Here is a 454049-nt window from a genome sequence, read left to right on the forward strand (position 1 = left end):
TGCCGATCCGTTATCGCGCAATGCGCTTGAGCCCGATACCCAACAGCGTTTATGGCAAACAGGTTTGCGCGAAATAGCCAAAACTCACGAGGGAGACTTCCTGCTCACGTGCAACCAGAACGTGGTCATTGCCAACGTGAAAAGCGCCGACCGCAAACGCATCAACGCTTTGATTAAAAAATACGGCCTGAACACCGGTGAAACATTCAGTGCCTTACGCCAACACAGTATTGCCTGCGTGGCCTTGCCCACCTGCGGCCTGGCAATGGCGGAAAGCGAACGCTATTTGCCCGAGCTACTGCCCAAGATGGAGGCTTTGCTAGACAAGCATGGCTTGCGCAACACGCCCATTACGCTGCGCCTGTCGGGCTGCCCAAATGGTTGCTCTCGGCCTTATTTGGCTGAAATTGCTTTGGTAGGTCGCGCGCCCGGCCGCTACGATTTGCGCCTGGGGGCCAATGCCGAAGGCAGCCGACTGAACCGCATTTATGCTGAAAACATCGACGAGCCCCAAATTCTGGCTACGCTGGATGAGCTGCTGGGTCGCTATGCTGCTGAACGCACATCTAACGAAGGTTTCGGTGACTTCATTGTACGAACTCAAGAGGTCCCGGCATGAGCGATAACCCGAAACTATTTCCGGTCTTCATGAATCTGGTCGGCAAGAAGGTATTGGTCGTGGGTGCGGGTGAAGTGGCCGCGCGCAAGATACGCCTGCTGCTTGGAACCGATGCCGAGATTCATATCGGGGCGATTCATTTCAGCGAAACGGTGCTGACATTAACGCAAGCGGGTACTGAGGCACACTTCACCTTACATCAAGGGCCGTATCAAACCGAATGGCTGAATGACGCCTGGTTGGTGATCGCCGCCACGCAAGACCGCGAGCTGAATGAACGCATTGCCTGCGAGGCTGAGCAACGACGTATTCCAGTCAACGTTGTCGACACCCGTGAACTCTGCGCCTTTCAGGTACCGGCCATGGTGGAGCGAGGCGATTTAAAAGTCGCGATCTCATCCGGCGGCCATGCGCCCGTCATTGCCCGACGCATACGCGAACGCATTGAAACCTTGCTCGACCCCAGCCTGAGCACTCTGTTGGCCATGACTGAACGCTATCGCCCGGCCATTCGCCGCGCCCGCCCGTCACTGCCGCAAAGGCGGCAGTTCTATAACTGGTTGCTCGACGGCCCGGTAAGCCATGAACTGCGTTCGGGCAACCTGGCGCAAGCCGAATTTATGTTGTTGTCGGCATTGAAACAGGCGCAAGAGCCCGCCCAAGGCCTCGTGACACTGGTAGGTGCCGGCCCCGGCGACCCCGGTTTGCTGACCTTGAACGCCCAACGCGCGCTGAATGAAGCCGATGTCATTCTGCACGACCGCTTGGTGGGGGCCGATATTCTGGCGCTGGCCCGCCGCGACGCGCAGTGCATTTCCGTCGGAAAGAAAGCCGGCGAGAACCAGGATGCGACACAAAATCGTATTCACACCCTAATGAAGCACTACGCCGAACAAGGCCTGCACGTGGTGCGCCTGAAAGGCGGTGACCCCTTTATATTCGGTCGCGGCGGAGAAGAACTGCAGTTTCTGCGCGAACACGATATCGCCTACCGCGTCGTGCCGGGTTTAACGGCTGCGCTGGCCGGTGCTGCCTACGCCGGCATTCCTTTAACCCATCGCGATCACGCCCAATCGGTTCGGCTGCTAACCGCCCATCGCCGCCCAGGGCAAGATATTGAAAACTGGCCTGCTTTGACCCAGCCTGGCCAAACGCTGGTGTTCTACATGGGGGTGAAGCAAATCGCAGCGCTGCAAACGCAATTGCTGCAACACGGGCAGTCTCCCGACACCGCCGTCGCTTTTATTGAAAACGCCACGCTGAAAACACAACGCGTCATACAGGCACGCGTTGCAAACATGGCGGAACAGGCCGGCGAATACAACCTGCAATCGCCCGCACTGATTGTGGTGGGTGATGTCGTTGCGCTTGGAAAAGACCTGGCATGGTTTCAATCGATCATGAACCAAGATACCCCTGAACACGCAACCGCTAAACTTAATTAAATTGGAGCACCTTTCATGTACGACACCATGACCCTTGACTCTCCAGAACAACTTGAATCCTGGTCCGCCGCGGAGCGTGTTCACTGGGCCCTGGAAAACCTGCCCGGCCAGTTCATCCTGACCTCCAGCTTCGGTATTCAATCGGCCGTTCTGCTGCATTTGGTTAAACAGATTCGGCCCGAGATGCCCGTGCTGTTTATCGACACCGGTTACCTTTTCCCCGAAACCTACCAGTTCGCCAAAACCTTAACCGAGCGCCTGAAACTGAATCTGAAAGTGGTGGCGCCGGCCTGGACACCGGCCCGCCTGGAAAGCGTTTACGGCAAGCTATGGGAAAACGGTGTGGAAGGGCTGGACCACTACAACCGCCTGATGAAAGTCGAACCCATGGAACGGGCCTTGAATGACTTGAACGTAGGCACCTGGTTCGCCGGCCTGCGCCGCGAGCAAGCCAAATCACGCGCCGACCGGCCAGTGGTGGAACAGCGCAAAGACGGCCGCTACAAAGTTTACCCGTTAATCGACTGGACCAACCGCGATATTCATCGTTACCTGACTGAACACGACTTGCCCTACCACCCGTTGTGGGAAAAAGGCTATGTGTCGGTAGGCGACTGGCACACCAGCGTTCCCCTTACGGGCGACATGACCGAAGAGGAAACGCGGTTCTTTGGATTAAAGCGGGAGTGCGGGTTGCATGATTGAGGGGTGCAGTTAAGCGACCGCTTCCCCGGTTAGCGCTTCATAACGGGCTATAAAGCCCGGATCGCGCTCTTTCAAGTCTTCATGGCTGACACGTCCGGTTCGGCGCATATAGTCGTAGGCAAAAACCACCGGATCCAGATGCATTTTCCGATCAACCGACTCATACCAATCCAGGCTTCTTGCCGCTGCCGTTTGAAAGTTGGCTGACGAAGTACGACGCAATTTTTCGAAGTGAGTGAAAGCAGCCGGCAAATCTTTCCCGTGTAAATTCACGGCCTCATATAACGCAATGGCATCCTGCATGGCCATGCGAGTACCCGACCCCAAAGAAAAATGCACGGTTCGCAAGGCATCACCCAGCAGCACAATATTCTTGTAAGACCAATTTTCGTTGCTGACGATATTGGCAGAAAACCACGTTGAACGGTTGGATAGCAAGCCGTTGCTGCCCAAATCCCTGGCAAATACCTGCTCGCAAAAACGCTGGCTATCTTCATCCGACATGGTATCGAGCCCGGCCCGCTTCCAGGTATCAGGGTCCACCTCAATCAGGAAGGTGCTTAAATCCTTACTGTACTGATAACAATGTGCAATAAAGACCCCGTACTCCGTTTCCCGAAAGATTAATGAAACCGCGTGGAATAGTTGGCGTGTGCCATACCAGGCAAATTTGTTTCGTCGCTTTTCAAAATGCGGTTTGAAATGTTGGGCCAACTGGGTTCGAACGCCACTGTTTGCGCCGTCGGCACCCACAATTAAATCGGCCTCGTTCAATAAACCAATATCATCAACCCGCGAATCGAACTTAAAATTAACCCCAACCGACTTGCACTCGTCTTGCAAAACCTTAAGCAAGTCGATACGAGAGGCGCGCGAAAAGTGGTTGTTGCGCAGTTGGACATGCACGTCTTTATGCACCACTTCCATATAGTCACAGCGTTCATGGCTTGCTGTGAACTTCTTATAAAATTCTGCATCGGCCTGCTTCAAAAAGCTTAAAGCAACATCGGAAAAAACGACGCCCCAACCGTACGTTGCCCCTGCCGGGTTCTGTTCATATACGGTAATGTCGTGACTTGCATCGCGCTTTTTCATCAACAACGAAAAATACATACCAGCGGGTCCGCCGCCCACAACTGCAATCTTCATAAAAACCCTCTCAATCAAACGCCCACATAACGCTGAACGCGTTGCGTATCGGCCATTAGCATTTCTGTGTCGCCTTGCCAGGCAATACGGCCCTTTTCAATCATGTAATGCCTGTCAGCCAACTTCGACAACGCCTTTACATCTTTATCGACTACCAGAATCGATTGCCCGGTGCTTTTTACCTGCGCCAGCGTCTGCCAAATCTCCTGTCGAATCTTGGGCGCCAACCCTTCCGTCGCCTCGTCAAGAATCAACAACTTGGGATTCGTCATGAGTGCGCGGCCAATCGCCAACATTTGCTGTTCACCGCCCGACAATTGGCCACCGCCGTTAAAGCGTCGTTCACGCAGTCGCGGGAACAATTCATACACGGAGTCCAACGTCCAGCTATGGTTTAAACCTTTGCGCTTAACCGCCGTGGCAACCAGATTTTCTTCAACACTCAAACTGGGAAAGATCAACCGCCCTTCGGGCACCCACCCCAAACCCATGGCGGCAATACGATGCATGGCCATGCCGCGCGTTAAACGCGAATTAAAATGGATCTCGCCCTTGCGCACCGTGAGCATGCCCATAATGGTGCGAATCAATGTTGTTTTCCCCATGCCGTTTTTGCCCATGAGCGAAACAACTTCGCCTTCACCAATCGTTAAGGACACATCGAACAGCACTTGTCCGCGACCATACCCGCTGTCAACCTCCGTCACAGACAACATCGCTTTTGATCGCGCTTGCGGATTATTCATCGTTATCCCCCAGGTAAGCACGCTGCACTACCTCGCTTTCGCGTACTTCATCAACCGAACCACTAAATACAACGCGGCCGGATACCAAAACGGAAATGCGGTCCGCCAGGGAAAACACAGCATCCATATCGTGCTCAATCAGGAGCAGCCCATAATGCTGTTTAAGCTCGGCCAATAGTTGAACCATTTGCTGGGACTCCGTCGGCCCCAAGCCCGCCATTGGTTCATCGAGAACGAGCAACTGCGGGTTAGCCGCCAATGCCATGGCCAGTTCAAGTTGCCTTAACTCACCGTGCGCAAGTTCAGCGCATGGGCCGTCACCCGTTTGTGCCAAGCCTACTTTGGCCAACCATTCAGACGCCTGCTTCTGCGCTGCCTCGTACCGATGCGCCGCTTTCCAGAAATGAAAGCCAAGCCCGGCACGTGCGCGAACCACAAGCGCAACATTTTCAAGTGCGCTTAATGTGGGGAACACGCTGGTAATCTGAAACGAGCGCCCCAGACCCAATTGAGCACGTTCAGCGGTGGTCAGGCCTGTAATATCCTTGCCTTCGAAATAAATGCGCCCGGAATCCGACGGCACCAGACCTGACAATTGCCCAACCAAGGTGGTTTTCCCTGCACCGTTGGGCCCAATCAAAGCGTGAATTTCACCTTTTTCAACGGTTAACGAAACATCATCGGTAACAGTTAAAGCACCATAAGATTTCTTCAGGTTCTTAATTTCAAGTAATGGTGTCGTATCCATCAGTGGCCTCCCGAAGCCGCCCGATCTGCCGACAATTCGGCACTTCGCGTGCGGGAAAACAAACCATAGATTCCGTTCTTCAGGAACAACACCCGAAACACAATCAAGGGGCCGAAAATCAGCATCCAATGCTCGGTCAAGTCGGACAGCATATGCTCAAAGCCCACGAAGACAGCGGCACCCAGAATAGGCCCCACCAACGTACCCACTGAGCCCAGAATCACCATCACCAGCAACTCACCGGATACCAGCCAATTCACATAACCAGGAGCAATGTATGACGTTAAATTCGCCATGAGCGCCCCAGCCAGGGTTGCCACCGCGCCCGACACAACAAACATCACCAGCTTGTAGGGATAAGGGTCTACCCCCACGGCATGAACACGCGTTTCGTTATCACGCGTGGCCACCGCGATACGCCCAAAAGGCGAGTTCACCAAACGTCGGCTAAGGTAAAGGCATGCCAGCAAAACAACCAAACTGGCATAGAACAACGTAATGGCGTTCGACAGTGCAACACTGGGAAGAAGCGTACTTGCGGTCTCAAGGGGAAAGCCGTCGTCGCCGCCGTAAGCACGCAGACTTTGCGCGCCATAGAACACCATCTGTGCAAAAGCCAGCGTAATGAAAATAAAGTACAAACCGCTGCAACGCAAAGAAATAAAGCCCACGAACAAGGCGAACAAAGCGCCCAGTAGCATGGCTAAAGGCCATACGATCCAAACCGATGCATAGCCCATTGAAGCCATGATGCCCACGGTATAGGCACCAATAGCCATGAACGCCGCATGCCCGAAACTGACCAGGCCTAAATAACCCACCAGAAGGTCGAGGCTTAATGCCGCAATGGCAAAAATCAACATTCGGGTCACCAGCTTGATGTAGTACGTTTCACCCGAAAAAGGCAACAACACCACCAGCGCGAATAGCAACCAAAGAATCCAGCTTCGCCTGAATGCAGTATTGAATATTTTGCTCATGAGTGGCCTCCCCGCGTGGTGAAAAGCCCCGCAGGGCGGTAATACAAAACGGCCGCCATCAATATGTACACCAGCATGTTGGCCAAGGCATTGCCTGCAGCACCAAACCATTGCGGTGCGAAAATGCGGCCAAACGTGTCAAGCAGACCCACTAGCAACGACGCCACCAAAGCCCCTTTCAACGACCCAAAGCCACCAATGCACACAACGGTTAACGTTAAGATAAGAATGGGATCACCTACCCCCGGCTGCATGGCGATAAGCGGGCCCGACATCATGCCGGCCAAGGCAGCCAGAAGCGCTGCCAGCGCAAACACAAGTGTGTACAGCACCGTTACGTTTACTCCCAGGCCTGCCACCATAGTACGGTTGTCGGCGCCTGCACGAACCAACATGCCAAAACGGGTTTTGGCAACCAGCCACATCAGGATCAGCCCAGCCAAAATCGCCACCCCGGTAATCGCCAGCCGATAAACCGGGTAAGGAAAACCGAGCATTTCAGTATGGCCGTCAAGTATGTCGGGGATGCTCACAAATACCGGCGCACGCCCCCAAATCACGACAATGAGCTCGTTCAGCGTTAACGTCACGCCGAACGTTGCCAGCAGTTGATCCAAATGCCCGCGCCGGTATAGGGGACGAACAATCAATATCTCGATAACGGCCGCCATAATGGCCGCCCCTACCAGGGCACACAAGGCGGCCAGCCAAAATGAACCGGTGGCTTGCGCAGCAGCGCTGGCAAGGTAACCTCCCACCATGAACATAGAACCGTGGGCCAGATTCACCAGCCGCATCACACCAAACACCAGCGTGACCCCAATAGCCATCAAGAACAGCAACATGCCATACTGAAAGCCATTAAATAACTGCTCGAGCAGTATCGAGAAACTCATTGCCGATCCCCCAAGCCGCCGTTATTTGCCCATTGGGCATTCGGCGGCGTAGCGATCTTCTACATTCTTGGATGCCACGCCAATCAAGTTCAAAGCCAGTTTTCCATCTTCACCCTTTTCGATCCTCTGGGCGTAGATATTCTGAATAGGCATATGATTGTGGTTGAATTTGAAATCGCCACGAACACTGGTGAACGGTGTGGAACCGATTAATTCCTGCAGCTTTTTGCGATCGATTTCTCCGGCCGGGAGCTGGGCAACGACCTTATCCAGCAGCATGATTGCGTCGTACTGTGAAGCGGCATACAAAGAAGGCTTACGACCGAACTCTTTGGTGAAATCCGCTACAAATTGCTTGTTGGCTTCATTTTCAATTCCCGCGTTGTAGTGACTTGAGAACACCGAACCTATGGCGGCATCATCGAACGCAGCCAAGAATAAGGTATCAACCCCCGCGCTGGAGAACAAAGGAATATCCAAGCCCGACTGCGCGTACTGCTTTACAAATGCAACCGCCGCGCTACCAGGATAGAACGCGAACACAGCCTCGGGTTTGGCTGCACGAATTTGTGCCAGCTCGGCCGAGAAATCGAGTTGCGACTGGGGTGTGAAGATCTTCCCGAGGTTTTCACCTTTAAAGGTGCGTTCGGCACCACCAACGTGATCCCAGCCTGCCTGATAATCCATGCCGATAAAGTAGGCGCGCTTGATTCCCTGCTCATTCATGTAACGGCCCATGGCTTCGCTCCACTGGTCGTTCTGAAACGCAATGCTGTAGTAGTTAGGCGTGCAGTCTTTGCCCGCTAAAGGGGAAGGCCCGCCATTCGTGCCCAACAGCGTCAGCCCGGCAGCTTCAATAGGTTTGACCATTGCCATAATTTCATTCGACGCGGTGCCGCCGGTAATAACGTCGACGTCTTCTTTATCAACCAGTTTGGAAATTTCCTGCACCGCCACACCGGGTACAGCGCGAGAGTCGGCCGTATAGAGCTCCACCTCGCGACCACCCAATCGATTATTCAAATGCTCAAGCGCCAGGTTAAGGCCTCGCTGTTGTTCCGCACCCAACACGCCCAACGGCCCGCTTAGTGCAGCGATGAATCCAAGTTTGATCTTGTCTTCAGCATGTGCCTGAAAGGCCAGAGCGGCCAGCGACACAGCCAATACGGCTTTTAAATTTCTTTTCATGGTTTGTCTCCTCATATAGGGAATAGCAACTGCAAGGATTACGGTGCATCGAAAGTTTGATGCGCCTTCAGTTTTTCTTGGAAGTATTCGGGTATAGGTATCGACTCGCGCTGCCCTCTTACAATGCAAATCGGGGTTAAACACGCGGTGAAGACGGTGTCACCCTCCAGATCGCGGGCATGCATTAATAGCTGATAAGTACTGGTGCCGATTCGCCCTACACGCACCTCGGTATCGAACTGCTGATCGGGGCGCAGCGATTTACGAAAATCAAATGTCAGGCCGCGTGTAGGCGTACCGAATTGATATTTATCTTTTGCCTGTTGCGGCCCTTGCCCGAACAAACAGCCGTAAAAAAGCTCGGCCGTTGAAATAACGTATTCGGCGAAGACCACCGTATACACAACTCCGGCGGGATCACACTGGCCCCACTTCACCGTTCGACGCACCGTGAAAGGCAATTCGGAAATGACGTGCTCAGTGCTAATCACTTTGCACCCCGTCGTTTTCAGTTTGCTCAGCGGCCAACTTGCCGGCAATGTCTTTCCGCATAGCCACTTTGTCGACCTTTCCCACACGCGTAACGGGATAGGAATCCACCACTTCAATACGCTCGGGGCACTTGAACTTTGCCAAGCCTTGACCGGTAAGAAATTCAGCCAGCGCTTTAACGCTCGGCGCATCGCATCCCTCATGCAGAATTAGATACGCACAGGCTTTTTCTCCGTAGAAAGGGTCGGGCATTGCCACCAGTTTTGCGTCGGACACCGAAGGGTGGCGACTAATGAACCCTTCCACTTCTTCGCAGCCAATTTTCTCACCGCCACGATTAATGTTGTCGCGCAAGCGGCCCTGGAACGCGAAGTACGACTTACCATCTACAACATGCTCAATCACCATATCGCCGGTACGGAAGAACCCGTCGGAAGTCAGTGACTTCGCCGTTGCCTCGTCGTCGCCGTAGTAAGCAAGCAAGCTGGAAGGCCCGCGAAAACAAAGCTCGCCCATCGTGCCGGGCTCGATCGGTTTTTCACTTTCGGGATCCAGCACACGCACTTCATCGAACGGGCAGCCGGAGGCGCCTTGAGTGTGATGACGCGCAAACTCGGGTTCGTCTGGCGCACACCCCATCAATAAACCTTCCGTAATGCCAAAAAGGTTTGAGCACGGCACACCCAAATGCTCTTCCAATTTGCCTGAACGACTCATCGTGACAAACAACTGTAACGATGAGATGTCGTGTTGCTTAATGTTTTTATAGGCAATCAGCTGCGGAGCGATAGGGCCAATAGACAGCCCATGGGTTACCTTGTGTTCCTCAATGAGCTGCAACATACGCTCGATATCAACTTTAGGCATCAACACTGACGTCAGGCCCAACACAACAGGGGGCATAAGCGCATATAACTGGCCCGCATTATGAATAATGGGAAGCGACCAGATAATGCACGAGTCACTGCTTATTTTGTAGCAATAAGAAAACGCCGCACTGTGGCCCAAATACTCACCGTGAAACCGCGGAATGATTTTTGGTAAACCGGTGGACCCGCCCGACAACTGGAAAGTCAGCACGTCTCGGGGGCCCAAGTTAACGGCCTTTAACCGCTCGCGCGCGTCGCTTAACGACATCCGGTTCAGAAGCGCGTTGAATGCAGTTGCACCCTGGGGCGCCTTACCCCGAACCACCACTATGTGTTCAATTGCCGGGTTCTCTTCGCGCATCCTTAGAGCAAACTCAACCAGATCGAACTGACTGAAATCCGCCTGCACAAAATGCGCTTTGGCCCCGCTTTTTCGGCCCAGTGCACCTATTTCCACTTCGCGATACTGTGGAATAGTGCAAACGGGGATGATTCCCGCTTTATGGCAGGCATGGGCCACTAAAACCGTTTCAATGTTCGTTCCCAACTGGAACAAGGCCCGATCACCCGGCGTGAGTCCCATGTCCAGTAGTGCCGCTCCAATCAGGTCGGTTTTTTCATCCAGCTCCTGAAAGGTAATGGTTTGCTCGTCGCTGATGAAAGCGGGCCGATTCGGGTAACGCGCCGCAGTGGCGCGTAATGCGTCACCCACCGTACTGTTTATCCAGGCGCCATTGTCCAGGTAATAAGCCGCTTTCTCATCGCTCTGATAAACCACCCCGGCAATAGGATTACGTATCTCTTGCACGTGTCTCTTCCTTGCTTTTCTTAAGGTTCAATGCGCACAATGTCGCGATCAAAAACCGTAATGTTTCCGTGAATTCCACTGGTAAACAGGCCATACCAAAGTGCCGGCTTCAAGCCCAATGCTTTGCGTCCGAACTCGATGGGACCACTTGATTTGATTAGCCAATATTCCTCGCTGAAATCCTCAAGCTCACAGTCGGGATTTTCTTTTGCCGCCTGAACCAACGGCTCGAACTCCGGCACTTTAAGCACCGGCAGACAAACGCTGTTGTCCGGCGCAGTCTTTAGTAAATTCCTCGCCTTACGATGCCAAACCTCATCAATAGAGGCAATGTCCGCAACGCCACCCTGGCGCTCTGCTTCCAGTTCAATAGCGGCTTCCAGGGTACGTGCTGCATCGTTGTAATCGCCGGAGTCCAGAGGACGCAATTTGCGACTGATTTCCAGGAAGTAGCCGTTGGGGTCACGAAAGTAAATAGACTCAATCACCTCATGTCGCGTTTCCACCGACACCTCAACACCCTTTTCTTGCAGTTGCTCTTTCCACGCATGTAACTCTTCTTCGGTTTCAACCAGCCAGGCAGTGTGTGTGGCATCGGTCACAAAGTCCTCCGGCCACGGCTTGGCATGCTCACGGCCTTGCATGGTTTCAGGGGCCCACGTGCCAAGGTAATAAAAGAAGGCAATGGTGCTGCCTTGTCCGCTATCGAAAAAGAAATGCAGAAAATCGGGGTGCGTGCTGGGACCCCACCCTCGGGCCGAGATTGTGTGAATTAAAGGCAAACCCAACTTGTCGCGATAGAATTCGACCGTTTCCTTTAGTTTCCAGGTGGGTCGTGCCGTGTGGTCAACGCCTTTGAGAACCAGACGGTTTAATGCTGTGCTCATTGATCTATTCCTTACTTGAATCGTGCCTTCAACCAATCCTGAATTAAGCGGCCGGCAATATAGCGGCCCGCTTCATCTTCTGAGCTCAACGCGCGGCCGTGATGGTCGCCTTTAACACGCTCATGCTGTTTATCAGTTGCCGCGATGTCATTGAAAATTTTCCTGATAGTTGACGGGAAACAAGCCTGGTCGCCCGTGTACTCAATTAACAACGTTGGCTGAGTCAGGGCCGGCAAGGTTTTTTCCAGTAATGCGTTCGAAGAGATACCCGACCAGGTCGATAGCCAGCTTTCCGGTGAGCACAAACGGGCGAACCCCACCGAACCGTAATTGGAGGCCAAAGGATTGTTACCCCATAAAGAACCCGGCTTTCTGTCGGATGGATCAAGCGACAAATCGAAACAGTTGAGGTCGGCATCGGTGCGCCATACGGTCATAACAGGCGTATGAGCCGCCATTTTTTTGTCGTGCGACGTCGCCCCCCCTGACTTAACCCGCTTCCGGGCCGCCATCCGTTGCGCCACCAGCTCATGTGCAATGGCATCCAGCCGCTCCACTCGTTCATACTGTGCCTGGCGATATCGCTCTATGAACTCAGGCGTATACGCGGCGCCTTCCTTCGGTGAGCGGTAACCGTTTTCATCGCTAAATGGATCAAGCGCAGAATCAACGGATAAAGGGTCTTTCTCGTCGGTAACCGACGGGTCGATACACTGCATCAACAACGCGCCTTGGCCCGGATGCGGCGCAACGAAAATCATGCCCTGGGCTTGCGGCATTTCCAATTCAGCTAGGCCGGTGGGGCGGCCTGCCGGTGTTCTGGCGATGCGTTCCGATGGCGGCAAGGCAGCTTGTTGAATGTAAAGACTGTAAAGACCACTTCCACCCGAATTGCCCAGGAACACGACATTGCGAAAGCCGGCTTCGCGCAGATAGGCCATGGAAGCCGCCACATCGAACAGCGCAATTTCGTGCTCGAGGCGTAAGTCGTTACCCACGGAACGCGGCCACTGCGACCACGCGGCATAGCCTGCCGAAACAATGTCGGGAACCAGATAATGACACGCCATGAATTCACGCGGATGCATGATGCACACCACGGTATCGGCACCGTTTGGCGGGCAATACAACGCGCCGCCTGTAGCGGCCTGGTCTTGCGTGCGCAACACCACATTGCGCGTGCTTGCATCGGCAGGTAAGTCACGTGGGGTCCAGTCCGTATTCAGAAACCCTGCTGTCACCTGCCCCGCCCCATGCATGGGCGCTTTTGATGCATCGCGATCTTTGTTCGAGTCCATACCTTGTCTCCTTCTGATTAAATTCTAATCAAAAAATTTGACATATGTGTGAAATAATTGTCGTTATAGTGGAAAACACTTAGATGAAGCACTCGGCTCGACTTCTATAATCAAGCTTCTTATTGATCTAAAACTGCGATTAACTTATGCCCAAACCCCCTCGTGTCAGTGCAAAATCCTCCCGCAGGGAGCTGTTGCAAGAGTCGATACTGGAAGCCGCATCTACGTTGTTTATTCAACGTGGTTTCCAAGGCACCAGCATGGGTGATATTGCGGAAGCAATGGGGGTCACACGCACAGCCATTTATTACTACTTTCGTAACAAAGGCGATATTCTTCGCGCGCTTACCTCGGAAATCACGGAAATGGCGGGAAAAATTGCCGCCAACACACTTGAACAGCAACGCGACCCCAGCGACGCATTGGCTGAACTGGTTCGCGGCCACGCCAGGCTGGTGCTGAGCCACCCTTTACAGTTTCGGGTGGTCGAACGCAACGAAGAACACCTAACCCCCACGTTGCGCAAGAAGGCGGAAGCCTCGCGGCGTCTGGTACTGGACCGTTTCGTAACGGCCATTGAAGCGGGCATTAAAGCCGGACAGTTTCGCGACGTTGAGCCCAAAGTCACCGCGTTTGCGCTGCTTGGCATGTGCAACTGGGGGGCCTGGTGGTTCAACCCAAAAGGGGCCATTTCCCTTGAGCAAGTGGTAAACGGCATTGCCAACCTGGCACTGAACGCCGTGGTAAGGGGCGAGGAGCGACGACTGCGCAACGACAGCATCGACGAAACGATGCGTCAATTGCGTGAAGACTTGAACTTGCTGGAAAAACGGCTAGACGTTAAAGCGGTCAAGCGGGGCTGATTAGCCGGTTAAGCAGATCGCGCAAACGTAACCCTTTTTTCCTCAATACACTTGCGCCCAACCAACATGACGGCTAAAGTAGTTAAAAGTAATACCCTTAACTACTTTATAAATACCATGGCCACGACAGTAAAACTGGATGACGACCTAAAGGACCGCATTCAAAATCTTGCAAAAGCACGGCATCGCTCTGCCCACTGGATCATGCGCGAGGCAATTCGGCATTATGTCGATCAAGAGGAAAAACGTGAGGCCTTCAAACAAGATGCCTTGCGTGCCTGGCAAAACTATCAAGAAGATGGACAACACTTAACATCCGAAGAGGCCGACGCATGGCTGGAAAAACTTGAAGCGGGCCTCGACGCGGAGCCACCTAAGTGTCACGACTAATTTGGTCTCCCGCCGCGTTGGCAGACACCCAGCGCCTTTATCGGTTTTTAGCACCAAAAAACAAAGCTGCGGCACAACGCGCAATTACCGCCATTCGTAATGGGGTAAAAATGTTAGCGGCACAACCAGAGGCAGGGTGCCCCCTAGACGATCTTGACCCCAACTTCCGCGAATGGATAATCGACTTCGGAGGTAGCGGCTATGTGGTGCTGTACCACTTCAACGGGCATGAATCAGTTATTCTTGCCGTTCGAAATCAAAAAGAAGCCGGTTATTGAGTGGTTAAGCAAACCGCGCGAATGTAGCCCGTACTTCCTGAACGTTCTGCCCCGCACCTAACGCTGCAGCCAACAGTATTCGGGCTTTATGCGGTGAAAGCCAACCGGCGGGAATCACCCCCCTGCGAATCAGGTCGATTTCCGATCCGGGGAAGCCATAGGTATTCTGAAAAACCGGGCCGGCGGGCACACGCGAAGCCAGCACCACGGGAATACGTTCAAGCAGCGTGTCAAGCGCATCCAGATATTGAGCCGGCAAATGCCCGGCTCCCATCGCTTCAACCACCACACCGTGATAACCCAAATCCAGCGTTGCGCGAAGCAAGGCGTCGTCGCCATCCAAAACCGCTTTCACCACAGCCACACGCTCGGGCGCGACACGGTTGCTGAATAGTACGGCACGATGCTGCGGCGCCGGATGCAGGAACCGGGGCCGACCTTCAAAGTAATACCCCACCGCGCCACCATTCACCGATTGAAAAGCCTGAACCAGACCCTTGTGCATTTTCTCAACGTGCAGGGCTTGATGGATTTCATCATTCAACACCACCAGCGCTCCCCGATCTGCAGCCTCGGGATGACCCGCCGTGTGAATGGCAGCCAGCAGATTGGCCGGGCCGTCGGCACTTAACGCCGAAGCCCCCCGCATGGCGCCGGTTACTACGACCGGCGCTTGTGCGTTGTGCAATAACCCGAGAAAGAATGCGGTTTCATCGATGGTGTCGGTGCCCTGAACCACAACATGACCCTGGGCAGGATCATCTTGAATCATGGCTGCCACGTTAGTCAATTCAGCAAAGGTCAGCGACGCCCCCGGCTTCAGAAACGGCGTTTTCACGACCACGTTGGCCACATCGCGCAAACCCGGCACCTGCGCCATGAGATCTTCGCCCGAAAGCTTAGGGACAATGCCGGTGCCGGCACCGCCCGCCATGGTAATGGTGCCGCCCAAAACATAAACGTGAACGGTGGGAAGCGTCATTTTTAAACACCTAAATGTCGTTGCAGGATGTCGGGACTGTTTTTCAGTTCCAACGCCGTACCGGAGTATACGAGTACACCCGTTTCCATAATGTGTGCGCTATCAATCAGCGACAACGCACTGCGCAGGTTTTGCTCAACCAACAATACGGTTAGGCCTTCATCCCGAAGAACACGCACCGCTGCTTCAACGTGTTGAACCATCACGGGTGCCAGACCTTCGGTAGGTTCATCCATTAACAACAAGTCGGGGTTGCTCATGAGCGCACGCACAATTGCCAACATTTGTCGTTCGCCTCCCGAGAGCTGATTGCCTCGATGCTTGCGCCGCTCACCCAACCGCGGAAATAACTCGAACGCGCGATCTACCGACCACGCACTGCGACCCGACGGCGCATCCCGGCGCGGGCAAATTTCAAGATGCTCCATGACCGTAAGCGAGGCGAACAGGCGCCGCCCCTGCGGCACCAAGCCAATGCCCAGCCCCGCAACCTGATCGGGCTCGCGCCCGACGAGCTCATGATCATGGAAACGAATGGAGCCGGAAATCACGCGCGGTGGGGTTAGCCCCATAACCGAACGAATCAACGTTGTTTTACCCATGCCGTTACGGCCCAGCAAACCTGTGATCTTCCCTTCGGGAATGGATAAGTTCACGCCGCGCAATACGCTGGCTTCACCGTAGTTGCTATGTAAATCTTTTATTTCAAGCATGGTGTTCCGAGGCCCCAAAGTAAACCGCCTGCACCTTCTCGTTGCGCCTAATTTCATCGGGTGTGCCTTCGGCCAACACCTCGCCGAAATGAAGGCACGTGACCCGATCGGCCAAGCCCAGCGCCAACTCCATATCATGCTCGATAAGCAACACAGTAAGGTCGTCGGGCAACTGACGCACGATATCGGCCATAGGCCCGCGTTCGGCAGGCGACAACCCCGCCGCCGGCTCATCGAGCAACAACACAGCGGGATCACATGCAAGCGCAATGGCAAGCTCAAGCTGGCGTTGCTGACCATACGACATGGCGGATGCTTTTGTATAGCGGAAATCGTGGATATTGCAACGAGTCAGCAACTCTTCAAGACGCATTGATTCAATGGAAGTGGGTTTCGCGCTTCCAAACATGGAATACTTTATTTTCTGCTTTCCCCGCAACGCCAACAATATGTTTTGCTCAACGGTTAAGCCACCCAACACATTGGTAATTTGATACGTTCGCCCAATACCGGCCAACGCCCGGCGTGTCGCCGACCATTTGGAAATATCGGTACCGAACAAACTGATGGTGCCGGACGACAACGCCAGTTCACCTGAAATCAGTGCGAACAATGTTGTTTTACCGGCTCCGTTCGGGCCGATGACCACATGAGTCGAGCCGGCCGTGACCTTTAGATTGACATCGTTAACGGCGCGCAACCCACCAAAGCTGCGCCCTACACCATCTAACGTCAGGGCCGGCACGGAAGGAACGCATTGCGTCATTTGGCCACGCCCTGGAAGTCGCGACTAAAGGGTGGCTGCTTCAAATACTCTTCAGGCGACAAGTTACCAAATTGCGAAACTTCAGCATAAGAACCGATCACCGCATTCACCAACTTGCCATCGGGTCGCTCAACCACTTCCCGAATGTAGATGTTGTAAACGGGGTTGCCGTAATCATCCATATGCAGATTCTGACCGAGTGGGCTATCAGGAATGGTAGTGCTTTTGACTGCGTCGAGGAATGCCGGAATGTCTTCCACATTACCTTGAACCTTCTTGATGGCATCGGCAATCCACAGCCCGGCGGTAAAGCCCTCAGCCGCGAAAATAGCCGGAAGAATCTTGAATTCTTTTTCGTACGCGTCAACGAACTGCTTCACCGCAGGGTCGTCGGCCCCTTCGGCATAGTGAGCCGAAGAAACGATACCGAGGGCCTCAGCGGGCAACAGATTGCGAATAATGGACTGGTCGGTTGTGTTTTGCGAGGTCACCAACGGGAACTGCTGCTTCATGCCGAAGCTGTACCATTGCTTGAGCAAACGTGCGGCGTCGGCGCCGGTTTCAATTGCCAATACAACATCGGGAGAGAACGAAGGAATTTGACCGAGGTACGGGCTGAAATCCGCCGTATTCAAGGGATGCCAAAGTTGCCCGGCCAAGGTGCCGCCACCTTGGGTAAAGTTTTGAATAAAACCGCCGGCTTGCTCATGCCCGAATGTGTAATCCTGGCCAATCGTCACCACCCGCTTATAACCTTGCTTCAGGCACCAATCAGCCAGCGGCCGCGTCATTTGGCTGGCCGCGAAGCCGGCTACACGCAATACGTTGGGAATACGCGTACGCTGTGTAAGATCGTCGGCCGCCACCACCGGCATGAAATAAGGGGTTCCGGTGCCTTTGGCATATTCCGCCACCGCCAGGCCGGTGTTGGCCAGAATGTCGCCCACCAGCATGTGTACATTTTGCTGCTGCACTAAGCGCCGGGCTTTTTGCAACGCAGTATCCGGGCTGGACGCATCGTCCTCCACGATGACCTCAACCTTGCGGCCGGCCAGCTCCATCCCGGCCTGTTGCCAATACAGATTCCAGCCATCAACCAATTCCCGCCCGGCTGATGCGGCCGTACCGGTAAGCGGCGCCAGAAAGCCAATACGAATGGGGCCGGATGTTTGCGCAAGCGCCATACGCAGATTGCCGGAAACAAGAGTCAACGCACCGGCAGCACCGGCCGTTTGAAGAAAATGACGACGATTCATAATGGACCTCCGTTTGGTCATAGTAGGTAAGAGCTGCGTTTCAAATCAGGATTTCGACGATTGACTTTTGAGCCAGCGCCGAGACAGCGCACGCCCCTTGCCCAGAAGACCTTCCGGTGCAAAAAGCATGGTTAAGACAAACAACAAACCTAAAATAGTCATCCAACGTTCGGTATAGAAACTGACGACGTTCTGCAGAAGAATAATGACGGCGGAGCCAATGAAACTGCCCCACAAGGTGCCGACCCCACCCAGAATCGCCATGAGCAAACCTTGCGTTGACAACGCCAACGCCACACTATTAGGGCTTACAAAATTATTCAGATACACAATTAGGATACCGGCCACGCCCGCAAAGAAGCCCGACACCATGAAGCCGATGGTGAGCACCAGGGGCACGTTGTAGCCCAGTGTGCGCATGCGCGAATCACTCTCCTTAATACCTTGCATAGCCTGGCCAAATGGAGAGTAGACAAACCGCCGCACGATGAGCGCCATGACGGCAACGACACCCAACACAAAGTAGTAGTAAGTATCCAGGTCAGTTAACACCTGGGGGCGCGCCACGCCCAACAAACCATTTTCCGCACCGGTTACCGATGTCCATCGGTAGGCAACGCCCCACACTACCATCCCGAGCGCCAGCGTAAGCAGCAGGAAGTACACCCCGCTTGTGCGCACCGCCAAGGCACCGAAAATTGCCGAAACCAGGACGGCAGCGAGCAGACCGAACACGATGGCCAACCAGGGGTCACCATTCATGGTGGCCACGTAATACGCCACCACATAGCCGGCAGTACCAAAAATAGCACCGTGACCCAAAGAGGTGCGTCCCGCAAAGCCCGCCAGGATGTCGATCGACATGGCGAATAAGCCATAGATCAGGATTTCGGTGGCCAACGTTTTCGGATAATCGCCGAAAATGTGAGGCACGCTTAGCAGGAACAACACCAAAACCCCAATGAGCGTATAGCGTATGGCAGGAGTCAGAATCATGTTTTACGCCTTTCCAAAAAGACCCAGGGGGCGGAATGCCAGCAAAAGCGCCATTGGCCCGAAAATAATGAAGTACGACAATTCCGGCACCCAAACTTGACCAAAGTTGGCCAGAAAGCCCACCAGCAAACTTCCAACGGCAGCACCCACCAGGCTGCCGCGCCCCCCAATAATGACGATCGCCAGCGCGAACACCAGAATTTCAGCGTCGGCACCGGGATACAAGGTAAGAAACGCACCGCCCAGCGTGCCGGCCATGCCTGCCAATGCAGAACCCAACATAAACGTGAAAACGAACAAACGCCGAATATTGATTCCCATCGCCTGAACCATTTCGCGATCATCGACGCCTGCCCGTATAAGCGCACCCAGCTTGGTTCGGTTGTAAACAAACCAAAGCACCACAAAAATCGCAATGCCCGCAATAATCACCAACATGCGGTATTTCGGATAAAAGAAATTACCGATTTTGATTGCCCCGACAAGAAGCTCGGGAATCGGAATGGTTCGGGTATCGCCGCCCCATGCAACCAGCGCAAGATCATTCAAGACCATGGCTACGCCAAGCGTTAACAACACCTGCTTCAGTTCCGCATCTTTCACCCTGTTCAGCAGCCAGCGATCGAGGCAGTAACCCATTACCGCAATGACCAGCGCGGAAGCGATGAATGCGAGCAGAAATGAACCGGTGGCAACCGCCACCATCATGCCAACATATCCCCCCACCAGATACAGCGAACCATGCGACAAGTTCACCACGCGCAATAAGCCGAAAATCAGCGTAAACCCACTGGCCACGATGAACAGCAAGGCAGAAAACGACAACGCATTTGCAATCTGGATGAGGTTGCCGATCATGCTTGTCCCTCCGTGCGCATTTGGTCGTCGTACCATTCCAGCAGCTGCTCGCCTGTCCAGAACAGCACCCCCGGGCGATTCACATAGTTGAGGGCCTCTTCAAGATATCGAATACGATGCGGCACCCCCGACAAAAACGGATGCACCGCCATACACATCACCCGCGGCTGATCGGCGCCTTCTTCATACAGGCGATCAAAAGTGTCTTGAACCCGTTTTAAAAAGACATCCGACTGGTGCTGCTGCACCGCCATCATGGGAATGTCATTCAATTCAACCGTATAGGGCATGGCTACCATGGGTCCGGCTTCCGTTTCAAAGCGCATGGGTTGATCATCAATAGCCCAATCACCGATATAGCGAATACCGGCTTTCGCTAGATGATCGACCGTATCGAATGTTTGCGTAAGCCCTGGCCCAAGCCAGCCCACCGGCGCCTTGCCCGTGAAGGTGCGAATGGTGTCGACCGTACGCTTGATCATGGCGGGTTGGTCGTCGACCTGATGCGTAGGCATTTGAATATAGCCATGACCCATGAACTCCCAACCCGCGTCGCGCGCCGCACCGGCCACCACCGGGTAGGTTTCACACACACGCCCGTTAATGGATAGCGTGGCTTTGGCCCCCACTTTGTCGAGCGCATTTTTAATGCGCCAAAACCCCACCCGCATGCCGTATTCATGCCAGGCCCAATTGGCAATATCGGGTAAAACAGGTGCCGCAGTCGGCGCGGGTAATACCTGTCGCGCCATGGGTCTTGAGATGTCCCAATCTTCCACGTTCACCACCGGCCAAACAACAACACGCGCGTTATCGGGCAAGGTGAGTTTGGGTCGATCGACAATGGACTGATAGGGCAAACGCTGAGCAGGGGTGCGAGATTCCATGGCAATAAATTTCAAATAAAAGAATTTATAGAAGCACTTATTTCCTGATAAATCCTATATATCAACGTTATTAGCGTCAATGCATTAAAATTTAATTCCATTAATTGGACTTACTAAGGGTTTCAACGGACATGGGCGCTCAACCTTCTTCCCCCGCAAACGCAGGTGCACAAACCGTGCGACGCGCCATACAGGCATTGAAATTAATTGCTGCGAAAACCGGAGACGGCATGCGATTGGCCGACGTTGCACAAGCCCTTGACCTTGAGCGTCCGACAACGCACCGTTTGTTGAAGGCACTGGCAGCGGAAGGCATGTTGTCGCAACACCCCGGCAATCGGCGCTACTTCCTGGGCTCGTTGGTTTTTGAGTTGGGCCTGAATGCCACGCATCAATTCAACCTGATTGATTTATGTCGACCGCAGTTGCATAGCCTGGCCGAACAAACGGGCGACACCACCTTTCTTTTTGTTCGAAGCGGTAATGATGCCATTTGCTTATCGCGGGTTCAGGGCCCATACCCTATTCAAACGCCGGCCGTTCCAGTGGGTGCTCGGCAACCATTGGGCGTGAATGCCGGGGGGCTGGCGTTGTTAAGCGCATTATCGGAGCGCGAGGCGTATGAAATTACGCAAACGGTTGCACCCCGATTGGCCGTATACGGGAACCTTACGCCGGAACAAATTATGGAGCACTGGGCACGCGCCCAAATCTCGGGCTATGCACTCATCGGTAACCGCGCGGTTCCTGGGGTCACCGCTGTAGGCCTTCCGGTGATCAGCGAAAAGGGTGCACCCATTGCCGCCATTACAATTGCCGCAACGTCATCACGCATGACTGAGGAACGGGTGGCGGAAATTGTGCCGTGGCTTCGTCAAACCACGGAAATCGTGGCACAACGACTGTAAATTCTAAACCTGTCCCAGCCGCTGCCTTTGATACGAACCATCTTGCACGTGTTCGCACCATACCCTGTTCTGCAAATACCATTGCACGGTTTTACGCAGACCCGTCTCAAACGTTTCCTGCGGCACCCAGCCCAGTTCGCGCTGAATCTTGCCGGCATCAATGGCATAACGCATGTCATGCCCAGGGCGGTCAGCCACAAATGTAATCAGGCTGCGGTGCGATTGGGTTTCATCGTTATTGGGTTGCGGGCGTGTGTTGGGGCTGAGCTCATCAAGCAGGTCGCAAATGGTGTGCACCACATCCAAATTGCGCTTTTCATTGTGGCCGCCAATGTTGTAGGTTTCACCGACTTTGCCTTCAGACACCACTTTGTATAAGGCCCGTGCGTGGTCTTCCACATAAAGCCAATCGCGTATCTGTTGACCCTGGCCGTACACGGGTAAAGGCTTGCCTTCCAGGGCGTTCAGTATCACCAAAGGAATAAGCTTTTCCGGGAAGTGATACGGTCCGTAGTTGTTGGAGCAGTTGGTCACCACCACCGGCAAACCATAGGTGCGCATCCAGGCGCGCACCAGGTGGTCGGAACTGGCTTTGCTGGCCGAGTACGGCGAGCTGGGCGCATAGGGCGTGGCTTCGGTAAACAGCACCGACGGATCCTCAGGCAAGTCGCCATACACTTCGTCGGTGGAGACATGGTGAAAGCGAAAGCCGGCCCGTTGGGTGTTGTTCAAGCTCAACCAATAAGCACGGGCCGCTTCCAGCAAGGTGTAGGTGCCCACGATATTGGTTTCAATAAACGCTGCCGGGCCGTCGATGGAGCGGTCGACATGCGATTCGGCCGCCAGGTGCATGACCGCAACGGGCTGATAGGTTTGAAACACGCGATCCAGTGCAGCGCGGTCGCAAATATCGACTTGTTCAAATGTGTAGCGTGGGCTGTGCGACACCGATTCGAGCGACTCTAAATTACCGGCGTAAGTGAGCTTGTCGACATTCACCACGTGGTGTTCGGTGTGGTTGATTAAGAAGCGCACCAGGGCCGAGCCAATAAATCCGGCGCCGCCGGTAACCAGAATTGTAGACATAGTGATCAGAACCGTTTAGATGATGAAAGTATAACGGCTCATCACAGCCTTCTCGCCTTGTTCAAGCCCAGCTCAGCGCGTTCTGCATGGGGCGCCGAATACGATCTTCAACGCGCGCGACTGATTCACCGCGCCATCATGCACTTGTCCTGCCGAACGCACTATTTGCGTGCTGGCGTCGTCGATTGACTGCGCACCGTGATTGACCCGATTAGTGGCTTTAGCCGTCGATTGCAACGCGTTATGCAATGCCAGCGCGGCCGCAGACCGCGGAGCCTGTTTTGCAGGCGCCAAATTAATTTGCCCTTCATTGTCCGCCAGGCCGTCCACCATGGCCCGCAATTCGGCCGACTGCAACGAGCGCGTAATGCGCGCGCCCGGGCGCAGAAAAATGAACAGCGAGGGAATAGCGGCGGCCGGCAAGCCCACCAATAACGCCGGCATGTAAGTGGCGTACCAAGGCGTCAGTGCCAACGCCATAATGAACAGCAGCCATAACACCGGCAGCATGATTTTGTCGACCTGACGGTATTGCGTGTTCAGGTGCGCGCGAATGGGGGGAGTTGTCATTTCATCAGCTTATGTGAAGTGGCACAGGATAAACGAGGCGTTCGAATATACCAGCGGCAAGCTACAGAAATGACGCCTGAAAACTTTAAAGCGGGACAACAATTTGCACCGCGTTCAGCCCCATTTCACGCAATATTTTTCCTATCTTGCGTTTCTACGAGTGGACAAAAAGTGCCCTAAACAAACACTAACTATTTCAATTTAACTACATTGGATCAGTTGATATATATGCCACTAAGTGACATAATTTTATGGTCCGAATATTCAAAACCCGCCACTTTTCCCGCTGGACGCTGAAAGCGGGTATTCACGATAAAGCGCTTACCCAGGCAATAGACGAGATGATATTGGGACTATCAGATGCGAACCTTGGCGGGAGTGTTTTCAAGAAAAGACTACCCGCCCCTGGAAGAGGAAAACGCGGTGGTTTTCGCACTCTTATCGCAACACGAACTGAACAATATTATTTTTTTGTATTTGGTTTTGAAAAGAACAAACGAAGCAACGTCACTACGACAGAGCTTCAAGCGCTTCAAGCATTAGCTATTGAACTATTGTCTTTAACCGAACACCAAATTATTGACGCCGTCGAAGACGGCGCTATCCAGGAGATCATGTATGACGCGGAAAACAAAAAGCGCCATTCTTGATGCCGTTCATGAAACTACGTCTGACCTGCATCGCCTGGGCTTTATCGACAAACGCAAACTACAGAAGTTTCAAGCTTTGTGTTTAACGCCCGTGCCGGAATACAATAGTGAACAAATACGCGCTCTACGAGAACAACTGAAACTTTCACAAACCGTACTTGCTTCGGTTCTGAACACCAGCGCTTCAACTGTCCGGAAATGGGAAATTGGCGAAAAACGCCCTAGCGGCCCTTCGCTTAAGCTGCTGAATCTGCTTGAGCGAAAGGGCTTGGATGCGGTGCTTTAATACGTAAAGCACACCCGCAGCCTATTACTCTACTCACCGTAATACGGCCACTGTACCAACCCCGCCTCATGCAGGGCTTTCACTTCTTTCCATGCCCGGCGAATGAATTTCGCGCACTCCACGTTCTGCTCAAACAGGTTGTATTTAGCACCCAAACCGTAATCGGGCAGATTGATCATTTCGGTGGTGATATAGCGCAGCGGGCTGCTCTCATGGGTAATGTGATAACGCATGGCCATGCGAATGGCTTCCTTGGACGGCTCCAGCAAATAGGCATGCCATTGCGAGTGCCACTCACCGGGTGCCGGGCGCGTAATGGGATATTGGATGCCGCGCGCGTAGGAACCGTCTTCGTTTTTCCACCACAAGTTTTTAGGCTGATTCGGCCCCACCGTGCGTAGCTGCGTCCACTTCACCATATTCAGGTTTAACCACTCTTCCAGAAGCGAACCGGGTTCGAAGGGGTCCAGCTTCATTTCACCGGACTCCACCGCTTCACGGCACTCGGAAATGTCCAGCTCTTCGGCGTTGCCGATTTTGAAGGCCACGTGGCTGTAATCGATGTTGTAGTGGAACGGTACGCCGCGCGCCTGAATGGCTTTGGCAATAGGTGTCACGCGGGCGAAGCTTTCCGTCCACATGTTCACATGCAATTCAAACACCGGCTCAACACCCAGTTTCATTCCTTCGTCGTATACCTGCAGATAATGATCAATAATTTCCGCATCGGTAATCACATGGCCGTCGGCATGATGCGTGAAGGTCATGATGTTGTGCGCTTTGGCACCAATTTCCGCGCACATTTTCAGGTTGTCGGAAAGCAGCGCTTCGTCGCGACCCAGCATGTAAAACCAGCTGGCGGTATGAACAGGCAACTGATGCTTTTCAATGGCCTGACGGTATTCATTGATATTGCTGCGCAAAGGAATGCGATCAAAATAATCGAATACGCCCGATTCTTTCACCAGCCGGAACTGTTCGTCGATGCTAACTTCTTCCAGGGAAACGGGGTTACTCAAGGAAGAAGGCTGCGCGCCGCGGCCGTTACAGCCCAGAAGAAAAGGGAAATCGGGATCAATCGGTTTCATTCATTTGCTCCGTGGTTAAGCCGCTTTCACGGCCGAGCGCCCGGCCTTTTCTTCTTCAATCATACTTTCCACTTTGCGGCGCATGCGTACCACCGAGGCATCCAGATTCAGCATGGTGGTTTTGAAGTCGGGGTAGGCGCGTTCGTTCTTATGAATGGCTTCCAGAATGACCTTGTCTTCATTGAACGCTTCGCGGAACGATGCCGACATTTCCGCATTGGTTTTGGCATCGGCCTTGAAGTTCTTAATGTGCATCCAATGGTCGATAGTGGTGTTTTCGTCGACCGGAGTCATGAAGTGACAGGCGTAAATTTGTACGCAATCGTCGCGGTTGCCTTCGGGCGCACCGGTGCCGGTTTTAGCAGTACCGAAGTCAATGACCGCAATGCTGGGGGCGGTGTAATGGTAGTAGTGCCAGCGGTCTACATTGGTGGTGAAGCCGCCGAACTTCTGGAAAATTGGAATAGCCGGCGCGTCGATCACCCATCGCCAGGTCAGCACGCCGTCTTCCGTACGCTCGGAGTTCACCGGCACATCTTCGCTGGCGGCATTGCCCAGTGTGGTTAGGTGTACAAAGCTTACGTGCGACGGGTCGCACAGGTTGTCGCACAGGTTCAAGTAGTTGCAATCAATTTGCAGGGCGTCACCTTCCACCACGTCCCATGCCGGGTCGTGGTATTGCTCAAGGTTGTATACCTTCGAGGTATCGGCCTTTTCAGCATCGCCCATCCAGATCCACACCAAACCCATATGCTCGTGCACGGGGTAGGTGGTGACCTTGGCGCCGGCGGGAATCTTTTCCTGACCGGGAATGCGCACGCATTTACCGGAGCAGTCGAACTCCATGCCGTGGTAACCACATTGAATGGCATCGCCTTTCAAGCGGCCCATGGAAAGCGGCATCATACGGTGCGGGCAGATGTCGAGTTGCGCCACCACGTTGCCGTGGCTATTGCGGTACATCACCACATCTTTTTCAACAATACGGCGCTTGGTGAGGCTATTGGTAATGTCGCGTGACCAAGCAATGGGATACCAGGTGTTCAATACGTATTCAGCCATGATGCATCTCCGGTGAGTGCTGGTTTATTTATTTAGTGTTCACTACATAAATGAATCATATACCGAATAGGCGCAACATGGCAAAATATTTTTTCATTCGATTGATTCACGCTGTAAACTAGGTCCTTCAGGCTTAAACTTTCAACTTATTCATGACACGCAAAGACGACGACGTTATGGCTTCAACCATTAACCTGGCGGCCAGCGCCGAAGAGGCCGGCATACCACGCAAAAAGGGGCGCACAAGGTCATCTAAAACCACGCGGGAAAATATTCTGAAAGCGGCTAAAAAGATTTTTGCGCGCGACGGCTATGGTGGGGCGCGGGTGGATAAAATCTCGAAAGCGGCCAAATCGTACGACAGCCTTATTTACTATTACTTCGGCAGCAAGGAAAAACTCTTCGTTGCAGTGCTGGAAGAGGCCTATAAAGATATTTTCGAGGCGGAAAAAAATCTGGACCTGGATATGAACGACCCGGTTGAGTCGTTACGCACCATTATTCAGTTTCCGTTTCGTTACTACATTGAAAACCCCGAACTCATCGTGCTGCTGAATGCAGAAAACCTGAACAAGGGAAAGCACATTGCCAAATCGAAAAGCGCCGACCAGTACGCCGGCCCGGCTATTTCCATTTTGCGCAATGTCATTGAAGAAGGCCAAAAGAAAGGCTTGTTTCGCAACGATGTCGATTGCGAACATTTGTACATGGCCATGACGGCCCTGGGCTACTTTTATATTTCCAACCGCTACACGTTTTCCGCGTTCCTGGCGGCCGACTTAATGGACCCGAAAGAAGTGGAACATTGGGCCAAGTACATTAGTGATTTGCTCATGCAGTCGGTGCTCAAGTCTGGCCTGAAAATATAAATTTGAAAATTTAATTGCGATACCGGGTTACCAAATCGTGAAGCCGCACCTTGCATGTAAGTGCAATGTTTTCAAATAAGCTCGCAGGCATGTCAGGAGCATGGTTATGAATATCTTGCTCAACCTTGGCAATTGCAATTGACGCTTTGTCGTTTAACTCGTCGATCCACTGGTTCATTGTGTCAACGCCACCCGTTAAATGTCGCAACCTCATGTTGAATAAGTCATAGTGACGCTTTTTGCCTTGTGCCCATGCCATGGATAACTTCAACCGACGTAAATGGAAATCGGGAAAGTTGGGCGACTGAACCAATGGCAACAACGAGATGACATCGTAAAGCGGCGTTAAAAAATAAGCGCCCGCACGATCAAGATACACACTGAAGTTCTTCGCATGGCCATCGGTTGCCGCCAGGGCGTAGAACAAGGCCTGAGCACGAAAGAACGTCGCCAAATCGGCCTGGGCATTGCGACCTTGTTCCAGCAAGCGCGCTATTTGATTAATGCCTGGCCCGCCATCCCTTTCATATTTCATATGCGGGGGCAACCCAAATGCCTGACACATATCCTCTTGTGGAAGCCGCAACAAATTATTTTCTTGCCAATCGCGGTCGAAACGCTCAACTACTAGCACGTTACGATGGCCCAAGGCTTGTATTGTGGTGTTAGCAACGGGGATACCGAAATGACGCAAGAGACGGCTGCACAACCACTCATTCTCTACCGAATACAACGCGCTTAAGGCCGCGTTTCCGCCCACCTGCCCTAATGGAAACTTGATAATGTGTGTGGTGGGCGTAACACCGCGCGGTAACATCCATTGCCCCTTGTGCCACAACAATGCCGTTTTTTCCTGCGCGCCGGCCAACGAAATGCGAAAATCGTTGGGGTTATCTTGATGCAATAATGGCCCGCCCGACAACACCGAATCAAAATAATCTGCCAAGGCATGTTCTGAAAGGGCAACGCCTTGCACCGGCCCTGGAGAAGCAGCTTCCTCATCGTCTTCAAGCAGTTGCAGCGCACCGATGCAATCACGACCCACTTCGCGTAACAGGGCAAAAGAGTCGCTAGGGCTTACCCCAAAACGCTGGCCGATACGACGACGAATATTGATATTGTCGGGCAATAGGTTGTCGAAATAGGCCCTAACGTGCGGCCCATTTTGTGTCAGCATACCGTTAACCACTGGCATTGAAAGAGACACCGGGCGAAAAGCCGGGTGATGCAGCCACGCCAAGTCATACTCGAAGGTGTCAGAGCTTGGCTGCGCGCCGCGCCAGGTTACCCACCATCCTACCCGCACGCCGTTCATCCAAACGGACAGCCGACGACGCTGCGAAGGCCTGCCCGGCCTTGCCGTTGAAGAAGCAGACTCGCCGGCTACCATTGCGGCTTGCTTCGCGTAACTGAAACCCCGGGTTCTTGCAAAGTGGGTTCCGCGAATACAGCATCCCGCGGCTGAGCCTGCAATTGCATGCCCAATATCGCTAGTATTTGCATAAATTGCTCGACCCGCATAGCGGTTGGATTAGACAAGAGTTCTGACACGCGTGACTGCTGCAAACCCAGCCGTTTGCCCAGCTCTTTTTGACTGATTTTTTGTTGCTTGCGCAAGCCATTCAACAATACGCTGATTTCACGTTCAGTACGTAAAGGAACAGGCTGCACAGAAACAGACTGTGTATTCATTGTTCAATCCATTTATATCGCTATAAGCAATTTAAATGAATTAATTGGTAAAAGCAATATTATTGCTTTATTGCTAATACCAATAAAGAATACACCTTAAACCGCGCCGGCCTTTTTCAACGACTCAATGGTTTGCGCATCAATGCCCAGTTCACCCAGCACCTGTTCGGTATGCTGCCCCAGCGTGGGCGGCGGCGCAGTGTATTCAATCGGTGTGCCGGAGAACTTCATCGGGCTGGCCACTAAATTCAGTGACCCATACGTTTCCGACGGCACTTCCACCTGCATATGGCGCGCCTGTACGTGGGGGTCGTCGAATACGCGGTCAATGGTGTTAATGGGGCCACAGGGAAAACCGTTTTCAATGGCTAACCGGCACCATTGGTCAATCGTTTTCAGCAACATGCGCTCTTGCAGCAAAGGCACGAGTTGATCGCGATTCGCCACGCGCTGTGCATTAGTGCTGAAGCGTTCATCTTCAGCCAAACCGCCGCAGCCGGCCGTTTCACAAAAGGCTTTGAATTGGGTGTCGTTGCCAATGGCTAACATAACGTAGCCGTCGGCACATTGAAATGGCTGGTACGGCACGATAGATGGGTGCGCACTGCCCAAACGCCCCGGCACTTTGCCGCTTAACAGGTAATTGCTGGCCTGGTTCGCCAACGAAGCCACTTGCACGTCGAGTAACGCCACATCGATGTGCTGCCCCTGGCCGGTTTGTGTACGCGCATAAAGCGCCGCCAGAATGGCCGATGTGGCATACAGGCCCGTCAGAATATCCACCACGGCTACGCCCACTTTTTGCGGACCGCCACCCGGTACGGTGTCAGGCTCGCCGGTAATGCTCATTAATCCACCCATGGCCTGAATCAAGGCATCGTAACCGGGGCGTTCGGCATACGGGCCGGTATGGCCAAAACCGGTAATGGAGCAGTAAATCAGTTTCGGATTCACCTTGGCCAGGCTGTCGTAATCCAGACCATACTTTTTCAGGCCGCCGAACTTGTAGTTTTCAACCAGAATATCGGCCTTGGCCACCAACTCAAGCAACACTTTCTTGCCTTCAGGCTGGGTGAAGTCCAATGTAATGGAACGCTTGCCGCGGTTGGCACAGAAGTAATAGGCAGCGTCGCGGGGTTCGCCTTCAGCCGTATTCACAAACGGAGGCCCCCAGGCGCGGGTGTCGTCGCCCTTGCCCGGGCGCTCGACTTTAATGACGTCGGCCCCCAGGTCGGCCAGGTTCTGGGTCGACCACGGGCCGGCCAGAATTCTGGACAAATCAAGAACAACCACCCCGTTTAACGCGCCTGACATCTACTTCACCCCTTTTTACTTTTCAATCACCGGCAATTCCGTGGCCGGCGGTGTATTGCGGCTGCGCTGACAACGCACAATGCCGTCGATAATAACCATGCCAATACCCGGAATATCACCCAACTGGACACTTTCCAGAATGTTTTCGGCCGGTGTGTGCTGGGCACGGTCCATAATCACGAAGTCGGCCGCACGCCCCACCTCGATCAAGCCGCAGTCCAGATCGCGCATGCGGGCCGTATTACCGGTGGCAAAACAGAACGCAATTTCAGCGGGAATGTCGGCCAGACTGGACAACTGTGCAATCATACGCAGAATCCCCAAGGGCTGCACACCCGAGCCGGCCGGGCCGTCGGTGCCCAGAATGACACGGTGCAAACAGCCTAGTTCATGCGCGTGGCGGGCAGTCAGTATGGCAATGCGCTCATTACCGTTATGCACAATTTCAATGCCGCGCGTGGAGCGCTCACACAATTCACACACATGCTTGTAGGGCAAGGCCGTGTGACCGCCGTTAATGTGGCCGATAATGTCGGCGTCGGCTTCCAGCACCACGTCTTTGTCAATGAGACCCGAACCTGGAATGGACGGGCCGCCGGTGTGAATGGTGCTTTGAATACCGTATTTGCGCGCCCACTTCACCATTTCAGCAGCTTCGTCACCCGCCTTCACGCTACCCAGACCAATCTCACCCAGCAGCTTCACACCCGCGTCGGCCAGATCTTTGAAGTCGGACTCAACCATGCCCTTTTCAATGACCGGCGCGCCGGCCAAGACTTTCACACCACCCGGGCGGGCGTTTTCAAAGGCACGTTGCGAAGTGATTGCCAACGCTTTCAAGCCCACGATATCTTTTGGGCGACCGGGGTAATGCACTTCCCCGGCTGAAATCATGGTGGTCACCCCACCGTTCAGGGTTGAGTCGATCCAGCCAATTTGCCCCTGGCGCGGCGTCCAGTCGCCCGCAACAGGGTGAACGTGTGAGTCGATGAGGCCGGGCGCCAGTGCGGTGCCCCGGCAATCGATAATGCGATCGGCCCCTTCCACATCGCAATCTTTGTATTTACCCACCGCCGCAATACGGCCGTCGTTCACCACAATGGTGTCGGCTTCAAGAATGGGGTTGTCGAGGTCACCCGACAAGAGCAAACCAATATTTTTAATGACTACTTTGCCGGATTTGGCTTCGGGAGCTACTGCTGCCATGTTGTTCCTCCTGTTGTATGCCGCGCCCTTTGATTAAGTGCGCGGTGTACATTATTTAACGTAAACCGTCTTCGCCCTTGATTTCATCTTTGGTGAGCCCGCCTACGCGCGGCAAGGGACGGCCGGAATCGGTGACTGCCACGGCCACCACAATTTCATTGGCGCGTGGTGCGTCAGACACGCGTGCTTCTACCGCGTCGAAGTGGGTACGCACATAGGCCGCATCCTTGTGCCCCAGGGGAACGTCGATTGCAGCTCCCACACCGCCCATTTTCTTGGACGACGGCACCAGCGCCGCACCTTTTTCAATGGCTTTGCGCAAGGGGGCGCCCAGCTTGGGGTGCAAAATCGCGGCGGCATGCTCCAACTCGCCGGCTTCACCCACAATGGCGGCTTTACCATAACTTTCCGCCTGACTAGGCTGAATACCCAATGCCTTTACGCACTTTTCGCCCAGCAAACCGCCCAGCTCTTCACCCGCGGCAATCAGATCGTCGAGGCTTTCAACATATTTACCGGCATACGGGTTTTCAATAACCGCTACCGCCACCGCACGACGTGTGGGTGGGTTTATTTGCTTGCCCATTTCGATACGGGTTTCGTCAACGGTGACGACTATCTTACGAATCTTTGCTGCCATTTTTACTCTCCTTACGGGTCTCTTCTGACACTAATTTTTGCTGAATTTCTACTGTTTTTTTAAACACTTAGCCTGAATGCAAAGCGCTTAACGCAAGCCGTCGTACTTGCTGATCTGGTCGGGTGTTAAGCCGCCCACGCGCTGATGAATTCGCCCACCGGTGGCCATCACCAGAACAAACACAATTTCGTCGCGTGCCGGAGCACCGGGCACCCACACTTCCATGGCATCGAAATGGCCACGCACATAGCTGGCGGTAACATGGGTAAGGGGCACATCCAGACGCGTACCGGGATCACCTACTTTCTTGGTCGATGGCACAATGGAAAGTGCGCGGCCCATTTCCAAACCTTTTTGCCCCGAACTCTGACCTTGTTTGTACGAAGAACGGTCGCCCTTCCAGCCCAGTAATTCACGCATGGCGTAGCCACCGGGCACATGCCAAAGCGCACCATGCTCCAGTTCGCCGGCACTGCCCACAATGGCGCCTTTACCGTAACTTTCGATATCGTCGGGCGTGACTTCCATGGCTTTCACCAGGCGCTCGGCCATTTCCAGGCCCACGGGATTCAAGGCTTCCATCATGGGCACAATGTCGGGCTCATAGCGCCCGGCATAGGGGTTTTTAAGCACGGCCGCCACCGAACCCCGAATTAACGGCTTATCGGCCACCGGACCGAATTCATGAAAAATCGTTTCAACCTGGGTTTGGATGTTCCGTACTTCGATAAGGTCTGACATGACGTTCCTTCCTGCTTTCCTGGAAATTTAAAGAATCAGTTCAATGCGTTTTCAGTAATGTTTTGCGGCAAAATAAAGCGAGCCTGCCCTTGCAACACCATCACTGCACCTAAAATGGCGCCTTGTTCAAACATAGCGCGGGCGGCAGCTTCCCCGGCGTCAAGCGCCTGTTTAATCGCCTCAGGCGGCAATGGGCCTACGGCCACTGTGACGGGTAAATCACCTAAATCTGTGTCATCTTTTAAGGTGTTGGCCGGTGCGCGTTCAATGGCATCATGCGACACATTCACCTGGTTGGCAATGAGCGTAGCGGCCACGTCGGCCTGTGCCGCTTGCGGGGCAAATACCGTTACGCTGTCGGCAATACCCAGGCTTTGGCTGCGCCCACGCCAGCCGCTGGTGGCAATCCCGCCAATGCCCATTTCAGGGGTAATGGTGAAACGACCGTCTACCGCCAAGCCGCCGCCTTCAACATGAATCGCTTCGGGGTTACTAAGCAAGCCCACGGTGTAGTGTCGGCCGGGCGCAAGATGCAAGGCGATATCGCCACCGTTATTTACGTAAGCGCGTGGGAAGTCAGGGCGCACATCTGCCCCGGACATTGATGAGCCTGAACGAGATCCGTCGAATGCAGTTGTAGCCGATCGCCCTAACAAAGCATCTAGAACCTCATCGGCCACCGAACCCGCCACGGCCGCCATGGGGGTGACGAATTGCGCTCGATGGCGCCAACAGGCGGCAAACATGCGTTGGGCAACTGCCGAATGAAAAGATGCGCGTGGTTCTAATGTATTCGGAATAGGCCGGCGCAGGGCTTTCAACTCGATCACCAGTTCAGGCAATATCTGTGCGAACCGTTCCCAGGCGCGCTCCAACCCGGCATTAACCGCGTCGGGGTCACCTTCAACCCCAATAATCAAATCAATCGGGCCATGCTGAAAATGCATGCGCCCATCGGGCAATGTTGCGCACAACGCCCCCGAAGGGGCGCTGCGCGTGCGTTCCTGAAGCGCGTGCTGCGTCATGCCCGGGCCACAAGCCGTTTAGGCCAGCATGGGTTTGTGGCCCAACGGCCAGGGGCTGTTTTCGTCGTGCCATTCAATAATGCGGTGGCGGTCTTTTTCCACAACATCTTGAATCGAACGCACTGCATCGGCATGGCCACCCAAGCGGGTGTAATCGTCAAGCTTCATGGAAAACTCGATCGGCGCCACAATAGCCGGTGTCGGCACATAACCAAAAGAGTTATCGGGCATGCGAAGCACATCGACCATCACGGTAATACCGCCACCCGGCCAAATATACGCAGGCGCCCCGCCACACGTTACATTCACCAATGACGTTTTAATGGAGTTCGTCAGCCAAATGGGGTTTTCGGTGACTCCGGCACGCAAAGAGCCACCCGCACCCGCCAGGAACAACACGCTGGCCAGCGAGGGTTCGCAGTTTTCACCGATGCGCTCTACTGTTTTCTGCAGTGCATCGGGCATGGGCTTACGCTGCGGTTTCAGGTCTTCGTCAAGCTCGTAGTATTCAGCATGCTCGCCGGTGGTGGACGTAATCAGCATACGCAAGCCCGGCCAGGCCACGTCGGGGTTGAAACCCTCAATAATGGCGAGCGGGTCGGAAATGTCGGTACCGCCCCAACCATTACCGGGGTTGGCCACCTGGAAGTAACGACCCGGTGTCGATTTACGCCCTTTCATTTTGATGCCGGTAGGGGGAATATCCAAACAACGCCCGGCCTGGTGCTCGCTGAGCACCCCGGTAATGTGGTCGTCGACCACCACAACTTCGTCGGTATGGCCGAACCATTGTTTAGCAAAAATGCCGATCGCCGCTGAACCACAGCCCACCCGCATGCGCTTTTCTTCCACGCCGTCGACAATGGGGGCCTTGCCTGCCTGAACCACCAGTTGGGCGCCGCCGTCGATCGACAACTCTACCGCTTCCTTATTACCCAACGCCATCATCATGTCGCAGGTCATGCGGCCTTCTTTCTTGCTGCCACCCGTTAAATGATGCACGCCACCCAATGACAACATTTGCGAACCATATTCCGCGGTTGTAACGTGGCCGACAATTTCGCCTTTGAAACGAATATTCGATTGCTCTGGCCCCAGATAGCGGTCGGTATCGATTTTGACCTTGAAACTGCAATAACTGAAGATACCTTCGGTGACCACAGTAACCATATCCACATCGTTCGCTTTCGAAGAAACAATAAACGGTGCAGGTTTGTAATCGGGGTAGGTGGTACCTGAACCAATGCCGCTGACGAACAAATCGTTCGGGTCGGAAACGGCATTCGCCTCAACATCGCGCGTGCGGGCATTCACCAGGCCCTCGGGGGCGTCGCCCGCAACGGGTTCGTGGCGCGTGGCCAGCCCCGTATCGTCAAGCCGGCGCATCAGGATGACGGGGTCGATACGAACCAGGTTGCCGTCTTCATTTCCCCAACGATCACAGGCACCCGTGCGGCCATCCGTAATTTGGCACAGCACCGGACAGGCGTTGCACTCTACCTTGTTTGAAGCCATTTTCTCGCTTCGCGGCTTGGATTTTTCCAATACCGTTGGCCCCGAGGTACTGGACGTGGTGTCGTCCAGGTTATCCATGCTGTGATCGATTTTTGTGTGTTCAGTCATTTCTGACAACTCCTTGTGCTGTGTGCACGCCACCCACTTACCACGTGTTAGTTACATTTATATTTTATAAACACTATATTTGATAATAGCTTAAAAGATTTTTGACGACAATAATTGTAGTGTATACGTGCAAATTTCTTTCGCTGATCCTACCGCCATAAATGCGGCACATCGTCGACCATCAGCACATCACCAAACAAAGTTTGTACGTTATTCAGAGTGGCGTTGTGCTCTTCATCCGTTAACGTCGCGTTGGCATCCGCCAGAAACACCACCTGGTAATTCATTTGTTGTGCATCACGTGCAGTACTTTCCGAGCAGCAGTTGCTCATGGTGCCGGAAATAATCACAGTCTCAATACCGCGCTCTTTCAATATTCGATCCAACTCACTTGTACCGGGCGTAAAACCACTGAAGCGCGTTTTGTTTACGATCAGATCATCGTCTTGCACCTCAAGCTTGGGCCATAACTGATGACCATGCGCGCCCTCCCAAAAAGCTTCGGCAGATGCCCGTTTGGATTCCGGCGACGCAATCACGTTGTACCAAACCGTCCACGGGGTCGCTTCGGTTTCATCGTAGGTAAAACGCAAGAACACATTCACGCCACCTGCGCGGCGCATCTCGGCGCTGACCTTATTAATGTTGGGTACAATCTCGCGCGCCAACGGAATTTCCACAGCGCCGCCCGGCTCAACGAAGCCGTTCTGCATATCGATAATAAGGTGGGCGGTTTTACGAGGGTCAATTCGATGAAAGGCCTGAACACGGCCACGATGGCCGCGGCTACGCTCAACCAAATCGGGGTTCAATTGAATCTTATGCATTAGCTTTCCTTGTTATTGAACGGTCGCCACCACGCAACGGGTTGCGCCACTTACGCGGCAACGGCAGCTTGAATACACGCCCGAAAATACCTTCAGGCATCACGACGACCGTAATAATGAACAGCACACCCAGCGTGAGCAGCCAGTACGCGCCTAACGCGCTCGACAAAAGGCTTTCCACCCAGCGCACCAGAATCACACCCAGAAAAGCAGCCATCAGCACGCCCCGACCACCCACGGCCACCCAAATCAGCACCTCCGTAGACAACGCCATCCCAATAACGGCAGGCGACACAAAACCAAACTGCGCAGTGAACAAGGCCCCTGCGTAACCCGCCATCGCACCCGAGAACGTAAAGGCCAGTACTTTGAAGTCGGTTGTTTTGTAGCCAAACGAAGCCGTTCGCACTTCGTTGTTGCGGATACCCGCCAGCACCGCCCCTAACGGCGAGCGCTGAACAAACAAAGCTACCAAGTAAATCAGCAAGGCGGAAATGAGCACCACATAGAACATCTCGTTAGTGGTCATCATGTCGCCATCGCGCCATCCCGCAAACAAGGGTGGCACACCCAGCAAACCGTCAAACCCGCCAATGAACTCAATGCGTTGGGCCACAATCTCAACCACCACGGCGGCGCACAAGGTCACAATAGCAAAGAACGCTCCCGACAAACCCCGACCCACAAACAGCAATTTGCCGAGAATATAGGCTGCTATGGCCGGCCCTACGGTTGCCAGCAACAGGCCCATAATTTGCGAACCGCCAAACCACGTAAATTTCTCCAATGTGGTTAAAGCCATAAGATACGCACCCAGGCCAAAGAAGATAGCCTGGCCGAAACACAAAATACCCACCTGCCCCCAGATAAAAGCCAGGCTCATGGCCAAAATGCCGTAGGTAAGATATTGGCCGAACTGACTCACCGTCCATTCGTCCAGCGCCAACGGCGCCAAGAACAGCAGCACCCAAACCAGCACAGTTAAATTAACGCCTAAAAATCCTTGCTTATTCATATCAACGCTTCCGGGTAATGAGGCCTTCCGGGAAAAGGCGAATGAGGACAATAGCCAGAATGAACACGGCCACCTGCGCCGCCACTTGGGTATCAATAGAGGCAATCACCGTATTGGTGGAGCCAATTAGGCCTACACCCAAAACGACCCCCATAAGATGTGCCACCCCACCCACCATAATGGCCAGGAACGCCGGGATCAGAAAGCCGCCGCCCATTTGCGGATCAACACTCATGATGGGAGCCATAACCGCACCCGCAAAACCAGCCAGCGCAGCGCCAAAGGCGAACGTCCAGCGGTCCATACTGCGCGTATTCAAACCCAGCGAGGCCGCCATAGGACGATTGGCAATCACACCTCGCACCGCCAGGCCCAAGTGTGTGCGGTAAAACACGATGAACACCGCCAAGGTCACCAGCAAGGCCATGCCCATAATGAATAAGCGCATCGACGGATACACCACACCCAAAATATTCACAGGCTCGGGAATGGGGTTCACAATACTTTGTGACGTGGGCCCAAAACCAATCACAATGGCTTGTTTAATGACAATCGACAAACCCCACGTGGCCAAAATGGTATCGATAAAGCGGTGATAAACATGTCGGATCACAAGCTGCTCAATCACTATGCCGATGACCGCCAGGAAAAGCGGTGCCAGAATAAGTGACAGCCAATAAGGCATCTCCATCGCCTGAACGGCCAACACGGTGTAAGCACCCAACAGAAAAAATTCACCGTGCGCCATATTAATGACATTCATCAGGCCAAAAATCACCACCAGCCCTAACGCCACCAACAGCAGGCTTAGGGAATAGCTCAGGGTGTCCAGGCCCAGTTCAATTGCAAATTCCATTTATTGCTCCATAGAAACCTAGACCGCCAAGTACTTGTGAATGGGCGCCGGATCATCCCTCAACGCCTGTACTTCGTCTGTTTCATAAACCACCTGACCGTTTTCCATGAACAGGCAACGCTGCGCCATGCCCAGTACCAGCTCCATATTTTGCTCAACCAACAAAATGGTGAGGCCTTGCTCTTTGGCAATGTCACTTAATACCCGGCCGATATCCTGCACAATCGAAGGCTGAATCCCTTCCGACGGCTCATCAAGAAGCAACAGCTTGGGCTTGGCAATTAAGGCCCGCACAATGGCCAACTGTTGTTGTTGCCCACCGGAAAAACTACCCGCGCGCTGAGTACGGCGCTCACGCAAAATGGGGAACAGGTCAAAGGCCCAGTCGGGAATCTCCTTCGACTTACCTGGGTGCCCCAGCAAACCCATGCGCAAATTTTCTTCCACGGTGAAATCGGAAAAAATATCGCGCCCCTGAGGTACGTAACCCATTCCCATGCGCGCAATTTCATAAGGTTTTTTACCAGCCAGTTCCTGACCATCGAACAACATGGAACCTTGGGAAATGCCTACGTGGCCCATTAACGCTTTCAGAAATGTGGTTTTGCCCATGCCGTTACGGCCTAACAGCGCCACCACCTCGCCCTTTTTGATCTCAATGGAGAACCCATCGAGCACCCGACTGCCGGCCAAATAGCCCGCAATCACGTTTTCAACCTTCAACATTACGCACTACCTCCCAGGTACGCCGCCACGACTTCGGGATCATTCTGAATATCGTCCAACGACCCTTCGCGCACAATACGACCGCGCAGCATTACCACCAAACGGCAATCCAACGCACGTACGAAGCTCATGTCGTGCTCAATCACCAACACGGTTTTCCCGTACTCGGTTTGCAAGCGACGCACCAATTCCGCTGTCTTCTGCGTTTCGGGAACGGACATCCCTGCCGTGGGTTCGTCGAGCATAATGAGGTCGGCGTCGTAAGCCAGCAACATGGCAATTTCCAACCACTGCTTTTCGCCGTGCGCCAAGGTTTCCACTTTATCGGTGGCTTTATCGGTTAGGCCGCACAGATCAAGCAGTTCGGCCAATCGTTCGGTGGGGCTGGAAAACAAGGTTGACATCACCCCCGCTTTGCCACCCTGACCAGCCAACGGAATCATCAGGTTTTCCACGACACTGAGTTCAGGATAAACGCCCGGAATCTGAAATTTGCGTGAAATACCACGGCGCGCCACCAAATACGCCGGCATGCCGGTCACCTCGGTGCCATTCAAAAATACCTGCCCTTCTTCAGGGCGCAGGTTCCCGGTAATAATATTGAACAGCGTCGTTTTGCCACAACCGTTCGGCCCAATAATGCAAGTAACGGTACCCGGCTGCACGGCCAACGAGAGGCCATGCAGCACGGTGATACCGCCAAAGCGTTTCACCACAGATTTAACTTCCAGCATGCCGCCCCCTCGTTACCCGACAACACATCACTTTCAGGCTGCGCATTGCTGTGAAGCTTTAATCAGCCCCATATCTTCCAGGACCTGCATCTTGCCACCCTGTGCCTGTGCAATAAGGATGTTCAAGTCAGCATGACGATCACTTTCGCGCAGGGTGACTTTGCCATTGCCTGACATCAAGGTCTGCCCTACGATGGCATCGGTGATGGCTTCCTTGTCGGCCGAATTCGCTTTCTTGATCGCCTCAATGTAAAACTGGGTCATGGTGTAGTGCGCATCCACCGTGTTACTCACGATGGCGTCTTCACCGAAACGATCACGCACTTTCCTAACCAAGGCTTTTGCTTCCGGCTTGTCGAGTGCTTCAGTAAAGTTGCATACGGTGTAAATACCTTCGGACTCATTCGGCGTTAGACCGGCCAAATAGTTTTCACTGAAACCGAAGAAAGCCACTTTCACCTTGTCTTGCAGGCCCGCGGCGGCGAACTGCTTAATAAAAGTCACCGCGTCGGCGCCGACAATCGACATCACAACCACATCGGCACCCGAAGACTCTATTTTGCGCAAAGTGCTGGTGTAATCTTTGACACCCCAGGGAGTGTATTCCTCCGCCACCACTTTCGACCCCTTCTCAGCGGCCACTTTGCCAATGGCTTCATTAATTTTGCGTGGCCATACGTAGTCGCTGCCAATCAGGAACATATTCTTGCCCACGTTCTCGGCCAGGTACGGAATGAAAGTGCTTACCCATTGATCAGGCACTGAACTGTACAGCGTGACGTAGCGGCTACATGTGCCTCCTTCGTAATCGGTGGCATAAAGCAAGGGCGTTTTGTAGCGTTCTACCAGTGGTTGAATAGCATCCCGTTCGGCGCTTGTCACGGGCCCGATAATGGCATTCACGCGATAACGGCGAATCAACTCATTGGTCCGTTCAACAGCGGTTTTAGGGTCGGTTTTGGTGTCGGCGCGAATCATTTCAAACGTGCGTCCACCCAGAATGCCACCCGACTCGTTCACTTCCTCGAGCGCCAGGCGCGTTGCCTGACCTCCCTGCGCTCCCAATGCTTCCAGGCCACCCGAAAACGGCTGCAAAATGCCAACTTTAATGGTCTCTTCGGCACGGGATAATGTCGGCAAGCCAACCAAGCCTGCGCCCATTAAACCGGCCGAGGCCAACATCATGGAACGCCGGCGAGGGCTAACAAGGGAAGAACGGGTAAGGGTGTGTTTGTTACTCATGTGTTGCTCCTTCACTTTTGTAGATCGCGCCTGAGCGCATTTATTTGCATTCCACCAAACGCAATTCACTGCCTTGCTTTAACGACTGGATAACGGAGTCGGATCGCGACACAACACCGAAATGGGTGGCGATGTCATATAAAGAGGAAGCTTGTTCTCGCGGCCCGGTTGCGGCAACGCCGTCTTCAACCACGACCACTCGATACCCCAGGAAAAAAGCATCGTGAACAGTTGAACGCACACAGATATTAGTCACTACGCCCATCACAACCAGTGTATCGACGCCCAGATCCTTTAGCGTTAAATCCAGATCGGTATTGAAAAAGCCCGAAAAACGGCGCTTGGTTACGTAATGGTCTTGCGGCTTTTGCTCTAGCTCATCCACGATGGCCGAACCCCATTCGCCTTCCATGCAGTGCGGGGTACGTTTCAAAAATTCACGATCGCACTTCATGCCGTGACGGTGCTTATCCTGGATATGCACCACCGGCACACCGACTTCCCGCGCGGCTCTCATCACCGCATTCTGCGGTGGATAAAGCACGTCAGCCCCGGGCAACATCATGGCGCCGCCCGCCGTACAGAAGTCATTAATCATGTCGATTACCAATACGGCCGTACGGGAAGCGTCCAGCGTAATAATTTGATCAGACTGACGATGTTCGGAGAAAGATGAAGTCATACGGAAATCCTGCGCAATAAAAAATGAATAAATTAGAACGAAGGTGCGCCGACTGATGCCGACTGCCCCACATCGATAGGTGACGCTTTGCGCGCATCGGTCGGATTGGTCTGCTTAACCGAGCGCAAAGTCACGTCTGTAATGAACGCTTTCCAGTGCGCCAGGTTTTCGGCCGAACGCAAATCCACATTCAAAAACGCGCTGAGCGTAAAGCGATTGGACAAATAGAAATAGCCCAACGCCGCGATCTCGATATAAAGATCACGCGCGCTGATGTCATTACGAAACAAGCCTTTCTTGACCCCGGCCACCAACACCTGATCCAGCACCTGGACCGCCGGCGACGATAGTTTGGACACCCGGGCGGATTTCTTAATATGTTTACCTTGCTGCAAGTTCTCGCTGTTGAGCAGCGTTATCATCTCCGGGTGATCAAGGTAGTACTGCCAAACAAAATGCACCACGGTGGTCAACGCCTTTTCCGGGTCGTCCAGGTCGAACTCCAGTTCCGCCTCTGCCTCGTTCATACGGGCGTAAGCCGTTTCAAGCACTTCAACAAACAAGCGCTCCTTGCTGCCGAAGTAGTAGTAAATCATGCGGTCGTGCGTACGCGACAACTTCGAAATTTGCTCGATTTTGCCGCCCGCAAAGCCGTTGCGGGAAAATACACGGGTGGCGGCGCGCAAAATGGCGTCGCGCGTTTTCTGAGCGCGCGCCTGGCCGACAACGGCAACCGGCGCCGTGGTTTTGCGCCGAGTGCGCGGGGAGGTTTTAGTGCTGCTTGTTGCCATGGCGCCATTCAGAAACTATGATTGAGGCCATTCTGGGGGCATAAATAAATGTAGTCAATTCCGAATAATTTGGTATTTACTACATTAAATTTATGCCGTAATATGTGGAAAATTTTTGTGTTTACTCACACCATAGGTTTAAAAGATGACGCACGTCGTAACCGAGTCCTGCATTAAGTGCCGCTATACTGATTGTGTCGATGTCTGTCCGGTCGACTGTTTTCATATTGGCCCCAATTTTCTGGTAATTGATCCCGACGAGTGCATCGATTGCGCCGTCTGTGTACCAGAATGCCCGGTTGAAGCTATTTTTGCGGAAGAGGATCTGCCTCAGGATCAGCTCGATTTCATTCGCATCAATGCCGAACTGGCACCGGAATGGGAGGTCATTGATTCCAGTATCGGCTCGCTGCCAGACGCCGAGGAGTGGAAAGACAAACCCAACAAACGCGAGTTGCTCGAGCGCTAAACGCCGGCCCTGAACACCGGCGTGTCACTCGTTTCAAGTGATCGCGACGTTAAACAGGACGCACAATGCATAAAAACTGGATTGCCGGCGAATGGGTCGGTTCATCAAACGTTCAAAAGAACCTCAACCCGTCGAATCTGAACGATGTGGTGGGCGAATATGTTCGCGCTTCCGCCGAGCAGGTTGAAACCGCCATTAACGCGGCGCAACATGCCTGGCCGGCCTGGTCGCTCAGCACCCCGCAACAACGTTTCGACGCGCTCGACGCCATCGGCTCGGAAATTCTCGCACGCAAGAATGAACTGGGCGAGCTGCTGGCGCGCGAAGAAGGCAAAACCTTGCCTGAAGCCATTGGCGAAGCCGCCCGCGCAGGACAAATTTTCAAATTTTTTGCCGGTGAAGCACTGCGCACGGGCGGCGAATCGCTGCCATCGGTGCGCCCCGGACTGCAGGTGGAGATTTCCCGTGAACCGCTGGGCGTGGTGGGCATTATTACGCCGTGGAACTTTCCTATTGCCATTCCGGCCTGGAAAATCGCCCCGGCGCTGGCTTACGGTAATTGCGTTGTCTTCAAGCCGGCCGATCTGGTGCCGGGTTCCGCCTGGGCGCTGGCCGAAATTATCAGCCGCAGCGGGCTGCCTGCAGGCGTATTCAATTTGGTGATGGGCCGTGGTTCGGTTGTAGGCGCCGCCATGGTGGAAGACCCCCGCATTAACGCCATCACCTTCACCGGCTCGGTGGGTACCGGGCGTAACCTGTTAAATCAGGCTGCCGAACGCCAGAAGAAAGTGCAACTGGAATTAGGCGGCAAGAACCCGCTGGTCGTTCTGAATGATGCCGATATGGAAACTGCGCTCGACGTCGCCATTCAGGGCGCCTTTTACTCAACGGGCCAGCGCTGCACCGCCAGCAGCCGCATTATTGTGGAACAAGGCATTTACGACTCGTTCACCCAAGAGCTGGCCAAACGAACAGCCGCGTTGCGTGTGGGCGATGCGCTGAAACCGGAAACCCAAATTGGTCCGGTAGCAGATGAGTCTCAATTAGAACAAGACCTCGATTACGTGCGCATAGGGCAGGAAGAAGGTGCCTCCTTGCTGTGTGGCGGGGAACGTGTAGAACGCGACACGCCCGGCTATTACTTCACCCCTGCCGTATTGGCCAACGCCACGAACGATATGCGCTCGTCGCGCGAAGAGATTTTCGGGCCGGTGGCCAGCGTGATCAAAGCCGACGATTACGACCATGCGTTGGCGTTGGCCAACGACACGGAGTTCGGCTTAAGTTCGGGTATTTGCACCACGTCGTTGAAACACGCCAGCCATTTCAAACGTCATATCCAAGCAGGCATGGTCATGGTGAATGTACCCACTGCCGGGGTCGATTACCATGTACCGTTCGGCGGCCGTAAAGGTTCCAGCTATGGGCCGCGCGAGCAAGGCCGCTACGCCCAGGAGTTTTTCACGATTGTAAAAACGGCCTACACCAAGGCCTGAAATACCGCGATGCCTCCGGTATGTTCGCCCGTCTCAGCCATTGCTGGGCCGGGCGATTTTTTTACCATCCGCCCGAGGCTCCGCCCCCCCCGCTGCGGCCACCGCCGCCGCCAAAGCCACCACCCCCAAAACCGCCCGAGCTGCCGCCACGTGAGCCGCCGGCGGCCCAGCCCCCTAAACCACCTACGGCACCCGCACGACCCCAACGACCCCGGCGAGTTCCACCTGAGCCCGACCCACCCCCGGGGCCGCGTCCACCCCCACCGCGCGCAGCACGAATCGCCAGGCTGATCACAAAGAGGGCCATTCCACCCAATACAGCAAACACTAGGCTGCTACTTGCCATAAATATCAGCACTCCACCAGCAACACCAGCAATAACCGGCGGCATCGCCAACACAAAAATCAAACCGAACAAAGCCAAATCCCACCAGGACTCGTCATCCTGACCGTTTTGCTCCGCCACGCCTTCAGCAGGTGCCGGTAAATCCTCGCCCTGTACCAGCCCGATGAGACTGTTAACGCCTGCCGTCACGCCCCCGGCAAAATCCCCTTGTTGAAACCGGGGCGCCACTTGTTCACGAATAATGCGGCCTGCCAAAAGGTCGGGAACGGCGCCTTCCAAACCATAGCCCACTTCAATACGCATGCGTCGGTCATCTTTGGCCACAACGAACAAAATGCCGTCATCCACCCGCTCACGCCCCAACTTCCATTGCTCGAACGCCCGCACGGCATACTGATCAATACCCTCCGTTCCGGTTGTGGGAATGATCAACACGGCAATTTGCGCGCCTTTCTCAGCTTCCAGCGTGGTCAGCGACTGAGTCAGCGATTCGATGGTTTGGGCTTCGAGCGTATCGGTAGTGTCGGTCACCCGCGCTTCTAACGGCGGAACCGGCACTTCTCCATTGGTTTGTGCAAACACCGGGCCTACAAACATGAATACCAAGAAGCCCAGGATCCAACATCGCAACAAAGCCACTACCCCCATTATTGCGCCCCCGATTGTTGCGGCGTATCAAAGCGCACCTCAGGGCGACGCATGAGCTCTTCCTGCCGATCCATGCCATAATTCTCTTTAACTGAATAACCAAACAACTTTGCCGTAATCACGGTGGGAAACTGGCGAATCGCCACGTTGTATTCCTGCACCGCCCGCACATAACGACCTCGCTCGGTTGCTATCCGGTTTTCCGTCCCTTCAAGCTGGGTCATCAAATCGCGAAACAAACCATCGCTTTTCAATTGCGGGTAGTTTTCCGAAACGGCAATCAAACGCGACAAGGCCGAAGACAACTGTGACTGCGCCTGCTCGAAGCGTTGCACCAAGGCCGGATCGTTCAGGTCATCGACATTAATCTGCAAATTCGCCACCCTACTGCGGGCTTCAGTCACTTCCGTTAACACGGTTCGCTCGTTCACCATATAGGCGTTAACCGACGACACCAATTGCGGAACCAGGTCGGCACGCCGCTCGTACTGATTCAGCATTTGCGACCAGGACGCTTTCACCTGCTCATCAAGCCGCTGAATTTCGTTATAGCCGCAGCCCGACAACACAACAGCCAATAATGGCGCGAACAACCAGAACAGTATGCGTTTCATTTAAGGTCTTCCCGGAAAACAACAATTGAAAATAAAGATAATGTTGCCATGATACTGCGTGGGTTACACTATGCCCCGCAAGCCGAGCCAGTCAGCTTGCGCGTTGGCCTTATTAAAAGGCCACTTCATTCAATTATGGCCTTGTTGGCCTTGTCTCGTCCGCCCAGACTGGTGCTATTTAAATTATGGCAGGCTGGCGCCGGAGCACAACTTTTGTCTCATTCCGTTTCTTTTGCCGACCTTGGGTTGGCTGAACCCCTTTTGCGTGCTGTTTCCGATACCGGCTACACCACGCCCACCCCCATTCAGGCACAAGCCATTCCCCTGGTCATGCAAGGCGGCGATTTGCTGGCGGCTGCACAAACCGGCACGGGTAAAACCGCGGGCTTCACTTTACCGATTTTGCACCGCCTGCTGGCCTCACCAGCCAAACGCGCTGCCGGGCGCCCGCGCTGCCTGATTCTGACCCCCACCCGCGAGCTCACCGCCCAGGTTGAAGCTTCGGTGAAAGAGTATGGCTGCCACACTGCATTGCGTTCACTGGTTATTTTTGGCGGCGTCAACATCAACCCGCAAATCAGCGCCTTGAAAAAACCGGTTGATATTTTGGTGGCCACACCCGGACGCCTGCTGGATCACGCCGGCCAGAAAACAATCGACCTTTCCGGCGTTGAAATTCTCGTGCTTGATGAAGCCGACCGTATGCTCGACATGGGCTTTATCCACGATATCCGCCGCATACTGGCTTTGTTGCCCAAGCAACGCCAGAACCTGCTGTTCTCGGCCACCTTCTCGGAAGAAATTCGCGGGCTGGCGCATAAAGTCCTGAACAACCCGAAGGAAGTATCCGTCACTCCGCGCAATACGGCTTCGGAACTGGTGAACCAACGTGTTGTTCTGACCGACCAAACCCAGAAACGCGACCTGCTCAGCCACGTGATTCGCGAAAGCGGATGGCATCAGGTACTGGTTTTTACACGCACCAAGCACGGCGCCAATCGCCTGGCTGAAAAGCTTAGCAAAGACGGCCTGAGCGCGGCGGCCATTCACGGCAACAAAAGCCAGAACGCACGCACACGCGCCCTGGACGGCTTTAAAACCGGCAAAGTCACCGTGTTGGTCGCCACCGATATCGCCGCCCGTGGCATTGATATCGACGAACTGCCCCACGTGGTGAACTTCGAGCTTCCAAACATCCCGGAAGATTATGTTCACCGTATTGGCCGCACCGGCCGCGCAGGTAGTGCAGGGTCGGCCTTGTCACTCGTAGACAAAAGCGAAATCAAGTATCTGAGCGCCATTGAAAAACTGATGCGTCGCCCCATTGAGCGCACAGAAATTGAAGGCTGGGTGCCCAAACCTGTGGCAGCGGGCTCGGTCACAGAAGAAGCGCGCTCCGCGCGTGGGCCCCGCCCCCAAGGCCGCCGGCCAGGGCATCAACCCCGGGGCGCACAAGGGCAACCAAGCCGATCCGGTAATCGGCCAAGCCGACCAAGTGGGCGTCCCGCCTCGCATCAGGCGGCACGGCGCCCATCGTGATCCGCTTTGCGTTCTCCCCATGTCGCTCACCGGCGTCATGGGGAACATGCTGATGTAACAGTTGTAAGGCCGGTGATAGAATCATTTCACTGTTATCACTCTCGGTGCCGCTATGCATGACGAACTGGGTTTTTTCTTCGAAAACCACCCTGATGCCATGTTTGTTTACGACCCCAAAACACTGAAATTTTTGGCGGTGAATCGCACAGCAATAGAAGTATACGGTTATAGCCGCGAAGAATTCCTCGAGATGACGCTCGCGGCCCTGCGGCCGGCCGAAGACGTACCCCGGTTGCTGGAAGCCATTAAACGCATCGATGGCCGACGCGTTGGGGGCTATATCTGGCGCCATTTAACCCGGGCCGGCAAAACCCTGCTGGTGGATATTGTGTCGCAAGCCATTCAATACCACGGGCGGGACGCCCGTTTAGTGGTGGCGCGCAATATTACCGCAACAGCGCAACTGCAAACCTTCTTTGAAGCCCTGCCCGGCAAATTTCTGGTCGTCGACGCCGAGAACTTTTCCATTGTGGCTGCCAGCGACGACTACCTTAAAGTCACTCAACGCAAGCGCGACGAACTGAAAGGCCGCCCCCTGTTTGAAGCTTTTCCGGAAGACCCTGATGACCCGTCAAGCGAAGACGGCGTTTCCACGTTACGGCGATCTCTTGTCCGTGTTGTAGAAACCGGCCATACCGATACGATGGGCGTGCAGCGCTACCCAATACCGGTAAAAGGGTACAACGGCACCGAGTTTGAGGAACGATTTTGGAGTGTGGTGAACAGCCCCATAAAAGGCGGCGACGAACACGTTACGTATATTATTCACCGTGTTGAAGACGTCACCGACTTCGTCAAAATGGCTGGATCGGCCAACGCCCTGTCTCCACTGGCGCAAGAAAGCCGGGAAGCCCAGTTAGCTACGGAAATTTTGTTACGTGCCCAAGAGCTGAAAGACACCAACCAACGGCTGCAAGCACAAGAGGCCCATTTGCGCCTGGCACAGCGACTGCTTTCTTTGGCCGTGTGGAACATTAATTTACGCAGCGGGCAAATGTACTGGTCCGACAACCTTTACACCCTGTGTGGCGTATCGCCCGCCGAAATCGACCATTCTGTAGATTATTTAATCAATGAACTGATCCATCCGGACGACCGGGCGCGCACCCGGCAATTACTGGAAGACTATCAGCGCAATCCCGAAGGACCCATGGCGTTCGCCCACCGCTTTGTTCGGCCACGTGACCAATCCGTTGTCCATTTCCGCGGGTTGGCGGAAATCCAAACCGGCGAAAGCGGCAACCCCATTCTCACCGGCATTATTCTCGACGTCACACAAGAAGTGGAAACTCAACTGCGCCTGGACGCCGCCGCCGGCATGCAACGCATCGCCGACAAGGCGGCCAAGCTGGGCGGCTGGCGCGTGAACCTGCATGAAGACTTTGTGCGCTGGTCGGAGCAAACCGCCCGCATTCACGAGCGCCCTGAAACCCTGCGTCCGTCACTGGAAGAGGCCATGTCTTTTTATACACCGGAGTATCGGGCGCGTATTCAGAAAGTGTTTTCAGCCTGCATCACAGAAGGGCGGCCGTTCGATGAGGTATTGCAGATTATCAAGGCCGTTAGCGGCGAGCGGGCGTGGGTTCGTGCGATTGGTGAACCCCTGCGAAACGAACAAGGCGACATTGTGGGTGCCCAAGGCGCTTTTCAAGACATCACCGACCAGGTCAAAATCCAGGAAGAATCCTCGGCATTGGCCCAACGTTTGGCCCAAACCCTGGACAACATGAGCGACGCCTTTTACCTACTCGACAAAGACCTGATTTTTGTTTATCTGAACCCACAAGCGGAAAAACTGCTGCGTTGCTCGCGCGATGCCGTTGTGGGCCAGTTTTTATTCGATGCCTTCCCGCGTACAAAACACACCGAAATCGCCCGCCAAATCGACAAAGCCCTGGTTGAACAAAAGTCGATGGAATTCACGCACTATTCCGAACAATTCGAATGCTGGTTTGAAACCAATATTTATCCCTCCTACGACAGTATCGCCGTTTATTTCCGCGACGTCACCGAGCGGCGCGAAATGGCGGAGCGCCTGAATCAATCGCAGAAAATGGAAGCGGTCGGGCAACTCACCGGCGGTGTGGCACACGATTTCAACAATCTGCTCACCGTCATTATGGGTAATGCAGAGCTTTTGAGAGAAAGTCTGGATGACCACCCCAATCTACGCATTTATGCTGAAATGACGGCCAACGCCGCTGAACGTGGCGCGGAACTGACCAACCGCCTGTTAGCATTTGCACGCCGACAGGCGCTGGAACCCAAACTCACCGACATTAATCGCCTGGTGAGCGACATGGAACACCTGCTGCGCCGCACGCTGAGCGAAGATATCGATATTGAGCTGGTGCGTGGCGGTGGCCTCTGGAATGCGGAAGTCGACCCCAGCCAATTGGAGTCAGCGTTACTGAACATGGCGATTAACGCGCGCGATGCGATGCCGGAAGGTGGCAAGCTCACGATTGAAACCGCCAACGCACGCCTGGACGACGCCTACGCCGACACCCATCCCGGTGTCGATGCAGGACAGTACGTCATGATTTCCGTGTCCGATACAGGCAGCGGCATGACTGAAGCGGTTAAACGCCGGGTTTTCGAGCCTTTTTTCACCACCAAGCCAGTGGGCAAAGGCAACGGGCTTGGTCTACCCATGGTGTATGGGTTTGTTAAACAATCGGGCGGTCACATAAAAGTTTATTCCGAGGTCAGTGAAGGCACCACCATACGTTTATATTTCCCCCGCGCGTTCAAGGAAGGGCAAGTCGATATGGAGCAACCCGCACCCAAAAAGCTGCAAACCGGTCACGAACACATTCTGGTTGTGGAAGACGACGACATGGTACGCGAACACGTTACCAACCTGCTAATGGGTATGGGCTATCGTGTTTCAAGCGCTTCATCGGGTATCGAGGCGCTGGCCTCATTGCAGGCCCGTAATGATTTCGACCTGCTTTTTACCGACATTATTATGCCGGGCGGCATGAACGGGCGCCAGTTGGCCGATGAAGCCTTGAAATCCTTACCCAACCTGAAAGTATTGTTCACCTCGGGCTACACCGAAAACGCCATTGTGCATCACGGCCGCCTGGATGCGGGGGTGCACCTGCTGGGTAAACCATACCGCCGCCACGAGCTGGCCACAAAAGTGCGGAAAGTGCTGGACGAAACGTAAGAAATACGATGCCATGACGACTAAAAGGGGCAGGTCATTTCGACTCCCCTCTATCCACCGTCCGGAATGTCATGAAATCCGCCTTTTTACGTTCACTGCTCTATACCGTATATTGCTTGACCTTATTCGGCACTCCGTTTGCCGCATATACACAAACACAACCCCTTATGCCACTGGACTCAAACAGTGCCGCCCCGCCTAGGCCTTGGGAGGTGGTTCAGTTCGACACAGATATTCCCGCAACAATTTACTTGGTACGTGAATGGGACGGCCTAACCGCAATTGAAGCCCAAGCCCATGAAAGTATGGCTTTATTGGAATGGGTATTCGAAAAGCGCAACATATTGGCTGACGCGCAAGCCCAATTCGATACGGCAGACATTGCCGTTACCTCGGTTGCCGTGGCGTCGGACACCGACAACACGAAAGAAACCGTCCGTGCCGGTTTCGCCGATATTCATTTCGTTAGCGCAGGCACCCCTTGCCGCTTCCCCTCGGAAAACGACAGATAATCCTCCGGAGATGTTATGAATCACGAAGTTGTACAAGACTATTACGGCTGTGGCTTGGTCTGCCCACCCTCGCTGGAAGGATGCCGCGTGCTGGATTTGGGCTGCGGTTCGGGGCGAGACGTTTACGCCCTGGCACAATTAGTAGGCCCGCAAGGTGAGGTTGTGGGTGTCGACATGGCCCCGGAAAGTTTTGATGTCATTGTGTCGAACTGCGTGGTGAATCTGTCGCCCGAAGCACCCCAACGCGTTTATTCTCGACAAACACCATTGCATTGAAACCGGGCGGGTCTTTCCTGTTTGCGGCAACACATAGCGCATGCTGCACGACACCCGCTTTGCCGCACATTTCGAATTTATCGGTGATTTTTCCAAGCACTTTGGTATTTTCGAAGGGTGCGGTACGACCTTGCCTTTTGATCAGGCCGAGGCCGACACCGCTAAGGCGATGCCGTGTTGTTAATCCATAGGCTCAGTTGTTAAAGCCCGGGGTCAATTGGCGCCTCTTATGCCACTCCGACTTTTAATGAGATGGTCCAACGACACCACGCCCCCGCCGGTTGCCATCAGATAGAGCAACACCGCCGCCCATACCCCATGCGTGGCATACGCACCGGGATACACCAAAAACTGAATTACCGCCGTCATAACCAACAAGGCAAAGGCCGACAAACGTGTAGCCAAACCAAACAAAACCAAAATCGGAAAGATATGTTCTGCAAAGGCCGCCAGCGTTGCACCCAGCTCGGGAGCAATAAGCGGCAATTGATACTCTTCCTTAAACAGAAACACGGCGTTGTCGGAAAGCGAGGGCCAACCTGGGTTGATGGTTCCTTGAATAATATCCAGGCCAAATCCTTCAACTTTGGTCTGGCCCGACTGCCAAAACACAGCGGCAATTGAAAAACGGCCCAGCAAGGCAATAAAGCTTTGCGGAATTCGGCTGAAATAGTAATGCACACATGCTATTGCTTGCGCCACTTTCATATTGGCACTCCTGTTGTATTGTTTTTCAAACTCACTATCGCTTCGCGTTCTATCAACAGCGCCAATAGCGCGGCAATATCGAACTCAACTGAATCAAGTAGTTCATTGCCAAGTCCACTCTGTGCGGCTTTCGATAAACAACGTGCCGTGTCGGCAGAAACAAGATCCAGGCAAACAGCGTAACCAGGCCGGGTGAGCAATATACTCTGCGCCTGCGACAGGTCGACTTCCGAAAACTGAACCCCACTTTCCGGCTGATGCGCCGACCAGATTGAAAATATCGGGTAAGACGATTCCACGACACGCACCGAGGGCGCCAGTTCAATAAAGAAAGCGTCGCCACCGCCTTGTTCCGGATGCCCGCTTTCGTAATCCGCCAGGCCCTGGCGCAACGCCTGGGCCGAAATAGGCACATGGTCGGCACTGTGAAAACACGACAGCCAGGCGAACTCCAGGCGTGCCACATCGGCTAAGTAAGGTAACGATGCCACCGGTGCGAACCCACTGATGAAATCGGGAAACGTCTCGCCATACCAGGCCAGCACTGGAGTGCGGGGCGGCGACTGCACCACATAGTGCCGCGCCATGGCCCGAAAGAAATCCATGCCGGTTAATTGGACTGTTACGGGAAACGAGTCGCTTAATGCATTCAGCAACGACACCATGACATTGTTTTTATAGACATCGAAACGACGATCCACGTTGCTGCCGCTCCACGCTATCAACGCAGTGGGCGTTACTTGATTGACATCCAGCAGGGCGCCGGCAAAATCCGGATAAATGCTCATGACCGTATCCCGATTGATTCTTGCAACAACCGATTTGCATGGGCGGCTTCCGAACACAGCGCCGACAACGGCGGAATGTTGCCATCGCGCTCCAACAAGGTAGGCTGGGAGCCGGTTAAGGTAAGTGCGTACGCATACAGATTCCACACGGCCGGTGCCACTTCAGCATCGTGGCTATCAATTAAAAGGCGTGCGCCATTTCCATCAGCATCTTCCGAAAAACCGGCTAAATGTATTTCTTGCACTTCATGCAGCGGCAAAGTGGCAAGATACTCATCACAACAGTGATTATGATTCTGACAAGTCACATACACATTATTAACGTCCAGCAGCAGGCCGCATCCTGTGCGCTGTACGATCTGGCGTATGAACTCGGGCTCACTGAAACCGGAATGAACAAACTGCACATAGGTTGAAGGATTTTCTATTAACATCTGCCTACCCAAAAAGTTCTGAACCTGATCAATATGACGACACACACGGGCAAGGGTTTCAGACGTATAGGGAAGGGGCAGTAAGTCATTCAAAAACACGCCGTTGTGTCCCGACCACGCCAAATGTTCAGAAAATAATGCGGGTTCGTAACGGTCCAGCAACTTCTTCAGACGGGTTAAATGGTTCATATCGGGCGCGGTTTCTCCCCCAATCGACAGCCCCACGCCGTGCACGGAAAGTGGATATTGCGCGCACAACCGTTCCAGCCAGGCATGATACGGCCCGCCGGCAACCATGTAGTTTTCCGCGTGTATTTCCAAAAAGCCCACATCCGATGGCGAAGCAAGCAAGTCGCGAAAATGCTCGGGCTTAAGCCCGAGCCCCGCTTTCGCCGGCAACTTCATTACAAGTATTAGCTAGCGCTACGCTTTTCTTCGAAAGCGCTTAACTGCCCATGACCTGTGGGCGATGTCGGCGATGCCATTTTCTCGCAAGTCCCTTTGGGCACCAAAGACCAGGCATTGCCTTGATAATCCATTTTTGAGGTCCCCGCGCACGTAGTGCCTGGCCCGGCTTTGCAGTCGTTTTTGCCTTTCATCGCCACGCCGTAGCACTTCTCTTTTTCAGTCGCCTTGGCACCACCGTTCTGGTCGGCATAAGCAGGGCTTGCCGCCATGGCGCCGGCCAGCGTTAGGGCGGCCCCTAAAGCCAGGGTAAGAGAAGGTTTAGCGGATTTTGCAGGTTTGGTAAGGTTGGCATCCATGTGCTGTCTCCTTTGGGGTTGAAAAAACGTTGTTATTGCCCTTTTGTCGGAAACCAGCCCTTGTTCTTACAGGTCACCACCCAGAAAACACAAAAAATTTGTAAGTTACGAACGCCCTCGCCGCCACGCGTGATACTTTTCGAGCCAGCGCAACACGCCTTGCGGCGCATGCGCCTTTTTCCATTCGCCGGCTGCGTATTTGTTCGCCTCGGTCCAGCCGGGGTAGGCATGAATCGTACCCAGAATTTTATTCAGCCCCAGCCCCTGTTTCATGGCCAACACAAACTCGGCCAGTAAATCACCTGCGTGGTCGCCCACAATGGTCACGCCCAGTATCCGATCCTTTCCCGGCACGGTTAACACTTTCACGAACCCGCCCGTTGCACCATCCACAATGGCACGATCCAGTTCCGCCATGGGAAAATGCGTTATCTCATACGAAACCCCTTGTTCTTTAGCGTCTTGCTCGTTCAAACCCAAGCGCGCAACTTCGGGATCTGTATAGGTTGTCCAGGGCATAAAGCGGTAATCAACTTTGAAGCGTTTGAGGTGTCCGAACAGGGCATTGACTGCGGCATACCACGCCTGATGTGCTGCGGCATGTGTGAACTGAAATGGGCCGGCCACGTCGCCAACGGCATAAATATTGGGGTGCAAGGTTTCCAGATATTCATTTGTTGTAATGACCCGATTGGTTTCAATACCCAAGGCTTCCAAACCATACCCTTCCAGCCGGGCCTGGCGCCCCACCGCACATAGCAGCGCATCGAACGGTACAACTTCTTCGCTGCCGTTACGCTGAACCACCAATACTTTTTGTTCGCCCTGCTTTTCACAACGCACGGCTTTAGTGTCTGTCATCAGCAGCACGCCTTCATTGTGCAATGTTGCGCTGATGTTTTGCGCCACATCAGTATCTTCGCGCGCCAAAAGCCGTTCACCCATCTCCACAACGGTCACTGCAGAGCCTAAACGGGCAAAGCTTTGTGCCAACTCACAACCAATCGGCCCGCCGCCTAAAATCACCAAACGCGACGGCGGCGTATCCATTTCGGCAAACGCCGACCACAACGTATCGCTGGTAACGTAACCGGTGTCTTCAATACCCGGCAAGGGCGGCACAACAGGCCGGGCGCCCGTTGCCAGAATCACCGACCGGGTGGTGAGGGTTTGGGCACGGCCATCGCGGTATTCAACTTCAACTGTCCAAGGGTCGCGCAGGCGCCCATAGCCCTGTATCACTTCCACACCCAGCCCGGTATAGCGCGCGATGCTGTCGTGCGGTGCCACGGCTTGAATGACCTGATGTACCCGCTGCATGACCTTGCGAAACGAGAACTCGGGTGACGCAGGTTCCAACCCGAACTGATCGGCGTGTCGCATTTGATGTGCGACTTTCGCACTTTTGATCAACGCTTTGCTGGGAACACAACCATAGTTCAGGCAATCGCCGCCCATTTCATGGGCCTCAATGAGTGTGACCTTTGCCTTTACGGCTGTCGCGATATAAGCCGAGACCAAGCCACCCGCACCGGCGCCAATAACAATTAGATTCCGGTCATAATGCTTGGGCGGTGTGTACTGGGCACGCTGCTTACGCCGCCTTATCCAGGCAAGCATTTTCTTCGTTACCAAAGGAAAGACACCCAACAACACAAATGACCCCAACAACGAAGGCGACATAATGTCGCCCAGCGCATTCACTTGCGCCAGTTGCGTGCCTGCATTCACGTACACCAACGTGCCGGCCAGCATCCCCACCTGACTCACCCAATAAAAGGTGCGGGCACGCATAGGCGTTAACCCCATGAGCAAGTTAATAACAAAGAAGGGAAAGACGGGAACCAACCGCAGGGTAAACAGATAAAACGCACCTTCCTTTTCAACCCCTTTGTTCAAGGCCTGTAAGCGCCGGCCAAAACGCTGCTGAACCGCGTCGCGAAGCAAATAACGCGCCACCAGGAAAGCTAACGTGGCCCCGATTGTGCTGGCAAACGAGACCAGCACCACACCCCAGAACAAACCAAATAATGCGCCACCGGCCAGCGTCATGATGACGGCACCAGGCAACGACAATGCGGTGACCACTACGTAAACGGCGAAATAAATGGCCCCGACCAAAACGGGCTGATCGGCACGCCACGCCTCAAACTGCGCCATCCCCGCTTTCAGGTTATTTAATGTAAGAAGTTGCTGAAGATCAAAGGCGAAGAACGCAACAACCAGTGCCACAAGCAAAAGGACCAGCGAGATCTTTTTCATTTTTAAGACTTTTTATGCACCGCTATAACGCGCCGCCACAGCTACTTCCCTGGCCCGCCGTGCACCCGTAACAATGATCGGCCACACAAATAGTGTTACCGCTCAAATCGGCTTCCAGCAAGTCACGTAAATGGCGCCGCCCGCCCGGCACGGGCAGCGACAATTGCTGATTGAAATCGCAGTCGTACAAAAAGCCTTGCCAATCCACGCTTACCGTTGAGCGGCACATGACACTGTCCAGGTTCTGCTCCTGGTAATTGTCTTTCAGCAACTGCATGTAATCGCGAAAAGTGCCTTTAGAGATCAACATCGACCCAAAGCGTTTAATGGGCATGTTGGCCAATGTAAACAAGCTGTTGAACACAATACCGAAATGCGCATTCAGCTCGCGCTTGTAGTCGGCTTCCAGCGCTTGCTGATTCGGCGGCAGATTAGGGCCTTGCGGGTTGTATACCAGGTTCAACACCTTACCGCTGCCTGGCTGCCCGTAACCCAAGGCATTTAGTTTCTGCAAAGCGGCAATGCTTTTTTCAAACACGCCGTCACCTCGTTGCTTGTCGACATTTTCAAGCGAGTAACAGGGCAGCGAAGCAACGATCTCCACGTTATGTTCGGCTAAAAATTCAGCCAAATCTTTCTGCCCGGGTTCAAACAGAATGGTGAGATTACAGCGATCAATCACTTTCACGCCTAAGCGCGAAGCCGTGCGCACGAGACGCCGAAACTGCGTGTGCAGCTCCGGTGCGCCGCCGGTTAAATCCAGCGTCTTAATACCCCGTGCAGACAGCACCAGTGGAATTAAATCCAGGGTCTGCTCATCCATCATCTCCCAACGGTTCGGCCCCGCGTTCACATGACAATGCACGCAACTTTGATTGCACTTGTAGCCTAGATTCACCTGCAGTGTCTCAACGGTTCTCCGTTCAATCGCGGGGAAATCGGTGGCCCTCAATAACGTGATGGTTTCATGCATTGCGTTCTCCGGTGCGGCTTTGTTCTTCCTGGGTGGGCACTTCGCCGACGGCATAGCGACTCGAGGCCTCGCGTAATACTTTCATATGCCGGCCAAAATTTCGACACCCGGAACACATCATGACATGAATCTTCAAATTCATACGATCAGACAATGACAGTTCCCGATCTAATGACTCCGATAGCAGTTGGGTCACCCCTCGACAATTCAACATGGCTTTTCACCTTCCAAAAACCAAGTGTTCTCCAAACACTCGCGCAACCGCAATCTTGCCCGGTACAACACCACATGCAAGTTGCTGGTTGTCATTTTTAAAACGTCACAAATTTCCACGCTGTCCATTTCCAGGAATTCACGCATGGTAAATACACGCGCCTGCTGGTCGGGCAAACCGTGCAAACACGCCTCGAACACCAACCAGAACTGGGCGCTGTGCAAATCCTCCAGCGGTTGTGCCCAGGCAACCGGGCGCTCGTGTCGCTGCCAATGTCCACGCTTCGTAAACAGCGCCTCCAGGTCAGCGTCGCTGTCGGCATCCAGCGAACTGAAGGCCGCCTCACGCTGACGTTGACGCAGCGTGTCGGTAATTTTGTTTTTCAGAATGCCAAACACCCAGGTTTTAATCGCTGAACGTTGTTCGAACGAGCGCGCGTTTTTCAACGCGCCGGCCAAGGCCTCCTGAACCGCGTCCTCGGCAGCACTGTCATCTTGCAGATGCAATATGGCGAACTTGAGCATTTGACTGCGCAAGCTGCTTAAGAAAACCGGGTCGGCAAGATCGGCTTGGGAGTCTGGGTTCATCGGCTTGTCGTGCGTATGTGATTCCTCATTTTGATTAGTCGACGCTACGCCCCAATTCTTACAGCCTGGCTACTGCGCAACGGTTTCCGGCTCATACACCGTGACACGGTCACGACCTGCAGACTTCGACTCATAAGCAGCCTGATCAGCCTGACGCATAAGCAAGTCACCGTCCAGTGGCCGATCGGGCTCAAAATAGGCAACACCCAAACTCCCACTCACCCAGGCCTGACCCCGAGCTAAAACAATCGGCTCACGCACAGCATCAAGGATGCGATCAAAAATCGACTTATCATCAGGATTACAAATAATTAGCGCATACTCATCGCCTCCCAAACGCGCGACGGTATCCCCGCTCTTAACCACCCTCTCAAGCCGGCGGGCGACCTCAATCAACACTTTATCGCCTGCTTCATGCCCATACTTGTCATTGACAGGCTTGAAATGATCCAGATCCATCATGCACACCGCAACACGCTCACCTTGAGAGCGCGCGCTATCAAGGGCGTGTCTCAGGCACTCAGCAAAAAGGCGCCGGTTCGGAATCCCGGTAAGCGGATCGAAATGCGCCATTTCACTTAATTCTTTCTCGTATTTCTTGCGCTCGGAAATATCACTAAAGACAGTGACATGATGCGCAACGGTGTTCTTTTCGTCATACACCTCTACCACCGACAGCTCCACCGGGAAGTAACCACCGGCGTCCCGTTTTGCCCATAGCTCGCCCCGCCATCGCCCCGCCTGCTCAAGTCCTGCCATCATCGCGTCGGACGGCGTCGCAGCGTCGGGTGTCTCAACAAAAACTGACTCGCTGAATGCACCTCTCACATCGTCGAGCTCATAGCCAGTTAATTCGACAAACGCACGGTTCACGTCAATAAAACGATGGCGCCGGTCGGTGATGCAAATACCCTCGCGGCTTGCGTCATACACGCTGGCCGCCAGCCGCAACTGATCGCGCGCCCTTTTTAACTCGGTAATGTCGGTTAAATAACCGTGCCACAAAATCGCACCATCAGACTGCAACTTTGGCGTTGCGGTACCCTCGACCCATCGTTCGCCGTAAGACGGATGTAACACCCGATACGCATGACGCCAGGTCGCCAAAGTGCGTGCCGACTGTTGAATCGAAGCACTTACCCCTTGCACGTCGTCCCGATGAATACGCTGAAAAACTGCCGATGCGTCTTCCAGCAATTCATCAGCAGAAAAACCATAAATGTCGCGAATACCATCACTGGCAAACGGGAATGAACTATTGCCTTCCGTGTCCAGACGATATTGATATAAGCCTCCGGGAACATTCGCCGATAGCTCGCGGAAACGCGTCAGCCAGGCATCGCGCTCGGCCTGGGCGCGCCTTCTTGCCGTGATATCAAGATGCGTGCCAAACATCCATTCGGGCTTGCCGTCGGGTGTTCTGGTAGCCAAGCGCCCACGGTCGTGAACCCAAACCCAGTAACCGTCTTTGTGCCACATACGTGCTTCAAAATCGTAATGTGAATGCGCATCGGCAACATGTTGCTTCAACAGTTTTTCCGAGACGTTCAAGTCGTCGGGATGAACGAACCTTAACCAGGTTTGAATCGAAATCGGCTCGAGTTCCGCCAATTGATACCCGACGATCTGTGCCCAACGCTCATTCAAACGCAACTCACCTGTTTGAATATTCCATTCCCAAGTGCCGGCCTGGGTGCCGTCGATAATACTTTCCAACCGCTGCCGGCTATCACGATTTTGCCTGCGGACTCGCCGTTCACGACGGTAAACCAACATCAATACGAAAACCAGGCCAATCGTTACCACCATTAACACCGCCAATATGACGAGCATGAGGGTGTATTTGTGCCAGATATCAAGCCAGCCAAAAGACGGCGCATTTGGGGGTGAAACCACACTGGCTATGGCGTTCGCAATATCGAAATGGCCACCTTGAGAAGCAACAAGCGTAACCACTAAGCCGGAGAGTTGGTCTTGCGTGCGCAAATTTATATAATGAGGGTCAGGCACCCACCTCAACGCTGGCACCGGCTTTGGCTGGTAAGCAAACATTCCCGGAAGCGGTTCTGTGTGCGTCGCGTTTTGTAATTGCGCTGATGCAAGATTAAAAATTGAACTGCCGAACACCCATACAAGTGCCAGCACCATTAGCGGCGTTACCGCCGCTTTTACTTTTGCCGCCGTACAACGTAGTGAAGATCTACCTGAGCGGAAACGCATGAGCTGGATTATTGTCTGTCAATTTTTTGCTTAATATACCGCAACTTCTTATTTTTCCATCTAAAAACCTACCAACTTAACGAGTTAATGTCCTCTTTGCCTATCCCACAGGAAGTTGCGCGCCGCCGCACTTTCGCCATTATTTCGCACCCTGATGCCGGTAAAACCACCCTAACTGAAAAGCTTTTGCTGTTCGCGGGTGCCATTCAAATTGCCGGGGCGGTGAAAGGGCGCAAGTCTTCGCGTCATGCCTCTTCCGACTGGATGGACATCGAAAAACAACGCGGCATTTCCGTGGCGTCGTCGGTCATGCAAATGGAATACCGCGACTGCGTCATCAACTTGCTCGACACACCGGGCCACCAGGATTTCTCAGAAGACACCTACCGTGTGCTGACTGCGGTGGATGCTGCATTAATGGTCATTGACGGTGCCAATGGGGTTGAGCCACAAACCATTCGTCTGTTACAAGTGTGCCGCGCACGCAACACGCCCATTATTACCTTCGTCAACAAGTTCGACCGCGAAGTACAGGAGCCCTTGAACCTGCTTTCAGAGATTGAAGACCACCTGGGTATGGATGCCATTCCGTTCTCGTGGCCAGTCGGTATGGGGCGTCATTTCGGCGGTGTATTTGATATTCGACGCGACCGCATGCGCGTTTTCCGGGCAGGGGAAGAGCGCCGTACCGAGAACGATGAGTTAATTGACGGCATTAACAACCCCGACATTGCCACGCGCTTTGGCACTGACTTCGACAAGGCACGCGATGAGATCGACCTGATTACAGGTGCAGCCCCACCGTTCGACCACGACGCCTTTTTAGGCGGGCGCCAGACCCCGGTTTTTTTCGGGTCTGCCATTAACAATTTTGGTGTTCAGGAAGTGCTGGATGCACTGGTTGATCTTGCGCCCCCGCCAGGACCACGTGAGGCCCTGGAACGCGAAGTGAAGCCCGACGAATCCAAATTCAGCGGCGTGGTGTTTAAAGTGCAGGCCAATATGGACCCTGCCCATCGCGACCGGGTCGCGTTTGTGCGCGTCAGCTCGGGCGTTTTCAATCGCGGCATGCGCTTGAAAGTAGCCCGGACCGGCAAGGAAATTCGGCTGAATAATGTGGTGTCTTTTTTATCGCAGCGGCGCGAACTGGTTGAAGAAGCTTTTGCCGGTGACGTCATCGGCATTCCCAACCACGGAGTGCTGCACCTGGGCGATGTGCTAACCGAAGGTGAAAAACTGCAATTTACTGGCTTGCCGTTCTTCGCACCGGAACTGTTTCAGGCCGTTGAGGTCAAAGACCCTTTACGCACCAAGCAATTGCGTACCGGGCTCACGCAGCTGGGCGAAGAGGGCGCAATCCAGGTGTTCCGGCCTGTCGCGGCAGGGGGCGCATTGTTGTTGGGCGCCATCGGTCAATTGCAGTTCGAAGTGGTGGCACAACGATTGAAGTCGGAATACGGTGTCGACGCCCGAATGATGCCGTCGCGCTACAACCTGGCTCGTTGGGTCACCGCGCCCGATAGTAAAACTTTGCAAAAGTTTCTCGACAGCAATGCGGCCAATATTGCCTACGATGTCGTCGAAGCGCCTGCTTTTCTGGCCAGCTCATCCGCGCAACTCCGTGTCGTTCAAGAGTTGTATCCAGATGTCACTTTCCATGCAATGCGTGAACATGGTGGCCAGGTTTTCTCAACCTGACACACGGTATTTCGCTCAACGCTTTATACTTGGAATCGTGTTTCATAACCCGAGGGTTTAAATGTCCTGGCGAATCATGTTCGCAATTTTGCTGGTACTGGCCGGCGCCTCAGCCTGGGGCGGCCTGCGCCTTGGCGAATGGCTGGTTGCCCATGGGCCAACCGCTACCGCAGCACCGGGGCGGCCGGAACTTGCACCGGTTGAGGTGCTCGATGCCGACGGGCGCCCATTCTCGCAACAACCTCCTCAGCCGCTGGTGAACGGACAGCTAGCCATTCCGCAGGGCGTAGAACCTGTGCCATGGCAAATTGCGGAACAAGCAGCGGGCGAAACTTTAGCCAGTGAAGTGATCGCGGTGTCAACCAGCCCTATTACAATGGTTGAAGCAGAACAAATAGCCGCCATAGAACAAGGCCGACTCTCGGGCATAGGCGATGTGGGTGACTTAATGTCGAACCTGGGCACACAAAACGGCAACATGCCGTTGCAACCGGTGGAAATGCCCAATCCTCCGCCCCCACCACCGGAAACACCCATGAATAACACCGGTACCGGTCAGGCCAACTGGCGAGCACAATTGCAAGACGAGCTGCAGCAGTGCAACCTGGAAAGCTTTTTCGACCGCCCCAGTTGCACATGGGCGGCGCGCAACAAATACTGCACCCCAAACAACGCCTGGGGCCAAATTGACGACTGTCCTTCCAGAAACTTTTAATTCCTGACAGGCCAGTTTCAAATAACGGCTCACCCCCACACAATTGGCGACGGCATAAAGAATAAATCATGGGCCTGAAAGCAATATTCAAAAACTGGGTTGAACGCTACTTCTCTGATGAAGAGGCCGTCATTCTCCTGGTGGTATTGGTGGCGGGCTTTGCCACCGTTATTCTTTTCGGGCACATACTCGCCCCATTCCTAACAGCATTAGTTATTGCCTTTTTGCTGCAGGGTGTCGTCAACTGGCTTGAAAAACGCCGTGTGCCACATCTGCTTGCCGTGATTCTGGTTTTTACGGGCTTTGTCGGGCTGTTGCTAAGCCTGGCCTTTATCCTCTTGCCATTAATATGGGATCAATTGGTCGGCCTTGTGCAGGAGACGCCACGTATTTTTGCCAGCGGGCAACTCCTGTTAGACAACCTGCAAGCCCGTTTCCCGCAACTGATTACGCCTAACCAAATTCAGGAATGGATCTACGTCGCGGGGCGTGAAATAACCCAGTTCGGCCAACGCGCCCTCACGCTGTCGCTTTCCTCTCTAGGCAACGTGCTGGCATTGATTATTTATCTGGTTCTTGTGCCGATTCTGGTTTTCTTTCTACTGAAAGACCGCCGAAAATTGACAGACTTTGTGTTGTCCATGCTCCCACGCAAACGCACGCTGATGACACGCATCTGGACGGAAATGGACGATCAGATTGCCAATTACGTACGCGGGAAATTCATCGAAATCATTATTGTCGGGGTTGTTTCTTTCATTACATTTACGTTTTTTGGCTTACCGTACTCTGCTTTGCTAGGGGTACTGGTAGGCCTTTCAGTGCTCGTACCCTACATTGGCGCCGCCGTCGCCACCTTGCCGGTCGCGGCGGTAGCAGGCTTTTACTTTGGCTTTAGCAACGACTTTATGTATGTCTTGATTGCCTATGGCGTCATTCAGGCTCTCGACGGAAATGTCCTGGCGCCTGTCCTGTTTTCAGAAACCAACAATATCCACCCGGTATCGATTATTGTGGCTGTGCTGTTCTTCGGCGGCATTTGGGGTTTTTGGGGGGTATTTTTTGCCATCCCCCTGGCTACGCTGCTCAAAGCATTGGTATATGCGTGGCCGCGCAGTTTGGCGCAGCAAAAGCAACTCGAGAACACAGAAGGTTAATGTTCGCCCAAGCGGCCTGTTTTAATATAAAACTTTGCCCCTTGGCCTCCCGCGGCGAAACCGGGATACACTCCTTCGGGCAAGCGAATCCAGCTCCCGGAAGAATAAGTTCGCTGCCGATCCAGAACACTGCCTTGCAGCACGAATATTTCCGCACCCGGCATAGAGCCACTGAACAAAGACGCCCCCGCCGGCAAACGCACCAACCTGACATTTTCCGAACTATCTGAATAAAGGGGGCAGTATTCTCTTTCCGGCTCCACAACCCAATTAGCCGGGTTGTTGGTATCGATACGCACTTCGCTCGTTTCTTCCCCGCCCATTTGCCATAGCTTAACGAAGATAACGACGCCTTCTTCACTAAAAGGTCGATGCGACGACCCAGGCGGGCTGCGCAAATACCAGCCCGCCGGATAATGACGGTTATCTTCAGAAAACGTGCCCGACAGCACGAGAATTTCTTCGCCGCCGGGATGTGAGTGGACCGGAAAAAAAGACTGGGGCGCGTACCTGACGACGCTGGTTGCACGCGCTTTCTCTTCGCCTACGCGATCGAGCATGACCCGCTCAACCCCTGCTTGGGGCGAAGACACCCACTCATATTGATCGGGCAAAACAAAAGCAGGTTTTGAAAAGTCGGCGTTAATACGCATCGCAAAAACGCTTTACTCTTCCATTTGGCTTTGCAGGTAATTCTGAACACCCACTTTTTCAACCAATTCAATTTGAGTTTCAAGCCAATCGATATGTTCTTCCGTGTCGTCGAGAATTTCCTGCAACAAGTCGCGTGACACGTAATCGCGCACCGACTCGCAATAGGCAATGCCGTCTTTGATGGTTTCCTGGGCACCCGATTCCAGTTTTAAATCGCACGACAACACTTCCGGCACGTTTTCGCCGATAAGCAACTTATGCAGGTCTTGAAGATTCGGCAAACCGTCGAGCATGAAAATGCGTTCGATGAGTTTGTCGGCGTGCTTCATTTCACCGATGGACTCGTCGTACTCGTGTTTGCCCAGTTTGTTGAAGCCCCAGTGATTCAGCATGCGCGCATGCAGAAAGTACTGGTTAATGGCGGTGAGTTCGTTTTTGAGTTGTTTATTCAGATGCTGAATAACGGTGGCGTCGCCCTTCATGACGGTTCTCCTTGGCTTGCAAAACGTTAGATAACAAGCCTACCACGCCAGTGCGACTTTCGCACTAGCGGGAACCATAATTTGGCGCCTTTTTCAGGCGCGACGGGCCACGACTTCCGTGAAGCCGGGAGGTAGAGCGGTGTCGTTCGCTGCTGCCTCGATGGTTTCAACCATATCGTGCACTGCGGGGTACGCAGCCTGGCGACCACCGGGCAGATACTCGGAAGCGGTATCGGAACAGCACCCACAGCACGATGCCACGCCCAACTGGGCCTGGAGATCGGACATGGTATGAGCGCCTCCGGCAACCGCTTCACGCACTTGCCGCTCGGTAATGGCGTTACAGATACAAATAAACATGAGAATAATTATCATCCATGTTTTTCTTCAACGCAAGCCCCCGTCAATTTTTTTTGTAACTGTCCTGCCACAAAAAATTACGCGCCTTTTAACCGCGCCTTCGCTTTACGCACAGACGCGGCATCGATGCCTTCTGCTTCACGGTACTTGGCCACGGTGCGACGCGCTACGTCAACCCCTTTTTCAGCCAGCAACTGGGCAATTTTGTTGTCGGACAAGGGCTTCTGAGTGGATTCGGCGCTGATGAGTTGGCGAATCATGGCACGCACCGCAGTGCCCGATGACGCCGGCGCCAAGCCGGAGCCGCCCAACGACGTTCCCAGGAAATATTTAAGCTCAAACACACCCCAAGGCGTTTGGGCGTATTTATTACGGGTGGCGCGCGATACGGTTGACTCATGCAGCTCGAGCGCATCGGCAATATCCCTTAGAACCAATGGCTGCATGGCTTGCGGCCCTTGCTCGAAAAATGCCTGTTGATGCCGCACGATAAACTCCGCCACCCGAAGTACGGTTTCAAAACGCTGCGCCACACTCTTCATCAAACCATGCGCCTGCTGAAGCTGCACCTGAAGTGCCGACGTGCTCTCGTCTGCCTTGTTTGACTGCAGCCATTGTTCATATTCAGGGTTCACCCTTAAGCGCGGAAAAACAGCGGGGTTCAAACGGGCATGCCATCGCTCTTGCACTTTACGCACAATCACTTCGGGCCGCACATAATCAGCCACGCTTTGCGCCCAGGCGCGGCCCGGTTTGGGATTCAGGCTTAAAACCCATTTGTGCGCCGCCTGCAAAATAGTTTGTGACACGCCTAACTGGTTTCGCAAACGGGTGAAATTCCCCGCGGCAAGCATATCAAGATGCTCGCCCACCATTTGCATCGCACAATCGACAACATCGACCGGATAGCTGCTCTGCGTTTGTCGCAACTGAATCTGCAGACATTCCGCCACGCTTTGCCCCCCCACCCCCGGCGGATCAAACGATTGCAACAAACGCAGCGCGGCAAGCATTTCCTCGCGGGAAACCACCTGTGGGTCCGCACCCTCATCATCGTTATCGACGGCGGCCTGCGGCGCCTGATCTGCACCGGGCGTGTCCTGAGGTTCGGGCACACCCAAATGACCATTTATGTAACCCACCACATCATCGATCGACACCGGCAACAAGCCATTTTCATCCAGTTCGTCGACCAGCAGCGTGACCAGCACCTTGTCACGCTCAGTAGCACGCGTCACATTCAATTGCCCCAGCAAATGATCCCGCAGGGTTTCTACAGATCCCGCTTCGTGCGGCGCGTAATCATCATCTTGGGAACGCTCCCCCATCGACGGCTGGGTACCGTAATGCTCGGCCTCATCGAGATACGTATTATTGTCTTGCGGCGCACCGTCGTCGTCTTGCGACAACGGGCCCTCTTCCGCACTGGACGTGTCGGTGTCATACTGCCCCTCAAGCTCCAGCAGCGGGTTGTCAGTCAGCGCTTGCGCCACTTCAAGCTCGAGTTCTTGCGCCGATAGCTGCAAAAACCGAATTGATTGCTGCAATTGCGGCGTTAAAGCCAATTGTTGCTGCTGGCGTAACTGTATCGATTGTCGCGATTGCATAGGTAAAATAGCCCGCATGAAAACAGAATCCACCCACCAGCCCACGCCCCGCGATTTCTCTGCGTTGCGTAACACTCTGTTAAAGCTCACCGCAACGCACAAAATCATTTGTACGGTTGTCGTCGTGGTCGTCGCCCTTGTGTGGTACTACCTGTTGCAACGCGTGGTTGCATTCGGCCACACTGTCGACTATACCGGTCTCGAGGTGTTAGGTGGCCCCACCATTGAATTTTTAAATCGCTACAACCCCTATTTCTGGTGGGCTTTGGTGGCGCTGTGCACGCTTATTATTGCCTATTTTCTAATCAACTTTGTACGCGCCGGACGCAAACGGGTCAATGCACAAGTGGTTGCAACCAATACGATGCAATCCCTGGTTGCGCAATTGTCGGAACCTGCCAAAGATGTCCTGCGTTGGGTATGGGACAACCCGCGAGAGCCCATTACTGTTGGTGATTTGCAACAAACGTCACAAGAGCTGCGCAACGGGCGCGCCCAGAAAATCGCTATTTCGCGCGAACACCTGCAGTTACTGGGGTCCTCCCCTGTCGACCCACCCTGAAAAGACTTGCAAATTCAGCATAAATATGGTCGACTATGGGTATGGATACCGTAACTTTTTCCTCTGTCGGCATTTCGAGTCGCGCTCACTGCGCCGGCCCCGTTGCGGCTACGGTTTCTCCTCTCTTCTCTCTGGCTCTACCCCTGCTACTACCGATCGGTTGTCGGGCCTAGCGCTATGTGGCAGTCCGGCAGCCGTTTGTGCCACGCCAAATTTTCTTCCCGAATCAAAATACAACCCGCTTGGTCAATCAAGCTTCCCTTCAAAATATTGCGTCGGCGTTTTATCGACCCTTTGAAGGCAACGGGTTGTTGATTAAAGAAATAACCAGTTAATCAGTAGGTGTACCATGCTCTCGAATCCATCTGACAAATACCGCCCGTTTGTACCGTTCACACGTGACTTTTCAGAACGCACCTGGCCCAGCAAAAAAATTACGGCGCCCCCTATCTGGATGAGCACCGACCTGCGCGATGGCAACCAGTCGCTCATCGAGCCCATGAGTGTCGAGCGCAAGCTGCGCTTTTTCGAGCAATTGATCAAAATCGGTTTCAAGGAAATTGAGGTTGGCTTTCCATCGGCCTCGCAGACTGATTTTGATTTTGTCCGCAAGCTGGTTGAGGAAGATCGCATTCCCGACGACGTTAGCATCATTGTTCTGACCCAATCGCGCGAAGACTTGATTGCACGTACGGTGGAAGCGGCTGCGGGCGCAAAGAAAGCCATTGTGCACTTGTATAACGCTTGTGCTCCGGCGTTCCGAAAGATCGTCTTCAGCATGACGAAAGATCAGGTTCGCGACTTGGCCGTTGCGGGCACCCGCATGGTGAAGGAATTCACCGCCAAGCACCCGGAAACTTACTGGCGTTACGAATATTCGCCGGAGGTTTTCAGCACCACAGAACCCGAATTCGCGCTTGAAGTGTGTAATGCCGTGGTTGCGGCGTGGCAGCCTACGCCCGAGTCCACTGTTATCCTGAACTTGCCGGCCACCATTGAGGCGACCACGCCGAATATGTATGCCGACCAAATCGAGTGGATCAGCAAAAACCTGAAGAACCGCGAAAGTATTGTCGTTAGCGTGCATCCGCACAACGACCGCGGCACAGCCGTTGCCGCAGCTGAATTAGCTGTCATGGCCGGCGCCGATCGCGTAGAAGGCTGCTTGTTCGGCAACGGCGAGCGTACCGGTAATGTGTGCCTCGTTACGTTGGCCTTGAACTTGTACACCCAGGGCATCCACCCCGGGCTCGACTTTTCCGATATCGACGAAGTGCGTCGCTGTGTGGAGTACTGCAATCAATTGCCGGTTCACCCACGCCACCCCTATGCGGGCGACCTGGTTTTCACCGCCTTCTCGGGCTCACACCAAGACGCCATCAAGAAAGGGTTTGCCGTTCAGGACCCGGATGCATTGTGGGAAGTACCCTACCTGCCCATCGACCCGGCCGATGTGGGCCGCAATTACGACGCCGTGATTCGCGTGAACAGCCAGTCGGGCAAAGGCGGGGTGTCGTACTTGCTTGAACAAGAACACGGCTTGGTGTTGCCGCGCCGCTTGCAAATTGAATTCAGCCGCGCCATTCAGCGTGTTACCGATGAAACCGGTCGTGAAGTCACGGCGGGCGATGTTTACGATTTGTTCCGTTCGGAATACCTTGACTTGGAACGCCCGTGGAAGCTGGTGCGCCACCGCATTACCGGCGACCCCAGCGCCAAAACCGGCGAACACTTCGCTATTGAGGTCGAGCTTGAACACAAAGGCAAGCTGGTGCAATTGAAAGGGCAGGGCGACGGCGCCATTTCCGCCTTTGTGAACGCATTGGGAGCCGACATTTCCATACTGGGCTACCACGAACACGCCATTGGCACCGGCACCGACACCCGGGCGGCATCTTATGTGGAGGTTCGCGTGGGTGAATCGATGCCCGGCTTCGGCGTGGGTATTCACGCTGATATAGTTACGGCCTCGTTCCTGGCTATTTTAAGTGCCGTTAACCGGCACGCAGCGCAAGAACAAGCCGCGCGAACCAAGGCGGCGGCGTAAAACGTTAAGCCGGGCCTGGCGTTACAACGCAACCCGGTTCGGCCGCCTCAGGGCGGCCATTTTTATGCATTACCACGTAGGCGCGGGTTCCCATGTAATGTCGGCCTTATGCTCGCGGCATAAACGCATCATGGCCAACAACGGAAATGCGCGCTGGCGAAAGCTTACCGATTGTGAAATGGGATGTTCTTTCGTATCGTTTTCCTCGCCGTCGTCGTCCTGGTAAGACGTTGGTTCAAGCGACATGGTTTTTTCGATATTGGCAATGGCGTCGTCAAGCTGCGCCGCCGTAATCACCCCGCGCTCGGGCAGCGTATCGTAACTGCGCCCGGCGGCGCGCAATACATCGAGCGCATGGTTGCCGAACATAAGCACTTCGGCCGCCGGCTTGGCATGAAAGACAACTAGCATTTCGGTTTCTCCCAATAGATAGATTCATACACTACCCCAACTTTCATCACCTGCCAAGCGGCAAGATAACGGCTTGCACAGAACCCGTCAGACAAGACTATGAAAGGCAGGCAGACACCGTCACATGGCATCACCCAGTCGAAAGGCACGCGTTTTGCAACAGCTATCACGACCTTGCTGTTGGCGCTCACTGTTTTTACACCCCAGGTTGTGGCGCAAAGCCAATGCATGCGACCGGGCACCGACGCCCCCTGCCTACCGGGCGGCCTTACTTCGGCCGTTCATACCGAGCCGTCATTAAACTCAGGCGCGGGCAACCCGGTTCATTTGGCAACGGGGCACAAAATACACTTCGAGCACGATGGGCCGTTCCGGCGCCACTACCATGCGAACAACCAAGGACCCGGCAGTATCCTTGGGCCGGCATGGTCGATGGATTGGGAAACCCGCTTAAGCCTATCGGCCCACCACGCCACGATATTGCATGCTGACGCAAGCCGAACACATTTCACCCGCCGGGACACCCATTCAGCGTATACAAGCCCACACGGCAAGCTGGAGCAAACCGACGAAGGGTGGACATGGCAAGGCTTAAGCGGCCAAACCCTTGCGTTCAACCTTAACGGCCAACTGATTCGGTTGCGCAATGCACACGTCGAGCTGCACGTGCAGCGCCACCGGGAAAAGGGGCAGGCATTGCACGGGCTGGCACACACCCTTGTTCTTAACGGCCGAAAAATCACACTGCAATATCGCTTTCTGGAAGGCCAACCACGCTTAAGCGCCATGCAAATGCCAACCGGCACCCTGCGCTACCTGTACACGCCTGCCGGCAACCAACGCATACCGCGGTTGCGCCAGGCTATTTTGCCCGATAGAACCGCCCACCGGTATCACTATGCTTTACATTCACCTCCTCACTCCGGCGGCTTGGTCGGCATCGACAAAAAACGGGCGCCCAAAACGCCTTTCCAACCGTGGCGACACTGGACACTTGACCCAAACGAGCGGGTTAAATTGCTTGCCCTGCACCACTTAGGCCCAGCCAAAACCCGTACGCAATACCTAACATTTCAGTATGAAAGCGTGACTGTGCCGGGACGCGCAGGCGTTACCCACGTGAAACAAGCCAACGGCCATCACACTCGCTTTCTTTTCCGCTGGGTGAATGGTCGGCCCCGGCTTCATGCAGTTAGCGCAGATCCCTGCCCTGGCTGCGCAGCACCCGGCACCCGCGCGCACTACACACGGTACGGCGAACTTAAACAAATCAACGGTCTACGTATTTTCCGAAAGCCCCAAGGGCAAATACGGCAATTGAATTCGCGCCAATCCGGGTGGCCGAATCTGCAACTGCACTTCAATCGAAAAGGGCAACTGCAACGGTGGTATTCATTGCTAACCGGCAATACCGTACTGAGCCGAACACCAAACGGCTTGCCAAGCCGCCGCGCTTTCGCCAACGGCGATGTTTGGCACTACCAATACGACGGTGCCGGGCGGCCGGTAAACATCACCTCTTCGGGCCCAGGCAATAAACGCATCAGCACCGCGTTGCAATGGCGTGGAGATCTTTTAACCCACGTGCGCCACCCGAACGAAACATTGCAATTTGAGTACGATTTGCAGGGGCGTCTTATTTCACAAGAATCCACCCGCCCGAACCAAGGAGCGGCGCTTACACTGCAATCCCGATTCGCCTACAACGAACGCAACCAACTTATTCAGCACGCGCTACCTGAAGGCGGTAGTTTGCATTACACCTGGCGCGGAACGCAGTTGCAACGGCTTGTTTGGGAGAGTGCTCAAGGGCGCCGTTACGTTGTAGTGCAAGCCCCACCCCTGCCCAATCAAACCGCCGGTTATCGCTACGGCAACGGGCTTCAAGCCACCACCACAATCGGCCCCGGGTTTGCGCGCCAAAGCCTGCGGGCTACCTCGGCAAACGGGAATCGGCCGGTGGTTTGGCAACAAACTTACCGGTTGAATGCCCAAGGACAGGTTGTTGAAGAGGATATCGCCGGCGCCGAAATACATCGCCGGCGCTATCAGCACGACCAAAAGCAACGCCTGATCGGCGCCCTGCACATGACAGGCAACACGGCAAGCGATTTACATCACAGACAAACCCGCTGGTATGCCTGGCAAGACAGCGGTGCGCTTTTGGCCCACAAGCACTCCGGCGGCACACAGCACCCGCGTATCCAACGCGACGCCTCGGGGCTGCCGACGCAAATCAACCAAACCTCACTTCGTTATGGCGCTGATCGACGCCTGAAAACCGTGTTAACCACCCATCATATTCACTATCAACACGACGCGTTCGGCCGGCTTATAAAGCGATACCGCTCGGACCGCGACACAACCCCGACCCAGGCTTTCTGGTATCTCGACGGCCAACGCGTTGCCGAACGAGTTTCAAACAATGCGCATTCGTTACAGCCTCTATTGTCACGCCGGTATCTTTATATACACCACACCCCGGTTGGCTTCATTCAATACAGCCACCGATATCCCCAAGGCCGGCTTTACTTTATTCAAAGTGATCTCCTGGGCGCCCCCCGACTGGTGACGGATGCCAATCAGGAAATCATGTGGCTGGCTTCCTACTCACCTACCGGCCTGGCGAACGTAAAAGTTGAGCGCCTGTCGCTTAACCTGCGCCTGCCGGGCCAACATGCAGACCCCGACACCGGTTGGCACGACAACCTGCATCGCACCTACGACCCGCAGTCCGGCCACTATCTGGAGCCCGACCCACTGGGTCCGTTTCCCGGCGGCGATGCATTGGGCTATGCCAGGCAACAACCCCGCCGGTATATCGACCCGTTGGGACTCATGCTATTTGCGTTCGACGGTACCCGGAATAATGCGCAAACAAAAAGCAATGTATGGAAACTGGCGCAACGTTATGAAGGCGGACCGGTTTTCTACCAGTCTGGGCCCGGCAACCCTTACGAAACCGACTGGGACGCACTAACCGCCTATAGCGCCCGACATTATCAACCGGCAATGGCAGAATCTGCTGTCCGGCCTGGGCAACGCAACGCTAAGCCCCAACGATATGCGACCCATCGATATTCTGGGTTATTCGCGTGGCAGTGCCATGGCCCGCCACTTCGCCAATCAGGTCAGCCGGCACACCCTCAACAATCAGTTCTCATTTCACGACCCTTTACGCGGGCTGGTTTCCGCCTGTGTCGATTTGCGCTTTCTGGGCTTGTTCGACACGGTTGCCCAATTCGGCATTGGCGGTAGCCGCAACGACGAATTCAATATGACGATTGACGACAGTTGGCAATGGGTTGCCCATGCCATTGCCTTGCATGAGCACCGTTGGCTTTTCCCGCTAATGGTCGTGGGGCAAAACCATGCTTTGAATTCGGTTGAAGCGCCGTTTATCGGTGCCCACGCCGATATCGGCGGCGGCATTGTGATTGATGAAAACGGGCAAAGCATCTCGCGCGGAGACTTATCGGACGTAAGTTTGAACTGGATGCTTTGGCAAGCCCGTGCAGCCAACCTGCAATTCAGTGATTCGCTCGACGATGCAGTCATTTCCAACCCCATTTTGCATGATGCACGCACCCCCACCCTGCGCTCCATTCAAAACGGTGATCGCCGCATTGAAAACGCCGACGGGACAAAACGCAACAACTACCAGGACCACGACCCACGCCTGGGGCGTGTTACACGTGAACAGGTTGAGTCATTTATTCAACGCCTGCCCGGCTGGCGGCGCCAGGCAGGCAACGAAGTGGGGCAGGTCGACATGCAAGGCTATGCTGCCTGGCTCTACGATGCCCTGGGCTGGCAGACACCCGACACGACAACAGGGAACAATTCACGCTATCATTGACCATTCGCGGTTTTTTGCCGCTTTTTGTTCAAATTTTTCTTAAGTTTCTTCATCTTATCTATGCTGCCCGGGCAACAACAAGCACTTATTTCTCACATCAATCAGGTCGTTTCAAACCTGGTACCAAACCATAACGCAACCGTCACGCTTGAGCGCCCGAAGGTGGCGGCACACGGCGATATGGCAAGCAATATTGCCATGCAACTGGCCAAACCAGCACGACGAAATCCGCGCGAGCTGGCTCAGAGCATTATCGACGCCCTATTGAAGCAGGCCGAAGTGCTGGAAATCGTCGAATCGGCGGAAGTGGCCGGACCCGGTTTCATTAACTTTCGTCTTACCGCTGCCGCTCGCCAGGCGGTCCTGATTGCCATTCAGGAAGAAGGTAACCACTACGGCGTGCAACCCGCCCGCAACGAAAAGGTGCTGGTTGAATTCGTTTCAGCCAACCCCACAGGGCCGCTTCATGTCGGCCATGCGCGCCAGGCCGCACTGGGCGATTCTTTGTGCCGGCTTTTAACCGCTCAAGGTTATGAGGTCATTCGCGAGTTCTACTACAACGACGCGGGCAACCAAATCGACAACCTGGCTATTAGCGTGCAAGCACGCGCCAGGGGTATCGAACCCGACTCCCCCGACTTCCCCGCCGATGGCTACCGGGGCGACTACATTGTGGATATTGCCAACGATTTTCTTGCCAAACGCACTGTGCAGGCTGCCGACGGCGACGCTGTCACTGCCACCGGCAATATCGATAGCTTGGAAGATATCCGGCACTTTGCCGTAACTTACCTGCGCCGCGAACAAGACCTCGACTTGCAGGCGTTCGGTCTGAAGTTCGACAACTTCTACCTGGAAAGCAGTTTGTATACGTCCGGGCGGGTTGAGGCAGCCGTAAAAACGCTTATAGAAAACGGCCATACTTACGAAAAAGACGGCGCGCTATGGTTGCGTACCACCGAACTGGGCACCGGCGACGACAAAGATCGCGTCATGCGCAAATCGGAAGGCGGCTACACCTATTTCGTGCCCGATGTGGCCTACCACGTTGCCAAATGGGAACGTGGCTACCACCGCGCCATCAACATTCAAGGCAGCGACCACCACGGTACCATTGCACGGGTTCGCGCCGGCCTGCAAGGCCTTGACATGAACATTCCCAAAGCGTTTCCCGAATACATTCTGCACAAGATGGTGAAGGTCGTTCGCCAGGGCGCGGAAGTGAAAATCTCAAAGCGCGCAGGCAGTTACGTTACGCTACGCGACTTGGTCGACTGGGTCGGCCAAGACGCCGTGCGCTTTTTCCTGGCCCAGCGTCGCGCCGACTCGGAATTCGTATTCGATATTGACTTGGCCTTATCAAAAAGCGAAGAAAACCCGGTGTATTACATTCAATACGCCCATGCTCGTATTTGCTCGGTACTGGCACAATCAGGGGCGAATCCCGACGCATTGGCCACAGCAGACATCAGCCGCCTGGTTGCACCCACCGAGTTTGCTCTGCTACAAAGGTTAGCGGAATTTCCCGCCACCATTGCGTTGGCGGCCCAGGAACTGGCTCCGCACCATATTGCTTTCTGGTTACGCGATTGTGCAGCCGACTTCCACGCATGGTACAACGCTGAACGTGTGCGGGTGGATGACGAATCCCTGAAAACCGCCCGCTTGCGTCTTGCCCAGGCCACCCGGCATGTGCTGGCGGAAGGCCTTGCGCTACTGGGGGTTTCGGCTCCGGAAAAAATGTAAAGGCGTGCATTAGGAATTATGGCTACCAAGCAACGAAAAACATCGTCCTCTTCCCGATCCGGCGGAACGCTCTTCACGCTGTTATTCGGCCTGATACTGGGGCTGGCTATCGCCGCAGCGGTGGCGTATTTCGTCACCCAGGTGCCCATGCCGTTTGCCGACAAAGCCAGTCGCAGCGCACCCAACGTGCTGCTGCCCGATGTGCGTGATGCGCCCGACCCGAATCGGGCTCTCATGGGTGACGGCGGTGCCGGCGGCATTGCCAACCGCGACGCCATCACACCCCCTCAAGCCCTGCCCGGTTCGGAAGAGAATCCCAGCCTTACCGACGATATCGGCGCATTACTTGCCACCTTGGGCGCACCCACGCAATCAGGCAATGACGGCGGCGAAACCCAAACCCGGCGCGAGGCAACAAGCCCGGCACGCGCGCCTTCGTCGGCCGGTGGCGCCAATCAAGCGTCATCCACGCAAAGTGCACCATCAGCCCCCCGCTCAACTCCGCCCGGTACCCAAACCACCTATTATCTGCAGGCAGGCGCGTTCCGTTCGGAAACCGACGCCGAAGCCATGCGTGCACGCATTATTCTTATGGGGCAACCCACCCAAATACAAAGCGCCCAAGTGAATGGCGCAACGCTTTATCGGGTTAGGCTCGGGCCGTTCAAAGGAATCGACGAAATGAACCAGGCGCGCGCCGAGCTGTCAAAAGCCCAGATTGAATCTTCTGTTGTTCGCCCCTGATTTTCTGATAATAAAGTTATAAAGGACTGTACTCATGATGTCTGTTCACGCTTTTCTTTCCAAAACCTTATCCATGGCCGCACTGGGGCTTGCCGCCCTCTTGCCTTTATCGACGCAGGCCCAAAGCACATACGAAACACTGGCCCAGCCTCAACCCACCGACACACCGGGAAAAGTTGAAGTACTGGAATTCTTCGCGTATTCATGCCCGCATTGCGCCACCATCGAACCCATGGTGGCCGAATGGAAAAAAGATTTACCCGACACCGTTGTCGTGCGCCAGGTTCCGGTTGCATTCAACGCCAGCATGGAAGACTTGCAGCGCCTGTATTACGCGCTTGAAGCCCTGGGCCGTATGGATTTGCACCCCAAGGTTTTTGATGCCATTCACGATGAGCGCAAGCGGATTTTTACTGAAACCGCGATTGCCGACTGGATTGAAACGCAAGGCGTGAAACCCGACGACTACCGTGCCGCCGCCCGCTCTTTCGGTGTAACGTCAAAAGTGGCACGCGCCAAAGAGCTGGAACAAGCATACGATGTTCAAGGCACTCCCACACTGGCTATCGGTGGCAAATACGTCACCTCACCCAGCATGACAGGCAGCTACCAGGGCACCATTACCCAAGCCCAGAAACTGGTTGATCAGGTTTTAAGCGCACAATAAAGCGCCTGATCCAGGTCGGCGATTAAGTCGGCGGGGTCTTCCAGCCCGATATGCAAACGCACAATCGGGTTGGCGCGCCCCGACCAATAGCTATGCACTTTCAGCGCCGGCAACTCCACCCATTGCACCAGGCTTTCAAAGCCCCCCCACGAAAAGCCGATACCGAACAGCGTTAACGCGTCGACAAAACGCCGGGACTGCGCTTCGGTGATGGCCAACTCCACCGCCAGCATCCCATTCGAACCCGTGCAATCGCGCTGCCACAATGCGTGGCCCGTGTCTTGGGGCCAGGCGGGATGATAGATTTGCACGGTTTGCGACCAACCCGCCAAATGCGCGCAAATACGCAAGGCATTTTGCGCATGTTCACGCAGCCGAATCGGCAAAGTGCGTGCACCGCGCAAAGCCAGCCAAGCGTCGTCGGCGCTCACCGAATAACCCATGGCATAGTGATTCACATTCAAGGCCTGAATGATTTCGTCGTCATTGGCCACCACCGCGCCCAGCATTAAATCCGAATGGCCGCCAATGTACTTGGTCCCGGCAATCACCGATACATCCGCACCCAGATCAAGCGGGCGATAAGCATACCCCGACCCCCAGGTATTATCGGTGACCAACAGCAGGTTGTGATCGCGCGCAAACTGCGCCAGCGCGGGAATATCCAACATTTCAAACAACAACGAACCCGGTGATTCGATATAAAGCATGCGGGTGTTTTCACGCACCAACGGCTTCAAGTCGTCGGGTGTGGCGCGCGCGTAAGTAGTTGAAATACCCATTCGCTGCAGCACGGTTTTATCAAGATACCGAACCGGGCCATACGCGCAGTCGGCAATCAGTACGTGATCTCCTGTGTTCAGCAGCGCCAACATGGCCAGGGTGATGGCCGACAAACCGGACGGAGCCAGAAAGCCTCTCTGTGCGTTCTCAAGGCAGCACACAACGTCTTCCAGGGCCGCATGGGTGTCCATACCCACTCGACCATACGTTACGCCACGTTCGCCTTGCAATTGGCGCTGCCGCGCCTGATCAAGCGCTGCCAGATCGGCAAAGCGCACCGTACTGGTTCGCATGGAGGGCAATGCAACCGGCGCGGAACGGGTTTCGGGGTTGAATGGTGCCATACCCGCATGCATAAGCCGGGTTTCCAAACGCGACGATTTCCGATCAGCCATAGTGTCTAAAATGATTTAAGATCAACGGGTTTAAACGCTACCACAGATTTCACCCCGTCATGCTTACTGTTGATGTTGCCCTGTCGTTTTTCGGCATTGCCGTTTTGCTGGCGCTCAGCCCCGGCCCCGACAACCTGTTTGTTTTAATGCAGTCGGCCATGTGGGGTAAAAATGCCGGCTTGGCGGTTGTACTTGGCCTATGCACCGGTCTGATCGGCCATACCGTGGCCGTGGCCGTGGGGCTGGCAGCCGTGTTTGCTGCGTCGGAAACCGCCTTTCTGGTGCTGAAGCTGGCCGGTGCAGCCTACCTGCTATACCTGGCCTGGGGCGCATTTCGCGCGCCGGTCAATAGCGCCACGGAAACCCGCCCCCCGGCTTTGTCACACTGGGCGCTATACCGGCGCGGCATCATTATGAACCTAACGAACCCAAAGGTGTCGTTCTTTTTCCTGGCATTCCTGCCGCAGTTCACCTCACCGATGCGCGGTTCGGTTGCCCTGCAAACCATTAGCCTGGGCGCGCTCTTTATGCTGGCCGCCTTTTTGGTGTTCAGCTCAATCGCCCTGTTTTCGGGCTTTTTCAGCGCCCATATGCAAAAGTCGGCCTTTACCCAGCGCTTGATCAACCGGTTGTCGGCATTGGTTTTTGCCGGTCTGGCACTACGGCTGCTGCTGTCGGAGCGCTAAACACGCACGAAGCGAATCAGATCGTCGGCACCCACTTCACGCTTTAGCTTGCCTTCGTACCATAGCGCATGCAAATGCGCCAAGGCCTCACCCATGGCAAACGTTAGCTGATGCGCGTCCAGTTCCCGCTGAAACATCAGCGGGACAATTTCACCAGCCGTTGTCGGCTTGGAACAGGCCTGCAAAACCTCTTCAAGACGCTCAGCATGGTGCGACAGCTGTTGAGCGATACGTTCGTGCAGCCCGGTAAACGGGCGACCATGAGAAGGCAGCACCAAGGTATCGGCCGGCAAATGGTCGAAATCACGCAGTGAATTCAAATACAACGGTAAAGGATTGGAGTCGGGCTCGAAGTCGAACACACTCACGTTTGTGGAAATGCGCGGCAACACCATGTCGCCCGAAATCAGGATTTGCTGGGTTTCGCTGTAAAGCGACACATGCTCGGGCGCATGGCCGTAACCCACAATCACTTCCCACTCGCGACCGCCCACATTAATGCGGTCGCCATTCATGATGCGATGGAAGGACTCCGGCATGTCGGGCACCAAACTGGGGTAATAGCGGCCCCGTTCGCGAATCTTATCCTGGGTTTCCGGATCTGACAGGCCATGGCGCATAAAATGACGCAGCGCCACATGACCACCCGTTCCACCGCCACTGCCGCCATCGCCCTGTGCCGAAGGCGGTTGCCGTGACCACAGACGAGCAATGGCGAAGTCGGTCATGCTCATCCAAAGCGGAACGTCCCAGCGCTCGCACAACCAGTGCGCCAATCCCACATGATCGGGGTGCATATGGGTGACCAACACGCGTAAAACGGGCAGATCGTCTAGTGCATTTTTAAATAACTCTTCCCACAGGGCCTTAACCGGCTCACGTGACACCCCGCAATCGACGATGGTCCAGCCTTCACGCCCGTCGATACGATCGCGTAACAACCACAAGTTAATGTGATCCAGGGCAAAAGGCAAGGGCATGCGTATCCAGCGTACGCCATCGGCAATGTTCATGGCATGGCCGGGTTCAGGCATGGTTTTACCCAGCGGGTAGTGCAGTTTTAATTCATTCGGGTTCATATCGCGGCTTCTCCGGTACAACGCCTGGTTCCTTCCTAGGCAACCCCCAGTTTAGGCCATAACGCTGTCACATTAAAATTTTGCGAATTTCGCTAGAATAGCCTATAAATGATGTTTTGTTTGCATTGCAACATAGGAGTTTCTCATGTCCGATCCCATCGTCCTTGTTTCCGTTGCCCGCACCCCCATGGGCGGCATGATGGGCAGCCTTTCCGGCCTGGCCGCACACGAGCTGGGGTCCGTAGCCATTAAAGCGGCGCTGGAACGCGCCGGTATTGATAATGGGGCTGTTAATGAAGTCATTATGGGTAACGTGCTTCAGGCCGGCCAGGGCCAGGCACCGGCCCGTCAGGCGGCGCTGGGCGCCGGGCTACCCCAAAGTGTCGGCTGTACCACCATTCATAAAGTATGTGGCTCCGGCCTCAAGGCCGCCATGTTCGGACACGACCTTTTGCTTGCGGGCAGCGCCGACGTTGTGGTGGCGGGCGGCCAGGAAAGCATGAGCAACGCCCCCTACCTGCTTTTACGCGGGCGCCAAGGTTACCGCTATGGCCACTCCACCGTGTACGACCACATGGCGCTCGACGGCCTGGAAGACGCCTACCAGCGTGGCACCGCCATGGGTGTTTTTGCCGAAAGTTGCGCCGACAAATACACCTTCACACGCGAAGAGCAAGACGCTTTCTCACTGGAATCGTTGCGTCGTGCCCGTCAAGCCACCGAAGACGGCAGCTTCAAATGGGAAATCGCACCCGTTACCATTGCGGGCCGTAAAGGCGACACCGTTGTAGACACCGACGAAGCGCCCATGAAAGCCATGCCCGAGAAAATCCCCACGTTGAAGCCGGCCTTCCGTAAAGACGGTACCGTTACCGCTGCCAACTCATCCTCGATTTCCGATGGTGCAGCCGCTATGGTCCTTATGCGCGAATCGACAGCGAAAAAAATGGGCGCTACGCCCATTGCACGCGTTATTGCGCACACCCAGCACTCACACGAACCTGAGTGGTTCACCACCGCGCCCGTCAGCGCCATGCAGAAGCTATTGGCCAAAGCGGGCTGGAGCGCCAACGACGTTGATCTGTTTGAAATTAACGAAGCGTTTGCCGTTGTCACCATGGCCGCCATGAAAGAATTGAGCCTTGATCACAATAAAGTAAACATTCACGGTGGCGCCACCGCGTTAGGCCACCCCATTGGGGCCTCAGGCGCCCGCCTGGTGGCCACGCTTATTGGGGCGCTGCGCAAAACCGGCGGCAAGCGTGGTGTTGCATCGCTATGTATTGGTGGCGGCGAAGCGGTGGCCATGGCATTCGAGATGGTTTAACAACAGCGCCACCCTGACTCTATTAATGTAGGGGCAAAGTAAAACAGACGCGAGCACCGCTCGCGTCTGTAGGGCTCCCTTAAAATATCTACTATTAAAGACCCAATAACACCTTCTTGCTGCCGGCAATTCGACGTCGATCTTTTAAGTCCATTTCAGCAACTGCGTTACGCCCTTCAAGGGAGGCCATAGCGTCGCGATAAATTCCGAGCGCATTTTCCATCGCTATGGTCGGGCGAATGCGCGTTAACATCCAATCCAGCTTCGCATATACTTTCTCGTACGGAAGTTTTCCGCTAGAGGCCCACTCGTAGGCAAGCCAATCCAGGGTGTCGAACCAAGACAAAGAATCGGCCGCCTGCAAAATATCCTCTTCTGTGTTGCCCCCAATTTCATGCCGCATTACCAACGCTCGTACACGCCGAATAAACGACTCGGGTACGTCGGGCTGCTCACGCAACCAAGCCTCGACAATATCGGCCGAACGAATTGAGTGCGCAAATAAATAATCAGGATCATCGAACGCTGTATCAGGTGTACCCGACGGCCCGCCCGGAAAAAATCGCTCGGCATCATGCACTAACGCCGCGAATTTCAATTCGGGCGAAGCACCGCCTGGTACCAACCGAATAGTCCATGCCCGGGTCGACAGCAAATGCTCAAGTTGATAAAAACCATCAAGCCAGTCGATTGCAGCCAGTTCCAGCTTGGAAAGCGTAGAGTCGTAAAAACGCCCCCTGAATTGATCTTCAAGGGATGCTGACATCACTGTCGGGGATTCCATACTCGAGGTGTCCTTCAAGATGTTGTTTGTTCAAATTGGGGCGAATGCATCGCACGCCACACGGCTTCCGGCGTAAGCGGCAACGCTGAAATTTCAACATTAAACTCGGCCAACGCATCACAAATAGCATTTGTTACCGCTGCAGCCGGTGCAATCGTTCCCACCTCACCCACGCCTCGCACACCAAACGGCGTTACAGGGGAAGGAATTTCCGTGTGCAGAAGTTCAACTGGTGGCGCATCTGCAGAGGTTGGAGCGAAATAATCCATCATAGTTCCATTCAACAGCTGCCCCGTTTCATCGTCATAGCGAAGTTCCTCGCTTAATGCCGCACCGAACCCTTGCATTAACGCCCCACGAACCTGGCCTTCTACCAGCATTGGGTTTACAACCGTGCCACAATCATGAACCAGAATAAACCTCTCAATTTCATACTCGCCCGTAACCGGATCAACCGCTACCTGCGCTGCCGCTGTACCAAAAGCAAACGCGGCTTCCGGTGGTTCGTAATGCGCCGTCGCATCCAGACCCGGGCTTTCATCAGCCGGAATACCTTGCCCAACAATGGCGCGGTTGAACACATTAGACAGTGGTACGCATCGCTGCGCATCTTGCCGATGTCTAACTAGCGACCCTTCAATCATGAGCTCCGAGGCCGGGCACTCTAGCGCTGCGGCGGCAATTCTAAGTGTCTTGTCTCGAAACACCTCGCCCGCCTCTTTAATTGCACCGGCCGCCGCAATCATCGTTCGTGACGCAAAAGCACCTGTGTTCAATGGGGTCGAGGCCGTATCGCCTGCGTGTACACGGATACGATCAATATCCACATTAAGCACATCCGCACATACCTGGATCATGGCAGTTTCAGCACTTTGCCCAATAGAAGAGACCCCAGTGTATAAATCGATATATCCCGAGCGATTCGCGCGTAAAGTAACGCTTTCATGCGCGCCAAATTTAGAGCCCCGTTTCATTAGAAAACGGGCACTGGCGTAACCGGTTCGCTCGATAAACACAGAAAAGCCAACGCCAACCCGGCGACCATCATCGCGGATGTTGGGTACCTGCTTGCAATGGGCTTCGTAGTTGATTGCTTTTACCGCCATATCAAGACTGAGCGGATAATCTCCACTGTCATAAACCGCGCCACTTGGCGTTTTCCAGGGCAAGTCTGATGGTTGCAGCAAATTTTTGCGACGCAGTTCAACCGGATTTATTTTTAGCTTGCGCGCCAAACGGTCTACCAGTACCTCTCGCGCAAAATTAACCTCCGGCTGACCATATCCACGATAGGCGCCCACGGGTGTTTTGTTTGTTATTGCAACACGCCGCCGAACATAAGCATCCGTTACCTTGTAGGGGCCTGTGAACGTCACACTGGAAAGTTGTGATGAGCCAAACGACGAATTCCACCCGCCTAAGTCAGTAACGTAGTCGTCTACCAACGACACAAACTTTCCGTCTTTGGTCGCACCAATTCTATAATTGTGAAGAGACTCGCGGCCATGTGTTGCGGAACGAAAATGCTCCAACCGGTCCTCAATCCACTTGACGGGTTGACGAACGGCCATTGCATGCAATGACGCTAATACATCTTCGGGGTATGCACCCAATTTCATACCAAAGCCACCGCCCACGTCGGACGCTGTAACGTCAATACAACTTTCTTCCATACGAAGAATTTCAGCGAGCTGTTTGCGAACGAGATGGGGCGTTTGGGTTGACATTCGCAGCGTAAGCCGACGCGCACCTGGACGCCAGTTAACAAGTATGCCCCGTGTCTCCATTGGCAACGGTGTTACCCGGTTAACGCGAAAGGTGTCTTCTATCGTAATTTCAGCACTATCAAACTTTTGGAATGCCTCACCCGCCTGGTCAACATTCTCAGCCAGAATGTTGCTTTTCAAACATTCTGGATGCAGTACAGGCGCGTCGGGCTCAATAGTTCGGGCGGTATCTGTAATGCATGGCAACGGTTCGTATTCAATATTAATGAGTTCAATTGCATCCTCTGCAAACGCCCGGCTGGTGGCCGCAACACTCACAATTGGCTGTCCTTCATGCAAGGCGCGCTCCTGCGCCAGTGCGTAATAAGGAAGGGCGGGGGCACCCGGAACAGGCCTTAAAACAGTTAAGGGTTCCGACTGCTCAACAATATCTTGCGGGCACAAAATATGCTTTACCCCGGGCAACAATAATGCCTCTGAAATATCAATGGACAAGATCCGTGCGTGCGGAAATGGACAACGGGCCACTGCCATTTCCAACTGTCGCGCAGGCTTTTCGTCATCAACAAAGCACCCGTCACCGCGCACAAGCCTTAAATCCTCAACACGCAGAACCTGCTTGCCAATTTGTTTTTCCCGGCTCGACAATTGCTGCAGGGCTTCGTCTGGCTCTGCATTGGTTTGCTGCAGTTCGTAATTAACGCGATCCAGCATAGTCCCTTTACTCCTCACCTACCATCTGCTCGCCAAGATACTGGGCAATCGCACGCACCGGCCCCTCGTAACCGGTACAGCGGCACATCACACCACTTACTTCATCACGCAGCTGCGCCATTGAAAAACGTCGACCACTTTGTTTTAGGTGTGTTGCCAACATCAAAAAACCAGGCGTACAAAAACCGCACTGCAATCCATGGTTCTCACGGAACGCGCGCTGTACCTCATTTAGTTCATCGCCCTGAGCAAGCGACTCAACTGTTTGCACCTCGCACTCATCAAGTTGCACGGCCAGCATCAAACAAGACTTCACTGCCTCACCGTTAACCATTATGGTGCACATCCCGCACACGCCTTGCTCGCAACCAATATGCACGCCTGTTGCACCACAGCGTTGGCGCAAGAAGTCCGCCGCATGCATGCGAACCGGGGCTGGCTCGACTATCTCTGTATCGTTAAGCCGAACTTGTATTTCAACAACGTTTGATTCTTGAACCATGACCTATCCTTGGCTTACCACATGGTAAAGAACAAATAGCGACACAATAAAAGTAGCCACGCTGAATGATGCAGCTATTTTGTTCCAGGGATCATCAAAGCGAACCGGGGCAGGCTCGCCACTTTGAGCGTGTGCCCTGTTAATGTTGGCTGCCTCTTTTGCGGCAACTGCAACTTGTCCGGTAGCGTTACCTGCCACCGCACCTGGCTGGCTCGATATATGGCCAGCGGAAACATTCGGCTTTGCATCTGCCTCATTACCTGACAATACCCGAGCGAGATTTTCAGCGAACTGAGCCGTTAACTTTTCGGCTTGTTTCGCGATAATACGTTGACCAACGCTACCAAGAGCGCCGGCCAAAGCTGCTTCGCCCTCTACTACAACGTGCGTTTGATCCGCCTTCTCATGCAAAGTAACGGTATTCGTAGCCCGAAAATTACCCACAGCACCCCGCACCGCTTTACCTATTAGCGTAAATTGAATAAGCGCAGGCGCCTGACGTTCGGTAATACGAACGTTGGTGTCAAAACTGGCTGAAATTGGACCTACTTTTTGAGTCATACGAACAGAAAGTTGATCGGGATCCAGCACTTGAATGTTGTCAATGCCCGGCATGCATTGGGCTACCTCATCGGCTTTCTGAAAGAACGCCCACACTATCGGCAAGCGCTCGGCTACCGTAAATTCCTGTTTGAATTTCATCTAAAACTCTCAATCTTTCATTCAATTAACCGGACTTTTGGAAAACGCACTTGACGCTTCGCGACGCAAATTGCCTAACGCTTTTCGTACATAAGCCTTCAAAAGGTGTAGCCGGTATTCGCCAGACGCACGAATATCATCGGGCGGATCGGCTTGCGTACACGCTAGCTGCGCCGCCTGAGCAATATCCTCATCGGTCATCCGCGAGCCATTCAGAAGACTGGCTGCGTCGGTTGCCAGCATAGGCGATTCATTAACACCGCCCATACCAATACGTACGTCCTGCCAGTGTCCTTGCTCATCAATTTCACCCGCTACCGCCACAGACACAACGGCAAAATCGTTATGTCGGCGGTTCATCTCACAAAACGCATAGAAAGGCGGATGCTTTGGATAGATGACTGAAACCACCATTTCATTCGGTTCCAGCACAGTAGCGTAGGAACCCTCATAAAATGACGTCAACGGAATTTCCCGTTCGCCTTTAACACTGACAACCTTCACTTTTGCGCCAAGCGTTAACGCGGCCAGAGGCATTTCACCGGTTGGGTCGCCTTGAACCAGACTACCCCCAACGGTGCCGCGATGGCGAACCTGGCGGTCACCTACATAACGAATCATGTTGGTCAAAAGCGGCAAACGTTGTGCAATTAACGCCGAATGCTCGATAACGTTGTAACGAACACGCGCACCTAACACCGTTTCATGCCCTTGCGCGTTAACCGCATCCAGGCCTTCAATACGATTAATATCAATCAAAGCAGAGGGGCGCCAAAGGCGCATGTTCAGCATTGGAATTAAGCTTTGACCGCCTGCGAGGATTCGAGCGTTTCCGTCGTACTCATCCAATAGCTGAACTGCTTCTTGCACAGAAGAAGCCCTGTGATAAATAAAATCAGGGGCTTTCATACCGCTTACTCTCTCCCTGACTCAATCAGGCTTTGGCCACCGGTCATGCGTTTAAGCACATAATCAACCGGTGACTTCACACGCGTAATCGGCTGGGCAGGCTTGCTGCTCCAAACGGTTTCAGGGCGTACCTGCAGAACCCGGATTTGCAACCTATCGTCTACTGCCCACTCAATGTCCTGGGGCGCACCCCGGTCTTTCTCGACTTGTTTGGCGAACTTTGCCAACTCGATAACGGTTTCGTCGGGCAAACAAATCGCATCCTGACGCTCGGCCTCGATTTCGCAAAAGCCCACTTCCCCGGTTTGCGGGTCAAACCGATATTCGTGCGTTTGCGTGTGTGGCTCCCTTTTCAGCAATTGCAACGTCACTTTGTCGACTTTAAACTGCGTTGGCGTAACGTCACCTTTCACAACCCCCTCTCCTAATCCCCAGCAGGATTCGATAACGATTTTTGAGCGATCGCCGGTAATAGGGTCTAAAGTAAACATGACCCCGGCGGCTCGGGCCTGAACCATTTGCTGAATGCCAACACAAATCGCGAAATCAGAAAGCGCAGCAACCTGCTTACCTTCATGGCGGTAAGTCAGTACGGTATCGCTGAACATGCCGGCCCAACATTGTCGCGTGTATCGAATAACGTTCTCAACATCGGACACCCACAAGAATGTTTCGTACTGCCCGGCAAAGCTTGCGCCGGCCAGGTCTTCCGACTCGCCGCTAGACCGCACGGCAACAGGCACGTCAATCACGCCTGTGCGCTCTTCAAGTTTTTCATACGCCTGCGCAATTTGATCATGGAGATCCTGGGGCATCGGCGCCGTCATGATCTGATCAATTAATTTCGCTGTTTCAACTTTCAGTTGCGCAGGTTCGATTTCGGTTGCAATCTTTCTGACACGACTGATTTCATCCTCCAGCCCAGCGCCTTTAACAAATTCACGAAACGCCTGAGTCGTAATGCCGAACCCAGGTGGAACGGAATAGCCGGCAGCCATTGAAGTTGCAAGACTGGAAAACTTACCGCCCAGCAATGGGTTATCTTTTGCCGCCGGATCGTCCAGCCAAAGAATGTTGGGTTTTACATCAGACATCAAACGGCCTCCTCAAGACGCTTTACAGTACCGAAGTTGCCATCAACTTCAACAAGATCGCCGGTTTTAAAGGTAGACGAGGCAAAGCCTGTACCCACAACAGCCGGTAAACCATATTCGCGAGAAATGATAGCGGTATGGGCCATCATGCCCCCCACATCAGAAACCGCCGCGCTAATCATTGGGAATACGGGCGCCCAGCTTGGTGCGGTAATACGACAAATTAAAATTTCACCCTTCTGAATTTCGTAAAGCTGCTCGGGATCTGTAATTACGCGCGCACGGCCCGTAACTTTGCCGGGCGATGCAGCTACCCCTTTCAGAATATTCGATGAGTCTTGGCCAACGCTGAGCCACTCTTCCACGGTCTCCTGAGTAATACCAAACAACATAATTGTTAGCGGCTCGGTAATAGACTTCGGCGGAGTACCTAATGCAGGTGGGGGAGCCCATTTGGCCAATGCATCACGCTTAGCCTTACGGCGCTCAACAACCGGCTTCCAATAAACCTCACCCCGCGGTTGCGTGCCAGTGGCCCAACCAATCAACAGGTCGTATAGCGCATCACTTACTTCATGGCGATGCAGATAGAAAATATCTTCACGATCTGCAAAGAAACCACTGCTCACAAACAAGTCGCCAAGTTCACGAACCTTTTGCCAAAATATGGAGTGATGCCAATGCTCGACATAGAAATTATGATCTTCAACAAAGGGGAACACCTTGCGAGCCAAGTTCACCAGACCATCGAACGACTCACGATCCTCTTCTGTGGGTAGAAGTTCACGATACTCGGCAGTTACCCGTGCGCGTTTCTCTAGAATTTCATCCAACGGACGGTCTACTTTCTCGCCCCGGCGCACGGCCTCGATGTAACCTCGCAATGCGGTAAATGGCAAACGCATATCCGTCATCCAAACCGGATCTGCATGGCAGTAGCCCACACCCGTTGAATACCAGAACCAAGGGTCCTTGGAGTCTTCAAGCGACTGGACCCACTGCTGACCCTCTTTCGTTTTCTTCAATAACTCAACGGTTTTATCAGGGCTGGTGTTATCTGTAATAACCTTGTCAACACCCAACTCTACAGCCAGTTTGGCTAAACGACGTAACTCATCATCAGGACGGAACAAAACAATGTCGATCCCGCTTACCATGTCTGTTACTGTCTGGTCGGCAATGCCGGGGAAGGCGCTTTGGCAATATTCCCGGAAAGTCAGATAAGCACCGTAGCCCAGGTTCAACATTTCGAAATGGTAAGAGCCCATTTCAAGCATGTTTTCAATTAAGCGGTTGTATTTACACAGCAAGTCATGGCTTGAGTAAAGCCCACGGTGTCCGGTAACGTACTCTTCTTTTTCATACTCGGGCAATGGTGTAAATTCAATTGCTTTTAATCGGTCAATGCAGTCTTTTGCCTTTACTTTCCAGTTATCGAAAATCTCATCCCAATTTTCATAGTAATGACCGGCGCGACGCGTGAAATACTCTTGACGCTCAGCCACTTTAACTGGGTCATCACAAATATTTGGCGCGACATACAGATACCCATTAATGACACGTTGGTCTACACCAATAGCTGGCGGAAAAGCCCATACCCGATTCGTCATTTGGCTTAATGCGACCCACCAGTTTTCCGTCATGATGGTGTCGAACGGGTACAGTGGTTCCGGGTTGTGCATACCATCAAAAAACCAGAACTTGCCTTCCTCCAGCTCCTGACGTTCGGGGCTTACCAAGCAATAATAGGGGTACAGCTCTTCCCAACCTTCCGCCCCTTCAGGCGTTGGAAGTTCAAAGGGGCTTGGAAAAGATTTCTTTTTTTCTGCAGTACTCATTTTTTAGTCACTCCTTTTCAATGCTTTAGCCATGCAGGACGTAAATAACCCCCTGGCTTTCAAAACTTAACGATTTCGGTTGCTGTCGCGCATTTGGTCAACTGCAATTGCAATAACTAGAACGGCGCCAATAATGATGGTTTGTAGATAACTGTTTACACGAAGCAGGTTCATTCCGTTGGATAGGGCGGTAATAAAAATTGCACCCATCACCACGTTACGCAGTAACCCGCGCCCGCCCGTTAACGAAACGCCTGCGATCAAGCATGCTGCAATCGAGTTCAGAATCAAATCGGTTCCACCCAGGGTCGCCTCGCCACTTTCAGTGCGCGCAGTTAGCAACACCCCTCCAATGCCCACAATTGTGCCGGCAACAACATACGCAAATACCTGATTAAGCGAGGTTCTAACACCAGACAACCGCGCCGCCCTGAAATTGCTGCCTATGGCGTAAAAATAACGGCCAAATCGCGTCCAACTTAGAAGGATGTACGTTAGAACAACAATAATTGCCGCATAAAGAATCGGTACGGGTATGCCATAAACCGAGTCGTAAGCCAGCACATTGCCGAACTGTTCCGGCAAGCCAGAAATGCTGTACCCACCAGAGATATACAGCGCCAGCCCAGATGCAATAGACAAACTGCCCAATGTCATCACAAACGGTGTTACCCGAAACAGGGCAACCCCCAGGCCGTTGAACAACCCAACGCCGGCGCCGGTTAGCACACCCGACACAATGGCAACTGTTACGGCCCAGCTGACGGCCTCCGGGTCGATGCCCAGCATATATTTCATTACGGTTGCGGTTACCACACTGACTAATGCGACGTTACTGCCAACCGACAAGTCGATTCCGCCTGTAATCAGTATCAAAAACTGGGCAACGCAAACAATAATTAAGTATGTAGATTGCCGCGTTAGGTTAAACAAATTGGCCTCGGATACGAACCGCGGCTCCAGCAAGCCGAACAAAACGATTAGCGCCAGCAGCAGTAGTGGCATCATGCCTATTGATGCAGCAATACTGCGCCAGCTCACACCCTGCGAAGCCGGAGCGACCTGTGTTTGTGTTGAAACCCCACTCATTCCCTCATTCCTTCACAAAAAATCCGGATAACGCGTTCTCTTCAGTCCGCTTGTCTCCGGTTAACTCATCCACAATTAACCCTTCCCGCACTACATAAACGCGGTTCGAGAGGCTTAATACTTCAGGCAGATCCGAGCTAATCAATAGAACAGCCATACCCGCGCTTACCAACTGCTCCAGCACTGCGTAAATTTCGGCTTTCGCGTTAACGTCGATTCCAACTGTAGGCTCATCCAAAATGAGTAACTGCGGTTCGCGCGCCAAAAACCGCCCCAAGAGGGCTTTTTGCATGTTCCCGCCAGAAAAACCTTGGGCGGTACGTTCGATATCCAAGGGCGCAAGAGACATGCGCTTGGCCATGTCGAACGACTCACGCTTTTCTGCTTTGCGCGATAACATCCCGCTTCTTAGAAGCGTTGGCGACTTTAACGATGCCAATGAAATATTCTCGCGAACACTACGGCATAGCAGCATGCCTTCATGTATTCGATCGTTGGTAACGTAGGCGACGCCCGACTGAATGAAATCTCGGGGTGTAGCATGACTTAAGTCGATATCTCCTAGCTGAATGGCGCCACCTGCACGAGGCTCTACCCCAAAACAAGCCCGGCCTATCTCAGACTTGCCGCAACCAACCAAACCAGCTAGGCCAACAATTTCGCCTCGCCGCACGGTAAGCGAGGCATCACGCACTTTTCCATTCACCGTTGAAAGTGAGGACACCGTTAACAGCGTTTCTGTCGGGCTGAACTGGATCTCGGGGTAAAACCCGCCGAAGCTACGGCCTGTCATGAGTTCGACAAGCTGCTTGCGGTCTGTTTCAGAAGCGCCCACGGTCGCAATATGTCGGCCGTCGCGCATTACCGTTACGCGGTCGCCAATTTGCTGAATTTCGCTAATTCGGTGCGAAATGTAGATCACCCCCACACCCGAGCGCTTCAAACCTCGAATGAGTTCAAACAGTTGCGTGGTCTCCGCCTCCGTCAAAGAGGCAGTGGGTTCATCAAGAATAAGAATGCGGGGTTCGGTTAGTGCCGCCTTGGCAATTTCTACCATTTGGCACTCGGCACGCGACAAACTGCCCACTAACGCATCAGGGCTGATATGAAAACCAAGTCGTTGAAAATGCTGCAATGCTGTTGTGCGCATTGCTTTCTTATGCAATAACCCTGACCAACCCCTTTTTTCGTTCGCAAGGAATAGATTTTCTTCAACGGTCATGTCGGGAGCAAGACTAAACTCCTGATACACAACAGAGACCCCCGCATGACGCGCATCCTGAACAGAACGGAAAGTAACGGGTTTGCCATCGATAAATATCTGACCTGACGATGGCGGCAAGGCGCCACAAATAATATTAATAAGTGTCGACTTGCCGGCGCCGTTTTCACCGAACAGTACATGGACCTCACCGGCACGAACATCCAAGTCCATGTCGGTGAGAGCCTGTACACCAGGGAACTGCCGGCTAACTTTACGAACGCTAAGCAACGCGTCCGCATTAACCCCGGCAGCCTCAGGTTCAGACCAGGTGGTTTCATTTGGCATTAGATTTCTTCTTGCACCCAAGGCCTGCACACTCATCATTAACCACCTTACTTAACTTCGAAGTAGGGTTCCCAGCCTTCTGGGGCCAACGACAATGCCCGATTATGGGTTTTCACCGACTCTTGGTCGATAATGCCAAAACCGGTATCTACATCTTGCGCCACTGGCTTTTCTTCCAGAAGCCTGACGAGCTGGTCGATTGCCACACGCGCCTGGGCGGCGGTGTAGTCAGTGGCAGTTGCCTCAACTGAACCGTCACGCAAACCCGCCTCCACAACCGGTGTTGTATAAGATGACAACAAACCAATCTCTGTCTTGCCCTTTTCTTTCAACACCTGAATGCCCGCCTCGATCGCAGGCGCAATACCGCCGATGTAATCTACATCCGGATATGCAAGCAATGCATCTTCAATCAAAGGAATTTGTGCCGCTTTACTTGGCTCGCCCCAAATCACTTTCACCACTTCAATGTTGTCGACATCTTTTAAGGTCGCGACAAACCCATCGGCAGAATCCTTCGACCAGCGAGGCGCCTCGGGGCCACCCAACCAAACAACCTTCACTGAGTCACTACCTTTAGGGTGTTTTTTCATTAGGTACTCACCCACCATGCGCCCAGCATCAAACCAATTTCCCTGGGCACGCGCCGCCACGCGATCAGAGGTGACATCCCCACCCGTAATAGCCGTTGGTACGCCCTGATCGGCCGCACGCGCAATAGCGCGGTTCAAGCCAGTTGCAGAAATCGCCACCATTGCAATGCCGTCAGCACCTCGGCTAACACAGTCCTCAAGCTGCGAGATCTGGGTTGGCAACTCGGTATAACCGCCAGCGGCAAACACATTCAGCGCAATCCCTTTAGCTTTTGCCTCGGTTACTGCGCCATATGTCATCGCCATGTAATAAGGATCTTTCGTATGGGGAAACAACACACAGATATTCCATTTTTCCGACACATCGGATTTCGGTAGCGGTTTATAAACCGCGTCTTTCCATTCCCCTTTTTCAGAAAACGGGGGCGTACGTTCTTTTACGTTCAACTCCCAGTTATCGGTTGCGTCTGCCGCAGAAACAGCGCCTACCGCCGTCATCAGCAGGCCCCCAAGCAGTAGTGATAAAGCGTTCTTTTTCATCGAGCGTCACCCTTCCTTAAATAGAGCAAATTAGTAGGCCAAAACAATAAACCGGTCGAACGACCAATTTAAGGCCAAAAAAAAACAGAACTGCCTACAACTTTTTGTTACTCAACTACTCTGTCTTCTTTCAATCGTGCCTTTCCACCATTGTCAGACGACTTCAGGAAACCTACTTTGACACGCCGCTCAGTAATTTGCGATTCGTGTTTTCCCTAGGAATCGGGATAACCCCATGCTTTACCAACCAGGTGTTGATGGGGCTTGCATTCCATGCACCAGAAAAGTACTTAACCGGGCAACCATTTCATCTATATTGTCGTCTGTGTAACGTCCATCTGATAAGTCTTCTAATCGGCCCAGGCCTGAGAGCGCGTAAAGGCAAATACCAATTAAGAACATCATCCGCCAATGAATATCAGCTGAGCTAACATTGGGCTGCAATATTTCCAATACGTCCAGATAGTGCTTAACAGAATCATCGTAAACTTCGCGCCGCAATCGAAATGACAACTCTTCTGGTTCGTTGTGCAATCGTGCTAGCAAACGCACAAACGCAATGCCACGCGGGCCGCTGTGTAACAAGCTGAACAAGGGCAATAAGTACGCACGAATGACATTCGCGACGGGGGGTTGCCCATCATACTTTTTGAGCAACGTTTCCAGGTTACGCATGCGTTGAACCGAGATCGCCTGCCCCCTGTTCTTGATGACTGCCTCGAATAAACTACGCTTTGATTTGAAGTAATACGAAATCATCGATTGACGAACGCCCGCCTGCGCCGCAATTTCCCGGGTCGACGTCAATGCATAGCCACGTTCAGCAAAATACATTTCGGCAATATCGATAATCTGGTTACGAATATCCCGGTTAACGGTTGGACGGCCCGGTCTTTTCTCACTCGAGGCGTCGGCGCCACCCTCGTTATCGTATACGGCCAATCCATCACTGCGTAACGACGCCTTTCTGCCTTCCTTGTCTACCCACGATGATTTAAGCATGTGTCTCTCTTATGGCGTTATTCAACAACTGGCATCGTCCGCACGCAAAGGCGATACCTATTTATAGTGTATTGTGCTTTTTAAATTTAACGCAGCAAGTTGCCATCCAACACCGGCGTCACCGTACAATACCCGAGTTGCGATCGCCATTAAAACCGCGTACAGTGGTTTGCACCTGACGGTTCTTTTTTTGCCACTTTTTCATCATGTTCGACATCCTGGTCTATCTCTTCGAGAACTACTACACGCCGGAAGCATGTCCGGAAGCAGATGTGCTTGCGCACAAGCTTGCGGCGGCCGGCTTCGAGCACGAAGACATCGATGAAGCGCTGGGCTGGCTATATGGGCTGGCCCAAACAACAGAACAATGCGTTCAAATGGCGGAAATGTCGCAGGGCGACAGTCTGCGCGTCTTCACCGATCTGGAATATCAATCCTTGGGCACACAGGCTATCGGGTTTATCACCTTCCTGGAAAACTCCGGCGTTTTACCGCCGGCGCTACGCGAAATTCTTATAGAACGGGCCGAAGCCACGGCCGAAGCGCCTATTCCACTCGAGAAACTGAAAATCATCACGCTTATGGTGCTCTGGAGCCAGGAAGTGGAGGTTGATCACCTGGTACTTGAAGAGCTGTTAACCCACGACAGCGCCCGGCTGTCGCACTAAGCATTTTTACTTCATCAACTTAGCAACACAGAGCATTCCCTTGACGAGGACGTCTGAACAAGGCGGCTACGTTGGCCGCTTTGCACCCAGCCCCAGCGGCCCTTTACACGATGGCTCATTAGTAGCGGCGATGGCCGGCTACCTGGATGCACGCGCCAGAAACGGGCAATGGTTATTGCGCATAGAAGATATCGATACACCTCGGGTTGTACCCAACGCCGATCGCGTCATTATGGGTCAGCTTGACGCACTGGGCATGCAATGGGATGGCGAACCTATTTGGCAATCGCAGCGCCTGATTGCATACGAAAGCGCTTTCCAATACCTGCTGCAAAGCAAGTTGATTTACCCTTGCGGTTGCACGCGCCAGGAAATTGGGCGTGGCCCATATCCCGGCACGTGTCGAAACGGCCTTCCAGCAGGACGGGCAGCGCGTGCCTGGCGTTTTCGCGTCCACGCCGGCCCCGTGTCCTTCCATGACCGTTGGCTCGGTACACAAAAACAAGATGTCAGCCGTGACATAGGTGACTTCATTATCAAGCGCGCTGATGGGTTATGGGCCTACCAGTTAGTTGTCGTTATTGACGACGCCTGGCAGGGAGTAACCGATATCGTGCGGGGAGTCGACCTGCTCAGTTCAACCGGGCGACAGATCCAGTTGGCCGAGGCGCTGGGCTATACCTACCCCCGCGTCATGCATGTACCCTTGGTGCTGGACGAGTTCGGGCAGAAACTGTCAAAGCAGAATCACGCCCAACCTTTTAACTGTGACCAACCCATTGCGACGCTGAACCGGGCCTGGCAGCGGCTGGGGTTCGAACAGCTTTCGGGCATCACCACGGTGCAGGCGTTTTGGGCACACGCCATACCGCTTTGGGCAGCCCGTTTTCAACATTTGATATATTGAGCGCATTCGTATTACTGTCTTTCACCTGAATAGATGACAAAAACTTTGATTATTGCCGAGAAGCCCTCGGTGGCCCTGGACATTTCCCGCGCGCTGGGCGGTTTCAAGCGTGAGGGCGATTACTTTGAAAGCGACGACTACGTGCTGGCGTCCAGTATCGGGCATTTGTTGAGCCTGGTTGCGCCAAACGATCCCAAACGGGGAAAATGGACTTTCACCCATTTGCCGGTGATCCCCCCCGAGTTCGAGCTGGGCCCCACCGACAAGCGTTCGGCGGAGCGGTTGAAACTGCTGGTCAAGTTACTCAAGCGCAAAGACGTCAGCGCCATTATTAATGCATGCGACGCCGGGCGCGAAGGCGAACTGATCTTTCGCTACATCGTTCAATATGCAGGAGTGAAGAAGCCTATTCAGCGTTTGTGGCTGCAATCCATGACGCAAACGGCCATTCGCGATGCGTTCAATGCGCTTCGCGATGACGACGACCTGAAGCCGCTGGAAGAAGCCGCCCGGTCGCGCGCTGAAGCCGACTGGCTGGTGGGCATTAACGGCACCCGGGCCATGACGGCGTTCAACAGTAAAGACGGCGGCTTTTTCAAAACACCTGTAGGGCGGGTGCAAACCCCTACACTGGCCATCGTGATGGAGCGCGAAGAGCGTATCCGCAAGTTCAAATCACGCGACTACTGGGAAGTGCATGCCACCTTTGTGGCTGCCGCCGGGCTGTACACCGGGCGCTGGTTCGACCCGAAATTCATTAAAGACGAACAAGATCCGGAAAAGCGCGACTCGCGTTTATGGTCTGAAACCGCCGCCAAAACCATTGTATCGGCCTGCCGCGAGCAGCCGGGCACGGTAACCGAAGAATCCAAACCCACCACGCAAATGTCGCCTGCGTTGTTCGACTTAACGTCGCTGCAACGCGAGGCAAACTCACGTTTTGGCTTCTCGGCAAAGGCCACGCTGTCACTGGCGCAAACGCTGTACGAGCGCCATAAAGCACTAACGTATCCACGTACCGACTCACGCTACCTGCCGGAAGACTACCTGCCCACCGTGAAACAAACGGTCGCGGCCTTGGCCGACGCCCCCGATGGGGCAGCCGCGGCAATACAACCCTTTGCCAAGCAACTGGGCGAATCGGGCTGGATCAAGCCGAACAAACGAGTTTTCGATAACAAGAAGGTGTCCGACCACTTTGCCATTATTCCCACACTGCAGGTTCCCAAAGAACTCAGCGATGCGGAAAGCAAAATATATGAATTGGTAACGCGACGCTTCTTGGCGGTATTCTTCCCGGCTGCGGAATTCCGGGTCACTACACGTATTACACAAGTTCAGGGGCACCACTTCAAAACCGAAGGCAAGGTACTGGTTTCACCGGGCTGGATGGCCATATACGGACGTCAGGTTCAGGGTGACGACACGAACCTGATTCCAGTGGCACATAACGAATCTGTTAAAACCGAAGATATCGAGGCCAAGAGTTTGGTTACCAAACCACCTGCCCGATTCACCGAAGCCACGCTGCTTTCAGCCATGGAAGGGGCCGGCAAGCTGGTTGATGACGAAGAGTTGCGCGACGCCATGTCTGAGCGCGGCCTGGGGACGCCGGCAACCCGCGCCGCCATTATTGAAGGTTTGTTGAACGAAGGCTATTTACGGCGCGAAGGCAGGGAAATGGTGCCCAGTGCGAAAGCACGCCAGCTGATGACACTCCTTTCCGGCCTTGGGGTCAGTGAACTGACCTCGCCGGAGCTTACCGGCGACTGGGAGCGACGCCTGAAGCAGATCGAACAACGTCAACTGGACCGCGAAGCCTTCATGCGTGAAATTGCGCAAATGACGCAAATCATTGTGAAGCGGGCCAAAGAATACGAACGCGATACCGTTCCGGGCGACTATGCCACCCTGCAAACGCCCTGCCCCAAATGCGGCGGTGTCGTGAAAGAAAACTATCGACGCTATGCCTGCACGGCATGCGACTTCTCAATCGGCAAACACCCGGGCGGGCGCACCTTCGAAATTGACGAAGTTGAAACGCTGCTGCAAGAAAAAACACTGGGCCCGCTGCCGGGGTTTATCAGCAAAATGGGGCGTCCATTCGCCGCTTTGCTGCGTATTACCGATGAGTACAAACTGGAGTTCGATTTCGGCCAAAACGATGAAGACGACAAAGAACCGGTCGACTTCTCCGACCAAACCTCTTTGGGCGACTGCCCCAAATGTGGGGCACGGGTGTTCGAACATGGCATGAATTACGTGTGCGAAAAATCGGTCGGCCCGGAAAAATCCTGCGACTTCCGTACCGGCAAAATGATCCTGCAACAGGAGGTGTCGCCCGAACAGGTGCGCAAGTTGCTAAGTGAAGGCAAAACCGATTTGCTCGATGGGTTTGTTTCCAGCCGCACCAATCGTAAATTCAAGGCGTTCCTGGTGAAACAGGCTAACGGTAAGGTGGGCTTCGAATTTGAAGCACGTGCACCCGGCAAGGGTGGTGCGGCCAAGAAAGCCGCCGGCAAGAAAACGGCAAGTAAAACGACTGCTAAAACCGCGACAAAAGCCGCCACTAAAACAGCTACCAAAAAGACGGCCGCGAAGAAGGCAACAAGCAAAACAGCGGCGAAAAAAACCGCAGCCAAGAAAGCGGCCGCCAAAAAAACAGCCACCAAAAAGGCCGTTAGTTCATCAGACGACGACGCGCCGTTCTAAAACAACAGTCGGCGCGCAAGCCTGCGCCGACTGTACTGCAGGTTTAGCCGAGCCGGATGTTCAAGCCCGGCACTCAAAACGTCAGCCTTTCAGAATCCTGGCGGCATCCATAGCAAAGTACGTGAGAATGCCGTCGGCACCCGCCCGCTTAAATGCCAGCAAGGCTTCCATCATGACCTTGTCGTGATCAAGCCAGCCATTGGCTGCAGCCGCCTTGATCATGGCGTATTCACCGCTCACCTGATAAGCATACGTGGGCATGCCGAAAGCCTGCTTCACGTCGCGCAAGACGTCCAAGTAGGGCATCCCCGGCTTCACCATCACCATATCGGCCCCTTCACGGATATCAGCCGCCACTTCGCGCAAAGCCTCGTTGCGGTTAGCCGGATCCATTTGATACGTGGCCTTGTTCGACTTGCCCAGATTGGCCGCCGACCCCACGGCATCGCGAAACGGGCCATAGAACGCGCTGGCATATTTGGCCGAATACGCCATGATGCGGGTATAGATGAATTTTTCCGCTTCCAGGGCGGTTCGAATCGCCCCCACACGACCATCCATCATGTCACTGGGCGCCACAATGTCTACCCCCGCCTGAGCTTGCACCAGGGCCTGTTGCGTCAGGATTTCAACCGTGGGCTCGTTCAACACATAGCCTTCGTCGTCAATTACGCCATCCTGCCCGTGGCTGGTGTAAGGGTCCAGCGCAACGTCGGTGAGCACACCTAAATTCGGCACGGCGTCTTTCAACTGCGCCACCACACGGGGCACCAGGCCTTTTGGGTTGACTGCCTCAATGCCGTCGGGTGTTTTCAGGGAAGGATCAATAACGGGAAAAACTGCCATAACGGGAATACCCAGCGCCGCGCATTCTTTCGCCGCCTCAACAACCGTATCAGGCGAATAGCGCACCACACCCGGCATGGAGGGCACGGGCTCACGCACGCCTTCGCCTTCCATAACAAACACCGGATAAATTAAATCGTTCACTGTTAAAACGTTTTCACGCACCAGGCGACGGGTGAAATCGTCGCGGCGATTACGACGGGGACGATGCGCCGGGAAGTCGGCATTCACAATAAAAGATGTCATGGCACAACCTTGGGAGAAATCCAGTTTTCAAGATGGGCAGCCGCTTCTTCCAGGCCAATTCTGTGCGTGGAAGAAAACGGGATAACGTGCAGGGCGCCAATATCTTGCGCCAGCTGTTTACGAATGGCATGAACCGCTTTAATGCGCTGCCCATACGGAAATTTATCGGCCTTGGTCAACAGCACAAGCACCGGGCGCCCGGTGGGCGCAATCCATTCGGCCAAACGCCGGTCAAGGTCGGTCAGCCCGCGACGAATATCCAGCAATAGCACGACACCCGCAATGGATGAACGTTCGCGCAGGTAAGCGCCCAGCACCTCGGCCCATTCTTCACGCGCCTGCTTGCCAATAGCCGCATAGCCATAACCGGGCAGGTCAACCAAGTAGCCCAACTGCTCGCCAGGCGCAAGCGGGTCGGGAATGCCGAACATGTTAATGAGCCGGGTACGGCCCGGCGTTTTACTTGAAAACGCCAAACGGCGCTGGTTGGCCAACACGTTAATGGCCGACGACTTACCGCAGTTGGAGCGCCCGGCAAAACAGATTTCGGGCGCCCCTGGCGGGGGAAGTTGGTCGAGCCGGGCAGCCGACGTTGTGAACGCGGCGCGATGCAAAATAGACAAAGGATAGGCCTGTTACGGTTAAAGTTACACGCTATTGTATAATTGTGGGTTTGAAACTGTAGCGGATTTTTCCAAAACGCGATCCATCGAGGTCCTCATGAAGCGTGTGCTTTCCAAAATGCTAGTTACCAGCGGCCTGCTGCTGGGCTCTTCCCTTCTTGGCGTCAGCTATGCCGCTGACGTTATCGTCTCCAAACCCGACGCAGCCAAGGGCGAACAGCTCTATACCAATGGTGATTCCTCCCGCGGCATTCTGGCCTGTGTCACCTGTCACGGCCCCGGCGGCAACAGCACGCTTCCCGCCAATCCAAATCTGGCCGGCATGTCGCATGAATACATCGCCAAGCAATTGCGCGATTTCAAATCCGAAGGCAACGACCCACCCACCCGGGCCGGTGCCGATGGTAATCCCTCCGCCATGACAGCCATCGCCAACCCACTCACGGAAGAAGACATCAAAAATGTGTCTTACTATCTGGCGCTGCAGGAACTGAATTACGAAACGGCCGCCACCGCAAGCAATGTTGAAACCATGGAGCGCGGGCAAAAAATCTGGCGTGCGGGCATCGCCGAGCGTGGCGTACCGGCTTGCGCCGCCTGCCACTCACCCAACGGGGCGGGTATCCCAGCCCTGTTCCCGCGTTTGGCCGGGCAGTACCCAAGCTATCTTGAGGCGCAACTAAAACTGTTCCGCAGCAACGACCGGGCCAACAGCCCCATGATGCACGACATTGCCGACCGCATGTCCGACAACGACATCTCCGCAGTAGCCGATTACGCTGCCGGCCTGCGATAACAACAAACGAACCGCTTTAACGCAGAACCAATACTGCCTGAGCTGGTCATAAGGGGGGGCGCCATTACCGGCCCCCCTTTTCTTTGCAAAGACCCTTTCGTGAACAACGTTAATATCGCATCTCGTCAACGTGCCGACTTATTCGAACTGCTGGGCTCCATGCGGTTCGCCGTCAGCCTGTTGATGTTCATCTGTGTGGCCAGTGTGATTGGTACGGTGCTGCCGCAAAACCAGGCTTCAAGCACCTATATCGACCAATTCGGGCCATTCTGGTATGCCTTGTTCGACGTCTTTGCGCTTTGGCATGTGTACAACAGTTGGTGGTTTTTAACCATTATGGCGTTTCTGGTGGTGTCCACCAGTCTGTGTCTGCTGCGCAATACGCCCAAAATGGTGAAAGACATGCGCTCGTTCCGCGAATATGTTCGTGGCAGCAGCCTGCGCGCCTTCCATCACAAGCTCGAAACCGACACGCCCTACAGCCCAGAGGAAAGTAGCCGGAAACTAACGCAATGGCTCAATAAACAAGGCTACAAGGTAAAGGTTCGCCAAGACGGCGACAGCCAACTGCTGGCGGCCAAGAAAGGCAGCACAAACCGTTTGGGTTATATTTTCGCGCACGCAGCCATTGTGGTTATTTGCGTAGGGGGTATTCTCGACAGTGAATTGCCGGTTCGTATGCAAGTGTGGCTGGGGGGTAAAACCCCCATTACCGAGAACATGCTTATTAAAGACGTGCCTGAGTCGGGCTGGTTGTCGGTTGCCAACCCGAGTTATCGCGCCAACTTACTGATTCCCGAAGGCAGCCAAAGCAGCAGTGCCATTGTTGCCGTAGGCGACGGTGTATTGGTGCAACCCATGCCGTTCAGTTTGAAATTGAAACAGTTCGATATTGAATACTATTCCACCGGCATGCCCAGCCGTTTTGCCAGCCACGTCGAGGTTTCCGACCCCGATACAGGCGAAACGTTCGATCAAGTGATTGAAGTGAATGAACCGCTTCGCTACAAAGGCGTCACGGTGTATCAATCCAGTTTCGATGACGGCGGTAGCGGTGTTCAGCTTAAAGCGTGGCCGATTTCAGGCAAAAACACTGAAACATTCAATGTGGATACCACGGTGGGCGACCCAACCGACATTACGCTCAATGCCAGTACGGAACAACCGGAACGCTATCAACTGAACGTAACCGACCTGCGTGTTATTAACGTTGAGAATCTGGAAATTAACGCCGACCCGCAACCGCGCGCCGTGCTTGACCACGTCGCTGCAGTCACAGGCAGTGCAACAACACTGAAAAACGAGAACCTGCGCAATGTCGGTCCCAGTGTGGAATACCGGCTCACCGGCGCAGATGGGCAATCGTTTGAATATCACAACTACATGATGCCCATTGCACTCGACGGCGGGCCGGTTTTTCTGGTGGGTGTACGAAGCAATTCAGCCGAAGCATTCCGCTACATCCGAATTCCCGCCGATGCGAACAACTCGCTTGAGTCTTTCATTCACCTGCGCACGGCGCTCAACAATCCCGAATTGCGCCGGCAAGCCGCCCAACAGTTCGCCGCACAAAGCGCCAACAGTGAGTCACAAAAAGCGTTGCTGGAAAAAGCAGCAGCCGGTGCCCTTGAGGCATTCTCCAAAGGGGGGTTCAACCAACTTCTTGAACCCGTCCCCGAAGCCGAGCGCGGCCGTTTCCTAAGTTTCGCCGTGCCCATGATCCAACTTTCACTCGCGGCTTTATACGATTTGGATCGCGCCCAACGCGGATTGCCCGAACTCACCTACAATGAAGCACAAAGCAACGCTCACAACCAATGGATGCAACAAGCGCTGTTGGCTCTGTCGAACCTGCCCGACTATCCAGCGCCCATCGTCATGTCATTAACCCAGTTCGATCACGTTCAAGCCAGTGTTTTCCAGGTAGCGCGCAGCCCCGGGCAAACCACGGTGTACTTGGGCTGTCTGTTTCTGGTTATCGGCATCTTTTCCATGTTTTATATTCGTGATCGCCGCATCTGGATTTGGGTTCAACCCAAACATTCCGGCAGCCAATGGTTAGCCGCCATGACGTCACAACGGCGCACGCTGGATTTCACCCAAGAGTTTGAGCGCTTCAAGAATGCGTTTAAACAACTGTCCACTTAACGAGGTTCATCATGTCTGATGCCCATACCCATTCACCTGCCTGGGAAGCGGCCATGGCCGCCAGCGGCGACGGCCGAGGCGAACGAGGCCGGCCCGACTGGACGGACCTGCTGTTTCTCATCGTATTGTCGGCCGGCGCCGCCTATGCACTGCTGGCGTTCAGCTCAAATATGGACGTCTACGAGAAAGCGATTCTGGTCTGTGCCGTGCCTGCCACGGTATGGCTGGGCTGGCTCTGGCGCCCGCTTCGCTGGTTGCTCATCGCCAGTGGCTTAAGCGCCTTACTGGCCATCTGGCTGTATAGCGCCGGGCAAGGCCTGGACCAGGGCGACATTACGCGTGGCGACACAGTTTTTCTACTGAAATATCTGTTTTCCTCGCAATCGGCCATTTTATGGATGTGCGCCCTGTTCGTTCTGGCAACGATCTCATACTGGGTCGGCATTATCAGCCAAACCGCAGCATGGCTTGGCACGGCGCTAACCTGGGGTGCAGTGTACGCCGGCACCACCGGCTTGCTGGTACGCTGGCGCGAAGGCCATCTTTTAGGCCCTGATATCGGCCACATTCCGGTCAGCAACCTGTACGAAGTTTTCGTTCTTTTCGCACTGATTACCGCCCTGTTCTACCTGTATTACGAGCGCCGCTACGCCACCCGCGCGCTGGGCGGCTTTGTGCTGCTGGTTGTCACCTCGGCGGTTATTTTCCTGCTGTGGTACACCTTCACCCGCAATGCCTTCGAAATCCAGCCTTTGGTGCCCGCGCTTAAAAGCTGGTGGATGAAGATCCACGTACCGGCCAATTTCATTGGTTACGGCACCTTCTCGCTGGCGGCCATGGTGGGGTTTGCCTATTTAATCAAAGAGCATGGTGAAACGAAGTCACGCCGCAAGCTGATTCCCTTGTTTTTGCTGGGCGCCATTCTTTGTGCCGAGCCGTTCATGTTTGGTTCGCGAGAACTGTCTCCCACCTGGATGCTTTACTTCGGCATTGGTGCCTTGATTGTCGGCACCATATTGGCCTTGCGCGCCCCCATTGCCAAACGACTGCCATCGTTGGAAATTCTCGACGACATCATGTATCGCGCTATTGCCGTGGGCTTTGCATTCTTTACCGTTGCGACGATTCTGGGCGCGCTATGGGCGGCCGATGCCTGGGGCGCTTATTGGCAGTGGGATCCAAAAGAAACCTGGGCGCTTATTGTGTGGCTGAACTACGCCGCCTGGCTGCATATGCGGCTGATGAAAGGTTTGCGGGGCACCATGGCGGCCTACTGGGCGCTGGTCGGCCTGGTGATTACCAGCTTTGCATTCCTAGGCGTAAACATGTTCTTGTCGGGGCTGCACTCTTACGGCGAGCTTTAAAAGGCCAACGCTTTCGTGTCACAGTAAGCCGACAAGGCGTTCGCTAGGTCCGCCCACAGCGCCTCAGGGTCCTCCAACCCTGCGTGCAGCCGCAGCAATGGGCCTTGGTAGGGCCACGGCGTGACTGATCGTGAAGGCGTATCAATCGGCAAAGCCAAGCTTTCATAGCCCCCCCATGAAAGGCCGATACCAAACAAAGTCAGTTGGTCGAAAAACTTCTCCAGTGCCTGCGCCCCCGCAGGCACTGGCTGAAGCACCACACTGAACAACCCACTGGCACCCAGGAAATCGCGTTTCCAGAATGTATGCCCCGGCGAGGACGAGAGTGCGGGATGCAGTACCGCCTCAACAGCCGGATGCGATTGCAAACGTTCAGCCAGCATCAGCGCCGTTGCCTGATGGCGTTGAAGCCGAACGGATAAAGTGCGCAAACCCCTGGTGGCCATATAAATATCATCGGGCCCGGCCGTTTGACCGAAAGCCTGCGCGTGCGCCTGCAACCGCGGCCAGGCACGTTGATTGGTCGTTACCGCGCCTAATATGGCATCGGAATGACCCACAAGATATTTGGTGGCCGCATGAATAGACACATCGACACCATGCTGAAACGGTTTAAAGTACAGCGGCGTTGCCCACGTGTTGTCCATCAACACCCAGGCGCCGAAAGCATGGGCAACCTGCGCCAACGCAGGCACATCGACCACTTCAAATGTTTGTGAACCCGGTGACTCCAGATATAGAACCCGGGTTGTGCTGCGAAACCGCTTCGCGATATTTGCTCCTTCCAAGGGGCAAAAATACTCAACCTGCACTCCCATTTTGCTCAAAACCTGATCCGCAAATGCCCGAGTCGGACCATAAACGTTATCAGTGATCAGAATATGGTCACCCGGTGACAGGAATGCCAGCATTGCATGCGTACACGCGGCCAAACCTGAAGGAAAAACCTGCGCGTCGTACGCCCCCTCCAGCTCTGCAAGGAGCGCCTCAAAAGACCGCGTGGTTGCCGTTCCGAACCGGGCGTAGTGCCCGTAAGGGTTGGCATTGGCCCGTGCTGCTTTCCAGTCGGCATAGGAGTCAACCAACAAGGTCGACGCACGACAGGGTGGTGTATTCACCATACCGCCAAAATGCGCCGGCGCCCGGCCGGAATGAATAAGAAGCGTATCGTCATGCGAGGTTTTCATACTGAATATGATAATGACACCCTGACGAAATGATTTTGATTTTTACCTACCGCATTCTCTAAAAATAAAATAATATTCTTATTATCTTTAATTTTTTGAAATAAATTTTCTTTTGAGACAATATGGACAAGTTCGATTGTCATATTCTTGAGATTTTGCAATCCGATTGTGCGCTTGCGGTTAACGATATCGCCGAACAGGTTGGCCTAAGCGCAACAGCCTGCTGGCGGCGTATACAGAAGCTTGAAGAGCAGGGTATTGTTCGCGCTCGTGTGGCGTTATTGGATGGCGCGAAACTTAACGTTGGCGTAACGGTTTTTGTGGCAATACGCACCAGCCGGCACGATGCCAAATGGCTGGCGCAATTTCATGCGGCGGTCTCAACGATTCCAGAAGTCGTTGAACTGTATCGGATGTCGGGCGACACCGATTATTTAATGCGCGTTGTCGTACCCGACGTGGCGGGTTACGACCGTATCTACAAACGGCTCATCCATATGGCCGAACTGTCCGACGTAAGTTCAAGCTTTGCAATGGAGCAAATAAAATACACAACAGCTTTGCCTCTCGGATATGTTGCAGATACGTAAATCGAAACACGCGCGCGCAACAAGAAAGATTAGTCGGGCCTTACGCCTCGTATGGCCAGGTCCGCCAGTTCCCTGAACCGAGCCAAACCCTCAACTGCATCAGGCTTTTCCTGATTCAGCCAACGCCGCACTTCGGTTAAATAAATCGTTAAAAACAGCGAGGCGATTAACGAGGCTGAGGCCGTTTTGGTTGCCTGCCCTGTAGTCTGCCCGCGGCTCACGATTTGCTGCAATGCCTTCACCATGCGTGGCCGACGCTCGTAAAAACGGGCAGTTTCAGGACCCGGTTCATCGGTTGCGCCCACCACGTCCATAATTTCACGCACAATGGGCCGCCCTAAAGCGGGGTGGGCCGCCCAGTAATCGTAACGAGGCCTGAAGAAGGCCGTGATCTGCTCCAATAAAGATTTGTCGGTGTTAATGGCCCGTTCGGCCTGTTCACTGACCTCGTCCAGATCATCGTTCACAATCATCATCAGCAATTCACGTTTGTCTTTCGCATACGTAAACAACGTACCAATTCCCACTTCAGCCAAAGCGGCAATATCGCGCGTTGTTGCCACGTCGTAACCTTTTTCCATGAATTCCCGCCGCGCCGCAGCCTGAATTCGGCGACGACGCTCAAGCTTGCCACGCTCACGCAAACCCATTTTCGCCTGAGCCGCTCGCGTTTTCCTGTGAATAACCTGGTTTTCCATGACTCAAAAAGGTTGAATTGGTGGCCTGATACACGATCACGCTTGACCAAAATTAAAACACACCCATAAAATGAAACATGCTCATTTTTGAGCAAATAATAGAAATAATTATAGGCAGGTTTGGAGACACAGCGACAGCATTATCTTTCGCGACCCTCCCCGATCCTATTTTCACGGATAAACAACTTATGGACAACAACCCTGTCATTGTGTCCGGCGGCGGGCCGGTGGGATTAGTAGCGGCGTTATCGCTGGCCGAGAAAGGCATTAACGTCGTGGTACTGGAAACCTGTACCGATATTCCAACCGACCTCAGGGCAGGCACGTTCCACCCGCCCACCGTTGAAATGCTCGATACGCTTTCCATCGGACAGGATTTGCTGCAACTGGGCATTAAAGTGCCGGAGTGGCAAATTCGCGACCGCAAGAAAGGGCTGGTTGCCCAGTTCGACCTGGGTCGTATCGCCGACGAAACCCCTTACCCATTCCGCCTTCATTGCGAACAGCATAAGGTCTCCCGGCTTGCTTACCAGGCCTTGCAGAAATTCTCGAACGCACAGGTTTTATTCGGCCACGAATGTGTGGGGTTTACCCAGGATAAAGAGGGTGTCACGGTACAAATCAAATCGGGCGACACAACACAAGAGGTACGCGCCAGTTACCTGATTGGAGCCGACGGCGCCCACAGCATCGTTCGCAAAACAGCCGGCATCGAGTTCGAAGGTTTCACCTGGCCCGAGCGCTTCCTGGTTTTCGCCACCACCTTCGATCTGAAAAGTGTGGGGTTTACCGGTAATGCCTATATTGCCGACCCCGACGAGTGGGCCGCCATTTTCGTGCAGCCTCACAATGGCCCACCCGGCATTTATCGAATCGCATTTCCCATTCAGCCGGATCAAGACGAAGAAACCGTGCTGTCCGACGATTACGTGCAAAGCCGAATTCAAGGCTTTCTATCGCCCGATCGCACCTACGATATTCCGTATCGCAGCATCTACCGTGTGCATCAGCGAGTTGCCAAAACGTTCCGGCAAGGTCGCGCTATGCTGGCCGGCGACGCCGCGCACGTGAACAACCCCCTGGGGGGAATGGGCTTGAACAGCGGCATTCACGACGCCATGAACCTGGCCGACAAGCTTGCCAAGGTCTTGCAGGAAAATGCGGGTGACGATCTGTTAGACCTTTATGACCGCCAACGTCGCATCACCAATGTTGAATATGTCCAGGCCATCACCATCCGCAACAAAAAAATGCTTGAAGAGCGAGACCCTGAAATCCGCGCCCAGCGCCTGGAAGAAATGCGCGAAACTGCCGCAGATCCGGAAAAACACCGCGCATTTCTAATGAATTCATCGATGATCAACAGCGTGCGGCGCGCTGCGCAAATCGAATAGCGTCAATGGTTGGGGGTGCGTTTTCCCCAACTCTTTTTTTTGGTGAAAATATGCTAGAGTCAAAAATGAGCATGTTTCAGAAATTTTTAACCCCCCATGTTTTCAGCATGTAGGGCAATGAAATTTCACATTGCCACTACATAAAATCAGTTCCACTCCAGGAGACAAAAATGAAATTGAAATTTCTTGCCGGGCTGGCGCTTGCCGTTGGCCTTACCAGCACCGCTGCCGCCCAGAATGTTGGGGTTGGCACCATGAGCCAAGGCACCATGAGCTATTCCAGCGGCTCGGCCATTGCCAAAGTGATCGCCGAACAAGCCAACATGCAGGCTCGTGTGCAACCCAATAGCGGCGAAAGCGTTTTAATTCCGCTCGTTGATATGGGCGAGCTTGATTTTGGTATTGCCAACATCCTTGAGTCCGCTGAAGCAAAACACGGCGAAAGAGCGTTTGAGGGCCGACCCGCTAAGAACCTTCAAATTGCCTCCGTTATATTCCCCCTGAAAACCGCACTGTTTGTACGTGCCGACTCCGACATCAAATCCCTCGCCGACCTGAAAGGTAAACGCGTTACTTACGGCTTTACTGCCATGGGTTCGATTAACACCGTACTCGACGGTTTGCTAGCGACAGGTGGCTTAGGTCCCGACGACATCCGCCAAGTACTAGTCCCCAACGTGGTGCGTGGTGCCGACGAACTAATCGCCGGCAATGCTGACGCATTCTATTTTGCGGTGGGTGCCGCCAAAGTGACCGAGGTTGATGCTTCCGTCGGCGGTCTTCGCATGCTCCCCATGGGCACCAGCGAAGCCCAATTGGCCGCGATGCGAAAGATTTATCCTTACGGCTATTCAGTCAATGAAGCGCCCCGCCCAGGTCTTCCCGGCTTCACAGAACCCACACCCGTACTGGCATACGACAATTTATTGCTAACCAGCCCCAACACGTCCGACGAAGTCGTCTACAAAGCCATGAAGGCGCTTTATGAAAACCAGCCTGAACTGGCTAACTCTTTTGCCCCTTTCCGTGGATTCAATGTCAAACAAATGTACAAGCCCGACATGCCCCTTGAGTTCCACTCCGGCTCAATGCGTCTATTCAAAGAAGTAGGGCTGGTTAAATAACCCTGCACCTCAAGCGGAAAAGCATCATGAAAATCTCGGCGTCCGGGCGTCTTGAGCGAGGTGTTCCTGCACCTTTGCGAAATACGGTATCTCTCATTCTTCAAGCCTTGCTGACACTTACAGTAATCGGTTGGGTCCTGAAGGTACCGTTATATATGGGTTGGACGTTCTATAACGAACAGTTCCTAGCTCTGATTCTGGGTTTCGGCCTTGGACTGGCTTTTTTACTTGTCCGTGCCCGGCCTTCACCGCCCGACGCCCCGACGCCTTGGATTGATGCTATTGCGGGACTAGCGGGGCTAATATCATGTACCTACATTGCCATACGCTATCCCGCATTGGTAAATGAAGTTATTTACCGCCCGCTTGACGCCGTTATTATTAGTGCCTTAATTGTCGGTTTAATTATTGAGGCAACTCGGCGTACAGCGGGTTTAACCCTGGTTATCGTCGTTCTGGTGCTCTTCCTGTATGCTCTAACTGGGCATTTGCTACCCGACACATTCGTTAGCAGACCGGTCGACTTCACACGCTTACTGGTTTATCTAGGGATGGACACGAATGCCGTTTTGGGCCAAACCCTGGCCATTGCGATCATTGTTGTTATCCCTTTTACCCTTATGGGCCAAATACTGGCTGTAACCGGCGGCTCACAATTTTTTGCAGATTTGGCAATGGCCATGATGGGCCGCTACAGAGGCGGTTCCGCAAAAATTTCCGTCGCAGGTTCAGCTCTTTTTGGCATGATTTCCGGAAGTGCTGTCTCAAACGTCGCCGCTGTCGGTGTTGTCACCATTCCAATGATGAAGCGATCAGGCTTCCCAAGTCACACCGCCGCCGCCATTGAAGCCGTCGGCTCGACAGGTGGGCAACTCGCCCCTCCCGTAATGGGCGCAACGGCTTTTCTAATGGCCGAATTACTGCAGGTGTCCTACGCGTCAGTATTGATAGCAGCTTTTATTCCTGCATTTCTATATTACTTGGCACTTTTCATTCAAGTCGATCTGGCCGCAGCTAAGCTAGGCATTAAAGGCGAACCGATGGATCGCCTGCCGGCGCTTAAAGAAGTCTTGCGACATGGGTGGTATTTCCCTATCCCTTTTGTCATCTTGGTCCTGGGCATCATGTTTTACGGCGTGGCAGTAGAGTATGCCGCACTGCAAGCCTCAGCACTATTGATTATTTTCAACTTGGCGTTCGGATATAAAAAGCAACGCACCCCAATTAAAGAACTGCTATTGGCAGCCATTAATACCGGACGCGCCTCAATCGATATTCTTATCATTGCCGGCGCGGCGGGCTTGGTAATTGGAACGTTGAATCTAACCGGGCTAGCTTTCGGGCTTACCCTACAACTTTTGGCCGTGAGTGGCGATAGTATTCTCATACTCCTTCTCATGACGGCCGTTATTGCAATTATTCTGGGTATGGGAATGCCCACAGTCGGGGTCTACATCCTGCTTGCCACCCTCATCGCACCCGCGCTGATCAAGGCGGGCATTTCACCGATGGCTTCCCACATGTTCGTCATGTACTTTGGAATGATGTCCATGGTGACACCCCCAGTCGCAATTGCCGCCTTTGCTGCAGCCAATATTGCCGGGTGCGACGGCTCCAAGGCCGGTTGGGCCGCAACCAGGGTAGGATGGTGCTCCTATATTGTCCCTTTCCTTTTCGCCCTCTCGCCCAGTTTACTTATGGAGGGCACGATGACGTCAGTACTGTGGACCGTAACCACTGCCTCCATAGGCATTTTGGCGGGAACAGTTGCAGTTGTCGGCTATTTCTCGACCGCCGTCAATGTTGGATATCGCGTCCTGTTTATGGTCGCGGGGCTCCTTATGTTAATTCCGGCAGATACCTTCTCAGATGCGGGGTGGACCGACGTGGTCGGCGTCTTGCTCATGGCCATTCTGACAGGCCTGCACTTTCTAAATAAAAAGCGTGAAGCGGCAACACCCGCCACTCGATTAGGAAATTGAACAATGGACAAAAAATATGATGTCGTCATTGTGGGTGCCGGAATCGGTGGACTCACACTCGCCCTTAACTTGCATCAAGCAGGGTTCTCATGCGCGCTGTTTGAATCGGTCCCCGAAATCAAACCTTTAGGCGCGGGCGTCAATCTCCTGCCCCACTCAGTCAAAGTGCTCGATAGCCTCGGGCTAGTGCCTGCATTATCCCAAGTCGCTATCACAACAAAAGAATCTGTCTTTTTTAATAAATTCGGACAATTCGTTTACAGCGAACCCTCAGGTATCGACGCCGGGTACAGCTGGCCGCAGTTTTCGATCCATCGGGGTGATCTGCAAAACATCTTGATCGACACCGTACATGAGCGCATCGGACGCGATGCCATTCATCTTGGTCATCGTTGTACTGGGACGACACAGAACGATGAGGGTGTCATTGTTCACTTCGAGCACCCCGACGGAACCAAGGTCGATGTAAAGGGTTCAATTGTTATCGGTTGTGATGGTATTCATTCGATCATCCGCAAACAGCTTTACCCAAATGAAGGCGCACCGCGCTATTCAGGTGTAAATATGTGGCGTGGCACAACCCCCATGAAACCCTTCCTTAGCGGCGCCAGTATGGTACGGGCAGGCTGGTTGTCAGTTGGAAAAATGGTTATTTACCCTGTTCGCAACAACATCGACGACCAAGGTAATCAGTTGATTAATTGGGTCGCCGAAATTGAAGCGCCATACCCGGCCAAACGTGATTGGAATGGAAGAGGCCGACTGGAGGACTTTTTCCCCCCATTTTCCGACTGGCATTTCGATTGGCTCGACGTGGCAGCCATGATTGAACAGACCGAGCAAATTCTGGAATATCCCATGGTCGACCAAGACCCCCTTCCACGCTGGAGCTTTGGTCGAATAAGCCTACTGGGCGACGCAGCGCACCCCATGGTGCCGCGAGGCTCCAATGGTGCAGGTCAAGCCATTCTCGATGCGCCCTGCCTGACTGAACAGCTTCGACAGCACGGTTTAACCGAAAAAGCCTTGTCAGAATACGATCGGATTCGGGTTAAAGCTACCACTGAGGTAGTACTCATGAATCGAGTAGCTCCGCCTGACACAATTCTCAAAGAAGTGCACGACCGCACAGGCGGCAAGCCCTTTAAAAACCTTGATGACTACATCAGTCAGGATGAACTCGCCTCGATTTCCAATAAGTACAAAAGCGTCGCGGGTTTCAAAGTAGAAGATTTACGTAAAGAGGTCGTTTAGTATGAAACTCGCGCAACATTATATCGACGGGAAATGGACATCAGCCATATCGGGTGCCGGCAACATTAAAAAGGGCGTCAACCCTGCTACCAATGAACATGCCTACGACTATTGCGACGGCACTGAAACAGAAGCACTGGCTGCGGTCGCAGCTGCGCGACGCGCCTTCGATGAAACCAACTGGCGAAATAGCCCCCGTTTGCGTGCCGACATACTTTTTGACTTTGCCGCCCGTATGGAAGCGCGCAAAGCCGAAATAGCCGATTGGCTGGTTACTGTAAATGGCAAACTGCATCGCGAAGCCATGGGTGAAGTAATGGGCAGCGTGTCCGAGCTTAAGTACTATGCTGGGTTGGCCCGCACTCAGTACGGACGCAATCTCGAGGTCGAGCCCGGCGCGTTCTCCATACTCGATCGCGAAGCTGCCGGCGTTGCCGCCATTATCCTGCCTTGGAACGCGCCCTTGCTATTGTTAGTCCGATCGCTCGCGCCGGCGTTAGCCGCAGGGTGCTCCGTTGTTATCAAGCCCGCCTTTCAAACCAGCATCGCGCATAACCTCGCTCTTGAGTGCCTGACCAACGACGAACGCATCCCCGCCGGTATTGTGAACTCGGTTATCGAGTCCGGCATTGCCGTTTCACAGCACCTGTGCGAATCGCTGGATGTCGACGTCATCAGCTTCACGGGTTCTTCCCACGTGGGCAAACTAATTGCCGAATCCACCTCGCCTTCGTTAAAACGGTTGTCATTGGAATTGGGGGGCAAAGCCCCCGCCCTGGTCTTCCCCGACTGCGACATGGCCAAAACCGTTAGCGGTGTGGTGGCAGGCGCAACGGTGCTGGCCGGGCAACAATGCACCGCCATTACGCGTGTATTGGTGCACGACGCCATTTACGACGCATTCAAAGCCCAATTGGCCCAGGCCTTGCAAAGCATTAAAGTGGGTCCGGGCAATGACCCTGCTTCACAAATGGGCTGCCTCATTGATATTGCGAATCGCGACCGTATTGCCAAGCTGGTGGAGCGTGCGGAAAAAGAAGCGCGCGTCATTGTAAAAGGCCAAATTCCCGCGGGCGACTTGGCCAACGGCGCCTTCATTACGCCCAGCCTGATCGAAGTCGACGACCTTGCCTCGCCTTTCATTCAAGACGAGTTGTTCGGCCCATTAGTGGTGCTGGAGCGCTTCCACGACGAAGCCGAAGCCGTCACCCGCGCTAATGCCACGCGCTATAGCCTGGCGTCCAGCGTATGGACACAAGACCTCTTCCTGGCCCGGCGCATGGCCTCGAAACTGAACTTTGGCAATGTCTGGTGCAATACCCACAACCGCCTGTTTGCCGAAGCCGAAACGGGTGGATATGGCGACAGCGGATATGGAAAGCTGCACGGTCTCGAAGGCATGTACGATTTTATGCGTACCAAGCATTTTTATTTTGAAACTAAAACGTCATGACTATGGAAATCACCGCTGCTGTCTGTCGTGAGACGCAGCAACCGTTTTCGCTTGAAAAACTCGCGCTTGAGGCTCCGCGGCCAAATGAAGTATTGGTCAAGATCGTCGCCACGGGCATCTGCCACACCGATGTCAACATGCGTAATACCGACGGATTCACGCCCAAGCCCACCGTGCTCGGGCATGAAGGTGCGGGAATTGTTGAAAAGGTGGGTGATTCAGTTAAAAAAGTAAAGCCTGGTGATCCGGTTGTTATCACCTTCGACTCTTGCGGCAACTGCCTGAGCTGCATCCAGGGCGACGCTGCTTATTGCCAATACTTGGGCCGACATGCATTTTCCGGCAAACGCATAGACGGCACAACATCCTTACGTAAAGGTAGTGAACAAATCCACAGCCATTTCTTTGGCCAGTCTTCGTTTGCCACTTACAGTATCTGCACCGAACGCAATGTTATTCCTGTTGACTCATCGGTACCGCTTGAGTTGCTGGGCCCCTTGGGGTGCGGCATTCAAACCGGTGCCTCAACCGTTATCAACGCCTTGAAGGTACCCGCAGGAAGCAGAATTGGCGTGCTGGGCGTAGGATCAGTGGGCATGGCTTCCGTTATGGCCGCTCATTTGTGCGGCGCGGCGACCATTATTGCGCTCGACACCCAGGCCTCGCGGTTGGCGTTGGCAAAAGAGCTGGGAGCCACACACGCCATTAACGGTACCGAAGAAGACACCTTTGCCCGCATTCGTGAGATTGCCCCACAGGGCCTGAACTATGTGGTCGACACAACTGGCCACCTAGGCATTATTAAAGAGGCTGTAGGCCACATGACACCACGTGGTGTGTGCGCCCTCATCAATACAGCCAAAGGCGCCGATGCCCACATTAATATTTTGCAAATGGTATTGGGCGGACGCACGGTCCGCGGCGTTCACCAAGGCGACAGCGTACCGGACATTTTTATCCCGCAGATGATCGAACTATACAAACAAGGGCGCTTTCCCTTCGACCGGCTCATTCGGTTCTACGATTTTGCCGACATTAATCAGGCCGTTGAAGACATGGAGTCGGGAGTAGCAATCAAGCCCGTTATCCGGATGCCGCTAACTTGAACCGACCCGAATCTCAACGTAACCAAAAGAATAAAAGCTGTTCAACACAATTGATTGAAATCGCATTGTTTACAGAATTTTAGAGAAGGAGATAACAATGTTTATAAAGAATGGATGGTATGCCGCCGCCTGGGCTGATGAAATCGGCCATCATCTTGTGCAAAAATGGATTACCGGCGAACCGGTTGTGCTCTATCGCACACAAGCCGGCGAAGTCGTTGCGCTGCACGACCGCTGCCCCCACCGGCGCGCGTCACTATCAAAAGGTAACCTGGTGGGTGACGATGTGCAGTGCGCGTACCATGGCATCACCTTCGACTGCCAAGGCAATTGTGTGCGGGTTCCCGGGCAAGAAAAAGTACCCAGCGCATTGAGCTTAAGACGTTATAAAGTCGTGGAAAAATGGCAATGGATTTGGATCTGGATGGGCCAGCCCGATGAGGCCGACGAGTCATTACTTCCCGCGTTTGAGTACAACGATAGCCCAGGCTGGAAAGCGGTGGGTGGCTGTATCCCAGTTAAAGCAAACTATCAGCTTCTTACCGACAATTTGCTCGACCTGACGCATGAAACTTACGTACACGGAAAAACCATTGGTAATTCCGCCGTTGCTGAGACACCAATGGAATACCAACTGAATGGCCATGAAGTGCACGTGAAAAGAATCATGGAGAACACCCCACCACCGCCCTTGTTCAAACGGGTGCGCGGCTTCGAAGGTAATATTGATCGCTGGCAAATCATTCGCTTTCAGGCGCCTGCGCATATCTCCATTGATGCGCGCGGTTACCCTGCTGGGGTTGACGATCTTGAACAAGGTATGCGTTGGTTTTCCTTGAACTCCCTCACCCCGGTTGACGAACGAAACACACTTTATTTCTGGACAGTCACGCGTTGTTTTGATCTTGAGAACGAAGAGTTGGATGAGATCATAAAAGACCAAATACTCAAGACGTTCATGGAAGATGTAGAAGTGATCGAAGCGCAACAAGTATTAATTGAAACAGATGATCGCGCTATACCGGAGGTCAGTATCAGGGCGGATGGCGGCTCAATATCGGCACGTCGTATTGTTGAAAAATTGGCCGCTCAAGACGCAGATGCCGAAATAACCTGAACACGCAGGACTCGTCTTGGCTCAAACGGCCCTGAAGGAGCTTTTATGGAATTCCCTAAATGGGTTACCGACCGGGTCATTGCCCGCCAGGGAAAACTGCACGCCTACGACCACTTCAAACCGAAAGAAACTGCCTTTGTGGTTGTAGACTTGCAGAACTTTTTCACCCAGCCGGGTTATATGGGCGAATGCAAAGCGGCACCTGCCACCTTCCCTGCCGTGAACAAGCTGGCCAGCGCGCTGCGTGAAGCGGGCGGCCATGTTATTTGGGTGCAAACCTGCGCCGATAATGCCGACACATTCTGGGCGCATTTTCATCATGACATGCTGAAACCAGAACTGAGCCAACGCCGTTTAACGGAAATGTCGGTTGATCACCCGGGCTACGAGCTGGCTGCCGACCTTGACGTCGTGCCAACCGACACGCGCGTGGTCAAGCGCTATTACAGCGCCCTGGCACCCAACTCATCAAACCTGCACGAGGTCCTTCAAGATAAAGGCGTCAGAAACGTGCTCATTGGCGGCACCACCACAAACGTGTGCTGTGAATCCACCGCCCGCAACGCCATGATGCTGAATTACCGCAGCATTATGGTGCACGATGCCTTGTCAGCCTTCACGCCACAGGAGCATGAGTTCGCCCTGCAAGCGTGGATGCTGTATTTCGGAGATGTGCTCGGCGCTGACGAAGTCATTGCGCGACTTTAACTTGAAGCGCAAAGCTAAATAATTTGCGCCTCAGGCTGCCCATAACTTAAATACTGCCGGGTTTTTTTATCTTCAATAAACCCGGCGCTGTTCAGCGCATACGGGATTAATTCCGGCGACTGTGGGCGAGCAATAACGTAACCCTGCACGTAATCGACCCCCAATTCCTTCAACGTGCGCAACGTGGCCAGGTCTTCGGCCCATTCTGCAATGCTGATCATGTTCAGGCTTTTCGCCAACGCCACAATAGCGCGCACTATCGCCACATCGGTAGGATGCTCATTCATGTTGCAGATGAACGCGCCGTCGATTTTCAAGGCGTCGGCGGGCAATTGCTTAAGGTAGGCGAACGAAGTGTAGCCCGCGCCGAAATCATCCAACGCTACTTTTGCGCCTTTTTCCTGAGCCCGGGAAATGAAGCTTCGGGTGCGCTCCATGTCTTTTACGGCAACGCTCTCCGTAATTTCAATAAGCAATTTGCGCGCCACATGACCGTAACGATTGAACAGGGCAAAAAACATCTCCACGAATGAGTCATCATTCAATGACATACCGTTCAAGTTCACACAGACAAACTCCGTGTTTTCAAGCCGATGTTGATTATTGTGCAGCCATTGCAGCGTGGTACTGACCACCCAATGGTCGATTAACGGCATGATCCCGCTTTCTTCTGCGGCGGAAATGATTTTGCCTGTAGGAACCAACGCCCCCTTGGGATCATGCATGCGAAGCAACACTTCAAAATTCAGTGAGCCGAATGGGTCATTCAACGACATAATAGGCTGCATCACCACCGAGAAACCGGTGACATCGAAACCGCTACTGAACTTGCGCAGCAGGCGCAACTCCTGGCTTTGTTCCGACAACGCCTCGGCGCTATGCTGATGCACTACAACATGATTCAAGCCGGATTCACGTGCTTCACGCGCAGCTCGTTTAGCGACCAATACCGCGTCGTGCGCATCGATTTGAGCAGGTTCAATTCCCACCAAACCCATCGACGCCTTGAAACGAAAAGGGGTTGTTCCCACCAGGCAAGGCTGATCATGCAAGTCATCCAGAATCGACTGACACAGCTTGCGCGCCTTATCGAGACCCACATTCACAAAGAAGATCAGAAACTCGGAACCCGTTAGTCGCCCCAACTGCCCTTCCATGCCCAGCGCCTGTTTTGCGCGCTCACATACTTGCTTCAGCACATCGTCGCCGGCCGGCTTGCCGTAAAGATTATTCACCGTTTTCAGGGAGTTCAATTCCAAATAACCCAGCACGAATGTTTCACCTTCTTCGAGCCGTCGCAAACTGTCTGCCAGTTGGAGATCGATCCCTTTGGAATTAAGGGCGTCGGTTAAGGGATCCCGGTTGGCCTGCAAACGCAACTTGGAAATCGCGTCGGCATGACCGGTGATATCTTGCAAGGAGCCTTCAATACGATCGGCCTCAAGCACCGCTTTAACCAAATAAGAGCGGCGCGGAATATGAGGCGCGTGGCGCAGGTTATGAATTTCAAGCTCGGCCTGGCCATCCATTTCAAGCGCATTCACCAGACGAATCCACGCTTGCCGGCCAAAATGGTTTTCCCACAAGCCATAATGCTCGTTCAGCTCGGGAATATCGAGCATGTCCCGCAACACATGATTAATATTGGTGAGCTTGCCTTCAAGAGAAAGCGAAAACATGCCGATGGGCGCCACACTGTATACCCGCTGCAGTTCGGCCTGGGAACGTAAGCGGCTGCGCCGCTCAGCCCAACGGGTACTGACCACCAAAACAAAAACAAGCAACGCCGACACGACCAGTGCGAACAGCAACTCTGAATCTGCCAGGTTGTCAAACGCCGTCATCTATAGCGTTCTCTCGGAAGCGAACAAGTCGGCCAGCGTTTCTCGCGGGCGCACCACATGGAACGCAGTGCCGTCGACCATCACTTCAGCAGGGCGCGGCCGAGTGTTGTACTGACTGGCCATCGTAAAGGCATAAGCACCGGCAGACATAATCGCCAGCAAATCACCCTGTTTCAAGGCCAAGGTACGCGCCTTGGCAAGCCAGTCGCCACTTTCACAAATTGGCCCGACCACGTCGTAGGTTTGCGCCTGCGCCGATTCTGCGGATTGCTGAACCGGCTCCACATCGTGCCACGCATCATAAAGCGTAGGACGCAACAAGTCGTTCATGGCCGCGTCGACAATGGCGAAGTTACGTGCTTCGGCATGCTTAAGGTACTCAACCCGTGTAAGCAAAACCCCCGCATTGCCCACCAATGACCGTCCCGGTTCAAGCACAATCTGCAGGTCGCTTAATTGCTCTTCGTGTAAACGGGCATAAACCTGATTCAACAAGACACTCGGCGACAGCAATGTTTCATCGGTATAACGAATACCAATACCGCCACCCAAATCGAGATGTTCAATTGCAATGCCCTGGCTTTGCAATGTTCGAACCAGTTCCAGCAATTTATCGAGCGCGTCGAGATAAGGGCTCACCTGGGTTATTTGGGAACCGATATGACAGTCGAGCCCCACCACTTTCAGGCTCGGCATGGCCGACGCCCGCGCATACACGGCAGGGGCATCCTGAATGGCAATGCCGAACTTGTTTTCTTTCAGCCCCGTAGAAATATACGGATGCGTTTGTGCGTCTACGTCGGGGTTCACGCGTAACGATACCGGCGCCACTTTGCCCATTCCCGCAGCCACTTGCGCCAGACGTTCCAATTCGGGTTCAGACTCAACATTGAAGCACTTTACGCCGGCGTCCAAAGCTGCGCGCATTTCCCAGGCTTGCTTACCCACACCCGAAAAAACAACTTTCGCAGGGTCTGCCCCCACCGACATAACGCGCGCCAATTCACCCCCGGAGACGATATCGAAACCGGCACCCAACTTGCGAAACTCATTCAGTACAGCCAGATTCGAATTAGCCTTCATCCCGAAGCACACCAACACATTGCGGCCCGCCGCCGCGTCAGCATATGACTGCCATGCGTCTTTGAGTGCCTGACGGGAATAAACATACAGGGGCGTACCGAATTCATCGGCCAGCAGGGTAAGCGGCACCCCCTCGGCATGCAAAACGCCTTGTTTAAAATTGAAATGAGGGGAAACAGTCATGCGTTGAAACGGAATGGGGTTATTTAAATTATGTCAGTTACACGTAATAATGCCTCGGAACGGGCCTAATCATAGCAATGAACCAGACCAACCGGGCAGGCAAAACACAAGGGTTAACGCGTAGACGGCCCTTCGCTCATGTTGTCGGGCGGTGCCGGCGGGGTGGTCAGGGAGGAATCGGGCGGCGCCGGAGGCGGCTGTGTCAGCGGCCCTTTATAACCACAGGCAGCCACGCCCCACAACAAAGCAATGCTGGCTACAATGCGAGTTAACGATGTTAACGTGGGAGCCTGTTTTAACGACGCTCGCATGAATCACTCCAAAAATTATAGGTAGTCATTATGAACGAATCAGAATTTCTTGCACGCAGTGAAGCCATTCTTGATCACCTTGAAAGCCAGGCCGATGATTGGGCGGCGCTTTACGATCTCGACATTGACGCCAACCGCAACGGCAACGTTCTGACCGTCATCTTCAACAATGATGTTCAGGTCGTTGTGAACAGCCAGGCCCCAATGAAGGAAATGTGGGTGGCCGCGCGTACCGGCGGTTTCCACTACCGTTTCGACGGGCAGAAATGGGTTGATACGCGAGGCGGCCCCGACATGGCCGAAACGCTTTCGCAAATTTGCTCGGAAATCAGCGGTAAGTCCATCAAAGTAACGGTTTAGGGCCTAAAACTGAACGCGTGCGGGTTGCGCGTCTTGTGGGGTGTTGTCGCCTCCACCCCCGGTTAATTGATTCAACAGGGCGCCAATACCGTCATTGCCGCCCCCCGAGCCCAGCGGTTGCATATCTTCGGGCAATTGCCCGTTCAACATCATTTCCTCGGGCGAAGGCAACCCCACCCGGGCCACCGCCTGGCCCGGTGGGAACTCTGCAAAATAGAATTCGCCGTTTTCACGAATGAGACCGTCAGGCATTGGACCAGGCTCGGCCACAGGAATGTCTTCCAGGGCAAATCTCATGTAATCGAGCCAAATAGGCAACGATGCACCGCCGCCCGTCTCCCGCGACCCTAAAGAACGAGGCTGATCGAAGCCCATCCATGCAACGCCCACCAAGTTAGGCGTAAAGCCGGCGAACCACGCGTCATGAGAATCGTTGGTGGTGCCGGTTTTGCCGGCAACGTCGGCGCGCCCCAAATCGCGAGCCAAACGCGCCGCCGTGCCCTGACGCGCCACACCACGCAACATGTCGTACATCACATATGCCGTGCGCGGATCAATGACCCGCGCGGAGGTGTCACCGGCCACCACAGGCCGGGCCTGCATTAATACTTTTCCTTCGCTATCGGTCACACGATCGATAAGATAAGGTGGAACCCGGTAACCGCCGTTTGCAAACACGGTATACGCCCCGGCAAGTTGCAAAGGCGTCACGCCGCCCGCACCCAATGCCAGTGGCAAAACGGCGGGATTGCGGGCACGATCGAAGCCAAAACGGGTGATGTAGTCTTGTGCATATTGCGGGCCAATTGCTTGCATAATGCGAATCGACACCATGTTCTTGGAACGGTACAAGCCCTGGCGCATGGTTAGCATAGGCTCGTAATCATTGCCGTAGTTCTTGGGTTCCCACGCCCGCGAGCCGGTTTGCTCGGCGGTTAAACGAAAACGCTCATCCGATACCTGTGTTGCCGGCGTCAACCCTCGCTCGAGCGCGGCGGCATAGATAAACGGCTTGAAGGCCGATCCCGGCTGGCGCCACGCCTGGGTAACACGGTTGAAATGCTCTTCAAAGCCGAAACCGCCCACCAATGCACGAATGGCCCCATCTTGCGGGCGCATTGCTACGAATGCGGCCTCGACCGAAGGCATGTTCAGCAATTCCCAATATTCACCCGTATCCCGAACATACACCACTGAACCGCGCTCGATTTTTTCGGGCGGCTTGGCGTTTTTCACCAAGCCCCGGGCCACCACCTTCAATGCCGACTTGTTAGTAATTTCCACGATTTGTTCAGGTGAACGGGCAACCACCACCTTATCGGGCGCGGCCGATAGCACAACCCCAACCATCAGGTCGTCGCTATCGCGGTACTTTTCCTGGATCTGGTCAATCACTTCATTAAAGCGCTCGGGATCATTCTCGATGCCTTGAGGCAGATCAATGGTTTCCTCGGGGCCGGGATAACGGGCCCGACGCGTGTAATCAAGTACACCGGCACGCACGGCTTCGTATGCAGTTTGCTGTTCTTTTGAGTTCACCGTGGTGTAGACATTCAAGCCACGCGAATAAACGTCGTCTTGGTAAACGGTAAATAACAGACGCCGCGCCAGCTCGGCCACGTATTCAGCATGGATGGCGTAACCGCCCATTGGGGTGCCAGGCGCTGATTTCAGAATAATAGGTTGGTTAATGGCGTCTTGGTACTCTTGTTCAGTGATGTAGCCCAACGACAGCATGCGGTTCAACACGTACTTTTGACGATCTTTCGCCCGCGGCATGCTGTAACGGGGGTTCAAGCGAGACGGCGCTTTTGGTATACCCGCCAACATGGCAGCCTCGGCCAAGGTGATATCTTGCAGCTGCTTGCCGAAATACGTGCGGGCAGCTGCAGCAAACCCGTATGACCGATGACCCAGATAAATCTGGTTCATGTACAGGTCGAGAATTTCGTTCTTGGTTAGCGTGGCTTCAATTTTGAAGGTAAGCAATAACTCGTAAAACTTGCGGGTGTATGTTTTTTCCGACGACAAATAGAAATTACGCGCCACCTGCATGGTAATCGTGCTGGCACCCTGCGATTTGGACATATTCGAAATATTAGCCACCACCGCACGCGCCACACCCATCCAGTCGATACCACTGTGCTGATAAAAGCGGTCGTCTTCAGCGGCCAGAATGGCCGATTTCATCACGTCGGGCACCTCGTCGAAGCGCAACACATTGCGACGCTCTTCACCGAATTCGCCGATAAGCACGTTGTCCGCCGTATAAATACGCAGCGGCACACGCGGCTTGTAATCGATCATGGCGCTTAAGTCGGGCAGGTTCGGCCAGGCAAGCGCCAGGGCCAAAGAACCCAGCAAGGCTCCGCACAGACCCAGCCCCGCCACGAAGACAACGCTTTTAAGAAAGAAACGCCGAAACCAGTGGTTTGGCGGATTCGACGTTTTTGAAGAATTTTTTGATGAGCTCATTACCGGCGATTTTAAGTCTAAGTTGAATCAGACTATGATTTGCGCATTAAGTTTATGTAACAGTTTAATGCAGCACAGCATCCAATTGGGGTTGGGCTAGTGGGATAATACTAGAATGAATGACACTTCACGTTCTGGCAATACAAGTATTGCCAACCCGTCGCTACCATACGACACCCCCATTTTCCTGGTGGGCATGATGGGCGCGGGCAAAACCACAATCGGCAGGGCTTTGGCCCGTGCCCTTGGGCGCGAGTTTATCGACCTTGACCTCGTCATTGAAGCACGCTGCGGCGTGCCCATTTCCCATATCTTCGAGGTTGAAGGTGAGGAAGGGTTCCGCAAACGCGAAACAGCCATGCTGAACGAATACGCCACGCAAAACAACCTGGTACTGGCAACCGGAGGCGGCGCGGTGCTGGCACCTGAAAATCGTCATATTCTGAAAACGCACGGCATTGTCATTTATTTGCGCGCCCGTGAAGATGAATTGTACCGCCGTATTGCCAAAGACAGGAATCGCCCCCTCATTCAAACGCAGAACCCTCGCGCGCGCCTGAACGAACTGCTCACGCTTCGCACCCCCCTTTACAATGAGGTTGCACACTTAACCTTCGACACAGGCAGCATGCCAATTGCCCAAGCGGTGCAATCTTTGGTTCACCTTTTGCAAACCTATTCTCATGACCACTGTTCAAGTTAATACACCCGGCGGACGCTACCCGATTCATATTGGCGCGGGCCGGTTGCGCAAACTGCACGAAAGCGTACCCGATAACGTAACGGCCATTGCCATCGTCACCAACCCAACGGTGGGCTCACTGTATTTGAAAGCGGCACGCGAATCCCTGGCACATACCGACAAGCACATTATTGAAATTACCTTACCCGATGGCGAGGCCCATAAAAACTGGGAAACGCTGCAGACAATCTTCGACGCTCTGCTGGAAAACCGCTTCGACCGCAAATGTTTGCTGGTGGCACTGGGCGGCGGCGTCATCGGCGATATGGTGGGGTTTGCCGCTGCCTGCTATATGCGCGGCGTCCGGTTTCTGCAAGTACCCACCACGTTGCTGGCCCAGGTCGATTCATCGGTTGGCGGCAAAACCGGCATTAACCATCCGCTGGGCAAGAACATGATTGGCGCGTTTTACCAACCCATCGCAGTTGAGATCGACACCAACGTGCTTCACACATTGCCCGAACGGGAAGTGGCGGCGGGTTTAGCCGAAGTCATCAAGTACGGGCTCATTATCGATGACGAATTCTTTAACTGGTGCGAAGCACGGGTAAGCGCCCTGAAGGCACTCGATGAAGAAACGATTTCCTATGCCATCCAGCGTTCGTGCGAATGCAAAGCCTACGTGGTCGGCGAAGACGAACGCGAATCGGGCTTGCGCGCCATTCTGAATTTTGGCCACACCTTCGGCCATGCCATTGAAGCCGGATTAGGCTATGGCGACTGGCTGCACGGCGAAGCAGTGGGTTGCGGTATGATCCAGGCGGCAACGCTGTCGGCCCACACCGTTGGGCTTGACTCGGCTACCGTAGAACGCATTCGCAATCTTGTTCATGCCATCGGCTGCCCGGTTAAACCGCCCAATTTGGGTACAGAACGATGGATTGAACTGATGCAGGTCGACAAAAAAGCGGAAGGAGGCCAGATTCGCTTTGTCTTGTTACCCGAAATCGGTAAAGCGGTTGTGCAGACCGCACCCCTGAACGTTGTGCGCGACGTTCTGCATAAAACCGCCGTACCGGCTCTTTAGGAGACTGCATGTCGGGCTTGGCTCCCTACTCCGCCACACCGGAACAGTCGCGCGGCCGCCGGCACCTGGAAGCGTCGCCCACCGGGCGCAGCGAGTTTCAACGCGATCGCGACCGCATTATTCATTGCAACGCCTTCCGGTTACTGGAATACAAAACCCAGGTTTTCATCAACCATGAAGGCGATTTGTTCCGGACACGGCTCACACACAGTATCGAGGTGGCGCAAATTGCGCGCAGTCTGGCACGCAATTTGGGTTTACATGAAGATTTAATCGAGGCCATTTCGTTGGCCCACGACCTGGGCCACACCCCATTCGGGCATGCTGGGCAAGACGAACTTAACGCCTGCATGCGTGAGTTTGCGCCGGACGCCGGCGGCTTCGAACACAACTTACAAAGTCTGCGCGTAGTGGATGAACTGGAAGAACGCTACGCTGCGTTCAACGGGTTGAATCTTTGCTTTGAAACACGCGAAGGTATTCTGAAACATTGCTCGCCGCGCGCCGCGCGGGAGCTGGGCGAAATGGGTGAGCGATTCCTGCTTAAACGCCAACCCACACTGGAAGCACAAATAGCCAATCTGGCCGACGAAATTGCATACAACAACCATGATGTCGACGACGGCCTGCGCTCCGGACTCATTTCCATTGAGCAATTGCAAATGCTGGAGATTTTTGCCACTCATTACGCGCAGGTCATGGCCAGGCATCGCAATCTTGAACGACGGCGCGCCATTGCGGAAACCATTCGCGCCATGATCAATACGCTCATCATCGACTTAACGGATACCACACGACAGAACATTCAACAGCATCAGCCCCAAAGTCCGAACGATGTCCGCCAATGCCCGCCGTTGGCCGCCTTTTCCGCCCCCATGCGGGCGCAGGCTGATGCCCTGAAACGCTTTTTACTCGAGAATCTATATCGGCATCATCGCGTAATTCGCATGACCACCAAAGCACGTCGCATTGTGCGCGAGCTCTTCATTGCCTACCAAAACGAACCCCGTTTGCTGTCGCTGGAGTACCGCCGCGCTAACCCCCTTGCGCAGGCCCGCGCCATTGCCGACTACATTGCCGGCATGACAGACCGCTTCGCCATTAAAGAGCACCGCGAGTTATTTCAAATGGGAAGCAACCTGTAACGTGGGTACCGAGCCACGCGCTTAAACAGTTTCAATTCAGCAAGGCTTATTTAACGCCCTGCTGCATCAACCACGATGCTTCCTCAGGACGCGCGCTGCTTAAGACGTCTGCGGCGGGCGTTGGCGGCGCTCCATGTTGCCTTAGCACTTGCTGCAAAGCATCGTTAAAAGGTTCCGCACGCATAAAGCCAATCACACGCGGCGAATCCAGTGTGCGACCTGCAGCGTCAAAAAAGATAATACCGGGCGGGCCGAACAACCGGAAACGCTCAAGTAATGCGCGGTCTTCGTCGGTGTTTTTAGTTACGTCGGCCTGCACCAAGACGAACTGACTCATCGACTGCGCAACCGCCGGGTCGGTGAACGTAAAGCGTTCCATTTCAATGCAAGACACACACCAATCGGCATAGAAATCCAGCAACACAGGACGATTTGTACCGGCCAGAATGGCATCCAGCTCTTGTACAGAGCGCACTTTCACAAACTGTGACTTCACGCTGGGAGCCGCGCCGGTACCCGCCGTGCCGCCGTTAGCAGCCATACCTGCTGCGCCAAAGCCGCCTAATGGCTGAAGCACACTGTATGTGCCCATGGCCATCCCCACCATCATCAACAATGCCCAGCCTGCCAGTAAAAGCCCCAGCGCCTTGCCAAGATACGCAAACAAACCTGAAGCAACTTGACGAAATGCACCCAGCAAGACTGCCGACCAAAGCGTCAACACGACCCAGCCCAAAACCATCAGCCCATCGGGCAGCACGGAGTTGAGCATCCACCACGCTGTGGCCAGAAGCAGAACCCCAAACAAGATTTTGACCCCTTCCATCCAGGGGCCGGCTTTGGGCAGCAAGGCACCCGAACCCGCCCCCAGGGCCAGCAACAAAACGCCCTGGCCCCACGCCAACGCAAACAACGCGGCCGCTCCCACGGCGGCATCACCGGTTTGCGAAATAAACAGCAATACGCCGGCCAAAGGCGCGGCCACACACGGCCCAACAATAAGGGCTGACACCAGACCCATTAGAAACGCGCCACTATAGTGCCCGCCCGGAATACGCTGCAAATAAGCACCCAGCGCATTTTGCATTGCCAAGGGTGTTTGAACGTTGTAAGCGTTGAACATCGCCAACGCAAGCAAGGCCAGCAAAGCGGCAAATACCGACAAGACCCACGGGTTCTGCAACCAGGCCGCCAACCCGGCGCCGGCCAACCCGGCTGCCACACCCATCGCGGTATAGAGCAAAGAAACGCCCAGGACATAAGTTGCCGCCAACGACAAGCCGCGCCATCGCGCAGGTTTCTGATCACCCTTGTGCGTACCGGCGATCACCGCCATCAGAATCGGCACCATCGGCAACACACACGGGGTAAAGGTCAGCAAAATACCCAGAAGAAAACAGGCAAGGACAAGGGTCCAGATATTGGCCGAAGCCAGATACTCAGCCAGTCCGACATCACTTAACTGGCCGATGGAACCGGCCTTCGACGCGCTACCAGCTTGTGACCCGCCGACGGCGCCTGCAGACGAAGCCGACTTCCCGGGATCGACAACTGTTTGCAGCGGCGGCGGCACCTGATCGACGACCGCGTCACCGCTAATCTGATACACACCGCCCTGTGCACGTAAGGACAATTGCTCGGTTTGGGGTGGATAGCACAGGCCGGCATCGGCGCAGCCCTGGCTTGTAATAGTTAACTTGGCGGGAGTAGGCAAGCCTTGCGGCAGATCGAGCAGAACGGTGACCTGCTCGTAATACACCTCCATATTCTGATCGAATGTAGGGTCATATTTCACCAGGCCCGGCGGGAAGGTTTGTACCTGAGGCTCAAGCGTTTGCTCACCCACTGCGAACTGAAAGCGGTCGCGATACATATAGTATTCGGGCGCAATACGATAGTGCACCTGCACTTGCCCGTTTTGTTGCGCAACCGACAACGAAAAAGCTTCGTCGGGCGGGAGAAAATCTTCGGGCGATTGCGCCAGGCTGGAACCCAACACCCCCAGCCACACAAAAAAGGCGGCCAGCAAAGCCACCATAAACCTCGTACTGATTTGCTGCATTATTCTTCGTTCCCTGATGCTAGCCCGGTCGCTTGCTCCCGAACCCAATCCACATAAGGCTGGAGCCCGCCAACGACAGGTAACACCAGCGCTTCGGGCACCTCGTAAGGATGCAGTTCGCGAATCCGATCAATGACCCGCGCGGCCATATCGCGCGTAGTTTTAATCGTTAAGGGAACTTCTTCCGCCCCCTCGAGCCGCCCCTGCCACATATACATAGACAAGCTTGGCGGCCCAAGGTTCACGCACGCGGCCAATTGTTCCTCAACCAGCATATGAGCAATGCGCTTGGCCAGTAATGAATCGGGCGCATTGCTTAGAATGACAACCAGTTCAGACATAGCAACTCGCAAAAAAAGAATCTGAACCAGTTTAACCGAAGGCAGCAGGCGCTTTAGAATCGCATGCTTGCGCTTAAGCTAACGGTTGTGGGGTCACCCGCCTTGATGTAATCGGAGTATTGATACATCCAGTATTTTTTATTGAACACATTGTTCACTGCCAACCGAAAAGTGGTGTCGTAACCATGGATCCGTGTATCGTAATTGGCACCGATATTAACCAGCGTGTAGGAATCCACGCTAATCTCGTTGTTGGGTCGCAAAGGCGTGGCGGACGTGTATTTCGCATCGACATAAAGCTGCAACCCCGGCACTTGGGGCACGTTATAACCCACCTGTGCCGCCGCAATGAAGCGCGGCGCGCCCGCCACCCGCTTGCCGATATTGGCCACCCCTTTCTTGTACTCGGTATCCAACGCCATCGCGGTAGCGCCCAGGAACCAGTCACCCAAAGTGGTCGATGCCCCCAGCTCGATACCCTGGAACAAAGACTCACCATCCTGCACCAATTCGTTGGAGGCGTTGGTGTATTGCGCGGCTTTTTCGATGCGGAACGCGGCGGCAGTGGCAGACCAGCCATCTTGTTCGGTTTTCACACCGATTTCATATTGACGGCTTTTCAGGGGGTCAAGCAGCGCTCCGGCATTGGCATAGGTGCTGCCGACAATGGTTCCCGGCTCAAGCGACTCCACGTAACTAACGTAGGCCATGGTACGAGGTGTGAAGTTGTACATTAAGGCCAAAGTGGGCGTCAGCACGCCATTCTTTTTATAAACACTGCTCTGGGCGCCGGCCGGCGTAAAAGTGCGCTGTTCGTAGTTTGTATACCGCAAGCCCGCCAACAGCGACCATTCAGGTGAAAACTTCAACGTATCGCTAGCATAAACTGATTTTTGTGTAATGGTGTTGGCACGATACATGCCCAAACCCGTATCCATGGTGCCCGAAGTGTAGAACGCGTTGTTGTTTTGACTCCAAATATTTCCGGTACTAATTTGCTTATAAACACCGTTGGCGGCCAGATCGGTATGCTGGTCTTGATACGCTATACCCGCTACCAAGTCATGCCCGACAGTGCCCGTTTGGAAACGGCCTTCCACCTGCGTCTGCCACGAATTGAATTGGTAGAACTCTCCGTAGTCGGAACGATAGTCATCATAATCACCTGCTTGGTTACGCAGAAAAATCACCTCTTCGGCGCGGCGTGTACGGGTAGTTGCGTGGCTGAAATCAGTTCTTACTTTCCAGGTGGGAGCCAACTGGTACTCCAGCCCCGTGGCAAAGTAGCGGAACTCATTGTCCACATACGTACCATCGCCCACCAGTTTTTCATTATTACGCACTGGTGAGGGCAAATCGGTTGCGGCATAAAGCCCGGTATAAATCGTGGGCTCAGGATCTTTGGTTTTACGGTGCTGATACAGCGCCTGCATGTCCCACGTAAGCTTTTCGGTAATGCGCGCATCCAGTGCCAGCGAAACTGCATTGCGGTTTAATTTACTTTTGTTGAATCCTTCGCCTTCTTCGTGCGTGACATTCAGCCTATAGCCGAACCAGTCATTGTGGCCTGCCCGTCCGCCAATATCTGCGCTCTCTCGGAAAATACTGTCGGAGTGATAGCCCAGGCTCACCTCGCGCACCGGTTCATCGGTGGGGCGTTTGGTTACGTAGTTAATGATGCCGCCGGGCGACCCGAACCCGTACATGAAACCGCTGGCACCTTTAAGCAGCTCCACACGCTCCAATTGCTCATAAGGCAACACGGTGACATAACTAAGAAATGGCTTACCATCGATGCGATAACCATTTTGCCAATCAAGCTGAAGCCCTCGAACCGTAAGATAGTTCGCCCAGGCGCCATCCTGCGCGCTATTGTCTGATACGGCCGCATCCAGCGTGAATACGTCTCCCAATTTTGTCACCTGACGACGCTCAAGGTCTTCGCCCGTCACAACCGTCGTGGAAAATGGGGTCTCCAACTGGGTTTTCGACCCTAACGCGCCGCCATCCACCGATTCATTCAATTGCTGGATCGACGTATCGGGCCTGACGCCCTGTACTGTTACCTGCGGAAGGGTAGCCACAGGCGCCTGTACAGCGTCATCTTCCGACCCCTTTGTTTGTGCCTGTACCGGCATAGTCAATAAGCCCGCTACGGCCAATACACCTGCCAGAGCCTTTAAACGCGCCCCTGGCATGAGGTGCACCGCGCAGGCGGCAAATTGCTTCTCGTGTTTCATCACAACTCCCGTCATATTTTTGTCATAACGGGCGATTTTATATGTGAATGCAAACAACATCAATTCTCATTTGTATTAATGCAACGGTTTTGCACTCTTGTTAATATTGAGCTGAAATGAGTAACTTGAATCCATTCGCAACCCGGCTGGGTATCCGTCATCCTATTATCCAGGCTCCAATGGCCGGCGTGGCCACGCCTATGTTGGCCGCGGCGGTATCGAATGCGGGAGGCCTGGGGTCTTTAGGTATTGCCACAAGCAGCGCGTCCCAGGCCAGACAAATGATTGAGCAAACCCAGGCGCTCACTTCACGCCCGTTTAACGTCAATGTTTTCTGCCACGAACCGCCTCTAAGAGATGAAAAAACGGAAGCAGCCTGGCTTGAACACTTAAAACCTTTGTTCACGGAATGCGGAGCGAAGTTACCGACCTCATTGAACGAAATGTACAAAAGCTTTATTAGCGACGACGAAGTGTTCAATATGTTGCTTGACACCCGGCCGGCGGTAGTGAGTTTCCATTTTGGTTTGCCACCAACAGAGCAAATCAAAGCACTTCGAAATCGCGGTATTTATACGGTGGCAACAGCGACCAACCTTGAGGACGCACGTCGAATTCAAGCGCACGGCATTGATGCCATCGTTGCCCAAGGCATTGAGGCAGGGGGGCATCGCGGACTCTTCAGTACCCATGCCGTTGATGAGAAATTAAGCACAACCGTACTCGTCCGTTTGCTGGTGAAGAACGTAAACCTTCCCATCATTGCCGCCGGGGGCATCATGGACGGTCAGGGCATCAAGGCGGCCTTAACCTTGGGTGCGGCTGCGGCTCAGCTTGGCACTGCGTTCATACTGTGCCCCGAATCGGCTGCGAACGAAGGTTATCGAACCGTCCTCAAAAGCGAAGATGCCGCATCAACATGCTTGACCTCGGCATTTTCAGGACGGCCCGCCCGAGGCATACGCAACCGATTCACCCACCACGCCGAATTGGCAACCAAACTCGAACCCCCTGCGTATCCTATTGCTTACGACGCAGCCAAACAGCTGAGTGCGGCGGCGACTCACCTCGGGAACCATGCCTTTTCAGCGCATTGGGCGGGTCAAGCGGCGTTAATGGCCCGGGAGCTGCCGGCCGCCGAACTGGTTGCGACGCTGGCACAAGAGTGCTCGATTTAACGACGCTATCTTGCGCAATACGCGCGATAACCACCCAGAACATAAAGAAAAACCCCCGCAAGCGGGGGTTCAAATAGGTCTGTCCTACCTGTCGGGCCTCAGCCCGTTCTTGTTGGTTATACCATCTTTAGTTCATTTCGCATTCAGACTTGAAAACGTCTTCCTGCATTTCCATGACTTTGCGCACCACGTTTGGTGTGAGATCACCGTTGGCATCACGCTCGAGCTTCATCAGGTAGTAGTCCTGAATTGGATGTTGATTGGTATCGAATTTGAAGTTGCCACGAACGGCATTGAAATCGGCCTTGCGCATCGCATCGCGGAATGCATCGGTTTTGCTGATGTCACCGTCTACCGCTTTCAAAGCTGAACCAATGAGGTTTGCCGTGTCGTAAGCAGTGGCTGCGTAGTGGGTCGGCATACGGCCATACTCTTTCTGGAAGGCCTCAACAAACGCCTTGTTGGCGGGTACATCGAGGTTTTGCGACCATAAGGCCACTGTGTACAAGCCTTCGGCGGAATCACCCGTTGCTTTCAACATACGGTTATCCATCGAGAATACCGGCAAAATCATGGGAATGGTTTCACCCAAGCCGGAAGCGGCATACTGCTTCGCAAAGTTAATGCCCAGGCCACCTGGATGGAATTCATAAATGGCGTCAGGCTTCAGATCGCGCAAACGAGCCATTTCAACCGAAAAGTCGTTCTGGTCGAGCTTGGTGTAGAGCTCAGCCACCACTTCGCCTTTGTATTCACGCTTGAAACCTGCCAGCGCATCGCGACCAGCCTGGTAATTGGGCGCAACCAGGGCAACCCGCTTGTAACCCAGCTCATTGGCGGCAGCGCCACCGGCTGCATGCAGTGCCGAGTTCTCGTAGGAACCCACAAAGTAATTTTTCATACAACGCTTACCCGCGAAAGGAGACGGGCCTGCATTTACGCTGACATAGAAAGAATCGCCTTGAGCGATGGACGGCGCAATAGCAGTTAACACGTTCGAAAAAATAACGCCTGTGAACAATTTAACGTCGTCGGCCAAGAGGCGGTCGGCGATTTGCTTGCCGTTGGCAGGCTTCAGGCCGTCGTCCTCAACAATCGTTTCAACCGCCACACCACCCAGTGTGCCGTTACCTTGTTTAATCGCCAGATTAAAACCGTCGCGGGCGTCTTCACCCAGGTAACCGGCCGGTGTGCTTAGCGTAGTAATGAAACCAATGCGGACAGGGTCTTTTGCCATGACATTCGTACTTAATGCCATAACAGCCGAAGCCATGCACCCCAGAGCTAATTTTTTAAACATTCAACTTCCCCTTAAGAAACACATAGAACATTGACAGATCAAATCAGATGTCATGCTGAAACTTTATTGGGTTTTATGTAAGCGAACAAGCGCAATCGGGCAGGGTTTCCCCGAATTGTTACAAAAAAACTTGAACCTTCAAGCATTCGAAAGGAAAAAGCCATAAAAATAGCCCCTTACGGGGCTAAAAATGTCTGACAAACAGCGGCAAAAAACCTACCGCCGTTATTCAGCTTTGCTTATTCGGCGTCGTCTTGCGCTTCTTCTTCAGCGGGACGATCAACCAGCTCCATGAATGCCATAGGTGCATTGTCACCCTGACGGAAGCCCATTTTCAATACGCGGGTGTAACCACCGTTGCGCTCTTTGAAACGCGGTCCGAGCTCATCGAACAACTTCACGACTGCGTCGCGATCGCGCAAACGTGCGAAAGCCAAACGCTTGTTGGCCAGCGTGGGCTCTTTACCCAGGGTGATCAACGGTTCAATAACTCGACGCAGCTCTTTGGCTTTGGGAACGGTGGTTTTGATTGCTTCGTGTGTAATCAACGAAACAGCCATGTTGCGGAACATAGCCAAACGATGGCTACTAGTGCGGTTCAGTTTACGTAATCCACTGCGATGACGCATGATAATTTCCTTTGAATCTTAAAAACCGGCATTGCCATGGCATGCCGGCATAGTTAACCGGATCTTCTATCGACTTACGCCGCGGTCCGGTGGTGAAATAAAACGAACAGTTAAGGACGCTCAAGACCCAGTGGTGGCCAGTTATCGAGCTTCATACCCAATGTAAGGCCACGCGCGGCGAGCACTTCCTTGATTTCATTCAACGACTTGCGACCCAGGTTCGGTGTTTTCAACAACTCGTTCTCGGTGCGCTGAATCAGATCGCCGATATAGTAAATATTTTCGGCTTTCAGACAGTTGGCGGAACGAACGGTCAGTTCAAGGTCGTCGACAGGTCGCAACAGAACAGGATCGATAGGTTCTTTGCTGCCGCCACGGGTGCCGCCGACTGCTTCGGTTACCACATCGCCTGGGCCGTCGAGCGCGGCGAAGACCGAGATTTGATCCATCAGCAAACGGGCCGCCTGGCGTACTGCTTCTTCAGGCGAAATAACCCCGTTGGTCTGGATGTCCATCACCAGTTTGTCGAGGTCGGTACGTTGCTCAACACGCGCGCTTTCAACCGCATAACTTACGCGGCGAATAGGGCTATAAGATGCGTCAAGAATAATACGGCCAATCGTATGAGCGCTGTCTTCCGAGAGGGCACGCACGTTGCCGGGGACATATCCGCGACCCTGATCAACCTTGATCTGCATTTCCAGCTTGCCGTCTTCAGTTAAGGTGGCAATGATGTGATCGGGGTTGATGATCTCCACGTCGTGAGGCAACTCGATATCCGATGCCTTCACTTCGCCGGCACCTTGCTTGCGCAAAGTGAGTGTCACTTCCTCACGGTTGTGCAGCTTGAATACGACGCCTTTCAAATTCAACAAAATGTCGACAACGTCTTCACGCACGCCGGGCAGCGTGGAATACTCGTGAACCACACCCGTAATTTGAACTTCGGTTGGCGCATAGCCTGTCATGGAAGACAGCAGAATGCGGCGCAATGCGTTACCCAACGTATGACCATAGCCGCGTTCAAACGGCTCCATGACCACTTTTGCGTGGTTGGGGGTAAGGGATTCAACCTCGATAGAACGGGGCTTCAACAGAGCTTGTGACGACATGTATGTTCCTTTTCAATACCCTCGGCTCGTTACACCGATAAGGCTGACGGACAAGAATGACAATATAAAACTGCCGGGAATTTTCACTGCAAAGCCCACTTTCCAGATTCGACTGAAAAGTGGGCCAAAGCCTGACACTGCAGAACGCAGACGCGAATTAACGCGAATACAATTCAACAACCATCGACTCGTTGATGTCGCGAGCAACATCAGCGCGGTCGGGGGCTTGCTTGAACGTGCCGGTTAGCTTGGTTGCGTCGACTTCCACCCATTGGGGAAAACCAATACCCGCAGCCAAATCCAGAGCCTCACGAATACGTGCTTGCGCCTTGGCTTTCTCGCGAATGGTAACCACATCACCGGCTTTAACGATCATCGACGCAATGTCGGCTGTTTGGCCATTCACCTGAATAGCGCGATGGCTAACCAACTGACGCGCTTCAGCGCGCGTTGAGCCAAAGCCCATGCGATATACAACATTGTCGAGGCGCGACTCAAGCAACTGGATGAGCGTTTCACCCGTGTTGCCGCGACGACGCTCGGCTTCAGCAAAATACTTGCGGAACTGCTTTTCCAAGACGCCATACATACGCTTGAGCTTTTGCTTTTCGCGCAGCTGCAAACCGTAGTCGGACGTACGCGCACCGGAAGTGCGGCCATGCTGACCAGGCTTGGATTCGAGTTTGCACTTCGAATCCAGCGAGCGACGGGCGCTCTTCAGGAAAAGATCGGTACCCTCGCGACGCGAGAGCTTGCATTTTGGTCCAATATAACGTGCCATGATGCTTCCTCTTAAATGCGACGGCGCTTGGGCGGACGGCAACCATTGTGCGGAACGGGTGTGATATCGGAGATGCTGGTGATCTTGATACCCAGTGCATTCAACGCACGTACGGACGATTCGCGACCGGGGCCGGGGCCTTTGATACGTACTTCAAGATTCTTGATGCCGTATTCAATCGCGGTACGACCTGCCGATTCTGCAGCAACCTGAGCGGCAAACGGTGTGGATTTACGCGAGCCTTTGAAGCCTGCGCCACCCGAAGTCGCCCAAGACAATGCATTGCCCTGACGGTCGGTAATCGTGATGATTGTGTTGTTGAAGGATGCGTGAACGTGCGCAATGCCGTCCGAGACAACCTTCTTGATTTTCTTGCGTACGCGCGATGCGCCGCTGTTGGAAGCTTTCGCCATCTTCTAGTCCTCGAGATTATTTCTTCAGGGAAGCCGCTGCACGACGCGGACCTTTACGGGTGCGCGCGTTGGTGCGTGTACGCTGACCACGCACCGGCAGACCGCGCTTATGACGCAGGCCGCGATAGGTTCCCAGGTCGATCAGACGCTTGATAGACAGTTGAACTTCACGGCGCAGGTCACCCTCAACCGTGAACGATCCCACTTGCTCACGAATTTTCTCGAGCTCAGCGTCGGTGAGATCCTTGACTTTCTTTGTACGTTCGATGCCGGTTGCGTCACAAATTTGACGAGCACGTGTCGGGCCGACGCCAAAAATGGCGGTAAGACCGATAACAGTGTGCTGATGCGGCGGAATGTTAATGCCAGCAATACGGGCCATGACTGTTCCTTGTTAATCCGTTACGTGTCGGCAATTAGCCTTGACGCTGCTTATGACGGGGATCGGTGCAAATTACACGTACCACGCCGTGACGTTTGATAACTTTACAATGACGGCAAATTCTTTTTACCGATGCCATTACTTTCATGGTTGACTCCTAGTTTCCTTTACCCGGGCCGCTTATTTCGAGCGGAACACAATTCTGGCGCGAGACAGATCATAGGGCGTGAGTTCCACTGTGACCTTGTCACCCGGCAGAATCCGGATGTAATGCATACGCATCTTGCCCGATATATGGCCCAAAACGATATGGCCATTTTCCAGCTTGACGCGGAATGTTGCGTTAGGCAGGTTCTCTAATACTTCGCCCTGCATCTGAATGACGTCATCTTTTGCCATTTCAAATTACCGCATTGGCAGACCCGCGCCTTTGAAGTTCGCCTTCTTAAGCAACGAATCATACTGTTGAGACATCATGTAGGACTGAGCCTGAGCCATGAAGTCCATCGTTACCACGACAATAATCAAAAGCGAGGTGCCACCGAAATAAAACGGCACGTTCCAGCGCATCTGCATGAATTCGGGCAGCAAACACACCGCCGTAATGTAGATGGAGCCAACCAGAGTCAGACGCATGAGAATCTTGTCGATATAACGTGCGGTCTGTTCACCCGGGCGAATACCTGGAACGAAAGCACCACTCTTCTTCAGGTTATCTGCCGTTTCACGACTGTTGAATACCAACGCCGTATAGAAAAAGCAGAAGAAAATAATTAAAGCTGAAAACAACGTGACATACAAAGGCTGGTGAGGTGCCAACGCTCCGGCAAGGTCACTAAGCCAACGCATATCGGGGTTGCTGGAGAACCAGCTGGTAATAGTGGCCGGCAACAGAATGATGGACGAGGCAAAAATGGGCGGAATAACGCCGGCCATATTCAGCTTCAGCGGCAAATGCGAGCTTTGCCCCCCATACATTTTATTGCCCACCTGGCGCTTGGCATAGTTCACTGTAATGCGACGCTGGCCACGCTCGACGAACACGACGAAATACGTCACAGCCACCACCAGCACCAGAATGAACAACGCCGAGAGTATGGACATTGCGTCGGTACGGACAAGATCCATCATGCCGGACAAGGCACTGGGCAGACCCGCAACAATACCGGCGAAAATCAGGATGGAAATACCATTTCCGATTCCGCGCTCGGTAATTTGCTCGCCTAACCACATCAGGAACATCGTTCCCGTTACCAGGGTGACAACCGTAGTGAAACGAAACAGCATACCGGGATCAATTACCAGGCCGGGTTGCGATTCAAGCGCCACCGAAATACCCACCGCCTGAATCAGCGCCAGAAACACCGTGCCGTAGCGCGTGTACTGGGTGATTTTGCGGCGACCGGCCTCGCCTTCTTTCTTCAGCGCCTCAAGCGAAGGCACCACGACGGACATCAACTGCATAATAATGGCAGCCGAAATGTACGGCATGATCCCCAGCGCCATGACCGAGAATCGCTCTAGCGCGCCCCCCGAGAACATGTTGAACAAGCCCAGGATGCCGCTTTGATTCTGCTGGAACATTTCCGCCAGCGCGTCGGGGTTAATACCGGGCGCGGGGATATGCGTACCGAGCCGGTAAACCACCAGGGCCAGCAGCAGGAAAATGATACGGCGTTTTAAATCGCCGTAGCGTGGACCTGCCTTACTCTGTGCCTGAGCCTTAGCCACCCGTTACCCCTTATTCAACCAGCGAACCGCCGGCTGCTTCGATTGCCGCACGCGCACCTGCCGTAGCCGACACGCCTTTCAGCGTGACTTTACGAGACAGTTCGCCTGACTTGATCACTTTCACGAAACGTACACCGTGGCCAACTACACCCGCCTGTTTCAGAGCTTGAACGTCGATCTCATCGACCGGCAAAGCCTGAATTTCCGACAAGCGCACTTCAGCACGCAGATGACGGCTCATAGAGGTAAAGCCACGCTTGGGCAGGCGACGATACAACGGCATTTGACCGCCCTCGAAACCTACTTTGTGGAAACCACCGGAGCGTGATTTCTGGCCTTTATGACCGCGACCTGCAGTTTTGCCCAGACCGGAGCCAATCCCACGACCAACACGACGGCGCGGACGCTTGCTGCCTGGAGCGGGTTGCAGAGAATTCAATTGCGTTACAGACATGTCGATTCCTTTCAGACTTCCGAGACCGCCACGAGGTAATCCACTTTACGGATCATCCCGCGCACCTCGGGGGTGTCGACCAACACGCGACTGCTGTTGACGCGACGCAAACCCAGACCGCGCACGGTTGCACGGTGAGATTGCTTTGTGCCAATAACAGAACGCACGAGGGTTACTTTGATTTGCTTTTGTGTCGTCATGACTTACCCCAGAATTTCTTCCACCGACTTGCCACGCTTGGCAGCGATGTCGGAGGGTGTCGAGCAGGCGCGCAAACCGTTCAGCGTAGCACGAACCAGGTTGTAGGGATTGCTTGAACCCAAGCTCTTCGCAACAACGTTGCGAACGCCCATTACTTCGAAAATAGCGCGCATGGGACCACCTGCAATCACACCAGTACCTTCGGCAGCCGGCGAGATAAGAACGGTGGATGCACCGTGCTTACCAACCACCGCATGGTGCAGCGTACCGCTTTTCAGCGGAACCTTTACCAAACCCCGGCGGGCCTGTTCCATTGCTTTTTGAACGGCAACCGGCACTTCACGGGCTTTACCTTTACCCATTCCGATGCGACCATCGCCGTCACCCACCACGGTCAGTGCTGCAAAGCTCATGGTGCGACCACCCTTTACCACTTTGCTGACACGGTTGACCGCAATCATTTTTTCACGCAAGCCGTCGTCTTCTTTGTCGGCGGGATGCTTGCCTTGTGCTTTAGCCATATGACAATTCCTTGCTTAGAACTTCAGGCCGGCTTCACGCGCGGCTTCGGCCAGCGCCTTAACGCGGCCATGATAACGGAAGCCCGAGCGATCAAAAGCAACCTGCTCGATGCCAGCTGCTTTGGCTTTCTCGGCTACACGCTTGCCCACCAGTGTTGCAGCAGACACGTTGCCGCCGCTTGCCACTTCCTTGCGGACTTCTGGCTCAACGGTTGAAGCGCTGACCAGAACGCGATCACCTTCCGGCGAAATAATGTTGGCGTAAATGTGCGAATTGGAGCGGAAAACCGAGAGGCGATGAACACGCAGCTCGGAAATTTTCCGACGGGTCGCAATTGCACGACGCAAACGGGAGACTCTTTTATCCATAATTCTTCCTTGCTTGCGCGCTTACTTCTTCTTGGTTTCTTTGAGGACGACTGTTTCGTCGCTATAACGAACGCCTTTGCCTTTGTAAGGCTCGGGTTCACGATAGGAACGAATTTCAGCCGCAACCTGACCCACAACCTGCTTGTCCGAACCCTTCACGACGATTTCCGTCTGGGTAGGGCATTCAATTTTGACGCCCTCTGGAATAGGATGAAGCACATCGTGTGAAAAGCCCAACTGCAATTTCAGCGCGTTACCCTGAACCTGAGCGCGGTAACCCACACCAACCAGATTCAGTTTACGTTCAAAACCTTTGCTAACACCGGTAACCATGTTGTTGACCAGTGCGCGCACTGTGCCGGACATCGCCAGGGCATGACGTGAGTCGTTGGCAACTGCAAACGTTAATTTGCCTTCCTGTTGCTCGACTTTGACGTCGCCGGTAAGCGCTTGCGACAAGGTGCCCAATGGACCCTTAACCATGATCTGGTCGGGGTTCAATGTGATTTCAACGCCCTTGGGCAGCGTAACGGGATACTTGGCAATACGTGACATATCAATACCCCCTTAAGCTACGTAGCAGAGAACTTCGCCGCCAACACCCGTTGCACGGGCCTTGCGGTCGGTCATCACGCCACGCGGAGTGGATACGATTGCCACACCCAGACCATTCATGACCTGGGGAATCGCGTTGCGGCCTTTGTAAATACGCAAGCCCGGACGTGAGACACGTTCAATACGTTCAATTACCGGACGGCCCGCATAATACTTGAGACCAATTTCGAGAACAGGCTTGGCCTGATCACCGGTAACTTCAAAACTGTCGATATAGCCTTCGTCTTTCAGCACGGCAGCAATAGCTGCCTTTAGCTTCGAGGAGGGCATGCTGACCGACGTCTTGTTGACCATTTGCGCATTACGCACACGAGTCAACATGTCGGCGATGGGATCGCTCATGCTCATGGTGTTTTCTCCTACCAGCTAGCTTTAGTCATGCCAGGCACTTCGCCACGCAGCGCCATTTCGCGCAGCTTGTGACGAGTAAGCCCGAACTTGGCGTAAACGCCACGCGGACGACCAGTAACCACACAGCGATTACGCTGACGTGTGGGATTGGCATTACGAGGAAGTTTCTGCAATTGCAAACGCGCCTGATAACGCTCTTCGTCTGACTTGGACTGATCGTCGATGATCGTCTTCAGTGCAGCGCGCTTGGCAGCATATTTTTCAGCCAGCTTGGCACGTTTAATGTCGCGATTAATCAGTGAAAGTTTAGCCACGTCATCGCCCCTTAGTTACGAAACGGGAAGCTGAAGGCGGTAAGCAATGCCTTGGCTTCGTCGTCGGTCTTGGCAGTGGTGGTAATGCTGATGTTCAGCCCGCGCACCGCGTCGATCTTGTCATATTCAATTTCAGGGAAAATGATTTGCTCTTTAACCCCGACGTTGTAGTTACCCCGGCCATCGAATGCACGACCCGAAATACCGCGGAAGTCGCGTACACGAGGCAACGCAACTGCAACCAGACGGTCGAGGAATTCATACATACGGCGACCACGCAGCGTGACCATGCAGCCGATGGGGTAGTTGTCGCGAATTTTGAAACCCGCGATGGATTTGCGTGTTTTGGTGATCACGGCTTTCTGACCTGCAATTTTTGAGAGGTCGGAAACGGCGTGCTCGATGACTTTTTTGTCGGCCACGGCTTCAGACACACCCATGTTCAGGGTGATCTTGGTGATCCGCGGCACTTCCATCACGCTTTTGTAGCCAAACTTGGCTTGCAGGTCGGCAGTGACCTTATTGCGATAATACTCTTGTAAACGAGCCATTTTGTCGCCCCTTACGCTTTAGCGCCAACGACTGCGCCGCTGGAACGAAAAACACGAACTTTGCGGCCATCGACATCTTTTACACCAACGCGATCGGCCTTGCCGCTTTCGGGGTTGTAAATAGCCACATTCGAAATGTGAATGGGCATGGTTTTGTCGATGATGCCGCCCTGGGAACCCGCCATGGGGTTAGGCTTGACATGCTTCTTAACGACGTTAATGCCTTCAACCAGAACGTGGTCGGCATCAATGCGCTGAAGTACGGTGCCACGACGCTTTTTGTCGCGACCGGTCAAAACAATGACTTCGTCGCCTTTACGAATTTTTTCCATGATCGCTCCTTACAGCACTTCTGGGGCCAGCGACACGATCTTCATGAACTTCTCTGTACGCAATTCGCGCGTAACAGGACCGAAGATGCGGGTGCCGATGGGTTCCAGCTTGGCATTGAGCAATACTGCGGCGTTGCCGCCAAACTTGATCAACGAGCCGTCTTTACGACGTACGCCCTTGGCGGTACGAACCACCACAGCGTTATAAATTTCGCCTTTCTTGACGCGTCCGCGCGGAGCCGCTTCTTTGACGCTGACTTTGATAACGTCGCCAATAGCGGCATAACGGCGCTTGGAGCCGCCCAACACCTTGATGCACATGACAGAGCGTGCACCCGTGTTATCGGCCACGTCCAGCGTGGTCTGCATTTGTATCATGATTGTTCCTGTGCCAACTTAATTACGTTTTTGCCAACAATTGACGAAAAACCTAATCAGTTTTGGTCCCGTCAGGTTCAAAATGAACCCTGGGTTGAAATCTTGCCTAATAACGAGTTCTTGCCGATTTGATTCAGCAAGTTTTCTAGTATAAACCGTTAATGAAAATTACGCAAGGACTATTTCTGAATTTAAAACAGCGCTGCGACCAGACGCGCAGCGCTGTTTGGGCCGGGGCCCCGGAATGGATCAGGGGCACCCCAAAGTTTAATATTTGCCCGACAATAATGCGCCTGCGTTTGGCACTTTGCGTTCCAGTTCAAGCACTTTCAGCATCTGATACACCGTGCTGATCGCTGCGGTAGTCACAGGCAGGCCCAGACGGTCTTCAACTTGCTGCACCGATTGGAACGACGGCATTTGTACGCAAGCCGACAACACCACCGCATCGACGCCCGAGGTGTTCACCTTCTTGACATGCTCGGCCGGCGCCAACGGATCCTGACGACCCACTTCCAGGTTGTCGGGAATTTCCAGGGAAACCGCATCGTGCACTTCTATTCCTTCGTTTTCGATGTAATCGACCACCAATTGTGTTAGCGGCTTCATATAAGGCGTAAGAATAGAAACTTTCTTCGCGCCCATCACTTTCAGGCCCTCAACCAATGCACCTGCGCTGGAAACAACCGGAGCGGCCCCACCGTTTGCAACGGTGGCTTCATGCAAACGCTTTTCCGACTGGCGGTGATAGCCCAAACCCATGCTCATAATGGCCACCAGGCAGGCATAACCAAGTACGTCGACACGGGCATCAGACAACTCGAGGGCGCAACGATCGGAGTCGCGATCCATGGCTTCGAGCTCTTCCTTGGTAACTTTTTTCATCCGCATGCGGCTGGAATGAAACGTAAAACGCTCGGGGAAATGCGCTTCACGGCTGCGCAGCATGAGCGGAATTTCCGTTTCCATTGTCGTGTTGGAACTGGGCACAATTTGGCCGATACGATAGTTACGTGACATTGAAGTTCACCTTATATAATGAGTTAAGTCTGTTTCATCATCGCCGATTCCGGGCGATTAAACCAATATTCATTTCGTCTTGCGTACCATGTTTTACCTATAAACGCGGCACTTGAACCTTACCCGCCCACATGGAATTTCGCCAATTACGCTACTTCACCGCGCTGGCAGAGGAACTGAACTTTACCCGCGCCGCCGAACGTTTGCACATTTCCCAGCCCCCGCTTAGCGCTCAAATTGCACAGCTGGAAGAAGAGCTGGGCGTGAAACTGTTTTACCGCAACAGCCGAAAAGTGGAGCTCACCGATGCCGGCGCCGCCTTCCTGCAAGATGTGCGCACTGTGCAAAGTCGCCTGAAAGACGCGGTGCAGCGTGTGCAAAATATACACAGCGGGCTGGCCGGCCGGGTGGAAATCGGACTTTCAGGTTCCCATTTCCTGGGACCCTTGCCCCAGTTTATCAGCGACTTGGCGCAATCGCATCCCGAGATCGATGTGGTGCTGAACGAAATGGCTCCCAACGACCAAATCGACGCCTTGCGTGAGCAGCGCATCGACATCAGCATTTCGCGTCAGTCGGTCGACGACGAATTCCTGTGCAGCCGTCTGTTATGGCCCGATCCGCTACTGGTGGCCATGCCCAAAAAGCACCCATTGGCTCAGCACGCTGCGATTCAGCTGCCGCAACTGACCGATGAGCGCTTCATTATGCTGCGGCGCGAAACGTCACGATTCGCCGAAAAATTGTTCAACGCGTGTATCGCCGACGGCTTCACACCCCGGGTTACCCACACGGTTGCAGAGGTGCCGGCCCAACTTAGCCTGGTGAGCGCGGGGCTGGGAGTTGCCGTGGTTCCATCATCCACCCGAAACTACCAGCCGAACACGCTGCACTTTAGCCCACTTGCACACCCCAACCTTCAGGCCCATGTGCATGCGGTCATCCGAAAAGACCACCGGAAAGCGGCAATCGATACTGTTCTGGAACTGCTTCAGTCGAATGTGTCGTCGTAGGTGTCGTCATACTCGCGAGCGGCCTCCCGCATACAGTCCAATGCACACTCAATTGAGCGGGGGAAAATTTCGTCGCGGCGCCAATACATGGACACAGACCCAAAGCCTTTCAAGTCGACCGGCAAAATGCGCAGCAGCTTCATCCGGTTCAGCATCAATGTGGTCCGGTACGAGGCCGTTCCAATAATGTCACTATGGTTCAGTAGCGTGACATTGGCAATGACTGAGTTTGACTCTATATAGTTAGAGGGCAATACACGCCCCGCATTCGCCAATGCCGCCTCAAGCGCGTTACGCACCGGCGTTTGACGCGGCCACACGATCCAGCGATAACGCAACACATCGTCCCAGCCGATTTCTTCGTGCCCGAACAACGGGTGCCCCGGGCGCGCCACCAACACCACGGGCTCGGTATAGAGTAGTTCCGAGCGAATCAGTGTGTGATCAATGGTTTTCTGCGCGGTTCGGCCGATGACCAGATCCAGATCGCCCTGCGCCAATTGTGTGAGCAGGCGATCCATGGTGCCTTCCACCAGATCGATACGCAGCTCGGGCATCAGCTGCGCCATTGCCAGAATCGCGCGCGGCGCCGTTTCAGAGGCCGCCGCCCCCGACGCACCAACCACTACGCGACCTGCGCCTCCTTCACGCAGCAACGCCATATCATCCACCGCCCGGTTCAATTGCGCCTCAACCCGACGGGCATGCTCAATTAACACCCAACCATGTTCGGTTGGCGTCAACCCCCGCGCGTGACGCTCGAACAGCGTCAAGCCAATATCCGTTTCCAGATCGCGCAGCCATTTCGATAAGGCCGGCTGAGTCGTGTTCAACACGGTTGCAGAATGACTGAGGTTGCGCGTTTGCGCCAAACTGAGCAAAAAACGCAGGTTGCGCAAACGGATGCGGTCGGTCCAGTCGGTTGCCATGGCAGAGAAAACCCTTGTCTCAGCGAATCAAAAACGGTAAAGTCTTCGAAAATTGCTCATATTTTATAAAATCCTCTTGCTGGAGGCACCCATGAAATCTGCCGCACGTGAACACAACAACTTCCGGGAAGACGTTCTCGGACGCGCCAATGTTGAAGACACGCCTGAACTGCTTCACTATTATGACGAACTGGATCGCTTAAATACAGCAGCCCTCTGGACTGTCGCCAATAAAATCGAACCCTGGTTTCCGCAATCGTCATCGGAGCCCGTTATTTGGCGCTACCGCGACTTGCGTGAACACGTTTTGCGCTCGGTCGACCTGGTTTCCCCTGAAAAGGCCGGCCGGCGCGTCATTTACCTGAACAACCCCGGGCGCCAGGATGTGGCCGCGGCAGTGGGCTGGCTCTATTCCGGCCTGCAGGTGATGCACCCGGGCGAACTCGCCTCTGCACACGCGCATTCGGCCAGCGCTCTACGCTTTATTATGGAAGGCAGCGGCGCTTACACGATTGTCGACGGCCACAAAATGACACTCGGCGCGAATGACTTCGTGCTTACCCCAAATGGCACCTGGCACGAACACGGCGTGAGCGAAGACGGCACCCCTTGCATCTGGCAAGACGGCCTGGACATCCCGCTTATGAATGCGCTGGAAGCCAACTTCTATGTGGTGCACCCCGACCTTCAACAAGCGGTCACCTACCCGGTTGACGACAGCACCGCCACTTGGGGCGGTACCGGCCTGGTACCCGCCGACGACAAATGGGCTCATGCTTACTCGCCATTGCTGAAGTACGAATGGGCGCCCACTTACGAAGCCCTTTCCAATTACGCCAAAGTCACCGACGGCTCACCGTACGACGGCGTCCTCATGAATTACGTGAACCCGAAAACAGGCGGCCCCGTCATGCAAACCATTGGCGCCAGCATGCAAATGCTGCGCCCGGGTGAACACACCAAAGCGCACCGCCACACCGGCAGCTATATCTACCAGGTGGCCAAAGGCAAAGGTTATTCCATTATTAACGGCAAACGCTTCGACTGGCAGGAACGCGATATTTTCTGTGTGCCGTCGTGGATGCTGCACGAACATGCCAATGCCAGCGAATCGGAAGATGCCTGCCTGTTCTGCTTCAACGACTTACCCGTGATGAAATCACTGGGCCTGTATCGCGAAGAGGCACTGAAAGAAAATGGCGGTCATCAGCCCATTCTCGATTAATTCGAAAACCTGAAACCGGTCGGCACCGTTTTTCCGAAGGTGCCGTCTCCTATTATTTTTTAGCTTAAGAAAAGGATTATTCATGCGTTTAGTGACCTATCGTCGCAATGTTCTGGAAGAAGCACGCCTGGGCGCGCTGGTTGACAACCTGGTTGTCGATATTCAATGGCTGGGCGACGCTGCCGGCTACGATATGCCCTGCGACATGCTCGACTTCATTGATCTGGGCCCCAACGCCATTGAAACCACCACCGAGTTGCTGAACAGCTTTCGCGATGACTGGCCGGTAGGCGTTACCCAGCCGCTGCAGAACGTAAAACTGCTGGCACCTATTCCCCGCCCACGCAAAAACATTTTCGGCATCGGTTTGAACTACGTTGAGCACGTGGAAGAGTCCAGCCGTTCGCTCGACACTTCGGCCGACCTGCCCAAGCAACCGGTTATTTTCTCGAAACCGCCCACCTGCGTCATCGGCCCCGACGACGCCGTTGAACACAATGCAAAAATTACCCAACAAATGGACTGGGAAGTCGAGCTGGCCGCCATTATCGGCACGCGGGCCAAGCGGGTTTCCGAAGAAGACGCCTTAAATTATGTATTCGGCTATAGCGTCATGGTCGACATTAGCGCGCGCGACAACCGCCGCGCCGGCCAATGGATTTACTCCAAAGGCATGGACACCTACGCGCCATTCGGCCCTTGCATTGTCACCGCCGACGAAATTCCCGACCCGCAAGCGCTGAATCTGTGGCTGACGAAAAACGGCGAAACCAAGCAAGACTCCAACACCAAGTTCATGCTGTTCAACGTGAAGACACTGGTATCCGACATCAGCCAGGGCATTACGCTGGAGCCGGGTGACATCATTGCAACCGGTACACCATCAGGCGTGGGCGCCGGCCGTGATCCGCAAGAATGGCTCTGGCCGGGCGACGTTATTGAAGCCCACGTTGAAGGTATCGGCTCCATTCGCAACCCTATCGTCGCGGTGTAAATTATGCTCAATCTGCCCCAATGCAAAGTGGCGGCCGTTCAAGCCGCTCCCGTGTTTCTGGATACCGACGCCACCGTAGAGAAAGTTTGCCACCTCATTAAAGAGGCGGCCAACAAAGGTGCGCAACTGGTCGCATTCCCGGAAGTGTTCATCGCCGGCTACCCTTACTGGAACTGGTTTATGTCGCCGGTGGAAGGTAGCCCCTGGTTCGAGAAACTGGCGCGCAGCGCCATTGAAATTCCCGGCCCGGAGATCCATCGCGTTGCGCAAGCAGCCAAAGCCAACGGCGTTCACGTCGTGGTGGGTGTGAACGAGCGCAACCGCAACGGTATCGGCACGATATACAACACGCTGGTTTTCATTGGGCCGGACGGCAAAATTCTGGGCCGCCATCGCAAACTGATTCCCACATGGGCCGAAAAACTCACGTGGGCCAATGGCGATGGTGCGTCTTTACGCGTGTACGACACAGCCATCGGCAAACTGGGGGGGCTGGCCTGCGGTGAGAACACCAACACCCTGGCACGCTTCAGCCTGCTGGCACAAGGCGAGCTCCTGCACGTGGCCAGCTATATTTCCTTGCCGGTGGCGCCGCCCGACTACGATATGTCGGAGGCCATCAAGGTACGCGCCATGGCACACTCATTTGAAGGCAAGGTATACACCGTAGTGTCGTGTTCCACCGTGTCCGATGAAATCATTCAAGCCTTCCGCAGTACCCACCCTCAGGCGGAAAAAATGCTGCGTCGTAAGAACAGCGCGTTTTCCGGCGTAATTGGCCCTGACGGCCGCGTTATTGGTAAACCGCTTATCGACAAAGAAGGGATTGTGTATGCCGATATCGATTTGTCGAAATGCATTCAGCCACGGCAAATGCACGACATCGTCGGGCATTACAACCGCTTCGATATTTTTGATTTGCGGGTGAACCGCCTGCCGCAGCAATCGGCCCAGTTTATCGATACGCCGGCGCAGGAATCATTCGACTACGAACCCGACGAAATAAGCGGAAATAGTCATGAATCAGATCGCCGCGCCTGAAGCTGCCGCCGTACAGAAAACGTCAACACTGGCCGAACAGGCCTATCGCGCCATCAAGCGCGACATTATTTCAGGAACGCTCGAGCCAGGACGTGCGTTAAGGCTTGAGTTCCTGAAAGCACGTTACGAGCTGAGCTTTTCCCCCTTACGCGAAGCACTGAACAGGCTACACAGTGAACGGCTGGTGGAGTCTGAGGCGCTGAAGGGCTTTCGGGTGGCGACTTTGTCGCTTAAGGAAATGCACGACTCCATGCGCACCCGCATTCTGATCGATTGCGATGCTTTGGGTCGCTCAATTGAGCGCGGCAACGCCGAATGGGAAGCCCATATTGTGGGTTGCCTTCACACGCTATCGTGGATTACGCGCCAACCCGTGTCCGACGACGCTTTCGAGGCCCATTACGACCAAGTGGAACAGCGCCATTTGGCGCTGCACCAGGCCTTAATTGCGGCCTGCGACTCACGTTGGTTGCTGGACTTCTCCATGACGCTTTACGTGCAAACGGAACGTTACCGCCGGCCCATGCTGGTTAATTTGTTTCGCACCAATGCGCCCCGCGATGTCTCCAAAGAGCACCGCGACCTGGTCGACGCCACGCTTAGCCGCGATACCGCCAACGCGGTGGCACTGCTGGAAGCACACTACCGCAAAACCGCAGAGCTCATTGAAGTATCGTTGGCACCAACAGGCCAAGTCAAAACCTGAAAGCCGGTCAGCAGATGACATATAGGCGTGCGCAGCCCGGCTTACGCTTCATCAAACACCCAGATACTGATCAACCAACTCGGGTTGCGCCATGAGTTCGTCGGACGAGCCATTCCACACAATACGGCCTTTTTCAATCATGTAGTGTTGATCAACAAAGTCGTGCATTTCTTTCAGGTTTTTGTCGATCAGCAAAATGGTTTGACCCTGCTCTTTCAATCGCCGCAGGCAGGCCCAAATTTCCTGACGAATGACCGGCGCAAGGCCTTCGGTCGCCTCATCCAGAATCAACAAACGCGGGTTGGTCATGAGTGCGCGACCAATGGCCAGCATTTGCTGCTCACCACCCGACAGCGTACGGGCCGACTGATTTCGGCGCTCATGCAACCGGGGAAACAGCTCATATACCGTATCAAGCGACCACGGCCCTTGGTGATCGTTGCGCGCTGTGGCATACAGATTTTCATAAACCGTCAGCGACGGAAATACATGGCGCCCTTCCGGCACCAGGCCACACCCCAAGCGCGCCATTTTGTGGGGACGAAAACCATTCACCACCTGCCCATCGAACGTAATGGAACCGGCCTGCAGCGGCAACATGCCCATCAAAGTGCGTACCGTGGTGGTTTTACCCATGCCGTTGCGCCCAATAAGCGACGCCACGCTTTTGTCGGGGATTTCCAGGTTGAGGCCAAACAGTACCTTGCTTTCGGCGTAACCTGATTCGATCTTCTCAGCTTTCAGCATTATTAATTTCCCAGATAAGCTTCGCGCACTTCCGGATGCTCACGCACCTCGTCGGGGGTGCCGGTAAAAATGGTTTGGCCATAAACCAGCACAGTTACCCGGTCGGCCACGGCGAAGACAATGTCCATATCGTGCTCTACCAGCAACATGGCGTACTGACCTTTTAGATCGAGCAGGATGTCTTTCATGAGTTTGGACTCTTCCGCACCCAGCCCAGCCATGGGCTCGTCGAGCAACAGCACCGGTGCATTCAATGACAACGCAATCGCCAATTCAAGCTGACGTTTTTCGCCATGCGCCAGTGACGAAACCAATTCGTTGGAACGGTGCTCCAAGCCCACTTTGCGCAGCGCCTCGTAGGCGGGCTTTCGCAATTCGGCATCTTTACGGGCGTCGAGCCACATATTGAAGCGTTTGCTTGTATGCGCCTGCACCGCCATGGCCACGTTGTCTTCCACCGTGAACTCTTTGTAAAGCTGACTGATTTGGAAAGACCGTGCCAAGCCCACCGCAGCCCGGTTGTGTGCCGGCACCCGGGTGATGTCGTTGCCATCAAGCAGAATTTGGCCCGAATCGGGCATCAGTTCGCCGCTGATTTGGGAAATAAGCGTAGTTTTACCCGCACCGTTCGGCCCGATCAGTGCGTGGATTTCGTCGGAATGAACCGTGAGATTAACGTGGTCGGTTGCAGTCAGTGCACCGAACGACTTACATAAATCGCGCAATTCAAGTTTGGGTGTTTTATCAGTCATAGTGGCGACCTCCAACCAGCCAGCCAAAAATACCGCGGCGGCTGAACAGCACCACGAGAATCAGAATAGGCCCAAGGAACAACAACCAGTTTTCCGTCCAGGCGGCAAGAACCTGCTCAAGCCCAATGTACACGGCCGACCCAATAATAGGCCCAAAGATACTGCCCATCCCCCCGAGGACAATCATGGCCATGAGCTCACCCGATTTCAACCAGGAGGCCATGTCGGGGCTGGCGTACAAAGCATAATTCGCCCAGAGCGCCCCCGCCAGACCGGTACCGGCAGCCGAAATAACAAAGGCGGTAAGCTTGTATCGCATGGGCGCATAGCCCAGGTTCACATTGCGTCGTTCGTTCTGTTTAAAACCGCGCAACACCATCCCGAAGGGCGAATTCACCAAACGGCGGCAAAACCAAACCCAAACAATAAGGAAAAAGACACACAAGTAATAAAACACCGTATCGTTTTCCAGGTCGATAAAGGGCAGTTCGTTGCGGTAGGTAATCAACATGCCGTCGTCGCCGCCATACTGCACCAGACCCACCAGCACAAAGTACAGCATCTGAGCAAAAGCCAGCGTAATCATAATGAACTGCACCCCGCTGGTGCGCAGCGAAAGCACACCAATAAGCAGGCCCAGCCCCGCAGTGACCAGCATGGCCAACGGCCAGATAATCAACGCAGAATTGGTTTCCATAAAGCCGAACAAGGGGTCGACCATGTCCATATGAAAGCCGATGATCGAAACCACATAACCGCCCAGCCCGAAGAACGCCGCATGGCCAAAACTGATGAGTGCACCATACCCCAACACCAGGTCAAGGCTTACCGCGGCCAACGCGTAAATAACGAACCGCGTCACCATGCTGACCAAAAAGCTGTCATCAGTGACATTCGCGATAGGCGGCACCAGCAAGAGCAGGGCAAAAATTAATCCAACAACAATATATTTGCGAGTCATTGTTCACTACCTTTGAGCTGGAAGCAGGCCGCGCGGCTTGAGCAGCAGAACGATGGCCATAAGAATGTAGATACTGGCCGAAACCAGGCTGGCGCTCACCGACCCCGCCGCCGTGGGCGGCAAAATTTGTGACATCCAGATGGGGATATAAGCCCGCCCCAGAGAGTCGGTTAAACCCACCAACAAGGAGCCCACCAGCGCCCCGCGCACAGACCCCACACCACCCACAATAATGACGACAAAAGTAGTAATGAGAATGCCCTCGCCCATGCCGATTTCAATCGCCAGCAAAGGGGCGCTCATGACCCCGGCAAAACCACACAGCAATGCGCCCAGCCCGAAAACCAATAGAAACAGGCGACGGATGTTGATACCAAGGGCTTCAACAATGTCGCTGTCATCGGCCCCGGCCCGCACCAGCATGCCGACCCGGGTTCGGGAAATGAGATACCACAAACCCAGTGCCACAATAATGCCGGCCCCAATAAACGCCAGACGCATAACGGGATAATTCAACCCCGGAATAATTTCAACCGAGCCCGCGAAAATGGGCGGAATATCCATATAAGGAGGGCTGCGACCAAACACCAGCGTGACCAACGCATTGGTAAAGAAAATGACCCCCAGCGTCGCCAAAACCTGATCGAGGTGGTCGCGCTGGTAGAGTTTGCTGATAATTAAACGCTCAACAATCAGGCCGTATACCCCCGCACTGACCACGGCGGCAAGTGCACCGGCGAAAAACGAGCCCGTTAGGGCAACCGCAGACGCCGCACTAAACGCCCCCACCATATAAAACGAGCCATGTGCCAGATTCACGACATTCATAATGCCGAAAATCAGCGTCAGGCCCGCCGACAGCAGGAACAGCAGGGCACTGTATTGCAGGCCGTTCAAAGCCTGCTCGATGAACAAGAACATGGGAACCTTCCAGTGACACCGACAGCACTGTGAACCTGACGCCACCGGACGACGCCTGAGGATGGTTCACGACATTTTCGTACTGCCGCAGAGTTTTAGAAATTTTCTCTACTTTATACAGAAATGCTTTAACCTTCAAGCTTTTCTCGGGGCGCCAATATTGGGAATTATCCCTAGTTCCTTGCAAGTTGCCTCTTTGCCCAAGCCTTTGTCAGACAAGGTCGCGGGGCCTCAGCGTTATCGCGGTTCGAGGCAATTTTCTTTTTTCCAACCGTACAACCATTCCAGTTGCGTATAAAACTGCTCTTGTGACTTCCCTTTCCAGAGCAGATTGCGCACCTGGCGCTCCACGCCTTTGGCGTGATAAATAAGCCCCATCTCACGGGTCGACCACACCACGCGCGCTGTGCGCGGTACGCGAATCGACTCATACAATTTGAACGCCGCTTCGAAATCGCCGTCGCTGCGCGCCACCGCCTCACCCAGGGTAACGGCATCTTCCAGCGCCATACACGCACCTTGCGCCATATATTGCGTCATGGGATGAGCCGAATCGCCCAATAAGGTACAGCGGCCCATGCTCCACGACTCCACTGGATCGGCGTCGGCTGTCGCCCAACGACGCCACGAAGTGGGGCGGTCGAGCATTTGCGCAGGACGTGGATGAATACCGTCGAAGTAAGACAACACTTCTTCCTTGCTGCCTTCCCGCACACCCCATTCTTCCTGCTCGCGGCTATGGAATGTCACCACCAGGTTGTATTGAGCGCCTGCACGCAAGGGGTAATGCACCAAATGGCAACGCGGGCCGGCCCACAGTACCGGTGCGTTAATGCACAAGTCTTCCGGCATGTTTTCCCGGTCGACCACAGCGCGGTACACCACATGACCCGTTACGCGGTGCTGCGCACCAATCGTTTTCGCACGCACTACCGACTTCACGCCGTCGCAGCCGATAAGGGCATCGGCTTTGTACACCTGACCTTGGGTGTCCTTCACCTCTACGCCGTCTTTGTTGATTTTGACATCTTCAACGTGGGTAGACGTTTTGAACGTGATAAGAGGGTTGTCTTGTACCGCCTCCAGAATAGACAGGTGAATATCAGCGCGGTGAATGACCGCGTAGGGGCCGCCAAATTTTTCACGGAAACGCTCGCCGGTTTCCACACGCACCACTTCCGTTGCGTCAATAGCGTCCATCATGGTGATATGGTCTGTGAATACGGCGCGCTCGCGCGCCACCTGCCCCACGCCCAAGGCGTCGAGAGCGGCAAACGCGTTGGGGCCGAGCTGAATACCGGCACCAATTTCGCCAATTTCATCAGCCTGCTCAAGCAACAACACTTCGATACCCTGACGGGTGAGCGACAACGCTGCCGCCAACCCACCAATTCCACCACCCACAATAATGACTTTCTGTTGTGCTGGTTTTGACATGGTTTCCTTACCTCTGTACTTTCAATTAACCGCTTGGTTACGGTTGATAATCGGGCTGGACGGCCGGCGCGGCTGCCTTGAATTCGGGCAGCGATGTGCAATGCTCGTAGACTCTCAGCACACGTGGATACGGTGTGAGGTCACACTTCATGCGCGCGGCATTGGCCACCTGCGGCACCAGGCAGCAATCCGCCAGCGAAACCTGATTATCAAAGCAGTAGTTGCCTGAATCAGCACGCTCCAACAAGGCTTCCAGCGACTTGAACCCCTCGGCAATCCAGTGGTGATACCAAGCGTTCTTTTGCTCTTCGCTCACGCCCAGCTCTTTCACCAAATAGCGCAGAACACGCAAATTGTTCAGCGGATGCATATCGCAGGAAATAAGATTCGCCACCTCGAGTACGCGCGCCCGCTTTTCCAGATCTTCAGGAATCAGGCGTGGCTCGGGAAAACGCGCATCGAGATAATCGGCAATGGCCATCGATTGACCCAGCTCGAACCCGTTATCGTCAACCAGCAAGGGCACATTGGCGGCGGGATTCTTGCGAACGTAATCTTCCGCCTTGTGCTCCATGACCCGGATATTCACCGGATTCAGGTTGAAATCCACTTTTTTCAACGCCAGCACAATGCGAATACGGTAGGACGTGGAACTGTTGAAAAAACTGTAGAAGTCCATATTTACACCACCTTTACAGCAATGGTTCCCAAGCCCTCAACGCTGCCTTCCATGAGGTCACCTTTTACAACCGGGCCCACACCTTCAGGCGTGCCTGTGTAAATCAGATCGCCTTCTTCCAGCCGGAAGTAACGCGACAAATAGCTCACCGTTTCGGCCACATTCCAGATGAGCTTGTCGATGGTGCTTTTCTGCTTGAACTCACCGTTTACTTTCAAGGCAATTTCAGCTTGTTCCAGATTGTTTACCGTGCCAGCCGGATGCATGGGCCCAATAGGCGCACTGTCGTCGAAAGCCTTACCGATTTCCCACGGACGACCCATTTCACGCATTTTCATTTGCAGGTCGCGACGCGTCATATCCAAACCTACCGCGTAGCCCCATACGTGCGACAACGCATCGGCTTCGCTAATATTGGAGCCGGCTTTGCCGATCGCCGCCACCAATTCAATTTCGTAATGATAGTTCTCGGTTTCCGACGGATAAGGCACTTCCAGCGTGTCGCCGTACGCTACCGGCTTTACGGAATCGGTAGGCTTGCAGAAAAAGAAGGGCGGTTCACGATCGGGGTCGAAGCCCATTTCGCGGGCATGGGCGGCATAGTTACGGCCCACGCAATACACGCGGCGAACCGGGAACTGCTCAGTGGTGCCGACAACCGGCACGCCAACAACTTCAGGTGCTTTCACAACATAAGACATAATGGGTCTCTCTTTATTTCGATTAATAAAATTGAATTGGTTAAACCAAACCGCGCGTATTTTGCTTAAAAAAAGGTTTACAGGCGCTCCTCACGCAACAAACCCAGTGCAACTTGAATCGGGCGGTCGGAATAGCTGAACAAAACGGCCTCTTCCTGTACTTCAAAATGCACTTTGTGCCAGGAAGGCACAACGAATACATCACGCGGCGTGAACTCAAACACCTTATCACCAATATATGCTTTGCCGGTACCCTCTACGACACTGAACACCGTGGCGTCGGTAGTGCGATACGCCTTCCCTTTAAACCCCTTGGGCAACAGCTGCATGAAGGTGGCCATGGTGGGCATGGCAAAGCCGCCTGTCGCCGGATTCACGTAGCGCAACTTGATGCCGTCGTATTCGTCTATTTCGCCGTGACGCTGTAACTGATACAAGGCCTCACGCGTGCGCTCGTAGGGGTAATTGAAAATAGGCGATGTCTTGCCGTTTACCTCGTAGTGCACCGGCAACATGTTATAGCCGTACCGCGCATAACTATCGCCTTCAGGCCGGGCAATCGGCTGCACCGCCTCGGGGTAGTTCTCGGCAAAGCCCGTGCCCATCATACGAATGAAGGGAATATCCAGACCGTCGAGCCACACCACCGGCTCACCACCATCGGCCACCGCTGCGTTACCATGATCGTGCCAGGTCCAGGTGGGCGTAATAATGAAGTCACCGGGATGCATGGTGGTGCGCTCGCCGTTCACCGCCGTGTACGCCCCTTTGCCTTCCACAATAAAACGCAAGGCCGACTGCACGTGGCGGTGGCTGGGCGCCACTTCGCCAGGCAGAATCAGTTGCAGGCCGGCATACAGTGTGGGAGTAATCGAAGCCTGGCCCCGCAAACCGGGGTTTTCAAGAATCAGCACACGCCGCACCGCCTCCTCGGCGGTAATCAGTTCACCCGACTCCATAATGTCGGATCGAACCGCGTCGTAACGCCATAAATGCGGTACACACTCCGTAGTGGGCGACTGCGGCACCAAACTATGCAATGACTCCCATAAAGGAGTCATGTCTTTCTTGTCGATCCGCGCGTAGTAAGCCTCGCGCTCGGCTTTGTTCGCAACCGGACTATTCATGGCTATCTCCTTGATACGGAATCGGAAACCTGGAGTGGTGAAAAACCACGTCGATGGTTATTCCGAATTCCCATACCCTGAATATACGTCGGTTGAGGTGGGATTTGTGTGCTTTGTTATATGTTTATCGATGAAATATTTGTATGAGGTATATGTTTTTTTATATCTCTTCGTGAGCCGCCCATACACGATGATGCCTTATTCCGCTCAGCTTTTCTTCCCCACCACCCCACGCTGCACCTGGTCGCGTTCAATCGATTCAAACAGGGCCTTGAAATTTCCTTCGCCGAAGCCTTCATCGCCTTTACGCTGAATAAACTCAAAGAACACCGGCCCCAACACGGTTTCTGAAAAGATTTGCAGCAGCAGGCGTTTGTCATCCTTTTCCGTTGAGCCGTCGAGCAAAATGCCGCGTGCCTGTAACGCCTCCACCGGTTCCCCATGATCCGGCAGGCGCTCGTTCAGCATTTCATAATACGTAGCGGGAGGTGCCTTCATCAACTTAACGCCGGCATTGCGCAAGCGATCCACCGTTTCCACAAGGTCGTCGGTAAGCAAGGCAATATGCTGGATGCCCTCGCCGTTGAACTGCATCAGGAATTCTTCTATCTGCCCGCCCCCGCCGGCTTCTTCGTTCAGCGGAATGCGGATCTTGCCATCGGGTGCCGTCATGGCGCGCGACGTTAAGCCGGTGTATTCACCTTTGATGTCGAAATAGCGAATTTCCCTGAAATTAAACAGACGCTCGTAGAACCCGGCCCAATAGCTCATGCGCCCCCGATACACGTTATGCGTTAGATGGTCGATCACTTTCAGGCCGTGCCCGGCAGGGTGAAGCGCCACACCCTCAATAAACTCGAAGTCGATATCGTAAATCGTCATGCCGTCGGTGAAACGGTCGATCAGATAAAGCGGCGCACCGCCAATCCCTTTAATGGCAGGTAGTCGCAACTCCATGGGGCCGGTGGGAATTTCCAGGGCCTGAGCACCCAGCTCCAATGCACGCTTATACGCTTTGTGGGCGTCTTTCACCCGAAAAGCCATACCGCACGCAGAAGGCCCATGTTCGGCGGCGAAATACGCTGCCAGGCTTTTGGGCTCCTTGTTAATAATGAAGTTAATGCCGCCCTGGCGATACAGCACCACATCTTTCGAACGATGCACGGCCACTTTGGTGAAGCCCAGCTTCTCAAACAACGGTTCCAGCACATTCGGTTCCGGTGAGGCGAACTCAACGAACTCAAACCCCATCAAACCCATTGGGTTTTCGAAAAGATCTGCCATGTCGTTCTCCTTAAACGCTTACTGCAACGATACTACAACCCCAGGTAAGCCTCCTTAACGCGGGGGTCGTTCTTCAGATTATCGCTGCTGCCGTGGAGCGTAATGCGCCCATTTTCCACCACGTAAGCTTCATCGGCCAAATTCAATGTATTGCGGGTGTCTTGCTCAGCAATCAAAATGGAAAGGCCGTTCTTGTTCAGGGAACGTATTGTGTCGAAAACCAACTGCGCCATAATCGGCGCCAAACCCAACGTGGGCTCATCCAATAGCAATAACTTGGGGCGCGCCATCAGGCCGCGCGCAATCGCCAGCATTTGTTGTTCCCCGCCGGAAAGCGTGCCGGCCGCCTGATTACGACGCTCTCGTAACCGAGGAAACAATTCATACATCTCTTCTATACGCTGCTTCCAGGTAGGGCGCGCAGCCGGCACGATACCGCCCAGGCGCAGGTTCTCTTCAACCGACAAGTTAGGAAAAACGCGCCGCCCTTCAGGCACCAGTACCATCCCCGCGTTGACGCGCTGGTGGCCGCGTTGGGCACCCATGCTTTTTCCATCGAATAGCACTTCGCCCTGCGTGACCGGCAACACCCCCGCCAACATCAACATAATCGTGGTTTTACCGGCACCGTTTGCACCCAGTAATGCCGTTACGCTGCCTTCACGCACGTTCAGAGAAACACCATGGATAATTTGCACTTCCCCATAGCCGCCCACCACTTCTTTCAGGCTCAGGATATCTGTGCTCATTTCTGTTCTCCGAAATAGACCTCGTGCACACGCGGGTTGTCCGCGATCTCCTGCGGCGTGCCCATTGCGATGCGCTCTCCATGGTGTAGCACCACGATGCGATCCGACAATTGCATCAGGGCACGCATCACATGCTCAATGATTAATATCGTTAGCTTTCGGGAATGATGTTGTTCGCGAATAATGCCCAGCATCTCGCTGACCTCGGGCGGGGTCAGCCCTGCCATGACCTCATCAAGCATGACAACCTTGCAACCTGTGCTGATCGCGCGGGCAAGCTCCAGTTTCTTTTGCTTGGACAAGGTAAGCGCATGGGCCGGCGTGTCGGCCAGGTTCAACATCCCCAAGTCTTTCAAGACTATCTGGCAATGCGCAACGGCCTGTTGACGATTACGGATCAAAACCGAACCGAACATCGCCGCCGTCAGCAGGTTCTCCATGACCGTCAGGTTTTGAAATGGCTTAACGATTTGGAATGTACGGGCAATGCCCCGTCGGCAGACCTGGTCCGGGCGAAGCCCCAGCAACGACTTTCCCTCGAGAAGAACATTTCCAGTCGTGGGTGGTAGATACCCTGCAATCACGTTGAACAACGTGGTCTTGCCGGCCCCATTGGCCCCCATAATGCCCAGGATTTTCCCTTCATCAACCGTCATGGATATTTCAGCCAGCGCCCTTAGGCCCCCAAAGTTCTTACTCACGCCCTCCAGCTGGATTAAGCTCATGAGCCTTCTCCTTGAGCCCGATGCTTATAATTACGATACCAACCGAGCAAGCCATTCGGTAACTTCACCACAAACACGATCAACAAAATACCCAGGATAATCATGTAAAACTGTGGCGCGTTCGTCCAAAGCAATTCAGACAGGATAACCAGGAAAATCACCCCGAACAGGGGGCCGCGCGCGTTATCGCCCCCGCCTAAAATCGCCATGACGATCACGGTAATAGAAATCATTGGGTCGAAGGCCTGGGTCGCCTCGAAATAGCTTGAACGCAGCGCCATTATCCCACCCACCATGCCGGGAATAATGGCAGACAAGATAAAAGCGATAAGTTTGTATCGTGCTACCGGCACACCGAGTGTTTCCGCCGCCTCTTCGTTCTCACGCAGCGAACGTAGCCCATGACCAAACGGAGAGCGATGGACCGTTTCCAGCAATAAGGTCGACGCCACCGCCAGCACTAATACAATCCAGTAAATGGTTTCAATTGGCGGTGTACCAAACAAAAGGCGGCTGGAAATACCCATTTTGGCCTCTATGGCCATCAGGGAATACTTCACCAACTCAGCCAAGCCAAACGTAAGAATGACAAAATAGGGTCCTCGAACCCGCATGACCGGTAAACCCACAATTAACGCAAACAGCGCACTAATAGCACCGGCCATGATCAAAGCCAGCCAGAGCGGTATCCATTGCCAGGTCACCACAACGACGTAGCTGCCGATCCCGTAAAACACAACCTGGCCCAGCGATATGTAGCCTGTCATGCTGGAGAGCACTGCCCAACTTTGCGTGAGTGCCAACCACATCAGAATGGCCAAGCCCACGCCAATTGCATAGTCTTGTGCAAGAAAGGGAAGAACGGCAAACGCCAGAATCAAACAAACAAAAACCGCTATTTCTTTCAGGGTGACATTCATCGACTGACCCTTTTGGCAAATAAACCCTGCGGCAGAAACATAAGTGTTGCCACGAACACCCCATACAGCAAGACTGAACGTAAATTAGGAGACGTCAAGGCCACACCATAGGTTTCGATGGCCCCCAATAATAAGGCGGCCAAGAAACCACCCAGAATATTGCCCAGCCCACCCAAAATCACGACGATAAAAGCCGCAATCGCCAGCGGGAACCCGATAAACGGAGAAAATTGCTCCATCATGCCTAACAGCACACCTGCAACACCTGCCGACGCAAAGCCCAAGGTCAGACTCACAATATGCACTTGCTCGACATTCACGCCTACAATGCGGGCCGCCTCGGGCTGCTCAATCACCGAGCGCAAAGCAAGGCCAAAAACACTCCAGCGCAGAAAGAGTGTGACCCCGATGCATATCGCCAACGCAACCAGAAGGGCAATAATTCGGTTTCCCGTCATGGCCAGGTCGCCGAACCGATACACATGATCCATGTATTGATACGCGCGCGGGGTTGCCGTTTCCACCCAAGCCACGATGTTTTGAATTAACAACGAAAGCCCAAAGAACAGCAACAAAGAGTTCGCTTCAAGCCGCTCCCTGCGGTCGACACGCACCAACATGTCTCGCAACAGAAACTTGTAGAGCAACACACCAACGATGGCACTGAAGGCCGCGACAACCACGGTGGAGATCAAGGGTGACAGCCCAAAAACGCTGAACAGCCAATAGCCTACGTACGCACCCACCATCACCAATTCACCGTGCGCCACATTAAGCAGGCGCATGGTCCCATAAACCAAATTCAGGCCTAACGCGATAATCGCGTAAAGGGCGCCTGTTACCAGCGTGGCAAACAGCAATTGCTGCGACAAAAACACATCCACGAAACTCATGCAACACCCCTGTCAGTGTTCCAGGGGCGACCCATTAGGTCGCCCTTTTTTCTTGTTGGGCGCTTATTGAATAGGCGCTTTGGGCTGGAACTTGCTGGTGGCAATGGAGTCGGGCCAAATCAGCTTCAGGTGTCCATTCTGAATTTGCAGAAATGCCGTTGGGGTAATGACGTTTTGCACGCCTTCAAACTTCACCTTTCCATTAATAGTTTCGAATGTATCGGTGGCAATCGTCTCGCGCAGCTTTTCTTTATCCAAACCCACCTTGGCGACTGCTTGCTCCAGAATTTCCAAAGACAAGTAAGCCAACGAAGCGTTCAAATAGTCGGGTTCCTGGTTGTAGCGAGCAACGTAGTTATCGTAAAACTTGCGCGCATTTTTCCATTCTGGGTTATCCGGTGCCCAGTGGCCAATCGTTACAAAGCCATTGGCCGAATCACCCAGGGCTTTACGATAAAAGGCAGCCGACGCGCCCAACGCCACGAATTGAAAGGGGCTGGAGATGCCTATTTCCTTCGCCTGTTTACCGTATAGAACAGAGTCGCCCGGATAGGAAAGCGCCAACACCGCATCGGGATTCAATTCTTTGATTTGCGCCAACATGGGTGTCATGTCTTTAATACTGGGCGGGTACTCTGTGCTGAACTTGATTTCTATTCCGGCCTTCTTCAGCTCGGGCTCAATAAAGGTTTTCAGCTCTTTGGTCAGCGAAAGCACATTGGCCATGATGGCAACCGACTTAACATTGTTTTGCTGCATCAGCTTGGTCAGTTCCACCGCCATAACATCGGGTATCGCTGCGGTAGGGAACCAAATATAGCCGGGCTTCACCTCGCGCAACATGACGGAAGCCGATGTGTTTCCAACTACCGGAAATTTATACTTTTCCACGACCGGCGCAAGGGCGATCTGGAACGGCGTGCCCCAGGGCGCAATCAGCAAATCCACCTTATCGTCGGTAATGAGTTTTTCATAGATGCGTACCGACATTTCGGGCCGGGACTGATTGTCGTATTCGACAAACTCAACCAACCGCTTTTCACCGGCAACATCGATGCCCCCACGCGCGTTGACCTCATCGCGCCACATCTCATAAACGGCATATTGGTCTTGCGCCGCATTGGCAAACGGCCCCGTTTGCGACATTGAAAAGCCAATACGAACAGGCGGCTTCTCGGCAGCCGCCGCCCCAAACATACTTGCGGCCAGGCCAATACTCAAAGCCACATTCAAAAACGTGCGTCGTGTCGTCATAGTTGTCTCCGATGGTGTTTTCATTTATTACTTACTGAAGGTGTGTTGCCCAGCCACTTCCACTTTTTGTGCCGGGATGTTTAACGCCGCTCCCGTGGCACAATCATTTTCGGATCAATGACCTTACCGTCTTCAATGATCCGGTTACCGTCAAGCTCTATGGTGCAGCCCCGCATGGGAAGGTCGTAATGACCACGTGTTTTGCGTGTGCCGCCCCCCTGCGTATTGGGGCCTGTCGAAAACAGGAAATTGCCCGGAAACGCTCGCGTTGCGGCACGGTTTCGCTCGGGCGAATCACCATACAACGCGATGCTGTCCCAGCGAGCCTGCGGATTCAAGCCCCAGCCCAAATGCGAAATAGCGAATGGGTCGCGGTCTTCGGGGAAATCCTTACCGTCTTCCAACCACTCGCGCATTAAAGTGGCATCCAGCCCACCCTCAATGGAAACGATATGCCCGTCGCGAACCTCGACAATAATTTCGTCCTGAATGTAGCGGCTGTACGGCAAAATAACAATATCGCCCGGCTGTATATACAGCGTGCCATTTGCGCTGCCTTCATTGGGAAACGTATGAAGAAAGCCTGCACCCCAGTGGTCGAAATGCCCGGGTTCATCTGCAAACCCGTATTGGCTCATTACGGGGTACTCGCCACGCTCATAAGTAAAGTCTGTACCGGCCTTGCTGGTGACACGTACCTGCTTTGTATTCTCGTACAGTTTGTGGGCGTGCAGCAGCGCCTCTTTCAAACCGGGCGGCGACTGCAAGGCATATAAATCGTCGGGGGCGTCGATAATCATTTGTATACGAACGCCGTTATCCATTACCTTCTTCAGCCAACTACTGAACAGCGGCACGTGGAATATCAGGACCATGTCGCACTGCATCAAAGCTTCCAGCGTGCCCTTGCATTTACCCACTGTTTCCACACCAACGCTGGTCCAGGTCGGGATGGCATTCACGCACATTTCATAAATATCGGCGTCCAGCTCTTCTGCTGCAGCGAATGCAGCCTCGATGTATTCACGTCGGGTGCCCAGGTCGCTCACAATCGCAATCGTTTCTCCCGGTTTAACCTTGCATAGCTCAAACTGCTTTTTGAACAACCCCGCAAGCTTCGCTGGATTCGTCGACTGCGTTCTGATGTCTGCCTGCAACATGTTGATCTCCTTGCTTTTTCTATGTGCCACCCGAATAACACCCCACTTTGAACGACTTTACTGACATACCAAAAGCAAGTCAATACCGAATAACGTTCCTTATTTAAGATAATTTGATTACCATGAGGTAACATTAAAAAATTGCGTATTTAGGGGTCGACGTGGTTCAGGTAAAAAAGCCGGAAATGAAGCAGGCAATCTTGGATGCCGCATATAAATGCTTCATGGAATACGGGTATTCCAGTACGAAAATACCCCAAATCGCCAAGTTGGCCGGTTCTTCACCCGCCAATATTTACGTTTACTTTCCATCCAAACTGGAAATTTTGTTCACCTTGTATGAAGGCTGGCTGGACGAACGAATGGCCAAACTGGAAAGAGCCCTAAACCGACTGAACACGAACGAACAGAAAATCCAGCGAATTTTGACGACAATGTGGCGAGACTTACCGGCGGCGGACAAAGGGTTCAGCAACAACCTTATTCAGGCACTGTCAACAACAACAAGTAATGAAGGCTACAGCCCGGCGCTGCGGATTTCAGTGGAAAACAGACTATGCCAAATGTTGAACAACAGCCTGTCGAATTTGGCCCCTGAACGAATCCAGGCCATTGCAACATTGCTATTAATGGCCTTCGACGGCCACGCTATTAATTTTTATCTTACAAAGAAGAAAATTACGTCAAAGGCGGATATCGACTTCTTCAGTAAACTCATACTCTCGTATGCTGAACCGCAGAACTAACGGCATTTCAAACGATGAAAACAACCACCACCCAACTTGGCCAGGTTAAGATCTCACGCATCATTGAATCGAGCGACCCACTACTTCGCCCTGCAGAGATTTTTCCCGACTCCGACCCGGACATCATTTCCCGAAACATCGACTGGCTGGTCCCGCATTTTTACGATCCGGAGACCGACAAGCTGGTCATTACGATTCAATCGTTTTTGCTGGAAACGGAAACCCACAAAATTTTAATTGACACCTGTGTGGGCGACTGCAAACAACGCGTTCGATCAGAATTCCACGAACAACAATGGAACTGGCTGAAAGGGCTGGAAAGTCTGGGCCTTGGCGTTGAAGATATTGATATCGTTTTATCAACGCACATGCACGTTGATCATGTCGGATGGAATACGCGCTTCAACGGCAAAGAATGGGTTCCCACTTTCCCCAATGCGCGCTATCTGTTCACCGCGCCGGAATGGGATTACTGGAAAGAAAATGAAGGGCACCCGGCGCTGGTTCGCTCAGGCGACTACATTGGTGATTCAGTATGGCCCCTGTTTCACGCCGGCCAAGCCGATTTGGTCGCTATGAATCACGAAATCGTACCTGGAATTCGACTGCTTCCATTGCCAGGTCACACGCCCGGCCATGTGGGCGTTGAAATCGACGACGCAACAGACCCAACCCTTATTACAGCCGACCTTTTCCACCACCCTTTGCAATGCTGTTACCCGCATTGGAATACGCGGTTTTGCCTCGATCCGCTGAAGTCACGCGCCACCCGATTAAATGCCATGGCCGAACTGGCACACAAAGGCACCACGGTTATGCCGGCGCACTTTCCTTCGCCGAATGCAGGAAAAATCGAAGTTGTAAAACACGATGACCCCGATGCAACCCGGGGGCATGTGTATCGGTATCGGTTTGTGTAAGCAAAGAAAGGTTAAATAATGGATATTGAACGCTACCCCGCACAAGAACCGTTTAACGAAAACATGGTCAAGTACCATGCTTATCTGCTTGAACGGGCCAAGGGCCTGAAACCCATTGAAGTCAATTACGGCGAAGATCCTTATCAAAGCATCGGCATTTTCCCTGCCGAAAACCCCGACGGGCGCGTGCTGCTTTTCTTTCACGGCGGTGGCTGGACTAACGGCTACAAAGAATGGATGTACTTCATCGCCCCCGCGCTGAACAAACTGGGTATCACGTTTGCCTCAGCAGGCTATCGTCTGGCACCCAATCATTTGTTCCCCGTTGGCTTTCAAGACGCCGCCCGTGCGCTGGATTGGGTCAGCAAAAACATCAGCGAATACGGCGGCGACCCCAAGAAAATTTTTGTCAGCGGTCATTCGGCGGGCGGACATTACGCCGCCCTTCTGGCCGTTGTTGAAGAGGCGGTGCCCGACATGGCGTGTTCCGCTCAAGTAAAAGGCTGCGCGCCCATATCGGGCATTTATTATTTTGGTGAAGACGCAGGAATGGCGGTTCGGCCCCGTTTCCTGGGGCCGCCCGAGGTGGGCGCCGACACCGCCGCGTCATCCATAAAAAATCTGAAATCGGGGCTACCGCCCTTCCTGCTCACGTGGGGAGAAGAAGACTTCCCGCATTTAAAGCGCCAAGGCCAGGAAATGGAAGCCGCGCTGAGGGCGCACAACGTTCCTGTTGAAACGCTTGAGTTACCGGGGTGCAACCACTTCACGGCAAGTTATGCGGCTGGGGACGTGGGCGGTTTATGGGCGACCACGCTCAATGACTGGTCAAACAAGCTTTTAAAGCGCTAACCCGTTTTCACATCCCCTTAACCGACTCCGGCACCGGGTACCGCCGTGTATACGGGCCGGCCTTCATAACCTGGCCCGGCACTTCATGCCCCACAATCTCGGGCAGCAAGCGTGCAATATCCAACAACGGCTCCAGCGCCACACCTGTGTCATAGCCCATGGCCTCCAGCATATGCACCATGTCTTCGGTGCAAACATTGCCGCTGGCGCCCGGTGCATAAGGGCAGCCGCCCAAGCCACCCAACGAGGCGTCGAAACGATCCACCCCGGCACTGAGCGCAGCCATCACGTTGGGCAAGCCCATTGCACGCGTATCGTGAAAATGCAGCGTTAACACCAAAGAAGGCCAGCGATTGCGTACCCGCTCGCACAACTCGCGCACCTGGGTGGGGTTGGCCACGCCCGTGGTGTCACACAGGCTCACGCCCTGAATGCCCATATCAACGTAACGCTGAATTAAATCCATCACACGGTCGGCCGGCACTTCACCTTCAAAAGGACAACCAAAGGCGGTCGACACCGAAGCATTCAACATCGCCTTATCGCCGGTAAAATCCGCCACCTTCTGAAACTGCTCCAGCGATTGCTCAGGCGTCATGCGGATATTGGCCAGGTTATGCGTGCGGCTGGCCGACATAAATAAATTGATTTCATCCACACTGCAGGCCAGCGCGCGTTCGCAACCACGCACATTGGGCACCAGCGCCGCGTACACCACGCCGGGCACACGGTCGATTTGACTCATAACGGCCTCGGCATCCGCCAGGTTGGGAATGGCTTTGGGTGAAGTAAATGAGGTGACTTCAATTTTGGCCAAACCGGTGCGGCCTAGTGCGTTGATGAGTTCGATTTTCTGTTCCGTAGGAACGAACTTGGCCTCAATTTGAAACCCGTCGCGTACCGATACTTCCTGTATGTAAACACGTTGTCGCTCTTGCATATCCATTTCCTGTGTCAGGCACGCCGCAGCCATTACGCCAGGCCGGCCTGTTTCATTTTCTCGTACTGTTCGGGTGTCACACCAATTGATTCCAGCACTTCGCGCGTGTGCTGCCCCAACTCTGGACCTAACCAACGGGTGCGGCCCGGGGTTTGGCTAAGCTTGGGCACAATGCCGGGCAAGTCGATAGGTGCGCCATCGGCCATTTCAAAACGCTGAATCATTTCACGGGCCTGATAATGCGCGTCTTCATAGATATCTTTGGCAGTATAAATACGCCCACACGGTACCGATGCGGCATCCAGTGTTTCCAGTACATACTGCAACTGATTTTCAGCTGCCCAGTCGCCAATTACGCCGTCCAGCATTTCCGTATGCCGCACACGGCCGTCGTTATGTTCAAGCTCGGGGTTCTCGGCCAAGTCGGACCGACCAATGGCATTCATCAGCCGCTTGAAAATCCCGTCGCCGTTGCCGGCAATCGCCACATAGTTGCCGTCTTTACACAAATAGGTGTTGGACGGCACGATACCCGGCAGCGCCGCACCGGTTCGCTCGCGTATGGTGCCCGTGGCAGCGTATTCGGGAATCAGGCTTTCCATCACGGCAAACACCGCTTCGTACAAGGCCACGTCAATAAACTGCCCCTGGCCTTTATTGGCTTTAATGTGATACAGCGCCATAAGCGCCCCCACCACCCCATACAGCGAAGCCAGCGTATCGCCAAGGCTCACGCCGGTGCGTACCGGTGCACGATCGGGGTAGCCCGTGACATAGCGCAGCCCGCCCATGCATTCCGCAATAGCTGCGAACCCCGGTTTTTGACTATACGGGCCGGTTTGCCCATAGCCTGAAATACGCACCATGATCAAAGACGGATTCAGTTCCGACAAGGTTTCCCAACCCAAGCCCCATTTTTCCAGCGTACCGGGCCGAAAGTTCTCGATCACGATATCGGCCTCAGTCGCCAACTTGCGCACCATCTCCTGCACCTCGGGGTCTTTCAAATTCAGCGTAACTGACTTCTTGTTTCGACTTTGCGAATACCACCATAACGAGGTGCCGTTGTGTAACTTGCGCCAGGTGCGCAACGGATCACCCGTACCCGGAGGTTCAATTTTGATCACCTCAGCGCCAAATTGCGCCAATAACGTACTGGCATACGGGCCGGCAATCAGCGCGCCAAGTTCCAATACCTTAACGCCTTCCAGCGCCATGGGGGTTTCCTGCTTATCCTGCGTCATAGCTTCCTCATTCATTACGCTTTCCGTCATCTTCCCGTTAACCGACCTTGACTGTAAAGCGGTTATTTTCGATACCATCATCGTTTTATGCGATGATCAATCTATAAACAATCAAAATTTACCCCTTATTATCGCTTTTTGTTATGGCCTTGGATCCCAAATCGCTCAAACTGTTTATCCGCGTCATTCAGGCCGGCACCATTAGTGCGGCGGCTGAGCAAGAACATATTGCAGCGGCCGCAATTAGCCGGCGCATTAGCGATCTTGAAGAGCAAGTGGGTGTCGCACTGGTGGAACGCAGCAACAAAGGTTTGAAAGCAACTCCGGCCGGCCGCGCGTTAATTGATCGTGCGCACCGCATCCTTAACGATCTGGGCGCACTGGAAACCCATATTCAGGATTATGGTTCAGGTGAAAAAGGCTATGTCCGAATTCACGCCAATCTATCGGCCATCAACCAATTTCTACCCGCAGAATTGGGCGCCTTTCTTAAAAGCTATCCCCACATTCAAATTGACCTGGCCGAACGCATGAGCACTGAAATTGCGCAAGCGGTAGCCGAGAACACAGCCGACATTGGCGTATTGGTCATGGATGAACCTATTAAAGACTTAACGTATTTACCCTACCGCTCCGACGAACTGGCTATTATTACGTCGCGACATCATCCGCTGGCCAAACGGCGCAAGGTCCGTTTCGAAGAAACGCTGGACTTCCCTTACGTGGGATTACCGCACGGCAGCCAGATGAACCTGCAATTAACCCGCTCCGCGCTGGCGCTGAACCGCACCTGGCGCTGCCGCTTTCAGGTTTCCGGTTACGACGCCCTGTGTTTAATGGTGGAGGCGGATCTGGGCACCGGCATCTTGCCGCGCAGCGTTGCGCAAACACAGGCCAAGGCCCTGCACATTCGCATACTTGAACTGGATGAACCGTGGGCAAAACGGCAATTGCATTTATGTTTCCGGTCTCGGGCCTCGTTATCGCCGGCTGCGCAATTATTGGTTGCGCACATGGCGCACAACTCAAGTACCTCGTGAATGCGCAGCAACTACGCCATCTGCTGAATCAACGCATCGGTTTCCAGCACATCGGCGTATTTCGCATGCATGTCCAGCAAGCTCATAGCATGGCTGGACTGCAGGCGATCGAAACAGGCGTCGGCGGCCACGGCAATCCGATAATTCGCACTGAAGCCGTCGACCACGGTTGCCCGAACACAACCCGACGTGCTTCCGCCCGCCACCACCAATGAATCGGCGCCGACCAGCGTTAAATAGGATTGCAGCGGCGTGGAAAAAAACGCCGAGGGTTTTTGTTTTCCGATGACAATATCGCTTTCGCGCGGCGCAATCGCCTCAACGATATCGTCATGATGATGCGCGGAAACCGGCGGTGGTGCCTCTTCAGGGCGTGAACGGGCATGCTTCCATAACCACGACCCCATATCCCATTTATCGTCACGGTAAGCACCCCGGGTATAAAAAACGGGGCGCTGCTGCGCACGAAACAAGTTCAACAAACGTTCAATTTGCGCCAGTGCCAGCCAGGCCTCTTCCCCGCATGAATTAGGCCAGCGCTTGATTGACTCCAGAACAGGCTCGGGCCGATCACCACAAAAACCATAGGTGGCGTCCACCACCAGTAATACGGGCCGTTGCCCCAAACCCATAGTGGCACCGTAGCCCGATTGCGACATGACATCGCGATCGCGCTCGGGTAGCGAAGAAAGTAGCGTATCAATCAGACCCATCTGAAATCCTGTTAACTGTAAAGCCCGGCCAGACCATTCACTTGCTCAACGCGTTGCAGCTTGCGTACAAAGTAGTGCCAGGAATGCTCAACGTGCACCGAGGTCATAATCTGATGACGTCGGCGCTCTCGAATTTCAGCGTCTGGAAAGCCGGCATCGGCGCGAATCTGCATCCCTTGTACATGCGTACGGGCGGCTTTTTCAAGGAATACACCCACACACACCGCATGGGCAATTGACGTACCGCAGAAAGTCACGCCGTGATTGGCCATCAGCACGGCAAAATGCGCGCCTAACGTTCGCGCCAGGGCGATACCGTCGTCTTTGGTTTTCAGCAACGCCACGTCGTCACTGTGGCAGGGCAGTGCGTCGAAATAATCGGCATCCAGCGTAAACGGCAACAACTCGGTGTCGAAAGCCGACAAAACACTGGCGTAGAACGGATGAGTATGAGCAACCACCTGCACATCGGGGCGCAAACGCAAAATTTCCGAATGAATCGGCCACTCGGAGTGTAAACCGCCTTCCCCGACCAGCTTCTCGCCGTCGAAACTCACCAGCACAAAATCCTTGTGCGTCAGAATTTCACCCAACCCGCGCGCATTGCGTTTTAACCAAAACCCGCGCCCTTCAGGATCACGCAAAGACAAATGACCTAATGTCATATCGCCGTGACCCTCCATTTCCAACACACGACACGCAATGGCTAATTGATCCAGTTGTTCTTCAAGCACCATGACAGACTCTTAAAAAGAAAGTTTTGAAGCCTGCGCCGCGCCGCTGGGCTCCCAGAAAAGGATGCGATTCCGAATCATCACCAAGGTTCGGTCCATAACGAAACCAATCATGGCAACGGCAATCACCCCGGCATACGACGACGCATACATAAACGAGGCGGATGCGTATGAGATGTAATATCCCAGGCCCGAACTTTCCCCAATCATTTCGGTAATCACCACAATCACCATGGAAAGCGGCAAGGCAACCCGAATACCCGACATAATTGAAGGCAATGCGGCGGGCAACAAAACCTTGAAGAAAATGCGCGACGGACCGGCCCCCATGTTTTGCGCGCTCCAGATAAAGCGGGGCGCCACGGCACGAATACCAAAGTAGGTATTCACCGCAATGGGAAACGTACACTCCAGCGCAATCAGGGCGATTTTTGACGAAGAACCAAACCCCAGCAGCAAAATAAAGACCGGATAGAGTGCAATTTTCGGTACCGGATAACCGAACGAGAAAATAGGTTCAAACATCCATTCGAACCAGCGCACCCGCGCCATGAGTACCCCCAGCAAGACACCCACCACAATAGCCAACCCAAAACCGCTGATGGCCCGTGAAAATGACACAGTTGCATGATAGATGAGCTCGCCGTTGGCGACTCCGGTAATAAATGCCGAAAAGATTTTCTCCAGCGGCGGCATAAGCCTGGATGAAACCCAACCCGAGCGGGACAAAATTTCCCACACAATAGCCAACACCACCAACGGGTACAACGTTGCCACCATGCGGCGTAACGTAGCGTAAAGACGTTGCTTCATGACCGCGCCGCCTCCCCTGGATACTTGTTGGCCAACAGCTTGCGTCGAATGACAAGCAAGATACGGTCGCTCAGGAAACCCAGTAATCCAATCGTTAATATGGCGGCATACATCCAGTCGTAACGCATGGCTTCTTCGGCACGAATAATCATATCGCCCAACCCATCGTTCGACCCCACCATTTCAGCGGCAAACAACACGACGAACGACAATGCCAGCCCCGAGCGTAATCCGGTGAATATTTGCGGCAATGCCGCGGGCAACACCACACGCCGGAAAATATAGAACCGACCGGCACCCATATTGCGCGCGGCCCAAACCAGACTTACCGGGGTTGCACGCGCACCATACAACGTGTTGATAAAAGTAGGAAAGAATACGGCCAATGCGATCAGCACCACCTTGGAAACATCGCCAAACCCCAGCCACGTAATAATGACCGGCAACAGCGCAATTTTTGGCACCGGGTACAAGGTTGAGACCAAAGGATCGAAAAATGCTTCGGCCTGGCGCCACACCGCACTTAACAGCCCCAGGCCCACCCCAAAGGCCGCTCCCAGCAGAAAACCGCTGTAGGACCGGTATGCCGACGCGATCGCATCACTCACTAATTCACCGCTAACCAGCAATTGCCATAACGTTGCACCGATGTCGGTGGGTGCAACCACATATCGCGGCATGCCTTCCTGCCCCGACGTCAGTTGCATGGCCAGCAATAACGCCACGGGCAACGCCAATCCGGCTACCCAACGCAATGCGTTGTTGCTATTGAGCCGGGATGTCATGCCGCCTCTCTGGCGCGCAGCACCTCATCACGCAACATATCCCATATTTGCGTGTAGTACTCGATGAATTCGGGGCTTTTGCGAATTGAGGCGCTACGTGGACGCGGTAAATTCACACGCATATCTGCTTTTATGCGGCCCGGACGAGCAGTAAACACAATAACCCGGTCACTCAGGTAAAGGGCTTCTTCAATATCATGGGTGACGAACAGCACGGTACGCTGGTTCGCTTGCCAGATGTCGGTCAGTTCTTCCTGCATCAATTCGCGGGTTTGTGCATCAAGCGCCCCGAACGGCTCATCCATCAGCAACATTTGCGGCTCATACACCAGCGTTCTGGCCAACGCCACGCGTTGTCGCATGCCGCCCGATAATTCTGCCGGGTAAGCATTCTCGAACTTCGACAAACCCACCATGTCGATGTACTTGCGCGCAAGTTCAACGCGTTGCGCTTTCGGTATGCCTTTCACCTCAAGCGACCAGGTCACATTGCCCAGCACCGTACGCCAGGGGAACAACGCATAGTCTTGAAACAGCATGCCCCTGTCGGGCCCGGGGCGTGAAACCGGCGTCCCGGCCAACGTAATCGTTCCAGCACTACGGGGTTCAAAGCCGCCGACCATGTGCAGAAACGTGCTTTTCCCGCATCCCGACGGACCCACTATGCTGACGAACTCACCTTCGGCAATGGAAAGATCAAATGCTTCCAGCGCAACAATCGCCTGACCGTTGCGCATGAAAGTCTTGGAAACGCCCTGCGCCTTGAGATATCCCTCCGACATCTTTACTCCGGCAAGTAACGCATGTCGACCACGGTTTCCAGATCAAGGTCGCCGTTAATGTAGCCAAATTCCTGAAGTGTATCGACCATTTTTTCCATGGAAGGCTCATCAACCCTGGCGTCCATGGGGTGCTCATATTTGCGCATGTTCAGCGACATCTCGAGCGGAATATTCACGAACTTGGCGTCGATCAGTTTTTGATGACTTTGTTCCGGGCTGTTGACGTAGTAGTCGGTCGCCGCCACCAGATCGCTTAAGAAATCACGCACCACTTGGGGGTGCTCCTGAAGGAACGTTTCTTTCACCAGCAAGAGCATTAAGTCTTCCTGCTGGCCAATACCGTCGGTAGAGGTAAATGCCGTGCGCATCCCGCCCCGGCCTTCTTCAAATGCGGCAAAGGGCTGGGGGAATGCGCCCACATCGAGCTTGCCGGCCCGCACCGCCTCACCCTGGCTGGGGAAGGGCAATGCCACCCATTTCACATCACGCATCGGGTTCAAACCGTTCTTGGTTAATGCCAGGCGAGCCCAGATTTCCGCCGACGAACGCGCACCGTTAATGCCGATGGTTTTGTCTTTCAAATCGGCAATGGATTTGATGTCTGAGTCGTCCATGACCATGTACTGGGTGGCAAAACCGTTCTCACCGCCCTCGCGGGAAAGCGACGCGATGACCTTGAACTTTACGCCTGCCGCCGCCGCCATCATGACGCTGTGGGCCGACCCCGTAGCGATGTCGAGCTCACCTGCCTCAAAAGCCTGAAAACGTTTATCGGTACCACGAAACAGGGCATATTCAAGATCGTACGACTTGCCCTGGTTCGGCGTAACTTCCGGGGCGGCCTTCATCGTCCAAAGGGGCTCCTCTGCAGCCGAGCCATGACCCACGCGAATTTTTACGGGATCTGCATAAGCTCCTGATGAATAAAGAAAAACAGCAGAAAATAAGGCACAGCCCAACGTTTTTAGAAACGGTCGCATGGTTGTCTCCTGAATGCGTTTATAGGATTTCTAAAATCGATTTTAGGGACTTGTTGAGCAAACTGGAACCAAGTTATGCTTCACATGACCCAAATTTTTTTTATTGATTTGGTTTTCGCTCAATCATAAAGTCCCCTCATGCATGAAAAAAACTGTATGCGCCACCTTCGCGCATTGATCGCCGTGGTGGAAGAGGGCAGCATCGCCCAGGCTGCCGATCGCCTGTTACGTACCCCCGCCGCAGTCGGTAACGCCATACTTCTACTCGAGCGACGATTCCGGGCACCGTTATTTGAACGCCAGGCCACCGGCATGGCGCCCACCCATTTCGGCCAGACCACCTACAAACGCGCCCAGCGCGTTGCCGCTGAACTGAACTTTGCCCGCATCGAGCTCGCACCTTATGCCGTTTCCACCAACGCACCCATTTTCTCTATGGTCGTCGGCGAACGACAACTTCATGCGCTGGTGAAACTCAGGGAAATGAAACACATGCCCAGTGTTGCGGCGGTAGTGGGGCTGACTCAACCCGCAGTCAGCGCACTTTTGCGCGATGCCGAAAACACGCTGAAGCTCTCGCTGTTTCGTCGCACCGCCAAGGGGATGATCGTTACCGAAGCCGGCGATCTTCTAATTTTCAGACTGCGGCGTGTGTTGGCGGAACTTCGCCATTTGAAAGCAGATCTCGCCCAGTTGCGCGGTGAAATTGCCGGCAAAATCCAATTTGCGGCGCTCCCTTCACTTCGCACGCGGGTCTTGCCCAAAGCCATTTCAACACTGAGCAGCCGGCACCCCGATGTGCAGGTCTCAATGGTAGACGCACCTTTCGAAGTGCTGTTCGCGGGTGTGCAGTCGGGCGAGATTGACTTCATTCTAACCGGGCTAAGCGCGGACTATTTTCATCGCGACTTCCGAATTCGGGTGATCGGGCGGGACCGTCTGGTCGTTGTGGCACGCGCGGACCACCCGCTGACACATCACGACTTCATTGATCCGGCAACGCTTCTTCACTATCCCTGGGTATTGCGCGACCGTGGCGCGCCCACACGGGAATTGCTAAACGATGTGTTTCGACGTTTGAAGCTTGAATCGCCCCGGGTGGTTGCTCAGGCAGGTGACCTGGGTTTGCTGCGCGGCTTGCTGCACAACAGCGACGCCATTTCGGCTGTATCACCCGAGTATCTAGCCTATGAGATTGCCTCCGGCTCTGTCAAAGTTCTGAATGTTGACCTCCCCGGCACTGAACGGGAAATAGGTTTTATCTTACGCCGCGATGCCCAGCCGTCGGCGTTATGCGAAAAACTCATGCAGCATATTGAAACGGCGGCCGAGGGCGTACTTATCGCGTAACACACATAAAAAAGCCAGGTACTGCAAAATGCAGCCCTGGCTTTTTACGACACGACAACGCGTTTAGATAACGCGTGCCGCCTCGATCAGACGGGTAACCGTCCAGGCTTTGTCGCGGCTGATAGGACGACCTTCAGCAATTTCGACAGTATCGCCTTCGTTGTACTGATTGGTTTCGTCGTGCGCTTTGTACTTGGCAGAACGAATCACAATCTTGCCGTATACAGGATGTTTAACGCGGCGTTCAACACGAACAACCACGGTTTTGTCCATCTTGTTGCTGACAACTTTACCAACCAGGGTACGCTGGCGCTTGGCGGTGGTGTTTTGAGTTTCGCTCATATTACTTTCCTGCCTTCTCAGTCATGACGGTACGAACACGCGCGATGTCGCGACGTACTTTGCCCAACTGACTGGTGTTGGAGAGTTGCTGAGTAGCACGCTGCATGCGCAGACCAAACTGTGCCTTGAGCAGGCTCTCGAGCTCTGTCTGGAGCTCATCTTTTTCCTTGGAACGGAGTTCGCTGGCTTTCATAACGTTTCTCCTTAAGCACCGATACGACGGCTGACGAACGTCGTGGAAATCGGCAACTTGGCCGCGGCCAGGCGGAACGCTTCACGCGCCAACTCTTCGCTGACACCTTCCATTTCGTAAATCACCTTGCCGGGTTGAATTTCAGCGACCCAGTATTCCGGATTACCCTTACCATTACCCATACGCACTTCAGCGGGCTTGCGGGAAATGGGTTTGTCGGGGAATACACGAATCCAGATACGGCCACCACGTTTAATACGACGGTTGATCGCACGACGAGCGGCTTCGATTTGGCGAGCCGTTAAACGGCCACGGCCTGTGGCTTTGAGGCCAAACTCACCAAACGACACCTGTGCACCGCGCGTAGCCAGACCGGTATTGCGGCCTTTCTGCTCTTTGCGGTATTTCCTGCGTGACGGTTGCAACATAATTATTCTCCTTCAGCTGGTGCTGCTGTTGCAGCATCAGACTTGCGAGGCCCGCGGCCACGCGCCGGACGACGACCCTCAGGACGCTCGCCGCGAGGTCGACGTGAACGACGTTCTTCATCGCGTGGTGCGGCTGCTTCAGGAGGCATTTCGCCGTTAGGCAACATGTCGCCCTTATAGACCCAGACTTTGATACCGATAATGCCGTAGGTTGTAGCGGCTTCGGAAGTGCCGTAGTCGATATTGGCGCGCAGTGTGTGCAGGGGCACACGGCCTTCGCGATACCATTCGGTACGGGCAATTTCAATACCGTTCAAACGGCCCGAGCTCATGATTTTCACGCCTTGCGCACCGAGGCGCATGGCGTTTTGCATGGCCCGCTTCATGGCGCGACGGAACTGGATACGTTTTTCCAGCTGTTGCGCGATGGAGTCGGCAATGAGTTGAGCGTCTGTTTCAGGCTTGCGGATTTCCTCGATGTTCACGTGCACAGGCACGCCCATGAGGCGCTGCAAATCGGCCTTGAGGTTCTCGATGTCTTCGCCGCGCTTGCCAATTACCACACCCGGGCGAGCCGAGTAGACGGTAATACGGGCATTCTTGGCGGGGCGTTCGATAACAACTCGACCGACCGAAGCGGATTTCAATTTCTTCTTCAGGTACTCGCGCACGCGGATATCGTCGGCAAGCATACCGCCGAAAGCCTTGTCGTCGGCGTACCAACGAGAAGTCCAGTTACGATTGACCGCGAGGCGGAACCCGGTTGGGTGTACTTTCTGTCCCATTGCGACTCCTTACGCGCCGACCTTGACCACAATGTGGCAAGTCTGTTTCTCGATGCGGTTACCGCGGCCTTTTGCACGGGCCGAGAAACGCTTCAATGACTCAGCCTTATCGACATAGATTGTCGTGACTTTCAGTTCATCGATATCGGCGCCGTCATTGTGTTCGGCGTTGGCGATCGCGGACTCAAGGGCTTTCTTCAAGATGCCCGCGGCTTTTTTAGGCGTAAACGTAAGAATATTGAGCGCCTGGGCCACCGACTTGCCACGGATCATGTCCGCAACCAGACGTGCTTTTTGCGCAGAAATACGAACGCCACGAATATTTGCTGTAGTTTCCATCACTTACCTCTTGGACTTTTTGTCCGCTGCATGCCCTTTGAACGTACGGGTCAGCGCGAACTCGCCGAGCTTGTGACCGACCATGTTCTCGTTGATGTAAACGGGAACATGCTGGCGGCCATTGTGCACAGCAATCGTCAGCCCAATGAACTCGGGCAGGATGGTGGAACGGCGCGACCAGGTTTTGATCGGCTTCTTGTCTTTGCCCTCGACTGCGGCATCTACTTTCTTGAGCAGATGCGCATCGACAAATGGGCCTTTTTTGATAGAACGTGCCATTTAGTTCGCCCCTTACTTGCGCTTGCGACGCGAGACAATCATGTTGTCTGTGCGCTTGTTACGACGAGTACGATAGCCCTTCGACGGTGTGCCCCATGGGCTAACCGGCTCACGGCCTTCGCCAGTACGTCCCTCACCACCACCATGCGGGTGATCAATCGGGTTCATTGCCACACCACGAACGGTGGGGCGGATACCGCGCCAACGCATGGCACCGGCTTTACCGATTTGACGCAAGCTGTGCTCTTCATTACCCACTTCACCAATGGTTGCGCGGCAGTCGATATGAACGCGACGCACCTCACCGGAACGCAGGCGAACCTGGGCATAAACCCCTTCGCGCGCCAGCAGAACCGCTGACGAACCGGCGGAACGGGCAATTTGCGCGCCTTTGCCGGGTTGCATTTCGATGCAGTGAATAGTGGAACCGACTGGAATGTTACGGATAGGCAAAGCGTTGCCGGCACGAATAGGTGCATCTTTACCGGACAACAGTGTGCTACCGACTTCCAGGCCGCGGGGCGCAATAATGTAGCGGCGCTCGCCATCGGCGTAGCACAGCAACGCAATATGCGCAGTGCGGTTCGGGTCGTATTCCAGACGCTCTACTTTGGCGACAATACCGTCTTTGTTGCGACGGAAGTCGACAAGGCGATAGTGCTGCTTATGACCACCCCCACGGTGACGTACCGTGATGTGACCATTGTTGTTACGGCCGGAACCGCGCTTTTTCTTTTCCAGCAGACCTTCGAATGGGCCACCCTTGTGCAACTGGGGCGACACCACCTTGATCATGCCGCGACGGCCTGCCGAGGTTGGCTTGACTTTTACGAGTGCCATTTAGTTCACCTCCGTAAAGTCGAGTTCCTGGCCTTCTTTGAGCGAGACATAAGCCTTGCGCTCATTGCGACGACGACCAATGAAACGGCCAAAGCGCTTTTCCTTACCCTTCTGGTTCAGAACCTGTACAGATTCCACTTCAACCTTGAAGAGCAATTCAACGGCAGCCTTGATTTCCGGCTTGGTGGCGTCAGCGGCGACGCGGAAAGCGACTTGCTGATTTTGCTCGGCAACCTGGGTGGCTTTTTCAGTAACCACGGGTGCCAGAATAATTTGCATTAAGCGTTCGGCGTTCATCCCAACATCTCCTCGAGTTGAGCGATAGCCGGCTTGGTGATCAACACTTGCTTGTAGTGGATCAGCGAAAGCGGATCGGCATAACGCGGTTCAACTACCGCAACGTGTGGCAGGTTGCGCGTAGCGAGATAAACGTTTTCGTCCAGCGCATCAGTGATGATGAGAACCGACTCGAGACCCATACCTTTAAGCTTGGCGGCTGCCTGCTTGGTTTTGGGGGTGTCGAGCTGGAACGAATCAACAACAGCGATACGACCTTCACGAGCCAACTGGGAAAGAATCGCACGAATACCAGCGCGATACATTTTCTTGTTGACCTTGTGGCTGAAGTTTTCATCCGGCGAATTCGGGAATGCACGGCCACCTCCACGCCAGATAGGCGAGGAAGTCATACCGGCGCGGGCGCGGCCCGTACCTTTTTGACGCCAGGGCTTCTTGGTGCTGTGCTTGACTTCAGCGCGGTCTTTCTGGGCGCGGTTGCCGCTGCGGGCGTTAGCCTGGAAGGCCACCACAACCTGGTGAACCAGCGCTTCGTTGAAGTCGCGACCGAATACCGTGTCGGGCGCAGCGACGGTGGAAGCTGATTGACCTTGATCATTCAGGAGCTTGAGTTCCATTTATTACGCTCCTTTCTTAGCCGACATCTTGATTGCGGGGCGCACAATAACGTTGGCATTCTTGTGGCCGGGCACAGCGCCTTTGACCATCAACAAGCCACGCTCGGCGTCGACGCGAACGATGTCAAGATTCTGAATAGTGCGGGTAACGTCACCCAAGTGACCAGCCATGCGCTTGCCGGGGAAAATGCGACCCGGATCTTGTGCCTGACCGATTGAACCAGGCGCGCGGTGCGACACGGAGTTACCGTGCGAAGCACGCTGAGAACTGAAGTGGTGACGCTTGATGTTGCCCGCAAAGCCTTTACCGATTGTGGTACCGGTAACGTCGACTTTTTGGCCCGCTTCGAATACGCTTTCTACGGCCACTACTGAGCCTGCAGCAAATTCTGCGGCTTTTGTGGGGTCGAGACGGAATTCTTTAACGATGTTACCGGCTTCAACGCCGGCCTTGGCGAAGTGACCTGCCAGAGGCTTGGTAACACGGGAAGCACGACGTGCACCATAAGCAACTTGCACGGCTGCGTAGCCATCGGATTCGGGGGTCTTGACTTGGGTCACACGGTTGTTCGACACGTCCAGTACTGTTACCGGGATGGACTCACCTTCCTCGGTAAAGATACGGGTCATGCCGACCTTGCGCCCTACAAGCCCGAGCCGATGCGCGGCAGGCGTAGGTGTCGAGTTCGACATTGTTTTCTCCATTCCCGACTGCGATTGGTCGGGGCTAATTGCGTGAATAAAACCGCCATTCACAAAAATTCTTGTTTCATACCAGAAATAGGCAAAGCCGTTTTCTGGTTAGCCTCGCACTATAGCATGAGTGCCTCAAGTTAAGCAAGCGTCTTGATCAGTATTTTTCTTTTGTTGGAAAAGACTTACGTTATGCCTCACAGCGCGCGCTTCACCGGGCGGTTTGATTTCATGTAAAGTTCTGCCTAAGAAACGCGCATTTCGTTCAAAATTTATAACTACAACTGCAAAACCACGGATTTACACCCAGCATGTCGAATACTCAACCAGCCGGCAATGAACGCTTTGCCATCCGAGGGCCGTTCATCACATTCAACAACAACCCGTTTAGCGTGGGCGATGAAAACGCATTGGTTCACGAACCCGATGGTTTAATCATTATCAACAACGGAACGATTGAGTATGCCGGAGCCTATTCGGGCGGCGCGTCACGGCTGGAAGGCTGCGAGGTAAAGTCTTTTCCCAATCACCTCATTACGCCGGGTTTCATCGACACGCATGTTCACTACCCCCAGCTGCCTATTATCGGGGCCTACGGTGCGCAATTAATCGACTGGCTCAATACCTATACATTTGTGGCCGAACAACGCTACGATGACCTGGAATACGCAGGGCAGGTATCGCGCATATTCCTCGATGAGCTCGCCCAAAACGGCACCACCACTGCGGCCGTTTACTGCACTGTGCATCCCAACTCGGTCGAGGCCTTTTTTCAGGAAGCCCACGCGCGCCGGTTACGTATGATTGCCGGGAAAATGCTAATGGACCGCAACGCACCCGAAGCGCTTCAGGATACCGCGCAATCGGGATACGACGATTCCCTCGCCCTGCTGCAAAAATGGCACGAAAAAGGTCGGTTGTCTTATGCGATTACGCCCCGATTTGCGCCCACTAGCACCGAAGCTCAACTGGAAGCGGCCGGCGCGCTCTGGAAAGCCCACCCTTCAGCCTACATGCAAACCCATGTTTCAGAGAATAAAGACGAAGTTGAATGGGTGAAGGAGTTGTTTCCTGATCGTGCCAACTATATCGATGTTTACGCTCACTATGGGCTAACCGGCCCCCGCGCCCTGTTCGGCCATGCCATTTACCTTGAAGAAACGGAATGGCATCATTTGGCTGAAACCGATTCATCGGTCATTCATTGCCCGACGTCGAATACATTCCTGGGTAGCGGTTTCTTCAATTTTCAACGCGCACTCCAACCCGAATCGGCCAGTCTGGCGGTACGCACCGGCCTGGCTACCGACGTTGGGGGCGGCACTTCGTTATGTATGCTGAAATCTATGGGTGAGGCATACAAGGTTGGTCAGTTAAGTGGATACTCGGTTTCCGCCGCAAAGGCGTTTTATTTAGCCACGCGCGGCGCGGCCAAGGCACTGCATCTGGATAACAAGATAGGATCAATTGAAGCTGGAATGGAGGCTGATTTGGTAGTGCTGAATCCGGCGTCAACGCCGTTACTGGAATTCCGCACGCAATATTGCAACTCCATTGAAGAGCTTTTATTCGTTCAAATGACACTGGCTGATGATCGCGCCATTGACACCGTCTACAGCGCAGGCCGGGTTATCAAAGGGGCATAAACACCCCTGAAACGCCGTCCCATGCCAGCTTGATACCGGTCAGAAAAAGAAAGGTATACATTAAGCGATAGAACGCTTTCGGGTTAACCTTGTCGTGCAGCCATACGCCAAGCAAAACCCCAATAACGGCCAGCGGCGACAGTACCAGGGAAGTTCCTAAATTCGTTGCATCCAACAAGCCCAATACAGCGTACGGGATCAACTTCACATAGTTGACGATGGCAAAGAAAATGGTAACCGTCCCAACCAGCGTGCGGGTATCAAGCCGTTTGGGTAACAAATAAATCATGATGGGTGGGGCACCCGCATGAGCAAGAAAACTGGTAAACCCAGACAACATGCCCCAAAAGCCGCCCGAGATATGATCGCGCAGCGGCGGCACCTCTTTTGCCGGCCTGACAGGGCGCAAACCTTTCGTCCAGTGATTCAACGTGAACAAAACAGCCATTACACCCAGAATCAACTTCAACGCATCGTCGCTAATATATTCAAATGTGAGGTAACCAATTAGCGTGCCTACCAACGCGCCAGGTATCAATTTGATCATCAAGTCGCGATCCCAGGAACGAATCCACGCTTTCAGGCCGGTGATATCCATTACACAGAGTATGGGCAGCATGATACTGGCCGCCTGTACCGGCGAAACAGTTAATGACATCAGCGGCACAGCCAACATGCCCAGCCCACCGGCGAATCCGCCTTTGCCAATGCCAACAATCAATACCGCCGGTACCGCCACCCAATAAAACCAGGCATCCTGAATCAGGGACATAACGCACTTTCCAAATCAAAAGGTGCAAAGCAAAACGCCATGCATTTAGCATGGCGTTCCATTACGCGTTCAAAACGGTAATTACTTACTGCAGTGCAATTTCAACGTCAACACCTGCAGGCAGATCAAGGCGCATAAGCGCATCGACTGTCTTATCGGTTGGGTCAACAATATCCATCAAACGCTGATGGGTACGAATTTCCATTTGGTCACGCGCTGTTTTGTTCACGTGGGGCGAACTGAGCAAATCGTAACGGCGAATACGAGTGGGCAGAGGTACAGGACCCCGCACAACCGCGCCCGTACGCTTAGCTGTCTCAACAATTTCAGCCGCAGACTGATCGATCAATTTGTAATCGAAAGCTTTCAAACGGATGCGGATTTTCTGATTTTTCATGGAGATTCCTAAAGAACGATGTAGGCAAAGGGCTTACGCCCCTTGCCTTTAAAACTAAGTAAAAATTACTTAAGAATTTTAGCGACGACGCCGGCGCCCACGGTACGACCACCTTCGCGAATCGCAAAGCGCAAACCTTCTTCCATCGCGATCGGCGCAATCAGCTTGACCGTCATGGCCACGTTATCACCCGGCAACACCATTTCCTTGTCGGCCGGCAGATCAATCGTACCCGTTACGTCGGTCGTACGGAAGTAGAACTGAGGACGATACCCGTTAAAGAACGGCGTATGACGGCCACCCTCTTCCTTGGACAGAATGTACACCTCGGCTGTAAAGTCGGTGTGCGGGTTGATCGAACCGGGCTTGGCCAACACCTGACCACGCTCAACGTCTTCACGCTTGGTGCCACGCAGCAAAATACCCACGTTATCACCGGCCTGACCCTGATCAAGCAGCTTGCGGAACATTTCCACGCCCGTGCAAGTGGTCTTGACCGTGTCTTTGATACCCACGATTTCGATCTCTTCACCGACCTTGACCACACCGCGCTCGATACGGCCCGTTACCACCGTGCCACGACCCGAGATCGAGAACACGTCTTCCACAGGCATCAGGAACGCGCCATCCACTGCACGCTCTGGCGTGGGGATGTAAGTGTCCAGTGCTTCGGCCAGTGCCATAATGGCTTGCTTGCCCAAAGGACCTTCGTCGCCTTCCAGCGCTTTCAGTGCCGAACCCTTGATGATCGGGGTGTCGTCGCCAGGGAAGTCGTAGTTGGACAGCAGCTCGCGCACTTCCATTTCCACCAGCTCAAGCAGTTCCTCGTCATCCACCATGTCGGCCTTGTTCAGGAACACGATGATGTAAGGCACGCCCACCTGGCGGCTCAGCAGAATGTGCTCACGCGTTTGGGGCATGGGGCCGTCGGCGGCCGATACCACCAAAATTGCGCCGTCCATCTGCGCCGCACCGGTAATCATGTTCTTCACATAGTCGGCGTGGCCCGGGCAGTCAACGTGCGCGTAGTGGCGCGTCGCTGTTTCGTACTCAACGTGCGCTGTGTTAATCGTAATACCGCGTGCCTTCTCTTCAGGAGCCGCGTCAATCTGGTCGTAACCACGCGCCTCGCCACCGAAGGACGTTGACAACACCGTGGTCAGCGCCGCGGTAAGTGTCGTTTTGCCGTGGTCAACGTGGCCAATCGTGCCCACGTTTACGTGCGGTTTGGTCCGCTCAAATTTTCCTTTTGCCATGTCTTTTAATCCTATCCGTGATATTCAAGGAAACTAAAAAATTTAACCTGCCCGCCTGTTTTCAGGAAAGCAGGTACTGCATTAACCGTTGCGTGCACTGACAATTTCGTCAGAGACACTTTTTGGCGCTTCCGCGTAATGCTTGAACTCCATTGAGTAGGTTGCGCGACCTTGCGTTTGCGAACGCAGACTGGTGGCGTAACCAAACATCTCTGACAGCGGTACTTCAGCACGAATAAGCTTGCTACCGCCCGGGATTTCATCCATACCCTGGACCATGCCGCGACGTGACGACAAGTCGCCCATAACGGTACCGGCATAATCTTCAGGTGTTTCAACCTCAACAGCCATCATAGGCTCAAGCAGCACGGGGCTGGCTTTGCGCATACCTTCTTTGAAGGCCATGGACGCAGCCATACGGAACGCGTTTTCGTTCGAGTCGACATCGTGGTACGAACCGAAGAACAACGTAGCCTTGACATCCACGACCGGGTAGCCCGCAATAACGCCGGCACCCAATGTTTCCTCGATACCACGATTAACGGCCGGAATGTATTCACGCGGAACCACGCCGCCTTTAATGGCATCAACGAATTCGTAACCACCACCAGGAGGTAGGGGCTCGAGCTTGAGTACAACGTGACCATACTGACCACGACCGCCCGACTGCTTGACGAACTTACCTTCAACTTCCTCGCACGTTTTGCGAATGGTTTCACGATAAGCCACCTGAGGCTTACCGATGTTCGCTTCAACGTTGAATTCGCGCTTCATGCGATCAACCAGGACTTCCAGGTGCAATTCACCCATACCGGAAATAATGGTTTGACCCGACTCTTCGTCGCTACGTACACGGAAAGAAGGATCTTCCTGTGCCAAACGAGACAACGCAATACCCATTTTCTCTTGGTCGGCTTTCGACTTGGGTTCAACCGCCTGAGAAATAACCGGCTCGGGGAACTCCATGCGCTCAAGCAGAATGTGGGAATCGAGATCACACAGGGTTTCACCTGTCGTGACATCTTTCAAACCCACAACAGAGGCAATGTCGCCCGCCAAAACTTCCTTGAGCTCTTCACGGTTGTTCGCGTGCATCTGCAAAATACGGCCGATACGCTCTTTCTTGCCCTTAACAGGGTTGTAAACCGTATCGCCCGATTTCAACACACCCGAATATACACGCACGAAGGTCAACTGACCCACAAACGGATCGCTCATGAGTTTGAACGCCAACGCCGAGAACTTGGCATCGTCACGCGCTTCACGAGTAATAGTATTACCTTCGTCGTCGAGCCCTTCAACGGGAGGAATGTCCACCGGTGAAGGCAGGTAATCGATCACTGCGTCAAGCATACGCTGAACGCCTTTGTTCTTGAATGCGGTACCGCACAACATCGGCTGAATTTCATTGGCAAGGGTACGAATACGCAGGCCCTGATGAATTTCCTGCTCAGACAACTCACCCGATTCCAGGTACTTGTTCATGAGTTCTTCGTTGGCTTCAGCTGCAGACTCAACCAGCTTTTCACGCCACTCGTTCGCTGTATCAACGAGTTCGGCCGGCACGTCGAGATACTCGAACTTCATGCCCATGGTTTCTTCGTCCCAGATGATGGCTTTCATCTTGACAAGGTCAACCACGCCTTTGAAGTTTTCTTCCGACCCGATTGGGATGACGATCGGCACAGGATTCGCTTTCAGGCGCGTTTTCAGCTGATCGTGCACCTTGAAGAAATTAGCGCCCGTGCGGTCCATTTTGTTCACAAATGCCAAGCGCGGCACGCCGTACTTGTTTGCCTGGCGCCAAACCGTTTCCGACTGGGGCTGAACACCGCCTACTGCACAATACACCATGCAGGCACCGTCGAGCACGCGCATGGAACGTTCCACTTCAATGGTGAAGTCAACGTGACCCGGGGTATCGATGATGTTAATGCGGTGTTCGGGATAGTCATTGCCCATGCCGCTCCAGAATGCGGTTGTGGCAGCGGAAGTAATGGTAATACCACGTTCCTGTTCCTGCTCCATCCAATCCATCGTGGCGGCGCCGTCGTGCACTTCACCAATTTTATGGCTTACACCGGTGTAAAAAAGAATGCGTTCGGTGGTCGTGGTTTTCCCTGCGTCAATGTGAGCAGAAATACCAATATTCCGATAGCGGTTAATTGGGGTTTTACGGGCCATTTGTGTGTCCTTAAATTACCAACGGAAATGGCTGAAGGCTTTGTTGGCCTCTGCCATTCTGTGTGTGTCCTCGCGTTTTTTCATCGCGGCGCCACGGCCTTCGGCGGCGTCCATCAGCTCACCAGCCAAACGCAGATCCATCGATTTCTCGCCACGCTTCTTGGCTGCTTCACGCAACCAGCGCATGGCAAGCGCCAGGCGGCGCACGGGGCGCACTTCAACCGGCACCTGATAATTGGCACCACCGACACGGCGGCTTTTTACTTCAACAACAGGCTTAATGTTGTTAATGGCGGTATTAAACACTTCCAGGGGCTCTTTGCCAGTTTTCGCCTGGACTTGGTCAAGCGCGCCGTAAACAATACGTTCGGCGACGGCTTTTTTACCGGACAACATAACAACGTTCATAAATTTCGCAAGTTCTACGCTGCTGAATTTTGGATCAGGGAGAATCTCACGTTTGGGGACTTCGCGACGACGAGGCATTTTAAAATTTCCTTGTGACAGTTCAGTTGCCGTTTGAAACGGCGACGGCCATTCATTAACGGAATGACCACTTACATGCCATGAACTATTTCACGGCTGCACTGAATGACTGGCGAACCAGCCGGGTATTAGCTTATTTCTTGGGGCGCTTGGCACCGTACTTGGAACGTGACTGCTTGCGATCTTTCACGCCTTGCAAGTCGAGCGAACCGCGAACAATGTGGTAACGCACACCAGGAAGGTCTTTTACACGGCCACCGCGAACCAGGACCACGGAGTGCTCCTGCAGGTTGTGACCTTCACCACCAATGTACGAAATAACTTCGAAACCATTGGTAAGACGAACCTTGGCGACTTTACGCAGTGCCGAGTTAGGTTTTTTAGGGGTAGTGGTATATACACGAGTACACACACCACGGCGCTGAGGGCAGCTTTCAAGAGCGGGGCTCTTGCTACCGGCGCGGCTAATAGCACGTGGCTTGCGCACGAGTTGAGCAATGGTTGGCATGACCTTAATGCATCCTTTAAGTACTAACGTACTGAATTACGTTGTGAACAAAAAACCGGCAACAAACCGATTCCTGAAACTATTGGCAGCGCCCTCGTTTTCATTATTAATAAAAACGCAACCATAAAAACTTGGGCGGTTTTACGCAAAAACCGCCCACAACGCATCACAAACGTAAAAGAGCGGGTCTTGCAGCTATCCGGCTCTGCCAGCACATGCTTTGCGCCGATAAAACTGGCAAGAACACCAGCACAAAGCATTTAACGAATACGCGTTACCGCATATTCTTCGGATAGCTTGCCATGGTAGCACGAAAGTTTTGAAATGGTCAATACAGCGACGCCTTGTCCGCAGCATAGGGGAGACGCTACAAAGCAATGATCACATTACCGGCAAACATGGTCACCAATTTTTCGCAGGCACTCGGAAAACGATTCCTGCTCTTCCGGAGTGAGTGCCTCGAGGGCATAGTGAATAATTTTGTGTGCAGCCGGCCAAGCCTGGGCGTATTTATCGCGCCCTTCCTGCGTTAAGTAAACACGGGTTAACCGGCTGTCGTTCGCGTCGGGGTTGCGTCGCACCAGTTTTCGTTGTTCCATTTGGTCGATAACCCGGCTAAGAACCGGCGGACGAGCCACGATGGCCTTGGCAATTTCACCAATTTTTTTGCCGTCTTCATCAAGCAAATACTGCAAAACCCGGAAATGCATGTAAGTGATATCGAGCTGACGCAAAGAAGAATCCCGCAGATCTTGCTCGAGCCGGAAAATAATTGACGCCATCTGGAAGGCGAAATTCCGGTCGAGATCCAGATTGGGAGGTGAAAAGTCTTCTTTGAGCATGGCCGTCATTATATTCAATTCCAGAGTAATTCCGTTTGGTCAGACAGCGTTAATTTACATTTTCACTGGCATGTGCTGATTATGGATTAACGCAATTTTACATATCGTCTTAAAGACCTGAACGGTTCGCCTAGCGCGGCCGGCCCAATTGACCTGCTGGCGAAAAATACCAATGTGCCCAGCGCCACCACATACGGGAACATCACAAAAAACTGGTAGGGCACCCCGGGATACCAGGTTTGAAGCCTTATTTGCAACGCATCGGCCAGACCAAAACCCATGCAAGCCAGCAACACACCCAACGGATGCCAGCCACCGAAAACCACACATGCAATGGCGATAAAGCCACGCCCCGCCACCATACCTTCAACAAACGCATGAACTTGACCAAGCACCAGGAAAGCGCCCCCCATGCCCGCCATGGCGCCCCCGAATACGACAGCGCCAAACCTCAGGGCGTTGACACGCAATCCGGCCGCATCCGCCGCTGCCGGATTCTCACCGGCGGCACGCAAAGCCAGGCCCAACGAAGTGCGCGGCATAAGGTAGTAAAGCAAAAAAGCCAGCGCAATCGCAATATATACGAGAATATTATGACCAAAGACGATCGGCCCTAAAATTGGTATATCACTTAACGGGCCGAACTCGACCTGATGAAAATACGGTATGGAAACCGGCGAAGATCCAATAGTGAGTCGATAGCCAAAACCCGACAATCCGCCGCCCAAAACCACCAGAGCCAGCCCGGAAACGATTTGATTGGCACCCAATGTAATTGAAAAGAGAGCATGCACGGCGCCAAGCAACACCCCGCCCAATACCGCCGCCATCAGGCCAATCCACGGGCTGCCGGACACGACGGCAATCCAGGCGGAAATAAATGCTGAAAACAGCATAATACCTTCCAGCCCCACATTCATGACGCCGGCCCGCTGCCCCACCATTTCGCCTAACGCGGCATACGCAATGGAGATACTTAAGCGCACCCCCGCAGCAATCAGACCAATAATAATCAGTTCCATTAGTGCGCCTCCTTGCGACGGTTAGACAACGCCTCAAAGCACAGGAAGCCCAAAATAACGACCCCTTCGATAATCTTGACAATAGGAAAGGGCACGCCAACCTCCCGTTGCAAAACACCCGCCCCCACATAGAACACACCAAATAACAGGGCCGCCAACGGGATAAAAGCCGGAGACAAACGGGCCATCAGCGCAATCGCGATGGCGGCCTCACCGTAACCGGACGCAAAATCATCCTGCAAGCGCTCATGAATTGCCGCCACCTGAATACTTCCCGCCAGCCCGGCCAGACCACCGCTCACCAACATGGCCAGAACAATAATTCGCCCTTCCTTAAGGCCGGCGTACCGGGCCGCAAACGGATTTTTGCCAACCGCCGTTAATTTGTACCCGAACGAGGTTTTACCGATGATCACCGCCATGATGATCACCGCGGCAATCGCCACAAACAAGCCCGCATGTATCCTGGATCCATCAATAATAGGAAACAAAATCAAGCTTTCCGGAAGATAGTCAGACCAGGGCATGAGTCGGGCAGGCTCTTGCAACGGCCCGCGAATCAGCCAGCTCAGTACCTGCAACACGATGAAGTTCAACACAATGGTCGTAATGATTTCGCTGGCTCGAAAGCGCACCTTCAGCCAGCCCACAAACATGCCCAGCAAGCCACCACCGACAAAGCCGAGAAACAGGTAAACCAGCATATTTAAGGGCATGGGTAAATGCGCCACATATGGCGCAAATACGAAACTCAACATGGCGCCGGACAATAGCTGCCCATCGCCACCAATATTAAAAACGCCGGCCCGAAACGCAACGGCAACGCCCAAGCTAACCAATACAAGCGGTATGCACTGCGTAATGACTTCGTAAAAACCATTACGCGTTCCCAAGGTATACGACAATAACGAGGCATATGCTGTGATGGGGTTCTTGCCGGCAACCAGAATAAACAGCGCCGGAATGAGCAACGTAACGGCAACCACCGCCAGAAACAACCACCACTGATAAGAAGAGGGCCACCGGGTCATCGATCTGTCATCCATTTTCCTACCTCGTGCAGCGATGTTTCGGAAAGATGGACCGGGCCATGCAAACGCCCGCCCGACAACACCATAATACGATCAGCCACCTGCCAAACCTCTCCCAGGTCGGCCGACGACAACAACACGCCGGCACCTCGCGCACGTGCCGCCAGCAACTCGTTATTCACAAAAGCGATGGTTTGCACATCCAAACCGCGGGTTGGATGTGCCGCCAAAATTAATTCAGGTCTGGTGGCCATTTCGCGCGCCAGAACCAGTTTCTGCTGATTACCGCCGGAAAGTTGATTCACCCGCGCGCCCAGACCGGGCGTTTTTACCGAATAAGACTTCACCGACTCGGCCAGGTCGGCTAGCAACGGCGCCGGCCGAAGCCAGCCTTTCAGGTTAAAACGCGAACGTCGTAATTGCGTGAGCAAATAGTTGTCTGCCAAGTTGGCACCCGGAAGAACGGCATCACGCAAACGGTCTTCCGGAATATGACAAACGCCGCCGGCACGAACGCGGGCCGAATCCAGCCCCCGCCGACCCGGCGCAAACCAATAATCAAGAAAACCCGAATCGGGTTTAAGCAAGCCCGCCGCCAAACTCATCAATTCCGTTTGCCCATTCCCATCGACGCCGCACAGCGCAAGTATCTCTCCTGAACGAACATCGAAACTGACGTCGTCCAATGCCACCGTTCCATTGGGTCGTTTCAACGACACACCTTCAACTTTCAACAAAGATTGCCCTTGCTCAACAGGCGTCACACGCTCGCTTAACTCAGGTAGTGTGTCGCCCACCAGAAGACGCACCAGATCTTCGCGGGTTTTGCCGCCCACATCCGAAATACTGACAACTTTGCCCAAACGCATCACCACAACACGCTTGCAACATTCGAGAATATCTTCCAGCTTGTGGCTGATGATGATGACGGCGGTGCCTTGCGCGGCCAATTCGGCCACCATACGGAATAGTGCAGGGCGCTCTTCACGCGCCAACACTGCCGTTGGCTCATCCAGAATCAAAAGGCGCGGCCTACGCGCCAGCACCTTCAGAATTTCTACGCGCTGCTGCTCACCAACCGTTAATTTTTCAACACGCTGATCGAAAGGAATCGGCATACCCAACTGATCGGCTATGGGTTGCAACTCTTTTTTCAATTGGTCGAGCTTCAACCAACCTTTACCCCAACGACGGTCGCCCAACGCCAGGTTCTCGGCAACCGTGAAGGCCCCCACCAACTTGAAATGCTGATGCACCATGCCAATGCCGGCGTCGGTTGCATCGCGCGGGGAATGCAACACAATGGGCTTGCCATCCATTTTGATCACCCCCGAATCAGGGGTGATCAAACCCGAAATCATGTTCATCAGGGTCGACTTTCCGGCGCCGTTTTCGCCGAGAATACCAACGATCTCTCCGGGCGCTACGTCGAAACTAATATGATCATTGGCAACCAAGGCCCCGAAGGCCTTGGTTAACCCTTCAAGCGACAATAAAGGTGGTGCGTTAACCGTCATGCAACACCGTACTCAAATAACCACATAGGACACCGCTTTAACGGATCTCGGGAAGGTCGTCGATTGTGCCGGCACGGATGCCATCCATGATTTCCTGTACTTTGGCCTTGTCTTCGGCTGACAGCTTGTCTTCGAAATTGCGATAAGGCGCCAGGCCAATCCCGTTTTCATTCAAGCCCAACAGATAGTTCTTGGGTTCAATCGTGCCATCAATCACTTTGCCAATGGCCATGTCAATGTTGACGTCGAAATTGATGAGCGCGGTTGTGGCAATGGTATCCGGTGCCAAGGCGGCGGAGTCAAATGCCGTGCCAATCATCACAACGCCTTTTTCTTTCGCCGCCTGCAACGTACCCACCACGTTCTCATTACCAATTGCTGAAACCACGTCGGCACCACTATCAATCATGCTGGTGGTAATTTCTTTGGCTTTGGCAATATCGGAGAACGAGCCAACATAAGCAGACATCACCTCGATATCCGGGTTAATGCGTTGCGCACCCCGCTTGAAACCATCGTCATACTCTTGAATGGTCGGAACCGGGATGGCGGGAATATTCCCAATTTTTCCACTTTCCGAAAGCAAGGCGGCAACCGCGCCGGCCATGTATCCACCATCACCCCAGCGGTTGTCGAACGATGCCAGGTTAGGCGCCTCGGCAACCTTGGCGGTATTGATAATGAACCAGGTATCCGGAAAACGTTTATGAATTCGTTTGGCGGGGTCGGCAAACTGGAAGCCATGGCCGATCACAATGTCGTACCCATCGCGCGCATAAGCAGACAACGCTTCCTGCGCTTCGGCAACCTGTGTGTTTTCGCGAATGGAAACCTGCAGGTTCGGATATTTCTCTTGCGCCTTTTTAATACCTTCAGCTGCTGCACTGTTGAACGTGCCGTCGGTCACCGAACCTGGCAACACCAACGCCACTTTCAGTTTATCGGCCTGGGCATGCGACAAAACCGGCATAACCAGGAGACACATTGCCACCATAATGCTTCTTAACATACCAACCTCCGTAAATTTAAAGTGGGGGCAAAGCGCCCCCGAAACGGAACTACATTCAAGCGTTTTGCTGCAAACGCTTCACAACCTCATCACTTGTCATGACATTGCCAAACTGCTGCACAATGTTCTCCAATGCCGCACGATGCTCGTCATCGGACAGCGCCGCACAACAGTCTTCCAGCATCGTGACCCTGAAATCCATCATCATTGCGTCGCGCGCCGTCGACTCACAACAAATATTGGTTTTAGTGCCGGCAATCAAAATGCTGTCGATACCCAAACTGCGCAATACACGCTCTAAAGAAGACGAACCCGGAATAAGCGCGCTATAGCGGTTTTTCACAATCACCATATCTTCCGGCCCGGTATCCAAACCCGAATACACGGCCTGATTCTCAGGCGAATTGGCTTCAATGGTGCGCGCACGAATATCACCTGAAACAAAGTAGTTGTAGAACATGTCCCAATCACTTTCACCCTTGAAATTGCTATTGGCATGCAGCACCCACATAACGGGCACGCCCAACTCACGCAACTTCGGCGTTAGCGCATTTAAATTCGGCACAATGCCCCGCGAAGATGCCACCTCTGCAGGTGCGCCCTCGTCGCAAAATGTGCCTTGCATATCAATCACGACCAGCGCGGTCTTCTTCGGATGATAGTCATCGAATACGTGTACTTTTCCACGTCGCTTCATCACGCGATCGATTACTTCCTGACGAACTCCAACTTTATGCATAACCTCACCTAATAAAGAAATTTATTTTTCCGCGTTAAGGATTCACCACATCGTATAAATATGGGTCCTCCGGCAAACCTGTTTCACTGTCCAGCAAATGACCGCATTCCGGGCAGGAAAACTCGCGCAGCTGTAGATCGGGCTGCACGGATTTCGACCATCCGTGCAGCCCCGCAACCGCTGAAACCTTTACAGGTACGTTGTCTTTCCAATGTGTTTCACCGCCGAACTCGACCAAGCCCGCACCACAGGAAGCGCAGCAAATAAACTGCCGGCCGGCTTTGTCATCCAGGTTCAACGTGGGGGAAATTCGCTTACTCATGCATGAACTCCTTGCTCGATACGGGACTGGCGCATGGATTGACGCAACGCGCGTGTTGCCTCCTCATCGGCTGCACCATCACGGATCACCACGCCATAAATTTTTTCTGCGGCCTCTGCGGAAAGCGTACGGGTAGCCACATCGCGCACGATTGATTCAACCGGCCGGGCTAACGGATCGCCCACACCGCCGCCGCCATTCCAACGCAAATAGAAAGCATCGTCCTGTTTCAGCGGGAAAACCCCCCAACTAATCGGCTCTCGATTTCCGGTAAGCAACTCCGCGTCGGTTTGCTCGATGCGCGCACTTTCGGATACCTCGACGCCCCCTTTGTAGAGCACATAATCATTCGCCGTACCGGGACCGCCCCCGGCCAGCCCATCGCTCATGGGGAATTTCGACCCTTTGCCCGACAGTACAAAGTTAATCGCACCATCTGGGCTACCGTGCGGAACCACGGCAATTTCTCCGCCCAGACCGCCCCGGAACTCGCCCGACCCACCGGAATCGAGCATGCGCCGGCGGAACAGATAGCGAATCGGGAAAGTGCCTTCAACCGTTTCAACGTTAGCCATTCGGGAGATGGGGTTGGGCATTTCACCACCGATATCCACACCATCACCATACGTTTTCGCACCGCCTGCACCGGCAAAAGTTTCGGTCAGAATGTCGATGGCCATGCGACCTTCGCGATTGCGACCAAACATGAACACCGCAAAGTGATTGGCGTGCCACACCGACGTGGCTTCCTCTTTGTATTTCTCACTCGCCGCCAGCATTTTGCCGATGGTGGAGCAAGCCGCATTGTTAACCGATTGAATGGCACCCACTGTGGCCACCGACACCGGTGCGGGACGCGTGCAATTCACAATCGTGCCCTCCGGCGCAATCATGCGTATCGGCTCAACCGCGCCCTGATTCCAGGTAATGTCGTAACACAGTAGTGGGAACAGGGGCGCAAACAAGCCGCCCAACGACGCCCACTGCGTGCAGTTAACGCTATAGCGCGACTGCGGACTGGAACCGGTGAAGTCGAAAGTAAGCGTGTCGTCTTTCTTGGTCATGGTCAACAGCACCTTGGCCGTTTCCCCCAGCACATCAATGTACTGACGCGACTGCCAGGAACCATCAGGCAACTCACGCAAACGTTGACGCAATAATTGCTCCGATTGATCAATAAGCGTTTTACCTACCTCATCCACCGCATCGGCACCGTATTTGTCGATAAGCGCCAGCATACGTTCACCCGCGACGTTGTTGCAGGCAATCAATGCACGCATATCCAACGCCACCATTTCCGGACTGCGCACCATGTTCAGAAAAGTATCCCAAACGTCCTGGCGCAACTCACCGCGGCTGACCAGCTTAATGCCGGGGCTGCTAAAGCCTTCACTGTAGATATCCACCGCGTCGGGAGCAAACCCACCAGGGTTCATGGCGCCAATGTCACATACGTGAACAAAGCACGCACTCCAGGCCACCAGCTTTCCTTCATGATGAATCGGGCGCAGCAAGTACACGTCCGACGTGTGCAGTGCCGCTGTATAAGGGTCATTCAGCATGTAAATGTCGCCCGGCTCAATCTGCCCTTCAAAACGACGAATAATTGCCTTGCATGCCTCGGCCGCACTGGTTAAATGGTGCAGGAACCCGACCCCGCCCATGAGCAAGGAACCGTCGGCGCGATACAGGCTGACCATCAGGTCATGGCCCTCATTGGTAATCGCACTGCCCGACACATGCTTAAGGGTAATCACCGCCTCTTCCACCACGCGGAATAAACGGTGGCGAATAATGGAATATGTAATCGGATCCATAATCAGGCTCCTCCTTCCAGTTCAACAACAATGTTTCGGTACTCATCCATCATCGCTTTCTGACCCTGCTGCAGCACGATGGTGGTGATAGGGGTATGAATGACCGCTGGGCCGCTCAGGCGATTTCCGGGGGTGAGCTTGTCGAAGTTGTAGATATCGGCGGGCGCGAGTTTGCCTTGTGCTTCCACAAAGATATCGCGCCGACCCATCAACGCGCCACTGGCATCTTCCCCACCCATTTCCACTGCAGGCACCTCGGGTTTCTTCAAGACACCGCGGGCAGTCAGACGGAACAGCTTCATTTCGATACCGGCTTCGCGATAGGCAGACCCTTTGCCATACTTTCTTTCGTATAGCGCCTCGAAATCACTCAGTAATTGCTCCAGTGCCTGCTGATCCATCGGAGTTGCACCGCGAACCGTTGTGGTCAGCTCATGTACTTGGCGCGCATAACGTAAATCGACCGCCCATTCCAGGCTGATCTCATCCTCTTTAAAGCCTTCCTGCTTAAGCTGCTCGCGCGCTTCAGCCACCATGGGCTCGTAAATTCGATTAATTTCTTCCGGATCCGTGTCGGCGCGTAGCGTACGCGTCGTGGCATATTGGTGGACGATATCGGCCGACACCAAACCAAATGCACAGTTCACCGAAGCGGTGTAGGGAATAACGATTTTCTTTACGCCGAGCTCGGCACCGAACATGGCCGACAGCATGCCGCACGAACCACCAAAGGAATGCAGTACGTAGTCGCGTGGATCCAGGCCACGCTCAACGGTAATTTCTCGTATCAGGTCGGTAATCTGGGCCGACGCCAGCCGATAAATACCGATTGCGGCCTCTTCAACCGACATGTTCAGGGGCTTGGCGACTTTTTCATCAAACGCCTTACGTGCGGCATCCGGATTCAACTGGATCGAGCCGCCCAGGAACGTGCTGGGATCCATGTAACCAATCAGCATGAACACATCGGTTAACGTGGGTTCGGTACCACCCAGGCCATAACATACCGGCCCAGGCCGGGAGCCCGCTGATCGCGGACCCACGTGAGGTTCGCCGGTTGCCTCATCGATGCTCACAATCGACCCGCCGCCCGCGCCAATCGATACCACTTCAATTTTCGGTGCGGCGTAGTGATAACGGTCGACCATCGGTTCACGCGCGAACTCAATTTCACCGTTTTGAATCACACTCACCTTGAACGTCGTACCGCCCATATCGGTGGCGATCACATCGGGTTGTTTTAACAACTCACCCAACGAACGACTGCCGATAACGCCCGCAGCCGGGCCGCATTCCAGCATGCCCACCGAACGGTCGGCCGCTTCGTTGGCCGGCAGCAGGCCACCGTAACCTTGCATCACCATGATCTGGCCCCGATACGCCGTCTGCGCCAGTTTCTGTTCCAGGTCGGCCAGATAACTTTGTGTAATTCTTCCGGCATAAGCATTAATCACCGAGGTGGAGGTGCGCTCATATTCGCCGGGCAGCGGCGCAATGCTGCTGGAAAGTGTGCAGTACACGTTGGGCGCCACCTTGGCGGCGATGTCCTTCACCATCCGTTCGTTGGTTTCGTTAATGAACGACCAAAGGAATGCGACGGCAATGGCATCCACGCCTTCTTCCTCAACCAAATGACGAATGGCCTTTTCAACCTCCTGCGGATCGAGCTCTTTCAGGATCTGGCCTTCGGCATCTGTGCGCTCGGAAATACCGATAATCCGTTCGGCCGGCACCAAAGGCGCGGCGCGTTCCGTCTTGGCAATATGCTTGATTTTGTCTTCTGTAAGGCCGCCCCAACGCCCATAGGCGCCACGCGTAACTAAAATCGTGTCCTCGAAGCCCTTGGTTGTCAGCAACCCCACCTTCGCGCCGTCACGGGTAAGGATACAGTTATCAACCACTGTTGATCCGTGGATGAACAAGTAAGTGTCGGCCAAAAGACTATCAAGGGTTTCGCCCATGCTTTGCGCCGCTGATCGGATTGAATCCAGAATACCGGTGGCAAAATCCGGGGGAGTCGACAATGCCTTGCCAATGCGAATTGGCTCACCCGCCGCGAATACTACCGTATCCGTGCATGTGCCCCCAACATCTGTCGCGATGACATATTTGCGTCCTGCTGCTTCTTCCATGCCTGTTCAGCCTCCATAGAATGTGTAAAAACACATGTAATGTTAGGTGTTATAACAGCTAACATTACACATAAAACATGGGGGTTTACGCTGTCAGGGGTTTTACGGATGACATGAAAAAACCCCGCCACCTTGCGGTAAGCGGGGTTCTAAAGGCCGGGAAAAGCCGGCAAGTACTAACGAAATTATTCTTCGTTAGTGTCTTGCGACCCTTCCGTATCGGCTGATGGCTCAGACTCAGATGACGAATCCACCGTAACCGGCGCGTCCTCGAATGGGTTCTCCATTTCGCGGGCGGCCAGACGTTCGGCTTCCTCGTGCTTTTCTTTTGTCTTGCGTGCGGTGTGATATGCCAGGCCGGTACCGGCTGGGATCAAACGACCCACAATAACGTTCTCTTTCAGACCACGCAGCTCGTCGCGCTTGCCCATAATGGCGGCTTCGGTTAGCACGCGAGTGGTTTCCTGGAAAGAAGCGGCCGAGATAAATGAGTCGGTAGACAGCGAGGCCTTGGTAATACCCAGCAGCACGTTGTCATACGTAGCTGGAATCTTGCCTTCTGCGTCAACGCGGTCATTCTCGTTCAGAAGCTCTGAACGCTCCACTTGTTCACCGGTGATGAAGCTGGTATCGCCCGCATCGGTCACAATGACTCGGCGCAACATCTGACGAACAATCACTTCAATGTGTTTGTCGTTGATCTTCACACCCTGCAAACGGTAAACGTCCTGAACCTCATTGACGACATACGTCGCCAACTTTTCGATACCCTGCAAACGCAGAATATCGTGCGGATCGGACGGCCCGTCGACAATCATTTCACCCTTGTTTACGACTTGGCCATCGTGCACCAGTACCTGCTTTTCTTTCGGAATCAGGAACTCGTGATTCACGCCGTCCATGTCGGTGATAACAAGACGCTGTTTACCTTTCGTGTCTTTACCGAACGAAACCGTACCCGTAACTTCAGCCAGCATGCCGGCGTCTTTGGGTGAACGGGCTTCGAACAGCTCGGCCACGCGTGGCAGACCGCCGGTAATATCGCGTGTCTTCTGCGATTCTTGCGGAATACGGGCAAGTACGTCGCCAATTTGAACGTCTTGACCATCGCGCACGGTAATCAGTGCGCCAACGGGGAACGAAATGGCAACCGCATGCTCGGTGCCTGCAATTTTGACTTCTTCACCGGCATCGTTAATGAGCTTGATTTGCGGACGCATGGCGGTTTTGCCACCGCGCGTTTTCGGCGTAATGACCACCAGGGTCGATAAGCCGGTGACTTCATCAAGCTGTTTAACAACGGTTGCGCCTTCTTCGATGTTTTCGAAGCGAACCTTGCCGGCATATTCCGAAATCATTGGGCGAGTGAGCGGATCCCATGTTGCCAGGCGTTGGCCTGCTTTCACGGTGTCATTGTCGCCCACAACCAGCGTGGCCCCATAAGGGATCTTGTGACGTTCACGTTCGCGACGGTTTTCGTCGAAAATAACGATTTCACCGGAACGCGAAATGGCAATACGTTCGCCTTTGGCATTCGTGACGTAACGCATGGTAAGCGCAAACGAAACCGAACCGGCCACCTTGGTTTCCACCGAACTGGCCATGGCTGCACGCGATGCCGCACCCCCAATGTGGAATGTACGCATTGTGAGCTGGGTACCCGGTTCACCAATGGATTGCGCTGCAATAACCCCAACAGCCTCACCACGGTTTACCAGTACGCCGCGGCCCAGGTCGCGGCCATAGCAATGGGCACATAAACCACGACGGGTTTCGCAGGTAAGCGGCGTGCGAACCTTAACCTCGTCAAGACCGATGTTATCGATCAGGTCAACCAGATCTTCATCCAGCAGTGTACCGGCCGGGATCGCCGTTTCCTGAGTGTCAGGATTAACGATATCAACGGCGGCAACACGGCCCAGAATACGCTCACGCAAGGGTTCGATGACTTCGCCCCCTTCAACCAGGGCTTTCATCGTGTAACCATGCGTAGTGCCGCAATCGGTTTCCGTAATAACCAGATCCTGGGTAACGTCGACCAGACGACGCGTAAGGTAACCGGAGTTAGCGGTTTTTAGCGCGGTATCGGCCAGACCTTTACGTGCACCGTGAGTGGAAATAAAGTACTGAAGTACATTCAGCCCTTCACGGAAGTTAGCCGTAATAGGCGTTTCAATAATCGAGCCGTCGGGCTTGGCCATCAGGCCACGCATACCCGCCAACTGGCGAATCTGGGCGGCGGAACCACGGGCGCCGGAGTCGGCCATCATGTAGATGGAATTGAACGACTCTTGCCGTACTTCCTTGCCATGACGGTCTGTCACGGGTTCTGTTGAAAGCTGCTCCATCATGGCTTTGCCGACTTTATCGCCGGCCTTGCCCCAGATGTCGACCACGTTGTTGTAACGTTCCTGAGACGTCACCAGACCCGAAGAGTACTGACGATCGATCTCTTTCACTTCCTTGTTGGCCTGGCCCAGGATCTCTTCCTTAACCTGTGGAATGACCATGTCATTCATGGCAATGGAAATCCCACCGCGCGTTGCCAGTGTGAAGCCCGACTGCATGAGCTTGTCGGCAAAAATAACCGTGGCACGCAAGCCGCAACGACGGAACGATTGATTGATAAGGCGTGAAATTTCTTTCTTTTTAAGCGTGCGGTTCAGTTCGGAGAACGGCAAGCCTTTAGGCAGAATTTCAGACAACAAGGCACGACCCACCGTTGTTTCGTGACGCTTGATCACCGGTTGGAATTCACCTGCTGTGTCTTTTTCGTACTCGTTCAGACGAACCGTAATACGCGTTTGCAGTTCAACTTCACCGCTGTCGTAGGCCCGCTGTACTTCGGCAACGTCGGCAAAGAACAAACCTTCGCCCTTACCGTTAATGCGCTCACGGGTGGTGTAATACAAGCCCAGAACGATATCCTGGGACGGGACGATGGACGGTTCACCGTTGGCGGGGAACAGCACGTTATTGGATGCCAGCATCAGAGTGCGGGCTTCCAGCTGCGCTTCCAGCGATAAGGGAACGTGAACAGCCATTTGGTCGCCATCGAAGTCGGCGTTAAACGCAGCACACACCAGCGGATGCAATTGAATGGCTTTGCCTTCAATCAGCACCGGCTCGAAAGCCTGAATACCCAAACGGTGCAGCGTAGGCGCGCGGTTGAGCATGACAGGGTGTTCGCGAATGACCTCTTCCAGAATGTCCCATACCACGGGCTCCTGGCTTTCAACCAATTTCTTGGCAGCCTTGATTGTCGTGGCCAGACCCATCATTTCCAGACGATTGAAAATGAACGGCTTGAACAGTTCCAGCGCCATTAACTTGGGCAAACCGCATTGATGCAGTTTCAGCTGCGGACCCACCACAATCACCGAACGGCCGGAGTAGTCGACACGTTTACCCAGCAAGTTCTGGCGGAAACGACCGCTCTTGCCTTTGATCATGTCGGCCAGTGACTTCAACTGACGCTTGTTGGCGCCCGTCATGGCTTTGCCGCGACGACCGTTATCAAGCAGGGAGTCGACCGACTCCTGCAACATACGCTTTTCGTTGCGCAGGATGATGTCGGGCGCTTTCAGTTCAAGCAAGCGCTTCAGACGATTGTTGCGGTTGATCACGCGACGATACAAATCGTTCAGATCGGACGTGGCGAAACGACCGCCGTCGAGTGGTACCAGCGGACGCAAATCGGGCGGCAATACCGGCAACACTTCCATGATCATCCAGTCGGGCTTAATGCCCGACTTCTGGAAACCTTCCAGCACTTTGAGGCGCTTGGAGATTTTCTTGATCTTGGCATCGGAGCCGGTTGCCTTGAGTTCGGCGCGCAACGTTTCCACTTCACGATCGATGTCGATGGTGCGCAGCAATTCACGCACCGCTTCGGCACCCATCAGGGCGTGGAAGTCGTCGCCGTACTCTTCCGTTTTGGCCAGGTAGTCGTCGTCGGACATGATTTGACCACGCTTGAGCGGTGTCATGCCGGGTTCAATAACGCACCATGCCTCGAAATAGAGCACACGCTCAATGTCGCGCAGTGTCATGTCGAGCACCATACCCAAACGGGACGGCAGGCTCTTCAAGAACCAAATATGCGCAACAGGGCTGGCCAGTTCGATGTGGCCCATGCGTTCGCGACGCACCTTGGCTACGGTGACTTCCACACCGCATTTTTCGCAGATAACCCCGCGATGCTTCAGGCGCTTGTACTTACCGCAAAGGCACTCGTAATCTTTGATCGGACCAAAGATCTTGGCGCAGAACAGGCCATCGCGCTCGGGCTTGAAAGTACGGTAGTTGATGGTTTCAGGCTTACGCACTTCACCATACGACCACGAACGCACTTTTTCAGGCGAGGCAATACCAATCTTGATGGCATCGAATTGCTCGTCTTGCGAGACTTGTTTGAATAGGTCGAGTAGCGCTTTCATTATTTACGCTCCAAATCCATGTCCAGAGACAAAGATCGAATTTCTTTGACCAGAACGTTGAACGATTCAGGCATGCCTGCGTCGATGACGTGATCACCTTTCACGATATTCTCGTAAACCTTGGTACGGCCGGTGATGTCGTCGGACTTGACAGTAAGCATTTCCTGCAACGTGTAAGAAGCACCGTAGGCTTCCAGCGCCCAAACTTCCATCTCACCGAAACGCTGGCCACCGAACTGGGCTTTACCACCCAACGGCTGCTGCGTAACCAGCGAGTATGGGCCGGTTGAACGCGCGTGCATCTTGTCGTCCACCAGGTGATGCAGCTTCAGATAGTGCATATAACCGATGGTAACAGGACGCTCGAATTGCTCGCCGGTGCGGCCGTCAATCAGCCAGGCTTGCGTGCGATCGGGTGTCAAACGCAACGATTCGGCAATGGGGTCGGGGTAGGCGAGTTCAAGCATCTTGCCGATTTCACCTTCATTGGCACCATCGAACACCGGTGTCGCCAAAGGAACGCCGGCCTTCAGGTTACGCGCCATTTCCACGATTTCATCGTCGCTCAGTTCTTCCAGATGCGCAGGCGTACCGTTGGAGTTGTATACTTTCTCGAGGAATGCCCGAACTTCCTTGGCCTGAGCCTGTTTCTGCCCATCAAGCATATCGGCAATGCGATATCCCATGCCCTTGGCAGCCCAGCCCAAGTGCACTTCCAGAACCTGACCCACGTTCATCCGCGAGGGCACGCCCAGCGGGTTCAACACGATATCAACCGGTGTACCATCGGCCATGTGCGGCATATCTTCCACCGGCACAATGCGCGAAACCACACCTTTGTTACCGTGACGACCCGCCATCTTGTCGCCGGGTTGCAGGCGACGCTTAACCGCCAGGTAAACCTTGATCATCTTCAGCACGCCGGGAGGCAATTCGTCGCCCTGCGTCAGTTTCTTGCGCTTCTCTTCGAAAGCAAGATCAAACTGATGACGCTTCTGCTCCAGCGACTCTTTTGCTTGCTCAAGGTTGATTGCGTCGGACTCATCGGCCAGACGAATATCGAACCACTGCCATTTATCGAGGTCGGCCAGATATTCGGCGGTAATCTTGGCGCCTTTGGCAAGCTTGCGTGGGCCACCGTTAACGGTTTTACCCACCAAGACTTTTTCAATACGATCGAACGTATCTTTTTCGACAATACGCAGCTGATCGTTCAGGTCTTGACGATAGCGACGCAGTTCATCGTCGATAATCGATTGCGCGCGCTTGTCGCGCTCGATACCTTCACGTGTAAAGACCTGAACGTCGATTACCGTACCGACCATACCCGACGGAACACGCAACGACGTATCTTTCACGTCGGAGGCTTTTTCGCCGAAAATGGCACGCAGCAGTTTTTCTTCAGGGGTCAGCTGGGTTTCACCCTTGGGTGTGACCTTACCTACCAACACGTCGTCGGCACGCACTTCAGCACCAATGTGAACAATGCCGGAGTCATCCAGACGGTTCAATTGGACTTCAGGCAAATTGCTGATGTCGCGTGTGATTTCCTCGGCACCCAATTTGGTGTCACGCGCCACAACCGTGAGTTCCTCAATGTGAATCGAGGTATAGCGGTCGTCGGCCACCACATTTTCGGAGATCAGAATCGAATCTTCGAAGTTATAACCGTTCCAGGGCATGAACGCGATCAGCATGTTCTGACCCAACGCCAATTCACCCAGATCGGTTGATGCGCCGTCGGCCAGTACATCGCCACGGGCAACCACATCGCCTTTCTTCACGATAGGACGCTGGTTGATGTTGGTGTTCTGGTTCGAACGCGTGTACTTGGTGAGGTTATAAATATCCACACCCACTTCACCGGCCACGTTCTCTTCATCGTTCACACGAATCACGACACGCTCGGCGTCGACGTGATCGACGATACCGCCACGCAACGCCTGCACCGTAGTGCCCGAGTCAACTGCAACCGTACGTTCAACACCGGTACCCACCAACGATTTCTCAGGACGCAGGCAAGGTACTGCCTGACGCTGCATGTTGGCACCCATAAGTGCACGGTTGGCGTCGTCGTGTTCCAGGAACGGAATAAGCGATGCCGCGACCGATACGATCTGGGACGGTGCAACGTCCATATAGTGAACGTTATCGGGCGACGTCAGCATGGTTTCACCCGCCTGGCGGCAAGCCACCAGATCACTGACGAAACGGCCTTGTTCATCGAGCTCGGCGTTCGCCTGGGCAATCACGAAACGACTTTCTTCAATGGCCGACAGATAATCGATTTGATCACTGACTTTGCCGTCGATAATTTTGCGATAAGGCGTTTCCAGGAACCCGTACTCGTTCAAACGCGCGTACAGAGCCATGGAGTTGATCAGACCAATGTTCGGACCTTCCGGTGTTTCAATCGGGCAAACACGACCGTAGTGAGTGGGATGTACGTCACGCACTTCAAAGCCGGCGCGTTCACGTGTAAGACCACCGGGCCCCAACGCGGAAACACGACGCTTGTGCGTGATTTCCGACAGCGGATTGGTTTGGTCCATAAACTGCGACAACTGGCTGGAACCGAAGAACTCTTTAATGGCAGCCGAAATAGGCTTGGAATTAATGAGGTCGTGCGGCATCAGGTTTTCAGTTTCCGCCTGACCCAAACGCTCTTTCACAGCCCGCTCAACGCGAACCAGACCGGCACGGAATTGATTTTCAGCCAACTCACCCACGCAACGCACACGGCGATTGCCAAGGTGGTCGATGTCGTCGATTTGGCCACGGCCGTTACGCAATTCAACCAACACCTTGATGGTTTCAAGAATGTCTTCGTTGGTAAGCGTTAACGCACCGGCGGTCTCTTCGTCGCGACCCAGGCGGCTGTTGACCTTCATACGGCCGACACGCGACAGATCGTACGTTTCTTCGCTGTAGAACAAACGCTGGAACAAGGCCTCAACCGCTTCTTCGGTTGGTGGCTCGCCCGGACGCATCATGCGGTAGATCGCCACACGTGCAGCAGTTTGATCTGCCGTATCGTCGGAGCGCAGGGTTTGGGAAATATAAGCACCACGGTCAAGGTCGTTAACGTAGAGCGTTTCAACTTCCTTGATACCAGCCGTGCGAATGTCGGCCATTGTGGATTCGGTGATTTCATCATTGGCACTAGCAATGATTTCACCGGTTTCCGGATCGACAACATTCTTGGCCAGAATACGGCCAACGAAGAAATCTTCAGGCACGGACAGCTGATCGACGCCGGCAGCCTGCAAATCACGCAGATGCTTGGCGTTGATACGCTTGTCTTTCTCGACAATGACATTGCCTTTTTTATCGGTAATGTCAAAACGCGCCACTTCACCTTTCCAGCGCTCGGCCACGAAATCAAGCTTGCCGCCTTCATTCATGATCTCGAAACGATCAAAGTCGAAGTAGTAGGCAAGAATTTCTTCCTGCGTCATGCCGATGGCTTTCAACAGAATCGAAACCGGCATCTTGCGACGGCGGTCGATACGGAAGAAGAGCTGGTCTTTTGGATCGAATTCAAAATCGAGCCAGGAGCCACGATAAGGAATCACGCGCGCAGAAAACAGCAATTTGCCGGAACTGTGCGTTTTGCCACGATCGTGCTCAAAGAAAACACCAGGCGAGCGGTGCAACTGCGAAACGATAACGCGTTCGGTACCGTTAATCACGAAGGAACCCGTGTCTGTCATGAGCGGAATCTCGCCCATGTACACTTCCTGTTCCTTCACTTCTTTAATAGTCGGTTTGCTGACTTCACGATCCATCAGCACCAGGCGCACTTTTGCCCGCAAAGGCGATGCGTAGGTAAGCCCACGCAATTGGCATTCCTTCACATCGAACACAGGCTCGCCAAGCACATAGCTGACGAACTCCAGACGTGCCATCTGGTTGTGGCTTACGATGGGGAAAATTGAAGTAAAGGCTGCCTGCAGACCTTCATCGCGACGCTCGGAAGCGGGAATATCTGCTTGCAGAAAGGTTAGAAAAGATTGCAGCTGAGTCGCCAAAAGATACGGGACGTCTTGGACATCTTCCCGTTTGGCGAAGCTCTTGCGTATGCGCTTTTTTTCGGTGTACGAATAAGGCATGAGCACTCCGACTCGAGGGGTTACATGGGCCGTCAACCACGGCCCCGGTTTACGACTCCAGAGAACCCGACTGGTTCAGAAAACACCACTGACAAGACGGGTTTTCTGGAGACGCAAAAGCCCGGGAAGGCCGAAACCTGCCCGGGCGTACGGCAAAAGTCTTACTTAAGTTCGACTTTAGCACCAGCTTCTTCAAGCTTGGCTTTAGCAGCTTCAGCGTCTTCTTTGCTGGCACCTTCTTTAACTGCTTTAGGTGCGCCGTCGACCATGTCTTTAGCTTCTTTCAGGCCAAGACCGGTGATTTCACGAACAGCTTTAATCACGCTAACCTTGTTGGCGCCGACTTCGGCCAGAACAACGTCGAACTCAGTTTTTTCTTCAGCAGCGGCTGCGCCACCACCTGCAACGGGAGCAGCAACAGCCACAGCGGCTGCGGCGGCGGACACGCCAAACTTTTCTTCCATTTCCGAGATGAGCTCGGACAACTCGAGAACGGTCAGATTAGCGACCGCGTCGAGGATTTCTGCTTTGCTTAATGCCATTTCTAGAACTCCAAAATTGAATAATTTCCAGGGTTGGGTATCGCTGTGTCGTTCGACTCAGTTTCCAACTGCTTATGCAGCTTCCTTTTGATCGCGCACGGCGGCGAGGCCACGTACGAACTTGGTTGGAACTTCGTTGAGCGTACGCACAAACTGCGTGACAGGGGCTTGCATCGTACCCATCAGTTTCGCCAGCAACTCATCACGCGACGGCAGGGTGGCCAAGGCCATAACGCCATCTTTGTTAAGTTGGTTGTCGGGTAGCGAACCACCCGTAATAACCAGCTTGTCGTTGCTTTTTGCGAAATCGGCAAGTACTTTGGCAGCCGCAACAGGATCATCACTAATGCCATAGATCAGCGGACCCTTCAAACTTGCTGACATGCCTTCAAAAGGCGTGCCGGCAAGTGCACGGCGAACCAGCGTATTCTTCAGAACACGCAGATACACACCCGACTCACGCGCTTGTTTGCGCAATACGGTGACGGCAGCGACGTCCAGACCACGGTACTCGGCAGTAATAATCGATTGAGCTTGTGCTACCTGCGCAGCAACCTCTTCGACAACTACCGCTTTCTCTTTGCGATTGAGACTCACGGTTTGAACACTCCATCTAATGACACCCAGGAGGGTCCCGGGCATCTACCGAATGCGGCGCTCCTGGTCGAGTTCTTTAAAACAAAAAAGAATTCTTCCATGGGCGCCGTCTGCGCTGGATCGATTCTGTTGCCAGGAACCGGATTAAGCCTGATGTGAAATCACTTCAAGGCTCCAGCGGTCTTTGACAGCAACACCCCAATTCTGCCGGGGTGCGCCCAAAGTTCTTTACAACTTCAGTGACTTAAGCAGCCAATGAAGCGACTTCTACGCGAGCACCGCCACCCATGGTGGAGGAAACGGCGACTTTACGCAGATAAATACCTTTTGCAGCTGTAGGACGCGCTTTGTTCAACGCATCGATCAGCGCAGCCAGATTGCTTTGCAATTGTTCTACTTCAAAAGAAGCGCGACCAATGCTGGCGTGAATAATGCCGGCTTTGTCGGTACGGTACTGCACCTGACCTGCCTTGGCGTTCTTTACCGCCTGAGCCACGTCGGGCGTTACCGTGCCCACTTTCGGGTTCGGCATCAAGCCACGCGGGCCCAAAACCTGACCCAACGCACCCACAACGCGCATGGCGTCGGGCGAAGCGATGACAACGTCGAAATTCAAGTTGCCGCCTTTGATGCTTTCAGCCAGATCTTCCATGCCCACAATGTCGGCACCCGCCTCTTTTGCCGCGTCGGCTTTTTCGCCCTGGGCAAAAACAGCGACACGAACGCTCTTGCCGGTACCGGCAGGCAGAACAACGGAACCACGAACCAGTTGGTCGGATTTCTTGGGATCGATACCCAGTTGAACGGCGACGTCGATGGACTCATCGAACTTGGCGGTGGCGGTTTCTTTAACCAACGCCAATGCTTCGTTCACTGCGTAGAATTTGTTGCGGTCGATTTTTTCTTTAATCGCAGCTGCGCGTTTGCTTAACTTAGCCATGTTATGCCCCTTCTACCGTGATACCCATGCTGCGAGCACTACCTGCAATCGTACGAACAGCGGCGTCCATATCGGCGGCAGTCAGGTCGGGCATTTTGGTTTTTGCGATTTCTTCGGCTTGTTCACGCGTAAGTTTGCCAACTTTGTCGGCGTTAGGGCGTGCAGAGCCTTTCTGAATACCGACGGCTTTCTTGATGAGAACAGCCGCGGGCGGTGTTTTCATGATGAAAGTAAAGCTCTTGTCGGCGTACGCAGTAATAACAACCGGAATAGGAAGACCAGGCTCCAGACTCTGCGTTTGCGCGTTAAACGCCTTGCAGAATTCCATGATGTTCAAACCACGCTGACCGAGGGCCGGACCAACGGGAGGGGAAGGATTGGCTTTACCAGCTGGGATTTGCAGCTTGATGAAGCCGACGATTTTTTTCGCCATTTTCAGCTCCTTGCGGGTACAAACGCCAATGCACTAAAACATTGGCTCCCCGGGGTTAAATAATTAAGTCTTTTCGACTTGACCAAAATCGAGTTCAACTGGTGTGGCACGGCCAAAAATAGTGACCGAAACACGCACCTTGCTTTTCTCGTAGTTAACGTCTTCGACGTTACCGTTGAAATCGGCAAAAGGCCCTTCTTTAACACGAACCATTTCACCCACTTCAAATAGAACCTTAGGTTTGGGCTTCTCGACACCTTCTTCCATTTGCGAAAGAATCTTGTCGACTTCCTTCTGGGAAATAGGCGCAGGGCGATTTCCCGAACCACCCAAAAAGCCGGTAACCCGGTTGGTACTTTTCACCAAGTGCCAGGTTTCATCGGTAAGCTCCATTTCCACCAACACATAGCCGGGGAAAATACGACGCTCGGTAATGGACTTTTTCCCACCTTTAACTTCCAACACTTCTTCGGAAGGCACCAGAATTTCACCGAACTTGTCTTGCAGATCGGCACGCTCGATACGATCGAGCAATGCTTTCTGGACACTTTTCTCCATGCCGGAATAGACATGGACAACATACCAGCGCTTACTCATGGGTGTCCTTTATCTCCAGCCAAGCAATAGGCCGTATATAACCCAGCCCAATGCTTTATCGGCCAGCCACAGAAAAATGCCGATAATAATGACAAACACAAAAACAATGCCTGTCATTTGCATGGCTTCCTTTCGGGTTGGCCACACCACACGTTTTAACTCACCGTAAGAATCGCGACCGAAACTGATTGTGCGTCGCCCAGGCTCGCTCATCCAGGCAATGCCGGCAGCCACAATTAAACTGGCAATGAACAGCGCGACGCGAACAACCGCAGGCTGATCGCTGAGTACTGAAAATGAAACAATTCCAGCAATAATAACCAATACCGCCAACGCCAACTTAATGCGATCAGCAATACTGGTAACGGTTTCTACGTTTGTGTTCGACATATTCCGGCTTGGTTAAACAGCCCTTTGCAATTCTTGCGCCTTCGGAGTTTGGCAGGGGCAGTAGGAATCGAACCTACAACCTTCGGTTTTGGAGACCGACGCTCTGCCAATTGAGCTATACCCCTAAATCCGCAAAACAATCATTAACGCGATTGCCTTGAAACGACGCTGGCAGCCAGGTTTTTACACCTGAGGCTGCCAAATTACAACTGCAAATTTTACTTAAGAATTTTAGCGACGACGCCGGCGCCCACGGTACGACCACCTTCGCGAATCGCAAAGCGCAGACCTTCTTCCATCGCGATCGGCGCAATCAGCTTGACCGTCATGGCCACGTTATCACCCGGCAACACCATTTCCTTGTCGGCCGGCAGATCAATCGTACCCGTTACGTCGGTCGTACGGAAGTAGAACTGAGGACGATACCCGTTAAAGAACGGCGTATGACGGCCACCCTCTTCCTTGGACAGAATGTACACCTCGGCTGTAAAGTCGGTGTGCGGGTTGATCGAGCCGGGCTTGGCCAGCACCTGACCACGCTCAACGTCTTCACGCTTGGTGCCACGCAGCAAAATACCCACGTTATCACCGGCCTGACCCTGGTCAAGCAGCTTGCGGAACATTTCCACGCCCGTGCAAGTGGTCTTGACCGTGTCTTTGATACCCACGATTTCGATCTCTTCACCGACCTTGACCACACCGCGCTCGATACGGCCCGTTACCACCGTGCCACGACCCGAGATCGAGAACACGTCTTCCACAGGCATCAGGAACGCGCCATCCACTGCACGCTCTGGCGTGGGGATGTAAGTGTCCAGTGCTTCGGCCAGTGCCATAATGGCTTGCTTGCCCAAAGGACCTTCGTCGCCTTCCAGCGCTTTGAGTGCCGAACCCTTGATGATCGGGGTGTCGTCGCCAGGGAAGTCGTAGTTGGACAGCAGCTCGCGCACTTCCATTTCCACCAGCTCAAGCAGTTCCTCGTCATCCACCATGTCGGCCTTGTTCAGGAACACGATGATGTAAGGCACGCCCACCTGGCGGCTCAGCAAAATGTGCTCACGCGTTTGGGGCATGGGGCCGTCGGCGGCCGATACCACCAGAATCGCGCCGTCCATCTGCGCCGCACCGGTAATCATGTTCTTCACATAGTCGGCGTGGCCCGGGCAATCAACGTGTGCGTAGTGGCGGGTGGCCGTTTCGTACTCAACGTGCGAAGTGTTAATCGTAATACCGCGTGCCTTCTCTTCAGGAGCCGCGTCAATCTGGTCGTAACCACGCGCCTCGCCACCGAAGGACGTTGACAACACCGTGGTCAGCGCCGCGGTGAGTGTCGTTTTGCCGTGGTCAACGTGGCCAATCGTGCCCACGTTTACGTGCGGTTTGGTCCGCTCAAATTTTCCTTTTGCCATGGCTGACTCCTGACTCGATAGGACTGCTATTAAATAAAATTTCTATGGTGCCCATGACGCGGATCGAACGCGTGACCTCTCCCTTACCAAGGGAGTGCTCTACCACTGAGCCACATGGGCGGTTATCAAGCTAAAAAAACCCGCTTGATTCAAGCGGATTTGAATTCTTTCTGGAGCGGGTGAAGGGAATCGAACCCTCGTCGTAAGCTTGGAAGGCTTCTGCTCTACCATTGAGCTACACCCGCGAAGGGATTCTCTTCAATTTTGCGCAAGGGCTGGTTTCATCCTGACGCGTCGATTAGCCCCTAAAACTCTTGGTGGTGGGAGTTGGATTCGAACCAACGTAGGCGCAAGGCCAACAGATTTACAGTCTGCCCCCTTTAACCACTCGGGCATCCCACCGAAAGAGAATCCCGAATTATGCACGAATTTTTTGCTTCATGCAAGTCTGCTTGCACGCGCTACTTAATGCGTATTGTAAAGTGCCTGAATTTGGGGCAACGGTAACTTCAATGCCAGCGCAAGTTGCAGCAGAATTCTGGCTTTGGCGGGGTTTAAGCTTCCAGCCACCACAAAGCCCTGTTGATTGTCGTCTACTTCAACATTACGTGCCACATGGCCGAAAGCCAGGCGTGTGCTTCGCACAACGACAACGCCCTTGGCGGCTTGCGCGGCTAGCAAGGACTCTAACGTACGGCTTATGTTACCCGAACCCACACCGGCCACCACAATGCCGTGGTGAGGCATGGCCACCCAGTGCCTTAGCATTTCATCTTGCATTCCCGCATGCACATACAAAATATTCACGGCCGGTAAACTAAACTTGTCTTGCAAGTTAAGTGCCCCCGTTTGGATTGCTTTGCTAAAGGCCGTATGAGTGGTATGTAATGAACTTATTCCGTTGACAAAGAAATGAGTTGTATCACCCCGCTGTATGCCAACTGGGCCAAACGGAATCGATTGAAACGCATTATCCTGATTCGAGCCTGTTTTTTGAATATAACGTGCCGAATGAATGGCGGAATTCATCACAATCAAAACGCCCAAGTTGGCTGCAACCGTGCCGGCGGCCAAATAGAGAGCCGATAATAAGTTTTCAGGGCCGTCGGGCGAAAACGCGTCGGCGGGTTTCATCGCGCCCGTCAGAACAACCGGTATTTGACCCGGCGTAACAAGATTCAAAAAATACGCCGTTTCTTCCATGGTGTCCGTGCCATGTGTCACGACAATGCCATCAGCCAGGTTTTCATTGCTGATTTTATTAATGCGGTTAGCCAGCCGGCACCAAATGTCGTTGGTAATCGACTGACTTCCTACATTAGCCAACTGTTCGAAGCTCACCACCATATCTTGCGGGCGTGATGGCAAAGAATCCAATAATGCTTCAACACTAATTTGACCTGCCGCGTACCCGCCATGCTTATCCGCAGTACCGGCGATTGTGCCGCCGGTGGCGAGAATATGGATGCGTTTCACCATGTATCAGGAATCGATAGCGTTTGACAGGCCTTGTTGCTCTAGGAGCGCGTTCAAATGATCCCAATCGTGGAAGTCGATAACGAGCTGCCCTTTATTTTTTTTGCCCACTTTTAAAGCTACCCGAGTCCCCAAGTGATCGGACAAGCTTTCTTCCAGGCGCTTGATATCGCCGGTTTTCGCATTTTGAGTAGCTATCGGCTTAGGTGTGGTCTCTTCAGTTTCACGCAGCGCTTTTCCAACCAGTTTTTCCGCTTCGCGTACCGACAAACGACGCGTGATAATTTCATTGGCCAACAAAATTTGCTGGGCCGCTTCTACAGCAAGCAAAGCACGCGCATGGCCCATGTCGATATCACCCGCCAGCAACATGGTTTGCACGGATTCCGTTAAATTAAGAAGCCTAAGCAGATTACTGGTTGCCGAGCGAGATCGCCCGATAGCCGTGGCGGCTTGTTCATGCGTTAATCCGAAATCATCCAATAAACGCTTAACGCCATGCGCTTCTTCCAGCGGATTCAAATCTTCACGCTGAATATTTTCGATAAGCGCCATAATGGCGGCGTTCTCGTCTTCGACTTCGCGCACCAGCACAGGCACTTCTTTCAGACCCGCTAGTTTGGCCGCCCGGTAACGCCGTTCCCCGGCAATAATTTCGTACTGGCCCTTCTTGTTTGCAGCAAGTGCCCGCACCAAAATAGGCTGCATAACGCCTTGCGTGCGAATGGATTCAGCCAGTTCGTTCAACGCCCCTTCATCCATACGGGTACGTGGTTGATATTTGCCTGCAACAAGTTTGTTTAATGGCAAAACTGAAGGATGAGTTTCAATTGCTTCGGCTTTTTTACCCAACTGATTCATTGCATCGGTATCGGCGCCCAGCAGCGCATCAAGACCTCGCCCCAACCCTTTTTTCCTCGTTGCCATAACATCTGTTCCTGTCTGTTTTACGGATTATGTGTTGCCCCTTCCAGGGCGTCTTGTTTGACCCGCTTAATAAGTTCTTTTGCAAATTCAATATAGGCTTTTGCGCCTCTTGAACTTTTATCGTATACCGTGCCCGGCATGCCGTGACTTGGCGCTTCCGCCAAACGTACATTACGCGGGACCACCGTCTTGAATACGCGGTCGCCAAAATGGTTTTCTATTTGTGTTGACACTTGCTGCTGAAGCGTAACGCGTGTGTCGAACATAACCCGAAGCAGCCCAATAAGTTGCAGATCTGGATTAATGTTTCTGTGAACACGTTTAACGGTGTTAACCAGGTCTGACAGACCTTCCAAAGCAAAATACTCACATTGCATTGGAATAATAACGCCTTGCGCACCGGCTAACCCATTTAAGGTCAATAAAGACAACGTAGGCGGGCAATCGATCAGAATGAAGTCATAATCATTAATGACTTCCGCAATCGCGAACTTAAGTTGCTTTTCGCGTTGCTCCATTTGGACCAAATCGATTTCAGCACCGGATAATTCCCTATTTGCCGGCAGTACATCGTATCCCCCGGTTGGCGAAACAACTTTGGCACTGTTAATGTCTGCATCGCCAATCAAGACGTGGTAAAGATTCTGTTCAATTTCGTTTTTATTGATGCCGCTACCCATTGTGGCGTTGCCCTGCGGATCCAAATCGATAAGCAAAACTTTTTTCTTGTGCATTACCAAGGCTGCAGCTAAATTAATTGCTGTTGTGGTTTTTCCCACCCCGCCTTTCTGATTGGCAATACAAAAAACTTTCGCCAATTCGGTGTTTTGATAAGCACTCATTTATTTTCCTTAACTACGAATCCATACCAGGCAACGTTGCGCGTTCAAATCCGGCACCTCAAGCGTGTCAATGTGCCATATTTTCCAGTCGGTGTGTAGGGTTAAATCCTGGATTTCTTTTTCCGGCGTCAGACCTTTCATTGCAATGAAGACACCGTGTGGTTTCAAATGCTTTGACGATAACTCGACAAAATCCTGCAAGGACGCAAACGCGCGCGACACGATAACATCTGCGTTCAAATTACTTAGCTGTTCGATACGGCCGTGGCATGCTTGTAAATTCTGCAGCTGCAAGGCGCCTCTTAACTGCCGAATAAATGCGGTTTTCTTTTCAACGGCGTCTACACAATAAACCTGCCAATCAGGAAAACATATCGCCAGAACAACCCCTGGCAAACCACCGCCGGAACCCACATCGACCAGGGTGCCCGACTTTCCTTTTCTATTTGTATCTAAATATTTCAGAAAAGGGGGGATTAACGCCAGGCTATCAAATATATGGTGGATTAAAACCTGATCAGGTGCGCGTAACGCCGTTAAATTATAGGTTCGATTCCATTTCAATAAGGAATGTACATACTTCTGTAATTGCCCTATTTGCAAATCACTTAAAGCAAGACCAAGTTTTTGTGCTGCGTCGGCAATACGATTCCTGTAATCGGTTGCTATTTCCATCAGGCAACTTTCCGGCCATATTGTAAGCGTTTTATGTGAATCAATAATAATGAAATAGCCGCAGGCGTTACACCTGAAACACGTCGGGCCTGGCCTATTGTTTGCGGCCGGCTTTGCTTCAGTTTTTGCCTTACCTCAATTGAAAGGCTATGAATCGCATCGTAGTTGATTTCATCAGGGATTAATTGATCTTCCAATTCCGCTTGCTTCTTCACTTCTTCCTGCTGGCGATTTACATAACCGGCATATTTGATTTGTATTTCCACCTGCTCAGAAACCTGGGCCTCCTTAACCAGAATACCCGCCAAAGTTTCACCTTCGCTATCTTTAAGGTCGGCCAATGTTTCATATTGAACATTGGGGCGTTTCAAAAGATCATGCAAAGAATACTCACGTTCAATTTGTTTTCCTAGAACTCGCTCGGCCGATTCAGCACTCAATTTTTGAGGTTGGACCCATGTTGATTTCAAACGCGCCACCTCAGCCTCAACAGCGTCACGCTTTCGGTTAAACGCATCCCACTGCGCATCACCAACAAGACCCATTTGGCGTGCTTGATCTGTTAAGCGCATATCGGCGTTATCTTCGCGCAGGCTTAATCGATACTCGGCCCTGGAGGTAAACATTCGGTATGGTTCACTTACACCACGGGTAATGAGGTCGTCAACCAACACACCAATATACGCCTCGTTTCTTTTAGGAAGCCAAGGTTCAAGATCTTTTACAAATCGCGCAGCATTCAAACCCGCAACCAAACCCTGCGCTGCCGCTTCTTCGTAACCTGTGGTTCCATTAATCTGGCCTGCAAAGAATAGGCCACTAATCGCTTTTGTTTCCAATGAAAATTTTAATTCACGTGGATCGTAGTAATCATATTCAATGGCATACCCGGGCCGCATAATATTGGCGTTTTCAAGACCCGGTAAAGTTCGTATCATGGCCAACTGTATGTCGAACGGTAAACTTGTGGAAACACCATTTGGGTAAATTTCTGTTGTTGTAAATCCCTCCGGCTCCAGAAAAATCTGGTGGCTCGGCTTATCGGCGAAACGGTGAATCTTATCTTCAATGGATGGACAATAACGCGGGCCAACCCCTTCAATTTGTCCTTGGTCACTATACATGGGAGAGCGATCCAATCCTGAACGAATAATGTCATGCGTGCGTTCATTCGTATGGGTTATCCAGCAGGGCACTTGTTCTGGATGCATACCCACATTACCCATAAAAGAAAATACAGGTATTGGATCTAAATCTCCGGGCTGTGCAAGTGTTTTGCTGAAATCAATTGTTCTTGCGTCGATACGTGGCGGTGTACCCGTTTTCAGCCGACCTTGAGGTAATTTTAATTCTTTAAGCCTTTGGGCCAATGAAATAGCCGGGGGATCACCAGCTCGACCTGCGGAGTAATTATCGAGTCCAACGTGAATCAATCCATTTAAAAATGTTCCCGCCGTAAGAACGACTGCTCTACCTTTGAACTTCAAACCAATCTTGGTTACAGCACCAACTACTTTTTCACCTTCGATCATTAAATCTTCAACTGATTGCTGAAAGATCGTAAGGTTTGCCTGGCTTTCTAATACCGTTCGAATTGCTTGCCGATACAACGATCGATCTGCTTGAGCCCGTGTGGCGCGTACGGCTGGTCCTTTCGAGCGATTTAGAATCCTAAATTGAATTCCCGCTTTATCCGTTGCTAAAGCCATGGCACCACCCATAGCATCAACTTCTTTAACCAAGTGCCCTTTACCGATTCCCCCTATGGAAGGGTTACACGACATTTGGCCTAGGGTGTCGATATTATGCGTTAGCAGTAAAGTGTTGGCTCCAGTACGCGCAGAAGCAAGTGCGGCCTCTGTACCTGCATGGCCACCCCCCACAACAATCACGTCAAAGGTATCGGGATAAATCATATAAAAAGTCTAGAACGAGATGAATGCCTAATTATAACTGGCTGACCTTGTTCCACGTGAAACAAGGATAATAAACCTGTAAATTCCATTTTCTAACTTTGTTTCACGTGGAACATCACCCAAAATACTTACACCATATTTGTTCCACGTGAAACACTGAAAAGTAAAAACAGTCTGTGAATAACACATACTAGTTTGGAGAATAAAAAGCGTAGAACGTAATTACTATGCGGGTCGTGATCACACAAGCTTGTGGATAACAGTGTGCATAATTACGGGAAAGAAAAAAGCCCCAACACGTGGGGCTTCTTCTTAACAAGTTAAAGAACCTGTTTACAGAGCTCGAATATTTGCAGCCTGAGGACCTTTTGGACCATCATTAACTTCGAACTCTACTTCTTGACCTTCGTTCAGACTGCGATAGCCGCGACCTTCGATAGCTGAGAAGTGAGCAAAAACATCGGAACCACCAGCATCGGGGGTAATAAAACCAAAACCTTTGTCGGCGTTAAACCATTTAACTTTACCGGTTTGAGACATAATAAATTAGCGTCCTAAAAAAACATAAAAAAAACAAAAGAAACAAGGGGCGCTAACACGAATAAAAAACCGGAAATGCCAACGGGTTTTACGGAACCCAAAAACACAAAATCGGGAAATACTTAGACGACGCTTACGCTCTGCTTGATTTCAAATGCAGCATCAGCATAACCATAGTTGTTATATCTTTCAACTACTTATTAACCCTAGGTTAACGTAACGCAACACTTGTAGACAGCATAAACTACAAACTGAAAAAATTAACCAAATCCAAAACAACTGTAAAAAGAGAGCTTGAATAATGACCACAGCAATTCGCTCAAAACTACCATCTGTTGGCACAACGATATTCTCGATAATGAGCCAACTTTCAATTCAGAATAAAGCGATTAATCTCGGGCAGGGGTTCCCTGATTTCAATCCAGACAGAAAATTGATCGAGCTTGTAAACCAGGCGATGCTTGAGGGCTATAACCAATATCCGCAACTTGCAGGTTTTCACGTTTTATTGGCTGCGATCTCGGAAAAAATTGAAACCCTATATGGCCACCGTTATTCACCTGAAACCGAAATTACGATTACATCGGGTGCCACCGAAGCGTTAATGAGTTCTATATTGGCGCTGTGCGGAGCGGGTGATGAAGTCATTATCATTGAACCTTTTTATGACTTATACCTTCCTGCGGTGCAACTTGCCGGTGCGACTCCCGTTGTCGTTGCAATGGATCCCCCAACACACCCAAATGAAAACTACAAAATAAATTGGGAAAAAATACGTGATGCACTCAGTTCAAGAACCCGATTACTTATTATCAATACCCCTCATAATCCAACCACAATGGTATTCAAAAACGATGATTTAAATGAACTTGAATCGATTGTTAATCAATACGGAATAAACATTATTTCAGACGAGGTTTATGAACATATTGTATTTAACGGCAATCCTCATTTAAGCATGTCTTCTCGGCCGGCATTGGCTGAAAAATCGGTTGTTATCTCCTCGTTTGGAAAAACATATCACGTTACGGGTTGGAAAATAGGCTATTGCGCAGCACCAAAAGCTTTAATGACAGAAATTCGCAAAGTTCACCAATTTGCCGTTTTTACGGTAAGTACCCCAATGCAAGTTGCTTTAAGTCGCTTTATGAGTAACCCGGATACGTATTCGAACTTATCTTCATTTTATGAAGAGAAAAAAGATTATTTATCAAATCAACTAAAAACAAACACGCCGCTGATACCTTATTCTTCGGAAGGGTCATTTTTCCTTTTGGCGTCTTACGCCGATTATTCAGACTTGAATGAATATGATTTTTGCCATTGGCTAACAACTGAACATCGTGTTACAGCCATTCCATTGTCAGCGTTCTACTGCAGCCCAACTGCAAAGACATCGAATAACAGACTTATTCGTTTATGTTTTGCAAAGAACACCAACACTTTGGATGAAGCCATTACGCGATTGAAGTGTTTATGACGTTTCCAATGCAGACCGAAGTATAGAGCGAATAAGGCGCTTTGCAAATTGCTTTACTGGGGTGGAAACGGGTTGGGACACTAATAGTTTTATACACATCTTTTATATATAAAACTTAAATAACTAATGGGTGCCTGTGTATAGTGTGGAAAACTAAAAAATACCTTATTAATCAATATGTTATATGAATATTTAATGGGTATAAACTGTCTTACAAGTACCTAACAGTTTCTGCATAATTCTATTGGGCTGTGTAATTGACGCAGTTGTTCAGCTTTCATCCACAGTTCATTCACAATCGTTTTCTCTAGTAGTTATCCACAACCCTTTTCGACACAGCTAAATTGTAAATAAATGAAACTATTTAGTGAAAGCTTCGAAACCATTGTCGAAAACCACTCGATTTTCAGGCCAACGCAATGCGGCTAATCTGAATCTAGAGGTTTCAATGGGTTGGTTTGCTTTGCGGTCGCGCCAACGTGCACCAACGGAGTAATCAATACAAAATACGTTGTGTCGCTTACCATGCCAGGCAAGGGGGGGAATATTGGAAAATAGCCGGGTGTAGCGCGGTGTACGAGACGCTTCTTGTTTTTCCAGTAATCGCCAGTAATGACCAATAACAACCGGTATGTTGTCTGAATAATTCATCCACCAATTGATGCGATCGGAATAGCGCCAACGGCGGCCTGCGAAGAAGGCTTCCTCGCTTCTTTTTTCAACGCCTGATGTTAAGACCTTCAGCGGATTAAAAGTTTGCTGCATGGCCTCATATTCAGCGATTGCGTCTAAAAATGGCGGCGGGTTGGATTCGTCTTCCAGACGGTCAGCCCATTTTTCTTTTGCCTCCAGGTAGTGCTCGTAAATACCCTCTGCGTCAGCCTGACGACGTGTGTGTTCCTCCCACTCAAAGTAGTTTTCAACTAATGTTCCCAAAGGGAGTTGGCTGACGGCGTTAATAGCATTTGTGGTCCATGCTGCATGGACAATACGAATATCGTTCCGATAAAGCGCAACGGGTTGTTCAGACAAGAACGTGCGTAAACTTTCGCGTTCTGATTCGGGTGTGCGAGCAAACGGCGCATAATTTTCACAATCACGTTCAAATCGTTCGTCGAAAAACCAGCCCGAACCGTCTTTAATATCGTTAACCAATAAATTCAGTTCGTGGTTACCCAGAATAAATTGTGCATTGTGATTCTCAACCAGGTCGCGAACACGTTTTACGACACCTGGGCTGTCGGGGCCACGATCAACCAGATCGCCGATAAACACCAGACGGCGGTTATCGGGGTGTGAACCGTTACTTCTATATCCCAGTCGTTCAAGGAGGGCTTCCAGGGCATCGATTTCGCCGTGTATGTCGCCAACGATATCGATTGGCCCGCTATCGAGTGACTTAAGCAAATACATAGACTATGGGCGCTTCTAGAGAAATATTTTTTGCAGCAAGCGTAAAAGTTGTTTTTGTTCGGCGTTTGAAAGATTAGGAATACTTTCGTTTTTTTCGAATTGCTGCCTGGCTTTGCCAAACAGAAACTGACCTTTTTCCGTTAGTTCCAGAATTTGTGAGCGTTTATCGTTTGGATTACGTTTTCGTACCAACAACTGACGTAATTCCATTTTATCGAGAAGTGTCGCGAGGTTGGGTGGGGAGACATTAATTGTGTGCCCGAGCCGCTTCTGGTTAATTTGCGGATTGGCACTAATAAGCGATAGAACAGTGAATTCAACGGGCTTAAGTTGATACCGTATTAACCTTTTTTTAATATCCGGTTCAATCTTCAAATAAGCCTGAAGACAGTTATAGCCCACTTGTTTTAAAAGAAACGACTGTTCTATGGCAGCATCGCTTTCCTGATTGTTTTTTATGTTACTCATGACTACATCAGGCTATCAAGGTAATTCGTTGAATGACCTTGTTGTGAGTGAATTAAATATTGATCTATTACTTGTATTAATTGCCGTGTTTCCGGAAGGATGAAGTCAAAATAGTATTGTGCGGTATCGATTTTCGATCCGTAAAACGCAGGATCCTTTTCTTTCTGTTCATCGGCGATCGTGGCTGCTTTCAGCCATAACCACCCCATTGCTGCGTGTCCAACCAGGCGTAACATTTCAGGTGCAATTTGATACGGTAAATCAGGCGATCTCCGGCTTGCATCGGATACTGCCGGAATGAGTGTGCGTAAGTGCTGACATACTTGTGTTAACGCCGCGACTGAGTTTACAAACGTAGGTTGTGTTGTTGTGTTGATCGTTTCCTGAATTCGATCCAGCAAATTAAAAAGGCGTTGGCCATTATCGGCAAGTATCTTGCGCATGATTAAATCGATTGCCTGAATCTCATTGGTACCTTCGTAAATTTGGGCAATTTTTATGTCGCGCAAGTATTGCTCAATACCGGTTTCCTGAATGTACCCATGGCCACCGAAAATTTGTATTGCCTGGCCGGCGGCTTCGAACCCCTGATCCGTCAGCATGGCTTTAATAATGGGTGTGAGTAACGCTAACTCGCCTTCGAAGTGCGCCTTTACTTCATCATCGGGATGGTGCTCGGCGCCGTCAAGTAGCAATGCGCTGTAGTAGGCAAGCATGCGGCCGCCTTCGGCGTAGGCTTTTTGTGACATCAACATGCGTTGTATGGCTGGATGCATCACGATTGGGTCGGCGGGTTCCCGGCGACGGTTCTCAGGGCGGGTTGCCGCACGCATTTGAACGCGTTCTTTGGCGTAGGCTAAAGCGTTCTGGTAAACGGTTTCCGATACACCGACGCCATTGATGCCAACCAATAAACGGGCGGCATTCATCATTTTGAACATGGCTGCCAGCCCTTTATTGGGTTCGCCTACCAGCCATCCTGTGGCTTGTTCAAACTGAATGCTGCAGGTTGCACTGCCATGAATACCCATTTTGTGTTCAATACCAGTACAGTGCACCACGTTACGTATTTTTGGAACCCCGTTCTCCGGTAGGAATTTGGGTACCAGAAATAAAGAAATACCTTTGCTACCCGGCGGCGCGTCGGGTAACCGGGCCAATACCAAATGCACAATATTTTCAGTTAAGTCGTGTTCACCACCGGAAATAAAGATTTTGTTTCCTTCAAGAATATAGTGTCCATTTTCTGCCGGCGTGGCCTTGGTGCGAATCAAGCCCAGATCGCTGCCGGCCTGGGGTTCCGTCAGGCACATGGTGGCGAGCCATTCGCCACTGACAATTTTGGGTAAATAGACATCTTTTAATTCATCATTGGCGTAATGATAAAGACTTGAATATGCGCCGTGCAGAAGGCCGGGAAACATTGACCATGCATGATTCGTTCCCGTTAACATTTCATATAAAACGGTGTTTAAAGTATGGGGCAAACCTTGCCCGCCGTAGGCGGGGTCGCAAGCCAATGCAGGCCAACCGGCTTCCTGAAACTGTCGGTAAGCCTGTTTGAATCCGGTCGGTGTTTTCACATGTCCGTTTTCGAATCGGCAGCCTTCGCGATCGCCCACCGCATTGGTGGGAAAGAGTATTTCAGATGCAAAACGCCCGGCTTCTTCAATGACCTGACTCATTAAATCCTGATCAATTTCTTCAAACTCAGGGTAACGGTTCAATGTTTGTGCAGCGTTGAATAATTCAAACAGTACAAATGAAATGTCTTTCAAAGGGGGGTGGTAATGCATGAGGCTTAGCTCCTTTGAACTTTATTCTTTTTCTGATCCAGAAATTCCGCCAGCAAGCGTCGTGTTGCCGGGTCGGTTTGTGCAACGGCCGCCATTAATGATTCTGTGGCCAGGCCATCTTGAATATTCTGATCGGCAATACGCGGCAACATGTGCATAACGGCGTAGTTGGTCATTTCAGCGTTGCTTGAAATACCTTTGGCCAGTTCCATGGCTTTTTCCAACCCTTTGCCTGGTTCGGTTAAATAGGTTGACACGCCAATCTGCTGACCTTCCTCAGCGTTCAGTACACGGCCGGTAAGCATGAGGTCGGTCATGCGGTTGACTCCCATGAGTCGTGAAATACGCACCGAGCCGCCACCGCCCACGAACAAGCCCCGTTTTCCTTCCGGCAAAGCGTAAAAAGCAGACGATTCAGCAATCCGAATATGTGTGGCGGACGCCAGCTCAAGCCCACCGCCGACAACGGCACCATGCATCACGGCAATGACAGGTGCCCGACCGAACTGAATTTGGTTGAAAGCTTCATGCCACATACGCGAATGCATAACAGACTGGGGTACCGTGTGTTCCCGAACCTCGGAAAGATCAAGACCGGCACAAAAATGCTCGCCCTCGCCATTCAAAATAATGGCTTTCACATCTTCCGAAAAGGATTGAAAACACTGATTCAGCTCACTGACCAGATCAAGGTTGATTGCGTTGCGTTTAGCCGGACGCGTTAGGGTAACGAGCGCGATGTTGTCCAGCATTTTGACGGACAGCAAGTTGTATTGTTTTGTAGAAGTCATTTTGGCGTGTCCCGCGATAAGAAAAAATAGGATATCAGGTTAATAATTATGAATCATAATATTTATATTTTATAAATAAATTAGGACCAACCCTGAGGAAAAATGACTATTGCTTTTTCTGTTAGAACAGAATTCAATGGTGATAAGGTTCTCTTACAAATAAATACAATGCCGGGCTGGTCTCAGTTGTTGCATAAACCCTATTTGCGACTTAGGTTGCGCCCCATTACCGCGTCTATCGCGGTAATGGTGTTGGGTTTTGCCTTAACGTATCAATTGTGGACGTTTTTTAATACCCAGGCTCGTAATGAGTTGAATCGACTGTTCTTAATTGAAGCTGACCTCGCGGTGGAACGGTTTTTGCGTCAGCTCGAAGATTTTGAACAACAATTGGAAGCCATTCGTGCTTTATTTGCTGCTTCGGTCGTAGTGGATCGTGAAGAATTCAACGCGTTTGTTGATACCTTGCATTTGCAGAAATCCAACCCGGGTGTACGTGCTTCCGGGTATGCCGCTTTCTTTGAAACAGCCGATCAGGCACCGGTTGTATATATTTTTCCAGCCAGTCCGGAGAATCTGAATGTGATCGGGCGCAACGCGTTTGAAAGTGCGCCGCGCAAACAAACGATGCTTGAGGCCATGGTAACGGGTCGTGCGATGTTGTCGGGCCCTTTAAGCTTATTTCAGGACCACGCCGCGAACAAGGTGTCGAATAGTTATCTGTTCTACATGCCGATATTTCAAAACCTGCTTAGTTATAGCGTTAACAACGGTAATCGGCAATTGCTGGGCTGGGCTTATATTGCATTTGATATGCGTGAGAGTATGGCTTCAGTTTTATTGTCGGAGCAAATTAACTTAACCCATGAAATTTTCGACATTACGAATCAAAATAACCCGGTTCAAATCTATGGTGTGGCGGGTTCGTCGTACCCAAGAATAGACGAAAGCAAACATGTTCAGGATGCATTTCGCACGCTAGAGGCTTTTGGGCGGATCTGGACCATAAAAACCGTTTCCACCAATGATTTCGAGCGCAGATACATGCCCGCCACGCAATGGTGGGTAGCGTTATTTGGTATCACAGCTACGTTATTTCTGGCGGTTTTATCCTGGCTACTGGTTGATCGTACGGCCGCCTTGCGCCACATTAAGCGTATTAACCGAAAATTAACCATTAGTGAACAAAAATGGAAGTTTGCGCTTGAAGGCTCGGGCGACGGCATGTGGGATTACGATATTCCAAATCAAACTTTTCGTGTGTCCGCACAATGGAAAGCTCTGTTGGGATATGGGCCTGACGAATTGAGCGTTTCAATTGATGAATGGAAAAGCCGTTTGCATCCCGATGAATATGCAAGAGTTACTGAAGCGCTGGACGGTTATCTTAATGGGCTTAATCTGCATTACAAGGTGGAACATCGTTTGAAGTGCAAAGATGAAAGCTGGAAATGGTTTTTGGCACGCGGCATTGTCGTTGAGCACGATGAAAGCGGTAATCCAAGCAGAATGATCGGCACCATCACCGATATTTCTCATATGAAAGCGTCCGAGGAAATTATCTGGCGCCAGGCCAATTTCGATGCGTTAACCGGGCTGCCGAATCGACGCATGTTTTTCGATCGCCTTGAACATGAAATTCGGCGAACCCAGCGTTACGGCAATGGCTTTGCACTGGTATTTATCGACCTTGACGAATTCAAGGAAATTAACGATTCATACGGGCACCAGGCCGGCGACCAGGCGCTCATCATCGTAACCGACCGCCTGAAAAGCGCGGTTCGCGCCAGTGATACGGTTGCGCGTTTGGGGGGTGACGAATTTACTTTAATATTGGGGGATATTACGCAAGAGTCTGATGTGGTGACGGTGTTGCGTAAGGTTTTATCGGTTTTGTTGCAACCCATTGAACTCAAGTCGGCCACTGTCAAAATTTCCGCCAGCATGGGCATCGCTTTTTGCCCTGAAGATGCTGACACCGCAGACGATTTATTGAATAAAGCCGATCGCGCCATGTATAACGCCAAGGAAGCCGGGAAAAATGAATGGCGATTCCATCACTGATGTTCGAGGATTTCTGGCGAACTTGCCGGGTATGGTTTACCGCTGTCGCAACGACGCATACTGGACCATGTTGTTTGTAAGTGAGGCAGTTGAACGACTAACCGGCTATCGCGCCGAAGAGTTGCTTGGTAATCGAACCGTTGCCTATGCCGATCTGGTTTTTCCTGCTGATGTGGCTTTGGTTAATGAAAAGGTACGGGAAGGCCTCGAAAAAGGGGGTCACTTCAACCTGGAATACCGGATTTGTCGGGCCGACGGTGAAATCAGGTGGGTTTGGGAGCAAGGGAATGCGATGCCCAACCGTAACGGCGATATTTCTTTGCTTGAAGGCTATATAACCGACATCACCAAACGGAAAACCGCCGAATTAAGGCTTTCACAAATGCAGCGTCAGTCGGCGGTGATCCTTCAATCGGTTACCGAAGGTATTCACGGAATTGATCGTGACGGCCGACTGATGTTCGTGAATGCGGCGGCGTTGAGCATGCTGGGTTACACCAGTGAAGAAATGCTGGGTAAGCAATCTCATGCCCTGGTGCACCACCACCGAAAAAACGGCTCACTTTATCCCATTACAGAATGCCCGGTATTTAAAACGTTGCGTGATGGCCGTGTGCGGCGCGTGGATGAAGATTATTTTTTTCGCAAAGATGGAAGCCCGTTTGCTGTGGAGTATGTTGTGTCCCCCACGGTCGATTTCAGCGGTATGGTTACCGGCGCAGTGGTCAGTTTCAGTGATATTACCCAGCGTCTGGCGCTTGAAGAGCAGCTATTGCAAGCACAACGCATGGATGCCCTGGGGCAGCTGACAGGGGGTATTGCGCACGACTTCAACAACTTATTAACCGTTATTTTGGGCAATGCCGAACTGCTGGAAGAAAGTCTGACCGATGACGACGAAAAAAAACCATTGGCCGGCATGGTCGTTAAAGCGGCTCAACGTGGGGCTGATTTAACCCAGGCATTACTGGCATTTGCCCGTAAACAACCTTTGGAACCTAAGGTTGTCGATATCAATGAACTGCTCGGGCAAATCAAGCCGTTTCTGCAACGTGCGCTGGGTGAGCAAATTTTGGTTGATCTGAGTTGTGATGACATTTTGTACCGAATACATGTCGACCCTGTACAACTTGAAAGTGCCTTATTGAATCTGGCTATTAATGCGCGTGATGCCATGAATGGCAGTGGCCGGTTATTAATTCGTACTGAAAACCACTGGCTCAGCGTGTCGGAAGCCCAGGAGTTCGAGGTGTCTAAAGGGGCTTATGTTGAAATCTCGGTTTCAGATTCCGGGCGGGGTATTGAGCCCGAACTGCTTGAGCGTGTGTTTGAACCCTTTTTCACTACCAAAGAAAGGGGAAAAGGCACGGGGTTGGGGTTAGCCATGGTGTATGGTTTTGTGCGCCAATCGGGAGGTCAGGTTCGCATTCGCTCAATTGTGAATAAAGGTACAACAGTTCGTTTATTTCTGCCTGCGCTTATTGGCCTGGGCCGGGCCGTAAGCTAGTTTCGTTTTGGCTTTAATGCTGATTTTCGTAGCACTGCCAGCAAAATCTTTACAAAATATAACAAAAGTATTGCACCGACGAAATCGCCGGTTACCATCACTAAAAAGCTTTGCCATGATGCGTCGGCATGGCCGTAGAATGCGAACCAAATGTGATGAAGAAAGGCGCTGGTAATGGCAAAAAGGAAGCAGCATTGTACGAGCAGTTTCGGTGTTAAGTTGGTTAGCGACGCACTTAGGTTATGCCGGTTATTTAATGATAAATAAACGAGATAAGGCGAAAAAGCCGACAAAAAGCTAACAATTACGGTGTATACTGGGTCGGGGTGGACGACGTAATAAGACCCTGCCAGCCATGATCCAAGCCCAATGCCAATGGCCCCGGGTGTGCGAAATAACAGTACGCATAACAAGCGGGCGCCGGCCGGCAAGTACACCCAGTTTACGCCCGCAATCCACTCGAATTGGGTGAACAGCCAGCCATTAACCTGTAACAAAAACAGGAAAAGTATGCTTGAAAGCGCGATCATGAATAGCTGTAATACTATTTGTGACATTTAAATTATTGTCCTACAAATAGGCGCTTGCTAACATCAGCCGTGTTCATTGCAAGATTTATGACTAACGAATTATCTAATGACATTTCAAATGAAAGATAAAACCCGCCCTGCTGACATTTACCTGCGTTTTCTTCAGCTAGCCGAATCACTGCGTGGCTTGCCTTCGTTACCTGCGCTTGATCCACTGGAAGAGCGTATTTTGAGTTTGGTGGCCTTTGCAACGAAAGAGGCCAGCCGGTTGTCGGTGCGCGATATGATGGCGTATTCCGAACTTGGCTCACCTGCAACCATACACAATCGTTTGAAATCCATGCGGGCCAAGGGTTGGATTATGCTGACCGATACAGAGGATTCCCGCCGTAAGCAAATTACACTGACCCAGGCGGCATTGCTTCATTTCGACAAACTGTCGAAATGCCTTGTTCAGGCGGCAAAAGAACACTAGTTGAACGTTAACTGGTTTAACATTAAATACAAAAGAAGGAAACCACCAAGTTTCCAGTTAACGTTGAAATGTTATTTTTAACAGCAGTATTATAAACCGGGCGTTCGGTACGCATCATAACAATTAGAAATGTGTTTAAACGCATGCGGCTTGCTATTACAGCCGTAGCCGGCCTGAATGCCCGACGTTCAGACGTCTTTCTCAGCGACGTCCTCGTTCATATTGAAGCCTTGCCATGCTTGGGCCAAGGCGCTCTTCCGTAATGTGTTTCGTGTCATTCCTCCTGCCGTCCGGTGGCACGGCATAGGGGTATTCCATCATGCACATTTTTTGCTATAGTGCAGTAAAATCACTTTATGCATAAAAAAAGGGGCTAACAATGAAATATGTTTCTTACGTTAAGGCAGGAAAACCGGGCTTCGGCGCTGTTGTTAATGATAACAAAGTTGTTGATTTAACAGACAAAATTGCCGGAGTGGGTAGTTTGGCGGAATTGGTCGGTAGCGAGAAATCATTAGCCGAAGCAAAAGCCTATGTTGCGAACCAAACACCGGAATTTGGTCTTGACGCCGTCACGCTGGAGCCGGTTATTCCCCAACCCAGCAAAATTATTTGCATTGGCATTAACTATGTGGCGCATGCTGCGGAAGCCGGGCGCAAAGTGGGCGACCACCCGGTTGTTTTTCATCGTTTCGCCGATACCCTGCAAGCTGCAAACGCGCCGCTCATTCGCCCCACTGCATCGCACGACTTCGACTTCGAAGCCGAACTTGCGGTTGTGATCGGTAAAGGCGGTGCCAATATTAAGCCGGAAGATGCCATGTCGCATGTGGCCGGTTACACCTGCTTCAACGACGGCAGCCTGCGCGATTGGCAATTTCATACCCACCAATACGGCATGGGCAAGAACTTCCGTAAAACGGGCGGCCTGGGGCCATGGATGGTCACCGCCGACGAGGTCGACGACTACCGGAAAATGGAAATTAAAGGTGTGCTGAACGGTGAAGTCATGCAGGAAGGTAAGTTGTCGGAACTGGCGTTCGATATCCCCTATTTGATTTCGTACGTATCCAAAGCGCTCGATTGGAATCCCGGCGATATTCTGGCCACCGGTACACCCAGCGGCGTGGGCTTTAAACGCAAGCCCCCTGTGTTCCTGAAGCCCGGCGACACCTTTGAAGTGGTGATCTCACAAGTCGGAACCTTGTCGAACACCGTTGTCGACGAAGCGTAAGAACGTACGGAACATATTCAACTATCTGTGAGGCGGTTATGAATCATTCCCCCATTCTGCACTTTACCCATGCAGGCATCCATTGTGTCGATCTCGACTTGATGGTGGATTTTTACTGCAACAAACTGGGTCTGGTTATTATTGATGAAGGGGTGGCATCAACCGGGCACCGCCTCTATTTCTTATCGCAAGATCCGGAAATTCACCACCAGATCGTGTTGTTCGACGGCAAGCCGGCTAATCTACCGTTCAACCCGGTGAACCAGCTTTCTTTTCTGGTGAAATCACTTGCCGACCTGCGTGCCTACTATCACTTTGCTCAAAAGGCGGGTATTCAGAATATCGGCCAGGTCGATCACGGCAACGCGTGGTCTATCTATTTCAAAGACCCGGAAAGCAACCCGATTGAAGTGTATGTCGATAGCCCTTTCTATTCGGCGCAGCCTTGCAAAGAACCGCTAGACCTGGACACAAGCGACGAAGAAATTATTGCGCGCACCGAGAAAATGGCGCGTAATCGGCCAGGGTTTCAAACGCGTGCGCAATGGATTGAGTCGACGCGAAAAAGAATCGCCGAGAAACGCGCTTTAAAGCTTTGAAAAGGTAGGCAATACGCTTAAGTAACAGAATGACACAATAGGATTGAGGTACCATCGTCATTGGAAAGCAGTAACTCACTTGAACAAAAAGGAGAGTTCCAATGAATGTATTTGAACGCCTCGAGTCTAATGTCCGAGCCTACTGCCGTGCCTATCCGGCCGTATTCGAGAAAGCTTCGAATGCGCGCCAATGGGATGAAAACGGTAATGAATTTATCGATTTTTTCGCCGGCGCCGGTGTGCTGAATTATGGGCACAACAATGAACGGATGCGTAAGGCGATTATCGATTACATGCTGGCCGATGGTGTTACGCATAGCCTAGACTTGCACACCACCTCGAAACGTACTTTTATTGAACGTTTCGAAGACATCATTCTTAAGCCGCGCAAGCTGGAATACAAACTTCAGTTCACCGGCCCAACCGGCACCAATGTGGTTGAAGCCGCCTTGAAACTGGCTCGCAAGGTTACTGGTCGTTCAACCGTTGCAGCGTTCACAAACGGCTTTCACGGGATGACGCTGGGCGCCCTGGCCGTGACCGGTAACGCACATTACCGCAACGTCAGCGGCGTTGCATTAAATGATGTGCTGCGCCTGCCTTTTGAAGGGTATGCCGGCACGGGCGTGGGTTCCCTGGACATGATTCGCCAAACCCTGGCCGACTCCTCCAGTGGTGTCGAGGCACCGGCCGCCTTTCTGGTTGAAACCGTACAGGCCGAAGGTGGCGTGAACGTGGCCGGCAAGGAGTGGTTACAGGCGCTGCAGGCCTTGGCCAAGGAATACGGCGCGTTGTTCATTATTGACGATATTCAATTGGGTAACGGTCGCACCGGGCACTTTTTCAGCTGGGAAGACATGGGCCTGGATCCCGACTTGGTCTGTCTGGCCAAGGGTATAGGTGGTTTCGGCACGCCCATGGGCTTGCTCCTGATCCGTCCTGAGCTCGATCAATGGTCGCCGGGCGATCACACCGGCACCTTCCGTGGGCAGAACCTGTCGTTCGTGGCCGGTAGTGAAGCGCTGGCCTATTATGAAAACGACGACTTTCTGAAATCGGTGCAGGAAAAAGGCCGTTACATGGAAGAGCGCCTGAACAATATTGTTGCGAATCACAAGAAACTGAATTTTGAAGTGCGTGGTCGCGGCATGATGCAAGGTCTCGATACACATAGCCCCGCCATCGCGAAAAAAATCATGGCGGCTGCCGCGAAACAGCGCGTGATTGTGGGTGCGTGCGGAACAGACGGCCGCGTCATCAAGGCGTGCCCGCCCCTAACCATCGAGCAAGAGACTCTTGAACGCGGGCTGGATTTGTTGGAGGCGGCAGTGAATGAAGGGGTGACGCAATGAGGGATCACGACGGGCTGACCTTTTCCCTGAAAGAATATGAGCGTCGCCTGACTGAACTGCGTCAGCGAATGCAAGAGCGTTTGCTGGATGCGGTGATTATTTCCGACCCGGAAAATCTCGCTTATTTAACCGGCCATCAAACCACCGGCTATTCATTTTTCCAGGCGCTGTTGGTGCCAATCGACCGCGAGCCGGTTTCGATTACGCGCCATTTGGAAACTTCCAACATTGAATACAGAACCTGGGTCGAAGACGCCCGCTACTACAGCGATACCGGCGACGCCATACAAATGCTGTACGACGTGATTCGGGAAATGGGCCTGATTGGCAAGAATGTGGGCCATGAGCGAAATAGCTACTTTTTTCCAGCCTATCAGCAAGACCGTTTGCACACCATGTTTTCCAACGGTAACTTGCAAGATTGTTTCGGCATTGTGGAAGAAGGCCGTATCTGCAAGTCAGACGACGAAATCGAGGTCATGAAAAAGGCCGCGAAGGCCACTGAAGCGGGGATGAAGGCGGCATACGAAGCCGTGGCTGAAGGCGCCACGGAAAATGAAATCGCTGCGGCAGCCTGCTCTGCCATGTTCAGTGCAGGGGGCGAGTACCCGGCGGTACTGCCCTACGTTACGTCGGGTCCGCGCACCATGATTGGCCATGCCACCTGGGAAGGGCGCACGGTTCAGGCGAATGAACATGTGTTTCTGGAAATGGCGGGTTGTTATCGCCGCTACCATACGGCCATGATGCGCACGGTGGTGCTGGGTGAGTTAAGCCATTCCATGTACAAGGCCCAAGAGCGCATGAAAACGGCGTTGATCGAGGTCGAAAACTTAATCCGACCTGGTGTTACGGTGTCAGATGTAGACAAGTTGGTTCGTAACATTATTTCCGACAACGACATCGGTGCCCAACTGGTAACGCGCGCCGGTTATTCCATTGGTATTGCTTTCGCGCCGTCGTGGGATGAAGGCTACATGTTGAGTTTGAAGCAGGGCTCGCAAGAAATACTTAAGCCCGGCATGACCATTCATATCATTCCGTGGATGTACGGTGTTGACGGCGATAAAACCTGTGGCATTTCCGACACCATTCGCGTGACCGAAAAAGGGTGTGAGTCCTTTTTCGACCTTGACCGCAATTTTGTGGTGAAGCCGAATTAGCCGCGTTTCGGGCCCAACCATATCTGTTGGGCGTTCACGAATTCGTGAATGCCCGGCATACCCAATTCACGACCATAGCCCGATTTCTTGATCCCGCCGGAGGGCAGTCTCGGATCGGTTTTTACAATCCCGTTAATGGCCACCTGGCCCGCCTCGAATCGCGGAGCCAGTGCCTCGCCCCGCTCTGCCGTCGTCCAGACAGCGGCCGCCAACCCATATTGCGTGGCGTTGGCCACTGCTACGGCGTCGTCAGCGTCTTTAACCGGGGTTAACGCGGCCACCGGGCCGAAGGTTTCTTCGGTAAAAGCCGCTGCATCGCGCGGTACGTCGGTTAACAGCGTAACGGGATAAAAGCTACCTGGCTTATTTGGTATTTCGCCACCCAGCAGGCAACGTGCGCCTGCTTTGATGGAGTCTTCAACCTGACGGTGCAACTGATCGCGTAAATCGGCTCGCGCCATGGGGCCGATATCGGTGTCGGGTTGGGTTGGATCCCCCACTTTCAGGCCTTCAAGCCGCTTGCGAAACTTTTCCACGACTTCAGGGTAAACCGACTCTTCCACCAAAATGCGTTTGGCGGCAATACACGATTGGCCCGCGCAAATAAAGCGCGACAAGGCAACCGTGTCAACGGCTTGATCGAGATCGGCATCTGCCAGGATCACGGCCGGGTCGGAGCCCCCCAGTTCCAGCACCGCCGGTTTAATTTCGCCGGCGGCCAGGGCGGCAACCTGTTTGCCTCCGCCGGTAGAGCCGGTAAACGAGACCGCGGCAGTTCGGGGGTCGCGAATCAGTGCGCCGGCCGTGTCGTTGCCGACGATCAGGGTTTGCAATACACCCTCAGGAACGCCCGCTTTGCGAAACGCTTCTTCAATGGCGTCGGCACAGCCCGGCACATGTGAATCGTGTTTGATAATGACGGTATTGCCGGCCATGAGGGCCGGCGCGAAAACGCGTGCAGCCAGCCAGTAAGGGGAATTCCACGGCAGAATGCCCAGTACGGTACCCAGCGGCAGGTACTGTACCCAGCTGCGCGTGGCGTCGGATTCAATGGTTTGGGGGGCCAGATAGGTTTTCGCGTGTTCGGCATAGTGCTCTGCGGCCCAGGCCGTTTTTTCCACTTCGCCATCGGCCTCTTTCACGGGTTTGCCCATTTCTTCCGTCATCAGCGCTGAATGGAGGGCTTTGTCTTCGCGTAGTTGCCTGGCCACCGCTTTCAGGTGCGCGCCCCGTTGTTCGAAACTGAGTTCACGCCAGTGGGTGAAGGCTTGGGCGGCGGCGTTGAGCTTGCGCTCTACCACTTCGGAAGTGTCCCAGGCGCGTTCCTTGATGATCTTTCCAGTTGCAGGATTGACAATTTCCGGCATGAACTCTCCTTTCGTTTTACTTGCTGTGTACTTCCTTGCCGCCGGGCGTAACCAGATACCATTCGGCACCAAAACCGTTAACATCCTGGCCCATGGTATCGCCCGGGGCCTTGTCTTTGATGAAATAGTAAAGCGGCCAACCATTGTAGGTTACCTGCATCGTACCATCGGGGCGCTTTAGTGACCCCAGCGCGCCGGCGTTAACACCCGCACCGGCCTGGGGCTCGCCATCGCTGGTAAGCGGTGGCCATGCGGTGGCGCAGGCGTCGAAACAGGTGCTTTTACCCGGCTCGTCGGCTTTGAATAAATAGAGACTTCGGCCTTGGCCATCGGCCAGGTGGGCGCCAAGTGAGGATTCCTGGACGGTTACCATGGCCGGGCCGGCGGCGCCGGCAATAGAAAGCCCGGCAACCAGGGTGATGGCGGCGAGTGTTGCGTTCATAAGCATTTTCATGGCGTGTCTCCTTTAAAAATACGCTGCCATGCCGAATAGTTCGACCAGCGATTTGAATACGGTAGTGACCACGTTGACGTGTGTCAACGGCCGTGAGGATTAGGTATTACTGCCGAATGTCTTGCGCCGGCCAACCCCTGAGCGCCTCCTGAAGCGTGGGAATGTGGCACACTTTAGGGCTGGAGAAAGCTGAAGAAAGAGAGATAAAGCCATGCCCGACAATTCGTCAGAGGCCAATACCGTTATCAATAAAGGTCCGGTGCGAAAGAACGAGCCCGAGCGCGGCAAGAAAGGCCTGGCGCAGGTGCTGCTGTTAATTACGATCGTGTATGTGGCGATGAATTTGAGGGCCGGGCTAATCAGTGTGGGGCCTGTTATTGATTCTATCGGCAAGAGCCTGGGCTTGTCCGCAACGGCGCTGGGGGTGTTGCTTACCCTTCCGGTCTTGTGTTTTGGCGCGTTCGCGCCGTTTGCGCCGCGTATGCTAAAGCTACAGTCCGCCGAGCGCCTTATTTTGTTCAGCCTGGTTTTGCTGACGGGCGGCATTGTATTGCGCAGCAACCTGGGGTCACCGGGTCTGTTCGTGGGCACTTTCTTGCTGGGGTTGGCCATTAGTGTGGTAATGGTGCTTTTGCCGGGCATTATTAAGCGGCACTTTCCGGTGAATGCGGGGTTGATGATGGGCCTGTATTCCACCGCCCTGGCGGCGGGCGCAGCGACGGCGGCGGGGGTTACCGTGCCCATGGAACAATGGCTGGGCGACTGGCGCCTTGCATTGGGGTTCTGGGCCGTTCCGGCTGTGCTGGCCGCGCTGGCCTGGGTGCCGCAGGTGCGGGGCGAGTCGGCTTTTAGCGCCCGGCAGTCGACGGCGGTACCCCGCTTGCGCAGCAATTGGCTGGCCTGGCAGGTGACGCTGTTCATGGGCATGCAGGGGGCCATCGCTTATTGCATCTTCGGCTGGCTGCCGCTGATACTGATCGATCGCGGCCTGAGCGCGCTGGATGCGGGTTTTGTGCTGGCTACGCTCATGAGCATCCAGCTTTCCACATCCATTACCGGGCCCTGGATCGCCACCCGCGGGCGCGACCAGCGACCCACGATCTTCGTCTTGATGATGTTGGTGGCGGTCGGTTTCCTGGGCCTGATCTACGGGGCGACCAGTGCCGTCTACATTTGGGCGGGGATATTCGGGCTGGGGTTTGGCGGCATGTTTGCGGTGGCGATGGCGCTGCTGGTGCTGCGTTCACCCAACCCGCAGGTGGCGGCGGCGATATCGGGTATGTCACAGGGCATTGGCTACATGATCGCCGCTGTGGCGCCGCTGATCGTGGGCATTTTGCATGAATACACAGGCGACTGGAACGCTGTGGCGGCGTTCATGATGCTGCTTATTGTGGGTGCATTGTGGTCGGGGTTGCTGGCGGGCCGGGCGCGCTTTATTGAATAGGGACGCGTTCGGAGCAAGATTGAGCAAATCACTTCCCAATGCAAAAACTGGAAAATATCTCGCCCAGCAAATCGTCGCTGGTAAATTGGCCCGTAATACTGCACAACGCCTCATGGGCCAGCCGCAATTCCTCGGCAAATAAATCCAACACCTGATCGTTATGGGCGGCGTGGTCGGCCGCCTGTTGCAGGTGCATGGCGGCTTCTTCCAATGCTCGAACGTGCCGCTCGCGCGCCAGCCAGGGGGATTCCGTTGCCGGGCTCCAGCCGGCAATGTCCAGCAGCCGGGTGCGTAAGGCATCCAGCCCTGCCCCGGTCTTGGCTGAAATAAACAGTACGTTCTCCGATTCGGTTTGCCCACGGGGTGTTGATCCCGTCTGTTCCGGCGCCCCATCTGCCAAATCCAGTTTGTTAAACACCTTCAACACCGGAATATGTTTGGGCAACCGTTCGGCAATGGCGGAATCCAGTTTGTCGTTCTGGGCGCGAATGTCTTGCAGATGCAAAACCACATTAGCCTTCTCGATTTCCGCCCAGCTACGGGCAATGCCGATGCTTTCAACGGTATCTTCGGTTTCCCGCAAGCCGGCGGTGTCGATAATATGCAGCGGTACGCCTTCAATGTGAATTTGCTGAATGACGCGGTCGCGGGTGGTGCCGGCAATGGGGGTCACAATGGCCACTTCGTCGCCCGCCAGGGCGTTCAGCAAGCTGGATTTTCCCACATTCGGTTGACCTGCCAGCACCACATGCAGGCCTTCCCGCAATATTTGCCCTTGTTGCGCCTGGGCCAGAATCTTGTCTAAATCCTGTTGCAGCGCTGCCAGTGTTTCACGGGTCTGGTATTTTTCCAGGAAGTCGATTTCCTCTTCCGGGAAGTCCAGCGTGGCTTCCACCAGCATGCGCAAATGCACCACCTGGTCGTCCAGTGCGTGAACCTGCTGGGAAAAGGCGCCGCTTAACGAAGCCATGGCACTGCGTGCGGCGGCGTCGGACGAGGCTTCGATTAAGTCGGCCACGGCTTCGGCCTGGGCCAGGTCCATGCGGCTATTCAAAAAGGCGCGTTGGGTGAATTCGCCGGGTTCGGCCAGGCGCAGGCCCAGGTCTTTGCCGGTTTCCAGGCAATGCGTTAATAAACGCCGTAACACGGCGGGGCCGCCGTGGCCTTGCAGCTCCAGCACATCTTCGCCGGTGTAGGAATGCGGGCCGGGAAAAAATAGCGCAATGCCTTTGTCGATGGCGGTGCCCTTTTCGTCGTTGAAGTCCAGATAATGCGCATGACGTGGCTTCAACGGCGTGGTGAACAGGCGCTCACTCAAAGCGGCCAGATCGCGTCCGGAAATGCGAATAACGCCAATGCCTCCTCGTCCGGGGGCGGTGGCAATGGCAATAATGGGGTCGTAGGCGCGCGCGGTCATAATGGGCGTATTTTACTTCCGGTGTTTGCCGGGATGTGCGAGGTAAAAAACCGTCTTATCAAAAACGAACTGCACGCTAAAAGCCGAGAATCAACTCAACCTTTAGCGTGCAGCTTATTGAACCGGCTTCTGAGGCTCGGCGTTAATTATTTTTAACGCTGAGCTTGCTGTTTCTGTTTTTCCAGCTTATGCATAATGTAGCGCTGCTGAGCAATGGAAATAATGTTGTTCACGCACCAGTACAGCACCAGCCCGGCGGGGAAGAAGAACATCATGCCGCCGAATACCAAAGGCATCAGCATCATAATGCGGGCCTGCATGGGGTCGGGCGGTGTGGGGTTCAACTTAATTTGCAGGAACATGGTGCCCATCATGACGGCAGGCAGAATGAACCAGGGGTCGCGGGCCGACAGGTCGTGAATCCAGAGAATCCAGGGGGCGCCGCGCATTTCCACGCTACCCAGCAGTACCCAGTACAAGGCAATAAACACCGGAATCTGCACCACCATGGGCAAGCATCCGCCCAATGGGTTGATTTTTTCGGTACGGTACATCTCCATCATGGCCTGGTTCAGCTTGGCGCGGTCGTCGCCGAACTTCTCGCGCAAGGCTTGCAAGCGCGGCGTTACCTGCTTCATTTTCGCCATGGAGCGATAGCTGGCCGCCGACAGCGGGTAGAACACCAGTTTGATGAGCAGCGTCAGCAGAACGATTGTCCAGCCCCAGTTACCCACAAAACTGTGAATCCAGGTCATCAGTTCGAACAAGGGTTTGGCAATAATGGTGAGGAAGCCGTAGTCGACCACCACACTCAACCCAGGAGCCACTTTTTCCATGGCGCCCTGGTCTTGCGGGCCAACCCAAAGTTGCGATTGCGCAGTGGCGGTTTCACCCGGCGCAACCGTGCCCATGGGCTCAATGGCACGAATGGAGTACAGGTTGTTGCCTACGCGCAGCGCTTCGTTGTAGCGTGTTTGCCCTTGAGTGGGTACCCAGGCGCTGGCGAAATAGTGCTGCACCATGGCAATCCAGCCATTGTCGGCCTGCTTGATGTATTTCGCCTTGTTTTCCTGAATGTCGGAAAAGTCGATTTTTTGATATTTTTCCTGTTCGGAATAAACGGCTGGGCCGGTGAAGGTGTTGTAGAAGAAAGAGCTGTCGGGTGGGTCGTTACCGTCGCGCGTCAGCTGCAGGTAAACCGACGGCTCAACCGGCTGATTACCCAGGTTTTCAACATCGTGCCGCACGTGAATGTTGTAGCTGCCCTTTTCCAACCGGTAGGTTTTCGTGACTTTCAAGTTGCCGGATTCGGCTTCGAAAACAACGTCGAGGTAATCGCCGGTAAGACTGGTTTCTGAAGAAACCATGCGAAAAGGCGTTAAGTGCGTGGGGAATTGCGTGCCTTGCGGTGCGCCGACTACGCCGGTTTGCGCCACATAAATAGAGGAGGGCGAATTGTCGAGCAGCATCATGGGGCTGTCTTCACCATCGAAACCGGTGAAATCAAGCAATTGCGCTTTTACCAGCTGCGCGCCCTGCGTGTTGAAAGTCAGGTCGTATACATCGGTGGTAACCGACACCAGTTCGCCCTGTGCACCCTGTTCGGTTTGGGTGGTTTGCGCGGGAACGTTCTCGGTTGCCGCCTGGCTGCCGGCCGGCACACCTTCCGGAATATTACCGGTGCTGTTGGTGGTTCCAGCGCTTTGGCTGGTTTGGCTGCCGTTATCGGGCGCCTGGGTAGACGCGGTTTGCGTTGGCCCTCCCCCCAATAGCGACGGCTGGCCGTTGTGAATTTGCCAGTTATTCCATAGCAACAGCAGTGAGAACGTAAATACAATCCAGAGGAGGGTGCGTCGGATATCCATAGCGCCTGTTATCAGTTAGTACACAGAGCAAAGCCTGCTAGTTTACCGCAGTAGCGGGGTTCTTGAGCAAGACACGGTTTAGTGCTGATGATTCGAATTTGGAACAGGGTCGTGCCCCCCTTTACACCAGGGGTTGCAACGCCCTATTCGGTACAGCGCCAACCCCCACCCTTTAATGGGCCCATGCTTTTCAATGGCCTCGATGGCGTATGCCGAACACGTGGGTGTAAAGCGGCAACTGTTGCCAAACCAGGGGCTTAAAAAGTAGCGGTAAAAACGGATGGGCGCAATAAACAGCTTTTTCAGCATTTTGTAACCTGCTTCAAAAGCGTGTCCGCCTCTTGGCGGACCTGTTTTTTGAGTGCCGTTAGCGTGCAAGGTTCAATTTTGGCGTGCAGCCGAAACACGATGTCGCGATTGGGAAGCCTGTTTTGCTGCAGACGAAAACTTTCCCGAATGATGCGTTTAATGGTGTTTCGGGTGACTGCCCGTTTGGCTTGTTTCTTGCCAATAATGAGCCCAAGACGGGGTTGTGGGCTGTTTGCGCCGCCCCTGGGGGTGGAAACAACGAACAAAGCCCCTTTGGCTACGCGCCGGCCTTTTAATGCAGCAACGTATTCAGAGGGGCGCAACAGGCGCGCCGCCGACGAGAAGGTGGCCCGCGCAGTGTTCATTGACAAGGTGGCTTGCCTGCTTTGTGCAAGAAGCCGCCGGCCGGTAATAAAACCGGCTTAAACAGCCAGACGCTTGCGGCCTTTGGCGCGGCGAGCGTTAATGACAGCGCGGCCGCCACGGGTTTTCATGCGTACGCGAAAGCCGTGTGTGCGCTTGCGACGAGTAACGGAAGGTTGAAATGTGCGTTTCATGGCTCAATGCCTTAGGTTGGAAAATAAGGGAAAGCCTGCTATTTCACCAAATTATTCGAGTTTAGTCAAATGCTTAGCGTTATTACGCATGGCTATGAAGAACCGGGGTTGTGGATAACTTGTCCCACAACAAGGTAGAATCGAGGTTTACTGAAGTGGTGGATATGAAAGATTTTTGGCAGACCTGTATTCAACGCCTGGAGCAAGACCTACCCCCGCAGCAAATCAGTGCCTGGATTCGTCCTCTGGTTCCGCTGGAGTACGACGAGTCCAAGGCGTTGTTGCGCGTGTCTGCGCCGAACCGTTTCAAGCTCGACTGGGTTCGCAAGAATTTTTCTCGTCAAATTGAAACTCTGGCAACGGAATGGTTTGATCAACCCGTGCAGGTGTCGTTCGAACTGGCTTCTTCGGGCAACCGTGCGGCGCCCACCGCGCGCGCGCGCTCGGCACCCGCTACCCCGGCTTCGGTGCTGAATGCGGAACCGGCGCTTACTGAGTCTCCTGCCATGGCGCCCGAACCCGCCGCGCCGGCGCCCTCTCCGTTGGCGGCGGCCACGGTTGATTCCGTTTACGACCGCTCGCGGCTGAACACCGATTTAACCTTCGACAATTTCGTTACCGGTAAAGCCAACCAGCTGGCCCGCGCGGCCGCGCTGCAAGTGGCCGAAAACCCCGGCATATCTTATAACCCGCTGTTCTTGTATGGCGGTGTGGGTTTGGGTAAAACCCACCTTATTCACGCCATTGGCAACGCCCTGTTGAAGGCCGACAAAGCCGCCAGGGTGCGTTATGTGCATGCCGACCAGTACGTGTCCGATGTGGTGAAGGCCTACCAGCGTAAGGCCTTCGATGAATTCAAGCGTTATTACCATTCGCTCGATTTATTGCTTATCGACGATATTCAATTCTTCGCGGGCAAGAACCGCACGCAGGAAGAGTTTTTCTACGCGTTTGAAGCCATGGTGGCCAAACGCAAACAAATTATTATTACGTCCGACACCTACCCCAAGGAGCTGGCGAATATCGACAGCCGCCTTATCTCGCGCTTCGACTCGGGCTTAACCGTGGCCATTGAGCCGCCCGAGCTGGAAATGCGGGTGGCGATTTTGCTGCGCAAGGCCGATGTGGAAGGCATGGCCATGCCTGAAGATGTGGCTTTCTTTATTGCCAAGCATTTGCGCAGCAATGTGCGTGAGCTGGAAGGTGCCCTGCGTAAAGTGTTGGCTTATGCGCGTTTTCACGGCCGCGATGTGTTGTCGGTGGAAGTGTGCAAAGACGCCCTGAAAGACCTGCTGTCGGTGTCCAACGGGCAAATTACGGTGGAAAACATTCAGAAAACCGTGGCCGATTATTACAAAATCAAAGTGGCTGATATGTATTCCAAACGGCGTCCGGCAAATATTGCCATGCCGCGCCAGGTGGCCATGTACCTGGCCAAAGAATTAACGCAGAAAAGCTTGCCTGAAATTGGCGATCTGTTCGGCGGGCGGGATCACACGACGGTGCTGCATGCCGTTCGAAAAATTTCCGAAGCGAGGTCAAAAAACCCAGAACTCAATCATGCTTTGCATGTGTTGGAACAAACCCTAAAAGGATAATCATGCAATTCGTACAAACAACAAGAGATGCGTTGCTGAAACCGTTGTCTACGGTGGCCGGCATTGTTGAGCGTCGCAATACCATGCCTATTCTGGCCAATGTATTGTTGCGCAAGGAAGGCAACAGTGTGTCGTTTTTGGCCACCGATCTGGAAGTACAAATTACCACGCACGCCGATTTCGGCGTGGGCGATGAATCGGAATCCACCACGGTGGCGGCGCGCAAGCTAATGGACATTTTGCGCGCCCTGCCCGAAGATGAAATTAGCTTAAGCCTAACCAGCGGCAAGTTGAACATTCAGTCGGGCAAAAGCCGTTTTGCCTTGCAAACCTTGTCGGCCAACGACTACCCCACGGTGTCGCAGCCGGAACAGTTCGACGTGTCGTTTTCATTAGCGCAAAAAACACTGAAGCAGCTGTTTAACCAGGTGCATTTTTCCATGGCCCAGCAAGACATTCGTTACTACCTGAATGGCTTGCTGTTTGTGTTCGAACCTGGTTTCGTGCGCGCCGTGGCCACCGACGGCCACCGCCTGGCCCATAGCGCCACCGCGGCCGAAGGCATTACCCAGAAGCACGACGTGATTGTGCCGCGCAAAACTGTATTGGAAATGCAGCGCCTGCTGGGTGAAACCGACGACCCGGTGCAAATCGACGTGTCATCGGGGCAGATTCGTTTCCGTTTCAACGATGTCGAACTCATTTCCAAACTGGTGGAAGGCAAGTTCCCCGATTACACCCGCGTAATCCCCACCACCTATACACGCCATTTCATGGTCGACCGCGAGCGTTTGCAGGGCAGTATGCAACGTGCCGCCATTCTGACCACCGACAAGTTGAAAGGCGTGCGTTTCCAGTTGGGCGACAACGTGCTGAAAGTGTCTTCTTCGAACGCCGAACAGGAAGAAGCCCAGGAAGAAATCGACGTCGATTACAGCCACGAACCCCTGGATGTGGGTTTTAACGTAAGCTACCTGCTGGACGTACTGGCCAACATGAAGTCGGACATGGTGCGCTGGTCGGTTCAACCCGACGCCAACGCGTCTGCACTTATTACATCGCCCGACGACGAGCATTTCAAATATGTCGTCATGCCGATGCGCATTTAATCAAACACAAGGTTTTATATGTCAGACTCAACCGTGAATACACCTGAAGTGGATTATGGTGCCGAATCAATCAAAATGCTTAAGGGGCTTGAGGCAGTACGCAAGCGCCCTGGCATGTACATTGGCGATACGTCCGACGGTACCGGTTTGCACCACATGGTGTTCGAAGTGGTCGACAACGCGATCGACGAAGCGTTGGCCGGCTATTGCGACGACATTGTCGTTACCATTCACGCCGACAACAGCATTTCGGTAAGCGACAACGGGCGGGGCATTCCCACCGATATTCACAAAGACGACGAATTCGGCCGCAGCGCGGCGGAAATCGTGATGACCGAACTGCACGCCGGCGGGAAGTTCGACCACAACTCGTACAAGGTGTCCGGGGGTCTGCACGGTGTGGGCGTGTCGTGCGTGAATGCGTTGTCGGAATGGTTGCGCCTAAGCATCTGGCGTAACGGTGAAACCCATGAAATGGAGTTTCGTCGCGGCGAACGGGTTGAGCCTTTGCATGTAACCGGCACCACCACACAGCAAGGTACGCGGGTGCACTTCCTTGCCGACGACACCATTTTCGAAAACGTGGAGTATCACCACGACATTCTGGCCAAGCGCCTGCGTGAACTGTCGTTCCTGAATAACGGCGTAAAAATTCGCCTGATTGATGAACGCGACGGCAAGGAAGACAACTTCGCCTTCTCGGGTGGCGTGAAAGGGTTCGTGGAATACATTAACCGCACGAAAACCCCCCTGCATTCGAATGTGTTCGCGGTGAGCACTGAGTCGAAGGTGAACGAGGAGCTCATTGGCGTTGACGTGGCCATGCAATGGAACGACAGCTACTCCGAAACGGTGCTGTGTTTTACCAATAACATTCCCCAGCGCGACGGCGGCACCCACTTAACCGGTTTGCGCGCCGCCATGACGCGTGTCTTGAACAAATACATTGCCGACAACGAATTGGCCAAGAAAGCCAAAATCGACACCACCGGTGACGACATGCGCGAAGGCCTGGCCTGCGTGTTGTCGGTGAAAGTACCCGACCCGAAATTCAGCAGCCAAACCAAAGACAAGCTGGTTTCCAGTGAAGTGCGCCCCGCCGTTGAAGAGGCCGTGGCCCGTACGCTGGAAACCTGGCTGCTTGAAAACCCGAACGACGCCAAGGCGCTGTGCAACAAAATTATTGACGCCGCCCGGGCACGCGACGCAGCCCGCCGCGCACGTGAAATGACACGCCGTAAAAGCGTGCTGGAAGGCGCAGGCTTGCCGGGTAAACTGGCCGACTGCCAGGAAAAAGACCCGGCGCTAAGCGAAATTTACATTGTGGAGGGGGACTCGGCCGGGGGCTCCGCCAAACAAGGGCGCGACCGTAAATTCCAGGCTATTTTGCCCCTGCGCGGCAAGGTGCTGAATGTGGAAAAAGCCCGCTTCGATCGCCTGATTGCCAGCGAAGCCATTACCACCCTTATTACGGCGTTAGGTACCAGCATTGGGCCCGATTTCAATATCGAGAAGCTGCGTTACCACCGCATTATTATCATGACCGACGCCGACGTGGACGGCGCGCACATTCGTACGTTGTTGCTTACTTTGTTCTACCGGCAAATGCCGGAACTGGTTGCGCGTGGGCATATTTACATTGCCCAGCCGCCTTTGTACAAAGTGAAGATGGGCCGCGACGAGCGTTACCTGCAAGACGACCACGAAGAAGCAAAGTACATGATGGAAGTGGCGCTGAAAGACACCGCGCTCACCCCGCGTGAAGGCGCCGAGCCCATTACCGGTGATGCCTTGTCGGAACTGGCGCGCCAGTACATTTTGGCCGATGCGGTGATTGAACGCTTGTCGCGCCAGATGGATGAACAGGCTTTGTCGGCCATGGCCGAGGGCGTGGAAATTCACCTGGACGATGAAACCCAGGCAAAAGAGTCGGCCCAGCGCTTGCAGGATGCCCTGGCGGGTTCTGCCGTGCTAAGCCGCGTAACGGTGGATGCCGAGCAACCCGAGGAAGACGGCCCGTGGCGTTTGGTATTGCGTCGTTTGCATCACGGCAATGTGCGCGTAAGCGTGTTCGACCGCACCTTTGTGCGCGGTGCCGATTATGCGGTGTTGTCGCGTTCGGCGAAAACCTTCCTTGGCCTGTTGGGCAAGGGCGCGGTGATTCGCCGTGGCGAGGGCGACAAGCAGAAAGAGAAGTATGTGAGCGACTTCCGCCAGGTGGTGCTGTGGTTACGTTCCGAGGCCGAGCGTGCGGTAAGCAAGCAGCGCTATAAGGGTCTGGGCGAGATGAACCCGCAACAGTTGTGGGAAACCACGATGGATCCGAAGGTGCGACGCTTGTGGCGTGTGCAGATTGAGGATGCGATTGCGGCGGATGAGTTGTTCACCACGCTGATGGGCGACCATGTTGAGCCAAGGCGCGCGTTTATTGAAACGCATGCGTTGCAGGCGGGGAATATTGATACTTGATTGTTCCTTGAGTTGTTTTTGTTTGAGTCGGGCTGCCTTTTTGGGTGGCCCGATTTTCTTTTGGGCGTCGTTGTGGGGGTGCCGGGCGGCGGGGCCATCGCACGGCCCCTTCGGGGCTTCCCGCTGGTTGCACCTGGCTCGGAGCGGGCGCGGAACTCGCGGGATCGACCCAGTGGGTCGAAAGCGCCCCGCTCGAACAGGCCGCGCCCTTGGGTCTCCGACCGAGGTACAACCAGCGGCGTGCTCAAAGCTCCGCCGCCCGGCACCCCACAACGACTTGGGGTTGCGCATGGGGGAGGATTGTTATAGATTTTGGTTTGGTGGGGTGGAGAGTATGGTTTGAAATTCTATTATTGGGCAGAAGCCGTCATTGTGGCGCACCGAAGCTAGTTAGTACGTAATAAGCGAGCACACGACGCTTAACGACGTGTTGGCTACAACCCAATCGAGATGATTGAGCAAGTAAGACAGGAGCACTTTCCATGCGATGCGTAGCGAATTTCGAAATTGCTTCGGACTTGTCGGTTGTATCTGATGGTCAAATTTTGAGCATCTGTGACCCTCGCGACGCGTTCAAAGCTCTGATCCGGAACATTCCGCGCTCCGAGTTCACGACGCCCTTTTTGCTCTCGTTGCATATCTACTTCGATGCAGCGGCGTTGGATAACGCCGCTGGAGTCGCGGATGATCACTTAGCTACTTGCCTCAATATGCTTGCATTCACGACCGGTGCTAGTTTTCGAAAGCATAGGATAAAGCAAATTGTCAATGCGGAACCGTCTTCAAAAGACGCAATGAGAGATGTGCACATGTGGAGCGATCGGATTGAATATAGCGATCCTCAGCCGTTCCTCGCCAGTAAGCACGCTAAGACAATCGAACGTTTGTTGGAGTTTGATATTCCGCCAGCTATAAGGCGCGCTCTGCGATGGTATCGACTAGGAATAGACGCTTCAGTGCCGGACGATCAATTCACCTACTTTTGGTTTGCTTTGGAGATTGTAGCCGAATTTCAGAAACCAACTGCGAAGGTTAATGACAAATGCCCGCGCTGTCAGTCTGCGCTCTATTGTGAGCGGTGCGAAACGCACCCACAGCATAAGCCGTACGCAAAACAAGCTATTCGAGCTTTGTTGATGGCTGCGGATGAGGGGTGCGACGAAGAAATGGTGGCCCTTCTCGATAACACCCGTAATAGCCTCATGCACGGGGAGACTCTTAAGGAAATCGAAGGTTCGTTGCCAGACCCTCATGAAAGTGTGATCGACACGCTGGGGCAACTATTGTGGAAGGCACTAGTCATACAGTTTCCTAAAGAAATGTTCGATTTTTCCTTGGTGATGGGGTTGCCGTCTACATATGTGCATTACGAGAGGACAGCTGTAGCTAAAGTCCAAACTGTTGTGCCTGTGGACGCTGACGGTTATTTTGATCTGAACTTCACGGGCATAGTTTTGGAGATGAAACCGCTGGCGCCGCCGCAAAGTGCTCTACCGTTTGTGGTGAGAATGACCAGCGAACAGTTCAACCTCCTAAGAAAGCTCCATTTCCAAAAAGGCGATCATCAAGAAATGCTAGAGCGTATTCAAAGAAATGCCAGAGAGCAAGACGGTCACTTCTATGCGCTGGTTATTTCCACCGACATGGCGGTGATCAATAGTGCCATACAGAACGGAGAAGCGGGCGAGTGGCAGGATCTTTTTCGCCAATTCCTTGATACTGCGCGGGTCCTTTGCTGATGGCGCTCCATAGCTGGCGCAAAGTAGTAATGAGAAATTGGTCGCGCTGGATCGGAATTTCCTATGTGTTTGGCCACAATCGGCCAATAGCAGTCAGCGACTGTTATATTGATTATCTGGATCAAATGCTCGCGATCAGTGTGCCAACAGCATCAAACCAAGAAAAACGGGGGAACTGCCGAGGCAGGTCGCATCTAGTTCACTCGTTTTTCTTACCAGCACTTTGTCCAACTCTTAACAGCCAAAAGGCCGTTTTTTGTTTGCCTCTTAAAACTAGTTTGCCGTCAGTCGCTCACAGATGATCACGAACCTTCCTACTTCGGTTGACTTCTGCCAATCAGGAAATGAGCTTCTCAATTTTGCATGGGATGCGACATCGAACCTACTAACGGAATTTGATCAGGCCGACTACTACGGATTCGACAAGAGCGAGGTCTCTGACAAGTACTGGGCTGCGGCGCGCAGGACGCTGACCACCTCATTGACGATCGTTCAACAAGGAGTCGAGCTGATCCTCAAAGGGAAGATCTGCGAAATCTCACCTTACCTGCTCCTGTCCGATCCTCCTTCGCGCTGGCCGTCTCCTTACGAAGGAGCACCCATTGACTTCTCACAGTTCCGAACGGTAGATGCGCAAGATTTGGTTCGGATCTATGACACATTTTCTACAGCTCGGCTTAGCGAAGAGTTCTCCGAGCGATTTCACTCCTTGCGAGAGAAGCGCAATGCAATCATGCACACCGTCGGCGCGGGTGTTTCGGTTCAGGTAACCGAAGTCATTGAGGCCATCCTCTACATGCACAAAGCGTTGTTTCCATCCGAAAACTGGGCGACCACGCGACGAGAGTTTCTTATGAACTCGCCAGACTCCGAACTCGGCAGTGGTGAGTACGCTACAAATAGAGCTTGCTGGGAGTTTTCGATAGTCAGAGAACTACTTGAACCCGCTCAGATACGGTATTTCATGGGAGTCAACAAGAAGCAACGGGCATATCTGTGCCCAGCATGCCTCGGCGACGCAAACACTGACGCAGGATTCGAATTCAAACTCGCGGTGCTTCGGCCGAAGAGCCCGACAGCGACGCTTGTTTACTGCCCCGTCTGCGATGCTGAACATCAAGTTATTCGTGAGGATTGCGCAGAGGATGGCTGCCTAGGTAATGTCATCGCCGAAGACGGAGGCTGCTGCCTCACATGCGGCCGCTAGCCCTTCCAATATCGACCATTAGTAGTTTGGTGTCTGCCCCGGGTCAGTTTCAGCTATCAGACTATAGCTGCATTCGGCCAAAAAAAGTCGCTCATGTTTCCTCCATCGTGAACAGTCGTTAAAACGTTCTTGTTACAGGCTCAACAAATGTCCGCCGATCAGCACTATCATTGCATGTGCTGAGAGTCTACCGGAGTAGGCTCGCCACCTGAAGCGGCTATATCAGCTACGAATGGAACACAGTAACGTACGAGCCCAATCAGACTGTCAAAAGTATGGATTGCAATCCAGAGTCTCCACCCATCGCGAAGAAAGTTGTCAAGCGTGCGCAGCGTGACATTGAATTTGTTTGTCGACAACTCCTTCGATTCGCAAAAATGCCAGTCGATGAGCTGATGGCGTACCTGCGAAAGCATCCCAACGAATCCTTTTACCAGATTCCGCATCCCAAGAGGAATGGTCACATCCAATGCGGCAGCCTCGCTTGGAAAAGGTTAGGGGCGCTCACGGATATAGTCCTCGATCTAGATCGAGGACTCGCCCGCCGCGTTGGCCGCCAGCGCGCTAGAAGCGCGGTGATTGATGCCTTCGTAAAGCGCGTGTTGCAGGAGGCTCGTGAGGACAATCAGGAAACTGCGGTGTTGCTGCTTCAAGACACCTTGGCGGCATTGAGACAATCCCTGATCGTCACTGAACACTACCTGCCATGTGTACTGTTTCCAGATGGTGCGCCAGACGAATTCCGAGTTGGGCCCGTTACTTTCACTCGGAGAGGAAGGTTCTTCAAAGATAGAAGGTTGCTGCTTAGGCGCAGCGTCGAAGCAGAGGCAGCGGCTCATATCAAGTATGTGAATGCAGCAGTTGCCCGAGGATTTCCGCGAGAGCGTGCATACAGCGAAGTTGAATCACAACGACTCGTTCGTAAGCTTCAGGCTCGTGCTATCAAGACTTACCGGGGATATCCATGGATTGCAAGCGTCAAGGTGACTGATTGTGATAAAGAAACCTCTAAAGATGTCAATGCCGGTTGAAATCTGACCCATTTTCGTCGGAAGCGTCGGAGTAAAATTGACCCACCCCGGCATTCCGAAACTTAATTTTTTACCTTGATATTTCCCGCCTTTCGTTTGTCTTTGAGCCGATAGCTTTCGCCAGCAATCTGCACGATATGGGCGTGGTGCAGCAACCGGTCAAGCAAGGCGGCGGTCAGGGTTTGATCTTCAGCAAAGCATGAAGACCATTGGCTAAAGGGCAGATTGCTGGTGACGATGATACTGGTTCGCTCATAGCGCTGGGCCACCACGTTAAAGAAGAGATTTGCTTGTTCGCGCCCGAAGGGCAAATAGCCGATCTCGTCGATAATCAACAATCGCGGCCCTATGATGGCGCGGTTAAAGTACTGCTTAAGTCGATCTTGTTTATGAGCCGTGGCCAACTGCATCATCAGATCAGCGGCAGTCAGGAAGCGGGTTTTAATGCCAGCCATCACAGCCCGGTACGCCAAGGCTTGCGCCAAGTGGCTCTTGCCCACGCCGCTTGGGCCGAGGAACACAATATTCTCGGCACGCTCGATAAAGGTCAAGGCTGCCAGTTCTTGAATCTGAGCACGAGGGGCGCCGCTTGCAAAGGCGAAGTCATAATCCTCAATGGTCTTGACCGACGGTAATGTGGCAATCTTCATCAGTGCGGTACGCTGGCGTTCAATCCGGGCGTCGTTCTCCATACCCAGCAAACGCTCCAGAAAATCGCTATGGCTGGCGTCCTCGCGGGCGCACTGCTGAGCAATGGCGGGCCACTCACTGGCGATGCGCTCCAGCTTCAGTACATCACATAACTGCTCGATCCGGTTGTGTTGCAGATTCATGCACGCACCTCCAGCAACTCGTTATAGACAGAGAGCGGGTGCTGGAAACTCTCCAACGGAACCGGCCGCTGAGACGCTGCCGGCACAAGGATGCTCTGGTGTTGCTGGGGTAACGGCAGCAAGGTCAATCTCTCTTCTTGCAGCCTCTTGGCGGGCCGCTCCCCGGTCGTACCGTGTAACCGTTGGTCCGCTACTTCTGTCAGCCATCGGCCAATGTGAGCGTTTGCTGCTGTTGCGTCGAACCGCAGGCCAGCCTGCTTGAGCGTAGCAGCCAGCGGTACGCAGAAACTGCCCTTCAGGTAGCCGTTGAAGCGTTCAACCTTACCCTTGGTCTTGGCCCGATAAGGCTGGCAAACACGTGGGATAAAGCCAAACTCCTGGGCCACTGCCAGCAGTCCGCCATGCCAACGATGGTGACCATCGCCATAGGCATCGCGCTCAATGATAATGGCACCTGCGTTATCAAACAGCACATGCTCGGGCACGCCACCAAAATAGATGAAAGCCTGGCGCAGACACCCGAACCACGTATCAGCGCGTTCATCAGTGGTAAACCGTACCCAACTCGAACGGCTGTAGCCCAGCGTAGCGACGAAAGCCAACAAAGGATCACGGCCCCGCCGGATATGCGTGAAATCGGCTTGCATCTGTTTGCCAGGCGGCGTCTCAAAACGTACAACCGGTTCGGACTCCTGACGTTTGTAGCCGTTCAGGAACTCCTTGAGTTGAGTAACGCCACCGGGATAACCGAGCTCGCGAATCTCTCGCAACAGCACGGCTGCCGGAATCCAATGTGGCCGAGCAGCTTCAATTCGCCCGTGCAAATAGTCTTTATATGGATCCAGCTTAGTTGGCCTCGCATTACGGGGTCTGTACTGCTGGGCGTCTGCCTCACGCAGGTATCGCCTTATCGTGTTGCGCGAACAGCCCAACTGCCGGGCCATCTCCCTAATACTGACGCCTCGACGCGCCATTACCTTGATCTCCACTGCTTGCTCCTGAGTCAACATTATCGATGGCCAAAAAGCCACCATCATTGCCCAGATGGGTCAGATTTACTCCGACGGGGTGGATCAGTATTACACCGGCGCTAACATAAAGAGCGTGCTGTCCGCGCCGTTGAGATGACGCTTCGGGGCCGGTTGGCACGGAAAATTGGTATGAAGCATTGATGCGTGGCTCCTATGAACTAGCAGTTTTCGGTTCTGCTTTGACACCGATCGTCGACCCCGTAGAAATCCAGCACCTTGACCAGAGACTAATCGATGCAATTAATTGGTTTGGAGACGCGGCTACGGATTCAAATGCTTCAGCGAGTATCGTTAAATACGTATCAGCGATCGAACGATTGTTCTTCGGAAAATTTGAGCCAGGACGTACAAAAATATTTGCAGGCCGGGTTACGAGTGTTCTGGATGCGTTCGGCTGCGATGAGAATCACTGTGTTCATGAGCAGGCGCTAGCCGTCTATAAAACTCGTTCGGCCTTAGTGCATGGTGACAACTTCCCTACAGAAGATGAGTTGCATAAAATCGAACGCCTTGCAGCAGCACTGAGCCGAATGTGCCTACTATGTTCAACGCAGCTTTATCCTATGATGTCGCAGGCATTTGACAACCCCGATCCGACGACGCTAGAAGAGGTCATGAAACGTATTGGCATCGAAGGATTAGACTGGCTGGCAGAGGCATCTGGCTTCAGCAAGTGACACCATTGGCGCCTTGGCACAGGGGATTGGTGGTCTTTACTTCTCTATTCCCTCTATTTCCAAACCGCTCTTTACTAAGAGGCACTCGTTGGCTTCAATCGGCCAAGACCCGACATTCACCTCACGTACGTACTGGCACTGAGATAAGTAAATTACAGGCTACGGTGCGCAGGCGTGGCTCGGGAGACCAGGCTAGACTTCGCCGAAGCGCGTTCTTGGCTTCGGCTGTCTTGAGCCTGAAGAATCCGAGGGAGGCTGTCTTCAATCCAATCCGCAAGCTCTCTGACTTTTTCAGCCGCCTCGCGGCCAAGCGGCGTCAGACGATATTCCACATGCGGCGGGACCACATCGAAGGCAATTCGGTCAACCAATCCATCGCTCTCCAGCCATTGCAAGGTCTGCGCGAGCATCCTTTCGCTGACACCACCGATGGCGCGCCGCAACTCACTGAAGCGATGAACGCGAGTCTCCAGCACAAGCAGAACCAGTACGCCCCATCGGCTGGTGATGTGTTTGAGCACCTCACGCGATGGGCACGCCTCAACGAGAAGCTCTCCGCGGCGCATTCTATTTAGCAACGTTGGCTTGAGCTCGAGGCGCAGTTGCTCATCGGTTTTGACACTTACGTTCATGTACGTACTTCCAAAAAGTTAGTGTAAACATCATACTACTACCTTGATTAATCACCGAATCAGGAAAAACCATGAGAATCGCAATTACCGGCGCCTCCGGCCAGCTCGGCCGCCTCATCATTGAACGGCTACGCACCAAAGTGCCCAGCAGTGATATCGTCGCTCTTGTCCGCACGCCCTCCAAAGCCACGGACCTGGGTGTGGAAGTGCGCGAGGCGGACTACACCCGCCCCGACACCTTGGATAAAGCCCTCGCCGGCGTCGATACGCTCTTGATGATTTCGGGTAGCGAAGTCGGCCAACGCGTGGCACAGCATCGCAATATCATCGACGCCGCCAAAAAGGCCGGCATCAAGCGCGTGGTGTACACAAGCTTGCTGCATGCAGAGCGCTCCACGTTGAGCCTGGCTCCCGAGCACGTCGAAACCGAAGCGCTCCTGAACGCCTCCGGGCTGAGCATCACTCTGCTGCGCAACGGGTGGTACACCGAAAACTACACCGCCTCCGTCGGACCCGCCGTGGCGAATGGTGCGTTCATCGGCAGCGCAGGACAAGGCAAGATTGCTTCAGCCCCACGCGCGGACTATGCAGATGCAGCAGTGGTTGTGCTGACTACTGCTGGCCACGAGGGCAAAACCTACGAGCTGGCCGGGGACTCTGCATATACCTTGGCTGAACTGGCTGCCGAAATCTCGCGCCAAACCGGCAAGGACATCCCCTATAAGGACTTGCCTCCCGCCGATTACACGGCAGCGCTCACCGCAGCGGGCCTTCCCGCGCCATGGCCTGAGGCGCTGGCTTCTTTTGATGTGGAAGCGGCCAAAGGTGCACTGTTCGATGAGGGCCGTGCGCTATCGACGCTTATTGGGCGACCCACCACGTCGCTGAAAGACTCGGTAGCCGCCGCGCTCAAGCAAGCATGAGTATGCAGCTTGTTTCCATTCATACGCCTGAGAAAGTAGCCATGTCCAGGCGGGCTGGCCACCTGGCAGCCGACGTACTGCGGATGATTACCGAACACATTAAGCCTGGCATGACGACGGATGCTATCGACCAGTTGTGCAATACGTACATTGTCGAAGAGCTGCAAGCTATCCCAGCGAACGTGGGTTACAACGGTTTTCCTAAGACGGTATGCACGTCCGTCAACCACGTAGTCTGCCACGGCATCCCATCAGCCAAACAACTAAAGAAGGGCGATATCGTGAACGTCGACGTTGCCATTATTAAAGACGGCTGGTTTGGCGATTGCAGCCGCATGTATTTTGTTGGTGAGCCCAGCCCGCTGGCCAAACGCCTGGTCGACACCACTTATGAAGCCATGCGTGCCGGTATTCGTGAAGTCAAACCGGGCGCTACCTTGGGCGACATTGGGCACGCAATTCAAACGGTCGCGCATCGTGAGCATTTCAGCGTGGTTCGCGAGTATTGCGGCCACGGCATTGGTCAGGTCTACCACGATGAGCCGCAAGTGCTGCACTACGGCAGGCGGGGCGAAGGCCTGCGACTAGAGACTGGCATGATTTTCACCATCGAACCCATGATTAACGCGGGCCGACGTGACATAAAGGAGCTATCGGATGGCTGGACCGTCGTCACCAGAGACCGCTCTCTTTCCGCGCAGTGGGAACACATGGTGGCGGTGACCGAAACGGGGTTTGAAGTTTTAACGCCATGGCCCGAGGGGTACGACCCGTACAGTGCTGTCGAATAATTCTATGGCTGTCCATACATGCTACTTAGAATTATCGTTGCGTGGCACTGTCTGGGGCGACCGATTTAGGCGCGCGTGAACTTCGGCTTTGGGTCGAATAGCGTCTGATCATATTTTCATTCGACAACCTATCGGGTTTTCTTGAATATCAGCAAACTAAAACTCCTTTCCCTAAAAAAGGAGTTTGTCATGAAACCGAATACTCACACCGCCTTGACGCACGAGCCTTGGAACAAGGGCAAACTCGTTGGGCAAAAAGCACCATTAAAGCTCAAGGACATCTGGGCTATCCGTGTCCGACTACAACTGTCAAATGATATCCGTAATCTTGCCCTTTTCAATCTCGCGATTGACAGCAAGCTACGAGCGTGCGATTTGGTGAAACTACGAGTCCGAGATATCGGACACGGAGAACACATAGCAACTCGTGCAATTGTTATGCAGCAGAAAACCCAACGTCCTGTGCAATTTGAAATTACTGAGCAAACACGCGAATCGTTGGTGACATGGATACGCTATAAACAGTTGCGCGCTGATGATTTCATTTTCTCAAGCAGGATTCACGCATCTTTGCACTTGTCGACTAGGCAATATGCTCGGATTGTAGATGCTTGGGTGACCGCCATCGGTTTAGATCCGACCACATACGGCACGCACACAATGCGAAGGACAAAGGCGTCATTAATTTACCGACGTACAAAAAATCTCAGGGCGGTTCAATTGCTACTTGGTCATACCAAGCTCGAAAGCACGGTGCGATACCTTGGTATCGAAGTCGATGACGCGCTGGAGATGGCAGAGCAGACAGAAGTGTGATATTTACTTACAATCAACCAGGACAGCAGTCGGGATGGTCGCTGTCCGGCCAGGAGCGGCCAGTCAAATATTCTGCGACGCAGTCGTCGGTAAGCAGTTCGACTCAAAATGCACGACCAAATCAGCCCGCATACATTCTTCATCCATCACGGTATGACAAAAACTGCAGAAGCGATGGTGAAGAAATTAATAAATGAGATTAGCCATGTTATTAGCTAGCCAATGCTAATTTTGAAGCACTTGTACCATAATACCTACGCAGCACATTGTTCTGGCGCCTTTCTGGGTGGCCATCAACGATTTTTCCTCTTTTCATTTGTATTAGTCTACGATTTATAAACATATTGTGAGTGAAAGTTATTTTCTGGGGGAGTGATGACTGTCGAACTCGTAAGAGCGGAAATACAACGATTTCTGGAAACAGACGATCGTATTGCCCTATGCTTGAGCGGGAAATGGGGCGTTGGCAAGACTCACACGTGGGACACGTTACTTGCACAAGCATTTTCCACTGGGAACGTTAGTCCAGCGCGATATTCCTATGTGTCGCTATTCGGCTTGGAAAGCTTAGGAGATGTACGTCGTTCGTTGTTCGAGAATACGGTTGAATCTGCGGCATTTAAGCCTGCCCAACCTTTTCAACCCACTCTCAACAGGGTTTCCAATCGCCTATCACAGTTAGCATCAAAATGGCGTGCGGGAACAGGTGTTATCCGCGGGCTTCCAATCATTGCAGACTATAGCAGTCTTGTAGAAAAGGCGGGTTTTCTAGATGTGCGCGACCAAATCGTTTGCTTTGACGATCTGGAGCGCATGAGTGACAAGCTAGCTCTCAAAGATGTGCTTGGCCTGATCTCAATTCTAAAAGAACGGAAGCGATGTAAAGTCATCTTGCTGCTCAATAGTGAAGTGCTTACGGGCAACAATGATGAAGCCTTTCGGATTCAGCTTGAAAAGATTATCGACATAAAACTAGAGTTTTCTCCAACACCCATGGAGGCCGCTGCAATTGCAGTTCCCGATCAAACATCACAAAAATTTAAGTGGGTTGCGGATAACGCTATTGCGCTCGGTATCTCGAATATAAGAACGATATTCAAGCTCCTGCGTATCGCCAACCGTTTAGAAGAGATTCTTTCGAGCTATGATGAGCGGATTCTGAAACAGGCTATCCATAGTGCCTGTTTGTACGGATTCGCCCTGTACCAGCCTACTGATGCTCCACCTATAGAAAAAATCGTCAACTCTACACCCTGGGCTCACTTGTTCGCAAAAGAAGAGGCAAAAACACCCGAAGAAAATCGCTGGTTGGAACTACTGGATCGCTACGACTATGGTAGTACCGATGCTTTCGATTTGCAGGTGCTAAGTAGCTTAAGGCAAGGGTATTTTGATGTTGTTGGTTTGAAGCGGGAGGCGGAAATATCCGCTGCAAATCTTATTTTGCAGGATCACGATAAGTCATTCACGGAAGCCTGGGACCTCTATCACGATTCATTCGACGAAAATGATGAGGAGTTTGCTTCAAGACTAAAACAGTCAATTCGCGACAATGCCGCCGCGATAAGCCCGGCGAATCTCTCGGCGTCAATTGCAGTACTGAAAAAAATTGGTCGCGCCGATGGTATTAGCGATGTAATCAAACAGTACGTCAACAGCCGCAACGAAGACAAGGTATTCTGGAGTGGCGACGAATTCGACCCGCATTGTTCGATAGACGACCCGGACGTCCAATCCGCTTTTGCCGAGAAGGCAACTGAGTTTGAGGACGACAAACATTTGCCGGATGTATTGGCTGGTATTGTCCGTACTAGCGGCTGGAGCGAGGGCACACTAAAGTTCATCAATAGCCACAGCGAACAAGACCTATACGAACTCCTGAAGCAGCTCAAAGGCGAAGAGCTTCGCCTAGCAATTTATGGACTCACCAATTTCCGGAGGATTAGTAACGCCGATGAACTAATGCAGAGCATTACGACGAAAGCCATGGCGGTGTTGCAGAGAATTGGCCAAGAAAGTCCAATCAATCGCTCCAGAGTCGAAAAGTTTGGCATCGCTGTACCCAGCAGTGATGTGGTCGACAGTACGCAGATTGACTGATAAATTTAATGGCGCATGTGTCCGCTACGGGTCGAAAGCCGCCCGTCCGCTCACGACCCATTGCTGACGCTCGATTTCTGCTGAGTAACGTCAGCCTGGAAGCGGTTGGTGAGAGTCGTGCACTCAACGCATGCTCTCAACTGTATAAGTTCATCGGGGACAAGCAATCTCTCAGACTCGACAATAGAGGTCCAAGTGCACTTTTGATCTTGTAAAAACCACAGAGTCTACCCAGCAACGCAAGATGCTTAATATCGTAAAGCACGCTACGCAGCGCGACGCCCTTGCGCCCTTGGTTAGTTCAAGCAGCACTTCTTGTATTTGCGACCACTGCCACAGTGGCAGGGCTCATTTCTCCCGAGTTTTTTGCGCTGCCCACCCCTCCGCAAGTATTGATGGGGTGCATTAAGAGCCTGAGTTGCTGGCTTCATGTCTGCAGTTAGCTCATCCAGCTCCTCAGAGGGCTCCCATGGAAAGTCCAACGTGACACCGAACTGGACTTGCCCATCCGGATCCACGGAGACGCCAAACCATTGTGCTGCCCGTTGCTTGTACTTGCGCTTGGCACAATGGGTCTTCAGCACGGTCATGGCTTCGGGGGTTGCTACTGGATTGCAATGAAAGCTGACGCCGCATGGTGGTGTGCTGGATGCCAGCGTCACGTCGTGCCGTTTCCCGACGAGCTGTGTGTTCCGCGTGATGATCTCGAGTATGCGATCGACGTTTCTACATGAATCTTCGCTCATCGAGAGCAAATGAAATCCGAGCTCAAGAACTGCCGGATCCGGCCTTGCTTCTATCTCTTTGATGAGGCCCTCGTAGCGGGTTCCGCGCATCTTCGTAAGGATGCCCTCAGGCGTATCGTCTCCAAGCTGGTTATCCCTGCGAACCATCATCGCCGCGTCCAGGTCTTGCGCGATGGAGTCATCGAGCATGACGCAGTTGTACTTCTCATCTAACCATAGGTTCTGCTTCAGGTGATAGCCGAGCACGGTCAGTTCGTGCCCGCTCATCAGCTTGTCCGAGGCAGCCACACGCAGCTTCACATAGCTCAGAAGTCGCAACGGTGACGCCAGCATCTCCGTCAGAGTATCGAGAAGGAACACGTCCAGCACAAACGGAGGCCGGATAACATCTGTGGTTTGGAACTTCAGTGATTGGCTCGACTGAAACGCCAGTGCTGGATAGTGTTCCGAAACTAGGCTGAATAGGAAGACCTCTTTAATACTTGCAGGAAGCTCAACTTCGTTGCTTTCATCGTCCACCAACCGACAACCACCTGCAAGCATCTCGTTGGCGCACACCCAGCCCTGGTCGTAGGAATCTTGGATGGCAGCAACGAAGTCTGTCTTCAGTTGATTGTCGTTCCCCTTACGCGCCGCGATCGTCAGTTTCTTCGCCTTGGCCTGCACGATGATGAGCCGGTCTCCGTAGATAACTAAAACATCAGCCTCCCCCACGATGTCCTTGCCACGATGCAAGTTCACATTCACATGAACGTGTTTGCGGCCGAAAACCTCGGCCAGCCGACGCGCGGCGAACTGCTCAGTGAAGGCGCCGCGATGCTTGGCGGCCTGCGGGCGGTAGGGCTTATCGTCCCACATCCAGAAAAACGGAGACTCGTACAGAGCCTCGTATATGGCGTAGTGTAAAAAAAGGAGCACTGTCCCCCGGTCAGTCGGAAGCAAGGGGAAAGCAGCGACCTCATTGAAGTCTCCCACCTCCTTGAACGCGGCGTTGTCCCCTTTAAAGAGGAAGGCACAGAAGAACGCTCGGACTATGTCTTGAGCAACTCCGCTATGAAGCGCCACTTCATCCAGCGAAAACTCGAATGCGGGCAACCATGTTTCAGGCTGGGCCTTGGCTGCTCTGGCGTCCGCAAAGAGTTGCGTCCCCTTTTCGTCCATCAACGCGCACATCGTCTTCGCGATGACCCTCGCTTGGCCAGAAGTAAAACCTTTGGCCTGGAGCATCCAGTCGTCATCGGCTTCATACTTCTCAGGCACGAAATCTCTATACTGAAAGGCGTAGGCTGATTCGGTGCCGTAGAAGATGGGCTCTCGCATTCCAGGACCGCGCCACGGATCCGGTGGCTTTTTCCCTGCCTTCACCGCCTCGAACATAGCCGCAAACATCGGATAGGACATTGCGTCATGCAGCTCCTTCATGAGGGAGTCGGTGCGCATGACGTAGTCCTCGACCACATCAGACGGCTGCTGGGATAGGTTCAAAGGTTTCTTGGCCATTAAGCCAATCAGAGTCGTCAATTCTGTCCGATTCAGCCGCTCACTGCTGAACAACTGGTCCATATCGGATGGCTCCAGCTTGCCCTTGATGTGGATGACGTTGTCGCGATGACAGATGTGCGCAATCGCATGAACGTACCCGGGCGAAGCGGCTAGCGTGGCCAGATCCTCAAGAATCTGGGATTCTTCCCTCGGCTTCTCCATGGCCCTCCCTTTTAAGTGTGCAATCTGCTGCCGTACTTTTACGTCGCCCGACCGGGGTAAACACCGCGATGCCAGGTAGGCGTGGTGTTGCCATTTCTTTGTGAGCTCTGAAACAATATGATACGCTCCAGCCCATGTAAAGAAGAACAGTCGGGGTAGTCTAATGGCAAGTGTAATGCGTACATTCCTGATTGCTAGAACGAAAAATAACGAATTGCTGTACGGCCATTCCATCGTCTGGGAGCTTTCGGGGCTGGACTACGTCATCGACACCTGGAGGAAATGCCAACTGGGTGAAATTTCAATCTACTTCAAGGATCTGCAAGATGGGGCCGAGGTGAATGCCGCATTGAAGGAAGGCATTTTTAATCTTGCTCCGGAACTCGATATTTGTATTTCCCTAGATTTGCCGGAGTCAGAAACTTTCTTCATAGAGAAAAGCTACGACGAAGAAAACTTCAATCCACTCTCAGGCCTTTGCTCTTTTGCGACGGTATACTTTCGTGAGCTTTCAGCAGATAGCGGAGATCTGGCCGATGTCCCGCGTCGTTACAAAGAAGCATTTGAAAGAATCAAAGACGACTTCCATATCGACATACTGGCGAAGCCGCATCTGTTGGGTAGTTTCACAGTGTTCCGCCCCACTAGAATCGAGGAAGAATTCAAAGGTTTTCAAAGCGATACCGCGGCGGGTTATAGGATACGTCTCCTCGATTATTTCCAGTTATATGAAGGAGCTAAGGTATGCCTAACGGCTGTCGCGGGGCATGACACTCACACAACGGAACTGACGCTGGACGATGACCTGCACGTCATAGATTGTGGATTTGTACCTGATCGACATGTAACAACTATAGAGCTGAATGGACAGATCATCTATCGATCCAGTTTTTCTTTAGTGAAACACATCAACTTTACAGCGCATGTAGTGGAAGAAAAGCAAGTGCGAATCGGCGACAAGGTGATAGTCCAGAAAAGATCGTCGGAGGACCGCTTTGATGTCTAAATGGGCGGAACGAAGGCGCACGATCCATGCGGAGTCAGACTACGATCCCCTGACGTCGATTCCCATGCTTGAAGAAGGACTGTTCGACGAAACCTTGGCAAGAAAGCGTATTACCGATGCTTTCGATGCCGCCCATTCGCGGAATATCGTCATCCTCGACCCTTACCTGCTGTCTTCGGATATTGCTTTGATTCTTGAGCTTTTTGCAACCCAGGCAGACAGGAACATTACCGTGATCACGCATCTGAACCGGATCAAGGGGGAGAATGGCAAATCACCGCCTAAGTTGGAAGAGGCTAGGCGCCTGGAGGCTATTGTTAGCGAATTGAACCAGAAAGGTATTTTCAGTTCATTCGAAATCATAGTCACTAAGTTCGATTTTCATGATCGGTTCTTTTTCTGTACGGACGAAGATAAAGACGGTGTACTGCTCGCCTCAGGTGGTTCATTGAGCATGTTGCTCAAAAGTTACTCTGGACTAATTAGAATCAACAACAGGACGTTCAGGCGCATGATTGCGAAGTTCGTTCAGCTCGCCCAATCCGATGGCTGGGGCTTGCCGCAATACATACAGGAAAACCATGGACCTCGAACAGCTAAAGGAATGCGTCAAGTCGGGACGTCATATCAGGAAGGACGCCCAGGTCCGATTGCCGCGCGAGGATGAGGTCAAGATTTATATCTACATTGACCTAATCAAGTACGGTGTCATCTATGAAGCAGGGTATTGGCTCGATTCCGATTTCGCCAAAGCTTTTAAGTCCTTGTCCATTGAGACCAAGGCCGAGCTTGCCGAAATAGATGGAAACTTGGTACTGCCGGCCGCCTTACTTACCGAACTTTATCAACTGGACTACCCGGCATGGACCAATAGCGGGAACGCCATGATCAAGGAAATGGTCCTGGCATCGGCTATCGTGGACAACAGACTGGACCTGATCGACAAAGATGATTACTGGGCGCTTTACCGGTACTTCGTTAACACGCGTCTAGAGTTGACCAGTCTAAGCGACTTCTCAAACCCGCTGTTCGTGAAATTCATGCTGGACAAACTGATCACGGAAAAACGGGTCATTTTTACCTGGATCGTTCAAAACCTGATATCCATGATCCGGGCTTCGTCTCTGCGTCCGGCCGAGCATGAGAAATTCTTCGTGGAGCTGTTTAAGGAAAGCCAGTACGTCCAGGGTGAGCGCGCAGACCTTTTTCTAGAAGCAGTGGAAAAGCATCCACGCTTATTCTGCTTACTTATTAAAGACCGATTGTCGATAGATCCCTTCAGCAAGCAGACCAATTACTCGCAATGGTTACGAGACAGTGAAAAGTTCTTGTATTTGGGTAAACTGCGCACGATCAAGGGGGTCGACACCACGGCTGGCGTGGCGGATTTTGATCGCCGATTGATACTGTACAAAGATATGAACCGGTGTCCGCGAGGGCTGGGAAGGTTTTCGTAAGCTCGTAAGCTTTACCTGGCACTTAGCCTCAATAGTTTAGCTAAGCGGCTGCTTCTGGCCGTTTGCAGGCGAAGAAAGTTGTTTAGTAGCAGGGGAAACTGGTGTTTTCAGATTTTTTGATTAATAGTGAGAAAACTTCCGGAAATTTTTATTAATTGTGAGAATCGACATGATGGTTTATTGAGGTGTTTTTGTTTGAGTCGGGCTGCCTTTTGGGGTGGCCGGGCGGCGGGGCCATCGCACGGCCCCTGCGGGGCTTCCCGTTGGTTGCGCCTGCGGGTGGATTGTTATAGATCTTAGTTTAGTGGGTTGAGTGTATGCACGAAATCGAGAAAGCCTGGAGCTAGCAGGCGAGGACATGGAAATGGTAAAAATGACAAGATTCAATACTGGGCAAGTGGGTGAGTTCTCCGTGGCGGCAGCGCTTGCTAGGCATGGTTTCACGGTAGCCCTGCCTTCCGGTAACGCCCCAAACTGAGTCGAGCCGGGAAAGAAGGGCCCCAAAGGGTTAGATGGTTAATTTTGAAGAGCAGGCCACTTATATTCTAATTTCACCACGGACATTGACTTCGATGCCAATCTAGAACCTCAGGGTTTGCTCGGTCGGACTTTTCTTTAGGTTGGCGAAGAGAGGCGCCATCCAATTTTCCGTAACTCGTACTTGCTAGTTCAGGTGAAACTCGTACGGTCATTGTTTCGGAATCAACGGCGATTAGCCCTAAGTCAAACAAAGTATGGATGTCTGCTCGTAACAGTAGGCCATTAGATACAACGTTGGTGTGATCACCTTTATAGGGGTGGATGTGTGCTGCCTCGAGCACTGCAGATAGATTACAGCCCGTAACGGCACAGGTATTGTCATAGGCTACTAGCAGAGCTTTGCGGAATGTTGGTTGACCCCTGCGCCGAATAATATCTGTGGAGATGCGTTGCCTGGCGTCATTTACGTTTATAGGATCAAAAGCGATTGCTCTTTCTGCATTCTTTTCTGCGGTTATTAACGCATTATCGATAGGATTCGAGACCTGTCTTATTGATACACCAAATCGATTCCCTGAAGATGCATCGGCATAAATTTCCCAGACACCGTGTTGAGCAGGGTCGTAGAGTTCAAAGGTGCTTTTCCCAATTTTGAATAGCTTGTCATAGCGGCTATCTTGATCTGTTCTTCGCGGTTTTCTGTTTTGTAAGTAACCTGTTCGAGCAGGGGAGTTAACCGACAACATATAAAGATCGGTTAGGTTCTTTGAGTTGTACTCAGGGTGGTGAGCGAGGATCCAGTCTTCGACCTGTTTTCGGCCAGCGATACCGCCAAGTTGATTCACAGCATCAAGAGCCTTTTCCCAGGTGCGACTTTCTTTTTCGCTATTCACGTCTATTTGTTTTTGGAGAGCATCGCCCTGAATGATCTCGATCAGCTTCGCTTTTATGGCCGTACCGACATTTACGGCAGGTTTGAGGCCAGGTATCCAGGGTAGGCCTAATTCATCAAGTACCGCAGAGATGTTCTGCATTCTGTACTCGAATGCCTTCGCCGAGCGTTCAAATCGCGAAGCTAAATCTTCATAGAAGTGCTTTTTGGAGTAGGTAACTCCAGCTTCTTGCATCTTTGCCATTTGGCGATATGCGTCTACAGCGGCAAGAAGCTCTTCTTCGCTCCAGTCTTTAGCCATGCTCCACCCCCTTGAATACTTATTTGCCTTAGAAGAAACTGAATTGTTCAAGCTTTTATGGCGGATGTTACTAGAAAATATTGGGTGGAGCCGACTCGGCTTATTCGTATTGTGAATCGGCCAGGGTTTTCTAGACAGCTACGTCCCCTACAGCTGGACTAACCAGCCAATTTGTCGGCCGCACCCTGTAGTCCGCTAAGGATACTGTTCGCTACATGTTCAGGAAATTTCTCGGGCAGCATTGCACGAACCGAGCGCACGACTTCCGGCGTCTTTTCCACCATATCGCCGAGCACTACTTCGGCACCACGGCCATCCGGCGCCACGATGCCATGCTCTTTCCCCACAGCCAGCCAATGTCGGCGCACAATATCCCGCATGACCCAGTGCGTGTTCTTTGAGCGCACCGCCATGGCCATCTTGGCCTTAAATGGGGATAATTGGTTCGCGCCTCTTCCTATAACAGGATAAGCAGAGAGCACGTCGTACAGCGGAGTGAGTTCGTAGGTGCCGCCAGGGCGCAGGAAAATGCTGAAGTTCTTCGCATGGCCATCGGTGGCGCGAAGCATCCAAAAAAGGACTTGGGCCTGGAAGAACGTACGGCGATCACGGTCTGGGTCTCTGGATGTGGCCAGCAGTTTCATAATGGTGCGCACGCCGGGGCCGCCGTCCGATTCGTACTTCAGGTGTGGCGGGGTTCCCGTTGCCTGGCACATGTCTTCCTGCGGTAGTCGAAGAAGCCATCTTTTGCCTTCTTCGTTTTCCCACCACATACGGTCGAAGCGCTCGACTGCAAGTACTTTCATGTCCTCGAACTGAAGGATTTGCGTAGAGGCTACCGGTACACCATATGCGTGCAGAATTTTCGAGCATAGCCATTCGTTCTCAATCGAATCGTTCATGTCGAACTTAAGGTTGCCGACCAGGCCCAGCGGCAGTTTCAAAATATGTGTAGTGGGTGTCGCGCCATGTGGCAGACACCATTGGTTATTGAGCCACGACAGGGCTGTTTTTTCCTGCGCACCCGCGATGGAAATCCGAAAGTCAACATCATCATTGTCTCGGTTGATTTTTGACGCCGGCGCTAGGGTGTTGCGCAGTATTTGAGCCACCTCGGCATCGTTCAGCGGGGTTGCCGTCACTTCTTGAACGCTTTCGGGGGGCGCGCTGTTGGGGAGTACCTGCAACGCACCCACGCAATCCCGTCCAATCTCTGCCAGCAGCGCGAACGCTTCCGTTGAGCTTGTCTGAAACCGGCGTGCGACGCGTTCGCGGATAGCTTTGCTGTCTGGAAGCAGATTCTCGAAGTAGGCGCGTACGGCATCGCCACGATGCGGTTGGTTGCCCGGCGTAAAGGGCAATGACAGGGACAGCGGCCGGCCTTGGCTGGCGTTCACCCAGTTGTCGTCGTACTGCAATATTTCGCCAACGTGGGGCCGCACACGCCACGTGCCGACGAAAGCGCCGTTCATCCAAAGGTAAAGAGTCTGTGTGTGAGAGCGTCGACCCATGACTTACCAGTTCGGGTCGGTTGGCGGCTTTGGCGTGGAGGAGTCGCTACCCTGGCGCAGTACCAGTTCCACACCCAGGATGCTTAGAAGCGCCAGCAGTCGGTCGGCGCTGACTTTTTCCGCGTTGCGCTCTAAGGCAGAGAGTGTTTGTTGCGTGACACCCAGGCGCATGGCCACGGCGGACTGGGTTAGGCCAGCTTGTTTGCGAAATGCTTGGAGCAGCACCGGAAGTTGCTCTGCAGTGCGAATAGTGAAGTCTGCCATACAAGTCTCACGCTGTATTTTCAATTTACTAATTTTAGTTTGTAAAAATAAAATACGCAATATAGTATGTTTTTCTGAATTACAAATCAGAAACTGTATATTAATTTTACAGCCCCTATCTTGTAAAGCGGTTGAATCGACCCAAAGCGGCCGCTGGCACCGGCGGTTCTTGTACTATTAAAAATGGGAGCGGGATCAACGCGTTGGATGCATAATTTTTTACTCACTTCAAGGAGCATGATTATGTTGATATTAAGTGAAAGGCGAACCGCCACCCGAGTAATCTCCATTACGGCGCGCAATGCAGCGCATCGCATGGCCCTCATGCTTTGCGCCACGGCCATGGCGCTATTTACCATGCAAGCCTTCGCGCATCACGGCTGGGCCTGGGCGCAAGAGGAGCAGACCGAGTTGAAGGGCACTATCACCGAGATTTCAATGGCGCCGCCACATCCGGCCCTGCGCGTGAAGGACCAGGATGGTCGTGTGTGGCAAGTCGATCTGGGAAACCCGAGCCAGACACAGCGTTCAGGTTTCTCCGGCGACACTGCCAAAGTGGGCGATGACATTACGGTATTGGGCAACCGCACCAAAGAGCCGAACAAGGCGCATATAAAAGCCGTGCGCATTACGGTTGGCGGTAAACAGTACGACATGTATCCAGAACGCATCAAGCAATAACGACACGGCGATGACAGGTTTTCTGCACGCCATTTCCGGCTGGCCCGGTGCCGCCTTCCTGCAGGAATACTGGGTCGCCTATCTCGTTGTTAATGCAGCTCACATCCTGGGTATTGGGCTACTTCTTGGCGCGATCCTACCGCTCGATTTGCTTCTTTTGCGTTCAACGCGCGGGCGGGATCTGCCGACCCTTGGCCCTTTTCTTGTAAGCGTAGCGGCGACGGGCACCGCACTCGCGGTGACGACAGGGCTTTGGTTATTCTCAGTGAAACCGGTGGAGTACGCAGAAAATCCGGCTTTCCTTTTCAAGTCCACACTGCTTGTACTGGCAGTCTGCAACATCGCACTTCAGCATCGCGGCGACCACTTTGATACAGCCCTGCGCAGCGGCCAGCCATCTGTGCGAGTTCGAGTCTTGGCCGCCACGTCCGCCATTCTTTGGCTTTCTGTCCTAGTAGCCGGCCGCTGGATAGGTTTTGTCTGAGATGATGTAATGGGTGGGAGATTGTCGGTGGGTAGTTAGATGCGTTCCCGCATCACCTTCTGCAAAATTCGATCCAACGCACCCGCAAATGCCCTTCTGTCTGCCTGGCTGAACGCAGCCGGCCCGCCGGTATCAACACCACTGCTGCGTAACTCATCCATCATGTCGCGCATCGACAGGCACTGGCTTATATTGTCGGCGGTGTAACGCTCGCCGCGTGGGTTCAGCACCAGCGCGCCTTTATTTAAAACCTCGCTTGCTAACGGAATGTCTGCGGTAATGACCAGGTCGCCGGTATTTGTGCGTTCAACAATGTAGTCGTCGGCCACGTCGAATCCGCGCGGTACCTGCACGGCACGAATCAAAGGTGATGGCGGTGTGCGCAGCATTTGATTGGCCACGAGCGTGAGCGGCAGCTGTGCTCGCTGCGCCGCCCGATACAGAATGTCTTTGATTACGGCGGGGCACGCATCGGCATCAACCCATATGTTCATCTATTATCCTTTTGTACTTTAGTACGGGTGTGGCGCCTTAGTTGGAAGGTAGTATCTTATCAAGCGCGACACTAACCTAAAATTTATTTCTGGCTAAGGATGACGATGAAACGCGTGTTGTTATTAGCACTTATTGCCGCAGTATCTGTTGCTGCCTATTTCTACATTTCGTTGAAAACAGAAAATCAAACGCTGCAAGAACAGATTGCTAACTTGGAGCGCCGGAATAAAACACTGGCTTCCAACATGGCGCGTGCCGCGCTTGTAAGTCGAATCTACGCGGCATCGGCCAGTGGCATTAACGGGGGCCCTACGAAAGACGATTTGGAACGAGGCAACAAGGTTGTTGATTTCGTGCTTGCCAACAAGCCTACGGTGGAGCAGGACTTTAAGAGCTGTTGGGATCGGAAGCTGAATACAACGTCGTGGGGTTCGATGGGGCCTTATGGCCTTACGGAAGCGTGCATTGATAAAGTCAAAGACGATGCCGTGGCCGTGATGCTTTTTGATTTGTACAAGGCGAAGGAGAATGCCAGGTACGAATGTGCAAAGAAAGGCGAGAACCGTTACGACATGGCGGTAAATTGCTGGGCCGATGCATCACATCGGTTTTTAATGGGGCTGGATGCGGTTTTCTTTGAAATCGTCACCGAGGGGGATAAAAAGACTTATAACCCGCTTACTTTTACGGCGTCGCAAGAGCCTGAGCCGGCAAATTAACAGGCTCCGTCTTAAGCGTTCGGATTCAGGTAACAACCTTTGCGCAAAGAAACAGCCCAAATCCAAACACGATATGGGTCGCCAGGCTTATAGCGCGGCTGTGCCATGGGCGAGGGGTTTCGGCGGCTGCAAGCCCGGCGCCCAGCGCCGGCTGAAGCACCAGCCAGGGCAACAGAACCGTTGCGGCCCCCCAGCATAATGCGGGTAATAACGTAGGGTCGCGAAACCATTGCGGGCCAATCAAATAGACGAAGGCAGCAGGCAGTGCGATTCCGGCAAGGTAGTGCAGCACCCAGCCGAATAATTTCTCGCCGCGAACCGCAGAGGCATTCTGAATAGATGGATGAAACCACACCCCCTTAGCCCAGTGCCCGCACCAGCGTCCCAGCATGGCGTAATCCAGTGTGCGCATACCAAGGGATCTTAGCAATAACGACCACAGGTCCATGATTACTGTTGCGCCAATGCCAACGAAAGAGATTGCCAGCAAAGTAGATGTATTCATAAAGCCACCGTTCTCGTATAGGGTTACATTGTGGCTTTCACTATAGAGGTTCAAGTTAACTTGAACGCAAGGGGCTGGTATGGATATTTCAGAGGTCGCCAGGCGAACAGGTATGGCAACATCAACGCTTCGCTATTATGAGGAAAAAGGCTTGATTCACTCTGTTGGCCGGCGGGCGCAGCGGCGCATATTCGGCCCGCGGATACTGGATCAGTTGGCGATTATTGCCCTGGGGCGTGCCGCCGGGTTTTCGTTGGATGAGATTGGCGACATGCTTCATGCAAATGGCAAGGTGCAAATCAACAGGCAGAAACTGACTGCCAAGGCCGAAGAGATTGATCGCTCGATTAAGCAATTGAAAGCGGTACGCGACGGCTTGCGCCATGCGGCCAATTGTCCGGAAAAGAGTCATCTTGATTGCCCGACTTTTCGCCGGCTTATGGATGCGGCCGGTTCGGGGCAGCTTAAGCCGTTAATACCGGCGGTGATAAAAAACCGCTAACGCGACGACTTTGACTATGAAACGGGAGCAGCGCCATGCGCCAGATACTGCTTGTTGTTGATGTGCAATCAACCTTTTCACCGCCCAATTGGCTGGTCGCGGGTATTGGACGCGTGATTGAACGTATCCCCTCTATTGCCACAATTGAATTACACGACGAGGCGCACACACCCTTCCAGAGTCAGTTGGGCTGGCGGCCTGCAGCGCAAGACACGTGTTTGGTGGTGCCGGATCAGGTATTCGTTAAGCATGGTTATACGCCGCCTGCCGAAGTGTTGGCCTATTTGAAGCGCTTTAATCCAGACCGCGTCCTGGTGTGTGGTGTTCAAACGGAAACGTGTGTGTTGGCGGCGGGGTTTGCGCTGTTTGATGCCGGGTTGCATCCCACGCTGGTAACGGATTTAACGGTTGGTTCGTCGTTAGACCGGTCGGGGCAGCTTGGTATTAGTTTGTGGGAACATCATTTCCGCAATACGGTGTCGTCTGATCAGTTGCTCGCGGGTTTTGATTAAACGGGGAATTGCTCAATGGTTTGCCGCAGGCGTAGCAGGGTGGGCTCCAATTGTGCCAAAGGCACCGAACTCAAACCAATTCGAAGAGCGTGCGGTACATGGGGTGTGGTGGCATAGGCCTCGGCTTTCGAGACGGCAATCTCGTTCTTGGCTAATGCGGCGGCAATTCTGTCGGCGCGCAAATCTTCGGGTAAGGGCAGCCACAAGAATAGCGCGTTGGGGTGCGCGGTGAACGCCATGTTACCCAGTATTTTTCTTGCAATGGCCTGGCGTTGTTGCGCGTCGGCACGCATGTGTTTTTCGTGTTTTGTTACCGCGCCGCTTGCGATCCAGCGCGTGGCCATGGCGGTGATGATGCTGGGCGCACTCCAGTAGGTGGCGCGGATGACCGACCTGAATTGTTTTGCATAGGTATCCGGTACCACCACAAAGCCGAAGCGCAGGCCGCTTGCCAGGCTTTTCGACAAGCTGGAAACATAAATGGTGCGTTCCGGCGCCAGCGTTGCGAGTGGGGGCGGCGATTTACCGGCCAGGAAGGCGTACGACGCATCTTCAATCAGCATGCAGTTGTGCTGCCGGGCGATGTTCGCCAATTGGTGTCGCTGTTGGGCCGTTAGCACCCAGCCCAGGGGGTTGTGCAGGGTGGGCATGGCATAGATTGCCCGAATGCGTTCGCGGCGGCATAGCGCGTTGAGCGCGTCCAGGTCGGGGCCGCCGGCGTGGTAGGTAATGGGCTTCAATGCCAGGCCATGCAGGTGCGCCGCCATTTTGAAGCCGGGGTAGGTTAAGGCATCGACCGCAACGCAATCGTGCGGGCGTAACAAGGTGCGTATGGCAACATCCAACCCTTGTTGCGCACCGTTCACCAGGAAAACCTGTTCTGCTTTGGTTTGAATGCGGCGTTCCGCAGTTAGGAAATCGGCAACGATTTCCCGTTCGTGGCGCCGGCCGCCGGGCGGTTGCTGATGCATGAGTGCGGCTAGATCGCCCGAGACTGCCAGTTCACGCAGCATGGTTCGCAGCAGGTCGGCTTGGCCGGCCCAGGTGGGGTGGTTGAATGAAAGGTCTGCGGCGGTGCGGCTTAATCTGGCTTCGTCATCGCTGTCCCACTCGCGTTGCAGGGGGCGATCGCGCACAAAGGTGCCGCGCCCTGTTTCACCAATAACCAGCCCCATGGCAGTGAGTTGTGCGTAGACCTTGCTGGCCGAGGCAACAGCCACACCATGCCGGGCGGCCAGTTGGCGATGGGTGGGCAACGCGCCGCCGGGCGGCAGCTTTCCGCTTTGAATATCGCCCGCCAGTAACTGCACGATAGACTTTACGGTCGACGTCGACACCATCAATGTACCTAGGACAATTTTTTGATTGTTCTATTTTAGCCGTTCAAACTATCTCCCTGCCAAGATTGATCTGTCAAAGGAGTGTTTATGTCCCGCGTCGCCATTTCCTCAGGCACCCACCCTGTTCCCGTTCTTGAGTTTCTGCGCCGGCAATTGAACGGCACGTTGAAGGAAGGCGATGTAACGCATATGCGTTACCCCACGGCTATTTCCCAATTGCTGGGGTTTCGTATTGTTGAGATCGGTGAAGGCACCGCAGTGCTGCAATTCGAAGCGAACGCCGAAATACACGGCAATCAGCAAGGCACCGTGCATGGGGGGTTACTGTGCGAATTGGCCGACGCTGCGATTGGCACGGCGCATTCCACCTTAATGCAGGAAGGCGAAAGCTTTACCAGCATTGACCTGAAAGCCAATTTTCTGCGCCCTGTTTGGGTCTCTACGTTGCGCGCCAGTGCCTGTGCCTCGCACCGCGGACGCACGATTAGTCATTACCAATGTGAAATCAGGCGCAATGAAGACAACAAGGTGGTGGGAACGGTTGAAAGCGTGGTGATGACGTTAAGGGGGGATGCGGCGAAGGGGCGTTGAAACGGAATCAACGGTGGTTGCATCTAATGGGTAAGACGTGGCGATTCCCGTCACGCACTTTTGGAGCATCCTCATGATTCGTCCTGTTATTGCTGCAGCTGCAACAGCTGCTACGTTTGCTTTTGCCATCGGCGGTGTTGCCGCCGCAGAGCCTTCCGTTTTGCACGCTCCTCCCCCCGCGCCACACAAAGCGGTGAGTTCATTGGTGAAACTGCCGGATTTCATTCCGGGTATGGGGCAGCTTTTTGTCGATCCAGATAGCTTGCCCGCCGGCCCTTTTCTGGGATACGACCGCGACGGTAAGCTGGTTAATACCACCTATATGATTCCGTTGTCGCTGATGACGCCGGAAATGAATCTGAATGATCTAAACGCGCCTGCAGGGTCGGTTGATCACGTTGATATTGTGTATAACGCGGGCCACCCCGGCGTTGCAGAGCCACACATTCATATCGTGCTTTGGAATGTGCCGACGAATGGGGAAAGTCGGGTTGCCAAATGAAAGCGTTCGTCGATAATGCGCGCCGGCGCGTTTTGCTCTCGGGTGGCGCCGGTTTGTTGCTGTCAGCCCTTTCTTCCAGGCGTTCTGTTGCCGCTGAAGCGGTTGAAATCAGCATGTCCGGCGCTGCATCTGGCGCACATGTTTGGTTTCGTCCACGTGGTTTGTTCATACAACCCGGCCAAACCGTTAGATGGGTCAATCATGAGGTGGGAAATGTTCATACGGTCACCGCCTATCATCCCGACAATGGCAAACCCCTGCGAATTCCCGACGGAGCCGCGTCTTGGGATTCCGGCTACTTAATGCCCGACGAATCTTTTGCACTGCAGTTCGATAAGCCGGGTATTTACGACTACTTTTGTATCCCCCATGAGCATGCGGGAATGGTCGGCCGAATCGTGGTTGGACATGTCGATGCCTCAGTGCGGCCCTACGCCACGACCGACGCGCTATTGCCGGCTGCGGCGGTTGCCGGTTTTCCCGATGTCGCCGGCATTCTAAAGAATAGAGATTAAATTTACCCATGCTTGCAACCTTACCGACCCCTTCCACAGAAAATCGTCCTTTTATGGGAAGCTCACGCGTCTCAGATCGGATCCGCTCTCGACTGCTTGCAGCCGGGCACCGCTATCATGCCAATGACAATATTGCTGCGTTTATAGAGAACGGCGAAATGCACGCGATGCATGCAGAAGTCGAAAATTGTGTGCGTGAAATGCTCAAGGCCCTGGTGATCGATGTTGAGAATGACCACAATACCGCCGACACCGCAAAACGTGTTGCCAAAATGTTTATTCGCGAAGTGTTCCAAGGGCGCTATGAACAAGCGCCTTCAATAACGGCGTTTCCAAATATCTCACAACTAAACGAGCTGATGGTTGTGGGGCCGATTAGGGTACGTAGCGCTTGCTCACATCATTTGTGCCCTATTATGGGCAAGGTGTGGATCGGTGTGCGGCCCAACGCATCGTCAGACTTAATTGGTTTGTCCAAGTACGCGCGTATTTGTGAGTGGATTATGAGCCGCCCGCAAATACAGGAGGAAGCGGTTGTGATGCTTGCCGATGAATTGGAAGGGCATATAAAGCCGGATGGTTTGGCCGTGGTGATGGAAGCGAGCCATTTTTGTATGCACTGGCGAGGCATTAAGGACGATGGCGCGTTGATGAAAAACGTTGTCATGCGCGGTGCTTTCAAAGATGATAAAGCACTTCGGGACGAGTTCTATAGGCATTTAATTTAGGGTTGCCATGCAAACCACACAATTAAAAACACCCCTCATTTACTCAGAAGCTACGCCGGAAAAAGAACTCATTGCGTCTGCTGCGTTTGGCAACGACGAAGCCTTTGAAATGATTATGCGCCGCCATAATCGGTTGCTATTTAGAACAGCGCGCAGCATTTTGAACAGTGATACAGAGGCCGAAGATGCGCTGCAGGAGGCTTATTTGCGGGCCTGGCAAGCGTTACCCAATTTTCGCCTGGAGGCCAAACTTTCAACTTGGTTAGTACAAATTGTCGTGAACGAGGCGCTTGGGCGACTGCGGCGTAAAAGTGCTCAAATTATTCCTTTGGATACCACCATCAATTCATCTGATCCTGAAGTGCAGGCCTCGTTAATGGATAAGTCCGACCAACAGCCTGAACGGTTTGCAATGCGGGCGCAGTTGCGCAAGATAATAGAGGCGCATATTGAGCAGCTGCCCGACTTGTACCGAACAGTGTTTGTGTTACGTGCCGTGGAGGAGTTAACGACACAAGAAGTTGCGTTGGCATTAAAAATGCCGGAGGCAACCGTGCGTATTCGATACCATCGAGCCCGCAGCCTTTTGCGTGCGAGTTTGGCGAACGATATTGATATAACGCTGGACGATGCATTTTCATTCGACGGCGCACGTTGCGATCGCATCGTTAATGCCGTGTTGGCAAGGGGTAAGTCTTTACATTTTCCTCGAAAGCGCGGCCCGATTGATCAGGAGCTAACGTAACTTGCTCTGGCTGAGCCGGGATGACTCACCCTGCTGCCGGCCAGTTGTTGATTACTTCTTAATCGTCGTTGCTTCTGCTAGCATTGTCTCCAAAACCACTAAAGGAGACGCACCATGACGCAATTAACTTATGTGTTGGTTCACGGGGCTTGGCATACGGGGGCGGAGCTTGAGCCCACGGCAGAGCATCTTCGTTCGCGCGGCCATTTGGTCATGTGCCCTACTTTGGCGGGAAACCGGCCCGGCGATGATCGTGCCACGATTGGCTTGGAGGACGCGGCGCAGTCGCTGGCGGCATACCTCGACGAACATGATTTGAACGAGGTGCGCCTGGTGGGGCATAGCTACGGCGGTATGGTGATTTCGCGGGTGGCGGATTTACGCCCCGAACGTTTGGCACGCTTGGTTTATGTGAATGCGTTTGTGCCTGATCCCGGCGAGGCGCTGAATGATTTAGTACCGCCGCATTATGTTGAGCTTTTCGATGCGGTTTCAGCGCAGAACAATGGTGCGGTGATGTTGCCGTTTCCGGTATGGCGCGAGGCTTTCATTAATGATGCTTCGCTAAGCTTGGCCACCAGCGCCTATGAAAAGCTGAATCCGCATCCATATAAAACGTTTCAAGACGGCATTGTGTTAAGCCAACCTATGGCGGCCAGCCCTGTTCCGAAGAGTTATGTGAATTGTCGCGAAGACACCGCATTGCCGCAAAGCCTGGGATGGCATCCACGCTTGTCGGAGAAGCTGGGGCTGTTTCGTTATGTTGAGTGCAGCGGAAGCCACGAGGTGTGGTTTACCGACCCGCAGGCGATTGCCGATGCCATTGAAAAAGCGGGGCGTGATTAGTGCATTTGCGGGCGCAGGTCTAGACTTCACACCACGCTTCGTTTCATAATGGTTTCATTATTCTGATGTAGTTTGCTAAACAAGCAGCGCCCACCACTGTGGGCGTAACAATTAAGGGGCGATGCAAATGGGCATTAAGCGTAGGGATTTCATCAAGGGCTGCGCTGCGGCGGGAACGTTAATGGTGCCGGGCATGGCCATGGCCGCACAAGTGGCTAATGCAAATAATGTGCAGAACGCCGCAATGAACGCACGTATTGAAAAATCAATCAAAGCAAGCTTCGGCGGGGGCTTTTCGGTACAGGCCCATACGCAATCCGCCGGGCTTACCTACGCCAACATCGAGCATTTTGGTAACCGGTATAAGGTTGCATCGGCCGACTTGCTCGATTGGAAGATCGTGAGCGCCGTTTAGGCAACCTTATTTTTTAAGCATAATTTTTAAAGGAAATAAGCCGTGTCCGAACAGATTAAGCGCATTCGCATCCATCCAGGTATCGGTCTTGCCCGTCTGGGAAATAGTGACGAGTTTTTTATTGGTCCTGAGGCGCCGGGGGTGGTGGTGGATCCAGGTGGCAGCGGCGGCCCAGGGCCCAACGGCGGCACCTACCGCGATGGCCAGGCGCGGTTGAAGCGTCAGGCGCAGCGCTACCGGGTGTATGCCTACGACGCCAACGATAAAGTTATCGGCGAGCTAACGTCCGACTCAGACGCGGTTAAATCCTTGCGTTGGCGGGTTCACGTGCGCAATATGAAGTCGGCCAATTATGCGTTTCAGGGCGCTTATTTGTTCGACCCTGATAAGTTGCGCAACCCATCTATTCAGCCAGGCAAGAAGCCCATTGAGCGCGACCAATTAATTATTGATCCGGGTGTGCACACGATTGCTTCGGGTCAGAAAGACCCGGTCGTCATGAAGGGCGATGTCTTCACGGGTATTGAAAAAGGCACCTTGCCCGGAGAGTTGCGTTTTGAAGGGTTTACGCCGAAGGATCCTTCCAAGGAAGTGGAGGTCACCTACACTGCGGCGAAAGATATTGAACTGGGCCAGCTTCGTCTGGACGATAAAGATCGATTGGTGTTTGTGGCCGCGCCGGGGAAAGGTGAAAGTGTCACCACGCCCAAGGTGATTATGTCGAACCCCAGTGAAACCATGTCGCCGCCGAATGGGCCCGATAATGGCCAGAACCCGCTAACGAACCAGTTTGCTTATTTCAATATTCCAGGTTGGTGGGACGACACCTGTGGCGGTGAAATCGACGTTACCGTGACGTTGAACGACGGCACGGTGCTGAGCACGCGCGACAACGTGAAATCGGAAACGGACGACGGCACGCGCAATCCCACGAATGGGGCCTGGGTTGTCACCGCTCCGCCGAAGTATTCGCCTTATATGTATCATGTGGTGTCGATTCGCGATCGCGTGTACGAGGCTTTCCCTGAGTCTTACCCTTACGCCAACCAGAAAACGAATTTCTATCGCGATGTGTATCCGATCTTCGCCAATGCGGTGAACTATGGTTGGGTTAGCGCCGAGGCGGCGGGCCTTACGGGTGAAACAAAGGGGCGCGCCCATGGCCCGAATCAACCGGGTAATTTGCTGAATGCCGATTATCTGAAGTTGTTGTCCGACCCAAGCGAACAGATGAAGCCCATTCGGCAACGAATTTATAGCTTAATGCGTCATGCGCCAGGGAAGAACAGCAAGCTCGTTGATTCGCTCATGCCGCCTCCGCCTCAGCGGCCGACTAGTTGGAAGAACGAAGAGTTCCAGCGCGAAGAAGACGCCTCCAAAATGCCCAAGTTGTGGGGTACGGGCGGTAAACCTTTGCAGAATGAGCAATTGGGTATCGACTTGCCAGACCAGTTCCTGAGCCTGACCGATTGGCAGTTGAAACACATGCAGAATTGGGCCGACGGTAACTTCGATGTTGGCACACCCATTGAACCCAAACCGTTTGATCAGTTGCCGTTGAACGAGCAACCGCATGCGTTGGATAGTTCAGCACTTGAACCCACTATTGGGGGCGGTTTCCACCCAGGTATCGAGTTTCCTTACTTGATTATTTACCGCGAGTATTTTGCTGAGGCGTTTCGTGTGGGTAAAGATGTCGAGGCGGGTTCGCTGGCCGCGTATATGTCCAGCCCGTGGCAGGGCGACTTCTGGTCATGCAACGAAGCTTGGTGGCCCACACAACGGCCCGAGGTGGTGTTTGAATACGATCCGGCAACGCAAACTCGAACACACAAAGAGTGGTTCCGTGGCTACGATGCAGAGGGCGAACCGCTTTCGTCTACCGACGGTTACCAGCAAATGGATTATGCTTGGCCGAGATTGGGCATGGTGTTGCCCATGAAGAATAGCGACGGTAGTTTCGTGAAGGATAAAGGATCGATTGTGTTCACCGAGCAAGAGCGCGATCCGGCCTTGAACAAGCCGTCGACCAAAGCATCATAATTTGTGTCGCTAGCGCAGTTCGACCCGGCCGATGGTACGTGGGATGTGGTAATTGTGGGGGCGGGGCCGGCAGGCGCTGCAACCGCGATCACGCTGGCCGGGTTTGGTCGGCGTGTGCTGCTGGTAGAGGAGCGAACCGCCCCCCGCTTCAAGTTGGGTGAATCGTTGCCCCCTGCTTCCATCGGTATCGTTAAGCATTTCCTGGGCAACATTGAAGACCCGGCACAAAATTTTCCAGGCGTTTTCAGAACGGCCGGGAATGTTTCGGTTTGGGCATCCGAGCAGCCCGATGTCACTGATTTCTTTTTTACGTCGACGGGGTTCGGTTTGTGCGTTGAACGACTGGCGTTCGATGCGGCCCTTCGGGAAAAGGCCGTTGCGGCGGGTGCTGCGCTGCTTGAAGTGGTGCGTTTCGAATCTTGCGTGCGTACGAGCACAGACGCCGACTTTAAGTGGCAATTAACGCTTCGTTCGGAAACGCAAACAACACAGGTTCACGCGCGCTATCTGATCGATTGCACCGGGCGTCGGGCTGCGGTGGCCAAGGCGTTGGGTGTTCAGCCGGTTTCCGATAACGACCAGTTGTTCGCCTATGCACAATGGTTTTCCTGTGCGAACCCCGATGAGGAGCACTACACACGGATTGAGGCGGCGCCTAATGGGTGGTGGTATAGCAACCGCTTACCGGCTGTTGAAGGCGGCGAATCCATGCGCCTGGTGGTGTTTCATTCCGATAAAGATTTACCGGCGGCCAAAATGGCGGCGCGCCGGGAAGGCTTCGACGCATTGCTGGGCGAATCCACACATATTGGCCCTTTGCTTGAATCCAAGGGCTACCAACCTTGCGGCACGATTCGCGGTGCACCGGCTAACAGCCAGTGTTTACAAGCGTTTTGCGGTGATGCCTGGATGGCGGTGGGGGATGCGGCGCAAGCTTACGACCCGCTGTCTTCACAAGGTATCGACAAGGCGCTTAGAACCGCCAGCCATGCCGGGCACATGATTCATTACGCGTTAAGTGACTTTGAAGAAACAGCCGCCGGGTTAAGCAGCAGCAACACTTATATTGGTCAATATAGCGCGCAACAGCAGCAATTGTGGCAAACGTATTTAACGCAACGAAATTATTATTACGGCATGCAGCCTCGCTGGGCTGATCAGCCGTTCTGGCAACGCCGGCGAGGTTGAATCAAAACGGGTTTTATTCAAGTCGGCGGCTGGCCTTTCATGATATTCGGCGGTGGGTTAGGTTTTTTCCTGATTTGGTTCTTTCAATACCTGAGTAGCCCATTGTCGGAACTGCGTGGCGCGGCTTGAGCTGACCCGGTAACCCACCGAGATTATGGCGTCGAGATTATAGTGTTTGATGCGCCGTTTAACTTGTCGGTTGCCTTCCTGGCGAACTACTAAGAATTCCTTAGTAGTCCATACTTTTCCCTATGTTATCCTCGCAGCATGCCCGCACGGGCACGGGGGAGTCCCTTTAGGGATGCGGCTTTACCCCTGGTTGAAGCTTAATCCATACAACGAAAGAAAGGACTTTACCCTATGCCTTCCAGCGTTTCGTCTTCTACTTTTTCCTGGCGCCGTTCCGTGCGCAAAACTGCCGCCGCATTGCTGACCGCAGCCATGCTGGCACCGCATGTTGCGTCGGCTTGCACGAGCTTTTTAATTCCTACAAGCGATGGCGGGTCGGTTTATGGCCGCACGATGGAGTTCGGTTTTTCCATGGATTCAAAAGCCATGGTGATTCCGCGCAACCATAAGCTGTCTTCCATCGGCCCCGACGGTAAGGAAGCGATGACCTGGACAGGCAAATATGCTGCCGTGGGTTTGAATGGGCTTGGCATGAGCACATTGGTTGACGGCATGAACGAGAAAGGTTTGGCCGGCGGCGTGCTGTATTTCCCCGGCTTTGCCGACTACGCTGACCCCGCCAAAGCGGACCCGGCCAAGTCGCTTGCCCCTTGGGATTTCTTAACCTGGGCGCTGACGAACTTTGCAACGGTGGAAGAGGTGAAAGCGGCCATTAACAATAACGAAGTGGCCGTTGTGAAGGTGATTCAGGAAGCGCTGAAAATTGCTCCGCCGCTGCACTACACACTGCATGATGCAAGTGGGGCGTCGCTGGTAGTTGAACCTATCGATGGCAAGTTGAAGGTGTACGACAACCCCGTGGGCGTGATGACGAACTCACCGACTTTCGATTGGCATCTTACGAACCTAAGTAACTACGTCAAACTTTCAAGTGTGAATGCGGAGCCACTTAAGTTGGATGGCATGACAATTGAGCCGTTTGGCCAAGGCTCGGGTCTGTTAGGCATTCCTGGTGACGGCACGCCTCCCTCGCGTTTCATTCGCGCGCTTGGCTTAACCATGAGCGTTGAACCGGCGGCAAGCGGCCCGGAAAGTGTGCGCTTGGCCGAGCATATTCTGAATAACTTTGATATTCCGAAAGGCTGGGTTCGCGAAAAAGATCAAGGTGATGATCCGCTTGAATATACGCAGTGGTCTACCGTGGCAGATCTTTCCAATGGCATGTACTACGTTAAAACGTACGACAATCAGGTGTTGCGCGGTATTGATCTGAATTCATTCGATTTGGATGCCAAAGAGATTGTAAGCGCGCCGCTGAATTCTGAAATAGCGCCGCCGGCTTTGCCGATGCCGAAGTCTTGATGGTTATGAGGTAAACGATACCTCAGGCATCAGTCGTGCAATAGGGGGTTGCTTGTGCAGGCGGGCCTGCGCAAGATCATATTCTGTTTGCAGTGCAGTCCAAAACCGGGCGGTACTGATGCCTGCCATCTCCAGGCGGATAGCCAAATCCGCACTGATGCCGGCTTTGCCGTTAATCACACGAGAAAGTGCTGTTCTGGACATACCCAGCTTTTGCGCCGCTTCGCTGACTGATAAGCCGAGCGGCGCAATCACTTGATCGCGCAAGGTGTGTCCAGGGTGTGGGTGATGCAAGGTACTCATATCTTTCTCGATTAGTGATAGTCTTGATAATCGACTATATCTACATCCTGCCCTTCAAAAACAAACGTGATACGCCAGTTTCCGTTAACCACAATTGACCAATGTCCTTCAAGATTGCCGTGCAACGGATGCAACCCGAAGCCGGGTAGATTTAATTCGGCCGGCGATACAGCGACGTCCAGAACGCGCAGAATTTGCCCTAATTTCTTGGCGTGATTAGGTTGGATTCCCTTCATTGAACCCGTTGCGAAGAAATGCTCAAGCCCTTTATGGCGAAATCGCCTAATCATAGTACATTGTACTGCGTAGCGGCACACGACACAACAGCTCCTTATGCTTTTGATGCGGTCTGCTTCAATTAAGCGCCTCCTTGGCCGCCTCCTCAGGCGTTAGCCCGTCGTAGAACATATCGGTAAACCATTCGGCCTGTTCTTCAATATGTTCCTGCGCCTGGCGCACGGTTGCGCCTGCGGCGACCAGGAGGCCTTCTACTTCAATACACCATTGAATAAGCGCTGCTTCATCGGGATCCAGCGTGTTCTTTTTTGCCATGTTTTTTCCTTTGGGTAAGGCCTGCGTATAGCACAGAATATACGGAAGAAAGCCTCAAATGCTACAATTCGTGCTGTTTTTGCGCGGTTTTTGTCGCCCTGCTTCCAGGTGCGTTGCTCAGTCGGCCCCCGCTGCACCATCCTTGTTCAGGTCCCAGCCAGTTGCGGCTTCGGGTCTTGTTCCCACGAAATAAAGATCTGCCCTTAATGATTATCCTTAAAAACGTGACCTTGCGTCGCGGCAGCAAAGTATTGCTTGATAAAACCTCCGTCTCGCTGAATCCCGGTGAGAAAGTGGGTCTGGTGGGGCGTAACGGCGCGGGCAAGTCATCGTTATTTGCTTTGTTGAACGGGACCTTGCACGACGACGGCGGCGAATTTTCCATTCCGGCACAGTGGCGTATGTCGCAAGTGGCGCAAGACATGCCGGAAACGGAACAAAGCGCGACCGATTTCGTCGTGGAGGGCGATACGGTTTTGTTGGCGGCTCAACACGAAGTGACGGCGTCTGAGGAAAGTGACGATGGCATGCGCATGGCGTACGCCTATACGGCATTACACGACGCGGGCGCACACGATGCACCTTCGCGGGCTCAGGCCCTGATTCTGGGGCTGGGCTTTAGTGTGGCTGAACTCGACAAGCCGGTGAACAGTTTCTCGGGCGGCTGGCGCATGCGCCTGCAATTGGCGCGCGCGTTAATGTGCCCGTCGGATTTGCTGCTGTTGGACGAACCCACCAACCACCTGGATTTGGATGCGTTGGTATGGCTGGAAGCGTGGCTTAAGAACTATGCCGGGACAATGGTTGTTATTAGCCATGACCGGAAGTTTCTGGATTCGGTGACTAATGTCACGTTGCATATCGACAATGGCAGGTTGGTACGCTACGGCGGCAATTACAGCAAGTTTGAAGACATGCGGGCGGAACAAATGGCGTTGCAACAGGCGGCCCATGCGAAGCAGCAGGAAAAGGTGGTTCACCTGCAAAAGTTTATCGACCGTTTCAAGGCAAAAGCCAGTAAAGCCAAACAGGCGCAAAGCCGTGTGAAGGCCCTTGAGCGCATGGAAAAAATTGCGCCGGTTCTGGCTGATGCAGAATTTCAGTTTGGCTTTAAAGCACCGCTTAGTCTGCCCAACCCCATGTTGGCGATGACTGCTGCTAGCTTTGGTTATCCGCCGCCGGAGGATGCGCCCACTAATGCGAAGCCTACGGTAATCGTGCAGAACGCCAATCGTTCTGTACTCGCGGGACACCGCATTGGTATTCTTGGCGCAAATGGGCAAGGCAAGTCGACACTGGTAAAAACCATCGCCGGGGCGTTGCAACCCGTTGCGGGTGAAATCATTACCGGGAAAGGCTTGAATATAGGTTATTTTTCCCAGCAAGAGCTCGACGTTCTGCGGCCTGCAGAAAACCCACTGGAACACATGATACGTCTGGCGCGCGACACGCCCGCCGGTGTGCGCCCCAGTGCCATGGAGTGCCGCGAACAGGGATTGCGTAATTTTCTGGGCACCTTCAATTTCAGCGGCGATATGGTCAAGCAGGCGGTTGGCAGCATGAGTGGGGGCGAAAAAGCGCGCCTGGTACTGTGCATGATCGTGTGGCAGCGCCCTAATTTGCTGCTGCTTGATGAACCCACCAACCACTTGGATCTGGCAACCCGCGAGGCCCTAAGCGTGGCTTTGAATGAGTTTGAGGGCTCGGTGATGTTGGTAAGTCACGACCGGGCCTTGTTGCGTTCGGTATGCGACGAGTTCTGGCTGGTGTCGCGTGGCGGAATTCAAGACTTTGACGGCGATTTGGATGATTACCAAGTCTATCTGTTAGAGGAAGCCAAGCGTCAGCGCGAAGCAGCATCGTCTCGCAACGCTGCGTGATTCTGTCACGCTTGAAGGTTGGCAATTTCAATGGTGTCGGCGTTGCAGGCCTGCATCAGATCGAAGTCGAAACTGACGAACAGGACGACGCGATCTTTAGCCCAGGTTTTGAATTGCTCTGCCACGACGGCACAGGCGCGTGCGTCTAATCCGCTTGTCGCGCCGTCTACAACCACAACGGCAGGGTTGCCAATTGCGGCTGCCGTAAGGTAAACCTTGCGGCGCATGCCCGTCGACATTTGCTCAAAGCGTTTGTCCAGATGCGGCGTCAGCTCCAGCCTGGATGCAAGGTCAAGCACCGTGTCATCGATGCTCGCGCTTTTCTCTGACGCGACTTTTTCCAGCAGCCAACGGCCGGTTTCCATGGGATATTCCATGGTGTTGTCGGGCACGTAGGCGAGTCGGTTTTTGGCGTGTTTTGGATCTTTTGTTAATGAGATTCCATCGATAAAAACGTCGCCCGAGTCGGGCTTGATGAGCCCCGCCACAATCCCCAGCAAGGTGGATTTACCGGTACTTTCTTGTTCGCATAGCGCGAAACACCCCGGTTCGAATGTATACGTTAAGCCCTGGAATACAAGGTGACCGTCGTAGTGTTTACTGAGATTCTTGATACTGAGCATGGCGGAAAATGGATGCGTGAATGTTTTGTGTGGTTAGTGTGACCGCGGGTGAAAGTGTTTTTTTACCTGTTTCTTAAGGCCGGTGTCGTAGTCAACAAACAGCTGGGCCACTTCACCGCGTAGCCATTTTAAGGCGGGGTCGGTATGCAGTTTTGCATGCCAGTGTTGCTTCAGCAGATAGCTCCTGGTTTTGATCGGCAATTGAACCATGCGTAACCCTTCAAGCCGCAGAAAATATTGCGCAACGGCTTGCGGCACCGTCACAATCATATCGGTAGCCGAAATAATGGCGGGGACACTCATGAAGTGCGGAATATTCAATTGCACGCGGCGCGAAATGCCCTTGCTTTTAAGGACCTGTTCAAAAAGCTCGTGGCTGCGGCCTTCGGGTTCGACCACGGCATGGGGTAAGTCAAGAAATGTGGCTAAAGACACTTTATTGCCTTTCACCCGGGGGTGGTCTTTGCGTACTAAACAAACAAAGTTGTGTTCGAAGAGCCGCTGCATATAAAAACCGGGCCGTTCCAGGTCGGGAAAGAAACCAATAGCCAGTTCGGTTGAGCCGTTTTCCATGGCTTCAGGCAGCTCTTTGACGGTTAATGCTTTGCTTTTCAGGTTGCATTGGGGCGCGACACGGGCCAGATGCGCCATGATGCGCGGCAAAAACACCATTTCACCAATGTCGGACAGGGTAACCAGGAAGTTGCGCTGTGCTGTTTTCGGGTCAAACTCGGTTGGGGTTTGAATGGCGTTGTCGATCATTGAAAGCGCTTGCTTTGCGGCCGTGACCACTTGCTCGCAACGCGGGGTCGGTATCATGCCGCCCCTGCCCCGCACGAAAAGCGGGTCGCCCAAAATTCGGCGTAAACGGCCGAGCGCCGAGCTGGTGGCCGGCTGGCTAAGTTGCAGCGCTTCCGATGCCTTCGAAACACTCCGGGTGGCATGCAGTTCGACAATCAACCGAAGCAAGTTGAGGTCCATTTTCGGGATCATAGGCGACACTATTTAAATGGTGAATAGTAATAATAATAGTTCCTTCATTGTATTTATAAACCTTCCTGCCTATTATTGATCGAAAACAAGGGAGACAAAGCAGTGACTCAACCACTTAATCGTATCGACGGGGTTGTTTATCCCGATGCCGAAAAAGCACGTTTCTATACCGAGAGCGGCGCGTGGGAGCGCAGAACAATGGGCCAGGCGCTGCGCGATGCGGCGCAAATTGCGCCCGATCAAATCGCCTATGTGTGTGATGAACGCCGAATTACTTTTGCGCAGCTTGATGCGGTTACCGACCGTTTGGCAGCCGCGTTGCGTAAGCTGGGCTTGCGTTTGCACGATCGCGCGATGTTTCAAATGGGCACCAATATTGAAACCGCTATTGCATTGTTTGGTTGCTTTAAAGCGGGGGTTATCCCCGTATGCAGTATTCCGCAATTCCGTGAAATTGAAATTGGCACGTTAGCCAAACTTACGCAGCCCAAAGGTTATTTCGTGCAGAAGGATGCGGGCGGCAACTTCGATTTGCTGACCTTTGCGGCGGATATGGCCAAGCGCCACGATATTCCTTATGTTATTTCGACGGGTGGAGAAACAGTTGAGGGCGTGCACACACTTGACGATTTGTGTGCTGAATCGTTGCCCGCTTTGGATACATCCGACGAGTTCACGGCGGGCGATGTGGCGGCTTTTCAGTTATCCGGGGGCTCAACGGGTGTGCCGAAGATTATTCCCCGCTTTCACGGTGAGTATCTTGCGCATGGGCGGGATTGGTGTAACCAATATGAAATGGAAGCAGGGAACATCGGCATCTGGGCTTTGCCTGTTTTGCATAACGCGGGCATGCTTTTTTCGATTGTGCGGGCCGTCATTTACCCTGCAACAACGGTATTGATGCCGCGCTGGGATGTTGCGCGCTACTTCGACATGATTGAACGCGAGAAGGTGCAGTTTGCGTTTACGATTGGGCCGCATGCGCCCGCCATTGCGTCGTATCCGCATGTTGCGAAACATGATCTGTCATCGTTGAAGATGCTGTTTACGCTCATGGGGGCGGAGTCGATTGAGCGGGCCACAGGTGTGTGCTCAACCAATATGTTCGGCATTACCGAGGGGCTGATCTTAACCGGTACGCCCGGTGCTTCGGCTGAGATTCGTCACGGCAGCATCGGCATGCGGTGCTCTCCGCACGATGAAATACGTATTCTTCAGCCCGGCGGCACCAATGAACTGCCGGTGGGTGAGGTGGGCGAACTTTGCTTTCGCGGGCCTTCGTCGTTACAGGGCTATTACTCTGCGCCCGACATCAATGCGGTTAGCTTCACGCCCGACGGCTTCTTCAGAACCGGCGACATGGTGCGCGCGCGCCGTATCGATGGCGAACTGGTTTACTGCTTCGAAGGCCGCATGCGCGACAACATTAACCGGGGCGGAGAGAAATTTGGCACCGAAGACATTGAACATTTAATTGCGCGTCACCCCGCGATCGCCGATGGCAAAGTGGTGGCCATGCCGGACGAAATCTATGGCGAAAAAGCCTGTGCGTTTCTGATTGCGCGTGAAGGGTGCACGTTGCCCACAGTAAAAGAACTGGGTGCGTTCTTACTTGAAAAAGGCCTGGCCAAATATAAGTTGCCGGAACGCATCGAGCCATGCGATTCGTTTCCCGTAACACGGGTGGGCAAGCTTGACCGCGCCGCTTTACGTGCTCTTATTGCAGAAAAACTGGCGCAGGAGGCCTCAAAGTGAAAATCAATATTCTGGGTGGCGGGCCGGCGGGTTTGTATGCAGCCTACCTGCTGAAACGATCAAACCCTTCGGCGTTGGTCAATGTGTACGAACAAAATGACGCGAATACCACCTTTGGGTTCGGTGTGGTGTTTTCCGACGAGGCCCTTGAGTTTCTGCGGGCGAATGATGAGGAAACGCTGGAAGCCATTACCCAGGGCCTGGAAACGTGGCGTGATATCGAAGTACGAATTCACGGCGAACGTATTGTGATCGACGGTGTGGGCTTTACGGCCATTGCACGTTTGAGGCTGCTGGATATTCTGCGTGAACGAGCGTTGTCGGTGGGTGTGCATCTGCACCATCAATGTATTGTTAAAGACCTTGCAGAAATGGATGACGCCGACCTGGTGATCGGCGCCGATGGCGTGAATTCGCTGGTGCGTCAAACGTACGAAGAGCATTTCGGCACATCGATAGAGTACTTGAACAACCATTTTGCGTGGTTTGGCGCAACCCGTGCTTTTCCGCGCTTAACGCAAACCTTCAAAGCGGCGCCTGATGGCTTTTTCAATGCGCATCACTATCGCTATACCCCGGACATGAGTACGTTTCTGGTGGAGGTGGATCCCGCCACGTTTGAACGCGCGGGCTTGGGCCGGATGAGCGAGGAGGACTCGCGCCGGTATTGCGAGAACGTGTTTGCCGAAGAACTGGACGGCGCGTCGCTGGTGGTGAACAAATCGATGTGGCGACGCTTTCCCAAGATCAGCAACAGGAAATGGTCGGTTGGGAAGTACGTGATTATTGGCGACGCGTTGCGCACCGCACACTTTTCAATCGGTTCCGGCACACGCCTTGCGCTTGAAGATGCGCAAGCGCTCATGCAAGCCATTGCCGCGCATCCACACGATGTGCCCGCAGCATTAACCCGTTTCGAGGCGGCGCGGCGCCCTGTCGTTGAAAAAATTGTTTCAGCTGCCAACCGCAGCGCGGATTGGTATGAAGACTTCCCGCAACATATGCAATTGCCCGCATTGGAGTTTGCGAAAAACTACATTAGCCGGTCGGGGCGTATTGACCCTGAAAGGCTGAAAGCGAATTCGCCAGGGTTCTCCTCGCAATACGAGGCCTGGCGAGCCGGCTCGGCGCATTCATAGCAAAGAGCCTTGAAGTTCAAAAAAACATTTGGAGACAATGATGAAAAAGAAGTTGGCTATGGTGGCATTGCTGTCGTCGCTTTTGGTGCCTGCAGCGTATGCAGAAGACCCGATCAAGATTGGATTTATCGCGGAACTATCCGGCCCGCCTGCGGTGTTGGGTAACGACCAGTATGATGGCTATTTTGCCTCAGGTTACGGAAAAGGAAGTGTTTGTGGTGGGCACTATGGCGGGGCCCGGTCCAGTGGCAGGGGCTCAATGTTCACCCTACCTGTTTATGGCGTCGTGGCAAAACGATATGTTGTCGGAGGTGGTGGGGCAGTACGCCACCGAGCAAGGCTATAAGTCGGTGGTGGCGTTGGCGCCCAATTACCAGGCCGGAAAAGACTACATTGCCGGGTTCAAGCGCTATTACAAAGGCGAGATTCTCGACGAAATTTATACCCCTTTGAATCAGTTGGATTTTTCGGCGGAACTGACGCAGGTTGCCTCATATCAGCCCGATGCGGTGTTTATTTTTTATCCCGGCGGCTTAGGCATTAATTTTGTCCGCCAATACAATCTGGCCGGTTTGAATGGGCAGTTTCCTTTGCTTTCGGCTGCCTCGGTCGACATGACGACCCTGCCTGCAATGAAAGAGTCGGCCTTGGGCGTGATCTCCGGGTCGCACTGGAGCCCCGACCTGGACGTGCCTGAAAACAAAGCGTTTATTAAGGCGTTTAAAGAAAAACATGGTCGTATGCCTTCGGCTTACGCGGCCCAAAGTTACGATGCGGCTTTATTGCTTGACTCCGCTATTGCCAAGGTAGATGGGAATCTGGATGACAAAGAAGCGTTCATGAAGGCCATGAAAGAAGCGGACTTCAAGTCTATTCGCGGCAAATTTCGTTTTGGCAACAATAATTTCCCCATTCTGGATATGCATACCATGGAGGTGGTGAAAGGGGATGACGGGCAAGTTACCTTGAAAACGATTGCCACCCCGTTCAAGGATCACCAGGATGCCTACCACCAGGCGTGCCCCATGAGTTAAGGCCGTTAGGGCGAAGCTTGATCCTCCGTTGTTTCGCGAGCCTGCAACGCGTATGATCAAGCTTCGCGGCAACCTTAAGCCAAAAACCCCCATTTAAAACACAATGCTGCATTGTGTGGTGGCAACAATGAAGACATTGAAACTTTCGGAGTTGATGGGCGCGTTCAGTTATGCGCTTGACATCACAGAAGGACAGCCACCCGGGCATTGTGTGCGCTGTTGCTGGATTGGCATGCATATTGGCCGTCAAATCGGTCTGTCGCAACAGCAGCTTTGGGAACTCTATTACACGTTGCTGCTGAAGGATCTGGGCTGTAGCAGTAACGCGGCGCGCATTTGCGAACTTTATCTTACCGACGATTTACAGTTCAAAAGAGATTTTAAAACCGTCGGCGACAGCAAGCCACGTGCGTTGTCTTTTGTATTAAGTCATACAGGCTTGAATGAGGGGTTGGCCGCTCGGTTCAGGCGTGTCATGACCGTTATTCGTAACGCCGATGAGCTAACCCAGGAGCTGATTTCAACGCGTTGCCAGCGCGGTGCTCAGATCGCGCGTCTTTTGCGTTTTCCCGCTGAAGTTGCCGATGGTATTCATAGTCTTGATGAACACTACAACGGCAAAGGTTATCCCGGCGGCCTCGTTGCCGATCAGATTCCCATTTATTCACGAATTGCCTTGCTTGCCCAGGTGATTGATGTTTTTCATACGGAAGGTGGTGCACAGGCCGCCCTTGATGAAATTAACCTGCGCTCGGGGGGGTGGTTCGATCCTGCTCTGGTAAAAGCATTCAAGGCGGTTTCACACGACCCGCTTTTCTGGGATATGTTGTCTTCGCTAGGTATTGACGGCGCGGTGCATGATTTGGAACCGCCACACCCACAAGCCGTTCTGGACGAAGATTATTTAGACGATATTGCCGCCGCATTTGGCGAGGTGGTTGACGCCAAAAGCCCTTACACCAGCGGCCACAGTGTGAGGGTGTCGCAGTATGCCGACATGATTGCGTTCCGCCTTGACCTGTCTGCGCCGAGTCGGCGCTGGCTTAAGCGTGGCGCGTTATTGCATGACGTGGGCAAACTGGGGGTGAGTAACAGTGTGCTCGACAAGGCGGGTAGTTTGGACCCGCAAGAGTGGGCTGCGGTGAAGCGGCATGCCGGTTATACCGAGACGATACTCGGTCGTATTTCGGCCTTTAATGAGCTTGCCCGTGTTGCCGGCGCGCATCACGAACGGCTTGATGGCGCTGGTTATCCCCGTGGCCTGACGGAGCAAGATATTCGTCTGGAAACACGCATTATCACGACCGCCGATATTTTCGATGCCATTACTGCGGAACGCCCTTACAGAGGTGCCATTCCCGTAGATAAGGCGCTGGAGATCATGCGCGGGACGGTAGGCACAGCGTTGGATCCGGATTGCTTTGAGGCTTTATGCGCGGGTTTAGGCAAATAGAATAACGCGACTAATTGCGTGCGCCGACTGTGGCTTTCAAATAATCATGCCAACAGATAAAACATGACGGTAACGCCCCCTGCCGCCAGGTAGGGGCCGAAGCTGATTGCCTGGCCGCGTTCAAGGCGGCCCCGAATTTTCATGATGCCTGCCCAAACCAATGCTGTAACAGAGGCAAGCAACAGTACCCAGGGTAAAGCCATCCAACCCAGCCAGGCACCCAGGGCGGCCAGTAGTTTGAAGTCGCCCTGCCCGATACCGGCTTTACCCGTGATTCTGAAAAATACCTGGAAGGTGATCCATAACCATAAATAGCCTGCCACGGCGCCAATCACCGCATCGGGTAAGGGGGTGAGTGCCCCGTTCAAATTAACCAGAAGACCCAGCCACAATAGGGGCAGCGTCAGCAAATCGGGAAGCAGACCCGTCCGAGCGTCGACCCACCCCAGCGTGACCAATACGTTATTGAATACGATGACGGCCAACCCAACGGGTGTCGGTCCTAGAAGCCACACCGCGATTAAAGTGGTGAGCGTGGTGAGGGGCCAAACCGGCGCGTGGCTGGAAAAATCGAAGAGCGGGTTCTTTTTGGTAAGTCGAGGATTGATTTGCTCAACGAGCCGCAGGGCGGCTTGGCGCAGTAACCATGTAAGCCCCCAAGACCAGATTAAAGCAGCTGGAATGCTGACCGCCGGATTAAGACGCCAAGGTTCCCATTCCCACATAAATGTCAGTTTGCGTTCCGGGTGATGAAGCCATTGGGATAGCCGGCTTGTTGGCGGGTGATGGGGATCTCTTCAGCCACGCCATCCTGGCTGATGGTGATACCGTTGTGTGACACTGTTTCAAGAAAAATGCCCGGCGCGAGAGATTGGCCGTTGCGATATGTACGCGCAGGTTGATTATTGATACTGAGCAGTGCCGCACCTTGCCCGCCCGTGTTGGCAATGACGCCGACAAGATCAATTTTTATGCCAAGTGTTCGCCCGCCGAACCATTGCGCCATGGGCTGAATACCGGGATTGGCGGAATAAGTCGACAAAGCGGGCGCAAGTTTTTGGGGGGTGGGGGCGAGCAATAGCGCCGCCCAGATACCCAGGCCCGCGGCCAGAGCGATAACGGCGATGGCACGTACAACGCGCGGCGCAACAGGGTCTGCAGAGAAGGTTTGAATCGTCATGAGATAGGATGGAGGCAACATTGCTTTGTCGGCAACGTGAGTTTGCCATGACTACAACCAAAAACACTACTGAAAAATAATGGCAAACATTGGTTTCTACCGTTAAGAATAAGGTATATATTCGAAACCTGTTTATGTCTGTCATGATAACGGGCTATTTTCTATATCAGGCTAAGTAAATGATGCCCTCGCTTAAAAGAAGATTGAACCGCCAACGCGGTTTTTCGTTGATTGAAATTATGGTGGTGGTGGTCATTATGGGTGTATTGGCCGCTTTAATTGTGCCTAACTTAATGGGTCGCCCCGATCAGGCGCGTGCCATTGCCGCCCGTCAGGATATTGGTTCGCTCATGCAGGCGTTGAAGTTGTATCGGCTCGACCATGGCCGCTATCCGAATAACGAGCAAGGTTTAAACGCATTAATGGGCGCCGGTGATTCGGCGCAGGGAGGGCGGCAAGCCTATTTGGAACGTTTGCCGAATGACCCTTGGGGAACACCCTATCAATATTTGAATCCGGGTGTGCATGGTGAAGTCGATGTGTTCTCTTTGGGGGCAGACGGGCGCCCCGGCGGCGAAGGAAAAGATGCGGATATTGGATCCTGGTCGCAATAGCCACGCTGAAAAGGGGTTTACCCTGCTGGAGATGCTGGTTGTGCTGGCTATTATGGGGACAACGGCGGCTTTGGTTGGGGTTGGCCTGGTGGCGGGCCGTGAGCGCCGGCTATTGAAGCAAGACGCGCAGGTGTTGTCGCAACTTTTTACGGCGGCCCAGGCGCAGGCGCGCCAACAGGCAACGTCTATTGCCTGGCGGTATGGGGCAAACGGCTTTAAGTTCGAGTTGGTTTTGCAAACCCCGTATCTGCCGGCCGATCTGGCGCGTTATGTCGATTTGAATCATCAAGCACTCACTGAGCGTAATCCAACCTTGCGGGCGCGTGCCTGGCAATCTGAAGAGCCGGTGCGTGTTCGTGTTGATCCGCCCATTCCACCTGTTTTCAACCGTGAATGGATGTCGGGTCCCCGGGTGGTTGAGCTGGATAATGGTTTGACTCAGGTCAGGATAGTGCGTTCGGCCCAGGGGCAGTATCGGGTGCTGCCATGAGCTGTTGTTCGAATCAATCGGGTTTTACATTGGTCGAGGTGCTGATTGCGTTGGCAATTGTGGGTATTGCTTTGGCGGCGGGCATGCGGGCATTGGGCTTGAGCGTAGACGGCACGCGTGCCTTGCAGCAACGCACGTTGGCGTTGCAGGCGGTGGAAAACCGGGTGGCCGAACTGCGCTTGTCACGTGAAATGCCTGCTCCGGGGCGTCGTTTTCAGCCTTGTCCGCAAGGTGGCTTGGATTTTGTGTGTGAACAGGTGTTTGCCGATACGATCAATGCCAATTTTCGTCTTGTGACGGTGCGTGCCCGTTTGGGCGCCGGCCCGGTATTGGGTGAGTTGAATGGTCTGTTATCGGTGCTGCCATGAGTGCCGACATACCTGCGCAACGCGGTTTAACGTTGATAGAGATCTTGGTGGCGCTGGCACTCATGGCGTTGCTCAGTGTCATTTCCTGGCGCGCGCTCGACATGACGGATCGTTCAGTTCAAGTCTTGCAGACACGCATTCAGGATACGCAGTCTTTGGCAAGGGTGTTGGGTCAGGTTGAGCATGATTTGAAGCGTCATGTGGGCGTGCTTTGGCGCTCGCCTGTTTTGTCTATTGTTCGCACCCGGGGAAATGGTGCGTGGCAGTTGGTTGAGTGGCGTCAGGAGGGCTCACGTTTGCTAAGGGCGGTCAGTGATCCGTCGTACGCTTTGCCGATGCCGGAATTGAATCGTTATGAAGTCGTACTGGAGGATATTGCCTCATTCTCCCTGCGTGAGTGGGGCGCTGAGCAACAATGGGTATCGCCGACGGAAACACTGGATTCAGGCGCGAGCGAAGCAGGGCTGAAAGGGTTCGAGGTAAACGTTGTCCGCATCGATAATGGCGCGCCCGCCGTATTTCGGAAAGTGGTGTTATTGCCATGAGCACCCGCCGTCGACCTAACACGCTCTCGATGCAACGCGGCATGGCGGTGGTGGGCGCATTGGTGGTGGTGGCGGCTGTTTCAATGATGGCGGCAAGTATGGTTCAACAACAGGCTATGCTAAGCCGGTTGCTTGTGGGGGAACGCGATCGCGCACAGGCGAAATGGTTATTGCGGGGCGGGCTCGATTGGGCGCGCGTGATGTTGATTAATGACGCAAGACGCCACGCTTTGACCGTACCGAATGGGGTATGGTCGCAGGCCATTGTGGGGTTTGAGGTGCCGTTGCCGGATGGCACGCGCAGTGCGCAGGTGTCCGGTCAAATCGAAGATGAGCAGGGGAAATTCAATTTGAATGCCTTGGCGGTCGAGGGTCGAATACAGCCGGACGCGGTGTCTGTATTGCGTCGCCTGTTTTCAATGCTGGGCGTGGCCCCGGAATTGGCTATGGTGGTTGCGCAACGTATTGCCGGTTCGCAGCAAGCGCAAATCACGCAACAAGGTCCGATTGGCTTGCGCACTTTGCGCGACCTGGAAGGGGTTGATGGTTTTTCCGTGCAGACGATCGCACGCATTAAGGATTACATTACGATCTTGCCTGAACGGGGGCCGGTTAATGTGAATACCGCACCCGCTGAACTGCTCAGTGCGTTGTTGCCGGAATTGGGTCTGGCCGCTGCGCGGGGGTTGGTTAAAGCGCGCAATGAGGGGCAATGGTTCAATAGTCGGGGTGATTTTTTAAATCGTACCCAAATGAGGGCCGGTGACCTGGCGTTCGCGATAGGAGTAAGAAGTGATTGGTTCAAGGTTTCCGGTGTGGTGTCCTTGGGTGAAGCTTTAACCACTGTGCAGGCGTTGATGCATCGTACCCGACAGAATCCGCCTGCTGTTGTCTGGATAGAACATTAATATGAAAACCCGCCTGCGACTCGCTTTGCCGAAACTGGATCAAATTGATCGAACGACGACAGTGGCGTTCGCCTTGTTTGATCGAGGGGGACGTTTGCTGCGTAGTGGTGAGCAAGCGCTGGAGTCGCTCGCGCAAGGCACTGGGGCTGATTGGGTCGAGGTGATTCTGCATCCCGACGATGCGGTTGTGGCCACCGTGCAGGTTCCGCCGGTTCGGTCGTCACAACGTGAAGACGCAATTAATGCATGCGTTGAGCCATTGACGTTAAGCAATATTGAGGATTTATGTATTGCGTATGGGCCAAGAGGCAGTGAAGGCGGGGTGGATGTTGCCTGGGTGGATCGCAAAGCCTTGCTGCATGGATGGCAGATGCTGGAGCGCTTGGGCTTGAACGTACAGCGGATTACGCCGCTGGCACACGCATTGCCGCAGCGTGATCCTTATCCGGGCCGGCAGCTCACGTTGCCGGTTGACGCGCGTTGGCAGACACCTCTTCCAGATTGGTCCTTTGCGCGCCCAAAGTGGCGCCCGCATTCGCCGGTCAGGCAATGGAAATCGACGTTGTATTGGGTCGCGGCGGCTGTGCTGGTGTGGTTGGCGGGTTTGCAGCTTTATGCCTACCAGTTGAACCAAGAGATGGAAGGCTTGCGTGATCAGGCGGTGCGCGAGGTGCAAAGCGCATTCCCGCAGATGAGCGTGGTGATTGACCCGTTGCGCCAGGCACAGAATGAGCGTGATGCGTTGTTGCGGGCTACAGGGACAGCCGTGCAAAGTGATTTCATTCCGTTGGGTTTGGATAGTGCGGCATTGCTTGGGCCATACGATATTCAGCTTGAGGCCCTGCGTTACCAGGATCAAGTGCTAACGCTTGTGCTGGTTGAAAACTCTGGTGCTGGTGCGGCTTTTGAAGCAGTGCGCCAGACAGCTGAACAACAAGGTCTGACCTTAAGTCGTGATGAAGGTAAGAACAGCAATATTTGGCGTTTCAGCCGGAATCAAGTGAGCGAAGGAGGGCAACGGTGAGTTTTCTTTTCAGATTGCGATCACACGCCCAAACATTTCGCATACGTGGCGCGTCTTTAGCGCAACATGGCTCAGTCCGGTGGGCGGGTTTGAACGCGCGTGAGCGTAAGCTGGTTGGGTTTTGCGCGGCGTTTTTATTGCTTGCCATGGTTTGGATGTTGATTGTGAGGCCGGCGTTAAAAACGATTGATGAAGCACGGGCGTCGATACCGCAGTTACGCGCTGATCTGGTGCAGATTCAAGCTTTGGTTGTCGAAGCAAAGTCGTTAAGTCGACAAGTGTCCGGCGCTATCCCTGATCAGCAGATGCGTGGCGCCATAGAGGAAAGTCTGCAAAGCGCAGGGTTAAGTTCGCGGGTTCAGTTGCTGGAAGAGGGGGCGGGTGCACAAGCCAATCAGCGCTGGTTGATTGTTTTTTCAAACTCCAACGCTGCCGATGTGCTTACCTGGTTGTCTGACGTCCCGTACGCCTTGCGTTTGCAGATCCATGCGGCTGATTTGGCGCGGGCTGTCGTGTCGGGCAGGGCGCAGCCTGATCAGCTTAGTGGCGAAGTGGTTTTGCAGCAGCCTGGCGAGGTGGCCTCGTGAGGCGGCGTGTTGTTGCTCAGGTGGCGGGGCTCCTGCTTGTTGCGGTTGCTGCGGCGTTTGCCGTGCTGCCTGCTCGGTGGGTGATGTCGTGGGTGCCGTCAAATTGGCCTTTGTCTATTGTGGATGCCGATGGTACGGTGTGGCAGGGGCGTGCCACGATTGCCGTCGGTGTTCAGGGCCGAATGCGCACCGTGCCCACGCCGATTGAGTGGCGATTGGTTTGGGGCAGTAGTGGCTGGCTGCCACGCCCGCAATGGTATGTTGAGCATCCTTGGTTGAATGGGCCTTTGTTGCTTACACCCGGTGTATCGGGCGTTGGGGTATCGGGGCAATCGTTGGAAATGCCTGCGTTGGCGCTGTCAACACTGGATGCCCGGATCGCGGCCATGGGTCCCGGTGGGGTGTTGCGGGCAACTTGGCCGGCCTCGTTTCTGGGCAAGGCTGAGCGCGCTCAGGGAGCCGAATTGTTGCGTCTGGATTGGCTCAGTGCATCGTCGTCGTTAACGCGGGTTCGTCCCATGGGCCAATATGTATTGACGCTAACGCGAGGTGAACCGGGCGCGGTGGACATGGGCCTGAAAACAACGGAAGGCCCATTGTTTCTTGAGGGTGGCGGCGTTATTCAGGGTAGGGCTGACGTTAATTTCGAGGTGGTTGCACGTTCCGCCCCTGGTGTGGGGGCGCAAACACAGGCGGCGCTGCAAGATTTACTGGCGACATTGGGGCCGTATCGAAACGGGGAAACGCGGTTGCGGTATCGTGCGAATCCATAAATGAAGAAAGAGAAATAATGATCTGGAGACATCCATTGACTAGTGCGCGTGTTGATACCCCGGGCCTTGCCGGGCAGGGCAAACTCATTACCGGTTTGGCTTTATTGGGTTTGCTGGCCGGTTGTGCGGGTATGAATCAGTCGTCTGTAAGTTCGGGTCCGTCCCCGTTGGTTGTTCGCACTTCTGCGACGGCAAGCGAGGGACGCGTGACGGCGCCGCCTAACGCGGTGTCGCAATCGGCACCGCCGGTTCGGTATGAGCGGGACGATGCAATGGCGGATGCCGACAATACCGAACGCGAGGGTCAGGCTCGCGCCCCGGCCAATGAGAACGGCGCGACTACGATGCTCAACTTTGTTGAGGCAGACGTGAACGGCGTGGTGCGGGCGTTGGCGCAATTTACGGGCCGTAATTTCGTGGTGGATCCGAGCGTGAACGGGCAACTTACGCTGGTATCGGAAACCCCGGTGAATTCGCAGACAGCTTATGAAATGCTTTTGGCGGCGTTGCGTATGCGTGGTTTCGCGGCGGTTGACGTGAATGGGGTGACTCGTGTCGTGCCCGAGGCGGATGCCAAGTTGCAGGGTGTGCAGGTGGCCGATGGGTCGCAGGGCGGGGGCGAGTTGGCAACGCGCGTGTTTCAGCTTCGTTATGAAAGTGCGGCAAACCTTGTCCCGGTCCTACGCCCGATGATCGCCCCCGACAATACGATTAATGCGTATCCGTCGAACAATACGCTGGTTGTGACGGATTACGCCGATAATCTGGCGCGTATTGCCGAAGTCATTGAGCGTATTGATACACCCGACTCCATGAGTACGGATGTCATGCCGATTCGTCACGGCGTGGCGCTTGATGTGGCGGCTTTGGCAAACCAATTGTTGGGTAATCGCCGGGGTGGTGACAGTCAGGGCCAGGTTGTGGTGGTTGCCGATCCGCGCAGCAATGCGGTTTTATTGCGGGCAAACAGTCCAGAAAAGCTGGCGCAGGCGCGCAACTTGATTCGCCGTATCGATAGTCCGGAGTCGGGCGGGGGAAATTTGCACGTTGTGTATTTGAGGAACGCGCAGGCGACGGAGTTGGCTGAGGTTTTACGTGGTGCGCTTGAGGGCCACGCAGGCTCGGGTGACGGTAATCGTGCTCAGGTTTCCGATCCGAATGGTCTTGGCGAGCTGATGGATGAATCTCTCGAGCAGGACGGCGGGGCGTTGCCGGTAAACTCCGTTGGCGGGGCGGCCTCGATGCCGGGTGTGGCCATGCTTGATAGCATGCAGGCCGGTGGTGGCGGTTCGCGTACCGGCAGGGCGCAGCCGGTTGCATTTAGGGCCGGCGGCGCAACGATACAGGCGGACCCTTCAACCAATACGTTAATTATTGCTGCACCGCCACCGCTTTATCGCAGCTTGCGTGAAGTGATCGATCAGCTTGATCAGCGCCGGGCTCAGGTGCTGGTTGAAAGCCTGATTGTTGAGGTGAATGCGGATGATGCGGCTGAGTTGGGTATTCAGTGGATGTTGGGCGCGAACGATATTGAAAATGGCGGCTCGTCTTTCTTCGGTGGTGCCAATTTGGGTGGCAGCGGTTTGAATCGAACCGGAGCCAGTTCAATCGACACTTTGGCTCAGGGTCTGAGTTTGGGTGTGGTTCGCGGCACAGTGAATATTCTGGGTAACCAGGTGCTGAATCTTTCCGTGTTGGCGCGTGCGCTGCAGTCGAACGGGAATGCCAATGTATTGTCGACACCTAATTTGCTGACGCTCGATAACGAAGAAGCCAGCATTATGGTGGGCAGGACAGTGCCGTTTGTAACCGGCCAATACACCACCAGCGGCGACGGTGCGAGCAATCCTTTCCAAACCGTTTCGCGCGAAGATGTGGGCCTGACATTAAGAATTCGTCCGCAAATCTCGGAAGGCGGTACGGTTAAGCTGGCGCTGTATCAGGAAGTGAGTGATATCGACGCCGGCGCATCAAGTGCGCTGAACGGCTTGGTTACGCGTAAACGTGCGCTGGAAACCGATGTGCTGGTGGATGACGGGCAGATTATTGTGCTGGGGGGGCTGTTGGAAGATACTTTGTCAACCTCGACCAGCTCAGTGCCGTTGTTGGGCGACATCCCCGGTATTGGGCAACTCTTCCGTTACGATAGCCGCACCCGCACAAAAACCAACCTTATGGTGTTCCTGCGGCCTCACATCATTCGCAATGCGCAAGACAGCGCAAGCATTACGCTGGATCGCTACAACTACATGAGAGCTGTACGGGCCAACTTGCCGGACGATGCCTCCTGGTTGGCGTCTGATGCCGACGTGGCGCCGCTGCCTGCAGTTGATCGCAATCCGGGTACCGGCCTGCTGGATTTGCGCGGTTTCAATCCAGATCAATCAACGGTAACCAATCCATCATGACGCCACGTGTGCCTTATACCTGGGCGCAAGCGCATCGTGCGCTGATTCAGGCCACCCCCGAGGGTGTGTCGGTGGTGTTGTCGGAACGCGCCTCGGATTGGGTTCTGATTGAGCTTCGGCGCCGTTTTGGTGAGCTGCCGACACGGCGTATTGCCGAGGAGACGTTCGACACATTACTGGCCTCGGTGTATGCGCAGACCGGGGATGCGGCGGCAGTGGTGGATGCCGCCGCCAATGAAATTGATCTTGATCGTTTAATGCAGGCTATTCCCGAAGTGGAAGACTTGCTTGAGATGGCCGATGATGCACCCGTCATTCGCATGATTAACGCCTTGTTTACGCAAGCGGTGCGCGACGGGGCCAGCGACGTGCATTTGGAGGCATTTGAAACCTACTCTGTTGTGCGTTATCGCGTTGACGGCACCCTGCGCGATATTGTGAACCCGCGTCGGGCTTTGCATAACGCGTTGGTCTCGCGAATCAAAATCATGGCCAATCTGGATATTGCAGAAAAGCGTTTGCCGCAAGACGGTCGCATTGCGTTGCGTGTGGGCAAGCGTCCTATCGATGTGCGGGTGTCAACGCTGCCGACTGTGCACGGCGAGCGTGCGGTATTGCGTTTGCTTGATAAAGAGTCCGGGCGCCTCGAGCTTACACGGCTGGGCATGGCGCCCGATGTTTTGAGCCGGTTAAATAGCCTGTTGCATCTGCCTCATGGCATTGTTCTGGTAACCGGCCCCACCGGAAGCGGGAAAACAACCACGCTGTATGCCGCGCTGGCGCAACTTGATACCGCCACCACCAATATCCTGACGGTCGAAGACCCAATTGAATATGATCTGGCCGGCATTGGGCAGACACAGGTGAATGCGCGCATCGAGTTAACGTTTGCCAAGGCACTGCGTGCGATTTTGCGGCAGGATCCCGATGTCATCATGATTGGTGAAATCCGTGATTTGGAAACGGCGCAGATTGCCGTCCAGGCGTCGTTAACCGGTCACTTGGTTTTGGCTACGCTGCATACCAATGATGCTGTATCGGCGGTGACGCGCTTAATCGATATGGGTATTGAGCCTTTCCTGCTGGCGTCCACCTTGCAAGGTGTGTTGGCGCAGCGTTTGATTCGAAAGCTTTGCCCGTCGTGCAAGGAGGTGGATGGCCGCGGCGTGGCGTTACCGTCTTCAGTGGGGTGTGCGGCTTGTGCCCATACAGGTTATAGCGGTCGTACCGGTATCCACGAGTTGTTTGTGGTGGATGATGCCGCACGCGAGATGATTCATTCCGGCGCGCATGAACAGGGTTTGCGTCATCACGCCCGTGACAACGGTTTGCGCAGCTTGCGCGAAGATGGGGAGCGTTGGATTGAACAAGGCGTGACCACGGCGGAAGAGTTGCTGCGCGTTACGCGTGATACGTAAGTAAACGGGAAGAAAAACAGATATGCCCAGTTATCGGTACGAAGCAGCGAAAGCAAACGGCCAGGTAGAGCGCGGCCTGGTCGATGCCGATACGGAACGCAGTGCACGGCAATTGTTGCGCGCGCGCGGTTTATTACCGCTGTCGCTAAACCCGGTCAATCGGGCCTCGAACCGAGTCGAGTGGCTCAGGCGCAGCTTAAGGCTGAGCGATACTGATCTGGGCTGGATCACACGCCAGTTGGCGGGTTTGTTGGCGGCGGGGTTGTCGCTGGAGGCGGCGCTGGGCGCCATTATCGATCAATTGGAGTCACATCCGGCCGCGGCGGTGCTGGCCGCCGTGCGGTCCGACATACGCGCGGGTCACCGTTTGTGCGAGGCTATGTCGGTGCATCCTCGTGCCTTTCCGTCGGTTTATCTTGCTTTGGTTGAAGCGGGCGAAACGTCGGGCGAATTGGCGGCAGTGATGGAACGATTGGCGACGTATGTGGAGTCAAGAAGTCAATTGCGTAATAAAGTCATGACCGCTTTCATTTATCCGGCCGTCGTGATGTTTGTTGCCATGGCCATCGTGACGTTTTTGTTGATTTATGTTGTGCCCCAGGTGGTTGGTGCGTTTAATCAAACGCAACAGGCATTACCGCTTCTTACCCGGATGTTGCTCGTGGTAAGCGATTTTGTTCAGCATTGGGGCGGCGTGTCGGTTGTTGTAATGGGCTTGCTTTATGCGGGCTGGCGCGGATTATTGCGGGTGCCGTCGTTCTGCTTGCGCTGGCATGCGCGGATTCTAACCCTGCCTTTTGTCGGCCGCTTTGTGAAAGAAATGAATACCGCAAGGTACGCGGCCACACTGGCCATTCTTGCCGGCAGCGGCGTGCCGCTGGTGACCGCGCTGCCTGCGGCAACCCGCACCTTAACTAACCGTCGGCTGCAGCAAGCAGCAAATGAGGCAGCGCGTCGGGTGCGTGAGGGTAGCCCTTTGGCCGCGGCCCTGAAGTCGCACCAGGCGTTTCCGCCGCTGCTCATTCATTTGATCGATAGCGGCGAAAGAACGGGCCGCTTGCCCGAAATGCTTGAGCGCGCAGCGCAATCACTGGGCCAGGACGTTGAGCGCCGGGCGGTGACGATGACGGCGCTGCTTGAGCCCTTACTGACGTTGTTAATGGGGCTGATGGTGCTGGTGATTGTCTTGGCAATCATGATGCCCATTATCGAGATGAATCAGATGATTCAGTGATAATGGGCGAGGTTTTGATGGTGGTTCAAGAGCCGGGCGGTGGGGCGTCTTTGACCAAACGGAAACCCAAGTGCGACATGGGGCTGTATGGGTCGGCTCCGCGCCGGGCACTGGGTCGGTAGGAAAGGCAATAGCTTTCATCGCACAAGAAGGACCCGCCTCGAATCACGCGCTTGGGCGCATCGGCAGGCGTGCCGGGTTGAGAGGGGTCGAACGACGTTGCAGGGCCTTGCGGGTTACGGATTGATGCCTCGTCTTTTTGGGCCTGCTGGGCGAAGTAATCGATGCGATACCAGTCGTTGACCCACTGCCATGCATTTCCTGTCATGTCATACAGACCGTAACCATTGGGCGCGAAGGATCCGGCGGGCAGGGTGTCGACACCGTCGCCGGCAGCGGGGTTAACCACGGGAAACACGGTGTCTTCCTTGTTCCAGTAGTTGGCCATTCTCTGGCCGTTGGGCATCAGTTCATCTCCCCAGGAATAATTGGCCTGCTCTTTTCCGCCCCGGGCAGCGTACTCCCATTCTGCTTCGGTGGGAAGGCGTTTGCCGGCCCATTTTGCATACGCCTGAACGTCTTCATAGCTGACCTGAACAACAGGATGGTCTGGTTTGTTTTCAATGGTGCTGTCCGGGCCTTTGGGGTGGCGCCAATTCGCACCCGGCTTATATCGCCACCATGCCCAATACTGGTTCAGGGGTACGGGCTTGTTGGTGCCTACGAATACGATGGCGCCCGGCACAAGCACGTCATCGGGTGGTTTTGGAGTGCCGGGGGGCAATTGCACACGAACCGTTTCCCAATCGGGTTTACGTTCAGCCGTGGTGATATACCCGGTTTCCTCAACAAACTGTGCAAACTGCGCGTTGGTGACGTGGGTTGTGTCAATCCAGAAACCGTCGACGTGAACGGTGTGGGTGGGCCGCTCGTTGGGTTGTGCCAGTTCGCTGTCGCTGCCCATGAGGAACGTACCCGATGGAATCCACGCCATACCCTCAGGGCCTATTTCGCCGTCGCCGATAATGACGGTGGGTTTTGTGACCTCTTGGGACGGCTTATTCATTTGGGCCAGAATGAAGCCTGCGGCCAACGCGATTCCCACGACACCGACGATCGCCCACCGATATCGACTCATCATTCTAGTAAATCGCATAAGCCGGATCGCAATTCGTGTTCAGATTGTTCTGAATGATGCCGCCGTCGGTGGCGTTGGTCAGGCCGTCGAACGCGCCGCTTACCATGAAGTCGTACATGCTGGATTTGCCCCAATCGCGCGCAATGCGGGCCCAGTTTTCCACATCGTCGCCGTTGACGACCCGATCCAGATTGCCGTCTCCCGGGCACAGCGGATTCGAAGCCAATACCTGATCCATTTTTTGCTTCAAGTCGTCGTAGATAGCCAGTGTTTGGGACGTGGGTGCCTGCAGCAAGTCACGGTCTGGTGTGTCCAGCAACGGGCGATTTTTATCCTGGTTGATTTGGAAGAGCTGCTCAACCGTAGTCGTACGCGGGCTGTTAGGGGTGGACGCATCGTATTCCTGCGTAATATTGCGAACCAACTTATATTGTTCGTTACGAAGTCCGATGGAGGTTTCAGGATTAATCGTAACTTGGCTTTGTCCGTCATTGGCCAGTGCTTTGTTCACTTCCCAGCACATGCTGTATCCCGTGCCGCCGTTATCCACAACCGATGGGTCGTCGTAACCCGGCCCCCACCATACACCTTGATTGTCTTCGCAAACGCTCTTTGATACGGGAATTTGGGTGCAGCTGGTGCTGATCACACACGGGGCATTGCGCGTGTTGTTCGCCTGATAGTTAAAGCTGCCCATTGCAAAATTGATCGTACGTAAGGTTTCCTGGCCCGGGTTTTGCACATAAGCCATGAGGCTGGTGGAGTCGAGCGTTTGCACCGCTTCGTCGTGGGCGTTCAAGTTGGCTACTTCCCCAAAAAATTGAAACACATCAACCATGTTGACCATGTTTTCTACATCTCGATTGGGCGCTTGTACTTGCGGGCCCGCCACGATAAGCGGTGTCCAAATACCGGTTTGATAAGCGGTGCCTTTGGCTTGAGAGGGCGCAAAAGGCTGTTTGACTGCCGTGCCCAGCGTGCCGTTGTCACCCACAATAACAATGGTGGTGTTGGATGCGGCAGGGTCATAAACAAGCCGGCCGTTACTGTCCCATTGGGCCAGCCCTACTTCGACCATTAAACGACCCAACTCCGCATCCATCGCTTCGATCATCTGATTCTGAAGCAGGCGGCCTGCACCCGTTGCCCCGCAATCCAGGCTGTCACGAAGCGAGATGGTATTTTCGGATAGCAGGCCGACAGGGGGTTGTTGCCATGGGGTGTGTGCCGACGTGTAGCTTACGGTGGCCATCCAGGGCCGGTTGGTCGGCCGGGATTTGATCCAGTCAATAGCGGCATCGGTTTCAATGCGGGTGCGGTAACCCCGCGCACGCATATCGGTTAGCGGTACTTCTTCCACGTAGCTTCCGTCATTGATGACCAACGGCGAAACATAGTAGGCATTTTCCTGATTGAAATTGACCCAGCCGGGTCGAGGATCGCTACACGTTTGATTGGGCGCAAATACGCCACCTGAATCAATACATTGCAGACCTGGCGCGTCCTCGTGGGGGGCAGGCCCGGTTACGCTGATGTCGGTACAACTGTTGTCGGGCTTGAAGCACGCTCCAAAGTCGGTTCCCGCCCTGTTTTGTCTGGGAAGAAAGCCACATTTGTGGGTGTCTGGTGCCGCCAGGCCCCCCGCTGTGGTATCAATTGATCCGGGTAAGCCGCCCAGCCAACCGTAGAAGTAGTCCCATCCCAACGTGTGGGGTGCCGCGTTGCCTGCTTCGTTATTCTCCGGCCCGCCCAAGTGAAATTTGCCGAACAAGCCGCTTTCATAGTTGGCTTTCTTCAGAAGCTTTGGCGCGGTGGTGGCAAACGGTGACACGTGAGAGTTAGCCAGGTCGTTAGGCCCGATGGCTTGATAAATGTTGGTGCGAGGGGGGAATTGGCCGACAAAGAATGAGGCGCGGCCAAGAGAGCATTCGGGCATAGCCCAGGCGTTGCGAAAACGAAGGCCTGCCTGGGCAACGGCGTTAATATTTGGCATACGCGGCGGCGTAAGGCCGCCATAGCCGAACGAGGCCATTTGGTCGATACCCACATCGTCCATAATCACGAACAGAATATTCGGTGTTTGGCTTGCATTAGACGATGTTGACGTGTTGCCGCTGTCGCAAGCAGCCAGAACCAGGGGGGCGCATGCAAGGAGCAGCTTGGCCGCGTATGTTTTCACTAGTGTCTCCGAATGGGCGGGGATGCTTGAAAGAATGACCGGACTAAGTTTCGTTTTGCTGTTTATGCCGACCAATTGTCTTTGTTATTGCTTTATTTCTGAATGGAAAAAAATCTTAACAAAAGGTAGGAAAAGTTCATAGAGCATAACCGGAAAGTGCTTCAAATTATGCCCGGCGTCCATTTTTTCCATTGAAATAAATAGGGCGGCTAGCCTCGGCTCATAATTAAATTGGTGAAAACAGGCGGCAAGTTGGTGAATTTTTCAAAGATCAGCTTGCGCAGCCAGCTATTGCCCGAATCGTAATGGTAGCGCCCGTGCCAGTATTGCCTTACCTCGTAAGACAGAGAGGGGAACGGCAGGTTCATGATGCGGATCTTGCCGTTCAAAGCCAGTGTTCTTCCCAGGCGCGACGGCACAATCGCCAACAGGTCGGTTGAGGTAATGATTTGCTCCAGGCCCAGAAACGATGACACTTTGACTGCAATTTTGCGCTCCACGCCGCGCTCTTCCAGCGCCTTGTCGAGCCTTGAGTGCCCGGTAGCCGGGGCAACCAGCGCCAGGTGCTCTTCCTGAAGAAATTGTTCTTTCGTTAGCGTGTCAATGACGCGGGGATGGTTGGCACGCAAAATGCAGGAATAATTCTCGGCAAACAAACGTTGTTGATAAAAGCCGCTGTGCAAATCGATGGTGTAGCCAATCGCAAGATCAAGCTTCCCGTTTTCCAGCAGGCTGGGTGTCATGCTGTCAAGGTCAACCGAATCAATCTTTATTTTGGGCGCGGATTCTTTCAATAGGGCGAGCAGTTCGGGCAGCATGACCAACTGCGCCACATGGCTCAGGCCCAGGCGAAACCGGCGGGTGGAGGTGCCGGCGTCGAACGGCTTATAGGCCCCGCCTTCCGGATTGAGCAAATTAATGGCGTGATCAATGTCGGGAAGCAGGTTTTCCAGAAAGGGAGTGGCCATCATGCCTTCCGAGGTGCGCACAAACAGCGGGTCGCCGAAGTGTTCGCGTAAGTGGCCCAGCCGCACGCTAATCGCGGGCTGGCTTAACCCAACCTGTTCGCAGGCGCCGGTGACGCTACGGGCGGCACGTATTTCCTTTAATAACAAAAAGTCATAAAGATCGAGTTTGTTCTGGGCCATTTATTTATAATCGCATTTCGGTATTCGGGATATTACTGATTTAACCGCACTACTATTAAGAAATGCAATAGTGGGTATTTAGGGCAGCGTATTGCGGCGAAACGTACAATCCTGGAAACTTGAGTTATTACTAACAGGAGTAGACATGCGTATTTGCCGTTACGACGACAATCGATTAGGCGTGGTCAAAGATGACCGCGTTTTTGATGTAACCGAAGCACTCGATGCCATTCCGGCGCCTGCGGGTTATCCGTTGCCCACGCACGATTTGCTGATCGCCAATTTAGACAAGGTACGCGCGCGCATCGACGCCGTGCTGCCCAATGCCGCTTCCAAGGCTATTAATGACGTTAAGTTCCTGAGCCCGATCGCCAACCCAGGCAAGCTGGTCGCGGCGCCGGTGAACTACCTGAAGCATTTGCAGGAAGCGCGCAGCGACGAAGCCATCCATCATAGCAACCAAGTATTGGAAATTCAGAAAATCGGTTTGTTCCTGAAGGCAACCAGCTCTTTAATTGGCGCCGGTGAACCCGTTAAGGTGCGTCACCACGACCGTCGCAACGACCACGAAATCGAGCTGGCCGTTATTATCGGCAAGCCCGGTACCAACATTAAAAAAGAAAACGCCTGGGATCACATTGCCGCTTATTCCATTGGCCTGGACATGACGGTTCGCGGCCCGGAAGAGCGCAGCCTGCGTAAATCGGTTGATACCTACAGCGTGTTGGGTCCCTGGATGGTGACCGCCGATGAAATGGGTGATGCCACCCAGTTGGGTTTTCATCTGACGGTCAACGATGAAGACCGCCAAAAGGCTAACACGAAAGATTTGGTTTTGGATATTCCTGAACTGATTGAATATGCGTCGGCTTTTTATACCCTGCATCCAGGTGATGTCATTTACACTGGAACACCGGAAGGTGTGGGCCCGGTTAAACCCGGCGACACCATTATGGCTGAATTCGAAAAAATCGGCCGCATGTATGTTGCCGTTGAGTCAGCCTGATACACCCTGACGCACACTAGGCAGGAGACAATTATGAATGCACCTCATCCCGTTAATAACGTTGCCGATCGCGAAGCTTTCTACAAGAAAATCGACGGCGCAAGCATGACGCCCTTGTGGGAAGTGTTACATAACATCGTAACGCCGCTTCCTCAAACACAAGCGGCGCCGCATGTATGGAAATGGGAAAAAAGCTACCCGTGGCTACTTGAAGCGGGTGGCTTGATTTCGGCGATGGAGGCTGAGCGCCGTGTACTGGTTCTTGAGAACCCGGCATTGCGTGGGAAAACGCGTATCACCAATAGTTTGTACGCGGGTTTGCAGCTGATTATGCCGGGTGAGGTTGCGCCTGCCCATCGTCATTCGCAGTCGGCCTTGCGCTTTATTCTGCATGGTTCGGGTGCTTATACCGCTGTTCAGGGTGAAAAGGTCACCATGAACGTGGGCGACTTCGTCATTACCCCATCCTGGACGTTCCACGATCACGGCAATCCATCCGATGAGCCCATGGTGTGGCTCGATGGTCTGGATCTGGCCATCGTGGAATTGTTCGACGCACAGTTCATGGAAAAGGGCGAGGAACATAGTCAGGAAACGAACGTTGAAGCGGGTACGAACCTGGCTGAGTTCGGCAACACTATGAAGCCGGTTGAATACAAAGCGCGTTCCAAAACATCGCCGCTGTTCTGGTATCCCTATGAACGCACGCGCGAAGCATTGGAAACGATGCGTCGTTTCGGAGCGCTGAATGAGTGCTGGGGCCACAAACTGCAGTACACCAATCCGGTAACGGGTGATTGGGCCATGCCGACCATGGGTCAGTTCATGCAGCTGATGCCCAAGGGCTTTAAAGGGCGTCCTTATCGTTCAACCGATTCAACGATTTATGTTGCGGTTGAAGGCTCCGGGCGTTGTGTGGTGAACGGCCAGGTTCTCGAGTTCGGTCCGAAAGATGTGCTTGTTTGTCCGTCTTGGTTGCCGTACCACTTTGAAATCGACGAAGGCGATGATGCCGTGTTGTTCAGCTACTCCGATCGTCCGGCGCAGCAAGCGCTTGATCTGTGGCGTGAGCAAATCGGCTAAGTACCGGCTTTAGTTTTAATCAGCAAATTTGAATTGTTTCTAAATGGGGCGAAGGGCCCCAGGGGTGTTGTCGTCTCTGCGATTTCAGCATCCTGGTGAAAGGGAGTGGTTATGAGTTCAGCAGACAACCTGCCGTTTATCGTTGCAGGGGGTGGCATTGGCGGCCTTTGTGCAGGCCTGGCGTTGGCACGCAAGGGCCTTCCGGTGAAAGTGCTGGAGCGCGCGCCTGAAATTGGCGAAATTGGTTATGGCATTCAGATTGCGCCGAATGGCCATGCAATTCTGAAAAAGCTCGGCGTCATGGAAATTCTGGAGCCCCAGGTGTTTTATCCGGATGCGTTGATTCTGGTCGATGCCATCGATTTGAAGGAAGTATCGCGCATTCAGTTGAAAGATCGTTTTGTCGACCGCTACAAGTATCCTTATTTTGTGGTGCACCGTCGCGATTTGCATGCCGCTTTGGTTGAAACCTGCCGGCGTGAGCCCCATTTCTCGTTCGAGGAAGGCGAGGTCGACAGTTATGAGCAGCGCGATGGTTATGTTGAAGTCAATTGCAGCGACGGCCGTACGATGCAGGCGCGCGCGATGATTGGTTGTGAGGGCTTGCGCTCTAAAACGCGTGCCCGCATTGTGGGTGACACCCCACGCTCTACCGGTTATGTGGTGTACCGCGGCTTGGTGCCTGTAGAGGAAATCTCCAATAAAGAATATTTGAATTCGATGGTAGTGTACGGTGGGCCGGGTTGCCACATTGTTCAATATCGTTTGCGCGGCGGTACGGTCATGAATAATGTGGCTACGTTCCAAAGCCCGGCGTATGCGCGCGGTGAAACAGACTACGGCGGTGTGGAAGAATTCAAGGCTGCTTACGACAAGTGTGCGCCCGAAGTGCGTGACATGTTGAAATATTTTGCGTTGGATAAAAACTGGTTGTTGCACGATGTTCAGCCTGCAACCAACTGGACCGACGGCAACGTGACGTTGTTGGGTGATTCGGCGCACGCCACGCTTCAGTATTTGGCGCAAGGTGCCATTATGGCAATGGAAGACGCGCTGGTGATGGCGCACGAAGTGGCGCAGCAACCTAATAATGTGAACGCAGCGTTCATGAAGTATCAGGATCAGCGCTTGAACAGGACGGCGCGTGTCATTACCACGGCGCGGCTGTTTGGTGCCATTGTGCATGCTCGTGAAGGTGAGCGCCTGTTGCGTAATGAACTTGCCAAGAGTCGCGATGTCGATATTCCATGGGAAGTCGATTGGTTGTATCAGGGCGCGAATTTGCTCGACAAGATCGACTGAGTTTGTGGCTGAGTTAGGAAAACCAAAAAGGAGCTAAAGGGTTTTCAAGAAGTGTCGTAGTAAATAGGTGTTGTAGTTTTAATTCAAACGATAACGGAGACATAGCTATGAAAAAGCGTTTTTTCCTGCGCACGTTGGTTGGCGCAATGGCAGTAGCAGCAATTGGTTTTCAGGCCCCTCAAGTCAGGGCGGCTGAAGAGCCCTTCAAGGTTGGCTTGATTGTGCCGATGACGGGTGCTTTCGCCTCGACCGGCCGTCAGGTCTATGCCGGTGCTCAGGCTTATATGGAACACCACGGCGATACGGTTGCCGGGCGTAAAGTTGAAATCATTCTGAAAGACGACGGCGGTGTTGCTGCTAATTCGCGCAAGCTGGCCCAGGAACTGATTGTGAACGACGACGTTGATGTCATTGCCGGTTTCGGCCTGACGCCAATCGCGTTGGCGGTTGCGCCGGTTGCCACCGAGTCGGAAACCCCCATGGTGATCATGGCGGCCCAAACGCAAACCGTTACCAATGCTTCGCCTTTCATTACGCGAACCAGCGGCACCATTAAGCAGGTTACCTCGGGTATTGCTCAGTGGGCGGTGGAAAACGACATTAAAACAGCCGTTACGCTGGTGCCCGATTATGCGCCGGGTTACGAATCGGAAGAGTCATTCAAAAAATACTTCCTGGAAGGCGGTGGCAAAATTCTTGAAGAAATCCGCGTGCCTATGCGCAATCCCGACTTCGCACCGTTCTTGCAGCGTGTACGTGACTTAAAGCCTGATGCGTTGTTCGTGATGTTGCCTGCCGGCCCCGGTGCGGCATTGATGAAACAGTATGGTCAGCGCGGTTTGGCTGAAGCCGGTATCAAGTTGATTGGTCATGGCGCCATTACCGATGATGACAACCTGAATGAAGGTGGTGCGGCGGCGTTAGGTGCGATTACCTCCGATTACTACTCCAATCATCATGATTCCGAATTGAATCGCAAGTTCAAGGAAACCTACAAGAAGTTCGACCCCACCAGTCGTGCCAACTTCTTTGGTGTTGCCGGCTACGATGGCATGCAGCTTATTTACGAAGCGCTGAAGAAGAGCGATGGTAAGGCGGAAGGCATGGCGCTGGTTGATGCCATGAAAGGTCTTTCCTTTGAAAGCCCACGTGGCCCGGTTACGTTGGATCCTGAATATCGCGATTTCATTCAGAACATTTACATGCGCGAAGTCAAAAAAGTGGGCGATGAATACCACAACGTTGAGTTCGATGTTGTTGAAAACGTTAACGCTGTAGGCGAAGCCAAGTAATGTTGACCATACTTTTTGACGGCGTCGCGTATGGGATGCTGTTGTTTGTACTGGCCATTGGTTTGTCCGTGACGCTTGGGTTGATGAACTTCATCAACCTGGCGCACGGCGCCTTTGCCATGGCAGGGGGGTACACCACGGTTCTGCTGATGCGGAACTACGATGTCCCCTTCCTGTGGTGCATGCCCATCGCATTTATTGTGGCGGCGGTGTTGGGGGCCGTGCTGGAGCGCACGTTGTATCGCCCCATGTATAACAAACCGCCGCTTGATCAAGTGTTGTTTTCAATTGGCCTGGCATTTATTGCCGTGACGGCGGTTGATTACAGTATTGGCTCAAGCGAGCAAATTATTCAGTTGCCCGAATGGTTGCGTGGGCGCAGTGAAATTGCGATTGGCGATCAGATTCTGGCTATGGGCCATTACCGGATTCTTATTATTGCTATCTGCGTGGCGCTGGCGTTCGTGCTGCAATACATATTGAACAAAACACGTTTCGGCAGCCGCTTGCGTGCGGCCGTTGATGACCAGCGCGTGGCAGACGGCCTGGGTATCAATGTGAATGTGGTGTTTTTCTCCACGTTTGCATTCGGCTCCGGTTTGGCTGGGCTGGGTGGCGCACTGGGTGCGCAGGTATTGGGTCTTGACCCGACCTTTCCATTCAAATTCATGATCTATTTCCTTATTGTAGTGGCGATCGGCGGAACGTCGTCTCTTACCGGTCCGCTGCTGGCGTCGCTCTTGCTGGGGATCGCCGATGTGGCAGGCAAATACTACATTCCGGAATTAGGGTCTTTCATTGTGTATATCGTAATGATTGTCATGCTCTTGTGGCGTCCTCAAGGGTTGTTTGCGACCAGAGGGAGTAAATAGCCATGAGTGACGTTCAATCTACGTTGTTGCGTAATACGCGCTTCAGGATCTGGGAGCCGTTCTTCTGGGTTGTCCCATTTGTGGTTTTGGCGCTGTTTCCAGGGCAGTCGTTTCTGATTAATCAAATGGCGATTATGGCACTGTATGCCATTTCGCTCGACCTGATTCTGGGCTACACCGGCATTATGTCGTTGGGCCACGCTGCCTTCTTTGGTTTGGGTGCTTATGCCGCCGGCTTGTTTTGCATTCATGTTTCCCCCGATCCGATCATCGGGCTGGTGGCAGGCATGGTGGTGGCTGGGATTGGTGGGCTTATCTTCAGTGTTACCGTACTGAGGGGAACCCACTTGACGGTGGTGATGGTCACCTTGGGGGTGTCATTAATACTTTACGAGTTGGCCAACTACCTAACTGGTTTGACCGGGGGGGCAGACGGTTTGCAGGGTGTCGATATGGCGCCTATCTTCGGCATTTTCAAGTTTAAGTTCGACGGCATTACGGCGGCTTACTATTCGCTGGTTGTGTTGTTGGTTTTCTTGTTCATTTGCCGGCGACTGGCGCATTCACCCTTTGGTTTCAGCCTGAAGGCGATTCGCGACAATCGCTTGCGCGCCACGGCCATCGGCATTAGTGCCGAGCGCCGCATCATACTGATTTACACCATTGCCGGCGCCATTGCCGGTGTGGCGGGGGCGGTGCAGGCGCAAAGCATGAACTTTGCCTCGTTGGAAGTGTTTTCTTTCGAGAAATCGGCCGATGTGTTGTTAATGGTTGTGATTGGCGGCACCGCATGGGTATACGGCGGTTTTGTAGGGGCAATTGTGTTCAGTGGCCTGCACCATATTTTGTCCGACATCACGCCGCAATACTGGACCTTCTGGGTTGGTTTGTTCCTGGTTGTGTTAATGCGGGTAGGGCGCGACCGCTTGTTGCGCCCCTGGACCTGGTTCAGGAGGGAAACACATGGCTGAAACCGAATACGCATTCTCGGCAACGGGCCTGGTGAAGCGGTTCGGCGGGATCACCGCCATCGATAACGTCACGTTGAATTTGCGCAAAGGGGCCCGTCATGCCTTAATCGGTCCGAACGGCGCAGGGAAAACCACCTTTGTTAACTTGCTCACCGGCGTGTTGGAGCCCACGGAAGGGACGATTCTGCTGGAAGGCGATGATGTTACCGACTTGCCGGTGCACCAGCGGGTTAAGCGCGGCATGGTGCGTACTTTTCAGATCAACCAGCTGTTCGACGACTTAACCCCGCTTGAAACGCTGGCGCTGACGGTATCCGAACATCAGGGTCTGGGCGGCAAGCTGTGGCAGTTGCTGGGGTCGAACAAAGCCGTCATGGATCGCTGCGATGAATTGCTTGAGCAATTCAAGTTGAAAGATGTGATGAATCAGCCGACGCATGTATTGCCATACGGCAAGCGTCGTCAGTTGGAAATTGCCATTGCCCTGGCGTGTAATCCACGTGTGCTGTTGCTTGATGAGCCGGTGGCGGGCGTGCCCGAAGGGGAACGTCAGGATCTGCTGGCGATTATCGACGCGTTGCCTAAAGACGTATCCATTTTGCTTATTGAACACGACATGGATTTGGTGTTCAGCTTTGCCACTCGCATGACGGTGTTGGTGAACGGTGCGCTGTTAACGGAAGCCGATCCGGAAACTATTGCCAACGACCCGCGTGTTAAAGAGGTTTATCTTGGGCACGGAGAGCCAAGCGAGCTGGTAAAGGAGGTGGCAGGTGGCTGAACTGCTGAGAATGGAAGGGGTAAGCGCCGGCTACGCTGGTGCGGTGGTGTTGCAGGATATTTCCCTGTCAATGGAAGAGGGCCAAACGTTGGCTTTGCTTGGGCGTAACGGCACGGGCAAAACAACGCTCATTAATACCATTGTGGGAGTGACCCAGCAGTACAAGGGCGGTATCGAACTCTTGGGTAAGCCGTTGCAAAAGTTGAATCCTTATCAACGTGCGGCGGCCGGTATCGGGTGGGTACCGCAAGAACGAAATATTTTTAAATCGTTAACCGTACACGAGAACTTAACGGCGATTGAGCGACCGGGCCCATGGTCGCCTAATCGTGTGTATGAGATGTTCCCGCGCCTGGCCGAACGTAAAGAGAACATGGGTACGCAGTTGTCGGGTGGTGAGCAGCAAATGCTGGCGATTGGCCGGGCATTGGTGCTGAACCCCAAGTTGCTGCTGCTTGATGAGCCCACCGAAGGTTTGGCTCCGATTCTGGTTGAAGAGGTTATCCAGGGTATTCGTCGGGTTACGCGCGACGAGGGGCTGAGTGCCATTATTGTGGAACAGCATCCGCAGCTTATTCTGGCTATTTCAGAGCGGGCTGTGGTGTTGGATCGGGGTACGGTGGTGCATGAAGGCACTGCCGCCGAGTTGCGTGACGATCACGACAAGTTGAATCACTTGTTGGGTGTTGCGCGTTAAGTGTTGTAAGGGCTTGTTGTAAAAGCCTCCGGTATTGCCCCCGCTTTTGCGGGGGCTCTTTTTTTGGTGCGCCCCGGTTAGCGCACCTTTGGCAAGTTAGGCTGCGGAGGCCGCGCTTTCTTCCTGTTCTTGCTTGACCAGGCGTTCAATAATGCGCCGGGCTTGTACGCCGCCGGAATCAATGTTCAACATCAGCAGGCGTCGGCCGGGGTTGGCTTCAAGGTTGCGTTGCTGTGCTTCAAGAACGTCGACGTCTTGCAGGAAAATACGTTTATGTTCTTTCTGGATATTACCGGTGAGCGCCGTGTCTTGTGGGTTGAAGTTGCGCGCCATACCCCAGAAGTACCAGGTGGTGGTTTCGGTTTCAGGGGTGATGAAGTCGATAATGATTGAACGGGCCTTGTGCTGTTGAGGCGCATTGACGCCCCCCTTGCCAACGTGTGCCACGCCCACGTCGATCAGTACGTGGCTGGGTGGGCTGAAGTGTGATTCCTGCCAGCGCTCAACCTCGGCGGTGGGGTCGGCACCGTTTTGCTTCAATGCGAATTGCCAGAACGGCGGGGGGTGAATGCCTTCCATGTAGCGGCTGGTAATAACGCTGTCGCCTTCCACCGCTGTGTTCACAGGCGACTCGTCGATTTCCTCTTGCCCAATGCTGTCGGTGTGTACATAGGTTTCATGGGTGAGGTCCATGAGGTTGTCGATAATAAGGCGATAGTCGCACTTAACATGGAACAGTCCGCCGCCGTATGCCCACTCGGGATTGTTTTCCCATTCAAACGAAGGCACCAGGCTTTCGTCGGCTTTGTCGGGGTCGCCCGGCCAAACCCAGATAAAGTTATTGCGCTCAACAACGGCGTAACGCTTAACGCACGGAAAGCCGCCCACGCGTTGCATTGGCATGGCAACGGGTTTGCCTTCACAGCCCATCACCAGGCCATGGTAACCGCACACCAGATTACCGTCTTCCACGTACCCCAAAGACAGTGCCGCGCCCCGATGTGGACAGAAGTCTTCCACTGCGCAAACCTTATTATCTTTACCGCGATAAAACGCAATGCGTTCACCACAAATTTGTCGCCCTAATGGTTTGTCTGCAATTTCATCGGGGGTGCAGGCAACGTACCACGTGTTCTTCAAATACATTTTGTGTCTCTCTCCATTTGGTTTGGATTCCGTATCGGAAGCCGGAAATTGATTTCAAGTGATTAAAAAAAGAACTTGCATCAGAACGCTTTAGCGGTATTTTGATGTTGCGAAAAGACGTATGAGTTCTTTTTTTTATAATAATTTAATCTTGCCTAATATATTGATATATATACATTTTTTAGGAACTCTAGCAGAAAATGCATAAATTCCCAAATGATTATGTCTTCAATAAATTGCGAGCGAGTGAGGTCAGTTGAGACCTAAGAATTTTGCCGCGATGGTTACGGGGCAGACGTGACAGCGGAATCAAATGTTGTGGGATTTTTTCCAGGGGTAATACTTGTCGGCAATGCTGAACAATGTCGACTGTGGAAGTGGCTTGATGTTGGTAAGGGACGAAGAAACAGACGATCTGCATACCGTAAAGTTCGTCGGGCATGCCAATAACCGCGGCGTCTTGAATATGGGGGTGGCTCACAACAATCGCTTCCACTTCGGCAGGTGAAATTTTGACCCCGCCCCGTATGATGAGGTCGTCGGTGCGACCCCAAACGTGTAAATAGCCGTCGGTATCCAGTTGCGCGGCGTCGCGCATTAAAAATGGCTGACCGCGTAACGGTTGCAAGGAACCATCCGGACTCAAATAACCCAGGGCAATTTTTTGCGTGTTAACCAGAAACGGCTGCAGCATAGGGGCGTCGCCGGGCATGGGGCGTTGGGCGGCAAAGCTCAGTTGAACCGAGTTCAACACGCGCCCAACACTGCCTGGTTTGCGGTCGTGGACTCGATTGCCGCTGATCCAGCCTGTTTCTGTACTGCCGTAAAGGTTAATGAGTGGGCGCTGATAGTGCTGTTCGAATGCCTCCCAGTGCGCAATGGCAAGCGGTGCAGTGCTGGATGTGATGACGCGTAGTGATGACAAAAGCTTTTCGTGCTGTGCAATCGGCTCTTTCAATAACAGTTGAATAATGGTGGGCACGCCCACACTGACGGTGAGTTGGTGTGTGTGTACCCATTGCCCGAAGCGTCTTAATGAAAACCGCCGGGCCAAATGCAGTGTGAGACCTGTTTGCAGAAATGGCATCAAACTAAGAATCTGGCTGGAATACCAGTTCAACGAACGGTATTCCAGCATTCGGTCGTTTGAGTCCAGTTGCAGCATATCGATTGAGTCCAGGCCATTGAGCCACATGGCCTGATGGTCGTACACCACGATTTTGGGTTGTCCTGTGGTGCCTGACGTACAGGAAATACAGGCTACCTCGTGAGCCTGACTCAATGGAAATGATGTTTCAGTGTCGGTGCCTGGAGGGAGTGTGCTGATGGTCTTTTGGGCGTCGAGCATGACCACCCCGTTGTCGAGCACATCCCAGTAAGAAATGATGCGAATCGAATTGGGCAATGAGTCTGGGGCCGGGTCGTGGTCGTGTGTATTGCCCGCAAGCACAAGTGCAGGTTTGATTGCGTTAACCACGGTATTGAGCGAGGCACGAATGAAACCGGGGTCGAGCGGGCAAACAACGCCACCAACACGCCATATGGCCAGCCATAGAATCACTTTCGCAATGCTGTTGTCGCCAGTGAGAACCACCTTTTCCTGGGGTTGCAGGCCGGTACGCTTAAGGGCTAGGGCGCTTTGTTCGACGGCTTGTTGCAGGGCTTTAAAGCTCAGGCGTTGGCCGTTGTCGACGTCGACCAGTGCGGCTTTATTGGGATAGACCAACGCATAATGTTTCAGCAAAGTACCAATAGGCTGAAAAGTGCCCGCTTGGGTCGTGTGGCTTGCGGACTCACTCATTGGTCTGTGCACCCAAGGTTTCGCAGGCCCATTTCCAGAACACCTGAATACGGCGATGCTCGGCTTTGTCTTCAGGGCAAACGATGTAATAGCCTGAACCCGTTTTCAGTCTCAACTTGAACGGGGCATTCAGTGCGCCCTCACGCAGGTAAGTGTCAATAAGCGGGGTGCGACCCAGCCCCACGCCAATCCCGTTCACGATGGCGTGCAACGAAGTAACTTGCAAGTTGAAAATGATCTCGCGGGCGAAGTCGATATTGCCCAGACCGGCTGCTTCAAGCCATACGGGCCAGTCATCTTGGTAAGTGGACGAAAAATAAGTTCGAATTTGGGCCAGCTGGGCCATGGCCGCGTGGGGGGCTTCCGGGTTGATGCCGTGGGCGAGCGTGGGTGTGCAGACCGGGAAGATTTCTTCGCTTTGCAGCAATTGTGTTTTCAGCCCACGCCATTGGCCGGTGCCGTAACGGAACGCAATGTCGTAAGAACGTTGGCGAAACTGGTCGAAGGTGGAATGGGTGAGAACCTGCAGCGTGATGTTGGGATGCAAAGCCTGAAATTCCGGCAGGCGGGGAATTAAACATTGCATGGCATACGTGGGCAGGCAATGAATGGTTAAAACCTCGGTCGACTTTTCGTCGCGTGTTCTTGCCGTGGCCGATTGCAACAAACCAATGGCGTCCCGCACCGATTCAAGATACTGCTGCCCGGCGGTGGTTAACACCAGAGCACGGTTACGTCGCACGAACAGCCGTGTGGCAAGGTGCTCTTCCAGGTTCTTTATTTGATGGCTGATCGCAGTTTGTGTGAGATGCAGCTCTTTACCCGCCGCCGTGAAATTCAAGTGACGAGCGGCGGCTTCGAAGGCAAGCAGGCTGGTTAAAGAGGGCAGATTGCGGGGCATCTTTTAACGGGCGGCAACGATGAAAACAGACGGGTCGGAGCGTGCTGAATTGGCATGAATTTAATTCATGCCTGTAATGAATAAGTATCGTTAGTTCTTTTAATTGTGTTCCGTTACGATGAAGAAGGCAAGCCGTTTACCAAAGGTAATGGCTTAAAAGAACGCAAATATTTTGGTTTGTTCTCACAACAAACACATCAATGAAAAAAATTAATTCATACAAGGAGCCGTGGTTTGAACAGCAATCAACATGAGCCAGACTGGAAAGCAGATCCCGAAGCCATTCAAGCGCTTGCGCCCAAAGGCCGTATTCGCGCCGCCATTAACTATGGCAACCCGGTGCTGGCCAAGCGATTGCCGGAGGGGCAGGCGGGCGGCGTTTCGGCCGATCTGGCGCGTGGCCTGGCACAGCGTGTTGGGTTGGAGGTTGAGTTTGTGTCATTCGATACCGCGGGCAAGGTGGCTGATACTGCGCAAGATGACGTTTGGGATATTGCGTTTCTGGCCATCGATCCCAAGCGCGCCGAAACCATTTCCTATACCGCACCCTACGTGCTGATTGAAGGTACGTATATGGTGCGCGAAGACTCCCCCATTAAAACCATTGAAGATGTCGACCAGGAAGGCGTGACGGTGGCGGTGGGCAAAGGCGCGGCTTACGACCTGTTCTTGTCGCGCACATTGAAGAACGCTGAGATTGTGCGTTATCCCCTGTCGGAAGATGCGATTGAGCGTTTCGACGCCGACGGCATCAGTACAGTGGCAGGCGTGCGACAACCCTTGAACACCCATGCAGGTCAGTTTCCCGGCTATCGCGTGCTTGAGGGGCGTTTCACGGTGATCGAGCAGGCGATGGGTTGCCCCAAGGGGCGTGATAAGGCGGCCGCGTTGGTGCGTCGTTACCTGGAGTTCGCTAAAGCGTCGGGCATGGTGGCCGACGGTTTGCAGCGCAGCGGCGAAGGTGACGCCACTGTGGCGCCTGCGGCCCAGGTGTAGCCTGCTTCTACAACCAATTGGACAAGCATATGACGATAACTGAATGTACCCCTCGTTACGGCAATGAGACCGTGGCGCCCAATGTGAGTTTGCACTACCAATATTTCGAGTCGCAGCAGGCCGGCCCTTGTACCGTGTTGCTGCACTCTTTGGCGATGGATCACTCCTTCTGGCGCTTTGTGGCGCCTGAACTGGCCAAACACGGTTCCGTGTTGTGTGTCGATTTGCGCGGTCATGGTCGCTCAAGCAAACCACAAGGGCCTTATACCATCGCTGCCATGGCGGCCGACGTTCGTGCGTTACTTGATCGGTTGAGTATTGACCAGGTGGTCGTGGCCGGTGCATCGATGGGGGGCTGTGTGGCATTGCAGTTCGCCATTGATAACGCCGATATTACGCGTGCTTTGGGCTTAATCGATACCACCGCCTGGTACGGCGAAAACGCCGCTGCTGATTGGGCCAACCGCGCAGCAAAGGCGCGTTTGGAAGGGTTTGGCAGTTTGGTGGGTTTCCAGCAAACGCGTTGGTTTGGTGAGCCGTTCCGCGAGCGCCACCCGCAGGTTGTGCAAGAGAGTGTGGCGGTTTTTGTGGCCAATGATTTAACCGGCTATGAAGGCGCTTGCCATGCCATGGGGGCATTCGATGCACGTTCGAAGTTGCTGGGGTTGCGTATGCCGGTGTCGATTGTGGTGGGAACGGAAGATTACGCCACGCCGGTGGCCATGGCGGAAGCCTTGTATCAGGGTATCCCGGGGTCGCGCCTGAAAACCATTGAGGGCGCGCGCCACTTAACGCCGCTTGAAGTGCCGAAAGACATTACACGCATGCTGTCTGAGTTGCGCAGCCGCGTGCAGCAGTAAATAACAAGGGTAGGGAAAGGAGACAACCTGATGAAGCCTTTTGATTACGTCAAACCCAGGCAATTGGCCGAGGCGGTGAGCCTGCTTAGCGCGGACGACCCCGATACACGACCAGTTAGCGGTGGTACGGCCATTATGCTGATGATGAAAGCCGGTGTATTGCGGCCGGCGCGTTTGGTCAGTTTGCGCCATGTTGAAGATGAGTATCGCCAGATTGAAGTGGCCCCCGACGGTTCTTTGCATATTGGCGGCATGACGACGCTGGCGGAATTGGAGCGCTCGCCTGAAATTCAGCAAGGCTGGCCCATGTTGGCGCGTACGTTTAAAACATTATCGAATATTCGGGTGCGCAATGTGGCCATGATTGGCGGTAATCTGGCGCATGGTGATCCGCACATGGATATGCCCCCGGTGTTAACCGCGCTGGGTGCCAAGGTGGTGATTCAGGGGCCGAATGGTTCGCGTGAGCTGCCCGTGAAGGATTTGTGCCTGGGTTATTACGAAACCGCGTTGGCCGGCGATGAACTGATTACCAAGGTAATTGTGCCACCCATGCAGGGGCGGCAAGCCGCGTATTTCAAAGTAACCACACGCGTATCGCACGACTGGCCAACGTTAGGCTTGGCGGCAGTGGTGAAAATGGAGCAAGACCGCCTGGCTGACGCGCGTTTGATCGTGGGGGCGGCAACCGATCGCCCCACGTCGCTCGACAACGCTGTTCAGTTGTTGGTGGGGCAGCCGCTTTCTGATGCATTGCTGAAGCAAGCAGGCGAAGAAGCCGCGCATGGTTTGGATATTGTTAGCGATCAACATGGTTCCGCGCAGTACAAGAAACACTTGCTTAGCGTTTATCTGGGGCGCGCGGTGCGTGCAGCAGTGGGCGGCGGACAACAGGAGGCATCATGAAAATGGAAACGCAACGCGATCAAACGCGCGAACTGGGGCGTTCCCGGGGACGTTTCGAGGCCCAGGCAAAAGTAAGCGGCCGCGCTGAATACATTCACAACCTTACGCTACCACGCATGCTGCATGCCAAAATTCTACGCAGTACGGTTGCCCACGGACGCATTGTGTCTATCGATAAGTCGGAAGCTGAAGCGTTGGAAGGCGTGCATTCGGTGATCACGTCGGAAGACATTATGACGGTGATGCCCGAGCCTTATTTCGGCCCGGCGTTTCACGACCAGCCGATTCTTGCTGTGGGAAAAGTGCATTATGTGGGCGAGCCTGTTGCCGTGGTGCTGTCGGAAGACCCGTATATCGCGGAAGAAGCCACACATCTAATTGACGTAACCTATGAAGAATTGCCTGCGGTCTTTAATGAAGTGGAGGCAGCCGAATCGAAAGTCGTGGTGCACGACGAGCTGCGACCGGCCGGCACCTTCCCCGATCTTAAGCACCTTGCGGGAAGGCGCGATACCAATATTGCGCTGGATTTCCAGGTGCGCACGGGTGATGTGGAAAAAGCGTTTGCCGAAGCCGACCATATTTTTGAGCATTCATTCCGTACCCAGCAGGTCATGCATACCCCGTTGGAGCCGATGATTTCGGTGGGTGAATTAACGGATTCCGGTATAACCGTGCACACTGCTTCGCAGAGCCCGTCGTTTGTGCGCCTGGAAATTGCACGTTTGTTGCGTTGGCCGGAATCTCGCGTACGCGTACGCACTGCGTTTTTGGGTGGCGGCTTTGGTGCCAAGCTGTATGTGAAACTGGAAGCGCTGGCTGTGGCGCTGACTATGCTGGCGCGCCGCCCGGTGCGTGTCGCGTTAACCATGGAAGAGCAGTTCTACACTATTACCAAGCATGCAACCACGTTCAAGATCAAGTCGGCGGTAAACAAGGAAGGGCGTATTACCGGCCGTAAGTGCACGGTGTGGTGGAACGGTGGTGCCTATGCCGATATTGGCCCGCGTGTTACGCAAAAGTCGGGCTTTACAGCTCCGGGTCCTTATGAAATAGACAATGTTTGGGTGGACTCCTATCAGGTGTACACCAACCTGCCGCCCGCAGGCGCGTTCCGTGGTTTTGGTATTACGCAGTTGGTGTGGGCGTATGAAAGTCAGGCCGATATTATTGCGCGTGAACTGGGCATGGATCCGGTTGAGTTCCGTCGCCTGAACATGTTGCGAGAAGGGCGCCCGCATGCGACCGGCACGATCATGCGCGATGCAGCATTAATTGAAGTATTGGATCGTACGGCCGAACGCATGAAATGGAACGAGCCGTTTGATCGTGGAACAGAAAAACTGCGACGCGGTCGCGGTGTGGGTGTGGGCTACAAGGCGCTTGTTGCGCCCACCACGTCGGTCGCCATGGTTACCCTTTCGGCTGACGGCAGCTGCTTTCTGCATATGTCGACGGTTGATATGGGGCAGGCTTCCAACACCACCATGTCGATGGTGGCGGCTGAAGTGTTGGGCATTGATCCGGAAGACATCAAGGTCATTCGTCCAGACACCGACGTCACGCCTTACGACATGGCCACACTGGGGTCACGTTCCACCTTCCATATGGGCCACGCAGTGCGCCTTGCGGCCGAAGATGCCGTCGAGAAAATGAAAGTGCTGGCAGCCCAGTTGAGTGTGCCAGAAGGGGAACCGCTGGAAGCCGGCAAATTGCTTAAGCAGCGCTACGGCATGCAAGCCGGCAATATTGTTGGCGTGGGCAGCTATATCCCTGACTACATTTCTCCCAACAAGGAAACCGGACACTCCGAGAACATCACGCCGAACTGGATGATTGGAGGCTGCGGTGTTGAGGTTGAGGTAGACACGGAAACCGGCCAGTTCCGTTTGGTACGCATGGAAAACGTGGTCGATTGCGGTACAGCATTGAACCCGAAGATTGTGGAAACGCAAGTTTCGGGCGCTGCCATTATGCAAATAGGTGCGGCTCTGTACGAGAACATGGAGTTTGACGAAGACGGCCAGCTTCGCAATGCCTCGTTTGCTGAATACAAGATACCCGGCATTACCGACTTACCCGATCAAATCGGTAATGAGGCCGTTGATGCCTACCAGAACAATGGTCCGTTCGGCGCCAAAGGGGTCGGCGAAAGCGGTGCATTCGGGGTGGCGTCGGCCATTGCGGCCGCCATCGAAGATGCCGTTGGGGTGCGGCTGACGTCGATGCCAATGAAGTATGAAACCGTGTGCCAGGAACTGCATGCGAATGATCCCAAGTTTCGCCAGTGGGGGGAATGATGAGCGAATCCAACAATACTCAAATTAGTTTTGTTTTGAATGGCCAACCTGTTAAGGCCCATGTGCAAACCCATCATTCCGTGCTGGATGTGTTGCGTAATACGTTTGAACTTTATGGTGCGCGTGAAAGCTGTGGGCAAGGGTTGTGCGGCTGTTGTACCGTTATTGTCGACGGCAAGTCGGTTAGCGGGTGTCTTGCGCTGGCGGCCGATCTAGATGGCACTCGGGTCGAAACGGTTGAGGGTCTGGATGCTTCGGGTCAGCTTGATCCCGTTCAGCAAGCCTTTATCGATTGCGGCGCATTTCAATGCGGGTTTTGCACATCCGGCTTCTTGCTGATGAGCAAGCAGTTGCTGGCGTCCAATCCGAACCCGACAGAGTCGGAAATCAAACATTATCTTGCCGGCAATTTGTGTCGTTGCGCCGCGTATCCTGAAATCATTCAGGCGGTTCGGCTGGCGGCTGATCGAATCAATGCCGGTAGCCAGGCATAAGGGGGTCGTGTGGAGTTAATTGGAAAACAAGTTATTCAACTGCCCAGGGCCCAGGTGTGGGAGGCGTTGAACGACCCTGAGGTGCTGAAGCAATGTATTCCAGGGTGCGATCAGTTCGTGGCAAGTGGCGAAAATGAGTACGACATTGTCATGACCGCAGCGGTGGGGCCGATCAAGGCCAAATTCAAGGGCAAGTTAACGTTAGGCGATATCAACCCGCCTGAGTCTTATACGCTAACGTTTGATGGATCGGGAGGTGCTGCCGGTTTTGGCAAAGGCAATGCCAGCGTTGTTTTGGGCGATTTGCCTGGGCAAACCGAACTGGAGTATTCAGTGCAGGCCAAGGTCGGGGGGCGGCTGGCCCAAGTGGGTTCACGCCTGATCGACGGCGTTGCCAAGAAAATGGCCGACGAGTTTTTCGAGCGTTTTAAACAGCGGGTTGAGCCGGAGGGAGCAGGCGAAGGTGAAGTGTTGGATGCTGCGGCGCCGGGTAGCGCGGCTCAATCCGGAGAAGAGGCCGCCTCCAAAGAACAGGCCGCGTCCAAAGAACAGGCCGGCGGTCGGACTGCGGGTGACAAACAACCTTCAATGCAGCAGCGCTGGATTTGGTATGCCATTGCCGCACTCATTATTGTATTGGTGCTCGGTTATTCCACTTAATTACGCAGCTTGTTTCACCTCGTCTGCAGCGGGATTCAGTGGCGTTGAGGAAGTCAATAGAAGATAATCTCCTTATGACCACATTCTTCGGCCCCACTGAAACCACTTGTTCGCCGCTCGATAACGGCGGTTTTGTTTTGCGTAGCACCCAACCTTTGGCTGAGTACGCACCGCGCATTACCGATTACCTGCTTGCGTGGGTCCAGAAAGCGCCTGAGCAAGCCTTTTTATCGCAACGCGATGAAGCGCAGGCTTGGCAGCATCTTACATACGAACAGGCGTTGATGCAGGCGCGGTCGGTCGGGCAGTTTTTGCTCGACAAAGGGTGCGATGCTCACAACCCATTGTTGATTTTGGCTGAAAACTCATTGGCGACGGCTTCGCTTTTGTTGGGTGCGCTTTACGTGGGGGTGCCGGTTGCACCTGTTTCGCCGGCTTATGTTTCGCAAAAAGGGGCGCACGACAAACTGAAAGTGTGCGTCGACACGTTGAAACCTCGCGTGGCTTACGTGGGGCAAACAGATTGGGTTGGGCAGTTAGTGCAAGTGTGTGATTTGCCTTTGCAGGTGATTACACCGGAAGCCGTGCCCGGCCATACCGCTTTAGATGTGGTTTTAAGTACAGGGCCCACCCACGCGGTCGTGCAGGCAAATGCCAAAGTCGGCCCTGATACTGTTGCCAAATATCTGTTTACCTCGGGTTCAACGGGGGCGCCCAAGGGGGTGAACAATACACATCGCATGTTGTGTGCCAATCAGCAGCAGTTGCGTCAAATTTTCCCCTTTGTGCTTGAGCGGCCGCCTATTTTGGTGGATTGGCTGCCCTGGCATCATACGTTTGGTGGTAATGAGGTGTTTTTTTTGGCGATGTGCAATGGTGGAACCCTGCATATTGATCAGGGCAAGCCGGTGGGGTCATTGTTCGAGCAAACCATTACCAATTTGCGCGAAATTTCACCCACCATCCACTTCAACGTGCCGTTGGCGTTTCATCAACTGGTAGTGCGTATGCGCGACGATTCCGTATTACGTGAAAGCTTCTTTCGTCGGCTTGACCTTATGTTTTATGCCGGCGCCGGCATGCCTCAACAAACGTGGTCCGACCTTGAAGCATTGGCTGAATTGGTGCGGGGGCACCGGGTGCCTATGGTAACGGCGTGGGGCGCGACAGAAACCGCGCCTTTGGCAACCGGTGTGTTTTTTGAGTCGCATCGAGCCGACAATGTGGGTATTCCGGTACCGGGTTGTGAAATCAAGTTCGCGCCTGTCGATGGGCGTTTTGAGCTTCGGGTGCGTGGGCCGAATGTGATGCCCGGTTATCTGGGGCGGTCCGATTTAACCGCACGGGTTTTCGATGAAGAGGGCTATTTTTGCAGTGGTGATGCGGCCAGCCTTGCCGATGAAAGCGAACCGTCGAAAGGCATCATTTTTGAAGGGCGTATCAGTGAGGATTTCAAGTTGCATTCAGGTACCTGGGTGTCGGTGGGGCGCTTGCGTGGTTTGCTGATGGGTGAATTATTGCCTTTGGTGTCCGATGTGGTAATTGCCGGGCAGGGGCGGGATCGCCTTGGTTTGCTGGTATTTCTGGATACGGGGGTTGCCCGGCGCCATGTGGGGCAGAATGATTTGAACTATGCTGCGCTGGCGCATCATCCCGCTATTCACGAATATGTTTGCGCCGCCATTGCGCGTCATAACGCCATGCATCCGGGCAGCGCCACTCGAATTGACTGCTACGCCATTCCAACCGATCCCCCATCTGCTGTTGCGCGTGAAATAACCGACAAAGGATCGTTGAACCAGGCGAATGTACTGTCGCATCGCACTAAAGTGGTGCAGGAAATGTTCGGGGATGAGGCAGATTGAGCCGGACGCGCCGGCAGCGCCCCGTTAGCCTGAATAGGGTTTGAGCGCCTCTTTCTGGCACGTTATTTGCTTGTATGAAAGGTATGAATACTTTCGTCCATCTTATTTCCAGCGGCGCAACCAGCATGTTCTGGTTGCGGGCACGTAACCACAATACACTTGCGCTTACCGCGTCGCGAGCCATGCGGGCACTTCAGGACAGCGACGTGTGGTTGGTAGATGCGCGGGTTCATCAAAGTGTGGTCGAGCTGGCGCCGCCGTCCGCACGCGTGATTCGGTTGGAGCCGCAAGAGAATGAGTTGCGCGGGCAAACGGTTGCGTTGGGGCAGATGCGGCGCTATCGGCGGGCGGGTTATTCTGTGGCGCGGTTGCGTACCCCAGTCAACGCGGGTGATGACACCCTGGACCCGGCGGCATTGCGATTGCCTCTCATGCCTTCGCAGGTTGGGCGCGGCGTGACGCTTGTTGCGCCGCGTGTCGATGAGCCGAGCCTTGATTGGGTCAGGTTGTCGCATAACGGCATGACCTTGGTTTGCTACATGGGCGGCTTTTGCATCACCCGTTTAAGCCAGGATTTAACGCGCATAGGCTGCTCGCCCTCTTTGCGGGTGACGGCGGTTTATTACAAAGCTTGCGCGCAGTACCGGTATGAGCACACAACATTAAGCGCATTGGTCAAAGCCGTGCAGTCGGGCGATTCGCTCAAGCCCGCAGTTGTTGTGCTTGATGGCATGATGCCTTTGTAAATGTTATTCAGGACACCAACGTTGACGGCCGTTAAAATGACCCCTTCCCAGAAAGGAGTCATTCCATGCCCGGCCTGCTGGCGCCTCATTTGCGCCGTTTTCGTTCTGTTCTAGCCGTCTGTAGAACGGGAAGCACCGCTCAGGCGGCACTGATTTTGCCGTTGTCGCAATCGGCTATTGCGCGCGCAATTCGTGAGTTGGAAGACGATTTGGCTCGCCCTTTGTTTGAGCGTGCGGCAAGGGGTATGTTGCCAACCCCGGTGGGGCGTTTGTTGTCGTATCGTGCCGAACGCGCGATGGCGCAGCTTCAGTTGGCTGAGACTGAACTAAAAGGGCATGATCAAGGTAGCGTATCGCTGACGACAAGCCGGTTTGTTCATACTGTTGGATACCGGCATCTTCAAACGTTTATTATTTTTTGTGAAACCCGCAGTGAAACGATTGCGGCGCAGCGGCTGGGGGTGAGCCAGCCGGCCGTCAACCAAACATTGCGGCAACTTTCTCATTTGCTGGGGTGCGAACTTTTCCAGCGTTCTGCACGGGGTGTTCGGTTAACCGAAAACGGCGAGGCTTTATTGCGCCGCGTGAAGTTGGCTTTGGCGGAATTTCGTCATGCCGCTGAGGATCTGGCTGCGTTCGACGGCCGGATGCAGGGGCGGATTGTCATTGGTTCTTTGCCTTTATCAGCCGGCGTATTGGTGCCGCGTGCGGTTGATCGCATGTTGGTCCGGCGGCACGATCTGAAAGTGACCATTGTTGATGGCACGTACGATGGCTTGATGTATCAGTTGCGTCATGCTGATATTGATGTCGTCGTGGGCGCTTTGCGTCCCGGCGCGCCGGGCAGTGATGTTGTGCAAACGCCGTTGTTTGAAGATACGCTGTCTGTCGTGGTGCGGCGTGGTCATCCGTTGGAAAAGCAGGCGTTGAAAACGCTGCGCGATGTAGTAGACCAGCCTTGGATAGCGCCGTTAAGCGGCACGCCTGCAAGAGAGGCGTTCGAGCGCGCATTTCGCGCAGCGGGGGTTGCCCCGCCTTCTGCCGAGCTGGAAGTAAATAGCGCCATTGTGTTGCAGGCATTGCTGCAAGACAGCAATCGGCTTGCGTTATTGTCGCGTCGCCAGATTTTTCACGGTATTTCTTCGGGTGTGTTCAGTATTCTGCCTATAGCGGTAGAGGAAACATCGCGTCAGATTGGTTTGACGATGCGTGCCGACGCGGACCCCAGTGCAAGCATTCGACTGTTTATTCAAGAACTCCAGGTATTAGCGAAAGAGCTGAGTTAATTTTTATAAGTATAAGTAAAACGCATGGCCCCGCGCGCGATGTCACTGGTCACTCCGGTTCAGTTTTGGCACACTGGCCTCGTTGCATGATTCGTATCTTTGCGAGGGGTAATAATGAGCAATTCAAATATAAATGATCAGCGTGCGGGCCTGGTGGTGAGTGCGCATTCCGCCGATTTTGTCTGGCGCTCAGCCGGCGCGATTGCGGTGCATGCCGCGCTGGGTTATCGCATGAAAGTGGTCTGCCTTTCGTTTGGTGAGCGCGGTGAGTCGGCCAAGCTGTGGCGTAAAGGCGATATGACGCTTGATAAGGTTAAAGCGGCGCGCAAGGAAGAGGCGCAACGCGCAGCCGATGTTTTGGGCGCTGAAATTGAGTTCTTTGACGTCGGGGATTATCCCATGCGCATCTCCGACGACACATTAATGCGTCTGGTCGATGTTTATCGCGAATTGCAACCGGCATTTGTGTTAAGCCATTCGGTTAAAGATCCCTACAACTTCGATCACCCTTTGGCGATGCATGTTGCACAAGAGGCGCGCGTTATTGCGCAGGCCGAAGGGCATAACCCCGGCCAGAAAGTGGTAGGTGCGCCGCCGGTTTACGCGTTTGAGCCGCATCAAACCGAGCAGTGCGAATGGGTGCCGAATACGTTTCTGGATATCACCCATGTTTGGGATAAAAAGCGCCAGGCGATCGAATGTATGGCAGGCCAAGAACATTTATGGGCTTACTACACACGGGTTGCGCAACAGCGCGGCGTGCAGGCCAAGCGTAATATAGGCATTACCGCGGCCCGAAATATCGAGTATGCGGAAGGCTATATGCGTTTAACCCCTTCAGTTGTAGGAGAACTGGCATGAAGCGAGGCGTTGTCGTTCAAAAAGTAACCCGTGCCGACCCGGCCGATATTGCACTGCTGCAAAAGGCGGGTGCTGCAACCGTACATGAAGCGCAGAGTCGTTTGGGCCTGATGGCACCTTATATGCGGCCCATTTGGCCGGGGGCCTGCATTGCCGGTTCGGCGATTACGGCTTTGGTACCGCCTGCCGATAACTGGATGCTTCACGTGGCGGTTGAGCAGTGTCAAAAAGGCGATGTTCTGGTCGTTGCAACCACGTCCGAATGCACCGACGGCTACTTCGGCGATCTTCTGGCCACCTCTTTAATGGCGCGTGGTGTGTTGGGCCTGGTGATTGACGGCGGGTGTCGCGATGTGCGCGCATTAACGGAAATGCAGTTTCCGGTATGGTCGCGTGCCATTTCGGCCCAGGGTACCGTTAAGGAAACGTTGGGCTCCGTTAATGTTCCGGTTACCTGCGCGCACCAACTGGTTAACCCAGGCGACGTTATTGTGGCCGACGATGACGGTGTGGCGGTGGTGCAAGTGGCCGACGTGCCTCAGGTTGCTCAGGCCGCTTTGGCCCGGATGGAAAAAGAAGAAAAGACGCGTCAGGTGTTGGCAACCGGGGAATTGGGCCTTGATTATTACGGCATGCGTGAACGCCTCGAGGCCAAGGGCTTGCGTTACGTTAATTCTTTGAGTGATCTGTAATTCACGGGGCGATGATGCAAACGCGTATTCCTTGTGTGCAAATGCGGGGCGGCACATCGAAAGGGGCTTATTTTCATGCGGCCGATTTACCCGATGACGCAACGGTTCGTGACGCGGTGTTATTGGCTGTCATGGGCTCGCCCGACCCGCGCCAAATCGACGGCATTGGCGGCGCAGACCCTTTAACCAGCAAGGTCGCCATTGTGTCGCCGTCAACGCGTGCCGACGCCGATGTCGATTATCTTTTTGCGCAGGTTGTCGTTAATGAGGCGCGGGTTGATTACGGGCAGAATTGCGGCAATATTCTGGCGGGTGTAGGCCCGTTCGCCATTGAAACGGGCATGGTGACGGCACAGGAAGGCATGACGCCGGTTGCCATTCATATGGTCAATACGGGGCAAATAGCGGTTGCACATGTTGCTACACCAGGTGGGCAGGTTGTTTATGAAGGTGATCAACGAATAGACGGCGTGCCGGGTACAGCGGCGTCGATTCCAATTGCATTTCGTGACACCGCGGGCTCGAGTTGCGGTGCGCTTTTCCCCACTGGCAACATGAAAGACCTTATCGACGGTGTTTCGCTTACCTGCATTGATAACGGCATGCCCATGGTGCTGATGCGGGCTCAGGATTTTGGGTGTACGGGCAACGAGACACGGGAGGCGCTGGATGCCGACACGGCACTGAAGGCGCGCATCGAGGCGATCCGCCTGAAGGTCGGCCCGATGATGAACCTGGGTGACGTGTCTGAACGGACAGTGCCGAAAATGTGTTTGGTGTCGCCGCCTGAACACGGCGGTGCCGTTAATACGCGCTGTTTCATTCCGCATCGTTGCCATGCGTCAATTGGCGTGCTGGCGGCGGTAAGCGTGGCAACAGCCGTCGCGATGCCTGGTACGGTTTGCGAGGGGGTTGGGGTGGTACCCGAAGGCGATCATATTAAGCTTGAAATTGAGCACCCCACGGGGCATATGGGAGTGGAAATTGCATTGGAACGAACGGCTGACGGCGTGCGTGTGGCACAAGCTGCCTTAATTCGTACGGCACGCTGGCTTTTCGATGGCCACGTGTGCGTGCCGCGCGGTGTTTGGGCCGGCAGCTAAGTCAAAGGATATTTAATGTCGAAAGAAACATTAGTGCTGTTGCCCGGCTTGTTGTGTGACGACGCAGTATGGGTTCATCAACGCCATGCGATGGGCCAACGCGTTGATACGGTCGTACCGAACTACGCCGAGCTGGGCTCCATTGAGGGCATGGCGAGAAAGGTGCTGGCTGAAGTGACCGCCCCTGTTTTTTCATTGGCCGGTCACTCAATGGGCGGACGGGTTGCGCTTGAGATTGTTCGTATGGCGCCCCAACGGGTGCGGCGTTTGGCGCTGCTCGACACAGGTTATGAGCCTATCGCGGCGGGGGAGGCCGGTGCGCAGGAGCGTGAAAAGCGCATGAAGTTGCTGGAGCATGCAAAAGCCCATGGCATGCGCGAAATGGGCAAGTTGTGGGCGCCCGGCATGGTGCATCCCGATCGTCTGGCGTCACCCTTGTTCAATGAAATTCTGGATATGATCGAACGCCGCACGCCGGAGCAGTTCGAAGCGCAAATTAATGCCTTGCTGGGTCGCCCCGATGCGGGGCCGGTGTTGCGCAAATTGCATTGCCCAACCGCACTTATTTGTGGCCGAGAAGATGCCTGGAGCCCCTATGCGCGGCACGAGGCGATGAGCCATATGGTGCCGACGCAGTGGGTAACGTTACACGCTGTTGAGCACTGTGGACACATGTCGACCATGGAGCAGCCCAAAGCGGTCAGTGCTCTGTTGGATATGTGGCTTTCGCGCGATTAAAAGGATGAAAGGAATGGAGCATCATCATGACGCCGATACTTTGGCGATTCATACGATTTGCAAAGATCTGGCAGTGCGCACCGCTTGCCTGGTTGATCAGCAAAATTACGAAGCCCTGGTGCAATTGTTTACACCTGATGCCTCGTTGGTTAGGCCGGGGGGCGAGCCATTGGTGGGGCGCGCGCAAATACTGGCTTCCTACCAAAGTAAGCCGAAGGAGCGCCTTACGCGTCACTTCGTTACCAATTCGGTGGTGTACGAAGCGGACCTTAATGCTGCGCGAATGACCAGTTATGTGTTGCTATGGAGTGCCGCCGCCGATTCGCCGCTTGATGCTTTTGGTAGAAAAGCCGATGCGCGCCAGGTTGCCGGCCAGTTCGACGATTACCTGGTGCGCACCGAAGAAGGTTGGCGTATCGCTCGGCGCAGCGCATCATTTCAAATGTATCGCGAGTAACTTCCAATCGTATTCCGGTGGCGCCGTCGCCTTCATTCGGGTGCATCCTTCTGGTAGTACGAGTTGTTTTCGCCCATCATTTTGCTTAACAAATAAAGCAGCGTTTTTTGTTCGTCGGGTGCAAGATTTCGCATTACATCGACTTGAATACGAGCCACATGAGGCTCTGCTTGTTTATAAAGCGCCTTGCCTTTTGGGGTCATGTAAATTTGAAGGCCCCGCTTCGATTTCGGGCTGCTGCGCCGTTCAAAATAACCTTGCGCCTCAAGGCGCCGCACCATGCCGCCAACGGTGGCTTCATCCCAGTTCAATCGGGCGGCCAGTTCGCGTTGCTCCAGCCCTTCCTGAATGCTGACCGCCAGAAAAGCCGCAAGTTGGCTGGCCGTCAGGCCCATTTTCCCCATTTCAGCGTCGAATGTGGCATTAATGAATTGGCCGCCCCGACGCAGCAAATACCCTGGCATATCGTACAGTTTGATAAACGGGTTTTGCGTCGGAGATGCGTGTTCGGCCGCATTGTGTGAAGTGTCTTTTTGTTTCATTTCTAAATCGTATCAGGACTTACCCTAGGCTTATTGACAGGTAATTTTCAGGTCTTTACCATTTAAAAAAAGCATGCTTAGTTTTAGCATGACTATACGTCATAAATTTAAGAAAAACCAGAAAACCCTATAGTAGTTTGGAGACAACCGTCTGGGTAGTGGTACTCGTAACGTCATTTTTAAAGCTCATTGGTCAGGCTGGCTTATTGGCGTGGCAAAAAGTTTGGTTTGTGAAGGATTAGGTATGAACACAGATTCCCCTTTGATTGTAGGGATTGGCGGCACGATGCGTGTCGGCTCAACGTCGGAAAAGGCCATGGCGGCTGCTCTGCGGATGGCCGAGAGTCAGGGTGCGCGCACCCTGATGCTGTCGGGTCCCGCTCTGGATATGGAAACCTTTGATCCGGCAGTGGCATCGCGATCGGAAAATGCCCAGCGTTTGGTCGAGGCCTTGCGTGCGGCCGACGGCATTATTTTGTCGTCGCCCAGCTACCACGGGTCGATTTCCGGCCATTTGAAAAACGCGCTTGATTACACCGAAGACATGCGCGCCGATGAGCGTCCGTACTTCGACAATCGCGCGGTGGGCTGCATTGTGTGCGCCGATGGCGCGCAAGCCATGGGTTCAACCCTGTCAACGCTGCGGTCGATCGTGCATGCGCTGCGTGGCTGGCCCACACCTTACGCCGCCGTGATTAATTCCAGCCTGAAGCCGTTTGAGGCCGATGGCAGTATCAAGAATCCCGACGTGGCCGCCCAGCTGAATATCATGGCCGGCCAGGTTGTTGAGTTTGCCCGCCGCGCGCGCCTTGCCGCCAGCGTCGAGGCGTCCGTTAATTAGAACAGGAGTCAGCAATATGGCGTTTGAAGAATCTTTTATTACCGTTGATGGTTGCCGAACCCGCATTCGGCGGGGTGGCAAAGGCCAAACGGTGTTGTATTTGCATGGGGCCAACGGCGCACCCATGATTCAGCCTTTCATGGAAGTGCTGGCGCAAGACTACGATTTAATCGTTCCCGAGCATCCCGGCTTTGGCATGTCGGATGAGCCCGAGTGGCTCGATAACATGCAAGACTTGGCGTACTTTTATCTCGATCTACTCGACCATATGAAACTCGACAGCGTGCACGTGGTGGGCAGCTCGATGGGTGGCTGGCTTGGTATGGAGATGGGTATTCGTGAGCCAGGTCGTATCAAGTCGCTGACTTTAGTGGGTACGGCGGGTGTACGTGTTCCGGGTATTTTGCCAGGTGATATTTTTCTTTGGGATGCTGAAACGGCAGCCCGTAATACTTTCTTTAATCAAGACATTGCGCAGAAAGTGCTGTCGATGGCGCCCGACACCGAGGAAGCGCAAGACATCATGCTTAAGAACCGTGAAACGGTGGCAAGGCTGGCGTGGCAGCCGCGTCTGTATGACCTGAATTTGCCTAAGTGGCTGCGTCGTATTCAGGCGCCGGTGAAACTCATTTGGGGCGAGCAAGACAAAATTATGCCGTTAGCGGTAGGCGAGGCACTGCAGCCACAGTTGCCGAACGCGACGCTGCAAGTTTTCAAAAACTGTGGGCATTTACCTCAGGTTGAGTTTCCCGATGAGTTCAGCGCGTCTGTTAAGCAATTTATTGAAGGGGTTAAATAGTCATGAATGTCACTCTTTTCCATTTGATGTCGTATGCCGACCTGGACTTTGAGGCCACGAAGGAATATGAAACCGTTTGGATGAAACTGCCAAACAAGTTCTATGACCCAGTAAAAGGTCACAAACTGTACAACCGTTATCTCGATGAGCTGGAGTATGCAGAAACATTGGGTTTCGACGGCGTGGCGGTCAATGAGCATCACCAAACCGCGTATGGCTTAATGCCTTCCCCGGTGGTCATGGCGTCGGCCCTGGCGCGTCGCACGCAGCGCGTAAAAATTGCTATTTTGGGTAGTGCTTTGCCTTTGCGCGAACACCCCATGACGGTGGCTGAAGAATACGCCATGCTCGACGTCATTACCGGCGGGCGGTTAATTGCCGGTTTTGTGCGTGGCATTGGTGCCGAATACCATACCTTCGGTTTGAACCCAACCATTTCCCACGAACGTTTCCACGAAGCGCACGACCTGATCGTGCAAGCCTGGACACAACCCGGCCCCACCTCCTTCAGCGGCAAGCATTACAACGTGGACTACGTGAACTTGTGGCCACGCCCGTTCCAAAACCCGCATCCACCAATCTGGGTGCCTTCCCAGGGCAGTAAAGAAACCATCGATTGGGCTGCACATCCCGATCACCGGTATACCTATTTGCAAACGTTCAGCCCTGCCAAAGCGGTGCAAAAATATTTGCAGTCATATCGCGACACAGCCGAGCAGTTTGGCTACGAAGCAGACGATAGCCAGTTGGGCTGGGCGGTACCTGTTTATGTGGCAGACACCGACGAGCAGGCCATTAACGAGGCGCGCGAGCCGTTTGAATTGTTCCGCAATCGTTTATTGAAAATGCCATTCGAGATGCTGCTTCCGCCCGGGTATAGCTCGCGGGATTCTCTTAAGCGCATCATGGCGGCCAAGGCGATGTTGTCGCAAGACCTGACCATTGAAGTGGCCATTGACATGGGCATGCTTGTTTGCGGTAGCCCGACTACTGTGCGCCAGCAGCTTGAGTCGCATTGGAACGAAATGCACTTCGGTAATTTGCTGACGATGCTGCATTTTGGAAATTTGTCGGAAGAGCTTACACGTCGCAACATGGACATGTTTGCCAAGGAAATTTTGCCGGGCTTGCAAACCATGAAGCGCGCGGCTCCGGCTCAGGCCTCTGCATAAAGGAGGCAATCAATGTTGCTAGGCCAGATACTGAACGGATTGGTTAGCGGTGCCATGTATGCGCTGGTAGCCATCGGGTTCACGCTTATTGTCGGTGTCCTCGACAAGCTTAATTTCACTCACCCGGAAGTGTTCATGCTGGGTGGTTTCATCGGGCTGGTCTCCTTGACTTACCTGCCATTGGAGTGGGCGTTTATTTTCGCTTTTCTTATCGGCGGTTTGCTTGGTTTGTTTACCGAGTTCGTGGCATTCCGGCGTTTTCAAAGTGCCGATTCACGTATCACGGCGGCATTAAGTTCACTGGCGCTTGGCCTGGTTTTCATTGATCTTGTGCATAAGTTCTGGGGGAACGAGAATGTTCCTCTTCCCCCACAAACAGGCTGGCTGACGGAAACCTTTGAAATAGCGGGCGTCAGGTTCCTGAACCTGCAATTAATGGTGCTGGGGGTCACGTTGGCCCTGATGATTGGGTTGCATTTCCTGATTCATCATATGAAGATCGGTCGTCAGATTCGAGCGGTGGCGGAGGCGCCCACGTCAGCGACCTTGCTCGGCGTTAATGTGTTGCGTGTCAAGCAGGCGGTGTTTTTCATCTCGTCAGCATTGGCCGCTATTGCAGGGTTGTTGCTCGCTTTGCGCAGTGACGCCGTCGGGTCGGAAATTGGCCTGACTTTCGGTTTGAAGGCTATGGCCATCATGGCGATCGGCGGTATGGGTGATTTGCGAGGTGCCGTTCTGGCTGCTTTGCTCATTGGCGTGATTGAGGCGCTGATGTTCTATTTCGGCTGGGGCCGCCTGGGTGAAATGACGGTTTGGCTGGCGATGATTCTAATTCTTCTGCTGCGCCCCGCGGGCTTGTTCGCGGGCGGGCTACATTCCAGGGAGCAGCGGGTTTGATAAGCGATTACCTTATTATCACAGGCATTAATGTATTGCTGGCCTGGAGTGTTTATATCGTTCTGTTAACGGGTAGCCTGTCGTTCGCGCAAGGCGCGTTCATGGCGATTGGCTGCTATGCCGCCAGTTACCTCACTACGGAAATGGGGCTGTCGTTCTGGCCGGCCACGCTCATTGCGGCGGGGATCACCGCGATTATCGCCGGGGTCATCGGCTTTCCGGCATTAAGGTTGCGGGGTATTTATCTTATTCTGGCCACTTTGGGTATTACCTTTTGTGTACGGGTACTGCTTGAAAATCTGGAGTTCCTGGGTGGAATCGGGGGCATGAGCGGCATGCTGGGTACCGACTTGTTCGCTGTGGTGATTGCTGTTGTGGTTGTCGGGCTTTTGCTCGCGGTGGTTTCTTTTAGTCCGCTGCAGAGGGTGTTTGATGCGGTTCGTGAAGACGAGCGTGTTGCCGCCTCTATGGGCATTAATGTTACGGCGGTTCGCCTGATCGGGTTTGCAGCCGGTGCGGCGGTAGCGGCTGTCGGCGGGTCCTTGTATGGTCATTACCTGACGTTTGTACGGCCCGAGAATTTCGACGTTCTGTTGGCCATTTACGTGGTGTTGTATGTGGTGTTGGGCGGCGTGAACAATATGATCGGCCCGTTTGTAGGTGCCGTTGTTATGACCTTGCTGCCGGAATACTTTCGTGTACTGGCTGAATGGCGTCCAACGGTGTTTGGTTTGGCGGTACTGCTGATGTTGCTTGTGCGCCCCGACGGCTTGCTGTCTTTCCGTTTTCCCACCTTGCGTGCCGGGAAAACTTCAAACGCTATTGAAAGGAAAGCAGCATGAGCGGAAAAGTGATTTTGGATATTACCGATCTGCAAAAGTCCTTTGGCGGCATTCGTGCACTTGACGGCATTAGCCTGCAGGTATTCGAAGGTGAAATTCTTGGTTTGATTGGCCCCAACGGTGCGGGTAAGACGGCACTGTTGAATACGATTACCGGTTTCTATCGCCCTACGGCGGGCAGCATTCGTTTTCAGGGTCATGAAATCAGTACTTTGCCGCTTTATGAAATCGGGCGCCGCGGGGTGGGGCGCACGTTTCAGAATATTCGTTTATTCAAGCGCATGACGGTATTGGAGAACGTGATGGTGGCGGACAAGCGCCACGCAACATCGCCCTTACGCTCTTTGTGGAACTTTGCCGGGCGGGCCAAGGCCCGCGCTGAAGCAATGGCGCTGCTGGATATGATGCAATTAACCGATAAGGCTGATGATCTGGCGGCTTCGTTGTCGTATGGTGATTCGCGTCGCCTTGAAATAGCACGTGCACTTGCAGGTAAACCGGCACTCATGCTGCTGGACGAACCTGCAGCCGGCATGAACGATGCCGAAACAGAGCAACTGGTTGAGGACATTCATCGTATTCGAAGCCGAGTAGGCGCGATGGTCTTGATTGAACACGACATGAGCCTGATTCGTAGTTTGTCCGACCGCGCGGTTGCGATGGATTATGGCCGAAAGATAGCGGAAGGCGACGTGCATGCGGTTTTGGAGCACCCGGAAGTGCGCCGCGCGTATTTGGGAGACGACGAATGAGCCGGATTCTTGAAGTGAATGACCTGCATGTGTCATATGGCCCCATTAAGGCCTTGCGCGGGGTTAGCTTGCATGTCTCAGAGGGTGAAACGGTATCGATTGTGGGGGCCAATGGGGCGGGTAAGTCGACTTTAATGCGGGCGCTGTCCGGCATTTTGCCCATTGCGGCGGGTCAGGCGACGTTCCTTGAGCAGGATATTCGAGCCGTCAAGGCCCACCAGTTGGCGCGCTTGGGCATGCTTCATGTGCCTGAGGGACGCGGAACCATGCAGGGGATGGTGGTCGAGGAAAACCTGCGCCTGGCGTGGGAAATTCGCCCCAGCGACACTCCGTTCGAAACGGCGGCGGAAGAGGTGTATGCACGCTTTCCGCGGCTGGGCGAGCGGCGCAAACAGTTAGCCGGTGGATTGTCAGGGGGGGAGCAGCAAATGCTGGCCATTGGCCGGGCGCTGATCAATCGGCCGCGGTTATTGCTGGTTGATGAGCCCTCTATGGGCTTGTCTCCTTTGTTCTCCAAAGAAGTATTCAAAGTTTTGGCCGAGCTTCGCGACTCGGGCATGACGATCTTGCTGGTCGAACAGAACGTTCGCAGCGCGCTGGATCTCGCGCATCGGGCGTATGTTCTGAACCAGGGGGTGTTCCTAACCTCTGGTAATGCGGCAGAGTTGGCTAAAGATCCAGCGATCATGGCCAGTTTCTTGGGGCATGGCAAGATCAAGCAGTCGGCATCGCCGACTGCCCAAGCAACGCAGTAAACAAGTGTTTCATCAGTCCTTTAATAATCACGGAGACAAATATTATGAAAAAATGGCGTTTTGCAATGTTGCTGGCCGCAGCGCTGGCATTGCCGTTCGGCGCTTCGGCTGCCGACAAACCCCCCATCAAATTGGGTACGTTGTTACCGCAAACCGGCCCGCTGGGCGCTTATGGGAAATCGCAGCAGTTAGCGATTGAACTGGCTGTTGAAGACGTTAATAAGGCGGGTGGCGTAAACGGCAGCATGATCGACATGCAGTTTGCCGACACCCAAATGGATCCAGGCCAGGCGGTATTGATGTTCCGCCAATTCGCTAACGACGGCGTTTTTGCGGTTATCGGTCCCATGACCGGCACCCAGTGGGAAACAGTCAGCCCATTGGCCAACCGCATGGGCGTGCCGGCTTTAACGTCTACCGCCGCCAAGCCGGGTATTACCATTCGTCCCTGGACAATCCGCCTGCAACCGCCTGATGATTTATTCATTGCAGACGGCTTTGAGGACTTCCTGCGTATTTATCCGGACACAAAGCGCATCGTTATTGTGGCCGATGTGCGTGAGGCATCGGGCAAAGCAGGCGCAGATGCTTATGCGGCGTTGGCCAAAAAGCATGGTGTGGAATTGATCGAATTGGTTGAGTTCTCCACCCGTGCAACCGATCTTTCACCGGTCGCGATTAAAGTGAAAAGCCTGAATCCGGACGCCATTATGGTGTCGGCGTTGGGGCATAACGCGTTGCAGTTGGCCAAGGAGTTCAATGTGCAAGGCATTGAAGCGCCTGTTCTGGGTAATTCGCTGATTTGGCCCGGTCCCTTTGTTTACACGGTGGGTGATAACGGTAAAAACTGGCACTCGATGGGTTTCACCACGGTGAACAGTTCAACCGGCGACAACGAACTGAACAAGGCTTATGTTGAACGTTTCCTTGAGCGTGCCGACGATACCATGGGAGACCCGGCCAATACCGCCAACTGGAGCTTGAGTTACGATGCCGTGCTACTTTATGCAGACATCATGCGTAAAAACAATATCGACGGCAATACACCGGCCGATAAGGCGCGTGAACTGATTAAAGACGCGTTTGTTGATTTGAAAACGTTCTCCGGCATTCAGAAGTATGAGTTCCAGGAATCGGGTGATGCCTATATTCCGGGTCGTGTACTGAAAATCAATCCAGAAACAAAAATGTGGCAGTTTGCCGACTAAATAAGCGGCAGTAAGTTGCTTGATCCGCCCCGGGAGTGACCCTCACCGGGGTTTTTCTTCGTCATTAAAAGTTATGTTATAACATTGCAAAATTAATGGAGAGGAAAGTGAAGAAAATTTGGGTCAGCAGTTTGAATGCCGGTGTAGGTTTGGTTGCGGCTTGTTATGGTGTTGGCGTTGCAGCAGTGGAGCCGCCTGTGTCGGAGCCGAAGCAATTAGAAAAGATTGTCATTAAAGCCAACCCGTTGAGAACAGAAGCCAATAACGCCGCGGTACCGGTATCGGTGTTGTCTGGTGAGCGTTTGCTGTTAAGCGATCAAACAACTTTGGGTGTGGCGCTTGAGGGGTTGCCCGGTGTACGCGCCGATACCTTTGGGGCAGGTGCGAGTCGCCCAATTATTCGCGGACAAACAGCGCCGCGTGTAGTGGTGTTGCAAGATGGTTCGGATGTGATGGATGCTTCCGGCATCTCCCCGGATCACGCTATCTCTGTCGACCCGATGCTGGCCGATCGAATTGAGGTCATTCGGGGTCCGGGAGCCTTGCTATATAGCGCAGGTGCGATTGGCGGTGTGGTGAATGTGGTTGATGGCCGGATACCGGATGCGGTGCCTGTTGCCGGCGTTGAAGGGTTTGCCAATTTGCGGGGCGCGTCCGGTGCCCGCGAGCGAGCAGGTGCGGTGGGTGTCACGGCAGGAGAAGGAAATTTCGCTATTCGGTTGGAGGGCGCTACACGGCATGCCGATGATTACAGGGTGCCTGATTGGTCGACATCGCGTTTGCCCGGATCATTTGCCCGGAGCACAACAGGCAGTATCGGCGCCAGTTGGTTTCACGATAACGGCTATACCGGGTTGTCGTTCAGCCAGATGAACAGTCGTTACGGGTTACCAGGCCATGACCATGGCTATGACGATTGCCACCCTCACGACTTAGCCTTGCATTGCGGTGGGCATGATGATCATGACGAGGACCATGAGGAAGACGGGCACGACGATCACGACCATGAAGGTTCAGATGACAGCGATACACCGGTTACGCGGTTAAAGTCGCAACGGTTTGATGCTCGCGGCGAATACAGCAACCCGTTACCCGGGTTAACGCGGCTGAGCTGGCGTGCCGGATTTGCAAAATACCGACACGACGAAATGGAGCATGACGAGATTGCCAGCACGTTCAAAAACCGGGCGTACGATTTGCGTCTTGAGTTGGCACATGCTCCGATCGCCGGATGGGAAGGGGTGTTCGCATTGCAAAATGGTCAAAGTCGTTTCGATACCTCCGGGCCTGAGCGATTTTTACCGAGCACGCGTACAAAAACGTGGGGCGTGGCGTTGCTCGAGACTTATCGTTTAAACGATTGGCGTTTTGAGGTTGGGATGCGGCACGATTGGCAGTCGATTCGTCCGGACTCCACCCAGCCGGCTTATCAGGGGCGGGCGTTGTCGGGGTCGGCCGCCGCGATATGGGAATTTGCGCCTGCGTATTCTCTGGCATTGCAGTTCTCCCGGGCGGAACGCATGCCGGGCGCCCAGGAGCTTTATGCCGATGGTGTCCACTTGGCCACGAATACATATGAAATAGGGCAGTCGGACTTAGGCACCGAAAAATCAACCGGCGTGGATCTGACGTTAAGAAAGACCGAGGGTGATTTCACTTTTGAAGCCAGCGTATTTTATAACCGCGTGAACGATTATATTTATGCTCAAACGTTGGACCGTTATGAGGACTTTCGCTTAATTCGCTATGCGCAGCAGGACGCGCAGTTCGTGGGTCTTGAGCTCGATATGAATTACCAGGTGAATCGGACTATTTCCGTAGGCGTTTTCGGTGACGTGACACGAGGGCGTTTAACGAATGGCGGCGGGGATCTACCGCGCATTCCTGCCGCGCGTCTGGGTGGCCGGATTAATGCGCAATGGCAGGACTGGCGGGCAAACCTTGAGGTGATCAGGGTTTTGCGTCAGAGTCGGATAGCCGCATACGAAAGTGCGACACCGGGGTATACCATGCTTAACGCCGGTGTTGCATATGATTTCGAGGCGCAAGGGGCTGATGCGCAAGTTTATTTGCAAGGGCGCAACCTTTTAAACCGTTTGGCGTTTAACCACAGTTCTTATCTCGCACAGGTGGCGCCGTTACCCGGTCGCAGTATTATGTTAGGCGTACGCGTGGACTATTAAAATGTCGAGATGCCGCCACCCCCTCTTTCCTACAACGATACTCATTCGGATAACCAGCCGATTCACGGCGTGGCTCGACGTGTCGCGCATCTTGATATGGACGCGTTTTATGCGTCGGTTGAGCTACTGAAGTACCCGGAGCTGAAGGGGCAGGCGGTGGTGATTGGGGGCCGTAATACGCCGGCCCCGGCTGAACGCGCCGATGGTCGTCGTGTGTTCGGGCGTTTGCGTCAGTATGTGGGGCGCGGCGTCGTGACTACGTCTACCTACGAGGCGCGGGCGTTGGGTGTGTTTTCCGCCATGGGCATGATGAAAGCGGCGCAATTGGCCCCCGACGCCTATTTGCTGCCTGCCGATTTCAATGCCTATCGAGATTATTCGCGCCGGTTCAAGGCAGCGGTTGCCGCCATTGCCCCTTGTATTGAAGATAGGGGCATTGACGAAATCTATATTGATTTGACGCCGCTCGAAGAGCCGTCGAACGTCATCGGGCGGCGGCTGAAAGCGGCTGTGTTCGAGGCAACCGGTCTGACTTGTTCTATTGCGATTTCACCCAATAAGCTCTTGTCGAAAATCGGTTCCGAATTGGAGAAACCGGATGGCCTGACCATTCTGACCCACGACGACATTCCGGCGCGAATCTGGCCGCTGTCGGTTGGGAAAATTAATGGAATCGGTCCAAAAGCCACGCAGAAATTGCAATCTTTAGGTATTGAAACGATTGCCCAATTGGCTACGGCCGATGCCGGTATGTTGCAAACACACTTTGGTCGAACTTATGCCTATTGGCTATTGCAGGTGGCGCAAGGGCGTGATGAGCGTGAAGTTGTAACGCATTCCGAGCCCAAATCAGTTAGCCGGGAAACTACCTTCGATCGGGACTTGCACGTAGTGCACGACCGCACGCACTTGTCGACCATCTTTTTCAAGTTATGTGAAAAAGTGGGTGAGGACTTGAAACGAAAAGGCGTGAGGGGGCGAACAGTAGGCGTCAAACTGCGCTTTGAAGATTTCCGGACCGTCACTCGCGATTATTCGCTCGACCTCGAAACGGATGACGTTCAGCTCATTCATTTTGCCGCCCGACAGTGTTTAAAGCGCATTGAGTTTTCGGCCCGCGTGCGTTTGCTGGGCGTGCGGGTGAGTTCTCTTGCGCCGGCTTTGCAAAATGGGGTGAACGAACCCACTTTGGTCCAATTACCGCTTTACTAGCGCTATTGCTATTGTTTTTGGAATTGGCAGGGAAATGAGCAGGCGGATAGTGAAGTTGTATCAATCGTGAAAATACCGATGCAAATCATTCAATTGCTCTGTATACTGAGTAAAAACACGAGAGACTAAAGCATTATGAGACAGAGTTATTCAGCCGTGCCGAACAACGATTCAGTTTCGGATATAGAACAGAAAAAAAAGCAACATCCTGACAACGTCGGTTCAACGATTAAGAAGGAACCTTTGCCCGACGACATTACGCCCGACGTATTCAGCCAACAGGGGCTTTGGTCGCGCCCGGGGTTCTTGGTGCGCCGGTTGAATCAAATTCATTATGCAATGTTCTTCGAGGAATGCAAAGAGGGGAATATCACCCCGGTTCAATATGGGATTCTGACTGTGTTGTCGCGCAACCCGTGGCTGGATCAAACCGCAATTGGCTATGAGTTGGGGCTTGATCGCACCACGTCCGCCGATGTGATCAAACGGCTGGAGGAGAAAGGTCTGGTCGAGCGGCGCGTGAATCCTACCGATAAACGCTCACGTCAGGCCAATATCACGCCTGAAGGGCTGGCGCTCATGGAGTCGCTGAAAGACGGTATGGCGAGATCGCAGCAACGCCTCATCGAGCCCCTGTCGCCGGCCGATCGCAAGACATTCATGACCTTGCTGGCTGAAGTGGTGGAGGCAAACAATCAACATGGCCGGGCGGCGTTGAAGTCTGTTTGACCTCTGTCTGAATCGTTAACTAAGGGTTTACGCCATAGGAGCGAGATGATTTTGTCAGTATACTGACATTAACTTTACATTATCGCTTTAGGCAAGAGGAGAGTTGTTGTGAGCCGAATTCGTAAAATTGCGTTGGAAGAGCACTTTTCAGGTGTGGGTTTTGGCGATTATTCAAAAGCGTTTGTCAGCCTGATCGACCCTGCCGTGGCGGCCGACTTAACGCGTCGCCTTACCGATTTCGACGAAATTCGTTTAAAGGAAATGGACGCGGCCGGAATCGATTATGTGATTCTTTCGCAAACGGGCCCTGGGGTGCAGGCCGAGAAAGACACGGCGGCCGCTATTGCCCGTGCAAAGGAAAATAATGATTTCCTGGCGGAGCAGATTGCGCGGCACCCCACGCGTTTTGGCGGTTTTGCGCATTTGCCCATGCAAGACCCCAAAGCGGCGGCCGACGAACTCGAGCGTGCGGTGAATGTGTTGGGTTTCAAGGGGGCGCTGGTGAACGGCCACACCCATGGCGTGTATTACGATGACCCGGCGTTTGACGTGTTTTGGGAACGCATGCAGGCACTGGATGTGCCCTTGTATCTGCACCCTTTCAATATGTTCGATACCCCGCACATGTTCACCAAACACCCTGAATTGATGGGCGCCACTTGGGGCTGGGGGGTGGAAACCGGTACGCATGCATTGCGCCTGCTGTTCGGCGGTGTGTTTGATCGCTTCCCGAAATTGAAGTTGATTCTGGGGCATATGGGCGAAGGGCTGCCGTTTTTACGCTGGCGTTTCGACAGCCGTTTTGCTGTGTATCCGCAGGGCGTTACGCTGGAGCGCAAGCCGTCCGAATACTTCGGCTCCAACATCGTCATCACGACATCGGGCGTATGTTCACATCCTTCTTTAATGGGTGCCATTGGCGAAATGGGCGCAGAAGGTGTTATGTTTTCGGTAGATTACCCTTATGAAGAAACTGCGGTGGCCGCCGAGTTTATCGAAACGGCACCGATGGATGAAAAAACACGTGCGCTGGTTTGCCATGGCAATGCCGAGCGCCTGTTCAAGCTTTAAACGGAGATAGTATGAGTGCGTTTTTGTATGGGGCCAATGTTCACGCTAACGGTATTCGTCAGCATTACCTGCGTTATGGGGGCAATGAAGGCGAGCGGGCCGGGCGTGATGCGGTTGTCATTGTTCCCGGCATTACCAGCCCGGCTATTACATGGGGCTTTGTCGCAGAACGGTTTGGCCAACATTTCGACACTTACGTGCTCGATGTTCGCGGCCGTGGGTTGTCGGAAGCTTCCGATACGCTCGATTACAGTCTGGATGCGCAGGCGGCTGATGTTATTGAGTTCGCCAAAGCGCTGGGGTTGAAGCGTTACAGCATTGTGGGCCACTCAATGGGTGGCCGCATCGGCGTACGCGCAGCGCGTTCAGAACCGGAAGGGTTGACGCGTCTGGTCATGGTCGACCCCCCCGTTTCAGGCCCTGGGCGTCGCGAGTATCCGTCGAAGTTGCCCTGGTATGTCGATTCCATGGCGCTGGCGCGCAAGGGTTGTAGTGCTGAAGAAATGCGTGCTTTTTGTCCTACCTGGACACAAGAGCAATTACAGTTGCGCGCCGAGTGGCTCCATACTTGCGACGAACGCGCTATCATCACCAGCTTCGAAGATTTCCACAAAGACGACGTTCACGCCGATATGCCCAAGGTTAAAGTGCCCACCATGCTTATGGTGGCCGAAAGGGGCGACGTCATTCGTGAAGAAGACATTGAAGAAATCAAGACATTGATCCCGGGTGTCGCTATTTCCCACGTGAATGACGCGGGCCATATGATTCCCTGGGACAACGAAGAAGGCTTTTATGAGGCTTTCGGCGATTTCCTGGGTGCCCCGCTAACCCGTCGCGCCTAATTCCGCTATTTTCAGGAGTTCATCATGCCTGTAAGTGATTATCAACTTGTTTCCGCCTGGCAGGAAGTGCTGCGTTTGTCCAAGCTCGAGGCGGGCCAAACTGTAACGATTCTGACCAGTACCGCTACGCACCCCCAGAATTTGCGGTGTGCCGCAATTGCGGTGCAATCCCTGGGGGCGGTTATGAACCGGCTGGATCTGCCGCCGGTCAATGCCGAGAAAGCGCTTAGTCGTGATCCGCTGGCCTATCTGGGGACCACGCCACTTACGGGTAACAAGGCCGCGATTGCCTGCCTGAAAGAAAGCGATTTGGTACTAGACCTTATGACGCTCTTGTTTTCGCCGGAGCAAATCGACATTCTGAAAAGTGGCACGAAAATTCTGTTGGCGGTTGAGCCGCCTGAAGTTTTGGTGCGCACGGTACCTACCGAAGCCGACCGCAAGCGCGTGAAAACGGCGGCGGCACGTATTGAGGCTGCCAAGGAAATGACGGTGGTGTCGGACGCGGGCACCGACCTGCGCTGCCCCATAGGTGAATTCCCGGCTACTGCAGAATATGCTTTTGTAGATGAAGCCGGCCGCTGGGATCACTGGCCAAGCGGTTTTGCCTTTACCTTCCCCAACGAAGGTCAGGCCACAGGCCGTATTGTGATCGACAAGGGCGATATTCTATTGCCGCAGAAAAGCTATACGACCGACCAGATTGTTCTAACGGTTGAGAACGGCTATGCCACCAAGATTGAAGGTGGTGTCGATGCCGAGCTGCTGCGTGAATATATGGCTTCCTTCAACGATCCTGAGGGCTATGCCATCTCCCATATTGGCTGGGGTTTGCAACCGCGCTGTTATTGGTCAACCCTGGGCTTGTACGACAAAGAACAAACCATCGGCATGGATGCGCGTGCCTATGAGGGCAACTTCCTGTTCTCGTTAGGGCCGAACAACGAAGGTGGTGGAAGCCGCACAACGGCTTGCCATATTGATATTCCTTTGCGCAATTGCACCGTGTCGCTCGACGGTGAAGAGGTGGTGCGTAACGGCAAAGTGCTGGATGGTGGTGTTAAATGACCCAAGGTAATGATGTTCAAACCTATGCCAAGCAAGGGTTCGGGAATCAGTTCGAACTGAAGGCTCCTGTGGGCCTGCTGATTATCGATTTTGTGAATGGTTTTGCCGACCCCGAGGTATTTGGGGGCGGCAATATTAAAGAAGCCATTCAGAACACTGTTCCTTTGTTGGCTGAGGCACGCAAGCGTGGCTGGCCGGTTGCGCATACGCGTATTGTCTTTGCCGACGACGGCGCGGATAACAATATTTTCTCGTTGAAAGTGCCCAGTATGCTGGGCCTGAAGGAAGACCACCCCAACAGCGCCATTGTGTCTGAGCTGGCACCGGCGGAAGGCGAATACGTAGTGCGCAAAACGGTTCCGTCGGCGTTCTTCGGCACCTCGCTGGCTGCTTGGTTGGCGATGCGTGGTGTGCAAACGTTGGTGGTGGCCGGTGCGGTAACCAGTGGTTGCGTGCGTGCCAGTGTCGTCGACGCCATGCAGTGGGGCTTTCGCCCGCTGGTGTTGTCTGATTGCGTGGGTGACCGCGCCATGGGGCCGCACGACGCAAACATGTTCGACATGGAACAAAAATACGCCACCGTGATGACACGCGATGAAGCGTTAAAGGCCTTGGAAGGGCTGTAAGTATTGCCTGCCAAGGCAAACAAAAAACCGCTGCTTTAAACGTCTCCGAAAGGAGACTATTTAAAAAGCAGCGGTTTTTTATTAAACCGGATAAACCAGGTCGGTAGCCAGAATTTCCGTATCGTATACAACCTGACGTTCTTTCAGCAGCAGGCCGTTTTCACTGCGTACAAAGCGGTCGTAATACTTGCCCGCCAGGTGAATGGTGGACGGGCCTTCGATAAGCGTTTGAATCAACAGGTAGTTGGTTTCGGCCTCAATGAACTCGTCTGTCTCATCCATGATACGAATGTTCGATATCATGTGCATGATGTGGCGTGGTGCGAACATTTGTGTTTGTGCAATCGCCACGGCGCGGTCTTGCATCATTCCGCGTCCTTCCGCATAAACCAGGCCAACCAGCATTTTCTGGTTGGCATTCTCGCGTGACGTAATGCGATAGACCCCATCTTCGGTAAAGAATTCAGGCCATTTTTTTACGTCGCAGGCATCCAGTACCGCGCAATATTCGATATGAAACGCTTCGATTTCCGCGCGCAGTTGTTGGGCCCGCGCAGCGTCAACCTTGACAGGCTGATAAGAAAAGTCGGTTTTCATTGTTGAAAGCATATTAGATCCCCATTACTTCGCGGTAGTATTTGTACATGGCACGAATCGCCGCTTCTGAAATCAGGGACTCCGACGTGCCGATTTTGTCGGCATCGAGTTTTACGACACTGTTTTCGGTGCTCGAGCGGCGTACCCCTTCCTGTACGAAGCGCAGTGCCTCGTTGTCTTCCAGGCCCAGAAAGCCTGAGGGCCCCATGAGGTTGCCCTGACGCAGGCGATGGCGCAGCATTTCTTCATCGTCTTCTTCGTAGCCGAACATGGTCCATTGCATAATCATGCTGTTCGGGCCATTGGGAATAATCTGACGAATACCCAGGGTGTTCATTTCACGCTGAATAATGAAATTGGGCCAGATGGTATCCATGGTGACGGACCAGGGGGAGTCGAACTCTTTAACGAAGTGCAGGAAACGCTCGTCTTGCAGTCGCAGCCCTTCATGGAAAGAACGCATTTCCTTTTTTGTTTCCGGGTTCACGTCGGCGTAAAGGTCGTCGGACTTGGCCGAGCCCATAATGCCGTGGCGCCCGTGTACCTTGTCGGCGAACATCATGGATTTATTGCCGGCCACCAATAAACCGAAAACCACCAGGAATGAGTGCAACAGCGTTGCGTGATAGGGGTCTTTCAGGTTCTCGTGGTACATCTTCCAGTTACAGGGCAATTCATTGCGGTAGTAACCCAGGATTTTCAATGGCTTGCCTGTGAACGTGACCTTAAAGTCCTCCAGAATTTCAGGGCTCAGATACTCTTCAAGTGGCTCGACTTTGTCGGAATACGAGGCAAAAACGACACCGTTCAAAGTGGTGACGTGCAGCTTGCGCAGGCCGTGGTCTTCATTGCGGAAGTCACGCGGCATGCCGCCTTGTTTGTTTACGCCACGTTTGAAGGGCACGCCCTGCAGGTCGCCTTTTAGTGTGTACGACCACTGGTGGTAAGGGCAAACGAATTCTTTTGCGTTGCCTTTGCTTTCGCGACAGAACTCTGCCCCACGGTGGGCGCAACGGTTTTCAAAAACATGAATGGAGCCGTCTTCCGCACGGGATACCACAACGGGGGTGTCGCCTACATAAGAGCGTTTGTAGTCGCCGTGGTTGGGAATTTCGGCTTCAAGGGCAACGAAGTTCCACGTGTCGCCGCGGAAAATCAGCGCCATTTCGCGGTCGTATATTTCCTGGCTGGTATAGACCCAGTCTGGAATGTAATGCAGGTCGTTTTCAGGCCAGGCATAATTCTCCAGGGCGTCGTCTTTGGACCCCAGTGTTTGCCCGATCACGGTTTGGGATTGATACATGGAAGATCTCCTGTGAAATCAGTTTGGCTGGCCCGCACTATGGGCCGCCGTCGCGCTTTTGGCGAAAGCGCGTGCAGTGACGGATGTGTCGGTAAAGTCGTTGGGGTTGATGCGCACGCCTTTTTCGAACAGCGTGCGCAGCGCGCGCAAATCTCCGCCTGCATTGACTGCGATGGCGTAACGCGGAACGTTGTTCCTGAGCCCCAACATAATGAATTTCGGCGTTTCGGCTTTCGGATCCAGCTCGCCGCGAATAACGTAATTTAAATCGGGTTCCGGCAGCCCCAGCATCTGAATGTTGCAACCAAACTGATCCGTCCAGAACCATGGGTAGGCGGCGGGTGCCGGATCTTTGCCCAGCATATGCGTTGCCGCGATGCGTGCCTGCTCATTGGCGTTCTGCCAAGACTCAAGGCGCGAAGCCTGTGCTGCGCTGCCTCGAATTTGGCTGGTGCAATCGCCGGCGGCATAAACATTCGCCTGGCTTGTTTGGCATTGCTCATTCACCAGAATGCCGCCATTGTTGGGGTCGATATCCAGACCCCCTTGGCGCGCAAGGGCGTTATTGGCTGATAACCCCACAGACACCATAACGGTATCGGCCACAATGTGGTGTTCGTTAGGCAGGCGGATGTCCCACGACGCCTTGATGTCGGTGGGCGGCGTAATCGAGGCCGGTGCGTTACCCAGGTGGAGCGACAGGCCGGTGTGCACAATACGTTGTTGCAGCCAGTCAGAAAATGTGGGCGGGGCAACACGGCTCAAAACACGGTCGGTGGCCTCAATAACTGATACCGCCACCCCCATTTTGTGGGCGGTTGAAGCCACTTCAAGCCCCAGAAACCCGCCACCGATGACGGCCAGATGTTTGCTGTATTTCAGCGCGGTGCGAAGGGCGTGCGCATCATCGAGCGTTCTTAAATAGAACACGCCGGGGGCATCTTCTGGAAACGCTTCGATAAAACGGGCGGTGCCGCCGGTTGTTAACAGGCATTGGTCGAACACCACTTGCGAGTTGTCCGACAACTGCGCCGTGCCTGCAAGCGGATCGATTGACTCCACTCTCAGACCCAGACGCAGATCGATATCGGCAATGCTGTAGAAATCGACCGGTTTAACGTCGATTGCGGGTTCGTTTTCCGGTGTGGCTGCCAAGACATCTTTCGACAATGGCGGCCGTTCGTAAGGGGCGTGTGCTTCCTCACCAATAAGAGTGATTTTGCCTTCAAAGCCTTGGTCGCGCAGCGTTGCCGCTGCCACAGCGGCGGCTTGTCCGGCACCGACAATCAGAATAGAGGAGAGTGTTTCAGTCATATTCAAACCTTTTTAAGCCTTTGCAAACCACTTAGGTTACTATGCGTGGCGCCAGGTTAAAGGTTTACCAGAATCTCATCGCCCTCGACTTTGACTTCGTACACTTTGACGGGTTCGGTTGCAGGTGCAGATTTTGGTTCGCCGGTGCGAAGGTCGAACATGGCTTGATGCAAGGGGCATTCCACACAGCCGTCCTCAATAAAGCCATCGGACAACAACGCGAATTGGTGGGTGCAAATGTTGTCGGTCACGAAGTATTCGCCTTCAGTGTGGTGTACCGCCAACTGTTTGCCTTCCAACTCTACGCCCAAAGATTCGTCTTCTTCAATTTGTCCGACTGTTGCAATCTTGATCCAATTCATGATGTGCCTTTTGCGTTTTAATATTTCAATATAATCAGTATGCTGTATATTTATTTTACGACAAATAGGGGTTTACACCAGCCTATTAGGATATTCCCTGAAAAATTCGATAAATGGTCAAGTCTCCGTATTAACCCTCGTTGACACTTTTAAGCATTGATCAGCATACTAACAAATAACCTGATTCTGTCGCGACTGGTTTGTGATTCTTGGCAATCAAAATCGGTTCAATGGCATTTTCAGGCCAGCAGGTCGAGACACACCATCCTGCGCAAAAGTTTCTCAGGCCCGCGCCGGGCCGAAGCAGTTTGTCTGTCTCACACATAACAAACCCAAAAGGAGCTGTACATGCAAAGACGTCGCTTTTTAACCCAGGCAGCCGCGGCAACCGGAGCCGGTCTGGCCGCAGTCGGCCTTCCCGCCGTAGCGCAGAATGCACCCACCGTGCGCTGGCGTATGTCCACCGGCTGGCCGAAAAGTCTGGATGCACTTTACGGTTCCGCCGATGAGCTTTGCCGCCGTGTGGGCGAGCTGACAGGTGGAAAATTTGAAATTCGCGCCTTCCCTGGCGGTGAAATCGTGCCTTACGCCCAAAATATGGAAGCGGTCAGTAACGGTACGGTTGAATGTAACCACGTTCTGGCTACTGCTCACATTGGCACGAACACCGCTATTGCGTTCGATACCGGTTTGTCGTTTGGCATGAATGCGCGTCAGCACAATGCCTGGATCCAGTTCGGCGGCGGTATGGAAAAACTGCGCGAAATGTATGGCCAGTACGGCATTACCAACTTTGTCACCGGCAACGTGGGCGTACAAATGGGCGGCTGGTATCGCAAGGAAATCAAGTCTTTGAAAGATCTTGAGGGTCTGAAAATTCGTGTTGGTGGTATCGGCGGCATGGTGCTGCAAAAGCTCGGTGCGGTTCCCCAGCAGATTCCGCCCAGCGATATTTACCCCTCTCTGGAAAAAGGCACGATCGACGCAGCTGAGTGGATTGGACCCTACGATGATGAACGCCTGGGCCTGAACAAGGTTGCGCCGTTTTACTACTCACCCGGCTGGTGGGAAGGCAGTGCTTCCATTACCACGATGGTGAATACGGAAGCCTGGGAAAAATTGCCCGCCGAGTTCAAGTCTGCGTTTGAATGCGCTGCGAATGAACAGGCGCTGCGCATGTTGGCTGCTTACGATGCCAAGAATCCGCCCGCTTTGCGTTCCCTGATCGCCGGTGGTGCACAGTTGAAGTACTTCCCCAAAGACGTGATGGAAGCCGCTTACGCCGCATCACAAGAGTTGTGGGGCGAGTTGTCGGAAGAAAACCCGGATTTCGCCAAGATCTATCCCGAGTGGAAGAAATTCCAGGAGGCCGAGGCGAGCTGGTTCCGTGTTGCTGAAAACGCACTCGATAACTTCACATACAGTGAGGTGTTGAAGCGTTCGTAACGCGATAGGCACCAATGCGCGGCGCGCGAAGTCGGCGTGTCCGCGCATTTGGTGTCTTTACGTTCAGCGATTCATGATTTACAGGCAGGTATGAGTATGACAGTTTCACATCACACAAAACCCGGCGTAAAGCCACAGGGTGTCGGTGCACGAATTCCACGTAAAGAAGACGCCCGGCATTTGCACGGCAAGGGTAATTTCATCGGCAATATGGCCATGCCGGGGTTATGCGAAGTCGCGTTTCTGCGCAGCCCGCTGGCGCATGCCCGTATTACCGGCGTTCGAATTGCCGAAGAGGCACAAGGGCAAGTATTTTTGCGTGCTTCCATGCCTGATGCCAAAGATATTGTGGCCGACTCCACGTTACCCACTTATCAGGTGTCGGCACAGCCGCCGCTGGCCGATGACCGCGTGCGCTTTGTGGGTGAGCCTGTCGCCATGACCTTTGCCCCCACCCGCGCCGAGGCTGAAGATTTGGCCGAGATGGTAGAAGTTGATTACGACGAACTGCCTGTTTACGTTGACGTGAAAGCCGCGGAAGCGGCAACCTCCGACTTCATGCATGAAGGTTGGAAAGACAATGTGTTCGTTACATTGAATGCCAACAATAATTTCGACGACCTGGCTGCAAAAGCCGAGGTGGTCGTTAAACGTGAAATTGACTTGTCCCGCCAATGCATGCTGCCGATGGAAGGCATCGCCGTGCTGGCCTATTGGGACAATCAGAATAGCCAATTGGTGGTGTATACCGCCACTCAGGTGCCTCACCTGATTCGTACCGGCATTGCCGAGTTTCTCGATTTGCCACAAGAGCAGGTTCGGGTGATTTCCCCCGACGTAGGCGGCGGCTTTGGCTATAAGTGTATTTTGCAACAGGAAGAGCTCTGTGTTGCCTGGTTGGCCAAAACTTACAAGCGGCCGTTCCGTTATCTGGAAGACCGTCGCGAACACTTGATTGCGGGTGCCAATACGCGTGAACACTATTATGAAATGACCGCCTATGCCGACAAGCAGGGCCGGTTGTTGGCGCTGGATGCCAAAGTTACCATCAGTGGCGGCGCGTATTCTGTGTGGCCGTTCACAGTGGGGCTGGAAACAGGTCAGGCATTGGGCAACATACCGGGTCCTTACGCCTTCAGGGGGTATCGATGCCAAACGCGTTGCGTGGCAACCAATAAGCCCGGATTTTTGCCGTATCGCGGCGTGGCGCGCACCGGTGTTTGTTTTGCCATCGAGCTTACCCTGGACGCATTGGCTCGGGAAGTGGGGCGCGAACCTTGGGAAGTGCGCCTGGATAATTTGGTGCAACCCGAACAAATGCCCTATGTAAACGTAACGAATAAGCACCTGGACAGTGGCGACTATCCCGCCAGCCTGCGCCGGGCGCTGGAAATGATTAATGTTGACGCGGTGCGTGAGCGTCAGAAGAAAGGCGAGCCGGATGGACGCCTTATTGGCCTGGGTGTTGCAACGTATACCGAACAGTCGGCACACGGAACGTCGGTGTTTGCCGCCTGGGGTACGCCTGTTATTCCCGGGTTCGATCAGGCATCGGTCAAGCTCACTCCCGACGGCGGTGCGGAGCTGCGGGTGGGCGTGCACTCCCACGGGCAAGGTATGGAAACAACGTTTGCCCAGATTGCCAATGAAATTCTCAGTATTGATATCAATCGTATCAAGCTGGTGCATGGTGATACCGGTCAAACTCCTTATTCATCGGGCACTTATGCTTCGCGTTCGCTGGTCATGTCAGGCGGTGCTGTATCCAAGGCGTGCAAGCAGTTGCTTCCTCGCGTGAAGAAGATCGGTGCACATTTGCTGGGTGTGACGGCAGACGAAGTCATGTTGGAAGACGGTTACGCATGCGCGGGTGAAAAGCGTGTTGCCATCGCTGAAATTACCAATGCCTGGTATATCAATCCGCAGAAGTTGCCTGCTGATGTGGACGCCGAAGGGCTGGAAGTCAGCGTGGGTTATCGACCCAAAGTAGACACCGGCAGTTTCACCTATTGCAGCCAGGCTGCCGTGGTGGCGGTCGATCCAGCCACCGGCGCGGTTGAGATTCTGGATTATGTGGTGGTGGAAGACTGCGGCACGATTGTGAACCCGTTGGTGGTCGAAGGCCAAACCATTGGGGGTATAGCTCAAGGCATTGGTACTGCGTTCTACGAAGAAATGCCCTACGACGAACAGGGTCAGCCGCTGGCTTCAACCCTGGCTGACTACATCATGCCGGGTGCCACTGAAGTGCCCAATATCCGTATCGATCACTTCGAAACGCCGTCGCCGCATACGGAGTTCGGCGCCAAAGGGATGGGTGAAGGCGGGGCCATTGCGCCGCCCGCCGTCTTGTTTGGTGCGGTCAACGATGCATTGCGGGCATATGGTGTTGAGTTCGCCCATACGCCGTTGACGCCGCATCATGTGTTGGATGCGCTGGAACAAAGCAAAGAAAAAGAGTCGATTTCTCGTCCCAACGTGACAGCAGGGGCTACGGTATGAAAGCAGCAAAATTTGATTACGTCCGCGTAAGCGAGGCCAAAGAGGCATTGTCTCTATTGGAAGGTTCTGATGGCAGCACGAAGGCCATGGGAGGCAGCCAGTCGTTAGGGCCTATGTTGAATTTGCGCCTGGCGCGTCCGCAGAAAGTGGTCGACGTTTCCGGCATTGCCGATTGGCGTACGGTGAGTAAAGAGGCCGGTCGTATTCGTGTGGGTGCGGCCGTGACGCACGCGGAGATCGAAGATGGCGTTTTTGCCGAGTTGCGCGGGCACATGCTGCAAGATGTGGCAGGTGTTATTGCGTATCGCGCTGTACGAAATCGCGGCACGATAGCCGGCAGTATCGCGCACGCCGACCCGGCTGCCGATTGGGTGTTGGCAACCAGTGCATTGGGTGCCGAGCTTGAACTGACATCGGCCAAGGGTTCCCGTCGCAGCACCATGCCTGAATTCATGTTGGGCGCTTATGCGGTTGATCTGCAGCCCGATGAATTGATCTCGGCCGTTTATGTACCGGAAAAAACCGAGCAGACGCGTTGGGGTTATTACAAGTTCTGCCGTAAAACCGGTGAGTTTGCCGAGGCCAGTTGCGCTGCGTATTTCGATCCCTCAACCCGTACGGCACGTATTGTCGTTGGCGCGTTGGGTGGCGCGCCTCAATTGTTGCCGGGCTTGTCGGCCAAAGTGGCACAAGAAGGGTTGGCGGCCGCAACGCCCGAAGCAATTGCAGAGGCAGTAAAAGATATTGCGCCCGAAAAAACAGCCGGTGATCGCCGTTTGTTCATGACGGTTATTGAACGCTGCCTGCGCCGGGCATTGGGTGAGTAAAGGAAGGAAGTTATGTCCCAGTTGAATATTGAAGTAAATGGCCGCAAGGTGTCGCGAGAGGTGCTCGCCCGCACTCACCTGGGTGATTTTTTGCGCGACGACTTGCGCTTGACCGGTACCAATTTAAGTTGTGAACATGGTGTTTGCGGCGCGTGTACCGTACTGGTTGACGGCAAACCGGTTCGATCCTGTATTACGTTTGCCGCGGCGTGCGAAGGGCGCCAGATTACAACGATCGAGGGTTACGATACCGATCCAATCATGTTGAAACTACGTGATGCGTTTAATACCAATCACGCGTTGCAATGTGGTTTCTGTACTCCCGGTATGCTTGCAACGTCGCGTGACATTGTGTTGCGTTTGCCTGATGCCGATGAAGAGCGTGTGCGTATCGAATTATCCGGCAATATTTGTCGGTGCACCGGGTATCAGGGTATTACAGCTTCGGTACTGTCAGTGCTGAAGCATTTCCGAGATGAGCCAAATGAGCAAGTAGATGCGATGCGTCGTGCGGCGGCTGAAGGTAAGGCGGCGCTGCCGCCTGAAACCGACGCTCCCAAAACATTCAGTGGCTTCGAGGCAAAAAGTATTCAGCGTGAAGCCAAGGCTGTGACTAACGGCGCCGACGCGGCACCGGCCGGGTCGGGCGCGGCTTCCGGCGCAGCGACATCAGCACCGGGTAAAGGAACCAGCGTCAAGAGTGGGTTCAATGTCGATTTCCCCGCCGTAAAAGTTTGGGAATTCATGTCCGACCTGAAGGCGGTGGCTGCGTGTTTGCCGGGCGCCGTGATTGAGTCGCAGGAAGGCAACGAAGTGAAAGGGCGCATTGCCATTAAATTCGGGCCTATGAACGCGGCTTTCAAGGGTGCGGCAACGCTGGAGCGCGATGAAGCTGATATGTCCGCGGTCTTGCGTGGTGCCGGCCAAGACTCGTTGAGTCAGTCCCGCGCCAAGGGGGATGTCGGCTATCGCGTTACCTCGGTTGCCGATGATCGCGCGCGTGTTGATGTGGATTTGCTGTATTCCCTGCAGGGTCCGCTGGCACAGTTTTCCCGTTCCGGTCTGGTACAGGATTTCGTGAAACGAATGATTGCTGATTTTGGGCGCAATGTGTCGTTGCGTCTAAGTCAGCCTGAAGGCAGCGATGCACCATTGCCACAGGCTGAATTCAGCCCCTTCAAAATGTTTATGGGCGTGCTTTGGGCACGAATTAAACGTTTGTTTGGGGGCGGAAAAGAAGAGTAGTACCCGACGAGCAGTAACCCGTAGTAGGTCTGTCTTAACCAAATATGAGGTTCACAATGAAAAAGTTATTAGCAAAGTCTTGGGTTCGTACTTTAACTGGGGTTGCCGCGTGTATGTTTGCTGCAACGGCGGTACAGGCTGAGCCATTCAAAGTCCGGCTCGACTGGACGCCTTGGGGTAATCATGCCGCTTTCCACTTGGCCGACCAAAAAGGTTGGTATGAAGAGGCTGGTCTGGATATTTATTTCGAAGACGGTAATGGCTCTGTTACGACGGTGCAAATTATCGGCTCCAGCGACAACTTCGATGCCGGTCACGCGGCTTTGGCTCCTATGATGATTGCGCGCGATAAGGGGCTTCCCGTGAAGGCGGTTGCGCCTTTTGTGCGTCGTAACGACATTGGGGTGCTGGTACCGAAAGATTCCGGCATGAAAGGGCCGGCCGACCTGAAAGGCAAGAAGTTGGTATACACCGCAGGCTCTTTGGAGGCCCCCTTTATGGAAGGCTTTCTGGCTGCCGGTGGTTTAACGCGTGATGATGTTGAGTTGTTGAACGTTGAAGCGGCAGGCAAGGTCACCACTTATGCGGTGGATCGCGCAGATGCAGTGGTATCTACCATTCCTTTTGTGTTGCCTTTCGTTCAAAAACAACGCCCCTCGAATTCGATTCCGTTTGCCGATTATGGTTTGAATATGCCCAGTTTTGGCATTTTGGCCAGCGAGGCGAAATTGAAAACCCGTGGTGAAGACATTTCCAAGTTTGCCAGCGTCACTGCGCGTGCTTGGGAATATATTATGAATGGCCATGAAGATGAAGGGGTTGAGGCGATTCTTGCGGCCCGCCCGCAGGCGCGCCTGGATAAAGCCGTATTGCGTGGCCAAATCGACGCCTTGAAGCCTTATTTCGGCAAGCCGGTGGAAGGTTTCCGCATGGGTCAACCCATTCCCGCTGAGTGGGAAGAGGCCGTGCAAACGCTGACCAAGGTTGGTTTGATTGAAAAGGGCCTGCCCGCGACTGACTTCTACGTTACCGATATGGTTAAACCCGGTCAGTACGATGGGATGATCAAAAAATGAGTTTGTCTGCTGTCAGTGCACGTAAAGTGCAGAAACAGTATTCCGGAGAGCGCGGGGTGCTCGCGCTCGATGGAATCAGCATAGAAATTCCTTCCGGACAGTTCGTCAGTATTTTGGGCCCCAGCGGTTGTGGGAAAAGTACGTTTTTGCGCTGTGTGGCCGGCCTCGAGGATATTACGGCCGGTGACCTTGATGTGAACGGCAAACCGGTGGAGGGGCGTCCACCCGACGGTATTGGCATGGTGTTTCAACGTGATGCCTTGCTTGAGTGGCGCACCATTCGCAAAAATCTTTTGCTGCCCATTGAGTTTGCCAAAAAGCGTGTAAGCGAGTACCAGGACAAGGTTGACCACTTGCTTGAACTGACCGGACTGCAGGATTTCGGGAGCAGCTACCCGCGAGAGCTTTCGGGCGGCATGCGTCAGCGTGCCGCCATATGCCGGGCATTAGTTGACGACCCCACGTTGTTACTCATGGATGAGCCTTTTGGTGCACTTGACGCTTTTACGCGTGACCAAATGAACTTTGAGCTGCAGCGCATCTGGATGGAAACACAAAACACGATTTTGTTTGTTACACACGGTATTTCCGAAGCGGTTTTTTTGGGGGATATCGTCATGGTGTTGTCGCCCCGTCCGGGTCGTCTCATGGAAGTCATTGAAGTGGATTTGCCCCGCCCTCGACCGTTGTCGGTGCGCGAAACCCCCGAATTCGGCAAGTATGTATCCCATATCCGCGATTTGTTCGACAAGATGGACTTAAACGGCGATAAGAGGGCGTGATGATTGGAACGAATAATCTGAAAGCGGGTGCGGCAGGCTTATTCTCCCTGGTGGTCGTCCTGATCGTGTGGGAAGTGATTTGCCGTGTTTTTGAAGTGCGCGAAATCATGTTGCCTTTGCCAACGGATATTCTCGCCGAGCTATACAACGAAGCAGCCTGGTATGCCGAGCAAACCCTGTATACGCTCTGGATTACCGTGTTGGGTTTTATTTTTGCGGTTCTGGGCGGCGTCCTTATTGCCGTTGCCTTGGTGAGTTCGCGATTGTTTGAGCGCTTTTTATATCCCCTTATCATCGGCTTCAACAGTGTGCCCAAAGTGGCGCTGGCCCCGCTTTTTGTCGTGTGGATGGGTACGGGCGCCGAGCCGAAAGTGGCCATTGCATTTCTCATTGCCGTTTTTGCCATTATTGTGGACACCGTGCATGGGTTGCGTTCCGTGCCTCAAGACGTTACCGATCTTGGCCGTGTTTTGAAAGGTTCCTCCTGGGATTTCTTTTTCAAGGTGAAGCTGCCCTGCGCCTTGCCTTCGGTTGTGGCCGGCATGAAAGTGGCGATGTCGCTGGCGCTGGTGGGTGCCATTGTGGGTGAGTTTGTGTCATCGCAAAAAGGTTTGGGCTACGTCATTATGAGTGCGCAAGGGGTTTTCGACACGGTACGTGTGTTTGCCGCTCTGTTCATTCTGGGCGTAATGGGTGTTGTGCTTTACGGCGCGCTGGTGTGGTTGGAACGCCGGGCCACCCCATGGCGCCAGGTTCACGAAGATTAAGTTCACGAAAATCAAGTTGTACGCGAGTTGTTCAAGGAGTAGTTATGCGCGGTTTGCTCGCCCTTTCCCGTTTTCTCGACGGGGTTAACACATTTGTGGGCCGGTTGGTGTCCTGGGTCATCCTGATAGTGGTGATTGTCAGTGCAACGAATGCGGTGTTTCGAAAAGCCTTCGATATGAGTTCGAATGCATGGCTGGAATTGCAGTGGTATATGTTCGGGGCCATTTTTTTGTTGGCATCGGGCTACACCCTGTTAAAAAACGGCCATGTGCGCGTCGATATTATTAATGCACGCTTGTCGGAGCGCACGCAGATCAAAATCGACATTTTCGGCATTTTGGTGTTGTTTTTACCCGTGTGCATTTACATATTGTGGCTGTCCGTTCCCCAGGCGGTGGATTCTTACCTGCTGCACGAGACATCGTCCAATGCGGGCGGTCTTATTCGTTGGCCGGTAAAAGCGCTGATTCCCTTAGGGTTCCTGCTGTTGTCGGCAGCCGGCGTGTCTCATTTGATCAAGTGTGTGGGCTTTCTGGCCGGACAATGCCCCAACCCGAATCGGCCGGAAGGGTCGAAAACCGCTGAAGAGCAATTGGCTGATGAAATTGCAGCCAATGCACAGGCAAAAACGAAATAACAGACTGAGGATTGTTGATGATTGAGTTTCTAATTGCCAACATGGCCCCGGTCATGTTTGCTTCCCTGATTCTTTTGCTGCTTCTGGGGTTCCCGGTTGCATTCACGTTGGCCGGCCACGGTTTGCTATTTGGTTTGCTGGGTGTCGAGCTGGGGCTTTTCGAGCCGGCATTCTTCCAGGCGTTGCCCCAACGTATTTTTGGGATTATTTCCAACGACACCTTGCTTGCCATTCCGTTTTTTACCTTTATGGGGCTTATTCTTGAGCGCTCCGGTATGGCGGAGGATCTGCTTGAGACCATTGGTCAATTGTTTGGCCCCTTGCGCGGCGGGCTGGCCATTGCGGTCGTTGTGGTGGGTGCGTTGTTGGGGGCAACAACGGGCGTCGTGTCGGCATCAGTCATTTCCATGGGCTTGATTTCGTTGCCGATTATGTTGCGCTATGGGTATGATCGTTCCCTGGCCACTGGCGTTATTGCGGCTTCAGGTACGTTGTCGCAAATTATTCCACCGTCGATTGTGCTGATTGTGCTGGCCGACCAGTTGGGTCGCTCAATTGGTGATATGTATCGCGGCGCAATGGTGCCGGCCATCATGACGGTGAGCCTTTACATTGCTTATATTCTGATTCTTGCCTTGATAAAGCCGAACCGCGCACCGGCTATTCCCAAGGAAGGGCGTACCTTTATCGAGCCGAACGGCAGCCATGGTGTGCCGTCGCTGCTGGTGTTGCTGGTGGTTTCCTCTGTGGCGTCTTATTTTGCGTGCCAGGTGGTGTTATCGGAAACGGCACCCATCGATGAGACCGTTGTGGTGGGTACGCTTATTGGCGGCGCCGTGGCCTTTGTGATCGCGGCCCTGAACAATCTCTTGAAACTAGGCTGGTTATCGCAAATTGCCGAACGTGTCACGTTTGTCATGATTCCCCCGTTGGCACTGATTTTCCTTGTGCTGGGTACCATCTTCTTGGGTGTGGCCACCCCCACGGAAGGCGGCGCCATGGGCGCGGTAGGGGCCATTGTTATGGCTTTGTTACGCAAACGTTTAAGCTGGAGCCTGCTTAAGCAGGCCATGGAAACCACCACCAAGCTGGCGGCATTCGTTATTTTCATTCTGGTGGGTTCCACTGTGTTTGCTTTAACGTTCCGTGGCGTTAACGGTGACTTATGGGTTGAACACTTGCTGGTTGGTCTGCCGGGCGGCGAAATCGGCTTCCTGGTTATCGTGAGCATTTTTGTGTTCGTCATGGCCTTTTTCCTCGACTTTTTCGAGCTGGCATTTATTATTGTGCCCCTGCTGGGCCCTGCGGCTGAAGCAATCGGTATTGATTTGATCTGGTTCGGTGTCTTGCTTGCGTTGAATATGCAAACGTCGTTCATGCACCCACCATTTGGGTTTGCACTGTTCTATCTGCGTTCGGTTGCACCCAAGGAAGATTATCAAGACAAGCTTACCGGCCAAACGATCAAGAAAGTGACTACCGGACAGATATACTGGGGTTCGATACCGTTTATTTGTATTCAATTACTGATGGTGGCGCTGGTGATGATGTTCCCGTCTACGGTGATGCATTACAAAGGCGGTGTGTCGAAGGTTGACCTTGAGTCGGTTGAAATTGAGATTGAGGGTGCAAACTATGGCACTGGCGGCGGGGCATACGGCAGCGCACCGGTATTCCAGTAGTGGAAGTGGGTTAGTGCGGCAACGGTCGTCAGGTTACCGATACGGGGGGAAGTGTGCCGCTTAAGGATGCACTTCTGGCCCTGGTGGTGATTGTTGCCTGGGGCTTGAATTTCGTTGTTATAAAAGTAGGGCTTCAGGAAATTCCCCCTTTTTTGCTGGGCGCTTTGCGTTTCCTGCTGGTAGCGATTTTTATTCCGTTTTTCAAGCGACCTGCCATGCCCTGGCGGTCGCTTTTTTATTTCGGATTTACGATCGGCTTTCTCCAGTTTGGCTTGTTGTTTTCGGCCATGGCCATGGGTGTCTCGGCCGCCATGGCATCGGTTATTTTGAACGCTCAGGCGTTTTTTACCGTGCTGATTGCGGCCGCTGTATTGGGCGAGTCGGTTGGGCGCCACAATGTCATTGGGATGATTGTCGCCGCTTTCGGCCTGATGCTGATTGCCTTGGGTGAAACATCCGGCCACGTTACGCTAATTGGCTTTTTTCTAACTGTCCTGGCCTCGTTAAGCTGGGCGGTGGCGAATATTGTAGTGAAAACCGTAGGCAAGGTGGACATGCTTAATTTGGTGATCTGGGGCACCATCGTGTCTCCGTTGCCGTTTGCCGTCTTGTCATATTTCGTCGAGGGCCCGGAACTTATTTTGTACAGTTTGCAGAATATGGGCCTGAAAGGTTACGGTGCGCTGATTTATCTGGCCCTTATTTCAACCACCCTGGGCTTTGGTTTATGGAGCTGGTTACTCAGCCGGCATCCAGCCAATCGCGTGGCGCCGCTTAGCCTGCTCGTGCCTTTCGTGGGGTTAACGTCTGCGACGCTTTTGCTTGACGAACATTTAACCGTGTTGCAATGGATTGGCGGCTTGGTCATTCTGGGCGGATTGGCGTTGAACGTGTTCGGCCCTCAGCTATTAGCAACGTTGCGGCGCAGAACGTAATACGTCATTCATTTTCGTTGTCCGGTTGAATGGATAACGGTCAGACCGATAGCGGTGCGTTAAAATTCACGCTTATTCTTTATCTGGTGGCGTGATGGCGCTGCTATGCCTGTTTCTTTCTTCATTTTTCGGGAAGCCCTATGGAATTTGATCGTGCCGGCGTAAATACGCTGATGGAAATTACTGCCCGTCCTGACCTTATTTTCACCAAAGGGCAAGGTTCCTGGCTTGAAGACCATACAGGTAAGCGCTACCTTGATTTTCTGCAAGGGTGGGCGGTGAACTGCCTGGGGCATTGTCCGGAACCGTTGGTTAAGGCGCTTCAGCAGCAGGTAGCTGAACTCATTAATCCATCCCCCGCTTTTTACAACCAGCCTTCCATTGATTTGGCAAAGCGCATTACCGGGGCTTCATGTTTCGATCGCGTGTTTTTCGCCAATAGCGGCGGCGAAGCAAATGAGGGGGCCATTAAGCTGGCCCGTAAATGGGGGCGTTTGAATAAAAACGGGGCTTACAAAATCATCACGTTCAATCATGGCTTTCATGGGCGTACGCTGGCCACGATGTCGGCGTCGGGCAAGCCGGGCTGGGACACAATGTTCGCCCCTCAGGTCGATGGTTTTCCGAAAGCGGAATTGAACGATTTGGATTCGGTGCGTTCCCTTATCGACGACCAGACTGTGGCTGTGATGCTGGAGCCCGTTCAGGGTGAGGCAGGCGTTATACCCTCTAATGCGCAGTTCATGAAGGATTTGCGTGAACTCACGCGCCGGCACGATATGCTGCTCATTGTGGACGAAGTGCAAACCGGTATGGGTCGCACGGGCAAACTTTTTGCTTACCAGCATTTTGATATCGAACCGGACATCATGACACTGGCAAAAGGTATTGGCGGCGGTGTGCCGTTGGCGGCTCTGTGCGCGCGCGAGGCGGTTTCATGCTTTGAGCACGGAGACCAGGGCGGCACCTATAACGGGAACCCGCTGATGGCCGCTGCGGGCATTGCCGTGTTCGACACGGTGTCCGCGCCTGGTTTTCTTGAGGCCGCGAATGCGCGCGCAGAGCAACTTTCCAATGGCTTGATGGCCTTGTCTGAAAAATGGGGTATGCAGGGTGAGCGGGGTCTTGGTTTGCTGCGGGCACTACGTTTAGGTAAAGGAGACGGGCCGGCCATTGTGGCGGCGGCCCGAGATCGTGCGCCGGAAGGCTTGTTATTGAATGCGCCGCGTCCGGAGCTGTTGCGGTTTATGCCGGCACTGAATATTGCAGCGGATGAAATCGACTTGATGCTGTCATGGCTTGATGAGCTTGTCGGGTCGATCCGCAAGTGATCTTACTTGTTTGATGCCATGCATCAACGAATTAACCAGCGCCATCTGATTCTGTTTGTTGAAATTGTCCGCAAGGGTAGTTTGGCAAAGGCGGCCGACGAATTGGCAATTACCCATTCGGCAGCGTCCAAAAGTTTGCGCCAGCTTGAGGAGGACGTGGGGGATCGTTTGCTGGAGCGTAATCGCGCGGGCGTAACCTTGACGCCTTCAGGCGAGATTTTTTATCGCTATGCCAGCGCCAGCTTAACCGCTTTGCGGCAAGGGATCGACATGATCGCGCAAAGTGATCAGCATGCGCGCCGTGCGGTTTTGCTGGGCGCTTTGCCTAACGTTGCCGTTAATATTTTGCCCGAAGCTGTTGCACGGTTCAAAGCCCGGCATCCGGATATTCAGGTAAGAATCGTCACGCAAACCAATCGCCAGTTACTGATGCAATTGCGTTTAGCGGAAATTGATTTTGTTGTGGGCCGGTTCGCGGAAATCGATGAGATGAGAGGTCTGCACTTCGAACGCTTGTATTACGAAACCATGGCATTGGCGGCGCGTCCGGATCATCCGGTGTTTCGCATTGGAGGCGGGGTGACCCTGGAGAAAATTACCGAGTATCCTTTGGTGATGCCCCCGCTGGGGACGGTTATACGCCCTGAAATCGATCGTTTTTTTCTAAGCCGTGGCATTGCAGACCTGCCTAATGTGATTGAGACATTGTCTGTGGAGTTTGGCCGCGCCTTTGTGTCGATTTCAGATGCGTTGTGGATTTTTCCCCGCGGCGTCTTGCAGGCCGATCTGGATGCCGGGGTGCTGCGAGAAGTGCCGGTTGACTTGGCCGGCACCGAAGGCGCGGTGGGTATTACCACACGTTCCGAGCCTGGGCTGAGTCGCGTCAGTGAAGAAATGCTGCAGCTGGTGCGCGAATTATGCCTACGTCGTGCTCGCAACTTACATGACAAAAAATTCATCTAAATAGTAAAAATATCACTTTTATTGCTCTATTACTCGCATAAACTTACCACTAAGACAACTTGAGTGAATCGTTCACCTTGTTGAAATAATGAAAATGGTAGGAGACATGATGAGTCAATTTTTCTCAAAAATAGGCACGGCTTGTGCTTTGGTTTCACTTTTTGCGTTCAGTGCGGCTCCGCACGCTCAAACCTTAAGCATCGGCACTAACCCTCAAGGGTCTGTGGCGTATGCTTCGGGCGCCGCGATTGCCGACGTTGTGGGTGATGCCCTCGATCTTTCGTTCACCGTTGTTCCGCAGGGTGGGCCCACGGCCATTATTCCTGCCATGAGTGCTGGTGAGTTCGACTTCGCGTTTGCCAATATTGTGGCAGCGGTAACGGCGAAAGACGGTAAAGGGCCCTATAAGGGCCGCAAATACGATTCCATTCGTGTTGCCGCCGTTGTTTACCCGCTTGAAATGGGTGTTTTCGTGCGTAAAGACGCCAAGATCGACACTTTTCAGGCTCTGAAAGGGAAGCGCGTGGCTTCGGCGTTCAAGTCGCAGGCGAATGTGGCGGCCTTCATGACCGCTTCGTTGGCTGCCGCCGGTTTAACTTACGACGATGTCACCCCGGTGCCGGTACAGAACGGGGTGCAGTCGGTGAACGAATTGGTTGACGGTGGGTTGGATGCAACCACATTCAGCGTCAGCGCGGGCATCATTCAACAAGCCGATGCGGTAGTGGGTATTCGGGTTCTTTCTTTGCCCAACGATGAGGCTGCACAGGCCGCCCTCGATAACTACACACCGGGGGCCATGATTGCCACCGCGCCTGCAGGCAGTTATCCAGGCATTCTTGAGCCAACCAACATCATTCGCGTGCCTTTTGTAGTGTTAACCGATAGCCGCGTTGATGACGAAACGGTTTACAAGGTCGTCAAAGCCATTGCGGAAAATGGTGAAAAGCTTGCGGCTTCCGCAGGTGAGTTCAAGGCACTGGATCCCAAGTTAATGGGTCAAAGCGCCTTGCCGGTTCCTTATCACCCCGGCGCGATCAAGTATTACACCGAGCAGGGCATCTGGAATTAAGTCAGTGTGCCGTCTGGTTGCCCCCTTTTGGCATGGAAAAAGGGCGGTGACCGCCTTGGAGCCGTATTAATGAAAACTAAAATCGTCAGTGCCCTCGGGTTCGTTCTCGTTCTGCTCGCCATTTTGTGGGCAATCAATTTTCAGCGCGTTTTAGGCTTGAACCTCTATAAAGGTCAATACCTTTACGTTCTGATAGCCCTTGCGACGGCAGTGGTGTTTATCACCCATCCGCTGTTTCCGAACCGACCGAAACTTTCCTGGCTTGTCGATACACCGCTTGCGCTGGCCGGTATCCTGGCTTCGTTGTTTATTTCGTTTGATTTTGAAGTATTGATTGATCAGGCGAATTTGTATGACTTCAACTGGGTTGGCCAGTTTCTTGGCGCTGTGGTTATTGTGGTGTTGATTGAGGGTGTCAGGCGTTCAGCCGGGCTTTCGTTGGCATTGATCATTATTGCGTCAATTTTGCTGGCCTATTTTGCAACGAGTTTGCCGGATGCTATTTCCGGACGGCCGTTCCGACTTGATTCTTTTCTGTACAAAATGGCGTACCTCGAGGGGAATATCCTGGGCGCGCCGCTGGTGATTGTCGGCAGCGTCGTTATTACCTTTGTGTTCATGGGGGCCGTGCTGCAGGCAACCGGAGGGGGTCAGTTTTTCTCAAATTTGTCGGCGGCGCTGTTTGGTGGTTCACGCGGCGGGTCAGCCAAAATTGCGGTGACGGCATCCGGTTTGTTTGGTGCCATTTCCGGTTCGGCAGTGGCCAATGTTATTTCCACCGGCATGATCACCATTCCCATGTCTCGCAAGGCAGGATACAAAGCGGAAACGGCGGCCGGCCTGGAGGCCGTGGCGTCAACTGGTGGACAGTTGGTGCCGCCGGTAATGGGCGCGGCGGCATTTCTTATGGCCGCCACTCTGAAGGTCGAGTATTCCGTGGTTGTGTTGGCCGCGCTGATTCCTTCATTCCTGTATTACCTGGCGCTCTATTTACAGGTTGACCTTATTGCCGCACGCGACGGCATCAAAGGGTTACCCAAACAAGAGCGACCGAATCCGCTTTCAGAATTGCGCTATGGGTGGCTGTTTGTCATGCCGTTCGTGGTGCTTATTTTGGGGTTGTTCAGTTTTGCCTGGCGCCCGGAGTATGCGGCTTTAATTGCAACGGCTAGCCTGTTTTTGGCTTTGTGCGTGTTTGGCGTGCGGGGAAAGCGGCCTTCAATCGCCCACCTTTCCGCTGCGGTGCGCGACACTGCTGTTGCATCCGTGGGCATTATTTTGATCGCAGCGGGTGCCGGCATTGTTATCGGCGCGTTGAATACGTCGGGCATTCTTTTCAAAATTACCGAAGCCATTGTAGATATCGGTGGCGGTAACTTGGTGGGGCTGCTGGTGTTGGCCGCACTGATATGTATTGTGCTGGGCATGGGTATGCCGACGGTGGGCGTGTATGCCTTGTTGTCAACGCTGGTGGCCGCACCCTTGGTTGCGCTGGGCATTGACCCGATTGCGGCGCACTTGTTTGTGCTTTATTTCGGCATGATGTCAATGATTACGCCACCGGTTGCCATTGCCTCATTTGCCGCTGCGGGGCTGGCGGGAACCCCACCCATGAAAACGGCGCTTGAAGCAAGCAGGTTGGCCTGGTCGGCGTACATTTTGCCGTTTATTTTTGTCGCCAACCCCGCCTTGATACTGAATGGCTCATCTCTCGACATTGTTTTGGCGGTGACGCGTGCGACCGCGGGTGTGTGGCTGGTTACCGCATGTGTTGTCGGTTATCTCGGCCAGCCGCTTCTTCCTTTACGACGTGCTTTGTACTTGTTCCTCGGTGTTGCGCTGCTGCTGCCTAAGACGGTTTACCCGGAAAGCTTTGCTTCAGTCATCGCAGTGGTGACCTTGTGTTTCGCCATCGCAGTGTTGCTCCTGGAGCATTTTGTTTACAAGCCGAAAACGGTATTCAACTCATGACACAAAAGAAAAAACCTAACTTTATTTTGATAATGACCGATCAGCATCGTGCTGATCATCTGGGATGTTATGGGCACCCCGTGCTCCGCACTCCGCATATCGACAGCCTGGCCGAACAGGGCGCCTTGTTCGACGAGTTTTATGTGGCGAGCCCGGTTTGCATGCCGAACCGAGCCAGTTTAATGACCGGCCGTATGCCTTCTGTTCATGGCGTGCGGGCCAACGGCATTCCGTTATCCATGCAGCAGGTTACGTTTGTTGAGCTGTTGCGCGAAGCGGGTTATGCCACCGGGCTGGTTGGAAAAAGCCATTTGCAGAACTTTGTGGGTGCACCGGTGGTACTCGAGCAGTCCGCCCCGCCCGAGAACTATCATATGCCGCCCGAAAACTTAAGCCAGGCGGTTCGGGAACATTTGACGGCTGAGTGTTATCGCAACGAAGAGCCTGATTTTTGGTCAAAGGAAAACCCGCGGGTGCAAACGCCGTTTTACGGGTTTGACCATGTTGACCTGGTCACAGGGCACGGTGACGGCGTTGGTGGTGATTTCAAGCAATGGCTCCTGGAGCGTGAGCCTGAGGCGGCGAGTTTATTGGGCCCGGATAACCAGTTGCCTCACGACTATGTGTGCCCGCAGGCGGTTCGAACCGCACTGCCTGAGGCGTTGTATCCCACCAGCTATATTGCTGAGCGCGCTGAAGCTTTTATAAAGCACCAAGCCGCCGAGCAACCTTTTTTTCTGATGGTGTCTTTCCCCGACCCGCATCATCCGTTTAACCCTCCCGGTCGTTACTGGGATATGTATCGGCCCGAAGACATGCAGGTGCCTGAGGCTTTCGAAAATGAAGATTGGGTGCCGCCTCCCCATGTGGAGGCCTTGTATAAGGTGCGCGATTCCGGGAATGCCTTGTTGAACGGCATGAATACCATTGGTGTGTCCAAGCAAGAAGCCTTGGAGGCAAGAGCTCTGACGTGCGGAATGATTTCCATGATCGACGATGCCGTGGGTCGCCTGCTGAAGGCGCTTGATGACGCGGGTGAACGCGAAAACACGGTGATCCTGTTTACCTCGGATCACGGCGATCATTTGGGTGATCATCGTTTGCTTTTGAAAGGCGCTGAGCAGTACCGCGATATTTTGCGGGTACCGTTTATATGGAGTGACCCCGCAAATAAGAAAAAAGGCTTGCGTACACATGCACTTGGGTCGACCATTGATATTCCGTCTACGATTCTGGATCGTGCTGAAATTGTGCCGTTTGCGGGCATGCAGGGGCGTTCTTTATTACCGATTGCGCAAGGGGAAAAGCACAAAGAGCGGGACACGGTTTTTATTCAATATGACCACCAGCGTACGCACCCCGGGCTTGGCGGCCCACCGCGTGTTCACACGATTTTCGATGGCCGTTGGCGATTAAGCGTGTTTCATGGGGTTGAGTGGGGAGAACTCTACGACCTGCAGGCGGATCCCGGTGAGTTTACAAATGAATGGAATAACCCCGAACACCTTGAGGTGCGATGTCGATTAATGGAAAAACTGGCCAGAGCTGAAATTGAGCATATTGATCGCGTGCCGTTACCCACTAGTCTTGCCTAGGTTCAAGAGCTTGGCGGTGTCATCGTGGCAAGCGTGATCAAGCAATCTGTGCTGCAAGCGTATCGCCAGGCCGAGTACACAATTTACTCTACGCCTCCTTGTGTCTTGAAAATAGGTCAGGCCAGCACTTGCCTTCTCGAAATTTACACGCAGTACGGTGTAGATTGCGCCGCATTTATGACTGCCTTCAATCCATTCGGCCGGCAGTTTCCGTTGGCCGAAAATGCGGGCTTTCAGGAACGGCTGCTTGATCAATTGCAGCGGTGTGGCAAGCCTGTTCTGCACGCTGGTGGAATTGATCCCGACCATGTCTGGCCGGTTGAGGATAGTGTGTTAGTGCCGGGCTTGGGGTTGGCCCAGGCATGTGAGCTGGGCCGCGAGTATGACCAGAATGCCATTGTATGGTGCGGCCCCGATGCCGTTCCGCAATTGGTGCTTTTGCGTTAAAGGTGTCATGACTCAAGGCTAAATATCGGCGAGCGCAGATGGCGCCACGGTTGGGCCTGTTCTATTTGTGCAGCCAGTGCCAGTAAGATATCTTCACGGCCATAAGCAGCTGTGAATTGTGCGCCGATCGGCAAACCGCTTGATGAAAACCCCATTGGTACCGACATGGCCGGCTGGCCGGTTGCATTGCTAACCGAGGTAAAGGCCATGTGCGCGAACAGGTCGTTCAGATAGCCCTCTTCGAACGATTTGCGCATGCTGAGTTTGCCCAATGGCAGTGCAGGTTGCGCCGCGACCGGTGTGAGCAAGACGTCGTATTCTTGATGAAATCGGCCGAAGGTGCGGGCAATGGCTTGAAGCCGACGCAGGGCGTCGGCATAATCGGCAGCGGTGAATTTTTGCCCCATTTCCGCCCAGCTAACGGCGGCTTCTTCAATATCTTCAGGGTCGGGGGTGCGGCCCAGCTCTTTCAATAACGTGTTCACGCGGCTGCTTAGGTTGGCACCGTGAATCAGGACTAAATCGTGTGTGGCCTGGTTGAAGTCGAAAGAGGGGGCGTCTTCAGTTACCGTGTGCCCCAGTGCTTCACACATTCTTCCCGCTGCTTGAATGGTTGTGATGACCTCTGCGTCGACCGTGGCACCAGGCGGGGCATTTAGGCTAATGGCAATGCGCAGCGCTTTGGGCGTGTGTTGTATTGCTTGCAGGTAGGAAACCGGTGGCGGCGGGGCAAAGTACGGGTCGCCTGGGCAGGGTTGGCAAGCAATGTCGAGCGCGGCGGCGCTGTCGCGAACGGTATGCGATAGCACATGCGCCGAGCCCATGCCCCCGGCGAACTCACCTGCCGGGGCGGCCGAAACCCGCCCCCTTGAGACTTTCAGGCCGAAAAGGTGGCAGTGGCTGGCAGGTAAACGCAACGACCCTGCCGCGTCTGTGGCTTGGGCGATGGGCACTATGCCGGCTGCGACAGCCGCAGCGGCGCCGCCCGAGGAGCCGCCTGCACTATGATCGAGATTCCAGGGGTTGCGAACGGGGCCGCCAAATACGGGTTCGGTGGTGGCACTGATGCCGAAATTAGGTACCCGGGTTTTGCCGGCCAGGGTGAATCCGGCAGCGATGAACGCATTCACCGCATGGCTGGCGCTTGAGGGTAGGTTGTTTTCCAACATGCGTGACCCAACTTGCGTGGGTACGCCGGGGTAGTTGGATACTTCCAGGTCTTTAAGCAAAATAGGAACGCCCCGGAAAACACCTTCCGGAAGCCCCTTTTTTACCTGTTCCCGGGCAATGTCGCTCATGCTGACCGAGACAGCATTCACAACCGGGTTCAGCTTTTCAATTCGATATAGCGCAGCCTCTAGAACCTCTTGCGGGCTGACGGTTTTGGCGGCGATTAACTCGGCCAGCCCTAAAGCGTCGTAGTTAGCGTACTCTTTGAAGGCTGCGCCCATCGAATTGTTTCCTTTACATATTTCAGGCCTGCTTCACCTTAAGCCGCCACTGGTGCAGCAAAGGTTCGGTATAGCCGTTGGGTTGTTCCAGCCCCTTAAATACCAAGTCGCATGCGGCCTGGAAAGCGGCCGATGTGTCGAAATTCCCGGCCATGGGTTTGTAGTAAGGGTCTGCTTCGTTTTGCTTGTCGACCACGGCAGCCATACGTTTCATGGTTTCCATGACCTGATCCTTGGTGACAATACCATGGTGCAGCCAGTTTGCAATATGCTGACTGGAAATACGCAGGGTGGCGCGGTCTTCCATGAGGCCCACATTGTGGATGTCGGGTACTTTTGAGCACCCCACGCCCTGGTCGATCCAGCGCACGACGTAACCCAAAATGCCCTGGGCGTTGTTGTCGAGTTCCTGCTGCTTTTCTTCGTTCGACCAGTTCGTGTTGGTGGCCACGGGTACCGACAGAATTTTGTCGAGCAGGGTGGGGTCGTTCTTGCCTTCCATACCCGATTGAATATCGTGCACACTAACCTGGTGATAGTGCAAGGCATGCAGCGTGGCGGCGGTGGGTGAAGGGACCCAGGCCGTATTGCCGCCGGCTTTCAATTGGCCAATTTTCTGTACCAGCATGTCGGCCATTTTGTCGGGCATGGCCCACATGCCCTTGCCAATTTGTGCACGGCCCCGCAAGCCGCATTCCAGACCCACCTGAACGTTGTTGTGTTCGTAGGCGTTGATCCAGTCGGTTGGCTTCATTTCGCCTTTGCGGATCATGGGGCCGGCTTCCATTGATGTATGGATTTCGTCGCCGGTGCGGTCGAGAAAGCCGGTATTAATGAACGCAACCCGTTCGTTGGCGGCAGCAATGCAGGCTTTCAGGTTCACGCTGGTGCGGCGCTCTTCATCCATAATGCCCATTTTCAGAGTGTTGGGTGGCATGCCCAGCAGTTTTTCAACGCGACCGAACAACTCACTTGAAAACGCTACTTCATCAGGGCCGTGCATTTTCGGTTTGACGATATACACCGAGCCCTTGCGCGAATTGCCTTTGCGTTTCAGGTCGTGCACGGCAATCAGCGATGTGACAACCGCGTCCATAATGCCTTCGGGCACCTCGTTGCCGTCCTTGTCCAGAATGGCCGGGTTGGTCATCAGGTGGCCTACGTTACGTACCAGCATCATGGAACGCGCGGCCAGCGTTTGCGTGTTGCCTTGCAGGTCGGTGTATTCGCGATCGGGATTCAGGGCGCGTGTAAAGGTTTTATCGCCCTTGGCAACCTCTTCGGTTAGATTGCCCTGCATCAGGCCCAGCCAGTTGCGATAGGCCAGTACTTTGTCTTCGGCGTCCACCGTTGCCACCGAGTCTTCGCAGTCCATAATGGTGGTTAGCGCGGACTCCATCAGGATGTCTTTCACCCCGGCTTTGTCTTGTTTGCCAATGGGGTTGTTTTTGTCGATTTGAATTTCGAAATGCAGGCCGTTATGGCGGAATACCAGCGCCTCGGGTGCCGACGCGTTACCCCGGTAACCCAACAGCGATGATGCGTCTTTCAGCGTGGTGTTTTCGCCATTTTCAAGGGTGACCTGCAGTTGGCCGTTGTTAACCTGGTAGGCGGTGGCGTTGGCGTGCGACCCTGACGACAGTGGAATGGTTTCATCCAGAAAACGGCGACCGTATTCAATGACCTTGTCGCCGCGCACGGGGTTGTAGCCGCCCGAGCGGGTGGCGCCGTTATCTTCGGGAATGGCGTCGGTGCCATACAGGGCATCGTACAGGCTGCCCCAGCGGGCGTTGGCCGCATTGAGCGCATAGCGTGCGTTGGTAATGGGTACAACCAACTGTGGGCCTGCCTGTTCGCTGAACTCCACGTCGATATTGGTGGTATTCACCTTCACATTGGCCGGGGCGTCTTTCAAATAACCAATTTCCTTCAGGAACGCCTTGTACGCGGCCATATCTTTGATGGGGCCGGGGTTTTTCCGGTACCAGGCGTCCATTTCCGCCTGAATGCGGTCGCGCTCGGCCAACAAGGCACGGTTCTTGGGTGCCAGGTCGTGCACAATGGCGTTAAATCCTTTCCAAAAGTCGTCGGATGAAACGTCGGTGCCGGGCAGCGCTTCCTGCTCGATGAATTGATGCAGTAAATTGGCAACGTGCAGTTGCTCGCATTGGGTGCGTTGTGTCATTTTTTATCCTTTGTGTTGCAAGTGCACATGACCGTTGAGTCATGTTCCGGTTTGTGTTCACATGCATAGTATGGACTGTCCGCTGCAGTCGCTCAACCAGTTGAAAGTTGAATAACCTTGAACTTATAGTTCAAGGTTTTCAGCATATTTAATCGTTAAACCTTCAAAGTGGAGTGGAACGCTATGGCCAAGTCTTCAGATCTTATCGGCGCGTCGGCGGCAATTGAAACCTTGCAGGGCTGGTCTGCCGTGCAAGGGCGCGATGCGATTCAAAAAACGTTCAAATTCGACGATTTCAATGCTGCTTTCGGATTCATGACCCGGGTGGCCATGCAGGCTGAACAGGCCGGTCATCATCCTGAATGGTTCAACGTTTACAATCGCGTCACCGTGACGCTGGCCACGCATGATGCAGGTGGGGTTACGGCCAAAGATACGGCGCTGGCGTCGTTTATGGATCAGATTGCACAGGAGTAGGTATGTCGGATTCACCGGGTGGCAGTGCGATATCACCACTGGGCTTGCCCCAGCTCATTCCATTCACCGCATTTCATGATGCTCACGCAGCGTATGAGCGTTTGGTGGAAATTTACGAGCGCAACACGGCTTTTATTCGCGAGGCATTCGATTATTATGCCGCCGGCAAGTTGCCTGAGGGGCAGCGGGTGCGCGCCTATTACCCGGCCATTCGCATCAAGGTATCAACCTATCAAGGAGTGGATAGCCGTTTGTCGTACGGCTATGTGGTTGAGCCCGGTACCTACATGACCACAATCACTCAGCCGCGGTTGTTTGAACGTTATCTGCGCGAACAAATTCATTTGTTGATTCGCAACCATGGCGTGGGTGTGGAAGTGGGTGAGTCAGACACCCCCATTCCGTTGCATTTCGCCTTCCCCGAAGGCCATTATGTGGAAGGCATTTATGCCGACTCGGTGGGGGGTGAATTGCGCGACCACTTCGATGTGCCCGATTTGGCGGTAACAGACGATGCCATTGTGAATGGCACGTGGCGCGGGCGGCGGGGCGACCCGGAGCCACTGGCGCCGTTTACCGCCCCTCGCGTTGATTACTCCCTGCATCGCTTGCAGCACTATACGGCTACGCGGCCGGAGTACTTCCAAAGTTATGTGCTGTTTACCAACTATCAGTTCTATATCGACGAGTTTTGCCAATGGGCCAAGGGCATGCTGGCGCGTGAAGAGGGCGATTACACGGCATTGATCGAGCCCGGCAATATCGTGACCCTGGCTGGACAGGGGCAGCAACCCAGCGGCGAGCGACCGGCGCGCATGCCTCAAATGCCGTCCTATCATTTGCTGCGCGAAAATAATACGGGTATTACGCTTATTAACATTGGTGTGGGCCCTTCCAACGCCAAAACCATTACCGATCACGTGGCGGTTTTGCGTTCTTCCGCCTGGATCATGCTGGGGCATTGTGCGGGCCTGCGCACAACTCAGCGCCTGGGTGATTACGTATTGGCCCATGGCTATGTACGCCAAGACCATGTGCTGGACGAAGACTTGCCGATTTGGGTGCCGGTGCCGCCGCTGGCTGAAATTCAAGTGGCGCTGGAAGGCGCTGTGGCTGAAGTTGCCGGGTTATCGGGTTGGGAACTCAAGCGCATTATGCGAACCGGCACGGTGGCCACAACTGATAACCGTAACTGGGAGCTGCGAGACCAGAACGAGCCGGTATTGAAATTGTCGCAATCGCGTGCCATTGCGCTCGACATGGAATCAGCAACTATTGCGGCGAATGGGTTTCGTTTTCGGGTGCCTTACGGCACTTTGCTGTGTGTCTCCGATAAACCGTTGCATGGCGAGCTGAAACTGCCGGGCATGGCCAGCGAGTTTTATCGTCGCCAAGTGGGGCAGCATCTGCAAATTGGCATTCGGGCGCTGGAAAGTTTGCGCGACATGCCCCCCGAAAGGCTGCATTCACGTAAATTGCGCAGCTTTATCGAGACGGCGTTTAAGTAAGGTTGCTGTTCCGGCCTTGCGTTGTCTTCTTTGTTTTTTTAGCTGCTTTTTTCTTTAAAGCCAGCATGGTGCCCCGGCATTCCGGGGTGCCGCACAGGCATTTATATTCGTTGCGCCGCTTTTTGGTAATGCGCCCATCCAGCACTAACCCATAGTCGTAGGTTAGCTCTTCGCCTTTTTTAATATCGCGCAGCGCCACGATATAAACCTTCGTGCCTTTTTGGTTTTCTTGCGCTTCGCAATTAGGGCCGCATGAATGATTGAACCATTTGGCGTCATTCCCTTTCTGACCGCCGTCAATCACCTTGCCACAGCTTAAGGAAAAGAAAAACGTGTGGAAGGGGTCGTCGGGGTTGGTGGGGTGCAGTTCGTCGGCTTCTTCATGCGTAATGCGCTTGCCTTCGTATTCCAGAATATTTGTACCTTCGGGAATTTTGCGGGCGGCAAAAATGCCATTGCCATGCGTTTTTGATTTTTTGACGACATGCCAGACGGGTTTGGAAGCACTCATAGGGGTTAGGCAGAATCCACAATAAATAACGAGCAGCGTTGACAAAGAAAACTTAGCGGCTAAAGGGCTAGTGGTTTAGCAATAGCGCCGCTGACGCGATCTTACACGGTTTCCCGATTCAGTACGGTGGCCAGATAGCGGCCCGTATAACTGTTCTCGTTGGCGGCAATGTCTTCCGGCGTACCTTGCGCCACAACTCGGCCACCGCCGTCGCCCCCTTCGGGCCCCATATCGACAACCCAGTCAGCCGTTTTGATGACGTCGAGATTGTGTTCAATCACAATGACTGTGTTGCCTGCGTCGACCAGTTGCTGCAACACTTTAAGCAACAGGGCAATGTCGTGAAAATGCAGGCCGGTGGTGGGTTCGTCGAGAATATAAAGGGTTTTGCCCGTGCTGCGGCGCGACAGTTCCAGAGAGAGTTTCACGCGTTGTGCTTCGCCTCCTGAGAGCGTGGTGGCGCTTTGGCCCAGCCTGATATACGACAAGCCCACATCCATTAAGGTGTTGAGCTTGCGGGCAATAGAGGGAACGGCCTCGAAGTAATCCAGAGCCTGGGCCACAGTGAGGTTCAACACTTCGCTGATGTTTCTGCCGCGGTAGCGAATATCCAGCGTTTCGCGGTTGTAGCGTTTTCCTTCACAGGAGTCGCAGGGCACATACATGTCGGGCAGAAAGTGCATTTCCACTTTCACAACACCATCGCCCTGGCAGGCTTCGCAACGCCCCCCTTTCACATTGAACGAGAAACGGCCGGGGTCGTAACCGCGTGCGCGGGCCTCGGGTACGCCGGCAAATAATTCACGAATCGGGGTGAACATGCCGGTGTAAGTGGCCGGGTTACTGCGCGGTGTGCGGCCGATGGGGCTTTGGTCGACGTTAATGATTTTGTCGAAATGGGAAAGGCCTTCCAGTGACGCATGGGGTGCGGGTTCGGCTTGGGCCCGATGCAGGGCGCCGGCCACCGCCACCGCGAGTGTGTCGTTAATTAGCGTGGATTTGCCCGAACCCGACACGCCGGTAATACACACCAGCCGACCGGCGGGGATGCTCAGGTCAACCGACTTCAGGTTGTTGCCGGTGCAACCTTTCAAAACCAGTTGAGCCAATTCGTCGGTCACCGGACGCCGCTCCGGCATGGCAATGCTCAGGGCGCCGGTCAGGTAGCGGGCGGTGAGCGAGTCGGCACTTTCCAGAAGTTTGACAGGCGTTCCCTGGGCGACGATGCGACCGCCCTGTTCACCGGCACCCGGGCCCATATCCACCACAAAATCGGCGCTGCGGATCATGTCTTCATCGTGCTCGACAACAATCACACTATTACCCAAATCGCGCAGATGCTGCAGCGTTTGAATCAGGCGGTCGTTATCGCGTTGGTGCAAACCAATGGAAGGTTCGTCCAGCACATACATCACACCTGTTAAGCCCGAGCCAATCTGGCTGGCCAGACGAATGCGCTGGGCCTCGCCCCCGGAAATGGTGTCGGCACTGCGGTCAAGAGAAAGATAGGTGAGCCCGACATTGTTCAAAAAGGTCAGGCGTGCCTCTATTTCGCGGATAATGCGTTCGGCAATTTCTTTCTTGGCGCCATGTAGTTCAAGTTGCTGGAACCAAACCAGGCAATCTTTTAATGAAAGCGCTTCCACTTCGTAAATGGCACGCCCGATCCGTTCCTGTGGTCCCGGTTCGTTGCCAATGAGCACGTTGCGCGCCTCTGCACGTAAACGGGATCCGTGGCAATCGGGGCAACTGCGCGTATGGCGCGACTTGGCCAGTTCTTCGCGCACCACCGACGAATCGGTTTCGCGCCAGCGACGCTCCAGGTTGGGAATCACACCTTCAAAAGTGTGTTTTTTGACCGTGCTGCGGCCTTTTTCATTCAGGTAAATAAAGGGAATTTCCTCGTCGCCCGAACCGTACAGAATGCGTTCGCGTGTTTTTTCATCCAGCGATTCAAATGGGGCGTCGATATCAAATTCGTAGTGGGCCGCCAGGCTGGTAAGCAAGGCGTGCGTAAAAGCGTTGCGGCGGTCCCAGCCGGCAATGGCGCCGCCCGCCAGGCTTAATTCCGGAAAGGCCACCACGCGTTTGGGATCGAAAAAATCCACATGGCCCAGACCGTCGCAACGTGGGCAGGCCCCCACCGGGTTGTTGAAACTGAACAGGCGCGGTTCTAGTTCCGTTAGGCTGTAGCTGCATACCGGGCAAGCATAACGGCTGGAAAATGCCACCTCTTCTTCGGTGTCCATGTTCAGCGCCACGACACGGCCATCGGTAATTGAAAGGGCCGTTTCAAAACTTTCGGCCAAACGTTGCTTGCTTTCCGGTTTCACACGCAAGCGGTCGATGACCACGTCGATGCTGTGTTTTTCCGTTTTTTTCAGCGGCTCCAGGCGGTCGATTTCCACCATTTCGCCATCTACACGCAAACGCACAAAACCTTGCGCCTGCAAGCTTGCGCATTCATCTTCAAAACTGCCTTTGCGGGCCCGCGCCAGCGGGGCCAAAATGGCTAAACGGGTACCCGCAGCCCAGTCCATGACTTTGTCGACCATTTGGCCCACACTTTGCGCTTGTAACGGTAAACCATGGTCGGGGCAGAAGGGGGTGCCCACTCGCGCGTACAATAGGCGCAGGTAATCATGAATTTCTGTAATGGTGCCAACCGTAGAACGCGGGTTGTGGCCGGCGGCTTTTTGTTCAATGGAAATGGCCGGCGACAAGCCCTCAATCAAGTCAACATCGGGTTTGTCCATTAATTGCAGAAATTGCCGTGCGTAGGCCGACAAGCTTTCCACATAGCGTCGTTGGCCTTCTGCATATAAGGTGTCGAACGCCAGCGAAGACTTACCCGAGCCCGACAGGCCGGTAATCACCACCAGTTTGTGGCGGGGCAGGTCGAGTGAGATATTTTTGAGGTTGTGCGTGCGGGCACCGCGGATGCGAATGGCGTCCATGTTTTCAGTAGAAAGTCTTTCAAAAGGCTAACTTGCTACTATAACGCGCTGTGCTCTTTTGAGCACGGTCTGTATTGCTTTTGATTGTGTGAACTGAATTTGTTTTCAAAGAAACGTTATGAGTAACTCCGGCGCCGGCGCCGTTAATGAAACCCGGGTCAAGCTCAAGCTAACACCTGTTGAACGTAAAGCCAGTTTTTCCTTGGCTTTACTGTTTGCGTCGCGCATGCTGGGTTTGTTCTTGTTAACCCCCGTGTTCGCGGTGGCGGCACTGTCGATTCCAGGTGGGAACGACGCCACCAAAGTAGGGTTGGCTTTGGGCGCTTATGGCCTAACGCAAGCCATTATGCAAATACCGCTGGGTATGGCGTCTGATCGCTTTGGCCGTCGTTCTGTTGTGGTGGCCGGCATGGTGCTGTTTATTGCCGGCGGGGTCATGTGCGCAATGGCTTCCGACATTAACTGGATTATTGCCGGTCGCATTTTGCAGGGCCTGGGGGCGGTGTCGGCCGCGATTACCGCCTGGGTGGCCGATGCGACGCGGCCCGAAGTGCGGACCCGCGCCATGGCTATGGTGGGGGCGTCCATTGGTTTGTCGTTCGCCGTATCGTTGGTTTTGTCGCCGGTGGTGGTTGGTCAGTTTGGTTTGTCGGGCCTGTTTTGGGTCATTAGCCTGCTGGGTTTTGTGTGCCTGCTTGTGGCCGCTTTTGTGGTGCCTTCCGCGCCCCGGGCGGCGCCGCCATTGGTTCGGGTCAAGCCTGTTGATGTGCTGCGCCATGCCGATTTATTGCGTTTGAATCTGGGTGTTTTTTGCCTGCACTTTATTCTGATGGCTTTGTTTATTGTGGTGCCCACCGTGCTTTCCGGCCTGGGTGGTTATGGGTCGGCGCAATTGTGGCAAGTGTATTTGCCAGTTATTTTGCTGTCTTTTGTTTTCATGGTGCCGGCAGTTTTTTATACTGAAACCCGTAAGGCGCATAAAGCCGCATTGCAATGGTCGGTATTGGGCCTGGCGGTAACCTTGCTGCTGATGCCGTGGGCCAGCGAGCAGCTGTTGCTTATGGTGGCGGCATTGGTGGGTTTCTTTATCGCGTTTAATGTGCTTGAAGCGCTGCAGCCTTCATTGGTTTCCCGTGTGGCGCCGCCCGATTTCAAAGGGTTGGCGCTGGGCTTTTACAACATGTCGCAGGCCTTAGGCGTGTTTATCGGCGCGTCGCTGGGTGGCTTGGTCATTACTTACGCAGGTGCGTCTTATGTGTTCCTGGTGTGTGCGGTACTGGCGCTGATTTGGTATGGGGTGGCGCGTGGCATGCAGCCCCTGAAAGATGCCTGAACGGGATAAAAATATGCCTTGGTAGTTCTTCGGGCCGATTGATTTTCCGGCTCTGAATTGAACGATAATGAACATGAACGAATTTTATTGATTGGGGGTGAAGAAATGGCTTCAGTAAACAAAGTAATTCTGGTGGGCAACCTGGGGCGCGACCCCGAAGTACGTTACAGCCCCGACGGCGTGGCAATTTGCAATATTTCGCTGGCCACCACTTCGCAATGGAAAGACCGTAACTCTGGCGAAAAGCGCGAAGAAACCGAATGGCACCGTGTGGTGTTCTACAACCGTTTGGCGGAAATTGCCGGCGAATACCTGCGCAAGGGTCGTGCGGTGTATGTAGAAGGCCGCATCAAAACCCGCAAGTTCCAAGACAAAGAAACCGGCGCCGATCGTTACAGCACCGAAATTGTGGCCGAACAAATGCAAATGCTGGGTGGCCGCGACGGCGGTGATTCCAGCAGCGATTTTGGTGGCGAAAGCAGTCCGCGCGCGCAGCGCCCGGCGCAGCAGCAGCCGCGCCCGGCAGCGCCCCAAGCGGCACCGGCGGCGAATCTGGCCGATATGGATGACGATATTCCGTTCTAGGGCTTACATGATACGGACATGTAAAAAAAGCCCGAAAAACATTGTTTTATCGGGCTTTTTGCTGTCTGCATTTTTAATTTTTTCGTCCGGTGTCATTCCGGTTTTAAGCATGACTTTCTATTTTATGTAACTTGTTTTCGCCTCGAGCGTCGCGCCAACATGTTCAGGCCTTCGACAGCTGCAGAGAAGGCCATTGCCGAATAGATATAGCCTTTGGGAACGTGGGCACCAAAGCCTTCGGCAATCAAAGTCATGCCAATCATCATTAAAAAGCCCAAAGCCAGCATTACGATGGTCGGGTTGTTTTGAATGAACCGGGCCAAAGGATTGGCGGCCACCAGCATAACCGTTACGGCTACTACTACGGCGATGACCATTATAGGTACATGTTCGGTCATCCCGACGGCAGTGATGATACTGTCGATTGAGAAGACCAGGTCCAACAGCAAGATCTGGGTAATTGCAGAAGTGAAGGTCATGACTACGGCATTTTTTGCCGGCCTTCCTTCGAACATGTCGCCTTCCGGCTCCCGGTCAACGTTGTGATGGATTTCTTTGGTAGCCTTCCAGAGCAAGAAAAGGCCGCCGGCAATCAGAATCATGTCTTTCCACGAGAAACCTTTGTCGAAAAGCTCAACCACCGGCTCGGTGAGCTGTACGATCCAGGCAACCGTGCCCAGAAGACCCAGCCGTAAAATCAGCGCCAGGCCGATACCGATCCGCCGCGCCTTGGCCTGTTGGTGCTTGGGAAGCTTGTTTGTAAGAATAGAAATAAAAATAAGGTTATCAATACCGAGCACAACTTCCATTGTGATCAAGGTAGCCAACGCCACCCAGACGGTAGGGTCAACAGCGAGCTGAATCAGATAGTCCATGCGGTATCTCTTGTGTATTTGGAAATTATTCAGCCATTCTATCGCGTCAATTTCTAGCCATTATTCATCATCAAACTTTGTTCCTGCGTATGAGCATGTTCGCGAAATAAAAATTCGGCGCGGTCGCCCTGGCCGGCTTCAATGGCATCCACAATGGCGTGGTGCTGCCGATGGGCATAAAACAGAAAGTCGAACATGCGTTCTTTATTGGTATTTGAAAAGGCAACGCTTAAGGGTGCCGTGAACGGCACCACATTGCAGCGTTCGGTCAGGCTTTCCAGTAGTGGCATGTTGGCCGCTTCCGTTATCAGCGCATGGAATCGTGCATTCATTTGTGCATAGCGCAGTTCGTCGTCGTCTTGCAGTTGCCGTTGCGTGAATAAAGCATCGCCTTCGGCCAGGCAGGCTTTAAGGGCCGACAACACGGTGGCCGATACGCCTTTTTCTGCTACATGGCGGGCGGCGAAGCCTTCAAGCAGGGCACGAATACGCACGGCCTCGACACTGTTCTGGGTGGTGAAGGCGCGAACGGAGTAACCTCGTTTACCTGCGGACACCAGCAATCCCTCTTGCGCCAAAGCAGGCAGAGCCTGGCGAACTGGCGTGCGGGAAACGCCCAGGCGGGTTGCCAGCTCGGCCTCGGTTACGCGCTCGCCGGGGGCCAACTCGCCGCTCAGCACCATTTCCCGCAGTTGAACCACAACGGTTGAGTGAGTGTTCATGATCCGATATAAATAAAGAAAGCCTGGAGTTAAAGGGGTTCTAAATCATTATATGGAATCCTATTTGGGATCCCAAATTAGTATTTATACCAGATTAATAAAAAATAATTGCTAATTTTGGATCCCAAAAGTAGAATGAATCTTTAGGAAAACTCTTTTTCGGCGGAAACAGTCATGGCGAAGATTATTGGTTCTATTGGTACGTCGCACGTACCCACTATTGGCGTTGCTTACGACAAGGGCAAGCAGGAAGATCCCGCCTGGAAACCCTTGTTCGATGGTTATAAGCCCGTTGCCAAATGGCTTGAAGACAACAAGGCCGACGTCCTGGTGTTCATCTACAACGATCACGCCACCACCTTTTTCTTCGACATGTATCCCACGTTTACGCTAGGGGTGGGTGAACGTTTCCCCATTGCCGACGAGGGTGCAGGTTTGCGCAATTTGCCGCATATTCGCGGCAATGTCGATTTGCAGGCGCATATTGCCGAATCGCTGGTGAACGATGAGTTCGACCTCACTATTACCCAAAACAAACCGATAGACCACGGTTGCGCGTCGCCGTTGCCCCTTATGTGGCCGCACGAGCCCGACTGGCCCGGCGTGGTGGTCCCCATTGCGGTGAATGTGTTGCAGTATCCGCTGCCTACACCGCGCCGTTGCTACAAGTTGGGTAAGGCGTTGCGTCGTGCGATTGAGTCTTACCCGGAAGATTTGCGGGTGGTCGTCGTGGGCACCGGCGGTTTGTCACATCAAATTCATGGCGAGCGTACGGGCTTTAACAATGAAGAGTGGGACCAGGAGTTCCTTGAGCTTTTGCAGCACAACCCTGAAAAACTCACAGAGTTGACCCACGCCGATTATGTTCGCTTGGGTGGCGCGGAGAGTGTGGAGCAAATTATGTGGCTGGCCATGCGCGGGGCCATGCCCGAAAAAATTCGCAAGATTCATCAAAACTATTATTTGGCCACCACCACGGCCATGACAGTCGTGGTGTACGAAGGTGAAGAAGAAACCACTTCGTCTGCGGTTGCGTCGAATCAAAGCGTTACGGTTTAAGGGGGCGAGTCATGAATCCACAACTAAAAGGCATTGAAAACATCGAAGGCACGTATGCGTTCGACATTCGCACCTGCAACCGTCGCCTGAACATTAACCGCTTCTTTTGGAACATGATTAAAGCAGAATGGCGTGAACGCTACTTGCAAGACCCCGATGCTTTAATGACCGAGGCGGGTTTAACCGAAGAAGAAAAAACGTTGATTCGGAATGAAGACTGGCTGGGACTGGTGCAGCATGGCGTAAACTTCTTCGTGCTGGAAAAGTTTGCCCGCGTGGTGAAAAAAACCAATTTAGAGGTTTACGCCATCATGCGTGGCCAGTCGTTTGAAGACTTCATGAAAACGCGACGGGTGCCAAACGCACGTTAAGGCCTTAACTGGCCGATAATCGTCGGCCAGTTACTCAGCGCCAAGGCCAATTAATTCAGCCAGTTGATCAGGCTCGTGCAACAGATGCCGGCTTGGGCCTTCCCAACGAATCATACCGCGATCCAGCACAATGGCGCGCTCGGTTAACTCAAGTGCCAGTTCGGCATGTTGTTCAACCAAAATGATGCCTATAGGTGAGTTTTGGCGTAGTTTACGGAAAGCATCAACTAGTCCGTCAACAATAATGGGTGCCAATCCTTCAAACGGCTCGTCGAGCAATAGAACACGGGGGTTACCGATAAGGGCGCGGCCAATAGCCAGCATTTGTTGTTCGCCGCCCGAGAGCTGGTTGCCCATATTGCGCCGGCGTTCGGCCAAACGTGGAAATAGCTCGTAAATGCGGGCGGCATCCCAATCCCCCGGTTGCTGGGCGACACGCAGGTTCTCATGTACCGTCAGTGAGGGAAAAATTTCCCTTTCCTGGGGGACGAGCCCCAGGCCCGAGGTTGCACGCTCGTGGCTGGGAACTTTGTCGATGTCTTTACCTAAATACTGAAGGGTGCCGGAGTGCTGTGTGGTCAGACCCATAAGGGTGTTAAGCAGCGTGGATTTGCCCACACCGTTACGACCCAGAATGCTTAATGCTTCGCCTTCCTGCAAGCTTAAAGAGAGTCCTTCAATCACCACGGTTTCGCCGTATCCGGCATGTAAATCATTGACTTTCAATAGTTCAGCCATGGTGGCGTTCTCCCAGGTAAACGGCGCGAACACGTGGATCGCTTCGCACCTCTTTAACCGTCCCTTCGACCAGCACGGCGCCTTCAACCAGCACGGTAATGCGCTGCGCGAATCGGAACACCAGATCCATGTCGTGCTCAATGACCAGCACGGCGACGTCTTGTGGCAGGCGCTCGAGCAGGTCGAACAACCGTGCGCCTTCCGTTGAAGGGACGCCGGCAACGGGCTCGTCGAGTAAAAGTACACTGGGTTTAAGCGCCAATGCCAGGGCGATTTCGATCAGCCGCCTTTGGCCGTATGCGAGGTCGGTTACCGTCTTGTGCGCCAATTCCAGCAACCCAAGGGAGTACAGTAGTTGCGCGGCTTCGTCCATCAGTTCCGCCGACTGGGTGATGCTGCCGAACAGACGTGCGTCGCGCCCTTCGCGGGCGGTTAAAGCCAGGCCAATGTTTTCGCCGACGGTAAGATGGTTGAATAGGGAATTGATTTGGAAGGTGCGCGCGAGACCCATTTTTACCCGCTTCTCGGGCGACAAGCGGGTGATGTCGGTGCCATTAAGCAGAATGTTTCCTTTGGATGGATGCAACAAACCGGTAATTTGGTGGACCAGCGTGCTTTTGCCTGCACCGTTAGGGCCGATCAGGGCATGGCGTGCGCCTTTTTCCAGCTTTAAGTTCACATTCTGTGTGACCTGGAGTTGCCCGAACGCTTTACTTAACCCTTGAAGCTCAAGTGCAGCTGTCATTTTGCGCTCCTTTTGCCGACGGTGCGGGACACGAGTCCAGCCAGGCCGTCGGGGGCGTAACGCACGATCAGAATCAAGACAACGCCCAGAACCGCTAACCAGTTGGTTGGGTCGATTGCCGCCGCGCGATCCGATAGCAGCACAAACAGAATGGCCCCGAAAATGGCGCCGTACAAGCGACCGGGCCCGCCCAGGGCAAGCATTACCAGCACGTTGGCCGACAACGTAAAGGCCAGGGAATCAAGGCCGACGATGCGGTTGATTTGTGCCGACAAGGCTCCGGCAATACCGGCGATGGCCGCTGAAATGGTGTAAAGCAGCCAAAGCCGGCGCTCAACCGGTACGCCCAGCATGCGCATGCGGGTTTGGTTTTCCCGAATGCCTTGCGCGGTTTGACCGATAGACGCGTTCACCAATTTTTTCAATAGTGCGTAAACCAGCAGCAATACAACGCAGGCATAAACAAACCCCGTAAAACCAAAAATGTCGAATTGGAACAGGCCCAGTACGGGGTCGACATCGTAGCCGGTGAGGCCGTCGTCGCCGTTCGTAACCGATTTGGCCACGTTGGCCAGTTCATACAATAAGCTGGCTACCGCCAGGGTAAGCATCAACTGCGTTAATCCCTGCGTACGCAGCACGGCAAACCCCGAGAGCAATCCGGCCAATCCGGCGGCGATGGCACCAACCAGCAAGCCGCTGATCGGCTCTGAGGAAACATGCAGCGCGTAAAGCGCCGCTGCATAGGCGCCGACGCCGAAGAATGCCGCGTGCCCTAACGATTCCACACCGCCATACCCTTGAGCCAGGTCGAGCGACAGCGCAAAAATCGCCATAATGACCACCATGGCCGCCAGCGCTAAATAGTATTCGCCGAAAATCAAGGTAAGAATGGCGGCGGCGACCAGCGCGACATCGGCCAGGTTATATCGTTGGCGGCGGAATGCGCCGACCACCAGGTTTCTGTTCGATTGAGTGTTCATGATGTCGTTTGCAATTCCGGGTTAGCCGGCACGGCCGACAAGGCCGCGCGGACGGACCAGCAGGATGGCCAGGACGGCAAGATAAATAATGAATCCACCCAGTGCGGGGATGTAATAGCGCCCCATGGTGTCAATAAAGCCCAGCAGGAGTGCTGAATACAGGGAGCCTTTCAAGCTGCCCAGGCCGCCCACTGCCACAACGATGAGCACCAAAACCAGGTATTTCAAGCCATAGTAGGGTTCGAGCGGCAACATTTGTGTGCCCACGGCCCCACCCAACGCGGCCAGGCCGCAGCCGATGGCGAACGTGACGGAAAACACAAGCGCCACGTTAATGCCGACGCAGCGTGCCATGCGAGGGTTATCAACGGCGGCGCGCAAGCGCGCGCCGAAAGTGGTGTACTCAAGACATAGCCATAACGCCGCTGCAACCGCCACGCTTGTACCCAATACGAACAGGCGATAAGTGGAAATGCTCATGTCGCCGAACGACAACTGGCCAATCAACGAGGGAGGAAGCGTAATGGTTTGTATCTGGGGGCCGGCAAGGTTTTTAACCAGCGCGGTAATGACGAAAGTCATGCCGATGGTCATGAGCAGTTGCCCCAGTGGGTTTGACTTATAGACCCATTGATACAGGGTGCGCTCCATGGCCAGGCTGATAGCCATGGTAGCAACGACACTTAACGGCAGTGCCGCAAAAAAATGCATGCCGGTTGTTTGCATTAACCACAGCGCGATGAAGCCACCGATCATGGCAAACGCGGAGTGGGTTAGATTAACAACGCGCATAACACCAAGCGTAATGGTAAGCCCTACCGAAATGAGGAAGAGCATCATCCCGTATGAAACGCCATCGATCGTCAGGATAAAGAAAGTGGAAAGCGCGTTTGGCATGGAGCGACTCGTTGGACTGGGCGTCGGGAAGGAAAGCGGAAGGTAAGCTGCGGCCCCGGTTGTTGGGGGCCGCAGCTACGGCATGGTTTATTTCTTTTGCATTGCATGCCAGGGTTCTACGACATTTTCGTAGGTGAAGATGGGAACGTTGCCCATTAAGCCGCCTTCAACGGGTTTCACTTCGCGAATGTAGATGTTTTGCGTGATTTCGCGCGTTTCAGGGTCGATTGAAACAGGGCCGCGAGGGCTGTCCCAGCTGTAGCCTTTAACGGCGGCCATGGCCGCTTCACCGTCTTTCTTGCCGTCGGTTGCCTTGATCATTTCAGCAATAACGTGCATGGCGTCGTAAGCACCCATCGAGGCCAGGCTGGGGATGGCGTCGGGGCCGAACTGCGCTTTATAGCGTTTGACGAAGTCTTTGTTTTCGGGGGTGTCGAGGTAAGGCGAGTAGTTCAGTGCGGTGATGATGCCCGCTGCCGACTTGCCAATGGCGGGCAGGTCGGATTCCTGGGTTTCAGCGCCGGCATACAGCGTAATGCCTTCGTCGCCCAGACCACGTGCCTGGAATGCCTTGATGAAACCTGCAGACATCGGCCCGACCGGCATGAACATGAACACGTGCTTAACACCGGAGTCGGCGACGCGCTGCAAGTAGGTTGAGAAGTCGGTGGTACCCAGTGGCACTTTGATGTTTTCGAGGATTTTGCCGCCCTGCTCGGTAAAAGCGGTGTCGAACGCGTTGGCAATATCGGTGCCGGGCGCGTAGTCGGCCGTGACAGAGACGGCTTCACGGGCGCCTTGTTCGTAAGCCCATTTCATGAGTGGCACACAGTACGCCCAGGAGGTATAGCCGACCCGAACAAAATACGGGGTTTTGTCGGTAATGCTGGAAGTTGCGCCGTTAATGAATACGTAAGGCGTTTTGGTTTGGTCAACGACATCGGCAGTGCCCATAACTGTGGGTGTAAATACGCCGCCGGTCAGGTATTGAACCTTGTCGCGAATAACAAGTTCTTGAGCCAACTGACGGGCGCGCTGCGGGTTCACACCCCCTTCATCGCGCTTCTCGATGACAATGGTGTGATCGCCGACTTTTCCGCCGGTTTCGGCCATGAACATTTCCACGCCGCGGTCATACTCCTGGCCCCACCATGAGTACGTACCGGAATACTGGCTTAATAGGCCAACCTTGATTTCATCGGCCTGCACGGCGGAAGCAAACAATGAGCCGACAACGGCCAGTGCTGCGGTACCGATGGTTAATCGTTTACCAAGAAAAGAGGGCATGACGCATCTCCGAATGTAGTTATTGATGTCAATGACTTCCAAATTACTTTGGAACGTCTTCTATCCTTGCACCAGATAGATTGAATAACCAGTGCTAATCATCACCTTACCTAGTCGTTATAGTTATATTTAAATAATTTAATCAGGTTTCCGTACTTTTGAGGATGGCATAGAAAAGCGGGTCATGTCGGTGGCCGTGCCATGGGACGCTGTACCGGCAAGCTTGGCGTAACCCCGCAGTGTGGCAGTAGAATGCAGCCTTTGAAGTAAAGCAGTAGTTTGACCCGGAGTGCTGGAACAATGAAAGTCGACAAGCTTGAATACGATCAAAACGGCTATGGGCTGGATATTTTGCGGGCGGAAGTGAATTACCGGCCGGCCTGGGGTGAACGAAGCGCAGTGTTTCGGGAAAAGGCGCGTTGCTTGCTGGACGTGTCATACGGGCATGGTAGCCGCGGCACGCTCGACTGCTTTCTTGCCGATAATGGCTTACACGCTCCGACATTGATTTTTATTCATGGCGGTTATTGGCATAAGGGCGATAAATCGTTCTATAGCTATGTGGCCGAACCATTTGTGGCGCGCGGCGTGTCGTGCATTACCATCAATTATGACTTCTGCCCGAATGTGCGCATGACCGACATTGTGCAGCAAGTGAGGGTGGCGATGGCCTGGATCTGGCGCAATGCTGAGGCGCTGGGCGTATCGCGCAAGTTGTTTGTATCCGGCCATTCGGCGGGCGGGCATTTAACCGCCATGATGATGGCCACCGATTGGGCGTCGTACGACTCCAACCTGCCGTCCAGTTTGTTTCTTGGAGCGATTCCGGTTTCGGGCTTGCATGATTTGCGGCCGCTGGTGGATATTCCGTTAAATGATGTGTTGCGGATGGATGTAGAAGAAGCGGCTGCGATCAGCCCGGTGAGTCTGCCGCTACGCAGCAATGCGCCTCAACTGGTGGTGTGCGGCCAGGCGGAGTCGGACGCTTTCAATGCGCAGTCCGACTTATATGTCTCAACGTTTGAAAGCCCCGATCGCCGGCTGGAGCGTTACGCTGTTCCGGGGGCGAATCATTTCGATGTCATGAATGCCTTTGCCGATCCTGAACATCCGTTTTTTCAGAAAATGCTGGCTTTGATCACGGCTCGGGGCTGATGCGGATAACTGGTTTGATGGTGGTGCCGGCATGCATGTCTGCCATGGCCTGGTTAATGTCGGCAAAGTCATAAAAGCGAATGAGTTTGTCGAACGGAAAGCGGCCTTGCTTGTATAGCTCGATAAGCTTCGGGATAAAAATTTCGGGTACGCTGTCACCTTGGTGGATGCCTCGTACAGAGCGACCGCCGCGCACCAGGTCAAGAATATTGGCGTGAATGTCGGCCCCAGAAACAGTATTCACCAAACCGCATACACCAAAGGCGGCCAGTGCTGCCACTGCCTGCTTAATGAGACCGTCATGGCCGGTGGTGTCGAGGATGGCATTGAACCCCTGTGGGGCAATGGCTTGCAGTTGGCTCAGCAGGTCGCCGTCGGTGCTCTTTAACGTATGGGTTGCGCCTAATTGTTCGGCTAATGCCAGCCGATTCGCCTGCAGGTCAACTGCCACAATGGTGGCGGCACCCGCCACTTGGGCGGCCATGACACCGGCCAACCCAACAGAGCCGCTTCCCAGTACAGCGACGCGATCGCCTGCACCTACTTTAAGTGAGTTAATCATCGCCCCTGCGCCCGTTTGAATACCGCAGCCTAGCGGGCCAAGCAATGATAATGGCAACGTGCGGTCAACCGGAACGACATTACGCTCTGTGCAGATGCTATAGCCGGCAAACGACGACTGGCCGAAAAAATGACTGTGAATCACTTCGCCGTTGCAGCGTAGTGCGGTGGAGCCATCGGCACGCGCGCCTGAAAAGGCGTGTCGGCGCAGGAACTGGCAGTAGGCTGCATGGCCTTGGGTGCAATTGGGGCACGCGCCGCATGAGTCGAATGTAATCACCACGTGATCGCCTGGTTGCACTTTTTTGACTGATCTTCCCACTCGTTCTACCACCCCCGCGCCTTCATGGCCCAACACAATAGGTTTGGGCACACGGTCGGGGGCGTTGCGCATGTGCAAGTCACTATGGCAAATGCCGGTTGCCACAATGCGAACCAGTACTTCGTTGTCGCGCGGGTCTTCAAGCTCAAGCGTTTCAAGGGAGAAGGGCTGCCCCGTAATGCGACTAACCGCTGCCGTGATGGTTGTGCTCATAATCTTGTTTAAGTCTCTTAAATGGGTTATATGCTAGTGCAATATTGTTATAAAACGCGTGCAATGTATAGCACGGTGCTCATCCCAAAGGAGGCAAAATGGCTGATACTTTTCCGAAATTTCGTGCGGCGGCAGTGCATGCGGCATCGGTATTCCTGAACCGGGAAGCTTCAATTGAAAAGGCATGTCGCTTAATTGAGGAATCGGCCGAGCAGGGCGCGGACTTGGTGGCGTTTCCCGAAACCTTTGTGCCTGGGTATCCGTTCTGGATCTGGACGCATACGCCTACGCGGGGTGCGCCACTGTATTACGAGCTTTTCACAAACAGTGTTGAAGTGGGCACCGAAGCCACCGACCGCATCGGCGCGGCGGCCCGACGTGCCGGTGTGTATGTGGTGCTGGGCGTATCGGAACGCGATGGCGGTACGCTGTACAACACCCAACTGTATTTCGATCGCACCGGTGCCATTATGGGGCGGCATCGCAAACTGCAGCCCACGCACGTTGAGCGCACTATCTGGGGCCGCGGGGATGGCTCCGATCTTCCCGTATTCGATACGGATATTGGCCGAATGGGTGGGTTGATTTGTTGGGAACACACCATGGATCTTGCGCGTTATGCGCTCATTAGCCAGCGCCAGCAAATTCATATCGGGTGCTGGCCCGGTATTTCGGCGCTCACGCACGATCCCAATTCCGGTTTCTTTAACAACGTAGTGGAAACGGCGGCACGCTACCATGCCTGGGCGGGGCAATGCTTTGTGGTGAATGCCAGTTCGCGGATTGATGATGAGGTGCTCAAGCGGCTTGACTTGGTTGACCAGCCGGACATGATTCGCACGGGCGGTGGCTGGAGCGCGATTGTGTCGCCAACCGGACGTATGTTGGCCGGGCCGAATACCGATGACGAAACCATCCTGGTTGCCGATGTGGACTTATCTGAAATAGTGTTCCTGAAGTATGCATGCGATTCGGCGGGGCATTATTCGCGACCCGACATGTTGCGATTGGCTACTAACTTAACGCCGCAGCCGGTTACGCAACCGTTTGGAGTACAGGGCTCTGCATGGACCGAGGTAGCGGTTGTGAAAACTGAGATGAACAAAATCGAGGAGGATGCCACGTAAGATTGTTCGCATAGCGCATAAATGTTCCGAAATCGTTGACACTAAAAAGTGGCGAAACATACACTTTGAACCTGTTAGCGCCCCCTGAAGCACGAGCTATACGATAGAAGTACGACAAGAATAGACACTATTTGAGGGCGATTAGCGGTATTGAACTTAAATAAATTGAGGAGACACATTTATGCGACGCAAATTTTCATTACGTTTGCTAGCTGCAACTGCACTGACTTTCACCTCTGTTGGGGCGTATGCTGCCGACGACGTGAAAGTCGGGCTGATGTTGCCATATTCCGGGACGTTCGCGGAGTTAGGTCAGAATATTACTAATGGTTTTAAGCTGGCGATTGATCAGAAGGGTGGAAAAATCGCAGGCCGGACCATTGAGTATGTCGAGTTGGACGATGAGTCGGCTCCTGCGAAGGCAAATGAGAACGCTAATAAATTGATCCGTCGCGACAATGTCGATGTGCTTGTGGGTACGGTACATTCTGGTGTTGCGTTAACGATGGCGCGCGTGGCCAAGAACACGGGTGCGCTAATGATTATTCCCAATGCTGGCGCAAACGAGTTAACTGGTGCCTTATGTTCACCAAACATCTTCAGAGCTTCTTTCTCTAATTGGCAAGCTGGCTATGCAGTTGGTGCGCTAATGGCTCAAAAACATAAAACCGCTGTTTCTTTGGCGTGGAATTACGCAGCCGGAGACGAGCAAACAGCGGGCTTCAAGGAAGCCTTCGAGGCTGGTGGCGGTAAGGTGTTGAAGCATCTGTCTCTTCCTTTCCCCAATACTGAGTTCCAGCCATTGCTCACGGAAATTGCAACACTTCAACCCGATGCCGTTTATGCATTTGTGGCAGGCGCTGCTCAGGTGAAATTAACAAAAGACTACGAAGCATCGGGCTTGAAAGACAAGATCCCTTTATATGGTGCATTCCTCACAGAGGGTACGCTCGAGGCGCAGGGAAGTTCTGCACAGGGGATGCTGACGGCATTGCATTACGCCGATGGCTTGGACAATCCCAAAAATCAGGCCTTTATCGAGGCATACAAGAAGGCTCATGGCGAAACTCCTGATGTGTTTGCGGTACAGGGTTATGATTCTGCGCAGTTGTTCATCGCGGGCCTTGAGGCAGTCAACGGCGATACCTCCAAGAAAGAAGACATGATTCGCGCGATGGAAAACGCCAAGCTTGATAGTCCCCGCGGGCCTCTGTCATTTTCCAAATCGCATAACCCTGTCATGAATATGTATATTCGTGAAGCACGTGGTGATCAGAATGTCATGGTGGGTATTGCGGTGGAAGCGCTGGCTGACCCTTCGCCTGATTGCAAACGGTAACACCTTAACGGCTACTCCTTGACAAGCGGCCGTCTTAAAACGGCGGTCGTTTGTCTTTTTGTTTGCTTGAAACACCCGATTAAAAATCGAAGAATCTATTATGGATATATTGTTAGGGTCACTATTAATCCAGGCATTGAACGCAATTCAGTATGGATTGCTTTTGTTTCTAATAGCAAGTGGCCTTACGCTCATATTTGGTGTAATGGGCGTCATTAATATTGCGCATGGCAGTTTCTATATGATGGGTGCATATTTTGCGTTCACCATAACAGGCCTTACAGGAAATTTTTTCGTCGCAGTATTATTGGGCGCAATTTTAAGCGTCATCATTGGTGCTCTTCTGGAGTGGGCATTATTCAAGCACCTTTATAAAAGAGATCACCTTGAGCAGGTTCTTTTGAGCTATGGCTTGATTTTGATATTTGAAGAGCTGCGCAGCATTTTCGTCGGTGACGAAGTTCACTCCATCGATGTCCCCGCTTGGCTGAATTTCTCCATACCGCTCGGAGACATTATGTCTTACCCGTTCTATCGCCTGTTTATGTCCGGGGTGTGCGTTCTGGTCGCCATTGGTATGTATATATTAATTAACCGAACGCGCATCGGGTCGATGATTCGAGCGGGGGCGACAAATAGTGGTATGGCTGAAGTTCTGGGAGTCAATATCAGCATGGTCAATCGTCTCGTGTTTTCTCTCGGGGTCGGGCTTGCCGCGTTTGCGGGCATGATCAACGCGCCGGCCTCGGCGGTTGCGCCAGGGATGGGCATGGAAGTGTTGATTGTGAGTTTTGTCGTGGTTGTGATTGGGGGAATCGGTTCTGTTTGGGGTGCCTTGTTTGCGGCTATGGTCATTGCATTTGCAGACACTTTTGGCAGCGTATTTTTCCCGAGTGTGGCGGGGATGCTGACATACATAATTATGGCCATGGTTTTATTGTGGCGACCTGAAGGAATTTTTAAGCGGTGATACTGATGGTAGAAAGCAAAAATAAATATGCGCTTTTAGCGGTGATGTTTATCGCTTTATTGTTGTTTCCGACGCTTGGTCTTGATTTCTACAATGACATGGTGTCGCGAATCGTGATACTGGCGTTATTTGCAGTCAGCCTGGATTTGCTGGTGGGGTACACGGGTTTAATCAGCTTTGGGCACGCAGCATGGTTTGGAGTAGGCGCATATGCGTTTGCGCTCCTTTCCACCCATTACCAAGTTACCGACAGTTTTTGGATCACGTTGCCTGTTGCGCTGATCGCCGCAGCAGTACTTTCCTTTATCGTTGGCTTGTTTGTTTTAAGGACCAAGGGCATTTATTTCATCATGGTAACTTTGGCATTTGCGCAAGTGTTTTATTTTCTTGTGCATGATGTTCCAGCCATTGGTGGAAGTACGGACGGTTTGAATCTCTATGCGCGGCCTACGTTGGAAATAGGTAATTGGGTTTTGCTGGATTTGGAAAACCCTCTGACCATGTATTACTTTATTTTGGCAGCGCTGTTTTTCTCTGTTGTTTTATTATGGTTTTTCTTGAGGTCACCTTTAGGGCGCGCGGTGCAGGGTATAAAAATAAATGAGCATCGAATGCTGTCAATTGGTTTTCCTGTTTTTCGTTATAAGTTGATTGTTTTTGTCATTGCAAGCGTTTTTGCTTCTTTGGCTGGTTACTTGTTTGCTGCCCAAAGTTACGGTGTTAATCCGGAGCTTTTGTCCTGGCATAAATCGGCAGATGTCCTGCTTATGTTGATATTTGGTGGTATGGGTCAATTTGTTGGCGGCATGGTGGGGGCGTTCGCCTTCATTTTGCTTAAAGACGTTTTCATGACATATACCGATTGGTGGCAGCTATGGCTTGGCATAACGATTGTATTGTTTGTTTTGTTCTTGCCGGGTGGATTGGCTTCGCTACCCAGCCGGCTTAAAGCACTTGTTGGGAAAGCGTAATGAACGATGTGTTGCTAAGAGCAGAAAATGTATCCAAGCATTTTGGGGGTCTGGTTGCGAACGACAATGTGTCGTTGTCTGTTTACAAAGGTAAAACGCATGCGATTCTTGGCCCGAATGGTGCTGGAAAATCGACCCTGATCAATATGTTGTCCGGCGACTTAACCTGCTCAAGTGGCTCGGTGTTTTTGGGTAATCTCGATGTGACACATTTGCAACCAAATGAGCGTTCTCTGCTGGGAATTGGTCGCAGCTATCAGAAAACCAATATCTTTCCAATGTTTACGGTGCTGGAGAATTGTCGTTTGGCCGCGCAATCTCGTGAGCCCCGCTTAGGCGCCGTTTTTTCTAGCGCGAGCAATTATGAGCCCTATAAGAATCTTGCTGAGAAAGCGATTTGGGAAACAGGATTAGAGGGTTATGAAAGCCGGGTTGCCAGTGCATTATCTCATGGTGAGCAAAGGCAGCTTGAGTTAGCGATTGTTCTTGCGACGCAACCGAGCGTTTTGTTGCTCGATGAGCCGCTCGCAGGCATGGGTTCGGAAGAGTCTTTTCAAATGATCGATCTGCTTAAAAAGCTTGTAAAGACACATGGTATTTTGCTGGTGGAGCATGATATGGATGCCGTATTTGCCATTGCAGACATTATTACGGTGATGGTAAATGGATCTGTCCTGATGACGGACACGCCCGATCGGGTACGTGCCAGCGCCGAGGTTCAGCAAGCTTATTTCGGACACTAAAGGTTGGTTCAATATGTCAGAAGCATTAGTGAGTGCTCATGGAATTCATTCATATTATGGCCAGAGCCATATTTTGCACGGGATAGACTTCACGATCTCGCGTGGTGAAACCGTTGGGCTGATGGGCCGCAACGGTATGGGTAAATCCACGTTGATAAAAAGTTTGGTTGGTGTGGTGCGGCCGCGGGAGGGAGAGGTTTTTGTTAAGGGTAGGTCAGGCAAGAGTATGCCTACCTATAAGGTAGCACGCATGGGAATAGCCTACGTTCCTGAAGGGCGTGGTATCTTTCCCAACTTGTCGGTGAAAGAGAATCTATTGCTCGGAGCGCGTCCGGGTTCAGATGGGCGTCTTGACTGGACTTATGACAGGGTTCTGGACTCTTTTCCGCGATTAAGGGAGCGGCTGAGTAATGGTGGCGCTCAGTTATCGGGGGGGGAGCAACAAATGCTGAGTATTGGGCGAGCCTTGATGACTAACCCGGATTTGTTAATTCTGGATGAGGCTACTGAAGGATTGGCGCCCTTAATTGCCAAGGAAATTTGGCGGATCATAGCAGCTATTCGAGAGTCTGGTATCGCGACGATAATCGTTGACAAGAATTTTGAGGCGATTACAGAGATCAGTACACGAAACCTGATTATGGTCAAAGGTATGATTGTTTTTGAGGGTTCAAGTTCAGAGTTATTGTCTGACGCCGACAGGCTGAAAACCCATCTTGGTGTGTAAGATACTTATTAGATCAACGATGCAACCATCCACCGTGCTCTTTCAAGTTCGGGCAGCAGGTTTTCGATCATGTTCTCGAGGCTTCGTCTTGACGTCGAGCTGACGATGCTGATTGATCCAATGGTTTGGCCTTTTTGATCTCTAACCGGTACAGCAAGTGATCGGACGCCCAGCTCCAGTTCTTCGTCACTGATCGCGTAGCCGACCCTTCGTACTTCATTCAAGTATGACATTAACGTGGGGATGTCGATGCGCGTATTGGGCGTTAGCTTCTGACGAGGCTTTCGCTCGAGGCGGGTTTTTGCTTCGTCGGGGTCAAGGTCTGCTAACAATACCCTGCCAGTTGCCGCACAATAGGCAGGCAGTCTCGAACCAAGTCCCAATCCGTTTGAAAGGCTTCTGCGGGTTGCTGCTCTTGCCACGAACACGGCGTCGGAACCATCCAGAACGGCAAAGGAGCTCGACTCATTCGTTCGTTCGCTAATTGCTTCAAGTGTGGGCTGAATTGTGCGTGCTAAAGCGGTTGATGTTAAATAAGCATGGCCGAGCCGAAGTACCCGGGGTGCAAGACGGAACATCTTGTCGTCGCATTCCACATAACCTAGTTTTTGTAGGGTTAATAGAGACCTTCTGGCCGAGGCACGTGAATGGCCAGTAATCTCGGCAGCTTCACTCAACGTAAGGGGCGTGTTTTTAATACCGAATGCCTCGATGATTGAAAGGCCTTTTTCGAGCCCGGCGACGTACTCTTTATCTTCATTTGATCTGTTTTTTGGGAGATGGGTGTGTTGTTGGGTGTTTACGTCGTTGTGATGAGTTGACTTAGCCACGTCCTCGCCTTTAATTCGCTATGCGCACAAAATGATCGATTTCTTTGACGGCAAGTATATCCTTCCCTAAACTTGTGCGCAATAAATAGGCAATGGTAGTGCGAGTGCTTAACGCAAAGTGCTGCCGAAGTTATTCAGCTAGGAGGAGACGAGCGCATGGTTAGTTTGGCCACTTTTACAAAGGATGCAGTACCCGTTACTGATTTTGATCCATATGCGGAGGAGGTTCTGATTGATCCTTATCCTTATTATGAGCAGCTTCGAGAAGCTGGGCCCGTTGTGTTGCTGGAGCGCTACGGAGCTTATGCGTTAGGTCGACACGATGAGGTGCATGCAGTCTTGTCTGATGCGCATACATTTTGCTCTGGCGCAGGGGTGGGGCTAACTAACTTCAATACTGAAAAGCCATGGCGCAAACCGAGCATTATCTTGGAGGCTGATCCACCTCATCACGCAAGAACGCGTAAGGTGGTGGCCAGAGTATTATCGCCAGCGTCGATTGGAAGATTGCGCGAAACGTTCGAGGCTGAAGCTGACGCTTTGGTAGACAAGATTATTCAAATGGGACAGTTCGACGCCGCAAAAGATTTTAGTGAAGCTTACCCGCTCAAAGTATTTGCAGATGCGGTTGGATTACCTGCCGAGGGAAGGGAGAATTTACTGCCTTATGGTGATATGGTGTTCAACGGGTTTGGCCCCATGAATGAGCGCTTCACTTCTCGCTTGGCTAAAGCTGAAGAGTCGGTGAAGTGGATCAACAATGTATGCCAAAGAGAAAATCTGACTCCCAATGGTTTGGGTGCTGACCTTTATAAAGCAGCGGATGCGGGAGAAATAACCCACGAAGAAGCAGGAATGCTGGTACGCACGCTGCTTTCTGCAGGGCTTGATACCACTGTATTTACGCTTTGCAATGCAATGCTTTGTTTCGCCAAGTATCCCGACCAATACGAAGTTCTCAGAGAAAACCCGCAGTTGGCCCGGCAGGCGATTGAGGAAGTGATTCGGTTCGAGCCGACTTTTCACTCGTTTTATCGAACAACGACAAAGCCGGTAGAGGTGGCGGGCGTGGAAATGGATGCGAACCAGAAAATTTGCGTGTTTGTTGGCTCTGCAAACAGGGATCCCCGGCGCTGGTCAGATCCCGATAAATTCGATGTGTCAAGAAAAGCTACGGGTCACATTGGGTTTGGAACCGGTATCCACGGGTGTGCGGGTCAGATGATGGCGCGATTGGAGGGCGATATTCTCCTGCGTGCGTTTGCAAAAAAAGTTCGCTCAATCGAACTGATGGGCGAACCCGTGCGGCATTACAACAACACCGTTCGAGGATTCAAGCAAATCCCGGCACGTGTGGTAGCGCTATAGAGCAGCACCGTTTCTTTATTACTGATTCAGCAAGAAGAGAGATATGACAAAAGTAACTTATGTTCAACCCGATGGTCGCCGAGACGTTATTGAGGTTGCGCCGGGGGTCACCGTTATGCAAGCGGCAGTTTCCAATTCAATTGACGGCATTGTGGCAGAGTGTGGTGGCTCTGCAATGTGCGCGACCTGTCATGTTTATGTCGATCCGGCATCGACGCATTTGGTGCCGCCAATTGCGGATGTTGAAGTGGAAATGATCGAAAGTGCTGCTAGTGAGCACAAAGAGACTAGCCGCCTGTCCTGTCAACTTGTTATGTCGGGCGATATAGATGAGTTCGTGGTGCACATACCGTCTCATCAGGTTTAACCATTCGATCGACGAGCATTAATTTGAGTTAAGAAAATGAAAGAAAGTTCAAAAGTAGTGATTGTTACGGGCGGCGCCAGTGGTATTGGGTTCAAATTCGCGCAAAGTTTGTCGTCAGAGGGCCACAAGATCGTTATTGCAGACTTGAACGGAAGTGAAGAGGCGGCAAATAGTCTTATTGATCAGGGTAGTGAGGCGCTTGGTGTAAAGGTCGATGTTGTCAGTAGCGATGATGTCAACAATATGGTTAAGCAGTCGCTGGTGAAATTCGGGCGAATCGATGCGTTAGTAAACAATGCAGGGCTCTTTACCAATTTGACCTTGCGTCCATTTGAGGAGATCTCAAATGAGGAATGGATGAGGGTGATGGAAGTCAATACTCTGGGTCCGTTTATATGTGCTAAAGCAGTGGCTCCATCCATGCGTCAGAACAGTTGGGGGAGGATCGTTAATATTGCGTCCACTGTTCCCATTAAAGGGCCTCCTAATATGTCGCATTATGTTGCGAGTAAGGGTGCGGTCATTGCCTTTACCCGTTCGCTGGCCCGCGAGCTGGGTGGTGCAGGTATTACTGTCAATGCAATTGCGCCAGGTTTTACGCTGTCTGATGGTGTGTTGAAAAACGACCTGCATTCGCAAATGGGTGACGTAACGCGCAAGCTTTCGCGTTCGATTCAACGAGATCAAGTTCCTGAGGACTTGACGGGCGCACTCAACTTCCTGATCTCGGATGCCGCTGGATTCATTACCGGACAGACTTTGGCAGTCGACGGTGGCTCTGTGTTCCTCTGAAACAAGGAGTTTAATATGTACACAGAGCTTTCGTTGTATATCGATGGCCATTTTATTGGTGCTGATCAAAGGGATTGTCTTGACGTTGTGAACCCGGCTACTGAGGAGGTAATCGGTAAGTTGCCAACAGCGACGACCGAGGATCTTGATTTGGCCCTCAATGCTGCTCACAAAGCGTTTCAGTCGTGGCGTCGTTCGTCTCCTCTCGAGCGGTCCAAAATACTGCGCAAGGTAGCCGAATTAACGCGTGAGCGCGTCGATGAAATAGCGCGCAATATAACCCTTGATATGGGTAAACCTTTGGCAGAAGCACGGACAGAGGTTTTGAATTGTGCGGAACAGGCTGAATGGCATGCCGAGGAATGCCGGCGGATATATGGGCGCACTATTCCGCCAAGGGTTGAGGGGGTCAGGCAGTTCGTGACGAAAGAGCCCGTGGGTGTTTGTGTGGCTTTCACGCCATGGAATTTTCCCTACAACCAAGCGATACGCAAAATGGTTGCGGCCTTGGGGGCAGGTTGCACTTTGGTTTTAAAAGGGCCGGAGGATGCACCCAGTGCGGTTGTTGCGCTGGCGCAGATATTTGAAGATGCTGGCCTGCCACCAGGTTGTCTCAATATTGTGTGGGGGAACCCACCGGAAGTGTCACAACATTTGATTACTTCGCCGATCGTTCGAAAGGTTTCGTTCACTGGGTCGGTTCCTGTGGGTAAACATTTGGCGTCGTTGGCCGGTGCTCACATGAAACGGATCACCATGGAGCTAGGCGGTCACTCACCGGTTGTCGTATTCGACGATGCGGATATTGACGCTGCAGTTGCACTGTTGGTGGGTTTGAAAATGCGAAATGCTGGTCAAGTATGCATTGCGCCTAGTCGTTTTTACATTCAAAAGCCCGTTTATCAAAGTTTTATTGATAAATTTTCCAGTGCAATAGCGGATTTGCGCGTTGGTGATGGGTTGGATCCAGCTACAAAGATGGGGCCGTTGGCGCATCGGCGTCGTGTCGAAGCAATGCAGCATGTGGTCGACGACGCGACAAAACGTGGTGCACAGGTTGTCGCAACTCAGCCCGCAAATTTTGAGAAAGGCTATTTTTTCAGCCCTACGGTTTTAGCTGATGTAAGTGATGATGCTGACATTATGGTCAATGAACCATTTGGCCCCGTTGTTCCGATTACGCATTTTGACACGATTGACGACGTGCTCAGGCGGGCAAATAGCCTTCCGTATGGTTTGGCGTCGTACGTTTTCACAAAATCTTTAAAACGAGCCAGTTTTATGTCGACAAACCTTGAGGCGGGCATGGTCAACGTTAATCACTTTGGTATAGCGTTGGCAGAAACACCTTTGGGCGGCGTCAAAGATAGTGGCATTGGTAGTGAAGGTGGGACGGAAACTTTCGATGGCTACGTTGTTACCAAGTTTGTCACTGAGGCATGTTGATAAATTGTTGAGTAGAGTCGTAAATGAACAAATTAGAGTTTGAAAACAGTCATACGAGCCTGAATTGGGGTGAAGATACGTCTCACATTCCTTACTGGGTATATCAGCATCCCGAGATCTTGAGGCAAGAACAGGAAAAGATTTATCAGGGGCCTACCTGGGGGTATTTGTGTCTTGAGGCTGAGATTCCCAATGCTGGTGATTACATCACTACTTTTGTAGGTGAAATGCCGGTTGTGGTTACGAGGGACCAGGATGGCGAAATTTATGCCTTTGAAAATAGATGTGCTCATCGAGGAGCGCTTATAGCGATCACTGATAGTGGGAGCGCGTCTGAATTGACGTGTGTTTACCATGCCTGGAGTTATGACTTATCCGGTAGCCTCAAAGGAATCGCTTTTCAGAATGGGGTTGGCGGAAAAGGTGGAATGCCTGCAGACTTTCAGAAAGAACACTATGATCCGCGCAAACTGCGTGTTGCCACTGTTTGCGGAATTGTGTTTGGTAGTCTGGATGAAGATGTACCTTCAATTGAGGATTATCTGGGTGAGGAAATTCTGGGTCGAATCGAACGAGTGTTGCATAAGCCGATTCGTGTATTGGGAAAATTTAAACAAATGCTTCCCAACAATTGGAAGCTGTACTTTGAAAATGTAAAAGATACTTACCATGCGAGCTTGTTGCATGTGTTTTTCACGACATTCAAAATCAATCGTTTATCTCAACGAGGTGGGGTTATCGTTAGTGATACCGGCGCTCATCACGTAAGTTACTCGGTCATTGATAAAAAGAGTTCCGAAAGTGAGGAATATCAGAAAGAAAAGCTTAGATCAGATAAAGATGACTATCGGTTAGCGGACCCCAGCTTGCTTGAAGGTGTGGATGAGTTCGGTGATGGCGTCACCTTGCAGATATTGTCGGTATTTCCAGGGTTTGTTTTGCAGCAAATTCAAAATAGCATCGCGGTTCGGCAAATTCTTCCAAAAGGCGTTGAGTCAACCGAGCTGAACTGGACATACATCGGTTTTGAAGACGATAGTGCCGAACTAGAAGAAATGCGGCTAAAGCAGGCCAATTTGATTGGTGCTTCAGGGTTTGTATCGATGGAGGATGGAGCGGTTGGCGGTTTCGTTCAAAGAGGCATTCAGTGTGCCTCCGACCAATATAGCGTCGTGCAAATGGGGGGGGTCAATATTGAAAGCGCAGATTATCGTGCGACGGAAACATCGGTGCGAGGGTTCTGGCACGCTTATAGAAGTCATATGGGGCTTTAACGCATGAGTGAATCTATTTTTGAAGAAATTAACAAGTTCAATACCGCTTATGCCGCATGCATAGACGGTGACCGGCTTGAGGCGTGGCCAAACTTTTTTATTGATCATTGCCTGTACAAGGTGACCACCGTTGAAAATTATGAGGCTGGTCGGCCCGCCGGGTTGATATACGCCAATAGTAAAGGGATGCTCAGCGACCGCATTAGTGCCCTTAGAGAGGCGAACATATACGAAAGCCATCGCTACCGCCATTTAATCGGCATGCCGCTTATCGAAGACGGTCAGGAAGTGATCGCTTGCGAAACCGCGTTTTTTGTAAGTCGCATCATGCGGGGTGGCGAAATCAGCATGTTCGCAACCGGGAAATATGTTGATGAGTTAGTCCGAACAGCTTCGGGGATTCGACTCAAGAAGCGTGTAGTGGTTTGCGACAGTATTAGTATTGATACTTTGTTGGCCATCCCTTTGTAAGATGTTTGTGCAAGGAATAAGCAAGGCTCATGACTAAAGTGATCGTTGATGGTACGGATATTGTTTTTGAGTGCGAGAGCGGTCAAACAATTCTCGAGTCGGCCAAGCGGGCTGGATACGCGTTACCTTATTCGTGCCGAAATGGCGTGTGCGGGAGTTGCAAAGGTGTTGTTAAAGAAGGCAGCATTGCGTTTGACAGGGAGCCGGGCGCTCTGACTGACGAGGAGAGATCGAATGGTTGGACTTTATTTTGTCAGGCCCGGGCTGAAACCGATTTAACAATTCAAGTGACATCCATTGACCGTATGAATCCCGATGCGGTCAAGAAAGTCCGCGCCAAACTTTACAAACTTGATCGAGTTTCTGACGACGTCAGTATTCTGAGTTTGCGCTTTCCCGCGGGTGTTAGGGTGAAATTTAAAGCGGGGCAGTACCTTAATATTCAGCTAAGAGACGGCGGCTTTCGAAGTTACTCGATGGCCAGCCCTTCGCATCAAACGGATTCGGTTCAATTGCATGTAAGGCACGTCACCGGAGGAGCGTTCTCTTCTTATCTGGAGGAAACGGCGTGCGTTGGTGATTACCTTAGTATAGAGCTTCCTCTTGGCAGTTTCTATCTTCGAGAGATTAGCAAGCCGTTGTTGTTTGTTGTAAGCGGAACCGGGTTTGCACCAGTTAAGTCGATCATCGAAACGCTTATGAAATCGGGCTTCCCCTCAGTACCCGTGTATTTATATTGGGGTGGGCGCCGAAAGGTGGATATCTATTTGGCCAGCCTTGCGCAAAAGTGGGCGAGCCGCTTTCCTAATTTTACGTTTGTTCCCGTGCTGTCTGAAGAGAAAAATGGCGTCGACCGCGAAGGTTTGGTGCACAACGCGGTTATGGACGATTTTGCAAGCCTGGAGAACGTTGATGTATATGTATGTGGCGTTCCGGCAATGGTTAATGCGGCTCGAAAGGATTTTATGCAGCTCAGGGATCTACCCGGCAACAGTTTTTATTGCGATGCTTTTGTCATGTCGTCGGAATTATGAGCGCTACACAAGTACATATCAATGAGCTGAGTCAGTTAAATGCTCGCTACGTCGCCAGCCTCGATGAGGATAATCTCGAGATATGGCCACGTTTTTTTACTGAGCAATGTCTGTACAAAATTACGACAGCTGAAAATTATCAAAAGCAAAGGCCTGCAGTTCTTATTTATGCCGATAGCCGAAATATGTTGCATGATCGTGTGAATGCCCTGCGGGAGGCCAACATATATGAGCGCCATCGCTACAGGCATATCGTTGGAACACCATTGATTAATAGTGTTGGCGAAAGAACCATCCAAGCGGAAACGCCATTTCTGGTTACCCGAACGATGCGAACGGGTGAAATGAGCCTGTTTGCTTCGGGCAAGTATGTTGATCAGTTGTTAATACAGGGTAGTGAGCTCGCAATTGAAAAACGCCAGGTGGTTTGCGACAGTATTGCGATTGACACCCTGTTGGCGATTCCCCTGTAACCATGAGACGTAGATGAACCCTTGTATTGCGATTGCGATTGGCGACCCCAACGGGATTGGGCCTGAAATTGGGGTGAAAGCCGCTTTGTCGCTGCAAGGGCGGGGTGCGCAGCCTGTGTTGGTTGGGGATGCGCATGTGATTGCGCATTACCTGACGCAATACGATAAGGATTGCGCGCTTCTAAGTTTCTCCCAATGGTGCAAAGGGGAGGCTTCAACTGAGAGGTGTCTGGTTTATGAGCCGGTGCAGGCTTTGTCTGCCGCCTGTTTTAAGCCCGGCGAGGTTTCGGCTGCAGCCGGCGAGGCAACCGTTGCATACGTGTGTAAAGCGGTTGAACTGGCCCAAAGCGGCCGGGTTGAAGCCGTTATTGGTTGCCCTCATTCTGAAACCGCCGTTCATCAGGCCGGTATTGCGTTTTCCGGTTATCCGGGGCTAATTGCCCGGTTAACCGGTACCCCCGCCGATAAAGTCTTTCTTATGCTGGTCGCGGGTGGGTTACGTATTGCCCATGTCACTCTGCATGAAAGTGTGCAGTCGGCCCTGGCCAGAATGACACCGGAACTGTTTGAAAGTGCGGCGGTTGCGGCAATCAAGGCAACAAAAGGTTTGGGTGTGGAAACGCCGAGTCTGGCCGTTATGGGAATTAACCCCCATGCCGGCGAGGGAGGCTTGTTTGGCCGGGAAGATGAGTATATTGCGGTACCCGCGGTGCAACGTTTAACCGACCAAGGTTATGTCGTTAACGGGCCGATGGGTGCCGATGTTTTGCTTGCGCAGCGCCGTCACGATGTGTACCTGGCCCCGTTTCATGATCAGGGTCATATACCGATTAAATTGCTTAGCCCTTTGCGTGCCAGTGCGCTTACTATTGGTACACCTGTGCGCTTTTCCAGTGTTGGCCATGGTTCTGCTCATGATATTGCCGGCAAGGATATGGCCGACCCAGCTTCGGTGATTGAAACCTTCGCTTTATTAAGCGTGAGCGGCGACGCTTAACCCAGGCAGCTTTATTCAGGAGACTCATCGCATGACCCGCGTTCCCTTTGATCTCAACGCGCTCGAGGGCTATGTTTCAAGCGCAACGCAGCTTTTCGGTGTGGCCCATCCCGAACAACAGCAGGCCTGGGTGGCACGTTTGGGTATGCATTTGCCTGACATGCAGCGAATCAGCTCGGCGGCTTGTTCTTATGATGCCGACCCGATTGGTTTGCCGGCATCGGCACGCGCCGGCGTGTGCGCGACCCCTACGTTGGGCGTTGAGTCGTTGGCGCAGCGTGCGTTTGGCCTCGACGCATCGTCTTTCAGCGCCGTCAATAATGTTGAACAAGGCTTGGCGCAGATTCATTCGCATCCCGAATTGAATGCTTTTCAGTATATTGCGGCCGAGTCAGCTAACGAAAAAGCCCGTTTGGTTGACGCGTTTCGTTCGCGATCGCAACAGGCGGGTGTCTTGGCCGGGGTGACGCTGGCGATTAAAGAGTGCTTTGAAGTTCAGGGTATGCCGATGACGTCGGGAACGCGGGCAATACCGGCGTTTACGCCGGATAGCAGCGCACCGTGTGTTACGCGTCTGGAGGCGGCAGGGGCGATTGTGCTGGGGATGACAACCATGCATGAACTTGCCTATGGCGCGACAACCGATAACCCGCATGTTGGCCGGGTGGGGCATCCTGCCGATCCGGAGCGGGTCCCCGGGGGTTCCAGTGGGGGGTCGGCGGTGGCGGTGGCAACCGGCATGGCGAATGCGGCTTTGGGTACCGACACCGCCGGTTCAGTGCGTATGCCGGCCGCTTTGTGCGGCATTGTTGGATTCAAGCCCAGTTATGGTTTGATTTCGTGCGATGGCATGTTGCCGTTGGGATGGTCGCTTGACCATGTCGGCGTTTTTGCAAAAACAGTTGAGCAAGCGGCTGTACTCACCGACATTATGACGGGGTCTGCGTGCACGACACCGCGGCTGGCGCAACCGTTGGCGTTGCCGAATGTGCAGGTTGTGATTCCCGAGAACTTTTTTTTCGATATTCTCGATCCGGGCGTGGCCAAGGCCTTTAATAATGTAGATGAACAGTTACGTAATGAAGGTGTGGATGTTTTGCGCGCCACTGTGCCCGAGCTTGATTTGGCGCCCACACTTCAGTTCATGACGCTGTGTGCCGAGGCAGGTCAGTTGCACCTTGATCGGGCGCTTTTGCATCCTGAGGGTTTGGGTGAGGAAGTGCGCACACGCCTTGAGGCCGGCCAGTTTATCCGGGCGGTTGATTATATTAAGGTGCAGCGCTTACGTACTCAGTTACGCCAGTCTTTAACGACATTACTGAATGGCCCGCGTGTGTTGCTCACGCCAACCGTGCCGGTTGGGGCGCCCAAACTGGCGCGCCATATCGACATCGGGGGTGCGTCAATGCCGATTCACCCGGCGTTAACACGGCTAACCATGCCTTTTAACTTAACGGGTATGCCCGCTATTTCAATTCCCTGCGGTACCGATGGCGACGGCTTTCCGGTTGGCTTGCAAATAGCGGCACCGTGCGGCGATGATGCGTTTCTATTGCAAGTAGCACACCGATTTGCCGAGTTATTGGGACGCCAGGTTCGTTGATAAGGCTTGAAAGCGGTTCCTGATTGTGTAACGCTTTGGCCGGTACCTAAAACGATATCAGGAGACCCCGTATGGCCGGCCATGCACCGTTGGAACGAGCAGACGCATTGCGTCGCTATATTGTTGCTGCATCAGAGTTCTATCAACTGCATCATAGCGCCCGGTTGGACGATTGGTGCGCGCGTATTGAGCGTAACCTTTCTGATAACGACAAGCTCGCGGCATTGTCGTGTCGCACTAGCGACCCTTTTGGGTTGCCCATGGCCGGTGCACAGTCTGACTTGTTTCGGGCGCGTGGTGCGGGTGGCACTCAAGCAAATGAATTGATCAAGAAAGGTCGTTTGGCGGCGCATGTGGCGCGCATTAAAGAGGGACGGCTGGATCCGGTTGAGCATGTTCAAGCCTGCCTCGACCGCATCAAGGCGCGGTCTGACTTGAATGCGTTTTTGTTTGTCGATCATGAGGGGGCGTTGACCAAAGCGCACGAATTACAGGGGCAGATTCAAGCCGGTCGGCATGGCGGCCCGATGGCGGGCGTTGTGGTGGCAGTGAAAGATTGCATTCCGGTGGCGGGTTTGCCGATGCGGGCCGGCTCTGAGTCTCTGGCATCGGTTGTGCCGCAAGAAAGTGCACCTTGTGTCGCCGCCCTTGAATCTGCCGGGGCAATTGTTATTGGCATGACCAATCTGCATGAGCTTTGTTATGGCGGGGTGTCCGACAACCCGCATTACGGCTCGGTGGGACACCCACAGGATTCGACCCGTTCGCCGGGTGGCTCCAGCGGAGGTTCGGCCGTGGCGTTGGCAACGGAGATGGCGGATATTGCTTTGGGCACGGATACCGCCGGTTCGGTGCGCATGCCGGCGGCAGTATGCGGCGTGGTGGGTTACAAAGGCTCTTACGACCTCGTTTCGCGCAAAGACTTAGTGCCATTGGCGTGGTCGCTAGATCACGTGGGGGTGTTCGCTCATAAAACGGTTGATGCCGCCTGGGTCACGGCGATAATGGCAGGGCACGACGCACAGGCGTATTGGCAACCTTTGCAGTTTGACAGTGTTTCACAGCTGAAGCTGTTTTGCCCCACCAATTACAGTTTTGATCTGATCGAACCGAGCGTGCTGACCGCGTTCGAATCAGCGCTGGCGCGCCTTGAGTCGGCGGGCGTGAAAATTCAACGTGGTGCGTTGCCGGCCCTCGATATGTCACCCACTTTGCAGCATTTCACGATGGCGCCGGAGGCGACACAGGCACACGAAGAGTTGGGCTTGCAGCACGCGCATGCTATGGGCGAAGAAGTGCGCACCCGTCTTGAGGCGGGCCAGTTTATTCGTGCTATTGACTACATCAAGGCGCAGCGTTTGCGGCGTGTGCTGGCTGAGGCACTTGAGGTTCCCTTGTTGAGTGGGGCGCATGCCATTGTGACCCCTACCACCGTAACCGGTGCGTGTGACGCGCAGGCGACGCTGGAAAATCACGGGAAATCAGTACCGCTTCGATCGGTTTTGACGCGTTTGACACTGCCGTTCAATTTAACCGGAGTGCCGGCAATTTCCTTACCTTGCGGGCGCGATGCCGAGGGTTTTCCGGTGGGGTTGCAGTTGGCCGGGTTAAAAGGGGGCGATGCGTTGCTGTTGCAGGCGGCGCACCAATGCGAAACAGTGCTCCAGATGTAAGTCTGGGTGTATAGTTGTTTTGATAGGAAAACCCATGGGAAAAGACGCAAAATGAGAAAGTGGTTATTGGCCGTGTTGCCATTTGTTGCCGGGCTGGTGTTAAGCGCGCCCGCGTATGCCGACACCGCGTTGAAAGCGGCTGTTAACAGCGACCAGCGCCTGGAAAAGAACACTGCGCGCGATGCTTGGCGCAATCCATATGAAACGCTGATGTTCTTCGGCATTCAGCCCAATATGACAGTGGTGGAGTTAACCCCCGGTGGCGGCTGGTATACCGAAATTCTGGCGCCGTATTTGCGCGATAACGGTCAATATATTGCAGGGGTGTATAACCCGGACTCAAGCCGCGCGAATTATCGGCGCTATGCGACTGTTTTCCAGGAAAAGCTGGCAAGTAAACCTGCCCTTTTCGATCGGGCCAAGGTCACGATTTTCGAGCCGCCCGAGCAGCTTCAGTATGCCGAGCCAGGCTCGGCTGATATGGTATTAACGTTTCGCAATTTGCATAACTGGATGAGTTATGGCGAGCCGGTCATGCGTGATATTTTCCGCAGTGCCTATACCGCTTTGAAATCCGGCGGTGTTTTCGGCGTGGTTGAGCACCGTTTGCCTGAAGATCGTGAGCAAGACGCCACGGCAAGTTCGGGCTACATGCATGAGTCGTATGTCATCAAAATGGCTGAAAGCGTGGGTTTTCGTCTGGCTGAAAAGTCTGAGGTGAATGCGAATCCAAAAGATACGGCCGATCACCCTGGTGGTGTTTGGGCCTTGCCCCCCAGTTTGCGCAATAAAGAAGCGAATCGCGACAAATATCTGGCCATTGGCGAGAGCGACCGCATGACGCTGAAGTTTGTTAAGCCGTAAAAAATGTATTGGTAGCAGGTGAAAGCATGGAGAATCTGGATCTAGTTGTTTTGCGAGCATTGCGTGATTGGCGCCAGTCGGGCAAGCGGGCGTTGCTGGCAACGGTTGTGCGTACCTGGGGGTCATCACCCCGCCCGGTTGGATCCATTATGGCCATGTGCGAAGACGGCTCAGTGGTGGGGTCGGTGTCGGGTGGTTGCATTGAAGACGATCTGGTCTTCCGGTTTTCGCAAGCATATTCAGGCAATCCTGAGCAAGAGGAAATGCCGCACGGGCCGCCCCGTTTTCTGAAATATGGCATTAAGGCCGATGAAGCTCACCGGTTTGGTTTGCCGTGCGGCGGGACACTTGAGCTTTTGCTTGAGTTCGACGCCGACGCCCAGGCGCTGACCACATTAATCACGCAATTGGAAGGCGGGCATCTAATGCGTCGTCAAGTTGAGTTGGCAACGGGGCAAGTGCATATAGCGCCCGCCGACTTGCCACAAGCTTTGTTAATTGATGATGCTGTGTTGGTCAATACTTTCGGCCCGGCTTATCGCATGTTGCTGATTGGTGCGGGTCAGTTGACGGAATATCTTGCCACTATGGCTTTGTTCAATGGGTTCGATGTCACGGTATGCGATCCGCGCGAGGAGTATCGTGGGAGTTGGTCGGTGCCGGGGGTTAAAGTGGTATCTGACATGCCCGACGATGTCGTTACGGCGTTCAAGGCCGATCGGCGCTCGTGCATTATTGCCTTAACGCACGACCCGAAGCTGGACGATCTGGCGTTGCTGGAAGCATTGGAGACCGAGGCGTTCTACATTGGAGCGATCGGCTCGCGCAGCAATAACACGGCGCGCCGTCAGCGCATGATTGAGCATTTCGATCAAACCGAAGCGTCGTTGCAGCGTTTGCGCGGCCCTATTGGCATTTTTATTGGCAGTAAAACGCCTTCTGAAATTGCGGTCAGCATTATGGCCGAAGTGCTGGCGGTGAAAAACGGTGTGACCCTGCCGCGCGATATGGAAGTGGCCTGGGCAAAGGATAAAGCGGGTATTGCTGCGTCGGGTGCCGATATCATGTGTTCAATCTAAGGCCGTACGTACAAAATTCCCTGCACTGAACGTTACAAATAATTACATACTTTAATCAGAAAAGTTGAAAAGGTGGGAAAAACCCACATTGCGCCGCCCATTTATTTCCCTTAGTATTTTTCTGTCTTTAGTGCTCACTACAAATATTTTCGGTATTCGCTACATTTAATTTAGCTTTGAAAGTGTTGTAGGACGCGGCCTGTGTTGGTTGTGTGCATTAATGAAGTCAGTTGTGTAGTGCTGTATTACATGCCTAACCGGCTCATGGAGAGCCATCGGGAGATAAGTGATGAAGTTATTAAAACAAATGACTGTTGCCGCAGCGATGACAGTCGGGTTGGCGGCCTATTCAGGCCACGCCGCCGCAGAGAAAGACACCATTCTTATTGGTGAAATCAACAGCTATAAAACGTTGCCGGCCAACCTGGAGCCCTATAAAAAAGGGTGGGAGCTGGCGCAAGAGCAGGTCAACGCAAAAGGCGGTGTGCTGGGTAAGAAGCTGGAAACCATTTTTCGTGACGACAACGCCAATGCCGGCGATGCCGTGCGAATTGCCGAGGAACTGATTTCACGGGATAACGTCGATATTCTGGCCGGCGTGACACTATCGCACGTTGGTTTGGCCGTCACCGACTTTGCCAAGCAGCGTGAACGTTTCTTCCTGGCCTCCGGCCCGTTAAGTGACAAAGTAGTGTGGGATAACGGCAATCGTTACACCTACCGCTTGCGTGCCGGCACTCACGCATTGGCTGCGTCCGTTGCGCCTGCCGCAGCTGCTGCAAACAAGAAGCGCTGGGCGCTCATTTACCCTAACTATGAGTATGGTCAGGCCGCTGTCGCGTCGTTCAAGGCTGAGCTAAAGCGTTTGCAACCCGATGTCGAGTTCGTTGCCGAACAGGCGCCGCCTTTTGGTCGCCTGGATCCAGGACCGGCTGTTCAGGCGTTGGCTGATGCCAAGCCCGATGCAATTTTCAACGTATTGTTCGGGCCCGACTTAACCAAGTTTGCGCGTGAAGGCAAAACACGGGGTTTGTTCGAAGGACGCACTGTTGTGAGCTTGCTGACGGGCGAACCTGAGTACCTTGATCCGTTGCGTGCCGATGCGCCGGACGGCTGGATTGTCACCGGCTATCCCTATACCTCAATTGATACGCCGGAGCACGATGCGTTCATCAAGGCTTATGAAGAAAAGTACGATGACTATCCGCGCTTGAATTCGGTAATTGGTTATTCCACGGTTATGGCACTGGCTGCGGGTATTGAAAAGGCCGGCTCAACCGACACCGAAGCGTTGATCAAGGCTTTCAAGGGACTGGAGTTCGTAACGCCGTTTGGCCCGGTTAAGTTCCGTGAGCTTGATAATCAGTCGACCATGGGGATTCACGTAGGCAAGTTGGCTGTTGAAAATAACCGCGGCGTGATGCCTGAAGGTGAATACATGCCGGGTGAAGCGTTGCAACCACCCGATGACGTTGTTAAGCAGTTGCGTAAAGACGGCTAAAACCCGCCTACGATGCGGGGGGCGCGGTTTAACCCGGCGTCTCCCGCCCATTTGATCTAACCAGCAGCAGGTTCCCATGGATTTCTCAGGATTTTTGGTTCAGCTACTGAACGGCCTGGCAGGTGCGTCGTCGCTTTTTCTGGTCGCCGCAGGGTTGTCATTGATTTTTGGTGTTACCCGCATCGTTAACTTCGCACACGGCTCATTTTATATGGTCGGTATATATGTTGCGTATTCGTTAGTGATGCATTTGGAAGATTCGCTGGGCTTTTGGCCGGCCATTGTTTTGGCGGCGATCCTGGTGGGCGTCTTTGGCGCACTGATCGAAATCTTTCTGTTACGTCGTATTTATCACGCGCCGGAATTGTTCCAGTTGCTGGCCACGTTTGCCGTTGCCTTAATGGTGCGCGATGCCGTTTTATGGTTCTGGGGGCCGGAAGAGCTGCTGGGCCCTCGTGCGCCGGGCCTGGAAGGTGCCGTTGAAATTTTGGGCCGGCAGTTTCCCGAATATGACTTATTCCTTATTGCCGTGGGCCCCGTTTTCCTGGGTTTGTTGTGGTTATTGCTGACACGCACGAAATGGGGGACGCTGGTACGTGCTGCAACGCAAGATCGCTCTATGGTGAGTGCGTTAGGGGTGAACCAAGCCTGGTTGTTTACGGCGGTATTTGCCTTGGGCGCCGCTTTGGCTGCACTGGGCGGCGCTTTGCAATTGCCGCGTGAGCCGGCCAACCTTGAAATGGATATCCATATTATTGGCGCTGCTTTCGTCATTGTGGTGGTGGGTGGCATGGGTTCCATCACCGGTGCTTACATTGCTGCGTTATTAATTGCCGAGCTTAAAGCTATCTGTATGTGGCTGGGTTTGGTCGAAATATTCGGCTTTGAGATTTCATTCTCGAAGCTAACGCTGGTGGTTGAATTCCTGGTGATGGCGGTCGTGTTGATCATCCGACCATGGGGTTTGCTGGGCAGGGCGCCTTCCGCAGGTCATAATGCCAACGCGGGGGAGATGCCGTTGATTCCAGCCAGTAAAGCCTTCAAAATCGGCGCGGCTATTTTGGTGTTGTTCCTGGTTGCAACGCCTGAAGTTTTCTCGGATTTCCCTTACCTCACCGTACTGTTGAATGACATCCTCATTGCGAGTCTTTTCGCCACCAGTTTGTATTTCATTATGGGTCCTGGCGGCATGCACTCGTTCGGCCATGCGGCGTACTTTGGTTTGGGGGCTTACGGTGCCGCGTTACTGGTTAAAACGTTGGGCGTTCCCATGGAGCTTGCACTGGTTCTGGGGCCGGTTGTTGCCGGCATTGGTGCGCTTATTTTCGGCTGGTTCGCCGTTCGCCTAAGTGGTGTATACCTGGCCATGCTGACACTGGCCGTTGCCCAGATTGTGTGGGCGGTTGTGTTCCAGTGGGATGACTTTACCGGCGGCAGTAACGGCTTAACCGGCGTGTGGCCGTCGAAGTGGCTATCGGATAAAACCACTTATTACTACCTGACATTGGGGCTCACCCTGGTGGGAATATTGTGGTTGCGTCGTGTCCTGTTTTCCCCGTTTGGTTACGCCATGCGGGCCGGTCGAGACTCACCGCTGCGCGCCGATGCAATTGGTATCAATGTGAAGCGAATTCATTGGTACGGCTTTGTTTACGGCGGTATTGTGGCGGGTCTGGCAGGTTCGTTGTTTGCCTTTTCGAAGGGAAGTATTGCGCCCGAGACACTTTATGTAAACCGCTCGATCGATGGCTTGGTCATGGTTTTGCTGGGTGGTATGCAGAACCTGATGGGGCCGATTGTGGGCGCGGTTTCGTTCACTTGGCTGCACGATACAGTAGCGCGAAACACTGATTTCTGGCGTGCCATGCTGGGCGGCATTATCCTGATTCTGGTGCTGCTGTTCCCGCTGGGTATTGCCGGAACCATTAAACAAGTGGTTGAGCATTTCAGTCGTAAGCCGGCTGGGTCAGCGCAAGCCGGGAGGGCATCATGAGTTTGTTATCAGTAACCGGTTTAGGTAAATCGTTCGGCGGGGTAAAAGCCGTTGATGGTATTAATTTCGAATTGCATTCAGGCGAGTTGCTGGCCTTAATTGGGCCCAACGGTGCAGGCAAGTCCACCACTTTCAATATGGTGAATGGGCAGTTGAAAGCAGATCGGGGTTCCATCAAGCTCAATGGCAAAGAGCTCATTGGTATGCCGCCGCGAGATATCTGGCGCATGGGTGTGGGCCGTACATTTCAGATCGCCGCTACCTTTTCTTCATTTACCGTGGTCGAGAACGTGCAGCTTGCTTTGTTGTCGTCAGATAACCTCTTGCTTGCCACCTGGCGGCGCGCGACCGGTCACAAGCGGCAGGAAGCCATGGATTTGCTGGCGCAGGTGGGTATGGCTGAGCAAGCCGATCGACCCTGCAGCGAACTGGCCTATGGTGACGTCAAGCGGGTGGAGTTGGCGATTGCCATTGCCAATGATCCTAAATTGCTGCTTATGGACGAGCCAACGGCGGGTATGGCTCCCAAAGAGCGTAACGACCTTATGGCCCTGACCAAACAGTTGGTTATCGACCGCGATATGGCTGTGCTTTTCACGGAGCACAGCATGGATGTGGTTTTTGCCTATGCAGATCGCATGATCGTGTTGGCGCGGGGAAGGCTCATTGCCGAAGGTAAGCCGGACGAAATTCGCGACCATCCCAAAGTACAGGAAGTCTACTTTGGTACCGGGAAAACGTTTGAAAAGAAAACATTGCAAAAGGAGTCGGCTGAATGAGCGGCGCGCAAACATTGTTAGAGGCCAAGCGCCTGGAGGCCTGGTATGGCGCGGCTCAAATTCTGTTCGGGTTTGATTTGCATGTGAATCGCGGCGAGGTGGTTGCCCTGATGGGGCGCAATGGGGCCGGTAAATCCACCACGCTTAAAACCATTATGGGGATGCTTGATAAACGACGTGGCGACATCCGCTTTCTGGGGCACGATATCTCGAAAACCGAACCGTACCAGGCCGCGCGCCTGGGGTTGGCTTTCGTGCCCGAAGACCGCCGCATTTTCACTGACCTGACGGTTATGGAGAATTTGTCGGTAGGACGTCAGCCCCCCAGAAGCTGGAGTGACGGGAGCGCCGCACCCGAGTGGACCCATGAGCAACTGTTCAAGCTGTTTCCCAATTTGGGCGAAATGCCGCATCGCCCCGGCGGGCGAATGAGCGGTGGCGAACAACAAATGCTAACGGTTGCCCGTGCCTTAATGGGGAATCCCTTTCTTGTTTTGCTCGATGAGCCCTCCGAAGGGGTTGCTCCGGTGATTGTTGAGCAGATGGTGCATATGATCATGGAGCTTAAGGAGCGCGGCGTTAGTATTTTGCTTTCTGAGCAGAACATGCATTTTGCCGAGTTGGTGTCCGATCGTGCCTATGTTCTTGAAAAAGGCCAGATGGTCTACCAGGCTTCCATGCAGGAACTGGCCGACAACGAAGAAGTGCGTCGCGCATACCTAACCGTTTGATAGTAAAAAGTCGTCGCGCAGCCAGCCGGTCAGGCTCCAACGGGGTTTGTGCCCCGGCAAAACCTCATGCCAGACCAAATCACTGCGGAAGACAACAAGCCTGCCCGGCGCCGGAATAAGCCGGGCGGCATGTTCAATCGGAGTGTTTTCGGGTCCATACAGGCACAACTCTCCGCCGTCGTCGGCCGTCCAGTTTTCGTTCAGGTATAAAACGACTGAGATTTTTCGGTGTGGGTTGTTACGATGCTGATCCAGGTGTTTTTTATAGCCAAAGCCCGGTTCGTAATGGGCAAAGTGAAATTCCTGGCGACGTAAGCCCAGAAAGTAAGTGGCATTCAGTGTGTTTTGCAGGTGGGCGGCGAAAGCCAGAAAATCCTGTATGGCCGTCTGTGGCATGTGTGCGTCAAGCCAGCATATCTGGTCGCCCCGTATTACCGGGTCGGCCTTTTTTGTGGCCAGATGGCCGATATGTGCGGCGTGGAAAAGGCCGCGTTTCCAAAACAGGCGCGCAATGTCCAGTAACTGGGCACGCAATGAGTCGCAAATAAGGGCGTCGCAATAGGCCCAGCCCTGTGTTTCCAGGTCGTTTAGAAAGCCTTCGGGAAGTGTATCCAAAGTGATGCGCCTAAAGTCAAAAGTTTAAGCGATCTTGCTGGTCTGGCGGAATATTTCAAGAGTAAAATATTTTTAGAACAATAACGATTCGACGCCCAAGGAGGTTAAATGGCAAATGCAGGAACGTTAAAGGTATGTGTTGCTGGTGCGGGCGCGATTGGTTGTACGGTTGCTGCGCGGCTGGCCATGGCCGGAGCCTCTGTGAATGTATTGGCGCGTGGCGCCGCCTTGAAGGCAATTACCGCAAATGGGATTACGCTTTCCGATATTGAAGGCGAACACCGCGTTCCGGTGCGGGCAAGCAGCCAGGCAGGCGAGTTTGGTGTGCAAGATATTATTTTTGTTTGTACGAAAGCGCAGTCGTTGGCTCGAATTCTGCTCGATTTGCAGCCTATTATCGGGCCGGATACCGTGGTGGTTCCTATGGTGAATGGCGTACCGTGGTGGTACTTTCACGGCGTTGGAGGGCGATTCGATGGCCGCACGGTGCAGGCGCTCGATTCAAGCGGCGAACTGGCGAAGATGGCTCCGCTCGAGCATGTGGTGGGATGTGTGGTGTTTATTACTTCGGAAGTGATCGCGCCTGGGGTGGTGAAGTCGTCTACGCCGCATCTGCTGATTTTTGGTGAACCGAACAATACGTATTCAGCACGACTTGAGCAAATCAAAACAGTGTTTGAGGCTAGTGGGATTGAAGCGCGGGTAACCGACCAAATCCGCGATCCGTTGTGGGCCAAAATGATTGCCAATTTAACGTCCAACCCATTGTCTGTGGTGGCGCGAGCCACATTGCAGGATATTTATACTGATACTGGGTTAAAGCGTATTGCGATCAAGATCCTGCACGAGGGGTTAACGGTGGCTGCTGCGTATGGGGCCCGAATTCAGTATGACCCCCATACGTTCATGGAGCTGGCGGCGGGCATGGGTGCGGTGCGAACGTCCATGCTGCAGGATTACGACAAAGGCATCACACTTGAGCTGGCGGCGATTGGCGATGCGTTTATGGAGCTGGCAGATCTGATGGATATTGCCATGCCGGTTACGCGCGATATTGTGTCAATGGCGCGGTTTTTAGGGCAACAGCGTGAAATGGAGGTGGTAAACGCATGACAAGCATGAAACAAACCATTGATTGCTCCGACCAAGAGTGGGACCGGCGCGAAAAGCTGGCCTATTGTTATCGGTTGGTGGATTTTTTTGGATGGACGGAAACGATCTTCAATCATATTTCTTTACGTCTGCCGGGGCCGGATCATCATTATTTGGTGAATCCCTTCGGGCTAAATTACAGTGAAGTGACACCGGAAAATCTTTTGAAAGTCGATCTTGAAGGCAATAAGGCGGCGCCTTCGGAGTACGATGCAAATCCCGCCGGTTTTGCCCTTCACAGTGCTGTGCATGGTGCCCGCGAAGATATTCAGTGTCTGATTCATACGCACACCACCCCTATTTCAGCTGTTGCGCAAAAGCAAGCCGGCTTTGATCACAATAACTTTTATGGCGCGCAGTTGTTCGGTCGTGTGGCCTATCACGATTTTGAAGGGATTACGCTTTTCGACGATGAAAAGGCGCGTATGCTAAGCAGCCTTGGAAGCAAGCATGTGCTGGTTCTGCGCAATCACGGGGTTGCGGTGGGCGAACGTTCTGTTGAAACGGCATTCTTCTTGCTTTGGACAGTGCAACGCGCGGCCGAAATTCAGTGTCAGGCGGCGTCGATGCAGGGTGAGGAAACGGTGTTGGCGAATGAGGTGCGTCAACGGTGCGCCGACCTAACCGCTATGTTGATTCGCGAAGGTGCTTTCGCCGACCGCTTTTTTAACGCAATGGTGCGTAAAATGCATGAAGAAAAAGGCGCCTCGTGGTAGCGCCCTTAATAATGGGATGGCTGGGTACTTGAATGACAACCGGTGAAGTAATTGTTCTTGCCCTGTTGGGCGCGGGTTTGATTTGTTCCATTACACTTTTTGTGTGGCTTGTGCGCATGTTGCGCAAAGACCGTTCGAACAAATAACCCGCGCGTCCTTCAACGATTAGCTGAAAGAATTCGGCAGCAGGAACATGAAGGCGGCAATGAATGTCGGCACCAGTGCCGACAGCAAGAGCTTCAAGGGCGAAATGGCGCCATCGGGAAAGGTGCCTTTCAAAATGGCAAAGCCCGCCGGGTTGGGGGCGTTGGCAATCACCGTTAAGCCACCGCCGGTTACCGCGCCCGCCACCAGCATATAGCGCCATAGGTCGCTGGTGCCTTCCACCAAAGAACCCAGATACGTCAGCGCGGCGTTGTCGGTAAGGGCCGTTAAAGCCGTTGCACCCCAGAACAGCACGGTGGGCGACAGGCCGCCAAGAAGGTCTTGCAACCACCATTTTTGCATGCCACCCAGAACAACCAGGCCGGCCAGGAAGAAGCCAACCATTAAACCCTCTTTAATGAGCAACTGGTTCTGGAAACGCTTGTACGCTTCGGCATAGCCGATAAACAGCATCAGCAGGCCCAGGAACATGGCCGGGTGGTGAGCCGTAAGAACAATGGCCACCAGGAAGATCAGGTGAATGGCCATGACGATAAGCGGCGCACGAGGGCGGCGGTTGGAGCCTTCGTCGTCTTCGTTAACGCCACGGCCTGTGCCGATTTCCTTGCTAACCAGGTACTTGCGCACAATCAGGGTAAGCAGGGTGGCGTTGATAAAGACGGCAATAATGGCACGCCAGCCGAAGTGGGTGCTCATGTAGGCGGTATCCCAGCCGAATGTGGCCGCCACCATGAGTACCGGAGGGGCTGCATAAGCGGTGAGTACCCCACCAATGGAAATATTAACGAACAACACACCGAGCGTCATGTATTTGAAACCCGACTGGCCAGAGCGACGGAAGTAAGCGTCGCGCAACAACAGGGCGGCCAAGGTCATGGCGGCGGGCTCGGTAATGAATGAGCCGGCCAGTGGCACGATCGACATGGTGACGAAGAACATGGCCACTTCCATACGCATGGGCAGGAGTCGGGCAATGTAGCGAACGGACACACCGACTAAATCAAGGATCGGTTTACTGGCCGCCACCACCATAATGGCAAAGACGAAAGCCGGCTCTGTGAAATTTCGCGAGTCGATATAGCTGACGGCATCGGATGCGCCGACACTGACGATCATGAAGACAACTAACGCGAATGCCCATACGCCGAATACGGCTTCGACCTCGGCCAACATATGCCAAAGGCCTGAATGGGGCCCGTTTTTGTTGGCCAGTCGGGCGAAAACCGGAACTGAAAAGGTATGGATAATGGCAACAGCAAAAAGAAAGGTTGCCAGTGCTTCGATAAAACTGGGCATGAATCGAACCTTTTTGTTAGGCGCCAGGCGTGTTAGCCTGGCCGCCGGTTTTATGATGAGTTAAATGCTAAAGCAGTGTGCCTGTGAGCGACGCTGCAATGATTAACACGCCGACCACCATATTCGACCTGAACAACATGAAATTATGGTCGGGGCGTGAAATACTGAAAACATACATTTGCCAGGCAAAGTGTGCGCCAATAACCGCCATGATCACAAAATAGGGCCAGGATAAGTTCAGCGCAAAACCGCTGTATATCCACAGCGCCAGCGTGACGGCATAAATGCCGCTGATCCATAGTTTACCGTGTTCTGCGAACCGCATGGCGGCCGACTTCACACCGAGTTTCAGGTCGTCATGGACGTCGACATAAGCGTAAATGGTGTCGTAACCCACTTGCCATAGAACCGCACCCACCCAAAGAGCAATGCCTGCCGGGGGGATCGTGTTTTGGGTGTCGGACCACGCCATTAACATACCCCAGTTAAAGCCAATGCCCAGCACAACCTGCGGCCAATAGGTGAATCGCTTGCACAGCGGGTAGATAATCACAATGGGGACGAGTGCCAGCGCCAGCCAGCGGCTGTACTCGTTAATAGCCAGCAATAAAACGGCGCATACTATCAATTGGGCGACTAGAAAAACAAGCGCTTGCTTAAGGGTGATCTGGCCGCTGGTTAGGGGGCGGAAACGGGTGCGCTCGACCATTTTGTCGATGTCGCGATCAAAAATATCGTTAATGGTGCAACCTACACCGCGCATGAGCAGCGCGCCCAGCGAGAAAATAAATAGCCGGAAGAGGGTGGGCCAGCCATCGGCGGCCTGTACCAAGGCGGCCAGGCAAGGCAGCAGGGTTAGCCAAGTTCCTACTGGCCGGTCAAGGCGGCACAGGCGCGCGTATGGCCCCCAGGAGGCAGGTAAATAGTGCGCGACCCAGTCGTCGTGACGCATGTCCGACAGGTCGGGCAGGCCCGGATCACGCCCGGTTTTCACGCTGCTTTGCTGACCGCGCTTTCAGCGATAAGGCGGCCCAGAATTTCGATGCCTTCCCGAATCCGTTCTTTTGAGACGGTGACGAAACTTAAGCGTAAGGTGTTGCGCACGGGTTCGGCGCCGGCGTAGAACGGTTCTCCCGGCACAAATGCAACATGTTTCTTGATGGCGCGGCTAAGCAGTTCGTAGGCGTCGATGTGTTCGGGCAGCGTGACCCAAATGAACATCCCGCCTTCGGGGCGGGTCCACTTGGCCGATGCAGGGAAAAACTCCTGCATGGCTTCCAGCATATAGCCGCATTGTTCTTTGTAAATATCACGCACAGCCGGCAAATGAAAGTTCAGGAAACCTTCGTGGATTGTTTCGTAAACCGCCATTTGGGTTAGCGTGGCGGTATGCAGGTCGGTAGCCTGTTTAATTTGCACCAGTTTGGCAATAATGGCTTCCGGCGCCACGATATAGCCCAGACGCAGGCCCGGCGCCAGTACTTTCGAAAAGCTGCCCAGCCGGATCACGGTGGCCCCGACTTCCCGCCCCAGGCCTAATAAGCCGGGCAATGGTTCGCCGGCGTAACGCAGGTCGCCGTAGGGATCGTCTTCAATAATGGGCAGGTTTGCTTCGGCGCAACGCTTCACGAGCGCCTTGCGGCGCTCCAGATTCAAAGTGCGTCCTGTTGGATTCTGGAAGTTAGGCAGGGCGTAGATGAAGCGGGCGTGTGCCACGCGATCGTCTGTCAGGCCTTCCGGAATAAGGCCTTTGTCATCGGTTGGAACTGCGACGTAGTTTGGTTCGTAAAGTGAAAACGATTGCAGCGCGCCAAGGTAGCTGGGCGCCTCGACCAATACTTTGCTGCCGGGGTCGATAAAGAGCTTTCCAAGCAGGTCGAGGGCCTGTTGCGAGCCGGAAACGATTAGAACCTGGTCGACATTGACATCGTGAGCCCCCACACGCTTCAAATCTTGCGCCACCCATTCGCGCAGCGGGCGATAGCCTTCCGTGGGCCCATATTGCAGCGCGGCTTTTCCGTTATGGTTCAACACCTTTTCATAAGCGGCGTAAATTGTGTCGATAGGAAAGCCTTTTGGGGCGGGCAGCCCGCCGGCAAAGGAAATAATTTCCGGCCGTTCAGTGACTTTAAGAATTTCACGAATCGTTGAGCTGGTAATTTTTTGCGCGCGTTGTGAAAACGTATAGGGTTGGGGGTTCAGGCTCGTCATCCCGCTGTTCCTAAAAAAAAGGATTTGAACCCCTTAGGATACTGCAACTTTTGTTTGATTGCTTGCAATTGGCGCTTTAAACCCCATCTAAGCCGAGACACGTTTTATTTGTAACGGGTCGAACAAGAGCAAATTGGCAAAAACCGCTAAAATCTGTCGGTTTGGCTGGCTCAGTCGTAAATTCTAGTTTCTTAGGGGTGTTCTCGTGCCTATTTATGCTTATCGGTGCACAGACTGCGGTCACGCGCAAGATGTGCTGCAGAAAATGTCTGACTCTCCGTTAACCGATTGCCCTGCCTGTGGCAAATCAACTTATGCCAAGCAGGTCACGGCTGCCGGTTTTCAATTGAAAGGGTCGGGCTGGTACGTAACAGATTTCCGTAATAACGGGACCAAGCCCGCAAGTGCAGCGGCGCCGTCCGATAGCTCGGGTTCGGGCTCGTCGGCGTCTGGCACTTCAACCTCGACCCCGGCAGCTTGATTTTTCTTACTTGCTTGCAATCAAGCGCTCCAGATAGGCAAGGTTATGCGCGGCTTTAAACGTTATTTCGTCACCGGGTTGCTGATCTGGATCCCGCTTGTCATTACGATCTGGGTTTTGGCGCTGGTCTTTACAACGCTGGAAAGCGTGGTGCCCGCGTTTCTGACGTCTCAGTCGTTGTTCGGTTATGCCATCCCGGGCTTTCAACTGTTATTGGTTATTGTTGTTGTGTTTTTAACGGGGCTGGCCGGCGCCAATTTTATCGGCCAGGCACTGGTCGGACGCTGGGAATGGTTGCTGGGTCGGATCCCTTTGGTGCGTTCCATTTATAATTCGGTTAAACAGGTTAGTGATACTGTTTTATCGCCCAGCGGGCAAGCCTTCCGTGAAGCTGTCCTGGTCCAGTACCCCCGTCAGGGCGCCTGGACCATTGCTTTTTTAACCGGTGCGCCCGGTGGCGAGGTGGCCGATAAGCTTGGCCCGGGGTATGTGAGTGTTTATGTGCCAACCACCCCTAATCCCACATCAGGTTTTTTTCTGATGCTGCCGCGTGACGATGTTCATGTGCTTAATATGAGCGTCGACACGGCGCTTAAGTATATTGTGTCCATGGGTGTGGTTGCACCCGGGGGCAGCGTGCCGTCCGGCACCGAAAATAAGCAGTCTTGATTAAACCAAAACGAATTAATACGGAGTATTCCCACATGCGTACTTGCTACACCGGCGAGGTTGGTCGCGATCAACTGGACCAAACCGTCACCCTGTTTGGCTGGGTGCATCGTCGTCGCGATCATGGTGGCGTAATTTTTATCGACTTGCGTGACCGCGCAGGGCTGGCCCAGGTTGTGGTGGATCCCGATAACGTAGAGGCGTTCGCGACTGCTGAGCGCATTCGTAATGAATATTGCCTGAAACTTACCGGTCTTGTACGTTTGCGCCCTGAAGGCACGACTAATGCCGATTTGGCCTCGGGCGACGTTGAGATTTTGTGTCGTGATATTGAAATCCTGAATGCCTCGGTTACACCGCCGTTCCAGCTCGACGATGAAAATCTTTCAGAGACTACCCGACTCACACATCGTGTGCTCGATTTGCGTCGCCCGCAAATGCAGCGCAACCTGATGCTTCGCTATCGCGTTTCAATGGCAGTACGTCGCTATCTGGATGATCTGGGTTTTGTGGATATTGAAACCCCGATGCTCACCAAAAGCACACCGGAGGGTGCGCGCGATTACCTGGTTCCTTCACGCGTGAATGCGGGCGAGTTTTTTGCTTTGCCGCAGTCGCCCCAGCTGTTCAAGCAGATGTTAATGGTGTCCGGGTTTGACCGATATTACCAAATTACCAAATGCTTTCGCGACGAAGACTTGCGCGCAGACCGGCAGCCCGAGTTCACCCAGATCGACTGCGAAACCTCTTTCCTGAATGAAGAGCAAATTCGCGAGATATTCGAAGGTTTGATGCGTCATGTCTTCAAGACAGTCCAAGACGTTGATTTGCCTGAAGCCTTCCCCACTATGACCTGGGCTGAAGCGATGCGCCGTTTTGGCTCCGACAAGCCCGATCTGCGGGTTAAGCTTGAGTTCACCGATATCTCCGACATTATGAAAGAGGTTGAGTTCAAGGTGTTCTCCGCCCCTGCAAACGATGAGGCCTGCCGCGTGGTGGCCATGCGGGTGCCGGGTGGTGGCAGTCTGCCGCGCAGTGAGATCGATGCTTACACACGATTCGTGGGCATCTATGGCGCCAAGGGTTTGGCTTACATCAAGGTTAACGATGCGGCTGCGATTCCCGAAGGCTTGCAGTCGCCTATTGTGAAGAATATTCATCAGCAGGCGTTAACGGCACTGATTGAACGCACCGGCGCCCAATCGGGTGATCTGATCTTCTTCGGGGCGGATAAAACCAAAGTGGTGAACGATGCAATGGGTGCGCTGCGCGTGAAAATCGGTCACAGTGATTTCGGTAAAGAGAACGGCTTGTTCGAAAGTGGATGGAAGCCGCTTTGGGTGGTTGATTTCCCCATGTTCGAGTACGACCCCGAAGAGGGGCGCTATTTCGCCGCCCACCATCCGTTTACCAGTCCGAAAGACGGTCACGAAGAACTCTTGGAATCCGAGCCTGGCGCGGCACTGGCCAAAGCGTACGATATGGTGCTTAATGGTTGGGAAGTGGGTGGTGGTTCCGTGCGTATTCACCGTGCCGACGTGCAAAGCAAGGTGTTCCGTGCTTTGAATATCGGCCCGGAAGAAGCGCAGGAAAAATTTGGCTTCCTGCTCGACGCACTGCAATACGGCGCGCCCCCGCATGGTGGGGTGGCGTTTGGTCTGGATCGTCTGGTCACCATGATGACCGGTTCCGAATCCATTCGCGACGTTATTGCCTTCCCTAAAACCCAACGTGCGCAATGCCTCCTTACCCAGGCACCGTCGCCGGTTGATGAAAAGCAACTGCGCGAATTGCATATTCGTTTGCGCAAGGTGGAAAGCCCTTCATAAGGGCGCACGTTATGTCTTAGTTCATCAAGGGGTTGGCCGTGTCCGTGCTCAGGGTTGTCAGTTACAACATTCATAAAGGGCGTTCGGCCATAGGGGCTCGTGAGTCATTGTCGCAGTTGCGGCTAGGGCTTTACGGGCTGCGCCCCGATCTATTGTTTCTGCAGGAAGTTCAAGGCCGCAATCAGCGTCAATCCACACTTGATGCGCAACACGAGTCGTTGGCGGCCGCGTTAAACATGCAGGTCTGTTACGGCTGCAACGCGGTTCGTAAACATACCGATCATGGGAACGCGTTGCTGTCGCGTTTTCCGGTATTGAATTATGAAAACGAGGATGTGTCGGATCACCGCTTGGAGCAACGCGGCTTGTTGCACGCAATTTTGTCTATTAACGATCAAGACGTGCATTGCTTCGTGGTTCATCTGGGTTTGTTCGCAGGAGGGCGCTCGCGTCAGACGCAAGCGTTGGTTGACCGGATTAAACGCCTTGTTCCTGCGCATGCCCCTTTGCTTATCGCCGGCGACTTCAATGATTGGAACAATCGTCTGGCACCGATGTTCGTTAAACAATTAAACCTTTACGAAGTGTTTTCGGTGGCGCCTCATGCTGCTCAAACGGGGCCGCTCACTTTACCCGAGTCGTTTCGTAATCTGGGCCAGTCGTTTCGCATGTTCGGCAGCCATAATCCGTTACCGCGTAAATCGCGTGAGTTGGGTGTCAACGGGCTGGCCCGCATGACTCCGCCGCCGCGCACTTTTCCTGCTGTTTTTCCCTGGTTTCGTCTCGACCGTATTTATCAGCGAGGCTTTGCGGTGCGCCACGCCCGTGTTTTGCACGGCAAACCCTGGACGCAGCTGTCGGATCATGCCCCTATCCTGACGGAACTGGAATTACCCTAAAGGGCAAGGAGGCGCTATGCGATTGCGTTCCGGAGCCCGACATTACGCTGATTTCGCCCTTTGGCGTGAGGGCAATGAAATTACTTTATTGCAGAACGGTCAGGCCTATTTCCCGGCTTTGTGCGAAGAAATTGATCAAGCCCGCTATAGCGTTCATCTTGAAACCTATATCTTCAATCTTGATGAAACGGGCTATGGTATTTTACGCCATTTGTCTCAGGCCTGTGAGCGAGGCGTAAAAGTTCGCGTTGTGGTTGATGGTTTCGGCAGCTTTGAGCATATTCCCGAGTTACAGCGCCGCTTTTCGGCAATGGGCGCCCAATTTCGCGTTTACCGGCCCGAGCCGCGCGGAATAGGCTCTTATCGTTTCAGTTTGCGTCGCTTGCGGCGTTTGCATCGCAAAGTGGTGGTTATTGACCAGGAACTTGCCTTTTTGGGCGGCATTAATGTGCACGATGATTTGGTTGATGTGCCTATCGATGGTTATGGCCCGAAACCGCGCTTTGATTTTGCGGTGCGGGTTCAAGGCCCTGTGGTGAATGATTTGCGCGATGCCCAAGTTGCACTATGGGCCAAAATGGCTTGGCGCCAACGCGAGAACTGGGCCTCTTTTTACAAGCGTTTGCGTTCCTGGCGCCGTAGAAGGGGCGGCGTTTCAGATCGTGCCAAAAAGGGGGCGGGCTCATTGCGCGCGGCGGTACTCTTTCGGGACAACGTGCGTTATCGCAAGTTAATTGAACATGCCTATATCAGCGCAATTAACCGTGCGACGCAGTATGTGTTGATTGCCAACTCCTATTTTTTACCGAGCCGGGCTCTAAAAAAGGCTTTGCAAGACGCCGCAGCTCGGGGCGTGTGCGTGCGTTTGCTTTTGCAGGGGCGTTCCGAGTACGCGTTGCAGTTTCGCGCCTGCCGAAGCATGTATGGCACTTTGCTGGAGCAAGGTATCGAAATCTATGAGTACTTGCCCAGCTATCTGCATGCCAAAGTTGCAGTGATCGACGACCGGGCGATGGTCGGTTCGGCCAATATGGACCCATTCAGTTTGTTATTGGCCAGGGAGGCCAACGTCTATATTGATGACAAGGATTTTGCCCGCGATTTGCGGCTTCGTTTGGAAGCGGAGATTAAATCGAGCAGCCAACACGTTACACCCCTTGTGTGGGAAAAAGTATCATGGTGGACTCGCTGGCTTGACGCCGGGGCCCACGCTTTGTTACGAATGGGTGTGGCTTTAACCGGGCGTTCAGCCGAATATTAATGCTGTATCTTTGTTTCAATACATTCATTTCAAGGCTTCTAAATTCATGTACGACTTATCTGCTTTTCCTATTACCCAAAAGTGGCCGGCGCATCATCCCGACCTGATTCAGTTGTATTCTCTGCCCACACCGAATGGTGCCAAGGCGTCCATTATGCTTGAAGAGCTGGGTTTGCCTTACGAACCGCATTTGGTTCGGTTTCAGGAGAATGACCAATTGTCGCCTGAGTTCTTGTCACTGAACCCCAATAACAAAATTCCGGCCATGATCGATCCGGACGGCCCCGACGGAAAGCCGCTGGCTTTGTTTGAGTCGGGTGCGATTTTGCTGTATCTGGCCGATAAAACGGGTAAGTTGATTCCACAAGATCCGGCCGGGCGCTATCACGCCATTCAATGGTTGATGTTCCAAATGGGCGGTATCGGCCCTATGTTTGGTCAAGTGGGGTTCTTTCACAAGTTTGCCGGAAAAGAGTACGAAGACAAGCGGCCACGCGATCGCTATGTTAGCGAGTCGCGTCGTTTGCTGAATGTTTTGAATCAGCGTTTAACCGGGCGTCCGTGGGTAATGGGTGAAGATTATTCTTTAGTCGATATTGCCATCTTTCCGTGGGTTCGCAGCGCAGTTCATTTTTATGAGGCAAGTGAGCTGCTTGGTATGGCTGATTTTCCGGAGGTCTCCCGAGCATTGAAGGCATTCGAGGCGCGCCCTGCGGTGCAGGCAGGGTTGAACAGCCCGAAACGCGATTAGATTAGTTTTCCTGTGCGAGTTGCTGCGCGAGTTCAGTGACGCGTCGGCGGCGTCTGGGTGAGCTTTCGTGCGTTGCACTCATGCTTGACCAATCCGGGTTGGCGCGGGCTTCTTGCAGGGGATCAGGCAATTGTTTGTTTTGCACGATGGCGTGTTCATTCATCTTGATCTCTATCGGTTGAGTTGCCGCGTGCCCACGACGTTCCAGTGCGCTAAGCAATGTTAATTGCCGTGCCGCCAGCACGCGCAGGACCTGGTCGTTCAGGCTGATTTCGCGGTAACCGCGTAAACGCCCCAACAGGCGCCGGCCATATCGCTCGGCACCTTGCCATAAACCGCCTGCAGCGGCGCCGGCCAGCGTTCCGGCGCCCAAGCTTAATCCGCCCGTAACCAGGTCTACCGTAAAGCCGGCTGCAGCCCCTGTCGCGGCACCCAGGCCGACCTCGACGCCCGCATCTTTAAGGGCTTGGGGGCTGAATAAGTCCATGCCCCATTTTTCCCCTTCCAGTGGTAATGCCTGGTTAAGGTAGTCTTCGCCGCGAAAGTTGAACCGTTGAAGCAATAGCGCGACACATTGCTGTTCGCGTTGCCGGATGGTGTCCCGCAATTGTTTGGTGGCCACGTCGATTTCTTTTTTATCGGGGGACGCTGTTAGCCGGAAAGCGGCGGCGTCGATCAGCAGGTCGGCGATGAGCATTAATGCATCTTCATGGCGTTTTTTCTTTTGCTCCGCGACACTGACTTTTATTTTTTTCAACAGACTGGAAAATGAATCCAGTAACAGGGCAAGCTTGTCGTATAACTGGTCTTCGCCGTTCAGTGCCGGTGCCACGGTGTCGAACTCAACCATTGCGTGCAGGTTTAAGCGTGACAAGGCCTGACGCCACTCATGGGTGCGTTGTCCGGGAGCGTGTATGAAATTAAGCACGGGCAGCAGTGGGCGGCCGCACTGTGCCAAAATAGCCAATTCTTCCTTGTGCTTGCTTAAAACGGGGTCGCGCGCATCAATAACGTATAAGCCTGCCTGGCAGGTTAGCAGCCCCTGCAATACGCGTGCCTCCTGTTCAAAGCGCTGCACTCCTTCAGTCGATTGAAGGAAGCGTTGAATCCTCTCCGGCCCGTCAAGACGCGTTGCCGGGGGGCTGATTTGGTCGATGAGTGCACCGAGTTCCATTGCTTCTTCAAGTCCCGGCGTATCCAGAAGCTGAATCGCAATATCCGGCGTAATCTGTAAGCTAACCGTTTCCACGTGCCGTGTTGTACCCGGTCGATTGTCAACCTGCCCAAAATTTGGGTCGCGTGTCAGCGTTCGCAGTAACGACGTTTTGCCTGTATTGGTGTGTCCGACAACGGCCAGCCTGAGCGGAATGGTTGAATTAGCTTGCATGATTGGGCTGCTTTGCTTGGGTGCCGAGCAATGTTTGCAGGTTGGAGCTTATGTGTATTGAATGGGCGGGAAGGTGTTCTATCTGTTCCTGCCAGACCCAGTCACGATTGTTTTCGGGTTGACTGGGTTGCACGACAACATACAGGTTTGAGCCGGCTGCGGCTAACTGCTGCAGGAAATGCAAAGTGCCACGATCGGGTGTTTGGCTGGCATCACACACCGTAATGATCTGTTCAGGCCGGTGTGCTTCTAACGTTTGCAAAACCTGTTTGCGCTGCTCGCGCGAGTCAACACGCCCCAAATCGTTTCCCGTCTGCCCTAAAGCGATGGGCGGCCAGGGTGTGTCGGCGGTTAATTCCAGGCCTAATATGGCAAAGGGTTTGGTGTGGTCAAAAGAGGCGGCGGCGGTGGTCGGCTTCGCGGACGAAAGCGTTTGCGGGGCAGGACGATCGATGCCGATCACCTGGCTTTCGGGCATGAGATGTGGGTGCAGGTTTATATAACCGGGTAAGGTGGTGTCAATCGGCGTGACCCGAATGCTGCGCTGCGCCCACCGCATGCAGATCAACATGAGAGCGGCACGCGGAATAAAGCCATAAACCAAAACGCAACCAATTAACCAGCTTGACCAGTCGACACCGGCACCGGCAAGCGTGGAGGGCGAGCCGATGCTGGTATCAATAATGCTTGAGTCGGGCGTTGCAAAGCCCAATAGCGAGGGAAACCACCCGAGTACTTGGGTGAATTGCAGAAACACGCCCGACCCCAGCAAGGTGGTTTCCCATTGGAATTGATATTGCCTGGCGGACAGAAGGATAAGCAGCGTAAGGATGATCGCAACCATCAGACTTGCCCAAATAGCGTGACTCACCACGCTTAATGTGGGTTTGAGCGCGCCGGTGCGACTCAGTGTGCTGGTTAGGCCTTGCACTAACAGATGGTTGTCTGCCTGTTTATTCAGCTTGCGCGTCAGGGCCAGCCATACTTTTCCCAAGCCGGGTGGCCCGGCGGTATCCACTTGTAGTGAAATAACCCAAAGCACCAGGGTGACAAGGTGCAGGCCAAGTAACGTTAGTAAGGCCACCAAAAGGTTCACCGGTTGCTGCCCGCTGCCCAGTGCGCTGACGGCGGCTGAAACGCCGCCCAAAATGCCCAGCAACAGCAGCCCCGAAAGCACCCAGTGGGCTTGTGAGGTAATGACGTTGACCTTGGGTGTGAATGCGAGCTTTTCGGCCAACGCATTTGCGCGAATACTCAGGCGCGCTTCCAGTGTTTTGCCTTGGGTGAGTGCTTGTCGGGTTTCCTGTGCATCTTCGCAGCGGCCGTTTTTGATTTCATAAAGACGAACCGCTTCGGTTAGCCAGGCGGTTTGAAGTGATCGCGTAAAACCCATGTGTATTTAATTCGCGTGCAGGCAATGATAGGCATATTAGGCGGTGTACCTGATTGCGTCCAGTCGGGCTCGTATGCAGGGCTATTTGATTGGTATACCAACTGGTTGTAATTACAACTCGTTGGTGATTCAACTAGTTGACATACCAACAAGTTGAATTTAGACTGATCCCCAAGTGGCAGAAAAGTGGCGTTCTTATGCGCACTTCCTGTGCACGAAAATTAATAAATCAGGAGACAAAATGAAGAAAGCGCTTCGTTTGGGCGCCATCGCATTGATGGCCGCCTCTATTACCGGTTTTGCTCACGCCGATACGGTTAAAGTGGGTATTATTGGCCCTTTCTCGGGTCCGTTTGCGCACTATGGCAAGTTATTCAAAGATGGTGCCGAGTCTTATTTGAAACAGCAAGGGGGCAAGTTTGCCGGCCACGATATCGAAATCATTTATCGTGACAGCGGCGGGCCGAACCCCAGTGGTGTAAAAACCGCCGCCCAGGAATTGATCGTGAGTGATCGTGTCGACTATCTCGGTGGTATCGTGTTTACGCCCAACGCCATGGCTGTTGCGCCTTTGGTGCAGGAATCAAAAACGCCCACGGTCATTTTTAACGCGGCTACGTCGTCTATTACCCCGAAATCCGATTATCTCGTCAGAACTTCCTACACCTTGTGGCAGGTGACTGTACCTATTGCCCGTTGGGCGCACGAGCAAGGTATTAAGAAAGTGGTCACAGCCGTAAGCGATTACGCGCCGGGTGTCGACGGGGAAACCGCATTCAAGGAAGAGTTCACCCGTTTGGGCGGCGAGGTTGTTGAAAGCATCCGCATGCCGCTTAACACCAATGACTTCAGTCCGTTTGCGCAGCGTATCAAGGCATCGGGTGCCGAAGCGGTTTATGTCTTTCTTCCTGGTGGCCCACCCAGTTTGGGTTTCGTGAATGCCTACAACGAGAACGGTTTGCGTGAAGCGGGAATCGAGTTCCTTGGTACCGCGGAAATGGATGAGTTCGACTTGCAGAAGTTCGGCGATGCCGCACTGGGTTTGAAGACCGCGTTTCACTATTCGGCCGCGCATGACTCAGACGCCAATCGCGAATTCAAAAAGGCTATGAAAGCGCAGGCGGCCGATGCACTGGAAAACTATGCGTCCGTAGGCGCCTACGATGGCATGCACATCATTCACAAAATGGTTGAAGCGACTGACGGCAAGAAAGACGGTGATAAGGCCATTGAAGCGATTAAAGGCTATGAGTGGGAAAGCCCTCGCGGCCCTGCCAAGATCGATCCCGAAACCCGCCATATCACTCAGAACGTCTATTTGCGGGAAGTTGAGCGTGATGGTGACATTCTTGTGAATACCGAAATCGAAAATTTCGGCATGCAACCCGACCACGGTCTGAAAAAGTAATCACAACGTAGAAGGAAGGGGTTCGGGCGTGCAGCTCTTCAGTAATATTCTGATAGACGGCATTGTCTACGGGATGGTGCTTTTCATCATCTCCGTAGGCCTGTCCGTCACGATGGGCCTGATGCGGTTCATCAATCTTGCGCATGGGGCTTTTGCCATGGCCGGTGGTTACGTTGCCGCCTGGCTGGTGCGTGAGGAAGGTTATCCGTTTTTGGCTGCCTTGGTGCTGGCCGTTCTGGCTGCAGTCGTGTTGGCTGCACTGCTTGAAACCTTTGTTTTCCGGTTTCTGTACAAACGTACTGAGCTGGAGCAGGTGCTGTTTACGATCGGTTTTACGTTTGCGGCAATTGCCCTGGCCAACTTGTTGGCCGGGCCTTACATTCAGTTAATTCCATTGCCTGAGTGGCTCGATGGCTCCATGTCTTTGGGTGATCGGACCTTGCCCACGCAACGTGTGTTTGTCATCGTAATGGGGTTGGTCGTTGTTCTTTTGTTGTGGCTCATCATTGCCAAGACTCGATTCGGTATCTGGCTCAGGGCTTCAGTTGATAACGCACCCATGTCTTCCTCGCTGGGCATCAATATTCGTTTGGTTCAATGCGCCACCTTTGCTTTCGGGGCCGGTCTGGCCGCGCTTGGGGGCGCGCTGGGGGCGGAGCTGATGCCGCTGGAGCCCTATTATCCCTTGAAGTATTTGGTGCTGATGTTGGTCGTGGTGTCGGTAGGGGGGCTTGGCAGCGTGTCTGGAACCCTGGTTGCAGCGCTTGTGCTGGGGGTTATTGATACCGCGGGAAGGTATCTGGCTTCCGACTTCGGTACGTTTTTCTTTTATGTCGCCATGATTCTGCTTTTAGCCTGGCGCCCTGAAGGTATTTTGCGGAGACACTGATGCCTAATGCTTCATATTCCTTAGGTGCCGGTGCAAACATGGCACGCTTTGCCTGGCTGGGCTATGCCCTGGCACTGGCAGTGATGTTCGCGCTGTATTGGTTTTTCCCAGGCAGCCTTCTCATGCTGACCCATATCGCCATTATGGCCATTCTGGTCATGTCTCTGGACTTGGTAACGGGTTACGCCGGCTTGCCGACATTAGGCCATGCCGCCATGTTCGGCATGGGGGCTTACAGTGCGGGTCTGTTCGCCAAACATTTTTCGCCCGATCCATTGCTTGGCTTGCTGGTGGGAGCCGGTTCGGGTGCGCTGGTTGCCTTTATATCCGGTCTTTTCCTGGTACGTTATCAAGGGCTGGCGTTTCTAATGTTAACGATTGCCGTCACGTTAATTCTGCAAAGCCTTGCAAATAGTTTCCAGGGGATAACGGGCGGTGATAACGGCTTAACGGGTTACGACATTTCGCCGCTTCTTGGGCAGTTCAATTTCGATATGTTTGGTGTAACCGGTTACTGGTACAGCATGATCGCAATGCTGGTTTGCTATGCCGTACTGCGCCGGGTTATGCGCTCGCCGTTTGGCTTGTGTTGCGTTGGTATTCGTGAGAACCGGGAGCGCATGGCGGCAAACGGCACCCGCATCTATCCACATTTGGTACGCCTGTATGTAATTGCCGGCTTTTTCGCCGGTGTGGCCGGTGCGCTGTCCGCCCAGGTGACACAAGTGGTGAGCCTTGACAGCCTTGGTTTTGAACTGTCAGCAGAGGCTTTGGTCATGCTGGTGCTGGGCGGATTGGGTACCTTGAACGGCGCCATTATTGGTACGACTTTATATTCCGTTATTCACCATTACGCCGCCACGGCGAACCCGTTCCATTGGCTGTTTGTGATTGGTGGCTTGCTCATGTTGGTCGTGTTCCTGCCCAAAGGACTCTTGAACCGTTTTATGAGTCGCATTGGCCGTAACGTGCTTTCTTTGATCGGGAGGGGCGCATGACTGTGCTGCAGGTTGAGCATTTAAATAAAGCTTTTGGCGGGCTGACGGTTACTGATGACGTGACCTTTGCGCTGAGCGCCGGTGAACGCATGGCGATTATTGGCCCGAATGGCGCCGGTAAAACAACGCTGGTGAATCAAATTGGCGGGGTATTGCGTTCCGATAGCGGTCGCATTCATTTAAACGGCGTAGACGTCACCGAATGGCCCAGCCATCGCAGGGTCGGTCACGGCTTGATTCGTACCTTTCAGATTTCGCGCCTGGCGCCGGACATCCCCGCGCTCGACCAGGTGGCGCTGGCCATTCATCAGCGCGATGGCTCAATTGGGCATATGTGGCGTAACAAGAATGCCTACACGGAAGTTATTGAGGAGGCCGAGCATATTTTGGCCGACCTGCAATTGTCGCGTGTTGCCCGGCACGCTCCTGCCGAGATGGCGTACGGCGATCAACGTCTGGTTGAGATTGCGTTGGCGCTGGCCTTGAAGCCAAAAGTATTGTTGCTCGATGAGCCGATGGCCGGTGTGCCGCGTTCCGAGGCACAACTGGTTCTGGATGCATTGGATAAATTGCCGGCGGATTTGGCGGTTGTCATTATTGAACATGATATGGATTTAGTCTTTCGCTTTGCCCAACGAATTTTGGTGCTTGCAAACGGCGCAGTGCTGGCCGACGGGACGCCTGATGAGATTCGACGGAACGAGGTGGTGCGGTCGGTGTATCTTGGAAGCGAGGCGCAAGTATGAGTATGCTCCTGGAGGTTAAAGCACTGGAAGCCGGATACGGTCCGCTGACTGTTCTGCACGAAGTGTCGTTTTCCGTTGCACCGGGCGAGCGAGTGTGTTTGTTGGGCCGCAATGGTGTGGGCAAATCCACCACGTTGAAAAGCGTGATGAATCTGACTCAATATCGCGCGGGTTCGGTGTACTGGCAGGGGCATGATATTACGCGCCTTAGCACGGTTGAACGTGCCCGAAGGGGTATTGGTTACGTACCGCAAACACGCGACGTTTTTCCCTCTCTTACCGTAGAGGAAAACCTGATTGCAGGTTTACGTAACCGGCCGCGTTCCGAAGTGCAAAAAGCGTATGAGTTGTTTCCCCGTCTTTATGAGCGTCGCAACAATGGGGGTCAGGCCTTGTCGGGCGGCGAGCAACAAATGCTGTCGGTGGCGCGAACCTTACTGGGCGAGCCGCAATTGTTGTTGCTCGACGAGCCTTTGGAAGGGCTGGCGCCCATTATTTGTGAAGAATTGATGCATGCTTTCGACAAGCTCAGTCGCGAGCAGCATGTGGCGATTGTTTTAGTAGAGCAAAAAGTACAAGAGGCGCTGAAGTTTGCGCAGCGTGCCTTGGTGCTGGATCACGGGGCGGTTATTTATGAAAGCGGCACAGCCGAGCTCATAAATGACCCCACCATTCTCGACCGCTACATTGCGGTTGCGGAATAGATACAGCCCATTCTGACAGGAGACAAAATGACTACCTCAACTTCAACCACAACACCACCGGACTCCGTTCCGCGCCTGGATATTGACCCATTCGGCGACGATTTTCTCACCATGCCCTATCCATATCACGAGCAAATGCGTGAAGCGGGCGAGGCGGTGTGGCTGGACAGCTACGGCTTATGGGCGTTCACGCGATACGAGCAGGTGAAAGCCGGGCTCAGTGATTGGGAAAACTTTATTTCATCCGCCGGGGTGGGGTTGGCCAATTTCCGCGTGGAAAAACCGTTTCGCCCGCCCAGCCTGATTCTGGAAGCAGATCCCCCCGATCACACCAAGGCGCGGGCCATTCTCTCGCGTATTCTGTCGCCCAAGGTCGTGCAGCAGATTCGCGGCGACTTTCAAGAGAAGGCGGAAGTGCTGATTGACCGCTTGCTGGAGCAAGGGGAAATCGATGCGGTGAATGATTTGGCCAAAGTGTATCCCTTGCAGGTGTTCCCCGATGCGCTTGGCCTGGCCGAAGACGAGCGCGAAATTCTATTGTTGTACGGCGACATGGTATTCAACTCGTTCGGGCCGCGTAATCATATTTTCCAGCGTGCGGTTGAAAAGTATGAACCCGTGCGTGAATGGATTATGAACAAGTGCCGTCGCGAAGAATTGCGCCCCGGCGGGTTCGGAGATCAAATTTACCAAGCAGCCGACGCAGGTGAGATTACGTTGGAAGAAGCGCCGATGCTGGTACGTTCCTTCTTGTCGGCAGGCGTTGATACCACGGTGAACGGTATCGGTAATGCAATATATTGTTTTGCTCAGTTTCCGGAGCAATACGATAAACTGGCGGCCGAACCCAAACGTGCACGGCCTGCATTTGAAGAAACGCTGCGCTTTGAATCTTCGGTTCAAACGTTTTTCCGCACCGTGAATCGCGATGTTGAGTTTGCCGGTGCGCCCATGAAGGAGAATGACAAGGTCTTGTTCTTTTTGGCGGCGGCAAATCGCGATCCACGCAAATGGGAAAATCCCGATGTGTTCGACATCGACCGCAAGGCAACCGGGCACATGGCGTTCGGAACCGGTATTCATGGTTGTGTGGGGCAAGCCATTGCGCGCCTCGAGGGCGAGTTGATTCTCACTGCGCTGGCCAACAAGGTAAAGCGAATTGAACAAATCGGCGAGCCTACGCGTCGTTTGAACAATACATTGCGCGCGCTGGATTCTTTGCCGGTGCGCCTGGTTCCACGTTGATTTTTGAAAGGTAGAAAAGTGGCTGTTGTTAAATACATTAGTGCTGAAGGCACGGTAACGGAATTGGATGTGTCACCGGGCGTGAACCTGATGCAAGCCGCCGTAAACGGCGGTGTGGATGGCATTGTTGGGGAGTGCGGTGGGTCGGCCATGTGTGCAACCTGTCATGTTTATGTCGACGAAAAAGATGTCGGCAAGTTCGACCCCAAATCGGCGCCGGAAGAGGAAATGCTGGAGTGCACCACCAGCCCGGTTCAGGAAACCAGCCGTTTAAGCTGTCAATTGTTCGTAACAGATGACGGTGATGAAATCACGGTATATTTGCCTGAGTCGCAACAATAGATTCAGCAAGGAAGGGAATGGTCTTGGTCAAACAGAAGGAAGCGCGCCCGGCGGCCGACAACGCGGGCCCGCGAGCTCAAGGTATCGAGCTGGAAACCTACCACCCTGCTTACTTTACTTTCATTGCCACCAAGTTGGCGTCCGGCGCGGCGGCGGTTTACCGTCGCCATTTCGGTGTGGGGATCGAAATATGGCGTGTTCTGGTCATGCTCGCGCTTGAAGAAAAAGTGTCGGTTAACATGGTGTGCAAGCTGATCGGCATGGATAAGGGTTCCGTGAGCCGTTGCTTTAAAAGCATGCATGAGAAGGGGTTGATTACGTTTTCGCACGACCCAAAAGATGGGCGTGTGCGTTACGCGACCCTTACCGAACTGGGTTGGCAAAAGCATAATCAAATCAAGGCCATTGCGTTAGAGCGTCAACGTGCTTTTATAGGGTGTCTTTCGCAGGAAGAGGCCGATGCCCTAACCCATATGCTTTTGCGTTTGCATGCCAATTTGCCGGAAGTGGAAAAGGCGACCCAACGTTATTTGCGTGAGCATCATATAGGTGAACGTGAAGCCGAGAATGAAAGGAAAAAGTTGTGAAGAAAATTGTTGTGGCCGGAGGTGGACACGCCGCCGCGCAGTTCTGCGCCTCGGTATTGGAAACCAAGCAAGCGGTTGAGATTACTCTGATCACGGAAGAGACACATTTGCCGTATCAGCGCCCGCCTTTGTCGAAAACCTATATCAAGGAAACCGAGCCACAACCCGCATGGTTGCGGCCTGCCAGTTTCTACGCCGATAACCAGATCAATATTCACATGAATAGCTGCGTTACGGCGATTCATCGTGAGGAAAAGTCGATATCGGTGAATTCAGGAGATACGTTTTCCTACGATGTGCTGGTCTTGGCTATCGGTACGCGGGCGCGGGCGCACGACCTTTTCGACAAAAGCCGCTATTCAAATGTGTTTACCTTACGCAGTATCGACGATGCCGACGGTTTGCGTGCGCAAATAGGCGATGCACGCAATGTATTGGTGATCGGCGGTGGGTTCATTGGGCTGGAAATTGCCGCTACGTCGCGTGCAATGGGTAAGAATGTCAGTGTGCTGGAAGCGGCTCCCCGGCTATTGGGCCGCTCGGTGTCGGTTGAGGTCTCAGAGTACCTTTTGCACAAGCACCGTAGTGAAGGGGTTGAGATTTTGCTCGACGCCAAGGTCGATAAGGTCGATGAGAAAGACGGACGAATCACTGCGGCATGGGTGGGGGATACGCGCTATGACGCCGATGTGGTCGTGGTGGGTATCGGTGCCGTACCCAACGTTGAATTAGCCCAGGAAGCGGGTTTGGAGTGCGACAACGGTATTCTGGTCAATCGTTTCATGCAAACATCCGATGAGTCGATTTATGCCATTGGCGATTGCACCAACTTCCCCTACCAGGCGCTGAATTGTCACCTGCGTCTGGAGTCGGTTCAGAATGCCAACGACCAGGCGCGTTGCGCTGCACGCGCTATTTTTGATGACCCAGTGCCTTATACCGCCTTGCCCTGGTTTTGGTCCGATCAGGGGGGGGTACGAATTCAAATTGCCGGGGTCCCCCATGCTTCGCATGTGCGGTTGGTGCGTGGCAACCCTGCCGACGATAAGTTCTCTGTTCTGTATTTCGACGACAATAAACTGACTTGTGCCGAGTCGGTGAATGTGCCGGCCGATCATATGGCGGCCCGGAAGCTGATTTCGTCGGCGATTGAGGTTGAACCTGAGCAAGCGGCCGACCCGCAGGTGGCGCTTAAGAGTCTGAGTCAGGCGAGCTAACGTATTTGGCGCGCCCGGCCCCCATACCAAAAAAGCATGAGCCGCTCACAAGGATCAGGTAGAACACGGCAACGGCGTCCCACCCACCTGTAAGCTCGTGCAAAAGCCCGACAATCACCGGCCCGATGGCGGCCACGATGTAGCCCACACCCTGTGCCATGCCGGAAAGTGACGCTGCCAACTGAGGGGTGGGCGCCCGCAACACCAATAGCGATAGGGCGATGCTGAACATGCCGCCCAGCCCCAGTCCCAAAACAGTGGCCCATAGCCACATTAGGCTCATCGACCCGTAAATGGTGGTCATGAGCCCGAACACAGCCATTGATAGCATGACGGCAATCGTGGCGCGCTGGTCTTTACCACGTGTGGCAATCCAAGGTGCAGTAAGCGACGTAATAAGTTGCACGCCCAGCGTAATAGACAGGATGAAACCGGCAGTCAGGGCCGTCATGCCGCGTTCAATGAGCATCACCGGCAGCCAGCCGAATACACAATAAGCGATTGAAGACTGAATGCCCATGAACAGTGAAACCTGCCAAGCCAGCCAGCATTTGCGCAGCCGGGGCGATGCTGAGCGGGCCCGCGATGCATTCGGCTTTTGTCCTTTTGTGTAGGGTACCCACATGAAGATGGAGACGATCAGCGGTAGTGTCCAAAAGCCCAGCGCCCAACGCCAATCGCTTCCGGGCACATTTTCAAGCGGTACCGTGAATGCGGCGGCAATCGTAGCGCCCAAGCAGAGCGCGGTGGAATAAAACCCCATCATCATGCCGGCTTTATCGGGAAAGTTTTTCTTGATAATGGCGGGTAGCACCACCATGACCACGCTGGTGCCCGCGCCGGCGATCAGTGTGCCGGAGTAGAGACCGAAGGTGCCGAACAGGCTGCGTAGCACTAAACCGAACGCGAAAATGATGCAACCGACAAGAATGAGATGTTCGGCCGACGTATAGCGCAACATTTTGGGCGCAAGTGGTGCAAATGCGCCGTAGCAAAGAATGGGTAGGGTAAGAAGCAAACCCACCGCAGAGCCCGACAGCGACAGGTTGGCCTGAATGGATTCGATGACCGGCCCGACCGCGATAGAGGCCGTGCGCAGGTTGGCTGCGATAAAAACAATAACAAAAACCAGGAAAAGCTTTGATTTCAGGCTTCCGTTGCCGGCGGCAGGTGGGCTGGAAGCGGCGGTTTCCCGGCGGGTTGAAGCATTTGAAGAGTTCTGCATGACAACCAGCTACAAAAACTTTGTCTCAATTTATTCAATGTGCCACATTATGCGCCTTTGTGGCACGATTGCCAAAGTTTGTTGTAGCGTTTATTCAAAATGATGACATTGTGATTTAATGTGGCGTCTATTGATGCCCGTTCATTTATCTACTGTTTATGATGACTTCCACTGTCGCGTCCGCAAGCGGCGCTTCAAACCGATTGGCTTATCTGGTCGTAATTGCCGGTGTCGTAGCCGGTTTGCATGTTTGGAAGCTGCCCCCATCCTTGCCTGTGTTGCAGGCACAATTGGGTCTGACGCTGGTGGAGTCGGGCTTTTTGCTTTCCATGGTGCAAACAGCGGGGATGTTTTTGGGCCTGATTGTCGGTTTGTTTGCCGAAAAAATAGGTTTGCGCCGCTGTGTCCTTATTGGCTTAACACTGTTGTCGATTGGTTCGTTTTTGGCGCCTACCATTGATATGCGCATTGCCGTATTGGGTTTTCGCGTCATGGAAGGGGTGGGCTTTCTGATGGTAACCATGCCGGCCCCGGCATTGATTCGGCGCCTGGTAGACACGGCGTTTTTAAGCCGTATTCTGGGAGTTTGGGGCGGCTATGTGCCTATTGCAACAGTCATTGCCCTGTTGGGCGGCTCGCTGATTCTAAGCTTAAGCGGCTGGCGCGCCTTGTGGTGGATCTTGTCGATACTGACGGCGGTCGTCGCCTATATCGTGTGGCGTAAGACTCCACCCGACCCCGCCCCGGAGGCCCAGAAACAAAGTTCGAAACCGGGCACGCCGCTAGAAAAGAAGCCTTCGTTTCTCGCCCTGGCAATGGAAACCCTGAGCTCTTTGAATGTCTGGTTTTTGGGTTTATGTTTCGCGGTGTATTCCGGTCAATGGATGGCCATTGTTGCCTTCATGCCTACCATTTATGTGGAAGCTGGGTTTTCCGGCTTTATGGCGGGTGCCATGACAACCGTCATTGCTGCGGGCAATGCCGTGGGCAGTTTCTCGGCAGGACGTTTGTTGCACCGTGGATGGAAGCCCCACTGGTTGAATAATTTTGCTTTCGTGGCCATGGGTGTGTGTGCCTTCCTGGCTTTTGCTTTTCCGATTCCAACCGCATTGCAATTGGCGCTGATTGTTTTGTTTTCGGCGACGGGCGGCCTGATTCCCGCCACTTTGTATTACATGGTAATGGAGTTGGCTCCTTCGCGTCGTACGTTGGCGCCGACCATGGGCTGGATGCAGCAAGGAATGGCAATGGGACAGTTTTCCGGGCCTCCCTTGGTTGCGTGGGTGGCCACGCTGGCCGGCGGATGGTCGATGGCCTGGACCATTCCCGCTGTGTGTTCGCTTATTGGCCTGGCCATTTCCACCCGCCTTGGACGCCAGTTTCTGGTGCGTGTACAGGGGCGCTAGTTCAACTGCTCAACCGGCAAATGCTGCACGCCATTCACAAACGTATCCACTATTAATGCAGAAAGATCTGCCGGCTTAATGGAGCCTGAAGGTTTGTACCAAACGTGTATCCAGTTGGTCATGCCAAAGTACATCATGGCCAGCGCAGTGACCTTTTTACGGGTCATTTCCACATCGGGGCGCAAGGCTTGAATCAATATTACCGCCCGGTTGATAATGCGTTCCTGAATAACAATAACCGACCGCATTGCAGGGCGATTCAAATAGCGCATTTGCGTGAGCAGCACGGTTACCTCTTCCGGAACGCGAATGTATTCGCTGACCAGAGTTTGGGTGAACGCGCGCAGTTTTTTTTCGGCGCTCTGCTCTTGTTCAACCGCCGCTTCAACCTTCCAGGCCAGGTCTTCAATTTTCCAGCTGATCAGGCTATGCAGGATCGCGTGTTTTGAACGGTGATAATGATAAAGCGACGATTTTTTCATGCCGCATTGTTCGGCAATGTCTTCCAGCAGGGTTTCGCTATAACCTTTGCGGGCAAATAGAACCGCCGCCGCTTTCAGAATATCTTTCTTGCGGTCTTCATAATCCAGTGCTCGGGTGCGCGCCATAAAGTTGTGCCTGTTAGATTAGGACGTCGTGTTCTGGTTGCGATTGTGCCATGCCTGGCGCAAGTCGTTGTCTGCGCGTTCGATACTTGGGCGGGTCAATGCGTGTTTAAGGTAATTGTGAATGTTGGGTAGTACTTCGCTTAGAACATCGGGCTGTTTAAGTGCGCGCAGCGCGTTGTTGACGGTTGTTAAGTGAGCCCACGCGACCGCGTCGGCGTGGGTAAAGTTGTTGCCGCCAATCCATGGGCTAAATAATGTGCGCCGGCCTAATATACGCAAGCCATGCGAAATTTCCTGGAGCGCATCATCGGCCAGGTTTTGCCGGCACGGGCGGCCCCAAAAAGCAGCGGGGTAAAGTCTGCGGGCGGGCAGTTCAATGTACAACTCAATCGTTTGAATCAGTTCCCGGCAACGTGCTTTTTCCATCGCGCGGGCGGGGTAGCATGAATAGTTTGGTGTTGTGTCCTCAAGGTATTCTACGATAGCCTGCGACTCGTAAATAAAGCCGTCTGCGGTTTCCAGGAACGGAATTTTTCCACTTGGGCTGCCCTTGTCGGGCCATTGTTCGCCGGGCAAATGCAGCACTTCCGTGAAGGGGCGCTCCAATTCGATCAAAGCGATTTTCACCTTGTTGTAGTAGTTGCTTAGGGGGGTGCCGAAAAGGCGTACGGGTTGGCGCATTCTCCCCCCTAGTTGCAAACCAGGCAGTCGCCGGCCGAGGCCTTGCATTCATACAACCGCTTTACCGCGTGGGCACGCTTTTTCAATACGCCTGATTGATTAATGTAGCCTTTGTCGGTGATTTCATTGTCATCAATGCTGGGCGGTGAATCCAACAACAAGGCGCGACAGATTCGGGTGCTGCTGCCTGGGTAGTTTTGGTTGTGTCGCTCTATGCCTTGTGCCAGTTGTTCAAGTAACGGCGGGTACGTAGTAAGCGCTTGGTCGGTGGCATCTTTCAGTTCCGGGAACCGTTTGCGGATTTGATGCGCATTCAGGAATAGAAGGGCGCCCAGTTGTTCGGCGTTGTGTCCGGTTAGAACCGCGTCGGAAACAAAGGGGTGAAGCTGGGGTAATAAATGCCCGCGAACGGTGGCCACCGACACCCAGGTCCCGCTGGTCAGCTTGAAGTTTTCCGACATGCGTCCGGCATACACCAGGCCTTGGGTAGGGTCGTTTGGGTTCACCCATTGCACTGCGTCGCCGGTTTTCAAGAACCCTTCTTCGTCGAAACTTTTTTCATTGGCCTGCAGGTCGTTAAAGTAACCCGGCGTGATGTTGGGCCCGCGAAAACGAATCTCGTATCGATCCTCGTTTGGAATCAGCTTGGCCTCAACCCCTGGTGCAGGCAAGCCCAGAGTCCCCAGTATTTGGGGTGGCCACCATATGAGTGTGGCGGGCATGGTTGTTTCGGTTGAGCCCAGCGAAGCGGAAATAGGGATGCGTTCACCGGTTGCCTGCGCGCTGAGTTGTTCGAGTTTCAGCAATGTTTGAGTGGAGAGCGCCGCTCCGCCGTAAACGATAATTTGCAGGTTGGTAAAAATATCTTTTGCGGCCTCGGGATTTTCTTCTATGGCCGCAACCAGCATATCAAGCCCCCGCGGTACGTTCACCATGACATTCGGTTTAATCTCGCGAAGGTGTCGAATGGTCCGGTCGATGAGTTTGGGTACAGGCTTGCCATCGTCCAGGTACAGCGTGCCGCCATGACGCAATACCATGGCTAACGCGCCGTGTGCGCCGGCCGTGTGGTTCCATGGGAGCCAGTCGAGCATAATGGGCGGTTGTGTTTTCAGGAAAGGCCAGACTTGGTCCCACAGTACGCCCGAGGCAATGATATTGCGTTGCGTCATGATGACCGCTTTGGGGCTGCCTGTGGATCCAGATGTCAGCAACAGCCGTGCAATCGTATCGTGGTTAACCTTATTGAAGGCTTCATCAACCCTGTTTGTCGGCGTCGTTGCGAATGCATCATTTAATTGTGCGGCATGGGTAATTGGGCCGGGGCGATGGCACAATATTTTGGCGTGGGGCGCGTGCTTTTGCGCAACCTGAATAGCCGTTTGAAAACGCTCACCCTCTTCGGCATAAATAAGCGCGGGAACAAAGCGTTGTGTAAGGTCGGCAATTTTGCCGCAGGTTTTTGACATTAAGCTGTAAGCGGCCGACAAGGGCATGACCGGAATGCCGACCTGCATGGCGGCAAACTGCAAGAGCGCCTGGTTAATACTGTTTTCGCTTAAGATAAAAACCGGCTGTTCGGCGGGCAGAGACTGATTTAACAACCATTGCGATAACGCATTCACTTTTGCCAGCGCTTGTGCGTAGCTTAATGTGTTCCAATTGCGCTCGTCGGCTGCCGGCTCCGCCAGAAAGATCTGGTCAGGTCGGTTCCGGGCGTGCAAGCGTAAATATTCTCCAATCTGCTGAACCGGTAGGGGAGCCAGGGGCTGCCGATTGGTCAGTAGCTGGGCGCCGTCTTCGCGGGCGGTCAGCGCGATGTTAACCGGGGCGAACTCAAGCTTTCGGAAGGGGGCATGAGGGCGTTGATTCTGAATTGCATTCAGCGTGTCTAACTCTTCACTGCTCATTTGTATTGCCCGTTTCGGTTTGAAAGTTAAGGAGTATTTTGCTGCCCTTTTCGGCGCAGGAAAAGCGGGACCATATCGGTGTGAAGTCGTGTGCGGGCATGCTTTCATAGGGCAATGGCGTTAACACGCCGTTTGCCATTAACTGAAACATGTCGGCCATTTGGCGGGTGAACGATGATGTCTCTTGAAAGAGCAGGCCGCCGCAATAAACGCCTGCCAAAGATGCACCTTTAAGCAGCAATAAGTTGGTTGAAATTTTTGGTATGTCGCCGGCGGCAAAGCCCACAACCAATAGTCGGCCGCGCCAGGCCAGGTTGCGCACCGCCGCTTCGGTATAGAAATCACCAAGGGGGTCGACGACGATGTCGGCACCGTGGCGACCCAGCACCGTTCGGATTCCCGCTTTCAACTCCGCTTTATCGATTATTGTGGTCGCAGCAGGGAGGGTGTTGTCTTTGATTATCAATTGGTTTGTGTCGTGGCGTTCAACGGTCGCGACGCGGGCGCCGAAATGTTCTGCGATTTGAATACAGGCTTTGCCTACCGCTCCGTTCGCTCCCAACACTAATACGCGCTCGCCCGCTTTCAATTGGGCACGATCGATCAGGCCGTGATACGCAGTTAAATGTGAATTGATTGAGGCCACGGCATGTGCCTGGCTTAAACCAGGCGGTATGTGAACCAATCGATTGGCTGGAGCGGTCAGCTGCGATGCCCAGGCCCCAACCACGCCGCTTGAAACGACTTGATCGCCGGGTTTGAATTGCGTTACGTTTGTACCGGCTTCCAACACCACTCCTGCGGCATCAAGTCCCGGGATAAAGGGGAGGTTGGGTTTGTCTTGGTAGCGACCCTGAATCAAAAGATGGTCGGTGAAATTGAACGCTGCATAATGCACTTGCATGCGCACATCATTTTCACCCAGCGGCGCCGCTGCGGGCAGGGCCACTGTTTGGATGTGTGGAGGCGCGCCGTATGCATTGCATAGAAGCGCAAATAGCTTGGATGCGTAAGTCATGGTGTTGGCTTGGGAGGGGGGATCCGGCCTGGCGCAGCCGGATCCGAAACTGCAGAAAACGGATGGAGGGTTGGTGCTTACTTAACCAGTTTGAACTCGCCGTTCTCAATAGTAAGAAGCTCAACGCCACGCTCGTCAAAGCCGCTGTGGTCTTCCGGTGTCATGTTGTAAACACCTTGAGTGCCGGCCAGATCTTTGACTTTTTCCAGCTCGTCGCGCAAGGCAACGCGGAATGCCTCAGTGCCTGGTTCGCCTTTCTTCAATGCAGCGGGAACGGCTTGTTCGAGCAGCAAGCCGGCATCGTACATGTTGCCACCGAAGGTTGCGGGGACTTCACCGTATTTGTCTTTGTATGCGTTGATGTACTCAAGCGCGACCTTCTTGGCGGGGTTGCTGTCGGGAGCGTCTTCAGGTGCCAGCATCAGACTGCCACCCAGAATCGTACCCTCAACTTTTTTACCCCCAAGCTTAATGAACTCTTTCAAGGCCGCGCCGTGAGTTTGATAGAAAGTGCCCTTGTAGCCCATGTCGGTGAGTGTGGCCTGCGGTAATACGGCCGGGCCGCCGGGCGCCGCAATAAGCACGGCATCGGGTTTGGCCGATAGCACTTTCAGAGCCTGGCCGGTTACCGATGTATCGGGGCGCTTGAAGCGCTCGTTGGCGACGATTTCAATACCGTATTTTTTGGCGTAATCTTGTGCAACTTTGTACCAGGTCTCCCCGAAAGTATCGCCGGTGCCAATGAAGCCAACGGTTTTCTTGCCCGTTTCCTTCATGTGCTTGAAGAGTTTGTCGGCAACCAGGCCGTCATTCTGGGTTGTTTTGAAAACCCAGCGTCGTTTGTCATCCATAGGAAGCACAATTGCAATGGTGCCTACCGGCGCCAGGGTGGGGACTTTTGCTTCGGCGATGAAGTCGAGAACCGCCATTGCGTTGGGTGAGCTTGAAGGGCCTACCAAAGCGTCAATGTTTTCTTCCGAAATCAGTTTTTTGATGAGTGTGACGGTATTGCTGGGGTCACTGGCGTCGTCGAAAGTGATGTACTCCACTTTTTCGCCCGCAATTTCGGTTGGCATTAAAGCGACAGTGTTCTTTTGCGGAATACCAATTAATGAAACCGGCCCGGTTGCCGACGAAATAACACCGATTTTGATGTCGGCCTGGGCAGAGGCGGCAAAAGCAAGCCCGGCTGCCAAAGCCAGAAGTTTGGAACGCAGTTGCATGGAGTGTCTCCTTGTTTTGGATAACGTTATCAGGTTTTAAACAACACTTTAAATATAAAGTTTTATACAGAATCGTGCATGGCGCTAGCATACTCCCCTTTCCAGTACACGAGGGGGGCGCCGTCGCGATGGGAAAAGTCGTTCACAATACCTAGCACAATGTCGTGATCACCCGCTTCTACCAAGGCGTGAGTGGAGCAGACGAATGTGGCCAGGGCACCGGGGATAACCGGCAGGCCGCTGTCGGACCATTCACAAGCCAAGCAATGAAAACGGCGCTCGATGGGGCCGGTCATTTGCTGGGCAATATGGCGTTGCTCTTTAGCCAGAATGTTGATAACGAAACGCTTCGCCTGGCAAATGGTGTTATGTGCCGTGGACCCGCGAATGACATTCCAGCTAATCAACGGAGGAGCCATCGATACACTGGCGAACGAGTTGATGGTGAGCCCGTAGGGTTCGTTCTCTTCGTTCAGTGTGGTGACAACGGCGATGCCGGTAGCGAATCGCCCGAATGCGTGACGCAATTCCGGTTTGGTTTCAATCATCACGTTCGCCCTCCTTGTAGAGCAGGCCACGGCCCAGGCGGTCGATGCAGATTTCAGATGTCCAGGGCAGCATGAGCGCGCCGCAGCGGCTGTCGCGATACATGCGTTCCAGCGGGAAGGTTTTAAGCATGGCTTGACCGCCGCATACGCGCACTGCCGCCGAGCAAATTTCGGCACAATATTCCATAACAGTATACTGACACGCGTAGGCGCGCATGCGTTCTTCACGCGAGGGGCTGCGCTTGAATTCCGAGGTGGCCCGGTGGAACAAAGCCCACGCCTGTTGCAGCTTAATGTACATTTCGGCGATGCTGTATTGTTTGGTGGGGTACATGCGTCGTTTAACGTTAACGCCGGCGACTTCACCACGCAAATAGGCAACGGCGAAATCGTACGCTGCCTGAGCGAGCCCCATGTACGTGGGGGTGAGCGTCATGAACATATGCGGATATTTTGAGGCCGCTTTTATGTATACGCCGCGCGGCATCAGTTGTGCGGTGTCGGGCACAAATACATCTTTGAAAATCAAGGTACGGGACACGGTTCCACGCATGCCCATTGGGTCCCAGTCGCCCACCACCGATACGCCGGGCGCATTGGCCGGAATGGCCATGAACATCGTGTCGGCTAACGTGGCGCCCGGAATGTCTTCAGTACAGAGCACGCCGTAGTAGTCTGCAGAGCCGGATAACGAAGCAAAAATTTTCTTGCCGTTAATGACCCAACCGTCGCCTGAACGTGTGGTGATGGTGCCGAAGGGGTGTTTGCCTGCCGCGGCCCCACTGCCTTCTGAAAAAGGTTGTGAATAGATTTTGCCTTCGAGCATGTTCTTGTAGTGAATTGCGCGATTGTGCTCGTGGCTTTCACGTTGTTCGGGTGTGAGCTCAAGCGCATCCACCATGTCGGCTGTCCAAAGCGAATTGGCGTTATGCATGTTGAACGTGTTGGCCGTGCTGGCGCAATAGTATGAGATGCGCGTCGCCACCAAAGCATATGTTCGGTAGTCGGCACCCAGTCCCCCCAGGCGTTTGGGCACGCACAGGGCCAGGAACCCCATGCTTTTCAGGTCGTTGTAATTCTCGGTAGGGAAGCTGGCTTCAAGGTCGTGTTTGAATGCGCGTTCCGCCCATTTCACGCCGCACTCATCTACTTTGGCGATCAGGTCTCTTTGCTGCTCGGTAAGGGGGGCGCCGTTGAACAGGGCATTGCTGTCGGCGGAGTGGGCGTATTCATTCAGGTAGCTGCTGTCCATTAGAGGGTCCTGTTGCGTGTTTTGCTTATGCCGCGCTGCGACATGTTGAGGTACATATAGAGGCCAGAAAATCGGTCACGACACGGTTGAATGTGTCGGGCGACTCGAGATTGGCCATGTGTTTGGTTTGTTGGAATTGGTGCAGGCGAGCGTTGGGCAGTCGGTTTGCCATGCGCTGCATGCCTTTTGGGGGTGCCTGGTCGTCCAGTTCACCGGCCAGCAGCAATGTGGGAACCGTGATGTTGCCCAGTTCTGTTTTGCGGTCGAACGTGACCAGTAGCCGCATGTAATCTATATAACGTTCACGTTCGATAGCACGTGCCGATAATGTTGCAAGGTTGCGCATCGCGGGTGATGTTCTTGGCCCCAGAAATTGGTCGAGCAGTACCGGCGCGGCTTGGGAAAAGCTGTCGAATTGCGACAAAGGCTCGGTGCGTTGACGAAGAAATGTCTCTTTCCATTCCGGGTCGGTGCTGCCAAAGCCTGCGCTTGTTGATGAGAGTATCAGGCTGGCCACGCGGCAGGGGAAATGATGGTAGAACTCTTGTGCCACCATGCCGCCGATTGAGTGGCCCAGAATGTGTGCCTTGTTGATGCTTAAAGTGTCCAGCATGTTGGCCAGCGCAGCCGCCAGGTTGCTCCAGCTTAAAGCCGGCAACAAGGGCGACTGGCCATAGCCGGGCATTGTCCAGGCAATAACCTGACGCGATGGGCCAAATGCATCTAATTGCGGCAGCCAAACACTGGCAGTAGAGCCCATGCCGTGAAGCAGGATTAATGGCGTTCGGTTATGGCCCGACGCCAGCCAGGTAGGTACGGTATTCACTGGAAGACGTCGCATAGCTTGCCTTCATCAACGATCGCCACGCCATCCAGTTCAACGGTGCAATTGCGCATGGGCAGGTCGAAATGACCCAGTGTGTGTCGCCCCGCCACATCATTTGCACCGGTTGAGTATAGGAAGTTGCCCGCGAACGCGCGCAGTTCGGTGCCATTCGTATCGTTTTTGTCGAACATCTGCAAGGCGTCCCAGCGTGCCTGTGGGTTCATGCCCCAACCTACATGGCTTACTGCGTAGGCATCGCGGTCTTGCCAGGCCTCCATGTAACTGCGCATGAGTTCTGCATCGAGCCCGTTGCCTTCAATGCGGGTGATGTAATCGTTTTCGATGTGCAGGGTAACCGGCGTCTCCAGGTAACGTTTGAAAGTAAGGTTGACGTCGCCAATGTTCAGTACCAGCGCCCCATTTACCGACCCGCTGGACGGAAATGCAAGGCAAAGGCCGCCCGGCCAATGCTGGACAAGACCAGGACGGTCGGCGCCGCCCCACACGCCGCCGACTTTGGCGCCCTCCAGGTTGATGTCAAGTGACGTTCCGGCGGCCGAAGACACGCGCATGTGCTTGCTTTTTGCCAGCATGCGTACGCCGTTTTTAACGGGTTTGGTCAGGTCCAGCGTGGTGGTGAGGCGTTCGAGTATTTCCGGATGCTCGTTGCTGACCATTAATACACGTGCGCCGGATTCAAGAATATGGGGTAACTCAGGTGAATGCAGTAAGCCCTCGACCGTTAGATCGACGACCAGCCCTTGCCCCGATAGCGCGTTGATTACCGGGGGCATGTTTTGAACAACATGCGAGGCGCCTGTGGAGCGAACGGGCACGGGTGTGGTAACGGGCAGAGAGGGTACCGTGATTTGTATGGGAACCGCACCCATGCGGGCTAGCGCAAGCTCAGCCAGTTGTACGTTAATGCTTCGGCTTTCCGTTTCACACAGCAAACGAACGATTTCGCCTGGCTCGACTTTGCATTTGCGGAAAACGGTTTCGAATGCCTGAATCCACTTCTCTTGGACTTTCATATCAAATCCTGTTGAATACGATTTAAACAATAAATCGACTAATGAGTCGAATATTAAATATGAATTATCCTTGCGTCAAGCTGTTCCGACGAAAAAAAACAGGCGCATAAGCACCTGTTTCAGGGTTGGTTGACGACTATTGCATTATTTCAACGCATTTGGAATCCACAGGGAAATGTCGGGTACGTAGGAAATGACAAGTAACGAAACCAGGTAAACCAAAATAAAGGGAATAACGCCACGTACTACTTTTCCTACTGAAACATTGAATATGCTGGTACTGACAAACAGGTTCAACCCAAACGGCGGGGTAAACATGCCAATGGCCAGGTTAACCGTCATGATTATGCCGAAATGAATCATGTCTATTCCGGCGGCAACGGCAATGGGCAGCAGCAAAGGAACCAGCACCACGATGGCCGAGTTGGGGTCCATGAACATACCGGCGATCAACAGAATCAAGTTGAGCATGAGCAAAATCATGAATGGGCTCATGTTCCAGCCGGTGAGGGCTTCAACCATGGTGTCGGGGATGTTCTCGATAACCAGCACTACAGAGAATACTGAGGCGGCGGCGACAATGGTGAAGATTTTTCCGGTAAGCAGTGCAGCTTCAACCGCCACTTCCCAGACACCTTTGAACGACAGGTCGCGGTAAATGCAGGTGGTGACGACTAATGCGTAGATACTGAGTACCATTGAGGCTTCAGTCGGCGTGAAAAATCCGGAATAGATGCCGCCAAAAATGATAACCGGCGCGCCCAGCGTCCAGGCTGCACTTTTGGTTTCCCGCCACACGGCTGCGGTGTCCCATTTGCCGGCTTCCGCTGTGATGGAGTGGTGAAGGGCATACCAGATGCAGTACAACGTAATCAGGATGCCGATCAATATGGCTGGGCCGATACCCGCAAGAAACAAGTCGCCCACCGAAACGGAGGCGACCGCTCCGTAAAGAATCATGGTGATGCTGGGCGGCACAATGACTGCAATCGCGCCCATCGAGGTAATTAATCCGAGCGAAAAACGCTCGCCGTAACCGCTTTGCCTTAAGCCTGGATAAAGTACCTTACCGATCCCCGCCACCGTGGCGGTGCTTGAGCCTGATATTGCCCCGAAAACCTCGCTGGCTACAATCGTCGTGACGGGCACGCCTCCGGGAACGCGGCCGAGTAAAACGGTTACCCAGTTAATGAGCCGGTTCGACATGCCGCCTCGTACCATCAGTTCTGCAGCAAAAATAAAACCCGGCACGGCCAGCAATGCATAGACATTCAAGCTACTGAACATGCGTGAGGCCAACATGTCGGGTGGAATGCCTGCACCCGTTAATGTTAACAGGGCAAAGCCTGCAGATAGAAAAACCAGCCACAAAGGAAAGCCCAATATCAGCAGCAGAATAACAATAAGGGTGGCGCCGACGGAGATCATTTTTGAATGCCTTGTTGTATGTTGATAATGTCGGTGGCGGAATCGGGTTCGTTGGTACGATTGCCGAGAATATCGACCCCCCACAACAGATAGGCAAGCGCGGTTAACCCCAAGCCCACGGGAATGGCTGCGTAGGCCAGCCACACGGGTATGTAGCCGCTCAGGCTCATATCGTTAAAGCGATATGCGGTATATGAGAAGCCCCAGCCCATATAGGCGAAGTAACCGATAAGAACAACGCCCAATAGTGCGGAAGCGATGTTGATGAGTTTGCGGATCGGGCGGGATACATGCGCGTAGAAGACGTCGATGCTGATATGTTCGTTGCGACGGGCCAGAACCGCGGCGCTTAGAAAAACCGACCATACGACCAGGTAGCGCGAAACTTCTTCAACCCACGGATAGGGCATGAGCCCAACCTCACGCAACGCAACTGAGATAAAGACGGAAAAAATCATCAGCAAGAAGCTTAGGCCGGCCAGAAACTTAAGCAGGGCAAAGCATGCGCGGTCGATGCGCGAGAATAGGCCTGGTGATGACGGCGGTGCTGAGTTGTCGGGTGGGGTCACGATAATGTCCGAAATGAAGACGTGGGTTCAATAATGTCGCTCGCCGGTGCGCGCGAGTCAAGAACGCCCCCAAACCTGATCAGGAGAGGGGGCGCTATCATGCCAAAATATTACTTGGCCAGTTTCTTGATATCTTCTTCAAGCAGTTTGAGCATTTCTGCTTTGGCGGGGTTCTTTGCCACTTCGGCCCACACGCCTTCTTTGTTCAGTTTTTGAAGGGCGGCGCGGTCGGCGTCAGTTAACTCGATAACGGTGAACTTATCATTTGAAGCCAACAGGTTAAGCGCTTCATTTTGCTCGTCAACGTACTCCTGAGTTCCCAGTGCCTCTGTTTCTTTACCGGCTTCATCAACCGCTTTCTTCAGGTCGTCGGGTAAAGAGTCGTACCAGGCTTTACTAACCGCAATGTATTGCGTAAGCACGATGTGGTTGGTTAGCAGGACGTTAGGTGCTTGCTCATGATATTTCAATCGCACTGTTACGGCGGCGGGTAAGTCGAATCCGTCCAGCACACCTTGCTGAATTGAGGTGTAGACCTCGGGCAAGGACATATGAATGGCGCGTGCACCCCAATCATTGACGGTCTGGGTGTGCTCTTGGCCGCCAATGGTACGAATCCGCTTATCCTGCAGATTCTCCATTACGCTTTTGCTCTTGTCGTAATCGCGCAGATAGATCTGGTTTGGTCCCAAGCCAAACAAAGACACCACGTGGAAGCCGCGTTCGTCGGCAAGTTCCTTAATCTTGTCGCCGGCCTGACCTTCCATGATATTGGTGATGTTTTCGATTTGCTCTTCTGCATTCTTGCCTGGGAAAAGCCATGGCAGTGTCAGTACGCCGGCCTGGGCCACAAACTGGCTCAGGTAACCGCTGGGGTTGATGTTGCCTTGAATGGAACCCAGTCGCAGACCGCGCATCACTTCGTCGTTACTGCCTAGCGAACCACCTGAATAAAGCTTGCCTTTGATTTTGCCGCCCGATTTTTTCTCGACCAGGTCGATAAAAATCTGGCCGCTGCGCTCTTGTGCGTCATTT

At 53.6% G+C, this 454049-nt stretch carries 449 protein-coding genes, 4 tRNA genes and 1 pseudogene (2 of these 454 cut by a window edge); 216 read left to right on the forward strand and 238 right to left on the reverse strand.

The genetic code is table 11. The features are described 5' to 3' along the window. The 3 genes in view from cysI to G9Q38_RS02440 are tightly spaced (at most 15 nt apart) and all read left to right on the forward strand, a layout consistent with a single transcriptional unit that may run on beyond the window. Window positions 1-619 carry the 3' portion of an assimilatory sulfite reductase (NADPH) hemoprotein subunit gene (gene cysI, locus G9Q38_RS02430; protein ID WP_166127476.1) on the forward strand. It extends 1085 nt beyond the left edge of the window, so 619 of the gene's 1704 nt are visible here — the last part of the coding sequence; the start codon falls outside the window, past its left edge; it ends in the stop codon at window positions 617-619. Beyond that, a complete protein-coding gene (gene cysG, locus G9Q38_RS02435; RefSeq protein WP_166127479.1) occupies window positions 616-2064 on the forward strand; it encodes a siroheme synthase CysG in 1449 nt (482 codons plus the stop codon). Before cysI ends, cysG begins: the two co-directional genes overlap by 4 nt. A gap of 15 nt (window positions 2065-2079) precedes the next feature. Beyond that, window positions 2080-2769 carry a phosphoadenylyl-sulfate reductase gene (locus tag G9Q38_RS02440; protein WP_114419181.1) on the forward strand — a complete coding sequence of 230 codons (690 nt, stop codon included), beginning with the start codon at window positions 2080-2082 and terminating at the stop codon, window positions 2767-2769. 9 nt (window positions 2770-2778) lie between these two features. On the opposite strand, the gene G9Q38_RS02445 is transcribed toward G9Q38_RS02440, so the two are convergent. From G9Q38_RS02445 to G9Q38_RS02490, 10 genes are read right to left on the reverse strand one after another with little or no spacing between them, the layout of a single operon-like run. After that, window positions 2779-3918 carry an FAD-dependent monooxygenase gene (locus G9Q38_RS02445; RefSeq protein ID WP_166127482.1) on the reverse strand — a complete coding sequence of 380 codons (1140 nt, stop codon included), beginning with the start codon at window positions 3916-3918 and terminating at the stop codon, window positions 2779-2781. A gap of 14 nt (window positions 3919-3932) precedes the next feature. Then, entirely contained in the window at window positions 3933-4664 is a 732-nt protein-coding gene (locus tag G9Q38_RS02450) for an ABC transporter ATP-binding protein (RefSeq protein ID WP_228276177.1), read from the reverse strand. After that, entirely contained in the window at window positions 4657-5412 is a 756-nt protein-coding gene (locus tag G9Q38_RS02455) for an ABC transporter ATP-binding protein (RefSeq protein WP_166127484.1), read from the reverse strand. Before G9Q38_RS02455 ends, G9Q38_RS02450 begins: the two co-directional genes overlap by 8 nt. Next, the gene (locus tag G9Q38_RS02460) at window positions 5412-6392 is read right to left on the reverse strand and encodes a branched-chain amino acid ABC transporter permease (protein WP_166127487.1); all 981 of its coding nucleotides are present in this window, start codon (window positions 6390-6392) and stop codon (window positions 5412-5414) included. Before G9Q38_RS02460 ends, G9Q38_RS02455 begins: the two co-directional genes overlap by 1 nt. Further along, window positions 6389-7288, reverse strand: coding sequence for a branched-chain amino acid ABC transporter permease (locus G9Q38_RS02465; RefSeq protein ID WP_166127490.1), 900 nt, complete (start codon window positions 7286-7288; stop codon window positions 6389-6391). Before G9Q38_RS02465 ends, G9Q38_RS02460 begins: the two co-directional genes overlap by 4 nt. Before the next feature lie 21 nt (window positions 7289-7309). After that, a complete protein-coding gene (locus G9Q38_RS02470) occupies window positions 7310-8476 on the reverse strand; it encodes an ABC transporter substrate-binding protein (RefSeq protein WP_166127492.1) in 1167 nt (388 codons plus the stop codon). Window positions 8477-8514: 38 nt separating this feature from the next. Then, the gene (locus tag G9Q38_RS02475; RefSeq protein ID WP_166127495.1) at window positions 8515-8967 is read right to left on the reverse strand and encodes an acyl-CoA thioesterase; all 453 of its coding nucleotides are present in this window, start codon (window positions 8965-8967) and stop codon (window positions 8515-8517) included. After that, a complete protein-coding gene (locus tag G9Q38_RS02480) occupies window positions 8960-10645 on the reverse strand; it encodes an AMP-binding protein (protein ID WP_166127498.1) in 1686 nt (561 codons plus the stop codon). Before G9Q38_RS02480 ends, G9Q38_RS02475 begins: the two co-directional genes overlap by 8 nt. A gap of 20 nt (window positions 10646-10665) precedes the next feature. Next, window positions 10666-11532, reverse strand: coding sequence for a VOC family protein (locus tag G9Q38_RS02485; protein WP_166127500.1), 867 nt, complete (start codon window positions 11530-11532; stop codon window positions 10666-10668). A gap of 11 nt (window positions 11533-11543) precedes the next feature. Continuing rightward, window positions 11544-12830, reverse strand: coding sequence for an alpha/beta hydrolase (locus G9Q38_RS02490; RefSeq protein WP_228276178.1), 1287 nt, complete (start codon window positions 12828-12830; stop codon window positions 11544-11546). A gap of 146 nt (window positions 12831-12976) precedes the next feature. On the opposite strand from G9Q38_RS02490, the gene G9Q38_RS02495 reads away from it, so the two are divergent. The 3 genes from G9Q38_RS02495 (at window position 12977) to G9Q38_RS02505 (ending at window position 14361) form a co-directional block, all read left to right on the forward strand. Beyond that, complete coding sequence (locus G9Q38_RS02495; protein ID WP_114419172.1) at window positions 12977-13693, forward strand: TetR/AcrR family transcriptional regulator; 717 nt, start codon at window positions 12977-12979, stop codon at window positions 13691-13693. 66 nt (window positions 13694-13759) lie between these two features. Then, a complete protein-coding gene (locus tag G9Q38_RS02500; protein WP_370523875.1) occupies window positions 13760-14083 on the forward strand; it encodes a CopG family ribbon-helix-helix protein in 324 nt (107 codons plus the stop codon). Beyond that, entirely contained in the window at window positions 14071-14361 is a 291-nt protein-coding gene (locus G9Q38_RS02505) for a type II toxin-antitoxin system RelE/ParE family toxin (protein ID WP_166127503.1), read from the forward strand. The genes G9Q38_RS02500 and G9Q38_RS02505 overlap by 13 nt, the downstream gene beginning before the upstream one ends. Before the next feature lie 4 nt (window positions 14362-14365). On the opposite strand, the gene G9Q38_RS02510 is transcribed toward G9Q38_RS02505, so the two are convergent. From G9Q38_RS02510 to G9Q38_RS02540, 7 genes are read right to left on the reverse strand one after another with little or no spacing between them, the layout of a single operon-like run. Then, window positions 14366-15343, reverse strand: a complete 978-nt coding sequence (locus G9Q38_RS02510; RefSeq protein WP_166127506.1) for an asparaginase — start codon at window positions 15341-15343, stop codon at window positions 14366-14368. A gap of 2 nt (window positions 15344-15345) precedes the next feature. Beyond that, window positions 15346-16056, reverse strand: a complete 711-nt coding sequence (locus G9Q38_RS02515; protein ID WP_166127509.1) for an ABC transporter ATP-binding protein — start codon at window positions 16054-16056, stop codon at window positions 15346-15348. After that, window positions 16049-16822 (reverse strand): ABC transporter ATP-binding protein, encoded by a 774-nt coding sequence (locus G9Q38_RS02520; RefSeq protein ID WP_166132290.1) that lies wholly within the window; start codon window positions 16820-16822, stop codon window positions 16049-16051. Before G9Q38_RS02520 ends, G9Q38_RS02515 begins: the two co-directional genes overlap by 8 nt. Beyond that, entirely contained in the window at window positions 16819-18078 is a 1260-nt protein-coding gene (locus G9Q38_RS02525) for an ABC transporter substrate-binding protein (protein WP_166127512.1), read from the reverse strand. Before G9Q38_RS02525 ends, G9Q38_RS02520 begins: the two co-directional genes overlap by 4 nt. 45 nt (window positions 18079-18123) lie before the next feature. Then, window positions 18124-19074 carry a branched-chain amino acid ABC transporter permease gene (locus G9Q38_RS02530; RefSeq protein WP_119441837.1) on the reverse strand — a complete coding sequence of 317 codons (951 nt, stop codon included), beginning with the start codon at window positions 19072-19074 and terminating at the stop codon, window positions 18124-18126. Between the two features lie 3 nt (window positions 19075-19077). Next, window positions 19078-19932, reverse strand: a complete 855-nt coding sequence (locus G9Q38_RS02535; RefSeq protein WP_166127514.1) for a branched-chain amino acid ABC transporter permease — start codon at window positions 19930-19932, stop codon at window positions 19078-19080. Further along, window positions 19929-20819 carry a polysaccharide deacetylase family protein gene (locus G9Q38_RS02540; protein WP_205962331.1) on the reverse strand — a complete coding sequence of 297 codons (891 nt, stop codon included), beginning with the start codon at window positions 20817-20819 and terminating at the stop codon, window positions 19929-19931. The genes G9Q38_RS02535 and G9Q38_RS02540 overlap by 4 nt, the downstream gene beginning before the upstream one ends. Before the next feature lie 131 nt (window positions 20820-20950). Here G9Q38_RS02540 and G9Q38_RS02545 point away from each other — a divergent pair, with 131 nt between their 5' ends. After that, window positions 20951-21727, forward strand: a complete 777-nt coding sequence (locus G9Q38_RS02545; RefSeq protein WP_166127517.1) for an IclR family transcriptional regulator — start codon at window positions 20951-20953, stop codon at window positions 21725-21727. 3 nt (window positions 21728-21730) lie between these two features. On the opposite strand, the gene rfbB is transcribed toward G9Q38_RS02545, so the two are convergent. Both rfbB and G9Q38_RS02555 read right to left on the reverse strand, forming a co-directional pair. Then, a complete protein-coding gene (rfbB, locus tag G9Q38_RS02550) occupies window positions 21731-22813 on the reverse strand; it encodes a dTDP-glucose 4,6-dehydratase (RefSeq protein WP_166127520.1) in 1083 nt (360 codons plus the stop codon). Window positions 22814-22885: 72 nt separating this feature from the next. Then, window positions 22886-23383: a hypothetical protein gene (locus tag G9Q38_RS02555; protein ID WP_166127522.1), complete on the reverse strand. Its 498-nt coding sequence runs from the start codon at window positions 23381-23383 to the stop codon at window positions 22886-22888. A 251-nt stretch (window positions 23384-23634) separates the two neighbouring features. Between G9Q38_RS02555 and G9Q38_RS02560 the strand changes: the two genes are divergently transcribed. Together G9Q38_RS02560 and G9Q38_RS02565 are read left to right on the forward strand one after the other, a co-directional pair. Continuing rightward, window positions 23635-24033, forward strand: coding sequence for a type II toxin-antitoxin system RelE/ParE family toxin (locus G9Q38_RS02560; RefSeq protein WP_166127524.1), 399 nt, complete (start codon window positions 23635-23637; stop codon window positions 24031-24033). Beyond that, window positions 24002-24319 carry a helix-turn-helix domain-containing protein gene (locus G9Q38_RS02565; protein WP_119441843.1) on the forward strand — a complete coding sequence of 106 codons (318 nt, stop codon included), beginning with the start codon at window positions 24002-24004 and terminating at the stop codon, window positions 24317-24319. Before G9Q38_RS02560 ends, G9Q38_RS02565 begins: the two co-directional genes overlap by 32 nt. Before the next feature lie 29 nt (window positions 24320-24348). On the opposite strand, the gene G9Q38_RS02570 is transcribed toward G9Q38_RS02565, so the two are convergent. After that, window positions 24349-25407 (reverse strand): apurinic/apyrimidinic endonuclease family protein, encoded by a 1059-nt coding sequence (locus tag G9Q38_RS02570; RefSeq protein ID WP_166127526.1) that lies wholly within the window; start codon window positions 25405-25407, stop codon window positions 24349-24351. A gap of 15 nt (window positions 25408-25422) precedes the next feature. Next, the gene (locus G9Q38_RS02575; protein WP_166127527.1) at window positions 25423-26469 is read right to left on the reverse strand and encodes an aromatic ring-hydroxylating dioxygenase subunit alpha; all 1047 of its coding nucleotides are present in this window, start codon (window positions 26467-26469) and stop codon (window positions 25423-25425) included. Between the two features lie 152 nt (window positions 26470-26621). Here G9Q38_RS02575 and G9Q38_RS02580 point away from each other — a divergent pair, with 152 nt between their 5' ends. Further along, the gene (locus G9Q38_RS02580; RefSeq protein ID WP_228276179.1) at window positions 26622-27338 is read left to right on the forward strand and encodes a TetR/AcrR family transcriptional regulator; all 717 of its coding nucleotides are present in this window, start codon (window positions 26622-26624) and stop codon (window positions 27336-27338) included. Between the two features lie 10 nt (window positions 27339-27348). Here the strand turns inward: G9Q38_RS02580 and G9Q38_RS02585 are convergent, their stop codons facing one another. The 16 genes from G9Q38_RS02585 to G9Q38_RS02660 form a co-directional block, all read right to left on the reverse strand. After that, window positions 27349-28728 (reverse strand): HipA domain-containing protein, encoded by a 1380-nt coding sequence (locus G9Q38_RS02585; RefSeq protein WP_166127529.1) that lies wholly within the window; start codon window positions 28726-28728, stop codon window positions 27349-27351. Beyond that, the gene (locus G9Q38_RS02590; RefSeq protein WP_166127531.1) at window positions 28722-29030 is read right to left on the reverse strand and encodes a helix-turn-helix domain-containing protein; all 309 of its coding nucleotides are present in this window, start codon (window positions 29028-29030) and stop codon (window positions 28722-28724) included. The genes G9Q38_RS02585 and G9Q38_RS02590 overlap by 7 nt, the downstream gene beginning before the upstream one ends. A 96-nt stretch (window positions 29031-29126) precedes the next feature. Beyond that, window positions 29127-30344, reverse strand: a complete 1218-nt coding sequence (locus G9Q38_RS02595; RefSeq protein WP_166127534.1) for a CaiB/BaiF CoA transferase family protein — start codon at window positions 30342-30344, stop codon at window positions 29127-29129. Between the two features lie 15 nt (window positions 30345-30359). Further along, entirely contained in the window at window positions 30360-31550 is a 1191-nt protein-coding gene (locus tag G9Q38_RS02600; RefSeq protein ID WP_166127537.1) for an amidohydrolase family protein, read from the reverse strand. A gap of 55 nt (window positions 31551-31605) precedes the next feature. Further along, window positions 31606-32190 carry an amino acid synthesis family protein gene (locus G9Q38_RS02605; RefSeq protein WP_166127539.1) on the reverse strand — a complete coding sequence of 195 codons (585 nt, stop codon included), beginning with the start codon at window positions 32188-32190 and terminating at the stop codon, window positions 31606-31608. A gap of 87 nt (window positions 32191-32277) precedes the next feature. Beyond that, window positions 32278-32931, reverse strand: a complete 654-nt coding sequence (locus G9Q38_RS02610; RefSeq protein ID WP_119441851.1) for an amino acid synthesis family protein — start codon at window positions 32929-32931, stop codon at window positions 32278-32280. A 35-nt stretch (window positions 32932-32966) separates the two neighbouring features. Beyond that, window positions 32967-33956 carry a UPF0280 family protein gene (locus G9Q38_RS02615; RefSeq protein ID WP_166127542.1) on the reverse strand — a complete coding sequence of 330 codons (990 nt, stop codon included), beginning with the start codon at window positions 33954-33956 and terminating at the stop codon, window positions 32967-32969. 18 nt (window positions 33957-33974) lie between these two features. Next, a complete protein-coding gene (locus tag G9Q38_RS02620; protein WP_166127545.1) occupies window positions 33975-35579 on the reverse strand; it encodes a 6-hydroxynicotinate reductase in 1605 nt (534 codons plus the stop codon). 149 nt (window positions 35580-35728) lie between these two features. Next, window positions 35729-36406: a cysteine hydrolase family protein gene (locus G9Q38_RS02625; protein WP_166127548.1), complete on the reverse strand. Its 678-nt coding sequence runs from the start codon at window positions 36404-36406 to the stop codon at window positions 35729-35731. Then, a complete protein-coding gene (locus tag G9Q38_RS02630; protein WP_166127552.1) occupies window positions 36399-37421 on the reverse strand; it encodes a branched-chain amino acid ABC transporter permease in 1023 nt (340 codons plus the stop codon). The genes G9Q38_RS02625 and G9Q38_RS02630 overlap by 8 nt, the downstream gene beginning before the upstream one ends. A 1-nt stretch (window position 37422) precedes the next feature. Further along, window positions 37423-38277, reverse strand: coding sequence for an ABC transporter permease subunit (locus G9Q38_RS02635; protein WP_114419149.1), 855 nt, complete (start codon window positions 38275-38277; stop codon window positions 37423-37425). A gap of 18 nt (window positions 38278-38295) precedes the next feature. Further along, window positions 38296-39003, reverse strand: coding sequence for an ABC transporter ATP-binding protein (locus G9Q38_RS02640; RefSeq protein ID WP_166127555.1), 708 nt, complete (start codon window positions 39001-39003; stop codon window positions 38296-38298). Further along, entirely contained in the window at window positions 39003-39737 is a 735-nt protein-coding gene (locus tag G9Q38_RS02645) for an ABC transporter ATP-binding protein (protein ID WP_166127557.1), read from the reverse strand. The genes G9Q38_RS02640 and G9Q38_RS02645 overlap by 1 nt, the downstream gene beginning before the upstream one ends. A 33-nt stretch (window positions 39738-39770) precedes the next feature. Beyond that, window positions 39771-40979: a substrate-binding protein gene (locus G9Q38_RS02650; protein WP_166127560.1), complete on the reverse strand. Its 1209-nt coding sequence runs from the start codon at window positions 40977-40979 to the stop codon at window positions 39771-39773. A gap of 40 nt (window positions 40980-41019) precedes the next feature. Then, on the reverse strand, window positions 41020-41661 hold the full coding sequence (locus tag G9Q38_RS02655) for a cysteine hydrolase family protein (protein ID WP_166127563.1): 642 nt from the start codon (window positions 41659-41661) through the stop codon (window positions 41020-41022). A gap of 32 nt (window positions 41662-41693) precedes the next feature. Further along, on the reverse strand, window positions 41694-42452 hold the full coding sequence (locus tag G9Q38_RS02660) for a TetR/AcrR family transcriptional regulator (protein ID WP_166127565.1): 759 nt from the start codon (window positions 42450-42452) through the stop codon (window positions 41694-41696). Between the two features lie 145 nt (window positions 42453-42597). Here G9Q38_RS02660 and fdxA point away from each other — a divergent pair, with 145 nt between their 5' ends. Together fdxA and G9Q38_RS02670 are read left to right on the forward strand one after the other, a co-directional pair. After that, the gene (fdxA, locus tag G9Q38_RS02665) at window positions 42598-42921 is read left to right on the forward strand and encodes a ferredoxin FdxA (RefSeq protein ID WP_119441861.1); all 324 of its coding nucleotides are present in this window, start codon (window positions 42598-42600) and stop codon (window positions 42919-42921) included. A 65-nt stretch (window positions 42922-42986) separates the two neighbouring features. Further along, window positions 42987-44417 carry an aldehyde dehydrogenase family protein gene (locus G9Q38_RS02670; RefSeq protein WP_166127568.1) on the forward strand — a complete coding sequence of 477 codons (1431 nt, stop codon included), beginning with the start codon at window positions 42987-42989 and terminating at the stop codon, window positions 44415-44417. Between the two features lie 61 nt (window positions 44418-44478). On the opposite strand, the gene G9Q38_RS02675 is transcribed toward G9Q38_RS02670, so the two are convergent. Beyond that, window positions 44479-45360 carry a TPM domain-containing protein gene (locus G9Q38_RS02675; protein WP_228276180.1) on the reverse strand — a complete coding sequence of 294 codons (882 nt, stop codon included), beginning with the start codon at window positions 45358-45360 and terminating at the stop codon, window positions 44479-44481. A gap of 50 nt (window positions 45361-45410) precedes the next feature. Beyond that, window positions 45411-46025: a LemA family protein gene (locus tag G9Q38_RS02680; RefSeq protein WP_114419140.1), complete on the reverse strand. Its 615-nt coding sequence runs from the start codon at window positions 46023-46025 to the stop codon at window positions 45411-45413. 213 nt (window positions 46026-46238) lie between these two features. Here G9Q38_RS02680 and G9Q38_RS02685 point away from each other — a divergent pair, with 213 nt between their 5' ends. The 5 genes from G9Q38_RS02685 (at window position 46239) to G9Q38_RS15265 (ending at window position 51771) form a co-directional block, all read left to right on the forward strand. Continuing rightward, window positions 46239-47564 (forward strand): DEAD/DEAH box helicase, encoded by a 1326-nt coding sequence (locus tag G9Q38_RS02685; RefSeq protein ID WP_205962332.1) that lies wholly within the window; start codon window positions 46239-46241, stop codon window positions 47562-47564. A gap of 112 nt (window positions 47565-47676) precedes the next feature. Then, complete coding sequence (locus G9Q38_RS02690) at window positions 47677-50799, forward strand: PAS domain S-box protein (RefSeq protein ID WP_166127576.1); 3123 nt, start codon at window positions 47677-47679, stop codon at window positions 50797-50799. 71 nt (window positions 50800-50870) lie between these two features. Then, window positions 50871-51311 carry a DUF3047 domain-containing protein gene (locus G9Q38_RS02695; protein WP_166127579.1) on the forward strand — a complete coding sequence of 147 codons (441 nt, stop codon included), beginning with the start codon at window positions 50871-50873 and terminating at the stop codon, window positions 51309-51311. A gap of 15 nt (window positions 51312-51326) precedes the next feature. Further along, window positions 51327-51587, forward strand: coding sequence for a methyltransferase domain-containing protein (locus tag G9Q38_RS15260; RefSeq protein WP_228276181.1), 261 nt, complete (start codon window positions 51327-51329; stop codon window positions 51585-51587). A 40-nt stretch (window positions 51588-51627) separates the two neighbouring features. Then, complete coding sequence (locus G9Q38_RS15265) at window positions 51628-51771, forward strand: hypothetical protein (RefSeq protein ID WP_228276182.1); 144 nt, start codon at window positions 51628-51630, stop codon at window positions 51769-51771. A gap of 29 nt (window positions 51772-51800) precedes the next feature. Here the strand turns inward: G9Q38_RS15265 and G9Q38_RS02705 are convergent, their stop codons facing one another. The 9 genes from G9Q38_RS02705 to G9Q38_RS02745 all read right to left on the reverse strand — a co-directional run bounded on the left by G9Q38_RS02705 (window position 51801) and on the right by G9Q38_RS02745 (window position 60327). Further along, the gene (locus tag G9Q38_RS02705) at window positions 51801-52295 is read right to left on the reverse strand and encodes a DoxX family protein (protein WP_166127582.1); all 495 of its coding nucleotides are present in this window, start codon (window positions 52293-52295) and stop codon (window positions 51801-51803) included. Next, on the reverse strand, window positions 52292-53083 hold the full coding sequence (locus G9Q38_RS02710; protein ID WP_166127584.1) for an HvfC/BufC N-terminal domain-containing protein: 792 nt from the start codon (window positions 53081-53083) through the stop codon (window positions 52292-52294). Before G9Q38_RS02710 ends, G9Q38_RS02705 begins: the two co-directional genes overlap by 4 nt. Then, entirely contained in the window at window positions 53080-53922 is an 843-nt protein-coding gene (gene bufB, locus G9Q38_RS02715; RefSeq protein ID WP_166127586.1) for an MNIO family bufferin maturase, read from the reverse strand. Before bufB ends, G9Q38_RS02710 begins: the two co-directional genes overlap by 4 nt. A gap of 8 nt (window positions 53923-53930) precedes the next feature. Next, entirely contained in the window at window positions 53931-54281 is a 351-nt protein-coding gene (locus tag G9Q38_RS02720; protein ID WP_166127588.1) for a BufA1 family periplasmic bufferin-type metallophore, read from the reverse strand. Window positions 54282-54386: 105 nt separating this feature from the next. Then, complete coding sequence (locus G9Q38_RS02725; protein ID WP_166127590.1) at window positions 54387-56543, reverse strand: dihydrolipoyl dehydrogenase family protein; 2157 nt, start codon at window positions 56541-56543, stop codon at window positions 54387-54389. A 22-nt stretch (window positions 56544-56565) separates the two neighbouring features. Then, window positions 56566-57516, reverse strand: a complete 951-nt coding sequence (arsS, locus tag G9Q38_RS02730) for an arsenosugar biosynthesis radical SAM (seleno)protein ArsS (RefSeq protein ID WP_166127593.1) — start codon at window positions 57514-57516, stop codon at window positions 56566-56568. Further along, complete coding sequence (locus tag G9Q38_RS02735; RefSeq protein WP_166127596.1) at window positions 57509-57730, reverse strand: zf-HC2 domain-containing protein; 222 nt, start codon at window positions 57728-57730, stop codon at window positions 57509-57511. The genes arsS and G9Q38_RS02735 overlap by 8 nt, the downstream gene beginning before the upstream one ends. Then, window positions 57724-58317, reverse strand: coding sequence for a sigma-70 family RNA polymerase sigma factor (locus G9Q38_RS02740; RefSeq protein WP_166127600.1), 594 nt, complete (start codon window positions 58315-58317; stop codon window positions 57724-57726). The genes G9Q38_RS02735 and G9Q38_RS02740 overlap by 7 nt, the downstream gene beginning before the upstream one ends. Window positions 58318-58386: 69 nt before the next feature. Next, a complete protein-coding gene (locus G9Q38_RS02745; RefSeq protein WP_166127603.1) occupies window positions 58387-60327 on the reverse strand; it encodes a sensor domain-containing protein in 1941 nt (646 codons plus the stop codon). Window positions 60328-60633: 306 nt separating this feature from the next. Between G9Q38_RS02745 and G9Q38_RS02750 the strand changes: the two genes are divergently transcribed. The 3 genes from G9Q38_RS02750 to G9Q38_RS02760 all read left to right on the forward strand — a co-directional run bounded on the left by G9Q38_RS02750 (window position 60634) and on the right by G9Q38_RS02760 (window position 64107). Then, on the forward strand, window positions 60634-62235 hold the full coding sequence (locus G9Q38_RS02750; RefSeq protein ID WP_166132293.1) for a peptide chain release factor 3: 1602 nt from the start codon (window positions 60634-60636) through the stop codon (window positions 62233-62235). A 61-nt stretch (window positions 62236-62296) separates the two neighbouring features. Next, window positions 62297-62950: a hypothetical protein gene (locus tag G9Q38_RS02755; protein WP_166127605.1), complete on the forward strand. Its 654-nt coding sequence runs from the start codon at window positions 62297-62299 to the stop codon at window positions 62948-62950. 68 nt (window positions 62951-63018) lie between these two features. Then, window positions 63019-64107, forward strand: coding sequence for an AI-2E family transporter (locus G9Q38_RS02760; protein ID WP_166127609.1), 1089 nt, complete (start codon window positions 63019-63021; stop codon window positions 64105-64107). Here G9Q38_RS02760 and G9Q38_RS02765 read toward each other — a convergent pair. The 4 genes from G9Q38_RS02765 to rpoN all read right to left on the reverse strand — a co-directional run bounded on the left by G9Q38_RS02765 (window position 64104) and on the right by rpoN (window position 67210). Then, window positions 64104-64760: a cupin domain-containing protein gene (locus tag G9Q38_RS02765; RefSeq protein ID WP_166127612.1), complete on the reverse strand. Its 657-nt coding sequence runs from the start codon at window positions 64758-64760 to the stop codon at window positions 64104-64106. The genes G9Q38_RS02760 and G9Q38_RS02765 overlap by 4 nt on opposite strands. Window positions 64761-64772: 12 nt before the next feature. Beyond that, window positions 64773-65243, reverse strand: a complete 471-nt coding sequence (gene bfr / locus G9Q38_RS02770; RefSeq protein WP_114419126.1) for a bacterioferritin — start codon at window positions 65241-65243, stop codon at window positions 64773-64775. Window positions 65244-65336: 93 nt separating this feature from the next. Further along, a complete protein-coding gene (locus tag G9Q38_RS02775; protein ID WP_114419537.1) occupies window positions 65337-65603 on the reverse strand; it encodes a (2Fe-2S)-binding protein in 267 nt (88 codons plus the stop codon). Window positions 65604-65680: 77 nt separating this feature from the next. Then, the gene (gene rpoN, locus G9Q38_RS02780) at window positions 65681-67210 is read right to left on the reverse strand and encodes an RNA polymerase factor sigma-54 (protein WP_166127615.1); all 1530 of its coding nucleotides are present in this window, start codon (window positions 67208-67210) and stop codon (window positions 65681-65683) included. 16 nt (window positions 67211-67226) lie between these two features. Between rpoN and G9Q38_RS02785 the strand changes: the two genes are divergently transcribed. Continuing rightward, window positions 67227-67772 carry a hypothetical protein gene (locus G9Q38_RS02785; protein ID WP_166127617.1) on the forward strand — a complete coding sequence of 182 codons (546 nt, stop codon included), beginning with the start codon at window positions 67227-67229 and terminating at the stop codon, window positions 67770-67772. A gap of 349 nt (window positions 67773-68121) precedes the next feature. After that, a complete protein-coding gene (gene leuA / locus G9Q38_RS02790; RefSeq protein WP_166127620.1) occupies window positions 68122-69819 on the forward strand; it encodes a 2-isopropylmalate synthase in 1698 nt (565 codons plus the stop codon). A gap of 69 nt (window positions 69820-69888) precedes the next feature. Here leuA and G9Q38_RS02795 read toward each other — a convergent pair whose 3' ends face one another. Then, on the reverse strand, window positions 69889-70230 hold the full coding sequence (locus G9Q38_RS02795; RefSeq protein ID WP_119515857.1) for a DUF1840 domain-containing protein: 342 nt from the start codon (window positions 70228-70230) through the stop codon (window positions 69889-69891). 99 nt (window positions 70231-70329) lie between these two features. On the opposite strand from G9Q38_RS02795, the gene G9Q38_RS02800 reads away from it, so the two are divergent. Genes G9Q38_RS02800 through G9Q38_RS02820 form a run of 5 tightly spaced genes read left to right on the forward strand, consistent with a single transcriptional unit; the run spans window position 70330 to window position 77246 of the window. Further along, window positions 70330-73488, forward strand: coding sequence for an RHS repeat-associated core domain-containing protein (locus G9Q38_RS02800; protein ID WP_166127623.1), 3159 nt, complete (start codon window positions 70330-70332; stop codon window positions 73486-73488). Continuing rightward, entirely contained in the window at window positions 73436-74089 is a 654-nt protein-coding gene (locus G9Q38_RS02805; RefSeq protein WP_166127626.1) for a phospholipase effector Tle1 domain-containing protein, read from the forward strand. Before G9Q38_RS02800 ends, G9Q38_RS02805 begins: the two co-directional genes overlap by 53 nt. Before the next feature lie 60 nt (window positions 74090-74149). Continuing rightward, window positions 74150-75835 (forward strand): arginine--tRNA ligase, encoded by a 1686-nt coding sequence (gene argS / locus G9Q38_RS02810; RefSeq protein WP_166127629.1) that lies wholly within the window; start codon window positions 74150-74152, stop codon window positions 75833-75835. Window positions 75836-75853: 18 nt separating this feature from the next. Next, a complete protein-coding gene (locus G9Q38_RS02815) occupies window positions 75854-76579 on the forward strand; it encodes an SPOR domain-containing protein (RefSeq protein ID WP_166127631.1) in 726 nt (241 codons plus the stop codon). 37 nt (window positions 76580-76616) lie between these two features. Next, window positions 76617-77246 carry a thiol:disulfide interchange protein DsbA/DsbL gene (locus G9Q38_RS02820; RefSeq protein WP_166132294.1) on the forward strand — a complete coding sequence of 210 codons (630 nt, stop codon included), beginning with the start codon at window positions 76617-76619 and terminating at the stop codon, window positions 77244-77246. Here the strand turns inward: G9Q38_RS02820 and G9Q38_RS02825 are convergent. Continuing rightward, window positions 77225-78424 carry a trans-sulfuration enzyme family protein gene (locus tag G9Q38_RS02825; protein WP_166127634.1) on the reverse strand — a complete coding sequence of 400 codons (1200 nt, stop codon included), beginning with the start codon at window positions 78422-78424 and terminating at the stop codon, window positions 77225-77227. The genes G9Q38_RS02820 and G9Q38_RS02825 overlap by 22 nt on opposite strands. 59 nt (window positions 78425-78483) lie before the next feature. On the opposite strand from G9Q38_RS02825, the gene G9Q38_RS02830 reads away from it, so the two are divergent. Next, window positions 78484-79110 carry a LysE family translocator gene (locus tag G9Q38_RS02830; RefSeq protein WP_166127636.1) on the forward strand — a complete coding sequence of 209 codons (627 nt, stop codon included), beginning with the start codon at window positions 78484-78486 and terminating at the stop codon, window positions 79108-79110. Here G9Q38_RS02830 and G9Q38_RS02835 read toward each other — a convergent pair. Beyond that, window positions 79107-80189, reverse strand: a complete 1083-nt coding sequence (locus tag G9Q38_RS02835; protein ID WP_119515752.1) for an MBL fold metallo-hydrolase — start codon at window positions 80187-80189, stop codon at window positions 79107-79109. The genes G9Q38_RS02830 and G9Q38_RS02835 overlap by 4 nt on opposite strands. A gap of 145 nt (window positions 80190-80334) precedes the next feature. Between G9Q38_RS02835 and G9Q38_RS02840 the strand changes: the two genes are divergently transcribed. Continuing rightward, entirely contained in the window at window positions 80335-81516 is a 1182-nt protein-coding gene (locus G9Q38_RS02840; RefSeq protein ID WP_166127638.1) for an acetyl-CoA C-acyltransferase, read from the forward strand. 94 nt (window positions 81517-81610) lie between these two features. Here the strand turns inward: G9Q38_RS02840 and G9Q38_RS02845 are convergent, their stop codons facing one another. The 11 genes from G9Q38_RS02845 to G9Q38_RS02895 all read right to left on the reverse strand — a co-directional run bounded on the left by G9Q38_RS02845 (window position 81611) and on the right by G9Q38_RS02895 (window position 94559). Continuing rightward, entirely contained in the window at window positions 81611-82300 is a 690-nt protein-coding gene (locus G9Q38_RS02845; protein WP_228276183.1) for an HD domain-containing protein, read from the reverse strand. Window positions 82301-82314: 14 nt separating this feature from the next. Next, complete coding sequence (locus G9Q38_RS02850) at window positions 82315-84741, reverse strand: xanthine dehydrogenase family protein molybdopterin-binding subunit (RefSeq protein WP_166127641.1); 2427 nt, start codon at window positions 84739-84741, stop codon at window positions 82315-82317. A 7-nt stretch (window positions 84742-84748) separates the two neighbouring features. Next, window positions 84749-85243: a (2Fe-2S)-binding protein gene (locus tag G9Q38_RS02855; RefSeq protein WP_119441885.1), complete on the reverse strand. Its 495-nt coding sequence runs from the start codon at window positions 85241-85243 to the stop codon at window positions 84749-84751. A gap of 3 nt (window positions 85244-85246) precedes the next feature. Beyond that, window positions 85247-85945: an SRPBCC family protein gene (locus tag G9Q38_RS02860; RefSeq protein ID WP_166127643.1), complete on the reverse strand. Its 699-nt coding sequence runs from the start codon at window positions 85943-85945 to the stop codon at window positions 85247-85249. Window positions 85946-85966: 21 nt separating this feature from the next. Beyond that, window positions 85967-86854 carry an FAD binding domain-containing protein gene (locus G9Q38_RS02865; protein WP_166127646.1) on the reverse strand — a complete coding sequence of 296 codons (888 nt, stop codon included), beginning with the start codon at window positions 86852-86854 and terminating at the stop codon, window positions 85967-85969. 5 nt (window positions 86855-86859) lie between these two features. Next, on the reverse strand, window positions 86860-87948 hold the full coding sequence (locus G9Q38_RS02870) for a PEP/pyruvate-binding domain-containing protein (protein WP_119515748.1): 1089 nt from the start codon (window positions 87946-87948) through the stop codon (window positions 86860-86862). Then, complete coding sequence (locus G9Q38_RS02875; protein WP_166127649.1) at window positions 87948-89786, reverse strand: PEP-utilizing enzyme; 1839 nt, start codon at window positions 89784-89786, stop codon at window positions 87948-87950. Before G9Q38_RS02875 ends, G9Q38_RS02870 begins: the two co-directional genes overlap by 1 nt. Before the next feature lie 66 nt (window positions 89787-89852). Next, window positions 89853-90875, reverse strand: coding sequence for an ABC transporter permease (locus G9Q38_RS02880; protein ID WP_166127651.1), 1023 nt, complete (start codon window positions 90873-90875; stop codon window positions 89853-89855). Window positions 90876-90879: 4 nt separating this feature from the next. Then, window positions 90880-92424 (reverse strand): sugar ABC transporter ATP-binding protein, encoded by a 1545-nt coding sequence (locus tag G9Q38_RS02885; protein WP_228276184.1) that lies wholly within the window; start codon window positions 92422-92424, stop codon window positions 90880-90882. Window positions 92425-92471: 47 nt separating this feature from the next. Further along, window positions 92472-93557: a TMAO reductase system periplasmic protein TorT gene (torT, locus tag G9Q38_RS02890; protein WP_166127653.1), complete on the reverse strand. Its 1086-nt coding sequence runs from the start codon at window positions 93555-93557 to the stop codon at window positions 92472-92474. A gap of 240 nt (window positions 93558-93797) precedes the next feature. Then, a complete protein-coding gene (locus G9Q38_RS02895) occupies window positions 93798-94559 on the reverse strand; it encodes a TetR/AcrR family transcriptional regulator (RefSeq protein WP_166127656.1) in 762 nt (253 codons plus the stop codon). A 206-nt stretch (window positions 94560-94765) separates the two neighbouring features. On the opposite strand from G9Q38_RS02895, the gene G9Q38_RS02900 reads away from it, so the two are divergent. From G9Q38_RS02900 to G9Q38_RS02910, 3 genes are read left to right on the forward strand one after another with little or no spacing between them, the layout of a single operon-like run. Next, complete coding sequence (locus G9Q38_RS02900; protein WP_114419105.1) at window positions 94766-95227, forward strand: Smg family protein; 462 nt, start codon at window positions 94766-94768, stop codon at window positions 95225-95227. Between the two features lie 40 nt (window positions 95228-95267). Continuing rightward, a complete protein-coding gene (gene gluQRS / locus G9Q38_RS02905; protein ID WP_228276185.1) occupies window positions 95268-96134 on the forward strand; it encodes a tRNA glutamyl-Q(34) synthetase GluQRS in 867 nt (288 codons plus the stop codon). A gap of 33 nt (window positions 96135-96167) precedes the next feature. Beyond that, the gene (locus G9Q38_RS02910; RefSeq protein ID WP_166127659.1) at window positions 96168-98846 is read left to right on the forward strand and encodes a DNA topoisomerase III; all 2679 of its coding nucleotides are present in this window, start codon (window positions 96168-96170) and stop codon (window positions 98844-98846) included. Window positions 98847-98927: 81 nt separating this feature from the next. Here the strand turns inward: G9Q38_RS02910 and hemB are convergent, their stop codons facing one another. Both hemB and yihA read right to left on the reverse strand, forming a co-directional pair. Then, complete coding sequence (hemB, locus tag G9Q38_RS02915; protein WP_166127662.1) at window positions 98928-99938, reverse strand: porphobilinogen synthase; 1011 nt, start codon at window positions 99936-99938, stop codon at window positions 98928-98930. Further along, window positions 99935-100561, reverse strand: coding sequence for a ribosome biogenesis GTP-binding protein YihA/YsxC (yihA, locus tag G9Q38_RS02920; protein WP_166127665.1), 627 nt, complete (start codon window positions 100559-100561; stop codon window positions 99935-99937). The genes hemB and yihA overlap by 4 nt, the downstream gene beginning before the upstream one ends. A gap of 97 nt (window positions 100562-100658) precedes the next feature. Between yihA and G9Q38_RS02925 the strand changes: the two genes are divergently transcribed. The 3 genes from G9Q38_RS02925 (at window position 100659) to ccsB (ending at window position 104869) form a co-directional block, all read left to right on the forward strand. Next, on the forward strand, window positions 100659-101357 hold the full coding sequence (locus G9Q38_RS02925; RefSeq protein WP_199532356.1) for a c-type cytochrome: 699 nt from the start codon (window positions 100659-100661) through the stop codon (window positions 101355-101357). A gap of 159 nt (window positions 101358-101516) precedes the next feature. Further along, the gene (locus tag G9Q38_RS02930) at window positions 101517-103505 is read left to right on the forward strand and encodes a cytochrome c biogenesis protein ResB (protein ID WP_166132297.1); all 1989 of its coding nucleotides are present in this window, start codon (window positions 101517-101519) and stop codon (window positions 103503-103505) included. Between the two features lie 11 nt (window positions 103506-103516). Further along, on the forward strand, window positions 103517-104869 hold the full coding sequence (ccsB, locus tag G9Q38_RS02935; RefSeq protein WP_166127668.1) for a c-type cytochrome biogenesis protein CcsB: 1353 nt from the start codon (window positions 103517-103519) through the stop codon (window positions 104867-104869). Here ccsB and metC read toward each other — a convergent pair. Continuing rightward, entirely contained in the window at window positions 104866-106056 is a 1191-nt protein-coding gene (gene metC, locus G9Q38_RS02940; RefSeq protein WP_166127671.1) for a cystathionine beta-lyase, read from the reverse strand. The genes ccsB and metC overlap by 4 nt on opposite strands. Window positions 106057-106178: 122 nt before the next feature. Between metC and G9Q38_RS02945 the strand changes: the two genes are divergently transcribed. Next, window positions 106179-106646, forward strand: coding sequence for an Lrp/AsnC family transcriptional regulator (locus G9Q38_RS02945; protein ID WP_119441898.1), 468 nt, complete (start codon window positions 106179-106181; stop codon window positions 106644-106646). Window positions 106647-106675: 29 nt separating this feature from the next. Here the strand turns inward: G9Q38_RS02945 and G9Q38_RS02950 are convergent, their stop codons facing one another. Then, complete coding sequence (locus tag G9Q38_RS02950) at window positions 106676-107344, reverse strand: TetR/AcrR family transcriptional regulator (RefSeq protein WP_166127674.1); 669 nt, start codon at window positions 107342-107344, stop codon at window positions 106676-106678. A 188-nt stretch (window positions 107345-107532) separates the two neighbouring features. On the opposite strand from G9Q38_RS02950, the gene G9Q38_RS02955 reads away from it, so the two are divergent. The 8 genes from G9Q38_RS02955 to G9Q38_RS02990 all read left to right on the forward strand — a co-directional run bounded on the left by G9Q38_RS02955 (window position 107533) and on the right by G9Q38_RS02990 (window position 117482). Beyond that, a complete protein-coding gene (locus G9Q38_RS02955) occupies window positions 107533-108738 on the forward strand; it encodes an FAD-dependent oxidoreductase (protein ID WP_158607238.1) in 1206 nt (401 codons plus the stop codon). Window positions 108739-108908: 170 nt separating this feature from the next. Further along, the gene (locus tag G9Q38_RS02960; RefSeq protein ID WP_119515737.1) at window positions 108909-109862 is read left to right on the forward strand and encodes a TAXI family TRAP transporter solute-binding subunit; all 954 of its coding nucleotides are present in this window, start codon (window positions 108909-108911) and stop codon (window positions 109860-109862) included. A gap of 26 nt (window positions 109863-109888) precedes the next feature. Beyond that, window positions 109889-111844, forward strand: coding sequence for a TRAP transporter permease (locus G9Q38_RS02965; protein ID WP_166127676.1), 1956 nt, complete (start codon window positions 109889-109891; stop codon window positions 111842-111844). A gap of 3 nt (window positions 111845-111847) precedes the next feature. Continuing rightward, entirely contained in the window at window positions 111848-113098 is a 1251-nt protein-coding gene (locus G9Q38_RS02970; RefSeq protein ID WP_166127679.1) for a flavin-dependent oxidoreductase, read from the forward strand. Between the two features lies 1 nt (window position 113099). Continuing rightward, window positions 113100-114551, forward strand: coding sequence for an aldehyde dehydrogenase family protein (locus G9Q38_RS02975; protein WP_166127682.1), 1452 nt, complete (start codon window positions 113100-113102; stop codon window positions 114549-114551). Between the two features lie 2 nt (window positions 114552-114553). Then, window positions 114554-115657: an NAD(P)-dependent alcohol dehydrogenase gene (locus tag G9Q38_RS02980; protein WP_166127684.1), complete on the forward strand. Its 1104-nt coding sequence runs from the start codon at window positions 114554-114556 to the stop codon at window positions 115655-115657. A 97-nt stretch (window positions 115658-115754) separates the two neighbouring features. Then, window positions 115755-116774 carry a Rieske 2Fe-2S domain-containing protein gene (locus G9Q38_RS02985; protein WP_166127687.1) on the forward strand — a complete coding sequence of 340 codons (1020 nt, stop codon included), beginning with the start codon at window positions 115755-115757 and terminating at the stop codon, window positions 116772-116774. A gap of 45 nt (window positions 116775-116819) precedes the next feature. Then, complete coding sequence (locus tag G9Q38_RS02990) at window positions 116820-117482, forward strand: cysteine hydrolase family protein (RefSeq protein ID WP_166127689.1); 663 nt, start codon at window positions 116820-116822, stop codon at window positions 117480-117482. A 14-nt stretch (window positions 117483-117496) separates the two neighbouring features. Here G9Q38_RS02990 and G9Q38_RS02995 read toward each other — a convergent pair whose 3' ends face one another. From G9Q38_RS02995 to lptM, 3 genes are all read right to left on the reverse strand, one after another. After that, window positions 117497-119326 carry a bifunctional diguanylate cyclase/phosphodiesterase gene (locus G9Q38_RS02995; RefSeq protein WP_166127692.1) on the reverse strand — a complete coding sequence of 610 codons (1830 nt, stop codon included), beginning with the start codon at window positions 119324-119326 and terminating at the stop codon, window positions 117497-117499. Further along, window positions 119327-120592, reverse strand: coding sequence for a diaminopimelate decarboxylase (lysA, locus tag G9Q38_RS03000; protein ID WP_166127695.1), 1266 nt, complete (start codon window positions 120590-120592; stop codon window positions 119327-119329). A gap of 113 nt (window positions 120593-120705) precedes the next feature. Continuing rightward, a complete protein-coding gene (lptM, locus tag G9Q38_RS03005) occupies window positions 120706-120903 on the reverse strand; it encodes an LPS translocon maturation chaperone LptM (protein WP_114419086.1) in 198 nt (65 codons plus the stop codon). Between the two features lie 30 nt (window positions 120904-120933). On the opposite strand from lptM, the gene cyaY reads away from it, so the two are divergent. Next, entirely contained in the window at window positions 120934-121263 is a 330-nt protein-coding gene (gene cyaY / locus G9Q38_RS03010; protein ID WP_166127697.1) for an iron donor protein CyaY, read from the forward strand. A gap of 3 nt (window positions 121264-121266) precedes the next feature. Here the strand turns inward: cyaY and G9Q38_RS03015 are convergent, their stop codons facing one another. Beyond that, window positions 121267-123738 (reverse strand): penicillin-binding protein 1A, encoded by a 2472-nt coding sequence (locus tag G9Q38_RS03015; RefSeq protein WP_166127700.1) that lies wholly within the window; start codon window positions 123736-123738, stop codon window positions 121267-121269. 115 nt (window positions 123739-123853) lie between these two features. Here G9Q38_RS03015 and G9Q38_RS03020 point away from each other — a divergent pair, with 115 nt between their 5' ends. The 3 genes from G9Q38_RS03020 to G9Q38_RS03030 are packed head-to-tail and all read left to right on the forward strand — an operon-like array spanning window position 123854 to window position 126652. Then, on the forward strand, window positions 123854-124441 hold the full coding sequence (locus G9Q38_RS03020) for a shikimate kinase (protein ID WP_228276186.1): 588 nt from the start codon (window positions 123854-123856) through the stop codon (window positions 124439-124441). Further along, a complete protein-coding gene (gene aroB / locus G9Q38_RS03025; protein ID WP_166127703.1) occupies window positions 124422-125507 on the forward strand; it encodes a 3-dehydroquinate synthase in 1086 nt (361 codons plus the stop codon). Before G9Q38_RS03020 ends, aroB begins: the two co-directional genes overlap by 20 nt. Before the next feature lie 8 nt (window positions 125508-125515). Beyond that, window positions 125516-126652: a deoxyguanosinetriphosphate triphosphohydrolase gene (locus tag G9Q38_RS03030; protein WP_166127706.1), complete on the forward strand. Its 1137-nt coding sequence runs from the start codon at window positions 125516-125518 to the stop codon at window positions 126650-126652. 46 nt (window positions 126653-126698) lie between these two features. Here G9Q38_RS03030 and dsbD read toward each other — a convergent pair whose 3' ends face one another. The 3 genes from dsbD to G9Q38_RS03045 are packed head-to-tail and all read right to left on the reverse strand — an operon-like array spanning window position 126699 to window position 131253. Beyond that, entirely contained in the window at window positions 126699-128714 is a 2016-nt protein-coding gene (dsbD, locus tag G9Q38_RS03035) for a protein-disulfide reductase DsbD (RefSeq protein WP_205962334.1), read from the reverse strand. Then, window positions 128714-129055, reverse strand: coding sequence for a divalent-cation tolerance protein CutA (cutA, locus tag G9Q38_RS03040; RefSeq protein WP_114419081.1), 342 nt, complete (start codon window positions 129053-129055; stop codon window positions 128714-128716). Before cutA ends, dsbD begins: the two co-directional genes overlap by 1 nt. 53 nt (window positions 129056-129108) lie before the next feature. Next, window positions 129109-131253: a TonB-dependent siderophore receptor gene (locus tag G9Q38_RS03045; RefSeq protein WP_370523900.1), complete on the reverse strand. Its 2145-nt coding sequence runs from the start codon at window positions 131251-131253 to the stop codon at window positions 129109-129111. Window positions 131254-131411: 158 nt separating this feature from the next. Here G9Q38_RS03045 and G9Q38_RS03050 point away from each other — a divergent pair, with 158 nt between their 5' ends. Then, window positions 131412-132473 carry an NAD(P)H-dependent flavin oxidoreductase gene (locus G9Q38_RS03050; protein ID WP_166127708.1) on the forward strand — a complete coding sequence of 354 codons (1062 nt, stop codon included), beginning with the start codon at window positions 131412-131414 and terminating at the stop codon, window positions 132471-132473. Between the two features lie 127 nt (window positions 132474-132600). Here G9Q38_RS03050 and G9Q38_RS03055 read toward each other — a convergent pair whose 3' ends face one another. The 20 genes from G9Q38_RS03055 to G9Q38_RS03150 all read right to left on the reverse strand — a co-directional run bounded on the left by G9Q38_RS03055 (window position 132601) and on the right by G9Q38_RS03150 (window position 143927). Continuing rightward, window positions 132601-133773: an ABC transporter substrate-binding protein gene (locus G9Q38_RS03055; protein WP_166127710.1), complete on the reverse strand. Its 1173-nt coding sequence runs from the start codon at window positions 133771-133773 to the stop codon at window positions 132601-132603. 239 nt (window positions 133774-134012) lie between these two features. Further along, window positions 134013-134402 carry a 50S ribosomal protein L17 gene (gene rplQ / locus G9Q38_RS03060; protein ID WP_114419078.1) on the reverse strand — a complete coding sequence of 130 codons (390 nt, stop codon included), beginning with the start codon at window positions 134400-134402 and terminating at the stop codon, window positions 134013-134015. A 110-nt stretch (window positions 134403-134512) separates the two neighbouring features. After that, window positions 134513-135514: a DNA-directed RNA polymerase subunit alpha gene (locus tag G9Q38_RS03065; RefSeq protein WP_166127712.1), complete on the reverse strand. Its 1002-nt coding sequence runs from the start codon at window positions 135512-135514 to the stop codon at window positions 134513-134515. A 157-nt stretch (window positions 135515-135671) separates the two neighbouring features. Beyond that, on the reverse strand, window positions 135672-136295 hold the full coding sequence (gene rpsD / locus G9Q38_RS03070; protein WP_114419076.1) for a 30S ribosomal protein S4: 624 nt from the start codon (window positions 136293-136295) through the stop codon (window positions 135672-135674). A gap of 11 nt (window positions 136296-136306) precedes the next feature. Further along, a complete protein-coding gene (rpsK, locus tag G9Q38_RS03075) occupies window positions 136307-136708 on the reverse strand; it encodes a 30S ribosomal protein S11 (protein WP_114419075.1) in 402 nt (133 codons plus the stop codon). Window positions 136709-136724: 16 nt separating this feature from the next. Beyond that, window positions 136725-137090, reverse strand: a complete 366-nt coding sequence (rpsM, locus tag G9Q38_RS03080) for a 30S ribosomal protein S13 (RefSeq protein WP_114419074.1) — start codon at window positions 137088-137090, stop codon at window positions 136725-136727. A gap of 34 nt (window positions 137091-137124) precedes the next feature. After that, on the reverse strand, window positions 137125-137238 hold the full coding sequence (gene rpmJ, locus G9Q38_RS03085) for a 50S ribosomal protein L36 (RefSeq protein ID WP_114419073.1): 114 nt from the start codon (window positions 137236-137238) through the stop codon (window positions 137125-137127). A 32-nt stretch (window positions 137239-137270) separates the two neighbouring features. Beyond that, window positions 137271-137489, reverse strand: coding sequence for a translation initiation factor IF-1 (gene infA / locus G9Q38_RS03090; protein ID WP_073104500.1), 219 nt, complete (start codon window positions 137487-137489; stop codon window positions 137271-137273). A gap of 6 nt (window positions 137490-137495) precedes the next feature. Then, on the reverse strand, window positions 137496-138821 hold the full coding sequence (gene secY / locus G9Q38_RS03095) for a preprotein translocase subunit SecY (protein ID WP_114419071.1): 1326 nt from the start codon (window positions 138819-138821) through the stop codon (window positions 137496-137498). A gap of 10 nt (window positions 138822-138831) precedes the next feature. Next, a complete protein-coding gene (gene rplO / locus G9Q38_RS03100; RefSeq protein ID WP_119441920.1) occupies window positions 138832-139275 on the reverse strand; it encodes a 50S ribosomal protein L15 in 444 nt (147 codons plus the stop codon). A gap of 11 nt (window positions 139276-139286) precedes the next feature. Beyond that, on the reverse strand, window positions 139287-139475 hold the full coding sequence (gene rpmD / locus G9Q38_RS03105) for a 50S ribosomal protein L30 (protein ID WP_114419069.1): 189 nt from the start codon (window positions 139473-139475) through the stop codon (window positions 139287-139289). Between the two features lie 3 nt (window positions 139476-139478). Continuing rightward, window positions 139479-139997: a 30S ribosomal protein S5 gene (gene rpsE, locus G9Q38_RS03110; RefSeq protein WP_114419068.1), complete on the reverse strand. Its 519-nt coding sequence runs from the start codon at window positions 139995-139997 to the stop codon at window positions 139479-139481. Between the two features lie 15 nt (window positions 139998-140012). Then, window positions 140013-140366: a 50S ribosomal protein L18 gene (gene rplR / locus G9Q38_RS03115; RefSeq protein WP_114419067.1), complete on the reverse strand. Its 354-nt coding sequence runs from the start codon at window positions 140364-140366 to the stop codon at window positions 140013-140015. A gap of 21 nt (window positions 140367-140387) precedes the next feature. Then, on the reverse strand, window positions 140388-140921 hold the full coding sequence (gene rplF, locus G9Q38_RS03120; RefSeq protein ID WP_114419066.1) for a 50S ribosomal protein L6: 534 nt from the start codon (window positions 140919-140921) through the stop codon (window positions 140388-140390). Between the two features lie 12 nt (window positions 140922-140933). Further along, window positions 140934-141329, reverse strand: coding sequence for a 30S ribosomal protein S8 (rpsH, locus tag G9Q38_RS03125; RefSeq protein WP_114419065.1), 396 nt, complete (start codon window positions 141327-141329; stop codon window positions 140934-140936). Between the two features lie 11 nt (window positions 141330-141340). Continuing rightward, entirely contained in the window at window positions 141341-141646 is a 306-nt protein-coding gene (gene rpsN, locus G9Q38_RS03130; protein ID WP_114419064.1) for a 30S ribosomal protein S14, read from the reverse strand. A gap of 11 nt (window positions 141647-141657) precedes the next feature. Continuing rightward, complete coding sequence (gene rplE, locus G9Q38_RS03135; protein ID WP_114419063.1) at window positions 141658-142197, reverse strand: 50S ribosomal protein L5; 540 nt, start codon at window positions 142195-142197, stop codon at window positions 141658-141660. Between the two features lie 11 nt (window positions 142198-142208). Next, entirely contained in the window at window positions 142209-142529 is a 321-nt protein-coding gene (gene rplX, locus G9Q38_RS03140) for a 50S ribosomal protein L24 (RefSeq protein WP_114419062.1), read from the reverse strand. Between the two features lie 9 nt (window positions 142530-142538). Continuing rightward, complete coding sequence (gene rplN, locus G9Q38_RS03145) at window positions 142539-142907, reverse strand: 50S ribosomal protein L14 (protein WP_093971124.1); 369 nt, start codon at window positions 142905-142907, stop codon at window positions 142539-142541. Window positions 142908-143174: 267 nt separating this feature from the next. Beyond that, window positions 143175-143927, reverse strand: a complete 753-nt coding sequence (locus G9Q38_RS03150) for a maleate cis-trans isomerase family protein (protein WP_119441921.1) — start codon at window positions 143925-143927, stop codon at window positions 143175-143177. Window positions 143928-144058: 131 nt separating this feature from the next. On the opposite strand from G9Q38_RS03150, the gene G9Q38_RS03155 reads away from it, so the two are divergent. After that, entirely contained in the window at window positions 144059-144940 is an 882-nt protein-coding gene (locus G9Q38_RS03155; RefSeq protein ID WP_166127715.1) for a LysR substrate-binding domain-containing protein, read from the forward strand. Here the strand turns inward: G9Q38_RS03155 and G9Q38_RS03160 are convergent. Continuing rightward, entirely contained in the window at window positions 144919-145869 is a 951-nt protein-coding gene (locus G9Q38_RS03160; RefSeq protein ID WP_166127718.1) for a LysR family transcriptional regulator, read from the reverse strand. The two genes, G9Q38_RS03155 and G9Q38_RS03160, sit on opposite strands and share 22 nt — an antisense overlap. A gap of 91 nt (window positions 145870-145960) precedes the next feature. Between G9Q38_RS03160 and G9Q38_RS03165 the strand changes: the two genes are divergently transcribed. From G9Q38_RS03165 to G9Q38_RS03180, 4 genes are all read left to right on the forward strand, one after another. Beyond that, window positions 145961-147094, forward strand: a complete 1134-nt coding sequence (locus tag G9Q38_RS03165; RefSeq protein ID WP_166127721.1) for a cupin domain-containing protein — start codon at window positions 145961-145963, stop codon at window positions 147092-147094. An 82-nt stretch (window positions 147095-147176) separates the two neighbouring features. Continuing rightward, window positions 147177-148088 (forward strand): fumarylacetoacetate hydrolase family protein, encoded by a 912-nt coding sequence (locus G9Q38_RS03170; RefSeq protein ID WP_119441925.1) that lies wholly within the window; start codon window positions 147177-147179, stop codon window positions 148086-148088. 3 nt (window positions 148089-148091) lie between these two features. Next, window positions 148092-149129, forward strand: a complete 1038-nt coding sequence (locus G9Q38_RS03175; protein ID WP_114419056.1) for a carbon-nitrogen hydrolase family protein — start codon at window positions 148092-148094, stop codon at window positions 149127-149129. Beyond that, complete coding sequence (locus tag G9Q38_RS03180) at window positions 149107-149835, forward strand: GntR family transcriptional regulator (RefSeq protein ID WP_166127724.1); 729 nt, start codon at window positions 149107-149109, stop codon at window positions 149833-149835. The genes G9Q38_RS03175 and G9Q38_RS03180 overlap by 23 nt, the downstream gene beginning before the upstream one ends. A gap of 51 nt (window positions 149836-149886) precedes the next feature. Here G9Q38_RS03180 and G9Q38_RS03185 read toward each other — a convergent pair whose 3' ends face one another. The 15 genes from G9Q38_RS03185 to G9Q38_RS03255 all read right to left on the reverse strand — a co-directional run bounded on the left by G9Q38_RS03185 (window position 149887) and on the right by G9Q38_RS03255 (window position 164145). Next, on the reverse strand, window positions 149887-150582 hold the full coding sequence (locus tag G9Q38_RS03185; protein WP_166127727.1) for an ABC transporter ATP-binding protein: 696 nt from the start codon (window positions 150580-150582) through the stop codon (window positions 149887-149889). A gap of 2 nt (window positions 150583-150584) precedes the next feature. Then, window positions 150585-151334 carry an ABC transporter ATP-binding protein gene (locus G9Q38_RS03190; protein WP_166127730.1) on the reverse strand — a complete coding sequence of 250 codons (750 nt, stop codon included), beginning with the start codon at window positions 151332-151334 and terminating at the stop codon, window positions 150585-150587. Next, window positions 151327-152295 carry a branched-chain amino acid ABC transporter permease gene (locus tag G9Q38_RS03195; RefSeq protein ID WP_119441929.1) on the reverse strand — a complete coding sequence of 323 codons (969 nt, stop codon included), beginning with the start codon at window positions 152293-152295 and terminating at the stop codon, window positions 151327-151329. Before G9Q38_RS03195 ends, G9Q38_RS03190 begins: the two co-directional genes overlap by 8 nt. Before the next feature lie 6 nt (window positions 152296-152301). Further along, window positions 152302-153216, reverse strand: a complete 915-nt coding sequence (locus G9Q38_RS03200; protein ID WP_166127732.1) for a branched-chain amino acid ABC transporter permease — start codon at window positions 153214-153216, stop codon at window positions 152302-152304. A 237-nt stretch (window positions 153217-153453) separates the two neighbouring features. Next, window positions 153454-154653, reverse strand: a complete 1200-nt coding sequence (locus tag G9Q38_RS03205) for a 3-hydroxybenzoate 6-monooxygenase (protein WP_119441930.1) — start codon at window positions 154651-154653, stop codon at window positions 153454-153456. A 37-nt stretch (window positions 154654-154690) separates the two neighbouring features. Next, entirely contained in the window at window positions 154691-155332 is a 642-nt protein-coding gene (gene maiA / locus G9Q38_RS03210; protein WP_119441931.1) for a maleylacetoacetate isomerase, read from the reverse strand. A gap of 2 nt (window positions 155333-155334) precedes the next feature. Next, window positions 155335-156033, reverse strand: coding sequence for a fumarylacetoacetate hydrolase family protein (locus tag G9Q38_RS03215; RefSeq protein WP_166127735.1), 699 nt, complete (start codon window positions 156031-156033; stop codon window positions 155335-155337). A 77-nt stretch (window positions 156034-156110) separates the two neighbouring features. Further along, entirely contained in the window at window positions 156111-157160 is a 1050-nt protein-coding gene (gene gtdA, locus G9Q38_RS03220; protein ID WP_166127737.1) for a gentisate 1,2-dioxygenase, read from the reverse strand. Window positions 157161-157367: 207 nt separating this feature from the next. Next, the gene (gene hppD, locus G9Q38_RS03225; protein ID WP_166127740.1) at window positions 157368-158444 is read right to left on the reverse strand and encodes a 4-hydroxyphenylpyruvate dioxygenase; all 1077 of its coding nucleotides are present in this window, start codon (window positions 158442-158444) and stop codon (window positions 157368-157370) included. A gap of 32 nt (window positions 158445-158476) precedes the next feature. Next, entirely contained in the window at window positions 158477-159193 is a 717-nt protein-coding gene (locus G9Q38_RS03230; protein WP_205962335.1) for an ABC transporter ATP-binding protein, read from the reverse strand. Continuing rightward, on the reverse strand, window positions 159190-159918 hold the full coding sequence (locus G9Q38_RS03235) for an ABC transporter ATP-binding protein (protein ID WP_166127743.1): 729 nt from the start codon (window positions 159916-159918) through the stop codon (window positions 159190-159192). The genes G9Q38_RS03230 and G9Q38_RS03235 overlap by 4 nt, the downstream gene beginning before the upstream one ends. Next, window positions 159915-160838 carry a branched-chain amino acid ABC transporter permease gene (locus tag G9Q38_RS03240; protein ID WP_166127745.1) on the reverse strand — a complete coding sequence of 308 codons (924 nt, stop codon included), beginning with the start codon at window positions 160836-160838 and terminating at the stop codon, window positions 159915-159917. The genes G9Q38_RS03235 and G9Q38_RS03240 overlap by 4 nt, the downstream gene beginning before the upstream one ends. Next, the gene (locus G9Q38_RS03245) at window positions 160835-161731 is read right to left on the reverse strand and encodes a branched-chain amino acid ABC transporter permease (RefSeq protein ID WP_166127748.1); all 897 of its coding nucleotides are present in this window, start codon (window positions 161729-161731) and stop codon (window positions 160835-160837) included. Before G9Q38_RS03245 ends, G9Q38_RS03240 begins: the two co-directional genes overlap by 4 nt. Window positions 161732-161794: 63 nt before the next feature. Then, the gene (locus G9Q38_RS03250; RefSeq protein ID WP_166127752.1) at window positions 161795-162985 is read right to left on the reverse strand and encodes an amino acid ABC transporter substrate-binding protein; all 1191 of its coding nucleotides are present in this window, start codon (window positions 162983-162985) and stop codon (window positions 161795-161797) included. Between the two features lie 80 nt (window positions 162986-163065). Next, a complete protein-coding gene (locus G9Q38_RS03255; protein ID WP_166127755.1) occupies window positions 163066-164145 on the reverse strand; it encodes a 2,5-dihydroxypyridine 5,6-dioxygenase NicX family protein in 1080 nt (359 codons plus the stop codon). Window positions 164146-164306: 161 nt separating this feature from the next. Here G9Q38_RS03255 and G9Q38_RS03260 point away from each other — a divergent pair, with 161 nt between their 5' ends. Genes G9Q38_RS03260 through G9Q38_RS03270 form a run of 3 tightly spaced genes read left to right on the forward strand, consistent with a single transcriptional unit; the run spans window position 164307 to window position 166663 of the window. Continuing rightward, window positions 164307-164891 (forward strand): TetR/AcrR family transcriptional regulator, encoded by a 585-nt coding sequence (locus G9Q38_RS03260; protein WP_166127758.1) that lies wholly within the window; start codon window positions 164307-164309, stop codon window positions 164889-164891. A gap of 14 nt (window positions 164892-164905) precedes the next feature. After that, window positions 164906-165811 (forward strand): MBL fold metallo-hydrolase, encoded by a 906-nt coding sequence (locus G9Q38_RS03265; protein WP_166127761.1) that lies wholly within the window; start codon window positions 164906-164908, stop codon window positions 165809-165811. A gap of 18 nt (window positions 165812-165829) precedes the next feature. Beyond that, on the forward strand, window positions 165830-166663 hold the full coding sequence (locus G9Q38_RS03270; protein WP_166127763.1) for an alpha/beta hydrolase: 834 nt from the start codon (window positions 165830-165832) through the stop codon (window positions 166661-166663). A 7-nt stretch (window positions 166664-166670) separates the two neighbouring features. Here G9Q38_RS03270 and G9Q38_RS03275 read toward each other — a convergent pair whose 3' ends face one another. Next, window positions 166671-167603: a hydroxymethylglutaryl-CoA lyase gene (locus G9Q38_RS03275; RefSeq protein WP_166127766.1), complete on the reverse strand. Its 933-nt coding sequence runs from the start codon at window positions 167601-167603 to the stop codon at window positions 166671-166673. A gap of 32 nt (window positions 167604-167635) precedes the next feature. Further along, complete coding sequence (locus tag G9Q38_RS03280; RefSeq protein ID WP_370523901.1) at window positions 167636-168847, reverse strand: CaiB/BaiF CoA transferase family protein; 1212 nt, start codon at window positions 168845-168847, stop codon at window positions 167636-167638. Between the two features lie 143 nt (window positions 168848-168990). On the opposite strand from G9Q38_RS03280, the gene G9Q38_RS03285 reads away from it, so the two are divergent. Continuing rightward, complete coding sequence (locus G9Q38_RS03285) at window positions 168991-169887, forward strand: LysR family transcriptional regulator (RefSeq protein ID WP_166127770.1); 897 nt, start codon at window positions 168991-168993, stop codon at window positions 169885-169887. Window positions 169888-169898: 11 nt separating this feature from the next. Here the strand turns inward: G9Q38_RS03285 and G9Q38_RS03290 are convergent, their stop codons facing one another. The 6 genes from G9Q38_RS03290 to G9Q38_RS03315 are packed head-to-tail and all read right to left on the reverse strand — an operon-like array spanning window position 169899 to window position 174694. Further along, on the reverse strand, window positions 169899-170600 hold the full coding sequence (locus G9Q38_RS03290; RefSeq protein ID WP_166127773.1) for an isochorismatase family protein: 702 nt from the start codon (window positions 170598-170600) through the stop codon (window positions 169899-169901). A gap of 11 nt (window positions 170601-170611) precedes the next feature. Beyond that, window positions 170612-171337, reverse strand: coding sequence for a class II aldolase/adducin family protein (locus G9Q38_RS03295; RefSeq protein ID WP_166127776.1), 726 nt, complete (start codon window positions 171335-171337; stop codon window positions 170612-170614). A gap of 9 nt (window positions 171338-171346) precedes the next feature. Further along, window positions 171347-172147, reverse strand: coding sequence for an ABC transporter permease (locus tag G9Q38_RS03300; RefSeq protein ID WP_166127779.1), 801 nt, complete (start codon window positions 172145-172147; stop codon window positions 171347-171349). After that, window positions 172144-172932: an ABC transporter permease gene (locus G9Q38_RS03305; RefSeq protein WP_166127781.1), complete on the reverse strand. Its 789-nt coding sequence runs from the start codon at window positions 172930-172932 to the stop codon at window positions 172144-172146. The genes G9Q38_RS03300 and G9Q38_RS03305 overlap by 4 nt, the downstream gene beginning before the upstream one ends. Then, window positions 172929-173714, reverse strand: coding sequence for an ABC transporter ATP-binding protein (locus G9Q38_RS03310; RefSeq protein WP_166127784.1), 786 nt, complete (start codon window positions 173712-173714; stop codon window positions 172929-172931). The genes G9Q38_RS03305 and G9Q38_RS03310 overlap by 4 nt, the downstream gene beginning before the upstream one ends. A gap of 2 nt (window positions 173715-173716) precedes the next feature. Then, complete coding sequence (locus G9Q38_RS03315) at window positions 173717-174694, reverse strand: ABC transporter substrate-binding protein (protein ID WP_166127787.1); 978 nt, start codon at window positions 174692-174694, stop codon at window positions 173717-173719. Between the two features lie 156 nt (window positions 174695-174850). Between G9Q38_RS03315 and G9Q38_RS03320 the strand changes: the two genes are divergently transcribed. Continuing rightward, entirely contained in the window at window positions 174851-176044 is a 1194-nt protein-coding gene (locus G9Q38_RS03320; RefSeq protein WP_166127790.1) for a LysR family transcriptional regulator, read from the forward strand. 63 nt (window positions 176045-176107) lie between these two features. Here the strand turns inward: G9Q38_RS03320 and rpsQ are convergent, their stop codons facing one another. Genes rpsQ through rplC form a run of 10 tightly spaced genes read right to left on the reverse strand, consistent with a single transcriptional unit; the run spans window position 176108 to window position 180857 of the window. Then, window positions 176108-176386: a 30S ribosomal protein S17 gene (rpsQ, locus tag G9Q38_RS03325; protein ID WP_166127793.1), complete on the reverse strand. Its 279-nt coding sequence runs from the start codon at window positions 176384-176386 to the stop codon at window positions 176108-176110. A gap of 1 nt (window position 176387) precedes the next feature. Next, window positions 176388-176579 (reverse strand): 50S ribosomal protein L29, encoded by a 192-nt coding sequence (gene rpmC, locus G9Q38_RS03330; RefSeq protein ID WP_114419009.1) that lies wholly within the window; start codon window positions 176577-176579, stop codon window positions 176388-176390. 11 nt (window positions 176580-176590) lie between these two features. Continuing rightward, window positions 176591-177007, reverse strand: coding sequence for a 50S ribosomal protein L16 (rplP, locus tag G9Q38_RS03335; protein WP_114419008.1), 417 nt, complete (start codon window positions 177005-177007; stop codon window positions 176591-176593). 2 nt (window positions 177008-177009) lie between these two features. Further along, window positions 177010-177792 (reverse strand): 30S ribosomal protein S3, encoded by a 783-nt coding sequence (gene rpsC, locus G9Q38_RS03340; protein WP_114419007.1) that lies wholly within the window; start codon window positions 177790-177792, stop codon window positions 177010-177012. A 9-nt stretch (window positions 177793-177801) separates the two neighbouring features. Continuing rightward, on the reverse strand, window positions 177802-178134 hold the full coding sequence (gene rplV, locus G9Q38_RS03345) for a 50S ribosomal protein L22 (RefSeq protein WP_199532349.1): 333 nt from the start codon (window positions 178132-178134) through the stop codon (window positions 177802-177804). Further along, window positions 178135-178410 carry a 30S ribosomal protein S19 gene (gene rpsS, locus G9Q38_RS03350; protein ID WP_114419005.1) on the reverse strand — a complete coding sequence of 92 codons (276 nt, stop codon included), beginning with the start codon at window positions 178408-178410 and terminating at the stop codon, window positions 178135-178137. 12 nt (window positions 178411-178422) lie between these two features. After that, window positions 178423-179250 (reverse strand): 50S ribosomal protein L2, encoded by an 828-nt coding sequence (gene rplB / locus G9Q38_RS03355; protein ID WP_114419004.1) that lies wholly within the window; start codon window positions 179248-179250, stop codon window positions 178423-178425. After that, a complete protein-coding gene (rplW, locus tag G9Q38_RS03360) occupies window positions 179251-179547 on the reverse strand; it encodes a 50S ribosomal protein L23 (protein ID WP_114419003.1) in 297 nt (98 codons plus the stop codon). Then, on the reverse strand, window positions 179544-180164 hold the full coding sequence (gene rplD, locus G9Q38_RS03365; RefSeq protein ID WP_166127796.1) for a 50S ribosomal protein L4: 621 nt from the start codon (window positions 180162-180164) through the stop codon (window positions 179544-179546). Before rplD ends, rplW begins: the two co-directional genes overlap by 4 nt. Window positions 180165-180167: 3 nt before the next feature. Next, window positions 180168-180857, reverse strand: coding sequence for a 50S ribosomal protein L3 (gene rplC / locus G9Q38_RS03370; protein WP_166127800.1), 690 nt, complete (start codon window positions 180855-180857; stop codon window positions 180168-180170). 311 nt (window positions 180858-181168) lie between these two features. Here rplC and guaD point away from each other — a divergent pair, with 311 nt between their 5' ends. Beyond that, entirely contained in the window at window positions 181169-182503 is a 1335-nt protein-coding gene (gene guaD / locus G9Q38_RS03375) for a guanine deaminase (protein WP_166127802.1), read from the forward strand. Here the strand turns inward: guaD and G9Q38_RS03380 are convergent. The 34 genes from G9Q38_RS03380 to cspE form a co-directional block, all read right to left on the reverse strand. Further along, entirely contained in the window at window positions 182490-183275 is a 786-nt protein-coding gene (locus G9Q38_RS03380) for a sulfite exporter TauE/SafE family protein (protein WP_166127805.1), read from the reverse strand. The genes guaD and G9Q38_RS03380 overlap by 14 nt on opposite strands. Window positions 183276-183360: 85 nt before the next feature. Next, window positions 183361-183672, reverse strand: coding sequence for a 30S ribosomal protein S10 (gene rpsJ, locus G9Q38_RS03385; protein ID WP_093971156.1), 312 nt, complete (start codon window positions 183670-183672; stop codon window positions 183361-183363). A 65-nt stretch (window positions 183673-183737) separates the two neighbouring features. Beyond that, window positions 183738-184928 (reverse strand): elongation factor Tu, encoded by a 1191-nt coding sequence (gene tuf / locus G9Q38_RS03390; protein ID WP_166127808.1) that lies wholly within the window; start codon window positions 184926-184928, stop codon window positions 183738-183740. Window positions 184929-185009: 81 nt separating this feature from the next. Next, a complete protein-coding gene (gene fusA, locus G9Q38_RS03395) occupies window positions 185010-187112 on the reverse strand; it encodes an elongation factor G (RefSeq protein WP_166127811.1) in 2103 nt (700 codons plus the stop codon). 15 nt (window positions 187113-187127) lie between these two features. After that, the gene (gene rpsG / locus G9Q38_RS03400) at window positions 187128-187598 is read right to left on the reverse strand and encodes a 30S ribosomal protein S7 (protein ID WP_114422042.1); all 471 of its coding nucleotides are present in this window, start codon (window positions 187596-187598) and stop codon (window positions 187128-187130) included. Window positions 187599-187731: 133 nt separating this feature from the next. Then, window positions 187732-188106: a 30S ribosomal protein S12 gene (gene rpsL / locus G9Q38_RS03405; RefSeq protein WP_114422041.1), complete on the reverse strand. Its 375-nt coding sequence runs from the start codon at window positions 188104-188106 to the stop codon at window positions 187732-187734. 386 nt (window positions 188107-188492) lie between these two features. Further along, window positions 188493-188957, reverse strand: a complete 465-nt coding sequence (locus G9Q38_RS03410; RefSeq protein ID WP_228276189.1) for a MarR family winged helix-turn-helix transcriptional regulator — start codon at window positions 188955-188957, stop codon at window positions 188493-188495. Window positions 188958-189034: 77 nt separating this feature from the next. Beyond that, window positions 189035-189970: an ABC transporter permease gene (locus tag G9Q38_RS03415; protein ID WP_166127813.1), complete on the reverse strand. Its 936-nt coding sequence runs from the start codon at window positions 189968-189970 to the stop codon at window positions 189035-189037. After that, window positions 189970-191016 carry an ABC transporter permease gene (locus G9Q38_RS03420; RefSeq protein ID WP_166127816.1) on the reverse strand — a complete coding sequence of 349 codons (1047 nt, stop codon included), beginning with the start codon at window positions 191014-191016 and terminating at the stop codon, window positions 189970-189972. Before G9Q38_RS03420 ends, G9Q38_RS03415 begins: the two co-directional genes overlap by 1 nt. Beyond that, window positions 190998-192518, reverse strand: a complete 1521-nt coding sequence (locus G9Q38_RS03425; protein WP_166127819.1) for an ABC transporter ATP-binding protein — start codon at window positions 192516-192518, stop codon at window positions 190998-191000. Before G9Q38_RS03425 ends, G9Q38_RS03420 begins: the two co-directional genes overlap by 19 nt. A gap of 37 nt (window positions 192519-192555) precedes the next feature. Continuing rightward, on the reverse strand, window positions 192556-193527 hold the full coding sequence (locus tag G9Q38_RS03430; RefSeq protein WP_114422036.1) for a BMP family protein: 972 nt from the start codon (window positions 193525-193527) through the stop codon (window positions 192556-192558). 55 nt (window positions 193528-193582) lie between these two features. Further along, window positions 193583-194266, reverse strand: a complete 684-nt coding sequence (locus tag G9Q38_RS03435; RefSeq protein WP_228276190.1) for an isochorismatase family protein — start codon at window positions 194264-194266, stop codon at window positions 193583-193585. A gap of 34 nt (window positions 194267-194300) precedes the next feature. Beyond that, complete coding sequence (locus G9Q38_RS03440) at window positions 194301-194588, reverse strand: acetone carboxylase subunit gamma (protein WP_166127822.1); 288 nt, start codon at window positions 194586-194588, stop codon at window positions 194301-194303. Then, window positions 194585-196405 carry a hydantoinase B/oxoprolinase family protein gene (locus tag G9Q38_RS03445; protein WP_166127825.1) on the reverse strand — a complete coding sequence of 607 codons (1821 nt, stop codon included), beginning with the start codon at window positions 196403-196405 and terminating at the stop codon, window positions 194585-194587. Before G9Q38_RS03445 ends, G9Q38_RS03440 begins: the two co-directional genes overlap by 4 nt. Window positions 196406-196407: 2 nt before the next feature. Continuing rightward, window positions 196408-198537 (reverse strand): hydantoinase/oxoprolinase family protein, encoded by a 2130-nt coding sequence (locus G9Q38_RS03450; protein ID WP_166127827.1) that lies wholly within the window; start codon window positions 198535-198537, stop codon window positions 196408-196410. Window positions 198538-198722: 185 nt separating this feature from the next. Then, window positions 198723-202976 carry a DNA-directed RNA polymerase subunit beta' gene (gene rpoC, locus G9Q38_RS03455; protein ID WP_166127830.1) on the reverse strand — a complete coding sequence of 1418 codons (4254 nt, stop codon included), beginning with the start codon at window positions 202974-202976 and terminating at the stop codon, window positions 198723-198725. Beyond that, entirely contained in the window at window positions 202976-207088 is a 4113-nt protein-coding gene (gene rpoB / locus G9Q38_RS03460; protein ID WP_166127833.1) for a DNA-directed RNA polymerase subunit beta, read from the reverse strand. The genes rpoC and rpoB overlap by 1 nt, the downstream gene beginning before the upstream one ends. 161 nt (window positions 207089-207249) lie before the next feature. After that, the gene (gene rplL, locus G9Q38_RS03465; protein WP_166127835.1) at window positions 207250-207630 is read right to left on the reverse strand and encodes a 50S ribosomal protein L7/L12; all 381 of its coding nucleotides are present in this window, start codon (window positions 207628-207630) and stop codon (window positions 207250-207252) included. A 72-nt stretch (window positions 207631-207702) separates the two neighbouring features. Continuing rightward, complete coding sequence (gene rplJ, locus G9Q38_RS03470) at window positions 207703-208227, reverse strand: 50S ribosomal protein L10 (RefSeq protein WP_114422044.1); 525 nt, start codon at window positions 208225-208227, stop codon at window positions 207703-207705. 244 nt (window positions 208228-208471) lie between these two features. Next, complete coding sequence (rplA, locus tag G9Q38_RS03475; RefSeq protein WP_119443148.1) at window positions 208472-209167, reverse strand: 50S ribosomal protein L1; 696 nt, start codon at window positions 209165-209167, stop codon at window positions 208472-208474. 1 nt (window position 209168) lies between these two features. After that, window positions 209169-209600 (reverse strand): 50S ribosomal protein L11, encoded by a 432-nt coding sequence (gene rplK / locus G9Q38_RS03480; RefSeq protein ID WP_166127838.1) that lies wholly within the window; start codon window positions 209598-209600, stop codon window positions 209169-209171. Window positions 209601-209663: 63 nt separating this feature from the next. Next, entirely contained in the window at window positions 209664-210197 is a 534-nt protein-coding gene (gene nusG / locus G9Q38_RS03485; protein ID WP_114422022.1) for a transcription termination/antitermination protein NusG, read from the reverse strand. A gap of 9 nt (window positions 210198-210206) precedes the next feature. Further along, on the reverse strand, window positions 210207-210587 hold the full coding sequence (secE, locus tag G9Q38_RS03490) for a preprotein translocase subunit SecE (RefSeq protein WP_114422021.1): 381 nt from the start codon (window positions 210585-210587) through the stop codon (window positions 210207-210209). A 49-nt stretch (window positions 210588-210636) separates the two neighbouring features. After that, a tRNA-Trp gene (locus tag G9Q38_RS03495) sits at window positions 210637-210712 on the reverse strand. A 93-nt stretch (window positions 210713-210805) separates the two neighbouring features. Continuing rightward, window positions 210806-211996 carry an elongation factor Tu gene (gene tuf / locus G9Q38_RS03500; protein ID WP_166127841.1) on the reverse strand — a complete coding sequence of 397 codons (1191 nt, stop codon included), beginning with the start codon at window positions 211994-211996 and terminating at the stop codon, window positions 210806-210808. A gap of 45 nt (window positions 211997-212041) precedes the next feature. Then, window positions 212042-212116, reverse strand: a tRNA-Thr gene (locus G9Q38_RS03505). A 51-nt stretch (window positions 212117-212167) separates the two neighbouring features. After that, window positions 212168-212241 (reverse strand) — tRNA-Gly (locus tag G9Q38_RS03510). Between the two features lie 70 nt (window positions 212242-212311). After that, window positions 212312-212398: transfer RNA gene (locus tag G9Q38_RS03515), tRNA-Tyr, on the reverse strand. 63 nt (window positions 212399-212461) lie between these two features. Continuing rightward, window positions 212462-213475 (reverse strand): asparaginase, encoded by a 1014-nt coding sequence (locus tag G9Q38_RS03520; RefSeq protein ID WP_166127843.1) that lies wholly within the window; start codon window positions 213473-213475, stop codon window positions 212462-212464. Window positions 213476-213478: 3 nt separating this feature from the next. Further along, window positions 213479-214399: a ParB/RepB/Spo0J family partition protein gene (locus G9Q38_RS03525; RefSeq protein ID WP_166127846.1), complete on the reverse strand. Its 921-nt coding sequence runs from the start codon at window positions 214397-214399 to the stop codon at window positions 213479-213481. Window positions 214400-214419: 20 nt separating this feature from the next. Continuing rightward, entirely contained in the window at window positions 214420-215241 is an 822-nt protein-coding gene (locus tag G9Q38_RS03530; protein ID WP_166127848.1) for a ParA family protein, read from the reverse strand. Between the two features lie 9 nt (window positions 215242-215250). Beyond that, window positions 215251-215916 (reverse strand): 16S rRNA (guanine(527)-N(7))-methyltransferase RsmG, encoded by a 666-nt coding sequence (gene rsmG / locus G9Q38_RS03535; protein WP_166127850.1) that lies wholly within the window; start codon window positions 215914-215916, stop codon window positions 215251-215253. Continuing rightward, a complete protein-coding gene (mnmG, locus tag G9Q38_RS03540) occupies window positions 215916-217832 on the reverse strand; it encodes a tRNA uridine-5-carboxymethylaminomethyl(34) synthesis enzyme MnmG (protein WP_166127853.1) in 1917 nt (638 codons plus the stop codon). Before mnmG ends, rsmG begins: the two co-directional genes overlap by 1 nt. A gap of 333 nt (window positions 217833-218165) precedes the next feature. Beyond that, window positions 218166-218372 (reverse strand): transcription antiterminator/RNA stability regulator CspE, encoded by a 207-nt coding sequence (cspE, locus tag G9Q38_RS03545; protein WP_114420180.1) that lies wholly within the window; start codon window positions 218370-218372, stop codon window positions 218166-218168. A gap of 301 nt (window positions 218373-218673) precedes the next feature. Here cspE and G9Q38_RS03550 point away from each other — a divergent pair, with 301 nt between their 5' ends. After that, window positions 218674-219852, forward strand: coding sequence for a methionine aminotransferase (locus G9Q38_RS03550; protein ID WP_166127855.1), 1179 nt, complete (start codon window positions 218674-218676; stop codon window positions 219850-219852). Window positions 219853-220212: 360 nt separating this feature from the next. Here G9Q38_RS03550 and G9Q38_RS03555 read toward each other — a convergent pair whose 3' ends face one another. Genes G9Q38_RS03555 through G9Q38_RS03570 form a run of 4 tightly spaced genes read right to left on the reverse strand, consistent with a single transcriptional unit; the run spans window position 220213 to window position 224320 of the window. Continuing rightward, on the reverse strand, window positions 220213-221265 hold the full coding sequence (locus tag G9Q38_RS03555) for a metallophosphoesterase (protein ID WP_166127857.1): 1053 nt from the start codon (window positions 221263-221265) through the stop codon (window positions 220213-220215). Between the two features lie 15 nt (window positions 221266-221280). Continuing rightward, window positions 221281-221733 (reverse strand): MarR family winged helix-turn-helix transcriptional regulator, encoded by a 453-nt coding sequence (locus G9Q38_RS03560; RefSeq protein ID WP_166127859.1) that lies wholly within the window; start codon window positions 221731-221733, stop codon window positions 221281-221283. Window positions 221734-221735: 2 nt separating this feature from the next. Continuing rightward, a complete protein-coding gene (locus G9Q38_RS03565) occupies window positions 221736-223529 on the reverse strand; it encodes an acyl-CoA dehydrogenase family protein (RefSeq protein ID WP_166127862.1) in 1794 nt (597 codons plus the stop codon). A 5-nt stretch (window positions 223530-223534) separates the two neighbouring features. Further along, window positions 223535-224320: a crotonase/enoyl-CoA hydratase family protein gene (locus G9Q38_RS03570; protein WP_166127864.1), complete on the reverse strand. Its 786-nt coding sequence runs from the start codon at window positions 224318-224320 to the stop codon at window positions 223535-223537. A 168-nt stretch (window positions 224321-224488) separates the two neighbouring features. Here G9Q38_RS03570 and G9Q38_RS03575 point away from each other — a divergent pair, with 168 nt between their 5' ends. Next, a complete protein-coding gene (locus G9Q38_RS03575; RefSeq protein ID WP_166127866.1) occupies window positions 224489-226384 on the forward strand; it encodes a sensor domain-containing diguanylate cyclase in 1896 nt (631 codons plus the stop codon). Further along, entirely contained in the window at window positions 226362-227891 is a 1530-nt protein-coding gene (locus G9Q38_RS03580; protein WP_166127868.1) for a PAS domain-containing hybrid sensor histidine kinase/response regulator family protein, read from the forward strand. Before G9Q38_RS03575 ends, G9Q38_RS03580 begins: the two co-directional genes overlap by 23 nt. Here the strand turns inward: G9Q38_RS03580 and G9Q38_RS03585 are convergent. Then, window positions 227888-228448, reverse strand: coding sequence for a hypothetical protein (locus G9Q38_RS03585; RefSeq protein WP_166127871.1), 561 nt, complete (start codon window positions 228446-228448; stop codon window positions 227888-227890). The two genes, G9Q38_RS03580 and G9Q38_RS03585, sit on opposite strands and share 4 nt — an antisense overlap. 91 nt (window positions 228449-228539) lie before the next feature. On the opposite strand from G9Q38_RS03585, the gene G9Q38_RS03590 reads away from it, so the two are divergent. The 5 genes from G9Q38_RS03590 to doeA all read left to right on the forward strand — a co-directional run bounded on the left by G9Q38_RS03590 (window position 228540) and on the right by doeA (window position 233244). Continuing rightward, window positions 228540-228896: a winged helix-turn-helix domain-containing protein gene (locus tag G9Q38_RS03590; RefSeq protein WP_114420496.1), complete on the forward strand. Its 357-nt coding sequence runs from the start codon at window positions 228540-228542 to the stop codon at window positions 228894-228896. A gap of 379 nt (window positions 228897-229275) precedes the next feature. Continuing rightward, complete coding sequence (locus G9Q38_RS03595; protein WP_166127873.1) at window positions 229276-230130, forward strand: fumarylacetoacetate hydrolase family protein; 855 nt, start codon at window positions 229276-229278, stop codon at window positions 230128-230130. A 38-nt stretch (window positions 230131-230168) separates the two neighbouring features. Next, window positions 230169-230729 (forward strand): VOC family protein, encoded by a 561-nt coding sequence (locus tag G9Q38_RS03600; protein ID WP_166127876.1) that lies wholly within the window; start codon window positions 230169-230171, stop codon window positions 230727-230729. A gap of 101 nt (window positions 230730-230830) precedes the next feature. Then, a complete protein-coding gene (gene ectB, locus G9Q38_RS03605; RefSeq protein ID WP_166127878.1) occupies window positions 230831-232081 on the forward strand; it encodes a diaminobutyrate--2-oxoglutarate transaminase in 1251 nt (416 codons plus the stop codon). Continuing rightward, the gene (gene doeA, locus G9Q38_RS03610) at window positions 232078-233244 is read left to right on the forward strand and encodes an ectoine hydrolase (protein ID WP_166127881.1); all 1167 of its coding nucleotides are present in this window, start codon (window positions 232078-232080) and stop codon (window positions 233242-233244) included. Before ectB ends, doeA begins: the two co-directional genes overlap by 4 nt. Here doeA and G9Q38_RS03615 read toward each other — a convergent pair. Both G9Q38_RS03615 and G9Q38_RS03620 read right to left on the reverse strand, forming a co-directional pair. Further along, the gene (locus tag G9Q38_RS03615) at window positions 233241-234611 is read right to left on the reverse strand and encodes an NAD-dependent succinate-semialdehyde dehydrogenase (RefSeq protein WP_166127883.1); all 1371 of its coding nucleotides are present in this window, start codon (window positions 234609-234611) and stop codon (window positions 233241-233243) included. The genes doeA and G9Q38_RS03615 overlap by 4 nt on opposite strands. Window positions 234612-234627: 16 nt before the next feature. Then, window positions 234628-235065, reverse strand: a complete 438-nt coding sequence (locus tag G9Q38_RS03620; RefSeq protein ID WP_166127886.1) for a COG4315 family predicted lipoprotein — start codon at window positions 235063-235065, stop codon at window positions 234628-234630. Window positions 235066-235276: 211 nt separating this feature from the next. Between G9Q38_RS03620 and G9Q38_RS03625 the strand changes: the two genes are divergently transcribed. Beyond that, window positions 235277-236512 (forward strand): CynX/NimT family MFS transporter, encoded by a 1236-nt coding sequence (locus tag G9Q38_RS03625; protein WP_166127888.1) that lies wholly within the window; start codon window positions 235277-235279, stop codon window positions 236510-236512. A 28-nt stretch (window positions 236513-236540) separates the two neighbouring features. Here the strand turns inward: G9Q38_RS03625 and mnmE are convergent, their stop codons facing one another. The 5 genes from mnmE to rpmH all read right to left on the reverse strand — a co-directional run bounded on the left by mnmE (window position 236541) and on the right by rpmH (window position 240660). Continuing rightward, on the reverse strand, window positions 236541-237929 hold the full coding sequence (gene mnmE / locus G9Q38_RS03630) for a tRNA uridine-5-carboxymethylaminomethyl(34) synthesis GTPase MnmE (protein WP_166127891.1): 1389 nt from the start codon (window positions 237927-237929) through the stop codon (window positions 236541-236543). A gap of 152 nt (window positions 237930-238081) precedes the next feature. Beyond that, entirely contained in the window at window positions 238082-239794 is a 1713-nt protein-coding gene (yidC, locus tag G9Q38_RS03635; protein WP_166127893.1) for a membrane protein insertase YidC, read from the reverse strand. A 78-nt stretch (window positions 239795-239872) separates the two neighbouring features. Beyond that, entirely contained in the window at window positions 239873-240103 is a 231-nt protein-coding gene (gene yidD, locus G9Q38_RS03640; protein ID WP_119515494.1) for a membrane protein insertion efficiency factor YidD, read from the reverse strand. Then, the gene (gene rnpA, locus G9Q38_RS03645; RefSeq protein ID WP_119515493.1) at window positions 240097-240468 is read right to left on the reverse strand and encodes a ribonuclease P protein component; all 372 of its coding nucleotides are present in this window, start codon (window positions 240466-240468) and stop codon (window positions 240097-240099) included. Before rnpA ends, yidD begins: the two co-directional genes overlap by 7 nt. Window positions 240469-240525: 57 nt before the next feature. Continuing rightward, window positions 240526-240660 carry a 50S ribosomal protein L34 gene (rpmH, locus tag G9Q38_RS03650; protein ID WP_023951589.1) on the reverse strand — a complete coding sequence of 45 codons (135 nt, stop codon included), beginning with the start codon at window positions 240658-240660 and terminating at the stop codon, window positions 240526-240528. A 164-nt stretch (window positions 240661-240824) separates the two neighbouring features. On the opposite strand from rpmH, the gene dnaA reads away from it, so the two are divergent. The 6 genes from dnaA to G9Q38_RS03680 all read left to right on the forward strand — a co-directional run bounded on the left by dnaA (window position 240825) and on the right by G9Q38_RS03680 (window position 249813). After that, window positions 240825-242258, forward strand: coding sequence for a chromosomal replication initiator protein DnaA (gene dnaA, locus G9Q38_RS03655; protein ID WP_166127896.1), 1434 nt, complete (start codon window positions 240825-240827; stop codon window positions 242256-242258). Between the two features lie 2 nt (window positions 242259-242260). Next, window positions 242261-243367: a DNA polymerase III subunit beta gene (dnaN, locus tag G9Q38_RS03660; protein ID WP_114420201.1), complete on the forward strand. Its 1107-nt coding sequence runs from the start codon at window positions 242261-242263 to the stop codon at window positions 243365-243367. 18 nt (window positions 243368-243385) lie between these two features. Then, window positions 243386-245836, forward strand: coding sequence for a DNA topoisomerase (ATP-hydrolyzing) subunit B (gene gyrB / locus G9Q38_RS03665; protein WP_166127899.1), 2451 nt, complete (start codon window positions 243386-243388; stop codon window positions 245834-245836). 482 nt (window positions 245837-246318) lie between these two features. Continuing rightward, window positions 246319-247575 (forward strand): methylamine utilization protein MauJ, encoded by a 1257-nt coding sequence (gene mauJ, locus G9Q38_RS03670; protein WP_166127901.1) that lies wholly within the window; start codon window positions 246319-246321, stop codon window positions 247573-247575. Window positions 247576-247873: 298 nt separating this feature from the next. Then, window positions 247874-248782, forward strand: a complete 909-nt coding sequence (locus G9Q38_RS03675; RefSeq protein ID WP_166127904.1) for a hypothetical protein — start codon at window positions 247874-247876, stop codon at window positions 248780-248782. Between the two features lie 275 nt (window positions 248783-249057). Beyond that, window positions 249058-249813, forward strand: coding sequence for a hypothetical protein (locus G9Q38_RS03680; RefSeq protein ID WP_166127905.1), 756 nt, complete (start codon window positions 249058-249060; stop codon window positions 249811-249813). 62 nt (window positions 249814-249875) lie between these two features. Here the strand turns inward: G9Q38_RS03680 and istB are convergent, their stop codons facing one another. Both istB and istA read right to left on the reverse strand, forming a co-directional pair. Next, a complete protein-coding gene (gene istB, locus G9Q38_RS03685; protein WP_166127908.1) occupies window positions 249876-250646 on the reverse strand; it encodes an IS21-like element helper ATPase IstB in 771 nt (256 codons plus the stop codon). Continuing rightward, a complete protein-coding gene (gene istA / locus G9Q38_RS03690; protein WP_166127911.1) occupies window positions 250643-251656 on the reverse strand; it encodes an IS21 family transposase in 1014 nt (337 codons plus the stop codon). Before istA ends, istB begins: the two co-directional genes overlap by 4 nt. A gap of 161 nt (window positions 251657-251817) precedes the next feature. On the opposite strand from istA, the gene G9Q38_RS03695 reads away from it, so the two are divergent. Continuing rightward, complete coding sequence (locus G9Q38_RS03695; RefSeq protein ID WP_166127914.1) at window positions 251818-252354, forward strand: HEPN domain-containing protein; 537 nt, start codon at window positions 251818-251820, stop codon at window positions 252352-252354. Window positions 252355-252506: 152 nt separating this feature from the next. Here the strand turns inward: G9Q38_RS03695 and G9Q38_RS03700 are convergent, their stop codons facing one another. After that, window positions 252507-252986 carry a winged helix-turn-helix transcriptional regulator gene (locus G9Q38_RS03700; RefSeq protein WP_370523876.1) on the reverse strand — a complete coding sequence of 160 codons (480 nt, stop codon included), beginning with the start codon at window positions 252984-252986 and terminating at the stop codon, window positions 252507-252509. 71 nt (window positions 252987-253057) lie between these two features. On the opposite strand from G9Q38_RS03700, the gene G9Q38_RS03705 reads away from it, so the two are divergent. The 4 genes from G9Q38_RS03705 (at window position 253058) to G9Q38_RS15210 (ending at window position 257616) form a co-directional block, all read left to right on the forward strand. Further along, window positions 253058-253909 carry an SDR family oxidoreductase gene (locus G9Q38_RS03705; protein WP_166127916.1) on the forward strand — a complete coding sequence of 284 codons (852 nt, stop codon included), beginning with the start codon at window positions 253058-253060 and terminating at the stop codon, window positions 253907-253909. Then, window positions 253906-254700 carry a type I methionyl aminopeptidase gene (gene map, locus G9Q38_RS03710; protein WP_166127919.1) on the forward strand — a complete coding sequence of 265 codons (795 nt, stop codon included), beginning with the start codon at window positions 253906-253908 and terminating at the stop codon, window positions 254698-254700. Before G9Q38_RS03705 ends, map begins: the two co-directional genes overlap by 4 nt. A 189-nt stretch (window positions 254701-254889) precedes the next feature. Further along, window positions 254890-255516, forward strand: a complete 627-nt coding sequence (locus G9Q38_RS03715; RefSeq protein ID WP_166127921.1) for a tyrosine-type recombinase/integrase — start codon at window positions 254890-254892, stop codon at window positions 255514-255516. Between the two features lie 375 nt (window positions 255517-255891). Further along, window positions 255892-257616: a hypothetical protein gene (locus G9Q38_RS15210; protein WP_205962337.1), complete on the forward strand. Its 1725-nt coding sequence runs from the start codon at window positions 255892-255894 to the stop codon at window positions 257614-257616. A gap of 296 nt (window positions 257617-257912) precedes the next feature. On the opposite strand, the gene G9Q38_RS15270 is transcribed toward G9Q38_RS15210, so the two are convergent. Further along, on the reverse strand, window positions 257913-260066 hold the full coding sequence (locus G9Q38_RS15270) for an SEC-C metal-binding domain-containing protein (RefSeq protein WP_166127924.1): 2154 nt from the start codon (window positions 260064-260066) through the stop codon (window positions 257913-257915). A gap of 175 nt (window positions 260067-260241) precedes the next feature. Between G9Q38_RS15270 and G9Q38_RS03730 the strand changes: the two genes are divergently transcribed. The 3 genes from G9Q38_RS03730 to G9Q38_RS03740 are packed head-to-tail and all read left to right on the forward strand — an operon-like array spanning window position 260242 to window position 262529. Then, window positions 260242-261072 carry a hypothetical protein gene (locus G9Q38_RS03730; protein WP_166127926.1) on the forward strand — a complete coding sequence of 277 codons (831 nt, stop codon included), beginning with the start codon at window positions 260242-260244 and terminating at the stop codon, window positions 261070-261072. Next, window positions 261065-261739, forward strand: coding sequence for a hypothetical protein (locus tag G9Q38_RS03735; protein ID WP_166127929.1), 675 nt, complete (start codon window positions 261065-261067; stop codon window positions 261737-261739). The genes G9Q38_RS03730 and G9Q38_RS03735 overlap by 8 nt, the downstream gene beginning before the upstream one ends. Next, a complete protein-coding gene (locus G9Q38_RS03740; RefSeq protein WP_166127932.1) occupies window positions 261654-262529 on the forward strand; it encodes a hypothetical protein in 876 nt (291 codons plus the stop codon). Before G9Q38_RS03735 ends, G9Q38_RS03740 begins: the two co-directional genes overlap by 86 nt. A 551-nt stretch (window positions 262530-263080) precedes the next feature. On the opposite strand, the gene G9Q38_RS03745 is transcribed toward G9Q38_RS03740, so the two are convergent. From G9Q38_RS03745 to G9Q38_RS03755, 3 genes are all read right to left on the reverse strand, one after another. After that, window positions 263081-264202 carry an HNH endonuclease gene (locus G9Q38_RS03745; protein WP_166127934.1) on the reverse strand — a complete coding sequence of 374 codons (1122 nt, stop codon included), beginning with the start codon at window positions 264200-264202 and terminating at the stop codon, window positions 263081-263083. Window positions 264203-264360: 158 nt separating this feature from the next. Further along, a complete protein-coding gene (locus tag G9Q38_RS03750) occupies window positions 264361-265713 on the reverse strand; it encodes a type II toxin-antitoxin system HipA family toxin (RefSeq protein WP_166127938.1) in 1353 nt (450 codons plus the stop codon). A gap of 3 nt (window positions 265714-265716) precedes the next feature. Then, entirely contained in the window at window positions 265717-265977 is a 261-nt protein-coding gene (locus G9Q38_RS03755; protein ID WP_166127940.1) for a helix-turn-helix domain-containing protein, read from the reverse strand. A 243-nt stretch (window positions 265978-266220) separates the two neighbouring features. On the opposite strand from G9Q38_RS03755, the gene G9Q38_RS03760 reads away from it, so the two are divergent. Together G9Q38_RS03760 and G9Q38_RS03765 are read left to right on the forward strand one after the other, a co-directional pair. After that, window positions 266221-266658 (forward strand): DUF6152 family protein, encoded by a 438-nt coding sequence (locus tag G9Q38_RS03760; RefSeq protein WP_228276191.1) that lies wholly within the window; start codon window positions 266221-266223, stop codon window positions 266656-266658. A 10-nt stretch (window positions 266659-266668) separates the two neighbouring features. Beyond that, entirely contained in the window at window positions 266669-267142 is a 474-nt protein-coding gene (locus G9Q38_RS03765; protein WP_166127942.1) for a DUF2214 domain-containing protein, read from the forward strand. Window positions 267143-267177: 35 nt separating this feature from the next. On the opposite strand, the gene G9Q38_RS03770 is transcribed toward G9Q38_RS03765, so the two are convergent. Beyond that, a complete protein-coding gene (locus tag G9Q38_RS03770; RefSeq protein ID WP_166127945.1) occupies window positions 267178-267636 on the reverse strand; it encodes a YaiI/YqxD family protein in 459 nt (152 codons plus the stop codon). A gap of 105 nt (window positions 267637-267741) precedes the next feature. On the opposite strand from G9Q38_RS03770, the gene G9Q38_RS03775 reads away from it, so the two are divergent. Then, window positions 267742-268356, forward strand: a complete 615-nt coding sequence (locus G9Q38_RS03775) for a PilN family protein (RefSeq protein WP_166127947.1) — start codon at window positions 267742-267744, stop codon at window positions 268354-268356. Window positions 268357-268381: 25 nt separating this feature from the next. On the opposite strand, the gene G9Q38_RS03780 is transcribed toward G9Q38_RS03775, so the two are convergent. Further along, window positions 268382-268861 (reverse strand): DUF2938 family protein, encoded by a 480-nt coding sequence (locus G9Q38_RS03780; protein ID WP_166127950.1) that lies wholly within the window; start codon window positions 268859-268861, stop codon window positions 268382-268384. A gap of 79 nt (window positions 268862-268940) precedes the next feature. Here G9Q38_RS03780 and G9Q38_RS03785 point away from each other — a divergent pair, with 79 nt between their 5' ends. Continuing rightward, a complete protein-coding gene (locus tag G9Q38_RS03785) occupies window positions 268941-269363 on the forward strand; it encodes a helix-turn-helix domain-containing protein (RefSeq protein ID WP_166127952.1) in 423 nt (140 codons plus the stop codon). 35 nt (window positions 269364-269398) lie between these two features. Then, on the forward strand, window positions 269399-269875 hold the full coding sequence (locus tag G9Q38_RS03790; protein WP_166127954.1) for an isochorismatase family protein: 477 nt from the start codon (window positions 269399-269401) through the stop codon (window positions 269873-269875). Here G9Q38_RS03790 and G9Q38_RS03795 read toward each other — a convergent pair. Beyond that, window positions 269872-271215, reverse strand: coding sequence for an aminotransferase-like domain-containing protein (locus G9Q38_RS03795; RefSeq protein ID WP_370523877.1), 1344 nt, complete (start codon window positions 271213-271215; stop codon window positions 269872-269874). The two genes, G9Q38_RS03790 and G9Q38_RS03795, sit on opposite strands and share 4 nt — an antisense overlap. Window positions 271216-271302: 87 nt before the next feature. On the opposite strand from G9Q38_RS03795, the gene G9Q38_RS03800 reads away from it, so the two are divergent. The 9 genes from G9Q38_RS03800 to G9Q38_RS03840 all read left to right on the forward strand — a co-directional run bounded on the left by G9Q38_RS03800 (window position 271303) and on the right by G9Q38_RS03840 (window position 278788). Next, on the forward strand, window positions 271303-271806 hold the full coding sequence (locus G9Q38_RS03800) for a PaaI family thioesterase (RefSeq protein WP_166127956.1): 504 nt from the start codon (window positions 271303-271305) through the stop codon (window positions 271804-271806). 73 nt (window positions 271807-271879) lie between these two features. Next, entirely contained in the window at window positions 271880-272308 is a 429-nt protein-coding gene (locus G9Q38_RS03805; RefSeq protein WP_228276192.1) for a DUF5602 domain-containing protein, read from the forward strand. After that, window positions 272305-272823, forward strand: coding sequence for a plastocyanin/azurin family copper-binding protein (locus G9Q38_RS03810; protein WP_166127959.1), 519 nt, complete (start codon window positions 272305-272307; stop codon window positions 272821-272823). The genes G9Q38_RS03805 and G9Q38_RS03810 overlap by 4 nt, the downstream gene beginning before the upstream one ends. Window positions 272824-272831: 8 nt before the next feature. Continuing rightward, on the forward strand, window positions 272832-273551 hold the full coding sequence (gene folE, locus G9Q38_RS03815; RefSeq protein ID WP_166127961.1) for a GTP cyclohydrolase I: 720 nt from the start codon (window positions 272832-272834) through the stop codon (window positions 273549-273551). A 7-nt stretch (window positions 273552-273558) separates the two neighbouring features. Continuing rightward, window positions 273559-274296 (forward strand): RNA polymerase sigma factor, encoded by a 738-nt coding sequence (locus tag G9Q38_RS03820; RefSeq protein ID WP_166127964.1) that lies wholly within the window; start codon window positions 273559-273561, stop codon window positions 274294-274296. A gap of 114 nt (window positions 274297-274410) precedes the next feature. Further along, window positions 274411-275142: an alpha/beta fold hydrolase gene (locus tag G9Q38_RS03825; RefSeq protein ID WP_166127967.1), complete on the forward strand. Its 732-nt coding sequence runs from the start codon at window positions 274411-274413 to the stop codon at window positions 275140-275142. 127 nt (window positions 275143-275269) lie between these two features. Continuing rightward, window positions 275270-275557 (forward strand): twin-arginine translocation signal domain-containing protein, encoded by a 288-nt coding sequence (locus tag G9Q38_RS03830; RefSeq protein ID WP_166127970.1) that lies wholly within the window; start codon window positions 275270-275272, stop codon window positions 275555-275557. Between the two features lie 42 nt (window positions 275558-275599). Continuing rightward, window positions 275600-277600 (forward strand): LodA/GoxA family CTQ-dependent oxidase, encoded by a 2001-nt coding sequence (locus G9Q38_RS03835; protein ID WP_166127972.1) that lies wholly within the window; start codon window positions 275600-275602, stop codon window positions 277598-277600. Window positions 277601-277603: 3 nt separating this feature from the next. Continuing rightward, on the forward strand, window positions 277604-278788 hold the full coding sequence (locus G9Q38_RS03840) for an NAD(P)/FAD-dependent oxidoreductase (protein WP_166127975.1): 1185 nt from the start codon (window positions 277604-277606) through the stop codon (window positions 278786-278788). Window positions 278789-278845: 57 nt separating this feature from the next. Here the strand turns inward: G9Q38_RS03840 and rhuM are convergent. Next, window positions 278846-279013 (reverse strand): annotated as a pseudogene (gene rhuM, locus G9Q38_RS03845) (RhuM family protein); the annotation flags it as partial. Window positions 279014-279148: 135 nt separating this feature from the next. On the opposite strand from rhuM, the gene G9Q38_RS03850 reads away from it, so the two are divergent. Further along, a complete protein-coding gene (locus tag G9Q38_RS03850; protein WP_166127977.1) occupies window positions 279149-280279 on the forward strand; it encodes a linear amide C-N hydrolase in 1131 nt (376 codons plus the stop codon). A gap of 3 nt (window positions 280280-280282) precedes the next feature. On the opposite strand, the gene G9Q38_RS03855 is transcribed toward G9Q38_RS03850, so the two are convergent. The 3 genes from G9Q38_RS03855 to G9Q38_RS03865 all read right to left on the reverse strand — a co-directional run bounded on the left by G9Q38_RS03855 (window position 280283) and on the right by G9Q38_RS03865 (window position 281134). After that, window positions 280283-280582, reverse strand: coding sequence for a HigA family addiction module antitoxin (locus tag G9Q38_RS03855; protein WP_166127980.1), 300 nt, complete (start codon window positions 280580-280582; stop codon window positions 280283-280285). 11 nt (window positions 280583-280593) lie between these two features. Then, window positions 280594-280872 (reverse strand): type II toxin-antitoxin system RelE/ParE family toxin, encoded by a 279-nt coding sequence (locus G9Q38_RS03860; protein WP_166127982.1) that lies wholly within the window; start codon window positions 280870-280872, stop codon window positions 280594-280596. Between the two features lie 64 nt (window positions 280873-280936). Next, window positions 280937-281134 (reverse strand): hypothetical protein, encoded by a 198-nt coding sequence (locus G9Q38_RS03865; RefSeq protein WP_166127984.1) that lies wholly within the window; start codon window positions 281132-281134, stop codon window positions 280937-280939. Window positions 281135-281340: 206 nt separating this feature from the next. Here G9Q38_RS03865 and G9Q38_RS03870 point away from each other — a divergent pair, with 206 nt between their 5' ends. Further along, entirely contained in the window at window positions 281341-283014 is a 1674-nt protein-coding gene (locus G9Q38_RS03870) for an ABC-F family ATP-binding cassette domain-containing protein (RefSeq protein ID WP_166127987.1), read from the forward strand. 5 nt (window positions 283015-283019) lie between these two features. Here G9Q38_RS03870 and G9Q38_RS03875 read toward each other — a convergent pair whose 3' ends face one another. Together G9Q38_RS03875 and G9Q38_RS03880 are read right to left on the reverse strand one after the other, a co-directional pair. After that, complete coding sequence (locus tag G9Q38_RS03875; protein ID WP_166127990.1) at window positions 283020-283637, reverse strand: ATP-binding cassette domain-containing protein; 618 nt, start codon at window positions 283635-283637, stop codon at window positions 283020-283022. 33 nt (window positions 283638-283670) lie between these two features. After that, on the reverse strand, window positions 283671-284618 hold the full coding sequence (locus G9Q38_RS03880; RefSeq protein WP_166127992.1) for a LysR family transcriptional regulator: 948 nt from the start codon (window positions 284616-284618) through the stop codon (window positions 283671-283673). 114 nt (window positions 284619-284732) lie between these two features. Between G9Q38_RS03880 and G9Q38_RS03885 the strand changes: the two genes are divergently transcribed. The 4 genes from G9Q38_RS03885 to G9Q38_RS03900 all read left to right on the forward strand — a co-directional run bounded on the left by G9Q38_RS03885 (window position 284733) and on the right by G9Q38_RS03900 (window position 290011). Then, window positions 284733-286385 (forward strand): AMP-binding protein, encoded by a 1653-nt coding sequence (locus tag G9Q38_RS03885; RefSeq protein ID WP_228276193.1) that lies wholly within the window; start codon window positions 284733-284735, stop codon window positions 286383-286385. Continuing rightward, window positions 286382-287524 (forward strand): FAD-dependent monooxygenase, encoded by a 1143-nt coding sequence (locus G9Q38_RS03890; RefSeq protein WP_166127995.1) that lies wholly within the window; start codon window positions 286382-286384, stop codon window positions 287522-287524. The genes G9Q38_RS03885 and G9Q38_RS03890 overlap by 4 nt, the downstream gene beginning before the upstream one ends. Window positions 287525-287697: 173 nt before the next feature. Beyond that, window positions 287698-288558, forward strand: coding sequence for an ABC transporter substrate-binding protein (locus tag G9Q38_RS03895; protein WP_370523878.1), 861 nt, complete (start codon window positions 287698-287700; stop codon window positions 288556-288558). Between the two features lie 127 nt (window positions 288559-288685). Next, a complete protein-coding gene (locus G9Q38_RS03900; RefSeq protein WP_166127998.1) occupies window positions 288686-290011 on the forward strand; it encodes an HD-GYP domain-containing protein in 1326 nt (441 codons plus the stop codon). 44 nt (window positions 290012-290055) lie between these two features. Here G9Q38_RS03900 and G9Q38_RS03905 read toward each other — a convergent pair whose 3' ends face one another. Then, window positions 290056-290736 carry a prepilin peptidase gene (locus tag G9Q38_RS03905; protein WP_166128001.1) on the reverse strand — a complete coding sequence of 227 codons (681 nt, stop codon included), beginning with the start codon at window positions 290734-290736 and terminating at the stop codon, window positions 290056-290058. 5 nt (window positions 290737-290741) lie between these two features. Then, entirely contained in the window at window positions 290742-291212 is a 471-nt protein-coding gene (locus G9Q38_RS03910) for a type II secretion system protein N (protein ID WP_166128003.1), read from the reverse strand. Between the two features lie 68 nt (window positions 291213-291280). Between G9Q38_RS03910 and G9Q38_RS15355 the strand changes: the two genes are divergently transcribed. Genes G9Q38_RS15355 through gspF form a run of 12 tightly spaced genes read left to right on the forward strand, consistent with a single transcriptional unit; the run spans window position 291281 to window position 301560 of the window. Further along, window positions 291281-291370 (forward strand): hypothetical protein, encoded by a 90-nt coding sequence (locus G9Q38_RS15355; protein ID WP_370523879.1) that lies wholly within the window; start codon window positions 291281-291283, stop codon window positions 291368-291370. A gap of 3 nt (window positions 291371-291373) precedes the next feature. Then, window positions 291374-291805 (forward strand): type II secretion system major pseudopilin GspG, encoded by a 432-nt coding sequence (gene gspG / locus G9Q38_RS03915; protein ID WP_370523902.1) that lies wholly within the window; start codon window positions 291374-291376, stop codon window positions 291803-291805. Next, the gene (locus G9Q38_RS03920; protein WP_166128010.1) at window positions 291777-292295 is read left to right on the forward strand and encodes a prepilin-type N-terminal cleavage/methylation domain-containing protein; all 519 of its coding nucleotides are present in this window, start codon (window positions 291777-291779) and stop codon (window positions 292293-292295) included. The genes gspG and G9Q38_RS03920 overlap by 29 nt, the downstream gene beginning before the upstream one ends. Continuing rightward, entirely contained in the window at window positions 292292-292663 is a 372-nt protein-coding gene (gene gspI / locus G9Q38_RS03925; protein ID WP_114420248.1) for a type II secretion system minor pseudopilin GspI, read from the forward strand. Before G9Q38_RS03920 ends, gspI begins: the two co-directional genes overlap by 4 nt. Then, entirely contained in the window at window positions 292660-293208 is a 549-nt protein-coding gene (locus G9Q38_RS03930; RefSeq protein ID WP_166128012.1) for a PulJ/GspJ family protein, read from the forward strand. Before gspI ends, G9Q38_RS03930 begins: the two co-directional genes overlap by 4 nt. Beyond that, complete coding sequence (gene gspK / locus G9Q38_RS03935; RefSeq protein ID WP_166128014.1) at window positions 293205-294116, forward strand: type II secretion system minor pseudopilin GspK; 912 nt, start codon at window positions 293205-293207, stop codon at window positions 294114-294116. Before G9Q38_RS03930 ends, gspK begins: the two co-directional genes overlap by 4 nt. Window position 294117: 1 nt before the next feature. After that, on the forward strand, window positions 294118-295140 hold the full coding sequence (gene gspL, locus G9Q38_RS03940; protein ID WP_166128016.1) for a type II secretion system protein GspL: 1023 nt from the start codon (window positions 294118-294120) through the stop codon (window positions 295138-295140). Beyond that, on the forward strand, window positions 295137-295727 hold the full coding sequence (locus tag G9Q38_RS03945) for a type II secretion system protein M (RefSeq protein WP_166128018.1): 591 nt from the start codon (window positions 295137-295139) through the stop codon (window positions 295725-295727). Before gspL ends, G9Q38_RS03945 begins: the two co-directional genes overlap by 4 nt. Beyond that, window positions 295724-296500, forward strand: coding sequence for a type II secretion system protein N (gene gspN / locus G9Q38_RS03950; RefSeq protein ID WP_166128020.1), 777 nt, complete (start codon window positions 295724-295726; stop codon window positions 296498-296500). The genes G9Q38_RS03945 and gspN overlap by 4 nt, the downstream gene beginning before the upstream one ends. Window positions 296501-296517: 17 nt before the next feature. Continuing rightward, window positions 296518-298908, forward strand: coding sequence for a type II secretion system secretin GspD (gene gspD, locus G9Q38_RS03955; RefSeq protein WP_228276194.1), 2391 nt, complete (start codon window positions 296518-296520; stop codon window positions 298906-298908). Next, window positions 298905-300326 (forward strand): type II secretion system ATPase GspE, encoded by a 1422-nt coding sequence (gene gspE / locus G9Q38_RS03960; RefSeq protein WP_166128022.1) that lies wholly within the window; start codon window positions 298905-298907, stop codon window positions 300324-300326. The genes gspD and gspE overlap by 4 nt, the downstream gene beginning before the upstream one ends. A 22-nt stretch (window positions 300327-300348) precedes the next feature. After that, window positions 300349-301560, forward strand: a complete 1212-nt coding sequence (gene gspF, locus G9Q38_RS03965) for a type II secretion system inner membrane protein GspF (protein WP_166128025.1) — start codon at window positions 300349-300351, stop codon at window positions 301558-301560. Window positions 301561-301585: 25 nt separating this feature from the next. Here the strand turns inward: gspF and G9Q38_RS03970 are convergent, their stop codons facing one another. From G9Q38_RS03970 to G9Q38_RS03980, 3 genes are all read right to left on the reverse strand, one after another. Beyond that, window positions 301586-302701 (reverse strand): formylglycine-generating enzyme family protein, encoded by a 1116-nt coding sequence (locus G9Q38_RS03970; protein ID WP_166128027.1) that lies wholly within the window; start codon window positions 302699-302701, stop codon window positions 301586-301588. A gap of 1 nt (window position 302702) precedes the next feature. After that, window positions 302703-304877 (reverse strand): sulfatase-like hydrolase/transferase, encoded by a 2175-nt coding sequence (locus G9Q38_RS03975; RefSeq protein ID WP_228276195.1) that lies wholly within the window; start codon window positions 304875-304877, stop codon window positions 302703-302705. A 209-nt stretch (window positions 304878-305086) separates the two neighbouring features. Then, complete coding sequence (locus tag G9Q38_RS03980) at window positions 305087-306025, reverse strand: LysR family transcriptional regulator (protein WP_114420257.1); 939 nt, start codon at window positions 306023-306025, stop codon at window positions 305087-305089. Window positions 306026-306170: 145 nt separating this feature from the next. On the opposite strand from G9Q38_RS03980, the gene G9Q38_RS03985 reads away from it, so the two are divergent. From G9Q38_RS03985 to G9Q38_RS04020, 8 genes are all read left to right on the forward strand, one after another. Next, window positions 306171-307031, forward strand: coding sequence for a fumarylacetoacetate hydrolase family protein (locus G9Q38_RS03985; protein ID WP_166128029.1), 861 nt, complete (start codon window positions 306171-306173; stop codon window positions 307029-307031). A gap of 33 nt (window positions 307032-307064) precedes the next feature. Next, complete coding sequence (gtdA, locus tag G9Q38_RS03990; protein ID WP_114420259.1) at window positions 307065-308114, forward strand: gentisate 1,2-dioxygenase; 1050 nt, start codon at window positions 307065-307067, stop codon at window positions 308112-308114. Between the two features lie 111 nt (window positions 308115-308225). Next, window positions 308226-309416, forward strand: a complete 1191-nt coding sequence (locus G9Q38_RS03995) for an FAD-dependent monooxygenase (RefSeq protein WP_166128032.1) — start codon at window positions 308226-308228, stop codon at window positions 309414-309416. 107 nt (window positions 309417-309523) lie between these two features. Beyond that, window positions 309524-310708, forward strand: coding sequence for an ABC transporter substrate-binding protein (locus G9Q38_RS04000; RefSeq protein ID WP_166128034.1), 1185 nt, complete (start codon window positions 309524-309526; stop codon window positions 310706-310708). Then, a complete protein-coding gene (locus G9Q38_RS04005; RefSeq protein ID WP_114420262.1) occupies window positions 310708-311580 on the forward strand; it encodes a branched-chain amino acid ABC transporter permease in 873 nt (290 codons plus the stop codon). The genes G9Q38_RS04000 and G9Q38_RS04005 overlap by 1 nt, the downstream gene beginning before the upstream one ends. 2 nt (window positions 311581-311582) lie before the next feature. Beyond that, complete coding sequence (locus tag G9Q38_RS04010; RefSeq protein ID WP_166128036.1) at window positions 311583-312551, forward strand: branched-chain amino acid ABC transporter permease; 969 nt, start codon at window positions 311583-311585, stop codon at window positions 312549-312551. Then, a complete protein-coding gene (locus G9Q38_RS04015) occupies window positions 312544-313332 on the forward strand; it encodes an ABC transporter ATP-binding protein (RefSeq protein ID WP_114420264.1) in 789 nt (262 codons plus the stop codon). The genes G9Q38_RS04010 and G9Q38_RS04015 overlap by 8 nt, the downstream gene beginning before the upstream one ends. Further along, window positions 313325-314029 (forward strand): ABC transporter ATP-binding protein, encoded by a 705-nt coding sequence (locus G9Q38_RS04020; RefSeq protein WP_166128038.1) that lies wholly within the window; start codon window positions 313325-313327, stop codon window positions 314027-314029. Before G9Q38_RS04015 ends, G9Q38_RS04020 begins: the two co-directional genes overlap by 8 nt. A 96-nt stretch (window positions 314030-314125) precedes the next feature. Here the strand turns inward: G9Q38_RS04020 and G9Q38_RS04025 are convergent, their stop codons facing one another. The 3 genes from G9Q38_RS04025 to gcvA all read right to left on the reverse strand — a co-directional run bounded on the left by G9Q38_RS04025 (window position 314126) and on the right by gcvA (window position 317877). Further along, window positions 314126-315175 carry an aromatic ring-hydroxylating dioxygenase subunit alpha gene (locus tag G9Q38_RS04025; protein WP_166128041.1) on the reverse strand — a complete coding sequence of 350 codons (1050 nt, stop codon included), beginning with the start codon at window positions 315173-315175 and terminating at the stop codon, window positions 314126-314128. A gap of 220 nt (window positions 315176-315395) precedes the next feature. Beyond that, complete coding sequence (locus G9Q38_RS04030) at window positions 315396-316976, reverse strand: class I adenylate-forming enzyme family protein (protein ID WP_166128043.1); 1581 nt, start codon at window positions 316974-316976, stop codon at window positions 315396-315398. Further along, the gene (gcvA, locus tag G9Q38_RS04035) at window positions 316969-317877 is read right to left on the reverse strand and encodes a transcriptional regulator GcvA (protein ID WP_166128046.1); all 909 of its coding nucleotides are present in this window, start codon (window positions 317875-317877) and stop codon (window positions 316969-316971) included. Before gcvA ends, G9Q38_RS04030 begins: the two co-directional genes overlap by 8 nt. 234 nt (window positions 317878-318111) lie before the next feature. On the opposite strand from gcvA, the gene G9Q38_RS04040 reads away from it, so the two are divergent. From G9Q38_RS04040 to G9Q38_RS04105, 14 genes are all read left to right on the forward strand, one after another. Continuing rightward, a complete protein-coding gene (locus tag G9Q38_RS04040; protein ID WP_205962338.1) occupies window positions 318112-318873 on the forward strand; it encodes an ABC transporter substrate-binding protein in 762 nt (253 codons plus the stop codon). Window positions 318874-318902: 29 nt separating this feature from the next. After that, window positions 318903-319733 carry an alpha/beta fold hydrolase gene (locus tag G9Q38_RS04045; RefSeq protein ID WP_166128049.1) on the forward strand — a complete coding sequence of 277 codons (831 nt, stop codon included), beginning with the start codon at window positions 318903-318905 and terminating at the stop codon, window positions 319731-319733. A 30-nt stretch (window positions 319734-319763) separates the two neighbouring features. Beyond that, window positions 319764-320639: an FAD binding domain-containing protein gene (locus G9Q38_RS04050; RefSeq protein WP_166128052.1), complete on the forward strand. Its 876-nt coding sequence runs from the start codon at window positions 319764-319766 to the stop codon at window positions 320637-320639. After that, window positions 320636-322939, forward strand: coding sequence for a xanthine dehydrogenase family protein molybdopterin-binding subunit (locus G9Q38_RS04055; RefSeq protein ID WP_166128054.1), 2304 nt, complete (start codon window positions 320636-320638; stop codon window positions 322937-322939). Before G9Q38_RS04050 ends, G9Q38_RS04055 begins: the two co-directional genes overlap by 4 nt. Beyond that, window positions 322936-323433 carry a (2Fe-2S)-binding protein gene (locus G9Q38_RS04060; RefSeq protein ID WP_228276196.1) on the forward strand — a complete coding sequence of 166 codons (498 nt, stop codon included), beginning with the start codon at window positions 322936-322938 and terminating at the stop codon, window positions 323431-323433. The genes G9Q38_RS04055 and G9Q38_RS04060 overlap by 4 nt, the downstream gene beginning before the upstream one ends. 9 nt (window positions 323434-323442) lie before the next feature. Then, window positions 323443-324093, forward strand: a complete 651-nt coding sequence (locus tag G9Q38_RS04065; protein ID WP_166128057.1) for an SRPBCC family protein — start codon at window positions 323443-323445, stop codon at window positions 324091-324093. A 74-nt stretch (window positions 324094-324167) separates the two neighbouring features. Next, the gene (locus G9Q38_RS04070; RefSeq protein WP_166128060.1) at window positions 324168-325958 is read left to right on the forward strand and encodes a feruloyl-CoA synthase; all 1791 of its coding nucleotides are present in this window, start codon (window positions 324168-324170) and stop codon (window positions 325956-325958) included. 83 nt (window positions 325959-326041) lie between these two features. Beyond that, complete coding sequence (locus tag G9Q38_RS04075; RefSeq protein ID WP_166128063.1) at window positions 326042-326704, forward strand: SAM-dependent methyltransferase; 663 nt, start codon at window positions 326042-326044, stop codon at window positions 326702-326704. Window positions 326705-326769: 65 nt separating this feature from the next. After that, window positions 326770-327990, forward strand: coding sequence for a LysR family transcriptional regulator (locus G9Q38_RS04080; RefSeq protein ID WP_166128065.1), 1221 nt, complete (start codon window positions 326770-326772; stop codon window positions 327988-327990). Window positions 327991-328104: 114 nt separating this feature from the next. After that, window positions 328105-328851 carry a PIG-L deacetylase family protein gene (locus G9Q38_RS04085; RefSeq protein WP_166128068.1) on the forward strand — a complete coding sequence of 249 codons (747 nt, stop codon included), beginning with the start codon at window positions 328105-328107 and terminating at the stop codon, window positions 328849-328851. After that, a complete protein-coding gene (locus tag G9Q38_RS04090; RefSeq protein ID WP_166128070.1) occupies window positions 328848-329543 on the forward strand; it encodes a 4-carboxy-4-hydroxy-2-oxoadipate aldolase/oxaloacetate decarboxylase in 696 nt (231 codons plus the stop codon). Before G9Q38_RS04085 ends, G9Q38_RS04090 begins: the two co-directional genes overlap by 4 nt. A 14-nt stretch (window positions 329544-329557) precedes the next feature. Further along, window positions 329558-330646 carry a 4-oxalomesaconate tautomerase gene (locus tag G9Q38_RS04095; protein ID WP_205962357.1) on the forward strand — a complete coding sequence of 363 codons (1089 nt, stop codon included), beginning with the start codon at window positions 329558-329560 and terminating at the stop codon, window positions 330644-330646. A gap of 15 nt (window positions 330647-330661) precedes the next feature. Next, window positions 330662-331384, forward strand: coding sequence for an alpha/beta fold hydrolase (locus G9Q38_RS04100; RefSeq protein ID WP_166128075.1), 723 nt, complete (start codon window positions 330662-330664; stop codon window positions 331382-331384). Window positions 331385-331397: 13 nt separating this feature from the next. Further along, on the forward strand, window positions 331398-331841 hold the full coding sequence (locus G9Q38_RS04105; protein WP_166128078.1) for a nuclear transport factor 2 family protein: 444 nt from the start codon (window positions 331398-331400) through the stop codon (window positions 331839-331841). 32 nt (window positions 331842-331873) lie between these two features. Here G9Q38_RS04105 and G9Q38_RS04110 read toward each other — a convergent pair whose 3' ends face one another. Continuing rightward, window positions 331874-332383: a MarR family winged helix-turn-helix transcriptional regulator gene (locus G9Q38_RS04110; protein WP_166128082.1), complete on the reverse strand. Its 510-nt coding sequence runs from the start codon at window positions 332381-332383 to the stop codon at window positions 331874-331876. A 244-nt stretch (window positions 332384-332627) separates the two neighbouring features. On the opposite strand from G9Q38_RS04110, the gene G9Q38_RS04115 reads away from it, so the two are divergent. The 15 genes from G9Q38_RS04115 (at window position 332628) to G9Q38_RS04185 (ending at window position 347383) form a co-directional block, all read left to right on the forward strand. Beyond that, window positions 332628-333224: an NADPH-dependent FMN reductase gene (locus G9Q38_RS04115; protein WP_114420283.1), complete on the forward strand. Its 597-nt coding sequence runs from the start codon at window positions 332628-332630 to the stop codon at window positions 333222-333224. Between the two features lie 16 nt (window positions 333225-333240). Then, window positions 333241-334023 (forward strand): alpha/beta fold hydrolase, encoded by a 783-nt coding sequence (locus G9Q38_RS04120; protein WP_166128085.1) that lies wholly within the window; start codon window positions 333241-333243, stop codon window positions 334021-334023. 2 nt (window positions 334024-334025) lie between these two features. Further along, a complete protein-coding gene (locus G9Q38_RS04125) occupies window positions 334026-335195 on the forward strand; it encodes an LLM class flavin-dependent oxidoreductase (protein ID WP_166128087.1) in 1170 nt (389 codons plus the stop codon). Window positions 335196-335207: 12 nt separating this feature from the next. Further along, window positions 335208-336092 (forward strand): branched-chain amino acid ABC transporter permease, encoded by an 885-nt coding sequence (locus G9Q38_RS04130; protein ID WP_166128090.1) that lies wholly within the window; start codon window positions 335208-335210, stop codon window positions 336090-336092. Continuing rightward, a complete protein-coding gene (locus G9Q38_RS04135; protein WP_166128091.1) occupies window positions 336089-336934 on the forward strand; it encodes a branched-chain amino acid ABC transporter permease in 846 nt (281 codons plus the stop codon). Before G9Q38_RS04130 ends, G9Q38_RS04135 begins: the two co-directional genes overlap by 4 nt. Further along, on the forward strand, window positions 336931-337686 hold the full coding sequence (locus G9Q38_RS04140) for an ABC transporter ATP-binding protein (RefSeq protein ID WP_119442473.1): 756 nt from the start codon (window positions 336931-336933) through the stop codon (window positions 337684-337686). Before G9Q38_RS04135 ends, G9Q38_RS04140 begins: the two co-directional genes overlap by 4 nt. After that, on the forward strand, window positions 337683-338441 hold the full coding sequence (locus G9Q38_RS04145; RefSeq protein ID WP_166128094.1) for an ABC transporter ATP-binding protein: 759 nt from the start codon (window positions 337683-337685) through the stop codon (window positions 338439-338441). The genes G9Q38_RS04140 and G9Q38_RS04145 overlap by 4 nt, the downstream gene beginning before the upstream one ends. A 44-nt stretch (window positions 338442-338485) precedes the next feature. Beyond that, window positions 338486-339649 carry an ABC transporter substrate-binding protein gene (locus tag G9Q38_RS04150; RefSeq protein ID WP_166128097.1) on the forward strand — a complete coding sequence of 388 codons (1164 nt, stop codon included), beginning with the start codon at window positions 338486-338488 and terminating at the stop codon, window positions 339647-339649. 107 nt (window positions 339650-339756) lie between these two features. Beyond that, window positions 339757-341832, forward strand: a complete 2076-nt coding sequence (locus G9Q38_RS15345; RefSeq protein ID WP_305076276.1) for a TonB-dependent receptor domain-containing protein — start codon at window positions 339757-339759, stop codon at window positions 341830-341832. 60 nt (window positions 341833-341892) lie between these two features. Beyond that, complete coding sequence (dinB, locus tag G9Q38_RS04160; protein WP_166132312.1) at window positions 341893-343044, forward strand: DNA polymerase IV; 1152 nt, start codon at window positions 341893-341895, stop codon at window positions 343042-343044. Window positions 343045-343179: 135 nt separating this feature from the next. Then, on the forward strand, window positions 343180-343773 hold the full coding sequence (locus tag G9Q38_RS04165) for a MarR family winged helix-turn-helix transcriptional regulator (RefSeq protein WP_166128102.1): 594 nt from the start codon (window positions 343180-343182) through the stop codon (window positions 343771-343773). A 108-nt stretch (window positions 343774-343881) separates the two neighbouring features. Next, window positions 343882-344844: an amidohydrolase family protein gene (locus tag G9Q38_RS04170; RefSeq protein ID WP_166128104.1), complete on the forward strand. Its 963-nt coding sequence runs from the start codon at window positions 343882-343884 to the stop codon at window positions 344842-344844. Window positions 344845-344855: 11 nt separating this feature from the next. Then, a complete protein-coding gene (locus G9Q38_RS04175; RefSeq protein ID WP_166128107.1) occupies window positions 344856-345689 on the forward strand; it encodes an alpha/beta fold hydrolase in 834 nt (277 codons plus the stop codon). Between the two features lie 24 nt (window positions 345690-345713). Beyond that, entirely contained in the window at window positions 345714-346757 is a 1044-nt protein-coding gene (locus G9Q38_RS04180; protein WP_166128111.1) for a 2,5-dihydroxypyridine 5,6-dioxygenase NicX family protein, read from the forward strand. Continuing rightward, on the forward strand, window positions 346754-347383 hold the full coding sequence (locus tag G9Q38_RS04185; RefSeq protein WP_166128112.1) for an N-carbamoylsarcosine amidohydrolase: 630 nt from the start codon (window positions 346754-346756) through the stop codon (window positions 347381-347383). The genes G9Q38_RS04180 and G9Q38_RS04185 overlap by 4 nt, the downstream gene beginning before the upstream one ends. A gap of 81 nt (window positions 347384-347464) precedes the next feature. Here the strand turns inward: G9Q38_RS04185 and G9Q38_RS04190 are convergent, their stop codons facing one another. From G9Q38_RS04190 to G9Q38_RS04205, 4 genes are read right to left on the reverse strand one after another with little or no spacing between them, the layout of a single operon-like run. Further along, entirely contained in the window at window positions 347465-347980 is a 516-nt protein-coding gene (locus G9Q38_RS04190; protein ID WP_166132313.1) for an aromatic-ring-hydroxylating dioxygenase subunit beta, read from the reverse strand. 13 nt (window positions 347981-347993) lie between these two features. Then, window positions 347994-349283: an aromatic ring-hydroxylating dioxygenase subunit alpha gene (locus G9Q38_RS04195; RefSeq protein WP_166128114.1), complete on the reverse strand. Its 1290-nt coding sequence runs from the start codon at window positions 349281-349283 to the stop codon at window positions 347994-347996. Between the two features lie 18 nt (window positions 349284-349301). Beyond that, window positions 349302-350597, reverse strand: coding sequence for an NAD(P)/FAD-dependent oxidoreductase (locus G9Q38_RS04200; protein WP_166128115.1), 1296 nt, complete (start codon window positions 350595-350597; stop codon window positions 349302-349304). A gap of 56 nt (window positions 350598-350653) precedes the next feature. Continuing rightward, window positions 350654-350959, reverse strand: coding sequence for a non-heme iron oxygenase ferredoxin subunit (locus G9Q38_RS04205; protein ID WP_119442464.1), 306 nt, complete (start codon window positions 350957-350959; stop codon window positions 350654-350656). A gap of 348 nt (window positions 350960-351307) precedes the next feature. Between G9Q38_RS04205 and G9Q38_RS04210 the strand changes: the two genes are divergently transcribed. From G9Q38_RS04210 to G9Q38_RS04285, 16 genes are all read left to right on the forward strand, one after another. Further along, window positions 351308-352405 (forward strand): TRAP transporter substrate-binding protein, encoded by a 1098-nt coding sequence (locus tag G9Q38_RS04210; RefSeq protein WP_166128117.1) that lies wholly within the window; start codon window positions 351308-351310, stop codon window positions 352403-352405. 96 nt (window positions 352406-352501) lie between these two features. Beyond that, window positions 352502-354907 (forward strand): xanthine dehydrogenase family protein molybdopterin-binding subunit, encoded by a 2406-nt coding sequence (locus G9Q38_RS04215; protein ID WP_166128119.1) that lies wholly within the window; start codon window positions 352502-352504, stop codon window positions 354905-354907. Beyond that, entirely contained in the window at window positions 354904-355734 is an 831-nt protein-coding gene (locus tag G9Q38_RS04220) for an FAD binding domain-containing protein (RefSeq protein WP_166128120.1), read from the forward strand. The genes G9Q38_RS04215 and G9Q38_RS04220 overlap by 4 nt, the downstream gene beginning before the upstream one ends. A gap of 12 nt (window positions 355735-355746) precedes the next feature. Then, window positions 355747-356979, forward strand: coding sequence for a xanthine dehydrogenase family Fe-S subunit (locus G9Q38_RS04225; RefSeq protein ID WP_166128122.1), 1233 nt, complete (start codon window positions 355747-355749; stop codon window positions 356977-356979). Between the two features lie 56 nt (window positions 356980-357035). After that, entirely contained in the window at window positions 357036-358055 is a 1020-nt protein-coding gene (locus tag G9Q38_RS04230; protein WP_114420303.1) for an ABC transporter substrate-binding protein, read from the forward strand. Further along, window positions 358052-358837 carry an ABC transporter ATP-binding protein gene (locus G9Q38_RS04235; protein WP_166128124.1) on the forward strand — a complete coding sequence of 262 codons (786 nt, stop codon included), beginning with the start codon at window positions 358052-358054 and terminating at the stop codon, window positions 358835-358837. Before G9Q38_RS04230 ends, G9Q38_RS04235 begins: the two co-directional genes overlap by 4 nt. Then, window positions 358837-359604 (forward strand): ABC transporter permease, encoded by a 768-nt coding sequence (locus tag G9Q38_RS04240; RefSeq protein ID WP_114420305.1) that lies wholly within the window; start codon window positions 358837-358839, stop codon window positions 359602-359604. Before G9Q38_RS04235 ends, G9Q38_RS04240 begins: the two co-directional genes overlap by 1 nt. 44 nt (window positions 359605-359648) lie before the next feature. Next, entirely contained in the window at window positions 359649-360242 is a 594-nt protein-coding gene (locus G9Q38_RS04245) for a TRAP transporter small permease subunit (protein WP_166128126.1), read from the forward strand. Between the two features lie 20 nt (window positions 360243-360262). After that, the gene (locus tag G9Q38_RS04250) at window positions 360263-361924 is read left to right on the forward strand and encodes a TRAP transporter large permease (RefSeq protein ID WP_166132314.1); all 1662 of its coding nucleotides are present in this window, start codon (window positions 360263-360265) and stop codon (window positions 361922-361924) included. A 53-nt stretch (window positions 361925-361977) separates the two neighbouring features. Beyond that, the gene (locus G9Q38_RS04255) at window positions 361978-362859 is read left to right on the forward strand and encodes an EamA family transporter (RefSeq protein ID WP_114420307.1); all 882 of its coding nucleotides are present in this window, start codon (window positions 361978-361980) and stop codon (window positions 362857-362859) included. 140 nt (window positions 362860-362999) lie between these two features. Next, window positions 363000-364190, forward strand: coding sequence for an acetylornithine transaminase (locus G9Q38_RS04260; protein WP_166128128.1), 1191 nt, complete (start codon window positions 363000-363002; stop codon window positions 364188-364190). Between the two features lie 18 nt (window positions 364191-364208). Then, window positions 364209-365153, forward strand: coding sequence for a pca operon transcription factor PcaQ (gene pcaQ, locus G9Q38_RS04265; RefSeq protein ID WP_166128129.1), 945 nt, complete (start codon window positions 364209-364211; stop codon window positions 365151-365153). 106 nt (window positions 365154-365259) lie between these two features. Then, the gene (locus G9Q38_RS04270) at window positions 365260-366225 is read left to right on the forward strand and encodes a TAXI family TRAP transporter solute-binding subunit (protein WP_166128131.1); all 966 of its coding nucleotides are present in this window, start codon (window positions 365260-365262) and stop codon (window positions 366223-366225) included. A gap of 69 nt (window positions 366226-366294) precedes the next feature. Next, complete coding sequence (locus tag G9Q38_RS04275) at window positions 366295-368196, forward strand: TRAP transporter permease (RefSeq protein ID WP_166128132.1); 1902 nt, start codon at window positions 366295-366297, stop codon at window positions 368194-368196. Next, the gene (locus G9Q38_RS04280) at window positions 368193-369791 is read left to right on the forward strand and encodes a sulfatase family protein (protein WP_166128134.1); all 1599 of its coding nucleotides are present in this window, start codon (window positions 368193-368195) and stop codon (window positions 369789-369791) included. Before G9Q38_RS04275 ends, G9Q38_RS04280 begins: the two co-directional genes overlap by 4 nt. Before the next feature lie 24 nt (window positions 369792-369815). After that, on the forward strand, window positions 369816-370238 hold the full coding sequence (locus G9Q38_RS04285) for a DUF3293 domain-containing protein (protein WP_166128135.1): 423 nt from the start codon (window positions 369816-369818) through the stop codon (window positions 370236-370238). 5 nt (window positions 370239-370243) lie between these two features. Here the strand turns inward: G9Q38_RS04285 and G9Q38_RS04290 are convergent, their stop codons facing one another. Together G9Q38_RS04290 and G9Q38_RS04295 are read right to left on the reverse strand one after the other, a co-directional pair. After that, on the reverse strand, window positions 370244-371689 hold the full coding sequence (locus G9Q38_RS04290; protein WP_166128137.1) for an amidase: 1446 nt from the start codon (window positions 371687-371689) through the stop codon (window positions 370244-370246). Between the two features lie 22 nt (window positions 371690-371711). Beyond that, window positions 371712-373874 carry a malate synthase G gene (locus G9Q38_RS04295; protein ID WP_166128139.1) on the reverse strand — a complete coding sequence of 721 codons (2163 nt, stop codon included), beginning with the start codon at window positions 373872-373874 and terminating at the stop codon, window positions 371712-371714. Between the two features lie 183 nt (window positions 373875-374057). Here G9Q38_RS04295 and G9Q38_RS04300 point away from each other — a divergent pair, with 183 nt between their 5' ends. Further along, complete coding sequence (locus G9Q38_RS04300; protein ID WP_166128140.1) at window positions 374058-374351, forward strand: 4a-hydroxytetrahydrobiopterin dehydratase; 294 nt, start codon at window positions 374058-374060, stop codon at window positions 374349-374351. Window positions 374352-374353: 2 nt separating this feature from the next. Beyond that, a complete protein-coding gene (locus tag G9Q38_RS04305; protein ID WP_166128142.1) occupies window positions 374354-375859 on the forward strand; it encodes an AMP nucleosidase in 1506 nt (501 codons plus the stop codon). Here G9Q38_RS04305 and G9Q38_RS04310 read toward each other — a convergent pair. Then, window positions 375852-376370 carry an SET domain-containing protein gene (locus G9Q38_RS04310; protein WP_166128144.1) on the reverse strand — a complete coding sequence of 173 codons (519 nt, stop codon included), beginning with the start codon at window positions 376368-376370 and terminating at the stop codon, window positions 375852-375854. The two genes, G9Q38_RS04305 and G9Q38_RS04310, sit on opposite strands and share 8 nt — an antisense overlap. A gap of 101 nt (window positions 376371-376471) precedes the next feature. Further along, window positions 376472-379327 carry an excinuclease ABC subunit UvrA gene (gene uvrA, locus G9Q38_RS04315; protein ID WP_166128145.1) on the reverse strand — a complete coding sequence of 952 codons (2856 nt, stop codon included), beginning with the start codon at window positions 379325-379327 and terminating at the stop codon, window positions 376472-376474. Window positions 379328-379445: 118 nt separating this feature from the next. Between uvrA and G9Q38_RS04320 the strand changes: the two genes are divergently transcribed. Together G9Q38_RS04320 and ssb are read left to right on the forward strand one after the other, a co-directional pair. Then, complete coding sequence (locus G9Q38_RS04320; protein WP_114420316.1) at window positions 379446-380660, forward strand: MFS transporter; 1215 nt, start codon at window positions 379446-379448, stop codon at window positions 380658-380660. A gap of 105 nt (window positions 380661-380765) precedes the next feature. Next, on the forward strand, window positions 380766-381245 hold the full coding sequence (ssb, locus tag G9Q38_RS04325) for a single-stranded DNA-binding protein (RefSeq protein ID WP_166128146.1): 480 nt from the start codon (window positions 380766-380768) through the stop codon (window positions 381243-381245). 122 nt (window positions 381246-381367) lie between these two features. Here ssb and G9Q38_RS04330 read toward each other — a convergent pair whose 3' ends face one another. Both G9Q38_RS04330 and G9Q38_RS04335 read right to left on the reverse strand, forming a co-directional pair. Next, window positions 381368-382120: a TerC family protein gene (locus tag G9Q38_RS04330; RefSeq protein ID WP_166128147.1), complete on the reverse strand. Its 753-nt coding sequence runs from the start codon at window positions 382118-382120 to the stop codon at window positions 381368-381370. Window positions 382121-382173: 53 nt separating this feature from the next. Beyond that, window positions 382174-382842, reverse strand: a complete 669-nt coding sequence (locus tag G9Q38_RS04335; RefSeq protein WP_166128150.1) for a GntR family transcriptional regulator — start codon at window positions 382840-382842, stop codon at window positions 382174-382176. A gap of 174 nt (window positions 382843-383016) precedes the next feature. Between G9Q38_RS04335 and G9Q38_RS04340 the strand changes: the two genes are divergently transcribed. After that, window positions 383017-383901 (forward strand): gallate dioxygenase, encoded by an 885-nt coding sequence (locus tag G9Q38_RS04340; protein WP_166128152.1) that lies wholly within the window; start codon window positions 383017-383019, stop codon window positions 383899-383901. An 11-nt stretch (window positions 383902-383912) separates the two neighbouring features. Beyond that, a complete protein-coding gene (locus G9Q38_RS04345; RefSeq protein ID WP_166128155.1) occupies window positions 383913-384272 on the forward strand; it encodes a protocatechuate 3,4-dioxygenase in 360 nt (119 codons plus the stop codon). A 30-nt stretch (window positions 384273-384302) separates the two neighbouring features. Here G9Q38_RS04345 and G9Q38_RS04350 read toward each other — a convergent pair whose 3' ends face one another. From G9Q38_RS04350 to G9Q38_RS04370, 5 genes are all read right to left on the reverse strand, one after another. Then, a complete protein-coding gene (locus G9Q38_RS04350; RefSeq protein WP_166128157.1) occupies window positions 384303-385010 on the reverse strand; it encodes an ABC transporter ATP-binding protein in 708 nt (235 codons plus the stop codon). Continuing rightward, window positions 385003-385755, reverse strand: coding sequence for an ABC transporter ATP-binding protein (locus G9Q38_RS04355; protein ID WP_166128160.1), 753 nt, complete (start codon window positions 385753-385755; stop codon window positions 385003-385005). Before G9Q38_RS04355 ends, G9Q38_RS04350 begins: the two co-directional genes overlap by 8 nt. Continuing rightward, a complete protein-coding gene (locus tag G9Q38_RS04360) occupies window positions 385752-386738 on the reverse strand; it encodes a branched-chain amino acid ABC transporter permease (RefSeq protein WP_166128162.1) in 987 nt (328 codons plus the stop codon). Before G9Q38_RS04360 ends, G9Q38_RS04355 begins: the two co-directional genes overlap by 4 nt. Window positions 386739-386759: 21 nt before the next feature. Beyond that, entirely contained in the window at window positions 386760-387635 is an 876-nt protein-coding gene (locus G9Q38_RS04365) for a branched-chain amino acid ABC transporter permease (protein ID WP_166128165.1), read from the reverse strand. Between the two features lie 87 nt (window positions 387636-387722). After that, on the reverse strand, window positions 387723-388922 hold the full coding sequence (locus G9Q38_RS04370) for an ABC transporter substrate-binding protein (protein WP_166128168.1): 1200 nt from the start codon (window positions 388920-388922) through the stop codon (window positions 387723-387725). Between the two features lie 300 nt (window positions 388923-389222). Between G9Q38_RS04370 and G9Q38_RS04375 the strand changes: the two genes are divergently transcribed. Continuing rightward, entirely contained in the window at window positions 389223-390077 is an 855-nt protein-coding gene (locus G9Q38_RS04375; protein ID WP_166128171.1) for an alpha/beta hydrolase, read from the forward strand. Here the strand turns inward: G9Q38_RS04375 and G9Q38_RS04380 are convergent. Further along, a complete protein-coding gene (locus G9Q38_RS04380) occupies window positions 390061-391173 on the reverse strand; it encodes an NAD(P)-dependent alcohol dehydrogenase (RefSeq protein ID WP_166128172.1) in 1113 nt (370 codons plus the stop codon). The two genes, G9Q38_RS04375 and G9Q38_RS04380, sit on opposite strands and share 17 nt — an antisense overlap. A 98-nt stretch (window positions 391174-391271) precedes the next feature. Here G9Q38_RS04380 and G9Q38_RS04385 point away from each other — a divergent pair, with 98 nt between their 5' ends. The 6 genes from G9Q38_RS04385 (at window position 391272) to G9Q38_RS04410 (ending at window position 397050) form a co-directional block, all read left to right on the forward strand. Beyond that, window positions 391272-392300: a carbon-nitrogen hydrolase family protein gene (locus G9Q38_RS04385; protein ID WP_119442431.1), complete on the forward strand. Its 1029-nt coding sequence runs from the start codon at window positions 391272-391274 to the stop codon at window positions 392298-392300. Between the two features lie 181 nt (window positions 392301-392481). Next, a complete protein-coding gene (locus G9Q38_RS04390) occupies window positions 392482-393639 on the forward strand; it encodes an ABC transporter substrate-binding protein (protein WP_114420323.1) in 1158 nt (385 codons plus the stop codon). A gap of 100 nt (window positions 393640-393739) precedes the next feature. Beyond that, window positions 393740-394609: a branched-chain amino acid ABC transporter permease gene (locus G9Q38_RS04395; RefSeq protein ID WP_114420324.1), complete on the forward strand. Its 870-nt coding sequence runs from the start codon at window positions 393740-393742 to the stop codon at window positions 394607-394609. 5 nt (window positions 394610-394614) lie between these two features. Then, complete coding sequence (locus G9Q38_RS04400) at window positions 394615-395580, forward strand: branched-chain amino acid ABC transporter permease (protein WP_166128174.1); 966 nt, start codon at window positions 394615-394617, stop codon at window positions 395578-395580. Further along, window positions 395580-396323 carry an ABC transporter ATP-binding protein gene (locus G9Q38_RS04405; protein ID WP_166128176.1) on the forward strand — a complete coding sequence of 248 codons (744 nt, stop codon included), beginning with the start codon at window positions 395580-395582 and terminating at the stop codon, window positions 396321-396323. Before G9Q38_RS04400 ends, G9Q38_RS04405 begins: the two co-directional genes overlap by 1 nt. A 13-nt stretch (window positions 396324-396336) precedes the next feature. Next, a complete protein-coding gene (locus G9Q38_RS04410; RefSeq protein ID WP_166128177.1) occupies window positions 396337-397050 on the forward strand; it encodes an ABC transporter ATP-binding protein in 714 nt (237 codons plus the stop codon). Between the two features lie 8 nt (window positions 397051-397058). On the opposite strand, the gene G9Q38_RS04415 is transcribed toward G9Q38_RS04410, so the two are convergent. Next, window positions 397059-397880: an IclR family transcriptional regulator domain-containing protein gene (locus G9Q38_RS04415; protein WP_166128180.1), complete on the reverse strand. Its 822-nt coding sequence runs from the start codon at window positions 397878-397880 to the stop codon at window positions 397059-397061. A gap of 156 nt (window positions 397881-398036) precedes the next feature. On the opposite strand from G9Q38_RS04415, the gene G9Q38_RS04420 reads away from it, so the two are divergent. The 17 genes from G9Q38_RS04420 (at window position 398037) to G9Q38_RS04500 (ending at window position 416325) form a co-directional block, all read left to right on the forward strand. Further along, window positions 398037-399248: a cytochrome P450 gene (locus G9Q38_RS04420; protein WP_114420329.1), complete on the forward strand. Its 1212-nt coding sequence runs from the start codon at window positions 398037-398039 to the stop codon at window positions 399246-399248. 43 nt (window positions 399249-399291) lie between these two features. Then, on the forward strand, window positions 399292-399615 hold the full coding sequence (locus tag G9Q38_RS04425; RefSeq protein WP_114420330.1) for a 2Fe-2S iron-sulfur cluster-binding protein: 324 nt from the start codon (window positions 399292-399294) through the stop codon (window positions 399613-399615). A gap of 36 nt (window positions 399616-399651) precedes the next feature. Then, a complete protein-coding gene (locus G9Q38_RS04430; protein WP_166128183.1) occupies window positions 399652-400407 on the forward strand; it encodes an SDR family NAD(P)-dependent oxidoreductase in 756 nt (251 codons plus the stop codon). 15 nt (window positions 400408-400422) lie between these two features. Beyond that, entirely contained in the window at window positions 400423-401853 is a 1431-nt protein-coding gene (locus G9Q38_RS04435) for an NAD-dependent succinate-semialdehyde dehydrogenase (RefSeq protein ID WP_166128186.1), read from the forward strand. A 23-nt stretch (window positions 401854-401876) separates the two neighbouring features. Beyond that, window positions 401877-403127 carry an aromatic ring-hydroxylating dioxygenase subunit alpha gene (locus G9Q38_RS04440; protein ID WP_166128189.1) on the forward strand — a complete coding sequence of 417 codons (1251 nt, stop codon included), beginning with the start codon at window positions 401877-401879 and terminating at the stop codon, window positions 403125-403127. Window positions 403128-403130: 3 nt separating this feature from the next. Continuing rightward, a complete protein-coding gene (locus tag G9Q38_RS04445) occupies window positions 403131-403598 on the forward strand; it encodes an aromatic-ring-hydroxylating dioxygenase subunit beta (protein ID WP_119442420.1) in 468 nt (155 codons plus the stop codon). 29 nt (window positions 403599-403627) lie between these two features. After that, window positions 403628-404632, forward strand: coding sequence for a 2Fe-2S iron-sulfur cluster-binding protein (locus G9Q38_RS04450; RefSeq protein WP_166128191.1), 1005 nt, complete (start codon window positions 403628-403630; stop codon window positions 404630-404632). Further along, entirely contained in the window at window positions 404629-405105 is a 477-nt protein-coding gene (locus tag G9Q38_RS04455) for an aromatic-ring-hydroxylating dioxygenase subunit beta (RefSeq protein ID WP_119442418.1), read from the forward strand. Before G9Q38_RS04450 ends, G9Q38_RS04455 begins: the two co-directional genes overlap by 4 nt. Window positions 405106-405118: 13 nt before the next feature. Then, window positions 405119-406102 carry a PdxA family dehydrogenase gene (locus G9Q38_RS04460; protein WP_166128194.1) on the forward strand — a complete coding sequence of 328 codons (984 nt, stop codon included), beginning with the start codon at window positions 405119-405121 and terminating at the stop codon, window positions 406100-406102. A 31-nt stretch (window positions 406103-406133) separates the two neighbouring features. Beyond that, complete coding sequence (locus tag G9Q38_RS04465; RefSeq protein ID WP_166128197.1) at window positions 406134-407705, forward strand: amidase; 1572 nt, start codon at window positions 406134-406136, stop codon at window positions 407703-407705. Between the two features lie 71 nt (window positions 407706-407776). Next, window positions 407777-409378, forward strand: coding sequence for an amidase (locus tag G9Q38_RS04470; RefSeq protein ID WP_166128199.1), 1602 nt, complete (start codon window positions 407777-407779; stop codon window positions 409376-409378). A 51-nt stretch (window positions 409379-409429) separates the two neighbouring features. Next, window positions 409430-410242, forward strand: coding sequence for a class I SAM-dependent methyltransferase (locus G9Q38_RS04475; RefSeq protein WP_166128202.1), 813 nt, complete (start codon window positions 409430-409432; stop codon window positions 410240-410242). A 26-nt stretch (window positions 410243-410268) separates the two neighbouring features. Further along, entirely contained in the window at window positions 410269-411321 is a 1053-nt protein-coding gene (locus tag G9Q38_RS04480) for an XdhC family protein (RefSeq protein WP_166128205.1), read from the forward strand. A 289-nt stretch (window positions 411322-411610) separates the two neighbouring features. Beyond that, on the forward strand, window positions 411611-412822 hold the full coding sequence (locus G9Q38_RS04485) for an ABC transporter substrate-binding protein (protein ID WP_205962339.1): 1212 nt from the start codon (window positions 411611-411613) through the stop codon (window positions 412820-412822). Between the two features lie 76 nt (window positions 412823-412898). Beyond that, on the forward strand, window positions 412899-414815 hold the full coding sequence (locus G9Q38_RS04490) for an ABC transporter permease (RefSeq protein WP_166128208.1): 1917 nt from the start codon (window positions 412899-412901) through the stop codon (window positions 414813-414815). Further along, on the forward strand, window positions 414812-415594 hold the full coding sequence (locus G9Q38_RS04495) for an ABC transporter ATP-binding protein (protein WP_114420344.1): 783 nt from the start codon (window positions 414812-414814) through the stop codon (window positions 415592-415594). The genes G9Q38_RS04490 and G9Q38_RS04495 overlap by 4 nt, the downstream gene beginning before the upstream one ends. Continuing rightward, on the forward strand, window positions 415591-416325 hold the full coding sequence (locus G9Q38_RS04500; protein ID WP_166128210.1) for an ABC transporter ATP-binding protein: 735 nt from the start codon (window positions 415591-415593) through the stop codon (window positions 416323-416325). Before G9Q38_RS04495 ends, G9Q38_RS04500 begins: the two co-directional genes overlap by 4 nt. On the opposite strand, the gene G9Q38_RS04505 is transcribed toward G9Q38_RS04500, so the two are convergent. After that, window positions 416314-416940 carry a 2OG-Fe(II) oxygenase gene (locus G9Q38_RS04505; RefSeq protein WP_166128213.1) on the reverse strand — a complete coding sequence of 209 codons (627 nt, stop codon included), beginning with the start codon at window positions 416938-416940 and terminating at the stop codon, window positions 416314-416316. The genes G9Q38_RS04500 and G9Q38_RS04505 overlap by 12 nt on opposite strands. Window positions 416941-417048: 108 nt before the next feature. Here G9Q38_RS04505 and G9Q38_RS04510 point away from each other — a divergent pair, with 108 nt between their 5' ends. Then, the gene (locus tag G9Q38_RS04510) at window positions 417049-418053 is read left to right on the forward strand and encodes a ketopantoate reductase family protein (RefSeq protein ID WP_166128216.1); all 1005 of its coding nucleotides are present in this window, start codon (window positions 417049-417051) and stop codon (window positions 418051-418053) included. Beyond that, window positions 418050-418808: a class II aldolase/adducin family protein gene (locus tag G9Q38_RS04515; protein ID WP_166128218.1), complete on the forward strand. Its 759-nt coding sequence runs from the start codon at window positions 418050-418052 to the stop codon at window positions 418806-418808. The genes G9Q38_RS04510 and G9Q38_RS04515 overlap by 4 nt, the downstream gene beginning before the upstream one ends. A gap of 165 nt (window positions 418809-418973) precedes the next feature. Here the strand turns inward: G9Q38_RS04515 and G9Q38_RS04520 are convergent, their stop codons facing one another. From G9Q38_RS04520 to G9Q38_RS04530, 3 genes are all read right to left on the reverse strand, one after another. Next, a complete protein-coding gene (locus G9Q38_RS04520; protein ID WP_166128221.1) occupies window positions 418974-420269 on the reverse strand; it encodes a putative Na+/H+ antiporter in 1296 nt (431 codons plus the stop codon). 67 nt (window positions 420270-420336) lie between these two features. Further along, a complete protein-coding gene (ubiA, locus tag G9Q38_RS04525; RefSeq protein ID WP_166132316.1) occupies window positions 420337-421221 on the reverse strand; it encodes a 4-hydroxybenzoate octaprenyltransferase in 885 nt (294 codons plus the stop codon). Window positions 421222-421259: 38 nt separating this feature from the next. Continuing rightward, window positions 421260-422480: an aminotransferase-like domain-containing protein gene (locus G9Q38_RS04530; protein ID WP_114420352.1), complete on the reverse strand. Its 1221-nt coding sequence runs from the start codon at window positions 422478-422480 to the stop codon at window positions 421260-421262. A 205-nt stretch (window positions 422481-422685) separates the two neighbouring features. On the opposite strand from G9Q38_RS04530, the gene G9Q38_RS04535 reads away from it, so the two are divergent. The 6 genes from G9Q38_RS04535 to G9Q38_RS04560 are packed head-to-tail and all read left to right on the forward strand — an operon-like array spanning window position 422686 to window position 428370. Then, window positions 422686-422961 (forward strand): FmdB family zinc ribbon protein, encoded by a 276-nt coding sequence (locus tag G9Q38_RS04535; RefSeq protein WP_166128223.1) that lies wholly within the window; start codon window positions 422686-422688, stop codon window positions 422959-422961. A 45-nt stretch (window positions 422962-423006) separates the two neighbouring features. Next, entirely contained in the window at window positions 423007-423630 is a 624-nt protein-coding gene (locus G9Q38_RS04540; RefSeq protein WP_114420354.1) for a DUF502 domain-containing protein, read from the forward strand. 35 nt (window positions 423631-423665) lie between these two features. Beyond that, on the forward strand, window positions 423666-425459 hold the full coding sequence (gene aspS / locus G9Q38_RS04545) for an aspartate--tRNA ligase (protein ID WP_166128226.1): 1794 nt from the start codon (window positions 423666-423668) through the stop codon (window positions 425457-425459). A gap of 38 nt (window positions 425460-425497) precedes the next feature. Further along, window positions 425498-426358 carry an endonuclease/exonuclease/phosphatase family protein gene (locus tag G9Q38_RS04550; protein WP_166128229.1) on the forward strand — a complete coding sequence of 287 codons (861 nt, stop codon included), beginning with the start codon at window positions 425498-425500 and terminating at the stop codon, window positions 426356-426358. Between the two features lie 16 nt (window positions 426359-426374). Then, the gene (gene clsB, locus G9Q38_RS04555) at window positions 426375-427619 is read left to right on the forward strand and encodes a cardiolipin synthase ClsB (protein ID WP_166128232.1); all 1245 of its coding nucleotides are present in this window, start codon (window positions 426375-426377) and stop codon (window positions 427617-427619) included. Window positions 427620-427665: 46 nt separating this feature from the next. Beyond that, window positions 427666-428370 carry a glutathione S-transferase N-terminal domain-containing protein gene (locus G9Q38_RS04560; protein WP_166128234.1) on the forward strand — a complete coding sequence of 235 codons (705 nt, stop codon included), beginning with the start codon at window positions 427666-427668 and terminating at the stop codon, window positions 428368-428370. Window position 428371: 1 nt separating this feature from the next. Here G9Q38_RS04560 and G9Q38_RS04565 read toward each other — a convergent pair whose 3' ends face one another. Both G9Q38_RS04565 and G9Q38_RS04570 read right to left on the reverse strand, forming a co-directional pair. After that, window positions 428372-429757, reverse strand: coding sequence for a DUF3482 domain-containing protein (locus G9Q38_RS04565; RefSeq protein WP_166128237.1), 1386 nt, complete (start codon window positions 429755-429757; stop codon window positions 428372-428374). Next, complete coding sequence (locus G9Q38_RS04570) at window positions 429747-431150, reverse strand: DUF2868 domain-containing protein (RefSeq protein WP_166128240.1); 1404 nt, start codon at window positions 431148-431150, stop codon at window positions 429747-429749. The genes G9Q38_RS04565 and G9Q38_RS04570 overlap by 11 nt, the downstream gene beginning before the upstream one ends. 241 nt (window positions 431151-431391) lie before the next feature. Here G9Q38_RS04570 and G9Q38_RS04575 point away from each other — a divergent pair, with 241 nt between their 5' ends. Genes G9Q38_RS04575 through G9Q38_RS04615 form a run of 9 tightly spaced genes read left to right on the forward strand, consistent with a single transcriptional unit; the run spans window position 431392 to window position 439286 of the window. Then, a complete protein-coding gene (locus G9Q38_RS04575) occupies window positions 431392-432558 on the forward strand; it encodes an ABC transporter substrate-binding protein (protein ID WP_119442397.1) in 1167 nt (388 codons plus the stop codon). Window positions 432559-432586: 28 nt separating this feature from the next. Beyond that, a complete protein-coding gene (locus G9Q38_RS04580) occupies window positions 432587-433447 on the forward strand; it encodes a branched-chain amino acid ABC transporter permease (protein ID WP_114420362.1) in 861 nt (286 codons plus the stop codon). After that, window positions 433447-434445 (forward strand): branched-chain amino acid ABC transporter permease, encoded by a 999-nt coding sequence (locus G9Q38_RS04585; protein WP_166128243.1) that lies wholly within the window; start codon window positions 433447-433449, stop codon window positions 434443-434445. Before G9Q38_RS04580 ends, G9Q38_RS04585 begins: the two co-directional genes overlap by 1 nt. After that, window positions 434442-435191 (forward strand): ABC transporter ATP-binding protein, encoded by a 750-nt coding sequence (locus tag G9Q38_RS04590; RefSeq protein WP_166128245.1) that lies wholly within the window; start codon window positions 434442-434444, stop codon window positions 435189-435191. The genes G9Q38_RS04585 and G9Q38_RS04590 overlap by 4 nt, the downstream gene beginning before the upstream one ends. Beyond that, the gene (locus G9Q38_RS04595; protein WP_166128248.1) at window positions 435188-435895 is read left to right on the forward strand and encodes an ABC transporter ATP-binding protein; all 708 of its coding nucleotides are present in this window, start codon (window positions 435188-435190) and stop codon (window positions 435893-435895) included. The genes G9Q38_RS04590 and G9Q38_RS04595 overlap by 4 nt, the downstream gene beginning before the upstream one ends. Before the next feature lie 27 nt (window positions 435896-435922). Then, window positions 435923-437140 carry a cytochrome P450 gene (locus tag G9Q38_RS04600; protein ID WP_166128251.1) on the forward strand — a complete coding sequence of 406 codons (1218 nt, stop codon included), beginning with the start codon at window positions 435923-435925 and terminating at the stop codon, window positions 437138-437140. 18 nt (window positions 437141-437158) lie between these two features. After that, on the forward strand, window positions 437159-437482 hold the full coding sequence (locus G9Q38_RS04605; RefSeq protein ID WP_119442391.1) for a 2Fe-2S iron-sulfur cluster-binding protein: 324 nt from the start codon (window positions 437159-437161) through the stop codon (window positions 437480-437482). Between the two features lie 17 nt (window positions 437483-437499). Next, window positions 437500-438069, forward strand: coding sequence for a MarR family winged helix-turn-helix transcriptional regulator (locus tag G9Q38_RS04610; RefSeq protein WP_166128254.1), 570 nt, complete (start codon window positions 437500-437502; stop codon window positions 438067-438069). Further along, the gene (locus G9Q38_RS04615) at window positions 438066-439286 is read left to right on the forward strand and encodes an NAD(P)/FAD-dependent oxidoreductase (protein ID WP_166128257.1); all 1221 of its coding nucleotides are present in this window, start codon (window positions 438066-438068) and stop codon (window positions 439284-439286) included. Before G9Q38_RS04610 ends, G9Q38_RS04615 begins: the two co-directional genes overlap by 4 nt. On the opposite strand, the gene G9Q38_RS04620 is transcribed toward G9Q38_RS04615, so the two are convergent. Beyond that, window positions 439261-440511, reverse strand: coding sequence for a CynX/NimT family MFS transporter (locus tag G9Q38_RS04620; protein WP_166128261.1), 1251 nt, complete (start codon window positions 440509-440511; stop codon window positions 439261-439263). The two genes, G9Q38_RS04615 and G9Q38_RS04620, sit on opposite strands and share 26 nt — an antisense overlap. A 158-nt stretch (window positions 440512-440669) precedes the next feature. On the opposite strand from G9Q38_RS04620, the gene G9Q38_RS04625 reads away from it, so the two are divergent. Beyond that, window positions 440670-441917: an MFS transporter gene (locus tag G9Q38_RS04625; RefSeq protein WP_228276197.1), complete on the forward strand. Its 1248-nt coding sequence runs from the start codon at window positions 440670-440672 to the stop codon at window positions 441915-441917. Here G9Q38_RS04625 and G9Q38_RS04630 read toward each other — a convergent pair. The 12 genes from G9Q38_RS04630 to G9Q38_RS04685 all read right to left on the reverse strand — a co-directional run. Next, window positions 441914-442525, reverse strand: coding sequence for a TetR/AcrR family transcriptional regulator (locus tag G9Q38_RS04630; RefSeq protein WP_166128264.1), 612 nt, complete (start codon window positions 442523-442525; stop codon window positions 441914-441916). The genes G9Q38_RS04625 and G9Q38_RS04630 overlap by 4 nt on opposite strands. Before the next feature lie 18 nt (window positions 442526-442543). Next, window positions 442544-443206: a glutathione S-transferase family protein gene (locus G9Q38_RS04635; protein ID WP_166128266.1), complete on the reverse strand. Its 663-nt coding sequence runs from the start codon at window positions 443204-443206 to the stop codon at window positions 442544-442546. 8 nt (window positions 443207-443214) lie between these two features. After that, a complete protein-coding gene (locus G9Q38_RS04640; RefSeq protein ID WP_166128270.1) occupies window positions 443215-445116 on the reverse strand; it encodes an AMP-binding protein in 1902 nt (633 codons plus the stop codon). Then, on the reverse strand, window positions 445106-446134 hold the full coding sequence (locus G9Q38_RS04645; RefSeq protein WP_166128272.1) for an NADPH:quinone oxidoreductase family protein: 1029 nt from the start codon (window positions 446132-446134) through the stop codon (window positions 445106-445108). The genes G9Q38_RS04640 and G9Q38_RS04645 overlap by 11 nt, the downstream gene beginning before the upstream one ends. A gap of 77 nt (window positions 446135-446211) precedes the next feature. After that, window positions 446212-447357, reverse strand: a complete 1146-nt coding sequence (locus G9Q38_RS04650; RefSeq protein ID WP_166128275.1) for an ABC transporter substrate-binding protein — start codon at window positions 447355-447357, stop codon at window positions 446212-446214. A gap of 62 nt (window positions 447358-447419) precedes the next feature. Further along, a complete protein-coding gene (locus tag G9Q38_RS04655) occupies window positions 447420-447905 on the reverse strand; it encodes a flavin reductase family protein (protein ID WP_166128277.1) in 486 nt (161 codons plus the stop codon). Further along, on the reverse strand, window positions 447898-449157 hold the full coding sequence (locus tag G9Q38_RS04660; RefSeq protein ID WP_166128280.1) for an acyl-CoA dehydrogenase family protein: 1260 nt from the start codon (window positions 449155-449157) through the stop codon (window positions 447898-447900). Before G9Q38_RS04660 ends, G9Q38_RS04655 begins: the two co-directional genes overlap by 8 nt. Before the next feature lie 25 nt (window positions 449158-449182). Beyond that, a complete protein-coding gene (locus tag G9Q38_RS04665) occupies window positions 449183-449998 on the reverse strand; it encodes an alpha/beta fold hydrolase (RefSeq protein WP_166128283.1) in 816 nt (271 codons plus the stop codon). Further along, window positions 449980-451017, reverse strand: coding sequence for a 2,5-dihydroxypyridine 5,6-dioxygenase NicX family protein (locus G9Q38_RS04670; RefSeq protein ID WP_166128285.1), 1038 nt, complete (start codon window positions 451015-451017; stop codon window positions 449980-449982). The genes G9Q38_RS04665 and G9Q38_RS04670 overlap by 19 nt, the downstream gene beginning before the upstream one ends. Before the next feature lie 144 nt (window positions 451018-451161). Then, window positions 451162-452445, reverse strand: coding sequence for a TRAP transporter large permease (locus tag G9Q38_RS04675; RefSeq protein WP_166128288.1), 1284 nt, complete (start codon window positions 452443-452445; stop codon window positions 451162-451164). Continuing rightward, window positions 452442-453014 (reverse strand): TRAP transporter small permease, encoded by a 573-nt coding sequence (locus G9Q38_RS04680; RefSeq protein WP_166128290.1) that lies wholly within the window; start codon window positions 453012-453014, stop codon window positions 452442-452444. The genes G9Q38_RS04675 and G9Q38_RS04680 overlap by 4 nt, the downstream gene beginning before the upstream one ends. Before the next feature lie 110 nt (window positions 453015-453124). Further along, window positions 453125-454049: the 3' portion of a TRAP transporter substrate-binding protein gene (locus tag G9Q38_RS04685; RefSeq protein WP_166128293.1), read on the reverse strand. 116 nt of this gene lie beyond the right edge of the window; 925 of the gene's 1041 nt are visible here — the last part of the coding sequence; its start codon lies beyond the right edge, outside the window; it ends in the stop codon at window positions 453125-453127.

This window comes from Pusillimonas sp. DMV24BSW_D (assembly GCF_011388195.1).
GTDB lineage: Bacteria > Pseudomonadota > Gammaproteobacteria > Burkholderiales > Burkholderiaceae_B > Neopusillimonas > Neopusillimonas aestuarii.

What these genes read in the sequence shown, in the direction of transcription:
- G9Q38_RS04195 (WP_166128114.1), bottom strand. Translation starts at nt 349,283, where the DNA reads ATGTATCAATCCCAAACCGTGATCGGGCAAACACTGGGGTCCAAAGAC.
- G9Q38_RS03170 (WP_119441925.1), top strand. Translation starts at nt 147,177, where the DNA reads ATGCGTTTAGTGACCTATCGTCGCAATGTTCTGGAAGAAGCACGCCTG.
- G9Q38_RS02465 (WP_166127490.1), bottom strand. Translation starts at nt 7,288, where the DNA reads ATGAGTTTCTCGATACTGCTCGAGCAGTTATTTAATGGCTTTCAGTAT.
- G9Q38_RS02630 (WP_166127552.1), bottom strand. Translation starts at nt 37,421, where the DNA reads ATGAATAAGCAAGGATTTTTAGGCGTTAATTTAACTGTGCTGGTTTGG.
- G9Q38_RS04345 (WP_166128155.1), top strand. Translation starts at nt 383,913, where the DNA reads ATGAATCCACAACTAAAAGGCATTGAAAACATCGAAGGCACGTATGCG.
- G9Q38_RS04665 (WP_166128283.1), bottom strand. Translation starts at nt 449,998, where the DNA reads ATGCGACGTCTTCCAGTGAATACCGTACCTACCTGGCTGGCGTCGGGC.
- G9Q38_RS04045 (WP_166128049.1), top strand. Translation starts at nt 318,903, where the DNA reads ATGACGATAACTGAATGTACCCCTCGTTACGGCAATGAGACCGTGGCG.
- G9Q38_RS03740 (WP_166127932.1), top strand. Translation starts at nt 261,654, where the DNA reads ATGGACCTCGAACAGCTAAAGGAATGCGTCAAGTCGGGACGTCATATC.
- G9Q38_RS04275 (WP_166128132.1), top strand. Translation starts at nt 366,295, where the DNA reads ATGAAAACTAAAATCGTCAGTGCCCTCGGGTTCGTTCTCGTTCTGCTC.
- G9Q38_RS02705 (WP_166127582.1), bottom strand. Translation starts at nt 52,295, where the DNA reads ATGAAAGTGGCGCAAGCAATAGCATGTGTGCATTACTATTTCAGCCGA.
- dnaN (WP_114420201.1), top strand. Translation starts at nt 242,261, where the DNA reads ATGCAATTCGTACAAACAACAAGAGATGCGTTGCTGAAACCGTTGTCT.
- G9Q38_RS03600 (WP_166127876.1), top strand. Translation starts at nt 230,169, where the DNA reads ATGAATCATTCCCCCATTCTGCACTTTACCCATGCAGGCATCCATTGT.
- rpsK (WP_114419075.1), bottom strand. Translation starts at nt 136,708, where the DNA reads ATGGCGAAAGCTTCCAACAGCGGCGCATCGCGCGTACGCAAGAAAATC.
- G9Q38_RS03620 (WP_166127886.1), bottom strand. Translation starts at nt 235,065, where the DNA reads ATGAAAATGCTTATGAACGCAACACTCGCCGCCATCACCCTGGTTGCC.
- G9Q38_RS03020 (WP_228276186.1), top strand. Translation starts at nt 123,854, where the DNA reads ATGAATGACACTTCACGTTCTGGCAATACAAGTATTGCCAACCCGTCG.
- G9Q38_RS02620 (WP_166127545.1), bottom strand. Translation starts at nt 35,579, where the DNA reads ATGACTGAACACACAAAAATCGATCACAGCATGGATAACCTGGACGAC.
- G9Q38_RS02565 (WP_119441843.1), top strand. Translation starts at nt 24,002, where the DNA reads ATGACGCGGAAAACAAAAAGCGCCATTCTTGATGCCGTTCATGAAACT.
- G9Q38_RS04115 (WP_114420283.1), top strand. Translation starts at nt 332,628, where the DNA reads ATGAACACAGATTCCCCTTTGATTGTAGGGATTGGCGGCACGATGCGT.
- G9Q38_RS02945 (WP_119441898.1), top strand. Translation starts at nt 106,179, where the DNA reads ATGGACAAGTTCGATTGTCATATTCTTGAGATTTTGCAATCCGATTGT.
- G9Q38_RS04270 (WP_166128131.1), top strand. Translation starts at nt 365,260, where the DNA reads ATGATGAGTCAATTTTTCTCAAAAATAGGCACGGCTTGTGCTTTGGTT.
- G9Q38_RS04130 (WP_166128090.1), top strand. Translation starts at nt 335,208, where the DNA reads ATGTTGCTAGGCCAGATACTGAACGGATTGGTTAGCGGTGCCATGTAT.
- G9Q38_RS04090 (WP_166128070.1), top strand. Translation starts at nt 328,848, where the DNA reads ATGAAGCGAGGCGTTGTCGTTCAAAAAGTAACCCGTGCCGACCCGGCC.
- G9Q38_RS03755 (WP_166127940.1), bottom strand. Translation starts at nt 265,977, where the DNA reads ATGGCAGACTTCACTATTCGCACTGCAGAGCAACTTCCGGTGCTGCTC.
- mnmG (WP_166127853.1), bottom strand. Translation starts at nt 217,832, where the DNA reads ATGATTTATCCCGATACCTTTGACGTGATTGTTGTGGGGGGTGGCCAT.
- G9Q38_RS04355 (WP_166128160.1), bottom strand. Translation starts at nt 385,755, where the DNA reads ATGACAGCTGCACTTGAGCTTCAAGGGTTAAGTAAAGCGTTCGGGCAA.
- G9Q38_RS04095 (WP_205962357.1), top strand. Translation starts at nt 329,558, where the DNA reads ATGCAAACGCGTATTCCTTGTGTGCAAATGCGGGGCGGCACATCGAAA.
- G9Q38_RS02455 (WP_166127484.1), bottom strand. Translation starts at nt 5,412, where the DNA reads ATGGATACGACACCATTACTTGAAATTAAGAACCTGAAGAAATCTTAT.
- torT (WP_166127653.1), bottom strand. Translation starts at nt 93,557, where the DNA reads ATGAAAAAGAACGCTTTATCACTACTGCTTGGGGGCCTGCTGATGACG.
- G9Q38_RS04200 (WP_166128115.1), bottom strand. Translation starts at nt 350,597, where the DNA reads ATGACTGAAACACTCTCCTCTATTCTGATTGTCGGTGCCGGACAAGCC.
- G9Q38_RS02925 (WP_199532356.1), top strand. Translation starts at nt 100,659, where the DNA reads ATGAAGCGTGTGCTTTCCAAAATGCTAGTTACCAGCGGCCTGCTGCTG.
- G9Q38_RS04215 (WP_166128119.1), top strand. Translation starts at nt 352,502, where the DNA reads ATGACAGTTTCACATCACACAAAACCCGGCGTAAAGCCACAGGGTGTC.
- G9Q38_RS03865 (WP_166127984.1), bottom strand. Translation starts at nt 281,134, where the DNA reads ATGGCAAAAAAGAACACGCTGGATCCCGATGAAGCAGCGCTTATTCAA.
- rplP (WP_114419008.1), bottom strand. Translation starts at nt 177,007, where the DNA reads ATGTTGCAACCGTCACGCAGGAAATACCGCAAAGAGCAGAAAGGCCGC.
- G9Q38_RS03790 (WP_166127954.1), top strand. Translation starts at nt 269,399, where the DNA reads ATGCGCCAGATACTGCTTGTTGTTGATGTGCAATCAACCTTTTCACCG.
- G9Q38_RS03575 (WP_166127866.1), top strand. Translation starts at nt 224,489, where the DNA reads ATGCCGGGCTGGTCTCAGTTGTTGCATAAACCCTATTTGCGACTTAGG.
- G9Q38_RS02930 (WP_166132297.1), top strand. Translation starts at nt 101,517, where the DNA reads ATGCGGTTCGCCGTCAGCCTGTTGATGTTCATCTGTGTGGCCAGTGTG.
- hppD (WP_166127740.1), bottom strand. Translation starts at nt 158,444, where the DNA reads ATGGCAGATCTTTTCGAAAACCCAATGGGTTTGATGGGGTTTGAGTTC.
- cyaY (WP_166127697.1), top strand. Translation starts at nt 120,934, where the DNA reads ATGAACGAATCAGAATTTCTTGCACGCAGTGAAGCCATTCTTGATCAC.
- G9Q38_RS04350 (WP_166128157.1), bottom strand. Translation starts at nt 385,010, where the DNA reads ATGGCTGAACTATTGAAAGTCAATGATTTACATGCCGGATACGGCGAA.
- tuf (WP_166127808.1), bottom strand. Translation starts at nt 184,928, where the DNA reads ATGGCAAAAGGAAAATTTGAGCGGACCAAACCGCACGTAAACGTGGGC.
- G9Q38_RS04140 (WP_119442473.1), top strand. Translation starts at nt 336,931, where the DNA reads ATGAGCGGAAAAGTGATTTTGGATATTACCGATCTGCAAAAGTCCTTT.
- rpsL (WP_114422041.1), bottom strand. Translation starts at nt 188,106, where the DNA reads ATGCCAACCATTGCTCAACTCGTGCGCAAGCCACGTGCTATTAGCCGC.
- map (WP_166127919.1), top strand. Translation starts at nt 253,906, where the DNA reads ATGAGTATGCAGCTTGTTTCCATTCATACGCCTGAGAAAGTAGCCATG.
- G9Q38_RS04640 (WP_166128270.1), bottom strand. Translation starts at nt 445,116, where the DNA reads ATGAGCAGTGAAGAGTTAGACACGCTGAATGCAATTCAGAATCAACGC.
- G9Q38_RS02845 (WP_228276183.1), bottom strand. Translation starts at nt 82,300, where the DNA reads ATGGAATCCCCGACAGTGATGTCAGCATCCCTTGAAGATCAATTCAGG.
- G9Q38_RS04595 (WP_166128248.1), top strand. Translation starts at nt 435,188, where the DNA reads ATGAGTATGCTCCTGGAGGTTAAAGCACTGGAAGCCGGATACGGTCCG.
- G9Q38_RS03810 (WP_166127959.1), top strand. Translation starts at nt 272,305, where the DNA reads ATGAAAGCGTTCGTCGATAATGCGCGCCGGCGCGTTTTGCTCTCGGGT.
- gspD (WP_228276194.1), top strand. Translation starts at nt 296,518, where the DNA reads ATGATCTGGAGACATCCATTGACTAGTGCGCGTGTTGATACCCCGGGC.
- G9Q38_RS04335 (WP_166128150.1), bottom strand. Translation starts at nt 382,842, where the DNA reads ATGAACACTCACTCAACCGTTGTGGTTCAACTGCGGGAAATGGTGCTG.
- lysA (WP_166127695.1), bottom strand. Translation starts at nt 120,592, where the DNA reads ATGACTGTTTCCCCTCATTTCAATTTTAAACAAGGCGTTTTGCATGCC.
- G9Q38_RS03850 (WP_166127977.1), top strand. Translation starts at nt 279,149, where the DNA reads ATGCCTTCCAGCGTTTCGTCTTCTACTTTTTCCTGGCGCCGTTCCGTG.
- rplO (WP_119441920.1), bottom strand. Translation starts at nt 139,275, where the DNA reads ATGTCTGTAACGCAATTGAATTCTCTGCAACCCGCTCCAGGCAGCAAG.
- G9Q38_RS03570 (WP_166127864.1), bottom strand. Translation starts at nt 224,320, where the DNA reads ATGACTTCTACAAAACAATACAACTTGCTGTCCGTCAAAATGCTGGAC.
- G9Q38_RS04320 (WP_114420316.1), top strand. Translation starts at nt 379,446, where the DNA reads ATGAGTAACTCCGGCGCCGGCGCCGTTAATGAAACCCGGGTCAAGCTC.
- G9Q38_RS03180 (WP_166127724.1), top strand. Translation starts at nt 149,107, where the DNA reads ATGAATCAGATCGCCGCGCCTGAAGCTGCCGCCGTACAGAAAACGTCA.
- G9Q38_RS02675 (WP_228276180.1), bottom strand. Translation starts at nt 45,360, where the DNA reads ATGTTTGTAGGCCCGGTGTTTGCACAAACCAATGGAGAAGTGCCGGTT.
- G9Q38_RS02960 (WP_119515737.1), top strand. Translation starts at nt 108,909, where the DNA reads ATGAAATTGAAATTTCTTGCCGGGCTGGCGCTTGCCGTTGGCCTTACC.
- G9Q38_RS03520 (WP_166127843.1), bottom strand. Translation starts at nt 213,475, where the DNA reads ATGGTGAAACGCATCCATATTCTCGCCACCGGCGGCACAATCGCCGGT.
- G9Q38_RS04430 (WP_166128183.1), top strand. Translation starts at nt 399,652, where the DNA reads ATGAAAGAAAGTTCAAAAGTAGTGATTGTTACGGGCGGCGCCAGTGGT.
- G9Q38_RS02570 (WP_166127526.1), bottom strand. Translation starts at nt 25,407, where the DNA reads ATGAAACCGATTGATCCCGATTTCCCTTTTCTTCTGGGCTGTAACGGC.
- infA (WP_073104500.1), bottom strand. Translation starts at nt 137,489, where the DNA reads ATGGCAAAAGATGACGTCATTCAGATGCAGGGCGAAGTATTAGAGAAC.
- G9Q38_RS03310 (WP_166127784.1), bottom strand. Translation starts at nt 173,714, where the DNA reads ATGTCGGAGGGATATCTCAAGGCGCAGGGCGTTTCCAAGACTTTCATG.
- G9Q38_RS02775 (WP_114419537.1), bottom strand. Translation starts at nt 65,603, where the DNA reads ATGTTTATTTGTATCTGTAACGCCATTACCGAGCGGCAAGTGCGTGAA.
- G9Q38_RS02495 (WP_114419172.1), top strand. Translation starts at nt 12,977, where the DNA reads ATGCCCAAACCCCCTCGTGTCAGTGCAAAATCCTCCCGCAGGGAGCTG.
- gspL (WP_166128016.1), top strand. Translation starts at nt 294,118, where the DNA reads ATGAAAACCCGCCTGCGACTCGCTTTGCCGAAACTGGATCAAATTGAT.
- fdxA (WP_119441861.1), top strand. Translation starts at nt 42,598, where the DNA reads ATGACGCACGTCGTAACCGAGTCCTGCATTAAGTGCCGCTATACTGAT.
- G9Q38_RS02755 (WP_166127605.1), top strand. Translation starts at nt 62,297, where the DNA reads ATGTCCTGGCGAATCATGTTCGCAATTTTGCTGGTACTGGCCGGCGCC.
- G9Q38_RS03030 (WP_166127706.1), top strand. Translation starts at nt 125,516, where the DNA reads ATGTCGGGCTTGGCTCCCTACTCCGCCACACCGGAACAGTCGCGCGGC.
- rpmH (WP_023951589.1), bottom strand. Translation starts at nt 240,660, where the DNA reads ATGAAACGCACATTTCAACCTTCCGTTACTCGTCGCAAGCGCACACAC.
- G9Q38_RS04125 (WP_166128087.1), top strand. Translation starts at nt 334,026, where the DNA reads ATGAATGTCACTCTTTTCCATTTGATGTCGTATGCCGACCTGGACTTT.
- G9Q38_RS04050 (WP_166128052.1), top strand. Translation starts at nt 319,764, where the DNA reads ATGAAGCCTTTTGATTACGTCAAACCCAGGCAATTGGCCGAGGCGGTG.
- G9Q38_RS04005 (WP_114420262.1), top strand. Translation starts at nt 310,708, where the DNA reads ATGTTGACCATACTTTTTGACGGCGTCGCGTATGGGATGCTGTTGTTT.
- G9Q38_RS02575 (WP_166127527.1), bottom strand. Translation starts at nt 26,469, where the DNA reads ATGGCTGAATACGTATTGAACACCTGGTATCCCATTGCTTGGTCACGC.
- G9Q38_RS03160 (WP_166127718.1), bottom strand. Translation starts at nt 145,869, where the DNA reads ATGGCAACCGACTGGACCGACCGCATCCGTTTGCGCAACCTGCGTTTT.
- G9Q38_RS02840 (WP_166127638.1), top strand. Translation starts at nt 80,335, where the DNA reads ATGTCCGATCCCATCGTCCTTGTTTCCGTTGCCCGCACCCCCATGGGC.
- G9Q38_RS04495 (WP_114420344.1), top strand. Translation starts at nt 414,812, where the DNA reads ATGAGTTTGTTATCAGTAACCGGTTTAGGTAAATCGTTCGGCGGGGTA.
- maiA (WP_119441931.1), bottom strand. Translation starts at nt 155,332, where the DNA reads ATGGACTTCTACAGTTTTTTCAACAGTTCCACGTCCTACCGTATTCGC.
- G9Q38_RS02820 (WP_166132294.1), top strand. Translation starts at nt 76,617, where the DNA reads ATGTCTGTTCACGCTTTTCTTTCCAAAACCTTATCCATGGCCGCACTG.
- G9Q38_RS03205 (WP_119441930.1), bottom strand. Translation starts at nt 154,653, where the DNA reads ATGTCAAAACCAGCACAACAGAAAGTCATTATTGTGGGTGGTGGAATT.
- G9Q38_RS02635 (WP_114419149.1), bottom strand. Translation starts at nt 38,277, where the DNA reads ATGGAATTTGCAATTGAACTGGGCCTGGACACCCTGAGCTATTCCCTA.
- G9Q38_RS04280 (WP_166128134.1), top strand. Translation starts at nt 368,193, where the DNA reads ATGACACAAAAGAAAAAACCTAACTTTATTTTGATAATGACCGATCAG.
- G9Q38_RS02485 (WP_166127500.1), bottom strand. Translation starts at nt 11,532, where the DNA reads ATGAGCACAGCATTAAACCGTCTGGTTCTCAAAGGCGTTGACCACACG.
- leuA (WP_166127620.1), top strand. Translation starts at nt 68,122, where the DNA reads ATGCTCTCGAATCCATCTGACAAATACCGCCCGTTTGTACCGTTCACA.
- secE (WP_114422021.1), bottom strand. Translation starts at nt 210,587, where the DNA reads ATGTCGAACACAAACGTAGAAACCGTTACCAGTATTGCTGATCGCATT.
- G9Q38_RS03430 (WP_114422036.1), bottom strand. Translation starts at nt 193,527, where the DNA reads ATGTTAAGAAGCATTATGGTGGCAATGTGTCTCCTGGTTATGCCGGTT.
- G9Q38_RS03240 (WP_166127745.1), bottom strand. Translation starts at nt 160,838, where the DNA reads ATGAATGTCACCCTGAAAGAAATAGCGGTTTTTGTTTGTTTGATTCTG.
- rplW (WP_114419003.1), bottom strand. Translation starts at nt 179,547, where the DNA reads ATGAACGCCGAACGCTTAATGCAAATTATTCTGGCACCCGTGGTTACT.
- aspS (WP_166128226.1), top strand. Translation starts at nt 423,666, where the DNA reads ATGCGTACTTGCTACACCGGCGAGGTTGGTCGCGATCAACTGGACCAA.
- G9Q38_RS03870 (WP_166127987.1), top strand. Translation starts at nt 281,341, where the DNA reads ATGATTATCCTTAAAAACGTGACCTTGCGTCGCGGCAGCAAAGTATTG.
- G9Q38_RS03770 (WP_166127945.1), bottom strand. Translation starts at nt 267,636, where the DNA reads ATGAACATATGGGTTGATGCCGATGCGTGCCCCGCCGTAATCAAAGAC.
- G9Q38_RS04185 (WP_166128112.1), top strand. Translation starts at nt 346,754, where the DNA reads ATGACCCAAGGTAATGATGTTCAAACCTATGCCAAGCAAGGGTTCGGG.
- G9Q38_RS02530 (WP_119441837.1), bottom strand. Translation starts at nt 19,074, where the DNA reads ATGATTCTGACTCCTGCCATACGCTATACGCTCATTGGGGTTTTGGTG.
- G9Q38_RS02870 (WP_119515748.1), bottom strand. Translation starts at nt 87,948, where the DNA reads ATGTCTGATGTAAAACCCAACATTCTTTGGCTGGACGATCCGGCGGCA.
- G9Q38_RS04530 (WP_114420352.1), bottom strand. Translation starts at nt 422,480, where the DNA reads ATGACGAGCCTGAACCCCCAACCCTATACGTTTTCACAACGCGCGCAA.
- G9Q38_RS04560 (WP_166128234.1), top strand. Translation starts at nt 427,666, where the DNA reads ATGTACGACTTATCTGCTTTTCCTATTACCCAAAAGTGGCCGGCGCAT.
- G9Q38_RS04480 (WP_166128205.1), top strand. Translation starts at nt 410,269, where the DNA reads ATGGAGAATCTGGATCTAGTTGTTTTGCGAGCATTGCGTGATTGGCGC.
- G9Q38_RS04380 (WP_166128172.1), bottom strand. Translation starts at nt 391,173, where the DNA reads ATGAGCACAACCATCACGGCAGCGGTTAGTCGCATTACGGGGCAGCCC.
- G9Q38_RS02885 (WP_228276184.1), bottom strand. Translation starts at nt 92,424, where the DNA reads ATGCCAAATGAAACCACCTGGTCTGAACCTGAGGCTGCCGGGGTTAAT.
- G9Q38_RS04055 (WP_166128054.1), top strand. Translation starts at nt 320,636, where the DNA reads ATGAAAATGGAAACGCAACGCGATCAAACGCGCGAACTGGGGCGTTCC.
- G9Q38_RS02765 (WP_166127612.1), bottom strand. Translation starts at nt 64,760, where the DNA reads ATGCGTATTAACGCCGACTTTTCAAAACCTGCTTTTGTTTTGCCCGAT.
- G9Q38_RS04520 (WP_166128221.1), bottom strand. Translation starts at nt 420,269, where the DNA reads ATGCCCAGTTTTATCGAAGCACTGGCAACCTTTCTTTTTGCTGTTGCC.
- rpsG (WP_114422042.1), bottom strand. Translation starts at nt 187,598, where the DNA reads ATGCCTCGTCGTCGCGAAGTCCCCAAACGTGAGATTCTCCCTGATCCA.
- G9Q38_RS02470 (WP_166127492.1), bottom strand. Translation starts at nt 8,476, where the DNA reads ATGAAAAGAAATTTAAAAGCCGTATTGGCTGTGTCGCTGGCCGCTCTG.
- G9Q38_RS03270 (WP_166127763.1), top strand. Translation starts at nt 165,830, where the DNA reads ATGGATATTGAACGCTACCCCGCACAAGAACCGTTTAACGAAAACATG.
- G9Q38_RS04225 (WP_166128122.1), top strand. Translation starts at nt 355,747, where the DNA reads ATGTCCCAGTTGAATATTGAAGTAAATGGCCGCAAGGTGTCGCGAGAG.
- G9Q38_RS04440 (WP_166128189.1), top strand. Translation starts at nt 401,877, where the DNA reads ATGAACAAATTAGAGTTTGAAAACAGTCATACGAGCCTGAATTGGGGT.
- G9Q38_RS04300 (WP_166128140.1), top strand. Translation starts at nt 374,058, where the DNA reads ATGGCCAAGTCTTCAGATCTTATCGGCGCGTCGGCGGCAATTGAAACC.
- uvrA (WP_166128145.1), bottom strand. Translation starts at nt 379,327, where the DNA reads ATGGACGCCATTCGCATCCGCGGTGCCCGCACGCACAACCTCAAAAAT.
- G9Q38_RS03695 (WP_166127914.1), top strand. Translation starts at nt 251,818, where the DNA reads ATGCGTGGCTCCTATGAACTAGCAGTTTTCGGTTCTGCTTTGACACCG.
- rnpA (WP_119515493.1), bottom strand. Translation starts at nt 240,468, where the DNA reads ATGAACACTGCGCGGGCCACCTTCTCGTCGGCGGCGCGCCTGTTGCGC.
- lptM (WP_114419086.1), bottom strand. Translation starts at nt 120,903, where the DNA reads ATGCGAGCGTCGTTAAAACAGGCTCCCACGTTAACATCGTTAACTCGC.
- G9Q38_RS02615 (WP_166127542.1), bottom strand. Translation starts at nt 33,956, where the DNA reads ATGACGCAGCACGCGCTTCAGGAACGCACGCGCAGCGCCCCTTCGGGG.
- G9Q38_RS04365 (WP_166128165.1), bottom strand. Translation starts at nt 387,635, where the DNA reads ATGCCAAACGCGCTTTCCACTTTCTTTATCCTGACGATCGATGGCGTT.
- G9Q38_RS04310 (WP_166128144.1), bottom strand. Translation starts at nt 376,370, where the DNA reads ATGAGTGCTTCCAAACCCGTCTGGCATGTCGTCAAAAAATCAAAAACG.
- G9Q38_RS03050 (WP_166127708.1), top strand. Translation starts at nt 131,412, where the DNA reads ATGAGTAACTTGAATCCATTCGCAACCCGGCTGGGTATCCGTCATCCT.
- guaD (WP_166127802.1), top strand. Translation starts at nt 181,169, where the DNA reads ATGTCGAATACTCAACCAGCCGGCAATGAACGCTTTGCCATCCGAGGG.
- G9Q38_RS04295 (WP_166128139.1), bottom strand. Translation starts at nt 373,874, where the DNA reads ATGACACAACGCACCCAATGCGAGCAACTGCACGTTGCCAATTTACTG.
- G9Q38_RS04340 (WP_166128152.1), top strand. Translation starts at nt 383,017, where the DNA reads ATGGCGAAGATTATTGGTTCTATTGGTACGTCGCACGTACCCACTATT.
- G9Q38_RS03300 (WP_166127779.1), bottom strand. Translation starts at nt 172,147, where the DNA reads ATGAAGCAACGTCTTTACGCTACGTTACGCCGCATGGTGGCAACGTTG.
- G9Q38_RS04145 (WP_166128094.1), top strand. Translation starts at nt 337,683, where the DNA reads ATGAGCCGGATTCTTGAAGTGAATGACCTGCATGTGTCATATGGCCCC.
- G9Q38_RS04030 (WP_166128043.1), bottom strand. Translation starts at nt 316,976, where the DNA reads ATGAGTGAGTCCGCAAGCCACACGACCCAAGCGGGCACTTTTCAGCCT.
- G9Q38_RS02490 (WP_228276178.1), bottom strand. Translation starts at nt 12,830, where the DNA reads ATGGACTCGAACAAAGATCGCGATGCATCAAAAGCGCCCATGCATGGG.
- cysG (WP_166127479.1), top strand. Translation starts at nt 616, where the DNA reads ATGAGCGATAACCCGAAACTATTTCCGGTCTTCATGAATCTGGTCGGC.
- G9Q38_RS02450 (WP_228276177.1), bottom strand. Translation starts at nt 4,664, where the DNA reads ATGAATAATCCGCAAGCGCGATCAAAAGCGATGTTGTCTGTGACGGAG.
- gtdA (WP_114420259.1), top strand. Translation starts at nt 307,065, where the DNA reads ATGAATGCACCTCATCCCGTTAATAACGTTGCCGATCGCGAAGCTTTC.
- G9Q38_RS04245 (WP_166128126.1), top strand. Translation starts at nt 359,649, where the DNA reads ATGCGCGGTTTGCTCGCCCTTTCCCGTTTTCTCGACGGGGTTAACACA.
- G9Q38_RS02520 (WP_166132290.1), bottom strand. Translation starts at nt 16,822, where the DNA reads ATGACGCAATGCGTTCCTTCCGTGCCGGCCCTGACGTTAGATGGTGTA.
- G9Q38_RS03795 (WP_370523877.1), bottom strand. Translation starts at nt 271,215, where the DNA reads ATGGTGTCGACGTCGACCGTAAAGTCTATCGTGCAGTTACTGGCGGGC.
- G9Q38_RS03565 (WP_166127862.1), bottom strand. Translation starts at nt 223,529, where the DNA reads ATGCATTACCACCCCCCTTTGAAAGACATTTCATTTGTACTGTTTGAA.
- G9Q38_RS03930 (WP_166128012.1), top strand. Translation starts at nt 292,660, where the DNA reads ATGAGTGCCGACATACCTGCGCAACGCGGTTTAACGTTGATAGAGATC.
- G9Q38_RS02860 (WP_166127643.1), bottom strand. Translation starts at nt 85,945, where the DNA reads ATGAAATTCAAACAGGAATTTACGGTAGCCGAGCGCTTGCCGATAGTG.
- G9Q38_RS03315 (WP_166127787.1), bottom strand. Translation starts at nt 174,694, where the DNA reads ATGCGACCGTTTCTAAAAACGTTGGGCTGTGCCTTATTTTCTGCTGTT.
- G9Q38_RS03230 (WP_205962335.1), bottom strand. Translation starts at nt 159,193, where the DNA reads ATGAGCACAGATATCCTGAGCCTGAAAGAAGTGGTGGGCGGCTATGGG.
- G9Q38_RS02655 (WP_166127563.1), bottom strand. Translation starts at nt 41,661, where the DNA reads ATGACTTCATCTTTCTCCGAACATCGTCAGTCTGATCAAATTATTACG.
- G9Q38_RS03190 (WP_166127730.1), bottom strand. Translation starts at nt 151,334, where the DNA reads ATGACTGATAAAACACCCAAACTTGAATTGCGCGATTTATGTAAGTCG.
- G9Q38_RS03265 (WP_166127761.1), top strand. Translation starts at nt 164,906, where the DNA reads ATGAAAACAACCACCACCCAACTTGGCCAGGTTAAGATCTCACGCATC.
- rplB (WP_114419004.1), bottom strand. Translation starts at nt 179,250, where the DNA reads ATGGCACTCGTAAAAGTCAAGCCAACCTCGGCAGGCCGTCGCGGCATG.
- yidD (WP_119515494.1), bottom strand. Translation starts at nt 240,103, where the DNA reads ATGCTGAAAAAGCTGTTTATTGCGCCCATCCGTTTTTACCGCTACTTT.
- G9Q38_RS03785 (WP_166127952.1), top strand. Translation starts at nt 268,941, where the DNA reads ATGGATATTTCAGAGGTCGCCAGGCGAACAGGTATGGCAACATCAACG.
- G9Q38_RS03165 (WP_166127721.1), top strand. Translation starts at nt 145,961, where the DNA reads ATGAAATCTGCCGCACGTGAACACAACAACTTCCGGGAAGACGTTCTC.
- G9Q38_RS03285 (WP_166127770.1), top strand. Translation starts at nt 168,991, where the DNA reads ATGGCCTTGGATCCCAAATCGCTCAAACTGTTTATCCGCGTCATTCAG.
- G9Q38_RS02625 (WP_166127548.1), bottom strand. Translation starts at nt 36,406, where the DNA reads ATGCATAAGATTCAATTGAACCCCGATTTGGTTGAGCGTAGCCGCGGC.
- rplE (WP_114419063.1), bottom strand. Translation starts at nt 142,197, where the DNA reads ATGGCTCGTTTACAAGAGTATTATCGCAATAAGGTCACTGCCGACCTG.
- G9Q38_RS04410 (WP_166128177.1), top strand. Translation starts at nt 396,337, where the DNA reads ATGTCAGAAGCATTAGTGAGTGCTCATGGAATTCATTCATATTATGGC.
- yidC (WP_166127893.1), bottom strand. Translation starts at nt 239,794, where the DNA reads ATGGATATCCGACGCACCCTCCTCTGGATTGTATTTACGTTCTCACTG.
- G9Q38_RS04425 (WP_114420330.1), top strand. Translation starts at nt 399,292, where the DNA reads ATGACAAAAGTAACTTATGTTCAACCCGATGGTCGCCGAGACGTTATT.
- G9Q38_RS03420 (WP_166127816.1), bottom strand. Translation starts at nt 191,016, where the DNA reads ATGGATGACAGATCGATGACCCGGTGGCCCTCTTCTTATCAGTGGTGG.
- G9Q38_RS03805 (WP_228276192.1), top strand. Translation starts at nt 271,880, where the DNA reads ATGATTCGTCCTGTTATTGCTGCAGCTGCAACAGCTGCTACGTTTGCT.
- G9Q38_RS03295 (WP_166127776.1), bottom strand. Translation starts at nt 171,337, where the DNA reads ATGGTGCTTGAAGAACAACTGGATCAATTAGCCATTGCGTGTCGTGTG.
- G9Q38_RS04360 (WP_166128162.1), bottom strand. Translation starts at nt 386,738, where the DNA reads ATGAACACTCAATCGAACAGAAACCTGGTGGTCGGCGCATTCCGCCGC.
- G9Q38_RS03860 (WP_166127982.1), bottom strand. Translation starts at nt 280,872, where the DNA reads ATGATTAGGCGATTTCGCCATAAAGGGCTTGAGCATTTCTTCGCAACG.
- G9Q38_RS02645 (WP_166127557.1), bottom strand. Translation starts at nt 39,737, where the DNA reads ATGCTGGAAGTTAAATCTGTGGTGAAACGCTTTGGCGGTATCACCGTG.
- G9Q38_RS04645 (WP_166128272.1), bottom strand. Translation starts at nt 446,134, where the DNA reads ATGACTTACGCATCCAAGCTATTTGCGCTTCTATGCAATGCATACGGC.
- G9Q38_RS04100 (WP_166128075.1), top strand. Translation starts at nt 330,662, where the DNA reads ATGTCGAAAGAAACATTAGTGCTGTTGCCCGGCTTGTTGTGTGACGAC.
- nusG (WP_114422022.1), bottom strand. Translation starts at nt 210,197, where the DNA reads ATGAGTAAGCGCTGGTATGTTGTCCATGTCTATTCCGGCATGGAGAAA.
- G9Q38_RS04175 (WP_166128107.1), top strand. Translation starts at nt 344,856, where the DNA reads ATGAGTGCGTTTTTGTATGGGGCCAATGTTCACGCTAACGGTATTCGT.
- G9Q38_RS02740 (WP_166127600.1), bottom strand. Translation starts at nt 58,317, where the DNA reads ATGAACCCAGACTCCCAAGCCGATCTTGCCGACCCGGTTTTCTTAAGC.
- G9Q38_RS02965 (WP_166127676.1), top strand. Translation starts at nt 109,889, where the DNA reads ATGAAAATCTCGGCGTCCGGGCGTCTTGAGCGAGGTGTTCCTGCACCT.
- G9Q38_RS04190 (WP_166132313.1), bottom strand. Translation starts at nt 347,980, where the DNA reads ATGAAAACCGACTTTTCTTATCAGCCTGTCAAGGTTGACGCTGCGCGG.
- G9Q38_RS02720 (WP_166127588.1), bottom strand. Translation starts at nt 54,281, where the DNA reads ATGGATGCCAACCTTACCAAACCTGCAAAATCCGCTAAACCTTCTCTT.
- rpoC (WP_166127830.1), bottom strand. Translation starts at nt 202,976, where the DNA reads ATGAAAGCGCTACTCGACCTATTCAAACAAGTCTCGCAAGACGAGCAA.
- gspI (WP_114420248.1), top strand. Translation starts at nt 292,292, where the DNA reads ATGAGCTGTTGTTCGAATCAATCGGGTTTTACATTGGTCGAGGTGCTG.
- G9Q38_RS03275 (WP_166127766.1), bottom strand. Translation starts at nt 167,603, where the DNA reads ATGCAAGAGCGACAACGTGTTTACATACAGGAAGTATCGGTACGCGAC.
- G9Q38_RS02785 (WP_166127617.1), top strand. Translation starts at nt 67,227, where the DNA reads ATGAAAACAGAATCCACCCACCAGCCCACGCCCCGCGATTTCTCTGCG.
- istB (WP_166127908.1), bottom strand. Translation starts at nt 250,646, where the DNA reads ATGAATCTGCAACACAACCGGATCGAGCAGTTATGTGATGTACTGAAG.
- rplC (WP_166127800.1), bottom strand. Translation starts at nt 180,857, where the DNA reads ATGTCGAACTCGACACCTACGCCTGCCGCGCATCGGCTCGGGCTTGTA.
- rpoB (WP_166127833.1), bottom strand. Translation starts at nt 207,088, where the DNA reads ATGCCTTATTCGTACACCGAAAAAAAGCGCATACGCAAGAGCTTCGCC.
- G9Q38_RS04635 (WP_166128266.1), bottom strand. Translation starts at nt 443,206, where the DNA reads ATGCGCCAACCCGTACGCCTTTTCGGCACCCCCCTAAGCAACTACTAC.
- G9Q38_RS04455 (WP_119442418.1), top strand. Translation starts at nt 404,629, where the DNA reads ATGAGCGCTACACAAGTACATATCAATGAGCTGAGTCAGTTAAATGCT.
- G9Q38_RS03250 (WP_166127752.1), bottom strand. Translation starts at nt 162,985, where the DNA reads ATGACGACACGACGCACGTTTTTGAATGTGGCTTTGAGTATTGGCCTG.
- G9Q38_RS02855 (WP_119441885.1), bottom strand. Translation starts at nt 85,243, where the DNA reads ATGGTTCAAGAATCAAACGTTGTTGAAATACAAGTTCGGCTTAACGAT.
- G9Q38_RS02650 (WP_166127560.1), bottom strand. Translation starts at nt 40,979, where the DNA reads ATGAGTAACAAACACACCCTTACCCGTTCTTCCCTTGTTAGCCCTCGC.
- G9Q38_RS03830 (WP_166127970.1), top strand. Translation starts at nt 275,270, where the DNA reads ATGGGCATTAAGCGTAGGGATTTCATCAAGGGCTGCGCTGCGGCGGGA.
- G9Q38_RS03185 (WP_166127727.1), bottom strand. Translation starts at nt 150,582, where the DNA reads ATGCTGAAAGCTGAGAAGATCGAATCAGGTTACGCCGAAAGCAAGGTA.
- G9Q38_RS04220 (WP_166128120.1), top strand. Translation starts at nt 354,904, where the DNA reads ATGAAAGCAGCAAAATTTGATTACGTCCGCGTAAGCGAGGCCAAAGAG.
- G9Q38_RS02955 (WP_158607238.1), top strand. Translation starts at nt 107,533, where the DNA reads ATGGACAACAACCCTGTCATTGTGTCCGGCGGCGGGCCGGTGGGATTA.
- rpsM (WP_114419074.1), bottom strand. Translation starts at nt 137,090, where the DNA reads ATGGCCCGTATTGCTGGCATTAACATTCCGCCGCATCAGCACACTGTT.
- G9Q38_RS02760 (WP_166127609.1), top strand. Translation starts at nt 63,019, where the DNA reads ATGGGCCTGAAAGCAATATTCAAAAACTGGGTTGAACGCTACTTCTCT.
- G9Q38_RS03800 (WP_166127956.1), top strand. Translation starts at nt 271,303, where the DNA reads ATGTCCCGCGTCGCCATTTCCTCAGGCACCCACCCTGTTCCCGTTCTT.
- G9Q38_RS02525 (WP_166127512.1), bottom strand. Translation starts at nt 18,078, where the DNA reads ATGAATCGTCGTCATTTTCTTCAAACGGCCGGTGCTGCCGGTGCGTTG.
- G9Q38_RS04630 (WP_166128264.1), bottom strand. Translation starts at nt 442,525, where the DNA reads ATGGCGCGCACCCGAGCACTGGATTATGAAGACCGCAAGAAAGATATT.
- G9Q38_RS03735 (WP_166127929.1), top strand. Translation starts at nt 261,065, where the DNA reads ATGTCTAAATGGGCGGAACGAAGGCGCACGATCCATGCGGAGTCAGAC.
- G9Q38_RS02710 (WP_166127584.1), bottom strand. Translation starts at nt 53,083, where the DNA reads ATGAGCATTTATCCGGATTTTGCCGGCGCCCTGCTGGATGTCAATCAA.
- G9Q38_RS04205 (WP_119442464.1), bottom strand. Translation starts at nt 350,959, where the DNA reads ATGAATTGGATCAAGATTGCAACAGTCGGACAAATTGAAGAAGACGAA.
- G9Q38_RS03985 (WP_166128029.1), top strand. Translation starts at nt 306,171, where the DNA reads ATGCGTATTTGCCGTTACGACGACAATCGATTAGGCGTGGTCAAAGAT.
- G9Q38_RS04590 (WP_166128245.1), top strand. Translation starts at nt 434,442, where the DNA reads ATGACTGTGCTGCAGGTTGAGCATTTAAATAAAGCTTTTGGCGGGCTG.
- G9Q38_RS04120 (WP_166128085.1), top strand. Translation starts at nt 333,241, where the DNA reads ATGGCGTTTGAAGAATCTTTTATTACCGTTGATGGTTGCCGAACCCGC.
- G9Q38_RS02600 (WP_166127537.1), bottom strand. Translation starts at nt 31,550, where the DNA reads ATGGCAGCAGTAGCTCCCGAAGCCAAATCCGGCAAAGTAGTCATTAAA.
- gcvA (WP_166128046.1), bottom strand. Translation starts at nt 317,877, where the DNA reads ATGCCCCGCAATCTGCCCTCTTTAACCAGCCTGCTTGCCTTCGAAGCC.
- G9Q38_RS03910 (WP_166128003.1), bottom strand. Translation starts at nt 291,212, where the DNA reads ATGTTGCCTCCATCCTATCTCATGACGATTCAAACCTTCTCTGCAGAC.
- G9Q38_RS03980 (WP_114420257.1), bottom strand. Translation starts at nt 306,025, where the DNA reads ATGGCCCAGAACAAACTCGATCTTTATGACTTTTTGTTATTAAAGGAA.
- G9Q38_RS03995 (WP_166128032.1), top strand. Translation starts at nt 308,226, where the DNA reads ATGAGTTCAGCAGACAACCTGCCGTTTATCGTTGCAGGGGGTGGCATT.
- G9Q38_RS02510 (WP_166127506.1), bottom strand. Translation starts at nt 15,343, where the DNA reads ATGACGCTTCCCACCGTTCACGTTTATGTTTTGGGCGGCACCATTACC.
- rsmG (WP_166127850.1), bottom strand. Translation starts at nt 215,916, where the DNA reads ATGGAAATAGCAACCGATTACAGGAATCGTATTGCCGACGCAGCACAA.
- rplF (WP_114419066.1), bottom strand. Translation starts at nt 140,921, where the DNA reads ATGTCACGTATTGCCAAGTATCCCGTTACGCTGCCCAAGGGCGTTGAA.
- G9Q38_RS03580 (WP_166127868.1), top strand. Translation starts at nt 226,362, where the DNA reads ATGAATGGCGATTCCATCACTGATGTTCGAGGATTTCTGGCGAACTTG.
- G9Q38_RS03730 (WP_166127926.1), top strand. Translation starts at nt 260,242, where the DNA reads ATGCGTACATTCCTGATTGCTAGAACGAAAAATAACGAATTGCTGTAC.
- argS (WP_166127629.1), top strand. Translation starts at nt 74,150, where the DNA reads ATGCTGCCCGGGCAACAACAAGCACTTATTTCTCACATCAATCAGGTC.
- G9Q38_RS04180 (WP_166128111.1), top strand. Translation starts at nt 345,714, where the DNA reads ATGCCTGTAAGTGATTATCAACTTGTTTCCGCCTGGCAGGAAGTGCTG.
- G9Q38_RS02610 (WP_119441851.1), bottom strand. Translation starts at nt 32,931, where the DNA reads ATGTCAGACCTTATCGAAGTACGGAACATCCAAACCCAGGTTGAAACG.
- G9Q38_RS04660 (WP_166128280.1), bottom strand. Translation starts at nt 449,157, where the DNA reads ATGGACAGCAGCTACCTGAATGAATACGCCCACTCCGCCGACAGCAAT.
- G9Q38_RS04385 (WP_119442431.1), top strand. Translation starts at nt 391,272, where the DNA reads ATGGCTGATACTTTTCCGAAATTTCGTGCGGCGGCAGTGCATGCGGCA.
- folE (WP_166127961.1), top strand. Translation starts at nt 272,832, where the DNA reads ATGCTTGCAACCTTACCGACCCCTTCCACAGAAAATCGTCCTTTTATG.
- ectB (WP_166127878.1), top strand. Translation starts at nt 230,831, where the DNA reads ATGAATGTATTTGAACGCCTCGAGTCTAATGTCCGAGCCTACTGCCGT.
- G9Q38_RS04435 (WP_166128186.1), top strand. Translation starts at nt 400,423, where the DNA reads ATGTACACAGAGCTTTCGTTGTATATCGATGGCCATTTTATTGGTGCT.
- G9Q38_RS04515 (WP_166128218.1), top strand. Translation starts at nt 418,050, where the DNA reads ATGACAAGCATGAAACAAACCATTGATTGCTCCGACCAAGAGTGGGAC.
- bfr (WP_114419126.1), bottom strand. Translation starts at nt 65,243, where the DNA reads ATGAAGGGCGACGCCACCGTTATTCAGCATCTGAATAAACAACTCAAA.
- G9Q38_RS03245 (WP_166127748.1), bottom strand. Translation starts at nt 161,731, where the DNA reads ATGAGTTTCGTGGATGTGTTTTTGTCGCAGCAATTGCTGTTTGCCACG.
- G9Q38_RS04600 (WP_166128251.1), top strand. Translation starts at nt 435,923, where the DNA reads ATGACTACCTCAACTTCAACCACAACACCACCGGACTCCGTTCCGCGC.
- G9Q38_RS03055 (WP_166127710.1), bottom strand. Translation starts at nt 133,773, where the DNA reads ATGTTTAAAAAATTAGCTCTGGGGTGCATGGCTTCGGCTGTTATGGCA.
- G9Q38_RS03290 (WP_166127773.1), bottom strand. Translation starts at nt 170,600, where the DNA reads ATGGGTCTGATTGATACGCTACTTTCTTCGCTACCCGAGCGCGATCGC.
- G9Q38_RS03560 (WP_166127859.1), bottom strand. Translation starts at nt 221,733, where the DNA reads ATGAGTAACATAAAAAACAATCAGGAAAGCGATGCTGCCATAGAACAG.
- G9Q38_RS02590 (WP_166127531.1), bottom strand. Translation starts at nt 29,030, where the DNA reads ATGAATACACAGTCTGTTTCTGTGCAGCCTGTTCCTTTACGTACTGAA.
- G9Q38_RS04475 (WP_166128202.1), top strand. Translation starts at nt 409,430, where the DNA reads ATGAGAAAGTGGTTATTGGCCGTGTTGCCATTTGTTGCCGGGCTGGTG.
- G9Q38_RS04240 (WP_114420305.1), top strand. Translation starts at nt 358,837, where the DNA reads ATGATTGGAACGAATAATCTGAAAGCGGGTGCGGCAGGCTTATTCTCC.
- G9Q38_RS02670 (WP_166127568.1), top strand. Translation starts at nt 42,987, where the DNA reads ATGCATAAAAACTGGATTGCCGGCGAATGGGTCGGTTCATCAAACGTT.
- G9Q38_RS04465 (WP_166128197.1), top strand. Translation starts at nt 406,134, where the DNA reads ATGACCCGCGTTCCCTTTGATCTCAACGCGCTCGAGGGCTATGTTTCA.
- doeA (WP_166127881.1), top strand. Translation starts at nt 232,078, where the DNA reads ATGAGGGATCACGACGGGCTGACCTTTTCCCTGAAAGAATATGAGCGT.
- G9Q38_RS02830 (WP_166127636.1), top strand. Translation starts at nt 78,484, where the DNA reads ATGCTTACTGTTGATGTTGCCCTGTCGTTTTTCGGCATTGCCGTTTTG.
- G9Q38_RS04460 (WP_166128194.1), top strand. Translation starts at nt 405,119, where the DNA reads ATGAACCCTTGTATTGCGATTGCGATTGGCGACCCCAACGGGATTGGG.
- pcaQ (WP_166128129.1), top strand. Translation starts at nt 364,209, where the DNA reads ATGCATCAACGAATTAACCAGCGCCATCTGATTCTGTTTGTTGAAATT.
- G9Q38_RS03525 (WP_166127846.1), bottom strand. Translation starts at nt 214,399, where the DNA reads ATGGCAACGAGGAAAAAAGGGTTGGGGCGAGGTCTTGATGCGCTGCTG.
- hemB (WP_166127662.1), bottom strand. Translation starts at nt 99,938, where the DNA reads ATGACATCTTTTATTGTGAATGCCGACTTCCCGGCGCATCGTCCCCGT.
- G9Q38_RS03825 (WP_166127967.1), top strand. Translation starts at nt 274,411, where the DNA reads ATGACGCAATTAACTTATGTGTTGGTTCACGGGGCTTGGCATACGGGG.
- G9Q38_RS03425 (WP_166127819.1), bottom strand. Translation starts at nt 192,518, where the DNA reads ATGACGGTTAACGCACCACCTTTATTGTCGCTTGAAGGGTTAACCAAG.
- G9Q38_RS04485 (WP_205962339.1), top strand. Translation starts at nt 411,611, where the DNA reads ATGAAGTTATTAAAACAAATGACTGTTGCCGCAGCGATGACAGTCGGG.
- G9Q38_RS02865 (WP_166127646.1), bottom strand. Translation starts at nt 86,854, where the DNA reads ATGAAAGCCCCTGATTTTATTTATCACAGGGCTTCTTCTGTGCAAGAA.
- rfbB (WP_166127520.1), bottom strand. Translation starts at nt 22,813, where the DNA reads ATGTCTACAATTCTGGTTACCGGCGGCGCCGGATTTATTGGCTCGGCC.
- G9Q38_RS02580 (WP_228276179.1), top strand. Translation starts at nt 26,622, where the DNA reads ATGACACGCAAAGACGACGACGTTATGGCTTCAACCATTAACCTGGCG.
- tuf (WP_166127841.1), bottom strand. Translation starts at nt 211,996, where the DNA reads ATGGCAAAAGGAAAATTTGAGCGGACCAAACCGCACGTAAACGTGGGC.
- G9Q38_RS03615 (WP_166127883.1), bottom strand. Translation starts at nt 234,611, where the DNA reads ATGCCGGAAATTGTCAATCCTGCAACTGGAAAGATCATCAAGGAACGC.
- G9Q38_RS02605 (WP_166127539.1), bottom strand. Translation starts at nt 32,190, where the DNA reads ATGGCAGCAAAGATTCGTAAGATAGTCGTCACCGTTGACGAAACCCGT.
- G9Q38_RS03590 (WP_114420496.1), top strand. Translation starts at nt 228,540, where the DNA reads ATGAAAGATAAAACCCGCCCTGCTGACATTTACCTGCGTTTTCTTCAG.
- G9Q38_RS03745 (WP_166127934.1), bottom strand. Translation starts at nt 264,202, where the DNA reads ATGGCTAAAGACTGGAGCGAAGAAGAGCTTCTTGCCGCTGTAGACGCA.
- rplQ (WP_114419078.1), bottom strand. Translation starts at nt 134,402, where the DNA reads ATGCGTCATCGCAGTGGATTACGTAAACTGAACCGCACTAGTAGCCAT.
- G9Q38_RS02875 (WP_166127649.1), bottom strand. Translation starts at nt 89,786, where the DNA reads ATGAGTACTGCAGAAAAAAAGAAATCTTTTCCAAGCCCCTTTGAACTT.
- G9Q38_RS02545 (WP_166127517.1), top strand. Translation starts at nt 20,951, where the DNA reads ATGGGCGCTCAACCTTCTTCCCCCGCAAACGCAGGTGCACAAACCGTG.
- G9Q38_RS04585 (WP_166128243.1), top strand. Translation starts at nt 433,447, where the DNA reads ATGCCTAATGCTTCATATTCCTTAGGTGCCGGTGCAAACATGGCACGC.
- rpsH (WP_114419065.1), bottom strand. Translation starts at nt 141,329, where the DNA reads ATGAGCATGAGCGATCCCATCGCCGACATGTTGACTCGTGTGCGTAAT.
- rpmC (WP_114419009.1), bottom strand. Translation starts at nt 176,579, where the DNA reads ATGAAAGCCAGCGAACTCCGTTCCAAGGAAAAAGATGAGCTCCAGACA.
- G9Q38_RS03675 (WP_166127904.1), top strand. Translation starts at nt 247,874, where the DNA reads ATGATCACGAACCTTCCTACTTCGGTTGACTTCTGCCAATCAGGAAAT.
- mnmE (WP_166127891.1), bottom strand. Translation starts at nt 237,929, where the DNA reads ATGACCGCGCGCGCCTACGACCCCATTATTGCCATTGCCACCGCCCCC.
- G9Q38_RS03445 (WP_166127825.1), bottom strand. Translation starts at nt 196,405, where the DNA reads ATGGATCCGATTACATATTCCATTATTCGCCACCGTTTATTCCGCGTG.
- G9Q38_RS03750 (WP_166127938.1), bottom strand. Translation starts at nt 265,713, where the DNA reads ATGGGTCGACGCTCTCACACACAGACTCTTTACCTTTGGATGAACGGC.
- G9Q38_RS02595 (WP_166127534.1), bottom strand. Translation starts at nt 30,344, where the DNA reads ATGTCAGGCGCGTTAAACGGGGTGGTTGTTCTTGATTTGTCCAGAATT.
- G9Q38_RS03970 (WP_166128027.1), bottom strand. Translation starts at nt 302,701, where the DNA reads ATGATGAGTCGATATCGGTGGGCGATCGTCGGTGTCGTGGGAATCGCG.
- G9Q38_RS03765 (WP_166127942.1), top strand. Translation starts at nt 266,669, where the DNA reads ATGACAGGTTTTCTGCACGCCATTTCCGGCTGGCCCGGTGCCGCCTTC.
- G9Q38_RS03200 (WP_166127732.1), bottom strand. Translation starts at nt 153,216, where the DNA reads ATGTTCTTGTTCATCGAGCAGGCTTTGAACGGCCTGCAATACAGTGCC.
- G9Q38_RS03555 (WP_166127857.1), bottom strand. Translation starts at nt 221,265, where the DNA reads ATGTATTTGCTTAAGTCACTCGATAGCGGGCCAATCGATATCGTTGGC.
- G9Q38_RS02795 (WP_119515857.1), bottom strand. Translation starts at nt 70,230, where the DNA reads ATGCTAGTTGTCTTTCATGCCAAGCCGGCGGCCGAAGTGCTTATGTTC.
- rpsQ (WP_166127793.1), bottom strand. Translation starts at nt 176,386, where the DNA reads ATGAGCGAAACTCAAAACACCACCGCCAAGCGCCAGCGTACCCTGGTT.
- G9Q38_RS04565 (WP_166128237.1), bottom strand. Translation starts at nt 429,757, where the DNA reads ATGCAAGCTAATTCAACCATTCCGCTCAGGCTGGCCGTTGTCGGACAC.
- G9Q38_RS04085 (WP_166128068.1), top strand. Translation starts at nt 328,105, where the DNA reads ATGAGCAATTCAAATATAAATGATCAGCGTGCGGGCCTGGTGGTGAGT.
- arsS (WP_166127593.1), bottom strand. Translation starts at nt 57,516, where the DNA reads ATGCATGAAACCATCACGTTATTGAGGGCCACCGATTTCCCCGCGATT.
- G9Q38_RS02445 (WP_166127482.1), bottom strand. Translation starts at nt 3,918, where the DNA reads ATGAAGATTGCAGTTGTGGGCGGCGGACCCGCTGGTATGTATTTTTCG.
- G9Q38_RS02815 (WP_166127631.1), top strand. Translation starts at nt 75,854, where the DNA reads ATGGCTACCAAGCAACGAAAAACATCGTCCTCTTCCCGATCCGGCGGA.
- gtdA (WP_166127737.1), bottom strand. Translation starts at nt 157,160, where the DNA reads ATGAATAGTCCGGTTGCGAACAAAGCCGAGCGCGAGGCTTACTACGCG.
- G9Q38_RS04650 (WP_166128275.1), bottom strand. Translation starts at nt 447,357, where the DNA reads ATGCAACTGCGTTCCAAACTTCTGGCTTTGGCAGCCGGGCTTGCTTTT.
- aroB (WP_166127703.1), top strand. Translation starts at nt 124,422, where the DNA reads ATGACCACTGTTCAAGTTAATACACCCGGCGGACGCTACCCGATTCAT.
- G9Q38_RS03280 (WP_370523901.1), bottom strand. Translation starts at nt 168,847, where the DNA reads ATGACGCAGGATAAGCAGGAAACCCCCATGGCGCTGGAAGGCGTTAAG.
- G9Q38_RS04400 (WP_166128174.1), top strand. Translation starts at nt 394,615, where the DNA reads ATGGTAGAAAGCAAAAATAAATATGCGCTTTTAGCGGTGATGTTTATC.
- G9Q38_RS02725 (WP_166127590.1), bottom strand. Translation starts at nt 56,543, where the DNA reads ATGAAAAAGATCTCGCTGGTCCTTTTGCTTGTGGCACTGGTTGTTGCG.
- G9Q38_RS03380 (WP_166127805.1), bottom strand. Translation starts at nt 183,275, where the DNA reads ATGTCCCTGATTCAGGATGCCTGGTTTTATTGGGTGGCGGTACCGGCG.
- G9Q38_RS04150 (WP_166128097.1), top strand. Translation starts at nt 338,486, where the DNA reads ATGAAAAAATGGCGTTTTGCAATGTTGCTGGCCGCAGCGCTGGCATTG.
- G9Q38_RS04570 (WP_166128240.1), bottom strand. Translation starts at nt 431,150, where the DNA reads ATGGGTTTTACGCGATCACTTCAAACCGCCTGGCTAACCGAAGCGGTT.
- G9Q38_RS04390 (WP_114420323.1), top strand. Translation starts at nt 392,482, where the DNA reads ATGCGACGCAAATTTTCATTACGTTTGCTAGCTGCAACTGCACTGACT.
- G9Q38_RS04445 (WP_119442420.1), top strand. Translation starts at nt 403,131, where the DNA reads ATGAGTGAATCTATTTTTGAAGAAATTAACAAGTTCAATACCGCTTAT.
- G9Q38_RS02735 (WP_166127596.1), bottom strand. Translation starts at nt 57,730, where the DNA reads ATGTTGAATTGTCGAGGGGTGACCCAACTGCTATCGGAGTCATTAGAT.
- rplR (WP_114419067.1), bottom strand. Translation starts at nt 140,366, where the DNA reads ATGGATAAAAGAGTCTCCCGTTTGCGTCGTGCAATTGCGACCCGTCGG.
- cspE (WP_114420180.1), bottom strand. Translation starts at nt 218,372, where the DNA reads ATGTCTCAAACCGGTAAAGTTAAATGGTTTAACGCCGACAAAGGTTTT.
- G9Q38_RS04165 (WP_166128102.1), top strand. Translation starts at nt 343,180, where the DNA reads ATGAGACAGAGTTATTCAGCCGTGCCGAACAACGATTCAGTTTCGGAT.
- G9Q38_RS02515 (WP_166127509.1), bottom strand. Translation starts at nt 16,056, where the DNA reads ATGCTTGAAATAAAAGATTTACATAGCAACTACGGTGAAGCCAGCGTA.
- cutA (WP_114419081.1), bottom strand. Translation starts at nt 129,055, where the DNA reads ATGTCTGAACTGGTTGTCATTCTAAGCAATGCGCCCGATTCATTACTG.
- G9Q38_RS04450 (WP_166128191.1), top strand. Translation starts at nt 403,628, where the DNA reads ATGACTAAAGTGATCGTTGATGGTACGGATATTGTTTTTGAGTGCGAG.
- dnaA (WP_166127896.1), top strand. Translation starts at nt 240,825, where the DNA reads ATGAAAGATTTTTGGCAGACCTGTATTCAACGCCTGGAGCAAGACCTA.
- G9Q38_RS02660 (WP_166127565.1), bottom strand. Translation starts at nt 42,452, where the DNA reads ATGGCAACAAGCAGCACTAAAACCTCCCCGCGCACTCGGCGCAAAACC.
- G9Q38_RS04610 (WP_166128254.1), top strand. Translation starts at nt 437,500, where the DNA reads ATGGTCTTGGTCAAACAGAAGGAAGCGCGCCCGGCGGCCGACAACGCG.
- G9Q38_RS03195 (WP_119441929.1), bottom strand. Translation starts at nt 152,295, where the DNA reads ATGACTCGCAAATATATTGTTGTTGGATTAATTTTTGCCCTGCTCTTG.
- G9Q38_RS03680 (WP_166127905.1), top strand. Translation starts at nt 249,058, where the DNA reads ATGGATTGCAATCCAGAGTCTCCACCCATCGCGAAGAAAGTTGTCAAG.
- gyrB (WP_166127899.1), top strand. Translation starts at nt 243,386, where the DNA reads ATGTCAGACTCAACCGTGAATACACCTGAAGTGGATTATGGTGCCGAA.
- G9Q38_RS02950 (WP_166127674.1), bottom strand. Translation starts at nt 107,344, where the DNA reads ATGGAAAACCAGGTTATTCACAGGAAAACGCGAGCGGCTCAGGCGAAA.
- G9Q38_RS02910 (WP_166127659.1), top strand. Translation starts at nt 96,168, where the DNA reads ATGACAAAAACTTTGATTATTGCCGAGAAGCCCTCGGTGGCCCTGGAC.
- G9Q38_RS04010 (WP_166128036.1), top strand. Translation starts at nt 311,583, where the DNA reads ATGAGTGACGTTCAATCTACGTTGTTGCGTAATACGCGCTTCAGGATC.
- G9Q38_RS02540 (WP_205962331.1), bottom strand. Translation starts at nt 20,819, where the DNA reads ATGGAATCTCGCACCCCTGCTCAGCGTTTGCCCTATCAGTCCATTGTC.
- G9Q38_RS04015 (WP_114420264.1), top strand. Translation starts at nt 312,544, where the DNA reads ATGGCTGAAACCGAATACGCATTCTCGGCAACGGGCCTGGTGAAGCGG.
- G9Q38_RS03045 (WP_370523900.1), bottom strand. Translation starts at nt 131,253, where the DNA reads ATGCCAGGGGCGCGTTTAAAGGCTCTGGCAGGTGTATTGGCCGTAGCG.
- G9Q38_RS02460 (WP_166127487.1), bottom strand. Translation starts at nt 6,392, where the DNA reads ATGAGCAAAATATTCAATACTGCATTCAGGCGAAGCTGGATTCTTTGG.
- G9Q38_RS03855 (WP_166127980.1), bottom strand. Translation starts at nt 280,582, where the DNA reads ATGAGTACCTTGCATCACCCACACCCTGGACACACCTTGCGCGATCAA.
- G9Q38_RS04575 (WP_119442397.1), top strand. Translation starts at nt 431,392, where the DNA reads ATGAAGAAAGCGCTTCGTTTGGGCGCCATCGCATTGATGGCCGCCTCT.
- G9Q38_RS04620 (WP_166128261.1), bottom strand. Translation starts at nt 440,511, where the DNA reads ATGCAGAACTCTTCAAATGCTTCAACCCGCCGGGAAACCGCCGCTTCC.
- clsB (WP_166128232.1), top strand. Translation starts at nt 426,375, where the DNA reads ATGCGATTGCGTTCCGGAGCCCGACATTACGCTGATTTCGCCCTTTGG.
- rplA (WP_119443148.1), bottom strand. Translation starts at nt 209,167, where the DNA reads ATGGCTAAGTTAAGCAAACGCGCAGCTGCGATTAAAGAAAAAATCGAC.
- G9Q38_RS02895 (WP_166127656.1), bottom strand. Translation starts at nt 94,559, where the DNA reads ATGCTTAAATCATCGTGGGTAGACAAGGAAGGCAGAAAGGCGTCGTTA.
- G9Q38_RS03305 (WP_166127781.1), bottom strand. Translation starts at nt 172,932, where the DNA reads ATGACATCCCGGCTCAATAGCAACAACGCATTGCGTTGGGTAGCCGGA.
- G9Q38_RS02535 (WP_166127514.1), bottom strand. Translation starts at nt 19,932, where the DNA reads ATGATCGGCAACCTCATCCAGATTGCAAATGCGTTGTCGTTTTCTGCC.
- G9Q38_RS02970 (WP_166127679.1), top strand. Translation starts at nt 111,848, where the DNA reads ATGGACAAAAAATATGATGTCGTCATTGTGGGTGCCGGAATCGGTGGA.
- G9Q38_RS02555 (WP_166127522.1), bottom strand. Translation starts at nt 23,383, where the DNA reads ATGACAACTCCCCCCATTCGCGCGCACCTGAACACGCAATACCGTCAG.
- G9Q38_RS04080 (WP_166128065.1), top strand. Translation starts at nt 326,770, where the DNA reads ATGCCCGGCCTGCTGGCGCCTCATTTGCGCCGTTTTCGTTCTGTTCTA.
- G9Q38_RS15270 (WP_166127924.1), bottom strand. Translation starts at nt 260,066, where the DNA reads ATGGAGAAGCCGAGGGAAGAATCCCAGATTCTTGAGGATCTGGCCACG.
- G9Q38_RS04470 (WP_166128199.1), top strand. Translation starts at nt 407,777, where the DNA reads ATGGCCGGCCATGCACCGTTGGAACGAGCAGACGCATTGCGTCGCTAT.
- ssb (WP_166128146.1), top strand. Translation starts at nt 380,766, where the DNA reads ATGGCTTCAGTAAACAAAGTAATTCTGGTGGGCAACCTGGGGCGCGAC.
- G9Q38_RS04235 (WP_166128124.1), top strand. Translation starts at nt 358,052, where the DNA reads ATGAGTTTGTCTGCTGTCAGTGCACGTAAAGTGCAGAAACAGTATTCC.
- G9Q38_RS04490 (WP_166128208.1), top strand. Translation starts at nt 412,899, where the DNA reads ATGGATTTCTCAGGATTTTTGGTTCAGCTACTGAACGGCCTGGCAGGT.
- G9Q38_RS04395 (WP_114420324.1), top strand. Translation starts at nt 393,740, where the DNA reads ATGGATATATTGTTAGGGTCACTATTAATCCAGGCATTGAACGCAATT.
- G9Q38_RS02900 (WP_114419105.1), top strand. Translation starts at nt 94,766, where the DNA reads ATGTTCGACATCCTGGTCTATCTCTTCGAGAACTACTACACGCCGGAA.
- G9Q38_RS02800 (WP_166127623.1), top strand. Translation starts at nt 70,330, where the DNA reads ATGAAAGGCAGGCAGACACCGTCACATGGCATCACCCAGTCGAAAGGC.
- ubiA (WP_166132316.1), bottom strand. Translation starts at nt 421,221, where the DNA reads ATGCGTCACGACGACTGGGTCGCGCACTATTTACCTGCCTCCTGGGGG.
- G9Q38_RS03895 (WP_370523878.1), top strand. Translation starts at nt 287,698, where the DNA reads ATGATGGCTATTTTGCCTCAGGTTACGGAAAAGGAAGTGTTTGTGGTG.
- G9Q38_RS02880 (WP_166127651.1), bottom strand. Translation starts at nt 90,875, where the DNA reads ATGAGTGGGGTTTCAACACAAACACAGGTCGCTCCGGCTTCGCAGGGT.
- G9Q38_RS02500 (WP_370523875.1), top strand. Translation starts at nt 13,760, where the DNA reads ATGACGGCTAAAGTAGTTAAAAGTAATACCCTTAACTACTTTATAAAT.
- G9Q38_RS03155 (WP_166127715.1), top strand. Translation starts at nt 144,059, where the DNA reads ATGGAATTTCGCCAATTACGCTACTTCACCGCGCTGGCAGAGGAACTG.
- G9Q38_RS03595 (WP_166127873.1), top strand. Translation starts at nt 229,276, where the DNA reads ATGAAATATGTTTCTTACGTTAAGGCAGGAAAACCGGGCTTCGGCGCT.
- G9Q38_RS02695 (WP_166127579.1), top strand. Translation starts at nt 50,871, where the DNA reads ATGAAATCCGCCTTTTTACGTTCACTGCTCTATACCGTATATTGCTTG.
- G9Q38_RS02985 (WP_166127687.1), top strand. Translation starts at nt 115,755, where the DNA reads ATGTTTATAAAGAATGGATGGTATGCCGCCGCCTGGGCTGATGAAATC.
- rpsJ (WP_093971156.1), bottom strand. Translation starts at nt 183,672, where the DNA reads ATGAAAAATCAGAAAATCCGCATCCGTTTGAAAGCTTTCGATTACAAA.
- G9Q38_RS04670 (WP_166128285.1), bottom strand. Translation starts at nt 451,017, where the DNA reads ATGAAAGTCCAAGAGAAGTGGATTCAGGCATTCGAAACCGTTTTCCGC.
- G9Q38_RS03530 (WP_166127848.1), bottom strand. Translation starts at nt 215,241, where the DNA reads ATGAGTGCTTATCAAAACACCGAATTGGCGAAAGTTTTTTGTATTGCC.
- ccsB (WP_166127668.1), top strand. Translation starts at nt 103,517, where the DNA reads ATGTCTGATGCCCATACCCATTCACCTGCCTGGGAAGCGGCCATGGCC.
- rplD (WP_166127796.1), bottom strand. Translation starts at nt 180,164, where the DNA reads ATGGAACTCAAGCTCCTGAATGATCAAGGTCAATCAGCTTCCACCGTC.
- G9Q38_RS02850 (WP_166127641.1), bottom strand. Translation starts at nt 84,741, where the DNA reads ATGCTGGATCGCGTTAATTACGAACTGCAGCAAACCAATGCAGAGCCA.
- G9Q38_RS02975 (WP_166127682.1), top strand. Translation starts at nt 113,100, where the DNA reads ATGAAACTCGCGCAACATTATATCGACGGGAAATGGACATCAGCCATA.
- G9Q38_RS03880 (WP_166127992.1), bottom strand. Translation starts at nt 284,618, where the DNA reads ATGGACCTCAACTTGCTTCGGTTGATTGTCGAACTGCATGCCACCCGG.
- G9Q38_RS04230 (WP_114420303.1), top strand. Translation starts at nt 357,036, where the DNA reads ATGAAAAAGTTATTAGCAAAGTCTTGGGTTCGTACTTTAACTGGGGTT.
- G9Q38_RS03700 (WP_370523876.1), bottom strand. Translation starts at nt 252,986, where the DNA reads ATGAACGTAAGTGTCAAAACCGATGAGCAACTGCGCCTCGAGCTCAAG.
- G9Q38_RS02990 (WP_166127689.1), top strand. Translation starts at nt 116,820, where the DNA reads ATGGAATTCCCTAAATGGGTTACCGACCGGGTCATTGCCCGCCAGGGA.
- gspF (WP_166128025.1), top strand. Translation starts at nt 300,349, where the DNA reads ATGCCCAGTTATCGGTACGAAGCAGCGAAAGCAAACGGCCAGGTAGAG.
- G9Q38_RS03235 (WP_166127743.1), bottom strand. Translation starts at nt 159,918, where the DNA reads ATGAGCTTAATCCAGCTGGAGGGCGTGAGTAAGAACTTTGGGGGCCTA.
- rplX (WP_114419062.1), bottom strand. Translation starts at nt 142,529, where the DNA reads ATGGAAAAAATTCGTAAAGGCGACGAAGTCATTGTTTTGACCGGTCGC.
- G9Q38_RS03820 (WP_166127964.1), top strand. Translation starts at nt 273,559, where the DNA reads ATGCAAACCACACAATTAAAAACACCCCTCATTTACTCAGAAGCTACG.
- rplK (WP_166127838.1), bottom strand. Translation starts at nt 209,600, where the DNA reads ATGGCGAAAAAAATCGTCGGCTTCATCAAGCTGCAAATCCCAGCTGGT.
- G9Q38_RS02640 (WP_166127555.1), bottom strand. Translation starts at nt 39,003, where the DNA reads ATGTTGAAGGTTGAAAACGTGATTGCGGGCTATTTGGCCGGCAGTCGG.
- G9Q38_RS03065 (WP_166127712.1), bottom strand. Translation starts at nt 135,514, where the DNA reads ATGTCGTCACAAGCTCTGTTGAAGCCCCGTTCTATCGAGGTTGAATCC.
- metC (WP_166127671.1), bottom strand. Translation starts at nt 106,056, where the DNA reads ATGAAAACCTCGCATGACGATACGCTTCTTATTCATTCCGGCCGGGCG.
- G9Q38_RS02680 (WP_114419140.1), bottom strand. Translation starts at nt 46,025, where the DNA reads ATGAAACGCATACTGTTCTGGTTGTTCGCGCCATTATTGGCTGTTGTG.
- rpsS (WP_114419005.1), bottom strand. Translation starts at nt 178,410, where the DNA reads ATGGCACGTTCTATCAAAAAAGGCCCATTTGTCGATGCGCATCTGCTC.
- G9Q38_RS04000 (WP_166128034.1), top strand. Translation starts at nt 309,524, where the DNA reads ATGAAAAAGCGTTTTTTCCTGCGCACGTTGGTTGGCGCAATGGCAGTA.
- G9Q38_RS02835 (WP_119515752.1), bottom strand. Translation starts at nt 80,189, where the DNA reads ATGAACCCGAATGAATTAAAACTGCACTACCCGCTGGGTAAAACCATG.
- G9Q38_RS04305 (WP_166128142.1), top strand. Translation starts at nt 374,354, where the DNA reads ATGTCGGATTCACCGGGTGGCAGTGCGATATCACCACTGGGCTTGCCC.
- G9Q38_RS15265 (WP_228276182.1), top strand. Translation starts at nt 51,628, where the DNA reads ATGCTGCACGACACCCGCTTTGCCGCACATTTCGAATTTATCGGTGAT.
- G9Q38_RS02585 (WP_166127529.1), bottom strand. Translation starts at nt 28,728, where the DNA reads ATGGTAGCCGGCGAGTCTGCTTCTTCAACGGCAAGGCCGGGCAGGCCT.
- G9Q38_RS04655 (WP_166128277.1), bottom strand. Translation starts at nt 447,905, where the DNA reads ATGATTGAAACCAAACCGGAATTGCGTCACGCATTCGGGCGATTCGCT.
- G9Q38_RS04105 (WP_166128078.1), top strand. Translation starts at nt 331,398, where the DNA reads ATGGAGCATCATCATGACGCCGATACTTTGGCGATTCATACGATTTGC.
- G9Q38_RS03905 (WP_166128001.1), bottom strand. Translation starts at nt 290,736, where the DNA reads ATGTGGGAATGGGAACCTTGGCGTCTTAATCCGGCGGTCAGCATTCCA.
- G9Q38_RS04540 (WP_114420354.1), top strand. Translation starts at nt 423,007, where the DNA reads ATGCGCGGCTTTAAACGTTATTTCGTCACCGGGTTGCTGATCTGGATC.
- G9Q38_RS03175 (WP_114419056.1), top strand. Translation starts at nt 148,092, where the DNA reads ATGCTCAATCTGCCCCAATGCAAAGTGGCGGCCGTTCAAGCCGCTCCC.
- G9Q38_RS03415 (WP_166127813.1), bottom strand. Translation starts at nt 189,970, where the DNA reads ATGGAACTGATTATTATTGGTCTGATTGCTGCGGGGGTGCGCTTAAGT.
- G9Q38_RS02980 (WP_166127684.1), top strand. Translation starts at nt 114,554, where the DNA reads ATGGAAATCACCGCTGCTGTCTGTCGTGAGACGCAGCAACCGTTTTCG.
- G9Q38_RS04330 (WP_166128147.1), bottom strand. Translation starts at nt 382,120, where the DNA reads ATGGACTATCTGATTCAGCTCGCTGTTGACCCTACCGTCTGGGTGGCG.
- gspG (WP_370523902.1), top strand. Translation starts at nt 291,374, where the DNA reads ATGCCCTCGCTTAAAAGAAGATTGAACCGCCAACGCGGTTTTTCGTTG.
- G9Q38_RS04210 (WP_166128117.1), top strand. Translation starts at nt 351,308, where the DNA reads ATGCAAAGACGTCGCTTTTTAACCCAGGCAGCCGCGGCAACCGGAGCC.
- G9Q38_RS03585 (WP_166127871.1), bottom strand. Translation starts at nt 228,448, where the DNA reads ATGTCACAAATAGTATTACAGCTATTCATGATCGCGCTTTCAAGCATA.
- G9Q38_RS03900 (WP_166127998.1), top strand. Translation starts at nt 288,686, where the DNA reads ATGAAGACATTGAAACTTTCGGAGTTGATGGGCGCGTTCAGTTATGCG.
- G9Q38_RS02825 (WP_166127634.1), bottom strand. Translation starts at nt 78,424, where the DNA reads ATGGCTGATCGGAAATCGTCGCGTTTGGAAACCCGGCTTATGCATGCG.
- G9Q38_RS03705 (WP_166127916.1), top strand. Translation starts at nt 253,058, where the DNA reads ATGAGAATCGCAATTACCGGCGCCTCCGGCCAGCTCGGCCGCCTCATC.
- G9Q38_RS04675 (WP_166128288.1), bottom strand. Translation starts at nt 452,445, where the DNA reads ATGATCTCCGTCGGCGCCACCCTTATTGTTATTCTGCTGCTGATATTG.
- G9Q38_RS03215 (WP_166127735.1), bottom strand. Translation starts at nt 156,033, where the DNA reads ATGTCTTATGTTGTGAAAGCACCTGAAGTTGTTGGCGTGCCGGTTGTC.
- G9Q38_RS04625 (WP_228276197.1), top strand. Translation starts at nt 440,670, where the DNA reads ATGATGACTTCCACTGTCGCGTCCGCAAGCGGCGCTTCAAACCGATTG.
- G9Q38_RS04110 (WP_166128082.1), bottom strand. Translation starts at nt 332,383, where the DNA reads ATGAAACAAAAAGACACTTCACACAATGCGGCCGAACACGCATCTCCG.
- G9Q38_RS03780 (WP_166127950.1), bottom strand. Translation starts at nt 268,861, where the DNA reads ATGAATACATCTACTTTGCTGGCAATCTCTTTCGTTGGCATTGGCGCA.
- rpsC (WP_114419007.1), bottom strand. Translation starts at nt 177,792, where the DNA reads ATGGGACAGAAAGTACACCCAACCGGGTTCCGCCTCGCGGTCAATCGT.
- gspE (WP_166128022.1), top strand. Translation starts at nt 298,905, where the DNA reads ATGACGCCACGTGTGCCTTATACCTGGGCGCAAGCGCATCGTGCGCTG.
- G9Q38_RS03320 (WP_166127790.1), top strand. Translation starts at nt 174,851, where the DNA reads ATGCGCCACCTTCGCGCATTGATCGCCGTGGTGGAAGAGGGCAGCATC.
- G9Q38_RS03015 (WP_166127700.1), bottom strand. Translation starts at nt 123,738, where the DNA reads ATGAGCTCATCAAAAAATTCTTCAAAAACGTCGAATCCGCCAAACCAC.
- rpoN (WP_166127615.1), bottom strand. Translation starts at nt 67,210, where the DNA reads ATGCAATCGCGACAATCGATACAGTTACGCCAGCAGCAACAATTGGCT.
- rplN (WP_093971124.1), bottom strand. Translation starts at nt 142,907, where the DNA reads ATGATACAAATGCAGACCACGCTGGACGTGGCCGATAACACGGGTGCA.
- rpsD (WP_114419076.1), bottom strand. Translation starts at nt 136,295, where the DNA reads ATGGCACGTTATATTGGACCAAAATGCAAGCTCTCGCGTCGCGAGGGT.
- rpmD (WP_114419069.1), bottom strand. Translation starts at nt 139,475, where the DNA reads ATGACGACACAAAAGCAAATCAAAGTAACCCTCGTGCGTTCTGTTATT.
- G9Q38_RS04500 (WP_166128210.1), top strand. Translation starts at nt 415,591, where the DNA reads ATGAGCGGCGCGCAAACATTGTTAGAGGCCAAGCGCCTGGAGGCCTGG.
- dsbD (WP_205962334.1), bottom strand. Translation starts at nt 128,714, where the DNA reads ATGCAGCAAATCAGTACGAGGTTTATGGTGGCTTTGCTGGCCGCCTTT.
- G9Q38_RS04290 (WP_166128137.1), bottom strand. Translation starts at nt 371,689, where the DNA reads ATGGGCGCAGCCTTCAAAGAGTACGCTAACTACGACGCTTTAGGGCTG.
- G9Q38_RS04070 (WP_166128060.1), top strand. Translation starts at nt 324,168, where the DNA reads ATGACCACATTCTTCGGCCCCACTGAAACCACTTGTTCGCCGCTCGAT.
- G9Q38_RS03440 (WP_166127822.1), bottom strand. Translation starts at nt 194,588, where the DNA reads ATGAGTAAGCGAATTTCCCCCACGTTGAACCTGGATGACAAAGCCGGC.
- G9Q38_RS03775 (WP_166127947.1), top strand. Translation starts at nt 267,742, where the DNA reads ATGAAACGCGTGTTGTTATTAGCACTTATTGCCGCAGTATCTGTTGCT.
- G9Q38_RS04510 (WP_166128216.1), top strand. Translation starts at nt 417,049, where the DNA reads ATGGCAAATGCAGGAACGTTAAAGGTATGTGTTGCTGGTGCGGGCGCG.
- G9Q38_RS04075 (WP_166128063.1), top strand. Translation starts at nt 326,042, where the DNA reads ATGAATACTTTCGTCCATCTTATTTCCAGCGGCGCAACCAGCATGTTC.
- G9Q38_RS04405 (WP_166128176.1), top strand. Translation starts at nt 395,580, where the DNA reads ATGAACGATGTGTTGCTAAGAGCAGAAAATGTATCCAAGCATTTTGGG.
- G9Q38_RS15260 (WP_228276181.1), top strand. Translation starts at nt 51,327, where the DNA reads ATGAATCACGAAGTTGTACAAGACTATTACGGCTGTGGCTTGGTCTGC.
- G9Q38_RS03410 (WP_228276189.1), bottom strand. Translation starts at nt 188,957, where the DNA reads ATGACGGCCATGCTCAAAGAAGACTTTTCACCTCCCAATCTGGATCTC.
- gspK (WP_166128014.1), top strand. Translation starts at nt 293,205, where the DNA reads ATGAGCACCCGCCGTCGACCTAACACGCTCTCGATGCAACGCGGCATG.
- G9Q38_RS02995 (WP_166127692.1), bottom strand. Translation starts at nt 119,326, where the DNA reads ATGACGGCGTTTGACAACCTGGCAGATTCAGAGTTGCTGTTCGCACTG.
- G9Q38_RS04375 (WP_166128171.1), top strand. Translation starts at nt 389,223, where the DNA reads ATGAAAGTCGACAAGCTTGAATACGATCAAAACGGCTATGGGCTGGAT.
- G9Q38_RS03435 (WP_228276190.1), bottom strand. Translation starts at nt 194,266, where the DNA reads ATGCATAAAGTTGGAGTTCGTCAGGAAGTAATCGATCGCGTGATGAAG.
- G9Q38_RS02560 (WP_166127524.1), top strand. Translation starts at nt 23,635, where the DNA reads ATGGTCCGAATATTCAAAACCCGCCACTTTTCCCGCTGGACGCTGAAA.
- G9Q38_RS03715 (WP_166127921.1), top strand. Translation starts at nt 254,890, where the DNA reads ATGAAACCGAATACTCACACCGCCTTGACGCACGAGCCTTGGAACAAG.
- G9Q38_RS04420 (WP_114420329.1), top strand. Translation starts at nt 398,037, where the DNA reads ATGGTTAGTTTGGCCACTTTTACAAAGGATGCAGTACCCGTTACTGAT.
- rpsE (WP_114419068.1), bottom strand. Translation starts at nt 139,997, where the DNA reads ATGGCTAAAGCACAAGGCAAGCATCCCGCCGACAAAGAAGACGACGGC.
- G9Q38_RS03760 (WP_228276191.1), top strand. Translation starts at nt 266,221, where the DNA reads ATGTTGATATTAAGTGAAAGGCGAACCGCCACCCGAGTAATCTCCATT.
- G9Q38_RS04260 (WP_166128128.1), top strand. Translation starts at nt 363,000, where the DNA reads ATGGAATTTGATCGTGCCGGCGTAAATACGCTGATGGAAATTACTGCC.
- fusA (WP_166127811.1), bottom strand. Translation starts at nt 187,112, where the DNA reads ATGGCCCGTAAAACCCCAATTAACCGCTATCGGAATATTGGTATTTCT.
- G9Q38_RS04025 (WP_166128041.1), bottom strand. Translation starts at nt 315,175, where the DNA reads ATGTATTTGAAGAACACGTGGTACGTTGCCTGCACCCCCGATGAAATT.
- bufB (WP_166127586.1), bottom strand. Translation starts at nt 53,922, where the DNA reads ATGAAGTTGCCGGCGAAAGCGGGGCTCGGGCTTAAGCCCGAGCATTTT.
- G9Q38_RS02690 (WP_166127576.1), top strand. Translation starts at nt 47,677, where the DNA reads ATGCATGACGAACTGGGTTTTTTCTTCGAAAACCACCCTGATGCCATG.
- mauJ (WP_166127901.1), top strand. Translation starts at nt 246,319, where the DNA reads ATGCGATGCGTAGCGAATTTCGAAATTGCTTCGGACTTGTCGGTTGTA.
- rplL (WP_166127835.1), bottom strand. Translation starts at nt 207,630, where the DNA reads ATGGCATTAAGCAAAGCAGAAATCCTCGACGCGGTCGCTAATCTGACC.
- G9Q38_RS15210 (WP_205962337.1), top strand. Translation starts at nt 255,892, where the DNA reads ATGACTGTCGAACTCGTAAGAGCGGAAATACAACGATTTCTGGAAACA.
- G9Q38_RS03550 (WP_166127855.1), top strand. Translation starts at nt 218,674, where the DNA reads ATGACCACAGCAATTCGCTCAAAACTACCATCTGTTGGCACAACGATA.
- G9Q38_RS03625 (WP_166127888.1), top strand. Translation starts at nt 235,277, where the DNA reads ATGCCCGACAATTCGTCAGAGGCCAATACCGTTATCAATAAAGGTCCG.
- G9Q38_RS03875 (WP_166127990.1), bottom strand. Translation starts at nt 283,637, where the DNA reads ATGCTCAGTATCAAGAATCTCAGTAAACACTACGACGGTCACCTTGTA.
- G9Q38_RS03255 (WP_166127755.1), bottom strand. Translation starts at nt 164,145, where the DNA reads ATGTTGCAGGCAGACATCAGAACGCAGTCGACGAATCCAGCGAAGCTT.
- rpmJ (WP_114419073.1), bottom strand. Translation starts at nt 137,238, where the DNA reads ATGAAAGTAATGGCATCGGTAAAAAGAATTTGCCGTCATTGTAAAGTT.
- G9Q38_RS03450 (WP_166127827.1), bottom strand. Translation starts at nt 198,537, where the DNA reads ATGGAAGAAGCAGCAGGACGCAAATATGTCATCGCGACAGATGTTGGG.
- G9Q38_RS02440 (WP_114419181.1), top strand. Translation starts at nt 2,080, where the DNA reads ATGTACGACACCATGACCCTTGACTCTCCAGAACAACTTGAATCCTGG.
- istA (WP_166127911.1), bottom strand. Translation starts at nt 251,656, where the DNA reads ATGTTGACTCAGGAGCAAGCAGTGGAGATCAAGGTAATGGCGCGTCGA.
- G9Q38_RS04060 (WP_228276196.1), top strand. Translation starts at nt 322,936, where the DNA reads ATGATGAGCGAATCCAACAATACTCAAATTAGTTTTGTTTTGAATGGC.
- G9Q38_RS03150 (WP_119441921.1), bottom strand. Translation starts at nt 143,927, where the DNA reads ATGTCACGTAACTATCGTATCGGCCAAATTGTGCCCAGTTCCAACACG.
- G9Q38_RS03920 (WP_166128010.1), top strand. Translation starts at nt 291,777, where the DNA reads ATGCGGATATTGGATCCTGGTCGCAATAGCCACGCTGAAAAGGGGTTT.
- G9Q38_RS04370 (WP_166128168.1), bottom strand. Translation starts at nt 388,922, where the DNA reads ATGCCCTCTTTTCTTGGTAAACGATTAACCATCGGTACCGCAGCACTG.